This is a genomic window from Bosea sp. (in: a-proteobacteria), assembly GCF_023953965.1.
Taxonomy (GTDB): domain Bacteria; phylum Pseudomonadota; class Alphaproteobacteria; order Rhizobiales; family Beijerinckiaceae; genus Allobosea.
This window is the reverse complement of the sequence record NZ_JAMLIX010000001.1, coordinates 1,590,077-2,047,057: the sequence shown is the minus strand read 5'-3', so window position 1 is coordinate 2,047,057 and position 456,981 is coordinate 1,590,077. Positions and strand designations below refer to the sequence as shown.

Annotated in this window: 405 protein-coding genes, 1 tRNA gene and 1 pseudogene (1 of these 407 running past the window's edge); 214 read left to right on the top strand and 193 right to left on the bottom strand. The window is 67.7% G+C overall.

What is annotated here, in order from left to right; genetic code table 11:
• Window positions 1–982 carry the 5' portion of a CoA transferase gene (locus M9917_RS09420; protein WP_297253035.1) on the bottom strand. 251 nt of this gene lie to the left of the window's left edge, so 982 of the gene's 1,233 nt are visible here — the first part of the coding sequence; its start codon is at window positions 980–982; its stop codon lies beyond the left edge, outside the window.
• Between the two features lie 249 nt (window positions 983–1,231).
• On the opposite strand from M9917_RS09420, the gene M9917_RS09415 reads away from it, so the two are divergent.
• The 12 genes from M9917_RS09415 (at window position 1,232) to ku (M9917_RS09360) (ending at window position 15,925) form a co-directional block, all read left to right on the top strand.
• Window positions 1,232–2,455, top strand: coding sequence for an ABC transporter substrate-binding protein (locus M9917_RS09415; protein WP_297253033.1), 1,224 nt, complete (start codon window positions 1,232–1,234; stop codon window positions 2,453–2,455).
• 44 nt (window positions 2,456–2,499) lie between these two features.
• On the top strand, window positions 2,500–3,369 hold the full coding sequence (locus tag M9917_RS09410) for a branched-chain amino acid ABC transporter permease (RefSeq protein ID WP_297253030.1): 870 nt from the start codon (window positions 2,500–2,502) through the stop codon (window positions 3,367–3,369).
• On the top strand, window positions 3,366–5,126 hold the full coding sequence (locus M9917_RS09405; RefSeq protein ID WP_297253029.1) for a branched-chain amino acid ABC transporter ATP-binding protein/permease: 1,761 nt from the start codon (window positions 3,366–3,368) through the stop codon (window positions 5,124–5,126). Before M9917_RS09410 ends, M9917_RS09405 begins: the two co-directional genes overlap by 4 nt.
• The gene (locus M9917_RS09400) at window positions 5,113–5,838 is read left to right on the top strand and encodes an ABC transporter ATP-binding protein (RefSeq protein WP_297253027.1); all 726 of its coding nucleotides are present in this window, start codon (window positions 5,113–5,115) and stop codon (window positions 5,836–5,838) included. Before M9917_RS09405 ends, M9917_RS09400 begins: the two co-directional genes overlap by 14 nt.
• 38 nt (window positions 5,839–5,876) lie before the next feature.
• Complete coding sequence (locus M9917_RS09395; protein ID WP_297253025.1) at window positions 5,877–7,463, top strand: ABC transporter substrate-binding protein; 1,587 nt, start codon at window positions 5,877–5,879, stop codon at window positions 7,461–7,463.
• Window positions 7,464–7,466: 3 nt separating this feature from the next.
• The gene (locus tag M9917_RS09390; protein ID WP_297253023.1) at window positions 7,467–9,164 is read left to right on the top strand and encodes a GMC family oxidoreductase; all 1,698 of its coding nucleotides are present in this window, start codon (window positions 7,467–7,469) and stop codon (window positions 9,162–9,164) included.
• Between the two features lie 10 nt (window positions 9,165–9,174).
• Entirely contained in the window at window positions 9,175–9,966 is a 792-nt protein-coding gene (pcaD, locus tag M9917_RS09385; protein ID WP_297253021.1) for a 3-oxoadipate enol-lactonase, read from the top strand.
• A gap of 53 nt (window positions 9,967–10,019) precedes the next feature.
• A complete protein-coding gene (locus M9917_RS09380; protein ID WP_297253019.1) occupies window positions 10,020–10,892 on the top strand; it encodes a beta-keto acid cleavage family enzyme in 873 nt (290 codons plus the stop codon).
• 38 nt (window positions 10,893–10,930) lie between these two features.
• A complete protein-coding gene (locus M9917_RS09375; RefSeq protein WP_297253017.1) occupies window positions 10,931–11,662 on the top strand; it encodes an IclR family transcriptional regulator in 732 nt (243 codons plus the stop codon).
• 64 nt (window positions 11,663–11,726) lie between these two features.
• Window positions 11,727–12,515 (top strand): enoyl-CoA hydratase/isomerase family protein, encoded by a 789-nt coding sequence (locus tag M9917_RS09370; protein WP_297253014.1) that lies wholly within the window; start codon window positions 11,727–11,729, stop codon window positions 12,513–12,515.
• Between the two features lie 116 nt (window positions 12,516–12,631).
• Window positions 12,632–14,983 (top strand): xanthine dehydrogenase family protein molybdopterin-binding subunit, encoded by a 2,352-nt coding sequence (locus M9917_RS09365; protein WP_465246345.1) that lies wholly within the window; start codon window positions 12,632–12,634, stop codon window positions 14,981–14,983.
• A gap of 99 nt (window positions 14,984–15,082) precedes the next feature.
• Window positions 15,083–15,925 carry a non-homologous end joining protein Ku gene (gene ku, locus M9917_RS09360; RefSeq protein WP_297253010.1) on the top strand — a complete coding sequence of 281 codons (843 nt, stop codon included), beginning with the start codon at window positions 15,083–15,085 and terminating at the stop codon, window positions 15,923–15,925.
• Here the strand turns inward: ku (M9917_RS09360) and ku (M9917_RS09355) are convergent, their stop codons facing one another.
• The 6 genes from ku (M9917_RS09355) to M9917_RS09330 form a co-directional block, all read right to left on the bottom strand.
• Complete coding sequence (gene ku, locus M9917_RS09355; protein ID WP_297253008.1) at window positions 15,926–16,711, bottom strand: non-homologous end joining protein Ku; 786 nt, start codon at window positions 16,709–16,711, stop codon at window positions 15,926–15,928. It abuts the gene before it with no gap.
• A gap of 66 nt (window positions 16,712–16,777) precedes the next feature.
• Window positions 16,778–19,363: a DNA ligase D gene (gene ligD / locus M9917_RS09350; protein WP_297253006.1), complete on the bottom strand. Its 2,586-nt coding sequence runs from the start codon at window positions 19,361–19,363 to the stop codon at window positions 16,778–16,780.
• 81 nt (window positions 19,364–19,444) lie between these two features.
• The gene (locus M9917_RS09345) at window positions 19,445–21,403 is read right to left on the bottom strand and encodes a putative bifunctional diguanylate cyclase/phosphodiesterase (protein WP_297253004.1); all 1,959 of its coding nucleotides are present in this window, start codon (window positions 21,401–21,403) and stop codon (window positions 19,445–19,447) included.
• A gap of 344 nt (window positions 21,404–21,747) precedes the next feature.
• Window positions 21,748–22,452 carry an ABC transporter ATP-binding protein gene (locus M9917_RS09340; protein WP_297253002.1) on the bottom strand — a complete coding sequence of 235 codons (705 nt, stop codon included), beginning with the start codon at window positions 22,450–22,452 and terminating at the stop codon, window positions 21,748–21,750.
• A 1-nt stretch (window position 22,453) separates the two neighbouring features.
• Window positions 22,454–23,587, bottom strand: a complete 1,134-nt coding sequence (locus tag M9917_RS09335) for an ABC transporter permease (protein WP_297253000.1) — start codon at window positions 23,585–23,587, stop codon at window positions 22,454–22,456.
• Window positions 23,584–24,765, bottom strand: a complete 1,182-nt coding sequence (locus M9917_RS09330; RefSeq protein WP_297252998.1) for an efflux RND transporter periplasmic adaptor subunit — start codon at window positions 24,763–24,765, stop codon at window positions 23,584–23,586. The genes M9917_RS09335 and M9917_RS09330 overlap by 4 nt, the downstream gene beginning before the upstream one ends.
• Window positions 24,766–25,019: 254 nt before the next feature.
• Between M9917_RS09330 and M9917_RS09325 the strand changes: the two genes are divergently transcribed.
• The 4 genes from M9917_RS09325 to M9917_RS09310 all read left to right on the top strand — a co-directional run bounded on the left by M9917_RS09325 (window position 25,020) and on the right by M9917_RS09310 (window position 29,059).
• A complete protein-coding gene (locus M9917_RS09325) occupies window positions 25,020–25,895 on the top strand; it encodes a universal stress protein (protein WP_297252996.1) in 876 nt (291 codons plus the stop codon).
• A 146-nt stretch (window positions 25,896–26,041) separates the two neighbouring features.
• Window positions 26,042–27,097, top strand: coding sequence for an ABC transporter substrate-binding protein (locus M9917_RS09320; RefSeq protein ID WP_297252994.1), 1,056 nt, complete (start codon window positions 26,042–26,044; stop codon window positions 27,095–27,097).
• A 124-nt stretch (window positions 27,098–27,221) separates the two neighbouring features.
• Window positions 27,222–28,028 (top strand): ABC transporter ATP-binding protein, encoded by an 807-nt coding sequence (locus M9917_RS09315; RefSeq protein ID WP_297252991.1) that lies wholly within the window; start codon window positions 27,222–27,224, stop codon window positions 28,026–28,028.
• Window positions 28,025–29,059 (top strand): ABC transporter permease, encoded by a 1,035-nt coding sequence (locus tag M9917_RS09310; protein ID WP_297252989.1) that lies wholly within the window; start codon window positions 28,025–28,027, stop codon window positions 29,057–29,059. The genes M9917_RS09315 and M9917_RS09310 overlap by 4 nt, the downstream gene beginning before the upstream one ends.
• Before the next feature lie 58 nt (window positions 29,060–29,117).
• On the opposite strand, the gene M9917_RS09305 is transcribed toward M9917_RS09310, so the two are convergent.
• Window positions 29,118–29,306, bottom strand: a complete 189-nt coding sequence (locus M9917_RS09305) for a DUF3008 family protein (protein ID WP_297252986.1) — start codon at window positions 29,304–29,306, stop codon at window positions 29,118–29,120.
• 197 nt (window positions 29,307–29,503) lie between these two features.
• Between M9917_RS09305 and M9917_RS09300 the strand changes: the two genes are divergently transcribed.
• Both M9917_RS09300 and M9917_RS09295 read left to right on the top strand, forming a co-directional pair.
• A complete protein-coding gene (locus M9917_RS09300) occupies window positions 29,504–30,616 on the top strand; it encodes a glycosyltransferase family 4 protein (RefSeq protein WP_297252984.1) in 1,113 nt (370 codons plus the stop codon).
• Between the two features lie 15 nt (window positions 30,617–30,631).
• Window positions 30,632–32,836, top strand: coding sequence for an amylo-alpha-1,6-glucosidase (locus M9917_RS09295; RefSeq protein WP_297252982.1), 2,205 nt, complete (start codon window positions 30,632–30,634; stop codon window positions 32,834–32,836).
• 6 nt (window positions 32,837–32,842) lie between these two features.
• On the opposite strand, the gene M9917_RS09290 is transcribed toward M9917_RS09295, so the two are convergent.
• Together M9917_RS09290 and M9917_RS09285 are read right to left on the bottom strand one after the other, a co-directional pair.
• Window positions 32,843–34,057, bottom strand: a complete 1,215-nt coding sequence (locus M9917_RS09290) for an acetate/propionate family kinase (protein ID WP_297252980.1) — start codon at window positions 34,055–34,057, stop codon at window positions 32,843–32,845.
• Window positions 34,054–35,457, bottom strand: a complete 1,404-nt coding sequence (locus tag M9917_RS09285; RefSeq protein ID WP_297252978.1) for a bifunctional enoyl-CoA hydratase/phosphate acetyltransferase — start codon at window positions 35,455–35,457, stop codon at window positions 34,054–34,056. The genes M9917_RS09290 and M9917_RS09285 overlap by 4 nt, the downstream gene beginning before the upstream one ends.
• 240 nt (window positions 35,458–35,697) lie before the next feature.
• Between M9917_RS09285 and M9917_RS09280 the strand changes: the two genes are divergently transcribed.
• Genes M9917_RS09280 through M9917_RS09245 form a run of 8 tightly spaced genes read left to right on the top strand, consistent with a single transcriptional unit; the run spans window position 35,698 to window position 47,006 of the window.
• The gene (locus M9917_RS09280; RefSeq protein ID WP_297252976.1) at window positions 35,698–38,448 is read left to right on the top strand and encodes a nitrate/nitrite transporter; all 2,751 of its coding nucleotides are present in this window, start codon (window positions 35,698–35,700) and stop codon (window positions 38,446–38,448) included.
• Window positions 38,449–38,474: 26 nt separating this feature from the next.
• The gene (locus tag M9917_RS09275; RefSeq protein ID WP_297252974.1) at window positions 38,475–42,230 is read left to right on the top strand and encodes a nitrate reductase subunit alpha; all 3,756 of its coding nucleotides are present in this window, start codon (window positions 38,475–38,477) and stop codon (window positions 42,228–42,230) included.
• Window positions 42,231–42,242: 12 nt separating this feature from the next.
• Complete coding sequence (narH, locus tag M9917_RS09270) at window positions 42,243–43,766, top strand: nitrate reductase subunit beta (RefSeq protein WP_297252972.1); 1,524 nt, start codon at window positions 42,243–42,245, stop codon at window positions 43,764–43,766.
• Window positions 43,767–43,768: 2 nt separating this feature from the next.
• Complete coding sequence (narJ, locus tag M9917_RS09265; protein ID WP_297252970.1) at window positions 43,769–44,506, top strand: nitrate reductase molybdenum cofactor assembly chaperone; 738 nt, start codon at window positions 43,769–43,771, stop codon at window positions 44,504–44,506.
• A 12-nt stretch (window positions 44,507–44,518) separates the two neighbouring features.
• Complete coding sequence (gene narI, locus M9917_RS09260; protein ID WP_297252968.1) at window positions 44,519–45,244, top strand: respiratory nitrate reductase subunit gamma; 726 nt, start codon at window positions 44,519–44,521, stop codon at window positions 45,242–45,244.
• Window positions 45,245–45,267: 23 nt separating this feature from the next.
• Window positions 45,268–46,101, top strand: coding sequence for a peptidylprolyl isomerase (locus tag M9917_RS09255; protein WP_297252965.1), 834 nt, complete (start codon window positions 45,268–45,270; stop codon window positions 46,099–46,101).
• 13 nt (window positions 46,102–46,114) lie between these two features.
• Window positions 46,115–46,426, top strand: a complete 312-nt coding sequence (locus M9917_RS09250) for a hypothetical protein (RefSeq protein ID WP_297252963.1) — start codon at window positions 46,115–46,117, stop codon at window positions 46,424–46,426.
• A gap of 40 nt (window positions 46,427–46,466) precedes the next feature.
• The gene (locus tag M9917_RS09245; protein ID WP_297252961.1) at window positions 46,467–47,006 is read left to right on the top strand and encodes a DUF2478 domain-containing protein; all 540 of its coding nucleotides are present in this window, start codon (window positions 46,467–46,469) and stop codon (window positions 47,004–47,006) included.
• A gap of 21 nt (window positions 47,007–47,027) precedes the next feature.
• Here the strand turns inward: M9917_RS09245 and fixJ are convergent, their stop codons facing one another.
• Entirely contained in the window at window positions 47,028–48,125 is a 1,098-nt protein-coding gene (gene fixJ, locus M9917_RS21745; protein WP_367273915.1) for a response regulator FixJ, read from the bottom strand.
• A gap of 171 nt (window positions 48,126–48,296) precedes the next feature.
• Here fixJ and M9917_RS09230 point away from each other — a divergent pair, with 171 nt between their 5' ends.
• A complete protein-coding gene (locus M9917_RS09230; RefSeq protein ID WP_297252960.1) occupies window positions 48,297–48,554 on the top strand; it encodes a DUF6455 family protein in 258 nt (85 codons plus the stop codon).
• Window positions 48,555–48,752: 198 nt separating this feature from the next.
• Window positions 48,753–49,847, top strand: coding sequence for a dihydroorotase (gene pyrC, locus M9917_RS09225; RefSeq protein ID WP_297252958.1), 1,095 nt, complete (start codon window positions 48,753–48,755; stop codon window positions 49,845–49,847).
• A 40-nt stretch (window positions 49,848–49,887) separates the two neighbouring features.
• Here pyrC and M9917_RS09220 read toward each other — a convergent pair whose 3' ends face one another.
• Complete coding sequence (locus tag M9917_RS09220; protein ID WP_297254806.1) at window positions 49,888–50,670, bottom strand: YggS family pyridoxal phosphate-dependent enzyme; 783 nt, start codon at window positions 50,668–50,670, stop codon at window positions 49,888–49,890.
• A gap of 14 nt (window positions 50,671–50,684) precedes the next feature.
• Window positions 50,685–51,146, bottom strand: coding sequence for a GatB/YqeY domain-containing protein (locus M9917_RS09215; RefSeq protein ID WP_297252956.1), 462 nt, complete (start codon window positions 51,144–51,146; stop codon window positions 50,685–50,687).
• Between the two features lie 138 nt (window positions 51,147–51,284).
• Between M9917_RS09215 and carA the strand changes: the two genes are divergently transcribed.
• Entirely contained in the window at window positions 51,285–52,493 is a 1,209-nt protein-coding gene (gene carA, locus M9917_RS09210) for a glutamine-hydrolyzing carbamoyl-phosphate synthase small subunit (RefSeq protein WP_297252954.1), read from the top strand.
• A 91-nt stretch (window positions 52,494–52,584) separates the two neighbouring features.
• A complete protein-coding gene (locus M9917_RS09205) occupies window positions 52,585–53,013 on the top strand; it encodes a group III truncated hemoglobin (protein ID WP_297252953.1) in 429 nt (142 codons plus the stop codon).
• A 9-nt stretch (window positions 53,014–53,022) separates the two neighbouring features.
• Here the strand turns inward: M9917_RS09205 and M9917_RS09200 are convergent, their stop codons facing one another.
• Window positions 53,023–54,276: an SAM-dependent methyltransferase gene (locus M9917_RS09200; RefSeq protein WP_297252951.1), complete on the bottom strand. Its 1,254-nt coding sequence runs from the start codon at window positions 54,274–54,276 to the stop codon at window positions 53,023–53,025.
• A 163-nt stretch (window positions 54,277–54,439) separates the two neighbouring features.
• On the opposite strand from M9917_RS09200, the gene M9917_RS09195 reads away from it, so the two are divergent.
• From M9917_RS09195 to M9917_RS09185, 3 genes are all read left to right on the top strand, one after another.
• On the top strand, window positions 54,440–55,135 hold the full coding sequence (locus tag M9917_RS09195) for a class I SAM-dependent methyltransferase (RefSeq protein WP_297252950.1): 696 nt from the start codon (window positions 54,440–54,442) through the stop codon (window positions 55,133–55,135).
• 85 nt (window positions 55,136–55,220) lie between these two features.
• On the top strand, window positions 55,221–56,009 hold the full coding sequence (locus tag M9917_RS09190) for a hypothetical protein (protein WP_297252949.1): 789 nt from the start codon (window positions 55,221–55,223) through the stop codon (window positions 56,007–56,009).
• A gap of 4 nt (window positions 56,010–56,013) precedes the next feature.
• Entirely contained in the window at window positions 56,014–56,484 is a 471-nt protein-coding gene (locus M9917_RS09185; protein WP_297252948.1) for a hypothetical protein, read from the top strand.
• A gap of 176 nt (window positions 56,485–56,660) precedes the next feature.
• Here the strand turns inward: M9917_RS09185 and M9917_RS09180 are convergent, their stop codons facing one another.
• A complete protein-coding gene (locus M9917_RS09180) occupies window positions 56,661–57,065 on the bottom strand; it encodes a GtrA family protein (protein ID WP_297252946.1) in 405 nt (134 codons plus the stop codon).
• Window positions 57,066–57,319: 254 nt separating this feature from the next.
• Here M9917_RS09180 and carB point away from each other — a divergent pair, with 254 nt between their 5' ends.
• Window positions 57,320–60,637 carry a carbamoyl-phosphate synthase large subunit gene (carB, locus tag M9917_RS09175; protein WP_297252944.1) on the top strand — a complete coding sequence of 1,106 codons (3,318 nt, stop codon included), beginning with the start codon at window positions 57,320–57,322 and terminating at the stop codon, window positions 60,635–60,637.
• Window positions 60,638–60,737: 100 nt separating this feature from the next.
• Entirely contained in the window at window positions 60,738–61,211 is a 474-nt protein-coding gene (greA, locus tag M9917_RS09170) for a transcription elongation factor GreA (protein ID WP_297252942.1), read from the top strand.
• 10 nt (window positions 61,212–61,221) lie between these two features.
• Here the strand turns inward: greA and M9917_RS09165 are convergent, their stop codons facing one another.
• On the bottom strand, window positions 61,222–61,686 hold the full coding sequence (locus M9917_RS09165) for an Lrp/AsnC family transcriptional regulator (protein ID WP_297254804.1): 465 nt from the start codon (window positions 61,684–61,686) through the stop codon (window positions 61,222–61,224).
• 61 nt (window positions 61,687–61,747) lie between these two features.
• On the opposite strand from M9917_RS09165, the gene M9917_RS09160 reads away from it, so the two are divergent.
• The 3 genes from M9917_RS09160 (at window position 61,748) to M9917_RS09150 (ending at window position 64,814) form a co-directional block, all read left to right on the top strand.
• Window positions 61,748–62,767 (top strand): mitochondrial fission ELM1 family protein, encoded by a 1,020-nt coding sequence (locus M9917_RS09160; RefSeq protein ID WP_297252941.1) that lies wholly within the window; start codon window positions 61,748–61,750, stop codon window positions 62,765–62,767.
• A gap of 46 nt (window positions 62,768–62,813) precedes the next feature.
• Window positions 62,814–63,779, top strand: coding sequence for a thioredoxin-disulfide reductase (trxB, locus tag M9917_RS09155; protein ID WP_297252939.1), 966 nt, complete (start codon window positions 62,814–62,816; stop codon window positions 63,777–63,779).
• 144 nt (window positions 63,780–63,923) lie between these two features.
• A complete protein-coding gene (locus M9917_RS09150; RefSeq protein WP_297252937.1) occupies window positions 63,924–64,814 on the top strand; it encodes a LysR family transcriptional regulator in 891 nt (296 codons plus the stop codon).
• Window positions 64,815–65,178: 364 nt separating this feature from the next.
• On the opposite strand, the gene M9917_RS09145 is transcribed toward M9917_RS09150, so the two are convergent.
• The 7 genes from M9917_RS09145 to M9917_RS09115 all read right to left on the bottom strand — a co-directional run bounded on the left by M9917_RS09145 (window position 65,179) and on the right by M9917_RS09115 (window position 70,557).
• Entirely contained in the window at window positions 65,179–65,403 is a 225-nt protein-coding gene (locus M9917_RS09145; RefSeq protein ID WP_297252935.1) for a hypothetical protein, read from the bottom strand.
• 41 nt (window positions 65,404–65,444) lie between these two features.
• Window positions 65,445–65,996 carry an NADPH-dependent FMN reductase gene (locus tag M9917_RS09140; protein WP_297252933.1) on the bottom strand — a complete coding sequence of 184 codons (552 nt, stop codon included), beginning with the start codon at window positions 65,994–65,996 and terminating at the stop codon, window positions 65,445–65,447.
• A gap of 123 nt (window positions 65,997–66,119) precedes the next feature.
• Window positions 66,120–66,692, bottom strand: coding sequence for a methylated-DNA--[protein]-cysteine S-methyltransferase (locus M9917_RS09135; protein WP_297252931.1), 573 nt, complete (start codon window positions 66,690–66,692; stop codon window positions 66,120–66,122).
• Between the two features lie 39 nt (window positions 66,693–66,731).
• Window positions 66,732–67,688: a protein-methionine-sulfoxide reductase catalytic subunit MsrP gene (gene msrP / locus M9917_RS09130; protein WP_297252929.1), complete on the bottom strand. Its 957-nt coding sequence runs from the start codon at window positions 67,686–67,688 to the stop codon at window positions 66,732–66,734.
• A gap of 77 nt (window positions 67,689–67,765) precedes the next feature.
• Window positions 67,766–68,875: a 3-isopropylmalate dehydrogenase gene (gene leuB, locus M9917_RS09125; protein WP_297252927.1), complete on the bottom strand. Its 1,110-nt coding sequence runs from the start codon at window positions 68,873–68,875 to the stop codon at window positions 67,766–67,768.
• 82 nt (window positions 68,876–68,957) lie between these two features.
• Window positions 68,958–69,347, bottom strand: a complete 390-nt coding sequence (locus tag M9917_RS09120; RefSeq protein ID WP_297252925.1) for a RidA family protein — start codon at window positions 69,345–69,347, stop codon at window positions 68,958–68,960.
• A gap of 25 nt (window positions 69,348–69,372) precedes the next feature.
• Window positions 69,373–70,557: a lytic murein transglycosylase gene (locus M9917_RS09115; RefSeq protein WP_297252923.1), complete on the bottom strand. Its 1,185-nt coding sequence runs from the start codon at window positions 70,555–70,557 to the stop codon at window positions 69,373–69,375.
• A gap of 194 nt (window positions 70,558–70,751) precedes the next feature.
• On the opposite strand from M9917_RS09115, the gene M9917_RS09110 reads away from it, so the two are divergent.
• Genes M9917_RS09110 through M9917_RS09100 form a run of 3 tightly spaced genes read left to right on the top strand, consistent with a single transcriptional unit; the run spans window position 70,752 to window position 71,744 of the window.
• Window positions 70,752–71,009: a SemiSWEET family sugar transporter gene (locus M9917_RS09110; protein ID WP_297252921.1), complete on the top strand. Its 258-nt coding sequence runs from the start codon at window positions 70,752–70,754 to the stop codon at window positions 71,007–71,009.
• Window positions 71,010–71,047: 38 nt separating this feature from the next.
• Window positions 71,048–71,404, top strand: coding sequence for a DMT family protein (locus M9917_RS09105; RefSeq protein ID WP_297252919.1), 357 nt, complete (start codon window positions 71,048–71,050; stop codon window positions 71,402–71,404).
• A gap of 37 nt (window positions 71,405–71,441) precedes the next feature.
• Window positions 71,442–71,744 (top strand): hypothetical protein, encoded by a 303-nt coding sequence (locus tag M9917_RS09100; RefSeq protein ID WP_297252917.1) that lies wholly within the window; start codon window positions 71,442–71,444, stop codon window positions 71,742–71,744.
• 7 nt (window positions 71,745–71,751) lie between these two features.
• On the opposite strand, the gene M9917_RS09095 is transcribed toward M9917_RS09100, so the two are convergent.
• Entirely contained in the window at window positions 71,752–72,885 is a 1,134-nt protein-coding gene (locus M9917_RS09095) for a PQQ-dependent sugar dehydrogenase (protein ID WP_297252915.1), read from the bottom strand.
• A 240-nt stretch (window positions 72,886–73,125) separates the two neighbouring features.
• Here M9917_RS09095 and M9917_RS09090 point away from each other — a divergent pair, with 240 nt between their 5' ends.
• A complete protein-coding gene (locus M9917_RS09090) occupies window positions 73,126–74,328 on the top strand; it encodes a pyridoxal phosphate-dependent aminotransferase (RefSeq protein ID WP_297252913.1) in 1,203 nt (400 codons plus the stop codon).
• Window positions 74,329–74,335: 7 nt separating this feature from the next.
• Window positions 74,336–74,752, top strand: coding sequence for a rhodanese-like domain-containing protein (locus M9917_RS09085; RefSeq protein WP_297252911.1), 417 nt, complete (start codon window positions 74,336–74,338; stop codon window positions 74,750–74,752).
• Here M9917_RS09085 and trmD read toward each other — a convergent pair.
• The 5 genes from trmD to ffh form a co-directional block, all read right to left on the bottom strand.
• On the bottom strand, window positions 74,743–75,438 hold the full coding sequence (gene trmD / locus M9917_RS09080) for a tRNA (guanosine(37)-N1)-methyltransferase TrmD (RefSeq protein ID WP_297252909.1): 696 nt from the start codon (window positions 75,436–75,438) through the stop codon (window positions 74,743–74,745). The two genes, M9917_RS09085 and trmD, sit on opposite strands and share 10 nt — an antisense overlap.
• A 4-nt stretch (window positions 75,439–75,442) precedes the next feature.
• Window positions 75,443–76,114, bottom strand: coding sequence for an HAD family hydrolase (locus tag M9917_RS09075; protein WP_297252907.1), 672 nt, complete (start codon window positions 76,112–76,114; stop codon window positions 75,443–75,445).
• Window positions 76,101–76,628, bottom strand: a complete 528-nt coding sequence (rimM, locus tag M9917_RS09070) for a ribosome maturation factor RimM (RefSeq protein ID WP_297252905.1) — start codon at window positions 76,626–76,628, stop codon at window positions 76,101–76,103. The genes M9917_RS09075 and rimM overlap by 14 nt, the downstream gene beginning before the upstream one ends.
• Before the next feature lie 71 nt (window positions 76,629–76,699).
• A complete protein-coding gene (gene rpsP / locus M9917_RS09065) occupies window positions 76,700–77,068 on the bottom strand; it encodes a 30S ribosomal protein S16 (protein ID WP_297252903.1) in 369 nt (122 codons plus the stop codon).
• Between the two features lie 42 nt (window positions 77,069–77,110).
• On the bottom strand, window positions 77,111–78,691 hold the full coding sequence (gene ffh, locus M9917_RS09060; protein ID WP_297252901.1) for a signal recognition particle protein: 1,581 nt from the start codon (window positions 78,689–78,691) through the stop codon (window positions 77,111–77,113).
• A gap of 289 nt (window positions 78,692–78,980) precedes the next feature.
• On the opposite strand from ffh, the gene M9917_RS09055 reads away from it, so the two are divergent.
• The 3 genes from M9917_RS09055 (at window position 78,981) to M9917_RS09045 (ending at window position 81,348) form a co-directional block, all read left to right on the top strand.
• Window positions 78,981–79,556 carry a CAP domain-containing protein gene (locus M9917_RS09055; RefSeq protein ID WP_297252900.1) on the top strand — a complete coding sequence of 192 codons (576 nt, stop codon included), beginning with the start codon at window positions 78,981–78,983 and terminating at the stop codon, window positions 79,554–79,556.
• A gap of 63 nt (window positions 79,557–79,619) precedes the next feature.
• On the top strand, window positions 79,620–80,246 hold the full coding sequence (locus tag M9917_RS09050; RefSeq protein ID WP_297252897.1) for a LysE family translocator: 627 nt from the start codon (window positions 79,620–79,622) through the stop codon (window positions 80,244–80,246).
• Between the two features lie 43 nt (window positions 80,247–80,289).
• A complete protein-coding gene (locus M9917_RS09045; RefSeq protein ID WP_297252895.1) occupies window positions 80,290–81,348 on the top strand; it encodes an MBL fold metallo-hydrolase in 1,059 nt (352 codons plus the stop codon).
• 5 nt (window positions 81,349–81,353) lie between these two features.
• Here the strand turns inward: M9917_RS09045 and M9917_RS09040 are convergent, their stop codons facing one another.
• Window positions 81,354–82,142 carry a GyrI-like domain-containing protein gene (locus tag M9917_RS09040; RefSeq protein ID WP_297252893.1) on the bottom strand — a complete coding sequence of 263 codons (789 nt, stop codon included), beginning with the start codon at window positions 82,140–82,142 and terminating at the stop codon, window positions 81,354–81,356.
• A 141-nt stretch (window positions 82,143–82,283) separates the two neighbouring features.
• Between M9917_RS09040 and dapF the strand changes: the two genes are divergently transcribed.
• Window positions 82,284–83,171 carry a diaminopimelate epimerase gene (gene dapF / locus M9917_RS09035; RefSeq protein WP_297252891.1) on the top strand — a complete coding sequence of 296 codons (888 nt, stop codon included), beginning with the start codon at window positions 82,284–82,286 and terminating at the stop codon, window positions 83,169–83,171.
• Window positions 83,168–84,439, top strand: coding sequence for a tRNA (N(6)-L-threonylcarbamoyladenosine(37)-C(2))-methylthiotransferase MtaB (gene mtaB / locus M9917_RS09030; protein ID WP_297252889.1), 1,272 nt, complete (start codon window positions 83,168–83,170; stop codon window positions 84,437–84,439). Before dapF ends, mtaB begins: the two co-directional genes overlap by 4 nt.
• 178 nt (window positions 84,440–84,617) lie before the next feature.
• On the opposite strand, the gene M9917_RS09025 is transcribed toward mtaB, so the two are convergent.
• Together M9917_RS09025 and M9917_RS09020 are read right to left on the bottom strand one after the other, a co-directional pair.
• Complete coding sequence (locus tag M9917_RS09025; protein ID WP_297252887.1) at window positions 84,618–86,333, bottom strand: AMP-binding protein; 1,716 nt, start codon at window positions 86,331–86,333, stop codon at window positions 84,618–84,620.
• Window positions 86,334–86,513: 180 nt separating this feature from the next.
• Window positions 86,514–88,598: an elongation factor G gene (locus M9917_RS09020; RefSeq protein WP_297252885.1), complete on the bottom strand. Its 2,085-nt coding sequence runs from the start codon at window positions 88,596–88,598 to the stop codon at window positions 86,514–86,516.
• Window positions 88,599–88,951: 353 nt separating this feature from the next.
• On the opposite strand from M9917_RS09020, the gene M9917_RS09015 reads away from it, so the two are divergent.
• From M9917_RS09015 to leuD, 7 genes are all read left to right on the top strand, one after another.
• The gene (locus M9917_RS09015; protein ID WP_297252883.1) at window positions 88,952–89,140 is read left to right on the top strand and encodes a hypothetical protein; all 189 of its coding nucleotides are present in this window, start codon (window positions 88,952–88,954) and stop codon (window positions 89,138–89,140) included.
• A 153-nt stretch (window positions 89,141–89,293) separates the two neighbouring features.
• Entirely contained in the window at window positions 89,294–89,689 is a 396-nt protein-coding gene (gene rplS / locus M9917_RS09010; RefSeq protein ID WP_297252881.1) for a 50S ribosomal protein L19, read from the top strand.
• Window positions 89,690–89,842: 153 nt separating this feature from the next.
• The gene (locus tag M9917_RS09005; protein ID WP_297252879.1) at window positions 89,843–89,995 is read left to right on the top strand and encodes a hypothetical protein; all 153 of its coding nucleotides are present in this window, start codon (window positions 89,843–89,845) and stop codon (window positions 89,993–89,995) included.
• A gap of 76 nt (window positions 89,996–90,071) precedes the next feature.
• The gene (gene leuC / locus M9917_RS09000; RefSeq protein ID WP_297252877.1) at window positions 90,072–91,481 is read left to right on the top strand and encodes a 3-isopropylmalate dehydratase large subunit; all 1,410 of its coding nucleotides are present in this window, start codon (window positions 90,072–90,074) and stop codon (window positions 91,479–91,481) included.
• Window positions 91,482–91,503: 22 nt separating this feature from the next.
• The gene (locus M9917_RS08995; RefSeq protein ID WP_297252875.1) at window positions 91,504–91,749 is read left to right on the top strand and encodes a hypothetical protein; all 246 of its coding nucleotides are present in this window, start codon (window positions 91,504–91,506) and stop codon (window positions 91,747–91,749) included.
• Window positions 91,750–91,760: 11 nt separating this feature from the next.
• Window positions 91,761–92,195 carry a metallopeptidase family protein gene (locus tag M9917_RS08990; RefSeq protein ID WP_297254802.1) on the top strand — a complete coding sequence of 145 codons (435 nt, stop codon included), beginning with the start codon at window positions 91,761–91,763 and terminating at the stop codon, window positions 92,193–92,195.
• A gap of 36 nt (window positions 92,196–92,231) precedes the next feature.
• Window positions 92,232–92,834 carry a 3-isopropylmalate dehydratase small subunit gene (leuD, locus tag M9917_RS08985; RefSeq protein WP_297252873.1) on the top strand — a complete coding sequence of 201 codons (603 nt, stop codon included), beginning with the start codon at window positions 92,232–92,234 and terminating at the stop codon, window positions 92,832–92,834.
• Window positions 92,835–92,850: 16 nt separating this feature from the next.
• On the opposite strand, the gene M9917_RS08980 is transcribed toward leuD, so the two are convergent.
• Complete coding sequence (locus M9917_RS08980; RefSeq protein WP_297252871.1) at window positions 92,851–93,942, bottom strand: ATP-dependent DNA helicase; 1,092 nt, start codon at window positions 93,940–93,942, stop codon at window positions 92,851–92,853.
• A 130-nt stretch (window positions 93,943–94,072) separates the two neighbouring features.
• Between M9917_RS08980 and M9917_RS08975 the strand changes: the two genes are divergently transcribed.
• Window positions 94,073–95,062 carry an alpha/beta hydrolase gene (locus M9917_RS08975; RefSeq protein ID WP_297252869.1) on the top strand — a complete coding sequence of 330 codons (990 nt, stop codon included), beginning with the start codon at window positions 94,073–94,075 and terminating at the stop codon, window positions 95,060–95,062.
• A 7-nt stretch (window positions 95,063–95,069) separates the two neighbouring features.
• Here M9917_RS08975 and M9917_RS08970 read toward each other — a convergent pair whose 3' ends face one another.
• Complete coding sequence (locus M9917_RS08970) at window positions 95,070–98,669, bottom strand: hydantoinase B/oxoprolinase family protein (protein ID WP_297252868.1); 3,600 nt, start codon at window positions 98,667–98,669, stop codon at window positions 95,070–95,072.
• A 226-nt stretch (window positions 98,670–98,895) separates the two neighbouring features.
• On the opposite strand from M9917_RS08970, the gene M9917_RS08965 reads away from it, so the two are divergent.
• From M9917_RS08965 to M9917_RS08925, 9 genes are all read left to right on the top strand, one after another.
• Window positions 98,896–99,444, top strand: coding sequence for a TRAP transporter small permease (locus M9917_RS08965; RefSeq protein ID WP_297252866.1), 549 nt, complete (start codon window positions 98,896–98,898; stop codon window positions 99,442–99,444).
• Between the two features lie 2 nt (window positions 99,445–99,446).
• Window positions 99,447–100,751 carry a TRAP transporter large permease gene (locus M9917_RS08960; protein ID WP_297252864.1) on the top strand — a complete coding sequence of 435 codons (1,305 nt, stop codon included), beginning with the start codon at window positions 99,447–99,449 and terminating at the stop codon, window positions 100,749–100,751.
• Between the two features lie 41 nt (window positions 100,752–100,792).
• Window positions 100,793–101,782 carry a TRAP transporter substrate-binding protein gene (locus M9917_RS08955; RefSeq protein WP_465246344.1) on the top strand — a complete coding sequence of 330 codons (990 nt, stop codon included), beginning with the start codon at window positions 100,793–100,795 and terminating at the stop codon, window positions 101,780–101,782.
• Between the two features lie 257 nt (window positions 101,783–102,039).
• Complete coding sequence (locus M9917_RS08950; protein ID WP_297252862.1) at window positions 102,040–102,570, top strand: winged helix DNA-binding protein; 531 nt, start codon at window positions 102,040–102,042, stop codon at window positions 102,568–102,570.
• Between the two features lie 97 nt (window positions 102,571–102,667).
• Window positions 102,668–103,570 carry a DMT family transporter gene (locus tag M9917_RS08945; RefSeq protein WP_297252860.1) on the top strand — a complete coding sequence of 301 codons (903 nt, stop codon included), beginning with the start codon at window positions 102,668–102,670 and terminating at the stop codon, window positions 103,568–103,570.
• 96 nt (window positions 103,571–103,666) lie between these two features.
• Window positions 103,667–104,125, top strand: coding sequence for a hypothetical protein (locus tag M9917_RS08940; protein ID WP_297252859.1), 459 nt, complete (start codon window positions 103,667–103,669; stop codon window positions 104,123–104,125).
• A gap of 18 nt (window positions 104,126–104,143) precedes the next feature.
• Entirely contained in the window at window positions 104,144–104,809 is a 666-nt protein-coding gene (locus M9917_RS08935) for a ribonuclease T2 family protein (protein ID WP_297252857.1), read from the top strand.
• A gap of 53 nt (window positions 104,810–104,862) precedes the next feature.
• Window positions 104,863–105,714, top strand: coding sequence for a 23S rRNA (adenine(2030)-N(6))-methyltransferase RlmJ (locus M9917_RS08930; RefSeq protein WP_297252855.1), 852 nt, complete (start codon window positions 104,863–104,865; stop codon window positions 105,712–105,714).
• Between the two features lie 38 nt (window positions 105,715–105,752).
• Window positions 105,753–106,355 (top strand): glutathione S-transferase family protein, encoded by a 603-nt coding sequence (locus M9917_RS08925; protein WP_297252853.1) that lies wholly within the window; start codon window positions 105,753–105,755, stop codon window positions 106,353–106,355.
• A 129-nt stretch (window positions 106,356–106,484) separates the two neighbouring features.
• Here M9917_RS08925 and M9917_RS08920 read toward each other — a convergent pair whose 3' ends face one another.
• Complete coding sequence (locus tag M9917_RS08920; RefSeq protein ID WP_297252851.1) at window positions 106,485–107,156, bottom strand: outer membrane protein; 672 nt, start codon at window positions 107,154–107,156, stop codon at window positions 106,485–106,487.
• Window positions 107,157–107,529: 373 nt separating this feature from the next.
• On the opposite strand from M9917_RS08920, the gene M9917_RS08915 reads away from it, so the two are divergent.
• Window positions 107,530–108,321, top strand: coding sequence for a glycosyltransferase family 2 protein (locus M9917_RS08915; RefSeq protein WP_297252849.1), 792 nt, complete (start codon window positions 107,530–107,532; stop codon window positions 108,319–108,321).
• Complete coding sequence (locus M9917_RS08910) at window positions 108,314–109,060, top strand: SDR family oxidoreductase (RefSeq protein WP_297252847.1); 747 nt, start codon at window positions 108,314–108,316, stop codon at window positions 109,058–109,060. The genes M9917_RS08915 and M9917_RS08910 overlap by 8 nt, the downstream gene beginning before the upstream one ends.
• Window positions 109,061–109,067: 7 nt before the next feature.
• Here M9917_RS08910 and M9917_RS08905 read toward each other — a convergent pair whose 3' ends face one another.
• From M9917_RS08905 to lgt, 4 genes are all read right to left on the bottom strand, one after another.
• Window positions 109,068–109,352: a hypothetical protein gene (locus M9917_RS08905; protein ID WP_297252845.1), complete on the bottom strand. Its 285-nt coding sequence runs from the start codon at window positions 109,350–109,352 to the stop codon at window positions 109,068–109,070.
• A gap of 147 nt (window positions 109,353–109,499) precedes the next feature.
• Window positions 109,500–110,264: a peptidoglycan editing factor PgeF gene (gene pgeF, locus M9917_RS08900; protein ID WP_297252843.1), complete on the bottom strand. Its 765-nt coding sequence runs from the start codon at window positions 110,262–110,264 to the stop codon at window positions 109,500–109,502.
• Window positions 110,265–110,282: 18 nt separating this feature from the next.
• Entirely contained in the window at window positions 110,283–111,380 is a 1,098-nt protein-coding gene (locus tag M9917_RS08895) for a class I SAM-dependent methyltransferase (RefSeq protein ID WP_297252841.1), read from the bottom strand.
• Window positions 111,377–112,219, bottom strand: coding sequence for a prolipoprotein diacylglyceryl transferase (lgt, locus tag M9917_RS08890; protein WP_297252840.1), 843 nt, complete (start codon window positions 112,217–112,219; stop codon window positions 111,377–111,379). The genes M9917_RS08895 and lgt overlap by 4 nt, the downstream gene beginning before the upstream one ends.
• A gap of 134 nt (window positions 112,220–112,353) precedes the next feature.
• On the opposite strand from lgt, the gene uvrC reads away from it, so the two are divergent.
• From uvrC to M9917_RS08870, 4 genes are read left to right on the top strand one after another with little or no spacing between them, the layout of a single operon-like run.
• A complete protein-coding gene (uvrC, locus tag M9917_RS08885; protein ID WP_297252838.1) occupies window positions 112,354–114,366 on the top strand; it encodes an excinuclease ABC subunit UvrC in 2,013 nt (670 codons plus the stop codon).
• Between the two features lie 54 nt (window positions 114,367–114,420).
• Window positions 114,421–115,041, top strand: coding sequence for a CDP-diacylglycerol--glycerol-3-phosphate 3-phosphatidyltransferase (gene pgsA / locus M9917_RS08880; RefSeq protein WP_465246343.1), 621 nt, complete (start codon window positions 114,421–114,423; stop codon window positions 115,039–115,041).
• Between the two features lie 38 nt (window positions 115,042–115,079).
• Window positions 115,080–115,331, top strand: a complete 252-nt coding sequence (gene moaD / locus M9917_RS08875) for a molybdopterin converting factor subunit 1 (protein ID WP_297254799.1) — start codon at window positions 115,080–115,082, stop codon at window positions 115,329–115,331.
• Window positions 115,332–115,368: 37 nt separating this feature from the next.
• Window positions 115,369–115,824, top strand: coding sequence for a molybdenum cofactor biosynthesis protein MoaE (locus tag M9917_RS08870; protein ID WP_297252834.1), 456 nt, complete (start codon window positions 115,369–115,371; stop codon window positions 115,822–115,824).
• A gap of 28 nt (window positions 115,825–115,852) precedes the next feature.
• Here M9917_RS08870 and M9917_RS08865 read toward each other — a convergent pair whose 3' ends face one another.
• Window positions 115,853–116,740, bottom strand: a complete 888-nt coding sequence (locus M9917_RS08865; protein WP_297252831.1) for a branched-chain amino acid aminotransferase — start codon at window positions 116,738–116,740, stop codon at window positions 115,853–115,855.
• 176 nt (window positions 116,741–116,916) lie between these two features.
• On the opposite strand from M9917_RS08865, the gene M9917_RS08860 reads away from it, so the two are divergent.
• From M9917_RS08860 to M9917_RS08850, 3 genes are all read left to right on the top strand, one after another.
• Window positions 116,917–117,429 carry a MarR family winged helix-turn-helix transcriptional regulator gene (locus M9917_RS08860; protein WP_297252828.1) on the top strand — a complete coding sequence of 171 codons (513 nt, stop codon included), beginning with the start codon at window positions 116,917–116,919 and terminating at the stop codon, window positions 117,427–117,429.
• Window positions 117,430–117,521: 92 nt separating this feature from the next.
• Window positions 117,522–118,265 carry a response regulator gene (locus tag M9917_RS08855; protein ID WP_297252826.1) on the top strand — a complete coding sequence of 248 codons (744 nt, stop codon included), beginning with the start codon at window positions 117,522–117,524 and terminating at the stop codon, window positions 118,263–118,265.
• A gap of 110 nt (window positions 118,266–118,375) precedes the next feature.
• Window positions 118,376–119,719 carry an ATP-binding protein gene (locus M9917_RS08850; protein WP_297254797.1) on the top strand — a complete coding sequence of 448 codons (1,344 nt, stop codon included), beginning with the start codon at window positions 118,376–118,378 and terminating at the stop codon, window positions 119,717–119,719.
• A 13-nt stretch (window positions 119,720–119,732) separates the two neighbouring features.
• Here M9917_RS08850 and M9917_RS08845 read toward each other — a convergent pair whose 3' ends face one another.
• Genes M9917_RS08845 through M9917_RS08830 form a run of 4 tightly spaced genes read right to left on the bottom strand, consistent with a single transcriptional unit; the run spans window position 119,733 to window position 126,571 of the window.
• On the bottom strand, window positions 119,733–121,820 hold the full coding sequence (locus tag M9917_RS08845; RefSeq protein WP_297252824.1) for a hypothetical protein: 2,088 nt from the start codon (window positions 121,818–121,820) through the stop codon (window positions 119,733–119,735).
• Window positions 121,821–121,822: 2 nt separating this feature from the next.
• Window positions 121,823–124,639: a DUF4159 domain-containing protein gene (locus tag M9917_RS08840; protein WP_465246342.1), complete on the bottom strand. Its 2,817-nt coding sequence runs from the start codon at window positions 124,637–124,639 to the stop codon at window positions 121,823–121,825.
• Window positions 124,636–125,544 carry a DUF58 domain-containing protein gene (locus M9917_RS08835; protein ID WP_297252821.1) on the bottom strand — a complete coding sequence of 303 codons (909 nt, stop codon included), beginning with the start codon at window positions 125,542–125,544 and terminating at the stop codon, window positions 124,636–124,638. Before M9917_RS08835 ends, M9917_RS08840 begins: the two co-directional genes overlap by 4 nt.
• A gap of 4 nt (window positions 125,545–125,548) precedes the next feature.
• The gene (locus M9917_RS08830) at window positions 125,549–126,571 is read right to left on the bottom strand and encodes an AAA family ATPase (protein WP_297252819.1); all 1,023 of its coding nucleotides are present in this window, start codon (window positions 126,569–126,571) and stop codon (window positions 125,549–125,551) included.
• A gap of 173 nt (window positions 126,572–126,744) precedes the next feature.
• On the opposite strand from M9917_RS08830, the gene M9917_RS08825 reads away from it, so the two are divergent.
• Genes M9917_RS08825 through M9917_RS08810 form a run of 4 tightly spaced genes read left to right on the top strand, consistent with a single transcriptional unit; the run spans window position 126,745 to window position 129,541 of the window.
• Window positions 126,745–127,332 (top strand): DUF1285 domain-containing protein, encoded by a 588-nt coding sequence (locus M9917_RS08825; protein WP_297252817.1) that lies wholly within the window; start codon window positions 126,745–126,747, stop codon window positions 127,330–127,332.
• A complete protein-coding gene (locus M9917_RS08820) occupies window positions 127,329–127,988 on the top strand; it encodes a CoA pyrophosphatase (protein ID WP_297252815.1) in 660 nt (219 codons plus the stop codon). Before M9917_RS08825 ends, M9917_RS08820 begins: the two co-directional genes overlap by 4 nt.
• 39 nt (window positions 127,989–128,027) lie before the next feature.
• Window positions 128,028–128,285: a DUF6111 family protein gene (locus tag M9917_RS08815; RefSeq protein WP_297252813.1), complete on the top strand. Its 258-nt coding sequence runs from the start codon at window positions 128,028–128,030 to the stop codon at window positions 128,283–128,285.
• Window positions 128,282–129,541: a CCA tRNA nucleotidyltransferase gene (locus M9917_RS08810; RefSeq protein WP_297252810.1), complete on the top strand. Its 1,260-nt coding sequence runs from the start codon at window positions 128,282–128,284 to the stop codon at window positions 129,539–129,541. The genes M9917_RS08815 and M9917_RS08810 overlap by 4 nt, the downstream gene beginning before the upstream one ends.
• Here the strand turns inward: M9917_RS08810 and M9917_RS08805 are convergent.
• The 3 genes from M9917_RS08805 to M9917_RS08795 all read right to left on the bottom strand — a co-directional run bounded on the left by M9917_RS08805 (window position 129,493) and on the right by M9917_RS08795 (window position 131,913).
• Window positions 129,493–130,443, bottom strand: a complete 951-nt coding sequence (locus tag M9917_RS08805) for a hypothetical protein (RefSeq protein ID WP_297252808.1) — start codon at window positions 130,441–130,443, stop codon at window positions 129,493–129,495. The two genes, M9917_RS08810 and M9917_RS08805, sit on opposite strands and share 49 nt — an antisense overlap.
• 80 nt (window positions 130,444–130,523) lie before the next feature.
• Complete coding sequence (hemF, locus tag M9917_RS08800; protein ID WP_297252806.1) at window positions 130,524–131,438, bottom strand: oxygen-dependent coproporphyrinogen oxidase; 915 nt, start codon at window positions 131,436–131,438, stop codon at window positions 130,524–130,526.
• Window positions 131,416–131,913, bottom strand: a complete 498-nt coding sequence (locus M9917_RS08795; RefSeq protein ID WP_297254794.1) for a tRNA (cytidine(34)-2'-O)-methyltransferase — start codon at window positions 131,911–131,913, stop codon at window positions 131,416–131,418. Before M9917_RS08795 ends, hemF begins: the two co-directional genes overlap by 23 nt.
• A gap of 112 nt (window positions 131,914–132,025) precedes the next feature.
• Between M9917_RS08795 and M9917_RS08790 the strand changes: the two genes are divergently transcribed.
• The 5 genes from M9917_RS08790 (at window position 132,026) to M9917_RS08770 (ending at window position 137,624) form a co-directional block, all read left to right on the top strand.
• Window positions 132,026–133,891 (top strand): ABC transporter ATP-binding protein, encoded by a 1,866-nt coding sequence (locus tag M9917_RS08790; RefSeq protein ID WP_297252804.1) that lies wholly within the window; start codon window positions 132,026–132,028, stop codon window positions 133,889–133,891.
• Between the two features lie 191 nt (window positions 133,892–134,082).
• Complete coding sequence (gene petA / locus M9917_RS08785; RefSeq protein ID WP_297252803.1) at window positions 134,083–134,631, top strand: ubiquinol-cytochrome c reductase iron-sulfur subunit; 549 nt, start codon at window positions 134,083–134,085, stop codon at window positions 134,629–134,631.
• A 53-nt stretch (window positions 134,632–134,684) separates the two neighbouring features.
• Window positions 134,685–135,968 (top strand): cytochrome b, encoded by a 1,284-nt coding sequence (locus M9917_RS08780; protein ID WP_297252800.1) that lies wholly within the window; start codon window positions 134,685–134,687, stop codon window positions 135,966–135,968.
• 7 nt (window positions 135,969–135,975) lie between these two features.
• Window positions 135,976–136,857, top strand: a complete 882-nt coding sequence (locus M9917_RS08775) for a cytochrome c1 (protein WP_297252798.1) — start codon at window positions 135,976–135,978, stop codon at window positions 136,855–136,857.
• A gap of 122 nt (window positions 136,858–136,979) precedes the next feature.
• Entirely contained in the window at window positions 136,980–137,624 is a 645-nt protein-coding gene (locus tag M9917_RS08770) for a class II aldolase/adducin family protein (protein WP_297252795.1), read from the top strand.
• 7 nt (window positions 137,625–137,631) lie between these two features.
• Here M9917_RS08770 and M9917_RS08765 read toward each other — a convergent pair whose 3' ends face one another.
• The 8 genes from M9917_RS08765 to M9917_RS08730 all read right to left on the bottom strand — a co-directional run bounded on the left by M9917_RS08765 (window position 137,632) and on the right by M9917_RS08730 (window position 144,281).
• Complete coding sequence (locus M9917_RS08765; protein ID WP_297252793.1) at window positions 137,632–138,645, bottom strand: MaoC family dehydratase; 1,014 nt, start codon at window positions 138,643–138,645, stop codon at window positions 137,632–137,634.
• Window positions 138,646–138,660: 15 nt separating this feature from the next.
• Complete coding sequence (gene ychF, locus M9917_RS08760) at window positions 138,661–139,758, bottom strand: redox-regulated ATPase YchF (RefSeq protein ID WP_297252791.1); 1,098 nt, start codon at window positions 139,756–139,758, stop codon at window positions 138,661–138,663.
• A gap of 121 nt (window positions 139,759–139,879) precedes the next feature.
• Window positions 139,880–140,494: an aminoacyl-tRNA hydrolase gene (gene pth / locus M9917_RS08755; RefSeq protein WP_297252788.1), complete on the bottom strand. Its 615-nt coding sequence runs from the start codon at window positions 140,492–140,494 to the stop codon at window positions 139,880–139,882.
• Window positions 140,495–140,597: 103 nt separating this feature from the next.
• Window positions 140,598–141,215: a 50S ribosomal protein L25/general stress protein Ctc gene (locus M9917_RS08750; RefSeq protein ID WP_297252786.1), complete on the bottom strand. Its 618-nt coding sequence runs from the start codon at window positions 141,213–141,215 to the stop codon at window positions 140,598–140,600.
• Window positions 141,216–141,349: 134 nt separating this feature from the next.
• Window positions 141,350–141,913 (bottom strand): VUT family protein, encoded by a 564-nt coding sequence (locus M9917_RS08745; protein WP_367273914.1) that lies wholly within the window; start codon window positions 141,911–141,913, stop codon window positions 141,350–141,352.
• Complete coding sequence (gene queC / locus M9917_RS08740) at window positions 141,910–142,632, bottom strand: 7-cyano-7-deazaguanine synthase QueC (RefSeq protein ID WP_297252784.1); 723 nt, start codon at window positions 142,630–142,632, stop codon at window positions 141,910–141,912. Before queC ends, M9917_RS08745 begins: the two co-directional genes overlap by 4 nt.
• 11 nt (window positions 142,633–142,643) lie before the next feature.
• Window positions 142,644–143,588: a ribose-phosphate pyrophosphokinase gene (locus M9917_RS08735; RefSeq protein ID WP_297252782.1), complete on the bottom strand. Its 945-nt coding sequence runs from the start codon at window positions 143,586–143,588 to the stop codon at window positions 142,644–142,646.
• A 159-nt stretch (window positions 143,589–143,747) separates the two neighbouring features.
• Window positions 143,748–144,281, bottom strand: coding sequence for a hypothetical protein (locus tag M9917_RS08730; protein ID WP_297252780.1), 534 nt, complete (start codon window positions 144,279–144,281; stop codon window positions 143,748–143,750).
• 181 nt (window positions 144,282–144,462) lie between these two features.
• Between M9917_RS08730 and M9917_RS08725 the strand changes: the two genes are divergently transcribed.
• From M9917_RS08725 to M9917_RS08705, 5 genes are all read left to right on the top strand, one after another.
• Complete coding sequence (locus M9917_RS08725; protein ID WP_297252778.1) at window positions 144,463–144,717, top strand: accessory factor UbiK family protein; 255 nt, start codon at window positions 144,463–144,465, stop codon at window positions 144,715–144,717.
• Between the two features lie 300 nt (window positions 144,718–145,017).
• Entirely contained in the window at window positions 145,018–145,524 is a 507-nt protein-coding gene (locus M9917_RS08720; protein WP_297252776.1) for a type III secretion system chaperone family protein, read from the top strand.
• 82 nt (window positions 145,525–145,606) lie between these two features.
• The gene (gene proC / locus M9917_RS08715; RefSeq protein ID WP_297252774.1) at window positions 145,607–146,428 is read left to right on the top strand and encodes a pyrroline-5-carboxylate reductase; all 822 of its coding nucleotides are present in this window, start codon (window positions 145,607–145,609) and stop codon (window positions 146,426–146,428) included.
• Window positions 146,429–146,494: 66 nt separating this feature from the next.
• Window positions 146,495–147,241 carry a TetR/AcrR family transcriptional regulator gene (locus tag M9917_RS08710; RefSeq protein ID WP_297252773.1) on the top strand — a complete coding sequence of 249 codons (747 nt, stop codon included), beginning with the start codon at window positions 146,495–146,497 and terminating at the stop codon, window positions 147,239–147,241.
• A 32-nt stretch (window positions 147,242–147,273) separates the two neighbouring features.
• Window positions 147,274–147,633 (top strand): tRNA-binding protein, encoded by a 360-nt coding sequence (locus M9917_RS08705; RefSeq protein WP_297252771.1) that lies wholly within the window; start codon window positions 147,274–147,276, stop codon window positions 147,631–147,633.
• Between the two features lie 11 nt (window positions 147,634–147,644).
• Here M9917_RS08705 and M9917_RS08700 read toward each other — a convergent pair whose 3' ends face one another.
• Both M9917_RS08700 and M9917_RS21800 read right to left on the bottom strand, forming a co-directional pair.
• Window positions 147,645–148,151: a GNAT family N-acetyltransferase gene (locus M9917_RS08700; RefSeq protein ID WP_297252770.1), complete on the bottom strand. Its 507-nt coding sequence runs from the start codon at window positions 148,149–148,151 to the stop codon at window positions 147,645–147,647.
• Window positions 148,152–148,341: 190 nt separating this feature from the next.
• The gene (locus M9917_RS21800; RefSeq protein ID WP_465246341.1) at window positions 148,342–148,968 is read right to left on the bottom strand and encodes an NUDIX domain-containing protein; all 627 of its coding nucleotides are present in this window, start codon (window positions 148,966–148,968) and stop codon (window positions 148,342–148,344) included.
• 214 nt (window positions 148,969–149,182) lie between these two features.
• Between M9917_RS21800 and M9917_RS08690 the strand changes: the two genes are divergently transcribed.
• Entirely contained in the window at window positions 149,183–150,070 is an 888-nt protein-coding gene (locus tag M9917_RS08690) for a metallophosphoesterase family protein (protein ID WP_297254789.1), read from the top strand.
• 16 nt (window positions 150,071–150,086) lie between these two features.
• On the opposite strand, the gene M9917_RS08685 is transcribed toward M9917_RS08690, so the two are convergent.
• From M9917_RS08685 to M9917_RS08645, 9 genes are all read right to left on the bottom strand, one after another.
• Window positions 150,087–150,833, bottom strand: coding sequence for a glucose 1-dehydrogenase (locus M9917_RS08685; protein ID WP_297252769.1), 747 nt, complete (start codon window positions 150,831–150,833; stop codon window positions 150,087–150,089).
• A 13-nt stretch (window positions 150,834–150,846) separates the two neighbouring features.
• Window positions 150,847–152,649: an ABC-F family ATP-binding cassette domain-containing protein gene (locus tag M9917_RS08680; protein WP_297252767.1), complete on the bottom strand. Its 1,803-nt coding sequence runs from the start codon at window positions 152,647–152,649 to the stop codon at window positions 150,847–150,849.
• Window positions 152,650–152,768: 119 nt separating this feature from the next.
• On the bottom strand, window positions 152,769–153,470 hold the full coding sequence (locus M9917_RS08675) for an SDR family oxidoreductase (protein ID WP_297252765.1): 702 nt from the start codon (window positions 153,468–153,470) through the stop codon (window positions 152,769–152,771).
• Window positions 153,471–153,549: 79 nt separating this feature from the next.
• Window positions 153,550–153,837, bottom strand: coding sequence for an HlyU family transcriptional regulator (locus M9917_RS08670; protein ID WP_297252763.1), 288 nt, complete (start codon window positions 153,835–153,837; stop codon window positions 153,550–153,552).
• An 80-nt stretch (window positions 153,838–153,917) separates the two neighbouring features.
• Window positions 153,918–155,921 (bottom strand): RNA polymerase sigma factor RpoD, encoded by a 2,004-nt coding sequence (rpoD, locus tag M9917_RS08665; protein ID WP_297252761.1) that lies wholly within the window; start codon window positions 155,919–155,921, stop codon window positions 153,918–153,920.
• A 197-nt stretch (window positions 155,922–156,118) separates the two neighbouring features.
• Window positions 156,119–158,011: a DNA primase gene (gene dnaG / locus M9917_RS08660; protein ID WP_297252760.1), complete on the bottom strand. Its 1,893-nt coding sequence runs from the start codon at window positions 158,009–158,011 to the stop codon at window positions 156,119–156,121.
• A gap of 101 nt (window positions 158,012–158,112) precedes the next feature.
• Window positions 158,113–158,439, bottom strand: a complete 327-nt coding sequence (locus M9917_RS08655) for a hypothetical protein (protein WP_297252758.1) — start codon at window positions 158,437–158,439, stop codon at window positions 158,113–158,115.
• A 45-nt stretch (window positions 158,440–158,484) separates the two neighbouring features.
• Window positions 158,485–158,769, bottom strand: coding sequence for a hypothetical protein (locus M9917_RS08650; RefSeq protein ID WP_297252756.1), 285 nt, complete (start codon window positions 158,767–158,769; stop codon window positions 158,485–158,487).
• A gap of 104 nt (window positions 158,770–158,873) precedes the next feature.
• Entirely contained in the window at window positions 158,874–159,794 is a 921-nt protein-coding gene (locus tag M9917_RS08645) for a helix-turn-helix domain-containing protein (RefSeq protein ID WP_297252754.1), read from the bottom strand.
• 556 nt (window positions 159,795–160,350) lie between these two features.
• Between M9917_RS08645 and M9917_RS08640 the strand changes: the two genes are divergently transcribed.
• Together M9917_RS08640 and M9917_RS08635 are read left to right on the top strand one after the other, a co-directional pair.
• Entirely contained in the window at window positions 160,351–160,617 is a 267-nt protein-coding gene (locus M9917_RS08640) for a YMGG-like glycine zipper-containing protein (RefSeq protein WP_297252752.1), read from the top strand.
• Between the two features lie 134 nt (window positions 160,618–160,751).
• Entirely contained in the window at window positions 160,752–161,492 is a 741-nt protein-coding gene (locus tag M9917_RS08635; RefSeq protein WP_297252750.1) for an alpha/beta hydrolase, read from the top strand.
• Between the two features lie 33 nt (window positions 161,493–161,525).
• Here M9917_RS08635 and M9917_RS08630 read toward each other — a convergent pair whose 3' ends face one another.
• The 9 genes from M9917_RS08630 to M9917_RS08590 are packed head-to-tail and all read right to left on the bottom strand — an operon-like array spanning window position 161,526 to window position 170,590.
• Window positions 161,526–163,241: an alpha/beta hydrolase gene (locus M9917_RS08630; RefSeq protein WP_297252748.1), complete on the bottom strand. Its 1,716-nt coding sequence runs from the start codon at window positions 163,239–163,241 to the stop codon at window positions 161,526–161,528.
• A 29-nt stretch (window positions 163,242–163,270) separates the two neighbouring features.
• Window positions 163,271–165,067, bottom strand: coding sequence for an SLC13 family permease (locus M9917_RS08625; protein WP_297252746.1), 1,797 nt, complete (start codon window positions 165,065–165,067; stop codon window positions 163,271–163,273).
• A 25-nt stretch (window positions 165,068–165,092) separates the two neighbouring features.
• Window positions 165,093–166,718 (bottom strand): complex I subunit 5 family protein, encoded by a 1,626-nt coding sequence (locus M9917_RS08620; protein WP_297252743.1) that lies wholly within the window; start codon window positions 166,716–166,718, stop codon window positions 165,093–165,095.
• Entirely contained in the window at window positions 166,715–168,235 is a 1,521-nt protein-coding gene (locus M9917_RS08615) for a complex I subunit 5 family protein (protein ID WP_297252741.1), read from the bottom strand. The genes M9917_RS08620 and M9917_RS08615 overlap by 4 nt, the downstream gene beginning before the upstream one ends.
• Window positions 168,232–168,567 (bottom strand): NADH-quinone oxidoreductase subunit K, encoded by a 336-nt coding sequence (locus M9917_RS08610; RefSeq protein ID WP_297252739.1) that lies wholly within the window; start codon window positions 168,565–168,567, stop codon window positions 168,232–168,234. The genes M9917_RS08615 and M9917_RS08610 overlap by 4 nt, the downstream gene beginning before the upstream one ends.
• Entirely contained in the window at window positions 168,564–169,496 is a 933-nt protein-coding gene (locus M9917_RS08605) for a hydrogenase subunit MbhD domain-containing protein (protein WP_297252737.1), read from the bottom strand. Before M9917_RS08605 ends, M9917_RS08610 begins: the two co-directional genes overlap by 4 nt.
• Window positions 169,493–169,792, bottom strand: coding sequence for a monovalent cation/H(+) antiporter subunit G (locus M9917_RS08600; RefSeq protein WP_367273913.1), 300 nt, complete (start codon window positions 169,790–169,792; stop codon window positions 169,493–169,495). Before M9917_RS08600 ends, M9917_RS08605 begins: the two co-directional genes overlap by 4 nt.
• On the bottom strand, window positions 169,789–170,088 hold the full coding sequence (locus M9917_RS08595; protein WP_297252735.1) for a monovalent cation/H+ antiporter complex subunit F: 300 nt from the start codon (window positions 170,086–170,088) through the stop codon (window positions 169,789–169,791). The genes M9917_RS08600 and M9917_RS08595 overlap by 4 nt, the downstream gene beginning before the upstream one ends.
• On the bottom strand, window positions 170,081–170,590 hold the full coding sequence (locus M9917_RS08590) for a Na+/H+ antiporter subunit E (protein WP_297252733.1): 510 nt from the start codon (window positions 170,588–170,590) through the stop codon (window positions 170,081–170,083). The genes M9917_RS08595 and M9917_RS08590 overlap by 8 nt, the downstream gene beginning before the upstream one ends.
• A 135-nt stretch (window positions 170,591–170,725) precedes the next feature.
• On the opposite strand from M9917_RS08590, the gene M9917_RS08585 reads away from it, so the two are divergent.
• The gene (locus M9917_RS08585) at window positions 170,726–172,537 is read left to right on the top strand and encodes a metallophosphoesterase family protein (protein WP_297252731.1); all 1,812 of its coding nucleotides are present in this window, start codon (window positions 170,726–170,728) and stop codon (window positions 172,535–172,537) included.
• Here M9917_RS08585 and M9917_RS08580 read toward each other — a convergent pair.
• From M9917_RS08580 to M9917_RS08540, 9 genes are all read right to left on the bottom strand, one after another.
• The gene (locus M9917_RS08580) at window positions 172,534–173,571 is read right to left on the bottom strand and encodes an AI-2E family transporter (RefSeq protein WP_297254784.1); all 1,038 of its coding nucleotides are present in this window, start codon (window positions 173,569–173,571) and stop codon (window positions 172,534–172,536) included. The genes M9917_RS08585 and M9917_RS08580 overlap by 4 nt on opposite strands.
• A gap of 38 nt (window positions 173,572–173,609) precedes the next feature.
• Window positions 173,610–174,677, bottom strand: a complete 1,068-nt coding sequence (locus tag M9917_RS08575; RefSeq protein WP_297252728.1) for a patatin-like phospholipase family protein — start codon at window positions 174,675–174,677, stop codon at window positions 173,610–173,612.
• 31 nt (window positions 174,678–174,708) lie between these two features.
• Complete coding sequence (locus M9917_RS08570; protein ID WP_297252726.1) at window positions 174,709–176,436, bottom strand: hypothetical protein; 1,728 nt, start codon at window positions 176,434–176,436, stop codon at window positions 174,709–174,711.
• Window positions 176,433–176,939 carry a DUF1269 domain-containing protein gene (locus M9917_RS08565; RefSeq protein WP_297252724.1) on the bottom strand — a complete coding sequence of 169 codons (507 nt, stop codon included), beginning with the start codon at window positions 176,937–176,939 and terminating at the stop codon, window positions 176,433–176,435. Before M9917_RS08565 ends, M9917_RS08570 begins: the two co-directional genes overlap by 4 nt.
• Before the next feature lie 38 nt (window positions 176,940–176,977).
• Entirely contained in the window at window positions 176,978–178,423 is a 1,446-nt protein-coding gene (locus M9917_RS08560) for a M17 family peptidase N-terminal domain-containing protein (RefSeq protein ID WP_297252723.1), read from the bottom strand.
• Window positions 178,424–178,444: 21 nt separating this feature from the next.
• On the bottom strand, window positions 178,445–179,584 hold the full coding sequence (locus M9917_RS08555) for an efflux RND transporter periplasmic adaptor subunit (RefSeq protein WP_297252721.1): 1,140 nt from the start codon (window positions 179,582–179,584) through the stop codon (window positions 178,445–178,447).
• A complete protein-coding gene (locus M9917_RS08550; protein WP_297252719.1) occupies window positions 179,581–182,661 on the bottom strand; it encodes an efflux RND transporter permease subunit in 3,081 nt (1,026 codons plus the stop codon). Before M9917_RS08550 ends, M9917_RS08555 begins: the two co-directional genes overlap by 4 nt.
• Window positions 182,658–183,758: an efflux RND transporter periplasmic adaptor subunit gene (locus tag M9917_RS08545; RefSeq protein ID WP_297252717.1), complete on the bottom strand. Its 1,101-nt coding sequence runs from the start codon at window positions 183,756–183,758 to the stop codon at window positions 182,658–182,660. Before M9917_RS08545 ends, M9917_RS08550 begins: the two co-directional genes overlap by 4 nt.
• A gap of 251 nt (window positions 183,759–184,009) precedes the next feature.
• Entirely contained in the window at window positions 184,010–185,173 is a 1,164-nt protein-coding gene (locus M9917_RS08540) for an alpha/beta hydrolase (RefSeq protein WP_297252716.1), read from the bottom strand.
• Between the two features lie 435 nt (window positions 185,174–185,608).
• On the opposite strand from M9917_RS08540, the gene M9917_RS08535 reads away from it, so the two are divergent.
• From M9917_RS08535 to M9917_RS08515, 5 genes are all read left to right on the top strand, one after another.
• Window positions 185,609–187,156, top strand: a complete 1,548-nt coding sequence (locus M9917_RS08535) for an AbgT family transporter (RefSeq protein WP_297252714.1) — start codon at window positions 185,609–185,611, stop codon at window positions 187,154–187,156.
• A gap of 55 nt (window positions 187,157–187,211) precedes the next feature.
• Window positions 187,212–188,417 (top strand): M20/M25/M40 family metallo-hydrolase, encoded by a 1,206-nt coding sequence (locus M9917_RS08530; protein ID WP_297252712.1) that lies wholly within the window; start codon window positions 187,212–187,214, stop codon window positions 188,415–188,417.
• A 53-nt stretch (window positions 188,418–188,470) separates the two neighbouring features.
• Window positions 188,471–190,300 (top strand): SLC13 family permease, encoded by a 1,830-nt coding sequence (locus tag M9917_RS08525; RefSeq protein ID WP_297252710.1) that lies wholly within the window; start codon window positions 188,471–188,473, stop codon window positions 190,298–190,300.
• Window positions 190,301–190,423: 123 nt separating this feature from the next.
• Window positions 190,424–191,179: a metallophosphoesterase gene (locus M9917_RS08520; RefSeq protein WP_297252708.1), complete on the top strand. Its 756-nt coding sequence runs from the start codon at window positions 190,424–190,426 to the stop codon at window positions 191,177–191,179.
• A complete protein-coding gene (locus tag M9917_RS08515; RefSeq protein WP_297252706.1) occupies window positions 191,166–192,569 on the top strand; it encodes a hypothetical protein in 1,404 nt (467 codons plus the stop codon). Before M9917_RS08520 ends, M9917_RS08515 begins: the two co-directional genes overlap by 14 nt.
• A 13-nt stretch (window positions 192,570–192,582) precedes the next feature.
• Here the strand turns inward: M9917_RS08515 and M9917_RS08510 are convergent, their stop codons facing one another.
• Window positions 192,583–193,479 carry a transglutaminase-like cysteine peptidase gene (locus tag M9917_RS08510; protein WP_297252704.1) on the bottom strand — a complete coding sequence of 299 codons (897 nt, stop codon included), beginning with the start codon at window positions 193,477–193,479 and terminating at the stop codon, window positions 192,583–192,585.
• A 339-nt stretch (window positions 193,480–193,818) separates the two neighbouring features.
• Here M9917_RS08510 and M9917_RS08505 point away from each other — a divergent pair, with 339 nt between their 5' ends.
• From M9917_RS08505 to M9917_RS08405, 21 genes are all read left to right on the top strand, one after another.
• Complete coding sequence (locus M9917_RS08505; protein WP_297252702.1) at window positions 193,819–195,318, top strand: sugar transferase; 1,500 nt, start codon at window positions 193,819–193,821, stop codon at window positions 195,316–195,318.
• Window positions 195,319–195,424: 106 nt separating this feature from the next.
• On the top strand, window positions 195,425–197,443 hold the full coding sequence (locus tag M9917_RS08500; RefSeq protein WP_297252701.1) for a hypothetical protein: 2,019 nt from the start codon (window positions 195,425–195,427) through the stop codon (window positions 197,441–197,443).
• A 5-nt stretch (window positions 197,444–197,448) separates the two neighbouring features.
• Window positions 197,449–198,525 (top strand): acyltransferase family protein, encoded by a 1,077-nt coding sequence (locus M9917_RS08495; protein WP_297252699.1) that lies wholly within the window; start codon window positions 197,449–197,451, stop codon window positions 198,523–198,525.
• Window positions 198,522–199,922, top strand: coding sequence for an O-antigen ligase family protein (locus M9917_RS08490; protein WP_297252698.1), 1,401 nt, complete (start codon window positions 198,522–198,524; stop codon window positions 199,920–199,922). Before M9917_RS08495 ends, M9917_RS08490 begins: the two co-directional genes overlap by 4 nt.
• Window positions 199,923–200,021: 99 nt before the next feature.
• On the top strand, window positions 200,022–202,022 hold the full coding sequence (asnB, locus tag M9917_RS08485; RefSeq protein ID WP_297252696.1) for an asparagine synthase (glutamine-hydrolyzing): 2,001 nt from the start codon (window positions 200,022–200,024) through the stop codon (window positions 202,020–202,022).
• A gap of 133 nt (window positions 202,023–202,155) precedes the next feature.
• A complete protein-coding gene (locus M9917_RS08480; protein ID WP_297252695.1) occupies window positions 202,156–203,055 on the top strand; it encodes a glycosyltransferase in 900 nt (299 codons plus the stop codon).
• On the top strand, window positions 203,052–204,344 hold the full coding sequence (locus M9917_RS08475; protein WP_297252693.1) for a lipopolysaccharide biosynthesis protein: 1,293 nt from the start codon (window positions 203,052–203,054) through the stop codon (window positions 204,342–204,344). The genes M9917_RS08480 and M9917_RS08475 overlap by 4 nt, the downstream gene beginning before the upstream one ends.
• A 77-nt stretch (window positions 204,345–204,421) precedes the next feature.
• Entirely contained in the window at window positions 204,422–205,561 is a 1,140-nt protein-coding gene (locus M9917_RS08470; RefSeq protein ID WP_297252692.1) for a glycosyltransferase family 4 protein, read from the top strand.
• On the top strand, window positions 205,561–206,283 hold the full coding sequence (locus M9917_RS08465; protein WP_297252690.1) for a class I SAM-dependent methyltransferase: 723 nt from the start codon (window positions 205,561–205,563) through the stop codon (window positions 206,281–206,283). The genes M9917_RS08470 and M9917_RS08465 overlap by 1 nt, the downstream gene beginning before the upstream one ends.
• 62 nt (window positions 206,284–206,345) lie before the next feature.
• Complete coding sequence (locus tag M9917_RS08460; protein ID WP_297252688.1) at window positions 206,346–206,546, top strand: hypothetical protein; 201 nt, start codon at window positions 206,346–206,348, stop codon at window positions 206,544–206,546.
• Between the two features lie 212 nt (window positions 206,547–206,758).
• The gene (locus tag M9917_RS08455) at window positions 206,759–206,962 is read left to right on the top strand and encodes a hypothetical protein (RefSeq protein ID WP_297252686.1); all 204 of its coding nucleotides are present in this window, start codon (window positions 206,759–206,761) and stop codon (window positions 206,960–206,962) included.
• Window positions 206,959–207,762, top strand: coding sequence for a class I SAM-dependent methyltransferase (locus M9917_RS08450; RefSeq protein WP_297252684.1), 804 nt, complete (start codon window positions 206,959–206,961; stop codon window positions 207,760–207,762). Before M9917_RS08455 ends, M9917_RS08450 begins: the two co-directional genes overlap by 4 nt.
• Before the next feature lie 7 nt (window positions 207,763–207,769).
• On the top strand, window positions 207,770–209,899 hold the full coding sequence (locus M9917_RS08445) for a bi-domain-containing oxidoreductase (RefSeq protein ID WP_297252682.1): 2,130 nt from the start codon (window positions 207,770–207,772) through the stop codon (window positions 209,897–209,899).
• Complete coding sequence (gene wecB, locus M9917_RS08440) at window positions 209,896–210,999, top strand: non-hydrolyzing UDP-N-acetylglucosamine 2-epimerase (RefSeq protein ID WP_297252680.1); 1,104 nt, start codon at window positions 209,896–209,898, stop codon at window positions 210,997–210,999. The genes M9917_RS08445 and wecB overlap by 4 nt, the downstream gene beginning before the upstream one ends.
• Before the next feature lie 3 nt (window positions 211,000–211,002).
• Window positions 211,003–212,649, top strand: a complete 1,647-nt coding sequence (locus M9917_RS08435; RefSeq protein ID WP_297252678.1) for a heparinase II/III family protein — start codon at window positions 211,003–211,005, stop codon at window positions 212,647–212,649.
• 77 nt (window positions 212,650–212,726) lie between these two features.
• Entirely contained in the window at window positions 212,727–213,992 is a 1,266-nt protein-coding gene (locus M9917_RS08430) for a glycosyltransferase family 4 protein (RefSeq protein WP_297252677.1), read from the top strand.
• 340 nt (window positions 213,993–214,332) lie between these two features.
• A complete protein-coding gene (locus M9917_RS08425) occupies window positions 214,333–215,379 on the top strand; it encodes a polysaccharide biosynthesis/export family protein (protein WP_297252675.1) in 1,047 nt (348 codons plus the stop codon).
• A gap of 75 nt (window positions 215,380–215,454) precedes the next feature.
• A complete protein-coding gene (locus tag M9917_RS08420) occupies window positions 215,455–216,123 on the top strand; it encodes a hypothetical protein (protein WP_297252674.1) in 669 nt (222 codons plus the stop codon).
• A gap of 81 nt (window positions 216,124–216,204) precedes the next feature.
• On the top strand, window positions 216,205–218,541 hold the full coding sequence (locus M9917_RS08415) for an AAA family ATPase (protein ID WP_297252673.1): 2,337 nt from the start codon (window positions 216,205–216,207) through the stop codon (window positions 218,539–218,541).
• Between the two features lie 10 nt (window positions 218,542–218,551).
• The gene (locus tag M9917_RS08410) at window positions 218,552–219,397 is read left to right on the top strand and encodes a hypothetical protein (RefSeq protein WP_297252671.1); all 846 of its coding nucleotides are present in this window, start codon (window positions 218,552–218,554) and stop codon (window positions 219,395–219,397) included.
• A gap of 182 nt (window positions 219,398–219,579) precedes the next feature.
• Window positions 219,580–220,926, top strand: a complete 1,347-nt coding sequence (locus M9917_RS08405; RefSeq protein ID WP_297252669.1) for a UDP-glucose dehydrogenase family protein — start codon at window positions 219,580–219,582, stop codon at window positions 220,924–220,926.
• Window positions 220,927–220,983: 57 nt separating this feature from the next.
• Here M9917_RS08405 and M9917_RS08400 read toward each other — a convergent pair whose 3' ends face one another.
• The gene (locus M9917_RS08400; protein ID WP_297252667.1) at window positions 220,984–222,642 is read right to left on the bottom strand and encodes a glucan biosynthesis protein G; all 1,659 of its coding nucleotides are present in this window, start codon (window positions 222,640–222,642) and stop codon (window positions 220,984–220,986) included.
• A 182-nt stretch (window positions 222,643–222,824) separates the two neighbouring features.
• Between M9917_RS08400 and bglX the strand changes: the two genes are divergently transcribed.
• Window positions 222,825–225,224 (top strand): beta-glucosidase BglX, encoded by a 2,400-nt coding sequence (gene bglX / locus M9917_RS08395; RefSeq protein WP_297252664.1) that lies wholly within the window; start codon window positions 222,825–222,827, stop codon window positions 225,222–225,224.
• A gap of 130 nt (window positions 225,225–225,354) precedes the next feature.
• Here bglX and M9917_RS08390 read toward each other — a convergent pair whose 3' ends face one another.
• The 19 genes and pseudogenes from M9917_RS08390 to M9917_RS08300 all read right to left on the bottom strand — a co-directional run bounded on the left by M9917_RS08390 (window position 225,355) and on the right by M9917_RS08300 (window position 243,643).
• The gene (locus M9917_RS08390) at window positions 225,355–226,059 is read right to left on the bottom strand and encodes an ABC transporter ATP-binding protein (RefSeq protein WP_297252663.1); all 705 of its coding nucleotides are present in this window, start codon (window positions 226,057–226,059) and stop codon (window positions 225,355–225,357) included.
• Window positions 226,046–227,830: a branched-chain amino acid ABC transporter ATP-binding protein/permease gene (locus M9917_RS08385; protein ID WP_297252661.1), complete on the bottom strand. Its 1,785-nt coding sequence runs from the start codon at window positions 227,828–227,830 to the stop codon at window positions 226,046–226,048. The genes M9917_RS08390 and M9917_RS08385 overlap by 14 nt, the downstream gene beginning before the upstream one ends.
• A complete protein-coding gene (locus tag M9917_RS08380) occupies window positions 227,830–228,780 on the bottom strand; it encodes a branched-chain amino acid ABC transporter permease (RefSeq protein WP_297252659.1) in 951 nt (316 codons plus the stop codon). Before M9917_RS08380 ends, M9917_RS08385 begins: the two co-directional genes overlap by 1 nt.
• Before the next feature lie 119 nt (window positions 228,781–228,899).
• On the bottom strand, window positions 228,900–230,141 hold the full coding sequence (locus M9917_RS08375; protein WP_297252657.1) for an ABC transporter substrate-binding protein: 1,242 nt from the start codon (window positions 230,139–230,141) through the stop codon (window positions 228,900–228,902).
• Window positions 230,142–230,368: 227 nt separating this feature from the next.
• Window positions 230,369–231,883: an NAD-dependent succinate-semialdehyde dehydrogenase gene (locus M9917_RS08370; RefSeq protein WP_297252655.1), complete on the bottom strand. Its 1,515-nt coding sequence runs from the start codon at window positions 231,881–231,883 to the stop codon at window positions 230,369–230,371.
• A 65-nt stretch (window positions 231,884–231,948) separates the two neighbouring features.
• The gene (locus tag M9917_RS08365; protein WP_297252653.1) at window positions 231,949–232,650 is read right to left on the bottom strand and encodes a GntR family transcriptional regulator; all 702 of its coding nucleotides are present in this window, start codon (window positions 232,648–232,650) and stop codon (window positions 231,949–231,951) included.
• Window positions 232,651–232,719: 69 nt separating this feature from the next.
• Window positions 232,720–233,616 (bottom strand): NAD(P)-dependent oxidoreductase, encoded by an 897-nt coding sequence (locus M9917_RS08360; protein WP_297252651.1) that lies wholly within the window; start codon window positions 233,614–233,616, stop codon window positions 232,720–232,722.
• A complete protein-coding gene (gene pcaC, locus M9917_RS08355) occupies window positions 233,609–234,022 on the bottom strand; it encodes a 4-carboxymuconolactone decarboxylase (RefSeq protein ID WP_297252649.1) in 414 nt (137 codons plus the stop codon). The genes M9917_RS08360 and pcaC overlap by 8 nt, the downstream gene beginning before the upstream one ends.
• A 197-nt stretch (window positions 234,023–234,219) precedes the next feature.
• Window positions 234,220–235,176 (bottom strand): alpha/beta hydrolase, encoded by a 957-nt coding sequence (locus M9917_RS08350; RefSeq protein ID WP_297252647.1) that lies wholly within the window; start codon window positions 235,174–235,176, stop codon window positions 234,220–234,222.
• Entirely contained in the window at window positions 235,176–236,444 is a 1,269-nt protein-coding gene (locus tag M9917_RS08345; protein ID WP_367273912.1) for an NAD(P)-dependent oxidoreductase, read from the bottom strand. Before M9917_RS08345 ends, M9917_RS08350 begins: the two co-directional genes overlap by 1 nt.
• A gap of 572 nt (window positions 236,445–237,016) precedes the next feature.
• On the bottom strand, window positions 237,017–237,874 hold the full coding sequence (locus M9917_RS08340; RefSeq protein WP_297252643.1) for an HTD2 family dehydratase: 858 nt from the start codon (window positions 237,872–237,874) through the stop codon (window positions 237,017–237,019).
• A gap of 248 nt (window positions 237,875–238,122) precedes the next feature.
• Window positions 238,123–238,284 (bottom strand): annotated as a pseudogene (locus tag M9917_RS08335) (CoA transferase); the annotation flags it as partial.
• A gap of 293 nt (window positions 238,285–238,577) precedes the next feature.
• Window positions 238,578–240,059 (bottom strand): aldehyde dehydrogenase, encoded by a 1,482-nt coding sequence (locus tag M9917_RS08330; RefSeq protein ID WP_297252641.1) that lies wholly within the window; start codon window positions 240,057–240,059, stop codon window positions 238,578–238,580.
• A 7-nt stretch (window positions 240,060–240,066) separates the two neighbouring features.
• Window positions 240,067–240,654, bottom strand: coding sequence for a thiamine pyrophosphate-dependent enzyme (locus tag M9917_RS08325; RefSeq protein ID WP_297252640.1), 588 nt, complete (start codon window positions 240,652–240,654; stop codon window positions 240,067–240,069).
• A 5-nt stretch (window positions 240,655–240,659) separates the two neighbouring features.
• On the bottom strand, window positions 240,660–241,202 hold the full coding sequence (locus M9917_RS08320; RefSeq protein WP_297254783.1) for a thiamine pyrophosphate-binding protein: 543 nt from the start codon (window positions 241,200–241,202) through the stop codon (window positions 240,660–240,662).
• A gap of 1,141 nt (window positions 241,203–242,343) precedes the next feature.
• Window positions 242,344–242,613 carry a transcriptional regulator gene (locus M9917_RS08315; RefSeq protein WP_297252638.1) on the bottom strand — a complete coding sequence of 90 codons (270 nt, stop codon included), beginning with the start codon at window positions 242,611–242,613 and terminating at the stop codon, window positions 242,344–242,346.
• A 32-nt stretch (window positions 242,614–242,645) separates the two neighbouring features.
• Window positions 242,646–243,017, bottom strand: a complete 372-nt coding sequence (locus tag M9917_RS08310; RefSeq protein WP_297252636.1) for a DUF6481 family protein — start codon at window positions 243,015–243,017, stop codon at window positions 242,646–242,648.
• A 23-nt stretch (window positions 243,018–243,040) separates the two neighbouring features.
• Entirely contained in the window at window positions 243,041–243,295 is a 255-nt protein-coding gene (gene rpsU / locus M9917_RS08305) for a 30S ribosomal protein S21 (RefSeq protein WP_297252634.1), read from the bottom strand.
• Window positions 243,296–243,433: 138 nt separating this feature from the next.
• The gene (locus M9917_RS08300; RefSeq protein WP_297252632.1) at window positions 243,434–243,643 is read right to left on the bottom strand and encodes a cold-shock protein; all 210 of its coding nucleotides are present in this window, start codon (window positions 243,641–243,643) and stop codon (window positions 243,434–243,436) included.
• 461 nt (window positions 243,644–244,104) lie between these two features.
• Here M9917_RS08300 and M9917_RS08295 point away from each other — a divergent pair, with 461 nt between their 5' ends.
• From M9917_RS08295 to M9917_RS08265, 7 genes are all read left to right on the top strand, one after another.
• A complete protein-coding gene (locus M9917_RS08295; RefSeq protein ID WP_297252630.1) occupies window positions 244,105–244,470 on the top strand; it encodes a hypothetical protein in 366 nt (121 codons plus the stop codon).
• 233 nt (window positions 244,471–244,703) lie between these two features.
• Window positions 244,704–245,864, top strand: a complete 1,161-nt coding sequence (locus M9917_RS08290) for a mandelate racemase/muconate lactonizing enzyme family protein (protein ID WP_297252629.1) — start codon at window positions 244,704–244,706, stop codon at window positions 245,862–245,864.
• Window positions 245,861–246,619 (top strand): GntR family transcriptional regulator, encoded by a 759-nt coding sequence (locus M9917_RS08285; RefSeq protein WP_297252627.1) that lies wholly within the window; start codon window positions 245,861–245,863, stop codon window positions 246,617–246,619. Before M9917_RS08290 ends, M9917_RS08285 begins: the two co-directional genes overlap by 4 nt.
• Window positions 246,620–246,640: 21 nt before the next feature.
• Window positions 246,641–247,945, top strand: coding sequence for an ABC transporter substrate-binding protein (locus tag M9917_RS08280; protein WP_297252625.1), 1,305 nt, complete (start codon window positions 246,641–246,643; stop codon window positions 247,943–247,945).
• A gap of 55 nt (window positions 247,946–248,000) precedes the next feature.
• Complete coding sequence (locus M9917_RS08275) at window positions 248,001–248,858, top strand: carbohydrate ABC transporter permease (protein ID WP_297252623.1); 858 nt, start codon at window positions 248,001–248,003, stop codon at window positions 248,856–248,858.
• A gap of 5 nt (window positions 248,859–248,863) precedes the next feature.
• Complete coding sequence (locus M9917_RS08270) at window positions 248,864–249,721, top strand: carbohydrate ABC transporter permease (RefSeq protein ID WP_297252621.1); 858 nt, start codon at window positions 248,864–248,866, stop codon at window positions 249,719–249,721.
• A 3-nt stretch (window positions 249,722–249,724) separates the two neighbouring features.
• Complete coding sequence (locus tag M9917_RS08265; protein WP_297252619.1) at window positions 249,725–251,425, top strand: GMC family oxidoreductase; 1,701 nt, start codon at window positions 249,725–249,727, stop codon at window positions 251,423–251,425.
• A gap of 21 nt (window positions 251,426–251,446) precedes the next feature.
• Here the strand turns inward: M9917_RS08265 and M9917_RS08260 are convergent, their stop codons facing one another.
• Both M9917_RS08260 and M9917_RS08255 read right to left on the bottom strand, forming a co-directional pair.
• The gene (locus tag M9917_RS08260) at window positions 251,447–252,256 is read right to left on the bottom strand and encodes a hypothetical protein (protein WP_297252617.1); all 810 of its coding nucleotides are present in this window, start codon (window positions 252,254–252,256) and stop codon (window positions 251,447–251,449) included.
• Window positions 252,257–252,270: 14 nt separating this feature from the next.
• Window positions 252,271–252,798 carry an amidohydrolase family protein gene (locus tag M9917_RS08255; RefSeq protein WP_297252615.1) on the bottom strand — a complete coding sequence of 176 codons (528 nt, stop codon included), beginning with the start codon at window positions 252,796–252,798 and terminating at the stop codon, window positions 252,271–252,273.
• An 85-nt stretch (window positions 252,799–252,883) separates the two neighbouring features.
• On the opposite strand from M9917_RS08255, the gene istA reads away from it, so the two are divergent.
• On the top strand, window positions 252,884–254,383 hold the full coding sequence (gene istA, locus M9917_RS08250; RefSeq protein ID WP_297250232.1) for an IS21 family transposase: 1,500 nt from the start codon (window positions 252,884–252,886) through the stop codon (window positions 254,381–254,383).
• Window positions 254,380–255,243, top strand: coding sequence for an IS21-like element helper ATPase IstB (gene istB, locus M9917_RS08245; RefSeq protein WP_465246306.1), 864 nt, complete (start codon window positions 254,380–254,382; stop codon window positions 255,241–255,243). The genes istA and istB overlap by 4 nt, the downstream gene beginning before the upstream one ends.
• A gap of 82 nt (window positions 255,244–255,325) precedes the next feature.
• Here istB and M9917_RS08240 read toward each other — a convergent pair whose 3' ends face one another.
• From M9917_RS08240 to M9917_RS08215, 6 genes are all read right to left on the bottom strand, one after another.
• The gene (locus tag M9917_RS08240) at window positions 255,326–255,478 is read right to left on the bottom strand and encodes a helix-turn-helix domain-containing protein (RefSeq protein ID WP_297252613.1); all 153 of its coding nucleotides are present in this window, start codon (window positions 255,476–255,478) and stop codon (window positions 255,326–255,328) included.
• 417 nt (window positions 255,479–255,895) lie between these two features.
• Entirely contained in the window at window positions 255,896–256,570 is a 675-nt protein-coding gene (locus tag M9917_RS08235) for a response regulator transcription factor (RefSeq protein WP_297252611.1), read from the bottom strand.
• Window positions 256,567–257,730, bottom strand: a complete 1,164-nt coding sequence (locus M9917_RS08230) for a sensor histidine kinase (protein WP_297252609.1) — start codon at window positions 257,728–257,730, stop codon at window positions 256,567–256,569. The genes M9917_RS08235 and M9917_RS08230 overlap by 4 nt, the downstream gene beginning before the upstream one ends.
• Before the next feature lie 540 nt (window positions 257,731–258,270).
• Window positions 258,271–259,131, bottom strand: coding sequence for a glycosyltransferase family 2 protein (locus M9917_RS08225; protein ID WP_297252607.1), 861 nt, complete (start codon window positions 259,129–259,131; stop codon window positions 258,271–258,273).
• Window positions 259,124–259,258 (bottom strand): hypothetical protein, encoded by a 135-nt coding sequence (locus M9917_RS08220; protein ID WP_297252606.1) that lies wholly within the window; start codon window positions 259,256–259,258, stop codon window positions 259,124–259,126. Before M9917_RS08220 ends, M9917_RS08225 begins: the two co-directional genes overlap by 8 nt.
• 104 nt (window positions 259,259–259,362) lie before the next feature.
• Complete coding sequence (locus M9917_RS08215; RefSeq protein WP_297252604.1) at window positions 259,363–262,224, bottom strand: right-handed parallel beta-helix repeat-containing protein; 2,862 nt, start codon at window positions 262,222–262,224, stop codon at window positions 259,363–259,365.
• Between the two features lie 284 nt (window positions 262,225–262,508).
• Here M9917_RS08215 and M9917_RS08210 point away from each other — a divergent pair, with 284 nt between their 5' ends.
• On the top strand, window positions 262,509–263,846 hold the full coding sequence (locus M9917_RS08210; RefSeq protein ID WP_297252602.1) for a polysaccharide biosynthesis protein: 1,338 nt from the start codon (window positions 262,509–262,511) through the stop codon (window positions 263,844–263,846).
• Complete coding sequence (locus M9917_RS08205; protein ID WP_297252600.1) at window positions 263,843–264,592, top strand: 4'-phosphopantetheinyl transferase family protein; 750 nt, start codon at window positions 263,843–263,845, stop codon at window positions 264,590–264,592. The genes M9917_RS08210 and M9917_RS08205 overlap by 4 nt, the downstream gene beginning before the upstream one ends.
• Here M9917_RS08205 and M9917_RS08200 read toward each other — a convergent pair.
• From M9917_RS08200 to M9917_RS08170, 7 genes are all read right to left on the bottom strand, one after another.
• Window positions 264,570–266,780, bottom strand: a complete 2,211-nt coding sequence (locus M9917_RS08200; protein ID WP_297252598.1) for a condensation domain-containing protein — start codon at window positions 266,778–266,780, stop codon at window positions 264,570–264,572. The genes M9917_RS08205 and M9917_RS08200 overlap by 23 nt on opposite strands.
• Window positions 266,781–266,788: 8 nt before the next feature.
• On the bottom strand, window positions 266,789–274,705 hold the full coding sequence (locus M9917_RS08195) for a non-ribosomal peptide synthetase/type I polyketide synthase (RefSeq protein ID WP_297252596.1): 7,917 nt from the start codon (window positions 274,703–274,705) through the stop codon (window positions 266,789–266,791).
• A complete protein-coding gene (locus M9917_RS08190) occupies window positions 274,702–276,708 on the bottom strand; it encodes an amino acid adenylation domain-containing protein (protein ID WP_297252594.1) in 2,007 nt (668 codons plus the stop codon). Before M9917_RS08190 ends, M9917_RS08195 begins: the two co-directional genes overlap by 4 nt.
• 87 nt (window positions 276,709–276,795) lie before the next feature.
• On the bottom strand, window positions 276,796–277,575 hold the full coding sequence (locus M9917_RS08185; RefSeq protein WP_297252592.1) for a methyltransferase, TIGR04325 family: 780 nt from the start codon (window positions 277,573–277,575) through the stop codon (window positions 276,796–276,798).
• 48 nt (window positions 277,576–277,623) lie between these two features.
• Window positions 277,624–277,947 (bottom strand): hypothetical protein, encoded by a 324-nt coding sequence (locus M9917_RS08180; protein ID WP_297252590.1) that lies wholly within the window; start codon window positions 277,945–277,947, stop codon window positions 277,624–277,626.
• 89 nt (window positions 277,948–278,036) lie between these two features.
• Complete coding sequence (locus M9917_RS08175) at window positions 278,037–279,446, bottom strand: mannose-1-phosphate guanylyltransferase/mannose-6-phosphate isomerase (RefSeq protein ID WP_297252588.1); 1,410 nt, start codon at window positions 279,444–279,446, stop codon at window positions 278,037–278,039.
• 34 nt (window positions 279,447–279,480) lie between these two features.
• The gene (locus M9917_RS08170) at window positions 279,481–280,653 is read right to left on the bottom strand and encodes a polysaccharide biosynthesis/export family protein (RefSeq protein ID WP_297252586.1); all 1,173 of its coding nucleotides are present in this window, start codon (window positions 280,651–280,653) and stop codon (window positions 279,481–279,483) included.
• 461 nt (window positions 280,654–281,114) lie between these two features.
• On the opposite strand from M9917_RS08170, the gene M9917_RS08165 reads away from it, so the two are divergent.
• The 9 genes from M9917_RS08165 (at window position 281,115) to M9917_RS08125 (ending at window position 295,406) form a co-directional block, all read left to right on the top strand.
• Window positions 281,115–282,098 (top strand): UDP-glucuronic acid decarboxylase family protein, encoded by a 984-nt coding sequence (locus M9917_RS08165; RefSeq protein ID WP_297252584.1) that lies wholly within the window; start codon window positions 281,115–281,117, stop codon window positions 282,096–282,098.
• Complete coding sequence (locus M9917_RS08160) at window positions 282,098–282,889, top strand: WecB/TagA/CpsF family glycosyltransferase (RefSeq protein WP_297252581.1); 792 nt, start codon at window positions 282,098–282,100, stop codon at window positions 282,887–282,889. Before M9917_RS08165 ends, M9917_RS08160 begins: the two co-directional genes overlap by 1 nt.
• A 93-nt stretch (window positions 282,890–282,982) precedes the next feature.
• Window positions 282,983–283,993, top strand: a complete 1,011-nt coding sequence (locus M9917_RS08155; protein WP_297252579.1) for an NAD-dependent epimerase/dehydratase family protein — start codon at window positions 282,983–282,985, stop codon at window positions 283,991–283,993.
• 58 nt (window positions 283,994–284,051) lie between these two features.
• Window positions 284,052–285,515 (top strand): exopolysaccharide biosynthesis polyprenyl glycosylphosphotransferase, encoded by a 1,464-nt coding sequence (locus M9917_RS08150; RefSeq protein ID WP_297252576.1) that lies wholly within the window; start codon window positions 284,052–284,054, stop codon window positions 285,513–285,515.
• Between the two features lie 45 nt (window positions 285,516–285,560).
• On the top strand, window positions 285,561–287,738 hold the full coding sequence (locus M9917_RS08145; RefSeq protein ID WP_297252574.1) for a GumC family protein: 2,178 nt from the start codon (window positions 285,561–285,563) through the stop codon (window positions 287,736–287,738).
• 443 nt (window positions 287,739–288,181) lie between these two features.
• The gene (locus tag M9917_RS08140) at window positions 288,182–290,467 is read left to right on the top strand and encodes a right-handed parallel beta-helix repeat-containing protein (RefSeq protein ID WP_297252572.1); all 2,286 of its coding nucleotides are present in this window, start codon (window positions 288,182–288,184) and stop codon (window positions 290,465–290,467) included.
• A 160-nt stretch (window positions 290,468–290,627) separates the two neighbouring features.
• Window positions 290,628–292,364, top strand: coding sequence for a type I secretion system permease/ATPase (locus M9917_RS08135; RefSeq protein WP_297252570.1), 1,737 nt, complete (start codon window positions 290,628–290,630; stop codon window positions 292,362–292,364).
• On the top strand, window positions 292,361–293,746 hold the full coding sequence (locus M9917_RS08130) for an HlyD family type I secretion periplasmic adaptor subunit (RefSeq protein ID WP_297252568.1): 1,386 nt from the start codon (window positions 292,361–292,363) through the stop codon (window positions 293,744–293,746). The genes M9917_RS08135 and M9917_RS08130 overlap by 4 nt, the downstream gene beginning before the upstream one ends.
• A 247-nt stretch (window positions 293,747–293,993) precedes the next feature.
• Window positions 293,994–295,406, top strand: a complete 1,413-nt coding sequence (locus tag M9917_RS08125; protein WP_297252566.1) for a mannose-1-phosphate guanylyltransferase/mannose-6-phosphate isomerase — start codon at window positions 293,994–293,996, stop codon at window positions 295,404–295,406.
• Between the two features lie 29 nt (window positions 295,407–295,435).
• Here the strand turns inward: M9917_RS08125 and M9917_RS08120 are convergent, their stop codons facing one another.
• A complete protein-coding gene (locus tag M9917_RS08120; RefSeq protein WP_297252564.1) occupies window positions 295,436–295,744 on the bottom strand; it encodes an NUDIX hydrolase in 309 nt (102 codons plus the stop codon).
• Window positions 295,745–295,860: 116 nt separating this feature from the next.
• Between M9917_RS08120 and M9917_RS08115 the strand changes: the two genes are divergently transcribed.
• Window positions 295,861–296,262 carry a phasin family protein gene (locus M9917_RS08115; protein WP_297252562.1) on the top strand — a complete coding sequence of 134 codons (402 nt, stop codon included), beginning with the start codon at window positions 295,861–295,863 and terminating at the stop codon, window positions 296,260–296,262.
• Window positions 296,263–296,472: 210 nt separating this feature from the next.
• Here M9917_RS08115 and M9917_RS08110 read toward each other — a convergent pair whose 3' ends face one another.
• From M9917_RS08110 to M9917_RS08095, 4 genes are all read right to left on the bottom strand, one after another.
• Complete coding sequence (locus tag M9917_RS08110) at window positions 296,473–298,167, bottom strand: PHA/PHB synthase family protein (RefSeq protein ID WP_465246370.1); 1,695 nt, start codon at window positions 298,165–298,167, stop codon at window positions 296,473–296,475.
• 331 nt (window positions 298,168–298,498) lie between these two features.
• Window positions 298,499–301,090 carry a magnesium-translocating P-type ATPase gene (gene mgtA, locus M9917_RS08105; RefSeq protein WP_297254781.1) on the bottom strand — a complete coding sequence of 864 codons (2,592 nt, stop codon included), beginning with the start codon at window positions 301,088–301,090 and terminating at the stop codon, window positions 298,499–298,501.
• A gap of 93 nt (window positions 301,091–301,183) precedes the next feature.
• Entirely contained in the window at window positions 301,184–302,248 is a 1,065-nt protein-coding gene (locus M9917_RS08100) for an NAD(P)-dependent alcohol dehydrogenase (protein ID WP_297254779.1), read from the bottom strand.
• 98 nt (window positions 302,249–302,346) lie between these two features.
• Window positions 302,347–302,502, bottom strand: a complete 156-nt coding sequence (locus tag M9917_RS08095) for a hypothetical protein (RefSeq protein WP_297252558.1) — start codon at window positions 302,500–302,502, stop codon at window positions 302,347–302,349.
• On the opposite strand from M9917_RS08095, the gene M9917_RS08090 reads away from it, so the two are divergent.
• Complete coding sequence (locus M9917_RS08090; protein WP_297252557.1) at window positions 302,492–303,382, top strand: universal stress protein; 891 nt, start codon at window positions 302,492–302,494, stop codon at window positions 303,380–303,382. The genes M9917_RS08095 and M9917_RS08090 overlap by 11 nt on opposite strands.
• A 72-nt stretch (window positions 303,383–303,454) precedes the next feature.
• Window positions 303,455–304,261 (top strand): ABC transporter ATP-binding protein, encoded by an 807-nt coding sequence (locus M9917_RS08085; RefSeq protein ID WP_297252556.1) that lies wholly within the window; start codon window positions 303,455–303,457, stop codon window positions 304,259–304,261.
• A 213-nt stretch (window positions 304,262–304,474) separates the two neighbouring features.
• Here M9917_RS08085 and M9917_RS08080 read toward each other — a convergent pair whose 3' ends face one another.
• The 4 genes from M9917_RS08080 to M9917_RS08065 all read right to left on the bottom strand — a co-directional run bounded on the left by M9917_RS08080 (window position 304,475) and on the right by M9917_RS08065 (window position 310,462).
• Window positions 304,475–305,608 carry an ABC transporter permease gene (locus M9917_RS08080; protein WP_297252553.1) on the bottom strand — a complete coding sequence of 378 codons (1,134 nt, stop codon included), beginning with the start codon at window positions 305,606–305,608 and terminating at the stop codon, window positions 304,475–304,477.
• A 1-nt stretch (window position 305,609) separates the two neighbouring features.
• Entirely contained in the window at window positions 305,610–308,339 is a 2,730-nt protein-coding gene (gene rbbA / locus M9917_RS08075; protein WP_297252551.1) for a ribosome-associated ATPase/putative transporter RbbA, read from the bottom strand.
• Window positions 308,336–309,340, bottom strand: coding sequence for an HlyD family secretion protein (locus M9917_RS08070; protein WP_297252549.1), 1,005 nt, complete (start codon window positions 309,338–309,340; stop codon window positions 308,336–308,338). The genes rbbA and M9917_RS08070 overlap by 4 nt, the downstream gene beginning before the upstream one ends.
• Window positions 309,341–309,718: 378 nt before the next feature.
• Window positions 309,719–310,462, bottom strand: a complete 744-nt coding sequence (locus M9917_RS08065; protein ID WP_297252547.1) for a response regulator — start codon at window positions 310,460–310,462, stop codon at window positions 309,719–309,721.
• A 124-nt stretch (window positions 310,463–310,586) separates the two neighbouring features.
• Between M9917_RS08065 and M9917_RS08060 the strand changes: the two genes are divergently transcribed.
• Together M9917_RS08060 and M9917_RS08055 are read left to right on the top strand one after the other, a co-directional pair.
• Window positions 310,587–311,339: a helix-turn-helix domain-containing protein gene (locus tag M9917_RS08060; protein ID WP_297252545.1), complete on the top strand. Its 753-nt coding sequence runs from the start codon at window positions 310,587–310,589 to the stop codon at window positions 311,337–311,339.
• Between the two features lie 91 nt (window positions 311,340–311,430).
• Window positions 311,431–313,263 carry a hybrid sensor histidine kinase/response regulator gene (locus tag M9917_RS08055; protein ID WP_297254777.1) on the top strand — a complete coding sequence of 611 codons (1,833 nt, stop codon included), beginning with the start codon at window positions 311,431–311,433 and terminating at the stop codon, window positions 313,261–313,263.
• A gap of 33 nt (window positions 313,264–313,296) precedes the next feature.
• Here M9917_RS08055 and M9917_RS08050 read toward each other — a convergent pair whose 3' ends face one another.
• Window positions 313,297–315,018 carry a bifunctional aminoglycoside phosphotransferase/ATP-binding protein gene (locus tag M9917_RS08050; protein WP_297252543.1) on the bottom strand — a complete coding sequence of 574 codons (1,722 nt, stop codon included), beginning with the start codon at window positions 315,016–315,018 and terminating at the stop codon, window positions 313,297–313,299.
• 257 nt (window positions 315,019–315,275) lie between these two features.
• Window positions 315,276–316,880, bottom strand: a complete 1,605-nt coding sequence (locus M9917_RS08045; RefSeq protein WP_297252541.1) for an MBL fold metallo-hydrolase RNA specificity domain-containing protein — start codon at window positions 316,878–316,880, stop codon at window positions 315,276–315,278.
• Between the two features lie 535 nt (window positions 316,881–317,415).
• Between M9917_RS08045 and prpB the strand changes: the two genes are divergently transcribed.
• Both prpB and M9917_RS08035 read left to right on the top strand, forming a co-directional pair.
• Window positions 317,416–318,318: a methylisocitrate lyase gene (gene prpB, locus M9917_RS08040; protein ID WP_297252539.1), complete on the top strand. Its 903-nt coding sequence runs from the start codon at window positions 317,416–317,418 to the stop codon at window positions 318,316–318,318.
• A gap of 38 nt (window positions 318,319–318,356) precedes the next feature.
• Window positions 318,357–318,956 carry a metallophosphoesterase family protein gene (locus tag M9917_RS08035; protein ID WP_297252537.1) on the top strand — a complete coding sequence of 200 codons (600 nt, stop codon included), beginning with the start codon at window positions 318,357–318,359 and terminating at the stop codon, window positions 318,954–318,956.
• Between the two features lie 146 nt (window positions 318,957–319,102).
• Here M9917_RS08035 and M9917_RS08030 read toward each other — a convergent pair whose 3' ends face one another.
• Genes M9917_RS08030 through M9917_RS08005 form a run of 6 tightly spaced genes read right to left on the bottom strand, consistent with a single transcriptional unit; the run spans window position 319,103 to window position 325,821 of the window.
• Window positions 319,103–319,525: a Zn-ribbon domain-containing OB-fold protein gene (locus M9917_RS08030; RefSeq protein ID WP_297252535.1), complete on the bottom strand. Its 423-nt coding sequence runs from the start codon at window positions 319,523–319,525 to the stop codon at window positions 319,103–319,105.
• Window position 319,526: 1 nt separating this feature from the next.
• Window positions 319,527–320,729 carry a thiolase C-terminal domain-containing protein gene (locus tag M9917_RS08025; RefSeq protein WP_297252533.1) on the bottom strand — a complete coding sequence of 401 codons (1,203 nt, stop codon included), beginning with the start codon at window positions 320,727–320,729 and terminating at the stop codon, window positions 319,527–319,529.
• On the bottom strand, window positions 320,726–322,900 hold the full coding sequence (locus M9917_RS08020; RefSeq protein WP_297252531.1) for an acetate--CoA ligase family protein: 2,175 nt from the start codon (window positions 322,898–322,900) through the stop codon (window positions 320,726–320,728). Before M9917_RS08020 ends, M9917_RS08025 begins: the two co-directional genes overlap by 4 nt.
• Before the next feature lie 56 nt (window positions 322,901–322,956).
• Window positions 322,957–323,757 (bottom strand): ABC transporter permease, encoded by an 801-nt coding sequence (locus M9917_RS08015; RefSeq protein ID WP_297252529.1) that lies wholly within the window; start codon window positions 323,755–323,757, stop codon window positions 322,957–322,959.
• Between the two features lie 55 nt (window positions 323,758–323,812).
• A complete protein-coding gene (locus tag M9917_RS08010; protein WP_367273911.1) occupies window positions 323,813–324,679 on the bottom strand; it encodes an ABC transporter ATP-binding protein in 867 nt (288 codons plus the stop codon).
• A 5-nt stretch (window positions 324,680–324,684) separates the two neighbouring features.
• A complete protein-coding gene (locus M9917_RS08005; protein ID WP_297252527.1) occupies window positions 324,685–325,821 on the bottom strand; it encodes an ABC transporter substrate-binding protein in 1,137 nt (378 codons plus the stop codon).
• A gap of 244 nt (window positions 325,822–326,065) precedes the next feature.
• Here M9917_RS08005 and M9917_RS08000 point away from each other — a divergent pair, with 244 nt between their 5' ends.
• The 4 genes from M9917_RS08000 (at window position 326,066) to M9917_RS07985 (ending at window position 329,980) form a co-directional block, all read left to right on the top strand.
• Complete coding sequence (locus M9917_RS08000; protein WP_297252525.1) at window positions 326,066–326,995, top strand: LysR family transcriptional regulator; 930 nt, start codon at window positions 326,066–326,068, stop codon at window positions 326,993–326,995.
• A gap of 117 nt (window positions 326,996–327,112) precedes the next feature.
• Window positions 327,113–328,588, top strand: a complete 1,476-nt coding sequence (locus M9917_RS07995; RefSeq protein ID WP_297252523.1) for an FAD-dependent oxidoreductase — start codon at window positions 327,113–327,115, stop codon at window positions 328,586–328,588.
• Window positions 328,585–329,367, top strand: coding sequence for an SDR family NAD(P)-dependent oxidoreductase (locus tag M9917_RS07990; RefSeq protein ID WP_297252521.1), 783 nt, complete (start codon window positions 328,585–328,587; stop codon window positions 329,365–329,367). Before M9917_RS07995 ends, M9917_RS07990 begins: the two co-directional genes overlap by 4 nt.
• Window positions 329,368–329,389: 22 nt before the next feature.
• On the top strand, window positions 329,390–329,980 hold the full coding sequence (locus tag M9917_RS07985) for a cysteine hydrolase family protein (RefSeq protein WP_297252519.1): 591 nt from the start codon (window positions 329,390–329,392) through the stop codon (window positions 329,978–329,980).
• A gap of 251 nt (window positions 329,981–330,231) precedes the next feature.
• Here M9917_RS07985 and M9917_RS07980 read toward each other — a convergent pair whose 3' ends face one another.
• Genes M9917_RS07980 through M9917_RS07965 form a run of 4 tightly spaced genes read right to left on the bottom strand, consistent with a single transcriptional unit; the run spans window position 330,232 to window position 333,586 of the window.
• The gene (locus M9917_RS07980; RefSeq protein ID WP_297252517.1) at window positions 330,232–331,416 is read right to left on the bottom strand and encodes a hypothetical protein; all 1,185 of its coding nucleotides are present in this window, start codon (window positions 331,414–331,416) and stop codon (window positions 330,232–330,234) included.
• A gap of 18 nt (window positions 331,417–331,434) precedes the next feature.
• Window positions 331,435–331,758, bottom strand: a complete 324-nt coding sequence (locus M9917_RS07975) for a Dabb family protein (protein WP_297252515.1) — start codon at window positions 331,756–331,758, stop codon at window positions 331,435–331,437.
• Entirely contained in the window at window positions 331,755–332,642 is an 888-nt protein-coding gene (locus M9917_RS07970; protein ID WP_297252513.1) for an amidohydrolase family protein, read from the bottom strand. Before M9917_RS07970 ends, M9917_RS07975 begins: the two co-directional genes overlap by 4 nt.
• Window positions 332,639–333,586: an NAD(P)-dependent oxidoreductase gene (locus M9917_RS07965; protein ID WP_297252510.1), complete on the bottom strand. Its 948-nt coding sequence runs from the start codon at window positions 333,584–333,586 to the stop codon at window positions 332,639–332,641. The genes M9917_RS07970 and M9917_RS07965 overlap by 4 nt, the downstream gene beginning before the upstream one ends.
• Before the next feature lie 96 nt (window positions 333,587–333,682).
• Here M9917_RS07965 and M9917_RS07960 point away from each other — a divergent pair, with 96 nt between their 5' ends.
• Window positions 333,683–334,540 carry an IclR family transcriptional regulator gene (locus tag M9917_RS07960; RefSeq protein WP_367273910.1) on the top strand — a complete coding sequence of 286 codons (858 nt, stop codon included), beginning with the start codon at window positions 333,683–333,685 and terminating at the stop codon, window positions 334,538–334,540.
• A 101-nt stretch (window positions 334,541–334,641) separates the two neighbouring features.
• On the opposite strand, the gene M9917_RS07955 is transcribed toward M9917_RS07960, so the two are convergent.
• From M9917_RS07955 to M9917_RS07915, 9 genes are all read right to left on the bottom strand, one after another.
• A complete protein-coding gene (locus tag M9917_RS07955; RefSeq protein ID WP_297252507.1) occupies window positions 334,642–335,517 on the bottom strand; it encodes a branched-chain amino acid ABC transporter permease in 876 nt (291 codons plus the stop codon).
• Window positions 335,514–336,311 carry an ABC transporter ATP-binding protein gene (locus M9917_RS07950; RefSeq protein WP_297252505.1) on the bottom strand — a complete coding sequence of 266 codons (798 nt, stop codon included), beginning with the start codon at window positions 336,309–336,311 and terminating at the stop codon, window positions 335,514–335,516. Before M9917_RS07950 ends, M9917_RS07955 begins: the two co-directional genes overlap by 4 nt.
• Window positions 336,304–337,326 (bottom strand): branched-chain amino acid ABC transporter permease, encoded by a 1,023-nt coding sequence (locus M9917_RS07945; protein ID WP_297252504.1) that lies wholly within the window; start codon window positions 337,324–337,326, stop codon window positions 336,304–336,306. The genes M9917_RS07950 and M9917_RS07945 overlap by 8 nt, the downstream gene beginning before the upstream one ends.
• Window positions 337,319–338,035 (bottom strand): ABC transporter ATP-binding protein, encoded by a 717-nt coding sequence (locus M9917_RS07940; RefSeq protein ID WP_297252502.1) that lies wholly within the window; start codon window positions 338,033–338,035, stop codon window positions 337,319–337,321. Before M9917_RS07940 ends, M9917_RS07945 begins: the two co-directional genes overlap by 8 nt.
• Before the next feature lie 60 nt (window positions 338,036–338,095).
• A complete protein-coding gene (locus tag M9917_RS07935; protein ID WP_297252500.1) occupies window positions 338,096–339,154 on the bottom strand; it encodes an Ldh family oxidoreductase in 1,059 nt (352 codons plus the stop codon).
• Window positions 339,155–339,233: 79 nt separating this feature from the next.
• On the bottom strand, window positions 339,234–340,370 hold the full coding sequence (locus M9917_RS07930; RefSeq protein WP_297252498.1) for an ABC transporter substrate-binding protein: 1,137 nt from the start codon (window positions 340,368–340,370) through the stop codon (window positions 339,234–339,236).
• A 118-nt stretch (window positions 340,371–340,488) separates the two neighbouring features.
• The gene (locus M9917_RS07925; protein ID WP_297252497.1) at window positions 340,489–341,259 is read right to left on the bottom strand and encodes an HpcH/HpaI aldolase family protein; all 771 of its coding nucleotides are present in this window, start codon (window positions 341,257–341,259) and stop codon (window positions 340,489–340,491) included.
• Window positions 341,243–342,184 carry a hypothetical protein gene (locus M9917_RS07920; protein ID WP_297252495.1) on the bottom strand — a complete coding sequence of 314 codons (942 nt, stop codon included), beginning with the start codon at window positions 342,182–342,184 and terminating at the stop codon, window positions 341,243–341,245. The genes M9917_RS07925 and M9917_RS07920 overlap by 17 nt, the downstream gene beginning before the upstream one ends.
• A gap of 37 nt (window positions 342,185–342,221) precedes the next feature.
• Window positions 342,222–343,160, bottom strand: coding sequence for a DUF6282 family protein (locus M9917_RS07915; protein ID WP_297252494.1), 939 nt, complete (start codon window positions 343,158–343,160; stop codon window positions 342,222–342,224).
• A gap of 231 nt (window positions 343,161–343,391) precedes the next feature.
• Between M9917_RS07915 and M9917_RS07910 the strand changes: the two genes are divergently transcribed.
• On the top strand, window positions 343,392–344,195 hold the full coding sequence (locus M9917_RS07910; RefSeq protein WP_297252492.1) for an IclR family transcriptional regulator: 804 nt from the start codon (window positions 343,392–343,394) through the stop codon (window positions 344,193–344,195).
• A gap of 226 nt (window positions 344,196–344,421) precedes the next feature.
• On the opposite strand, the gene M9917_RS07905 is transcribed toward M9917_RS07910, so the two are convergent.
• Genes M9917_RS07905 through M9917_RS07895 form a run of 3 tightly spaced genes read right to left on the bottom strand, consistent with a single transcriptional unit; the run spans window position 344,422 to window position 345,509 of the window.
• Window positions 344,422–344,808, bottom strand: a complete 387-nt coding sequence (locus M9917_RS07905; RefSeq protein ID WP_297252490.1) for a MaoC/PaaZ C-terminal domain-containing protein — start codon at window positions 344,806–344,808, stop codon at window positions 344,422–344,424.
• Window positions 344,805–345,281, bottom strand: a complete 477-nt coding sequence (locus M9917_RS07900; RefSeq protein ID WP_297252488.1) for a MaoC family dehydratase N-terminal domain-containing protein — start codon at window positions 345,279–345,281, stop codon at window positions 344,805–344,807. The genes M9917_RS07905 and M9917_RS07900 overlap by 4 nt, the downstream gene beginning before the upstream one ends.
• Window positions 345,282–345,284: 3 nt before the next feature.
• The gene (locus M9917_RS07895; protein ID WP_297252486.1) at window positions 345,285–345,509 is read right to left on the bottom strand and encodes a hypothetical protein; all 225 of its coding nucleotides are present in this window, start codon (window positions 345,507–345,509) and stop codon (window positions 345,285–345,287) included.
• A gap of 129 nt (window positions 345,510–345,638) precedes the next feature.
• On the opposite strand from M9917_RS07895, the gene M9917_RS07890 reads away from it, so the two are divergent.
• From M9917_RS07890 to M9917_RS07815, 16 genes are all read left to right on the top strand, one after another.
• Window positions 345,639–346,487, top strand: coding sequence for an amidohydrolase family protein (locus tag M9917_RS07890; protein WP_297252484.1), 849 nt, complete (start codon window positions 345,639–345,641; stop codon window positions 346,485–346,487).
• A gap of 11 nt (window positions 346,488–346,498) precedes the next feature.
• Entirely contained in the window at window positions 346,499–348,043 is a 1,545-nt protein-coding gene (locus tag M9917_RS07885) for a class I adenylate-forming enzyme family protein (protein ID WP_297252482.1), read from the top strand.
• Window positions 348,040–349,815, top strand: coding sequence for a CoA-transferase (locus tag M9917_RS07880; RefSeq protein ID WP_297252480.1), 1,776 nt, complete (start codon window positions 348,040–348,042; stop codon window positions 349,813–349,815). The genes M9917_RS07885 and M9917_RS07880 overlap by 4 nt, the downstream gene beginning before the upstream one ends.
• Window positions 349,808–350,650 (top strand): SDR family oxidoreductase, encoded by an 843-nt coding sequence (locus M9917_RS07875; RefSeq protein WP_297252478.1) that lies wholly within the window; start codon window positions 349,808–349,810, stop codon window positions 350,648–350,650. Before M9917_RS07880 ends, M9917_RS07875 begins: the two co-directional genes overlap by 8 nt.
• 9 nt (window positions 350,651–350,659) lie before the next feature.
• The gene (locus M9917_RS07870; protein ID WP_297252476.1) at window positions 350,660–351,466 is read left to right on the top strand and encodes an enoyl-CoA hydratase-related protein; all 807 of its coding nucleotides are present in this window, start codon (window positions 350,660–350,662) and stop codon (window positions 351,464–351,466) included.
• Window positions 351,467–351,495: 29 nt separating this feature from the next.
• Entirely contained in the window at window positions 351,496–352,632 is a 1,137-nt protein-coding gene (locus M9917_RS07865) for an acyl-CoA dehydrogenase family protein (protein ID WP_297252474.1), read from the top strand.
• The gene (locus M9917_RS07860) at window positions 352,629–353,759 is read left to right on the top strand and encodes a CaiB/BaiF CoA transferase family protein (RefSeq protein ID WP_297252472.1); all 1,131 of its coding nucleotides are present in this window, start codon (window positions 352,629–352,631) and stop codon (window positions 353,757–353,759) included. The genes M9917_RS07865 and M9917_RS07860 overlap by 4 nt, the downstream gene beginning before the upstream one ends.
• Before the next feature lie 229 nt (window positions 353,760–353,988).
• On the top strand, window positions 353,989–355,101 hold the full coding sequence (locus M9917_RS07855) for an ABC transporter substrate-binding protein (protein WP_297252470.1): 1,113 nt from the start codon (window positions 353,989–353,991) through the stop codon (window positions 355,099–355,101).
• Window positions 355,102–355,110: 9 nt separating this feature from the next.
• On the top strand, window positions 355,111–355,974 hold the full coding sequence (locus M9917_RS07850; RefSeq protein ID WP_297252468.1) for a branched-chain amino acid ABC transporter permease: 864 nt from the start codon (window positions 355,111–355,113) through the stop codon (window positions 355,972–355,974).
• Window positions 355,975–355,976: 2 nt separating this feature from the next.
• Complete coding sequence (locus M9917_RS07845; protein WP_297252465.1) at window positions 355,977–357,764, top strand: branched-chain amino acid ABC transporter ATP-binding protein/permease; 1,788 nt, start codon at window positions 355,977–355,979, stop codon at window positions 357,762–357,764.
• On the top strand, window positions 357,761–358,468 hold the full coding sequence (locus M9917_RS07840; protein WP_297252463.1) for an ABC transporter ATP-binding protein: 708 nt from the start codon (window positions 357,761–357,763) through the stop codon (window positions 358,466–358,468). The genes M9917_RS07845 and M9917_RS07840 overlap by 4 nt, the downstream gene beginning before the upstream one ends.
• Window positions 358,469–358,495: 27 nt before the next feature.
• On the top strand, window positions 358,496–359,302 hold the full coding sequence (locus M9917_RS07835; RefSeq protein WP_297252461.1) for an enoyl-CoA hydratase-related protein: 807 nt from the start codon (window positions 358,496–358,498) through the stop codon (window positions 359,300–359,302).
• Between the two features lie 201 nt (window positions 359,303–359,503).
• Window positions 359,504–360,115 carry a TetR/AcrR family transcriptional regulator gene (locus M9917_RS07830; protein ID WP_297252458.1) on the top strand — a complete coding sequence of 204 codons (612 nt, stop codon included), beginning with the start codon at window positions 359,504–359,506 and terminating at the stop codon, window positions 360,113–360,115.
• 16 nt (window positions 360,116–360,131) lie between these two features.
• On the top strand, window positions 360,132–361,088 hold the full coding sequence (locus M9917_RS07825) for a LysR family transcriptional regulator (protein WP_297252456.1): 957 nt from the start codon (window positions 360,132–360,134) through the stop codon (window positions 361,086–361,088).
• A 65-nt stretch (window positions 361,089–361,153) separates the two neighbouring features.
• The gene (locus M9917_RS07820) at window positions 361,154–362,323 is read left to right on the top strand and encodes an acyl-CoA dehydrogenase family protein (RefSeq protein ID WP_297252455.1); all 1,170 of its coding nucleotides are present in this window, start codon (window positions 361,154–361,156) and stop codon (window positions 362,321–362,323) included.
• Window positions 362,323–363,426, top strand: a complete 1,104-nt coding sequence (locus M9917_RS07815) for a CaiB/BaiF CoA transferase family protein (protein WP_297252453.1) — start codon at window positions 362,323–362,325, stop codon at window positions 363,424–363,426. The genes M9917_RS07820 and M9917_RS07815 overlap by 1 nt, the downstream gene beginning before the upstream one ends.
• 44 nt (window positions 363,427–363,470) lie before the next feature.
• Here the strand turns inward: M9917_RS07815 and M9917_RS07810 are convergent, their stop codons facing one another.
• The 4 genes from M9917_RS07810 to M9917_RS07795 all read right to left on the bottom strand — a co-directional run bounded on the left by M9917_RS07810 (window position 363,471) and on the right by M9917_RS07795 (window position 367,338).
• Window positions 363,471–365,183 carry an acyl-CoA dehydrogenase gene (locus tag M9917_RS07810; protein WP_297252451.1) on the bottom strand — a complete coding sequence of 571 codons (1,713 nt, stop codon included), beginning with the start codon at window positions 365,181–365,183 and terminating at the stop codon, window positions 363,471–363,473.
• A 111-nt stretch (window positions 365,184–365,294) separates the two neighbouring features.
• Window positions 365,295–366,095 carry an enoyl-CoA hydratase/isomerase family protein gene (locus tag M9917_RS07805; protein WP_297252449.1) on the bottom strand — a complete coding sequence of 267 codons (801 nt, stop codon included), beginning with the start codon at window positions 366,093–366,095 and terminating at the stop codon, window positions 365,295–365,297.
• A gap of 558 nt (window positions 366,096–366,653) precedes the next feature.
• A complete protein-coding gene (locus M9917_RS07800) occupies window positions 366,654–366,893 on the bottom strand; it encodes a YdcH family protein (protein ID WP_297252447.1) in 240 nt (79 codons plus the stop codon).
• A 58-nt stretch (window positions 366,894–366,951) separates the two neighbouring features.
• Window positions 366,952–367,338 (bottom strand): hypothetical protein, encoded by a 387-nt coding sequence (locus M9917_RS07795; protein ID WP_297252445.1) that lies wholly within the window; start codon window positions 367,336–367,338, stop codon window positions 366,952–366,954.
• Window positions 367,339–367,724: 386 nt separating this feature from the next.
• On the opposite strand from M9917_RS07795, the gene M9917_RS07790 reads away from it, so the two are divergent.
• From M9917_RS07790 to M9917_RS07775, 4 genes are all read left to right on the top strand, one after another.
• Window positions 367,725–369,005, top strand: a complete 1,281-nt coding sequence (locus M9917_RS07790) for an OmpA family protein (protein ID WP_297252443.1) — start codon at window positions 367,725–367,727, stop codon at window positions 369,003–369,005.
• Window positions 369,006–369,423: 418 nt separating this feature from the next.
• Complete coding sequence (locus M9917_RS07785) at window positions 369,424–370,167, top strand: gluconate 2-dehydrogenase subunit 3 family protein (protein ID WP_297252441.1); 744 nt, start codon at window positions 369,424–369,426, stop codon at window positions 370,165–370,167.
• 16 nt (window positions 370,168–370,183) lie between these two features.
• On the top strand, window positions 370,184–371,947 hold the full coding sequence (locus M9917_RS07780; RefSeq protein WP_297252439.1) for a GMC family oxidoreductase: 1,764 nt from the start codon (window positions 370,184–370,186) through the stop codon (window positions 371,945–371,947).
• Window positions 371,944–373,164 (top strand): c-type cytochrome, encoded by a 1,221-nt coding sequence (locus M9917_RS07775; RefSeq protein WP_297252437.1) that lies wholly within the window; start codon window positions 371,944–371,946, stop codon window positions 373,162–373,164. Before M9917_RS07780 ends, M9917_RS07775 begins: the two co-directional genes overlap by 4 nt.
• A 149-nt stretch (window positions 373,165–373,313) precedes the next feature.
• Here the strand turns inward: M9917_RS07775 and M9917_RS07770 are convergent, their stop codons facing one another.
• Entirely contained in the window at window positions 373,314–374,255 is a 942-nt protein-coding gene (locus tag M9917_RS07770) for a hydroxymethylglutaryl-CoA lyase (protein ID WP_297252435.1), read from the bottom strand.
• Window positions 374,252–375,502: a CaiB/BaiF CoA transferase family protein gene (locus tag M9917_RS07765; protein WP_297252434.1), complete on the bottom strand. Its 1,251-nt coding sequence runs from the start codon at window positions 375,500–375,502 to the stop codon at window positions 374,252–374,254. The genes M9917_RS07770 and M9917_RS07765 overlap by 4 nt, the downstream gene beginning before the upstream one ends.
• A gap of 251 nt (window positions 375,503–375,753) precedes the next feature.
• Here M9917_RS07765 and M9917_RS07760 point away from each other — a divergent pair, with 251 nt between their 5' ends.
• The 16 genes from M9917_RS07760 to M9917_RS07685 all read left to right on the top strand — a co-directional run bounded on the left by M9917_RS07760 (window position 375,754) and on the right by M9917_RS07685 (window position 388,019).
• Window positions 375,754–375,930 carry a hypothetical protein gene (locus M9917_RS07760; RefSeq protein ID WP_297252431.1) on the top strand — a complete coding sequence of 59 codons (177 nt, stop codon included), beginning with the start codon at window positions 375,754–375,756 and terminating at the stop codon, window positions 375,928–375,930.
• Window positions 375,931–375,945: 15 nt separating this feature from the next.
• Complete coding sequence (locus tag M9917_RS07755; RefSeq protein ID WP_297252430.1) at window positions 375,946–376,932, top strand: alpha/beta hydrolase family protein; 987 nt, start codon at window positions 375,946–375,948, stop codon at window positions 376,930–376,932.
• A gap of 129 nt (window positions 376,933–377,061) precedes the next feature.
• Complete coding sequence (locus M9917_RS07750) at window positions 377,062–377,724, top strand: GntR family transcriptional regulator (protein WP_367273909.1); 663 nt, start codon at window positions 377,062–377,064, stop codon at window positions 377,722–377,724.
• A gap of 153 nt (window positions 377,725–377,877) precedes the next feature.
• Entirely contained in the window at window positions 377,878–379,104 is a 1,227-nt protein-coding gene (locus tag M9917_RS07745; RefSeq protein ID WP_297252429.1) for a branched-chain amino acid ABC transporter substrate-binding protein, read from the top strand.
• A 45-nt stretch (window positions 379,105–379,149) separates the two neighbouring features.
• Window positions 379,150–380,100, top strand: coding sequence for a branched-chain amino acid ABC transporter permease (locus M9917_RS07740; protein ID WP_297252427.1), 951 nt, complete (start codon window positions 379,150–379,152; stop codon window positions 380,098–380,100).
• On the top strand, window positions 380,097–381,326 hold the full coding sequence (locus M9917_RS07735; protein ID WP_297252425.1) for a branched-chain amino acid ABC transporter permease: 1,230 nt from the start codon (window positions 380,097–380,099) through the stop codon (window positions 381,324–381,326). The genes M9917_RS07740 and M9917_RS07735 overlap by 4 nt, the downstream gene beginning before the upstream one ends.
• Complete coding sequence (locus tag M9917_RS07730; RefSeq protein WP_297252423.1) at window positions 381,323–382,084, top strand: ABC transporter ATP-binding protein; 762 nt, start codon at window positions 381,323–381,325, stop codon at window positions 382,082–382,084. The genes M9917_RS07735 and M9917_RS07730 overlap by 4 nt, the downstream gene beginning before the upstream one ends.
• Entirely contained in the window at window positions 382,078–382,773 is a 696-nt protein-coding gene (locus M9917_RS07725; RefSeq protein ID WP_297252421.1) for an ABC transporter ATP-binding protein, read from the top strand. The genes M9917_RS07730 and M9917_RS07725 overlap by 7 nt, the downstream gene beginning before the upstream one ends.
• A 1-nt stretch (window position 382,774) precedes the next feature.
• Complete coding sequence (locus M9917_RS07720) at window positions 382,775–383,551, top strand: SDR family oxidoreductase (protein ID WP_297252420.1); 777 nt, start codon at window positions 382,775–382,777, stop codon at window positions 383,549–383,551.
• Between the two features lie 1,000 nt (window positions 383,552–384,551).
• Window positions 384,552–384,740, top strand: coding sequence for a ribbon-helix-helix domain-containing protein (locus M9917_RS07715; RefSeq protein WP_297252419.1), 189 nt, complete (start codon window positions 384,552–384,554; stop codon window positions 384,738–384,740).
• A 57-nt stretch (window positions 384,741–384,797) separates the two neighbouring features.
• Window positions 384,798–385,304: a hypothetical protein gene (locus M9917_RS07710; RefSeq protein WP_297252416.1), complete on the top strand. Its 507-nt coding sequence runs from the start codon at window positions 384,798–384,800 to the stop codon at window positions 385,302–385,304.
• A 137-nt stretch (window positions 385,305–385,441) separates the two neighbouring features.
• Window positions 385,442–385,690: a hypothetical protein gene (locus M9917_RS07705; RefSeq protein ID WP_297252414.1), complete on the top strand. Its 249-nt coding sequence runs from the start codon at window positions 385,442–385,444 to the stop codon at window positions 385,688–385,690.
• A 16-nt stretch (window positions 385,691–385,706) separates the two neighbouring features.
• Entirely contained in the window at window positions 385,707–386,330 is a 624-nt protein-coding gene (locus tag M9917_RS07700; RefSeq protein ID WP_297252412.1) for a tail assembly protein, read from the top strand.
• A 51-nt stretch (window positions 386,331–386,381) separates the two neighbouring features.
• A complete protein-coding gene (locus M9917_RS07695) occupies window positions 386,382–386,708 on the top strand; it encodes a hypothetical protein (protein ID WP_297252410.1) in 327 nt (108 codons plus the stop codon).
• A 9-nt stretch (window positions 386,709–386,717) separates the two neighbouring features.
• A complete protein-coding gene (locus tag M9917_RS07690) occupies window positions 386,718–387,512 on the top strand; it encodes a helix-turn-helix domain-containing protein (protein WP_297252408.1) in 795 nt (264 codons plus the stop codon).
• 141 nt (window positions 387,513–387,653) lie between these two features.
• Window positions 387,654–388,019 (top strand): hypothetical protein, encoded by a 366-nt coding sequence (locus M9917_RS07685; protein ID WP_297252407.1) that lies wholly within the window; start codon window positions 387,654–387,656, stop codon window positions 388,017–388,019.
• Window positions 388,020–388,120: 101 nt separating this feature from the next.
• On the opposite strand, the gene M9917_RS07680 is transcribed toward M9917_RS07685, so the two are convergent.
• The 4 genes from M9917_RS07680 to M9917_RS07665 all read right to left on the bottom strand — a co-directional run bounded on the left by M9917_RS07680 (window position 388,121) and on the right by M9917_RS07665 (window position 390,897).
• Window positions 388,121–388,804 (bottom strand): recombinase family protein, encoded by a 684-nt coding sequence (locus tag M9917_RS07680; protein WP_297252405.1) that lies wholly within the window; start codon window positions 388,802–388,804, stop codon window positions 388,121–388,123.
• Between the two features lie 105 nt (window positions 388,805–388,909).
• A complete protein-coding gene (locus tag M9917_RS07675) occupies window positions 388,910–389,557 on the bottom strand; it encodes a site-specific integrase (RefSeq protein WP_297252403.1) in 648 nt (215 codons plus the stop codon).
• Window positions 389,558–389,632: 75 nt separating this feature from the next.
• Window positions 389,633–390,736, bottom strand: coding sequence for a DUF6538 domain-containing protein (locus M9917_RS07670; protein WP_297252401.1), 1,104 nt, complete (start codon window positions 390,734–390,736; stop codon window positions 389,633–389,635).
• Between the two features lie 85 nt (window positions 390,737–390,821).
• A tRNA-Glu gene (locus M9917_RS07665) sits at window positions 390,822–390,897 on the bottom strand.
• A gap of 393 nt (window positions 390,898–391,290) precedes the next feature.
• On the opposite strand from M9917_RS07665, the gene M9917_RS07660 reads away from it, so the two are divergent.
• From M9917_RS07660 to M9917_RS07640, 5 genes are all read left to right on the top strand, one after another.
• A complete protein-coding gene (locus M9917_RS07660) occupies window positions 391,291–392,052 on the top strand; it encodes a ComF family protein (RefSeq protein ID WP_297254771.1) in 762 nt (253 codons plus the stop codon).
• A gap of 26 nt (window positions 392,053–392,078) precedes the next feature.
• Window positions 392,079–392,336, top strand: a complete 258-nt coding sequence (gene grxC / locus M9917_RS07655) for a glutaredoxin 3 (RefSeq protein ID WP_297254769.1) — start codon at window positions 392,079–392,081, stop codon at window positions 392,334–392,336.
• Window positions 392,337–392,386: 50 nt separating this feature from the next.
• A complete protein-coding gene (locus tag M9917_RS07650) occupies window positions 392,387–392,860 on the top strand; it encodes a DUF1178 family protein (protein WP_297252399.1) in 474 nt (157 codons plus the stop codon).
• A gap of 115 nt (window positions 392,861–392,975) precedes the next feature.
• Window positions 392,976–393,860, top strand: a complete 885-nt coding sequence (locus M9917_RS07645) for a cell wall hydrolase (protein ID WP_297252396.1) — start codon at window positions 392,976–392,978, stop codon at window positions 393,858–393,860.
• A 399-nt stretch (window positions 393,861–394,259) separates the two neighbouring features.
• Complete coding sequence (locus tag M9917_RS07640; RefSeq protein ID WP_297252394.1) at window positions 394,260–396,248, top strand: protein meaA; 1,989 nt, start codon at window positions 394,260–394,262, stop codon at window positions 396,246–396,248.
• Window positions 396,249–396,269: 21 nt separating this feature from the next.
• Here M9917_RS07640 and M9917_RS07635 read toward each other — a convergent pair whose 3' ends face one another.
• Complete coding sequence (locus M9917_RS07635; protein WP_297252392.1) at window positions 396,270–396,887, bottom strand: DnaJ domain-containing protein; 618 nt, start codon at window positions 396,885–396,887, stop codon at window positions 396,270–396,272.
• 95 nt (window positions 396,888–396,982) lie between these two features.
• On the opposite strand from M9917_RS07635, the gene M9917_RS07630 reads away from it, so the two are divergent.
• Entirely contained in the window at window positions 396,983–397,255 is a 273-nt protein-coding gene (locus M9917_RS07630) for a BolA family protein (RefSeq protein ID WP_297252390.1), read from the top strand.
• 6 nt (window positions 397,256–397,261) lie between these two features.
• Here the strand turns inward: M9917_RS07630 and M9917_RS07625 are convergent, their stop codons facing one another.
• The 3 genes from M9917_RS07625 to M9917_RS07615 all read right to left on the bottom strand — a co-directional run bounded on the left by M9917_RS07625 (window position 397,262) and on the right by M9917_RS07615 (window position 400,685).
• Window positions 397,262–398,455, bottom strand: coding sequence for an MFS transporter (locus M9917_RS07625; RefSeq protein ID WP_297252388.1), 1,194 nt, complete (start codon window positions 398,453–398,455; stop codon window positions 397,262–397,264).
• Between the two features lie 31 nt (window positions 398,456–398,486).
• On the bottom strand, window positions 398,487–399,656 hold the full coding sequence (locus M9917_RS07620; protein WP_297252385.1) for an acetyl-CoA acetyltransferase: 1,170 nt from the start codon (window positions 399,654–399,656) through the stop codon (window positions 398,487–398,489).
• Window positions 399,657–399,779: 123 nt separating this feature from the next.
• Window positions 399,780–400,685: a DMT family transporter gene (locus M9917_RS07615; protein ID WP_297252383.1), complete on the bottom strand. Its 906-nt coding sequence runs from the start codon at window positions 400,683–400,685 to the stop codon at window positions 399,780–399,782.
• Window positions 400,686–400,935: 250 nt separating this feature from the next.
• Between M9917_RS07615 and M9917_RS07610 the strand changes: the two genes are divergently transcribed.
• Together M9917_RS07610 and M9917_RS07605 are read left to right on the top strand one after the other, a co-directional pair.
• A complete protein-coding gene (locus tag M9917_RS07610; protein WP_297252381.1) occupies window positions 400,936–401,991 on the top strand; it encodes an ABC transporter substrate-binding protein in 1,056 nt (351 codons plus the stop codon).
• 131 nt (window positions 401,992–402,122) lie between these two features.
• Window positions 402,123–403,739, top strand: a complete 1,617-nt coding sequence (locus M9917_RS07605) for an AMP-binding protein (RefSeq protein WP_297254767.1) — start codon at window positions 402,123–402,125, stop codon at window positions 403,737–403,739.
• Here M9917_RS07605 and M9917_RS07600 read toward each other — a convergent pair.
• The 9 genes from M9917_RS07600 to M9917_RS07560 all read right to left on the bottom strand — a co-directional run bounded on the left by M9917_RS07600 (window position 403,708) and on the right by M9917_RS07560 (window position 415,445).
• Window positions 403,708–404,796 (bottom strand): GNAT family N-acetyltransferase, encoded by a 1,089-nt coding sequence (locus M9917_RS07600; protein ID WP_297252379.1) that lies wholly within the window; start codon window positions 404,794–404,796, stop codon window positions 403,708–403,710. The genes M9917_RS07605 and M9917_RS07600 overlap by 32 nt on opposite strands.
• 90 nt (window positions 404,797–404,886) lie before the next feature.
• Window positions 404,887–405,978, bottom strand: a complete 1,092-nt coding sequence (locus M9917_RS07595; protein WP_297252376.1) for a CobW family GTP-binding protein — start codon at window positions 405,976–405,978, stop codon at window positions 404,887–404,889.
• A 105-nt stretch (window positions 405,979–406,083) separates the two neighbouring features.
• Window positions 406,084–407,643 (bottom strand): serine hydrolase, encoded by a 1,560-nt coding sequence (locus tag M9917_RS07590; RefSeq protein ID WP_297252375.1) that lies wholly within the window; start codon window positions 407,641–407,643, stop codon window positions 406,084–406,086.
• A 226-nt stretch (window positions 407,644–407,869) separates the two neighbouring features.
• Window positions 407,870–408,283, bottom strand: coding sequence for a F0F1 ATP synthase subunit epsilon (locus M9917_RS07585; protein WP_297252372.1), 414 nt, complete (start codon window positions 408,281–408,283; stop codon window positions 407,870–407,872).
• A gap of 73 nt (window positions 408,284–408,356) precedes the next feature.
• Window positions 408,357–409,841 carry a F0F1 ATP synthase subunit beta gene (atpD, locus tag M9917_RS07580; protein ID WP_297252370.1) on the bottom strand — a complete coding sequence of 495 codons (1,485 nt, stop codon included), beginning with the start codon at window positions 409,839–409,841 and terminating at the stop codon, window positions 408,357–408,359.
• A gap of 128 nt (window positions 409,842–409,969) precedes the next feature.
• Window positions 409,970–410,839 (bottom strand): F0F1 ATP synthase subunit gamma, encoded by an 870-nt coding sequence (locus M9917_RS07575; RefSeq protein WP_297252369.1) that lies wholly within the window; start codon window positions 410,837–410,839, stop codon window positions 409,970–409,972.
• A 100-nt stretch (window positions 410,840–410,939) separates the two neighbouring features.
• Window positions 410,940–412,472, bottom strand: a complete 1,533-nt coding sequence (gene atpA / locus M9917_RS07570; RefSeq protein WP_297252367.1) for a F0F1 ATP synthase subunit alpha — start codon at window positions 412,470–412,472, stop codon at window positions 410,940–410,942.
• On the bottom strand, window positions 412,472–413,041 hold the full coding sequence (locus tag M9917_RS07565; RefSeq protein ID WP_297252365.1) for a F0F1 ATP synthase subunit delta: 570 nt from the start codon (window positions 413,039–413,041) through the stop codon (window positions 412,472–412,474). The genes atpA and M9917_RS07565 overlap by 1 nt, the downstream gene beginning before the upstream one ends.
• 220 nt (window positions 413,042–413,261) lie before the next feature.
• The gene (locus tag M9917_RS07560; protein ID WP_297252363.1) at window positions 413,262–415,445 is read right to left on the bottom strand and encodes a primosomal protein N'; all 2,184 of its coding nucleotides are present in this window, start codon (window positions 415,443–415,445) and stop codon (window positions 413,262–413,264) included.
• Window positions 415,446–415,503: 58 nt separating this feature from the next.
• Here M9917_RS07560 and M9917_RS07555 point away from each other — a divergent pair, with 58 nt between their 5' ends.
• Window positions 415,504–416,433, top strand: a complete 930-nt coding sequence (locus M9917_RS07555) for a tyrosine recombinase XerC (protein ID WP_465246340.1) — start codon at window positions 415,504–415,506, stop codon at window positions 416,431–416,433.
• A gap of 12 nt (window positions 416,434–416,445) precedes the next feature.
• Window positions 416,446–417,885: a lipopolysaccharide biosynthesis protein gene (locus M9917_RS07550; protein ID WP_297252361.1), complete on the top strand. Its 1,440-nt coding sequence runs from the start codon at window positions 416,446–416,448 to the stop codon at window positions 417,883–417,885.
• Window positions 417,886–417,889: 4 nt separating this feature from the next.
• Here the strand turns inward: M9917_RS07550 and M9917_RS07545 are convergent, their stop codons facing one another.
• A complete protein-coding gene (locus M9917_RS07545) occupies window positions 417,890–418,693 on the bottom strand; it encodes a WecB/TagA/CpsF family glycosyltransferase (protein WP_297252359.1) in 804 nt (267 codons plus the stop codon).
• 321 nt (window positions 418,694–419,014) lie between these two features.
• Between M9917_RS07545 and M9917_RS07540 the strand changes: the two genes are divergently transcribed.
• Window positions 419,015–420,460 carry a glucosamine inositolphosphorylceramide transferase family protein gene (locus M9917_RS07540; RefSeq protein ID WP_297252357.1) on the top strand — a complete coding sequence of 482 codons (1,446 nt, stop codon included), beginning with the start codon at window positions 419,015–419,017 and terminating at the stop codon, window positions 420,458–420,460.
• Between the two features lies 1 nt (window position 420,461).
• Window positions 420,462–421,568, top strand: coding sequence for a glycosyltransferase family 4 protein (locus tag M9917_RS07535; RefSeq protein WP_297252355.1), 1,107 nt, complete (start codon window positions 420,462–420,464; stop codon window positions 421,566–421,568).
• Between the two features lie 15 nt (window positions 421,569–421,583).
• Here the strand turns inward: M9917_RS07535 and asnB (M9917_RS07530) are convergent, their stop codons facing one another.
• Window positions 421,584–423,470 carry an asparagine synthase (glutamine-hydrolyzing) gene (gene asnB, locus M9917_RS07530; protein ID WP_297252353.1) on the bottom strand — a complete coding sequence of 629 codons (1,887 nt, stop codon included), beginning with the start codon at window positions 423,468–423,470 and terminating at the stop codon, window positions 421,584–421,586.
• A gap of 75 nt (window positions 423,471–423,545) precedes the next feature.
• Window positions 423,546–424,787 (bottom strand): glycoside hydrolase family 5 protein, encoded by a 1,242-nt coding sequence (locus M9917_RS07525; RefSeq protein WP_297252351.1) that lies wholly within the window; start codon window positions 424,785–424,787, stop codon window positions 423,546–423,548.
• A 110-nt stretch (window positions 424,788–424,897) separates the two neighbouring features.
• Between M9917_RS07525 and M9917_RS07520 the strand changes: the two genes are divergently transcribed.
• Complete coding sequence (locus tag M9917_RS07520) at window positions 424,898–426,793, top strand: heparinase II/III family protein (RefSeq protein WP_297252349.1); 1,896 nt, start codon at window positions 424,898–424,900, stop codon at window positions 426,791–426,793.
• Between the two features lie 14 nt (window positions 426,794–426,807).
• Here the strand turns inward: M9917_RS07520 and M9917_RS07515 are convergent, their stop codons facing one another.
• The 8 genes from M9917_RS07515 to M9917_RS07480 all read right to left on the bottom strand — a co-directional run bounded on the left by M9917_RS07515 (window position 426,808) and on the right by M9917_RS07480 (window position 437,534).
• On the bottom strand, window positions 426,808–427,917 hold the full coding sequence (locus M9917_RS07515) for a glycosyltransferase (protein WP_297252347.1): 1,110 nt from the start codon (window positions 427,915–427,917) through the stop codon (window positions 426,808–426,810).
• 4 nt (window positions 427,918–427,921) lie between these two features.
• On the bottom strand, window positions 427,922–429,295 hold the full coding sequence (locus M9917_RS07510; protein ID WP_297252346.1) for a GumC family protein: 1,374 nt from the start codon (window positions 429,293–429,295) through the stop codon (window positions 427,922–427,924).
• 206 nt (window positions 429,296–429,501) lie between these two features.
• On the bottom strand, window positions 429,502–430,632 hold the full coding sequence (locus M9917_RS07505; RefSeq protein WP_297252344.1) for a GNAT family N-acetyltransferase: 1,131 nt from the start codon (window positions 430,630–430,632) through the stop codon (window positions 429,502–429,504).
• Window positions 430,629–431,624 (bottom strand): sterol desaturase family protein, encoded by a 996-nt coding sequence (locus M9917_RS07500; protein WP_297252342.1) that lies wholly within the window; start codon window positions 431,622–431,624, stop codon window positions 430,629–430,631. The genes M9917_RS07505 and M9917_RS07500 overlap by 4 nt, the downstream gene beginning before the upstream one ends.
• A 142-nt stretch (window positions 431,625–431,766) precedes the next feature.
• A complete protein-coding gene (locus M9917_RS07495) occupies window positions 431,767–433,314 on the bottom strand; it encodes a DHA2 family efflux MFS transporter permease subunit (protein WP_297252339.1) in 1,548 nt (515 codons plus the stop codon).
• Between the two features lie 11 nt (window positions 433,315–433,325).
• A complete protein-coding gene (locus M9917_RS07490) occupies window positions 433,326–434,576 on the bottom strand; it encodes an HlyD family secretion protein (RefSeq protein WP_297252337.1) in 1,251 nt (416 codons plus the stop codon).
• Window positions 434,569–435,039: a MarR family winged helix-turn-helix transcriptional regulator gene (locus tag M9917_RS07485; RefSeq protein WP_297252335.1), complete on the bottom strand. Its 471-nt coding sequence runs from the start codon at window positions 435,037–435,039 to the stop codon at window positions 434,569–434,571. The genes M9917_RS07490 and M9917_RS07485 overlap by 8 nt, the downstream gene beginning before the upstream one ends.
• A gap of 116 nt (window positions 435,040–435,155) precedes the next feature.
• Window positions 435,156–437,534 carry a DNA translocase FtsK gene (locus M9917_RS07480; protein ID WP_297252333.1) on the bottom strand — a complete coding sequence of 793 codons (2,379 nt, stop codon included), beginning with the start codon at window positions 437,532–437,534 and terminating at the stop codon, window positions 435,156–435,158.
• Between the two features lie 190 nt (window positions 437,535–437,724).
• Here M9917_RS07480 and uxaC point away from each other — a divergent pair, with 190 nt between their 5' ends.
• The 6 genes from uxaC (at window position 437,725) to M9917_RS07450 (ending at window position 444,734) form a co-directional block, all read left to right on the top strand.
• Window positions 437,725–439,128 carry a glucuronate isomerase gene (gene uxaC / locus M9917_RS07475; protein ID WP_297252331.1) on the top strand — a complete coding sequence of 468 codons (1,404 nt, stop codon included), beginning with the start codon at window positions 437,725–437,727 and terminating at the stop codon, window positions 439,126–439,128.
• Window positions 439,125–440,594 (top strand): mannitol dehydrogenase family protein, encoded by a 1,470-nt coding sequence (locus M9917_RS07470; protein WP_297252329.1) that lies wholly within the window; start codon window positions 439,125–439,127, stop codon window positions 440,592–440,594. Before uxaC ends, M9917_RS07470 begins: the two co-directional genes overlap by 4 nt.
• A gap of 47 nt (window positions 440,595–440,641) precedes the next feature.
• Window positions 440,642–441,469 carry a transporter substrate-binding domain-containing protein gene (locus M9917_RS07465; RefSeq protein ID WP_297252327.1) on the top strand — a complete coding sequence of 276 codons (828 nt, stop codon included), beginning with the start codon at window positions 440,642–440,644 and terminating at the stop codon, window positions 441,467–441,469.
• 88 nt (window positions 441,470–441,557) lie between these two features.
• Window positions 441,558–443,270: a lysine--tRNA ligase gene (locus M9917_RS07460; protein WP_297252325.1), complete on the top strand. Its 1,713-nt coding sequence runs from the start codon at window positions 441,558–441,560 to the stop codon at window positions 443,268–443,270.
• Window positions 443,267–444,211, top strand: a complete 945-nt coding sequence (locus tag M9917_RS07455; protein ID WP_297252323.1) for a threonine ammonia-lyase — start codon at window positions 443,267–443,269, stop codon at window positions 444,209–444,211. Before M9917_RS07460 ends, M9917_RS07455 begins: the two co-directional genes overlap by 4 nt.
• A 49-nt stretch (window positions 444,212–444,260) precedes the next feature.
• Window positions 444,261–444,734 carry an MmcB family DNA repair protein gene (locus M9917_RS07450; protein ID WP_297252321.1) on the top strand — a complete coding sequence of 158 codons (474 nt, stop codon included), beginning with the start codon at window positions 444,261–444,263 and terminating at the stop codon, window positions 444,732–444,734.
• Window positions 444,735–444,740: 6 nt separating this feature from the next.
• On the opposite strand, the gene M9917_RS07445 is transcribed toward M9917_RS07450, so the two are convergent.
• Both M9917_RS07445 and M9917_RS07440 read right to left on the bottom strand, forming a co-directional pair.
• Window positions 444,741–445,307, bottom strand: coding sequence for an ActR/PrrA/RegA family redox response regulator transcription factor (locus tag M9917_RS07445; RefSeq protein WP_297252319.1), 567 nt, complete (start codon window positions 445,305–445,307; stop codon window positions 444,741–444,743).
• Window positions 445,308–445,339: 32 nt separating this feature from the next.
• Window positions 445,340–446,686, bottom strand: coding sequence for an ActS/PrrB/RegB family redox-sensitive histidine kinase (locus tag M9917_RS07440; protein ID WP_297252318.1), 1,347 nt, complete (start codon window positions 446,684–446,686; stop codon window positions 445,340–445,342).
• A gap of 177 nt (window positions 446,687–446,863) precedes the next feature.
• On the opposite strand from M9917_RS07440, the gene M9917_RS07435 reads away from it, so the two are divergent.
• The 6 genes from M9917_RS07435 (at window position 446,864) to dapD (ending at window position 451,990) form a co-directional block, all read left to right on the top strand.
• Window positions 446,864–448,165 (top strand): polyhydroxyalkanoate depolymerase, encoded by a 1,302-nt coding sequence (locus M9917_RS07435; RefSeq protein WP_297254765.1) that lies wholly within the window; start codon window positions 446,864–446,866, stop codon window positions 448,163–448,165.
• A 44-nt stretch (window positions 448,166–448,209) separates the two neighbouring features.
• Window positions 448,210–448,950 carry a M48 family metallopeptidase gene (locus tag M9917_RS07430; protein ID WP_297252317.1) on the top strand — a complete coding sequence of 247 codons (741 nt, stop codon included), beginning with the start codon at window positions 448,210–448,212 and terminating at the stop codon, window positions 448,948–448,950.
• Window positions 448,951–449,040: 90 nt separating this feature from the next.
• Window positions 449,041–449,259: a hypothetical protein gene (locus tag M9917_RS07425; RefSeq protein ID WP_297252315.1), complete on the top strand. Its 219-nt coding sequence runs from the start codon at window positions 449,041–449,043 to the stop codon at window positions 449,257–449,259.
• 19 nt (window positions 449,260–449,278) lie between these two features.
• Window positions 449,279–450,319 (top strand): TRAP transporter substrate-binding protein, encoded by a 1,041-nt coding sequence (locus tag M9917_RS07420; protein ID WP_465246339.1) that lies wholly within the window; start codon window positions 449,279–449,281, stop codon window positions 450,317–450,319.
• A gap of 7 nt (window positions 450,320–450,326) precedes the next feature.
• Window positions 450,327–451,085 carry a precorrin-6A synthase (deacetylating) gene (gene cobF, locus M9917_RS07415; RefSeq protein WP_297252311.1) on the top strand — a complete coding sequence of 253 codons (759 nt, stop codon included), beginning with the start codon at window positions 450,327–450,329 and terminating at the stop codon, window positions 451,083–451,085.
• A 62-nt stretch (window positions 451,086–451,147) separates the two neighbouring features.
• Window positions 451,148–451,990, top strand: a complete 843-nt coding sequence (gene dapD, locus M9917_RS07410) for a 2,3,4,5-tetrahydropyridine-2,6-dicarboxylate N-succinyltransferase (RefSeq protein ID WP_297252309.1) — start codon at window positions 451,148–451,150, stop codon at window positions 451,988–451,990.
• Window positions 451,991–451,998: 8 nt separating this feature from the next.
• On the opposite strand, the gene M9917_RS07405 is transcribed toward dapD, so the two are convergent.
• Together M9917_RS07405 and M9917_RS07400 are read right to left on the bottom strand one after the other, a co-directional pair.
• The gene (locus M9917_RS07405) at window positions 451,999–452,544 is read right to left on the bottom strand and encodes a DUF1269 domain-containing protein (protein ID WP_297252307.1); all 546 of its coding nucleotides are present in this window, start codon (window positions 452,542–452,544) and stop codon (window positions 451,999–452,001) included.
• Between the two features lie 117 nt (window positions 452,545–452,661).
• Window positions 452,662–454,128, bottom strand: coding sequence for an MDR family MFS transporter (locus M9917_RS07400; protein ID WP_297252305.1), 1,467 nt, complete (start codon window positions 454,126–454,128; stop codon window positions 452,662–452,664).
• Window positions 454,129–454,345: 217 nt separating this feature from the next.
• Here M9917_RS07400 and M9917_RS07395 point away from each other — a divergent pair, with 217 nt between their 5' ends.
• Window positions 454,346–454,876, top strand: coding sequence for an isochorismatase family protein (locus M9917_RS07395; protein ID WP_297252303.1), 531 nt, complete (start codon window positions 454,346–454,348; stop codon window positions 454,874–454,876).
• Window positions 454,877–454,947: 71 nt separating this feature from the next.
• On the opposite strand, the gene M9917_RS07390 is transcribed toward M9917_RS07395, so the two are convergent.
• Together M9917_RS07390 and M9917_RS07385 are read right to left on the bottom strand one after the other, a co-directional pair.
• A complete protein-coding gene (locus M9917_RS07390; protein WP_297252301.1) occupies window positions 454,948–455,934 on the bottom strand; it encodes a branched-chain amino acid ABC transporter permease in 987 nt (328 codons plus the stop codon).
• Window positions 455,935–455,945: 11 nt separating this feature from the next.
• A complete protein-coding gene (locus M9917_RS07385) occupies window positions 455,946–456,833 on the bottom strand; it encodes a branched-chain amino acid ABC transporter permease (RefSeq protein WP_297252299.1) in 888 nt (295 codons plus the stop codon).
• Window positions 456,834–456,981 lie beyond the last annotated feature (148 nt).

The window sequence follows — 456,981 nt, the reverse complement described above, 5'->3', positions numbered from 1 at the left end:
GCGCCTGATGGAGCGTCCGATAGGGGCCCCAGCATACGCCGTTGGCGTCGAAGGCCCGCGCGAGCGCATCATGATCGCGGGCGGCGACGGCGCCGGCGACGATCGCGTTCAGCGGCTCGCGAAAGCGGAAGCGCGTGCCCTCGTCACGATCGAAGGACAGCCCGGCCTGTGCTTCGAGCGCCTTGATCTGCGCCGCGATCCCGAGCGCTGCCACCAGCCCCGTCCATTGCCGGGTGGTGATGGCCACGATCATCAGCCGCCGTCCGTCGCGGGTCAGGAAATCCTTGCCGAAGGCGCCGAAGAGATTGTTGCCGTAACGCGCGCGGTCGGCGCCTGAAATGCTGGTTTCGGCGATCTGGCCGAGATGGCCGAGGCTGGCGGCCGCCACGTCGCTCAGGGGGATGCGCACCTCCTGGCCCCGGCCGGTGCCGCGCCTGCACCGTTCCGCGGCGAGCAGGGCAAAGGCGGCATAGGCGCCGGTCACGAGGTCCCAGGCCGGCAGCACATGGTTGACCGGCTCCTCGCCCAGCGTCGCGGGGCCGGTCATCTGCGGAATGCCGACGGCGCTGTTGATCGTGTAATCGACCGCCGGCGTGCCGTCGGCGTGCCCCATGACACGCAGCGTGATCAGGTCCGGCCGGCTCTTGCTGAGGCGCTCGTGGGAGAGGAAGCCCGCCGCCGGGAAATTGGTGAGGAAGATGCCCCGCTCCTCTCCCGGCGCCGCGATCAGCGCCACGGCCAGCTCCCGCCCTTCCGGCGAGGACAGGTCGATCGCGATGGATTTCTTGCCCTTGTTCAAGCCTTCCCAGTAGAGGCTGGCGCCGCCGGGCGCCTGAGGCCAGCGGTTGAAATCCGGTCCGCCGCCGATCATGTCGAAGCGGATCACCTCGGCGCCGAGCTGCGCGAGATAAAGTCCGCATGACGGCGCCGCGATGAAGGAGCTTCCTTCGACGACCCGCATTCCCCCGAGCAACTGATACATCGAACATCCACTCCTGCGTCGCGGGTCAATGCAGGCGGCTTCGCGCATCACGCGGGAAATACATGCCTGACCGGGCCTTCATCCGCGTGATTCCGCGCGCTTCGGCATCTCGACGGCCGTCAGTATGCGCTTGACACCTTCCTTGTCAATTTTTAGAGTATACGAAAATATTTTCGTATATATAAAAAACAAAACCGTACTTGCGCCGGTGTGGGCAGCGGGAACGACAAACCAACGGGAGGAAGAAAAATGCGTGCATTCGGAACGTCCGCGGTCGCCAGGCTGGGCCTTGTCGCAGCCTTCGCTTTGATGCCTGGCATCGCCGCATGGGCGCAGACGCCAATCCGTATCGGCCTGATCGCGTCGCTGAGCGGCCCGATCGGCGCGCAGGGGCAGCAATACGCCAATGGCGCGAAGCTGGCCGCGAAAGCGATCAACGAGGCCGGAGGCATCGCGGCGATCGGCAAGCGGCCATTGGATCTGTCGGCGCTCGACGATGCGTCCGTCCCCGCGAACGCGCGCACGCTCGCGATCAAGCTCATGAACGACGGCGACATGCCGGCGCTGCTCGGGCCCTGGGGCAGCGGCACCTGCCTTGCGGTCGCCCCCGTCGCCGAGCAGCAGCGGATTCCCATCATCTGCAGCGGCACGGCCGACCAGATCACCCAGCAGGGTTATCGCTATGTCTTCAACCGCGGCACGCTCGCCAGCACCTTCGTCGGCGGTGCCTTCACCGTACTCAAGGGTCTCAACAACGAGGCCGGCGCCAATATCAAGAAGGTCTCGGTTCTCTATGAGGACGGGGCCTATGGCACGAACGGCGACAAGCAGGCCAAGAAATCCGCGGCCGAGACCGGGTTCGAGCTCACCTCGGAAATCTCGTTCCGCACCGGCACGCCCGATCTCTCGCCGCTCGTCAACCGCGCGGTCGGCTCCGCGACCGACGCGATTCTGGCGATCAACTTCCTCGGCGACACGATCAATATCGTGCGCGGCGTGAAGACCTTGAAATCCCCGGCGCTGGTGGTCGGCTACGGTCCGAACGTGATCGATCCGGAAATGCAGAAGCTCGGAGCGACCGCGGAAGGCGTCCTCGCCATTTCCGATTGGAACGACGACGTCGCCAAGCCCGGCATCAAGGCGTTCCGTGATGCCTACCGGGCAGCCCATGGCACCGATGCCGGACCGGCTGCCGCGGCCGGATGGAGCGACACCTATTTCCTGAAGGAGGCGCTGGAAAAGGCCGGCACGCTCGACCCGACGAAGGTTCGCGACGCGATCGCCTCCGTGAAGCTCAGCAGCGGTCCGGCGCTCGATGTCGAACCCTACAACCAATACGGCTTCGACGAGAACGGGCTGGCCGTCGGCCAGAACGAGCGCCTGATCGCGGTCCAGGTGCAGGACGGCAAGTTCGTGACGATCTGGCCTCCGGCTGTCGCCAGCGGCAAATTCCGCCCGACGATGGCCAAATGAACGGAGGCTCCCCGAAAGTCGTCATCGCCTGATCCGGATCGGTTATGCTGTCAACTCTCGTCCAAAGCATTGTCAGCGGCGCGCTGGTTGGTGGCATGTATGCCGCCATCGGGATCGGACTTACGCTGATCTTCGGCGTCGTCAGGATCGTCAACTTCGCCCACGGCTCCTTCCTGATGGCGGCCGCCTATTGCAGCTGGCTGCTCTTCGACCGCTTTGCGATCGATCCGTATGCCAGCGTGCTGATCCTGGTTCCCGCCTTCTTCATACTCGGCATGGTCTATTATTGGACCCTGCTGCGCCCGATGGTCGGCACGTCGCTCCTGGCGCAATCGCTGCTGACCATCGGCGTCAATCTTGTGATCCAGAACGGCGCGCTCGGCCTGTTCGGCAGCCAGGTCAAGATCGTCGAGCTGCCATATACCACCGAAAGCATCGCGATCCTCGGATTGACCCTGCCGGTGACGCGGCTCGTGGCGGGCGCCGCGGGCCTGCTGGCGACGGTGATCATGTATTTCGGCCTGTGGAAGACCGGGCTCGGCGTCGCGGTGCGCGCCTCCGCCAGCGACCGGCCGATCGCCGAGGCGATGGGCATCAACACCTACTGGGCGCAAAGCGTCGTGACCGGCATCAGCCTGGCCTGCGTCGCGCTCGGCGGCGCGGTGCTGCTGCCGCTCTACTCGGCGTCGCCGGCGATGGCGACCGATTTCACCTTCCTGTCCTTCCAGATCATCGTCCTCGGCGGCATGGGCAGCTTCTTCGGGGCGCTCGTCGGCGGTGTCCTGCTCGGCATCAGCGAAAGCGTCGGCGCGACATTCTTCGACGGCTCGATGGGGCGGATGCTGACATTCGTCCTGTTCGTCCTGCTGCTGATCCTGCGCCCCAACGGCATTCTACGCGGGAGGCCGCAGTGAAGCGCGATTTCACAATCCTCGTCATCGCGCTCCTCGTGGCGGGGGGCGTGCCGGTCCTCACCTCCGATCGCTACATCCTGACCGTCGCGACCAGCGTGATGATCTGGGCCTATCTCTCCAGCGCCTGGAACATTCTCGGCGGCCTGGCGGGCCAGCTCTCCTTCGGCCACGCCATCTTCTTCGGCGCCGGCGCCTATACCTCCGGCGCGCTCTTCGCCCAATGGGGATGGCATCCGCTGATCGGGGGCGCGCTCGGCATCGTGTTCGCCTGCGTGCTGGCGGTCGCGATCGGCTATGTCAGCGTCCGTTACGGGCTCGTCCACCTGCACTTCGCGCTGGTGACCACGGCGATCAGCCAGGTGGCGCTGTTCTTCGCCATGGGGTCGGATTTCGTCGGCGGGGTCAATGGCCTGAGCCTGCCGTTCAAGGCGGGGCCCTGGCAGCTCTTCTTCCGGGACACGGCGATCTATTACTGGATATTCCTGGCCATGACGGGATTGGTGATCGCCTTCACCATTTTCATCCGCAACCGCAAGCTCGGCCTCTATTTCATGTGCGTCCGCGAAAGCGAGATCGCGGCCAGCGGCATCGGCATCGACGTCATGCGGCAGAAATTGCTCGCGATCGTCCTCAGCGCGGCGTTGACCGCAGGCGGCGGCGTCATGTTCGCGCAATTCCTGCGCTTCCTCGATCCCGACAGCATTTTCGGCTGGGCGGTCTCGATCGAGATCGTCATTCCCGCGATGCTCGGCGGCACGCTGGCGACGTTCGGGCCGGCGCTCGGCGCCCTCATCTACGTGATCCTGCATGAAGTGACGCGCGCCAGCCTCGAATTCGCCGGCGCGCCGCTGGTGATCGTCGGCATCGTGCTCACGATCGTGGTTCTCTTCCTGCCCGAGGGGATCATTCCGTCCTGGCGCATGCGCTGGCGCCGCAAGGGCCGGAAGACCGCGCCGCAGCCCCAGCCTGCCGCGGCGCCGGCTCCGCTGGTGATGCAAGCCGTTCCGGCGCCGAAGTCAGGCGACGTGATCCTGCGGGCCGAAGCGGTCAGCCGGCGCTTCGGCGGCGTGCAGGCGGTATCCGACGTGACGTTCTCCTGCCGGGCGGGCGAGCGGCTGGCGATCATCGGGCCGAACGGCGCCGGAAAATCCACGCTCTTCGCCCTGCTGGGCGGCTTCATCCGGCCCGACCGCGGCACGATCACCTTCGACGGCCAGCGGATCGACGGCCTGACGGCGAACCAGATCTGCAGGCTCGGCCTGTCCCGGACCTTCCAGACGGCTCAGCCCTTCAAGGAATTGACCGTCTACCAGAACATCCTGGCCTCCACCTATCTGCGGGCCCGGACCGACGCGGAAGCCAAGGCCGCGGCGACGAAGGCGATGGAGCTGTTCCAGCTGACCCCCTTCGCGGCCGAGCGCTCGGCCGACCTCAACATCGCCGACCAGAAGCGGCTGGAGCTCGCGCGGGCCTATGCGACCCGCCCGCGCCTGATCCTCCTGGACGAGGTCGGGGCAGGCCTGACGGAGATCGAGCTCGAACAGCTCACCGCGACCCTCATGCGCCTGAACGTCGAGCACGGCGTCGCGCTGATCTTCATCGAGCACGTGATGTCGATGGTCAGCGCGCTCGCCGAACGGGTGATCGTCCTGCAGGACGGCAAGGTGTTGACCGAAGGATCCGCCGCCGAGGTCTCGCGGAACGAAACGGTCATCCGCGCCTATCTCGGAGAGGAGATGCTCATTGCTCAGGATTGAGAATCTCGTCACCGGCTACGGCCCCGCCGATGTCGTCCACGGCGTTTCCATACGCGTCCCGAAGGGCGAGGTGACCGGCATCGTCGGCGCCAACGGCGCCGGCAAGACGGCCTTGCTGCAAGCGGTCTGCGGCCTCCTCGACCACCAGGGGACAATTCATCTCGAGGGCCGGGACATCACCGCGATGCGTGCCTATCAGCGCGCGCGCTCCGGCATCATGCTGGTGCCGGAAGGCCGGCGCGTGTTCGGCGACATGAGCGTCGCGGACAACCTGATGACCGCCTCGCTGCATCATCGCGTCCGGCGCAAGCGGGAGACGATATTGTCCTCCGTCTTCGGCCTGTTTCCACGGTTGAAGGAGAGGCTCGGCCAGCCTGCCGGCACGCTTTCGGGCGGCGAGCAGCAGATGCTGGCGATCGGGCGCGCCCTGATGGGGGACCCGCTCGTGCTGGTCCTCGACGAGCCTTCGCTGGGCCTGTCTCCGCTCTTCGTGCAGGAGGTTTTCCGGGCGCTCGAGACGCTGAGCAAGACCGGCCTGACCCTGATCCTGGTCGAGCAGAACATCCAGCACTGCCTGCGGCTGAGCAGCTACGCCTATGTGCTCGATCAGGGGCGGATCGTCATCGAAGGCAAGGCGGCTTCGCTGCTGCAGGATCCGCGTGTGCGGGAAGCCTATCTCGGTTCCCACGGCAAGTCGGCAAAGACGGCTTGAGGCGTTGCACGCGGCAATACCGCGAAGGAGATGATCAAATGGGCGCAGATAGAGACGATCCGGTCTTGTTTCCCGTCCGTGGTATTTCCCAGCGGCTGGACAACGACGATCCGAACTACCAGGCCGGAGTTCCCGATATCTACATCGCGCTGGCGCTCGCCTATGATTCGCTCGCCGCGCCGGCGATGAGCATCGACGCTTCCGGCATTGCCTCGCCAGACTATACGGCGATGCAACCGCGCCTCGCGCTGAGCTGGAACGAGCAGGAGAACGGCGACTGGATCGTTCGGTTGCGGCCGGGCGTGCGCAGCCAGGCCGGTAACGAATTGACCGCCGAGGACATCGCCTGGGTGTTCCGCAAGGCCTATGCGCATGAAACGCTGAGCAGCTGGCGCTGGCGGCAGGTCGTCGGCGTCGAGAAGGTCGAGGCGCTCGACCGCTACACCGTGCGCTACAGGCTTCGCAGCCCCTATCCGACATTTCCGAACTGGCTCCTGCCGGTGACGCCGAACATCGTCGATTCCACCGAAATCCGTGCCCACGCCACGCCGGAGGATCCGTGGGGCATCCAATGGCTGAATTCCAATGTCGCCGGCTTCGGTCCCTATGCGCTAGCGCAGATGGACGCCGATCACCTGCTGTTCCAGGCGCGCGACGACTACTGGGCCGGCCGGTCCGAAACAGCGCGCGTCGAAGTCGGAACGGCGCCCGACCGGGCCTCGGCGATCCGGCTCCTGGACGAGAAGCGCCCCGTCGTCATCGTCGGCCTCGATCCCGACGAGATCGCGCATCTGTCGAAACGGGACGACCTGACGCTGCATCGCGTCTGGGCGGGCCATGTCTCGATCGAGGTGAATTTCACCCGGCCGCCTTTCGACAATCCGGCGGTGCGCCATGCGCTGGCCTTCGCCACGCCTTACGACCGGATCATCCGCGACGGGCTTTTGGGCCTCGCCAGGCCCTGGCACAGCCCGGCCAAGGGGACGAGCCAGTGGGGGAGCTGCGGTCACAGGCACTATGAAGAGAACCCGGCGAAGGCGCGCGAGCTTCTGGCACGCGCCGGCTTTGCCCAGGGGCTCAAGGCCGATCTTCATATCGACCGTCGCCCCGACTGCCAGCGCATGGGCGAGATCATCGCCGATGCCTGGCGCCGGGTCGGCGTCGAGCTGACGCTGAAGGATGCCGCCGGGCTGCCGGCCGGCGAGCTGCCCGAGCTGCTCCTGCGAACCGATTGCGCGCATAATCTGTCCGAGCCGATCTATGACATCGCCCATGACTACGCCGCGATGTCGCAGATCCTGCCGGCACCCGGCGGGCCGCGCGGCGTCGGCACCTGGAACCCGCGCTGGGAGAAGAACGACGAGGCGATCGGCCGTTTCGCCGATCTGCTGCTCGAGCCGGACGCGGGACGCAAGCGGCAGCGCTTCGACGAGCTCCAGTCCTATCTCGTCGATTTCAGTTCATCCATCTTCCTCGCGGAGGTGCAATACGCGACGGCTCAGAACAGTCAGGTGCCGCGCTCGTTCCTCACCGCCAATACCCGGCCGTTCCACGCCTTCCAATACCAGAATTGCATCAGCGACTTCTATCTGCCGCTTCGGCATCCGACAGGGTCGAACGGTTAGGCCATGCAATATACGCATCTCATCGTCGGAGGGGGCTCTGCGGGCTGCGCTCTCGCCGCGAGGCTGAGCGAAGATGCCGGCAACAATGTCTGCCTGCTGGAGGCCGGTCCCGACTTTGCTCCGGATCGGACGCCCGCCGATATCCTCGATACCTATGCCGGGATGGCGCTTTCCAATCCCGCCTATGTCTGGTCGGGGCTGAAAATCCGCCGTGGCGACGGCCCCTATCTCACGCAAGCGGCGCGCCAGCCGATCAATTTCGAGCAGGGTCGGGTGATCGGCGGCGGCTCCAGCATCAACGGGCAGGTCGCGCTGCGCGGCGCGGAGGACGATTTCGACCGATGGGACGCCGCCGGCGCGACCGGCTGGGATTGGCACGCGGTCCTGCCTTACTTCCGCAGGCTGGAGAGCGACCGCGATTTCGTCGACCAGTGGCACGGCAACGAGGGCCCGATCCCCGTCCGCCGGTTCCCGCGAGAACAGTGGGACGATTACACGCTCTCCGTCGGGCGCGCCTGGGAGAGCCAGGGCTACCGCTACCTGCCCGACATGAACGGCGAATTCGCCGAAGGCTATGCGTCGCTGCCCCTTTCCAACGATGGCGAGCGCCGGATTTCAGCCGCGCTCGGCTATCTCACGCGGGAGGTGCGCGCGCGGCGCAACCTGACCGTCATGGGCGATGCGCAGGCCGCCCGCATCCGCTTCGAGGGCCGGCGGGCCGTGGCGGTGGAGCTGTTGCCGGGCGCGAGCGGCCCCGGCCGGCTGGAAGCCCGCACGATCATCGTCGCCTCCGGAGCGCTGCATACGCCGCAACTGCTCATGCTCTCCGGCATCGGGCCGGCCGAGCAGCTCGCCCGCTTCGGCATCGATGTGCTGGTCGACCGGCAGGGGGTCGGCCGCAACCTGCAGGACCATCCCTCGATCTCCATTTCCGGCTATCTCCGCGCTTCGGTGCGCAAGAAGCACATGTTCCGTCGAAACTACAGCTATCTGCGCTATTCCTCCGGCTTTCCCGGCTGCGACGACATTGACATGGTGATGATGTCCGTCTGCCGCTCGGCCTGGCATGCCCTGGGCGGGCGCATCGGCACGCTCAGCACCCTGCTCGGCAAGCCCCATTCCCGCGGCTGGGTGGGGCTGGCCTCCCCCGATCCTTCGACCGAGCCGGAGGTCTGCTTCAACTGGCTGGACGACGACCGCGACCGGCTGCGGATGATGGACGCCTTCCGCCGCATGGCCGTGATCGCACGCCTGCCGGTCGTGGCCAAATTCCTGGAGCATCCGTTTCCATCGAGCTATTCGGAGCGGGTGCGCCAGATCGGGCGCAAGACGCCTGTCAACATCGTGCTCACCGGGATCGCCGCCGCGCTGATGGACAGCGGCCGGCCGATCCGCGACCTGATGATCGAGCATGTCATCCGCGACGGGCCCTCGCTCGACGTTCTGCTGGGCGATGACGGGAAGCTCGCCACGCATGTGGTCAGCGAAGCGACGAGCGCCTGGCATCCCTGCGGCACCTGCAAGATGGGGCGCGCGGACGATCCGATGAGCGTGACGGACCCTCACGGCAAGGTTTTCGGCACCGAAAACCTCTACGTCGCCGATGCTTCCATCATGCCGGAAATTCCACGGACCAATCTCAATCTGCCCTCGATCATGATCGGCGAGCGGGTCGCCGATCTCCTCAGGCAGGCTGCGTGAAGGAAGAATGATGGCGATTCTGCGCATCGACGGCCGCCCGCTTCACTACGAGGTCACCGGACCCGGGGGCGCGCCCGCAATCGTGCTGTCCAACTCGCTCGGCACGACGCTGTCGATGTGGGACGCGCAGGTTTCGACGCTTTCCGCCCGGCATCGCCTCATCCGCTACGACACGCGCGGCCATGGCGGTTCCCCCGCCATGACGGCCGGCGCGCGATTGACGCTCGACGGGCTGGCGGACGACATCGCCGCGCTGCTCGATCATCTCGGTATCGCACGCGCCCATGTCGCCGGCCTCTCGCTTGGCGGCATGGCGGCGCAGGCCATGGCCGCGCGCCACCCCGAGCGCGTCGAGAGCCTCGTCCTGATGGCGACGGCCGCCCATATGGGCGCGCGCGACGCCTGGTACGCCCGTGCGGCGCTGGTGCGCGAAAAGGGCCTGGAAGCCATTGCCGACGCGGTCGTGGAACGCTGGTTCACGCAGCATCTGCGGGCGACGGACCCGGCACTGGCCGCCGCATACCGCAGGCGGCTGCTGGCGATCGACCCCGAAGGCTATGCGGCCTGCGCGGAAGCCATCGGCGACATGGATCTGCGTGCCTCGAACGGGCGCATCACGGCTCCCACGCTCATCCTCCCGGGCGAGGACGATCCGGCCACCCCGGTTTCGATGTCCGAGGACATCCAGCGACAGATCAAGGGCGCCGAACTGATCGTCATCCCCAAGGCGGCGCATCTGCTCGCGGTCGAAGCGCCAGCCGCGGTGAACGCGGCTCTCGGAGCATGGCTCAGCCGCTTCTAGCGGGCCGGGCAACAAGAGATACGACGAAGAACAGCTTGTGAGAAGTAAACGCCATGACCAAAACCATCATCACCTGCGCCGTAACCGGCAATCAGACACAGCCGTCCCAGAATCCGGCCCTGCCGATATCGCCTGAACAGATCGCCGATTCCTGCCTCGAAGCCGCGGAAGCCGGCGCGGCCATCGTTCATATCCATGTCCGCCATGCCGATACCGGCCGCCCCTCGATGGAGGTGGCGCATTATCGCGAGGTCGTCGAGCGCATCAGGGCGAAGAACACGGCGCTGATCATCAACCTGACCACGGGACCGGGCGGCCGCTATCAGCCGAGCGACGAAGATCCGGCCGTAGCTGGCCCGCGGACCAATCTGCTCAAGGCGGAAAAACGCATTCAGCATGTGGTCGAGCTGCGCCCCGACGTCTGCTCGGTGGACCTCAACACCATGCTTTTCGGCGCCGAGGTCGTGATCAACACGCCGCAGAGCATCACGCGCATGGTCGAGATCGCCTATGACAGCGGTGTTACGCCGGAGCTCGAATTGTTCGATTGCAGCGACATCGGGCTGCTCAACGACCTGCTGGACCGGGGGGTGCTGAAGCGGCCGCTGCTGCTCAACCTCGTCCTCGGGGTCAAATACGGGTTCGCGGCCACGCCGAGAACGCTGGCTTTCGCCGCCGATCTGCTGCCGAAGGACGCGGCCTGGAGCGGTTTCGGCATCGGGCGCCATGCCTTCCCCATGCTGGCGCAGGCCTATCTGCTGGGCGGCCACGTCCGTATCGGCATGGAGGACACCGTCCATGTCGCCAAAGGTGAATTGACGAAGGGTAATGGCCAGCTCGTGGAAAAGAGTCGCTGGATCATCAATCAACTGGGCGGCGAAACCGCTTCCGCCGAAGAGGCCAGAGACATGCTCGGCATGCGCTGATATGTGGCTTCGGGCTCAGTGACGCAAATGGGATATCGATGAGAACGGCCAGACGGATACTGCAGATCTTTGAGATCTTTGCGGCAAAAGGGCAGCCTTTGACCTTGTCTGAGCTCGCCAGCGAACTCGCCATCCCCCCGTCGAGCTGTTTCGGGCTCCTCAAGTCGATGATCGAGCATGGCTATCTTTATTCCGTCGGCTCCAAGAAGCACCTCTATCCGACACGGTTGATGCTGCAGCACACCCTGGCGATCGATCGGCACGAACCGATCTTGCCCCGGCTGATGCCCCGGCTGGAACGTCTTCGCACCGAGACGAGGGAAACGATCCTGCTCGCCCAGCTCAACTTCTCCGAGCCGTCGGTGGTCTATCTGGCGGTGCTCGAGGGGCTGGAGCTCATACGCTACACGGCCGCGATCGGGCTGGTGCGGGCGATCGAGCAGGCGGCGACGGGCAAGGCGCTGCTGTCGCACATGAACGACAAGGCCCTCAACACGATGCTCGGCAAGCTGAGACTGAAGAACGTCGAGGATCGGGAAGCTTTCATCGCCAGGCTCAAGACCGAGCTCGCCGAGGGCAAGAGCCGCGGTTACCTCATCCATCGTGGCCAGAACGTCGTCGACGTGACGTCGATCGCCAAGCCGCTGTCCATCGCAGGCCGGGACTTCGCCATCGGCATCGCCGGGCCGGTTCACAGAATGGAGCTCAATTTCGACGCCTGCGTCGATGCGCTCAACGCCACCTGCGCCGACCTGGAAAGGCCGAGCTGAGGCAAGATTCGCGCAAGGGCGAGCCTCGCGCCATGACGGCCGGCAAAAATCGGGGAGAAGAGGGATGACCGTTTTCGACGACTATAAGGACCGCTTTTCGCACATCGCCATGCAGCGCAGCGCTTCCGGTGTCCTGGAGATGCGGCTCCATACCGATGGCGGACCTTTCGATGTTAACACCGGCGGGCGAACCAATCCGCAGGCGCAGCTTGGCGACGCCTTTGCCCTGATCGCCGCCGATCCCGAGAACCGTGTCGTTCTTCTGACGGGGACCGGCGCCTCGTTCTCGGGCCCCCGCAAGACGCTCGACATGTTCTCCGTCGGCGACACGCAGCGATGGGAGCGCATCCGGCGCGACGGTGTGCGCTTGCTGATGAATTTCATGGATATCGACGCGCCGGTCATCAGCTGCATCAACGGTCCGGCTCTTCGCCATGCGGAATTGCCGCTTCTCGGCGATATCGTGCTCGCCGACAGCAACGCCGTCATCCAGGATTCCGCCCATTTCACCAATCGCACCGTGCCGGGCGACGGCATCAACGTCGTCCTGCCGATGGTGCTGGGCCTCAACCGCGGCCGTCATCTTCTGCTCACGGGCAAGACGATCGACGCGGCGGAACTGCTGGCTGCCGGTGCTGTCGCCGAGGTTCTCCCGCCCGATCGCCTCGTCGCCCGCGGACGGGAGATCGCCGAAGAGATCGCCGGCAACAACCCGCTCGTCATCCGCTACACGAAGCTCGTTCTGCGCCGTGCGATCCGCAGGGAACTGCAGGATGTGCTCGAATTTTCGCTTTCGCTGGAAGCATTGGCGGCCGTCGATGAAACCGCACGGCTGAAGGAGGCCAGGCGATAGACGATGGAGCCGGCCAGCCAAGCCGGCGCAGGGTAGCGCCCATGCGGCATCTGCACAGCAGGCGCCGCTCTTTTGGGCCAGTGTGGAAGCCCCACTTTCGTTTGCGGTACCCTGCTATGAATATGCGTGTCTCCCAGGCCGAACACCCAGCGCGGCGCGCCGGCATCGGCCAGTCGCTCCCGCGCAACGAGGACGCGGTCCTCCTGCGCGGCGAGGGGCGCTATACCGACGATCTCTCGCTGGAAGGGCAGCTCCACGCGGCCTTCGTCCGCAGCCCGCACGCCCATGGCGTCATCCGCGGCATCGACACCGCGGCCGCGGCCGCGATGAAGGGCGTCGTCGCGATCTACACCGCCGCCGATCTCGAGGGCCAGGGCTACGGCCTGCTGAAATGCCAGGTCGACCTGCCCAGCCGGGGCGGGAGCGCGATGAAGCGGCCTGAGCGCAAGGCGCTGGCGACGGGCAAGGTCCGCTTCGTCGGGGACCCTGTCGCCATGGTCGTCGCGCGGACGGCGCTGCAGGCGCGCGATGCGGCCGAGGCGGTAGCGCTCGATATCGACATCCTGCCCGCCGTCACCTCGGTGGAGGCGGCGCTTGCCCCCGGCGCGCCGCAATTGTTCGACGACGTTCCCGGCAATCTCATCCTCGACTACCATTTCGGCGATGCGGAGAAGGTCGCGGCCGCCTTTGCCGGGGCGGCGCATGTCACCCGGGTGCGGATCGTCAACAACCGCATCATCGTGAACCCGATGGAGCCGCGCGCCGCGATCGCGGATTACGACCGCAAGGCGAAGCGCTACACGCTCCACGCCCCGAGCCAGGGCGCCTTCGGCATGCGCAACAACCTGGCGGCGGCGATGGGCGTGCCGCAGGAGCGGATGCACCTGCTGACCGGCCATGTCGGCGGCTCCTTCGGCATGAAGGCGGCGGTGTTTCCGGAATACATCGTGCTGCTGCATGCGGCGCGGCTCCTGAAGAAGCCGGTGAAATGGACCGACCAGCGCTCCGAGAGCTTCGTCTCCGACCATCACGGCCGCGACATGGTGTTCGAGGCCGAGCTTGCGCTCGACGCGCGCGGGCGCTTCCTGGCGACGCGCTTCACCGGCTTCGGCAACATGGGCGGCTATCTCTCGCCGCCCGGCCCGATGATGGCGACGCTGAACATCGGCAAGAACAGCGTCGGCATGTACCGCACGCCGCTCATCGAGGTGCAGACGCGCTGCGCCGTCACCAACACGGTGCCGATCGCGGCCTATCGCGGGGCCGGGCGCCCCGAGGGCAATTACCTCATGGAGCGGCTGATCGACACCGCCGCCCGCGAGATGGGGATCGACAGGGCCGTCATCCGGCGGCGCAACCTGATCGGACCGCGGCAATTGCCGTGGAAGACGCCGATCGGGACGGTCTATGACAGCGGCGACTTCCCGGCGCTCTTCGCCCGCGCGCTCGCGGCGGCCGACTGGAAAGGCTACCCAGCCCGCGAACGCTCGAGCCGCAAGGCCGGCAAGCTGCGCGGGCGCGGCATCGGCTGCTATCTCGAGGTCACCGCCCCGCCGGGCAACGAGATGGGCGGCATCCATTTCGAGCCGGACGGAACGGTCACCATCGTCACCGGCACGCTCGACTACGGGCAGGGCCACTGGACGCCCTTCGCCCAGGTCCTGACCAGCCGACTCGGCGTGCCCTTCGACAGGATCCGCCTCGTGCAGGGCGACAGCGATCGCCTGATCGCGGGCGGCGGCACCGGCGGCTCGAAATCGATCATGGCGAGCGGCTCGGCGATCATCGAGGCGAGCGAGCGCGTGATCGAGAAGGGCAGGCTCCTGAGCGCCCATCTCCTCGAGGCCGCCGTCGCCGATATCGAGTTCGCCGATGGCCGCTTCCGCATCGCCGGAACAGATCGCTCGATCGGCATCATGGAGCTCGCCGAAAGCTTGCGTGCGGGCGCCGGCCTGCCCGGCGACCTGCCGCGGACGCTCGACGTCGACCACGTCTTCAAGGCGGCGCCCCCCGCCTATCCGAACGGCTGCCACATCGCGGAAGTCGAGATCGACCCCGAGACCGGGCGGGTCGAGATCGCCCGCTACGTCATGGTCAACGATTTCGGCGTGCTGGTGAACCCGATGATCGTGGAGGGGCAGCTCCATGGCGGCGTCGTGCAGGGCATCGGCCAGGCGCTCTGCGAAATGACGACCTATGACGAGGCCGGCCAGCTCATCACCGGCTCGTACATGGACTATGCGATGCCGCGCGCCGCCGACGTGCCGTTCTTCTCCTTCATCAGCCAGGGCGTGCCGACCCGGTTGAACCCGGTCGGCGCGAAGGGATGCGGCGAGGCCGGCTGCGCCGGCTCCCTGCCTTCGGTGATGAACGCGCTCGTCGATGCGCTCGCTCCGCACGGCGTGCGCCACATCGACATGCCCGCGACACCGCAGGCCATCTGGCGGGCCATTCATGCGCGGGCGTGACCAGCGCGCCGTCGCGGTTCGTGGCGGCGCGATCGGAACCATCCCCCACATGGAACAGTTCCTCGATCGCGACGATTTCTCCGATGTCGAGGCTGGCCGATGGCTCCGCGCGCGATCTGGAAAGGGGCTCTCAAGGTCGCCGAGGTGACCTGCCCGGTGGCGCTCTACACCGCCGCCTCGACGAGCGAGCGCATCTCCTTCCACACGCTGAACCGCAGGACAGGCAACCGGGTCCATCGCCAGTTCGTCGACGAGGTCACGGGAAAGCCGGTCGAGAAGGACGATCAGGTCAAGGGCTACGACCGCGGCGACGGCGACTACATCGTCCTGGAGCCGGAGGAGATCGCCGAGGCCACGCCTGAAAGCGACAAGGTGCTCGATGTCGCGACCTTCCTGCCCTGCGACGCGGTCGACGATCTGTTCTTCGACCGGCCCTATTACCTGACCCCGGGCACGCCGGTCGCCACCGAGGCCTTCGCCCTGATCCGCGACGTCATGGCCGAGCAGGAGAGCGCGGCGCTGGCGCGCACCGTGATCTTCCGGCGGATGCGGTCGATCCTGATCCGGCCGCACGATGCCGGAATGATCGCGACGACCCTCAATTTCGACTACGAGATCCGCCCGGCCGAGAGCGCCTTCGACGACATCCCGAAGCTGGAGATCGAAGGCGAGATGCTGGAGCTCGCCCGGCACATCATCCGCACCAAGGCTGGCCGCTTCGACCCCAGGGCCTTCGACGACCGCTACGAAAGCGCGCTCGCCGAATTGGTCAAGGCGAAGATCGAGGGACGCAGGATCAGGCCACCGAGGCGGTCCGAGCCGGCGAAGGTCGTCGACCTGCTCGACGCGCTGCGGCAGAGCGCGAAGGCCGGCGCGAAGGCCGGCGCCAAGCACGTCACCAAGCCCGCAGCGAAGACCCGGCCGCAACGCAAGGCGGGTTGATCACTTCCGGGCTTCGAGGCTTCTTCTCAGCGCATCCATGATATCGACGACATTGCCCTCGCGCGCCGGCCGCGCGGCTTTCCGCGCCGGCGCGCGGCCCTTCTGCCGGGCCTTGATGATCGTCAGGAGCTCGTCCTGAACGGGGTCCTGCGTCAGGTCGGGCGACCAGTCCTTCGTGCGCGATCTGATCAGCTTTTCCATGAGGGCGCGCAGGTCGGGCTCGGGCTTCGCCTGCCCCGGATCGGCGAAATAATCCGCTTCGTCGCGCACCTCGTCGCCATAGCGCAGCGTCCACAGCACGATGCCCCTGTCGCGCGGCTCCAGCAGCACGGCCCGCTCGCGCCGGTAGAGCACGAGGCGGGAGATGCCGACGGTCTTCGTCGCCTTCATCGCCTCGCGGATGACGGAAAAGGCCTCGTCGCCGATCTTGCCGTCCGGCACGAGGTAATGCGGCGTGTCGTACCAGATCCAGCCGACGGAGGCGCGCGGCGCGAAGACCTCGATATCGATGGTGCGGGTGCTCTCCAGCGCGACGGCGTCGAGCTCGTCATCCTCGAGCATGACATAGTCGTCGTCGCCCCTGGGATAGCCCTTGACCTCGTCTGCCTCGGCCACCGGCTTGCCGGTGACGGCATCGACGAAGCGGCTGCGGATACGGTTGCCGGTGCGGCGGTTGAGCGTGTGGAAGCGCACCTTCTCGCTCTCCGAGCGCGCCGGCAGCATCGCGACCGGGCAGGTCACGAGCGAGAGCTTGAGATAGCCTTTCCAGAAGGTCCGCTGGGCCATGGGCGCGTTTCTCCGGTCGGATGCGGAACGCCCGGGCCGTCGATCCGTTCCGGATGAGCGCCCTCGTCAGGAACGGCCAAGCCTGCGGATCGCATCGGCCAGGGGCCGTTCGGCATCGCCATAGCCGTCCCACGCCTTGCTCCCGGCCAGGAGCTTCGGCGCCGTGCGCAGGGTGTAGCGGGCCGGATCGAGCCCCGCCTTCACCTGCGGCCAGTTGAGCGGCATCGAGACATGCGCGCCCGGCCGCGCGCGCGGCGAGAGCGGCGCGACCGCCGTCGCCATCCGGTCGTTGCGCAGATAATCGAGGAAGATCCGCCCCTCACGCAGGCGCTTGGCCATGGTGACGAGATAGCGCTCGGGCTCGTCGGCGGCGATCCCGGCGCAGAGGCGGCGGGCGAAATCCTTGGCGGTGGCCCAGTCCAGCCCGCCGCGGCCGGGCTTCGCCAGTGGCGTCACCACATGCAGGCCCTTGCCGCCCGTGGTCTTGCAGAAGCCGGCGAGCCCGAGCGCCTCGAGCCGCTCCTTCATCGTCCTCGCCGCCTCGACGACGCGGTCGAAGGCGACCCCCGGTCCGGGATCGAGATCGAACACCAGCCGGCCCGGCGTTTCCAGCGCGTCCGGCCGGCAGTTCCACGGATGCAGCTCGATCCCGCCGATCTGCGCGGTGGCGATCAGGGCTTCGATCCGATCGATCTGGAGATAGGATTTCCTATCGCCGGCGATCGTCACGAGCTCGAACAGGCTCGACGTGCCCGGGCCGGCATGGCGCTGGAAGAAGGTTTCGCCCGCGATGCCGTCCAGCGCCCTGAGCAGCGAGCACGGCCGGCCCCGGATATGCGGCAGCATCCAGGCGCCCATGGCCTCGAAATAGCGGGCGAGATCGCGCTTCGAGACCAGCTTCCCGTCCTCGGCATCGGGCCAGAGCGGCTTGTCGGGCTTGGAGAGCGGCACGCTAAGGATATCGACCCGCCCTCCCCGTCCGGCCAGGGGCTGCGGCGGGGCGGTTTTCGCGGGCGGCGCCGGCAGATCGGTCTCGACCTCGGCCGCCGGCTTGTCCTCGCGCAAGCCCTTGAAGGCGGCCTGCCGGATCATGCCGTCACCCGTCCAGCCCGCGAATTCGATCTCGACGACGAGGACAGGTTCCGTCCAGTGGACTCCCGGCTGCCGCCGCGGCGCGCCCGTCCCGGTGAAGGGCGACGTCTTCGCCTCGTGCTCCTTCAGGCGCGCCAGCAGCGCCTCGACCTTGGCCGCGCCATATCCGGTCCCGACGCGGCCGATATAGATGAAATGCGAACCGCGATGGACGCCGACCAAGAGCGAGCGGAACTGGCCCGCCGTGGTCGCCCAGCCGCCGATGACGACCTCGTGGCCGGCGCGGCATTTGGCCTTCCTCCAGCTTTCGCCGCGGCCGGAGACGTAAGGCGCATCGCCCCGCTTCGAGACGATGCCTTCGAGCGCAAGCCGGCAGGCGGATTCCAGCACCGCCTCCCCGCCGGTCGCGAAATGCTCGACATAGCGTAAGGTGACTCCGTCGGCGTGCTGGCCGAGCAGCGCCGCGAGCTTCTCCTTGCGGGCCGTGAGCGGCCGATCGCGCCAATCCTCACCGTCGAGAAAGAGCAGATCGAACGCGAAGAAGACCAGATTCCCGGTCTGCTCCTCGGACAGGGCGGCCTGCAGCGCGGCGAAATCCGGGGCGCCGTGATCGTCGAGAGCGACGATCTCGCCATCGACGATGCAATCGGGCAGATCCTCGAAGGCTTTCGCGATGGCGCCGAACCTCCTCGTCCAGTCGAGGCCCTTGCGCGTCTTCAGCGTGACCTTGCCACCCGCGACGCGGGCCTGGATGCGATAGCCGTCGAACTTGATCTCATGGACCCAGCCGCCGCCGGCCGGCGGCCGCGCGACGCTCCGGCAAAGCTGCGGCGCGATGAAGCCGGGAAGATCGGTGGGATCGGCCGGAGCCGGCCTGCCCGCGCGCGCTTCAGCCGCCGATCCCTTCCTGCTGTCCCAGACGGCATCGGCATCGACGGCCTGCCCGGCCAGCAGGAAAGGGGCGGGAGAGCGCCCGCGCCCGGCGGCGATCGCGGCCATGGTCCGGCCCGAGGCCACCGAGGTCCCGGCCTTCAGGACGGCATCGCCATCGGCGTCGACCGCATCGGCGTCGCGATGCTTGATCAGGAGCCAGTTCGTGCGCTTGCCGCCGTCGCGGTCGTGCTTCATGCGCACCAGCACGAAGCCGCCATGCAGCCGCTCGCCGTCGAGCGTGAATTTGAGCTCGCCCTTTTCGAGCTGGCGCTCAGGGCTCAGCCTGCCCTCCGGCCGCCAGTAGCCGCGGTCCCAGAGCTGGACCGTGCCGCCGCCATACTGCCCCTTCGGGATCGTCCCTTCGAAATCACCATAGGCGAGCGGGTGGTCCTCGACCGCGACGGCGAGACGCTTGTCGTGAGGGTCGAGCGACGGGCCCCTGGTCACCGCCCAGGACTTGAAGACCCCGCCGAGCTCGAGCCGGAGATCGTAATGCAGCCGCGTCGCGTCATGCTTCTGGATGACGAAGCGCAGGCGGTTGGAAGGCGCCACCGCGATCGCGTCGCCGGGCTCCTTCGTCTTCCGGAAATCACGCTTGGCGCGATAGGCTTGCAGCTTGCCCGGCAACGTCAGACCTCGTCTTCGACGGCGCTCCCCGGATAAACCCGCGCCGGCAACGGCGGTTCCGGCATGGCCGTCGAGACGACTCTAGGCGTGCGCCGGCCGGGGCGCCGACGGGCTTCTCGGCAAGGCCGCGAGCGCCTGGCGCCCGGCGACCGCTCCTTCGAGATAGAGGGTGACCTCCTCCTCGGCGATGGGCGCGGAATAGAAATAGCCCTGGACCATCAACCCCCCGAGCCGCCGCAGCACCGCCATCTCCTCGTCGGTCTCGACCCCTTCGATCACGCAGTCCAGCCCCATGTCGCGGCTGAGCGCCAGCAGGGATTTGACGATCTTGAAGCTCGCGGGGCTCTTGTCGAGCCCGGTCACGAAGCTCCGGTCGATCTTGATCTTGGTCAGCGGCAGGGCATGCAGGCGCGACAGGCTGGAGTAGCCCGTGCCGAAATCGTCCAGCGAGATCCCGCAGCCGAGGATGCGCAGCATCTCGATCGACTGCTGGACCTGCTTGAAATCATGGGCGAACGCGGTCTCGGTGATCTCCAGGTCGAGCCTGCGGGGGTCGAATCCGCTGTCCTTGATGATGGCCAGGATCGTCTCGGCGCCCTCCACCGAATTGAGATCATAGGCGGACAGGTTGAACGACAGGCGAAGCTCCCGCGACCAGCACAGGGCCGCCACCAGCGCCTTCTTCAACAGCGGCCGGGTCAACGAGCCGATGATGCCGGCGCGCTCGGCGACCGGGATGAACTCACCCGGCGAAATCCAGCCGATCGTCGGGCTGGCCCAGCGCGCCAGCGTCTCGAAGCCGACGGTCGCCTGGGTACGGATATCGACGATGGGCTGAAACACCACGGACAGCTCCCGTTCGAAATCGGCGCATTTGAGCGCCTGCTCGATCCGGGCATCGTTGTTGATCTGCGCTTCATGATCGGCGGAAAACAGGATGGCGCCGCCCCGGCGCGCGCTCTTGCCGTGGTAGAGCGCATAATCCGCACGCTCGAACAGCTGGTTCGCCCCGCTCGCCATTTCGGGATAGACGGCGATGCCGACGGAACCCGAAATCTGCACGGTCGCCTCCGCGAGCAGGAAGGGAGCCCGCAGCAATTCGGCGATCCTCTCGCCTTGCGCGACGAGGGCATCGTCATCGGGCGCATCCGTCACGACATAGGCGAACTCGTCTCCGCCGAGGCGGGACATGAACAGCGCTCCGGACGGACGATCGAACAGCAGCCGCTCGGCGACGGCGATCAAAAGCTTGTCGCCAACGGCATGGCCGTAAAGGTCGTTCACGGGCTTGAAGCCGTCGAGATCGATGATGCCGAGCGCGATGCGCGTCCGTTCGGCCGGGGTGGTTTTGAAGACCTCCGCCAGCCGGGCGAAGAACGCACGCCTGTTGGGCAGCTCGGTGAGGCTGTCGAGATTGGCCAGGCGCAGGTTCTCGTTGCTCAAAAGCTCGGTCTGCTTCTGCGCCTCTACCATGCGCGTGAAGTCCCGATACTGGATCAGGATCACGATGACGACGCCGACGGTGATCAGCGTGACGTTGATCGCCGTGCCGATCAGCGTCGGTATGCCGCTCAATGCGAAAAAGGTGGCGCAGGGGATGCTGACGCTCAGGGCGACGATCACCGCGGCCGAGCGCAGATGGATGAGGCACAGCATGCTGGTGAGCATGGCGACCGTCAGGAAGGTGCCGACATAGGCTTGCGTATAAGCGTCCCCGTAGGGGAACAGCGCAATGGCCCAGACGGAGAAGGATACGCCGAGAATCGCCGAGATCTTGTTGGTTCGCCGCAATACGCGCGCGGTCTCAAGATCCGTCAGCCGGATGTCCTTCTTGCGCCACCATTGCACCAGCCGCAGGCCGCAAAACACGCTCAGGCCGATCGCGAGATAGAGGCTCAGCCAATCCGGCGCCTTGCCGAGAAAGGTAATCGCCAGGACCCAGGCATTTGTAACGAGCATGAAATAGAGCAAGGGAATCAGCCTGGAGAGAGCATTGAGCTGAGCTCTCAACAGATCGGGCCTGTCCGTCGTCACGGTCATTGTTGTTTGTATGACGCGAAAGAGATTATTTATACGATATCTAATCAAAATCCCTCTCCTGGCGAGCTAAAAAATAGGCTCGATAACATTACGCCCACGCCGCCATAAGGTTAAATTCTTCAACGGGCATACCGAGCATGCCCATGCCGTTGGGTTAACTCGCCGTCACGTAGCCATGGGATTGCTTAAAAATCGGTATCCGCCAAACAAACGGTCTTCTGGAAAGGCTAGATTTTCCTACGTCAGCCAAGAAAAACTATAGCTTGTGAAGCGGCGCCGCGATCTCGGGCCATCGCGGGCTGGCGTGGCAAAGCCACCGGCTGGTCGTGGCATCCGGTGATGCCTCAAGCCTCCGCCAGACGGCCATCGCGCAAATGGAACATGTGATCGAAGCGGTCGAAGATCTTCTCGTCATGCGTGACGGCGATGATGGCGGCGTCGCGCTCGACCGCGAGCTTGCGCAAGAGGTCCATGACGATGGCGGCGCGCTTGGAATCGAGCGCGGCGGTCGGCTCGTCGGCCAGGATGATGCGGGGGCTGTTGGCGAGCGCACGGGCGATGGCGACGCGCTGCGCCTCGCCGCCCGAAAGCTTGGCCGGCAAGGCGCGCCGGCGGTGACCGACCTCCAGATCGTCCAGCAATCGCCCCGCCCGCTCGCGCGCGCTTACCATGTCGACGCGCGCCAGTTGCAGGACGAGCGCGACATTGTCCGTCGCGTCGAGAAAGGGCAGCAGGTTGTGGAACTGGAAGATGAATCCGATCTTGTCGAGCCTGAGCCGCCTGAGATCGCCGCGCTGCCACCGGCCGTCATGCAGCACGCGCTCGCCGTCGAGCTCCATCGACCCCGCCGACGGATCGAGGATGCAGCCGATGACGTTGAGCAGCGTGGTCTTGCCGGAACCGGAAGGCCCGAGCAGGGCCACGACCTGCCGGGGAAAGACCTCGAGCGTAACCTCCCGCAACGCGTCCACGCGCGTCTCGCCCTCGCCGAAATGCTTGGAGATTCCCTCAAGCCGCACCAGCGGCCTGTCGGATGCCGGTCCCGTCATCTCAGCCCCCGAGCGCCGTCGCCGGATCGACCCTGAGCGCCGCGCGAACGCCGAGCCCGCTCGACAACAGGCAGATCGCGAACACGGTCAGGCCGAGAGCGGCCATATTGTCCGGTTCCAGGATCACGCGGCGCGGGAAATGGTCCTTGATGGCGAGGATGAGCGCGGCGCCGATCGCAAAGCCGATCAGCCCGAGCCCCAGCGCCTGCTGCACGATCATGCCGATGATGGTGCGGTCGGGCGCCCCGATCAGCTTCAGGGTCGCGATCTGCTTCAGCTTCTCCATCGTCATGGTGTAGATGATGAGCGCGATGATGACGGCCGAGACGGCCAGCAGAAGCGAGGTGAACAGCCCGATCTGCCGCCGCGCGCGGTCGACGAGCGAGCGCGACAGGATGACTTCCTGCTCCTCCTGCGTGATCGCAGCCAGATGCTTCCAGCGCCCGATCGCCGCGGCGCTCGCGGCGGGGGAGGCGTTCGGATGCAGCCGGGCGACGACGGCGTTGACGGTGTCGCGGCTCGCGCTGCCCGTGCCGCGGGCGAGCTGCACCCGCGCGGCTGGCGGCGCGAGCTCGAACTGGAGCTTCTGGGCGTCGGCCAGCGCGATGTAGACAGCCGGATCGCCGCCGGAATTGACCTGGTGCCGGGTCAGCCCCACCACGGTGAAGCTGTTGCGGCCGAGCCGGACCCGTTCGCCGAGCGTCAGCCCGGACGAGCGGTCGGCGACCATCTCGTGGTGGCTGCGCGCGATCGCGCGCCCCTCCACGATCTCCGGCGGGCCGCCGGGGCGCGCCGGCTCATGGCCGATGACGTAGAGCCTGAGCTTGCCGCCCCGATGCTCGGCCTCGACGGTCTGGTAGGTGATGCTGCCGGCGGCGGCGACATCGGCGATGCGTGCCACCGCCTCGCGGACGTCGCCCGGGATCCGCGAGGCCTCGGCGAAAGGACCGCGCGTATTGGCCTCCACGATCCACAGATCGACGGCCGGCGCCCGGGCGATCGTCAGGGCATCGGCGACGAGACCACGATAGATGCCGATCATCGCCAGGACGACGCCGAGCAGGAGGCCAAGCCCGACGCCCGTCAGCAGGAAGCGGCCGAGATTGTGGCGTATATCGCGCCAGGCGAGGTTCATGATGCCCCCGCCCCGGCGGCGCGCGCCGCCCGGCCTTCGCGCAGCGCGTCATCCAGCCGGGTTACGACACGCGCGTTCGCCGGCAGACCGTCGACGACCTCGAGGCGCGCATCCTCGGTGCGGTGACGGAAGCGGACGAGGCGGCGCTGCAGCCGGCCGTCCTCGAGCGTCCAGACCGTGCCCTGCCGGCCGTCATAGCCATGGACCGCGGCCGCGGGCACGAGCAGGGCCCGGTCGAGCTTCGCCACCGTGATCCAGAACTCCACCTGCTCGCCGAGATAGACCCGCGCCGGCGGGTTGTCGCCCCTGAGCCAGACGCGCCGCTCCTCGGTGACGCGGTCGCTTTCGAGCCCGATGCGGACCACGCGCCCGGTGAAGGTCTCGAGCGGCCGGGAGCGCAGGCGCGCCTCGACCGGCTGGCCCTCCTCGATGAAGCCGGCGCGCGCCTCGTCGACATAGGCGAGGCCCCAATAGCTGCCGGCCGCGATCAGGGTGAAGATCGGGTCGCCGGCCTTGACGACGCTGCCCGGCTCCTTGTGGCGCTCGATGACGACGGCGTCGAAGGGCGCGGCGAGCGTGCGGTGCCGCAGCATGGTTTCTTCATATTGAAGCTGGGCGCGGGCATCGGTCTGCTGCGCCCTGGCGCTTTCCACCTCGCTCTCCGCCACCGCGACATCCGCCTTGGCCACGGCCTCGTCGCGGGCAGCCTCCTCCGCCCCCTGCTGGGAGACGATGTCGCGACCCGCCAGCGCCTGCTTGCGCCGGTTGGCCTCCTGCCTCTGGACGAAGACCGCGCGCGCCTTCTCCAGATTGGCGCCGCTCCTGGCGATGTTGACCTCGGCGATCAGCAGCGCGGCGCGGGCCTTGGCGACCTTTGCGTCCTGCTCGCCGGTGGCGAGGCGGGCGAGCACCTGCCCCTTGGCGACGCTGTCGCCGTGATCGGCGTGAAGCTCGGCCAGCGTGGCGCCGATCTCGAAGCCGATCTTCGAGACGACACGGGCTTCGGTCGTGCCCAGGCCGAAGACCCGGACCGGAACGTCCCGTTCGATCGCGGCGACCTCGACATCGACCGGGCGACGGGACCAGAGCAGGATCGCGCCGGCCGCGACGGCGACGAGGCCCGCCGCCGCCAACATGGACCGGGCCGACAGCCCGGGCAGGATCCTATGAAGGTTCATCTCGCGCATCCGGCCGAGCGGTTCTGGTGATCCCGGCTCGTCAAATCCTCCACGATCATGCTCTCCCGTCGTTGATGTCGATCACATAGCAGGGCCGGAGGCGGCGCAATGGCCTTTCGTCACAGCGGCGCCGTTGGATGTGATCTGGCAGAATCTGCGCGAAACCCCGATCTGTTTGATGAGCATCAATGCGGTTGCGCTGCTTCCGTCTCTCGATGAGATAATAACGGCAGTATGATCGCATGGAGGTCGGCATGAGCGACATCACTCAATCTTCGGGCAGCAAGGTTCACGGCGCGGCCTATCGCGACATCGCGGTCCATCTCGACGGCTCGCCGGAGGACGAGGTCCGCCTCGCCCATGCCGAAGCGCTCGCGGAGCGATACGGGGCGCGGATCACCGGGATCTTCACCAATCCCCTGCCCGATCCCGCGCTTTTCGTCGGCGATTTCGGCATCGCCGCGATCGGCCAGCTCGTCGATTCCGCGACCGGGGAGGGAGACGCCGCCGAGAAGCGGCTGCGGCAACGGCTGGAGCGCCTTGGCCCCGCCCACGAGCTGCGCCGTCTGGACGCCTTCCCCGGCGCCCTCGAACGGGCCGTCGCCAGCGAAGCCCGCTGGAACGACCTCTTCATCGCGACCTGCCCGCATGATGACGACGAAACCCGCTGGAGCGCCCTGATCGAGAGCGTCATCTTCGACGGCGGCAGGGGGCTCTACCTCGTGCCGCCCAAGGCCGCGCCGCGCTCATCCGTCCGGACCGTGCTGATCGGCTGGACCGATACGCGCCAGAGCGCCCGCGCCGTGGCCGAGGCCCTGCCCCTGCTCACCCGGGCGACGCAGGTCCATATCGTCACGGTCAGGGAGGAAGCCCACGGCCGGATGGGAGGCGCCGAGGTCCTCGCCGACATCAGCGCCCATCTCGCCCGGCACGGCGTCACGGCGACGGCGAGCGTCCTCGACACGCAGACATCCGCGACCGACGCCCTCATCGACGAGGCGGACAGGATCTCGGCGGATCTCATGGTGCTGGGGGCCTTCGGCCATTCGCGCTTCCGGGAATGGGTGCTGGGCGGCGTCACCTCGGATCTCCTGCGCAGTTCTTCCCTGCCGCTGTTCGTCGCGCATTAGGGTCTTCCCGCGCCGGCCGCTGTCGGGGATTGCCCGGGGCAATCCCTAGGTCGCGGTTGACGAAAGCGGATCTGCGGGTCGAAGAAGCCTGTTGAACGAAACAGACGGGCAGGCGGCGGTGAGCCGCCCCCGTTGGGAGGAACGGAATGCTTGAAGGATTCGCCCGCTGGCGCAGCGCTTGCGCCGCCATGATCATCGGCCTTGCCGGCGCCGCCGCGCCGGCGCTCGCCCAGGCGCCGTCGCTGAAGCCGCTCGATCCGCCGCAGACGGTGCGCGTCGCCTATGTGCCGATCATGAAGTTCGCCACGGCCTATGTCGCGGAGGCACGCGGGCTGTTCAAGAAATACGGGCTCGACGTCAAGCTCGAGAGCGTCAAATCCGGCACCGAGGCGATCGCCTTCCTCGACAAGGGCTCGGTCGATGTCGGCGGCATCGCCATCGTGGCCTCGCTCTGGTCGGCCTGGAATCGCGGCCTCGACATCAGGGTGATCGCGCCGGGCGGCCTCGATCCGATGACCAACGGACCGACCAAGCTGATCGTCCGCAACGACCTGATGGAGTCCGGCGCGATCAAGTCGGTCGCCGATCTCAAGGGCAAGCGCATCGCGGCCGCCGGCGGCCCGGGCAGCGGCGGCGAGTATTTCGTCACCAAGGCGCTGGAGAGCGCCGGGCTCACCCTGCGCGACGTGCAACTCCTCAATATCGGCAATGGCGACATGCCGGCGGCGATGGAGGCGAAGTCGGTCGACGCCGTGCTGACCTCCTCGCCCTATTCCGACCAGATCCTCAAGGCCGGCAACGGCAAGCTCCTGGCGCAGGATTTCACGCCGGGGCTGATGACGGTCGTCTTCGTCGGCTCGGGCAAGTTCCTGAAGGAGCGCCCCGAGGTGGCCGAGCGCTTCGTGCTGGCGATGGCGGAAGCCGCGCGGCTGATGCAGGGCGCCGATTTCCTCGCCCAGGCCAACATCGACGGCTATCTGAAATATACCGCCTCGACGGCCGAGGCGATCAGGAACAGCGGCGCGGTGCCGTTCGATCCGAACATGTCGATCCCGACCGCGGGCCTTGCCGATATCGAGCGCGTGCACCGCGAGAACGGCCGCACCGAATACGACAAGCCGCTCGACATGGCGAAGGTCGTCGACGAGCGCTTCGTCGCCAAGGCGATCGAGGTGCTGGGCAAGACCGCCCCGGCCAAGTGAGGCCGCCGGGGCGTCAGAGCATCGGACAAGAGCTTGGATGGCCACCTTGCATCCGGTGGGACGCAAGGTGATCCAAGCCTTTGAACCGATCGATGCAGCACCAACCAGTCTCGAGAGGCGGCCGATGAGCGCCACCATGCCGGCCGCCGCCGCGCCGAAGATCGGCGCGCGCCATGTCAGCAAGCTTTATCCCACCGCCGACGGCACCATGGTCGCGCTGGAGGATTTCTCGCTCGACGTGGCCGATGGCGAGTTCGTCTGCATCGTCGGCCCCTCCGGCTGCGGCAAGTCGACCTTCCTGCGCATGGTCGCGGGGCTGGAATCGATCTCGCAGGGCACGATCGATATCCGCCCCGGCCGGGAGCCCGGCCGCCCGCTCAACAGCGTCGTCTTCCAGGAATATGCGATCTTCCCCTGGAAGACGCTGATCGAGAACGTCGCCTTCGGCCCGCAGATGCGCGGCGTCGGCCGCAAGGAGCGGCTCGACACCGCACGCTACTGGCTCGACCGCGTGGGCCTTGGCAAGTTCGCCGATTATTATCCGCACCAGATCTCGGGCGGCATGAAGCAGCGCGTCAGCATCGTCCGCGCGCTCGCCAACGATCCCGAAGTGCTGCTGATGGACGAGCCGCTCGGCGCGCTCGACGCCCAGACGCGCGTGGTCATCCAGGAGGAGCTGCTGCGGATCTGGGAGGAGACCCGCAAGACCGTGCTCTACATCACCCACAGCCTCGACGAGGCGGTGCTGCTCGGCGACCGCGTCATCCTGATGAGCGCCCAGCCCGGCCGGCACCTCGCCACCTTCAGGATCGAGCTGCCGCGGCCGCGCTCGATCGCGATGACGAATTCGCCGCGCTTCGCCGAATATCGCGCCGCGATCTGGGACAAGCTCTCGGCCGAGGTGACGCGCGCCATGGAGGCAAGGCCATGACGGCACCAGCGAGCACCGGCGACCGGCGCGCCATCCTGCTGCTGGCCGCCGCCATCCTCGCCCTCAACGCCGTGCCGGCCGCGGCGGGCTTCTGGAGCGCGCTCGCCTGGCCGGCGATCGGGGGAAGCTTCGTCCTCATGGTGCTGATCTGCGAGCGCATCGGCCGATTGGTGCCGGTGAAGGGCCGGGGCCTCTACGAGCGCACGCTGGCGCTGGGCTTCCCGTTCCTCGTCCTCGTGCTCTGGGAAGCCGCCGCCGGCAGCGGCTTCATCAACCCGACCTGGTTCCCGCCGCCGAGCCGCATCGGCGCCGCGCTCTGGGACCTGAGCACGCGCTACGACCGTTTCTCGGGCACGACCCTGCTCGGGCGGCCCTGGCTGATGCCGGAAGCCTTCGGCCGCGAGGGCTGGGCCGGCGTCTGGACGCTCCTGTCGGAGAGCCATGTGCTCGCGACGGTGGGGCGCGTCCTGATCGGCTTCGTGCTCGGCGCCATCCCCGGCGTGCTGCTCGGCGTGGTCATGGGCCTGAACCAGACCGTCAGGCTGATGCTCGATACCACGCTGTCGGCGGTCTATGTCCTGCCGAAGATCGCGATCTTCCCGATCGTGATGCTGATGTTCGCCGATCCCTTCGGCGAGGCGCCGAAGATCCTCGTCGTCGGCCTGTCCGTCTTCATCCTGATGGCGATCAACACGATGGCCGGCGTGCGCGGCATCGACAACGTCTACCTGATGGCCGGGAAGAACTACGGCGCCACCGGCTGGTCGATGCTGCGCCACGTCATCCTGCCCGGCGCCCTGCCGGTGATCTTCGCCGGGCTTCGCATCGCGCTCGGCACGGCGATGATCGTGATCATCTCGGTCGAGTTCGTGCGCGCCAAGCAGGGCGTCGGCTACATGACCTTCTACTATTGGGAGGTGCTGAACCCCGAGAAGATGTATGCCGGCCTCGTCGTCGTCATGATCCTCGGCGTGTTGCTGACCTATGCGCTGCAATGGCTCCAGCGCCGGCTGATGCCCTGGCGGAAGTAAGCCTTCGCTTCTGCGGGCGGCTCGGGCTCGGTCAGCATCCGCCGGCCAGGCAGGGCCATCAATGCTTCGAGACGTGCTCCGCCTTGCCCTTGCGTTTGGTCGAGGCCATTTTTTCGAGCTCGGCCTCGCTCATCGATTTCTCCATCGATTTCGAGGCGCCCTTGAGCTCGCTCTTCTTCATGTCGCCGCGCTTGGCCGCGAGGGCGGCTCCGGCGGCCTTCTGCTGTGCAGCGGATTTCGCGGGCATGGCTTCCTCCTTCATCGGGGCGAACGGGCCGCGTCCTCGCAGGCCCGCATATGCGCAACCAACGGGGATTGCCGTGACCTGTTCCGAAAAAGCCGGGGATGGCGACGCGCTGCCGCATCATTGAACCGAAGCGGCCTCTCCGCGTTGTCGAAGCGCGGGGTTCTCAGCCCGTTTCGGGCGCTTCAAGGGAAGAGATGATGCGGATTGCTCAGGTGGCTCCGTTGGCGGAGGCCGTGCCGCCGCGGCTCTATGGCGGAACGGAAAGAGTGGTGTCGTGGCTCACCGAGGAGCTCGTGCGCCAGGGGCAGGACGTCACCCTGTTCGCCAGCGGCGATTCCCGCAGCAGCGCCCGGCTGGTCCGGGCCGTGCCGGAGGGCTTGCGCCTCGCCGGCATCCGCGACCACACCCCGAGCACGCTCACGATGCTGGAGGAGGTCAGGCGACGCGCGGATGAATTCGACATCATCCATTTCCATATCGACCTGCTGCAGTTTCCCCTGTTCAGGGAGCTGTTCCCCAAATGCGTCACCACCCTGCACGGGCGGCTCGACCTGCCGGATTTCCATCCGCTCTACCGGGCCTTCCCCGAGATGCCTCTGGTCTCGATTTCCGACGATCAGCGCCGGCCCATGCCGCCGGTGAACTGGGTCTCCACCATCCATCACGGCCTGCCGGAACAGCTTCACCGGTTCCGCCGCGGGCGCGGCGGCTATCTCGCCTTCCTCGGCCGCATCTCGCCGGAGAAGCGGCCCGACCGGGCGATCGAGATCGCCAGGCGAAGCCGCATGCCGCTGAAGATCGCCGCGAAGGTCGACGCCGTCGACCGGGGTTATTTCGAAGATACGATCCGGCCCCTGCTCGACCATCCGCTGGTCGAGTTCATCGGCGAGATCGACGACGGCAGGAAGGGCGACTTCCTGGGCGCAGCCGCCGCCCTGCTGTTTCCGATCGACTGGCCGGAGCCTTTCGGCCTCGTCATGATCGAGGCCATGGCGACCGGGACGCCGGTGATCGCCTGGGCGGCAGGCTCCGTTCCGGAGGTGATCGATCAGGGCGTCTCGGGCATCGTCGTCTCCTCGATCGAGGAGGCGGTCGAGGCGGCGGCCGAAATCCATCGCCTCGAGCGTGGCGCCGTGCGCGAATGCTTCGACATGCGCTTCACGGCGTCGCGCATGGCGGCCGACTATATCGAGACCTTCGAGAATCTGCGCTGCGGCCGCCAACCGGTTCGCAAGCCGGCATTGTCGAACGCCTTCAAGGGCGATCCACGTGGCATGGACGCTCCGGCCGGGTTGCCGCAGCCGTCATGACGAGGGGCAGGTGCCATGTCCGAAAGCATCAGCAGGACTACGCCTCCGGCGCCCGCGCCCGACAGCCGCAACCTCTGGTCCGAATACGAGATCGAAGCCACGACCTCGCTGACCGAGCACGCCCTGCGCAACCTGAAGCATGGCGATGCCTTCGCGGTGCTCGACGCGCATGGCGATATCGGGACACGCAGCGAGACCGCCGAAGGGCTGTTCTTCCGCGACACGCGCTTCCTCTCCCATCTCGAGCTGCGCGTGGAAGGCAAGCGCCCCCTGCTGCTGAGCTCGGCGGTGCACGAGGACAAGGCGGTGCTCTCGGTCGAGCTGACGAACCCCGATCTCAGGATCGGGGGCGACAAGCTGGCGCGCGACACGCTTTTCCTGCAGCGCACCAAATTCCTCTGGCAGGCGATCTGCTACGAGCGCATCAGCGTCAGGAACTACGGCGCGAAGCGTTTGCGCCTGCATCTCGACCTGCTCCTCGCAGCCGATTTCCATGATATGTTTGAGGTTCGCGGCACCCGGCGCCTCAGGCGTGGCACCGGCTCCGCCCGGGTCGTGGCGCCGAACCGGGTCGTGTTCCGCTATGTCGGCCTCGATCGTATCGAGCGACGCACGCTCGTCGCGATGAACCCGCCGCCGGTGGCGATCGACCGCCACCGCATGACGGCCGAGATCGATCTCGGTCCCTGCGAGCAGCGCTCCCTGTTCCTGACCGTCTCCTGCCTCGACGCCGGTGTCGGCGCGGCGCCGCCCATGGACTTTCTCGCCGCCTATCGCGACACGCGCCGCGCGCGCCGGGCAGCAACGTCGCGCATCGCGGCGGTGAAGAGCTCGAACACGCTCTTCGACGCGACGCTCGGCCGGGCGATATCCGACGTCTATACGCTGGTGACGCGCAGCGAGCTCGGCCCCTACCCTTACGCCGGCATCCCCTGGTTCAACACGGTCTTCGGCCGCGACGGCATCATCACCGCGATGCTGATGCTGTGGATCGATCCCGATATCGCGCGCGGCGTGCTGCGGACGCTCGCGGCCACGCAGGCGCAAGCGACCGACCCCGAGGCCGACGCGCAGCCGGGCAAGATTCTGCACGAGATGCGCCATGGCGAGATGGCGAGGCTCCACGAGGTGCCCTTCGGCCGCTACTACGGCACGATCGACGCGACCCCGCTCTTCGTCATGCTGGCCGGCCTCTATCTCAGGCGCACCGGCGATGTCGCGACCATTCGCGCGATCTGGCCCAATATCCGTGCCGCGCTCGGCTGGATGGACGCCTATGGCGATCGCGACGGCGACGGCTTCATCGAATATGCGCGCGCCCGCGAGAGCGGGCTCGCCAACCAGGGCTGGAAGGATTCGCACGACGCGGTCTTCCATGCCGACGGCTCCGACCCGGTCGGCCCGATCGCGCTCTGCGAGGTCCAGGCCTATGCCTATGCGGCGAAGCTGGAGGCGGCCGCGATGGCGCGCGGGCTCGGCGATCAGGCGCTGGCCTCGGCGCTGGACGAGGCGGCGGAACGCCTGCGCATCGCCTTCGAGCGGGCCTTCTGGTGCGCGGATCTGGGAACCTATGCGCTGGCGCTCGACGGCGAGAAACGCCCCTGCCGCGTGCCCTCCTCGAACGCCGGCCACGCGCTCTTCGCCGGCATCGCCTCCCCGGAGCGCGCGCGCAGCGTCGCGACGAACCTCCTGACGCCCGAGGCGTTCAGCGGCTGGGGCATCCGCACGCTGCCTGCGGGCCAGCCCCGCTACAACCCGATGTCCTATCACAACGGCTCGGTCTGGCCGCACGACAACGCCCTCATCGCCATCGGGCTCACCCGCTACGGGCTGAAGACGGAGGCGAGCCGTGTGTTCTCCGCCATTTTCGAGACGGGCCGGCATCAGGACATGTACCGCCTGCCGGAGCTGTTCTGCGGCTTCAACCGACGCCCGCACCGGGCCCCGGTGCCCTATCCGGTCGCCTGCGCGCCGCAGGCCTGGTCCGCGGCCTCGATCCTCGGCCTGCTCGGGGCCTGCCTCGGCCTCGATCTCGACCACGGGCAGGACGAGATCCGGTTCCACGAACCGGTCATGCCCGATTTCCTCGACGAGCTCGTGATCCGGAATCTGCGGCTCGGCGCCTCGGTCGCCGATATCCGGTTCCATCGCTATGGCCGGGACGTCACCGCCAATGTCCTCTCCCGCAGCGGCAGCGCGCGCATCATCCTGTCAAAATGAGCGGGATCAACCGGGCTCGCCGCAACCCGCTCCGGAAAAGCCGGTGGCCTGCATCACCGTCAGCGCATCCCCGGCGATGACGGCTTCCTCGTCGGTCGGTATCACGAAAGCCGCGACCCGCGCGCCGGGGCGGCTGATCCGGAAGGCGTTGGCGGCGTTCGCCTCGACGTCGAGTTCGAGGCCGAGCCATTTCAGCCGTTCCGCCACCGCGGCGCGGATCGGCGGCTGGTGCTCGCCGATGCCGGCGGTGAAGACGACCGCGTCGAGCCCGCCCAGCGTCGCCGAAAGCCTGGCGACCTCGCCTGCGATGCGCAGGCAGAACAGGTCGAGCGCCTCGCGGGCCTCGGGCGCGTCGCTGTCGAGAAGCTCGCGGCTGTCCGCGCTGATGCCGGACACGCCGATGAGACCGCTGCGGCGATAGAGCAGATCCTCCAGCCGGGACGCATCATAGCCGCCACGCGCCAGAAGATGCAGCAGGACACCGGGATCGAGCGCCCCGCAGCGCGTTGCCATCGGAATGCCGTCGAGCGCCGAAAAGCCCATCGAGGTATCGCGGCTCGCGCCGCCCGCCAGCCCGCAGAGGCTCGCGCCGCTGCCCAGATGCGCGACGACGATGCGGCCTTTCGCCAGCGCCGGCTCGCGGCGCGTGAGTTCGCCGGCGATGAAGCGGTAGGACAGGCCATGGAAGCCGTAGCGCTTGATGCCCTCGTCGTGCATCGCGCGGGGGAGGGCGAAGCGGCGCACGAGATCGGCTTGGGTCCGGTGGAAGGCCGTGTCGAAGGACGCCGTCTGCGGCAGCTCCGGGCGCAGGCGGCGAATGGCGCGCACGAGGCCGAGCCCCTGCGGCTGATGCAGCGGCGCCAGCGGCACCAGCGCCTCGAGCGCCGCAAGCACCGCATCGTCGACCCGCACGGGGCCGCTAAAGCCGTCGCCGCCATGCACGATGCGATGCCCCATCGCGACGACGTGGCTCAGGTCGAAATGCCAGGAGAGCCGCCGGAAAGCCTCGCCCAGGACGCTGTCGAGCGTGGCGTCGGGCCGCGCTTCCAGGGCGATGTCGAAAACATCCGGCCCTTCGGTGAGGCGGAAGCGCAAAGGCGGCTCCCGGAAATCGATCACGCCCTTGCCGATCCGCTTCGGCCCGGCTTCCGACAGGGAAAACAGCCCGATCTTCACCGTCGAGGAGCCGGCATTGAAGGTGACGAGAAGCCTCTCGCTCATGCCGGCACCGTCAGAGGCTGGCGATCGGCGGCGACGAGCTTCGCCAGCGCCGCCGAGGCGATGCGCGTCTTCAGGGAATCGGCCCGGCTCGTCAGGACGATCGGCACGCGCGCGCCGAGCACGAGACCGGCCGCATCGGCATTGGCGAAATAGATCAGCTGCTTGGCCAGCATGTTGCCCGCCTCCAGATCCGGCACGAGCAGGATGTCGGCCTGGCCCGCGACCGGCGAGACGATCTCCTTGGTCCGCGCGGCTTCGGGGCTGATCGCATTGTCGAAGGCGAGCGGGCCGTCGACCCTCGCCCCGGTGATCTGGCCGCGTGCCGCCATCACGGTCAGCGCCGCCGCGTCGAGCGTCGAGGGCATCCGGTCGCTGACGGTCTCGACCGCGGCCAGCACCGCCACCAGCGGCTCCGCCAGGCCGAGCACATGCAGCATGTCGATCGCGTTCTGGCAGATGTCGCGCTTGTGCATCAGCGTCGGCTGGATATTGACCGCCGCGTCCGTCACGATCAGCGGCTTGGGATAGGCCGGCAGGCTCATCGCATAGACATGGCTGATGCGCCGTTCCGTCTTCAGGCCCGAGCCCGGCGCGACGACGGCCCCCAACAGCTCGTCGGTATGCAGGCTGCCCTTGATCAGCGTGCCGACCCGGCCGGCCACCGCGAGCTCGACGGCACGCGCCGCGGCGGCATGGCTGTGCGGGGCGGTTTCGATCGGGATCCCGTCGAGCGCGACGCCGGCCTTCTCCGCGGCGGCGCGGATCTTCGCTTCCGGGCCGACGAGGATCGGTTGCAGCAGGCCCTCGTCGCGAACCTCGATCGCCGCGCGGATCGCGTCCGGCGAGCAGGGGTGCACGATCGCCGCGCTCAGGGGCGGCAGCGCGCAGGCCCGCGCGACGATGTCGCGATAGCGATCGGAATGCCTGGGCGCGGCCTCGGCGAGCCGCAGGCGCGGCCAGGTCAGGCGCCGTTCGGGCGCCGTCACCGTCGCCATGCCCGACAGCACGGTCTCGCCGCGCTGGTTAGTGCAGGCCGTATCCAGCACGACGGTTCGCTTGGACGCCTCCTTACTGCGGACGGTGACGGTGGCGGTCACGGCATCGCCCGGCACGACCGGCTTCAGGAAGCGCAAATCCTGCCCGCGATAGATCGTGCCGGGGCCGGGCAGCTTCGTGCCGAGCACGGCCGCAACCAGCGCCGCGATCCACATCCCATGCGCGACGACGGGCCCGCCCGGGTCCCCCATCGCGAAGGTCGCATCGAGATGGGCGGGGTTGGCGTCGCCGGAGACCGCGGCGAACAGCGCGACATCGTCACCCCGGACGATGCGGGAGAGTGATGCGCTTTCGCCGACGGCGATCTCGTCGAAGGTCCGATTCGTGAGAAGTTCCTGATCCACGACTTGCCTTTCAGCGCATGGGTTTCCGGGTGGTCCGCTCTGCGCGGCGAAGATAGGCGATCGGGCCGTTGCGTCCAGACCGGCCGCCATTCTCCCGCCGGCGCCTACGCAAAGTCCCTTAGGTGCGAATACGGTTTGGGCACAGGCGGCCAAAATTGTTGATCTGCCTCAACTCCCGCCACGGCCGTTTCGGGCTTGGTTCGCACTCGACAGCATTTCCGCTGCCTGAGGCGGGCACCCATGGAACGTCAATCAGCCATATCCCCGAGCCAACAGGGACAGGCGCTCTGGTTCTCGACCGTCGCCTTCACCGCCTGCTTCGCGGTCTGGACGATCTTCTCGATCATCGGCGTCAGAATCAAACAGGAACTGGGCCTGAGCGAAACCCAGTTCGGCCTGCTCGTCGGGACGCCGATCCTGACCGGCTCGCTGATCCGGGTCGTGCTCGGCATCTGGACCGACTATTACGGCGGGCGCCGGATCTTCTCGCTGGTCATGCTCGCGGGCGCCGCCGCGACCTTCCTGCTCTCCTACGCGCAGACCTACCCGCAGATGTTGATCGCCGCGCTCGGCGTCGGCATCGCCGGCGGCTCCTTCGCCGTCGGCGTCGCCTATGTCTCGCGCTGGTATCCGGCCGGCAAGCAGGGCACGGCGCTCGGCATCTTCGGGGCGGGCAATGTCGGGGCGGCGGTGACCAAGTTCGTCGCGCCCTTCGTGCTGATCGCCTATGGCTGGCAGATGGTCGCCCAGGTCTGGGCGGTGGGGCTTGCCGTGATGGCGGTGCTGTTCTGGTTCGGAACGGCCGAGGATCCGGTGATCGTCGAGCGGCGGCGCACCGGCGAGCAGCCGAAAAGCGCCTGGCTCGAGCTCGAGCCGCTCAAGAACGTGCAGGTCTGGCGCTTCTCGCTGTATTACTTCTTCGTCTTCGGCGCCTTCGTCGCGCTGTCGCTGTGGCTGCCGCAATACCTAATCGGCGTCTACGGCCTCGACATCAAGGCGGCCGGCATGATCGCCGCCTTCTATTCGGTGCCGGCCTCGCTGTTTCGCGCCTATGGCGGCCATCTCTCCGACAAATACGGCGCCCGGCGCGTCATGTACTGGACCTTCCTGGTCTCGATCGGCTGCACCTTCCTGTTGAGCTACCCGCCGACCGAATACGTCGTCAGGGGCATCAACGGGCCGATCGCCTTCCGCACCGAGGTCAGCCTGCCGGTCTTCATCGGCCTCGTCTTCGTGCTCGGCTTCTTCATGAGCCTCGGCAAAGCGGCCGTCTTCAAGCACATTCCGGTCTATTATCCGCAGAATGTCGGCGCCGTCGGCGGCCTCGTCGGCATGATCGGCGGGCTCGGCGGCTTCATCCTGCCGATCGCCTTCGGCGTGCTCAACGACCTTACCGGGATCTGGACGAGCTGCTTCATGCTGCTCTTCCTCGTCGTCTCCGTCTCGCTGTTGTGGATGCATATGGCGATCCGCACCATGGAGACCGGGGTCGCCGGCCGCGAACTCGCCAGGCTGCCGCAGCTGCCCGAGATGCAGCCGATGCACACGCCGGAGATCGCGGATGCGCTCGCCGGGCGCACGCTGGAAGACTGGCGCCCGGAGGACCCGCAGTTCTGGGAGCGCCACGGGCGCGCCGTCGCCCGCCGCAACCTCTATCTCTCGATCCCCAGCCTCCTGCTCTCCTTCGCGGTCTGGATGGTGTGGTCGGTGGTGGTGGCCAAGCTGCCGGCGGTGGGCTTCACCTTCACGACGGACCAGCTCTTCTGGCTGGCGGCGCTGCCCGGCCTGTCGGGGGCGACGCTCAGGGTTTTCTACGCCTTCATGCCGCCGATCTTCGGCGGGCGGCTGTGGACCACGGTCGCGACCTGGTCGCTGATGCTGCCGGCTGTCGGCATCGGCTATGCGGTGCGCGATCCGAGCACGCCCTATGTCGTCTTCCTCGGGCTTGCGCTGCTGTGCGGCTTCGGCGGCGGCAACTTCGCCTCCTCCATGGCCAACATCTCCTTCTTCTTCCCCCGCGCGGAGAAGGGCAATGCGCTCGCGCTCAATGCCGGGCTCGGCAATCTGGGCGTCAGCGTGGTCCAGTTCGTGATCCCGCTCGTCATCACCGCAGGCGTCTTCGGCACCATCGGCGGTGATCCGCAGGTCGCGACCGAAGCGGGCAGGACGAGCCAGATCTGGCTGCAGAACGCAGGCTTCATCTGGGTGCCCTTCATCGCGGTCTCCGCCTTCGGCTCCTGGTTCGGGATGAACGACATCGCCGCGATGAAGGCCTCGTTCGCCGAGCAGGCGGTGATCTTCCGGCGCGGGCACAACTGGATCATGTGCTGGCTCTATACCGGCACCTTCGGCTCCTTCATCGGCTATTCGGCGGCGTTCCCGCTGGTCGCCAAGACGCAGTTCCCCGAGGTCAACGCCCTGCAGCTCGCCTTCCTCGGCCCGCTGGTGGGCGCGCTCTCGCGCTCCTTCACCGGCTGGATCGCCGATCGCTACGGCGGCGGGCGGGTGACGCTCTGGGTCTTCGTCCTGATGATGGCCGGCGTCTGCGGCGTCCTCTTCGGCCTGGCGCAGCACTCCTTCCCGGTGTTCTTCGCAAGCTTCCTCGCGCTGTTCTTCGCCAGCGGCGTCGGCAACGCCTCCACCTTCCAGATGATCCCGGCGATCATGCGCAAGGAGGTCCGCAGGCTCGAGCCGGAGCTGGCCGGACCCGAGCAGCTGAGGCAGGCGGAGAAGGAATCGGCTGCGATCATCGGCTTCACCTCGGCGATCGCGGCGTATGGCGCCTTCTTCATCCCGAAGGCCTATGGTTCGTCGCTGGCGCTCACCGGCGGCATCGAGGCGGCGCTCTACGGCTTCCTCGCCTTCTACGTCACCTGCGTGGTGATCACCTGGGCGGTCTACACCCGCCGCGGCGGGCTGCTCTGGGACGTCGAGCGCGGCGGTGGCGGCGGCGGCGGGCCCGGCACCATCGCGGCCCAGCCGGCCGCCTGACTCCGCGGAAGCCGAAAGGACTTGAGATGAGCCACTTTCTCGACCGACTGACCTTCTTCAACCGGGTGGTCGACGATTTCGCGGACGGTCACGGCATCACCACCAACGAGGACCGGCGCTGGGAAGACGGCTATCGCAAGCGCTGGCAGCACGACAAGATCGTGCGCTCGACCCATGGCGTGAACTGCACCGGCTCCTGCTCGTGGAAGGTCTATGTCAAGGGCGGCATCGTCACCTGGGAGACGCAGCAGACCGACTATCCGCGCACGCGGCCCGAACTGCCCAACCACGAGCCGCGCGGCTGCGCCCGCGGCGCCTCCTATTCCTGGTATCTCTACTCGGCCAACCGGGTGAAGTATCCGCTGATCCGCTCGCGGCTGCTCAAGCTCTGGCGCGAGGCGCGTCTGCTGATGACGCCGGTCGCGGCCTGGGCCTCGATCGTCGAGAACCCGCAGAAGCGCGCGAGCTACACCACGCGGCGCGGCCATGGCGGACTCGTCAGGGTTGGCTGGGACGAGGTCAACGAGATCATCGGCGCGGCCAACGCCTATACGGTGAAGACCTACGGCCCCGACCGCGTCTTCGGCTTCTCGCCGATCCCGGCGATGTCGATGGTCTCCTACGCCGCCGGTGCGCGCTATCTCTCGCTGCTCGGCGGCGTCTGCATGTCGTTCTACGACTGGTATTGCGACCTGCCGCCGGCCTCCCCCCAGACCTGGGGCGAGCAGACGGACGTGCCGGAATCGGCCGACTGGTACAATTCCGGCTTCCTCATCCTGTGGGGCTCGAACGTGCCGCAGACGCGCACGCCCGACGCCCATTTCTACACCGAGGCGCGCTATCGCGGCGCCAAGAGCGTCGTGATCTGCCCCGATTATTCGGAAGCCTCGAAATTCGCCGATCTCTGGGTCTCGGTGAAGCAGGGCACGGATGCGGCGCTCGGCATGGCGATGGGCCATGTCATCCTGCGCGAGTTCCATGTCGACCGGCAGGTGCCCTACTTCACCGATTACGCCAAGCGCTACACCGACATGCCGATGCTGGTGAGGCTCGTGAAGCAGGACGGCAGGCTGGTGCCCGAGCGCTTCCTGCGCGCGAGCGACCTCGACGGGGCTCTGGCTGAGACCAACAACCCCGAATGGAAGACCCTCGCCTTCGATTCCGAGACGGGCGAGCTCGTGGCGCCGCTCGGTTCCGTCGGCTTCCGCTGGGGCGAGAAGGGCAAGTGGAACCTCGAGGCCAAGCGCTCGGACGGCACTGCCGTGGACCTGCGCCTCTCGCTCGACGAGGTCGCGGACGGCTTCGAGAACGTCGCCTTCCCTTATTTCGGCAATATCGAGCACGATCACTTCACCGGCACGGATCACGCCAGCGTGCTGGAGCGCCGCATTCCGGTGAAGCGGCTCGAGCTCGCCGAGGGCGAGGCGCTGGTCGCCACCGTCTACGACCTCTTCCTCGCCAATTACGGCGTCGACCGCTTCGGCGGCGACAACGTCGCGAAGTCCTATGACGAGGATGTGCCCTATACCCCGGCCTGGGCCGAGAAGATCACCGGCGTGCCGCGCGACCAGATCGTCACGGTCGCGCGCGAGTTCGCCCGCAATGCCGAGAAGACCAATGGCCGCTCCATGATCATCATCGGCGCGGCGATGAACCATTGGTATCACATGGACATGAACTATCGCGGCGCCATCAACATGCTGGTGATGTGCGGCTGCGTCGGCCAGTCCGGGGGCGGCTGGTCGCATTATGTCGGCCAGGAGAAGCTTCGGCCGCAATCGGGCTGGGCGCCGCTCGCCTTCGCGCTCGACTGGGGCCGGCCGAGCCGGCAGCAGAACTCGACCTCCTGCTTCTACGCCCATACCGACCAGTGGCGCTACGAGACGCTGGACGTCAGCGAGATCCTCTCCCCGACCGCGCCGGCTGGCCCCTGGGACGGGGCGATCATCGACTACAACATCCGCGCCGAGCGGATGGGCTGGCTGCCCTCCGCGCCGCAGATCGAGGAGAACCCGCTCGGGCTCGCCGCCAAGGCCAAGGCCGCGGGGCTCGAGCCGAAGGACTATGTCGCGCAGGGGTTGAAGTCGGGCGAGCTGCGCATGGCTTGCGAGGACCCGGACAATCCGAGGAACTGGCCGCGCAATCTGTTCGTCTGGCGCTCCAACCTGCTCGGCTCCTCCGGCAAGGGGCACGAATACTTCCTCAAGCACCTGCTCGGGACGAGCCACGGCGTGCTCGGCAAGGATCTCGGCGAGCAGGGGCGCCAGAAGGCCCGCGAGGTCGTCTGGCGCGAGGAGGCGCCGGAAGGCAAGCTCGACCTCCTGGTCACGCTCGACTTCCGCATGTCGACCACCTGCGTCTATTCCGACATCGTGCTGCCGACCGCGACCTGGTACGAGAAGGACGACCTCAACACCTCCGACATGCACCCCTTCATCCACCCGCTGACGGCGGCGGTGGACCCGGTCTGGGAATCGCGCTCGGACTGGGAGATCTACAAGGGCATCGCCGCCGGCTTCTCGAAGGTGGCCTCCGAGGTGCTGGGTGTCGAGCAGGACGTGGTGCTGACGCCGATCATGCACGACACCCCCGCCGAGATCGCCCAGCCCTTCGACGTCAAGGACTGGAAGACGGGCGAGGTCGAGCCGATCCCCGGCAAGACGATGCCATCGGTCACCGTGGTCGAGCGCGACTATCCCAATCTCCACAAGCGCTTCACCTCGCTCGGGCCGCTGATGGCCAAGGTCGGCAACGGCGGCAAGGGCATGGCCTGGAACACCGAGCACGAGGTCGACCTGCTGAAGGAGCTCAACGGGGTCGTCGCCGAGGAGGGGCCGACCAAGGGGCTCGCGCGGATCGACACGGCGATCGACGCCTGCGAGGTCCTGCTGATGCTGGCGCCGGAGACCAACGGCGAGGTCGCGGTCAAGGCCTGGGAAAGCCTGGGCAAGGCGACCGGGCGCGAGCATGAGCACCTCGCCCTGCCGAAGGAGGACGAGAAGATCCGCTTCCGCGACGTGGTCGCGCAGCCGCGCAAGATCATCTCCTCGCCGATCTGGTCGGGGCTGGAATCGGAGAAGGTCTGCTACAATGCCTGCTACACCAACGTTCACGAGCTGATCCCGTGGCGCACGCTGACCGGGCGCCAGCAGCTCTACCAGGACCATCTCTGGATGCGCGCCTTCGGCGAGGGCTTCTGCGTCTATCGCCCGCCGGTCGACACCAAGACGATCAAGCCGGTCGAAGGCAAGCTCGCCAACGGCAACCCGGAGATCGTGCTGAACTTCATCACGCCGCACCAGAAATGGGGCATCCACTCCACCTATTCCGACAACCTGCTGATGCTGACGCTGAACCGCGGCGGACCGGTGGTCTGGATCTCGGAGCGGGACGCCAAGAAGGCCGGCATCGCCGACAACGACTGGATCGACGTGTTCAACGTCAACGGCGCGATCACGGCCCGGGCGGTCGTCTCCCAGCGCGTCAAGGACGGCATGTGCATGATGTATCATGCGCAGGAGAAGATCGTGAACACGCCCGGCTCCGGCATCACCGGCCAGCGCGGCGGCATCCACAACTCGGTCACCCGCGCCGTGCTGAAGCCGACCCATATGATCGGCGGCTACGCCCAGCTCTCCTACGGCTTCAACTACTACGGAACCGTCGGCTCGAACCGCGACGAGTTCGTCGTCGTCCGCAAGATGAGCACGGTCGACTGGCTGGAAGGTCCCTTCGACGAGGCCAACCACCGGCGCGGCCCCAAGCTCAACGCCGCCGAGTAGGAGGATACCGACATGAAAGTCCGCGCTCAGATCGCGATGGTCCTGAACCTCGACAAGTGCATCGGCTGCCACACCTGCTCGGTGACGTGCAAGAACGTCTGGACCAACCGCGAAGGCATGGAATACGCCTGGTTCAACAATGTCGAGACCAAGCCCGGCATCGGCTATCCCAAGCAATGGGAAAACCAGGACAAGTGGAACGGCGGCTGGAAGCGCCGCAAGGACGGCAGGATCGAGCCGCGGATCGGCTCTAAATGGCGGGTGCTGGCGAAGATCTTCGCCAATCCCGACCTGCCCGAGATCGACGACTATTACGAGCCGTTCGACTTCGATTACGGGCACCTGCAGAAGGCGCCCGAGCTCCAGGCCTTCCCCACCGCCCGCCCACGCTCGAAGATCACCGGCGAGCGCATGGAGAAGATCGAGTGGGGCCCGAACTGGGAGGAGATCCTCGGCGGCGAATTCTCCAAGCGCAAGCAGGACGTGAACTTCGCCGGCGTCCAGGAGGAGATCTACGGCCAGTTCGAGAACACCTTCATGATGTATCTGCCGCGGCTGTGCGAGCACTGCCTCAACCCGGCCTGCGTCTCGGCCTGCCCCTCGGGCGCGATCTACAAGCGCGAGGAGGACGGCGTCGTCCTGATCGACCAGGACAAGTGCCGCGGCTGGCGCATGTGCGTCTCGGCCTGCCCCTACAAGAAGATTTATTACAACTGGTCTTCGGGTAAGTCGGAGAAGTGCACGCTCTGCTATCCGCGCCTCGAGGCCGGCATGCCGACGGTGTGCTCCGAGACCTGCGTCGGCCGGATCCGCTATCTCGGCGTGATCCTCTACGACGCCGACCGGATCGAGACGGCGGCCTCCACCGAAAACGAGCAGGACCTCTACGAGGAGCAGCTCGGCCTCTTCCTCGACCCGCACGATCCGGCGGTGATCGCGGCGGCAAGGCAGGAGGGCGTGCCGGAAGCCTGGCTCGAAGCGGCAAGGCGCTCCCCCGTCTACAAGATGGCGATCGAGTGGAAGATCGCATTCCCGCTCCATCCCGAATACCGCACGCTGCCGATGGTCTGGTACGTGCCGCCGCTCTCGCCGATCACCTCGGCCGCCTCGGCCGGCAAGATCGGGATCGACGGCGAGATGCCCGACGTCAGGAGCCTGCGTATCCCGTTGAAGTACCTGGCGAACCTGCTCACCGCCGGCAAGGAAGAGCCGGTCGTCGACGGGCTGGAGCGGATGCTGGCGATGCGCGCCTATATGCGGGCGAAGACCATCGACGGCGTGATCGACGAGGGGCTGGCGAGGATGGTCGGCCTCACCGGTGCGCAGGTCGAGGAGATGTACAAGGTGATGGCGATCGCCAACTACGAGGACCGCTTCGTCATTCCGACCAACCATCGCGAGATGGGCATCGAGGACGCCTACGACCTGCGCGGCTCCTGCGGCTTCTCCTTCGGCAATGGCTGCGCCGGCGGCTCGAGCGGCACCAGCCTGTTCGGCTCGCCGAAGCCCGCCAAGACGCCGATGGAAGTGGCCTGACGATGAAGACACTCAAGGCCCTCTCCGCCCTGCTGAGCTATCCGAGCCGGGATCTGGTCGACGCGATTCCCGAGATCCGCAGCCTCTTGGCCGAGGAGCGCCTCGTCGATCCGCTGCCGCTGGAGCCGCTGCTCAGGATGCTGGAGCGGGAGGACGTCTACGACTCGCAGGAGCGCTACGTGATGCTCTTCGACCGGACGCGCTCGCTCTCGCTGCATCTGTTCGAGCATGTCCATGGCGAAAGCCGCGACCGCGGCCAGGCCATGGTCGACCTGAAGGGCGTCTACGAGGCGGCGGGCTTTGCCATCGATGGCACGGAGCTGCCGGATTTCGTGCCCCTCTTCCTCGAATACTGCTCGCTGCTGCCGGCGAATGAGGCGAAGGCCGTGCTGGCCGATCCGGCCCACATCCTGACGGTCATCGGCGAGCGGCTGCGCAAGCGGGAGACGCCCTATGCCGCCGTCTTCGAGGCGCTGGTTTCGCTGGCGGCAGTCAAGCCCGCGCCGGAGGTGTTCGAGGCGATCGTGCCCGAGACCGAGCAGGACCCGAACGACCTTGCCGCGCTCGACGCCGCCTGGGAGGAGGAGGAGGTCCGCTTCGGCCCGGGCGCGGGCGCCGATTGCGGCGTGGAGACGCTGGCCGCCAGGCTGCGCCAGGCCAGGCGGCCCGCACCGGGCCTCGATGCCGCCACCGTGCAGCGGCCGGGGACCCGCTTCACCCATGCTTCATCCCGCGATTGAGGAGCAGCCGTCATGAACGCGACGCTCAACCACATCCTGTTCGGCTGGTATCCTTATTTCGCGCTGACGGTCTTCCTGCTCGGGTCGCTGGTGCGCTTCGAGCGCGAGCAATACAGCTGGAAGGCGGATTCGAGCCAGCTGCTCCGCCGCAAGCAGCTCGTCGCCGGCTCGGTGCTGTTCCATGTCGGCATCCTGGTGATCTTCTTCGGCCATGCCGGCGGGCTCCTGACGCCGATCGCGATCTTCGACGCGCTCGGCATCTCGCACGGCTTCAAGCAGGGGCTGGCGATCGTCGTCGGCGGGCTTGCCGGCGTGATGTGCTTCGTGGGTCTGAGCCTTCTGCTGCACCGGCGCCTGTTCGATCCCCGCATCCGCAGGAACTCGTCCTTCGCCGACATCGCGGTGCTGCTGATGCTCTATGTCCAGCTCATCCTCGGGCTTCTCACCATTCCGCTGTCGCTCGGCCATATGGATGGGCACGAGATGGTCAAGTTCATGAACTGGGCGCAAGGGACGCTCACCCTGCAGCCCGCCGCCTCGGCCTACGTCGCCGACGTGCATCCGATCTTCAAGGCGCATCTCCTCATCGGCATGACGATCTTCCTCGTCTTCCCCTTCACCCGCCTCGTCCATATCTGGTCGGCTCCGGTCTGGTATCTCGGCCGGACCGGCTACCAGATCGTGCGCACCAAGAAGCGGGCCCCTGCCGGCCGGGGCCCCCTTCCCGCCCGCCGCTGAACGCAGCAGGGGAGATATCCGCCATGTCGTCCTGCCAGGCAAAGCCAGCCGCCCCGGCCCCGAAGGCTCCGATCACGGTCAACGGCGCCGTAATCTCGCGGGCGATGATCGCGCGCGAGGTCCAGAACCACCCGGCCCCGTCGCCCGCCGCCGCCTGGAAGGCCGCGGCGCTCGCGCTCGTCATCCGCGAGGCCCTGCGCCAGGAGGTCCAGCGCCTCGCGATCGAGGCCGAGCCGCTGAGCGATGGCGCAGGCAGGCGCGAGACGGAGGACGAGGCGCGGATGCGCGCCCTCGTCGAGCGGGAAGTCAGCGTGCCCGAGCCGACCGAAGCGGAATGCCGCCGCTATTATGAGCGCAATGCCAGGCGCTTCGGCACGCCCGATCTCTACGAGGCGTCGCATATCCTGTTTGCGGCGCGGCGCGACGATGTGGAAGGCTACGAGCGCGCGCGGCAGCAGGCCGCCGCAGCCATCGCCGAGCTTGCGGCGGCACCCGGCCGCTTCGCAGAGCTCGCGCGCCTGCATTCCGGCTGCCCCTCGGCCGAGATCGGCGGCAATCTCGGCCAGATCGGCCCCGGCCAGACGACGCCGCTCTTCGAGAAGGCGCTCTCGGCGATGACGCCGGGCTCGATCAGCCGCGAGCCGGTGGAGACGCCCTATGGCTGCCACGTCATCCGGCTCGACCGGGCGATCGCCGGCCGCCTCATGCCGTTCGAGCTCGTGCAGGAGCGGATCGCGGCCTATCTCGGCGCGGCGGTGCGGCAGCGGGCGCAGGCGCAATATGTCGCGCGGCTGATCGGCGCGGCCCGGATCGAAGGCATCGACGTGCCCTCGCCGGGCGAGTTCAACGTTCACTGAAAGGCGCCCGGCCATGCTGCTCGGAGACATCATCACCCGCCTCGAAGACGAAGCCATGGCGATGCAGACGCTGGTCGGGCTCAGCGATATCGTGCTCCTGACCCGGGTCGAAGCGGCCGCCGCCACCGAGGGGCTCACGATCGGCGGCTTCGCCGCCCGTGCCGTCGACCGCTTTTCCAGCCAGGCTTCCGACGAGGATTGGGTCACGCTGATCGGCGTCATGGGCCGGACCGGCGATCCCGGCCAGGCCTGTCTGCGCAACATCCTGCAGTTTGCCCTTCGCCCGCCGGAGGCGGCGGCTCATGCTTGCGGCTGCGGCTCCTGAAGGCAACGCCGCGCGAAACGGGGATGAAGGAGGCCGATCAGTGGAGACCCGCCCCGCAGAATGCGGCATCCTGGTTCTCGTGCATGCGCGCGACGAGGCGCCGGACCCGGTCATCGCCCGGGTGGTAGCGCGCCTTGAGGCCAAGGGCCTGAAGCCGCGCGGCCTCATGCAACATGGTGAACCCGCCGGCTGCGGCAACAGCTGCGCGACGCTCTATCTCGACGATATCGGCATGGGGCGCCGGGTCCGCATCTTCGAGGATCGCGGGCCTGAGGCGCAGGGCTGCCGGCTCGACACGGCGGGGCTCGCCGTCGCGGCCGGCTGGCTGCGCGAGGCGGTCGAGGCACGGCCGGACCTGCTCATCGTCAACCGCTTCGGCAAGCACGAAGGCGAGGGGCGCGGCCTGCGCGAGGAGATCGGCATGGCGGTCGCCGCCGGGATTCCGATCGTCATCGCCGTCAAGCGCCAGTATCTGGAGGACTGGCTGGCCTTCGCCGGCGAGGCCTTCGCCACGGCGCCGCTCGATGCCGCAGCGATCGAGGGCTGGTGCTACAGGGCGCTCGCCGCGGTCGACGCCTGATCGGCCGCCGGCGCGGCGTGCTCAGGGCCTGCCGGCGCCGGCCCGCAAGGCGAAGCGGACGAGCTCGGGCAGGCTCGCCGCCCGCATCTTGGTCATGACATGGGCCCGGTAGATCTCGACCGTCCGGGGACTGATGCCGAGCTCATGGGCGATCACCTTGTTGGCCTTGCCCTCGACGAGGCGATCGAGCACCTGCCTTTCGCGCTCGCTCAGCGACTGGAGCCGGGCCAGGATGTCGAGCCCTTGCGCCTCGCGCTGCGTCTTGCGCTGATGCCGCTCGAGCGCCGCGCGCAGGCAGGCGAGCAGCCGCTCGTCGTCGAAGGGCTTCTCGATGAAGTCGACCGCCCCCTCCTTCATCGCCTCGACGGCGAGCGACAGCTCGGCCGGGCCGGTCATCATGATCACGGGCAGGGTGAAGCCGCGCTGGGCGAGGCGGCGGAGAAAGGCGATGCCGTCGATGTCCGGCGTGCGCAGATCGGTGATGATGCAGCCCGCCGGCGCTTGCGTGACGCTGTCCAGAAACCGGCTGGCGGATTCGTGCAGCCTGACCGGAAATCCCTCCGAGGCCAGCAGGAAGGCGAGCGACTGCCGGATGGCCCGATCGCCGTCGACGACATGCACGATGGCGTCACCCTGCATCTCGCCCGGCACCGTGAAGCGCGAGACGGGGGCGAACTCCGGCGGGAGCTGCCTCTCACGCATGGAGTGCAGTTGCGCCTCGCAGGTCCTATGGGCCTCTTCGGCATGCAGTTCGTCGCAGATGTCGCGCAGGACGAGCGCGTATCCGCCCGGGCCGCCGGGCTCGGCCCTCACCGGCGCGATCGAGAGCTGCGCAGGAAACGACGTGCCGTCCCCGCGCCGGCAGAGGCGCTGTATCCCGGCCTCTCCGGCGCCCAGCGCCGCGGCGAAGAGGGCGGCCGTCTCGCCGGCATCGGCCGTGGCGAACAGGCGCGTGAGATCGCGGCCCAGCATATCGGCCGCACTCCAACCGGTGATCTGCGCGGCGCCGGCGTTCCAGCTTCCGATCCGGCCCGCCTCGTCGATGAAGGCCAGGCCGAGGCCGGTCACTGCCTCGACGAGAACCGCGGCCATACGCCGGGCTTCGATCTCGCGGACCAAGAGCGAATTCTCCTGACGGTCACAACACAGACTGTCCGATCGCGGACGTCTTGTCCTTGTGCCGCGACAAAGAACCGAAACATCAAGAGGCGTATGCTACGCTTTCCTCCTGCGAAGGAACATACCATGCCTCAGCGACCGCCAGGGCACGGAGCGACCCGCCGATGGCCCATGTTCACAAGGATGCAGCAACAGACCAGCCTGTTCCGCGAGATGATCGAGAGAGAGGGCGTCGATCCCGCCGCTGCGGCAAGGGAGGACCATGGCGGCGCTTTCGCGCTGGCCGCGCGCCGTTGCCTCGCCTGCCCATACGGCAGCGCCTGCCGCGACTGGCTCGACAGCCACCGGCATGAGCCGGCCCCCGACTTCTGCCGCAACTTCGCCTATCTGTGCCGGGTGAGCGCCTTCTCCAAGGCACCCGGCCCCTAGAGCATCGGATGCGAAAAGTGGAATCCACTTTTCGGAAAAATCCGATGCTCCGACAATGGGCTAGATCATCGTTACCGCATCCGGTAGGACGCGCGACGATCTAGTCGGCCTCATCGCTGTCATTCCCGCGACTGGGCGAGCCGGCGGCAACCGGCTATGGGATGTCTCACCCCGTCGTGGGTCGAGGGAGGCCATGAGATGAGCGTTTCGACGCTGTTCGACAAGATTCCGCGCGAGGCGCCCGGCGCCGTCGAGACGCTGACGATTCGCCGCCCGGACGATTGGCACGTGCATCTGCGCGACGGGGCGATGCTTAAGGCCGTGCTGCCCTTCACCGCCGCCCAGTTCAGGCGCGGCATCATCATGCCGAACCTGGTGCCGCCGGTGACGAGCATCGAGGCGGCCCTGGCCTATCGCGGGCGCATCCTCGCGGCGCGCCCGGAAGGCTGCGACTTCGCCCCGCTGATGACCTGCTACCTGACCGACGCGACCTCGCCCGACGAGATCGAGCGCGGCTTCCGCGACGGCGTCTGGGCCGCCGCCAAGCTCTATCCGGCCGGCGCCACCACCAATGCCCACCACGGCGTCACCGACATCGCCGCGCTCGCCCCGGTGCTGGAGCGGATGGAGAAGATCGGCATGCCGGTCCTCATCCATGGCGAGGCGACCGATCCGGCGGTCGACATCTTCGATCGCGAGGCCGTGTTCATGGAGGAGGAGATGCTGCCGCTCCTGCGGCGGCATCAGGGGCTGAAGGTCGTCGTCGAGCACGTCACCACCGCCGAGACGGTCGCGCTGGTGCGCGCCCATGCCGGCCGCGCCGCCGGGACGATCACGCCGCACCACCTGATCATCAACCGCACCTCGATCTTCCAGGGCGGCTTGCGCCCGCATCTCTATTGTCTGCCGGTCGCCAAGCGCGAGCGCCACCGTCTCGCGCTACGCGAGGCGGCCACCTCCGGCGACGGGAACTTCTTCATCGGCACCGACACCGCTCCGCATCTGCGCGCCGCCAAGCAGGCCGAATGCTGCTCGGCCGGCGTCTTCGGCGGCGCGACCGCGCTGCAAACCTATGTCCAGGTCTTCGACGAGGAGGGCGCGCTTTCCCGTTTCGAGGCTTTCGCCGCCGAGAACGGCGCGCGCTTCTACGGCTTGCCGCTGAACGAGGGCACGATCACGCTGGAGAAGCGGCCGTGCCGCGTCTCCCCGGTCGTGGCGGTCGGCGAGGAGGATGTCGTCGTCTTCCGCGGCGGCGAGGATCTGCCCTGGTCGCTCGGAGGGACGAGGCCGTGACGGCGGACGGAGCCGGGCGGCGCTCCCCCGAGGACACCTGTCAGAGGGGAGCGAGGCCCGGCCAGTAATGCCCGTCCGAGGTCGGCCGCTTGCCGAAGATGGCCTGGCCCACGCGCACGACCGTGGCGCCTTCCGCGATGGCGTCCTCGAAATCCCCGGTCATGCCCATCGACAGGCCGGTCAGGCCCGGATGGTGCTTGACGGCCTCGTCCCGCAAGGCGCGCAGCAGCCTGAAGCAGGGCCGGACCTTCGTCATGTCGGCGCTGAACAGGGCGAGTGTCATCAGCCCGCGCGGCCTCAGGCGCGGAAAACGGGCAAGCGCCGCGACGAAGGGGCCAAGCGCATCCGGCTGCAGTCCGAACTTGCTCTCCTCGCCCGAGGTGTTGACCTGCACATAGACGTCGAGGAAGCGGTCCTCGCGCTCGAGCCGCGCCTCGAGGGCTTCGGCCAGGCGCAGGCTGTCGAGCGCGTGGAACTCCGAGGCGAACCGCGTCAGATATTTGACCTTGTTGGTCTGGAGGTGGCCGACGATGCTCCAGTCGATGGCGAGATCGCCGAGCGCCTCGTGCTTGCCCATCGCCTCCTGGATCTTGTTCTCGCCGAAGGAGCGAATTCCGGCCGCCCAGGCGAGGCGCAGGACAGGGGCCGGCACGGTCTTGGTGATCGGCAACAGCCGCACCGAGCCGCGATCGCGCCCCGCTTGCGCGCAGGCCCGGGCGATCCGATCCTCCACGGCGGCGAGGTTGGCACAAAACAGCGCCAGCGGATCGGCTCCGAAGCGCTGAACGTCCTCCGCGGACAGGGGTTCGTTATCGGTCAAGATGCCTTCCGCCGCGCTCAGCCGCCGAGCGCGGCCTTCACCATCGGGCTCGCCTTGCCGAAATCCATCTGACCGGCGTAAGCCGCGCGCAACACGCCGATCACCTTGCCCATGTCCTTGACCGCGCTCGCCCCGGTCTCGGCGATGGCCTTGTCGATCGCGGCCTTCACCTGCGCCTCCGACATCTGCCGGGGCAGGTAGGAGGCGATCACCGCGACCTCGGCGCGCTCGCCATCGGCGAGCTCGGGGCGGCCGTTGGCGTCGTAGATCGCGATCGATTCCTGGCGCTGCTTGATCATCTTCTGGAGCACGCCGAGGATTTCGTCGGGCGTCGCCTCGCCCTTGCCGGCGCCGCGCGCCTCGATGTCCTTGTCCTTCAGCGCGGCGCTGATCAGGCGGATCGCCGCGACCTTCGCTTTCTCACCGGCCTTCATCGCGTCCTTCATGTCGGCGGTGAAGCGCTCGCGCAGGCTCGTCATCGTCCTCGTTCCTTTTCTCTTGCTCGATTGACGGGCCGCGCCCGGCTCTTTATGGCTCGCGTTCCAGACCGGCGGAGCGGATGCTGATGCCCCGCCTCCGACACTGCCGCGACTTGCGGCCTGGACCGAGACATAGACATGACCGCTCCCGAAGGAAACCCCGCCGCAGGCGGCTGGACCGAACCGCGCGCGACCGCGCTCCTCGTGCTGGCGGACGGCACCGTGCTGGAAGGCTTCGGCCTCGGCGCCGTCGGCGAGGCGCAAGGCGAGGTCTGCTTCAACACCGCCATGACCGGCTATCAGGAGATCCTGACCGATCCGTCCTATGCCGGCCAGATCGTCACATTCACCTTCCCCCATGTCGGCAATGTCGGCGTCAACGAGGAGGATACCGAGACGGTCAACGCCGCCGCCGCCTCGGGCGTGCGCGGCTGCGTGCTCCATGCCGCCGTCACCGAGCCCTCGAACTGGCGTGCGGCCAGGCATTTCGACGCCTGGCTCAAGGCGCGCGGCATCGTCGGCATCTGCGGCATCGACACCCGTGCGCTGACCGCGCTGATCCGCGACAACGGCATGCCCAACGCCATCCTCGCCCATGAGCCGGGCGGCGTCTTCGACATCGAGCGCCTCAAGCAGCAGGCGGCGGCGCTGCCCGCCATGACCGGGCTCGACCTCGTCCCGCTCGTCACCGCCGCCCAGCGCTACGGCTGGGACGAGACGCCTTGGGTCTGGCCCGCCGGCTACGGCAAGCGCGAGAGCGTCAACCACAAGGTCGTCGCCATCGATTACGGCGTGAAGCGCAACATCCTGCGCCTGCTCGCCGGGGCGGGCTGCGACATCACCGTCGTGCCCTCGACCACCTCGGCCGCCGACATCCTGGCGCTGAAGCCCGACGGCGTCTTCCTCTCCAACGGCCCGGGCGACCCGGCCGCGACCGGTGAATATGCCGTGCCGGTGATCAGGGAATTGCTCGACAGGAAGGTCCCGACCTTCGGCATCTGCCTCGGCCACCAGATGCTGGCGCTCGCCATCGGCGGGCGGACGATGAAGATGAAGCAGGGCCATCACGGCGCCAACCACCCGGTGCAGGACAAGACCACGGGCAAGGTCGAGATCGTCTCGATGAACCACGGCTTCGCGGTCGATCCGGAAAGCCTGCCGGCGAACGCGGTCGAGACCCATGTCTCGCTCTTCGACGGCTCGAACAGCGGCATCGCCCTGACAGACCGCCCGGCCTTCAGCGTCCAGCACCATCCGGAAGCCTCGCCCGGCCCGCAGGACAGCCATTATCTCTTCACCCGCTTCACCGAGCTGATGGCGGCACAGAAGGCGAAGCCGGCGGCCTGAGCGCCCGGCATCGGCGCTGCGACACTGGCGGGCCTACACAGCCGGGCCCATCCTTGCCATATCAGGGGCAGCCTCTGCCCCTGATCCCGCGATGATGACCGACAATCCCCTCACCCGGCCCGGTGCCGCCCATCCCGACCTGCGCGAGCCGATGATCGCCCTGCTCGTCGACACCTTCTACGACCGGGCCCGCAAGGACGACCTGATCGGCCCGATCTTCGAGGCCGCCGTCGCAGACTGGGACGAGCACATCGCCAGGATCACCGATTTCTGGAGCAGCGTGATGCTGCGCACCGGCCGCTACAGTGGCCGCCCGCTGCATCCGCACCTCGTCCTGCCGCTGAGGAACGAGCATTTCGACCGCTGGCTCGCGCTGTTCGAGGCGACGGCGAAGGAACTCTGCCCGCCGGAGATCGCCGAAGCCTTCATCGTCAGGGCGCGGCGCATCGCCGACTCCTTCGAAATGGCCCGCGCCAGTGAACGCGGCGAATTCGCCGTCCCGCGCCACAGCCTGCGCTGAAGGCCCCCCTCAGAACCCTTTCGCGGCAAGCGCCTTCTCGTCCTCCGCGACATAGTCGCGGATCACGGGGACGGCGCTCCTGTGCTGGCCCAGCAGGAGCTGGAACACCATGTCGCCGCCGATGTCGAAGGAGATCGAGCAGGCGCAAAGGTAGAATTCCCACATCCGGGCGAAGCGCTCGCCCAGCATGGCGACCACCTCCCCGCGCCTTGCCATGAAACGCTCGCGCCAGGCTTCGAGCGTCCAGTGATAGTGCCGGCGCCAGAACTCGCAGTCGGAGGCCCATAAGCCCGTCTGCTCGACTGCGGCGAACACCTCCGACAGCGCCGGCGCATAGCCGCCGGGAAAGATGTACTTCTCGAAGAACGGGCCTGTGAAGCCCGGCGGCCCGGCCCGACCGATGCAGTGGACGAGGGCGATGCCGTCCGGCGTCATCAGGTCGCGGATGCGCTCGAAGTATTCGAGGTAATGCGCGACGCCGACATGCTCCATCATGCCGACCGAGACGACGCGGTCGAAGCGCCCGGCAAGCTCGCGATAATCCTTGTTGACGAAGCTGACGGCCTCGCCGACGCCTGCGGCCTCGGCCCGCTCCTGTGCGGCCGCCATCTGGTCGGGCGAGACGTTGAGGCCCGTCACCTTCGCCCCGCAGGCGCTGGCCAGATAGATCGCGAGCTCCCCCCAGCCCGAGCCGATGTCGAGCACGCTCATGCCGGGCTCGACCTTGAGCTTGGCGGCGATGTGCCTGAGCTTCGCCTTTTGCGCGTTCTCCAGCCCGACCTCCGGCGAATGCCAGTACCCGCAGGAATAGGTCATCGTCTGGTCGAGCCAGAGCCGGTAGAAATCGCTCGGGATGTCGTAGTGATGCTTGACCTTGCGGCCGGCGACGCCGAGCGGATTGTGCATGCGCCAGCGCCGGATCCTGAAGCGGAACTGCCGGATCGCCTTCTGCAGCGGGTCCTTGCGCATCTCGCGGCGCTGCAGCCAGAACAGCGTCAGCAGATCGTGGATCGTGCCATCCTCGAAGTCGATCCGCCCGTCCATGTAGCCTTCCGCCAGAGCAAGCTCCGGATTGAGGAAGAGCTCGCGCTCGATGCGGTCGTCGCGGAAGCGCACGGTGACGGCGGGCGCCATCCGAACGACGCCGGCGAAGGGCAGTTCCGCCGGCCCTGCGCCGAAGACATGCCGCTTGCCGTCGGGCGTGACGACGGTCAGGCGTCCGTGGCGGACGAAGCGCTTGAGCAATCGCGGCAGCAGAAGCATGGGTGCTCCTCGTCTCGATTCGGGCCATCCGGGCGACGAGGCGACTAAAGCGGAAACGCCGCGCCGACGAAACCCTCAGCTGTTGCGGAACCGCCCGGCTTGTGCGTAGTCAAGCCGACACAGGCGGCCGCGACCGGCCGCTCCCGAAGGATCGACGGCACCGATGTCCTGGCGCGATTTCTGGAACGGCGAGCATGCGATCTATGTCTCGCCGCGCCACAAGGCCCTGCATTACCGCGCCGTCGCGACCGACCTGATCGGCCATGTTCCCGCCGCCGACGCCGTCGTCCTCGACCATGGCTGCGGCGAGGCGCTCGATGCCGGCCGCGTCGCCGCCGCCTGCGGGCGGCTCTATCTCTGCGAGGCGGCGCCCACCGTGCGCGAAAAGCTCAGGGCGCGCTTCGGCCGCGACGACGCCATCGCCGTGGTCTCGCCCGAGGAGGTCGAGGCCATGGCCCCGGCCACGCTCGACCTCGTCGTCGCCAATTCGCTGGTCCAGTATCTCTCGCAGGGCGAGCTGAAGGCGCTGCTGGCGACGTGGCGCGACCGGCTGAAGCCCGGCGGCACGCTCATCGTCGCCGACGTCATCCCGCCCGACGTCAGCCCGCTGACCGACGCCTCTGAGCTGCTCGCCTTCGCCTGGCACGGCGGCTTCCTCTCGGCAGCGCTCGCCGGGCTCGTGCGCACCGCCTTCTCGGACTATCGCAAGCTCAGGGCCCGCTACGGCCTCTCGACCTATACGGCGGAAGCGATCACGGATCTGATCCGCGAAGCCGGCTTCGTCGATCTCCGGCGGCCGGAAAATTTCGGCCACAACCCGCACCGGATGACCTTCAAGGCGGCAAAGCCCGCCGAATAGACGAAAGCGGAATCGCCAAACATCTTGATTCGGCGGCCGAGATATGGCTTTGAGCGCGGCTTGCCCCTTGAAGGCGCGAGATCCCGTGCAGGACCAATTCGCCTGTCCCTATTGCGATGCCGCGCTCAACCGGGGCGTGCTGTCCTGCCGCTGCTGCGGCCGGGACCTCACCCCCATCCTGCCGCTCATCAGCCGCCTCGAGCTGCTCGAGGCGCGCCTCGAGGCCTTCGAGAAACGCGCCGAGGAGGAGCGCGCTGCCCGCCCGGCGCCGGTCGCCGAGGCCGTTCCGGCCCCCGTGGCGGAAAAGCCGGCTCCTGCGCCCGTCACCCACCATCAACACGCCACGCGCCGGCGCTTCTGGGTGCTGCCCTTCGGCATGGTGCTGCTGCTCATCGCCTATTGCGCGGTGGTGCTCTGGCTCGACCTGCCGCTGTGGACGCTCAGGCTCGCCTCGATCGCGATCCCCTTCCTCACCGGGCTGATCTATTTCGGCATTCGCCCGCGGCTGATCGCCTTCGATATCGGCGTCGCGATCGGATTCGCGATTTTTTCCGTCGCGACCATGAACGCATTGCTGAGCTGGCACGACAACATACCGCTCCTTCCGCAGGGCCCGGCAGCCTGGCGCGAGACCTCGTTCTACGCGCTGAGCATCGGCGCCTCCATGTTCTCGGGGATGTTGCTGCGCGTGACGCAGGCTGCGCTGAGCGCGCGCGGCCTCGTCTCGCTGCCGGAACTGCGAAAGGGGCTCCTGGCCGTCAACGGCAAGGTCCCGATGGAAACGCTGAAGACCATCGAGACCGCCATCCTGATGACCACGACCTTGATTTCAGCCATCGCCGGCCTCGTCGCCGGGCTTCTGGGAGTGCGATAGAATCATGATCAAGTCGGTGCTCGTTTCGCTCATTCTGCCTGCCGTTCTCACCGCCGCCCCCCTGCTCACGGCCGCGCAGGCCGCCGACCCGGTCCAGCTCATCACCCGCGAGGAGGCCGGCCTGCCGAAGGCGGCCACGGCCGTCGCCAGCACCCGCAACCTGACGCGCGGCCCCGGCATCGACACCCTGCCGACCCCGGACAAGGGCGTCGACGGCAAGCCTTTCCGCCTTTCCGTGCGCTTCATGCCGAGCAACGGCGTGCCGATCGATCCGGCGAGCGTGCGCGTGCTCTATCAGCGCCAGCCCCCGCTCGACATCACCGAGCGCATCAAGCCCTACATCACGCCCGCCGGCATCGACGCGCCGGCCGTCGTCGTACCCGGCGGCAATCATGTCCTGGAGATCGAGGCGACCGACAAGGAAGGCCGCACCGGCCGCAGGCAGCTCACCCTGACCGTCGTGCCGACGCAGTGAGGCGAAACGGGCGGCGTGAGCGGAACAAACCTTGTCATTCCGGGGCTTCGCGGAGCGAAGAACCTAAGAACCCACGACCGGGTAAGCCGCCGACAACCCTGCATTGGATGTCCGACCCGGTCGTGGGTTCTTAGGTTCGCGCCTGCGGCGCGCCCCGGAATGACAATGGCGTGGGCCTATCCCGTCCGGTCGGCGAAGCTGAAGAATTTGTGGCCGAGGAAGGAAAACACCATCACCACCCCCGTGGTGACGAATTGCATCGGCAGATAGGGCAGGCCTGCCCGGGCCACGAACAGATGCATCAGGACGCCGGTGAGCACGAAGCCGCCGGCCGCGATCAGGGCGAAGCGCCAGCCGGCCTCAGCATGGCCGCGCGTCGCGTCGAAGGTCATCCAGCGGTTGAGCGCATAGGAGACCAGCGCGCCGACGATGAAGCCCGCGAGCGTCGCCGGCACCGGATCGACATGGGCGAGCTCGACCAGCCCGATCAGCACGCCGTAATGCGCGACCGCCGTCAGCCCGCCGGCGAAGGCGTAAGCGAGGAGCTGGCGGAACTGTCGCGGATAGCGGCGAAGCGGCATCCGGGCCTTCTAGAGCAGGCTGCAATGAATGGAAACGCGGTCATCCCGGCTTTCGCTTCGCTCCGGCCGGAACGCGGCGCCGTTGCGTAGCCGCATATCCGCCTGTGTGTCGCAGCGCTGCGAAGACGCTTTTTTCTTCCTTCCGCCGCCTTGCCCGTCTATAGCGAGCGCCTAGCATTCCAATCAGACGCCCGCTGCGCCTCCGCTCGCCCGATCGGATGCGGCCTTGCGCGCGCCAGACTTAAGTCGAGACCATGCCCAAGCGCACAGACATCAAGTCCATCCTGATCATCGGCGCCGGCCCCATCATCATCGGTCAGGCCTGCGAGTTCGACTATTCCGGCACGCAGGCCTGCAAGACGCTGAAGGCCGAGGGCTACCGCATCGTGCTGGTCAACTCGAACCCGGCGACGATCATGACCGATCCCGAGCTGGCGGATGCGACCTATGTCGAGCCGATCACGCCTGAGATCGTCGCCAAGATCATCGAGAAGGAACGCCCCGACGCGCTGCTGCCGACCATGGGCGGCCAGACGGCGCTGAACTGCGCGCTCTCGCTCAAGAAGATGGGCGTGCTGGAGAAGTTCGGCGTCGAGATGATCGGCGCCACCGCGGAAGCCATCGACAAGGCCGAGGACCGCGAGCTCTTCCGCGAGGCGATGACCAGGATCGGCCTCGACACGCCGCGCTCGCACCACGTCAAGACGCTCGGCCAGGCGCTCGACGCGCTGGACGACATCGGCCTTCCCGCCATTATCCGCCCCTCCTTCACCATGGGCGGCACGGGCGGCGGCATCGCCTACAACAAGGGCGAGTTCATCGACATCGTCGAGCGCGGCATCGACGCCTCTCCGACCAGCGAGGTTCTCATCGAGGAGAGCGTGCTCGGCTGGAAGGAATACGAGATGGAGGTCGTCCGCGATAAGGCCGACAACTGCATCATCGTCTGCTCGATCGAGAATTTCGACCCGATGGGCGTCCACACCGGCGATTCGATCACCGTCGCCCCGGCGCTGACGCTGACCGACAAGGAATACCAGATCATGCGCGACGCCTCTCTGGCGGTGCTGCGCGAGATCGGCGTCGAGACCGGCGGCTCGAACGTTCAGTTCGCCGTCGATCCCGCCACCGGGCGCATGATCGTCATCGAGATGAACCCGCGCGTCTCACGCTCCTCGGCGCTGGCGTCGAAGGCGACGGGCTTCCCGATCGCCAAGGTCGCGGCCCGCCTCGCCGTCGGCTACACGCTCGACGAGATCGAGAACGACATCACCGGCGGCGCAACCCCCGCCTCCTTCGAGCCGACGATCGACTATGTCGTCACCAAGATCCCGCGTTTCGCCTTCGAGAAATTCCCCGGCGCCGAGCCGACGCTGACCACGGCGATGAAATCGGTCGGCGAAGCGATGGCGATCGGCCGCACCTTCCAGGAATCGCTCCAGAAGGCGCTGCGCTCGCTGGAGACCGGGCTCGACGGCCTCGACGAGATCGAGATCGAGGGCTACGGCCAGGGCGACGACCGCAACGCCGTCAAGGCGGCGATCTCCTCGCCGACGCCCGACCGCATCCTCCACGTCGCCCAGGCGATGCGCGCAGGCTTCAGCGACGCCGAGATTCACGAGAGCTGCAAGATCGACCCCTGGTTCCTCGCCCAGATGCGCGAGCTCGTCGAGACCGAGGCGAAGATCCGCGACATCGGCCTGCCGGCCACGCCCGGCGCCTTCCGCCGGATCAAGGCGATGGGCTTCTCCGACAAGCGCCTCGCCGCCGTCTCGGGCAAGACCGAGGCCGAGGTCAGGGCGCTGCGCCGGTCGCTGGGGGTGCGCCCGGTCTACAAGCGCATCGACACCTGCGCGGCCGAGTTCGCCTCGCCCACCGCTTATATGTACTCGACCTACGCCATGCCCTTCGCCGGCCAGGCCGCCGACGAGGCCAACCCCTCGGATCGCAAGAAGGTCGTCATCCTCGGCGGCGGGCCGAACCGCATCGGCCAGGGCATCGAGTTCGACTATTGCTGCTGCCATGCCTGCTACGCGCTGCGCGACGCCGGCTACGAGACCGTCATGGTCAACTGCAACCCGGAAACGGTCTCGACCGATTACGACACCTCCGACCGGCTCTATTTCGAGCCGCTGACGGCGGAGGACGTGCTCGAGATCCTTCAGACCGAGAAGCAGAACGGCACGCTGCACGGCGTCATCGTCCAGTTCGGTGGCCAGACCCCGCTGAAGCTCGCCAACGCGCTGGAGGAAGCCGGCATCCCGATCCTCGGCACCTCGCCGGACATGATCGACCTCGCCGAGGACCGCGACCGCTTCAAGCGCCTGCTCGACAAGCTCCACCTCAAGCAGCCGAAGAACGGCATCGCCTATTCGGTCGAGCAGGCGCGGCTGATCGCCACAGAACTCGGCCTGCCCTTCGTCGTGCGGCCTTCCTACGTGCTCGGCGGGCGCGCCATGGCGATCATCCGCGACGAGGTCCAGTTCGAGGACTACCTGCTCGGCACCCTGCCCTCGCTGATCCCCTCCGAGGTCAAGGCCAAGTATCCGAACGACAAGACCGGCCAGATCAACACCGTGCTCGGCAAGAACCCGCTCTTGTTCGACCGCTACCTGTCGGACGCGATCGAGGTCGATGTCGACTGCCTCTGCGACGGCAGGGAGGTCTTCGTCGCCGGCATCATGGAGCATATCGAGGAGGCCGGCATCCATTCCGGCGATTCGGCCTGCTCGCTGCCGCCGCGCTCGCTCTCGGCCGAGACGATCGCCGAGCTGGAGCGCCAGACGAAGGCGATGGCGCTCGCGCTCGACGTCGGCGGGCTGATGAACGTGCAATACGCCATCAAGGACGGCGAGATCTACGTGCTCGAGGTCAATCCGCGCGCCTCGCGCACGGTGCCTTTCGTCGCCAAGGTGATCGGCGTTCCCGTCGCCAAGATCGCCGCCCGCATCATGGCCGGCGAGGCGCTTTCCGGCTTCGGGCTGAAGCCTGCGGCACTCTCCCATGTCGCCGTCAAGGAGGCGGTCTTCCCCTTCGCGCGCTTCCCCGGCGTCGACGTTGTGCTCGGCCCGGAGATGCGCTCGACCGGCGAGGTCATCGGGCTTGCCCGCTCCTTCGACACCGCCTTCGCCAAGAGCCAGCTCGGCGCCGGCTCGAAGGTCCCGGTCAAGGGCACTGTCTTCGTCTCGGTGCGCGACGAGGACAAGCCGCGCATCCTGCCGGCGGTGCGCATCCTCGCCGATCTCGGCTTCCGCATCCTCGCCACCGGCGGCACGCTGCGCCATCTCCAGGAGCAGGGCATCGCCGCCGCCAAGATCAACAAGGTGCTGGAAGGCCGCCCCCATGTCGTCGACGCGCTGAAGAACGGCGAGATCCAGCTCGTCTTCAACACCACCGAGGGGCCGCAGGCGCTGGCCGACTCCCGCCCGCTGAGGCGAACCGCCCTCTTGCACAAGGTGCCCTATTATACCACCTTGGCCGGAGCGATCGCGGCGGCGGAGGGCATCAAGGCCTATTGCAGCGGCGAACTCGAAGTACGATCCTTGCAGTCGTATTTCGAGCGCGCGGCCTGAGCGGCCGCACGGCGCATCGGAAGATTGAGCGGAAGCGCGGGAGCCGGTGGCCGATCAGCCGCCGGCGAGCCGCGCTTTCGGAGCTTATGGGACGGACAGAATGGAAAAGGTTCCGATGACCGCGGGCGGCTTCGCCGCTCTGGAGGTGGAATTGAAGCACCGCCAGCAGGTCGAGCGCCAGCGCATCATCACCGCGATCGCCGAGGCGCGCGCGCTGGGCGACCTCTCCGAGAACGCCGAATACCACGCGGCGAAAGAGGCCCAGTCGCTCAACGAGGGCCGGATCATGGAACTCGAATCGCTGATCGGCCGGGCCGACATCATCGATGTCGCGAAGCTCGGCGGCGACACCATCAAGTTCGGCGCCACCGTCAAGCTGATCGACGACGACACCGAGGAAGAGAAGAGCTACCAGATCGTCGGCGAGCCGGAATCGGACGTGAAGTCCGGCAAGGTCTCGATCGGCTCGCCGATCGCGCGCGCGCTGATCGGCAAGAAGGTCGGCGATTCGGTGCAGGTCAATACGCCCGGCGGCGGCAAGTCCTACGAGGTCGTCAGCGTCGTCTTCCGCTGAGGCGAACGCCTCAGCCGAACGGCACGATCGGCTCGTCCTTGACCCGGTCGAGGGCGAGCGCGGTGCGCACGTTGCGGACATTGGGCATCGCCGTGAGCTCCGCGACGAAATCCTGGAACGCCCTGAGGTCCGGCGCGACGCATTTCAGGGAAAAGTCGATATCGCCCGACAGCGTCCAGCATTCGCGCACCGCCGGCCAGCCACGGATCCGCTCCTGGAAAGCGGCAAGATCCGCCTCGGCCTGGCTCGCCAGATGCACGAAGGCGAAGCAGACCACCTCGTAGCCGAGCTTCCGCTCGTCGAGATCGGCATGGTAGCCGCGGATCAGCCCGGCCTCCTCCAGCGCGCGCACGCGCCTGAGGCAGGGCGGCGGCGAGATGCCGACGCGGCTGGCGAGAGCGACATTGGTCATGCGCCCGTCGGCCTGGAGCTCGCGCAGGATGCGCAGGTCGATATCGTCGAGTTTCGGACGCAACGAACACTCCTGCGTGAAGGTCGCGCTGGTGTAGACGGCGGCGGCAGGCGATACAAGGCGCATGCCGCGCGCCTCGACCGCCATGCACGACGATTCCGAACCGGCCGTCTGGGTCCTGACCGATGGCAAGGCCGGCGACGAGCTGCCATGCCTGGGCGTCGCCGAGCAGCTGACCGCCGCGCCCGAGATCCGCAGGGTCAAGCCCCGCCGGCCCTTCGCCTGGCTGATGCCGCTGGGCCCGATCGATCCGCGCGAGGCGCCCGAGCGGCCGCAAAGCCCGCTGCGTCCGCCCTTCCCCGACATCGCCATCGCGTCGGGCCGGCGCGCCGTCGCCTATCTGCGCGCGCTGAAGCAGGCGTCGAACGGCCTGACCTTCACCGTCTTCCTCAAGGACCCGCGCACCGGCCCAGGTTCCGCCGACCTGATCTGGGTCTCGGGCCATGACAAGCTGCGCGGCGACAACGTCCTCGTCACCATCACCTCCCCCCACCGCCTGACGCCCGAGAAGCTCGCTGCCGCCCGCGCCGCGCCGCCTGCCGCCATCGCCCGCCTGGGCGCGCCGCGCGTCGCGGTGCTGGTCGGCGGCGACAGCCGGCATCACCGCTTCACGCCCGCCGATATCATGCGTTTCGCCGAAGGGCTCGACGCACTCGCCCGCACGGGCGTGAGACTGATGGGCTCGCCCTCGCGGCGCACCCCGCCGGCGCTCGCCGGCGCCGTCGCCGCCGTCTTCGCCCGGCACGGCGGCTGGTGGTGGGACGGCACGGGCGAGAACCCCTATCCCGCTTTGCTCGCCACTGCCGAGGCGATCATCGTCACCGCCGACTCGACCAACATGATCGGCGAGGCGGCGGCGACCGGCAGGCCCGTGCTGGTCTTCGAGCCGAGCGGCGGCCATGCCAAGATCGCGGCGCTGATCGCGGCGCTGGAAGGCGCAGGCGTCGTGCATCGCTTCTGTGGACGCCTCGAGGGCGAGGCCTACGAACCGATGGACTCCACGCCGATCATAGCCGATGCGATACGGCAAGGCTGGCTCGCCCACCGGGCGGCCCTTGTTTCGGCGCCGCGCCGGCGTATCTGACGGATCGGGACCGCGGCCCGCACCCGCAGGAGAGGAAGTTAGGACGATGGCCCATACCCACGCCCGCGTCATGATCGTCGGCTCCGGACCGGCCGGCTACACCGCCGCGATCTATGCCGCCCGCGCCATGCTGGAGCCGGTGCTGATCTCCGGCATGCAGCCCGGCGGCCAGCTGATGATCACCACCGATGTCGAGAACTATCCCGGCTTCGCCGACGTCATCCAGGGCCCCTGGCTGATGGAGCAGATGCGCGCCCAGGCCGAGCATATGGGCACCCGGATGGTCTCCGACCACATCGCCCGCATCGACCTCTCGCAGCGCCCGTTCCGGCTCTGGGGCGACACGGCCGAGACTTATTCCTGCGATGCGCTGATCGTCGCCACCGGTGCCCAGGCGAAATGGCTGGGCCTCCCCTCGGAGCAGACCTTCCAGGGCTTCGGCGTCTCGGCCTGCGCCACCTGCGACGGCTTCTTCTTCCGCAACAAGGAGGTCGCGGTCGTCGGCGGCGGCAACACCGCCGTGGAGGAGGCGCTCTATCTCGCCAATCTCGCCAGCAAGGTCACTCTGATCCATCGCCGCGATAGCTTGCGGGCCGAGCGCGTGATGCAGGAGCGCCTGTTCAGGCATCCGAAGATCGACGTGGTCTGGGACAGCGAGATCGCCGAGATCTGCGGCGGCACCACTCCGCCCGGCGTCACGCATCTGCGCCTGCGGAACCTCAAGACCGGGGCCGAGAGCGAGTTGAAGACCGACGGCGTCTTCATCGCCATCGGCCACAAGCCGGCGACGGAGCTGTTCGCGGGCCAGCTCGCCATGAACGAATCCGGCTATCTCGACGTCGAGGCCGGCACGACCCGGACGAACGTCCCCGGCGTCTTCGCCGCAGGCGACGTCACCGACGAGCATTATCGCCAGGCGGTGACGGCGGCCGGCATGGGCTGCATGGCCGCGCTCGATGCCGAGCGCTGGCTTGCCGCCACCGAACTGGACCGCCGCGAAGCCGCGGAATGAAAGCCCTGATGGAATCCATCACGAAATTTGATGGGTCATGTCACCAGATTCAGGGCGAATAAGCCGGGCCACCCCTCATAAGGACATTGACGCACAACAGCTTTATCCCGCATCATGCAAAAAACGCATGGCGGGGGAAGCGCGGTGGATTGGGACCGCATCAGGATTTTTTATACGGTCGCGGAGTCGGGTAGCTTCACCAAGGCTGGCGATGTCCTGGGCCTGAGTCAATCCGCCGTCAGCCGGCAGATCGGGGCGCTCGAGCGCGAGCTGCGCGCGCCCTTGTTCCACCGGCATACGCGCGGCCTGATCCTGACCGAGCAGGGCGAATTGCTCTGGCGCGCCGCACGCGAGATGACGCAGCGGCTGGAGCGGACGCGCTCGCAACTCTCCGAGACGCGCGAGCACCCCTCCGGCGAGCTCAAGGTCACCGCGACCCGTGGTCTCGGCGGGCACTGGCTGACGCCGCGCCTGGCCGAATTCCTCGATCTCTACCCCGACATCCGCGTCGAGCTCATCCTCACCGACGAAGAACTCGACCTGTCGATGCGCGAGGCCGACATCGCCATCCGCCTGCGCCAGCCGCAACAGCCGGACCTGATCCAGCGCAAGCTCTTCACGGTGCATTTCCATCTCTACGCCTCGCCGGCCTATGTGAAGCGCTTCGGCGAGCCCAAGAGCTACGAGGATCTCGACAATCACCGCCTGCTCTCCTTCGGCGGCTCCTCGCCCTCCTATCTGACCTCGGTGCACTGGCTCGGCACGATGGGGCGCGACCAGCGCAACCCGCGGCCGATCCATCTCGTCGTCAACAACATCACCGCGATGAAGCGGGCGGTCGATTCGGGCGCCGGCATCGCCGTGCTGCCCGATTACCTGATCGAGACCGGCTCGCCGCTCGTGCAGCTCATGCGCGAGACCGAGATGCCGCAGCTCGAGAGCTATCTGGTCTATCCCGAGGAGATGAAGTCGGTCGCCCGCGTCCAGGTCTTCCGCGACTTCCTCATCCAGAAGGCCCAGCGCTGGACTTACTGAGCCTTGCGTGAATCACGCCGGAATCAGCGGCCCCACGGGACCGGCCCCGATTACGGCGCTTTTGTGGCTGATCCGGCGCCTCGCACCCATCAGGCGCGAATGGCCCGCCTAAAAACTGTTCAGACGTGGACAAAACACCCGCTTCGGCCTGGTCTGTCGGCTTATCAAGCGGCGCCAACCCTGCAATGAACGCATATTTCTCAATCATTTAGGCACAAATTGACGCCATCTGCCTTTGGTCCATGCAATGTGTGCATGGCGGCCCCAAGGCATGTTGCATTGCAAAACGGCAAGCAATGGCCGATATTACGGACACGGTTGTTCGGAACGGGCTCCGCAATCTCCTCCCGGCGTTGAGTTCGTTTCAGCCGTTCCCCTCTGAAACATTTGGCGTTTCGCCGAATGTTTCAAACTGATGAAGCCGGCTCCCTTCGGGGACGCCGGCTCTTTTTTTGCTCTGCCGACGCGGTCCACCGACAAAAAAGGCGCCGCCCCCGGAGGCGGCGCCTTCGCGCGATGGAGCATCGGATGCGAGAAGCGGAATCCGCTCTTCGGGAAAATCCGATGCTCCAGCAATGGGATAGATCATCGTTGTCGCGTCCGATAGGACGCGCGATGATCTAGCGTCGATCAGGCGGCGAGCTTGCCGGCGATCTTGGCGAAATCATCGAGGAAGCCTTGCAGGAAAGCGCGCGTGCCTTCGTCGGTCACGTTATGCTGCGCGTCGACCAGACCGTCCTTGAAGGTGATGAAGACCTGCCCGCCGAGGACGACGCCGGCGAGGTTGGTCAGGATCATGCGCAGCTCGTTCTGGGAGACGGCCGTGCCGATGGCGCCGCCGCTGGTACCGGTCACGGCGACGGTCTTGCCGGCCCAGGAGTTCTTGCCGTAGGGGCGCGAGGCCCAGTCGATGGCGTTCTTGAGCACGGCGGGGATCGAGCGGTTGTGCTCGGGCGTGACGATCAGGATCGCGTCGGCAGCCTCGATCTCGCGCTTGAGGCGCAGCGTCGATTCGGGCCGGTTCGGCTCCAGGTCCTGGTTGAACATCGGCAGGTCGTCGATCTGGACCAAGGAGGCATCGAAAGCCCCGGCTCCCAGCTTCACCAGCGCCTCGGCCAGCTTGCGGTTGATCGATTCGCGACGGTTGCTGCCCACGATGACGGCGAGCTTCAGTTTGGCCATGACGGTCCCCAATGGTGGGTGGAAAGGCCGAGACAGTAGAGGCCGTGCCCCCGGCCGCGCAAGCCGCCGCGCCGCAAGGACGGCATTGCACGATTTCAAGCACCGCCTGGCGATCCGAACGGTTCAGCGCCGTCCCGGCCGCGCCGCCAGCGGCAATGCGTCGAACAGGCCGGGTTCGGTGCCGGTGCGCGCCTTCTCGATGGTCAGGATGCGCAGCTTGGTCTCGACGCCGCCATCGGCCGAGAAGCCGCCGGTCCTGCCGCCAGCCGCCAGCACGCGATGGCAGGGCACAATGATCGGCCAGGGGTTCTGGCCGAGCGCGACGCCGACCGCGCGCGCCGCACCGGGCTCGCCGATGCGCTGCGCCACCTCGCCATAGGTCAGCGTCTCACCATGCGGAATGGAAAGCGCGACCTCATAGACCTTGCGGTTGAAGGGCGAGACCGTCTCCAGCGCCAGCGGCAGATCGGACAGGTCGCGCTTCTCGCCCGTAAACAGCGCGCGGATGCCGGCGACGGCCTGCGCGACGAAGCCTTCCGCCGGCCTCTCCTCCGCTTCGGGAAAGCGCTGCGACAGGCGCCGGCGAGCCTGCGCCTCGTCGCGCTCGGGCAGTTGCGCGCCGATGAAGCGCTCGCCCTCCCAGATCAGGGCGCAGGAGCCGATCGCGGTCTCGAACAGGTGGAAATGCCGTGTCATGATCCCTCGCGACAGGGGTGGTGCGGACAAGCCGCACCGTCACATGAACAGCGCCTCGCCCTCCAGCCCCTTGTAGAGCCCGGCGACCTGATCGCCATAGCCGTTGTAGATCCGCGTCGGCCGCCGCTCGCGCGAGCCAAGCACCTGCTCGCTCGCCTGGCTCCAGCGCGGATGCGGCACGGCCGGGTTCACATTGGCCCAGAAGCCGTATTCGCTGTCCTGCAGCGCCTCCCAGAAGGTTTTTGGCCGCTCGGCGACGAAGCTGATCCTGCGGATCGATTTCACCGATTTGAAGCCGTATTTCCACGGCACGATCAATCTCAGCGGCGCGCCGTGCTGGGTCGGCAGCGGCTTGCCGTAGATGCCCGTCACCAGCAGCGGCAGATCGTTCGTCGCCTCCGCGAGCGTCAGCCCTTCCGTATAGGGCCAGGGATACCAGCGCTGTCTCTGCTCCGGCGCCACGCGCGGGTTCAGGAAGGTCTCGAAGCGGATGCATTTGGCGTCCGAAAGCGGCTTGGCCAGCGCCACGAAGGAAGCGAGCGGAATGCCGGTCCAGGGCACCGCCATCGCCCAGGCCTCGACGCAGCGGAAACGATAGAGCCGCTCCTCCAGCGGCAGCTTGCGCACGAGATCGTCGAAGCCGATCTCGAAAGGCTTCTCGACGAGGCCGCCGACCTCGATCGACCAGGGCCGCGTCGCCAGCCGCCGCGAGGCATCGACGATGTCCTTCGTCATGCCGAATTCGTAGAAGTTGTTGTAGTTCGCCGCGTCCTCCGCCTTGGTCAGCGGCACGTCGAGCCCATAGCCCTCGTTGCGCTTGGCCGGATAGAGATCGAGCGTCGGATCGGGCGTCTCGGCCGCCGCCAGGCCCGGCAGGGCCGCACCCGCAATCAACCCGGCACCCGCGGCCATCAGCCGGCGGCGATCGAGGAACGCGCTCTCGGGCGTCGCCTCGCTTTCCGGCATCTCCCAGCCGGCACGGCGCTTGATCAGCATCACGGACATACTCCGCTTTCGTGACGCCGAGTTAGGCCACGAAAGCGGAGCTACCGCAATTCACGAGGGGGAGAGGCTTACCCGCGCGCCTCGAGCGCCTTGACGATCGCCTGCCCCATCTCGCCGGTCGAGACGGCGTTGGTGCCCGGGCCCGCGATGTCCTTGGTGCGGGTGCCGGAGCCGAGCACGTCGGCGATCGCGCCTTCGAGACGGTCGGCCGCCTCGCCCGCGCCGAAGGAATAGCGCAGCGCCATGGCGAACGAGCCGATCATCGCGATCGGATTGGCGAGCCCCTTGCCGGCGATATCCGGCGCCGAGCCGTGCACGGGCTCGTAGAGCGCCTTGCGCTTGCCCGTCGCCGGGTCCTCGGCGCCGAGCGAGGCCGAGGGCAGCATGCCGAGCGAGCCGGTCAGCATCGCCGCCACGTCCGAGAGGATGTCGCCGAACAGGTTGTCACAGACGATGACGTCGTACTGCTTCGGCCAGCGCACGAGCTGCATGGCGCAGTTGTCGGCCAGCACATGCTCGAGCTCGACGTCCTTGTACTCGGCGGCGTGGAGGGCGGTGACGGTCTGCTTCCAGAGCACGCCGGTCTTCATCACGTTGTTCTTCTCGGCCGAGGAGACCTTGTTGCGGCGCGAGCGCGCCAGCTCGAAGGCGACGCGGCAGATCCGCTCGATCTCCGGCGTGGTGTAGACTTGAGTGTCGACGCCGCGCTTCGAGCCGTCCTCCAGCGTGACGATCTCCTTCGGCTCGCCGAAATAGACGCCGCCGGTGAGCTCGCGCACGATCAGGATGTCGAGCCCTTCCACCACCTCGGGCTTGAGCGAGGAGGCCGAGGCCAGCGCCGGATAGCAGATCGCGGGGCGCAGGTTCGCGAACAGGCCGAGATCCTTGCGCAGGCGCAGGAGCCCGGCTTCCGGGCGGTGCTGATAGGGCACGTCCGCCCATTTCGGCCCACCGACCGCGCCGAACAGCACGGCGTCCGCCTCTTGCGCGAGCTTCATGTCGGCTTCGGAGATCGCCGCCTTGTGCGCGTCATAGGCCGCGCCGCCGACCAGCCCCTTCTCGATCTCGAAGGAGGCGAGACCCTGCCGGCCGAACCAGGAAACGATCGTCTCGACCTCGCCCATCACCTCGGGGCCGATACCGTCGCCGGGGAGCAGCAGGAGCTTGTGGGTCGCCATGGTCGCCTCGCCTTGTCGCGTGTTTGCGTTGGCCGCGTGATTACGGGCGTAGGCGCACGCGCGCAAGCGCCGCGTCGTGGGGTCAGGCTTTCGGCAGGCGCGCCGTCACCTCGATCTCGAGCTTCATCCGAGGCTCCAGCAATCCGGCGACGACATAGATGCCGGCGGCCGGGCGGATCTCGCCGAAGACCTCGCCGCAGACGGCGAGCACCGGCGCGCAATAGCTGCGGTCGGTGACGAAATACTGCGCCCTGGCGACCTGGGCGAGCGAGGTGCCGGCCTCCTCCAGCACGGCGCCGATGGTGCGGAAGATGTTGCGCGCCTGCTCGGCCGGATCGTCCGGCAGCGTCATCGTGGCGTAGTCGTAGCCGGTCGTGCCCGAGACGAAGACGAGATCGCCGTCGACCACGGCGCGCGAATAGCCGAAATCGCGCTCGAAGGGCGAGCCGGTGGAGATCAGGCGGCGGGACATGGGGCTCTCCGAATGAAATGCCGCTCTAGACCCGTCCGCCCTTGAGCGCGCGCAGCACCTTCTCGCCCGGCCGTCCGGTCTGCGGCATGCCGAGCTTGCCCTCGATCTCCTTGATCGCCGCCCGCGTCAGCGAGCCTACGGCGCCGTCCGGCTCGCCGACATCGTAGCCGCGCGCGGTCAGGAGGCGCTGGAGCTCGCGGCGCTGCTCGCGCGAGAGCGGCAGATCGTCGGTCGGCCAGTCGCCCTGCACGCCCGGCCGCCCGCGCAGCCGGTCGGACAGGAGGGATATGGCCAAGGCGTAAGAGTCGGCGCCGTTGTAGCTGTAGGCCGCGTCGTAGTTCTTGAAGACGAGGAAGGCCGGGCCGTTGCGCCCCGCCGGCATGAGCAGGCCCGCATTGCCGGCCCCGCTCAGGGGCGAGCCGTCGAACTTGACGATGCCGCGCGCAGCCCAGCTCGAGACCGGGTGCTTCGGATTACGCCCGCTCGGCCCGGAATAGCCGCCCGGCACCCTGACCTCGTAGCCCCAGGCCGCGCCCGTGACCCAGCCGGCCCGGGCCATGAAGTTCGCGGTGGAATGCAGCGCGTCGGGGATCGAATCGACCAGGTCGCGCCGGCCGTCGCCGTCACCGTCGACGGCGAGCCTCAGATAGGTCGAGGGGATGAACTGGGTATGCCCGAAGGCGCCCGCCCAGGAGCCGAACAACCGCTCGGGCCTGACGTCGCCGCGCTGGATGATCTGGAGCGTCGCGATCAGCTCGCCCTTGAAGAAGGCGTTGCGGCGCGGTGCGAGGCAGGCGCCGGTCGCCAGCGACTGCACCAGCGGCCATTTGCCCCGCGCCTTGCCGAAATCGCTCTCGACGCCCCAGACGGCGGCGATGGTGTGGCGATCGACGCCGAAGCGCTGCTCGGCCGCGGCGAAGACGGAGGCGTATTGGCGCAGCATGGCGCGCCCCTGCGCCACCTTCTCCTCGTCGACCAGCGTGCCGAGATAGTCCCAGATCGGCGTCTTGAACTCCGGCTGGTTTTGCATCGCCTCGATGATCTTCATGTCCGGCTCGACGCCGGCCATCGCCCGGTCGAAGGTCGCCCCCGAAACGCCCTTGGCGGCGGCGGCACCCTTCAGCCCCGACAGGCAGGACTGGAAGCCGCTCTGCGCCGAGGCGGCGGAGGCGATGAGAAGAAACGGCAAGGCCAGATGAAAAGCGCGCATGGGTCTCCACCGAATCGCAGAATTGATGCGAAACTAGGGCGTCGCCGTTAACGGAAGTTAACCATGAGCATTTTCGGGCGAAGCGGACACCGGTTCGCGTGCAGAAAATCCGACACGGCAAAAGGATGGAGCATCTGGCGGCGCAGCCCCGAATCCCGCTATGGAAGCAGCCTCATCCGGAACGTCGCGCGCCCTTGTCCCTCCCCGTCGAACTCACCGGCTTCGCCGCCGCCGCGCTGACCAGCCTGTGCTGGCTGCCACAGACCTGGCGCACGCTGCGCACCCGCGACACCCGCGCAATCTCGCTGTGGACGCAAGCCCTCCTCGCCTGCGGCGTGCTGCTGTGGCTGGCCTACGGCATCCAGATCCAGTCCTGGCCGGTGATCGCCGCCAATGCGCTGACCCTCGTGCTCGTCCTCGCCATCATCGCCATGAAGCTGCGCTTCGGTTGACCGTCCGCCCCCGCCGCCGCGAAGAAAGCCCCCGGCATATGCCCCCGCTCACACTGGCCCATATCCTGCCGATCGTCATGCTCATCGGCTCGAACGTCTTCATGACCTTCGCCTGGTACGGGCATCTCGGCTACAGGAGCGCGGCGCTCTGGCTCGTCATCCTCGCGAGCTGGGCGATCGCCCTGCCGGAATACATGCTGGCGGTCCCCGCCAACCGCCTGGGCGCCTCGGTCTATTCCACCGCCGAGCTCAAGACGATGCAGGAGGTGATCACGCTCGTCGTCTTCGCCGGCTTCTCGGTGTTCTGGCTGAAGCAATCCCTCACCTTAAACCATGCGGCGGGCTTTGCCCTGATCGCGGCCGGCGCCTTCCTGATCTTCCACGCCAAGGGCTGAGCGCCCTTCCCTTTCCCCTCCTGCAGGACCGACTCCCTTGAAAAAGACGGCACTCATTCTCTGCGGCCTCGTGCTCGCCCCCGCCACGGCGCTGGCCGGCCCGACCTGCAGCCCCAGCCACGACGATGCGCGCGTCCTCTCCGGCCCCTCGGCGGATTCCCCACACAAGGACTGGCAGGAGGGTAAATCGTTCGGCTTCGGCTGGTCGCTCCAGGTCGGGCGCAATGCGAAGGACAAGGACGGCACCGGATATTACGTCGGCGATCTCTACGACCCCACAGGCAAGCTCGCCACGCGCAACGTCTTCGTCATCGAGCAGGAGTGGGATTGCGGGCCCTGACCGGCGCCTAGCCAGCTGGCCGCACCCGCAAGATCTTGCCGTCGTCCTCGTCGCTGACGAGGTAGAGGAAGCCGTCCGGCCCCTGCACGACGTCGCGGATACGCAGGCCGAGATCGGTCAGCAGGCGCTCCTCGCCCGTCACCTTGCCGCCCTCGGTCGAGAGCCTGACCAGCATCTTACCCGCGAGCGCGCCGACGAAGAGCGAGTTCTTCCAGGCCGGCCAGGCCGGGCCCGTATAGAAGGCGGCGCCGGAGGGCGCGATCGAAGGGTCCCAGTAGAACAGCGGCTGCTCCATGCCGGGCTTCGCCGTGCCCTCCCCGATCTTGGCCCCGGAATAATCGACGCCATAGGTGATGACCGGCCAGCCATAGTTCAGCCCGGCCCGGGGCGTGTTGATCTCGTCGCCGCCGCGCGCCGCGTGCTCCGCGGTCCAGAGCTGCCCGCTCTCGGGATGCAGCGCGGCGCCCTGGACGTTGCGATGGCCGATCGACCAGACCTCCGGCGCCCAGCCCTGCTTCCTCGGATTGTCGGCCGGAAGCGTGCCGTCCGGCCGGATGCGGACGACCTTGCCGATGTGGTTGGCCGGATTCTGCGCCTCGGCGCGCTGGCTGAAGCGGTCGCCCAGCGTGACGAAGAGCGCTCCCGTCCGGTCGAAGACCAGGCGCGAGCCGAAATGCATGTTGGAGTCGACCGCCGGCATCTGCCGGAAGATCGTCTCGACCCCGCTCAGCGCCGTGCCTTCCTCGTCGAGGCGGCCGCGCGCGACGCTGGTGCCGTTGCCGCCCTGGCGCGGTTCGGAGAAGGAGAAATAGACCAGGCGGTTCTGCGCGAAGGCCGGATCGAGCGCGAGGCCGAGCAGGCCGCCCTGCCCGCGCGCCACCACGGCCGGAACGCCGGCGATCGGCCGCGACAGGGCGCCGTCCGCCCCGACGATCCGCAGCCGGCCGGGCCGCTCGCTGACCAGCATGCGCCCGTCCGGCAGGAAGGCGAGGCCCCAGGGATGCGTAAGCCCGCTCGCCACTGTCTCGACCGCAAGCGCCCCCGCGCTCGAGGGAAAGCGCTTCTGCGCCGCCGCCGGCAGTGCCGCGCCCGCGAGCGCCAGCACCATCCCGAGCAACCCCGCCCATCTCCACCGCAGCATGACCTCGTCTCCTCGCTCCACCCAGCCGATCGGCCGCAGATAGATCAGAACGCCGCCAAGCGCCAAACCGTTGCGGCCTCATCACGACGACGTGAGACGATCGGCCGGCGAGCCCCCCAAATTCACGGCGCTTTATGCGAAACATCACGCGGTTGCGCTTGCGATCGGGAGCGCCGGGACCTAAACCACGCGCGCGCCATGTCGGCGCGCCCCCTTGCGGCTCTTCCGGAGACCAGTCCCATGGCCTTTCTTGCCGATGCCCTGAAGCGCGTGAAGCCCTCCGCGACCATCACGATCACGCAGAAGGCCCGCGACCTGAAAGCCCAGGGCAGGGACGTGATCTCGCTCTCCGTCGGCGAGCCCGATTTCGATACGCCGGACAACATCAAGGAAGCGGCCATCGCCGCCATCCGCCGCGGCGAGACCAAGTACACCCCCGTCTCCGGCATTCCGCAGCTGCGCGAGGCCGTCGCCCGCAAGTTCAAGCGCGAGAACGGGCTCGACTACAAGCCCGCCCAGACCATCGTCTCGACCGGCGGCAAGCACGTCATCTACAATGCGCTGCTCGCAACGCTGAATCCGGGCGACGAGGTCATCTGCGTCTCGCCCTACTGGGTCAGCTATCCCGAGATGGTGGCGCTCTGCGGCGGCACGGCGACCTTCGCCGAGACCTATCTGAAGAACGACTTCAAGCTCCAGCCGGAAGACCTCGAGAAGGCGATCACGCCCAGGACCAAATGGGTGATCCTGAACTCGCCCTCGAACCCCTCGGGCGCCGCCTACAGCCACGCCGAGATGAAGAAGCTCACCGATGTGCTGCTGCGCCATCCCCATGTCTGGATCCTGACAGACGACATGTACGAGCACCTCGTCTATGGCGACTTCACCTTCGTCACCCCGGCGCAGGTCGAGCCCGCCCTCTACGAGCGCACGCTGACCATGAACGGCGTCTCGAAATCCTATGCCATGACCGGCTGGCGCATCGGCTACGCCGCCGGGCCCGAGCACCTGATCAAGGCGATGGACCTGGTCCAGGGCCAGCAGACCTCGGGCACCTCGGCGATCTCGCAATGGGCCGCGGTCGAGGCGCTGGACGGCCCGCAGGACCATCTGCCGGTGTTCAAGAAGGCGTTCGAGCGCCGCCGCGACCTCGTCGTCTCGATGCTGAACCAGACGCGGGGCCTGAAATGCCCGGTGCCGGAAGGCGCCTTCTACGTCTATCCGGACTGCTCGGAGCTGATCGGCAAGACCATGCCGAACGGCAGGACCATCGAGACCGACGAGGACCTCGTCATCGGCCTGCTCGAAGCGGAGGCGGTCGCGGCCGTGCACGGCTCCTCCTTCGGGCTCGGCCCGAACTTCCGCATCTCCTACGCGACTTCCGACGAGAAGCTGGAGGAAGCCTGCCGCCGCATCCAGCGCTTCTGCGCCGAGCTGCGCTGAGCCGCTGATGGCGGGCGCCAGGACGCGGCGCGCCCTTCTGGCAGGGAGCCTCGCGCTCCCGGCCTCTTTCGTTTTCGGGCAGACGGCGGCGATCCCGGCCCGCGAGGCCCATGAGGCGGTGCAGGCCAGACGCATCCTGCTGATCGACATCCGCAGCGCCCTGGAATGGGCCGATACCGGCCTGCCGCAAGGCGCCGTGCCGCTCGATATCGACGCAAGCGCTTTCGAAGTCCGCCTCGCCGGGCTTCGCCTCGACAATCCCGGCAAGCCCATCGTCCTGATCGACCGCACGGGCGCGCAAGGCCTCGCGGTGGCGCAGAAGCTCGCCGGGCGCGGCTGGCGCGATCTCAGGGCGGTGCGGGGCGGCGTGCTCGGGCCGGGCGGCTGGCTGGCACAGAAGCTGCCGGTCGCGGGCTACCCCTGATCGCGCCCCGCGAGCAGGTCCGGCCGCCGCTCCCGCGTGATCTTCTCCGCCTGCTCGCGCCGCCAGGCCGCGATGCGGGCATGGTCACCGGAAAGCAGCGCCTCCGGCAGGCCGCGCCCCTCCCATTCGCGGGGCCGCGTGTAGTGCGGATATTCGAGCAGCCCGTTCTCGAAGCTCTCCTCCTCGCCCGACGCCACCTTGCCCATCACGCCGGGGATCAGCCGCACGCAGGCGTCGAGCAGCGTCAGCGCCGCCATCTCGCCGCCGGAGAGGATGTAGTCGCCGATCGAGACCTCGATCAGGCCCCGCCCCTCGATCACCCGCTCGTCGACCCCCTCGAAGCGGCCGCAGACGATGACGAGGCCGGGGCCCGCCGCCCAGTCGCGGACCTGCGCCTGCCTGAGCGGGCGCCCGCGCGGCGACATCAGCAGGCGCGGCCGCGGATCACCGGCCGGAACCGCCGCGTCGATCGCCGCCGCCAGCACGTCGCAGCGCAGCACCATGCCGGCCCCGCCGCCGGCCGGGTTGTCGTCGACATTGCGGTGGCGGCCGATGCCGTGCTCTCGGATCTGGTGGGTGTCGAGCGACCACAGCCCCTTGCGCAGCCCCTCGCCGGCCAGCGAGAAGCCGAGCGGCCCCGGAAACATCTCCGGATAGAGCGTCAGGATCGTGGCGCTGAAGGGCATGCCCTCAAGCAAAGCGCAGCGCCGGCAACCCGTCCAGTGCCGTGAAATCGCGCACCGAGGCGATCAGGTTGTCGTAAGCCGCAAAACCATCCGCACCGAGCATGGTGAGCAGCGCCACGGCCCGCATCCCGGCCCGGCGCGCCGCCTCGACGCCCAGCGGCGCATCCTCGAAGACGATGCAATCGGCGGGATCGACCTTCATCCGCTCCGCCGCGGCCAGGAACATGTCGGGATGCGGCTTGCCGCGAAAACCCTGGCTCGGCGCGACGATGGTGGCGAAACGCGCGCGCAAGGCCAGCGTGTCCAGCACCACCTCGATATTGGCCGGGGGCGCGGCGGTGCCCACCGCCATCGGCACGCCCGCGGCTTCCGCGCGCGCGATCAGGTCGAGGAAACCCGGGCTTGGCGCGACATGCGGCCGGTAGGCTTGCCGGTAGAGCGCTTCCTTGGCGTCGCTCAACGCATCGAGCTCGGCGATCGCCGCCTTCGGGAAATAGGCGGAGATGATCTCGTTGCCGGCCATGCCGGCGGTGCGCGCGGCGAAGGTCGCGCGGTCGAACGGCAGCGCGTGGCCGAGATGCCAGCTTTCCCAGGCATCGTCGTGGAAGCGCATATTGTCGACGATGGTGCCGTCCATGTCGAAGATCAGGGCGCGGGCGGGTCTATCGTTCATCATCGTCGGGCTCGAACAATCCCAGCGGCGGTTCGGCCTCGATCCGGCGCGCGGCGATGTCGATGCGCGGCACGAAGGCCCGGGTGAAAGGCATCAGGACGGAGCGCCCGTCCGGCGTCGCGATGTCGAGCAGGTCGCCTGCACCGTAGTTCTCGATCGCGGTCACGGTGCCGAGCACCGCCCCCTCCGGCCCGGCCACCGCGCAGCCGATCAGGTCGGCCTGGAGGAACTCGTCCTCGTCCTCGCTCACGGAGAGCTTGTCGCGAGCGACGAAAAGCTCGGTGCCGTTCAGCGCCTGCGCCCCCTCGCGCGTGGTGACGCCCTCGATGCGGGCCACCACGACCTCCTTGGCGGGGCGGATGGCCGCGATCGCGAAGCTGCGGCCCTTGCCGTCGCTGAGCGGGCCGTAATCGGCGATCGCCAGCGGGTCACCGGTGAAGGTCTTGATCCTGACCTCGCCGCGCACGCCATGCGGCGCGCCGACGATGCCGAGGAGGATGAGGTTTTCCTCAGACATGCCCGCGCTCCGTCATTCCGGGGCGCGCCGCAGGCGCGAACCCGGAACCCACGACCGGGCGAGGATCGGGCTCACGCCTCGGCGGCGGCTTCGGCGGCCGGGGCAGCGGCCTTCTCGGCCCTCTTCTCGGCGCGCTCCTTGGCCTTCTCGCCCGGAACGGCCTTGTTCGGGTTGTTGCGGGCCGGGCGCTTGGCGAGGCCGGCGGCGTCGAGGAAGCGCAGCACGCGGTCGGTCGGCTGGGCGCCCTTGGCGAGCCAGGCCTGGACCTTCTCGGCGTCGATCACGACGCGGTCGGCGGCGTCCTTGGCCTTCATCGGGTCATAGGAGCCGATCTTCTCGATGAAGCGGCCATCGCGCGGCGAACGCGAATCGGCGACGACGATGCGGTAATAGGGGCGCTTCTTGGCGCCGCCGCGGGTCAGGCGGATCTTGAGGGACATCGGTCTTCTTCCTTTGGTTCGATGGGTAATGGGAGGGAATGGCTATTTCTTCTTGCCGAACGGTCCGCCGAGCCCGGGCAGCCCGCCGCCCAGTCCCGGCAGCTTCGGCATCATCCCGGCCGGCGGGGTGACGCCCTTGGGCAATCCCGGAAAACCGCCCGGCGGCAACTGGGGCAGTCCGCCGCCGGCGCCGAGCTGCTTCTGCAGGGCTTCGAGCTGGGCAGGGTCCATCTGCGACGGATCGGGCATGCCGGCCGGCAATCCAGCGCCCATGCCGCCGCCGAGCCCGAACATGCCGCCGAGCTTGCCGAGCATGCCGCCCTTCTGCTTCTTCATGGCCTTCATCATGTCGGCCATGCCGCGATGCATCTTGAGGAGCTTGTTGATCGCCTCCGGCGAGGTGCCGGAGCCGGCGGCGATGCGCTTCTTGCGGCTGTTCTTGAGCAGGTCGGGGTTCCTGCGCTCGGCCGGGGTCATCGAGTTGATGATCGCGACCTGACGGGCGATCATCTTGTCGTCGACCTTGGCGGCGGCGAGCTGGTTCTTCATCTGCGCCATGCCGGGCAGCAAGCCCATCACGCCGCCGAAGCCGCCCATCTTCTCCATCTGCTGGAGCTGCATACGCAAATCGTCGAGGTCGAAATTGCCCTTGGCGAGGCGCTGCGCCAGCGCCTGCGCCTTGTCGGCATCGACCGTCTGCGCCGCCTTCTCGACGAGCGAGACGATGTCGCCCATGCCGAGGATGCGGTTGGCGACGCGCGAGGGATGGAAATCGTCGAGCTCGTCGACCTTCTCGCCGGTGCCGACGAGCTTGATCGGCTTGCCGGTGACGGCGCGCATCGAGAGCGCAGCACCACCGCGCGAATCGCCGTCCATGCGGGTCAAGACGATGCCGGTGAGGCCGACGCGGGCATCGAAGGCGCGCGCCGTGTTGACCGCGTCCTGGCCGGTCAGCGCGTCGGCGACGAGCAGCACCTCGTGCGGGCCGGTCGCGGCCTTCACCTGCGCGACCTCTTCCATCAGCGTGTCGTCGAGCGTGACGCGGCCGGCGGTATCGAGCATGACGACGTCGTAGCCGCCGAGACGCGCCGCCTCGATCGCGCGCCTGGCGATCTGCACGGCCGACTGGCCGGCGACGATCGGCAGCGTCTGCACGTTAACCTGCTGGCCCAGCACCGCGAGCTGTTCCATGGCGGCCGGGCGCCGCGTGTCGAGCGACGCCATCAGGACCTTTTTCCTGTTCCGGTCGGTCAGGCGCTTGGCGATCTTCGCGGTCGACGTCGTCTTGCCCGAGCCCTGCAGACCCACCATCAGGATCGGCACCGGCGGCACGGCGTCGAAGCCGATGCTCTCGCCCTCGCCGCCCAGTGTCTCGATCAGGACGTCGTTGACGATCTTGATGACCTGCTGGCCGGGCGTGACCGATTTCAGCACCTCGGCGCCGACGGCGCGCGCGCGCACCTTGTCGGTAAAGGAGCGCACGACCTCGAGCGCGACGTCGGCCTCGAGCAGCGCGCGGCGCACCTCGCGCAGCGCGGCGTTGACGTCCTCCTCGGTCAGCGACCCCCTGCGGGTCAGCCCCGAGAGGATGCTGGAGAGCCTGTCGCTCAGCGTGCCGAACATACCGGACCTGCCTGCTTGCCTCAGGGAACCGCCAGCGCCATAACCTCATCGCCAAGCGGTTTCGCGCCCGAGGGCGCGATCGCGCTGTCGGGCGTTGACCTCCGGGCTCGTGAAGCCGCGAAGGCGGCCCGGTCGGCGGATGTGGTTTCGGCGATGTCGGCGAAACGAATGCGGGTCTTAAAGCGGAAGACTGTGGCAAAAGTCAAGGATGGCGGCACGTAAGGCAATATTCTCGCCGCGATTGCCCCCTAGCGGCCCTTGCCGACAAAAACCGGAGGCCAGCCCGTCCATGAAGAACGCCCTCGTCCTCGCGCTCGCCGCCACCCTCCTCGCCGGCTGCGCCGGTGAGCCGCGCCGGGAAGGCGCGCTCGATCCGCGCATGGTCGAGAAGCTCAACGCCGTCACGCTCGATCCGGCCGAGGCCGGGCGCATCCTCAACGCCTATCGCGCCGGCCACGGACTCGGCCCCTTGAGGCCCGACCCACGGCTGATGGCGATGGCGCAGCGCCAGGCCGATGCGATGGTCAAGGCCAATGCGCTCTCGCATGATGCCGGCGGCTCGTTCACCGCGCGCGTGGAGGCCGCCGGCATCGATTCGGCCCATGTCGCGGAGAATCTCGGCGGCGGCTATTTCTCCACCGCCGAGGCTTTCGACGGCTGGCGCAAATCGCCCGGCCACGACGCCAACCTGCGGCTGCCGAACGCGACGCGCTACGGCATCGCCCTCTCCAAGGACCCGCGCACCAGCTACCGCGCCTGGTGGGTGCTCACCGTCGCGGCCGAGCCGGAGATCCGCCGCGAGATGGCGGCGGAGGGCGCCGGCCCGATCGTCGGGTTCGGCAACGATCCGCGCCCGGCGCGGTAGTCGCTCCCCTTTACAAGCACCCCTTTCTGGTGATGGCTCTGGCCTTTACCGGAGCCTTGCACCATGACCTTCGAAGCCTGGGCCGCCTTCACCGCCGCCACCGCCGTCCTGCTGGTCATCCCCGGACCGACCATCCTGCTCGTCATCTCCTATGCGCTCGGCCAGGGCTGGCGCGCCGCCTTTCCCATCGCCATCGGCGTGGCGCTCGGGGATTTCACGGCGATGACCTTGTCCATGCTCGGCGTCGGCGCCCTGCTCGCCACCTCGGCAACGGTCTTCACCGCGCTGAAATGGCTGGGCGCGGCCTATCTCGTCTGGCTCGGCATCAAGCTGTTCCGCGCCGGTGGCAGGCTGGATGCCGAGCCGCGCAAGGACGCCGCCCCGGCCTGGAAGATGCTCGGCCATGCCTGGCTGGTGACGGCGCTCAACCCCAAGAGCATCACCTTCTTCGTCGCCTTCCTGCCCCAGTTCCTCGATCCGAAGGGCGATTTCGGCATGCAGATGCTGATCTTCGAGGCGACCTTCGTCGGGCTCGCCTTCGCCAATGCCATGGGCTACGCGCTCGTCGCCTCGCGGGCGCGCGCCATGGTCGGCAGCCCGCGCGCGATCGGGCTCTTCAACAAGGCGGGCGGCACGCTGCTGATCGGCGCCGGCGTCGCCACGGTCGCGATCCGCTCGGGCAACAACTGAGCGGCCTTGACGGCGCCGCGCGGCCTCCTACCTCTAACAGGCCATGAACCGCCGCAAGCTCCTCTCCTTCGTCGGCCTCGGCGCGCTGCTGGCCTCGACCGGCGCGGCCTGGGCGGCGATCTCGCGCTCGCGCAACCCCTATTACCAGGGCCCCGCCAGCGACCATTTCGACGGCCTCGTCTTCAGCGACGGGCGCCCGATCGGCAAGGGCCTGATCGACGTGCTGCGCTGGCAGACCGGCAAGCGCGAGCGCGAAGCCTTCCCCCTCGCCTATGAGGCGCCGCCGCAGGACGAGCCGCCGCCTCGCTTCGACGGCGTCAGGATCGTCCATCTCGGCCACGCCTCCTTCCTCTACCAGGCCGCCGGCCTCAACCTCATCGTCGACCCGGTCTACTCGCAGCGCGCGAGCCCGTTCTCCTTCATCGGCCCAAGGCGCGTGAACGCGCCCGGCATCGCCTTCGCCGCGCTGCCGCCGATCGACGCCGTGCTGATCACGCACAACCATTACGACCACCTCGACATCGAGACGCTGGCCAGGCTCAACGCCCGCGACCGGCCGCGCATGATCATGCCGCTCGGCAACGACTCGATCGTCCGGGCGCGCATCCCCGATGCCCGCACCGAGGCGCATGACTGGCACGAGCGGCTTACCCTGTCGGACCAGGTCGCGCTCACGCTCGCGCCGAGCTACCACTGGTCGGCGCGCGGCGCCTTCGACCGGCGCATGGCGCTGTGGTGCTCCTATCTCATCGAAGCGCCGGGCGCGAAGATCTTCCATGTCGGCGACACCGGCTATCACGACGGCTCGCTCTACGAGCGGATCGGCCGCGAGCAGGGGCCGTTCGATCTCGCCGTGCTGCCGATCGGCGCCTATGAGCCGCGCTGGTTCATGTCGGACAACCACATGAACCCCGGCGAGGCGGTCAAGGTCATGCTGGCGCTCAGGGCGCGGCAGGCGCTCGGCCACCACTGGGGCACCTTCCAGCTCACCGACGAGGGCGTCGAGCGCCCGCCTGAGGCGCTGAAGGCGGCGCTCGCCGCCGCCGGCCTGCCGGAGGAACGCTTCCGGCCGATGCGGCCGGGCCTGAGCTGGAGCGCGTGAGGCGCCTATCTCGGCTGGACGTAGACGTTGATCTCGAGGTTCGGATCGCCCGGATCCTTCAGATCGCTGACATATTCCTCGAGGAAGGCGTCCTTCACCGCGATGCTCTTGGCGTCGAGATAGGCGGCGATGGTCTCATAGGTGGAATCGATGTCGTCATAGGGCGCGACATGCAGGAAGCGCAGCGCCTTGCCCGCCGGCGATTCGCCGAGCCTCACGCCTGCGCCGAAGCTGGGAGGCTGCCCCCCGGCCGGAACCGCGACCGGCAGCATCGCATCGAAGCGGAAGCCGTCGTCGCTCGTCTCGACGAACAGGGACAAAGGCCGGCCGGCAATGGGCAGGCCCGCTTTCCCGGCCTCGGCGCGCAGGGTCTCGAAGCTTTCCGACAGCCTCTGGAAGCCCTCGTCCCAGCGCGCCTGCCCGGAGAGCAGCAGCACCGGCTTCGCGACCAGGGTAACCTCGTCGATATCGCTGGCATCGCCGCGCTTGCCCGCTAGCGTCGCATTGGGATCGGGCGCGCTCGTCTGCTGCTGCGCCGGCGGCGCGGGCAGGGATTGGCCCGGCGGTGGCAGGGTCGGCGGCGGCCTGACCGGTTGCGGCTCGGCCGGCGTGGGCAGGCTCGGCGCGGGCGCGACCGGCTGCGGCGTCACCGGACCCGGCGGCGGCGCGGGCTGAACCGGCTGCGGCCCCGGCTGGGCCTCTGGAACAGCGGCGGGGGGCGTCTGCGCCGGGCCGGCGGCGGGCGTGCCCAGCAGGGCGGCGAGCGCCAGAACACAAATCCGGGAATACCGCATCGTCACGGCCTTAGAGTTTCACGCGATTCGCGCCCTTGCAGCGCAGCATAAGCTGCCCACCTCATCTCAGGAACGGGGATGAGAGTGGCTTTTTCACGTCGCCTCGGCCATAGACCCGTTATTGATGGGACGTGTGACCAAATGAACGCTCTGGCCAATCGCCGGTTCCTGAAGATGAACGGGCTCGGCAACCAGATCACGGTGCTCGACCTGCGCGGCACGAAGCATGTCGTCAGCGGATCGGAAGCCCGCGCCATCGCCGCCGAGCCCAGCGCCCGCTTCGACCAGCTCATGGTGCTGCACGATGCGGTGACCCCCGGCACCGACGCCTTCGTCCGCATCTACAACACCGACGGCTCGGAAGCCGGCGCCTGCGGCAACGGCACGCGCTGCGTCGCCTGGGCGATGACCGCCGACCCGGGGATGGGCGAGGCGGGAAAGACCCGCCTCACTCTCCAGACCGGGGCCGGGCTGCTGCCGACCTTCCGCGAGGACGAGACCGTCTTCACCGTCGACATGGGCGCGCCGCGCCTCGCCTGGGACGAGATCCCGCTGGCCGAGCCCTTCGAGGACACCAGCCGCTTCGAGCTCCAGATCGGGCCGATCGACTCACCCGTCCTGCACACGCCCTGCGCCGTCAGCATGGGCAATCCCCACGCGGTCTTCTTCGTCGAAGACCCTTATGCCTTTAATCTCGCGCAGATCGGCCCGCTCCTGGAAAACCACCCGATCTTCCCCGAACGCGCCAATATCGAGCTCGCCGCCGTCAAGGCACCGGACCATATCGTGCTTCGCGTCTGGGAGCGCGGCGCCGGTATCACCCAGGCCTGCGGCTCGGGCGCCTGCGCGGCGCTGGTCGCCGCCGTCCGGCGCGGGCTTTCCGCCCGCAAGGCGACCGTCAGCCTGCCGGGCGGCGACCTTTCCATCGAATGGCGCGAGCGCGACGGCCATGTCCTGATGACCGGCCCGGTCGCGTTCGAATGGGACGGCAGGCTCGCCCCGGCCTTGTTCGAGCCCGCCGCCCGATGACGCTGGAGGTCGTCACCTTCGGCTGCCGCCTCAATAGCGTGGAGAGCGAGGCGCTGCGGCTCAGGGCCGAGGCCGCGGGCTTGAAGCACGCGGCGATCGTCAATTCCTGCGCCGTCACCGCCGAGGCGACGCGGCAGGCGCGGCAGGCCGTGCGACGCCTCAAGCGCGAGGAGCCCGGACGACCGGTCATCATCACCGGCTGCGCCGCGCAGATCGAGACCGCCCGCTTCGCCGCCATGCCGGAGGTCGGCCGCGTGCTGGGCAACGACGAGAAGCTTAAGTCCGAGAGCTGGGCGGCGCTCGCCCGCTCCAACAGCCTGGGCCACGCCGATGCCGCGGCCGCGGACAAGCTCGACGTCGGCGACATCATGGCCCGGTCGACCATGCGCCCGGCGCCGACCGGCCGCCTCGCCGGCCATACGCGCGGCTTCGTCCAGGTCCAGAACGGCTGCGACCAACGCTGCACCTTCTGCGTCATCCCCTTCGGGCGCGGCAATTCCCGCTCGCTCGCCATCGCCGACGTCGTCGCGCAATGCCGCGCCCTGCTCGGAGCCGGCATCCGCGAGATCGTGCTGACCGGCGTCGACCTCACCAGCTACGGCCGGGACCTCACCGGCGAGCCGACGCTGGGCGGGCTCGCCCGCGCGATCCTTTCCGCCCTGCCCGAGCTGCCGCGCCTGCGCCTCTCCTCGATCGACGCCGTCGAGGTCGACGAGAGCTTGCGCGACCTCATCGCGACGGAAGTGCGGCTGATGCCGCATCTGCACCTGTCGCTCCAGGCCGGCGACGACCTGATCCTGAAGCGCATGAAGCGCCGCCACGCCCGCGCCGACGCCATCCGCTTCTGCACCGGAATCCGGGCTTTACGCCCCGACATCGTCTTCGGCGCCGATCTCATCGCCGGCTTCCCGACCGAGGACGAGGCGATGTTTTCCCGCTCGCTCGACCTCGTCGCGGAGTGCGGCCTGAGCTTCGTCCACGTCTTCCCCTATTCGGCGCGCCCCGGCACGCCGGCCGCCCGGATGCCGCAACTGCCGGGCGAGATCGTCGCCGAGCGGGCCGCGCGGCTGCGCGCCGTGGCGGGCGCGGCGCAGGCGCGGCATCTCACAGAGCGCATCGGCCGGCGCCTCAGCGTCCTGACCGAGCGCGGCAACACCGGCCGGGCCGAGGATTTCACGCTGGTCCGCTTCGCCCGCGATGTCGCGGCGGGCGAGATCGTCCCGGTGACCGGCCATGCCGCGGACGGCAAGGCCCTGCTCGCGGCCTGAGCACATCCGCCGGAAAAGGAGGGGCCGCCCCGGCCACTGATGGGAGGAGGAGTGGCCGAGGCGGCAGAGCCATGCCCGGAACGGCAGACCCGTCCCTTAGACGCCGCAGCCCGGCAAAAGGTTCAAAGCTACCGCTTTCGTCATTGCGAGGGGCGATCCGGCCCGCTCGGAAAGCGCTTCAACGCCCGGCGGCGGCCTCCTCGCGCAGCACCCGCCGCAGCACCTTGCCGACATTGGTCTTCGGCAGGCTCTGGCGGAAGAAGATCTGCCTGGGCACCTTGTAGCCCGTCAGGTTCTCCTTGCAGTAGGCGCGCAGCGCATCCGCCGTCAGGGTGTCGTCCTTGCGTACGACGAAGGCGGTCACCGCCTCGCCCGAATGCTCGTCGGGCAGGCCGATCACCGCCGCCTCCAGCACGCCGGGATGGGCGGCGAGCACGTCCTCGACCTCGTTGGGATAGACGTTGAAGCCGGAGACCAGCACCATGTCCTTCATCCGGTCGACGACCTTGACCTGCCCGTCGGGCAGCATCAGGCCGATATCGCCGCTGCGGAAATAGCCGTCGGCCGTCATCGCCCTGGCGGTCTCGTCCGGGCGGTTCCAGTAGCCCGCCATCACCTGCGGCCCGCGGATGCAGATCTCGCCGGGCTCGCCGAGCGGCATGTCGTTGCCCTCCGCGTCGCGGATCGCGATGTCCGTCGAGGGCATCGGATAGCCGATCGTGCCGGTGAATTCGGTGATGTCGGGCCGGTTGATCGTGGCGACGGGAGAGGTTTCCGAGAGCCCGTAGCCCTCGATGATCGGGCAGCCGGTCACCGCCTTCCACTGCTTGGCGACGGCAGCCTGCGTCGCCATGCCCCCGGAGACCGCGAAGCGCAGCTCGGAGAAATCCACCTCGCCGATGCCGGGATGGTTGGCGAGCGCGTTGTAGAGCGTGTTGACGCCGGAGAAGAGCGTGAAGCGGCTCGACTTCAGCGTCTTGACGAAGCCCGGGATGTCGCGCGGATTGGCGATCAGCAGGCTCTTGGCCCCGATGCGCAGCAGGAACAGGCAGCAGCAGGTCAGCGCGAAGATGTGATAGAGCGGCAGCGCCGTCACCAGCACATGCTGGTAGCCGCTCTGGCCCATCGGCGGCTCCAGCACCCATTCGAGCCAGAAGCCGGTCTGCCTGACATTGGCGGCGACGTTGTGGTGCGTCAGCATGGCGCCCTTGGCGACGCCGGTCGTGCCCCCGGTATATTGCAGGAAGGCGATATCCTCCGGTGCGATCGTAACCGGCGCCATGGCGGCACCGTCCCACAGGATCTGCTGGAAGCTCACGGAGCCCGGCAAGTCGAACGGCTTCACCACCTTCTTGATCCGGCGGGCGACGAAATTGACGATTCGACCCTTGAAGCCCATCAGGTCGCCGGCCGTTGCGATGACGACGGTCCCGAGCTTCAGGTTCGGCTTCGCCTCCTCGACGACATGGGCGAAGTTTTCGAGCACCACGAGCACCCGTGCCCCGGCATCGTTGATCTGGTGGGTCAGCTCGCGCGCCGTGTAGAGCGGGTTGACGTTGACGACGGTGAAACCGCCCATGAGCGCCCCGAACAGCGCCGCCGGATAGGCCAGGACGTTCGGCATCATCAGGGCGACGCGGTCGCCTTTCTTCAGTCCTTTCGCCTGCAGCCAGCCGGCGAAGGCCTCCGACGCGCGGCGCGTCTCGGCGAAGGTGATCGCCTTGCCGAAGCTCTCGAAGGCCGGGCGCTCGGCATAGGTCGAGCAGGCGAAGCCGATCAGGTCCGCCAGGGTCCCGACGCTCGTCTCGTCGATCTCCGGCGGAACGGCCGGCGGATAATGCGCGAGCCACGGACGCGCAGCGTTCCTGGCCTCGGTGCCGCCGGTCGCCGTCATGGTCTCCTCCGTCATGATCGCACAGTGCGAAACGGCGGCCGGCGGCGCAAGCGCCGGCCGCCGTCGCGCCCGTTATTGTTGACACATAAACGGTCCGTGTCGCGTGAAAGCAAGCCCGGACCGGGAGCCGAAGAGCGCTCCCGGCGGGGTCTGAGCACGAGGCGCCGGATCAACGCCGGATCAACGCCCCTGCGCGAGGGCGAGCGCCTGGGCGGAGACGACCGCCTCGGCCGGCTTGCCGGAAAGCTCCGACAGATGGTCGAAGCGCGCGCTGAACGAGCCGACGCCGGAGGTGGCCGAGCGCAGCTCGACGATCAGCCCGGTCATCTCGGCCTCCGGCACCAGCGCCTTGATCTGGTCCCAGCCGCGCCAGCCGGGGCGGGTGTCATAACCGAGGATCTGCCCGCGCCGGCCCGAGATCAGGGCCGAGGCCCGCGACATCGCCTCGGAGGGAATGACCACGTCGACGGAGAGGATCGGCTCGAGCAGCACGGGCCTGGCCTGCGGCATCGCTTCCGCCATCGCCAGCCGCGCCGCCTGCCGGAACGCCATGTCGGAGGAATCGACGGTGTGGTAGGAGCCGTCCGTCAGCGTGACCTCGACATCGACGATCGGAAAGCCAAGCGGCCCCTTCTCGCAGAAATCGCGCATTCCGGCCTCGACCGAGCCGATATACTGGCGCGGAACGACGCCGCCCGCGATCCTGTCGACGAAGCGGATGCCCTCGCCGCGCGGCAGCGGCTGAACCTCGATCACCACGTCGCCATATTGCCCGTGGCCGCCGCTCTGCTTGCGATGCCGGCCGCGCGCCCCGGCCTTGCCCCGGATCGTCTCGCGATAGCCGACCTGCGGCGTCCTGTGCGTCACCGTCACGCCGTAGCGGCCGGAAAGCTTTTCGAGCGCGACGCGCAGATGCATCTCGCCCTGTCCCGAGAGCCTGGTCTCGCCGAGCTCGGGCACCTGCTTCACGCTGAGCGCGGTGTCCTCCTCGCTGAGCCGCTGCAGCGCCGCCGCCAGCCTGACATCGTCCTTGCGGTCCTTCACCGCGATGGCGAAGGCGTGGACGGCCTCGGGCGGCGCGACCGCGCTGACGAGGCCGGCCCGCGCCTTGCCGAGCACGAAGGCTTCGCCCGTCGCGATGCCGTCGAGCTTGGCGAAGCCGGCGACCTCGCCCTCCTCCGCCGCAGGCTTGCGGCTCTGCTCGGCCCCCTTCAGGGCGACGACGCCGGCGATGCGCGCCTCCGCACCGCCCGAGGAGGTGACGACATCGCCCTCCGCCAGCCGCCCGCGCATCACCCTGGCGAGTGAAAGCTTGCCGCCCTGGCTCGAATGCCAGGTCTTCATCACCTGGGCGAGCGGCGGGCCGTCGGCCGGGATGCCGGCCCGCCCGCGGGTCTCGGCGAGGCCCGGCGCCTCGTGGCGCAGCGCCTTGAGCAGCCGCGTCACGCCGTTGCCGCGCTCGGCCGCGCCGATCAGCACCGGCACGACATGGCGATGCTGCAATTCGCGCGCGAGATCGTCGAAGACACGATCGCGCGGCGGCTCCATATCACCGAGCAATTCCTCCATCAGCTCGTCGTCGTAATCGGCGAGCTGTTCCAGCATCGAAAAGCGGGCGTCCTTCTCGCGCCCCGCCTCGTCGACGGCGAGCGGCACGATCTCGCTCGGCGCATGCTCGCGGTAGATGAAGGCCCGCTCCAGAGCGAGGTCGATGAAGCCGACCGCGATGCCCTTCTGCCAGATCGGGATCTGGCGCAGCAAGAGCGGCGTGCGCGAGGCCCGCTGCAGGATGGCGAGCGTCTCGCGCACCCGGCGCGAGGCGGTGTCGATCTTGTTGAGGAAGAGGAAGCGGGGGATATCCGCCTCCTCGAGCTCGCGCAGCACGAGCTCGAGCGCCGGCGCCTTGCGGTCGTCCGCCTCGCAGACGACCACCGCCGCGTCGACCGCCGGCAGGACATGGCGCATCTCGTGCAGGAACTCGACCGAGCCGGGGCAGTCGATGAAATGGAAGCTGTCGCCGAGGAAATCGACCGTCGCGACCGTGGGCTCGGTGCTCATCTGGTGGGCGCGCGCCTCGGGCGCCGCATCGCCGACCGTGTTGCCGGCCTTGACCGTGCCGGCGCGGGTGAGCGCGCCGCAGCGCATCAGGATGCTTTCGAGCAGCGTGGTCTTGCCGCTCTGGAAGGGGCCGACGATCGCGATGCACCGCGGCCCCGCGCCTCGGGTGCCGGCTGGGGTGCCTCCGTTCTGTGCCGATGCGGGCATGGCGTCCTCCTTCGGGCTGGCCGCGACGGAGGAGAAGGGGGCTGCCCCGGCTCCGGCGCGGCGGGAAGCCGGCGGGAACGGAAAACGCGCTCACGCCGGATGGGCGGCGGTCGCTCGGGCCCGACAGGGTCGGGCGGCCGTCGGAGAGGCAGTTGCGCGAAGGTTCGCGCCGATCCGAGGCGGACGCAAGGGCTTTGTCGGCACGGGGCGACGAGCCGTCGCGACCGGAACGGCTGGCGCGAGGCCCATGGCCTGTGATCTCATCGCGCGTCCGCTGGCGCGGAACCCGGCGGCTCTGCCGGACATTCTAGAAGCGGGCCGCCATAGCGCCCGCAAACGCAGGGAGACAGCCGATGCCGGAGAACGCCTCGCAGACGGAGCTGGACGAACGCATCGCCCTCCTCAGGCGCAACATCGCCGACCTGATGGAGCAGGCGACCGGCGCCTCCGGCGCGGCCGTGGAGGAATCGCTCGCGGCCCGGCTCGGCGAGCAGCAGGACCTGCTCGACGAATTGCTGAAGAAGCGCGAGGTGATGGGATAGAGGCTGCGGCGCGGCGGGACCGGGGTTCATCGCGGTTTGTGGGCCGCGCCGCTCGACAAACGGCGCGTGCTCCTGTATGGCCGCGCTCTCAACTGAAAACAGCGCGCCGTAACGCCAGCGTGCCCGCACGCGAACACGGCCATGGAGAGACCCATGAACATCATCGAAGAGCTCGACGCCGAGCAGATCGCCAGGCTGAGCGAAGGCAAGGCCATTCCCCCTTTCCAGCCGGGCGACACCGTGCAGGTCAACGTCAAGGTCAAGGAAGGCGAGCGCAGCCGCGTCCAGGCCTATGAGGGCGTCGTGATCGCCCGCAATGGCGGCGGCCTCAACCAGAGCTTCACCGTCCGCAAGATTTCCTATGGCGAGGGCGTCGAGCGCGTCTTCCCGCTGTTCTCGCCGAACCTCGATTCGATCAAGGTCGTCCGCAAGGGCAAGGTGCGCCGCGCCAAGCTGTATTACCTGCGCGATCGCCGCGGCAAGTCGGCCCGCATCGCCGAGCGCGTCGATGCCAAGCCCGCCAAGGGCGGCAAGGCCGCCGGCAAGTAAGCCGCGCCCGGCGCTTCCGGATTTGGGGAAACGCGGTCCTCCGGGGCCGCGTTTTTCGTTGCGCGATGACGAGCGGCCCGCCCTGCGCCGGCATCGATTGTCCGGCTTGATTGGAACTGCTAAACAGTAGCCATGTCGCCGTGTGAGCATCATGTGCAGCGCTTCTGCGCCGTGCAGTGGGAAGGCCATCTGCCACCCCTGCCGACGACGCAGGATTTTGCCGCGCTGCACGACCATGCCCGGCTGCCCTGGCGCTTCTTCGGCCGCTTCGTCGCCTCCCTCGCAGCGGGCCTCGAGCGCGCCTGAGACCGGCCGCTTCCGCGCGGCCGGCGAGCCGATGCATGATTTCCAGCAGATTTCCGTTAGACCAAAGGCCCAAGCCATGACCGGACCGCGCACCCTCTACGACAAGATCTTCGACGACCACGTCGTCGACCGGCAGGAGGACGGCACCTGCCTGCTCTATATCGACCGCCACCTCATCCATGAGGTGACGAGCCCGCAGGCCTTCGAGGGCCTGCGCATGACCGGCCGCAAGGTGCGTGCGCCTGAGAAGACGCTCGCCGTCGTCGACCACAACATCCCGACGACCGACCGCAGCAAGGGCATCGCCGAGGAGGAAAGCCGCATCCAGGTCGAGGCGCTGGCGAAGAACGCGAAGGACTTCGGCGTCGAGTATTTCAACGAGCTCGACAAGCGCCAGGGCATCGTCCACATCGTCGGCCCCGAGCAGGGCTTCACCCTGCCCGGCACCACGATCGTCTGCGGCGACTCGCACACCTCGACGCATGGCGCCTTCGGCGCGCTCGCCCACGGCATCGGCACCTCCGAGGTCGAGCATGTGCTCGCCACCCAGACGCTGATCCAGAAGAAGGCGATGAACATGCTCGTCCAGGTGGACGGCACGCCCGCGCCCGGCGTCGGCGCCAAGGACATCACGCTCGCCATCATCGGCGAGATCGGCACCGCCGGCGGCACCGGCTCGGTGATCGAATATGCCGGCGAGGCCATCCGCGGGCTCTCGATGGAAGGCCGCATGACGGTCTGCAACATGTCGATCGAGGGCGGCGCGCGCGCCGGCATGGTCGCGCCGGATGAAAAGTCCTTCGCCTATCTGAAGGGCCGCCCCAAGGCGCCGCAGGGCGCCGCCTGGGACGCCGCCGTCCGCTACTGGGAGACTTTGCGCACCGACGAGGGCGCGCATTTCGACCGGATCGTCCGGCTCGATGCCGCCAACCTCCCGCCGATCGTCTCCTGGGGCACGAGCCCGGAGGACGTCGTCTCGGTCACGGGCGCGGTGCCCGATCCCGAGCTGATCGAGGACGAGGTCAAGCGCGCCTCGAAGAAGCGCGCGCTGGAATACATGGCGCTGACCGCCGGCACCAGGATGACCGAGATCCCGCTCGACGTGATCTGGATCGGCTCCTGCACCAATGGCCGCATCGAGGACCTGCGCACGGTCGCCAAGATCGTCGAGGGCAGGAAGATCCATGACAGCCTCGACTACGCCATGATCGTGCCGGGCTCCGGCCTGGTGAAGCAGCAGGCGGAGGCCGAGGGGCTCGACAAGATCTTCCTGGCCGCCGGCTTCGAATGGCGCGAGCCCGGCTGCTCGATGTGCCTGGGCATGAACCCCGACCAGCTCAAGCCCGGCCAGCGCGCCGCCTCGACCTCGAACCGCAATTTCGAGGGCCGCCAGGGCTATCGCGGCCGGACGCACCTCGTCTCGCCGGCGATGGCGGCTGCGGCCGCGCTGACCGGCCGCTTCGTCGACGTGCGCACGCTGGGCTGACCGGAGCGGCGGGGAGCGAGCCATGTCGAACGACCCCCGCGAAGCCGCCCGCGCCGCCGAATCCAGGGCGGCGCTGGACCGCGCCAGGCGCGACAGCGAGACCCTGCTCGGCTCCTCGATGGGCCGGGCGGCCGGGCATTTTTCGGGCGCCGACGCACCCGAGGGCGACAGGATCGAGCTCTGGGGCCGGCGCATCGGCCGCGCGCTTTCGCTCATCGGCGTCGTCGTGCTGGCCTGGTGGCTCGGCCATCAGCTGAAGATCTGGTGAGGGCCAAGACCATGGACGCCAGGGTCGCGAAGCGCGGGGAGATCGACTGGGACGGCGTGAAGGCGCCGTCGCAGGAGGCGTTCGAGGTTCTCGCCCAGGCCGCTTTCGACCGCCTGCCGGAGGAGTTCCGCGCGCTCTGCGCCGATGTGATCTTCAACGTCGCCGAGTTCCCCGAGGACGACGTGCTGAAGGAGCTGGAGGCGGAAAGCCCCTTCGACCTGCTCGGCCTGTTCAGCGGCGTCGGCCTGCCCCAGCAGGGCTATGCCCCGCAGACCGGCCAGATGCCCAACACCATCCATCTCTACCGCCGGCCGATCCTCGACTACTGGGCCGAACATGACGAGAGCCTGGGCGCCATCGTCAGCCATGTCATGGTCCACGAGATCGGCCACCATTTCGGCTTCTCCGACGAGGACATGGAAGCCATCGAACAGGCGGCCGGCTGAAATCCGGCCCGACAGGAAAAGAACAAGGAACCCACCATGCAGCCCTTCACCACGCTCACCTCGACGCCCGCGCCGCTGAAGGTGGTCAATGTCGACACCGACATGATCATCCCCAAGCAGTATCTGAAGACGATCAAGCGCACCGGGCTCGGCACCGCCCTGTTCTCGGAGATGCGCTACAAGGAGGACGGCTCGGAGAACCCGGATTTCGTCCTGAACCAGCCGGGCTACCGCAAGGCGCAGATCCTCGTCGCCGGCGACAATTTCGGCTGCGGCTCCTCGCGCGAGCACGCCCCCTGGGCGCTGCTCGATTTCGGCATCCGCTGCGTGATCTCGACGAGCTTCGCCGACATCTTCTACAACAACTGCTTCAAGAACGGCATCCTGCCGATCAAGGTCACGCCACAGCAGCTCGACATGCTGTTCGACGACGCCGAGCGCGGCTCCAACGCGACGCTGACGATCGACCTCGAGAGCCAGACGATCAAGGGCCCGGATGGCGGCGAGATCCATTTCGAGATGGACCCCTTCCGCAAGCACTGCCTCCTCAACGGCCTCGACGACATCGGCCTGACCCTGGAGAAGAGCACGAAGATCGATGCCTTCGAGGAGAAGCTGAAGCAGCGCGAATGGGCGTGACGGACGGCAGGCCGCCCTACACCACCACCGTGATCGTCTCAGCCGCGCGCGTCAGCCCGGTATAGAGCCAGCGCGCGCGATGCTCGCGGAAGGCGAAGCTCTCGTCGAACAGCACGACGTCGTCCCATTGCGAGCCCTGCGCCTTGTGGACGGTCAGCGCATAGCCGAAGGTGAATTCGTCGGTGTGCTTGCGCAGCTCCCAGGGGATCTCGTCCTCGGTGCCGTCGAAGAAGTTCGGCATCACCGAGACCTTGACCGCCCGGGCGCCGGCATCGTCCTCCGGCGTGACGCGCATGGTGACGAGCCCCTTCTTCGACGTCTTGATCTCCTGCACGATCCAGGAGCCGCCGTTGAGCAGGCCCTTGCTCTTGTCGTTGCGCAGGCAGACCAGCTTCTCGCCGGCGACGGGCCGGTCGTCGGTGCGGCCCATCAGCTGGCGGATGCGGGCATTGTAGTTGCGCCGCGTCTTGTTCATGCCGACCAGCACCTGATCGGCGCCCATGACGATCTCGGGATTGATCTCGCCGCGCCGGATCACCCGGCTCTGCCCATAATCGCCGAGCGCAAGCCCGCCGCCCTCGCGCACCGTCATCGACATCCGCACGATCGGATTGTCAGCCGCCTGCCGGTGGACCTCGGTCAGCATCACGTCCGGCTCCCCATCGGTGAAGAAGCCGCCGCCCTTGACGGGCGGCAACTGCGCCGGATCGCCCAGGACGAGCACCGGCGTGCCGAAGGAGAGCAGGTCGCGCCCGAGCTCCTCGTCGACCATCGAGCATTCGTCGATGATGACGAGCTTGGCCTTGGCGGCGGCGCTGTCGCGGTTCAGCGCGAAGACCGGGCTCTCCTCCTCGACGCCGCGCGAGCGGTAGATCAGCGAATGGATGGTCTGCGCGCCATGGCAGCCCTTGTTGCGCAGCACCAGCGCGGCCTTGCCGGTATAGGCGGCGAAGACGACATCGCCGTCGACCGCTTCCGCGATATGACGCGCGAGCGTGGTCTTGCCGGTGCCGGCATAGCCGAACATGCGGAAGAGCTGCGGCTCGCCGGCCTGCAGCCAGCGCGCCACGGCGGTCAGGGCCGCATCCTGCTGGGGCGACCAGCTCATCGCGGGACGATCGAGGAAAAGGGCATGGCGCAGAAGGGCCGAGTCGGCCCGCGAAGGCAAGCCCGGCATGACGCCGAAGTCCGGCACGACACCGATTGCCCAACCTCCCGCGCCGGCCTAGCCTCGCGCCATGAGACGACGCGCCCGCCGGATCCTCCTCATCTGCCTTGCCCTCGCCTTCGCGGGCTATGCCGCTTTCGTGCTGTCGCCCTGGCCCGCGACCCTGTTGACGCGGCTCGCCCTCGGCTATGTCGGCTCGCAGACCACGGCCGCGCTCGCCCCCCATGTTCCCGCCGGCATCCGCGAGCAGCGCGACATCGCCTATGGCAGCGGGCAGGACGAAAAGCTCGACCTCTATCTCCCGCCGGGCGCCGTCGCGCCGGGGCGCCCGACGATCGTCTGGATCCATGGCGGGGCCTTCGTCGCCGGTGACCGGCAGGATGTCGCGCCCTATCTCAGGATCCTGGCCGGGCGCGGCTTCCCGGCGGTCGCGATCGGCTATACCCGCGCGCCGGACGCCCGCTATCCGGCGCCCGTCTTGCAGGCGAACGCCGCGCTCGGCTTCCTGCGGCGCGAGGGCCAGCGCCTCGGCCTCGATCCGGGGCGCATCGTGCTCGCCGGCGATTCGACCGGCGCGCATATCGCCGCCCAGCTCGCTGCCGGCCTGACCGGCAAGGATTATGCGGCGCTGCTCGGGCTGACCCCGGCGGTCGCGCCCGAAACCTTGAGCGGCACGGCGCTGTTCGGCGGCGTCTTCGACGTCACCGCCATCGAGCTGACCGGCCCGTTCGGCAGCTTCGTCCGCTCGGTGCTCTTCGCCTATTTCGGCACGGCGAACCCGCTGGACAGCCGGCACATCACCGAGGCCGCCGTGCCGCGCTACGTCACCGAGGCCTTCCCGCCGAGCTTCATCGCGGTCGGCAACGGCGATCCGCTGGCGCCGCAATCGGTGGTGATGGCGCAGGCGCTCGGCGACCGCGGCGTCAGGGTCGACACGCTGTTCTTCCCGCCCGATCTCGAGCCCAAGCTGCCGCATCAGTTCCAGTTCGACCTCGACCGGCCGGAAGGCCGGCAGGCGCTCGACCGGCTGGCGGCCTTCCTGAACGGGCTTTCCCGCTGAGCCGCCGTCAGCCTTTCGCCTTGCCGTATCCCCCCGGCGTCGGCGTGATCACCGTCACCGCCTCGCCGGCTTCGAGCAGGGTCTGGTCGGAAGGTTGCAGCTCCTCGACCGCACCGGAGAGCCTGCGCACCAGCGTCCGGCCGAGTTCGCCGGGCTCCCCGCCATCGACCCCGAAGGGGCGCACCCGGCGGTGCGAGGCGAGGATCGCGCAATCCATCCGCTCGCGGAAGCGGATGGTGCGCGAGGTGCCGTCCCCGCCCGTCCATTCGCCCCTGCCGCCCGAGCCGGCGCGGATGTGGAAATCCTCCAGCACGACGGGGAAGCGCGCCTCCAGGATCTCCGGATCGGTCAGGCGCGAATTGGTCATGTGGACATGCACGCCGGACGTGCCGTCGAAGCCGGGCCCCGCCGGCGAGCCCGAGCAGATCGTCTCGTAATACTGATACCGGTCGTTGCCGAAGGTCAGGTTGTTCATCGTGCCCTGCGAGCAGGACATCGCCTTGAGCGCGCCGAACAGCGTGTTCGTCACCGCCTGCGACACCTCGACATTGCCCGCCACCACCGCCGCCGGATAGCGGGGGCTGAGCATCGAGCCCTCCGGCACGACGATCCTGATCGGCCTGAGGCAGCCGGCGTTCATCGGGATCGCGTCATCGACCATGACGCGGAAGACATAGAGCACGGCGGCGCGCGTCACCGGGGCCGGAGCGTTGAAGTTGTCAGGCCGTTGCCCGGAGGTGCCGGTGAAGTCGACCGTGGCCTCGCGCTTCTCGCGGTCGATGGTGATCTTCACACGAATCGCGCAGCCCTGGTCCATCGGATAGGTGAATTCGGAATCGTGCAGCCGCGTCAGCAGCCTCGCCACGCTCTCGGCCGCATTGTCCTGGACATGGCCCATATAGGCCTGCACCACCTCGAGGCCGAAGGAGCCGATCATCTTCTTCAGCTCCGCCACGCCCTTCTCGTTGGCGGCGATCTGCGCCTTGAGGTCGTTGACGTTCTGCACGACGTTGCGGACGGGATAGCGCGCGCCGGTCAGGAGCTTGACCAGCTCCTCCTCGCAGAAGCGGCCCTGATCGACGATTCTGAAATTGTCGATATAGACGCCCTCTTCCTCGATATTGGTCGCCAGCGGCGACATCGAGCCCGGCGCCGTGCCGCCGACATCGGCGTGGTGGCCGCGGCTGGCCACCCAGAACAGGATCGCCTTCTCGTCCGCGTCGAAGACCGGGGTGCAGACCGTGATGTCGGGCAGATGCGTGCCGCCGTTATAGGGCGCGTTGAGGCAATAGACGTCGCCCGGCCGGATCACCGGGTTGTTGGCGATCACCGTCTCGACCGAGCGGTCCATCGAGCCCAGATGCACCGGCATGTGCGGAGCATTGGCGACGAGCGCGCCGGTCTGGTCGAAGACCGCGCAGGAGAAGTCGAGCCGCTCCTTGATGTTGACCGAATAGGCGGTGTTCTGCAGCGTCACGCCCATCTGCTCGGCGATCGACATGAACAGGTTGTTGAAGATCTCGAGCATCACCGGATCGGCTTTGGTGCCGATCGCCGCCTGCTGCACCAGCGCCTTGACGCGGGTGAGGACGAGATGGTCGCGGGCGGTGAGCCTGGCGCTCCAGCCCTCCTCGACCACGACGGTCTGGTTGGGCTCGATGATGATGGCGGGGCCGGCGAGGCTGTGGCCGGGCTTCATCGCCTCGCGCCTCACGATCGCCGCATCGTGCCACCGGCCCTTGGCGAAGAAGCGGGTGCGCTCGGCGACCGCCGGCTCGCCCGCCTGCTCGGGCGCGGCCGCCTCCTCGAACTTCGCCCCACCGCCGACGGCCTCGACCTCGACCGCCTCGACGACCAGCGCCTTGGTCTCGTCCATGAAGCCGAAGCGCGCCTTGTGCGCTGCCTGGAAAGCCTCCTGCATCACGGCCCGCGTCCCGGCTGGAACCGCGATCGCGGTGTCGGTGCCGGCATAGCGGATATGGGCGCGGATATGGAGCGCGATCTCGCCCTCGGCCACGCCCTGCCCCGCGACCTCCGCCCTCGTCTCGGCGGCAAGCTTCGCCGCCACCGCCTCGATCGCGGCCTTCGCCTCGCCGTCGAGGCTTACGTCGAGCGCGGCGGTGCGCGTCGAGCGGATCTCGGCCAAGCCCATGCCATAGGCCGAGAGCAGGCCGGAGAACGGGTGCAGCAGCACGGTCCTGATGCCGAGCGCATCCGCCACGAGGCAGGCATGCTGCCCGCCGGCGCCGCCGAAGGAGTTCAGCGCGTAGCGGGTGATGTCGTAGCCGCGCTGCACCGAGATCTTCTTGATCGCCTCGGCCATGTTGGCGACCGCGATCTGGATGAAGCCGTCGGCGACCTCCTCGGGCTTGCGCCCGTCCCCGACCTCGGCGGCGAGCACGGCGAATTTGTTGCGCACGATCGCGACATCGAGCGGCTCGTCCTGCCTCGGGCCGAAGATCGCCGGGAACCAGGACGGAATCAGCTTGCCGACCATGACATTGGCGTCCGTCAGCGCCAGCGGCCCGCCGCGGCGATAGGCGGCCGGCCCCGGATTGGCGCCGGCCGAATCCGGGCCGACGCGGAAACGCGCGCCGTCATAGTGGAGGATCGAGCCGCCGCCGGCCGCGACCGTGTGGATCAGCATCATCGGCGCGCGCATGCGCACGCCGGCGACCTCCGTCTCGAAGGCGCGCTCGTATTCGCCGTCGAAATGGGCGACATCGGTCGAGGTGCCGCCCATGTCGAAGCCGATCACCCGGCCGAAGCCGGCCGAGCGGCCGGTCTCGGCGAGGCCGACCACGCCGCCGGCCGGACCGGAGAGGATCGCATCCTTGCCCTGGAACAGCTCGGCGGCGGTCAAGCCGCCCGAGGACATCATGAACATCAGCCGAGCCCCGGTGCGGGCGACGTCGAGCTCGTCTGAAACCTGGCTGACATAGCGGCGCAGGATCGGCGACAGATAGGCGTCGACGACGGTCGTGTCGCCGCGCCCGACCAGCTTCACCAGGGCTGAGACCTCATGGCTGACCGAGACCTGCGGGAAGCCGATGGCGCGGGCGACGCGCGCCGCGACCTGCTCATGCGCCGGATAGCGGTAGCCATGCATGAAGACGATCGCGACGGCGCGGAAGCCGGCATCGTACTCAGCCTGAAGGGCGCTGCGGATCGCCGCCTCGTCGGGCACGCACTCGACCGTGCCGTCGGCCAGCACGCGCTCCTCGATCTCGACAACCTCTTCGTAGAGCTGCTCGGGCATGACGATCTCTCTGGCGAAGATGTCGGGGCGCGCTTGGTAGCCGATGCGCAGCGCATCGCGAAAACCCCTGGTGGTGACGAGCAGCGTGCGGTCGCCCTTGCGCTCGAGCAGCGCATTGGTGGCGACGGTCGTGCCCATGCGCACCTCGCCGACAGCGCCCGCCGGGATCGGCTCGCCCGGCTTCAGGCCCAGAAGCTCGCGGATGCCCTGCACGGCTGCGTCGCGATAGGCGCCGGGGTTCTCGGAAAGCAGCTTCCTGGCGTGCAGCCCGCCAACGGAATCGCGCCCGATCACATCGGTGAAGGTGCCGCCGCGGTCGATCCAGAAATCCCAACGGGCCGCCGCCATGAGACGCTCTCCCCAGTATATTCACTTGGCCAAGTCTAATACTAACGTTTCATCGATAAATTGTCGATGAGTTATTGACAAGGCCATTTCGCCGGCTACCATCCCGGTTTCCGTCGGAACATGGCTTGAGGGGCCGGGCCGGCGCGAAAGCGGAGGATGCGACGATGCGAGCCAATCTGGCAATCGGGCGCGCAGGCGCTCTCGTCCGACCGGAGCGCCCCGCCCCATGATCCGGCGCACGCTCGACACGCTCTATCTCTCGGCCGGCTACCTCGCCGGCTTTTTCCTCGTCGCGATCTTCGCCCTGATGATGATCCTGTCTGTCGGGCGCCAGATCGATTTCAACGTCCCCTCGGGCGACGACTTCACCGGCTGGTCGCTCGTCGCCATGTCCTTCCTCGGCCTCGCCCACACCTTCAAACGCGGCGAGATGATCCGTGTCGGACTTTTGCTGGACCGCCTGCACGGGCGCACCCGCCGCATCGCCGAGCTGATCTCGCTCACCATCGCGGGCGCCTTCACCGCCTATTTCACCTGGCAGTCGGGCATCCTCGCCTATGATTCCTGGCGCTTCTTCGACATGTCGACCGGAGTGATCTCGATCCCGCTCTGGATCCCGCAGCTCGGCATGGTCATCGGCCTCGCGATCCTGCTCGTCGCCGTGATCGAGGAATGGCTGATCGTGGCGCATGGCGGCAGACCGACCTACCAACCCGAGCCGCCGAAGACGACCGAGGAGCTGATCGAGCGCGTGGCGCAGGGCGGGGGCGTCTGACGATGAGCCTTCCCATCCTGTCGATCGTCCTGCTCGGCTTCCTCATCGTCGTCCTTGCCGGCGGCGTGTGGATCGCGGTCGGCCTGGGTCTCGTCGGCCTGCTCGCCATGCTGATCGTCACCGACGTCCCGATCGGGCAGGTGCTGGCCACGAGCGTGTGGAGCGCTTCAGCCTCGTGGACGCTGGCGGCGCTGCCGCTGTTCATCTGGATGGGCGAGATCCTGTTCCGCACGCGGCTTTCGGCCCAGATGTTCCAGGGCCTCTCGCCCTGGCTGCAATGGCTTCCCGGCCGGCTGATTCACACCAATATCGTCGGTTGCGGCATCTTCGCCGCCGTTTCGGGATCCTCCGCCGCGACGGTCGCGACGATCGGCAAGATCTCGCTGCCGGAACTCGCCAAGCGCGGCTATGACGAGCGCCTGAGCCTCGGCACGCTGGCGGGCTCAGGCACGCTCGGCCTCCTGATCCCGCCCTCGATCCCAATGGTGGTCTACGCCATCACCGCCAACGTCTCGGTGCTTCAGGTCTTCCTCGGCGGCTTCCTGCCCGGCCTGCTCGTGATGGCTCTCTATATGGGCTATGTCATCGTCTGGTCACTGCTCAACCCGGACAAGACGCCGCCGCGCGACCCACGCATGGCCTTCATGGAAAAGGTCAGGCAGTCGACGAAGCTCGCCCCTTGCCTGCTGCTGATCGCCGCGGTGTTCCTCGCCCTGATCCTGGGCTTCGCCACGGCGACCGAATGCGCCGCCTGGGGCGTCACCGGCGCGCTCATCCTGGCCTGGTGGAGCGGCACGCTGAGCTGGGCGACCTTCTTCGAAAGCGTGATGAGCGCGACGCGCCTGACCTGCATGATCATGCTGATCCTGGCCGGCGCCGCCTTCTGCACGGCGGCGATGGGCTATACCGGCATCCCCGCCGCGCTGGCCGAATGGGTCAAGGGGCAGGACCTGTCGCCGCACATGCTCGTGCTGGCGATGACGGTGATGTACATCATCCTCGGCTGCTTCGTGGACGGCATCTCGATGATCGTGCTGACCGCCGTCATCGTCCTGCCGATGGTCAAGGAGGCCGGCTTCGACCTGGTCTGGTTCGGCGTCTATCTCGTCATCCATGTCGAGATGGCGCAGATCACACCCCCGGTCGGCTTCAACCTGTTCGTGTTGCAGAACATGAGCGGCAAGGACACGATGACGATCGCGAAGGCGGCGTTTCCGTTCTTCATCCTGCTGAACGTGGCCGTCATCATCATCACGACCTTCCCGCAGATCGTGCTTTACCTGCCGAAGCTCGCCTTCCCGGACTGAGGGCAGGCCCGTCACCACAAGCAAGAAGAGAGGGACATGACATGATCGACCGCAGACATCTGACCGGCGCCGCCTTCGCCCTGAGCCTCGGCGCGCTCGCCTTCGCCATGCCGGCCTCGGCGCAGACCAAGTGGAACCTGCCAGCCGCCTATCCGGCCGACAACCCGCACAGCGAAAACCTCGTGCTTTTCGCCAAGGACGTCGACGCGGCGACCGGCGGCAAGCTCCAGATCACCGTCCATCCGAACGCCTCGCTGTTCAAGGCGCCCGAGATCAAGCGCGCGGTTGCCACCGGCCAGACCCAGATGGGCGAGATCCTGATGTCGATCCACGAGAACGAGGACCCGGTCTTCGGCATCGACGTCGTGCCCTTCCTGGCGACCTCCTTCGCCGATGCGCGCAAGCTCTACACCGCCTCGAAGCCCGCCATCGAGAAGAAGCTCGACGCGCAGGGCCTCAAGCTGCTCTTCATGGTGCCCTGGGCGCCGCAGGGCGTCTACGCCAAGAAGGACATCAATACGATCGAGGACATGAAGGGGCTGAAATGGCGCTCCTACAATGTCGGCACCGCCCGGCTCGGCGAACTGCTCGGCATGCAGGCCGTCACCATCCAGGCGGCCGAGCTGCCGCAGGCGCTGGCGACCGGCGTGGTCAATTCCTTCATGTCGTCGGGCGGCACGGGCTACGATTCCAAGGTCTGGGAAACGCTGAGCCATTTCTACGACGTCCAGGCCTGGATCCCGAAGGACGCGACCTTCGTCAACAAGGCGGCCTTCAACGCCCTCGACAAGGCGACGCAGGACGCCATCCTCAAGGCCGCCGCGGCGGCCGAGGAGCGCGGCTGGAAGATGTGGCAGGAGAAATCCGGCTGGTATCTCGACCAGCTCAAGGCCAAGGGCATGAAGGTGCAGGCGCCCTCGCCGGCGCTGGCGGCCGGCTTCAAGAAGGCCGGCGAGACCCTGACCGCCGACTGGCTGAAGAAGGCCGGCGCCGAAGGCCAGGCGATCGTCGACGCCTATAAGAAGATGTGAGGCGCCATCCGGACCGGGGGGAGAGGTGAGGCGTAGACCGCTGGACTGACCGCCGCAGCGACCCGTTCGTCGCACGCCCGGCTAGAGCGTCGGATGCGAAAGGCGGAATCCACTTTTCGGAAAAATCCGATGCTCCGACAACGAGATAGATCATCGTTACCGCGTCCGGTAGGACGCGCGATGATCTAGCGGCCTTCCCTTCGCCCTGCCCTCTGCCTATGGGAGAGGGCTCCCGCGCATGTTCGACAAGCGACAGAATGCCTGATCCGACACCTCCCCCCGACGACCTCGGCCCGATCGTCTCCTCCGGCCATCTCGCCTCAGGAGCCATGCCGGCCCTGTCGGAGTTCGAATTCGCGCTGAGCATGACGGTGCACGCCTTCCAGCGCTGGATGGTCCGCTGCATGGCGGCGGCCGGCATCGCCGATCTGTCGGCGCTCGACGTGCTCGTGCTGCACAACGTCAATCACCGCGGCAAGGCGAAGCGGCTCGCCGATATCTGCCTCGTCCTCAACATCGAGGACACTCATCTGGTGAACTATTCGCTGAAGAAGCTCGAGCGGCTGAAGCTCATCGAGGGCGGCCGCAAGGGCAAGGAGAAGACCATCAGGGTCACCCCGGCCGGCGAGGAGGCCTGCCGGCGCTACGCCCTGATCCGCGAGCAGCTCCTGGTCAGATCCGTGCGCGCCAGCGGCGCCGATCCGGCCCGCCTCTCCGAGATCGCCGCCATGATGCGCTCGCTCTCCGGCCAGTACGACCAGGCGGCGCGGGCGGCGGCGAGCCTTTAGAGCCCGGCCGCCGGGCAAGGCGGGCATGCAGCCGCGCGCATTGCCACGGGCTCCGGATTCGGCCAGTGAACGCGCAAGCCTCGGAACCTCGCCCGACATGCCTTCCCGCAACGCCCCGCTCGCCGGCATCGCCATGATGCTCCTCGGCATCCTGCTGTTTTCCCTGAACGACGTGATGGGCAAATGGCTGCTCGCCACCTATTCGATCGGGCAGCTCCTGATGATGCGCAGCCTGGCGGCGCTCACCGTCATCCTGCCCTTCGTCTTCAGGCAGGGCGTGCGCCGGACCTTTCGGCCAGAGCGCCCCGGCCTGCAGCTGTTGCGCGTCGTCTTCTGCTCGAGCGAGGTCGCTCTCTTCTATCTCGCCGTGAGCTATCTGCCGCTCGCCGACACGATGACGATCTGGCTCGCGGCACCGGTCTGGGTGGCGATCCTGGCTGCGCTTCTGCTGGGCGAGCGCATCGATGCCCGGCGCTGGCTCGCCATCGCGCTCGGCTTCGCCGGCGTGGCGGTGGCGCTGAACCCGAGCGGCGCGAGCCTGTCCATGCCGGCCCTGATCGCGCTCCTCGGCAGCTTCCTCTTCGCCGCGATGATGATCGCCAACCGCTACTTGCGCGGCACGCCCGACATCACGCTGGTCACCTGGCAGTCGCTGGGCGCCCTGCTGACGGGGCTCGCGCTCCTGCCCTTCGGCCGGGTGACGCCGAGCCTGGCCGATACCGCCTTCCTCGGCCTGCTCGGCATCGTCTCGATGGGCGCGCATATCTGCGTCACCCGCTCGCTCAAGCTGGCCGAAGCCTCGGTCGTCGTGCCCTATCAATACACGCTGCTCGTCTGGGCCCTGATCTTCGGCTGGTTCGTCTTCGGCGACTGGCCGACGCCGGCGATGCTGGCCGGGGCGGCGCTGATCGTCACGGCCGGGCTTGCTCTGCTCATCCTCGAGCGGCGGGCCGGCGCGGCGGCGTCCGCGATCGAGGCGACGGGTGCCGGCGCACCGTGACGCGCCCCGCCCTCCCACGACCTGCCGCCTTGACCCTCGGCGCGGACGCCGCCATCGTGCGCCTCATCGCCGCCCTCCCAGACGAGGCTTGATTCCATGCGCCGCGCCCTGCTGCGAACCGCCCTTGTTCTCCTCGCCGGCATCGCCGCCACCGCCGCAGGCGCAGCGAACGGGCGCTACGTCCATCCCGCCGACCGGGCGGAGGAGCGCCATTTCCCGATGTATGGCAACCTGCCCGTCTGCGACGATCCCGCGGTGCTGGGCGAGCTCACGCGCTGGTTCAATTCACGCGAGGCGACCTATTGGGGACCGCTCCAGGCCTTGTCCTATGACCGCATCTCGCAGATCGGCTTCCGCAGCTGGGGCGCCGACTTCATCCCGCGGCGCTTCTGCAGCGGCCGCATGCTGCTGAACGACGGCAGCCTGCGCCGCGTCGACTATTCCGTGCGCGAGAATCTGGGCCTTTTCGGCCTGACCTGGAACGTCAACTGGTGCGTCAGCGGCCTCGACCGGCACCGCTCCTACGCGCCCGATTGCAAGATGGCGCGACCCTAGGGGCTGTTAGGGACCGCGATGACGAAGCGGCTGGCGCTCGCGCTCCTGGCGCTCTTCGGTTTCGCCGCGGCCGGCCTTGCGCAAGGCTTCGGCCCGCGCGGCGGCGCGCCCGGCGATTTCGATTTCTACGTGCTGGCGCTGTCCTGGTCGCCGGGTTTCTGCGAGCTCGACGGCGATCGCGCGCGCAACAGCGCGCAATGCGACGGGCGCCCCGGCCTCGGCTTCGTGGTGCACGGCCTCTGGCCGCAGAACGAGCGCGGCTATCCGAGCGATTGCGGCCCGGCCGGGCGAACGCCCTCGCGCATCGCGCTGGATGAGGCGCGGGGCCTGTTCCCGACCGAGAGCCTCGCCCGCTACCAGTGGCGCAAGCACGGCACCTGCACGGGATCGAGCCCGGCCGAGTATTTCCGCGACGTCCGCCGCACCCGCGACAGGATCGCGATCCCGCCGGCGCTCACCCAGGCCGGGCACGACCGGCGCTGGACCCCGCTCGGTCTCGAGCGCGCCTTCGTCGCCGCCAATCCCGGCCTGCGCCCGGACATGATGGCGCTCGCCTGCAAGCGCGGCGTGCTTCAGGAGGTCAGGATCTGCCTCACGCGGGACCTGCGCGCCTTCCGCTCCTGCCCGCAGGTCGACCGCGCCGGCTGCCGCGCGCCCGAGGTCACGGTCGTCTCGCCGCGCTGAACCCGGGTCTTTGCCGCTTCCGGAGGCAAGCCGCATGCTCTACCAACGGCGGCATGAACTACCGCCACGGCTTCCACGCCGGAAACTTCGCCGATGTGCTGAAGCATGTGGTGCTGACGCGCATCCTCAGCCATCTCAACGCCAAGCCCGCGCCTTACCGCATCGTCGATACCCATGCCGGCGCCGGCCGCTACGATCTGGGCTCGGAGGAGGCGCTGCGGACGCATGAATGGAAGGACGGCGTGGCGCGGATCGACCGCTCGCCTCTCTCTCCCGCCGTCGAGGCGCTGCTCGCCCCCTGGCGCGCCGCGCTGGCTGGCGCGCGCGCGCTTTACGGGCCAGGCGCCTATCCCGGCTCTCCCTGGCTCTGCCGCCACGCGATGCGGCCGGGCGACCGGCTGATCGCCGCCGAGCTGCATCCCCCGACCTGGCGCAAGCTCGCCGAGGCGATCGGCCGCGACCGGCGCTGCAAGCCGCTCGCCATCGACGGCTGGACGGCGCTGAGGGCCAATGTCCCGCCGAAGGAACGGCGGGGACTCGTCCTGATCGATCCGCCCTTCGAGGAGAAGGACGAGTTCGCCACCCTCGCCGCCCAGTTCGTCGCCGCCCATCGCAAATGGCCGACCGGGATCTATGCGCTCTGGTATCCGCTCAAGGATCGCGGCGGGGTCGAAGCGCTGATCGAGGCGGTGAGCGACGCCGGAATCGGCCGGCTCCTGCGCCTCGAGATCGATATCGACCGCCCCGCGGCGGCCGGCGGGCTCAGCGCCACCGGCCTCATCGTCGTCAATCCGCCCTGGCGCCTGGCCGAGGAGGCGCAAACGCTGCTGCCGGCCCTGACCGAACGCCTCGCCCAGGGGCCGCGACCGCGCTATCACTGCGAGGCGATCCGCCCCGACGGCTGATCCCTCGTCCCACGCCACCGCCTCAAAGGATTCCGCCGATGCTCGTCCTGCGCTCGTCCCCCGCCTCGCCGTTCGGCCGCAAGGTCAAGATCGCCGCTCTCGAACTGGGGCTGATGGATCGCATCGAGGTCGTCATCGCCGACACCACCGACCCCGCCGAGCCGCTGCGCCGCCAGAACCCTCTCGGCAAGATCCCGACGCTGGTGCTGGAGGACGGCACGACGCTGTTCGATTCCCGCGTCATCGTCGATTATCTCGATCATCTCGGCGGCGGCAGGCTCATTCCGGCCGGCGAGGCGCGCTTCGCCCAGCTGCGGCTCCAGGCCCTGGCCGACGGCATCAGCGATGCTGCGCTGCTCCAGATCTATGAGGCGCGCTTCCGACCGGAGCAGGGCCGCAACGCCGACTGGCTGGCGCATCAGGCCGGAAAGGTCACGCGCGGGCTCGAGGCGCTCGAAGCCGCCCCGCCCGCCTTCCCGGATCGTCCGCGCATCGGCGAGATCGCGCTCGCCTGCACGATCGGCTATTTCGACCTGCGTTTCGCCGGGACCTGGCGGGCCGACTATCCCCGTCTCGTCGCCTGGCTCGACGATTTCGCCGCCCGCGTCCCGGCCTTCGAGGCGACCCGCGTCAAGAGCTAGAGCATCGTGATCGCGTCCGATAGGACGCGCGATGATCCGGGGGCGTGTCTCGACGCAGCCAGCATGTGAGACAATAAAAAACCCGGTGGCCGAGGCCGCCGGGTCCGCTCTGTCTCCGGGAGGAGAGGATCAGAACTTGTAGTTGAGGCGAGCGCGGACGACCGAGAATTCGGTGCCCGTCTTGGCGCCGGTGGTCATGATGCTCTTCTCGCCCAGGTCGACGTAGAGATACTCGACGCCGGCGATGATGTTGTTGGTGATCGCATATTCGAGACCGCCACCGACAGTCCAGCCGCCGGTGTGGCTGGCATCCGAGGAGAGCGCCAGGCCCGGGATCGAGGTCTTGACGTTGCCGTAGGCCCAACCACCGGTGATGTAGGGCATGAACCGGTCGAAGGCGACGCCGACGCGAGCCCGGACGGTGCCGAAATACTCGGTCTTGACGCGCAGGGCGCCCAGGTTGTTGCCGGTCGAGAGGTCGGCACCCTGGAGGTCGGCTTCGGCGCCGAGCACGAACTGGCCCATCTGGTAGTTGTAGCCGATCTGGCCACCACCGGTGAAGCCGTCGAGATTGCCGAGGCTGCCGAGCCAGACCGGGCCGGCCCAGACGCTGCTGGCGTTCACGTCGCCCCAGGCGTAACCGGCGTTGGCACCGACGTAGAAGCCGGTCCAGGTGAACACCGGCGGCATGTAGACCGGAGCGGCGACGGGGCCCTTGCGCGACGGCAGGTCGGCGGCCGAGGCGGCGCCGGCAGCGACGAGACCGAGAGCGGCAACGCTCGCAAGCAGATACTTCTTCATAACAAACTCCTTAGTCGTCGCTGGCGCCAGAATGCCCGGCGGTTGATTTCGATGGACCCTTTATAAGACCGGGATCCTGCTTTGTCTGTTGCAGTGGAAACACATCTGCGTTGCAGACCACGGCAGAAATGCGGCACGAATGAGATAACTGACTTCAAATAGGTAAAATCAAGTTAACCAACGAAAGTTGGTCCGTCATGGTAAATCGAATACTAACAACAACGCGACGACACGCCGATCCGGATGCGAGACCCGACATACAACGCCCGGAGCTTTCCCAAGGTTCCAAGGTCGATCATTGCTTTTTTCGGTCCGCCTTGCCGCTCCGGCCCGAGCATGCTTAAGCCTTGGGGCAACAGGAACCTAGAACACCGTGCCGCCTCTCTCGATTTTCATCATCGCCCGCGACGAAGCGGACCGGATCGGCCGGACCATCGCGGCGGTGCGCGGGCTGAGCGACGACATCGTCGTCGTCGATTCCGGCTCGACCGACGCAACCCCCGCGCTGGCCGAATCGCTCGGCGCCCGCGTCGTCTTCAACGCCTGGCCGGGCTATGGCCGGCAGAAACGCTTCGCCGAGGATGAATGCCGCCATGACTGGCTGCTCAATCTCGATGCCGACGAGGTCGTGCCGCCCGATCTCGTCGGCGAGATCGCCGCGCTCTTCGCCGACGGGCCGCCCCCGAAGGACGCCTACAAGCTGCGGATCGCCGAGATCTTCCCGGGCGAGGGCGCGCCGCATCGCTTCGCCTATGCGCTGGCGCCGGTGCGGCTCTATCGCCGGAGCAAGGGCCGCTATTCCCCCTCGCCGGTGCATGACCGCGTCGATCTTTCGCCCGACGCCCGCATCGGGCGCCTCAGCGGAACGGTGCATCATTTCTCGGTCCGCTCGCTGGGCGAGCAGATGGACAAGCTCAACGCCTATAGCGACGCGCAGGCCGACGATCTCGACCAGCGCGGCGCCACCCTCTCCGTCTTCCGGCTGGTGGCGGAGTTTCCGGCCAACTTCCTCAAGGCCTATATCGGGCGGCGCCATGCGCTGCGCGGCATCTACGGCTTCATGACCGCGATGAACTACGCCTTCTACCGCTATCTGCGTGTCGCCAAGCACTGGGAGCGCCGCCTGAAGCGGCGCGCCGCCCAGCGCGAGGCCGGCAATGACTGAGGTCGCGCTGGTCACGGGCGGCGCCCGGCGGATCGGGCGCGCCGTCGTCACGGCGCTGGCGGAGGCCGGCTATGCCGTGGCGATCCATCACCACGACAGCCGCGCGGACGCCGAGGCGCTCTCCCGCGCGCTCGCCCTGGCCGGCGCCCGGACCTGCCTCCTCTGCGCCGATCTCGCCGATGCGGCGGCGGTCGCAGGGCTCATCCCGGCCGCGGAGGAGGCGCTCGGGCCGGTCACGCTTCTGGTCAACAATGCCGCGAGCTTCGTCGCCGACGATGTCCGCGCGCTCGACCTCGACGCCTGGGAGCGCCAGTTCGCCATCAACCTGCGCGCGCCCTCGCTGCTGATCGGGGCGATGGCTGAGCGCCTGCCAGCCGGGGCGAAGGGCGCCGTCGTCAACATCGTCGACCAGCGGGTCTGGAAGCTGACGCCGCAATATTACTCCTACACCCTGACCAAGGCCGCCCTGCTCACCGCGACCCGGACGCTGGCGCAGGCGCTGGCCCCGCAGATCCGCGTCAACGCCGTCGGCCCCGGCCCGACCCTGCCCAACATCCATGACGGGCCGGACCGGCTGGCGCAGGAGGCCGCGGGCACGCTGCTCGGGCGCAGGATCGCGCCCGAGGAGATCGCCGAGGCCGTGCTCTATCTCGCCCGCGCCGGCTCGGTGACCGGCCAGATGATCGCCGTCGACGCCGGCCAGCATCTCGGCTGGCGCACGCCCGACATCGTCGGCTGAGTCGCGTTCAGGCCGCCTTGTTCTTCACCGCGCCGATGATCGCGGTGAGGATCGCCCCGCCGGCGCCGCCCGCGATCAGGTTCGACAGGATGCCGCCGATGCTGAGATTGCCGCCCTGCGCCGCCGCGCTGATCGCCGGCAGCACGAGCGGGACGAGCTGCCCCAGCACGCCGCCGCCGACCAGCCCGGAAATCGTGTTGCCGATGGTGCCGAGATCGAAGCTCGGGCTGGCCTTGCCGGCCGCATTGCCGCCGATCGCACCGGCGATCAGGTTCATCAGGATCTGTTCCATGTCGGCCCCGCACTGGATGCATCGCCAAGGATAAGCGCCCGCCGGCAGGCGATGCGCTCCCGGTGGCGGCGGAACGATGCCCCGGCCGGAGCGGTGCGGCAAGCCGCCGCACCGCGCCATCAACCGTTATCCGCAACCGCAATCGGCTCAGTCGAGCGCGATCGCCGAGATCAGGCGCCCATAGTCGGGCTCGCCGCGATGGGTCGCGCGCCGATAGCTGAAGAAGCGCCGCTCGTCGCCATAGGTGCATAAGGAGAGATCGGCGAAGCGGCCGATCCCCGCCTCCTGCGCCTTGAGCGCGATGAAGGCCGGCAGGTCGAACATCGCATGCGCCGCCCGTTCGGAGGGGGTGAAGAAGCGCGCATAGGTCCGGTTCCCGGCCTTGAAGCGCTCGATGAATTCCGGCCCGACCTCGTAAGCCGCGGCGCTGATCGTCGGCCCGAGCACGGCGGTGATGCGCTCGCGCCTTGCGCCGAGCTTCTCCATCGCCGTCACCGTCGCGCCGACGATGCCGCCGAAGGCGCCCTTCCAGCCGGCATGGGCCGCGCCGACGACGCGCGCCGCGCCGTCCGCGAACAGGATCGGCCCGCAATCGGCCGTGGAGATGCCGAGCGCGACATGCGCGGCGGTCGTCACCATCGCATCGACCTTGGGGCGCTCCGCCGGCCACGGCCCCGTCACCACCTCCACATCGGCGGAATGCACCTGGTAGAGGCTGACGAGGTTCTCCGGCGCGACCTCGAGATGGCGCGCCATCCGCGCCCGGTTCTCCGCGATCGCGGCGGGATCGTCGGAGGAACCGAGCCCGCCGTTCAGCGAGGCGTGGATTCCGCTGGAGACGCCGCCCTCGCGGGTGAAGAAGGCGTGGCGGATACCGGCTTCTGCGGCGAGTTCGCGGGCGGTGATGAACATAGGCTTCGTCCGGTTGGGTCAGCCCCGATCTGGCAGCCGATGAAGGTCAAATCCGGGCAGGAGCGGCAGGTTCCGCTGCGATAGCGCGAGAACCTTGAACAAATCCCCCATGCCGGTCTCGCCCGGCGCGATCAGCCGGTCGAAAGCCGAGGAGATCGCCGCGCGCTGCGCCGCATCGGCCTTGAGCGAGAGCGCCTGCGCCCGCTCGGCGAGGCCGAGCGCCAGCAGGAGTTCGCGCTGCGTCGCCGGCCCGTGCAGCGCCGCGCCCGCCTTCAGCGCCGCCTGCCCCATCCGCTCGAAATCGACATGGACGGTGAGATCGGCCTCGCCCGGCTCGGCCAGCGGATCGGCGAAGCCGTGCCGCCTCATCGCCTGCAAGGTGTCGCCGAAGCCGGAGCGCAGCGAGCCGTAATCGATGAGCAGCGCCGCCCCGCCCTCGCGGGCGACATGGCCTGCGAGTTGCGTGACGACGGAGAGCGCGTCGTGGGCCGCCTCGAAAACCGTGCCGATCGGGACCGTCCCCTGCTCTCCCGCATCGGGAGAGGCGCAAGCGCCGAGCCCCCAGCACAGCCCGCCCTCCGCATCGAGCCCGACCAGCCGCTCGCGCCAGCCCTCCGGCGTCATCACGAACTGGTCGAGCGGCAGGGCGTCGAGGAATTCGTTGGCGACCGCGATGACGGGACCGTCGAGCGCCTCGGCCAGCGTCTTGTGCCAGACCGGCGCGACGCCTTGAAGCGTCGCCGCCTGCCGGGCGCGCAAGGCCGGGCTCGTCTCGACGAGATGCACGGATAGCGCTTCGCGGAAGCCGGGCACGATCCGCGTCGCCCGCAGCATGTCGGCCATCAGCGTGCCGCGCCCCGGCCCGAGCTCGACCAGCCTGAAACGTGCCGGCGCGCCTGACGCCCGCCAGGCATGGGCGACCCAGAGCCCGATCAGCTCGCCGAACATCTGGCTGATCTCGGGCGCCGTGGTGAAATCGCCGCCAGACCCGAAGGGATCGCGCGTCATGTAGTAGCCGTGGCGCGGATGGCCGAGGCACAGTGCCATGTAGCGGCCGACGGGCAGCGGCCCCTCCTGCCGGATCAGCTCGGCGATCTCGGCTTGAAGCGTGGTCACGCCGGCGTCTCGCGCCGGCTGCGGAGCGCAAGCCATAAGCCCACCGCGAACACCGGCAGCGAGAGCAGCATCCCCATGGTGATGCCGCCCGAGAGCGCATCGACCGAGCCGCCGAACAGGAAGCCGAGCTGCGGATCGGGCTCGCGGAAGAACTCGCAGACGATCCGCGCCACGGCATAGCCCATGCCGAAGACACCGGCGACATAGCCTGGCCGCCTGAGGCCGCCGAACCGCACCAGCAGATTGACCAGCACGAAGAGCAGGATGCCCTCGGCGAAGGCTTCGTAGAGCTGGCTCGGATGGCGCGGCAGCGGCCCGCCATGCGGGAAGACCATGGCCCAGGGCACATCCGGCGCCGGCCGCCCCCAGAGCTCGCCATTGATGAAATTGGCGATGCGCCCGAGGAAGAGCCCGATCGGCACCACCGCCGCCGCGAGATCGAACACCGACAGCGCCGGATAGCCCCGGCGCCTGGCGAACAGCCACAGGCCAAGCGTCGCGCCGATCAGCCCGCCATGGAAGGACATGCCGCCCTGCCAGATCGCGAAGATATCCAGCGGGCGCTCCAGATAGCGCGCGAGGTCGTAGAACAGCACGAAGCCGATGCGCCCGCCCAGCACCACGCCGAAGGCGACGAAGAGCAGCATGTCGTCGAGCTCGGCGGCTTCAGGCCGCGCCCGCCCGCCCCACAGGCCATCACAGGCGACGAGCCGGCGCGCATACCACCAGCCGCCGAGGAGGCCCGCGACATAGGCGAGCCCATACCATTTGATCGCCAGCGGCCCGAGCTGCACCGCGACGGGGTCGATCATCGGGAAGGGAATGGCGAAGACGGGCATGGGCGAGGCGTCCGGTGGCGGCGCGGGGAGATGGCCGCGACGATGCGGCGAGGTCAAGTCGAAAGGGCGACGCCGTTCCTGACATGACGAAGCCGCCGCGACATCCTACATGAAGCCCAAAGAGTACGGAGCCCATGAGTCGCGAACCTCAGGACGATCTGCCGCAGGACGAGTTCGCGGAGGAGGAGGACGCCCTCCCCGGCCCCGAACCCGTGCCCGAACACGCGCAGGCCGCGCCCGGCGCGCTCAAGGCCGGCATCGAGGTGATCCAGCAATTCGCCAAGCATCTGCCGAACCGGCCGGGCGTCTACCGGATGTTCGACCGGGCCGGCGAGGTGCTCTATGTCGGCAAGGCCAAGAGCCTGAAGAACCGCGTGACGTCCTATGCCCGCGGCATGGCCCATACCAACGCCGTCGCCCGGATGATCGCCGAGACGGCGAACATGGAGTTCGTCACCACCGGCACCGAGACCGAGGCGCTGCTGCTCGAATCGAACCTGATCAAGCAACTGCGCCCGCGCTACAACGTGCTGCTGCGCGACGACAAGTCGTTCCCCTATATCCTGCTGACCGGCGACCACGCGGCGCCGGCGATCTTGAAGCATCGCGGCTCGCGCCAGCGCAAGGGCGATTATTTCGGCCCCTTCGCCTCGGTCTGGGCAGTGACGCGCACCATCGACGCGCTGCAGAAGGCGTTCCTGATCCGCACCTGCTCGGATTCCTTCTACGAGAACCGCACCCGCCCCTGCCTGCTCTACCAGATCAAGCGCTGCGCCGCCCCCTGCACGGGCGAGATCTCGATCCCCGATTATCAGGCGCTCGCCGGCCAGGCGCGCGACTTCCTCTCCGGCCGCTCCTCGGCGGTGAAGCAACTGCTCTCCGCCCGGATGCAGGAGGCGGCGGAGGCGCTCGAATTCGAGAAGGCGGCGCGCTACCGCGACCGCCTCGCCGCGCTCTCGGCGGTGCAGGCCGGGCAGGACATCAACACGCAAGGCGTGGAGGAGGCCGACGTCTTCGCCATCGACGAGCAGGCCGGGCAGTTCTGCGTCGAGATCTTCTTCTTCCGCAACCACCAGAACTGGGGCAACCGCGCGCTCTTTCCCCGCGCCGACCGCTCGCTCAGCCCCTCCGAGGTGCTGGCTTCCGTCGTCGCCCAGTTCTACGACGACAAGCCGCCGCCGCGCCTCGTGCTGCTCTCGCACCCGGTCGAGGAGATCGCACTGATCGCAGAGGCGCTCTCGGCCCGCGCCGGCCGCAAGGTCGAGGTCGCGAACCCGAAGCGCGGCGAGCGCGCCGACCTGATGGCGCATGCCGTCAAGAACGCCCGCGAGGCGCTGTCGCGCAAGCTCGCCGACAATGCCGGGCAAAGCGCATTGCTCGCCGCGCTCGGCGCAGCCTTCGGCATGGAGAGCGGCCCGCGCCGGGTCGAGGTCTACGACAATTCGCACATCATGGGCACGAACGCCGTCGGCGGCATGGTCGTGGCCGGTCCGGACGGCTTCGTGAAGAACCAGTACCGCACCTTCAACATTTCGACCGACACCATCGCCGGCGACGATTTCGGCATGATGCGCGAGGTGCTGACGCGGCGCTTCGCCAGGCTCGCGAAGGAAGCCGCCCCCGCGGCGGACGAGGAGAGCGTCGCTGGCTCAAACCCCGCCCGCGCAACCAAGCTCAAGGACCCCGACGCCTTCCCCTCCCGGCCCGATCTCGTCATCGTCGACGGCGGCAAGGGGCAGTTCGAGGCGGCGCGCCGGATCATGGCCGAGCTCGGCGCCGCCGACATCCCGCTCGTCGCCATCGCCAAGGGCTCCGACCGCAACGCCATGCGCGAGACCTTCCACATGGCCGGGCGCGAGCCGTTCAAGCTCCAGCCGCGCGACCCCGCCCTCTATTTCATCCAGCGCCTGCGCGACGAGGCGCACCGCTTCGCCATCGGCACGCACCGCGCCAGGCGCAAGCGCGAGACGATGAAGAACCCGCTCGACGAGATCCCCGGCATCGGCCCCTCGCGCAAGCGCGCGCTGCTTTTGCATTTCGGCACGGTCAAGGCGATCCAGCGCGCCAAGCTCGACGATCTGATGCGCACGCCCGGCGTCAACGCGGCCACCGCCCGGGCCGTCCACGATTTCTTCCATGACGCCTGAAACTGGCGGCCTCGCGGTTTTGCATGTTGACGCTGCGGTGGCGCCCTTGCTTTGGTGTTCGACGTGACGATTCTCCCAGACGCCATCAGGCGGCGCGGCCCCTGGTCGCTGCCCAACCTCCTCACCTACGGACGGATCCTGGCGATCCCGGCCCTGGTGGCGATCCTGTTCTGGCCGCGCGACGACTGGATGCGCTGGCTCGCGCTGGCGATCTACACGCTCGCCGCCATCACCGATTATCTCGACGGCTGGATCGCCCGCGCCTGGAGCCAGCAATCGGCGATCGGGCGGATGCTCGACCCGATCGCCGACAAGCTCCTGGTCTGCGCCCTGCTGCTGATGCTGGTCGCCGACGGCACCATCCATGGCTGGACGCTCTGGGCCGCGATCGTGATCCTGTGCCGCGAGATCCTGGTCTCGGGCCTGCGCGAATTCCTGGCCGGTCTCAAGGTCAGCGTGCCCGTCAGCCGGGTCGCCAAATGGAAGACGACGGCGCAGCTCTTCGCGCTCGGCTTCCTGATCGCCGGCCCCGCCGGCGACAAGGTCCTGCCCGGCAACACCGTGATCGGCATCGTCCTGCTCTGGGCCGCCGCCGGGCTGACGATCTATACCGGCTGGGATTATTTCAACGCCGGCATCCGCTATCTCGTCCAAGAGGACGAGCGCGCGCCATGAGCGCCGTGGCCACCCCGGCTGCGGCGGGCACCCGCCCGATCCGCATCGTCTATTTCGCCTGGGTGCGCGAGCGCGTCGGCCTGCCCGAGGAGACGCTTCCCATCCCCGCCGGCCTCGCCACCGTCGCCGATCTCGTGCGCTGGCTGAAGGCGCGCGGCGAGGGCTATGAGGCCGCCTTCGCCAATGAGCGGATCGTGCGCGCGGCGCTCGACCATGTCCATGCCAAACCGGAAAGCCCGCTCGGCGGCGCCCGCGAGATCGCCTTCTTCCCGCCGATGACCGGGGGGTGAGGGCATGGCGCGGCCCCGGAATGACGGAGATCGTGCCATGACCCCGCTCATCCGCATCCAGCGCGAGGACTTCTCGCTTCAGGACGAGATCGACGCGCTTGGCAGCGGCCGCGCCGATATCGGCGCCGTGGTCGCCTTCACGGGCTTCTGCCGCGACGAGGCCGGCAGCCTCGCCGCGCTGGAGCTGGAGCATTATCCCGGCATGGCCGAGGCCGAGACCGCGCGCGTCGCGGCCGAGGCCGCCGGGCGCTGGCCGCTTCTCGGCCTCGTCGCGATCCACCGCTACGGGCTGATCCGGCCGGGCGAGCAGATCGTGCTGGTGCTGGCCGCCGCGAGCCATCGCCGCGCCGCCTTCGAGGCGGCCGATTTCATGATGGACTACCTCAAGACCCGCGCGCCCTTCTGGAAGCGCGAGCATCGCGCCGACGGCACGCTCGGCGGCTGGGTCGAGGCGAAGGACGCCGATGACGACGCCGCGCGGCGGTGGGAGTAGTCTGCGCCGCGCGGATCGGAGCGAACCGTCAGGCCGCCTTCGACGCCGGCCTGACCGCCGCCGAATAATCCTCCATGATCACCTTGCCCATATTGCCGGTGATGAAGTTGTAGGGGCCGATCTCGGAGACCAGCGTCACCTCGGCGGCCGAGCCGGTGATGAAGCACTCGCTGAAGCCATCGAGCTCCTCCGGCCGGATGCGCCGTTCCACCACCTCGAAGCCGCGCTGCTTGCACAGCGCGATCGCCGACTGGCGGGTGATGCCGTTGAGGAAGCGGTCGGCCAGCGGCGTATGGACCACGCCGTCCTTGATGAAGAAGATGTTGGCGCCGGTGCATTCGGCGACATTGCCCTCGTAGTCGAGCATCATCGCATCGGCGTAGCCGGCGCGCTCGGCCTTGTGCTTGGACAGCGAACAGATCATGTAGAGCCCCGCCGCCTTGGCATGGACCGGCGCGCAGGCCGGGTCGGGCCGGCGGTAATCGGCGACGTCGAGGCGCACGCCCTTCAGCTTCGCGGCCATGTCGAACATGCTCGGCCACTCCCACACGGCGATCGCGGTGTGGATCGTGTTGTTGATGCCGGAGACCGCCATCATCTCGGAGCCGCGCCAGGCGACCGGGCGGACATAGGCGTCCTTCAGCCCGTTTTCCTTCAGGCAGAGATATTTGGCCGCGTCGAGCTCGGCGACCGAATAGGGGATGGTGAAATCCATGATCTCGGCCGATTTGTGGAAGCGCTGCGAATGCTCGGCGCATTTGTAGATCACGCCGTCATAGGAGCGCTCGCCCTCGAAGATGCAGGAGCCGTAATGCAGCCCGTGGGTCAGCACATGGATCTTGGCGTCCTTCCACGGCACGAGCTTGCCGTCGAACCAGATGACGCCGTCGCGCTGGTCGAAAGGAATGACTGACATGGACCTTCTCCTTGGGTGCCTGCTCCGCCGGATTCCGGCACGGCCGCCTTCGGAACGCAAGCTCAAGCCTGAATGCTGCGTCGCGGCGAGACGCTTTGAAACAATCGTTCGCCCGACACCCTTGACCGGTAATCTTCCGTCTGAGATATGTCAATAAGGCTGACCCAAATATCCGGATGCGCGTTTTGGCCCCATCCCCTTCCACCGGCGACGACGCGCCGCTCAGGCCCTCCTCCGAGGCGGTGCCGCACGATCTGATCGAGCTTCTGTTCTTCGCCTATCGCGATTTCGTCGGCGACCCCGACCGCATCCTCGCCGATTACGGCTTCGGCCGCGCGCATCACCGCGTGCTGCATTTCGTCCAGCGCCGGCCGGGGCTGACCATCGCCGAGCTGCTCGACATCCTCCAGATCACCAAGCAGAGCCTCAACCGCGTGCTCAAGGAGCTGGTCGAGAAGGGTTATATCGAGCAGCGCACCGGCCGGCAGGACAAGCGGCAGCGCCATCTCCACACCACGGCGTCCGGGCGGGAGCTGGCGCTGCGCCTCGTGCACCTTCAGGCGAAGCGGATCAACCGGGCCCTCGACGGCATCGGCCCCGAGGCCGCCCCCCTCGTCGCGCGCTATCTCGCCGCGCTGATCGACCCTTCCGAGCAGTCGAAGGTGCAGGGCCTGCTCGGCGGGCGGTGATCGCGGGCGGTGATCGATTACGACCCTGCGCCTCCCCTGTGCTATGAAGGCGGCATGATCGCGCCGCAGGAGCACGGCAGAGAGACGCCCGGATGAGCTTGACCGAAACCACAGCGAAGCCGGCCCGCAAGCCCCTCCCCGACGAGGCGCCCCATATCCTCGTCGTCGACGACGACCGGCGCCTGCGCGAGCTTCTGGCCCGCTTCCTCGGCGACAACGGCTACCGCGTCACCACCGCCGCCAATGCGGCGGAGGCCGATACCCGCCTCGGCAACCTCGTCTTCGACGCGATCGTGCTCGACGTGATGATGCCGGGCGAGAACGGCTTCGATTTCGCGCGGCGCTTCCGCGGCGGCTCGGCCGCGCCGATCCTGATGCTGACCGCCCGCGCCGACGGCAAGGACCGCATCAACGGGCTGGAGATCGGCGTCGACGACTATCTCGCAAAGCCCTTCGAACCGCGCGAGCTCCTGCTGCGGCTGGGCAACATCCTGAAGCGCACCCTCGTCGTCGAGACCGCTCAATCCGGCACGCGGCCGGATTTCGTCCGCTTCGGCCCGTTCCTCTACGGGCTCGCCCGCGGCGAGCTGCGCAGGGGCGACGAGACCATCCGCCTGACCGAACGCGAGCGCGAGATCCTGACCGCGCTGGCGGAGCGCGCCGGCGAGGTCGTGCCGCGCGAGGAGCTGGCCGCGCAAGGGTCTGCCGCCAACGACCGCACCGTCGACGTGCAGATGAACCGGCTGCGCCGCAAGATCGAACGCGACCAGGCCGACCCGCTCTATCTCCAGACCGTGCGCGGCGTCGGCTACCGGCTGGTGACGGACCGGACGTGACGCTGCTGCGCCCCGGCGGGAAAGGCCCCTTCGCGCTGCGCTTCGCCGCCCGCGGTATCGCTCGCGCGCTGGCCGGGCTGGAACGGGCGGCGGAGAACCTGCGCAAGGCGCTGCGGCCGTCGCTGAAGCGCATCGGCCGGCCCTTGCAGGTCATCGCGCGCCACATGCCCAAGGGGCTTTATCCGCGCGCGCTCGTCATCGTCATCACGCCGGTCGTGCTGCTGCAATCGGTCATCGCCTATGTCTTCATGGAGCGGCACTGGCAGACGGTGACGCAGCGCCTCTCCTCGGCCGTCTCGGCCGACATCGCCATGCTGATCGACGTCTATGAAAGCTATCCGCAGGATGCCGACACCGCGACGCTGTCGCGCATCGCCGCCGAGCGGCTCGGCATGGATCTCGACATCATCCCCGATTCCGACCTTCCCGCGCCGGGGCCGCGCCCCTTCTTCTCGCTGCTCGACAACGCGCTCTCGACGGAATTGTCGCAACAGGTGGCCCGGCCCTTCTGGCTCGACACGGTCGGCCGCTCCAGCCTGATCGAGATCCGCGTCAAGCTCGGCAAGGACGTGATGCGCATCCTGACCCGGCGCAATGCGGCTTACGCCTCCAACAGCCACATCTTCCTGCTCTGGATGATCGGCACCTCGCTGATCCTGCTCACCATCGCGGTGCTGTTCCTGCGCAACCAGATCCGCCCGATCCTGAAGCTCGCCGATGCGGCGGAAGCCTTCGGCAAGGGGCGCGACGCCGATTTCCGGCCGCGCGGCGCCCGCGAGGTCCGCCGCGCCGGCAACGCCTTCATCGAGATGAAGCGGCGCGTCGAGCGCTCGATCGGCGAGCGCACCACGATGCTGAACGGCGTCAGCCACGATCTGCGCACGATCCTCACCCGCTTCAAGCTCTCGCTCGCGCTGATGGAGCGCACCGCCGAGATCGAGGCGCTGGAGAAGGACGTCGATGAGATGAGCCGCATGCTCGAGGATTATCTCGCCTTCGCCCGCGGCGATGCCGGCGAGGCCGCGGTCGAGACCGATATCCGCGCGCTTCTCGAGGAGCTGAAGGCCGATGCCGAGCGGCAGGGCCACCAGACCGCGCTCGAAGTCGAGGGCGACCCGCTGGTCGTGATCCGCCCGGACGCCTTCCGCCGCCTGCTGACCAACCTCGTCTCCAACGCGGCCCGCTACGGCGACCGCATCGCGATCCGGGCGGCGCATGACGCGCGCTACCTGATCGTCATGGTCGACGACGACGGCCCCGGCATTCCCCCGGAGCAGCGCGAGGAGGTCTTCCGTCCCTTCTTCCGCCTCGACGAGGCCCGCAATGTCGACGGCGGCGGCACGGGCCTGGGGCTAGCCATCGCCCGTGACATCGCCCGCGCCCATGGCGGCGACATCATGCTCGGCGATTCACCGCTCGGGGGCCTGCGCGCGACGGTGAGGCTGCCGGTCTGAGGCGGGCCTCGCCTCACGCCTGCCGCCGCCCGCGGCGGCTCTCGCCGAGCCAACCGGCGACGAGCGCGCCGAACAGCACCGCAAGGCCGATCAGCCCGATGAAGAGCGGCGAGATCCTGACGCCGCGAACGATGCCGGAATCGCTGATCCTGAGCCCGATCCAGTCATTGCCGGCGAACTGGCTGCCCGCGCGCACCGGCACGATGCGCGGCAGGCTCACAGCCGGACCGCCGTCGCGGCCGATGCGCCGCGAGGAGCCGCCGGTCGCCTGCGCCAGGGGCTGGAGGGCGGCCGGGTCGCTGACCACCTCCATCAGCTCGCGCGGATTCTCCGGGCCGACGCTTGCGAAGGCGGTGAGGTTGTCGGCGGTGAGGCGGTAGAGGCCGAGATCGCCGACCGGGACGCGGGCGGTGAACAGGCCGGGGCGGCCCGGTTCGAGCGTGACGGTGCGCGCGCCGCCGTCGGGTCCGGTGATGGTGACGGGCGAAGGATTGTCGCGCAGCGTCTGGCGCTCGACCTCGACGATGCCGCCGCGCGCGCTGGCGCGCAGCGCCTCCTCCTCCAGCTCCGGCTCCTTCATCAGCCAGTGGCTCAGGCGGCGCAGCAGGTCGAGATAGGGCCCGCCGTCGCGGAAGCCGCGCGCCCAGAGCCAGGCATGATCGGAGAGGAAGAGCGCGACACGGCCCTTCTGCTCGCGCGCCAGCAGCAGGAGCGGGCGCTCGCCGGGGCCGGTCATGACCGGAGCGCCGCCGGCGCGGGCCTGCGCGCCGACCATGCGCAGCCATTCGCCCCAGCGCGGCGGCTCGACCTCCGCGCCCGGCAGGTCGCGGGTGACGGGGTGGCGCCGGCCGGGCTCGCTGACCCTGGCCCGGAAGGCTTCGTCGATGACGCTGCCGTCGGGAAGGGCCGGCAGGATCTGGCCGAGCGGGGTGCGCGCCAGCGTCTGGGAGCCTGCATATTCGGGACCTGCCGCGACGAGCAGCGCCCCGCCGTCGCGGACATAGCGCACGATGTTCTCGAAATAGATCAGCGGCAGGATCGACTGGTTGGCGTAGCGGTCGAAGATGATCAGGTCGAATTCCTTGATCTTGACCTGGAACAGCTCGCGCGTCGGGAAGGCGATCAGCGAAAGCTCGTGGATCGGCGTGCCGTCCTGCTTCTCCGGCGGGCGCAGGATGGTGAAATGGACGAGGTCGACATTGGCGTCGGCCTTGAGCAGGTTGCGCCAGGTGCGCTCGCCCGGATGCGGCTCGCCGGAGACCAGCAGCACCCGCAGCTTGTCGCGGACGCCTTCGATGGTGATGACCGCGCGGTTGTTCGCCAGCGTCAGCTCGCCCTCGATCGGTTGGGCCTCGATCTCGACCACGTTCGGCCCGCCCCGGTCGATGCGGACCGGGACCTGCACGGTCTGGCCGGTCGTGACCTCGCGGCGGGCGACGATCTCGCCGTCGCGGCGGATGGTGAGGCCGGCGCGGCCGAGGCCGCCCTTGTCGGCGACGCGCAAGCGGATGGTCTGGTCCTTGCCGACGATGCCGAAGCGCGGCGAATCGATGAGCACGATGCGCCGGTCGGTCTCGGCCTCGCGGCCGGTGGTCAGCACGTGCAGCGGCGCGCGCAGGCCAAGCGCCTCGGCATTGGCCGGGGCGTCGTGGGCGAGGCCGTCGGTGATGGCGATCGCGCCGGCGACGCGCTCGGAGGGCACGTCGGCGAGGCTCCCCGAGAGCGCCTCGAACAGGCGGGTGCCGTCATTGCTGCCTTGCGCGTCTCTGAGCTCGACGATCCGCGGCTCGACATTCGGGATGCCGCGAAGCTGCCGCTCGATCTCGGCGACCGCCGCGTCGGTCTGGGCCGTACGGTCGGCGAGGCGGTTCGAGGCCGAGCGGTCGACGACGACGGAGACGACGTCCTTGACCGGCTCGCGATCCTCGAAGACGAGGGAGGGATCGGCCAGCGCCGCCGTCAGCACGACGAGCGCGAGCGCGCGCAGGATGGCGCCGCGCCCGGCGAGCACGATTGCGGCACCTGCGGCGAGCGCCGCCAGCAGGGCAAGGCCGATCAGCAGCGGCAGCGGCACCATCGGGGCGAAGGAGAGGCTCCACATCGCTATTGCCCCAGCCTTTCGAGCAGGGCCGGGACATGGACCTGGTCTGCCTTGTAGTTGCCGGTCAGCGCGTACATCACGAGGTTGACGCCGCCGCGCAGCGCCATCTCCCGCTGGCGCGGATTGCCGCCGGAGAGCGGCACCAGCCCCTCGCCGCGCCGGTCGATCGCCCAGGCGGCGGCGAGGTCGTTGGCGGTGATGACGATGGGCGAGACGTTGTCGCCCGCCCGCGCCGGCCGGCGCCCGTCGCTGTCGGCCGGCGGCAGGGTCTCGACCCAGGTCGTGCCGGTGTCGTAGCGGCCGACGAGCTCGTCGAGGATGTAGAAGGTCTTGGTCAGGACGTGGTCGCGCGGCAAGGGCTCGAGCTCGGGGATGTCGAGCGTCTGGAGCATGCGCTTGAGCTGGTCGCCCTCGGGCGTGGTGCCGCCGCCGGGGCGCGCGCTCATCGCGTCGCGGGTGTCGAAGATCACGAGGCCGCCGCCCTTCATATAGGCTTCGAGCTTGCGCAGCGTCTCGGCGGCGGGGATCGGCCGGCCGGCGACGATCGGCCAGTAGAGCACGGGGAAGAAGGCGAGCTCGTCGCGCTCGACATTGACGCCGACCGGCTCGCCCGGCTCCAGCGCCGTGCGGGCGCTGAGAACCGTGTTGAGGCCGGTGAGCCCGGCCTTCGACATCTCGTCGACCGCCTTGTCGCCGGTGACGGCATAGGCGAGGCGCGTCTGCGCGCCGTTGGCGAGCAAGGCGCGCGGGATCGGCGGGCGGGTATCGGCCGGGGCTGGCTGCGCGCGGACCGGATCGGGCGCAAGCACGAGGGAGGCCATGAGCGCAAGCAGGATTGCCGCCGGCGCGGCGGCCCGGCGCAGGCGGGAAAGCCTGAGCCGGCCGCCGAGCCACAGCGTCGCCAGCGTGTCGGCGACGAGCAGCAGCAGGGCGAGCACCAGGAGCGGCGGGCGGATGTCGCGCGCGATCGGCTCGTCGATCGGCAGCACGGTGACGCCGAGGCCTGCGAGGTCGAGCGCGGCGAGCTTGTCCTCGGGCGTCAGCGCGTTGACGGCGAGCGAGCCCTCGGTCGGACCGTAGAGGCCCGGCGGATGCGCCAGCGTCGCGCGGCCGGCGAAGCTGCGCGCCACCGGCTGGGCCGTCGCGGGCGGGGAGCGGAACTGGCCGGCGCCGTCGAGCACGCGGGTCGGCGACAGGGTCTCGACCCTGCTCTCGTCGCCTTGCGTCTCGGCGGCGGGGGCGTTGCCGGCGAGGTTGACGATCTTGCGCAGCATGTCGACGAAGAGGCCGGACAGCGGCAGGTTCGACCAGGTCGTGTCGGCCGTGACATGGACCATGGCGAGAAGGCCGTCGCCGCGCCGCTCGCCCGTGACGACGGGCGTGCCGTCCTCCAGCGCCGCCCAGGTCTTGCGGGAAAGGTTGGGCTCGGGCTCCGCCAGGATCTGGCGGCTGACGCGGATGTCGTCGCCGATCGAAAGGCCGAAGAAGGGGCTCTCGCGGGTGAAGGGGGAAAGCTTGCGCGGCGTCTCCCAGGAGAGACCGCCGCCGAGCGTGCGCCCGCCCCTGCGCAGGCGCACCGGCGTCAGCTCGTCGGAAGCGGCGGCGAGGCGGGGGCCGGCGAAGCGCAGCAGCACGCCGCCGCGCTCGACGAAGCCCGTCACCTTGCCGGCCGTCTCGCGATCGAGCGCGCCGATATCGGCCAGCACCAGCACCGAGAGATTCTGCGCCAGAAGCTCGCCGATCGGATCGGTCGAGCCTTGGCGCGGCTCGCGGATCTCGGCGAAGGGCTGGAGCGCGCGGGAAAGGTAATAGGTCGGCGACAGCAGCGGCTGGGCGGTGTCGGCGGTCGCGCCCGAGACCAGCCCGACGCGACGGCGCTTGGCCCGGTCGTCGAGCAGCGCGACGGCGCCGGCGCTGCGCTCGCCGGCGATCTCCAGCCGCGAGACGGCGTTGCGCACCTCGATCGGCAGGGTGAGCCGGGCGGTGGTTTCCAGATCGCCGCCGGCGAAGACGAAGGGCGCGTTGCCGAGCGGCAGGCCCTTGAGGTCGAGCGCCCGGACCTGCCCGCTCGCGGGCGCGTTCGCCGTGGGGCGCAGCACCTTGACGGTGAGCGCCCCGGCCAGGTTCTCGGGCGCGGCGAGCGCGAGCTGGGCGGGCGGGGCGGCATGGACCGTGAGGCGGCGGGACTCTGCATTCTGCTTCAGCCGGGCCAGGAAGCCGTCCTCGTCCGAGACGCCAAGCCCGTCAGCGACCCAGACGATCTCGGCGGCCGGGGATTCCCGGAGAAAGCTCTCGATGCGCGGCAGATGGGCGGCGCGGTCGGGCGCATGCGGCTCGAGGGGCAGCGCGCGTAAGCGATCGAGCGCGATGCGCGGCTCGCTGAGCGTGATCACGGCCGGGGCCTCGGCGAGGCCCAGCACCGCGACCGGGCGGCCTTCGCGCGTCGCGGCGGCGATGCGCGATTCGGCGACCGCGACGCGATCCGGCCAGTCGCCGGCGGCGCCGAAGCCGTTGTCGATCATCAGCAGGACGGGGCCTTGCGACGGAGCGGCATCTCGCGCCGGGTTCCAGACCGGGCCGGCGACGGCGATGATCGCCAGCGCCGCCACCGCCATGCGCAGCGCCAAAAGCCACCAGGGCGTATAGGCCGGCGTCTCGCGCTTGGCGATCAGGTCGGCCATGATCTTCAGCGGCGGGAAATCGATCCGGCGCGGGCGCGGCGGCGTGACGCGCAGGATCAGCCAGAGCGCCGGCAGCAGGGCGAGCGCCGTGAGCGCCAGCGGGGCGGAGAAGCCGAAGGGCAGCGCGCTCAGCATCATGCCGTCCCCTTCGCCGCGACGAGGCTCGCGATGCGCAGCACCGCCTCGCTGGCCGGGCGGTCGGTGCGGTGCAGCGTCAAGGTCCAGCCGGCCTTGCGGCAGGCTTCCCGGATCGCGTCGCGATGGGCCGCGAGCCGCAGGCGATAGGCCTCGCCCCAGCTGCCGGCGTCGCCGACGCGCAGCGTCAGCCCGTCCTCGAGGTCGAAGAGCTCGGCCTGCCCGCTGAAGGGGAAGGTCTCCTCGATCGGGTCGGCGATCAGCAGGACATGGCCGCGCGCGCCGCCCGACGCCAGCGTGGCGATCCGGCCGGCGAGCGCGGCGGCAGGCGTCAGCCCGTCGGTGAGGATGATCGCCTCCGCCAGCCGCGGCAGCGGCGCTTCCGGCGGCAGGTCGGCCGCGGCGTTGCGCTCGTCCGCCAGGATCGCCTGCGCCAGGGCCTCGACGATGCGGCGCGAGGCGAGCGCCCGCGTCAGCCCGAGATGGCCGACGCGCTCACCGCCCTCGACCATCGTTTCTGCGAGCGCGAAGCCGGCGACCAGCGCCCGGTCGAGCTTCGAGGCCATGGCCAGCGAGGAGGAAAAGCCCATCGAGGCGGAGCGGTCGATCCAGAGCCAGATCGCGTGCGAGGCTTCCCATTCGCGCTCGCGCACGAAGAGATGCCCGTCGCGGGCGGAGCGGCGCCAGTCGATCCGCGAGGCCGATTCGCCGGCGACCAGCGGGCGGTATTGCCAGAAGGTCTCGCCGGGGCCGGCGCGGCGCCGGCCATGGATGCCGTGGACGCTGGCCGAAACGCGCCGCGCCTCCAGGATCAGGTGCGGCAGGCGCGCCGCGAGGTCGAGCGCTTCCGTGAGGACCGGCCGCGACGGCCGCCTCTCCTCGGGACGCAGGACTCGCGTACGCAGCATCGGCCTATCCCAGCCGTTCCACGAGCTTGCCGATCAGGGCCTCGACGGTCTCGCCATCGGCGCGGGCGGCGAAGGTCAGCGCCACGCGGTGCTTCAGCACCGGCACGGCCAGCGCCGCGACATCGTCGACCGAAGGCGCGAGCCGGCCCTCGACCAGGGCGCGCGCGCGCACCGCCAGCGTCAGCGACTGGCTGGCGCGGGGGCCGGGCCCCCAGGAGAGCTTGTCGGTGACCGAAGCCTCGCCCTCGCCGGGGCGGGCGGCACGGACGATGTCGAGGATCGCGTCGATGATCGCCTCACCCACCGGCAGCCGGCGCACGAGGCGCTGGATCGACATCAAGGTCTCGGCGGTCATCGCCTGCGCCGGCCTGTATTCGGCGGCGCCGGTGGTCTCCAGCAGGATGCGCCGCTCGGCCTCGCGGTCGGGATAGCCGACGTCGATCTCGAGCAGGAAGCGGTCGAGCTGGGCTTCGGGCAGCGGATAGGTGCCCTCCTGCTCGATCGGGTTCTGCGTCGCCAGCACGTGGAAGGGGGCGGGCAGGTCGTAGCGCTCGCCGGCCACGGTGACGTGGTGCTCCTGCATCGCCTGGAGCAGGGCCGACTGGGTGCGCGGCGAGGCGCGGTTGATCTCGTCCGCCATCAGGAGCTGGGCGAAGACCGGCCCCTTGATGAAGCGGAAATGGCGCTTGCCGTCGCCCGTCTCGTCGAGCACCTCGGAGCCGAGGATGTCGGAGGGCATCAGGTCCGGGGTGAACTGGACGCGCCGCGCCGCGAGGCCGAGCACGACGCCCATCGCCTCGACGAGCTTGGTCTTGGCGAGGCCGGGCACGCCGACGAGCAGGCCGTGGCCGCCCGAGAGCAGCGTCACCAGCGAGAGGTCGACGACCTTCTGCTGGCCGAAGATGACCTGGCCGATCTCCTTGCGCGCCGTGCCGATGGCATCGAGCGCCGCTTCCGCCGCCTCGACGATGCCGCTGTCGAGATCGATCGCGGGGTTGGTCTCGCTCGCGCGGGCTTGCGCCGCCATGTCGGTCTCCTCACCTTTAGCCTTGCCTTGACCCGTGCCGAATGTGGACGGGCCGCCCCGCCGGCTCAAGCGCCGAATGAGACGGTACACATCATCTCGGCTTCACGATTATGTGGAGTTCAAGGCGGAAACACGATGCGCTCGCGATGCAGCCAGCGGCCGGGGAGGATGCGATGACGGGACCGGGAGGGGCGATGGAGCGCCTGATGGCTTCGCTCGGCGCGGGCAAAGCCCGCGGCCTGCCGCCGGTGGAGCGCTGGAACCCGCCTTTCTGCGGCGATCTCGACATGCGCATCGCCGCCGACGGCACCTGGTTCTATACGGGCACGCCGATCGGCCGGCCGGCGCTGGTGAAGCTGTTCTCTTCCGTCCTCAAGCGCGAGGGCGACGATTACTTTCTCGTGACCCCGGTGGAAAAGGTCGGGATCACGGTCGAGGATGCGCCGCTTCAGGCGGTCGAGATGCAGGTCGACGGCGAAGGCGAGCGCCGCACCATCGCGTTCCGGACCCAAGTCGACGATCTGGTCTGCGTCGGGCCGGACCACGCCTTGCGTTTCGAGCGGGCTGCGCAGGACGGGCTGAAGCCTTATGTCCATGTCCGGCACGGCCTCTGGGCCAGGCTGACGCGGGCGCTGGCTTACGACCTGCTCGCGCTCGGCGAGGTGCGCGAGGTCGAAGGGCGGGCGATGTTCGGAGTGGCCGCGGCGGGAGAGTTTCATCCGGCGCTGCCGGCGGACGGGATCGGGGGCATCGAGCGTTGAACCTATCGGAATCCGCCCTCGATCTGAGCGCCGAGGCTTTCGCGGCGCTGGCGCGCCAGAGGCTCAGGTCCGAGCCGCCCCGGTTCGGCGACGTGATCGCGCGGCCGCGCGGCGACCATGACAACCAGCCCTCGCCCGTGCCCGTCCCCGACGAGAGGCGCGCCGTGCCGGCCGCCGTGCTGATCGGCATCGTGCCGCGCCCGCAGGGGCCGACCGTGCTGCTGACGCAGCGCGCCGCGGCGCTGCGCAACCATTCGGCGCAGATCGCCTTTCCCGGCGGGCGGGTCGATGCCGTCGACGGCTCGCCGGTCGTCACGGCCTTGCGCGAGACCGAGGAGGAGATCGGCCTGGCCCGCGAGCGCATCCGCACGCTCGGCTTCCTCGATGCCTATCTCACCGGCACCGGCTACCGGATCGTGCCGGTGGTGGCGCTGGTCGAGCCGCCCTTCGCGCTGACGATCAACCCCCACGAGGTCGACGAGGCGTTCGAGACGCCGCTTTCCTTCCTGCTCGATCCGGCCAATCACAAGCGCGAGGGCCGGCAATGGAAGGGGCAATTTCGCACCTACTATGCGATGCCGTTCGAGGGCCGCTATATCTGGGGGGCGACCGCCGGCATGATCCGCAACCTCTATGAGCGGCTCACGGCGGTATAGACGAACGCGCGACGGTCGCGCCAGGGAACGACGAAGCCGATGCTGCGCGTGATCATCGAAGAGGTGCTGCTCTTCGTCCTGCCCTTCTGCATTTTCGCAGGCTATCTCGTCGTCAAGCGGCGCAACCCCTTCGATGTCGAGCATTGGAGCCGCCACGTCTTCGCGCTCGCGGTGGCGGGCTGCGTGCTGGCCATCGCCGTGTTCGTCTATACCGGGGTGATCGCGCCGCGCAGCCGTGGCGTCTACGAGCCGCCGCACATGGAGAACGGGGTCCTGGTGCCCGGCCGCTTCAAATGAAGCCGAAGCGCGCCGGCGCGATCGCCCGCTTCCTCGCCGAGCCGGCGCTGGCGCGCCTTCTCGGCGCCCTCGACGGCGATGGCGAGGAGACGCGGATCGTCGGCGGGGCAGTGCGCAACCTCCTCCTCGGCGAGCCGGCGAGCGACGTCGACCTCGCCACCACCGCCCTGCCGGAGGAGACGATGCGGCGCGGCCGGGCCGCCGGCTTCAAGGCGGTGCCGACCGGCATCGAGCACGGCACGGTGACGCTGGTCGCCGAGGGCGCGGGCTTCGAGGTGACGACGCTGCGCAGCGACGTCGAGACGGACGGGCGCCGCGCCAAGGTGGCGTTCGGCCGCGATTTTACTGCCGATGCGGTGAGGCGCGACTTCACGATCAACGCGCTCGGGCTCAGCCGCGACGGAACGATCCACGATTATTGCGGCGGGCTCGACGACCTCAAGCACCGCCGCGTCCGCTTCATCGGCGATGCCGGAACCCGCATCCGCGAGGATTACCTGCGCATCCTGCGCTTCTTCCGCTTCCATGCCCGCTACGGCGCGGGCGAGCCGGACCGGCAAGGGCTCGGCGCCTGCATCGCCGGCCGGGCCGGGCTTGCCGGCTTGTCGCGCGAGCGGGTCAGGGCGGAGCTGATGAAGCTCCTGGTGGCGCCCGGCGTCATCGGCACCTTGCGGGCGATGGCCGGTGCCGGGCTGATCGTGCCGGTGATCGGCGGCGTGCCGCATCTGGCACGCTTCTCGGGCGTCGGCGATGCCGATCCGATCGTCCGGCTGGCGGCGCTGGCGGTCCTGGTCAGCGAGGATGCGGCGCGGCTGCGCGAAAGGTTGCGGCTCTCCAATACCGAGCTCGACCGGATCGAGCGGATCGCGCGGGCGCTGGAGGCGCTCGGCGGGGGAGAGCGCCTGCCGTCGCTGGAGCGGCTGCGTCAGGTCGCCGGCCAGGCCGGGCGGGATGCGGCCACGGCGGCGCTCGCCCTGCTGACGGCCTCGGCCGGTGAAGAGACGCGCGCGGATGCCCGTAATCTCGCCGCCCGGCTCGAGCTGACCCCGCCGTTCCTGCCGGGCGGGCACGAGCTGATGGCGCGCGGCATCCCGGCGGGGCCGTGGGTCGGGCGGCTGCTCGACGAAGCGCGGCGGCTATGGATCGAGGCCGGCGCGCCTGCGGGGCTGGAGGCGCAGCTCGCGTTCCTCGACCGGGCCGTGGCGGCTCAACGCCCCCTGATCGTGATGCCGCCGTTCTCGACGACGCCGACATAGACCGAGCCGCCAACCGGATTGGGGAGGTCGCCATTGCGGGCGAGCTGGAAGATCGCGCCGTCTCGATGGCCGAACTGCCGGCCTGTCACCGTCATTTTTTCGCGAAGGAAGCTTTCGTAGCTGCGCTTCGGCTTGTTGTCCCGTTCCCGCGCGCGGTTGTCCGCCTCCCACTCCGCCTGATATTGATTGCTGGCCTTGGCCCTGCGGAAGTCATCGATCGGCAGAAAGCTCCCGCCCGAATGGGGCTGCGTCAGCGTGACCCCGGTATTGGTCTGCGGGCCGCCCGAGCTGCTCTGGCAGAGTTCGATCGATAGCCGCCCGTTCTTGACCTCCCCCACATTGTTGATGAGCTGGACGTGGAAGCCGTTCGTCAGCATCACCGCGCCGTATTTGCGTACCTGGTCGAGCGACCTCACCGGCTTGAAGACGGAAGCGAAGTCGATCGGGGCGCGCCCGGCATAGCGCGCGTCGAGCCCCGCCTGCACCATGTAGCCGCCGACGAAGCCGATGCAGTCGACGCCGAAGACGCCGCCGTCGCACATCTCCTGCAGGAAGTCGCGCTCCTTGAAATAAGCCTTGAAACCAGGGTCCTTCGCGATCTCTGCGCGGTACGTGTTCACCAGCGACATGACGATGCCGAAAGCCATCGGCAGGCCCTGGCCCGTGAAGACCCGCCTGACGTCATCCTGCTTCAGCAGGGCGCTCTCGGGCTTGCCCTTGGTCAGCTTCTGCAGGAGGTAGAGCAGCTTGCCGGCCTTGGCGTTCCCGCCGAATTGCGGATTGGCCGACATGTAGGAGCTTATGGAGACAAGCCCGCCCGGATAGCCCGTATAGCCGGGTACAGGCAGCGCCTGCAGCAGATCGAGATAGTCCTCCGGTGTCATCAGGGCGCTTCGAGCCATCGTCCGCTCCATCCAGGGAAAGGAACAGACTGGTGCCCCGCCGCTGCCGGAGCGTCATGCAAATGATGGAGCGGGGTCGTTCAGGGCCAGCGCACCGTCGGCGGCATCGAGGACAGGATCGAATCGACGTTGCCGCCGGTCTTCAGCCCGAAGATCGTGCCGCGGTCGTAGAGCAGGTTGAACTCGACATAGCGGCCGCGGCGCACCTGCTGCTCATGGCGCTCGGCCTCGCTCCAGGGCTTGCCGATGTTGCGGCGCAGGATGTCCGGATAGACCCCGAGGAAAGCCTCGCCGACGGCGCGGGTGAAGGCGAAATCGGCCTCAGGCTCGCCGGTCCAGACATAGTCGTAGAAGATGCCGCCGATGCCGCGCGGCTCGTTGCGGTGCTTCAGGAAGAAATACTCGTCGCACCAGTTCCTGAAGCGCGGATAGTCGGCGACGGTGGGAAAGCGCTCGCAAGGGACGCGCATCGCGGCATGGAAATCGCGCGCGTCGGCATCGTCCTGGTTGCGGCGCGCGTCGAGGACCGGCGTCAGGTCGGCGCCGCCGCCGAACCAGGGCTTGGTCGTCACCACGAGTCGCGTGTTCATGTGCACGGTCGGCGCATGCGGATTCCAGGGATGGGCTATCAGCGAGATGCCGGTGGCGTGGAAGCGCGGATCCTGCGCCGCGCCGGGGATCTGCCCGGCGAAATCGGGGTGGAAGGTGCCATGCACCGTCGAGACATGCACGCCGACCTTCTCGAAGACACGGCCCTTCATGATCGACATCACGCCGCCGCCGCCGAGCGCGCCGTCATGATTGATGCGCTGCCAGGGCGTGCGGACGAAGCGCCCGGCCATGTCCGTCTCGGCGGGGAAAGGACCGGCCGCCTCGTCCTCGACCGCCTCGAAGGCGGCACAGATGCGATCGCGCAGCGTCGCAAACCAGGCGGAGGCACTGAGCTTCAGCGCTTCGACGGTGGCGGGAGATTCAGCAGGCTTGGACGTGGCCATCTTCGGTTCCATCGCGGCCGGGGAAGCCGCCAGTCTGTCGCAATGCCTCGCCCATTACCATCGCCGCCGCCAGCGCGACATTGAGGGAACGCAACCCTGCCCGCATCGGAATGTGCAGGCTGGCCTCCGCGGCGGCGCGCGCCTGCTGCGTCACACCGGCCGATTCGCGCCCGACCAGGACGATGTCGCCGGGCCTGAAGGCGAAGCCGGGCAAGGCGACGGCGCCGTCGGTCTCGGCCAGGACGAGGCGGTGGCCCGCCGCGCGCCGCCAGCGATCGAAGGCTGAGAAGCTGTCATGACGCCGGACCGTGGCGCGCTCGAGATAATCCATGCCGGAGCGGCGGAAATGCCGGTCGGAAACATCGAAGGCCGCCGGCTCGACGATGTCGACCGCCAGGCCGAGGCACGCGGCCATGCGGATCATCGTGCCGGCGTTCTGCGGGATATCCGGCTGGAAAAGGGCGAGGCGCAGCATGGCTCCCGTCATGCGGCGACACGCCGATATGCGTCAAGCAGGCTGGCGAACCGCCCCGGCAGGGGTCATATGCCTCGATTCCGTCGTGATGCCGATCCAGAGGAGGGCAGACATGTTCGCGTCCCTCTTCCGTTGGCTCGAAAGCCGCATCGACGTCTTCGCCCCCTTCGATGAAGGCGAGACGCCGCCGCGCGGCGTGCTGCCCTTCATGTGGTACCACATCAAGGGCGTGAGGGGCTGGATGGCCCTGATCATGCTGACGGGCCTGGGCTTCAGCGGCATCGAGGCGGCGATGTATCTGATGGTCGGCTGGTTCGTCGACCTGCTCGCGACCCAGTCGCCGCAGACGATCTTCCGCGACCATGGCTGGCTGCTCGCGAGCGCCGCCTTCCTGCTCCTCGTGGTCCGGCCGCTGATCTATTTCGCCAACCACGCCATCGTCGACCAGGTGGTGGTGCCGCAGATCACCAACCAGATCCGCTGGCGCAACCACGTCTACACGCTGGGTCATGCGCTGGGTTATTTCCAGAACGATTTCGCCGGGCGTCTCTCCGCCCGCGTCATCCAGGCGGGCCCCGCGATCCGCGGCGCGACGATCGAGATCATCGACGATCTCTGGTACGCGCTGGTCTTCGCCTCGGTCGCGATCGGCTTCTTCGGCAGGACGAGCCTGTGGCTGGCGCTGCCGGTGGTGCTGTGGCTCGGGGCTTACGTCGCGCTGCTGATCTATTTCGTGCCGCGCGCCAGGAAGCGCTCGGAGGCCAATTCCTTCGGCCGCTCGACGACGACGGGGCGCATCGTCGATTCCTACACCAACATCCTGACGGTGAAGCTGTTCGCGCGCGCCGATGCCGAGCGCTCCGCGGTGCGCGACTCGTTGTCGCGCTGGAACGCCTCCTTCCTCGCTCTGTCGCGGCTGATCACCGGCGTCAGCGTCATCCTGCAGACGATGAACAGCCTGCTGGTCGTCGCCACCGCCTGGCTTGCGCTCCTGCTCTGGAGCGCGGGCGAGATGACGCCGGGCGCGGTCGCCGCCGCCATCGGCCTCGTGCTCCGGCTGGTGCAGATGTCGAGCTGGCTGATCCATCTCGTGCGCGGCATCTTCGAGAACATCGGCTCGGTGCAGGAAAGCATGGAGACGATCGCCAAGCCCCACGACCTGCCCGACGCTCCGGGCGCCGTGCCGCTCATCGTCGACAAGGGCGCGATCGTCTTCGAGAAGATCCGCTTCAACTACGGCCGGCCGCAGGGGCTGTTCGAGGGGCTCGACCTTGCGATCCGGCCTGGCGAGCGGGTCGGGCTCGTCGGCCCGTCCGGCGCCGGCAAGTCGACGCTGGTGAACCTGCTGCTCAGGCTCTATCCGCTCGCGGGCGGGCGCATCCTGATCGACGGGCAGGACATCGCCCATGTCACGCAGGATTCGCTTCGCGCCCAGATCGGCATGGTGACGCAGGACAATTCGCTGCTGCACCGCTCGATCGGCGACAACATCGCCTATGGCCGCATCGGCGCGAGCGAGGCCGAGATCGCGCTGGCCGCCCGGCAGGCCGAGGCGCACGACTTCATCCAGGGCCTCGGCGACCAGGACGGCCGCAAGGCCTTCGATTCGCGCGTCGGCGAACGCGGCGTGAAGCTCTCCGGCGGGCAGCGCCAGCGCATCGCGATCGCCCGCGTGCTGCTCAAGGACGCACCGATCCTGATTCTCGACGAGGCGACCTCGGCGCTCGACTCGGAGGTGGAAGCCGCGATCCAGCAGCAGCTTTCCGCGCTGATGCGGGACAAGACCGTGATCGCGATCGCCCACCGGCTCTCGACCATCGCCGCGCTCGACCGGCTGATCGTGCTCGACGGCGGGCGGATCGTCGACAGCGGCAGCCATGACGAACTGATCGCGCGCGGCGGGCTCTATGCGAGGCTCTGGGCGCGGCAATCGGGCGGCTTCCTGGCCGCCGCCGATCCCGACGAGCTTACCGTCTGAGGTCTTCGTCCGCCGCCTGTGCGCCATGCGCGCCGGCCACGCTCGCAACAGTAGACTTCGTCCAATCTGCATGTCAAAGAGCCGAAGGTGACGCACCGCCGCATTGCAGCGGGCGCGACGCGCGCCTATGAGGGCGAGAGGCGATCAATTCGAGCTGTTACAGCTCGCAAGACGTGTAAGAGGATTGGATCGTGGCGCACGCGACCGATACATCGACCGGAACAACCCGCCGCGATTTCCTGATGCTCGCCACCGGCGCCGCCGGCGCCGTCGGCATCGGGGCTGTCATCATTCCCCTGGTCAGCCAGCTCGCTCCCGACGCGCAGACGGTCGCTGCCGGCGCGCCGATCGAGGTCGATCTCGCTCCCATCGCCGAAGGCCAGGCGATCAAGCTGTTCTGGCGCGGCAAGCTGATCTTCGTGCGCCATCGCACCGGCAAGGAAGTCCAGGAGGCGCTCGCGGTCGACGTCGCGACGCTGCGCGACCCGCAGACCGACCAGGAGCGCACCAAGCCCGGGCACGAGCCCTTCCTCGTCGTCTACGGCAACTGCACCCATCTCGGCTGCGTGCCGCTCGGCAACGCGCCGGGCGAGCCGAAGGGCGATTTCGACGGCTGGTTCTGCCCCTGCCACGGCTCGCACTACGATTCCTCGGGCCGCATCCGCAGGGGTCCGGCGCCGCTCAACCTGCCGGTGCCGCCCTACGCCTTCACCGGCGACACCAAGATCCGGATCGGCTGAGCGACGCGCCCGATGCTTCCCCGCCAAGATGAGACAGCCTTGAGGCATTCTTCATGAGTGGTCACAGTTCCTACGTCCCGAAGACCGGCTTCGAACGCTGGCTCGATGCGCGCCTGCCGATCATCCGGCTGACCCATGATTCCGCGGTGTCCTATCCGGTGCCGCGCAACCTGAACTACCTGTGGACCTTCGGCGGCATCCTGGTGTTCATGCTGGTGGCGCAGATCGTCACCGGCATCATCCTGGCGATGCACTACACGGCCAACTCGCTGCTCGCCTTCAACTCGGTCGAGCACATCATGCGCGACGTGAACTATGGCTGGCTGATGCGCTACCTGCACTCCAACGGCGCCTCGATGTTCTTCATCGCCGTCTATGTGCACATCTTCCGCGGGCTCTATTACGGCTCCTACAAGGCGCCGCGCGAGGTGCTCTGGATCCTCGGCGTGGTCATCTTCCTCCTGATGATGGCCACCGCCTTCATGGGCTATGTGCTGCCCTGGGGCCAGATGTCCTTCTGGGGCGCGACCGTCATCACCAACCTGTTCTCGGCCCTGCCGGTGATCGGCGAGACGATCGTGACCTATCTGTGGGGCGGCTACTCGGTCGACAACCCGACGCTGAACCGCTTCTTCTCGCTGCACTACCTCCTGCCCTTCATGATCTTCGGCGTCGTCGTGCTGCACATCTGGGCGCTGCACGTCGTCGGCCAGAACAACCCGACCGGCGTCGAGGTGAAGAACGTCGACAAGGACACCGTGCCGTTCACGCCCTATGCGACGGTGAAGGACATCTTCGGCATGGTCGTGTTCATGATCCTGTTCGCCTGGTTCGTGTTCTACCAGCCGAACTTCATGGGCCATGCCGACAACTACATCCCGGCGAACCCGGCGGCGACGCCGGCGCATATCGTGCCGGAATGGTACTTCCTGCCGTTCTACGCGATCCTGCGCGCCATCCCCGACAAGCTCGGCGGCGTCATCGCCATGGGCTCGGCCATCGTCGTGCTCGCCTTCCTGCCCTGGATCGACACCTCCAAGGTCAAGTCGATGAGCTACCGGCCGATCGGGCGCCAGCTGTTCTGGGCCTTCGTGGTGGTCTGCATCGGGCTCGGCTATCTCGGCGCGATGCCGGCGGAGGGCGGCTACGTCATCGCCTCGCAGATCTTCACCGCGCTGTATTTCGGCTACTTCATCGCGCTGTTCATCGTCGGCCTGTTCGAGCGGCCGAAGGCGCTGCCGACCTCGATCGCCGATGCCGTGCTCGCTTCCGCCAAGGGCGGTTCGGCGGCGCGCGTCGCGACCGCCATCGCCGCCGAACCGAACGTCAAGGGCTGACGGGACCATGAGCACAACCGCGTTTCGTCTCGCCCTGACCGGGCTCGCCGCCGGCCTCTCCCTGGCGCTCTTCCAGCCGGCGGCCGAGGCCGCCGAGGGCGGCCCCAGGCCGCCATCGCTGAACTGGTCGTTCTCCGGGCCGCTCGGCACCTACGACCGGGCTCAGCTCCAGCGCGGCTTCAAGGTCTACAAGGAGGTCTGCGCCGCCTGCCACGGCGCCAGCCTCGTCGCCTTCCGCAACCTGTCGGAGCGCGGCGGCCCGGAATTCACGACCGGGCAGATCGCCGCGCTCGCCGCGACCTACCAGATCAAGGACGGCCCCAACGAGGAAGGCGAGATGTTCGAGCGGCCCGGCCGCCCGGCCGACCGCTTCCCCTCGCCGTTCCCGAACGAGCAGGCCGCCCGCGCGGCCCAGGGCGGCGCCTATCCGCCGGATTTCTCGGTGCTGGCCAAGGCCCGCACCTATACCCGCGGCTTCCCGACCTTCGTCTTCGACATCTTCACCCAGTATCAGGAGCAGGGGCCGGACTACATCCATGCCCTGCTGGTCGGCTACAAGGACCCGCCGGCCGGCTTCCCCGAGCTCCTGCCCGGGCAGCACTACAACGAGTACATGCCCGGCCATCTGATCGCGATGCCGCCGCCGCTCTCCGACGGGCAGGTCGAGTATCCGAAGGGGGAGGACGGCCAGCCGCAGGCGCCGGAGACCGTCGACCAGTATTCCCGCGACATCGCCGCCTTCATGATGTGGATGGCGGAGCCGCATCTGGAGCAGCGCAAGCGCATCGGCCTGCAGGTGATGGGGTTCCTCATCATCTTCGCCTTCCTGCTCTACTACACCAAGAAGAAGGTCTGGTCGCGCATGCCGGACGGCTCGCCGGCCCATTGAGGCGGCCTGAGATCGCTTTCGGAAAAGGCCCCGCCGATGGGGCCTTTTTCATTGGCGGGCCGCCCGTGCGGGCGCATCATCGGGCATCGGCGCGGCCGGCTCGCGCAACGCAGGGGCAGGACATGAGCGAAATGGAGCTGCGGCAGGACATCGTCGCGGTCGCGCAGGCGATCGACCGGGCGGGATTCTGCCCGTCGAAATCGGGCAATGTCTCGGCCCGCTTCGGCGAGGGGCTCCTGATCACGCCCTCGGGCCTGCCCTATGCGCAGACGACGCCGGAGGACCTGATCTCTCTCTCGCTCGACGGCACCGTCCTGGAAGGCGCTCGCAAGCCGTCCTCGGAATGGCCCTTCCATGTCGCGATCTATCGGGCGCGGCCGGACGCGCAGGCGATCGTGCACACCCATTCGCCGCGCGCCACGGCCCTCTCGTGCACGCGGCGCGGCATCCCCGCCTTCCACTACATGATCGCGCTGTGCGGCGGCGCCGATGTGCGCTGCGCCGACTATGCCACCTTCGGCACGCCGGAGCTCGCCGCCAACGCGGTGAAGGGGCTTCAGGGTCGCAAGGCCGTGCTCCTCGCCAATCACGGCGTGATCGCGCTGGGCCAGTCGCTTGCGGGCGCGCATGCGATCGTGGCCGAGGTCGAGAACCTGGCGGGGCAGTATCTCGACATCCTGGCGGCGGGACTCGATCCGGTCATCCTCGATGCCGCGGAAATGGAGCGCGTCGCCGCCCGGTTCGCCGGCTACGGCAAGCTCGGCTGAGGCAGTCTCAGCCGGAATCTCGCTCGACGAAAGCACAGCCGTCGAAGCTGAAGACCTGCTCGCCATGCTGGTTCGTGCCGGTGTTGTGGTGGAACAACAGCCCCCATTGCGGCCGCGAGGCGCTCTCGCGCTTGTCGACGATCCGCGAGCGATAGGTGATGCGGTCCCCGGCAAAGACGGGCTTCGACCAGCGCAGATTCCTGAAGCCCGGAGAAGGGCCGAGCCGCACCGGGCGCCCCGGTGTCGCCGCCGCCTGGCGTTTGCGTTGCGTGGCCATGCAGGCCATCCAGACCGCGGCCGTATGCCAGCCGGAGGCGACGAGCCGGCCGAAGGAGCTCGCGCGCGCCGCCGCCTCGTCCATGTGGAAGGGCTGCGGATCGAAGCTGCGGGCAAAGGCGAGGATCTCGTCGGGCGTGAAGACGAAGCTGCCGAGCTCCTGGCTGTCGCCGACTGTCATCTCCTCGAAGTAGCGCAGCGGCATCGGCGGCGCCGAAGGCGCCTCCAGCGGGCTCTCGACGGCCGGGCGCTCGTAATGCGGCGCATGCCTGAGCCAGTCGCCGGCCGGCAGCGGCACGGTGCCGGACCCCTTGCGGCCGAACATGACCCAGTTGGTCTGCTCCACCACCGGCTCGTCGCGCTGGTTCACGAGCGCCAGCCGGAAGAGCGCGAGGCCCATCTCGGGGCGCGAGCGCGACGCCTTGCTCTCCATGACCTCGTAGCGGATGCCGACGCTGTCGCCGGGTAGCAGGGGGCGCAGCCACTTGACCTCCTCGATGCCCGGCGCGCCCATGCTGGCGGCGTCGAGCAGGAAGTCCTCCGCCACCAGCCGCATCATCAGCGCGCAGCTGTGCCAGCCCGAGCCGATCAGCCGGCCGACGAAGCTCGCCTCGGCGGCTACCGGATCGACATGGAACGGCTGCGCGTCATAGCGCGTGGCGAAGGCGAGCATATCGCCCTGCGAGACGGTGAGGCTGCGCGAGCGCCCGCGCGTGCCCGGCATGAAATCCTCGAAATACCTCATGGCCGGAACGCTTCCTCAGGTGGCGAAGCGGAAATGCAGCACGTCGCCGTCGGCGACGACGTAGTCCTTGCCCTCGAGGCGGAACTTGCCCGCCTCGCGCGCGCCCGCCTCGCCCTTATGGGCGATGTAGTCGTCATAGGCGATGGTCTCGGCGCGGATATAGCCCTTCTCGAAATCGGTATGGATGACGCCGGCGGCCTGCGGCCCCTTGGTGCCCTTCTCGATCGTCCAGGCGCGGGCCTCCTTCGGGCCGACGGTGAAGTAGGTCACGAGATGGAGCAGGTCGTAGCCGGCGCGGATGACGCGGTTGAGGCCAGGCTCGGCGAGGCCGACGGCCTCGAGATAGTCGGTCTGCTCCTCGGGCGGCAGCACGGCGATCTCGCTCTCGATCTTGGCCGAGACCACGACCGCGACGGCGCCCTCCCCGGCGGCGCGCTTCTTCACCAGTTCGGAGAAGGCGTTGCCCTTGTCGGCGGCGGCTTCCTCGACATTGCAGACATAGAGCACGGGCTTCGAGGAGAGCAGGCCGAGCAGTGCGAAGGGGCGCCGCTCCTCGGCCGAAAGCTCAACGAGGCGGGCGGGCTTGCCCTCGCGCAGCAAGGCGAGGCAGCGGTTCATCAGATCGGCCGCCTCCTTGGCCTCCTTGTCGCCGGACTTGGCCTTCTTCTCCAGCGGGACGACCCGCTTTTCCAGGCTGTCGAGATCGGCCAGCATCAGCTCTGTCTCGATCGTCTCGATGTCGTCGACGGGCGAGATCCTGCCCTCGACATGGGTGATGTCGCCATCCTCGAAGCAGCGCACGACATGGGCGATGGCGTCGCATTCGCGGATATTGGCGAGGAACTGGTTGCCGAGCCCCTCGCCGCGCGAGGCGCCGCGCACCAGCCCTGCGATATCGACGAAGGTCAGCCGCGTCGGGATGATCTCCTTCGAGCCGGCGATCGTCGCGAGCTGTTCCAGCCGCGGGTCCGGGACGGCGACGTCGCCGACATTGGGCTCGATCGTGCAGAACGGGTAGTTGGCGGCCTGCGCCGCGGCGGTTTGCGTCAGCGCGTTGAAGAGGGTCGACTTGCCGACATTCGGCAGGCCGACGATTCCGCATTTGAAGCCCATGATTGCCTGTTCCGTTGGATGGCCTCGCCGCATGCCTGCGCGGCGGCCTTAAAAGCGTCCGCGCCTTATTGGCGGCGGGCGGAGATAAAGACAAGATGGCCGCCTGCCGGACGGGACCGTTCTAGCCGTCGCTCTTTTCGCCCAGCCGCTTCACCGCGCCGTGGCCGCGCGCCTCCATGAAAAGGTGCACCTTGTTCTGGAAGCCCGGGTCGTCATGGGCGGCCAGCAGCGCGGCATGATCGGCGCAGGCCGTGCACAGATCCTCGACCCAGGGCTGCTCGGCCTTGCCGAAATCGCTGAGGACATAGCCGTGGACCAGCTCCTTCAGGCCGGGATGGCCGATGCCCATGCGCACGCGGCGATAGTCGTTGCCGATGGCGGCGGTGGTCGAGCGCAGGCCGTTATGCCCGGCATTGCCGCCGCCGAGCTTGACCCTGAGCTTGGCCGGGGCGAGGTCGAGCTCGTCATGGAAGACGACGACATCGGCGGGCGCGATCTTGAAGAAGCGCGCGGCCTCGCCGATCGCACGGCCGGATTCGTTCATATAGGTCTGCGGCTTGAGCAGGATGACCCTCTCGGCCCCGATCGCCGCCTCGCAAGTCTCGGCCTGGAAGCGGGCGCGCCAGGGCGAGGCGCGGTTCGCGCGCGCGATCGCGTCAACGGCCATGAAGCCGATATTGTGCCGGTTGCGGGCATAGCGCCCTCCGGGATTGCCGAGGCCGGCGAAGATCAGCATGCGGAGCTCCGGCGGGCAGGTGCGCCATAGCAAGACGGCCGGGAAGCCCGGCCGTCTCGTCTCGTCGTTGCGAAGGGAGGGGGCGCCGGCCGGCGCCGCTTCCTCAGGCCTTGGCTTCGGCGGCCGGGGCTTCCGCCGCGGCTTCGGGCTCTGCGTCGACGGTCGGCGGGGCGATCGTGACGATCGTCGCGTCCGAGCCGACGGTCAGCCTGGCGCCGGCCGGCAGCGCGATCGCCTTGGCCTCGACCTGGTCGCCGATGTTCAGGCCGGCGACGGAGACCTCGAAGGCGGCCGGGATGCTGTCGGGCTCGACGGTGATCTCGAGCGCGTGCTCGACGAGCTGGACGAGACCGCCGTTCTTGATGCCCGGGCTCGCATCCTGGCCGACGACGTGGATCGGGACCTGGACCGTCACGGTCTGGCCCTTGGCGATGCGCAGGAAGTCGACATGGATCGGGAAATCCTTGACCGGGTCGAGCTGGTAGTCGCGCGGGATGACGCGCTGCTTCTTGCCGGCGACGTCGATCTCGAAGATCGTGGTCAGGAAATGGCCGCCGAAAATCAGCTGGCGGGTCTTGTTGGCATCGAGCGCGATGGCTTCGGGAGCGGCGCCCCCGCCATAGATCACGGCAGGTGTGCGGCCCTCGCGGCGAACGGCACGGGCGGCCCCCTTGCCGACCTGTGCGCGCGCCGAAGCCTCGATTTGCTTCACGGCGGTCATGTTGGATGTCCTTGACTGGTAAATGACAAGGCCGCCTCGTGGCGGCCATCGGCTTCCCGCGTTCAGAGCCTCCAAGGGTGTCAGCCGAACGCGTGGCTGCTCATAGGCGAAAACCGCCGTAACCTCAACCCCGTTCAGGCCGCCGCCAGGCCCAGGCGCTCGTCGCGGCGGCGCAGGAGGTGCATCAGCGGCAAGGCGATGAGCACCATCCAGGCCTTGCCGAGGATCTGGCCGGCGAGGAAATCCAGGTTGCCGAAGGCCAGATGCAGGAAGACGAGGCTGTCGACGACAAGCCCGATCACGCCCGAGGCGAAGACGGCGGTGAGGAAGCGGCGCCGCTGCAGCGGCGTGTAGACGGCGAAATCGGCGAGCTCCGACAACAGGAAGGCGGCCGCCGAGGCGAGCACGATCGCCGCCGGCGCGAGCACGGCCGAGATCAGCGTGCCGGCCGCGATGGCGCCAAGCCCGGCGAGCGCGCCGAGGCGGCGCTGGACGATGTCGCGCAGCACCAGGGCAAGACCCACCATCACGACGCCGCTCGGCGCCATGATCCCCGGCCAGACCGGGACGAGGCAGGGGCCGCCCGGCACGCAGGTCGTGCCGGCATTGCCGATCATCCAGTTGGCGGCCGGAATCGTCAGCCCGAACAGGACGAGGGCAACGAGGCCCTCCATCAGGCGCTGGCGGTCATGGGTCATCGATCAGGTCCGCTGTCATCGGGCGCCGCGAGATACGCCGCGAAGCCTTTTGATCGCAAATCGCAGGCCGGGCAATGGCCGCAGCCATAGCCCCAGCCATGCCGGGTCGTCCTGTCGCCCAGATAGCAGCTATGGCTCTCCTCGATCACGAGGTCGAGCAGGGCCTGCCCGCCGAGCTTACGCGCCAGCGCGAAGGTCTGCGCCTTGTCGCGCCACATCAGCGGGGTGTGCAGGGTAAGCCTGCGGTCGAGGCCGAGGCTCAAGGCCACCTGCATCGCCTTGATGGTGTCGTCGCGGCAATCGGGATAGCCGGAATAATCGGTCTCGCAGACACCGAGCACGATGTGCTTCAGGTCGCGGCGATAGGCAAGCGCCGCGGCGAAGGCGAGGAAGATCAGGTTGCGCCCCGGCACGAAGGTCGTGGGCAGGCCGGCATCGTCGAAGGCGATCTCGCTCTCGCGGGTCAGCGCCGTCTCGGAGATCGCGCCGAGCGCCGTGAGGTCGAGGACATGATCGCAGCAGAGGCGGGCGGCATGGCGGGCGGAGAGCGCGGGCAGCTTGGCGCGGATCGTCTCGCGGCATTGCATCTCGACATGATGGCGCTGGCCATAGTCGAAGCCGATCGTCTCGACCGCCTCGAAGCGTTCGAGCGCCCAGGCGAGCGCGGTGGTCGAATCCTGCCCGCCGGAGAACAGCACGAGGGCGCGGGAATTGCCCAAGCCGGAACCTTTCAGTCGAACAGGCTCGATACGCTGGTTTCGCTCGCGGTGCGCTCGATCGCCTCGCCCATCAGCCCGGCGATCGAGATGACGCGGATGTTGCGGGCGACCTTCACCGCCTCGGTCGGCATGATCGAGTCGGTGATGACCAGTTCCTTGAGCTTGGAGGAGGCGATGCGCGCCACCGCCCCGCCCGAGAGCACGCCATGGGTGATGTAGGCATAGACCTCCTTGGCACCCTGCTCGAGCAGGGCGTCGGCGGCGTTCACCAGCGTGCCGCCGGAATCGACGATGTCGTCGATCAGGATGCAGGAGCGGCCCTCGACCGAGCCGATGATGTTCATCACCTCCGATTCGCCGGGCCGGTCGCGGCGCTTGTCGACGATGGCGAGCGGGGCATCGATGCGCTTGGCGAGCGCGCGCGCGCGCACCACGCCGCCGACGTCCGGCGAGACGACCATGGCGTTCTTCCACTCCAGCCGGTCCTTGATGTCGCGCGCCATCAGCGGCGCGCCGAACAGGTTGTCGGTCGGGATGTCGAAGAAACCCTGGATCTGGCCGGCATGGAGATCGAGCGTCAGCACGCGGTCGACGCCGGCATGGGTGATCAGGTTGGCGACGAGCTTGGCCGAGATCGGCGTGCGGCCGGACGCGCGCCGGTCCTGCCTCGCATAGCCGAAATAGGGGATCACCGCGGTGATGCGGCGCGCCGAGGAGCGGCGCAGCGCATCGGTGATGATCAGCAATTCCATCAGATGGTCATTGGTCGGGAAGGAGGTCGACTGGATGACGAAGACATCCTGCCCGCGCACGTTCTCCTGGATCTCGACGAAGACCTCCATGTCGGCGAAGCGCCGGACCGAGGCCCTGGTGAGGGGAATGCTGAGATGGTTGCAGATCGCTTCGGCGAGCGGCCGGTTGGAATTGCCGGCGACGACTTTGAAGTGAGAGGCCATGCCGTGGCGCACCGTTGCAATTGGCTCGAGCAGATGCCGGCTTCGCCGGCTCAATTCGAACGGCTCTTAACAGCGCGCCCGGGCAGAGTCGACCGCTGCGCTGCAATATCGGTGAGCAAAAAACCTGGGGGGCATCGCGGCGGGGCCTGACGGCCCGGCTCAGCTCTTCTTCCCGTCCGTGGCGGCGAGCCGGGTGCCTGCGCGTGCGGGCGCCTCGGCGGCCGGCGCGGTCACGAGGAAGCCCGCGATCGCGTCCATCGAGTCGGAAGCCGCCTTGGCGACGACGGTCCGGTCGATGCCGGCCCAGGGATCGGAGCCGCCGCTGCGCCGGCCGATGCTCTCGCCCTGGACGCGCTGGGCGCGCTGGCGCGTCGAATCATAGACGTCCCAGACGAAGGCGAGCGCGGTCTGGCCGTCCTCGGTCGGCTGGGCGGTGAGATAGCCCCTGACGCGGAAGCGCGCCGGCTTGTCGCCGGCGACGATCTCCATCCGGCGCTCGGCGGCGGCCTCGCCGAGGAGGCCGGCGAAGCTCGTGGTGACGTCCTCGGGCGCGCCGGAGATGCTCTGCACCGAGACCGGGACGCCGGGCGCATCGACGCGCGGGCGGGCCGCGCTCTGGCTGGTTTCCTGGCAGCCGGCGAGCGCCAGCGCGAGAACCGGCCCCAGCGCGAGGCCGCTCAAACGGTTGATCATGACGTCTCCCGCCCTTGGGGCCGTGGATCGTTTCGCGTTTCCCTGTACGCTGTTTCTAGGCCCAACCGCCGGCGAGGTCCAGATCGGCGGCCGGCGCCGGCCTCCCGGCGCGATTGCGGCCCGGTGCGGGGCTGCCTATAGGCTGGTCCGCGGAAGTTTCGCGCCCCGAAGGGAGAAAGCCATGGTCAACCCCGGCAACCGCATCCTCGACGACATCGCCCGCCTCGCGACGGATGCCGCCGGCGCGGCGCAGGGCGTGCGCCGCGAGGTCGAGACGGTGGTGAAGACGCAGATCGAGCGGCTGCTGCGCGATCTCGACGTCGTCACCCGCGAGGAGTTCGAGGCGGTGCGCGAGATGGCGCTGATCGCCCGTGCGGAGAACGACAGGCTCGCGGAGCGGCTGAAGGCGCTGGAGGAGCGCGCCGGCAAGCCCTGACGCCCGGCGCCGTTCACCCGCGCGACATGTCCACAACCATGTGCTGTGGACAGCCCTTCCGGGGGATTGAGCCGGCTGCCCGAATCCGAAGAGCGTCGCGCTGTGTTGGGAGCGTCACAGCGCCTGCGCTATCGTCGGTGGAAAGACTTGATTCGTCGGGCGGATTCGTCATGCCCCGCCGGATGGGAACGCCTCTCGCGAGGGATTCCGGGGTGTTGTGTTGCTTCAGGCTTTCCAGTCGCCGTGTCCTTCTTCTCGAACGCGCCGGAGCCTTGCGCTCCGGAAGGTGGACCCCAGGGCATGATGGACCTCGATTTGGATGCCGGACCGGATCGGCCCTCCAACCCTCTCGACCTGTTCGAACGCCTCGCCGCTCTCAACGACTGGTCCTTCGATCGCGACAGCGAGGATGAATTGTCGGTCGCCGTGACCGGCGGCTGGGCGGAATACCATGTCGCGATCACCTGGCTCGCCGAGGTGGAGGCGCTGCATATCGCCTGCGCCTTCGATCTCAAGGTGCCGGAGCGGCGGCGCGGCGAGGTGCTGCAGCTCGTCAGCCTCGTCAACGAGCAGCTCTGGCTCGGCCATTTCGATCTCTGGAGCAGCGAGAGCGTGGTGATGTACCGCCATGCGCTCCTGCTCTCCGGCGGGGCCGAGCCGACCGAGGGGCAGGCGGCGGCGCTGGTGGGAACCGCGGTCGAGGCCTGCGAGCGCTACTATCAGGCATTCCAGTTCGTCGTCTGGGCCGGCAAGACCGCGAAGGAAGGCATGGAAGGCGCGATCCTCGAGACGGTCGGCGAAGCCTGAGCCGGCGCGGCCGGGCTTGACCCGGCCTGCCGTTGCAGGCTCTGGTCCCGGAACGTCCCGTTCCCAAGCGACGAGAACCGCCATGTCCAATCCCCTTCCGCAATCGCTCGTCCTGATCGGCGCGGGCAAGATGGGCGGCGCGATGCTGGAAGGCTGGCTGCGCATCGGCATCGATCCGAAGGGGATCAGCCTGGTCGATCCCAAGCCCTCGGACGAGATGGTCGCGCTCGCCCAGGAGAAGGGCATGCGGCTCAACCCCGCCGCGAAGGAGCTGCCCGCCGCCGAGGTCGTCGTGCTCGCGACCAAGCCGCAGATGCTCGATACCGCCGCGCCCGCGGTGCAGGCCTTCATCCATCCCCGCACGCTCCTGATCTCGATCCTCGCCGGCAAGACGCTCGGCGATCTCTCAGCCCGCCTGCCGAACGCGAACGCGATCATCCGCGCCATGCCGAACCTGCCGGCCTCGGTGCAGCGCGGCGCCACGGCGGCGGCGCCCGGCAAGGGCGTGAGCGCGGCCCAGCGCGCCACCGCCGACGCGCTGCTCGCCAGCATCGGCCGGGTCGAATGGCTCGACGACGAGGGGCTGATCGACGCGGTGACGGCGGTGTCGGGCTCGGGGCCGGCCTATGTCTTCCATCTGGTCGAATGCCTGGCGGCTGCGGGCCGGGATGCCGGCCTGCCGGCCGATGTCGCCGAGCGGCTGGCGCGGGCGACCGTGGAGGGAGCCGGCGAACTCTTGTTCCAGTCGCCCCTGCCGCCCGGCACGCTGCGCCAGAACGTGACCTCGCCCGGCGGCACCACCGCCGCCGCGCTCGAGGTGCTGATGGCCGGGGACGGCATGGCGCCGCTGCTCGCCAGGGCGGTGGCTGCCGCCAAACGCCGCGCCGGCGAGCTTTCCGGCTGATCCGCCTTCCGCATGCCACGATAGCGGCTTAAATCTCCGTCGCCGCGAAGCGAGAGGAGCTGTCCCATGGCCCGCAAGCCCGTTTCCACCCCGCCCGTTTCCACCCCGCCCGAGTCCAGGCCGGTCGATCCGCGCAGGCGCGTGGTCGACGCCCTGATGAAGCTTGCCGCGGAAGAGCACTGGGACCGGATCGAGCTCACGGACATCGCCGCCGAGGCGGGGCTGACGCTGGCTGAGCTGCGCGGGCTGTTCCCCTCCAAGCTTGCCATGCTGGGCGCCCTGACCCGGATCGTCGACGAGGCCGTCCTCGCCGATACGTCCGACGATCTCGCCGGCGAGCCGGTGCGGGAGCGGATGTTCGACCTCGTCATGCGCCGGCTCGACGCGATGGCGCCCTACAAGGCGGCGTTGCGCCGGATCGCGCCCGCCTTGCGCCGCGATCCGCTGGCGCTAGCGGCGCTCAACCGGGGCGCGCTCAATTCCTGGCGCTACATGCTGGCCTCGGCCGGCATTCCGACCGAGGATTCGCTGGGTGCCGTGCGCGTGCAGGGCGCGGTGCTGCTGATGGCGCGGGTTTCCGAGGCTTGGCTGCATGACGACGAGCCGGAGCAGTCGAAGACCATGGCCCGGCTCGACCGTGAGCTCAAGACCGCCGGGCGCATCATGGCCCGCGTCGAGGACGTCCACCGGCTGACGGCGCCGTTCCGGGGGCTGGCGCGCGCGCTCTGCGCGGGGCGGCCGCCGAAGGGGCGGCGGCGCGAGCGCGCCTCCGCGCGCGGCGAGGACAACGAGGATTACGCGCCGGCGATCTGACCGGGCGGATGCGGGCCTGAACGGGGGGAAGCTTGAACGAAACGTCCGAAGTCGCCGCGCCGATCGGTTTTGCGGATTTCATGAAGGTCGACATTCGCGTCGGCACCATCGTCGAGGCCGAAGCCTATCCGGAAGCGCGCAAACCCGCGATCAAGCTCGTCATCGATTTCGGCGGCACGATCGGCCGCAGGAAATCCTCCGCCCAGCTCACCAGGCACTACCGGCCGGAGGAGCTGCCCGGCCGGCAGGTTCTCGCCGTGGTGAATTTCCCGCCGCGTCAGATCGGCAAGTTCATGTCCGAGGTGCTGACGCTCGGCGTCCCCGATGCCGATGGCGAGGTCGTGCTGATCGGCCCGGGACACGGCGTGCCGGAGGGCGGGCGGCTGTTCTAGGGCGCCGTGCGTCAGCCGGCGCGCGCCGCGGTCACCGCCCCGCTGCGCTGCTTCAGCACGCCCTCGACCAATTCCAGCGCCAGGAAGCGCGCCGGATCGGCCGGCCCCGGCAGCAGCAATTGCCCCGGCGGCAGCACCTTGAAGCCGAAGCGGGCGTAATAGGGCTGGTCGCCCACCAGCATCATCAGGTCGTGCCCGGCCGCGCGGGCGGCCTCGATCGAGCGCTCCATCAGCGCAGCCCCGATCCCCCGGCCCTCGAAGGCGGGATCGACCGTCAGCGGCCCGAGCATCAGCGCCCTGTGGCCGCCGGCCAGGACCGGCGTCACCTTGACCGAGCCGACGAGGAAGGTGCCGACATGGGCCGCGAAGGACAGCGCCGGATCGGGCGGCACGCCCTCGCGCAGGCGAAAGGCTGTGCGGGCGAAGCGGCCGGGGCCGAAGGCGCGCTCGTGCAGGCGCTCGATCGCGGCGGCGTCCGCGGGCACTTCGTGGCGGATGGTCAGGGGCAGGGATGTCATGACGATGCTGCTGCGAGGCGGGAGGCGAGTAGGCTTGAGCGAAGGCAGGCGCGTGCGGGCGCCATGCCGGGCGGGCGCATTCAGCGCGCCGGTCGTCGCAGGTCTCGCAATCCGGGCCCGATCATCATGACAGCGCCTCTACAGCATCGGGCCGGAAAGGGGAAACGGAAAAATCCGATGCGTCGACGGCTCACCAGTCCACGGCGGGCGGCTCTCCGGCGGCGATCTCCGCCAGCCGCCGCCGCGTCCCCGGCGTCGTGCCCTCCGGCAGGCGCTCCAGCGGAAAGAAGCCGGCCTCGGCGATCTCACGGTCCGGCTGCTTGACGCGTTCGACCCGGAATCGGCTGAGGACATAGACGGCGACGTGATCGCGGCGCGAGACCCTGCGGTTGAAGAAGATCCCGTGCAGGCGCGGCCGCGCGGTCGCGACAAGGCCCGCCTCCTCCGCCAATTCGCGCGCCAGCGCATCCTCCGCCGTCTCCCCGGTCTCGACGCCGCCACCGGGAAAATGCCAGCCGGATACATAGGTATGGCGGACCAGGAAGACCTCGCCGCGCTCGTTGAGGGCAACGGCACGAACACCCAGCGTCATCCCGCGCGCGAAGCGGAAATAAAGGTGCAGCAGCCGCCTCTGCAGGCGCTGCGCCGGCGGCGTTGGCCGATCCGGACCGGCGTTCGTCTGGTGCGCGGGCGGCTGCATCCGGGCATTTCCCAAGGGCGGGTTAATCATCCATGCGAAAATTGCATGGCGAACCATCTGGCAGGTCGTTTGTTCTGCCACAAACGCGCCCCAAATAAGGCCGATATCGCCGCGCATCGACAGGACCGAAGACCATGCTGCTCACCTTCATCATCGCCCGCCTCAAGGCCAAGCCGGCCTATGTCTGGAAGCCCGCCATCACGCTGACCGATTCGCGCATCGTGTCGGAACTGACCGGCGCCGCCAACTGAGGCCCCCCCGCCTGTTCGAAGTCCGGGCGCGCCGCCGGCGCGCTTGACTGACGACCTCCTGCGGGGGCAAGCGCTTGAGCGTGTTCAAGCTCGCGCATCTGTCCGACCCGCATCTGGGCCCGCTCGCCGGGTTTTCGCTGCATCAGCTCCTCGGCAAGCGCGCCACCGGCTATGTCAACTGGCGGCGCAAGCGCCGTCATGCCCATGACATGGATATCCTGGCGCGGATCGTCGCCGACATCCATGCTGAGGCCCCCGACCACATCGCCGTGACCGGCGACGTCGCCCATCTCGGCCTGCCGAGCGAATTCAACACGGCAAGCGCTTTCCTCGACGCGCTCGGCCCGCGCGAGAGGGTCTCCTTCGTGCCCGGAAACCACGATGCCTATGCCCGCTCCTCGCTGAAGCCGCTGGCGGGGCTGCTCGCGCCGTGGACCGCCGATGACGCGGGCAAGCCCGGCTATCCCTGGTATCGCCGGCGCGGGCCTGTCGGCCTGATCGGCGTCAACAGCGCCGTGCCGACCCTGCCGCTGATGGCGACTGGCCGCGTCGGCAGCGAGCAGATCGCCCGGACCGGCGCGCTGCTCGACCGCGCCCGCGACGAGGGGCTGATCCGCATCGTGCTGATCCATCACCCGCCTTATCGCGGCGGGGCGAAGCGCGGCCGCGAGCTCACCGATGCCGCCGCCTTCGAGGCCATGCTGAAGGACAAGGGCGCCGACCTCGTCATCCATGGCCATAACCACAATTTCTCGCTGGCCCGGCGGCCCGGCCCCGGCCGCGACGTGCCGATCGTCGGCGTGCCCTCCGCCTCGCTCGGCCCGCACGGCCATGGCGAGCTCGGCACCTGGCATCTCTTCCGCATCGAAGGCGATGCGCTGCAACCCCGGATCACGCTGGAGCAGCGGGGGCTTGCGGCCGACGGCAGCATCATCCACCGCCAGGAGACCGTGCTGCACCCGCCGTGACGGATGCGCCGCCGGCTCAGACGCAGCGCCCGCCATCGACGGGCAGCACCGAGCCCGTCACCATCTCGGCCTCCTCGGAGCACAGGAACAGCGCCGCATTGGCGATGTCCTGCGGCGTCGAGAAGCGGCCCCAGGGAATCGTCGCGGTGAAGGCCTTGCGCCGCTCCGGCGTATCCTCGCCCATGAAGGCGGCGAGAAGCGGCGTCTCGCCCGCCACCGGCGCGATCGCGTTGACGCGGATCCTGTCCGGCGCGAGCTCGACCGCCATCGACTGCGAGATCAGGTTCACCGCCGCCTTCGAGCCGTTGTACCAGGTCAGGCCGGGCCGCGGGCGCAGGCCCGCCGTCGAGCCGATATTGAGGATGACGCCGCCGCCATGCGCGCGGAAATGCGGCACGATCGCCCGCGCCATCAGATAGATCGCCTTGACGTTGACGGCGAAGATCCGGTCGAACTCCGCCTCCGCCACCTCGGTCATCGGCTGGTTGCGATGGGTGGTGCCGGCATTGTTGACGACGATGTCGAGCCGCCCGACCCGGCCGAGGATCTTTTCGACCGCCCGGTCGACGCTCTTCGCCCTGGCGACGTCGCAGGTCACGGCGAAGGCCTTGCGGCCGATCGCTTTGGCGGCCGCGCTCGCCTTGGCGCCGTCGATGTCGACGACCGCGACGCGCGCGCCCTCGCGCACGAAAGTCTCGGCGATACCGAAGCCGAAGCCCTGCGCCGCCCCCGTCACCAGCGCCGTCCTGCCCTTGAGTCTCATGGTCGCCTCCCCTTTAAGCCCCGATCTCTTCGCGCAGCATTTCCAGCTCCAACCAGCGCTCCTCGGCCTCGCCAACCTCGCGCGTGACCTCTTCCAGCCGCGCCGTGGCCTTCGCGAAGAGCTTCGGATCGCGCGTATAGAGATCGCCCGCCACGGCGGCGTTGAGCCTGGCCGCCTCGGCCTGCAACGTCTCGATCGTCTTCGGCAGCGTCTCCAGCGCGTGCTTCTCGTTGAAGGAGAGCCTGCGCCGGGACGCGGGCGCAGCCGGCGCCGGCGAAGCCACGGCCTTCGGCGCGGCCTTCTCCAACGCCCTCGCCTTGGCGCCGACGCCGCGCCCGCGCTGCGCCAGCATGTCGGAATAGCCGCCGGCGAACTCGGTCCAGACGCCGTCGCCGTCCGAGATCAGCACGGAAGAGACGACGCGGTCGAGGAAATCGCGGTCATGGCTGACCAGCAGCACCGTGCCCTGGTAATCGGCGAGCAGCTCCTGCAGCAGGTCGAGCGTCTCGAGGTCGAGATCGTTGGTCGGCTCGTCGAGCACCAGGAGGTTGGCGGGCCTGGCGAGCGCACGGGCCAGCATCAGCCGCCCGCGCTCTCCCCCTGAGAGCGCGCCGACCGGCGTGCCGCGCTGGATCGGCTGGAACAGGAAGTCCTTCATATAGGAGACGACATGGCGCGGCTGGCCGCCCACCATCACCTGGTCCGAACCGCCGCCGGTCAGCGCATCGCCGAGCGGGGTTGCCGGATCGAGGCTTTCGCGGCGCTGGTCGAGCGTCACCATCTCCAGCGCCGTGCCGAGCTTCACCCGGCCGGAATCGGGGAGAAGCGCGCCGGTCAGGAGGTTGATCAGCGTGGTCTTGCCGGCGCCGTTCGGCCCGACGATGCCGATCCGGTCGCCCCGCGCCACCCTGAGCGACAGGTTCTTGACGACCGTGTTGTCGCCATAGGCCTTGGTGAGGTTCACCGCCTCGATCACGAGCTTTCCGGAGGTCTGCGCCTCGCCGGCCTCGAGCCTCACGTTCCCGGTCGCGGCGCGGGCGGTGCGGCGCTCTTCGCGCAGCGCATGGAGCTCGCCGAGCCGGCGCTGGTTACGGGTGCGCCGCGCGCTGACGCCGTAGCGCAGCCAGTCCTCCTCGCGGGCGATCTTGCGATCGAGCTTGTGCCGCTCGAGCTCCTCCTGCGCGAGAACCTCGTCGCGCCAGGCTTCGAACGCCCCGAATCCCTTCTCGATCCGCCGCGTCACGCCGCGATCGAGCCAGACGGTGGCGCGCGACAGCGCGGTCAGGAAGCGCCGGTCATGGCTGATCAGCACCATGGCCGATCGCAGCGACTGAAGCTCCTGCTCCAGCCATTCGATCACGGCGAGATCGAGATGGTTGGTCGGCTCGTCGAGCAGCAGGATGTCCGGCTCCGGTGCCAGGACCCGCGCCAGCGCGGCGCGACGCCCCTCGCCGCCCGACATCGAAGCCGGATCCTCCCTGCCGGTCAGGCCGAGCTCGCCCAAAAGATATTGCGCGCGATAGGCATCGTCGCCCGGTCCAAGCCCGGCCGCGACATAGGAAAGCGCGCTGTCGTAGCCGGTGAAGTCCGGCTCCTGCGGCAGGTAGCGGATGGTCACGCCCGGCTGGACGAAGCGCTCCACATGGTCCGGCTCGACGAGCTCCGCCGCGATCTTGAGCAGCGTCGACTTGCCCGAGCCGTTGCGGCCGACAAGGCAGACGCGCTCCCCGGCCGAAACCGCGATCTCGGCGGCTTCGAGCAGGGGCTGCCCGCCGAAGGTGAGCGCGACGTCGCGCAGATGCAGCAAGGGAGCCATGATCCGTCCTGTGTCCTGAGCCTGCGGTCCGAGGCGTCTTGGCGCGAAGCGGCCTCGATCCGCAAGAGATCAGCCGAACGGGTCGATCGGGAGCCGTTCCGTGCGCCGGCGAGCCGACCTCAGATGCCCCGCATCAAGCCGCCATCGACCCGGATGTTTTGCCCGGTGATGTAACCGGCACCGTCCGAGGCGAGGAAGGCAATCGTCGCCGCCATCTCCTCGGATGTCCCGTAGCGGCCCATCGGAACGCTGCGCTGGCGCTCCTCGGTGGCCGGCAGGCTGTCGATCCAGCCCGGCAGGACGTTGTTCATGCGCACGTTGTTCGGCCCGTAGCGGTCGGCGAACAGCTTGGTGTAGGCGGCGAGCCCCGCCCGGGCCACCGCCGATGTCGGAAACAGCGCGCTCGGCTCGAAGGCCCAGGCCGTCGAGATGTTGATGATCGACCCGCCATTCTGCTTCACCATCACCGGGGCGACGAGCCGCACCGGCCGGACGACGTTGAGGAAATAGGTGTCGAAGCCAGTGTGCCACTGCTCGTCCGTGATCTCCAGGATATCCGCGCGCGGCCCGTGGCCGGCACTGTTGACCAGCACGTCGATCCGGCCCCAGGCATCGACGACCGTGTCGACGAGCCGCTTCAGATCGTCGGGCGACTGGTTCGAGCCCGTCACGCCGAGCCCGCCGAGTTCGCCGGCGAGCGCCGCGCCCTTGCCTGACGACGACAGGATCCCGACGCGATATCCGTCTCTGGCGAGGCGGCGCGCCGCTGCCGCGCCCATGCCGCTGCCCGCGGCTGTTATGATGGCGACCTTGTTGTCCATGGCTCATCGCTTCCAAAAGCTGTCGGATGGCTGCCCATCCTGAACCAGACCGACCGCTTTGGTAAGGCGATCCGCCGCCCTAGCGGAACAGGCGTTCGCCTTCCATGTCGACGATCTGCTGGCCCTTCACCAGCGTGAAATCGGCCGCCTCCGCCTGCCCCGGAAAGCGATCGGCGCGGATGAAGCGATGGCTCTTGGTCTCGCCTTCGACGACCTTCTCGATCACGCCGCAGAGCTGGTATTGCCCGCCCTCCTGATAAGGCGTCGCATGGATGGTGAAGCCGTTGTGCTCGATCGTCTTGACCGGTCCGGCGGGCTTCTCCTCGGCCGGCTTGCGGCCGCCGAACAGCGATTTCAGGAAGGACATGGCGCGCGCTCTCCTCGAACCCGGACAGCCGGGCGATACGGGGCAGGTCGACAAAGGGCACCGCGGCGCCCTTGTCCCGGTCAGTTGTCGAGGAAGCTCCTGAGCTTCCGCGAGCGGCTCGGATGCTTCAGCTTGCGCAGCGCCTTCGCCTCGATCTGGCGGATGCGCTCGCGGGTGACGCTGAACTGCTGGCCGACCTCTTCCAGCGTGTGGTCGGTGTTCATGCCGATGCCGAAGCGCATGCGCAGCACGCGCTCCTCGCGCGGGGTGAGCGAGGCCAGAACCCGCGTCGTGGTCTCGCGCAGGTTCGACTGGATCGCCGCGTCGATCGGCAGGATCGCGTTCTTGTCCTCGATGAAGTCGCCGAGATGCGAATCCTCCTCGTCGCCGATCGGGGTTTCGAGCGAGATCGGCTCCTTGGCGATCTTCAGGACCTTGCGCACCTTCTCCAGCGGCATGGCGAGCTTCTCGGCCAGCTCCTCCGGGGTCGGCTCGCGGCCGATCTCGTGCAGCATCTGGCGCGAGGTCCGCACGATCTTGTTGATCGTCTCGATCATATGGACCGGGATGCGGATGGTGCGGGCCTGGTCGGCGATCGAGCGGGTGATCGCCTGCCGGATCCACCATGTAGCGTAGGTGGAAAACTTATAACCCCGGCGGTACTCGAACTTGTCGACCGCCTTCATCAGGCCGATATTGCCTTCCTGGATCAGGTCGAGGAACTGCAGGCCGCGATTGGTGTACTTCTTGGCGATCGAGATCACGAGACGAAGGTTCGCCTCGATCATCTCCTTCTTCGCCTGCCGCGCCTCGCGCTCGCCCTTCTGGACCATCAGCACGATCTTGCGGAATTCCTGGATCTCGAGCCCGGTCTCGGAGGCGAGCGTGTGCACCTCCTCGCGCAGGTCCTTGATCCGGTCCTTCTCGGCGGCGACGAATTCCTTCCAGCCGCGCGAGCCGAGCTTGGAGACGCGCAGGAGCCATTTCGGATCGAGCTCGCCGCCGACATGCTGCTTGAGGAAATCCTCGCGCGCCACGCCATAGCTCTCGGCGAGGCGCAGGAGCCGCGTCTCATGGCCGATCAGGCGCTTGTTGATGTCGTAGAGCTGCTCGACCAGGGCCTCGATGCGGTTGTTGTTGAGCGAGAGCGACTTCACCGCGGTGATGATGTCGTCCTTCAGCTTCTTGTACTTGCGATCCTGCGAGGGCGAGAGCTTGGCGTTCTCCAGCCGGCCGGCGATGTCCTGGTCCTGCAGGCGGCGCAGCTTCTTGTAGTCGTCGGCGATGGCGTTGAAGGTTTCGAGCACGCGCGGCTTGAGCTCGGCCTCCATGGCCGAGAGCGACACGTTGTTCTCCATGTCGTCTTCGTCCATCTCCGGGGCGGCTTCGCCCTCCGGAGTTTCGGCCGGCTCGCTCTCCTCGGCCTCCCCCTCGGCGGCGACGGCCGGGTTCTTGCCGTCGGGGCCGGCATAGGTCGCTTCGAGGTCGATGATGTCGCGCAGCAGCACCTTGGCTTCGTTGAGCTCGTCGCGCCAGATGATGATCGCCTGGAAGGTCAGCGGGCTCTCGCAGAGCCCGGCGATCATCGCCTCGCGCCCGGCCTCTATGCGCTTGGCGATGGCGATCTCGCCCTCGCGCGAGAGCAGCTCGACCGAGCCCATCTCGCGCAGATACATCCGCACGGGGTCGTCGGTGCGCTCGGTCGGTTCGAGATTGCGCTTGGTCTCGGCCGGCAGCGTCTGGCGCGAGGCGTCGACGAGGTCGCCGCTCTCGGCCTCCTCCTCCTCGCCGTCCTTGCGGTTGGCGCGCTCCTCGCCGGCCGCTTCCGGATCCTCGTTGTCGACGACGTTGATGCCCTGCTCGCTGAGCTGGCCGAGCACGTCCTCGATCTGCTCGGAGGAGAATTCCTCCGAGGGCAAAACCTCGTTCAGTTCGTCATAGGTGACATAGCCGCGCTTCTTGGCGAGCTTGATCATCCGCCGGACCGCCTGATCGGTCAGGTCGAGCAGGGGGCCGTCGGTCGTCGGGGGCGCATCCGGCACGACCTGATCGGTCTTTTCCCGTTCGCTCGCTTTCGTCGCCATCAATCAGCGCTCCGCAGTCGCGCCGGCCATGGCCCGCGAGCCATATACCGACGCATAAAAGGGTGGCGCGACCGCAGGCCCGGCGCGCTCACCCAACCAAATCCAGTCGCAGATGGCACCAGACGTCGTTGACGAATCGTGAACCATCCCGACAACGCGCGCGCCGAACCATGCGTCGGGCCCTTCGCCGGGCTTTTTCAATCCTCGGACATGGCCTCAGTGCCTTCGATCGTCTCGAGGCGGGCCTTCACGTCCTTGATCCAGGCGAAATTGGCTTCGGTCGCATCGTCAGCCAAGGCGCGCTCGGCTGCTCTCAACTCGCTATTTAGCGTTCGCGCGCGATGATGCAAGACGATGGCCTGATGAATCGAGTCGAAAACCGATTCAGGATCAGCGTCTTGCGCGAGCTTGCGCCGCTCCGCCGGCCCGGTCACGGCCATCAGATGGCCGTGCGCCTCCCGGACGCGCGGCTGGGCCAGCCGATTCGCCAGCGCCTCCCGGTCGAGCCTGTCCTCGACCGAATCGAGCAGCGCCTGCCGCAGCCGCTCGGCCGCCGGCCCGTCGAGCGCAAGCTCGGCGATCTCGTCGGCGCAGCGCAGAATCAGCTCGGGATGGCTCGCCAGCGCGAGCAGGATGAAGGCTTCGCGCCGGTCCTCGCCGCTGAGCTTCGCCACCAGCCGCGATTGCGTCAGCGCGCTCGAGGCCCTGAGCGGACCGGCGAGCCAGGGCGGCACCTGCCGGCCGAACCCGCCACGCGGCAGCCCGGCCCCTCCCCGGCCGCCCCGGAAGCCGGCGGCCCCGCCTCCGCGGACCGGCGCCGCGCCGGCGAAGAGCTGCGCCAGCCGCTCGTCCATCTCGCGGCGGTAATGCCTGCGCGTCGTCTCGTCGCGGATCTGGGACAGCGGCTCCTTCAGCCGCCGCTCGAAGGCGGCGCGCCGCTCCGGCGTATCGAGCGGGCCGGCCTCGACCTCGCGCTGCCAGAGCATGTCGACCAGCGGGCGCGCCGCGCCGACGACCTCCGCGATCGCCTGCCGCCCGCCGGCACGGGCGAGGTCGTCCGGGTCCTGCCCGTCCGGCAGCAGGGCGAAGGAGAGCGATTTTCCCGGCTCCAGCAGCGGCAGCGCCAGGTCGATCGCGCGGCTTGCGGCCTTGCGGCCGGCCTTGTCGCCGTCGAGGCAGATCACCGGCTCGTCGGCCATGCGCCAGAGCAGCCCGAGCTGGTCCTCGGTCAGCGCCGTGCCGAGCGGCGCCACCGTCTGCGGGAAGCCCGAGAGCGCCATGGCGATGACGTCGACATAGCCCTCGACCACGATCGCCTGCCCGGTGTCGTGCGCGGCCTTGCGGGCATTGTGATGGTTGAACAGCAGATGGCCCTTGTGGAAGAGCGGCGTCTCCGGCGAGTTCAGGTATTTCGCCGCCACCTCCGCGCTCATCGCCCGCCCGCCGAAGGCGACGACGCGCCCGCGCGCATCGTGGATCGGGAACATCACCCGGTCGCGGAAGCGGTCATAGGGCACGGCGATCTCCTCGCCATGCACGAGCAGCCCGGCTTGCGTCATCAGCTCGGCCGAGACGCCCTTGCCGGCGAGATGGTCGCGTAGCGCGAAGCGATCGGCAGGGCCGTAGCCGAGGCGGAAGCGCGTGCGCGCCTCGCCGTCGAGGCCACGTGAAGCGAGATAGCGCCGGGCGGCCACGCCGCGATCGCCCATCAGCTCGGTCTCGAAGAACTGCGCCGCGAGCTCGACGACCTCGTGCAGCCCCTTGCGCTGCTCCTCCCGCGCTTGCGCCTCCGCGGTGATCTTCGGCAGGACGACGCCGGCTTCCGCCGCGAGCTTCTCGACGGCTTCGGGAAAGGAGAGCCCCTCGGTCTCCATCACGAACTTGAAGATGTCGCCGTTCTTGCCCGAGGAGAAATCGAAGAACGACGCCTTCTGGTCGTTGACGAAGAAGGAGGGCGTCTTCTCGGCGTTGAAGGGCGAAAGCCCCTTCCATTCGCGCCCCGCCTTCTGCAGGCGCACGCGCTTTCCCACGACCGCCGAGACAGGCAGCCGCGCCTTGATCTCCTCAAGGACGGAGGGCGGGAATTTCATGCCGTCTTATCTGGCCCCTGCGGCGCATCTTGCCAACCGCTGCGATGCGCTACGCCGGGCTTATGGGCCATATCCACATGAAGCGCGACCCGCCGGGCTTCCTAGACCCAAACCCAGCGGCAGCGGCGAACGCTGCGGCCGAAGCTGTCGCGGTGCACACGGCAGACCTGGCGCCTCTGGCGGCCGCGCTGGAGCTGCGGCGGACGACGCCAGTACCGATCCCGATGATGCGGAGGCCGGTTCCAGCTCTGGCCCTGCTGGGCCCAATCGACCGGCGTCCCCTCGGGCAAGGCGACCTCGGGCGCCGCCGACGCTTGCAGCGTTTGCGCATCGCTGGCGCGACTGGCGCCGGCACCGATCGCAACCGCGACCAAACCAAGCAAGAACGACCGCCGTTCCATGGAGCTCTCCTCCTTCACGTCGAACATCCGAAATAGACCCGGCGCCGTGACGGCCACCGCCGGCCGGTGCGCTCAGCGGCCCGGCGGCGGGCGGCGATGCCGCGGCGGCGGCGGCAGCGGCCGCCGGTTGCGTTGCCGGCGCCGATGCCAGTTGGTCCGGCGCGATCGCGGGGCGGCCGGCTCCGGGCGGGGATCGCCCGGTGCGCGCGGCTGCGGCGGACCTTGCGTGAACGCGACGGAGGCGGTGTCGAGAGCCGCCCTCGCCTCGCCGGAGAGCTCGTCGGCAGCGGCGGCCCGGCTCAGCGCCGCGAGGCCGGCGAGGCCGAGCACGGCCGTCAGGAAATCTCTTCTGTTCATCGTGGAACGCCCACCCTCTAGCCCAAATCCGTTTCCGCAGCCCTGATAGGCGATTCGGTCGCAGACATCACGCCCGCACCCGGCCGAGCTTGCCGGTGCACGCTTCAGCCCTGCACCGTGCTTTCGCATTCCTCGGCGAAGGACTGCGCGAGGCCGCGCTCGCGCGCCTCGGTCGGACTGTAGCCGAACTCGCGCCGGAAAGCCCGGCTGAACGTCGAGTGATCGACGAAGCCGACCTCGTTGCCGATGGCGTGGATGGAGAGCGTTTCGGTATGCGCGCTCAACCGCCGATGCGCCTCGCGCAGGCGCTCCCTGTTGATGAAATGAGCCACCCCGCCGCTCTGCTCGAACAGCCGGTAGAGCTTCGAGCGCGACATCGCGAGCAGCCGGGCGAGCCCTTCGGGCCCGAAATCGGGGGAGGCCATGTTCTGGCGCACGACGCTGCGCACCCTGTCGACCAGGGCCGACCCCAGCACGGGCCGTGCCGGCTCGACGGCGGCCGGCGCGGGGGCGAGGCAGGCGGCGACGAGCGCCCTGGTCGGCGCCTCGAGGCTCGCGGCCTGCTCCGGGCCGAGGTGAGGCAGGGACCGGACGAGCCCGTCCATGTAGCGGGAGAGCAGGGGCGCAAGCTCCCGGCTCACCGCGACGTCATGGCCCTTCTCGCAGCACGGCTCCTCGGCCGGGCGCCGATCGCGCGGGAGATGGAGGGTGATGATTTCGCCGTCCCGGACCCGCCGCTCGAGGGCCAGGGCCGGCGACCGAACGCACAGTTCCTCGCGCGGGGTTCCATCGCCCGCCCGCGTCCGCACCAGCACCACGCAGCAATGATCCGGATCGGATTTCGGGCGATGCCACCATTGCCGCGCCGGCACGCCGGAGAAGACGGCATGCGTCAGGACGATCTCCCCCAGGGTCCAGGAGGAGAAGGCAGCGCCGAATCCCGCCGAGGCTTCGCATGTCGGAAGACGCGCGTTTCCCTCCTCGTCGAGGGGCCGCCAAGCGTCGAACTGGACATCGACCGGCAAAGTCTCCGTGTAAAAATGCAGTGTCGAGAAAACGCCGGCCTTATCTCCCAGGCCATCATGAGAAACAATCGTCATATGCCCCCCGGCCTGCATCATTCTACTTAAGAAATATTCCAATCAGATTCATTTGATAAAGCCCTCGCACATCAACGAGCCTAAATCGAGTGACATTTTTTTAATCTGTCTTACTTGGATGAGGCTCGCTCCTTCCCCAGCTTCGGGTCAAGATTATGACGTAATGGGGCCGCCGCCAACCCCCCGACAGCCCATGCCGGAGATGGCACCGCCGGCCGCGAAGCAAACCCGGCCGCGGCGGACGTCACCGCGGGCCCGAGCTTCGGTTTGGGACAGCTAGCCTACGTTTTGGGACGCGCAGGGGATGTCTCGTCCAAGCGGCGCGTTATAGAACGAGTCCTATTGATGGGGCTCCGGCTTCAATACGGGATACTGGGAAGATCGTACCGTATTCTGTGTTTTCTGCCTTACGCCACATGTGAACGAATCAATTGGAACTATTTCTCGCACTCACCTGCTACCTCAACGATGGAGAAACGACATGCGGTTGAAGATCACCTTGGTTGCCATCGGACTGGCGCTGGCCGGCTGCAACACCAATTCGGCTGACCAGCGCACGCTCGGCGGGGCCGCGATCGGCGCGGGTGGCGGAGCGATCATCGGCGGCATCGCCGGCGGCGGCCGGGGCGCTGCCATCGGCGCCGGGGTGGGCGCCGTCAGCGGCGCCATCATCGGGCGCGCCACGACGCCCAACAACTGCATCTATCGGGATCGCTACGGCCGCAAGTTCACGGCGCGTTGCCCCTGACGGCACGCGTGCCCGCCCCCGCGGGGGCGGGCTGCCGCTCCATCGATCGATCATCGCATCGGGTTTTCCGAAAGGCGGCTTGCGCTTTCCGGACGATCCGGTGCGATATGCCTTTCCGAGCCCGGAAACGACCCATGCGCTCCGTGCTGGTTTTCGTTCTCTCGCTGATCGCCTGGTCGCCTGCCATGGCCGATGACGAATGCGTCGTCCTCCTCCACGGGCTATCCCGCACCGACGATTCGCTGCTGCTCATGGAAGAGGCGCTGCGCTTCTCCGGCTACCGGGTGGTGAATCACGGCTATCCGTCCAACGACGCCCCGCTCGACAAGCTGACCGGCTATGTCGACCGAGCCGTCGCATCCTGCCGCGATGCCGCGAAGCTGCATTTCGTCACCCATTCGATGGGCGGCATTCTCGTGCGGCTCTGGCTCACGCAGAACCGGCCCGCCAATCTCGGGCGGGTCGTCATGCTGGCGCCGCCCAATCACGGCTCGGAGCTGGTCGACGCCTTCGGCGGCCTGCAGCTGTTTGAATATTTCAACGGCCCGGCGGGCCTGCAGCTCGGCACGGGGCCGGACAGCCTGCCCAACCGGCTCGGGCCCGTCGATTACGAGGTCGGCGTCGTCGCCGGCGCGGTTTCGCTCAATCCCCTGCTCTCGTCGATGTTTCACGGACCCAATGACGGCAAGGTCTCGGTCGAGAGCACGCGCCTCGACGGGATGAAGGACCATATCGTCGTCTCGTCGACGCATACCTTCATGATGAACAACCCGCTGGTGATCGCGCAGACGATCGCCTTCCTGCGCAAGGGCCGGTTCGACCACGATCTGACGCTGACGCAGCTCCTGCAGAAGATGCTCCCGAAGCTGCCGTGAGCGCCGGCGCCCGGCCGAACGCGCGGCCCCGGCTCAGCCGCCGCGATTGTGATAGGCGCTCTCCTTGCCCTCGGCATCGCCGGTTCCCTGCCCCGCGCGCTCCCGGAGCAGGCGCTTCAGCGCCGCGATCTGCTGCTGCGGCCAGGTCTGGATGCCCGCCACCGCGACCCATGCCTCGACATAGTGCTGCGGCGCATAGACGTGGCCGTAGCCCATCGGTATCTGCGTCGCGACAGCCATGTCGAGCGCGAGCTGAAGGCCGGTGACGATGGGATACCAGCGGAACTCCGGCGACACGTCGCGGCCGCGCACCGGGGAGAGCCAGGGCGGCGGGCGGAAGAAGGCGTTCTGGTCGAAGAAGGTCACCGCGTCGCTGGCATATTGCAGATAGACCACCCGCATGATGCCCCAGGGCGTCTCGGGCGGAACGCTCGGGCCGTCCTGGTTCATGAAGCGGACGAAGCGGCTGTCCCGGTAGACCGGGAGCCAGGCGGGCGAGCCCGGATTGCGCCGGTCCATGATGCCGCGCCAGATGCGGCTGCCGAAGGGCGGGCCGCTCCACAAGGCGCCGTCGACGGGATCGCCGATCATGTCGAGCAATTCGACGGAGCGCTCGGAATTCATCGCGCCCAGGCTCAGGCCGTGCAGATAGAGCCGCGGCCGGCGTTCCCTGGGCAGCCCGGTCCAGTAGCGATAGACCTCGACGAAGAGGGCGCGCGCCGCTTCCGAGCCGTGCTCGGGCTGGGCGAGCAGCGAAAGCGGGCTCGACAGATAGGAATATTGCAGCGCCACGCTCGCGATATCGCCATCGGCGAGATACTCGATCGGGCTGATCGCGGAAGGATCGACCCAGCCCGTCCCGGTCGGCGTGATCACCACCAGGATCGCGCGCTCGAAGGCGCCGACGCGCTTCATCTCCTCCAGCGCCAGCCGCGCCCGCTCCTCGGCGGTATCGGCGGCGCGCAGGCCGACATAGAGCCGGATCGGCTGCAGCGCCGGCCGGCCCGTCAGCGCCGTGATCTCGGCGGCGGCCGGCCGCGCGGCGACGAACTCCCGGCCCGCGCGGCCCAGCTCCTGCCACTTCACCAGCGAGGCGGAGGAGCCCGATTGCAGCGGATCCGCCGGCTGCGGGCTCGCCGGCTCGATCAGGGCGTCGCGCGCGCGGAAGGAGGAATCGAGCACGTGGAAGGTGATGCGGACCAGGAAGCCGTTGGAGAGCGTCCATACCAGCACCGTGGTGATCGTCAGCCCGGCGACGAGGGCGACGCGCCGTGGCATGAAGCGCAACAGCCGTTGCGCCAGGAAGCGGGTCACGAAGCCGAACAGCCGCCCGAGCATCAGGAGCGCCGCGAAGCTTATGAGCGCGATCAGGCTGATCTGGATCGGAAGGGCGCTGGTGATCGGCTCCATCGCCATCACCGCGCGGATCGAATTCTGCCATTCCGTCGTCTTCGCCAGGAAGATCACCACGACCGGCAGGCAGATGCAAAGCGCGGCGATGTTGCCGATGCGGCGCACCCGCTCGCTGGCCTTGGGCATCTCGAGATAGGCCCACAGCCAGTTGCAGGCGGTGCCGAGCCCGTAGCCGACGGCGAAGCAGACCCCGGCGAGAACCCCCTGGGTCATGGCCGTGCGCGGGACCAGGGTCGGCGTCAGCGAGGCGGCGAACAGGAAGGTCCCCAGCACGAGCCCGAGGCCGGAGAGGTTGCGGACCCAGCGCAGCGGGAGGAGGGGAAGCTGTCGAATCATGTTGCCTGCCGGAACGATACGGATGGAGATCAGAAGCGCCAGATCAGCGGCACATAGAACACGGCCATGACGAAGAACCAGAGCATCAGCGGCGTGCCGAGCTTCCAGTAGCTCGCGAAATTGTAGCCGCCCGGCCCCATTACCATCATGTTCGTCGCGGTCGCGATCGGCGTCAGGAACGAGGCGGAGCCGGCGATGCACAGGCTCATCAGCACCGGGCGCGGCGAGACGCCCAGGCCCGCGGCGGCGGCCATGGCGATCGGGATGACGAGCAGCGTCGTCGCCGTGTTGCTCATCACCTGGCCGAGGCAGGCCGTCAGCACGTAAAGCCCGCCGAGGAAGACGAAGGGACCGGCGCCGCCGGTCGCCGCCACGAGCAGGTCGGCCACGACCTTGGCCGCGCCCGACTGCACCATGGCCGTCGAGAGCGGCATCATCGCCGCGATCAGGATCACGGTCGTCCAGTTGATCGCGCGATAGGCCTCGTCCACGCTCATGATGCGGGTGAAGATCAGCGCGCCGGCGCCGAGCATCCCGGCCACCGCCGGCGGCACGATGCCGCTCGCGAGCATGACGACGACGCAGGCGAGCACCGTAAGCGTGACGCCGGCGCCGATACCCAGCGGCACCGCCTGGCGCCTGACGAGGTCGGGCGAGTTGACGACGAGCACGTCGGGGTTGTCGAGGCGCAGGTCGAGCGCCTCCCAGCTTCCCTCGACCAGCACGGTGTCGCCGGCGGCGAGCGTCTCGCCCGGCTCGAGGTCGATGCCGCCGCGCTGGACGGCCAGCACGACGAGGTCGCCGCTGTCGGTCACGATACCCGGGAAGACCGCTCGCCCGATCAGGGCCGAGCGCGGCGGGATCACCACCTCGGCGAGGCCGGAGCGGCGGCTGAACAGGCCCGGCTGCGCGCCCTCCTCGCGCAGGGAAAGATGCATCTTGGCCGCCAGCGCCGCGACCGCCTCGGCCTCGCCGCGCAGCAGCAGATAGTCGCCCTCCGCGATCGCCCGGCCCTTGAGCGGCGCGCCGGAGGCGCCCGCCTGCACCGCCATCAGCGCAACCCGCCCGGGCTGGCCGGGATCGACCGCATCCGCCGCGGCGCCGACATAAGCCGAGCCCGCGCGCACGCGCAGGCGGTGGATGCCGTCGCTCAGGCCGTAATGCTCGACCAGCGTATGGGCGTGGCGGCTGAAATCGGCCGGCAGCCGGGCGCCGCTCTCGCGCGGCAGCAGGCGCTTGCCCAGGAGCAGGATGATCGCCATCGTCCCGGCGAGCAGCGGCAGGCCGACCAGCGCGAACTCGGCGAAGGCGAAGCCCGGCAGGCCCGCATCCTCCAGCGCCTCGGAGACCAGGATGTTCTTCGGCGCGCCCGTCAGCAGCAGGTTGGCGCCGGCATGGCCGGCAAAGGCGAGCGGCATCAAAAGCTGTGCCGGCGACTGCCTCAGCCTGACCGCGGCCATCACCGCGACCGGCATCAGCGCCGCGACCGCGCCGCTGCCGGTGATCAGCGCGCTCAGGCCCGCGCACGCCGCCATCATGATGACGAGGAGCCGCGTCTGCCCGCTGCCCGCCCTGGCGATCAGGTACTGCCCCGCCCAGGCGGTGATGCCGGTCTTCTCCAGCGCGGCGCTGATGATGAACAGGCTCGCGACGAACAGGGTGGCGCGATCGCCGAAGCCGGCGAAGGCCTGTTCGAGCGTGACCGTGCCCGTCGCCCACAGCGCCAGCGCCGCCCCGATCGCGACCACGACGACCGGCAGCCTGTTCCAGGTGAACAGCACGATCGTGGCCACGATGACGAGGGCGGTGCTGTGGATCGGTGTCACGCCGGAAAGGCTCCTGCTCGCTGATTCAGGCCCGCAGCATCAAAGCCCCGCCGAGCAGGATGGCAAGGGCGATCAGCCCGAATCCCGCGACGGGCCAGCGGCGCAGATGGGCGTCGATATCGCCGATGCGGTCCGAAAACCCGCGCGCCAGCGGGCTTGCCCTCCCGGCCAGGACGACGATGTCGCCTTCGGGGATGCTGCCGAGGCGGCGCGGCAGGCGCGAGACGAACAGCATCACGACGGCGCCGGTGAGCATCGGCCAGGAGAGCTTCCAGAGCGCGTCGGGCTGGACGAGCGAGGCGATCGTCTCGCCCGACACCGCCGGATAGAGCGACCAGGGCAGGACGAGCGAGGCGACGAGCACGATGAGCCAGGGCAGGAGCTGCCCGAGCGGCGGCGCTGTCTCAGGCTTATCCGCGGTGTCGCGGCGGACGATCAGCAGGAAATGCAGCATCAGCGCCGTGCTGCCGGCCCCGGCGAGCGTCACGGCGGCGGCAAGCCAGCCATAGCCCAGCATCGGCTTCGCCGCGAGCTTGGCGAGCGCCCCGCTGGTCAGCGGCATGCCGCCGAGGCTGAGCGCGAGCACCGCCATCGCCAGCAGCGCCGGCGTCAGGCGCCGCCCCCCGCAGGCGGACAAGACGCCGAGGCCGAGGAAGAGCGCCCCTTTCACCAGCGTGTGATGGACGGCGTAATAGGCGGTGAGATTCATGCCGGCGGGATCGGCGGTCTCGAGCGCGGTGCCGAGCAGCACGGCCAGCAACCCCATCTGGCTCACGGTGGAATAGGCGAGCACCGTCTTGGGCCGGGGCTGGGTAAGCCCGACGACGACGCCGTAATAGGCCGTGACGAGGCCGGCCCCGACCAGCACGGCGCCCCAGAACGGCACGCCGGCCTCGAAGGGCAGGAACCGGATCAGCCCGATCACGCCGGCCTTGACCAGGACGCCGCTCATCACCGCCGAAGCCGGCGTCGGCGCGGCCGGATGCGCCAGCGGCAGCCAGACATGCAGCGGCGTAAGCCCCATCTTCAGCGCGAAGCCGAGGATGAACAGCGCCACGATCCAGCCGCGCATGGGATTGGCCGCGAGATCGGCGACGACGCTGCGGATCTGCGGGTTGGCATCGGGATGGCCGGCGGCCAGCATCACCAGCGCGATCAGCAGGAAGGCCTCGGCGAGCAGCGCCAGCGCGACATAGATCACGCCGGCCCGGTGCGCGGCGGCGCTCTGCTCGTGGATGATAAGGCCATAGGCCGAGAGGCTCGCCAGCGTGAACAGCAGATAGAAGTTCACGACGTCGCCGACGATGAACAGGCCGAGGCTGCCGGTCAGCGTGAGCAGCCACCAGACCGCGAAGCGCGGCGCGGCAGGGTCGCGCGCCATCAGGGTCGCGGCATAGGCGCCGGCCGCGCTCCAGAGCAGGGCCGCGCCGCCGAGCAGGATCGCGCCCGGCTGATCGAGCACCAGCGTCAGCCGGAACGGCACCGGGAAGACGGCGAAGCGCCCCTCCGGCACGACGAGCACCGCAAGCAGCGCCGGCAGCGGCGCCAGCACGAGAAGGCGGATCGCCCGGGCCCTGAAGCCCGCCGACAGGCAGAAGGCCGCAAGCGCGAGCGGCACCAGTACCGACGAGGCGAGCAGGAGGCGGCTCATGGCAGCCCCGCCATGGCAAGCCCGCCCCGGCCGATCTGCAGGAAGCCGAAGGGGCGCAAAGGTACGAAGCCGATGAGCACGGCCGCGACGGCCAGCGCCAGCGCCGCGAGCTCGAGCCGGCGCGGCACCGCCCGGCGCGGCGCGATCGGCACAACGGGGACGGCCAGCGCCTTGTCGATGACGCGGAAGACATAGGCGCCGGCGAGGAGACCGCCGATCAGGATCGTCGCCGCCAGCCAGGGATAGCCCTCGATCACCGCCGCCGTCAGCAGCAGGCATTTGGCGACGAAGCCGCCGCTCGGCGGAATGCCCATCAGCGACAGGCCCGCGAGCCCGAAGGCGGCCGCGCTCAGCGGCAGCACCCGGCCGAAGCCGCCGAGATCGGCGATGCGGTCATGGCCGAAGGCTTCCGCGATGACGCCCGCCGCCAGGAACATCGCCGCCTTCGCCAGCGCATGCGAGATGAGCTGGAGCGCCCCGCCGGTCCAGGCGATGGTTTCCCAGGGCGCCGTGCCGTCGCCGCCGGCGAGCGGGAAGACGATGAAGAGATAGCCGATCTGCGCGACGGTCGAATAGGCGATCATCAGCTTGAGCCGCGCCTGCCGGAGCGCCATGACGCTGCAGAACAGGATCGAGGCGGCGCCGAGCACGGCCAGCAGCTGGCCGACGATCGCCGCCGCCTGCGGCGGGGCGACATCGAGCACCAGCCGCAGGATCAGGAAGACCGGCGCCTTGATCACCAGCGCCGACAGGACCGCGCTCGCCGCCGCCGGCGCGCCGGCATGGGCGGGCGGCAGCCACAGATGCAGCGGAAACAGCGCGGCCTTGGCGAGAAGCCCGATGATCATCAGCGCGAGCGCGGCAAGGAGCGCCGGGTCCGACCGGGCGAGACGCGACAGCGCGGAAAGGTCGAGCGTGCCGTACTGGCCGTAGATCAGCCCGACCCCGAGCAGGTAGAGAAGCGAGCCGACGAGCGCGAAGAGCAGATAGCGCAGCGCCGCCTTGACGGTCTCGGCCCGGCCGTCGAGGCACACCAGCGGCACGGCGGCGAAGGTCAGAAGCTCGAGCGCGACATAGAGGTTGAACAGATCCTCGCCGACGAAGACCGCGTTCAGCGCGCTCCACAGCGCGAGCAGCATCACCCAGAAGGTGATCTGCGCCCGCCCGCCGCCATTGTCGCCCGCGAGACCGTACTGCACCCGCGCGAACAGCCCGACAGCGGTGACGACGAGCGCCGTCATCGCCAGCATCGCGCCGGAAAGCCCGTCCGCCCGCAAGGCGATGCCGAGCGGCGGCCGCCAGCCGCCGACGACATAGGTGAGCGCGGCGCCGCTCGTCACGAGTTCGGCGGCGATGGCGATGGCGACGGCCGCTCCGGCCGCGAGCGCGACGACCGCTATCCGCGCGGCGTGTCGCGGCCCGCAGGCGAGGATGGCGAGCACCGCGCAAACCGGCAGGATCACCGCCAGGACGAGCAGGAAGCCGCCCGGCGTGGTGGCATGGACGAGCGGCGTCATGCGCCGCCCTCCGGCCCGCCGGCATCCGCTCCCTCGCCGATGGTGATCTCGGAGAGCCGCTTCAGCAGGGCGATGGCGAGCGCGCTCGCCGAAAAGGCGACGACGATGCCGGTGATCACCAGCGCCTGCGGCACCGGGTCGGCCTCGAAGCCGGCCCCGGCCCCGCGCCTGGCGACGGCGCCGAAGACCAGGAAGATGCCGGCGCCGAGGATGTTGCAGCCGACGATGCGCCTGAGCAGCCCGGGTTGGGTGACCACGGCGAAAAGCCCGATGCCGACGAGCGCCGCGCCGGTGAGGCCGAACAGGATGGCGGGCTGAAGCAGCGCCGTCATCGCGCCGGCGCCTTCCGGGCCGGCCCTGCGACCAGCAGGGCGAGCGCCGCCGCGACGGAGAGGGTCAATGCCGCCTCGATCGCCACGATCAGCGGCTTCGCCAGCCCCTCGGGATAGGCCAGGAACCCCTCCGCGAAGACGAAGCCGAGAAAGGCTATACCTAAAAACAGCACCGGGCCGCCGGCGAGCAGCAGGCGGGGCAGCCGCGCGCCCGTATCGGGGGCGGGGTAGAGCCCGGCCATCGTCACCAGGAGCCACATCGCGGCGAGCACGGTGCCGGCCTGGAAGGTGCCGCCGGGTGCGTCGGCGCCGACCCAGAACATGTAGATTCCGATCACGACGCCGAAGGGCGGCAGCACGCGCGCGAGCCAGGCGAGCGGCGCGGGCACGGCGGCGGGCTTCACCACGGGCGCGCCGCCCCAGAGGCCGTCGGGCGCCAGCGACCAGACCCCGATCAGCGCCAGCAGGACGACGACCTTCTCCAGGAGCGTGTCGAGCGCGCGATAGGCGAGCAGGACGGCGGTGACGGGATTGCCGAGCTCGGTAGCCGGCAGCGCTTCGGCCGCGGCCGGCGCCAGCGTCGGGGCCGGCGTGGCGAAGCGCAGCACGGCGTAGCCGAGCCCGGCCGAGATCATGGCGCAAGCCACGGCGACGGCGAGCCTGCCGGTGCGCCTGAGCGGCTCCTCCGTCTTGCCCCGCCCGCGCAGCGCGGCTTCCGCCCGCAGCAGGAGGATGCCGGTCACGCCGCCGCCGATGGCGATCTCGGTCAGGGCGACATCGGGCGCGGCGAGCCTGAGCCAGGCGAGCCCGAGCATCAGCCCGAAGGCGAGGAAGGCGATGATCGCGCCGCGCTCCTGCCGCTCGGCGACGACGCCGAGCGCCAGCAGCAGCAGGAGCGCGGCGAGCGAAAGGTCGAGAAGCGCCATCATGGCCGGGTTCTGTCGCGCTGGAGGGCCCGCGCCAGGAGCTGGCTCGCCGTCGCGGCCGAAAGCTGCGCCAGCAGCCAGACGCAGACGAGCTTCAGGCCGCCCGCGATGCTCCCCGCCTGCGGCATGAGGCCGAGCACGATCAGCCCGAGCCCGAGATTGTCGGCCTTGCTGATCGCATGCAGCCGGCTCAGGGAATCGGGAAACCGCAGGAGCCCGAGCGCGCCGGCCAGAAACAACAGCGCGCCGGCTGAGACCAGGACGATGGTGGCGATGTCGGCGAGCAGGCCCATGCTCATGGCCGGTCCTCCGGCGAGGCGCGGTCCCCGCCCTCCCCGTCGCTGCCGAGCGCGAAGGCCACGCAGGAAAAGGCCGCGAACAGCGTCAGCAGCAGCGCGACGTCGCTCGCCGCGGCGGCCGCCGTCGCGGCTCCGATGAGCAGCAGGACGGCCGCTCCGCCGGTCCCGAGCAGTTGCACCGCCATCATCCGCTCCGCCGCGATGCCGGAGCGCAGGACGCGCCACAGCGCGATGGCCGTCACCACCAGGATGAAAAGCGCTGCGCCGGACAGGACGGCGGGCAGGGCGTCAGCCATCGCGCGCCTCCGCTGCGAGGATCTGCCGGAACGCCGCCTCGTCGGCTGCGACCTGCTCGGCCACGGGCTCGCCGAGATCGAGGCAATGGATCAGCAGGGTTCCGTCCTCGTCGACGGCGACCGGCAGCTTGCCCGGCTGCAGGCTCATCACGGCGCAGGCGGTGTCCCGCGCGAGGCCGGCCGGAATCGCGGAGCGGCAGCGGGCGAAGCCCGGCCGCAGGTTCGGCTCGCGCGCGAAGGCGCGGCGTGCCACGTCGAGCCCCGCGACCACGGATTGCGGCAGGAAGCGCAGCAGGAAGCGCAAGAGCCCGAGCGGCGACAGCCTTCCGCCCGCCGGCCAAAGCCGGGCGCTCGCCCAGACGCCCGCGGCGCTGGCGGCGAGCCCGACGGGCAAATCCGCCGGCGCGGGGCCGATCAGGATCACCCACAGCCCGAGCAGGCACAGCCCCCGGATCGCGAGCGCCGGAAGCCGCACGTCGTCGGCCGCGGCCGCTCCATCCATCGTCTCCGTCCGCCGCATGTTCGCAGCACGGTAGCCTCCGCATCTCACGGCAACATCAGCCCGGCGTCTCATGATTGTGCGTGGCGTCCCATTCTCGCCGCCCTGTCTGGCGGCTGCCGGCCGGATATGCGCAGGATGACCGCTTGTTCTTTCCGGGGACCCCATGCTGCCGCCCGCGCCTTCGCCCATCCCGGCCTGCCACCCGGCCACGCCGCCACGCCGATGATCATCGAACCGCGCGACGGCGATGCCGAGGACGATGCGAGCAGCACCAAGAAGCGCTCGCTGATCGCCATCGCCGGCAGCCTGCTCGGCGAGATCAGCCTGCCCAAGCTCGCGCTTGCCTGGCTCATCGGCATGCTGCTGCCGAGCCTGCTGCTCGGCGCCGCGCCGCTGGCCGCCAGCGCCTGGGTCGCCTCGGTCTCGGGCCACCTCGCCGAGCTCGCCGGGCTCGGCTCGCTTGCCCTGCTCGCGCTCATCGGCCTCGTCGGCTGGTTTGGCGTGCGCCCGCTCTTCCGCATCGTGGAGACCAGCTTCTGGTCGCTGAACGCGCTCGTGGTGCAGCCCGGCTATGCGCTGTGCCGCGAGGGCCTGCAGCATCTCGCCGAGTTCGTCATCCCGGCAGGAACGAGCGCGAGCCGGCGGGCTAGCTGGCGGGCCGGCAGCGCCTTTGGAGCGGGGCTGCTGGGCTGCCTCGCCGCGGGCGCCATCGCCGCGCTGGTCTGGCCGGCGACGCGCTGGTCCGGCGGCCTCGCCGATTTCGCCGATCCCGTCCGGCTCGTCCTGCCGGCGCTCGCCAACGCCGTCGTGCTGATGTCGCTTTATCTCGCGGCGGCCTCGCTGCTCTGGGGCTTCGCCGACGGGCTGATGGAGCAGCCGCGCGATCTTTCCGGCTTCGACGGCGCGCCGCCCTCGGCGCGGCGCTGGCGCGTCGCCCATCTCTCCGACGTGCATGTCGTGGGCGAGCGCTACGGCTTCCGGATCGAGAGCGGGCGCGCCGGCCCGCGCGGCAACGAGCGCTTCCTTCAGGTGCTCGACCGCCTGGACGCCATCCACCGCGACGAGCCGCTCGACCTGCTGCTCGTCACCGGCGACATGACCGATGCCGGCCGCTCGGCCGAATGGGCCGAGTTCCTCGACGCGATGGCGCGCCATCCCGCCCTCGCGGCGCGCTGCCTGATCCTGCCCGGCAACCACGACGTCAACATCGTCGACCGCGCCAATCCCGCCCGGCTGGAGCTTCCCGGCAGCCCGGGCGCGCGCCTGCGCCAGATGCGCACGCTCTCGGTCATCGCCGCCGTGCAGGGAGAGCGTGTGCAGGTCTTCGACGAAAGCCGCCGCCGCCTCGCCGGCAGCCTCGCTTCCGCGCTCGAGCCGCATCGCGCCCGGATCTCCGCCTTCGCCGATTCGGGCAGCCGGCGCCTGTCGATCGGGCTTTCCGCGCTCTGGAACGGCGCCTTCCCGATGGTGCTGCCGCCGGCCGAGCCGGACGGGCTCGGCGTCGTGCTGCTGAACTCGAACGCGGAGGCGCATTTCTCCTTCACCAACGCGCTCGGCCTCGTCGCCGAGGAGGACATGCAGGCGATCCTCGCCGTGACCCGCGCCCATCCGCAGGCGCGCTGGATCCTGGCGCTGCACCACCACCCGGTGGAATATCCGCAGCCGGCGAAGGCCTTCTCCGAGCGGATCGGAACCGCGCTGATCAACGGCAGCCGCCTGCTCAGGCTGCTGCGGCCGGTCTCGGCCCGCATGGTCGCGATGCACGGCCACCGTCATATCGACTGGATCGGCCGCTGCGGCGCGCTGAAGATCGTCTCGGCGCCGTCCCCGGTGATGGATGCGACCGACGCCGAGCCGACCGCGTTCTACATCCACACGCTGGCGGCGGCGCCCGGCGGGCTCGCGCTGCTTCAGCCGCAGCGCATCGTGATCGAGCCCGCCGGCTAAGCCGCAGGCTCGTCCTTGTGCGGCGAGCCGAAGATCTCGGCGAGCCACAGCGTCGAAGGATGCAGCGCGCAGAAGGTCAGGAGCGCGATGGTGATCGGCACGCCGATGAAGGCCCCGAACACGCCCCACAGATAGCTCCAGAAGAACACCGAGAACAGCACGACCACCGGCGAGATCGCGAGCGCGTTGCCGGCGACCCGCGGCTCGACATAGCTGCCGACGACGAACTGGATCAGGTTGAGGCAGGCGAAGACCGCGACCACCGCACCCCAGGAGCCGAACTGGGTCATCGCGAACGCGGTCGGGAAGACCGTGGCGATGAGCGGCCCCAGGAACGGGATATAGTTCAGCGAAAAGGCGATGAAGCCCCATTCTTCGGCGAGCGGCAGCCCGACGGCCCGGGCGAAGGCCCATACCAGCGCGCCGGTGATGATGCTCATCGCCGTCCTGACCAGCATGTAGCGCCGGATCTTGGCGCCCGTCGCCATGCTGCCGCGCAGCAGGATCTCGCCGGTGCCGCGGCTGCGCATGCATTTGAGCTTGCGCTCGAAATCATCGACCTCCAAGAGCCCGAGCAGGACATAGACGAGCACCACCAGCCAGAAGCTCACCGTGCTGTTCAGCCGGCCGGTGACGGTCTGCGCCAGGCGCAGCATCCAGGAGACGCTGAAGGTCTCCGACCAGGCCCCTGCGACCACGATCCCGTGCCCTTCGAGCCAGGTCGTCGTCTGGTCGTAGAAGCTCTGGAAGCGGGCGGCGTCGCTGACGATCCAGCGCCCGACACGGCCGAAGGCCCAGATGATCAGCGAGCCGAAGCCGACGAAGGCGACGATCATCACGACGACGCTGACGGCCAGCGCGACGAGCCGCGGCAGCGCGCCCTGCAACGCCTTCTGCAGCGGCCAGACCAGCGCCACGATGAACAGAGCGAAAGCGACCGGCGCGAAGACCGAGCTCGCGATCGACAGGGCCGCGATCACCAGGATCGCGGCGACCGTCACCTGCGCGGCATGATGGATCTTGCCCGCCGTCATCGCCCCTCCCGATGCGGTATCCTCCCGCGAAGCCATCGTCAGATCCCCTCGGTGAATTCGAGGAGATCGAGCGTCGAGCTCTTGCCGATCGCGTCGCTGTGCTCGCGATAGAACGCCTCGGCGGAGCGCCGGCCCTCGTCATGGAGCATGGTGAAGAACTCCCATTCGGCGTTGAGCTTCGAGGAGTAGCCGAGGTCGATCATCGCGTCGCTGGTGATGCGGTGCATCCGCATGCGCGCCCAGCGCGCGGCCTCGCTGCCCTTGGTCAGCGCCTCGCGCTGCAGGAGCGCCATCATCCTGAGCTCCTTCAGCAGGACCGCGTTGAAGGAGACCTCGTTGAGACGGTTCAGGATGTCGCGCGCCAGCCGCGGCGTGCCCGGCCGCTCGACCGGGTTGATCTGGACGAGGATGGTGTCGCTCGCCGTGCTGTCCTTGATCAGCGGGGTCATGGTCGGGTTGCCGGAATAGCCGCCGTCCCAATAGCTCTCTCCGTCGATCTCGACCGCCTGGAACAGGGTCGGCAGGCAGGCCGAGGCGAGCAGCACCTGCGGCGTGATCTCGCCGTTGCGGAAGACGCGGTTGCGCCCGGTCCTCACGTTCGTCGCGGAGATGAAGAGCTTGATCGGGCCACTGGCGATGGCGTCGAAGTCGATCTCCTCGGCGAGGATGTCCATCAGCGGATTCACGCCGGCCGGGTTGAGGCTGTAGGGCGAGACCACGCGCGACATCATGTCCATCGCCACGAAGAGCGGCGAGGAATCGAGCGTCCAGCGCCCGAGCAGCATGTCGAGCGGCGTGCGCTGGAACGGGCTGAAGCGCCCCGCGTCGGAGACCTTGCGCCAGTACCGGTCCAGCGCCTCGCGGGCCCCGGCGCGCCCGCCCCGGGCATAGCCGGACGCCAGCACGGCGGCGTTCATCGCCCCGGCCGAGGTGCCGGAGATCGCCTCGATCGTCAGCCAGTCCTCCTCGAGGATCCGGCTGAGCACGCCCCAGGTGAAGGCGCCGTGCGCGCCGCCGCCCTGGAGGGCGAGGTCGATGTTGAGCGGCTCGCGCTGCGCCTTGCCCGCACCCGCGGCCCGGCTGGAGGAAACAGGCGTCTTGCTCACGACATCACCTTTGCTGCTGGGACCGGGCGCCTCACGGCGATTTCACCAGCCCCGAGAAACCCGCGACCGCGAGGAGGCTCAAGGCCCAGCCGACGACCGATTGGAAATAGAAATACCCCATCGCGCCACGCCCCCCGGGCTTGCCGGGATTCGGCCGCCAGAAGGTGCGCTGCCCCATATCGAGCACCGGCAGCAGCGTGTCGAGCGAATACATCCATGGGCTGAAGGCGGGATAGCTGGACGCCTCCCAGCGCTGGCGGAAGCAGGCGAGCTGGGTCTGCCCCGGCACTGCCAGCCCTCGCGACGGCCCGCTGGCCACCAGCGTCCGGCTCTCGTCCGGCCCGATGCCGCACAAGGTCCATTCCGGCGCGCGCAGCACGACCGCGCTGTTGGGCATCACCGCGCCCTGGCCCTCGGCATAGGCGAAGACCGCCACGCCCGTGAGCCAGAAGAACACGAGCCAGACCAGCGCGAAGAGCGGCCTGCGGCCATAGCCGACCGTGATCGCGAGGATGCCGTCCCCGACGAGGAGGAGCCCGCGCCAGACGGGATTGTGCGTGCGCGCCCGCCGCGCCCGGCGCTGCAGTTTCTCCTTGACGACGAGCACGGCGGCGGCGTCCTCGCCATGCCCGGTCTCGCGGAACACCGCGGCGAGCTGCTCATAGGGCTGCGGCCAGAAATCCTCGCCCCAGCGCTCGGGCGCCTGGCGCGCGAGCCAGTCGAGCCGGCTTTCGGCATCGACCGGCCCGCCGATGAAGGCGCCGTAGAGGCAGCGGTTGAGCAGCAGCTCGCCGGGCTTGGGCCAGGAGGCCGCCTCGTCGTGGATCGTTCCGAACGAGGCGCCGGTAAGGTCGAGCGTGCCGTCGAGCCTGGCCTCGCGCCGCAGGAAGAAGGCGCCCTTGACCACGACCCGGCTCGCCTGGACGGCGATGGCTCCCGGATTCTCGACGACGGCGCCGGAGCAGTCGAGGTCGCCGGCGATGTCGGAGCCGGTCAGGGCGACCTCGCCCTCGAAGCGCGCGCTCTTGAGCAGGACGCTGCCGTGGCAGGAGATCGTGCTGGCATCGAGCGCATGCCGCTCGGCCACGGAGACGCTCGCCCCGGTGAGGTCGAGGTCCGCCGCCAGCACCGCGCCGGAGAGATTGAGGCCGCCGCGCAGCGTCGCGCCGCGCAGCAGCACGTTGCGCACCTCGAGGCTGCGGCCGAGCAGGGCATGGTCGCTCCGGTTGCGGATCGCGGCCCCGTCGCATTGGAGATTGCCGCCGAGGCGGGCCTGGTCGAGATTGATCACGCCCTCGACCTCGGCCCCGCGCAGATAGATCCCGCCGCGCGCCTCGAGCCGCTCGGCCTGCAGGCCCGGCAGCCGCGAGCCGTCGAGGAAGAGGCGGCTGATGATGGCGGCGCGCAGGTTCGGCACCGCCTCGAAACGGCAGTCGTTCAGCCCGATGTCGCGGTAAATGCGGCAGGCTTCGAGATCGAGCCCGCCCTCGATCCAGGCGCCCCGGACGAGGACGCCCTTCTCATGCGGCCGGCAGCCGGGCTCTCCCCCCAGGATCAGGAAGCGCAGGAAGGCGGCCCGCACGGTCCTGGCCGGGTCCGGCTCGGCCGGCAGCACGCCGTCGCCGAGCTTGTCGAAGGTGCCGGACTGGAGCCTGGCGACGATTTCCTCCTCCGCCGGAAGCAGGGGGCGGAAATCGTCGAGGCGGCCGGTCGTGGTCGCCCAGGCGGCCTCCGGCGCCAGGCTCCAGTCCGGGCTCACGCCGCCGGTCCGGCGGCCGTCACCGCCGAGAGCGCCTCGCGCAGCTCGGCCTCCTTCGTCTCGTCGAAGGAGGTCTTGATCAGGGTGCCGCCGCTGCCGCGCAGGTCGGCGAGCACCTTGTCGGTCGTCATCTTGCGGATCAGCAGGAACAGGCCCGCCGTGCCCGGCTGCAGCGCGGAGGCCGCGTCCTTCATGAACTGGTCGTTGATGCCGATGTCGCTGAACTTGCCGCTGAGCGCGCCCGAGGCCGCGCCGATCGCGGTGCCGACCAGCGGCGCCAGGAAAATGAAGCCGATCAGCGTGCCCCACAGCGCGCCGGAGGCGGCGCCCGCCGTGGTCAGGTTGATCATCTGGTTGAGCTTGACCTCGCCCTTGTCGTTCTTGACCACGACGACGGCGTCGCCGAGCTCGATCAGATATTCGCGCTGAAGCGACAGCACCTTCTGCCGCACCTCCTCCGCCTTCTGCTCGGTCGGGAAGGCGATGAAAACGAGATCGCTCATGGGGAAAGCTCCATACGGGTGCGGGGGGGTGGAAAGGTTCAGTGCGGCGTAGCGCGGGCGCGCCCGATCAGGAACTCGGCCAGGAGCGGGACGGGCCGCCCCGTCGAAGAGCGCAACGCGCCGATGGTCGAGGCCGTGCCCGAGATGTCCAGATGCGCCCAGGGGTAGGCGGCCGAGCGCGCCAGGCTGCTGACGACGGCGAGCGCCTCGTCGGCGCAGTCTTCCGCCGGGCCGGCCTCGGGGTCCAGCCCCGGGAAAAGCTCGGCGTCGGCGTCCCACAGCGGCAGTTGCCAGACGCGGTCGCCGGAAATCCCGCCGCATTTCAGGAGTTCAGACGCCAGCGCCTCGTCATTGGCGAACAGGCCGCTGGCCCGGCTGCCGAGCGCCAGCATGCCGGCCCGGCTCAACCCGGCGACGTCGATGACGCAGCTCGGCGAGAACTGCGCGGCGTAAGCCAGCACGTCGCCGAGCAGGGAAACGCTCGAGGCCTCGGGGGCCGGCGCCGCTGCGTCCCGCCCGATGGCGCAGGGCGTGCCCTCCCGCCCCGAGACGGCGACCAGCCCGACCACGTTCACGGCGAGATCGAGCCGCTCGACCGCCCGCATCGCGCCGAAGACGCTGCCGATGCCGCGCATGTCGCGGACCGGACGGCCCGGCCCGGCCCGCTCGCGCGCGAGCGGCAGGTCATGGGCCGCGACGTCGTCGCTGATCAGCACGATCGGCCTGCCGGCCTGCCTGCGGCGCTCGCGGCGCATCACGATCAGCCTGCCGGCGCCGGCCTCCTCCCGCGGCGGGAACGCCGCCGGCCGCGGCCGCTGGAAGGCGGGCCGCTCCAGCACGTCCAGCCGGAAGCCGAACTGCTGCGCCATCGCCTGCGCCATCCGCAGGATGAAGGCCGGCGTGCACAGATCCGGCGGCAGGTCGCCGAGTTGCCTGGCGAAGGAGACTCCCTCCCCGATGGCCACGCCCTGCCGCAGTGCCGCGACGAGCGCGGAGGTCAGCGCGCGCGGAACGAGCAGCATGACGCGGCGGGTGCCTTTGCTCACCGGCCGGTCGGGCAGCCCGAAATCATGACGTCGGCCGGCGAGGATCTGCCCGGCCTGGCGCATGCGCCAGTCGAGCGCCCGGCGCGGCACCTCGTTTTCCGCGAGCGTCACCACGATGTCCGTCGCGGGATCGCCGTCGAGAACCCGGGACGTGGCGGCCAGCGCCTGCCGGTAGGCCCGGTCCGAGAATCGCTCGGCCCGCCCGAGGCCGACCAGCAGCAGGCGCTGCGCCGCGATGCCGGGCAGCGGCCCGACGAACTCCGCCTGGCCGGCCTCCTCGCCGAGATCGATCTGGCTGAGGAGCGCGGCGAGCCGGCCGCCGGAACAAGCGTTCGCCGCCCGCGCCGAGCCGGTCAGCGGCCCGTCCCGGAAGATGCCCAGGATCATGAGCTCGGTCCCGAGCCTCTCCACTTCCCCGGCGGCCGGAACGATATCCATGGGTTCCCGCGCCCTTCTCGCTCAAGGCCGCGGCGGACGCGCCGAGGCCGCCTGCTGGCCGGGAGCGGGCAGCGGCCTGACCCGTTGCCCGGGATGCAGGGCCTGGATTCCGGCCGAGACGATGGTTTCGCCGGGTTCCAGCCCCTGCGACAGGATGACCGTGTCCGGATCGAAGCGCAGCACGTCGACATTGCGCAGCGAGACGGTCGACTTCACGGGATCGACGATCCACACCGCCGGCGAGCGGCCCTGCTGGGTGAGCGCGCTCGCCGGGATCGCGATGATCGCCGCCGTCGAGATCTCGACGATGCCGACGACGGTGGAGCCGAGCCGCATCGCATCGGGCGGATTCTGCAAGCCGACCCTGACGGCGAAGGTCCGCGTCACCGGATCGGCCTGCGGCGCGACCTCGCGGATCGTGCCATAGGCCGTGACGGCCGGCGCATCCGCGAGCGCGACGCGGATCTTCGCATCGGCGAGATGGCCGGCAAGCATCGCCGCCGGCACGTTGAAGACCGCGTCGCGATCGTCGTCGCGGGCGACCTGGGCCACGACCTGGCCCGGCTGCACCACCTCGCCCGGCTCGATGCGCCGGGCTGTGACCACGCCGGCGACATCGGTGCGCAACTCCGTGAAGCTGAGCCGGTCGCGCGCCAGCTCGACCTGCGCCTCCGCGGTCTCCAGCGCGGCCTGCGCCGTCTCCTGCGCCCGCTGCGCCTGGTCGAAGCGCGGACGCGTGGTGAAGCCCTGCGCCATCAGGCTCTCTTGGCGCGCGAAGGTGTTGCGCGTCGTGGTGACCTCGCCGCGCGCCGCCTCCAGCGCCGCCAGCGCCGCGGTCAGCGCGTTCTGCTCCAGGGTGGGCTCCAGCCGCGCGACGACCTGCCCGGCCGTCAGCCGGTCGCCGACATTGACCGGGCGGTCGAGGACGCGCCCGCCGATGCGGAAGGCGAGCCCGACATCCTTCTCGGCCTGGATCTCGCCACTGAGCTGGAGGTCGTCGGCGAACTGCCCCGCCGCGACGGTGACGACGCCGACCGGCCGGTCCTGCACCTGCGGCGCCTGCTCGTCGCGGCAGGAGGCGAGCGCCGTCGCCACCAGCACGATCATCGCCGCCCGTCCCAGTCCGGTCCCCGGCATCCGCCGCGTCGCGATCGCGCTCATGACAGGGAGGCTCCTGCGTCGGCCGTCCGCTGCGCCTCGCCTGCGGGGGTCGCGGCGCCGAAGACGGTCACATAGAGGACGGGGAGGAGAACGAGCGTCAGCACCGTCGCCACCAGCAGGCCGCCCATGATCGCGAAGGCCATCGGCCCCCAGAACACGGTCGGCGCGATCGGGATCATGCCGAGCACGGTCGAGACGGCGGTCAGCATGATCGGCCGGAAGCGCGTCCCGGCGGCGTCGATCGCGGCCTGGGCGACGCTCTTGCCGGCGGCGCGCTCGTCCTCGATCTGGCCGACCAGGATCACCGCGTTCTTGGTGATGATGCCGATCAGGGCGAGGATGCCGAGCAGGGCGACGAAGCCGAGCGGCTTGCCCGAGATGAGGAGCGCCCCGACCACGCCGATCAGCCCGAGCGGCGCGATCGAGAGCACGATCGCGAACAGCCTGAAGCTCTTGAGCTGCGCCATCAGCACGGTGAACATGATCAGCAGCATCACCGGCACCACGGCGATGACCGAGGCCTGCGACTTGGCGCTTTCCTCGACCGAGCCGCCGACGGCGACGTCGTAGTCGGCCGGCAGCGTCGCCCGGAACGCGTCCACCGCCGGTTGCAGCGCGGTGACGACGGTCTCCGGCAGGGTGCCGGGCGTCACATCGGCGGCGACCGTCAGGTTCGGCACGCGGTCGCGGCGCCAGATCAGCGGCGTGTCGAGCCCGTAATCGAAGCTGACGAACTGCGACACCGGCACCGAGCGGCCCGAGGGCAGCGCGACCTGCATGCTGCGCAGCGTGTCGAGCGAGACGCGCTCGGCATCCTGCGCCCGCACGACGACGTCGACGAGATAGATCGAATCGCGCACCTGCGTCACGACGGTGCCGGAGAGAACCGTGTTGACGATGGCCGCGACCGCCGCCGACGAGAGGCCGAGCCGGCGCGCCTCGTCCTGATCGACCCGCAGGCGCAGCTGCCGCGACGGCTCGATCCAGTCGAAATTGATCTGCCGCGTATTGGGGTTGGTGGCGACGACCTGGGCGAGCTTCATCGCGATGGTGCGGACCTCGGCGATGTCGGGGCCGCTCACCCGGTACTGCACCGGCCAGCCGACCGGCGGGCCGAGCTCGAGCGGCGAGACGCGCCCGATCACATTGGGGAACTCCGTGGCCAGCAGCGTCTCGAGCTTCTTCTGCACGCGCTCGCGGGCGGGCACGTCCTTGGCGACGATCACCGCCTGGCTGAAGAAGTCGTTCGGCAGCCGCGCATCGAGCGGGAGATAGAAGCGGATCGCGCCGCGGCCGATATAGGTGCTCCAGCGCTCGATGTCGGGATCGCCCTTCAGCGCCGCCTCGAAGCGGTCGACCAGCCCCTCGCTGGCATAGATCGAGGCGTTCTGCGGCAGGCTCAGATCGACGAGCAGCTCCGGCCGGTCGGAGGCCGGGAAGAACTGGCGCGGCACCAGCGGCAGCGCCATGATCGAGGCGGCGAAGAGCGCGAGCGTCACGGCGATGGTGATCCAGCGCAGCTTGATCGCGCCCGAGAGCATGGACCGGAAGCCGCGCTCGACCCGGCCGGGCTCGGCGCCCTGCGCGGCGGCGTCCGGCGCCTTCAGCATGGCGACGCCGAGCACCGGCGCGAACAGCACGGCGACGAACCAGGAGACGACGAGCGCGATCGTCACCACCGCGAACAGCGAGAAGGTGTATTCGCCGGCCGAGCTCGCGGCGAAGCCGATCGGCACGAAGCCGGCGATGGTGACGAGCGTGCCGGCGAGCATCGCGGTGGCGTATTTGTCGAAGGCGAAGGTCGCCGCCTTCAGCTTCGGCTCGCCGGCGGCGAGCCGGGTGACCATGGCGTCGGTCGTGGTCATGGCGTCGTCGACCAGGAGCGCGAGCGCGATGATCAGCGCGCCGAGCGAGATGCGCTGCATGTCGATGCCGGCGACCAGCATGCAGGCGAAGACGATGGCGAGCGTCAGCGGGATCGCCAGCGCGACGACGAGGCCCGGCCGCACGCCGAGGCTGATGAAGCTGACGACGAGGATGATGCCGACCGCCTGCCAGAGCGACGACATGAAGTCGTCGATCGCATAGGAGACGGTCACCGCCTGGTCGGCGACGAGATGAGGCTCGATGCCGAGCGGCAGGCCGGCGGTGATCTCGCCCATCGCCTTCTTGATGTTGGCGCCGAGCGCCAGGATGTCGCCGCCCTCGCGCATGGCGATGCCGAGCCCGATCGCGTCTTGCCCGTTGGTGCGGAACATCGGCGTCGGCGGATCGGCCTGGCCGCGCCTGATCGTCGCGATATCGGCGAGCCTGACCATCCGGTCCCCGACCGGGAAGTTGATGCCGAGCAGGTCGGCCTCCGACTGGAAGGCGCCCGAGACCCTGACCGAGAAGGTCTCGGCCTGCGTCTGCACCGTGCCCGCCGGCCGCACCACGTTCTGGGCCTGCAGGGCCGCCAGCAGCGCCGCGCGGTCGAGGCCGAGATTGGCGAGCTCGCGCACCGAGAACTCGATGAAGATGCGCTCGTCCTGCGCGCCGATGATCTCGATCTTCGAGACGTCGGGCACGAGCAGCAGCCGCGAGCGGATGGTCTCGACGTGATCGCGCAGCTCGCGGGTGGAGAAACCGTCGGCGGTGAAGCCGTAGATGATGCCGTAGGTGTCGCCGAAGCGGTCGTTGAAGAACGGCCCGAGCGTGCCGGCCGGCAGCGTGTGGCGCATGTCGGCGATCAGGTTGCGGACCCGGTACCAGGTGTCCTGCACCTGCCGCCCGGGTACGTCGCCCTTGAGGTTGACGAAGATCGTCGTCACGCCGGGCTTGGTGTAGCTGCGCACCATGTCGAGCCCGGGCGTCTCCTCGAGCTGCCGCTCGAGCCGCTCCGTCACCTGGGTCAGCGTGTCTTCCATGCTGGCGCCGGGCCAGACCGCGGACACCACCATCGTCTTGATGACGAAGGCCGGATCCTCGTTGCGGCCGAGCTTGACGAAGGCGAAGACGCCGGCCACCACCGCGATGATCATCAGATAGATCACCACCGAGCGGCTCTTCAGCGCCCATTCCGAGAGGTTGAATCTCATCGCGGCTCCGCTCCCATCAGGCGCACCTTCTGGCCTTCCTGCAGAAGCCCGGCTCCGGCGGTGACGACGATGTCGCCGACGTTCAGTCCCTTGGCGATCCAGGCCGTGGCCGGATCGGAATTCGCGACGTCGAGCTTGCGCAGAGCGACGGTCAGGCTCTGCGGATCGACGATCCAGGCGCCGGCGGACTGGTCCCGCCGCGTCAGCGCCGTCGCGGGTACGGCGATCAACCCGCCGCCGGCGGGACGGACCGAGCCGGAGACGGCCGCGCCGAGCCTGAAGGCCGGCGGCGGCTCGGCGAGGCCGACCCGGACCTGGAAGGTCCGGGTGACGGGGTCGGCCTGGGGCGCGATCTCCCGCACCCGGCCGGCCACCTCCGTGCCCGCCTCCCCGGCGAGTGTGACGCGCACCTGAAGGCCCGGCGTGACCCGCCGGACCAGGTCGGCCGGAATCTCGAACACCGCGTCGCGCCCCTCCCGCCGCGCCAGCTGGACGATCATGCGGCCGGCGGCGACGACCTCGGCCGGCTCCGCGCCGACGCGCGTGACGACGCCCGGCGCATCGGCCTTCAGCGTGGTGAAGCCGACGATGTCCTCGGCCGAGGCGACCCGGGCCTGGGCCGCGTCGACCTGGGCGCGGGCGGCGGTGAGCCCCTGCTGGGCCGCCTCGTAATCCGCCTGGGTGGTGATGTGCCGCTCGAGCAGATGGCTCTGGCGCTGGTGCTGGTTCTCCGCCTTGCGCAGGTCGCCCTGCGCCGCGGTCAGCCCGGCCTGGGCCGCGCGCAGGTCGTTGAGCTCGTTCTCGGGATCGAGCCGGGCGACGACCTGCCCGGCGACGACGCTCGCGCCGACGCCGACCAGCCGCTCGGCCAGCCGCCCGCCGATGCGGAACGCCAGCGACGCCTGGTCCTGCGCCTCGACATGGCCGGCGAAGGTGAGATCGGGCGCCTGGCGCAGCGGCTCGACCGTCACGGTGCGGACGTAGCGCACAGGCGCCGGCGGCTCCTTCTCCTGCCGGTTGCAGGCCGTAAGGGCGAGCGCGACGACGAGCGCGGCCGCGACGCAGCCCGGGCGCGATGAAACCGTGCCGCACCTCATGCCCGCGCCCCGGCGGCCCCCCGCAACGGCGGCAGCCCGTCCGGCCGCCCCAAGCTTTGCCTTAACATCGCATGCTTCCCTTGACGACCGCGGCGTCGCGTGCCTGCAGGCGCGCCCATGGCCCCGAAACGCTTCGGGACCACGCCAGCGACGCTAGCAACAGCGGCGGGGCCACGGATCAGCTCAGAATCCCAAACTCTGAGCTGCTTATCCCATTGTTGCAGTGCCCGCGCCATCCGGCGGCGCGGATTCTACGGCGCGGACGCAGCATCGAAGACCCGTATCGAGGCCGTGATCAGGAGCGTCGCGGCGGAGCCGAGCGCGCCGGCTGCGGCCACGGGGGCCGAGACGTCGCCATCGGTGATCACCTGCCCCTGCAGCAGCCTGTCGCCGATGAGACGCACCGCATCGGGGCTGGCCGCGAACAGGTCGTGATTCAGGCGATCGCTGTTGACCTCGGACAGGTCGATCACGGTGATCCCGGAGAGCCCGGCGAACTGGCGGCGATATTCCTCCTGCGTCGGATCGATGCCACCGAGCCGCGTCGCGCCGCGGGCGATGAAGCGCGACAGCTGCAGGGCCCGGTCGTGCTGTGCCGAGAACACCGTGATCTGCGGGCGCTTCGTCCCCATATCCTCGATCTGGCGCCGGAAGACGCCGACATCGAGATCGGGCGAGGCCAGGATGAGGTTGCCGATCTTGCGCGGGACGCCGCCATCCTCGAGCGCGATCTGCCTGACCGCCTCGACGGCGGGCCAGCTCCCCATCGAATGGGCCAGGATCACGATCTCGCGGACGGCGGGGCTGGCCGCGGCCACTTTGAGCAGATCGGCGAGATCGGAGCGTGAATAGGAGGCGTTGTCGAAGTCGCGGCTGTAGTCGAGCAGAAAGCCGCGCGACGGCCAGGAGAACAGCACCGGCGCGGCGTCGGCGTCGGCATCGTGCGCCAGCTGCGCGAAGCGGAAGACCGCCCGGTCGAACGGCGTGTTGAAGCCGTGCACGAACACGAAGACGCGCTTCGCCCGCCCGCCGGTCGCGCGGAACCAGTCGCCGAGCCTGGCCTTCGGCACCGGCTTCGAGGCGGTGACGACGAAATCCCTGGCGGGGTCTCCGGGGATGGAGCGCGGCAGCTGGATGGTGCCGACCTCGCGCTCACGCGGGATCGAGACGACGATGTTGCGGAACGAGACGCCCTCGCCCCGCTCGCCGCTGAAGAGGACACCCGCATCGGCGGAGTGCGCGCGCGTCGTCGCCGCCAGCATGTCGACCTTGTCGGTGCCGGGAACGGGCGAAACCGGCTCGAGCAGCCCGCGCGGCGTCGACGCGCAGCCGGCGAGCCCGGCGGCGAGCGCGAGCGGCAGGAGCCGGGGCAGGCGGACATGACCAGGGCGCGGACGCCGTTCCAACCGCTTCACGCCGTCCACCCCGAAGCCTCGGACATCCCCTTGCTCTCCCCGCCTTGCGAACACAGGACGCGGCCCCGCACCATCGCATCCGGCTCGCCGGCCGACTGTAAAAAGCCGCTCCGCCACCGGCAAGCCCGCGCTCCTTGAACGATTCTATTGTTCCGGCGAATCGCGGAATGGCTCTAAGTTTTTATTCTATCGCATCTTCTTTCGGCGAGCCGGCGGCCGCTTTGCTCGAAAAAGCTCCGGCGCGGACGCTACGGCTCGATTTTGAGACGAGGCGCCAAGAGTTTGGGATTCTCTGCCCATGCGCCCCGCATCGACCAGACTTAAGTTTCCCGCTTGATGCTCCTGAGTTCTGCAGGCGCCCGGATCGTCCGGGTTTTCCTCCTGCCGGCCGCAGGTCCGTCACTGAAGGCCTTCAGGCTTCAAGGGGGAAATGGAATGACCACCGCCGCCGCGCCGAAGACGGCCATGCAGAGATTCCTCGATGGCGTCGAGAGGGTGGGGAACATGGTCCCGCACCCCGTCGTCATCTTCCTGATCCTGATCGGCATCGTCATCGCGCTTTCCGCGGTGCTCGGGCTGTTCGGGGCCGCCGTCACCTTCGAGCGGATCAACCCCGAGACGCACAAGATCGAGCAGGCGAGCACGGCGATCCGCAGCCTGCTGACGCTCGAAGGCATCCGCTTCATGTATTCGTCGCTGGTGCCGAACTTCATGAGCTTCACGGCGGTCGGCCTGATGATCGTGGCCATGATCGGCGCCGGCGTCGCCGAGGAATCGGGGCTGGTGACGGCGCTGATCCGCAAGCTCGTCATCGTCTCCCCCGGCTGGGCGCTGACCTATATCCTGTCCTTCGTCGGCATCCTGTCCTCGATCGCGGCGGACGCCGGCTATCTGGTCCTGATCCCGCTCGCCGGCGTCGCCTATCTCGCCGTCGGCCGCAACCCGGTGGCCGGCCTGGCACTGGGCTTCGCGGCGGTGGCCGGTGCCTTCACCGTCAACATGCTGATCAAGCCGCTCGACGCGGTTCTGGTCGAGTTCACCAACGACGCCGCCCGGCTGGTCGATCCGAACCGCTCGATCGGGCTTGCCTCCAATCTCTGGTTCTCGATCGCCTCGGTCCTGGTCCTGACCATCGTCGTCGCCTTCATCACCGACCGGGTCGTGTCGCCGCGCCTGGGCGCCTACGATCCCAAGACGGCAGCCGAAGGCACCGTGACCGAGCAGGGCGCCGTGCTGTCCAAAGCGGAATCGCGCGGCCTGCGCTATGCTGGCTTCGGCATGCTCGCGCTGATCGCCGTGTTCTGCCTGCTGACGCTGCCCGCGGGCGCGCCCTTGCGCAATCCGACGACCGGCGAGCTGATCGGCAACTCGCCCTTCATGAACGGGCTGATCGCGCTGATCATGCTGATGTTCCTGATCAGCGGCTGGACCTACGGCATCGGCGCCGGAACGATGCGGACCCTGACCGAGGTGATCGCGGCGATCGAGAAGTCGATCAAGAGCATGGGCGGCACGATCTTCCTGTTCTTCGTGCTCAGCCAGTTCGTCGCCTATTTCACCTACACCAATATCGGCACGGTGATGGCGCTGAGCCTGTCGGGCGTGCTGCAGGCGGCAAATATCGGGGCGTTGCCGCTCTTGATCGGCTTCATCGTGGTAGTCGCGATCATAGACCTGCTGCTCACCGGCGCGATCGCGAAATGGGCGATCTTCGCGCCCGTCTTCGTGCCGTTGCTGATGAAGCTCGGCGTCGAGCCGGAAGCCGTGCTGGCCGCCTATCGCGTCGGCGATTCGCCGATGAACGCGATCACCCCGCTCAACGCCTATTTCGCTCTCGTCGTCGGCTTCACGCAGAAATACGACCGCAACGCCGGCGTCGGCACGGTCGTCTCGCTGATGCTGCCCTATGTCGTCTGGATGTTCGTGGTCTGGACCGCCCTCTTCGCGCTCTGGAAGGTGCTCGGGCTGCCGTGGGGCCTCTAGTGCCCCGCCGCGCCTCGGCATCACGACGCCGCTTTCAATCGATCGGATCACCATCATGAGCACACCCAACATCCCCCTCGACGTCGAAGCCGCCATCGCGCATCTGATGCGCTTCCTCTCGGTCGAGGGCGTGACCGGCCAGGAGGCCAAGATCGGCGCCGCCGTCGTCGACGCGTTGAAGGCGGTCGGCGTGCCGGCCTCCGCGATCCGCTTCGACGACGCCAACAAGCGCATCCCGCTGCCGACCGAGACCGGCAACCTGATCGTCGACCTGCCCGGCACCCGGCCGGGCCCGCGCCTGCTGTTCTCGACCCATCTCGACACCGTGCCGCTCTGCGCCGGCGCCAAGCCGAAGCGCGAGGGCGACCGCATCGTCTCCGACGGCACCACCGCGCTCGGCGGCGACGCGCGCACCGGCGTGGCCCTGCTCGTCGTGCTGGCCGAGACGCTGATCAAGCACAAGCTGCCGCATCCGCCGATCACGCTGCTGTTCACGGTGCGCGAGGAGAGCGGCCTGCACGGCGCGCGCGAACTCGACCCGAAGGACCTCGGCGGCGCGGCGATGTGCATCAACGTCGACGGCCAGCTCTCTTCCGAGCTCCTGATCGGCGCCGTCGGCCAGGAGAACTGGGAGGTCGAGATCACCGGCAAGGCGTCCCACGCCGGCGTCGCGCCCGAGAAGGGCATCTCGGCCACGCTCGTCGGCGCGATCGCGATCGCGGAAGCCCGGCGCGAGGGCTGGTTCGGCAAGATCGTCAAGCCCGACGGGCGCGGCACCAGCAATGTCGGCATCTTCGGCGGAAAGGGCGGCACGGTCGCGGCCGGCGACGCCACCAACGTCGTCACCGACTACGCCTTCATCCGCGGCGAGGCCCGCAGCCCCGAGGCCGCCTTCGCCACCAAGATCGCCGAAGGCTTCAAGGCCGCCTTCGCCAAGGCGCAGGGCGAGGTCAAGGACGACGCCGGCGAGACCGCGAAGGTGACCTTCACCCACAAGCCGAGCTATCCGCCCTTCGAGCTCGCCAAGGACGCCCCGGTGGTGCAGCGCGCCGCCAAGGCGCTCGGCCTGCTCGGCATCGAGCCGGTCTATCTGTTCTCCAATGGCGGCCTCGACGCCAACTGGCTCGACAAGCACGGCGTGCCGACGATCACCATCGGCGCCGGCCAGGCCGAGATCCATACGATCAAGGAATATGTCAGGCTCGACGAATACGAGAAGGGTTGCCGCCTCGGCATCCTGATGGCGACGCTCGAAGACTAAAAAGACCCCAAGCAGGGCCTGCCGCCGCGCAGCCCCCCACAAGGAGCCGCCGCGTGAGCCCGATCGCCTATACCGGCCTGATCATCGCCATAGCCGTCGTCCTGTTCATCACGAACAGGGTGCCCGTCGTGCTCGTCGCGATGGGCACGGCGCTCGGCCTGTGGGCGACAGGCGTGCTCACCCTGCCCCAGGCGCTCGCCGGCCTCGGCGACCCGGCCGTCATCTTCATCGCCTCGCTCTTCGTCGTCTCGTCGGGGCTGGAGGTCACCGGCGTCACCGCCTGGGCCGGCCAGCTCCTGATCAGGGGTGCGGGCGAGGAAAGCCGCACCCGCCTGCTGGTGCTGATGATGGGGCTGGTGGCGCTGCTCGTCGCGCTGATCAGCCTCAACGGCGCGGTCGCGGCGCTGCTGCCGGTCGTCGTCGTCACCGCGGTCAGGCTCAAGCGCAACTCCTCGCAGCTCCTGATGCCGCTGGTCTTTGCCGGCCATGCCGGCTCCATGCTGGCGCTGACCGGCACCCCGGTGAACGTGCTCGTCTCGGAGGCGGCGCTCGATGCCGGCGTCGGCGGCTTCGGCTTCTTCGAGTTCGCGCTGGCCGGCGTCCCGCTGCTCGTCGGCACCATGGCGATCATCATCCTGTTCGGCGAGCGGCTGCTGCCGCAGCGCAACGGCGCGACCATGCCGGCGGATTTCAGCCGCCACGCCAAGACCCTGGTCGAGCAATACGGGCTGTCGAGCGGCATCCACCAGCTGCGCATCCGCGCGACCTGCCCCTATGTCGGCCAGCCTTCCAGCGCGATCACGCTCGCCGACTGGCCCGGCCTCCAGCTCGTCGCCGTCCAGGACGGCGCGACCGCCGGCCCCCTGCGCCGCACCGCGATCGCCGACGGCGACCAGCTCCTGCTGCGCGGCGATGCCGAGGCCGTGGCCGATTTCGCCGCCCGGATGCATCTGTCCTTCCGCGAGGAAGGGCCCACCGACAGCGAGGAAACCCTGTTCAACCGCCGCTCGGGCCTCGCCGAGGTGGTGATCCCGCCCCGTTCCGGCCTGATCGGCCAGACCGTGTTTCCGGGCATGGTCACCGAGAGCGGCGACCTCATCATCCTCGCCGTGCAGCGCGGCGCCGGCGAGCCCACGGACGGCGACGAGCCGAAGACGGCCGGCGTCGTGCTCCAGCCCGGCGACACCATGCTGCTGCAAGGCACCTGGAAGGCGCTCGACACCCATCTCGACGATCCCGACGTGCTCGTCGTCTCGTCGCCGGAGCTGGTCAGGCGCCAGGCCGTTCCGATGGGGCCGGGCGCCAAGCAGGCGATCATCATCCTGCTGGCGATGGTGGTGATGCTGGCGACCGGCATCGTGCCATCCGCGGTGGCGGGCCTGCTGGCGGCCGGCGCGATCATCCTCAGCGGCATCATGACCGTCGAGCAGTCCTACCGCGCGATCAGCTGGACCACCGTGATCCTGGTCGGCGCGATGATGCCGCTCTCCACCGCGATGATCGAGACCGGCGCCGCGCAGATGCTGGCCGACCGCCTCGTCGCCATGGTCGGCGATGCCGGGCCGATGGCGCTGCTCGCCGGGCTGTTCGTGCTGACCGCGGTGCTGGGCCAGCTCATCAGCAACACGGCGACCGCGCTGATCATCATCCCGATCGGCGTCGCCGCCGCCGCCAGCATGGGCATTTCGCCGCGCCCGGTGCTGATGAGCACGGCGGTGGCCGCCGCCGGCGCCTTCCTGACCCCGATCGCGACGCCGACCAACCTGATGGTGATGGGCCCGGGCGGCTATGTCTTCAGCGATTACTGGAAGCTCGGCCTGCCGCTGCTGATCTGGTTCTTCGTCGTCGCGGTCTTCATCGTGCCGCTGATCTGGCGCTTCTGAAGCTGCGCCGGCGCGGAGACAGCCTGCGCCCGAGCACGCTCATCCTGCCCTCTTGCCTGCCATGGCACACGACGATATGCGCGGGTGGCCGGACGATCGGCCACTTGCCCATCCGGAGGGCGCATGCTGTTCCGCCGCCAGAAGCCCCGCTCCTATGCCCCGGCCCCCGAGGGCTGGGTGCTCTATGCCGTGGGCGATGTTCATGGCCGGCTGGATTGCCTGCGGCAGGCGCAGCGGCGCATCGACCGCGACCGGCAGGGGCGCGGCGCGGTCAGGAGCATCGAGATCTATCTGGGCGACCTCGTCGACCGCGGTCCCGATTCCCGCGGCGTCATCGACTGCCTCATCGAGCGCTCGCAGGAACGGGCCGTCGCGCTCGCCAAGGCGAACCATGAACTGCTGCTGGAGGGCTATCTCGACGGGCAGATCCCTTTCGAGCAATGGCGCGCGCTTGGCGGCGCCGAGACCTTGCTGTCCTACGGCCTCGCTCCGCTGACGGTGCGCCACGGCGGCGCAGCGCTCCTCGAGCAGGCTCGCCTCGCCGTCCCCCGGCACCATCTCGACTTCCTCGCGACGGCCAAGCCGTTCATCCAGCTCGGGTCTTACGTCTTCGTGCATGCGGGCCTGCGGCCGGGAATCGCGCTCGACAAGCAGACGCTCGACGACCTCGCCTGGATCCGGGAGGATTTCCTCGGCTCGCAGGCCGATTTCGGCTTCACCGTGGTCCACGGGCACACGCCCGTCGCGGCCGCCGAGTTCCGCGCCAACCGCATCAACCTCGATACCGGCGCCTATCTGACCAACACCCTCAGCACGCTCGTCATCGACGAGGCCGGTGCGCGTCTCATCGAGCAGGACCCGGCCGATGCCGAGATTTGACCTGTCGTCGCAGCGCACGCCGCTGGCGCTGCAATATGCCTATCTCGGCACGCTCGCCTATCTGCTCGTCAATCTCGGCGGGGTCGATCCCTATTCGCTGCATATCGGCGCCCTGCTCGCGGCGGCGATGACCGCGGTCGCGGCCTTCCTGCCTGTCCATAACCGTGCCGTCCAGCGGCTCGGGCTCGCCGCAGGGCTCATCCTGACGGCCCTGGCGATGCTGGCGCTCGTCCAGTCGCTCCGCTGGGACGGCAACCCGTTCGAGCATCCGGCCTGGCAGACCGCCCGCGAGGTGCTGGGCCCGGTTTCGGGCGCGATCTCGGTGTCGCCGGCACAGACGCGCAACAGCCTCTTGGCGCTCGCGCCGGTCCTCGGCTTCCTGGTGGTGCTGCGGGCGGTCGCCGATCAGGACGGCGCCCTGGCGATGCTGCGGCGGCTCGCCTATCTCAGCGCCGTCGCCGCCGCCTTCGGGCTGATCGAGCTGTTCTTCTTCCCCACCGATCCGCTGTCGGCGGGGGTGAACCCCTACCGAAACAGCCTGACCTCCTTCTTCGTCAACCGCAATTCGGCCGGCACCTTCTTCGGCCTCGGCCTGCTGGTGAGCGTGGCGTTCTGCTTCCACCACCTTCGCACGATCGAGCCGGAAAAGTTCCTCGCCCGTCTCGGCGGCCGCAGCGGACGGTCCTCACGCAGCGAGAGGCGGTTCCTGCTCTTTACCGGATTGGCGTTCATCCAGCTGCTCGCGCTGTTCCTGACGCAGTCGCGCGGGGCCATCGGCGCCACGCTCCTGGCGCTGCTGCTGTTCGTCGCGATCATGGCCCGCCATCGCCTGACCGCGAGCCGCAACGCCGCCTTGCCGGCATCCTGGCTGCGGCTCGCCAAGCTCGGCGGGCTCGCGCTCGGGCTCTGGCTGATCTATCTGCTGCTCGGCGGCCGCGTCGCCTACCGCATCGAACGGGCGGGGCTCGACGATACGCGGTTTTGCGCCTTCGGCCTGATGGGGCGGGCGCTCGTCGACAACCTGCCGCTCGGCACCGGCTTCGGCACCTTCCAGGACATCTTCCCCGCCTATCGCGACCATGACTGCGCCGGGATCGCCGGCGTCTGGGACGCGGCGCATAACGGCCTCATCGAAGGAGGCATGGGGCTCGGCCTCCTCTTCCTCGTGCTCGCGCCGGTCGCGATCGTCCTCTTGGCGCGGGCTTTCCTCACCGGCCTGCGCGAGCGCCAGCGCTATCGCTTCGTGCCGGCGCTGGGCCTGGCGGGGCTGCTGCTGATCTCACTGCACAGCCTCGTCGATTTTTCGCTGCAGATTCCCGCGGTCGCCTTCTATGCCGCCGCCATTCTCGGCTGCTGCACCGTGATCTCGCTCGGGCGCCGGGAGGCTTGAGCCGCCACGGCGCTCAGGACAGGCGCCGCGGCCAGTCGTGGAACCCGACCTTCGCCGCCGCGCCGTCGCGCAGCTCGGACGAGAGGTCGAAGGACGGCTGGTAGAGCGAGCCGGTGAAAGCCCCGAAGCCGGGCAGCGAGAACACCAGCGGGCCGGCATCCTGCGCAGGCTCCACGGCGGGGGCCGCCGCTTCGACGACGGCCGGCACCGGCGCGGCCGGAACCTCGAAACGCGCCTGCTCGACACGCGCCGGCACCCGGCCCGCCTCGCGCGCCTTCTCACGCTGCTGCAGCCGCGCCACCCGCACCGTATCCTGCTCGGCCCGGACCGTGACCCACACGGCGGGATCGGCCGCCGACTGGCGCTTGATCATGCGATATCCCGTGCGGCTCCACGCCACGACCGAGGGGCGCAGATTGTCGAGCACGAAATCGCCGCGGTCGGTCCGCACGGTCAGGACGAGATGGCCCTCGGCCCGCGGCGTCACCGCGACCGTCAGGGACAGGGCGGAGATCGGAAAGCCGCGCTCGATCAGCGCCTGCCGCTTCTGGACCGCATAGTCGTTGCAGTTGCCGAACGTCGTCTCGAGCGACCAGTCATAGCCGTGCTTGCCGGCATCGGGAGCGATGCGCCGGTTGATCCGGGCGTTCACGGCGACGAGCTCCGCCCAGCTCTCCTGCGTCAAAGTGACCCGCTCCTCGTCGGAAGCGCGGCACTGGTCGCGATAGTCCAGGCAGAACTTCACCGCGGCGATCGGCGTCATCTCGACAACATCGTCGACGAAACGCGGCGCCATCGGCAGCCTCGCCTCGAAATCGGGCAACGCCATGCGGGGCATCGCCGTAGCAACGGTGACGGAGACACCCAGGACCAGGGCGACCACGGACGAAAGGGCGGCCACGGACTTCATCTGACAACTCCCGTTATTTCGGGAATTGCTATCATCTTCGTCTTGATCTCAGGTTTTTCAGCAAATATTGATTTTCGCGACTGAATTATTGCTTTGTTATCCAGCGTGAATAGGCTGGCGTTTACCTTACTGAGCTGTCAACGGCGTCGGCCGGGGCCAGAAAGCAGGACATTCCCTAAGGTAATCTTCGTTCAGCGCGCCGTTACGGAGGATTGCTTAGTTAACCAAGCGTTAAGTTTCACTAGACGCCTGCGAAGATCCTGTGTAACGAGGAGGCTGCCCGGCCAACAGCGCATCGGGGCACAGCGCAGTTTGATTTGCGTTTGGAGAGATCGAGCTTTGCGTTCCCTAGCCCTCACATTCGTCGACACCTGCGTCTTCGTGCTGGTCACGGTGATGGCGTTCTATCTCCGCACCCCGGAAGAGAAGTTCCTCCTCGGCGAAATCCTGGCGAACCCCTATGTCGGCGTCGGCGCGGCGGCCCTGTTTCTCGGCCTTCAGGCCGCGGGCATCGGGCGCGAGCTGTGGGGGCTGAGCTCATATCGGGTCTATTGGCGGATCGCCGTCGTCACGGCGATCGCGATCCTGGTCGCGATGGCCTCGACCTTCACCTTCACGCGCCTGGATGGCGTGCCGCGCAGCATTCCGGCGATGCAGTTCCTGTTCGGGGCGACCGCGCTGATCGGCGCCCGCAAGCTGGCCCAGCATCTTTCGGGATTGCGCCAGGCGGGCGCTTTCGCGACCAGCGTGCTGCCGCGCGAGGGAGCGGCGAAATCCGACAGCGTCCTGATCGTGGGCGTCAACAGCCTGAGCGGCATGATCCTCCATCTGATCCAGACCTATGCGTCCGGGCGCCTGGACGTCGTCGGCTTCGTCACGACCTCGCGCAAGCAGGTCGGCCGCACGGCCTTCGGCCTGCGCATCCTCGGCCATGTCGAGGATCTGGCGGAGGTGACCCGCGAACTCCAGACGCATGGCGTGGACGTAAGCCGTCTCGTCCTGGCGGCGCCGGAGAACGGGCTGCCGGTCGCGGCCCGCTCCTTCCTGGCGAAAGCCAGGGCCGCGGGCTCCACGCAGGTCATGGAATTGCCCGATGTCATCGCGGCGGCGACGGAGGATCGCGCCGGCTCCGCCCATCTCTTCGCGATGCCTGAGGGCGAGGCGCAGCGGCCGCGCATCCTCGTCGATCGCAGCGACCTCGCCGCGATCACCCGCCGCCGCTACTGGTTCCTCAAGCGCGCGATCGACGTCGGCGTGTCGGCATCCGCGCTCGTGCTCGCGGCTCCGGTCATGGTGATGGTCGTCGCTCTGGTCGCGGCCCGGATGGGCACGCCCGTCCTGTTCTGGCAAAGGCGGCCCGGATTGGGCGGTCGGCCCTTCCATGTGCTGAAGTTCCGGACGATGCGCCCGGCCGTGGATGTGAACGGCCGCCGGCTGAGCGATGCGGAGCGCACCTGCGCGGTCGGCGATTTCCTGCGCAGGACCCGGCTCGACGAATTGCCGCAGCTCATCAACGTGCTGCGCGGCGAGATGTCGCTGATCGGGCCGCGCCCGCTCCTGCCGCGCGACCAGTCCGACGCACACGCCGCCAGGCTTATCGTGCGCCCCGGGCTGACCGGCTGGGCGCAGATCGTCGGCGGCCGGACAATCTCGGCCGACGACAAGGCGGCGCTCGACATCTGGTACGTCTACAATGCCAGCCTCTGGCTCGATCTCAGGATCGCGCTCAGAACGATCCCGATGGTGCTGTTCGGAGAGAAGTACGATCAGGGCCGGGTCGACTGGGCCCTGGCGCAACTGCGACAGCAGCACGCCAAGTTCCTGGCCAAGAACAATTGACGCAGCCGCGGCAATGATGGCCACGAATGCCGGGTTGCGGCGCCGTTGCCGATGGCTGCGCCTTCCCGTGCTTGCCGCCATGCTGGCCGTCATGAGCCAATTGGCCATGGCAGCGCCACAGAATCGGCTGCTGGGCGCCGCCTACCGGCTGGATCCGGCGCCGAACTATGCACTGGCGCTCGCGCGAGGCGGCCGGGAACTGACCGACGGGCATATCGGACGGGGGCGGATCTGGACGAACGGCTCGGCCGCGGGCTGGAGCTGGCGCATGCCGGTCACCGTGGCGCTGGATCTCCCGCAGCCCGCCTCGATCGACCATGTGCGCATCCACACGGCTTCCGGAACGCAGGCCGGCGTCTACCGTCCGTCCCAGATCGTGGTGTTCGGCGGGGACGGCTCGGGGCGCTTCGACTTCCTCGCCGAAAGCCCGCTCGGCAGCGACACGGACAGCAGCCCGTCCCCGGTCGAGAGCAGCCTCGACATCCGCTTTCCGCCCCATCGGATCAGCCAGATCCTCGTCGTGGCCTTCGCGCGCGGCACCTTCCTCTTCCTGAGCGAGATCGAGGCCTTCGAGGCCTCGTCGGCGGGGCAGGAGATCGGCGGCGGCCTGCCTGATCTGGCAGCGGCCCGGCAGTTCGCGATCGAGCACCGGCGGATGCAGATCGAGACGGCGTCCGGTCCGCGCCCGACGGGGCCGGACCCCGCGAGACGCTGGGCGATGCCGCTGGGCGCGGACGCCACGGCTGCGCCGAGCCCGCCAGGCTGCGCGATGGAACCGATCGACCCCTGGACTCTTCGGCCGGCGCGGGAGGCGCCCCGCTCCCGGCTGGTCGCGCTCACCGGCGGGCATGACTACGCCGCCTGGCGTGTCGCCAATCGCTCCGCCACGGAGCTGTCCGTGAACGTCGACGTCGCGCAGGCCGCCGGGGTGAGAACGCGCGTCCTCGCGCTCGCCCACGCCCAGGCCCTGAGCCGCGCCTGGGTGCCGGATGTCGTCACGCCATTCGACGGCGCCGTGCTGCCGGCGGGATCGGCCATGCTGCTGCTCGTCGAGACCCGCCCGGAAACCGGCGGAAGCCACAGGATCGACCTCGCTCTCTCCTGCGGGGAATATCGGCTCGCCTCGACCCTCGACCTCACCGCTATCCCAGCCGACCCCGGAACGGCACCGCTGCACGGCAATCTCTGGACCTATCTGCACGAGCCGATGCATCTGCCCGTCGCACGGGCTCTCGGCTGTGATGCCGGGTTCCTCGCGCGTTACGGCGTCGACACCGCAACCGTGCACCCGGCAGCCCTGTTCGATGGCGGCCGGGAGCGTCCGACCGAGCTGTTGCGCCGCTATCTCGAAACGCATCGCGAGGCGGCGCGCATCCTGCTCTATATGGATATCAAGACGCGCCCCTGGGCATTCCTCAAGCTGCCGGACGAGGAAGCGGCCGCCGCATTGCGCGGCTGGTGGGACTGGGTCGAGGCGACGGCAAAGGCGGCGCGCGTGTCCGGCGAGATCATCCTCTATCCCATCGACGAGCCCCGGCCCGCGGATCTGCCGGCGATGAAGCGCTTCAGGGCGCTCGCGCACAGCGCCGGGATCGAGGCCCGCATCTACGCGACCCTCGAGCGGGGCTCCCTCGCCATCCTGCCTTTCGTGGACGTGGCACAGCTTCACCGCCCGGCGCAGCCGGGCATGAACCTCGCCGGGCTGCCCGGCCGTCAGGAACGGGACGGCTATGATACGCGCGAGGACGCGAAGCTGCTCTCTCCCGACGGATATTACCGCCGCCAGGGTTGGGAGGCCTACGCGCTCGACCTGAAAGGGGTCGGGATCTGGTCCGCCTGGGACAGCACCGGCCTCGGCGACCCCGCAAGCGGCTGGAACCCTTTCACCGGGCGAGGGGAGCGTGATTTCGGCCTGATCTACGCAGCGCCCGACGGCTGCGCCTGGCCGAGCCTGCGCCTTCTCGCCTGGCGCCGCGGGGTGGAGGAGAACCGGCTGCTGCGGCAATGTGCGAAGCGGTTGCCGGAGGGATATGTGGAGCAGATGGTGCGGGGCGTGATGGATGATCGGGGGACGGCAAAGGTGAACCAGGCCGCAGTTGAAGTGCTGGTTGCATGCGAGCGGTGATGCCCATGCTTGGTAAAGACCAAACCATCTCAACGCGAGAGAATAATTTCGACTTGCTTCGCCTGTTCGCTTCGGCACAGGTTGCAATCGTACATATCTGCGATCATCTTGAAATAAATATGGGCCTTTTCCTTGAGCTTCTCAAATATTTTCCTGGCGTACCGATATTCTTTTTTATTTCGGGATTTCTAATATCTCAATCTTTTTCCAGGCAGAATAATCTTAAAATTTTCTACCGTAACCGCTTCTTGAGAATATACCCAGCACTTTTGGTTTGCCTGATTGTATCAATTTTTTTGGCTTCGCTTTTCAAGCAAATTCCTTGGGCCTCGACCTCCTTCATCGGATGGCTGTTGGCGCAAGCTACAATAGTGCAATTTTATAACCCACAATTCCTCCGCGATTTCGGAACCGGCGTCCTTAACGGAAGCCTCTGGACCATCCCCATAGAGATACAATTTTATATTGCCCTCCCCATTATCTGGACAGTCGCGCGAAAAATCGGGGTAAAATTTATATATCTTGTACTTATAATTTCATTCATACTTCACTTTACTTTTATAAATATGTTTTATGGAGCTGAAGACTTCTTTGTTAAACTCCTACAGGTAACAATTATTCCTTGGCTCGCCTTTTTCATGGCGGGAGTATTGACGGCATGGCATTGGGGTTATATCGAGAATATATTTCGGGGAAAATTCCTGAAATGGATGATTTATTTTATAATAGCTACAATTATTATAAAGTACCTAGAAATTCTTGAAGTGACCGGAAATAGAATTAATGGAATATCGGCTATATTTCTATTTCTAGCTATTATTTCTGCCGCATTTACCTATCCAACGCTTAGTCAGAGACTGCTGCGAGGAAATGACATCAGCTATGGCCTGTATCTCTACCATATGCCGCTGGTGAACGTTTATCTTGCCACCGAAGCTCCGCGCACTGCTTTTGGTGCTGTGATGGTTTTTTTGGCAGCCGTCGCCGCGGCCTGCCTATCGTGGTGGCTCGTCGAGAGGCCGGCGCTGAACTTGAGAAAAATAGCGAAACGGAGCGCCGCAGTGGATGCTCCCAGCACATGAACCGCGTCGATTCTGCTCAAGGTGCTGGAGGCATGCCTTTGATCATGCGGATGCGGAAGCCCGGGATTGGCGACGGCGCGCCGTCAATGCCGCAGGCACGAAGGAGGCGGTCCGGACGGAGCCCGTGGGTCGACCGGGCGGCGCGCATCCTCGTCATCGTCTGCGTTCTGAACCTGAACGGCGTCTTCGACATGATGTTCGACATCGGGCAGGCCGTGTCGCTCATCATCCTGGCTACCTCCCTCGTCCTCATCGCCACAACCGGCCGCCGGGCCTGGTCGCCGCCGTTCAGCCTGCTGATCGCGGCCATCGCCAGTTATCTCATCCTCGGCTGGCTGCTTTATGATCCGGCCGCCTCGGTCGAGCCCGCCTCGAAATACCTGCAGAGCTACTTCAATTCCATCCTCATCATCTGGGCGCTGGCCGGCTACGTCGCCAGCTTGCCGCAAGGAAGGAGGCTGGACGGCTTCCTGAAATTCCTGAGGAACAGCTTCCTGGTTGCCGCGGCGTCGGTATGGATGTCCCCCCTGCTGTACCAGTACTATGTCAACCTGCCGTTCTCGGCCCAGCAACGGATGGGGGGGGTCTTCGCCAACCCCAACGAGGCGGCCGCAGCGTCCTGCTTCGCCGTCGCGCTCGTGCTGGCGCTGCCCTTGCGGTTCCGCGTGCTACAGTTCGCCGCCGTCGCGATGGCCGCCGGCGCCGTGATCATGACCTTCTCCAAGGGCGGGATATCGATGCTCGTCATTCTGCTCGGCTGGCATGTGGTTCGCCATGCCAGAGGAGTTGGACTCGTCGCAATCGTGCTGACCTCGCTGCTGGCGCTCGTCCTCGTTCAGAACCCCAGGGCGCTGGTCGAAACGGTTACCGATTTGCCGCTGCTTGAACTGGACGCTTCCCAGAAGGACCGCATTCTGGCAGTCGCGGACATCTTCGGCGGCGAGATCGACGAAAGGACGACCACAGGCCGCACCGTCCTATGGGACTTCGTCATCGAGCGAGCCTTGCACGATTTTCCACTCGGCAGCGGTCTGGGCAGCGCGCACCATATCGTTGGCGGCATATTGGAGCTCGATGTCTGGCAGGGCGCACACAACACGTTTCTGATGGTATGGGGAGAAAGCGGGGTAATACCCCTGCTGCTGCTTGTTTCAGCGATGGTGGCGGTTGTGTTCGCCAGCCTCCACCACGCTCACCGGAGCCTCGGGGTGACATGCCTGTTCGTGCTTCTGGTGGTGATGATGTCGGGCCATATCGCTCTCGCGACACGTTACCATAATGTTATGCTCGCTGTCGTTCTGGGCTTATCCGCTAACGGGATCCATAGAATGCGTAGAGGCTCGCATCCTGGAATGCAGAATGCTCAGCCACAGCAGCGATATGGATATACCACATGACGAGAAATTTCCCATTAATCTTGATGTGCAAAATGCCCCCTCCCCTATTTACCGATAAACTTAATCCGCTTATTTGGCGCGCCCTGAATACAAATTCCCATGAGACGCAGCCACTGCATCGATTGCGGCAATCTGAACCGCGAGCATCTGCTGATTGATAGGCCGGGCAAGAGACGACGAATGTGCGGAATAGCGGGCCTGCTCGGCAGTGCCAATAATGAATGCCTTGCCGATCTCAGCACCGGACTCGCGCATCGCGGACCTGACGGCCAAGGAATCTGGTTGGATGAGCAGGAGCGTGTTGGCTTTGCCCACCGCCGATTGAGCATCATCGATCTGTCGAATGCCGCGGCCCAGCCCATGGTCAGCCGCGACGGTCGCTACGTCACGACGTTCAACGGGGAGATATTCAACTATCGCGTTATCAGCAAAATGCTCTCCGGAAAGGGCTATGGCTTCAATGCAGCCTCCGACACGGCCGTTCTCGCGCCGCTGTATGACCTCAAGGGTCCGGACATGTTGCACGACCTTGAGGGAATGTTCGCTTTCTCGATCTGGGATCGGCAGAAAAAGCGCCTTTTTCTCGCCCGCGACCATACCGGCATAAAACCTCTTTACTATAGTCTGTCCTCCGGACGTCTCATCTTCGCCAGCGAGCTGAAGGCAATCTGCCGCATATTATCTTCCATTACGGTGGATACCGACGCTCTAAAGGAATATCTGACTTTTCTATGGACGCCCGGAGAAAGAACCCTGGTTCAACAAATCAGGAAGTTGCGTCCCGGGCATTATCTCACGGCTGAGTTCCGGGAGGGGTTGCACACTGAAATCAGGCGGTGGTATCGCCCCCCCCAAGCGCCGCTCATCGGCGGACGCCCTGGATATGACCACTCCAAGACGCCCGAGGGGCTGAGGAGCCTGCTCGACGACGTCGTCAGCGACCAGTGCACCAGCGATGTTCCGATCGGAGCGTTTCTCAGCGGCGGCGTCGATAGCAGCGCCGTCGTCGCAAGCATGGTCGCCACCGGCCACCGGCCCACGCGGACCTATTGCGTCGATACTTCAGGGCGAAATGCATCCAATGAGGGTTTCGATGAAGATTTCCCCTTCGCGGAACGGGTCGCCCGTCATCTGAACGTGCCTCTAACTCGCGTAACTTTGGACGAAGACGCCATTTTAGATGGTCTGCCCGACTTGCCGCTTCTGCTGGATGAGCCGACGGCCGATCCCGCTGCCCTGCTTGTCGAGGCCATCGCCAAACATGCTCGCGCCGACGGTGTCAAAGTTCTTCTGACCGGCACGGGCGGCGATGATATTTTCTCAGGCTATCGCCGTCATTTGACGGCGCGCTTGCGAGAGCGTTTCGGCGCGTGGCCAAGGATCGCACAGGCCGGCGCCGGCGCCGCCCGGCTGTTGCCGGATGGTGCGACGCGGAGGCGATTTGAAAAACTCCTAGGCCTCATAGGGCATGCCGATTCGGACACCTTCCTGCTCAATGCCTTCAATCAGAACAGCCTGCCCAATGCCCTCGGCCTGCTGAAAGGCGCCTCCGAGGGGATAACCGATGCGGCATTCGACAATGCGCTGACGAGCGGATTGGAAGAAACCAAGGGGCAAAATCTTCTTAATCGACTTCTTTATCTTGAAATGTGTGGATTTCTACCCGACCATAACCTGAATTATACCGATAAGGCCTGCATGATCGCCGGCGTGGAAGCTCGTGTGCCGCTCATCGACCCACGTCTCATCGACTTCATGTCCGATGTCGATCCCCGGTTGAAAATCAAGGGCCTGGAGCCAAAGTGGTTTTTCAAGCAGGCGGTCGCTGCGAGACTTCCATCAGAGGTTCTCACACGTCGAAAAGTCGGATTTGGTGCCCCCGTTCGTCGACTCTGCACGGCGGGTCGAGGGCGGGAGCTCATCGAAGCAGCCCTGTTCTCGAACTCCATGGTGAAAGACAATTTCGATCAGGAAAAGCTGCGGATTTTCTGGGATAGAACATTGAGCGGACGATCCGACGGAGTCTATCTCGCGCTGACGATCGCGATGACGGGTTGGCTATGGGAAGCACTCAGAGCAACGGGATTGCGCGACTCTTGAGCGCGCAGAGGGCGACCATATGCTTGACCGCTTGCTGATCATTGGAGCCGTCCCTCCCCCGAAGGGCGGGGTTTCAATACACGTTCACAGGCTTTCCAGGGCGCTGGCCGACAGAGGCGTTCGCCATGAGATCATGGATGAATCGCGCTTGCCTACCGAAGGGACGGCGAACCTGCGGCACATGTCCCCATGGCAATATCTCCTGATGATGCGCCGCGCCCGCATCGTCCATATTCACAGCAGCAATCCTCTGGTTCGCCTCGTCCACACCATCGTCGCCCGACTGCATGGAAGGAAGGTCGTCCAAACGGTCCACGCGCTGCTGGGGTCTCGTTTCGAACCGCTTGCGCTGCGTCTAGCCGGCATGCTGAGCCATAAGGGGATCGGCGTGAATGCGGTCGTCGCCAAAAGCCTTGGCTCAACGGCGGCTGTCATACCCGCCTTTATCGCGCCCCCCCCGGATGAAGAGGTCATCCCCGATGATATAATGGATTGGATCAAGACTCAGAAGCATCATAACCAAAAAATTATTGCCATAAATGCTTTTCGATCTGAATTAAAAGATGGAAAAGACCTTTATGGCTTGGACATGCTGATTGAATCATTCCAGGATATTCGTATAAAAGAATCCTTTTCCGGCATTATTTGCATTTCGACCGCACAAGGCTTTGAGCAATACCATCATGAAATCGAACGCCGGGTCACCGCGCTGAGCACGGATGCTCAACTCAAGCTCATCCTGGGGCAAAGCAACTTCCCAGCCATCTTGCGCCATTGCGACCTTTTCGTCCGCCCAACGACAACGGACGGCGATGCGCTCTCGGTGCGCGAGGCACTCTGGTATGGCAAGCCGGCGATCGCTTCCGACGCCGTGGCCAGACCCGAAGGTACCATCGTATTCACGTCGCGCGACTTGAAACAGTTCGTCGAGACGATCCTGGCGGCGAGCACCGCGGAAAAGGCGCCCAGCGTGCGTCGCGACTTCGCCGAAGACGTCATCCTTCTCTACGAATCCGTGGCAGCCGCCTCGTGAAGGCACTGAGCAGCATCCTGCATCCGCTTCGCGGCCTCGCACGCAAGCGCTTCGTGCGCGACGTGGCGACCGTCGCGGGCGGCACGGCCGCCGCGCAAGCGATAAGCTTTGCGTTCTACCCAATTATCACACGCCTTTACGGCCCAGAGGCGTTCGGTACCCTCGGCGTGTTCATGTCGGTCCTAGCGGTTCTGGCGTCAATTGCCGGCTTGGCGTATCCGATCGCCATCGTGCTGCCAAAATCTGACGAGGACGCTCGAGGGCTCGTCCGCCTGTCCCTGGCGATCGCCGTGATAGTCGCTTCGGCTGCGGCCTTGATTCTCGTCGCATTTTCCGCGCCGATCATCAGCTTGCTCGGCCTTGAGCTGATCGCGCCCTTCGTTTTCCTGCTGCCTCTTGTGGTGTTGTTCACGACACTCCTTGCCACGGTCGAGCAATGGCTGATCCGTACGGGACAGTTCGCACTGATCGCCAGGATGGCCGTTTTGCAGGCCCTGGTCGTCAACGGCGTGAAGGCGGCACTCGGGCTGGTACTGCCGCTCGCTTCGGTGCTGATTGCCACGTCAATTGCCGGGGTGGCGCTGCACGCAGGTATGCTCGAACTCGGAAGGCGCTGGAACGGGCATTACCGCCAAAATCCCTTTCCGGCCGAGCCGAAGAAGAGTGCGTCCGATCTCGTTCGGACTTATCGCGATTTTCCGCTCTTCAGGGCGCCGCAGGAACTGCTCAATTCTCTATCGCATGGGCTGCCGGTAATTTTACTGGCCGCTTTTTACGGTTCGACCGTCGTTGGCTTTTATACCCTCGCCTACAGCTTTCTTGCTGCGCCAGTTACTTTGGTCGGTCGTTCGGTCGGCAATGTGCTCTACCCTCGACTTGCAGAGGCCGCTAACCGGGGGCAGGATTTGCGTCGCTTGGTCGTGTTGCCGACGGCTGCGTTACTCCTAACCGGTATAATCCCTTTTGGCGCCGTCATGATTGCCGGGCCGCGACTGTTTGCCTTTGTCTTCGGTGCTCAGTGGCAGGAAGCGGGAGAATATGCCCGATGGTTATCTCTCTGGATTATATTTGGATTTGCAAATATTCCTAGCGTTAAAGCCGCTCCTGTTATAAATAAGCAAAATTTTCTTTTAATCTACGGAGTCATATCTCTTATTTTTCGTGTTTTATCTGTTTATATTTCATATATATTATCTTTTACTCCGGTTGATACTATGATTTTTATCGGATTATCAGGCGCTGTTGCGAATATAATTCTTATTTATATTATATATTTAAAAATAAAATAAATATACCGACACAGAATTATTGCAATATCTATACTTTAGTTGACTTAAAACTAAGATTACAAAGAAAGGAGTGCAGTTTGGCGAAAACCCAACGCCTCGCCTTCGTCCTTCCGAACCTGTCCGGCGGGGGAGCCGCCCGTGTGGCTTCCATTCTGTGCGGCGAATGGATCAAGGCCGGTCACGAGGTGCATCTCATCACCTATGAGGAACCGGGCGCGGCCGCGGTCTATCCGCTGGACAGCCGTATCCGGCGCCATCAGATCGGGTTGAGTGTCTCGCCGAGAGGATTGCTCGGCTTTGCCGGCAACAATGTGCGCCGCGTCCTTCGTCTTCGGCGCGCGCTGCGCGGGATCAAGCCGACCGCGATCGTCGCATTCCTTTCCGAGGCCAACATGGGTGCGGTTCTTGCCGGGCGGTGGCTCGGCATCCCCGTTCTGATCAGCGAGCGCAATCATCCCGGCCACGATCCGGCGACGCGGATCAATGCATTTCTGCGCGCACGGCTCTATCCTCTCGCATCGCGGCTGTGCGTGCAGACCGAGGACATACGCGACTGGTTCCGCACCAACCTCGCCATCGAAGCGAGCGTGATTCCGAACCCGGTCCGGATGGTTGCAGATCACGATGATCACGCGGCTTCCGGCATGAAAAGCGGCGGACGACGACGCGTGGTCTCTCTCGGACGTCTCGAGCCGCAGAAGGGCCATGATGCCCTGCTCGAAGCCTTCGCGTCGATCGCCTCGGAGGTCCCTGACTGGGATATGGTCATCCACGGCGAGGGAGGGCAACGCGCCGCGCTCGAACGGCAGGTCGCGCATCTGGGCCTGTCGAACCGCGTATCCCTGCCTGGCGCCACCCGAACGCCGATGGACGTGCTGCGCGCTTGCGATCTCTATGTGCATCCGGCGCGCTACGAAGGCTTTCCCAACGCCGTGCTCGAAGCACTCTCCGCCGGGCTCTGTGTCGTCGCGACCGATTGCCCAGGCGCGACGAGCGAGATCCTGCAGGGCGGGAAGCACGGCGTTCTCGTTCCCGTCGGCGACACCCCGGCGCTGGCCGATGCGATGCTCCGGACCATGCGGGATGAGAGTTTGCGGACGCAGTTGGGTGAGAAGGGGCGCGATGCGATGCGCATCTATGCCCCCGATATAGTTGCGGCACGCTGGATCGATGAGATTGAACGTATCGGAAGGCTTTCAGACCGATGGAGCAATTGATGACCCCCGATAGCATGGATGCTGTGGCCAAGGTTGCGCGTGATGTCGGCTATCGTAGTGCCGATCGCTATCAGGCCCGATGCAAGTTCCTCTTCGACGGCGTGAGGCTCACTGGTGCTCGCGTTTTGGACGTCGGCTGCGGCCGGGGCGCGCTTGCCTTGTGGGCGGGCCTTCACGGTGCAAGCCACGTGCTCGGCATCGAGCCGGAGAGTGACGGCAGCACGCAAGGGATGCTCAGCTCATTCCAGGGAACGATCGACAAGCTCGGTCTCGGACCCGTCGTCAAGTCACGCGCCTGCTTTCTGGAGGATATAACACCTTCCGATGGCTGTTTTGACGTTGTCGTTTTATTTAATGTGATCAACCACCTTGATGAAAAGGCGGTTACGTCACTCCATACCAGCAAAGATTCGGCCGAATCCTACACAAAAGTATTGCGTCATTTACGGACTATTGTCGCCGATGGCGGCTCGGTGATTGTGGCTGACTGCGGACGGCGCAATTTCTGGAATGATATTGGGCTGCGAAACCCTTTGATGCCGACCATTGAGTGGCATAAGCATCAACAGCCCAAACTATGGGCGTCCATTTTCGAGGGCGCGGGCTTCGCCCTGCATGATCTCCGCTGGTCGCCATTATATCCGCTTGGAGCGATCACAAGCAATTGGCCCGTACATTACTTCACAGCCTCTCATTTCACCCTGAGATTCAAAGCCGTATGATGGATTGAAGAAGCTCTATCAGTACATAGCCAGACTCCAGGCTTTATTCCTGTAGAAAAAGCATGGTGAAATCCACCATGCTCCAGCATCGCGCCGGCATGCATCCGCTGATTCAGGGTCTGGGTGGCATGCTGTGGAGAGGCGCGATGCGGAATCGTTTTCGAGGGGATCCGGCGCACCACCTGCACCGCGACCCATTTCGCTCGGATGTTAAGTATATCATCAAGCCTCTCAAGGATCAGATCCGAAAATCCTTCCGCTGAAGCTAGCGCACCGGCCAGAAAGATGATATCCGGCCTTTTGAAAAAGTTGATGTAAAATCAAAGATCTAGAGTATCGAATTGCATGCGGCGCCAGATTATCGAGCGGACCATCGCCCGCACTCCCGCGGTGAAACGCCGGCCGTCGTCTTCCTGCCGCGCATCTCGTCCATGGGAAACGCGACTTCGCGCTCAGGATCCTGAGGCAGGTTGAGGTGCCGATAAGCTTCGGTCATAACGGCATCGACCATCGCGGCACGGCGCAGGCGCTGATCGCTGACAACGACAAGAGGCGGCGAGACACCAGCTACACGCTCTTCTCCCTTATCTGCACCGAGATCTGGTGCCTGCCGGCGGTTCAAGGATTCGGGGCGACATTTGAAACGCTTCGGCCGCTGGCCATGGAGCCTACGATATGACAGCCAAGGACGATGTCCGTGACTTCTGGAACAACGCCGCTTGTGGGGAAGAACTGTTACTGTCAACGAGAGATCGTGACGGCTTCGCCGCCCAGGCGGAGGAACGGTATCGTCTCGAACCCTATATCCCCGCCTTCGCGGACTTTGCCCAGGCAAAAGGCCTCGATGTTCTCGAGATAGGAGTCGGGCTGGGAGCCGATCATGAATCCTATGGGCGCGCCGGGGCCAACCTCCATGGCATAGACCTGACGGACCGCGCGATCGCTTTAACCAAGCAGCGCCTGGCGTTTGCGTCGTTGCAATCCGATTTGCGCGTGGGTGATGCCGAGGCGCTTCCGTTTGCCGACGATAGCTTCGACTTGGTCTATTCCTGGGGCGTCATCCACCACAGCCCCGACACCGCCGCGGCCGCCAGGGAAATCCTGCGCGTTCTGAAGCCCGGTGGCCGCTTCCGCGTCATGATCTACCATAAATGGAGCCTCGTCGGCGCCATGCTCTGGCTGCGCTATGCCCTGGCGAAGGGGCGGCCTGGCATGTCTCTCGCCGAAATCTATTCGACCTATTTGGAAAGTCCCGGCACGAAAGCCTACACCCGCCGTGAAGCCGTGGAACTGTTCGGAGGCGCTTCCGAAGCAACGGCGTGGGTCGAACTCACACATGGCGATTTGCTTGAATCCGGAGCCGGGCAACGCCATCAAGGGCTGCTTCTGACGATCGCCAGGCGCATATGGCCGCGATGGTTGCTTCGACGTCTCGGCAAGGGCCTCGGCCTGTTTCTTCTCGTGAGCGGCACGAAATAGATTTTCCATGAAACAAATCCTCCAGTCCCTCAAGACCGGCGCGACCGAGGTCGCGGAGGTGCCCTGCCCCGCGCCCGGCCGCGGGCAGGTGCTGATCCGCTCGTCGCGCACGCTGGTCTCGGCCGGCACCGAGCGTATGCTGGTCGATTTCGGCAAGGCCGGCTTCATCGGCAAGGCGCGCCAGCAGCCGGACAAGGTCCGCCAGGTCGTCGACAAGGTCCGCACCGACGGGCTCGCGCCGACGCTGGAAGCGGTGTTCAACAAGCTCGATCAGCCGCTGCCGCTCGGCTACTGCAATGTCGGCACCGTGCTGGAGGCCGGCGCCGGCGTGGCGGGCTTCGCACCGGGCGAGCGTGTGGTCTCGAACGGCAAGCACGCCGAGGCCGTGGCCGTGCCGGTCAATCTCGTCGCGAAAGTCCCGGATGCGGTGTCCGACGACGAGGCCGCCTTCACCGTGCTCGGTGCCATCGCGCTCCAGGGCGTCCGCCTCGTCCAGCCGACGCTCGGCGAGGCCGTGGTCGTCACCGGGCTCGGGCTGATCGGGCTCGTCGCCGTGCAGCTCCTGCGCGCCCATGGCTGCCGGGTGCTCGGCCTCGACTTCGATCCGGAGAAGCTCAGGCTGGCACGGGCCTTCGGCGCCGAGACGGTCGACCTGTCGGCGGGCGCCGATCCCGTCGCCGCCGCGGCGGCCTTCTCGCGCGGGCGCGGCGTCGACGCGGTCATCATCACAGCCTCGACGAAGAGCAACGAGCCCGTGCATCAGGCGGCCCTGATGAGCCGCAAGCGCGGCCGCATCGTGCTCGTCGGCGTGACCGGGCTTACGCTGTCACGGGCCGATTTCTACGAGAAGGAGCTGACCTTCCAGGTCTCCTGCTCCTACGGGCCGGGCCGCTACGATCCGAACTACGAGGAGAAGGGGCAGGACTATCCCGTCGGCTTCGTGCGCTGGACCGAGCAGCGCAATTTCGAGGCGGTGCTCGACATGATGGCCGATGGCCGCCTCGACGTGAAGCCGCTGGTCTCGCACCGCTTCCCCATTGCCGAGGCGGCGGACGCCTACGCGCTGGTCAGCGGCGCGGCGCCCTCGCTCGGCATCCTGCTGGACTATCCGGCTGCCGCAGCCCGGCCGGCGGAAGCCTTGCGGGCGCGCACGGTGGTGCTGGCGCCGGCCGCTTCGGCGGCGGGCCAGGCGGCGATCGGCGTCATCGGCTCCGGCAACTACGCGACCGCCGTGCTGATCCCGGCCTTCAAGGCCGCCGGCGCGCGGCTCGTGAACGTCGCCTCCAGCGGCGGTGTCAGCGGCTTGCACGCCGGCCGCAAGTTCGGTTTCGAGCAGGCCACCACCGATGTCGAGGCGCTGCTCGCCGATCCCGCGATCGGCGCCGTCGTCGCCGCGACGCGCCATGACAGCCATGCCAACCTGGTCTGCCGCGCGCTCAGGGCGCGCAAGCACGTCTTCGTCGAAAAGCCGCTGGCGCTGGCGCGGGAGGAGATCGCCGCGATCGAGGCCGCCCGCGCGGAGGCGATCGCGGCCGGCTTCGCACCGATCGTCATGGTCGGCTTCAACCGGCGCTTCGCGCCGCAGGTCGTCAGGATCAAGCAGCTGCTTGCGGGCGCCTCCGGCCCTCGCTCCTTCGTCATGACCGTCAACGCCGGAGCGATCCCCGCCGATCACTGGACGCAGGACCGTGAGGCCGGCGGCGGGCGCATCATCGGCGAAGCCTGCCACTTCGTCGACCTGTTGCGCTTCCTCGCGGACGCCCCGATCGCCTCCCATGCCATGCGGACGATGGCCGGCGGCAGCGGCGACACCGCCACGATCACGCTTACCTTCGCCGACGGCTCGATCGGCGCGATCCATTACTTCGCCAACGGCAGCAAGGCCTTCCCGAAGGAGCGGCTGGAGGTGTTCACCGGCGGCCGCATCCTCCAGCTCGACAATTTCCGCCGGCTCCAGGGCTTCGGCTGGCCGGGCTTCCGCAAGCTGAACCTGTGGCGCCAGGACAAGGGCCAGACGGCTTGCGCCGCCGCTTTCGCGCGGGCGGTGGAGCGAGGCGGGCCGGAGCCGATTCCCTACGAAGAACTGATCGAGGTCGCGGCGGCGACGATCGCGATCGCTGCGGACGCAACGGCATGACCGAGCTGCTCATCGACATCATCGCCGGGGCGCGGCCGAACTTCATGAAGATCGCGCCGATCATCAAGGCCCTGGAAGCACGCCGCGCGGAAGGCGGGCGGCTGCGCTACCGGCTGGTCCATACCGGCCAGCACTACGACGCGCGCATGTCCGGCGACTTCTTCAGCCAGCTCGGCATCCCCGAGCCGGACGTCAACCTGGAATCCGGCTCGGGCACGCAGGCCGAGCAGACGGCGGCGATCATGACGCGCTACGAGCGGCTGCTGCTCGATCAGCCGAGCCGGCTGTGCCTCGTGGTCGGCGACGTCACCTCGACCATGGCCTGCGCCATCGCCGCCAAGAAGCTGACGATCCCGGTCGCCCATGTCGAGGCCGGCATCCGCTCGGGCGACATCACCATGCCGGAGGAGATCAACCGGCTCGTGACCGATTCCATCACCGACTGGTTCTTCACCACGACCACCGTCGCCGGCGACAACCTGCGGCGCAGCGGTGTCGAGCCACAGAGAATCGTCTTCGTCGGCAACACGATGATCGACACGCTCTTGGCCAATCTCGACCGGCTGCGCCCGCCTTCGTTCTGGGACGAGCTCGGCCTCAAGCCGGGCGGATATTTCGTGGTCACGCTGCACCGGCCCTCGAACGTCGACAGCACCGCCTCCTTCGCGCGCCTGCTCGGCGCGATCGGCGCCGGCACGCACGGCCTGCCGGTCGTCTTCCCCGTCCATCCGCGCACGGCGAAGACGCTGCGCGAGCTGCCGGGCGTGCCGGAGACGATCCGCTTCGTCGATCCCCAGCCCTATCTCGAGTTCAACCATCTCGTCCGCCACGCCAAGGCCGTCGTCACCGATTCCGGCGGCATCACCGAGGAGACGACGGTGCTCGGCGTGCCCTGCATGACGCTGCGGAATTCGACCGAACGGCCGGAGACGGTCACGGTCGGCACCAACGAGCTGATCGGCACCGATCCCGACGCGCTTGGCCCCGCCTTCGCGCGCCTGTTCGCCGGACAGTGGAAGAAGGGAGCAATCCCCGAGAAATGGGACGGCCGGACGGGCGAGCGCATCGTGGCGGCGCTGGAAGAGCTGCTGCCGGTCTGAGCCATGCTGCATCGCCTGCATCTCTATTGGGAGACGCTCCGTCACCTTCGGCCCGTCCAGTTCCATGGCCGGCTGCGGTTTCGCCTCGCCCGCCCGCGGCCCGACCTGCGCCCGGCGCCGCCACGGCGCGTGCTCATTCCGGAAGGCTGGGCCCCGCCCGCGTGCCGCCGGCCATCGCAGACGGGTCCCGACCGGTTTTGCTTTCTCAACGAGACGCACACGCTGGCCGAATGTGGCTGGGACGATCCCACCATCGGCAAGCTCTGGCGCTACAATCTGCACTATTTCGACGACCTGAACGCGGAAGGCGCCGGGGAGCGCAGATCCTGGCACGAGCAAGCCATCGCGCGCTGGATCGCGGAGAACCCGCCGGGGCGCGGCACGGGCTGGGAGCCCTATCCGACCTCGCTGCGCATCGTGAACTGGATCAAATGGGTGCTGGCCGGCAACGCGCTCTCCCCGGACGGCTTCCACAGCCTCGCCGTCCAGACGCGCTGGCTGACCCGGCGGCTGGAATATCACCTGCTCGGCAATCACCTGTTCGCCAACGCCAAGGCGCTCGTCTTCGCGGGGGTCTTCTTCGCGGGGCCGGAGGCGGATTCCTGGCTGGCGCAGGGTCTCAGCATCCTCGCCCGCGAGATCCCCGAACAGATCCTGCCCGATGGCGGCCAGTTCGAGCTCAGCCCGATGTACCATGCGCTGGCGCTCGAGGACATGCTCGACCTCGTGAACCTGCTGCGCAGTGCCGGCTCCGCCATTCCGGCCGGCTGGCGGGAGGTGACGGACTGGCCGGAGCGGATCGCGGCGATGCGCGGCTGGCTTGCCGCCATGTGCCATCCCGATGGCGAGATCGCCTTCTTCAACGACGCCGCCATCGGCATCGCGCCCTCTCCCGCGGAGCTGGAGCGCTACGCGGCCCGCCTGAACCTGGAAGCGCTCCCGGCGCCCGGCACCGGCGCGACATGGCTGCGCGACAGCGGCTATATCCGCCTCGCGACGGGCCCTGTCGTGGCGCTGCTGGACGTCGCCCGTATCGGCCCCGATTACCTGCCGGGCCATGCGCATGCCGACACGCTCTCCTTCGAGATGTCGCTCGCCGGCCAGCGGATGCTGGTGAATGCGGGGACCTCCGAATATGGCGGCGGCCCCGAGCGCCTGCGCCAGCGCGGGACCGCCGCCCACAATACCGTCAGCATCGGCATGGAAAACTCGTCGGAGGTCTGGTCCGGCTTTCGCGTCGCGCGCCGTGCCCGCCCGCAAGGGCTTACTCTCTCCGGCGACGGCGCGACGATCAGCTGCGGCCATGACGGCTATGAGCGCCTGCCCGGCCGGCCGCGGCATCTGCGGACATGGCAAGCCGACAGCGATCGGCTGATCGTCACGGACCGGATCGAGGGCGGCCGGCACGACGCCCGCGCCCGCTTCCATCTGCACCCCGACGTCACCGTTTCCGAAGGCGCCGATCCCGGAACCGGGCTGCTGGCGCGCGGGCCGGACGCCGCGCTGCGTTGGCGCGTTCTCACCGGCAGCCACCGGATCGTTCCATCGAGCTGGCACCCCGAATTCGGGATCACACGATCGTCCCGATGCCTCGAAGTCGAACTCAGGAACGGCGAAAGCATGGTCGAATTCTCCTGGAGTCGACGTTAGTCATTCCACGCGTTTTGGGTTTGCGGCCCGCGACGCTTTCAACTTAATGAAGAAAAGCGAAACATCGGCGTCGTTCCATGCATATCCTGTTCCTGACGGACAATTTTCCGCCCGAAGTGAACGCTCCGGCAAGCCGGACGTTCGAGCATTGCCGCGAGTGGGTGAAAGCCGGGCATCGCGTCACCGTCATCACCTGCGCGCCCAATTTTCCCAAAGGGAAGGTCTTTGACGGCTACCGCAACCGGCTGTTCGCGCGCGAGACCATCGAGGGCATCGAGGTCGTCCGGGTCTGGAGCTACATCACCGCCAACGAGGGCTTCCTGAGGCGGACGCTCGACTATGTCAGCTTCATGGTCGCGGCGGTCCCGGCGAGCTTCAGGGTGGACCGGCCCGACGTCGTCGTCGCGACCTCGCCGCAATTCTTCACCGCCTGCGCCGGCTGGCTCGTCGGTGCGCTCCGCCGCAGGCCGTTCGTCTTCGAGCTGCGCGACCTCTGGCCCGAATCGATCCGGGCCGTTGGCGCCATGAAGGCTTCCGCGCTGCTCGATGCGCTCGAACGGCTGGAGCTCTTTCTCTACCGCCGCGCCACGGCGATCGTCAGCGTCACCCATGCCTTCCGCGACAATCTGATCGCGCGCGGCATCGACGGAGCCAAGATCCATGTCGTGACGAACGGAGCCGATCTCGACCGTTTCCAGCCGCGGGACAAGGATGCGGCGCTCATGTCGACGCTCGGCTTGCAGGGCAAGTTCATCGCCGGCTATATCGGCACGCACGGCCTCGCCCACGCGCTCGAAACGCTTCTGGAGGCGGCCGGCCTGCTTCAGGAGCAGGGCCGCGACGACATCCATATGCTGTTCCTGGGCGACGGCGCGAGGAAAGCCGAGCTGGTCGAGCGCGCGCAGCGATCCGGCCTGCGCAATGTGACCTTCCTCGACACAGTCCCCAAGGAGGACGTCGTCCGCTACTGGTCGATCCTGGACGCCTCGGTCATCCACTTGCGCCGCAGCGCGCTGTTCGAAACTGTCATCCCCTCCAAGCTGTTCGAGACGATGGCGATGGGCGTGCCCGTCCTGCACGGGGTCAAAGGCGAATCGGCCCGGATCGTCGAGGCCGAGAAAGCGGGCCTGACCTTCGAGCCCGAGAACGCGGCCGCACTCAGCGACCGCCTCGTGCAACTGGCGGACGACAGGAGCGCGACCGCAGGCTTCTCAGCGAACGGACGCAGCGGCGCGCAGAACTACGACCGCCGCCATCTGGCCGCGCGGATGCTCGACCTGCTGGCTGCTTGCCGGCGACCGAAAACGGCAGGGGCGATCGAACGCCCCGTCGCGAGCGGTTGACGTCGATTGCATGACCCCGCTTAGCGCGCTCCTTCTCCGGCGAGCGAAGAGCGATTGTTGCACAGAGAGCGCATATATTGCGAAATTAAACGTTAACCACGAATTTACCTTTACGGTATGCGGCCTTCTCGCTAGACGATTCTCTGCAGAGTTTTGAGTTCGTATGCGGTCGGTCGGGGCAACCATGCATAGACGTCATTTTCTCGCGCTCGGGGGGCTCAGCATGGCTTCCGGTGCGTGTTCCGTTCTGCCTGGAAGCGGGCCGGCCACAAGGGATATCGAGGGATCGGCACTCGCCTCACTCAAAGCCGCCCCCGGCCCTGCCTTCAATTACGCGCTGGTGGAGCTGTCACAGAGCGTGCTCGCCGCCTTGCGCGACCTCGGGCCCGGCTCGCTCTACCGCAGCTTCGGAACGGGTCGCGGCGGGCCGCCGCGCATCACCGTCGGCGTCGGCGATTCGGTCCAGGTCACGATTTTCGAATCGGCGGCCGGCGGCCTGTTCATCCCGAACGATGCCGGCGCGAGGCCGGGCAACTTCATCCAGATTCCGGCGCAGACCGTCGACCAGGCCGGCTACATCTCCGTTCCCTATGCCGGCGCCGTGCCGGCGAAGGGGCGCTCGCTGCCCGAGATCCAGGCGGACATCGAACGGCGCCTGGCCAACCGCGCGATCGAGCCTCAGGCGGTCGTGGCGCTGACCAACCAGACCTCGTCGCAGGTCACGGTCATCGGCCAGGTCGGGTCGCCCAACAAGATCAACATCAACCCCGCCGGCGATCGCATCCTCGACGTGATCTCCAAGGCGTCCGGCATCGCCGATGCCGGCTATGAGACCTTCGTCTCGCTGCAGCGCGGACGGCGCAAGGAGACGATCTACTTCCTGAACCTCCTGTCGAATTCGCAGGAGAACATCTATGTCGCGCCGGGCGACGTGATCTACGTCTTCCAGCAGAAGCGCGCGTTCACGGCATTCGGCGCCTCCGGCCAGAGCGGGCAGTTCAAGTTCGAGCAGGAGCACCTGCCGCTCGCCGACGCGGTCGGCAAGGCCGGCGGCCTCTTGGACAACCGGGCCGACCCGGGGCAGGTGCTGCTCTACCGCATCGAACATCGCGAGTTGCTCGAGCGGATGAACGTCGATCTTTCGGCCTTCCCCAGGGGGCAGCGCGCGATCCCCACGATCTTCCGCGCGAATTTCCGCGATCCATCGAGCTTCTTCGTCGCGAAGAGCTTCATGATGCAGGACCGCGACACGATCTACGTCACGAACTCCGATTCGGTCGAGCTGTTCAAGTTCCTCGATCTGGTCACCGGCATCTCGGGCGCCGTCGCCAACGTCACCTCCGACGTCGTCACGACGCGCAATGCCGAACGTGTCTTGAGACGGTGATGAAGAGGGCGCAGGCTGTACTTGACGCAAGGTCTGCATGTGCCTTAGGTAAAGGCTTGGTGTGAGGATGTTGAGATGCGCTTTCTATTTGCCGGCGTAACGGCCGCACAAGTCGCCATCGCAGCGGTTGCCTTGACGGCCGGCGGCGTGCCGGCTTTCGCCCAGGGTGCTCCCGCGGTGACCCTGGCGTCGCTCCCCGGCAAGGCGTCGAGCCGGCAGGTCGAGGACTTCAAGGCGAACCCGGCCGCGTTCCTGCGTGCCAATCCGATCGGCGGGCCGCAGATGAGCGCGATCACGAAGGCGCTGACCCTCGCCGATCCCGGCCTCGTCGATGCGCTGCTGGCGGCCGCCACGGACGGCAGCGCCCTGCAGCGCGCCGCGATCGGCTCCGGGCTCGGCCAGGCCGTGAAGGCGATCGACCCTGCCGACAAGGCGCTCGCCGATGCGATCGCCGCGAAGATCGCCGGCTCCGGGCTGACGGATGTCATGGCCGGATATTCGGCCGGCATCAGCGATGTACAGACGCTGGCGACGGGCGGTGGCGGCGGTGGTGGCGGCGGCGGCGCAGGTGCGGGCGTCGGCGGCCCCGTCGGCGGCTTCATGATGGCCAGCGGTGGGGGCCGTCCCTCCACCGGGCCCGGCTCCAGCTTCACGGGCAACAACGGCCAGCACACCACCTACGGCAGTGGCAACCGCGGTTATGTCGAATGCACCGAAAGCGTGAGCCCGCGCCGCCGCTGCTGATGCCATCGTGCCGTCACCTTCTTTCCTGATACGCGGAGAGGATTTCTCTCCGCGTATGTGTTTGTAACGATCGGGCCAAGCATGCATGGGTTCGGAAACAGGGCGCAGATCGACAGACGCGGCCTGCCCGATCATGACGACGGCGAAGACAGCGCAGGCACGCTGCTCGACATCGATTTCGAGCAGCTGATCGCCGCGATACGGCGCCAGGCGCGCCTGGGCGCCGTCATCGTCGCCGCCACGCTCGCGATCGGCCTCGCCTATCTGATCACGGCCGTTCCGATCTACACGGCCTCGACCACGATCCTGATCGACAGCCGCCGCAACCAGGACCAGATCGCCGGCTCGATCGCGGAGCTGACCTTCGACACCGGAGCGATCGACAGCCAGCTCGAGGTCATCCGCTCCGACCGCGTCGCCGCGAGCGTGGTGCAGGCGCTCGGGCTCGACAAACTGCCCGAATTCACGACGAACCAGACATCCGTCATCGGCACGGCGATCGGCTTCGTGCGCTCCGTCCTCAATGTCCGCAACTGGTTCACCTCGCGCGACGTCCTCGCCGAGGAAGAAGCCGAACGCGCGCGGCGCGACGCGATCGACAAGCTCAACGACAACATGACGGTGCGGCGCGTCGCACGAACTTACGTCCTTCAGATCTCCTATTCCTCGCCCAATCCGGCGCTCGCCAAACAGATCGCCGATGCCTTCGCCGAAGCCTATTTCAGAGACCAGCTCGAAGCCCGCTTCGAGATCACCAAGCGTGCCAGCGGCTGGATGCAGGACAGGTTGGCGGAGCTCAAGGAGAGCTCGCTGCGGACCGACCTCGCGGTACAGCGGTTCAAGGCGGAGCGCGGCATCATCGCCACCGGCCAGACCAGCTCCGGCAACCAGATGCTCGTCACCGACCAGCAGCTCATGGAGCTGACCACCCAGCTCTCGACCGCCCGCTCCGAGACGGCGAAGGCGGAAGCCAAGCTGCAGCAGATCAACGACATCCTGCGCTCGGGGAAAGCGGACGGCGCGGTCACCGAATCGCTCGGCAACCCCGTCATCAACGATTTCCGGACGCGCTACCTGCGCGCCTCCAAGACCGAAGCCGACCTTTCGAGCCGCCTGGGCAAGAACCATTTCCAGGTCATCAACCTGCGCAACGAGATGACGCAGTATGAGAGGCTGATCTTCGAAGAGCTGCAGCGGATCGCCGAAACCTATGTTTCGGACCTCGAAATCGCGCGCAACCGCGAAAAGAGCCTGAACGAGTCGATGGCCACGCTCATCGGCCAGAAGGCGGTCTCGAACGAGACCATGGTGCAGCTGCGCGAGCTCGACCGCGAGGCGGAGGTCTTCAAGAACCTCTACCAGACGTTCCTGCAGCGCTATCAGGATGCGATCCAGCGCGAATCCCTGCCGACGACCGAAGCGCGCGTGCTGAGCCCCGCGGTCTTGCCGATCGCGCCGAGCGCGCCGCGCACCGGAATCGTCCTCGCGCTGGCCGGCTTCCTCGGATTGGCGATGGCCGGCGGCATCGGGGCCTTGCGTGAGTTCCGGGACCGGGTGTTCCGGGTCGGCGCCCAGGTTCGCGGCGAGACGGGCCTGGAGTTCCTCGGCACCTTGCCCGCCGTGGAGGTGAAGCCGCTCGCAGCAAGCGAAGCCAGCGCGAACCCGCGCGATATCCAGCTGCAATCCTCGGTCCTGAGGCACGTCCTCGATGCCCCGCTCTCGAGCTTCGCCGAAGTGCTGCGCAGCGCCAAGGTCGAGGTCGATCTCGCCACCGCCGGCAAGCGCGAGGGCGCCAAGATCGTAGGCGTCGTCTCGGTGCTGCCGGGCGAGGGCAAGACGACGACATCGAAGAATTTCGCCAGCCTGACGGCCTTCCTCGGCGAACGCACCCTGCTGATCGACGCCGACCTGCGCAATCCGGGGCTGACGCGCGCGATCGGCCGGCACGCCGGATTCGGCCTTCTCGAAGTGCTGCGCGGAGAGCGCTCGCTCAAGGATGCGATCCTGATGGAGCCGGACAGCAACCTCGCCTTCCTGCCCGCCGTGACCCGCAAGCGCCTGACCCAGAGCAGCGAGATCCTGACCTCGCGCGAGATGGAGGCGCTTTTGCAGGCGGCCGGGTCGGAATTCGACTATATCGTCGTCGATCTTCCCCCTGTCGGCCCCGTCGTCGACGTCAGGGCTGCCGGACGCCTGTTCGACGGCTTCGTCTTCGTGGTCGAATGGGGCAAGACGCCGCGCGCCGTGGTCAGAAGCGCTCTCCAGGACGATCCGACCCTCTACGACAAATGCGTCGGAATCCTGTTCAACAAGGCCGATACGAAGCTGATGCAGTCGTATAACAAGGCCGATTCCAAATATTATTATTACGGTCGCTACGGGAAATATTACACCGACGCGAGCAAGCCATCCGCCTGAGGGCCGGGCGATGGATTTCACCGCGCGCATCCTGTCGCTGGCATTGGCCGCGGGCTTCGGCCTGATCGGCCTGCAGGGCCTGGCTCGCTACTGGGCGTCGTCGGATGCGCTGCGCATCGCCAACCTGATCGACCAGGGCAAGCCCACCTCCGAGGACCTCCTCGACCGGGTCGAGAGCACCGGCGCGGTCCGGACCGCCATGGCGAGCTGTCTCGACGATCTCGGCAGAGCCGGCGTCTCGATCAGCCTGCGCCGGCTCGAACAGGCCATCCTCGCCATACGCGAGACGCAAGCTCGGGCAGCCGCGGCCACTGCCCCGGCGACGCAGCCCAGCGCCGTCGAGGCGATCGGCCGGCTGTCGCGCCGCGATGCCATAGACGCCGCAGCCCGTGCAGTCCCACCCATGGACCCGGCCGAGATCGCCGCGCGCGGACGCGCCGCCGAGGATGTCGTCACCGCACGCCTGACCTGCACGCCGACCGACGGCAACGCCTGGCTGCAACGGGCCTTGCTGCTGGATTTGCGCCTGGCGCCCGCCGAGGAGGTGCACAGCGCCCTGATGCGCTCCTACTGGCTGGCGCCGGCCGAGGGCTGGATCCTTGACATGCGCGCGCGCTTCGTCGCCAGCCGGGTCGAGGCCGGCGACGACGAGCTGGCTTCCGCGCTTTCGGGCGACCTGCTCAAGATCGCCGAGCACTATGCGCCGCGGGACATCGCCGCCTTTTACGTCGCGGCCGGCCCGAAGACGCGCGCCCTCCTCGCCACCCATATCCGCCGCCAGCCGGACCGCGAGCCGACACGGCGGCGGCGTGCCATCATCGCGCAGATCGACATGCTCGGCGTCACGTTCCGCTAGAGCAATTCCGCGATTCTCCGAATCGCGGAATTGCTCTAGGTCTTTGTTTTATCGCATTTTCTTCACGCGAACCGGTATCCACTTCGCTCGAAAATGCTCTAGGAAGCCCCCCGCTCAGGCTCGCCGTCGCGGCACGGGCAGGCTATAGCGGTGTTCGTACGTTCTCTCTTCTGGAGTTGCCGATGAAGATCGTCATGGTCGGCTCGGGCTATGTCGGGCTGGTCTCCGGCGCCTGCCTTGCCGATTTCGGGCACGAGGTCGTCTGCGTCGACAAGCTCGAGAGCAAGGTCGCGGCGCTGAAGCGGGGCGAGATCCCGATCTTCGAGCCCGGCCTGTCGGAGCTCGTCCGCGGCAACGCCGCCGCCGGGCGTTTGTCCTTCACCACCGATCTCGCCGGGCCGGTGGCGGGGGCGGATGCCGTCTTCATCGCCGTCGGCACGCCCTCGCGCCGCGGCGACGGCTTCGCCGATCTGTCCTATGTCCATGCCGCCGCCCGCGAGATCGCGCAGGCGCTCTCCGGCTACACCGTGATCGTCACCAAGTCGACGGTCCCGGTCGGCACCGGCGACGAGGTCGAGCGGATCATGCGCGAGCTCAGGCCCGATGCCGAATTCGCGGTGGTCTCCAACCCGGAATTCCTGCGCGAGGGCGCCGCGATCGAGGATTTCAAGCGGCCCGACCGCATCGTCATCGGCGCGGAGGACGCCCGCGCCCGCGAGGTGATGGCGGATATCTACCGGCCGCTCTACCTCAATAGCGCGCCGATCCTGAACACCGGCCGGCGCACCGCCGAGCTGACGAAATATGCCGCCAACGCCTTCCTCGCGACCAAGATCACCTTCATCAACGAGATCGCGGATCTGTGCGAGCAGGTCGGCGCCAATGTCCAGGACGTCGCCCGCGGCATGGGGCTCGACAACCGCATCGGCGGCAAGTTCCTGCATGCCGGGCCGGGCTATGGCGGCTCCTGCTTCCCGAAGGATACGCTCGCCCTGATCAAGACGGCGCAGGATCACGGCACGCCGACCCGCATCGTCGAGACGGTCGCTGCGGTGAACGACCAGCGCAAGCGCGCCATGGCGCGCAAGGTCGTCGCCGCCTGCGGCGGCTCGGTCAGGGGCAAGACGATCGCGGTATTGGGCCTGACCTTCAAGCCGAACACCGACGACATGCGCGATGCGCCCTCGATCGCGGTCGTAACCGCCTTGCAGGACGGCGGCGCCGTGATCCGCGCCTATGATCCGGAAGGGATGGAGCAGGCGAAGGCGGTGCTGCCGGCGGGCGTCGTCTACGCAGCCGACCCCTATGCCTGCGTGGCGGGGGCGGACGCCGCCGTCATCGTGACGGAATGGAACATCTTCCGCGCGCTCGATCTCGACCGCGTCAAGGCCGCGATGGCGGCGCCGGTCCTGATCGACCTGCGCAACGTCTACCGCGCCGAGCAGGTCAGGGCGAAGGGCTTCACCTATCTCGACGTCGGCCGCGGATTGACGCAAGCGCAGCGGGCCGAGGCGACCGACGCGGCCTGACGGTTCCCCGTCATTGCGAGCGAAGCAATCACGATGGCTGGATGGTCGAATCCGGCTCTATTCCATCGCCTTGAAGCGGTTGAGATAGGCTTCCCTGTCCGTCGCGGTCGGCGCGGGCGGCAGCCTGAACCTCCAGGTTTCGGTAAGTGTGCGCTCGCCGAGCTTCAACGACGCCGTCAGATCGGAGGAAAGCGCCGGGTTCCTGATCCTGATCCGATAGCTGAGGCGCCAGCCCCGGATGGCGGGGTTGGGCTGCAGCTCGCTGCCGACGATCTCGACATTGTCGTTGGCGCCGACCACGGCCTCGGGGCGAGCCTCCGGCGGCAGCTTGCGCAGCGAAGGCCCTTTGAAATCGATCAGGAAGGCCAGCGTGCCGTCGCCGGCGCGGATCAGGTTGGACTGGTAGATCTCGCCGGTCGCGCGCATGGTCTGCCAGACATGCGACAGCCCGCCCGTCATCAGCGCCGGCTCGTCCATGGTCCAGTGCATGCGGTAGTCGAAGCGCATCGGCTCGCCGGGCGCCGGCATGCTTCCGGGCACCCACAGCGCGACGATGTTGTCGTTGGTCTCGTCCGCCGTCGGGATCTCGACGAGCCGGACATTGCCCTTGCCCCAGTCGTTGGTCGGCTCGATCCAGGCGCTCGGGCGCAGGTCGTAGCGGTCCTTCAAATCCTCGTAGCGCGAGAAGTCGCGCCCGCGCTGCAACAGGCCGAAGCCCTTCGGATTCTCCGCCGGAATGTCGCTGATCGCCACCATGGGCGGGTTGACGAGCGGGCGCCAGATCCATTCGCCGGTGCTGAGGCGCACCGAGAGCCCGTTGGAATCATGGATCGCGGGGCGGAAATTCGGCGTCGGCGAGGGCTGCTGCGGGCCATAGAGGAACATGCTGGTCAAAGGCGCGATGCCGAGCGTCGTCGGCGCGGCGCCCTGCCGCAGGAAGATGCGCGCCTTGACGCCGAGCACTGCATCCGCGCCCGGCGTGAGCGTGAATTCATAGGCGCCCGAGGCCCTGACCGAATCCATCAGCGCATAGAAGGTCAGATGCCGCTCCTTCGGCCTGGGGCGGCGCAGCCAGAATTCGCGGAAGGCGGGAAATTCCTCCGCGATCGGCAGGCCGGTGTCGATCGCCAGCCCCCGCCCGGACAGGCCGTAGATCTGCCCCTTGCCGATCACGCGGAAATAGCTCGCGCCCAGCACGCTCATGACCTCGTCGAGCTTGTCGGGCCGGTTGACCGGATAGACCACCCGGAAGCCGGCCCAGCCGAGCTTGGCTGTAGCCTCGCGGTCGAAATGCAGGTCGGCGAAATCGAAGCGCCCGGAATCGTAGGGGATCTCCCGGGCCACGCCGTCGACGATCTCGCTGATCCTGACCGGCGTGTTGAACTGCATGCCCTGATGGTAGAAGGCGAGCTTGAAGGGCGTCTTGTATTCCATCCAGGCGAAGCGGTCGGCGCGCGGCTGCATCTTCTGGTAGTCGGCGAACTGCATCTTGCTGAAGACGTCAGGCAGATTCGAGACCGGCGCGACATAAGGTGCGTCCGCCAGCGCCTTCGCCTTCGCGATCACCGCGTCGAGCCCGAAACCCGGACGCTGCTGCGCAAGCGCCGGCATGCCGGCGGCGACAGCCGCCGCGGCAAGCCAGCCGAGCGCGAGCCGTCGGACGGCGGAAGAAAACCGGGCCATGACGCAGGCCCCGCCGGCGGAACGGGTCGACAAGTTCAAACGGGCTCCTTAAAGGAGGAATCGGCAGGACGGGGCACGCCCGTCCCCTGTTGGCAGCGGCACATCCGAGCACAAATGCCCATCATCGCGACAAGGGTCAAGGAATCAGCGTCGTTCTCCCCGAACCGTTCCCGCGCCACCCTTCGCCGTCCTCAACCCAGATGAACGAACTCAGCATGGATCATTCGAACGCTGCACCGGCCCTGGACGGTCCGGAGGCGACGCCCTGCCAGGACGAGACGAAGAGCGGCCTGTCCCGGCGGCAGGCTCTCAGCGCCATGGCCTCGGCCGCCTTCGTGGCGGGCATGGCCGCCGGCCCCGCCGCGGCACGGCCCAGGCGGGCGCGCGCCGCCGATCCGGCCGGGAAGAAGAAGGCTTTCATCGAGGGCCTGATCGCCCGGATGACCGTGGACGAGAAGGTCGGCCAGTTGCGCCTGATCAGCATCGGCCCGGAGATGCCGCATGCCAGGCTGATGGACGAGGCCGCCGCCGGTCGCATCGCCGGCTCGTTCAACACCGTGGTCCGGCGCGACAACCGGCCGCTCCAGGAGGCCGCCGTCACGCGCAGCCGCCTGAAGATCCCGCTGTTCTTCGCCTATGACGTGGTGCACGGCCATCGCACCGCCTTCCCGATCCCGCTCGGGCTCGCCGCAAGCTTCGACATGGCCGTGATCGAGCGCATGGCCCGCGTCTCGGCGATCGAGGCCTGCAACGACGGCGTCGACATGACCTTCGCGCCGATGGTCGACATCAGCCACGATCCGCGCTGGGGCCGCACCTCCGAGGGCTTCGGCGAGGACCCCCATCTCGTCAGCGCCTGCGCCCGGGCTGCCGTGCGCGGCTTCCAGGGCTCCTCGCCCGATCGGCCCGATACGATCATGGCCGCCGTCAAGCATTTCGCGCTCTATGGCGCGGTCGAGGGCGGGCGCGACTACAACACGGTCGATATGAGCCCGCTGCGCATGCACCAGGTCTACCTTCCGCCCTACCGCGCCGCGATCGAGGCCGGGGCCGGCGGCGTCATGGTCGCGCTCAACTCGATCAACGGCGTGCCGGCGAGCTCCAATACCTGGCTGCTGCAGCATCTGCTGCGCCGGCAATGGGGCTTCGAGGGCGTCACCGTCAGCGATCACGGCGCGATCACCGAATTGACGCGGCACGGCGTCGCCCGCGACAACCGCGAGGCGGCCAAGCTCGCGATCAGGGCCGGGATCGACCTCAGCATGGCCGACCAGGTCTATCTCGCCGAGGTGCCGGGCCTCATCGCCTCGGGCGAGATCAGGATGGCCGAGCTCGACGCCCGCGTGCGCGAGGTGCTCGGTGCGAAATACGACATGGGCCTGTTCGCCGACCCGTTCCTGCGCATGGGCAAGCCGGAGGACGACCCCGCCGATGTGCGCTCCAGCGACCGCCTGCACCGCGAGCCGGCGCGCGAGATCGCCCGCGACACCATCGTGCTGCTGGAGAACCGCAACCAGACCCTGCCGCTGAAGCGAGAAGGCACCATCGCGCTCGTCGGGCCGCTGGCCGATTCCGGGCTCGACATCCTGGGAAGCTGGTCGGCGCAGGCCGTGGCCGGGCAGGCCGTCACGATCAAGGCCGGCATCGAGAAGGCGATCGAAGGCAAGGCGAAGCTCCTCACCGCGCGCGGCGCCAACGTCCTCGACGACCAGAAGACCGTCGACTACCTCAACTTCCTGAACTGGGACAACCCGGAAGTCATCCAGGACCCCCGCCCGATCGAGGCGATGATCGCGGAGGCCGTCGCGGTCGCGGGTCAGGCCGATGTGGTGATCGCCGTGGTCGGCGAGCTGCGCGGCATGTCGCATGAGGCCTCGAGCCGCGTCACCATCGAGATCCCGGGCTCGCAGCGCCGGCTGCTCCAGGCGCTGAAGGCGACCGGCAAGCCGCTCGTCGTCGTGCTGATGAACGGGCGCCCGCTCGCCATCGGCTGGGAGAAGGAGAATGCCGACGCGCTGCTGGAAAGCTGGCATGCCGGCACCGAGGGCGGCAATGCAATCGCCGACATCCTGTTCGGCGACCACAACCCCGCGGCCAAGCTGCCGATCAGCTTCCCGCGCTCGGCCGGGCAGATCCCGACCTATTACAACGCGCTCAGGATCGGGCGTCCCTTCACGCCGGGCAAGCCCGGCAACTACACCTCGCAATATTTCGAGGAGGAGCAGGGCGCGCTCTACCCCTTCGGCTACGGGTTGAGCTTCAGCAGCTTCACCCTGACCGGCCTCAAGCTCTCGGCCAGCCGCATCACGCGGGGCCAGAGCCTGACCGCCGAGGCGACGCTGACCAACACCGGCCGCTATGAGGGCGCCAACGTCGTCCAGCTCTACATCGCCGATCCTTATGCCTCGATCGCCCGGCCGATCAAGGAGCTGAAAGGCTTCCAGAAGCTGACGCTCAAGCCCGGCGAGAGCCGCGTGGTGCGCTTCGAGATCGGCCCCGAGCAGCTCAAATTCGTCAACGGCGCGCTGAAGGAGGTGGTCGAGAGCGGCCAGTTCAACGTGCAGCTCGGCCTCGATTCGCGCGACGTGCTGGAGGAATCCTTCGAGCTCGCCTGAACGGCGCCCGCGGGGCTGGTGTCGACCGCTAGAGCATTTTCGAGCGAAGTGGACACCGGTCCGCGTGACGAAAATGCGATAAAACAAAGACCTGGAGCCATCCCGCGATTCGGAGAATTGCGGAATTGCTCTAGGTGCCGAGATAGGCTTCCCGGATCTGCTCGTTCCGCATCAGCTCGTCCCGCGTTCCGCTGGTGACGATCTCTCCGGTCGAGATGACATAACCGCGATCCGAGTTCTCGACCGCCTCGATCGCGCGCTGCTCGACGATCAGCAAGGTGATGTCCTGGCTCCTGAGCCCGCGCAGCGTATCGAAGATCTGGTCGACGATGGCCGGCGCCAGTCCCATCGTCGGCTCGTCCAGCAGCAGAAGCTTGGGGAACGAGGCCAGTCCGCGCCCGATCGCGAGCATCTGCTGCTCGCCGCCCGACAGCGTGCCGGCGAGCTGCGAAGACCGTCGGGCCAGGACCGGAAACAGATCGAGCGCCCGCTGCAACCCCGCTTCGACGGAACCGCGGCCGCCGCCGGCCTCGGTGCCCACCAGCAGGTTCTCCTGCACGGTCAGGTGCTTGAAGACCTGGCGGCCCTCGGGAACATGGGCGATGCCGAGCAGCGGCCGGCTCGACGCACGGACGCGACCGAGCGCGCGGCCTTCGAAGCTGATCGCGCCGGACTGCGGCACGACGACGCCGGAGATCGTCTTGAACAGCGTGGTCTTGCCCGCCCCGTTGGGCCCGATGATCGAGACGAACTCTCCCTGCCGGACCTCGATGGATACGTCGCGCAAGGCCCGAAGCCCGCCATAGCTCACGCTGAGATTGCTAATTTTCAGCATTCTGGGCCCATTTCCTGCCAAGATATGCGACGATGACGTCCTGCTGGCGAACGACCTCCTTTGGCGGCCCCGATGCGATCACGACCCCGTGGTCGAGCACCACCAGCCGGTCGCTCAGCCGCACCATCGCCTGCATGGTGTGCTCGATGATGACGATCGTCAGCCCTTCGTCGCGCAGCGATCGCAGGAGCGGCAGCATCGTCTCGATATCCTCGCTCGCCAGCCCCGCGAAGCTTTCGTCCATCAGAATGAGCCGCGGCTGCCCGGCCAGGGCCCGGGCGAGCTCCATCAGGCGCAGTTCCCGGTTGGTCAGCGTCGAGGCCGGCGCCGCCATCCTGTCCTGCAGGCCGACGCGCCTCAGGGCGGCGGCAGCGGCGGCGGCGGCCTCGTCATCGTCGCGATGGCGGACATAGGCACCGATCAGCACGTTGTCGAACAGGCTCAGCCGCGGGAAGCTGCGCACCGTCTGGAAGGTGCGGGCAATGCCCGCCGCGCAGACCGCTTCGGGGGTCTTGCCGCTCAGGTCCTCCCCCGCGAAGGTGATGCTGCCCGATTTCGGCGTCACCAGACCGCTGAGGACATTGAACAGCGTCGTCTTGCCGGCCCCGTTCGGGCCGATGATGCCGAGGATCTCGCCCTGCTGCACGCTCAGCGCCACATCGCTGATCGCCTTGAGGCCGCCGAACTGGACCGAGACATCCTTCACGCTGAGGAGCGGGCCGGCTGCGGCGGAACCGGTGCCGGTGCCGATGGGCACGGGCGGCGGCGGCGGAATGTCGGGCACGGCCGGCAAGTCCTGTTCGCCGCTCCGCGCGAAGACACCGGCCAGCGCGTCCCGGATCGCCCAGTAAAGGCCCTGCGGGCGCAGCAGCACGACGAGGATGATGGCGATGCCGTAGACCACGCCCTGAATGCCCGACAGCTTGTCGCCGATGAGGGCGTGCAGCGCCTCCGAGAGCGGCACCAGCGTCGCGGCGCCGATGATCGTGCCCCAGGCGCTGCCGATCCCGCCGAACATCGGGATGATCAGGGCCTGCGCCGAGATCAGCATGCCGAAGACCGAGTGCGGGCTGACGACCAGGAGGACGACGCTGTAGAGCGCCCCGGCGACGGCGGCCATCGCCCCCGATATGGTGATCGCATAGAGCTTCCAGCGCAGCGTCGCGACGCCGGCGGCGCGCGCCGCCAGTTCGTTCTGCTTGATCGCCGTGAGGCACAGGCCGAAGCGGCTGCGCTCGATCCACAGCGAGATCGCCAGGCACAGGCCGAGAAAGGCGAGGCAGATCAGCGCCATGACCCGCCCGTCGGAGAACTGCATGTAGAGCGCGGCGTTCTCCCGCTTCATCGGCATCGCCATTTCCGTCCAGCCGGCCCATTCGAAGATCGGCAGCAGCGCCAGCGGATAGGCGAGCATCGCCAGGCTGAAATAGGGTCCCGTCAGGCGGAAGGTGATGCCACCGAGCAGACAACCGGCGCCGGCTCCGATCACCGCCGCCAGGGGCAGGCTGAGCCATGGCGAGATGTCGTAGTCACGCCCGAGAATGACGACCGTGAAGGCCCCGAGCCCGAAGAAGGCGGCATGGCCGAAGCTGACGAGCCCGGCATAGCCCCCCAGGATGTTCCAGGAGAGGCCGAGCATCGCCCAGACCGAGACCAGCGTCAGGATGAGCTGGATATAGGAGTTGCTGGTCAGCCCGATCGCCAGGGCGCCGACAGCGAGGATGGCGGCCCAGGCGACGAGCGTGGGACCGAACGGCGACTTCGATGTCATCAGGCGCGTTCCACGTTTCGGCCGAACAGCCCCTGCGGCCGGAAGAGCAGGATGAGGAGGAAGACCGTGAAGACGGCCGTCGCCTGAAGCTGGACCGGCATGACGAGCTGCGACATCTGCTGGACGAAGCCGATGATCAGGCCGCCCCAGAAGGCTCCGGCCACGCTGCCCATCCCGCCGAGCACGACCCCGGCATACATCAGCACGACGTATTCGAGGCCCGAATAGGGCTGGAACGGCACCGATACCGCGATCAGCGCGCCGGCGATCGCCGTCAGCGCGATACCGAGCCCAAAGGCCATCCGGTGAGCCGCGTCCACGTCGATGCCCATGTAGATCGACGCGGTGGGATTGTCGGCGGCCGCCCGCAGCCGCCGGCCGATCGCGCTGCGGCCCATGAACAGCGCCAGGCCGAGCGCGATGACGCAGGCCGCCAGGGCGGAGAGGACGCGGGCCTTGTTGAAGAACAGGAAGACGTCGTCCCCGATCAGGGGGCCGATCTCCCAGGCCTGGGTCGAGAAGGGCGTGCGGATCGATTTCGGCGTCGAGCCGAAGACCATCAGGGCGGCGTTCTGCAGGACGAGCGAGATGCCGAGGGTGAGGATGAGCTGCCGGGTATGCCCGCCGTCATCGGTGTCGGAGACACGCTGGCCGCTCACCGCGCGGATCATCATGAGATGCAGGCCGCTGCTGACGAAGAACAGGATCACGCCGGCGGCGATCGCCGCCAGGACCGCCGTGAGATAGGGATTGACCGGCAGGGTGACGGCGGCGCCGACCATCAGGAAGGCGAGATACATGCCGACCATCATGAAGTCGCCCTGAGCGAAGTTGATCACCCGCATCACACCGAAGATCAGGCCGAGACCGACGCACATCAGCCCGTAGATGCAGCCGACGGTCAGGCCTGCCACGAGCAATTGCAGGACCGCTTCGAGTTCTCCGCTCATTCAAACCGCTTTCTTCGCTGGCTCACGGAAATCAGTCCGCCCGGGCCGCAGCGCTGCGGTCCAGGCGATGGGCGGAGTCAGGCGCTCCGGAAGGGGCGGCGGCCGGGAGGGCGACCCGGTCAGCTGCTCCAGCGCAGCTCCGCCAGGGCATCGCCGGGCGGCCCGACGGTGACGGGCACGCCGTCCTGCCACTGCATGACCGCGACGGGGGCATCCATGCGCCGCCCGGTCTCGTCGAAGCGCAGGCGCTCGCCCAGGAAGAACTTCGCCGGGCCCTGCGGATCGCTGGTGTCGGTGCTGCGCAGCGCCGCCATCAAGGCGTCCCTGTCCGCGGACTTGGCCCGCTCGAGCGCATCGTGGATCAGCATGACATGGCCGTAGGAGGACAGGATCTCCTGCGTCGTCCAGGGCTGGCGGGAGCGCTTCTTCAAGCTCTCGACGATGTCGTTCTGCTTGCGCGAGCCCCAGTTCGACGCCGTGCAGACGATGCCTTCGAGGCTCTCCTTGGCGATGTTGTCGAGCATCTCCGGCGCGCCGACCTGCGAGCCCGGCGCGAGCACGGGGATCTTGCCGCGGCCGATGCCGAACTCGTCCATCTTCTCGATGATGAGCTTCGTGTCGGGGACGTTCGAGGTGTAGAGCAGCAGGAAGTCCGGGCGCGCGCGCCTGACGCGCTGGATGATCCCCGTCGCGTCGGACAGGACCGGCGTGAAGGTCTCGTCGACCGCGATCTTGAGGCCGACCGCGGCGAGCCCGCCCTTGCGCAATTCCTCGATATAGGCCTGCGTCGCCGGCTGGCTGTCCGCCACCATGCCGATCGTGGCCGGCCGCCGCTTGATCGCCCGCTCGACCAGCCCGACATAGCTCGGCATCGTCTCACGCGCGATCCGGCTCGAGGTCGCGGAGGAGGCGATCAGATATTTGAAGCCGCGGTTCGTGACGCTGTCGGCATAGGACAGCGTCAACCACGGAATCCGCTCGCGTTCCCAGACCTCCGTCACCGCCAGCGACAGGAAGGACAGGCCCGCGCCAAGGCCGGCGACGAGGTCGCTCTCCTGGGCGACGAGCCGCTGCGCCGCATTCTTGGCGCGCTCGGCCGAATCCCCGGCATCGGTGATGATCAGGCGCAGCTTCGCCCCGCCCAGCGCCTTGACGCCGCCGCGCGCGTTGATGTCCTCGACCGCCATCTCGGCCCCGGCGCGTTCCATGCCGCCGAGGCTCGCCCATGGCCCTGTCTGCGCGACGATCAGGGCGATCTTGATCTCCTTCGGCTGGGCCGAAGCCCGGCCGATGCCAAGCGCGCCGGCCGCGGCAAGGCTCGCGCCGCCGGCGAGGATCGTACGTCTGTCGTGATGTCTCATGCCTTCCTCCCATCTCTGGCTTTTGCTTTCCCTACCGCAACCGCAGTCCCGCCGCAATAGGATTGTATGATGGTATGTCTATCATTCATTCACGACGGCCTGGACGAGGCCGTGGCGGCGATACGGAAAGCGCCCCCGCTGCGGCTGCGGCCTCAATCGCCATGCCTCCCCCCGACCGCGGCGTGGCGATCCAAGCTTCTGTTCCAGCATCGGATTTTCCCGATGCCCTAGCCTTCCAGCGCCACGTATTTGACGTCGAGATATTCCGCGATCCCTTCCCGGCCGCCCTCGCGGCCGAAGCCGCTCGCCTTGATCCCGCCGAAAGGCGCCGCCGGATCGGAGATCACGCCCTTGTTGAGGCCGACCATGCCCGCCTGCAGCCCCTCGGCGAGCCGCATGGAGCGCCGCAGGTCCCGGGTGAATACGTAGGAGGAAAGCCCATATTCCGAGGCATTGGCCCAGCGCATCACCTCGTCCTCGTCGGAGAATGCGACGATCGGCGCGACCGGTCCGAAGATCTCCTCCCGCACGATGCGCTGATCCGCTCCCACCCCGGCGAGGATCGTCGGCGGATAGTAGAAGCCCCGGCTGGACGGGACCTCGCCCTGATAGGCCATGCTGGCCCCCTCCTGCCTGGCCGAGCTCACCAGCGCCTCGACCTTCTCGACGGCGGCGCGGTTGATCAGCGGGCCGATCGTCACGTCCGGCCGCAGGCCCGGCCCGACGACGAGACGCGCGAAGCGCTCGGCGAGCCGCGCCGTGAAGGCCGCACTGACACTGCTGTGCACGAAGAAGCGGTTGGCGGCCGTGCAGGCCTCGCCGTTGTTCCTGAGCTTCGCCTTCATCGCCTCGGTGACGGCGAGCTCGATGTCGGCGTCCTCGAAGACGATGAAGGGGGCGTTGCCGCCGAGCTCCATCGAGACGCGCAGCAGCCCGCGCGCCGACTGCTCGACCAGCTTGCGCCCGACATGCGTCGAGCCCGTGAACGAGATCTTGCGCAGATGCGGGCTCGCCATGATCGCGGCCGCGACCTCGCCGGAGCGCGTGGTCGGCACGATGTTGAGCACGCCCGGCGGCAGCCCCGCCTCGGCCAGGATCGTCGCGAGCGCGTTCATGGTCAGCGCCGTCTCGCGGGCCGGCTTCACCACCACGGTACAGCCGGCGGCGACGGCCGGGCCGATCTTGCGGGTGCCCATCGCGAGCGGCACGTTCCATGGCAGGATGAGGAGACAGGGCCCCACGGGCTGGCGCATCGTCAGGAGGCGCGAGCGTCCGTCCGGCGACACCTGCCAGTTCCCGCCGATCCGCACGGCCTCCTCGGAGAACCAGCGGAAGAACTCCGCCGCATAGGCGACCTCGGCCCGGGATTCGGCGATGGGCTTGCCCATCTCAAGCGTGATCAGCGCCGCCAGCTCCTCCTGCTGCTCCATGATGCGCGCGAAGGCGCGGCGCAGGATCTCGCCGCGCTCGCGCGGCGCGGTGCGTGCCCAATCGGGCTGGACGCGCGCGGCGGCATTGAGCGCCATGCGGCCATGCTCGGCCGTGCCGTCCGCCACGCGGGCGAAGCTCTCTCCACTGGCGGGATCGACGACCTCGAAGGTCTCGCCGCTCTCGATCCAGCGCCCATCGATGAACAGCCCGGTAGGGACCCGGTCCAGGATGGCGGGGCGCGGCGGCTGCCGGCCGGCGCCCTCTCCCGCCGCCGCGTTGCCGCGGCTGGTGTCGCTGCTGTGCATGGCCATGGCTTCCTCTCCATCGGCAGCCAGGCCCGCACGGCCGCGCTTGCAGCGCCGTCGCGTAAACCCGGCTAAGTCTCGGCGCGCAGGCTCGCGAGCGCGGTATGCGCCGCCGCACGCACGTGATCGCAGGTGAGCTTCGCGGCGAGCTCGGCATCGCGCCTGGCGATCGCCTTGTGAATGCCGCGCAGCTCCTTCATCATCTTCTTCGGCCGCCCCTTCGCCGAGAGCGAGGTGGTCCTGAGCTGCTGCACCCGGTGCTGGAAGCCCTCCAGCAGGTTGCGCAGGACCGAGCTGTTCGCACCCGCGAGAAGCACGGCGTAGAACTTGTTCTTGACGGCGAGCATCGCCCGGACGTCCGTCGTCGTGAGCGCGACCTGCTCGAGCTCGTCCAGGACCGTGCCGAGGCGATCGATCGCCTCCTGGCTGGCCCGCTCCACGAACCTGCGCGCGACCAGCGCCTCCAGCGAGGCCCGGATCTCATACAGATCCGCGGCATCCTCCAGCGACGGCGCCGCCACGATCGCCCCCTTCTGGGGAACCACCGTGACCAGCCCTTCCGAGGTCAGCTCCCGAAGGGCCTCGCGGACGGTGGTCCGCGAGACGCCGAGCTGGTCGATCAGCTCGCGCTCGATCAGCCGCTGGCCCGGCTTCAGCTCCAGATCGGCGATGGCCTGCCGCATGCGTGTGATGACCTGTTCACGCAGCGGCGCGGCAGTTCTGCCGAGCGGCTCCGCGTTCCAGGACATCGCCAGGGAATTCTGATCGGACATCGTCGTCATCCTCACTGATGGACATGCTGTCACACAGTTCATCAGGCAAATCCAGCCGATGCCGCCTCGTCAGCCTGCCACATCCTCCGGCATTTCTTCGTTCCACAGCGCGATCTCGGTATGGTCGGCCCCATCGCGCAGCGCCGCCTTCGCGGCGCGCCAGAGCGCGACCGACCGCGTCGCCAGAGGAGCCTCGACACCGAGCCTTGAAGCCAGGTCCACCGCGACTTCCATGTCCTTCAGCATCAGCTCCAGCGCGAAGCCGGAATCGTAGCTTTCGGTCAGGACGAAGTTCGGCCATTTGGTCTCGGTCGAGCCGCTCTTGCCGCTCGACGTGTTGAAGATGCCGAGCACGACCTCGGGCTTCAGGCCGAACCGCGCGCTCGCCCGCATCGCCTCGCTGGTGGCGAGCAGATGCGTGGCGGACAGCAGGTTGTTGAGCGCCTTGACCGCGTGGCCGGCGCCCACCGGCCCGGCATGCACCACCCGGCCGAAATGGGTGAGAAGCGGCTGCATCGCGGCGAAATCGGCCTCGGAGGCACCGACCATCACGGTCAGCGCGCCCTTCTGCGCCCCGCGCACCCCGCCGGAAACCGGCGCATCGAGGAAACGCGCCCCCCGCCCCGCCAGCTCGTCATGGATGCGCCGCGACTGCAGCGGCTCCGACGAGCCCATGTCGATCAGGACCGCGCCGGGCCGCAAGGCAAGGGCGAACGCCTTGTCGGCCAGCACCGCGTTCACCACGGCCGAGCTCGGCAGCATCAGAATCACGACATCCGCGGCGGCAGCCTCCGCGGCGGACGCCGCCGGCGATCCACCGGCCGCCGCGAAGCGCTCGATCGCTGTCGCCACCCTGTCGTAGCCGAACACCGTGAACCCGGCCGCGACGAGCCGCGCCGCCATCGGCACGCCCATCCGGCCGAGCCCGATAAAGCCGATCGCCGGCCGGTTGCCGCCCTCAGCCACGGACCTCGACCTCGCCGGCCGCCTGCATCTCGGTGAGGACCTTCTCGGCGATCCGGAAGGATTCGAGCGCGGCGGGGACGCCCGCATAGATGGCCGTCTGCATCAGGACCTGCTGGATCTCCGTCTGCGAGCAGCCATTGGTGATCGCCCCGCGGACATGGACCCCCAGCTCATGGGAGCGATTGAGCGCCGTCAGCATCGCCAGGTTGACCAGGCTGCGGGTGCGCCGGTCGAGCCCTTCCTCGGCCCATAGCGCACCCCAGCAATACTCGGTGACGAGCTCCTGGATCGGCCGGGAAAATTCGGTCGCCGCCGCCAGCGAGCGATCGACATGGCCGGCGCCAAGAACCTCTCTGCGGACCCGGAGACCGTCCTCGTAGGTCTGCCGGCGCGTCACGTCTCTCATGAAAGCCACCTCGTTGATTCGGAACGCCCAGCCAAGCCTCGCATCGCGCCGCTGCGGAGATCCCTCGAACTTTGGATTACAGTATTATCGTATGACCGACTGTCAAGATACAATGAGGCGACGAGCACGCCAGGATGCCATGCGCGGGCCCTGCGAGCGTGCGGGCGGCAGGCGCTGTGGCGGGCGAAGCCGGGCGGTCAGCCGGCGCTCTGGTGGCCGCGCCTATCCGCCTGCCCGAACAGGCCCCGGATGAACCCGGCGACCTCCTCATAGGCGCCGTCCGCCGCCCGAATGGCGTGGGCGATCCGCATGAAACCGTGGATCTGACCGGGATAGTCGCGGTAGAGGACCCGGACACCGGCCCGCTGCAACAAGCCGGCGAACCGCTCCCCCTCGTCGTGAAGCGGATCGTAGCCGGCGGCCAGCAGCAATGTCGGTGGAAAGCCGGAGAGATCCGCGTCGTAAAGGCTGGCGGGCACGCCTTCGGTCGCAAGGTAGTGGCGCCAGTACCAGCGCAACCCTTCCGTCTCGAGCCGGTAGCCGCGCGCCCTCGTCGTCGCGGATCGCGTGTCGAGGGCCGGATCGATGATCGGATAGAGCAGGACGAGGCCGGCGATCGTCTCGCGACACGCCGGGCCGAGACGGGCCGCCACCTGCGCGCAGAGATAGGCGCCGGCGCTGTCGCCGGCCAGGGCGACACGCCCCCCGGCATCGCGCGCGATCTCCGGCAGGGCCGCCAGCACCTGCTCGATCGCCACCGGATGGCGCACCTCCGGCGAAAGATCGTAGCCGATCGACACGACGGTCGTGGAGGAGCGGTTGGCCAGGACGCGGCAGAACCGGTCATAGCTCTCGATCGTGCCGGTCACCCAGCCGCCGCCATGCACGAAGACCGTCGTCCCGGTGCTCCTGGCGGGGCGATAGCGGCGCAGCGGCAGCGGCCCCACCATGCCGTCGGCGATCTCGGCGACCGGCTCCAGCGCTTCCGGGATCGCTGCCGCGACCGCCTCGTGGCGATCGCGCGCCTCCTGCGGGCTCAGGCGCTCGATCGGCACCATCTGCTTCGATTTCAGCAGGTCGAGATAGGCCGCCGCATCGGGATCGAGCGCAGCATCGGCTCCCCCGACGGTGCCGGTTTCCGCAATCGCCGTCATCACCTCACCGCCTTGACGGTCTGCCAGAGGTCCAGCTCGGGGCCGAACCGGTCGAGCAGCGCGAGCGCCGTGTGCCGCCCGATCTCGAACACCGCCCCCGGCACCGCGGCATCCTCGGCCAAGGACACCACGGCATCGAGATCGGCGAGGAGGCGGCGCACATCCGTCTTCGCCTCGTTTCCGTCCAGCGCCCGCACCATCTCCCCCAGCGAATCGTTCCCGGCGGAGCCGCTTTCCAGATAGAAAGCCGCGTCCTTGGGCGCCACGTCCATGCGCCCGAGGATGCGCACCGCATCGGCCGTCACGAGGGCCTGCACCGCCGCCACGCCGGCGGCCAGCCGCGACACGACGGCGGCCTGGTCCAGTCCCTCCGGCAGCGCGGTCACCGGGCGCTCGCCGACCCGCGCGGCCCGCTCGTACCAGCGCGCGATCACCATGTGGTAATGCTCGCTGAAGCCGTGGGCGATGGCGCCGCGATAGGCCGCGAGCGAGTTCCCGGCGAAGAAGGCCGGCAGGTCCTGGGACTTCGCGAACTCCACATAAAGCTTCATGTCCTTCATCAAGAGCCGCGTGCTGAAGAAGCCCGGCCCCAGTATGTCGGGCAGGACATGGGGAATGATGTGGTTCTGAAGCGTCCAGCTGTCGCCGCCCTGCGCCTGCAGCGCATCCGTCAGCACCTCATAGGCGATGCCGTATTGCAGACCGAGCGTCAGCGCCTCGGTCATGACCACGTCGAGCGTGGCGACCACCATGTTGTTGACCAGCTTGAGGGCCTTGGCGGCGCCATGGGAGCCGACCATCATCAGATCGGCCGCGATCGCGTCGAAGGCCGGCCTGAGCACCTCGGGAATCTGGTCGAGCCCGCCGATGAACAGGGAGAGCGTGCCGTTATCGGCACCGCCCAGGCTTTTGGTCATGCCCGCCGCGATCGTCCGCACGCCCTTGGACGAAAGCTGCCGGGCGACCTCGTCGACCGTTGCCGGCCCGATGGTGCTGAAGTCGACGAAGATCTGGCCCGGCTTTGCGACCTCCAAATACTCGGTGACGACCGCGCGCGTGTGCTTGTCCGCGGGCACGACGCTGAAAATGCCGTCGGCATCCGCGGCAGCGTCCGCGATGGAAGTCGCCCGCCGGGCAGGCGCCGGCATGTCCGCGATGCGGGCAGGGTCGATATCATAGACCGCGACCTCGATCCCATCCGCCTGGGCAAGGCGCTTCGCCATGCGCAGCCCCATGGCGCCCAAGCCGATAAATGCAACGCGTGCCAAGGTCGTTTCCCCTCTCCAGACAATCCGTTCCGCGCCAACCCAGCGCCGCGTGCTTTTATACGACCATATTCTCGTATGACAATATGCTCTGCACGGCCCGCGGCCGTGAAGCTGGCAGAGCCCGCCGGGCGCCCGAGAGCGCGGCGTTTCCCGATCCCCCACGGGTTCGAACTATCCCTGCGACGAGGACGGTCATCCCCGTCATCGTCTGATCGCGTCTCGACGAAGGGCATCCTGGATGCGCTGACGAGAAAGATCATCGCGCGTCCTATCGGACGCGATAACGATGATCTATCCCATTGCTGGAGCACCGCGTTGCGCAGGAACGCGGAATCGCGCCGGATCAGAGCGGCATCGCGGTTTCGATCAGCCCTGTCCAGCACGGGCGGCTGGCGATGGCGCGAACGGCAGCTGTGCCTGTCACCGCTGTCGCGCTTTGCGGTTCATGCCGACCACCGAACCGTGCCGCCTTCCCGCCGGAACTGCCCCTGCTTCAGCAACTGCATCGCCGGGCGCGGAACGGCGGGTTTCGCGATCGGCGCCTGAAGCCGGGCCGATCGCCCGGGTGCCGCTCACGACCACGACGCCTCGGCCGCCATGCAGACAGGCCCGTCTTGCTTGGCGGTCCAGACCTTCAGCATATCGCGATCTTCGGTGGCATGCAGTGCGAAAGCGTCGTCATCGAACAGCGGGGAAAGCCCGCGGAAACTGAAGCACCGCGGCGGCGTGCCGCGCAATTCGGAAGCGTAGGCGTAGAGCAGCGCCGCCTGCATCGGGCCATGGACGACGAGGCCGGGATAGCCCTCGACCTCGGTGGCGTAGCGCCGGTCGTAATGGATGCGATGGCCGTTGAAGGTCAGCGCCGAATAGCGGAACAGCAGCGTCGCCCCGGCCTTCATCGGGCGCTGGTGGACGCCCTGGTCGGCCACGGGCGGCGGCTTGGCGGAAGCACCGGGGGCATCGACCCCGCGATAGACGATGTCCTGCCGCTCCTCGAGCACGAGGGCGTTGTTCGCCTCGATGCGGTGATGCACGGTGACGAAGCAGAGCGCACCGGTGCGCCCTTCCTTCAGGACCACATTCTCGATCCGCGAGGAGCGCTTCACCACGTCGCCGACGCGAAGATCGCCATGGAATGTGAAGGCGCCGCCGGCCCACATCCGCCGTGGCAGGGGAACCGGCGGCAGGAAGCCGCCACGGGCCGGGTGGCCGTCGGGGCCGAGCTTCGCGGTCGCGGCCGCCGGTTGCGCCAGGCAGAAATGGATCAGGCGCGGCGCGGCCTGACCGTGCCTGGGCGCTTCGCCGGGGAAATCCATCGTCGCATGGTATTTGCGGGCCAGGTCCTCGCCGAGGACGTCGACGGCGACCTCACCACGGCCGATCCACGTGCGCAGGTGATCGATATCGGGAAGCGAAGGCTCTTGGCTCACGACATGTGCCTTTCCTGATGGTCCAAGGAAGCATGCTGCCCGATCGCCGGGACCGGGCCGTAGTCGCGCGCCTGGCCCATGACGATCGGCGCAGGCGCGGGAAAGGCGACAGGACCGGCCTGCGTTTCGACCACGATCCTGCGCAGAGGGGGGTGTTGCGACAGCGCAGCCATGTCGTCGACCGAGGCGAAGGCGATGTCGATCTCCGTCAGGAGCCGCTTCGCCTCGTCCTCCGCCACGGCGGAAAAGGCTGCCGCGTCATAGCCACGCCCGAAGTCGCCTTCGGCGCGCTCGATCTTGATGGCGCGCGCCCCCGCATCGGCAAGGCGCGACGTGCAGAAGGGCGCCGCCACCGCCTGTTCGATCGCGACGACGACGAGACCCTCCAGGGGACGAGCGGCTGACGGCATCATTGAACCTCTTCCGATGGCGTATGTACTTAAGATGTGGTCGTCCGCAACTGCCGGCGTGATGGACCACGCCATGACCGGTGTGTTTCCTTCCTTGTAGGGCCTATCTTTGTCGGCAAGCGGGATGCCATGCGGCTTGCCCGCGCTGGCCTCCCCAGGGGTACGACCACGCCGCTGACGGGTTTCCTCCCGATCAGGCGCCGGACCGGGCTCCCGAGATTGCGGTCCGCTGGATTATCGTTGGGGCCTCGGATTTTTCCGAAAAGTGGATTCCGCTTTTCGCATCCGATTCCCTAGCGGATCACGAACGGATTTGCCGTGACGCCGGCGGTATCGATCCAGACCGTCTTGGTCTGCAGATAGGCCTCGATCGCCTCCTGCCCGCTTTCCCGGCCGATGCCGCTGCGCTTGTAGCCGCCGAAGGGCGCCATGTAGCTCACGGCGCGGTAGCTGTTGATCCAGACGGTCCCCGCCTCCATCACGGCCGCACCGCGCAGGGCGCGCCCGATATCCGCCGTCCAGATGCCCGCGGCCAGGCCATAGGGGCTGTCGTTGGCGATCGCGAAGGCCTCGTCCTCCTCGTCGAAGGGGATGACGGACAGGATCGGGCCGAAGACCTCCTCGCGCGCGATGCGCATGCGGTTGTCGACGCCGGTGAAGATGCTGGGCTCGACGAACCATCCCGCGGCCAGGTCCGCGCGCCCCGGCTTGCCGCCGCCCAGAACGCATTCGGCGCCTTCCGCGCGGGCGATGTCGAGATAGCCGAGCACCTTCTCGCGCTGCGCCTGCGTGGTGATCGGGCCGACCTGCGTTTCCGGCAGGGCCGGATCGCCGACACGGGCGCTGGCGGCGAGCTTCACCACGCCCTCGACGACGCGATCATGGATGCTGCGGTGAACCAGCAGCCGCGATCCGGCGATGCAGGTCTGGCCGCTGGCGGCGAAAATGCCGGAGATCGCGCCATTGACCGCGCTGTCGATATTGGCGTCGGCGAAAACGATGTTGGCCGATTTGCCGCCGAGTTCCAGCGTCACCGTCTTCAGCCCCTCGGCAGCGGCACGATAGACCGCAAGGCCGCCGGGCTCTCCGCCGGTGAAGGCGATCTTGGCGACATCGGGATGGGAGACGAGCCGCGCGCCGACCTCCGTCGGCATGCCGGTCACCGTGTTGACGACGCCGGGCGGAAAGCCGGCTTCGGCGAAGAGCCTCACGAAGGCCAGGGTCGAGGCCGATGTGTGCTCCGACGGCTTGATCACCACCGTGTTGCCGGCGGCGAGCAGGGGCGCGAGCTTCCAGGTCAAAAGCAGGAGCGGCGAATTCCACGGCACGATCGCCGCGATCACACCGATGGGCTCGCGCCGGGTGAAGGCGAACATGCCCGCCTTGTCGATCGGCAGGACAGCGCCCTCGATCTTGTCGGCAAGCCCGCCGAAATAGCGATACCATTCGGGGATGTAGCGCAGCTGCGCCGACATCTCCGAGATCAGCTTGCCATTGTCGCGCGTCTCGATGGCGGCCAGCCGCTCGGCGTTCTCCGCGATCAGATCGGCAAGGCGCACGAGCAGCTTGCCGCGGGCCGAGGCGGTCAAGCCGGCCCATTCCTTCGCCCGGAAGGCGGCTTTCGCTGCGGCGACGGCGGCATCGACCTCGGCCGCCCCGTCGCGCGGGATCAGGGCCCAGGGCTTGCCGGTATAAGGATCGTAGGTTTCGAATGTGGCGGCGCCGGGCGCGGTGCGTCCGGCGATCGTGTTCTCGAAATCGACCAGCGCGCCCATCGCAACCTCAGCAGGTGGTCAGGCCGAGATGGCCACGGAAACGGTTCTTGATGAAGACGGCGTCGCGCGGCGGCAGCGAACGCGGCAGGTTTTCGGCGACGATCTTGAGCACGAAGAGCCGCGGCCCCTGCGCCGGCTGGCGCAACGCCTCGCTAAGCGCGCCGACCTCTTCGAGCCTGCACAGTTCCCGCGCCTCGGCGAAGCCGCAGGCGGCCGCAACCTTGTCGAGCGAAATGCCGCGCCCGGTATGGCTCGACTGCATCCCGGTCTCGCCGAAATGCTGGTTGTCGAGCACGATGAGGTCGAGGTTTCGCGGACGGGCGACAGCGATCGTCGCCAGCGCGCCGAAGGCCATGAGCTGCTCGCCGTCGCCGGTGATGACCATGACCCGCTTCTGCGGCTGCGCCTGGGCGAGGCCGAGCCCGACCAGGGCGGCGCCGCCCATCGCGCCCCAGAGATAGTAATTGTCGTCGCGGTCGCCGGCGGCGTGGACGTCGTAGCTCGGCGAGCCGAGGCCGGTGACGACCAGCGCCCCCTCGCGCGCGTCGAGCAGCATCTTCACCGCCGCGCGGCGGTCCATGGTCGGAAGGCTCATGGCGCTCACCACTTCTTCTTGCCGAGCAGGCGCTGGCCGATCAGCACGGCGATCCGCTGGTCGGACTCGAAGGCCATCGCCGCGGCCTGCGCCACGGTCTCGATCAGATCCGCGCCGGTTTCGGCACGCAGGACTGTGACGCCGATGGCCTCGAGCGCGCCCTGCGTCGCCCGCCCCATCGGCACCTGCCAGGGATTGAACTCGGCCCATTCGCCACGCATCGTCACCAGCATCAGGAGCGGGAAGCGGGCCTGAACCGGCAGCGACAGCATGTTGATGCAGTTGCCAGCCCCCGAGGATTGCATCAGCACGACGCTGCGCTGCCCACCGAGCCAGGCCCCGGCCGCGATGGCGATGCCCTCCTCCTCGCTCGTCAGGACGTTGGTGACCACCTCGGGATCGGCGTTGAGCAGCTCGATCAAGGTCGAATGCCCGGCGTCGGGCACATAGGACATCTGGTCGATGCCCGCCGCCTTCAGCGTCTCATAGAGCGCCACCGGCCAATCGACGTTGAGGTCACGGGGCTTTCCGGCCCTTGACGAGGGAATGACGTCAGCAGCAGCCACGGCGCGCCTCCTTGCGGACCGACTCCATATCTGCGCCTTTATAGCCTTGCAAAATCCCCTGCGACCTCGACCCTTTTTGACGATCAGATATAGCGGAATTCTATATCTATGGAGATTTTCCGGCTTTAACGCCGGTCCACGCCGCCGAACTCGGCAGCCTGTCGAAGGCGGCGGATCGTCTGCGCCGTCGTCATCTCCTGCCTCGCCGTTCCGCTACGAAGCGCAACAGCGTGGATTCGACCTGGAAATGGTCCCCCTTTCGAAGCCGATCACCGGGACGGGTGGTCCCTCATTGCACGCCATTTCCAGGCATCATGAGCCGGCGCGAAGTTCAATCTTCAATGATAGGCTGACGATCCAACGGCAAAGAGTGTCGCCGCCGCCGAGGTGACCTGGATCATCGCGCGTCCTATCGGACGCGATAACGATGATCTATCCCATTGCTGGAGCATCGGACCGAAAAGTGGATTCCACTTTTCGCATCCGATGCTCTGGCGCTATCGCTGCTCACCCCATGATCCGCGCGACGATCTTGCGCAGCTCCTCGCGGGAAAGGCCGCAAGGTTCGGGTTTCCAATCCGGCGAGGATTTTGGCGGCGACGATCTTGGGGTCGATGCGCCGAGGGGTTGCGTGTTCTTATGTTCGTATTGGGTTTTGTGCTTCATATCCATCCAGCGGTGCGCGGCTTGCCCGTGCGACCTGTAAGGCTGCCAGGCGGAATGCCGGCGGCAGCGAGCCGCAAAGCGGCGTTCGATTGTCGAAAGAGTGGAAAGTCGGGCAACGCGCCTGTCGCGGCGAGGCCAGCCGAATGACTCGGTCGATTGATCTCTGCTAGATCATCGCGCGTCCTGCCGGACGCGGTAACGATGATCTGTCCCATTGTTGGAGCATCGGAACTTTCCGAAAAGCGGATTCCACTTCTCGCATCCGATGCTCTAGCGATGCATTGTGGCCGTTTGAAGCTGCCGGTGGACGATCGGGGACATGATCGTCAGGGGCAACGACAGCGCCGTGTTGCGTCGCTCGCGCCGGCAGACGGGGCGTCCGAGCCGATTGGAACGGCCCCGCCAATCGACGGGTTCGGCCGGACAGCCAGATCCATAACCGCCTCCTGCCTCCAGATCAGGCAGATATCCGCCTCCGCCGAGCGCCACTCTTTGCGGGCTTCGCGCTTGATGGAGCCGTTTGACTCGCTGATGCCGCTTCGGCGTCGGCCGCCTCTTTCGCCAGGCGTAGCGCCCGTAGCCTGGCTGTGCGCTCCCGGACGGCGATCTGTTCGGCGCGCAGGGCTTCCAGGGCGGTCTGCGCGTCGGCGCGACGTTGCGCGGCGAGCGTTGCCTTGCTTTGCGCCCGCAACTGGGCCTCTTCCGGCGAGATCCTGCTACCCGACATCGACAACTCCTTTCGGTCAGCGCAACGCGGCGTCAGCGACGTTTCCCTGCTGTGCGCTCCTGCATGTATTGAACGGCTTCGAGCAGAACCTTGCGGGGCCGCTCGGCCGCAATCCTCGCCAGCTCCGCCTGGCGGGCAGCCTGGCGCGCGAACTCCTCCTGGCGTTCCTCTTCAGCGATGCGCTCGCGCTCCATCGTTGCGAGGCGTTCCTCTTCGGCGCGCCTCGCCGCCTTCTCCGCCTCGCGCCCGGCTCGCGCTCTCGCGACGGCTTCGCGCTCCGTCCGGCGTTGGACCATGACGGGATCGTCGGCCCTCGGGCGCATTTTGAACCGCTCCAGCAACGCCTTCTTGGCGTTGGCCGAGCTGGCCTTGCGGTCGGTGAAACTCTGCGGATTGAAGCTCAAGCCTGAAACCTCTCTCGGCGTGCCTATGCGGGGCGGGCCGGACGAGCGGGCCGTTCCACACGCTTCGGCGCCGGCAACAATCCTTCGCGCTGTGCCTGCTTGCGCGCCGCCTTTCGGGCGCGACGGACGGCTTCCGCCTTTTCGCGGGTTCGCCGTTCCGACGGCTTCTCGTAAGAGCGCCGTGCCTTCATCTCGCGAAACACGCCTTCACGCTGCATCTTCTTCTTGAGGACACGCAGCGCCTGATCGACATTGTTATCGCGGACGAGAACCTGCATTCGGATTTTCCTTCTGGTAGAAATAAAAAGGGCCGGGCTGGCCCAACTCTTCCCGGCCATCCGATGCTCGATCGTACGGGCGCCGGTACATCCATGGTCGCCGCATGGGTCGATTGCCGCATCGGACGGCATTTCGGCTCACTCGGCTTGCAGATGATCCGCCGAGGTCTTTCCCGAGCGCTTGTCCTGCACCAGCTCGTAGGAGACCTTCTGGCCCTCCTTGAGCGTGCGCAGCCCGGCACGCTCGACAGCGCTGATATGGACGAAGGCATCCTGGCCGCCATCTTCCGGCTGAATGAAACCGAAGCCCTTGTCCGGATTGAACCATTTGACTGTGCCGCTGGCCATGCTGACCTCCTGTAAAAGCGACGGCTCACGCGCCACGGATGTAGCGCATGTTTCGATTTGAGCAGGAAGTTCGTCAGCAATGCGCGATAAGGCGCCGGGCCAATTCGTTCGGCTAGATCGACTTGTCCAAGATGGTGTCGATGGGGCACATTGTCAAATCGACAGAGCCGTTTCTCAATATTTTTGCAAATACTCCGACTTCGACGGGATCCGGATCGAGCGACAAAACCCGCAGGTGGATCCGGTGGAGATCATGGCCTGGGAACGGCAAGCTTCGTCGATCGAAGACGCGCCGGAACGGCAGCATGTACAGCCCCGATCTGCGACGAGATGCCCCGAAACCTCCGTTGACGCCAGGCAGGACACGGTCATGCTGAAGACGCAGGCCCAGTTCCTGCGGCGTCGACGGCCGGAGCGGGGAGCCTCGCTCCCGCCTTGGAACCTTGCGGGAGGAGAACGGCATGGACTTGAAATCGATCGCCGTAACCGCCGTGCTTTTCGGCTTGCTGGCCGCCAATCCGGCATCGGCGCAGGGCACGGCCGACGAGCAGGCGTTTCAGGCGATGGCGGCAGCGCTGAAGGCGAACGATGCGGAGCGTCGGTCGGCGATCGAAACCTGCATCGGCCAGGGCATCGGCAGCAACCCAACCGGCGTCGCCGAATTTATGAGCGTGCCCGTGGCAAAGGCGACCGAGGCCTGGTGCACGCGCATGACCAACGGCATCGCGAACGGCAAGCTCACGCTGGCCGATATCCAGGCGCTGAACCAAGGAAAGCTCACGCCCGGCGCGCGAGACGTGCTGACGACCGTATCGGACGGGCGATAGCAACGGCAAGCGAAGCCGCCGCGGAAGACGGAGACCTGGCGATGCGGGTCGCCGGTCCTCGCCAGGCTCCGGGCGGCTCTCTCGGAATGGCATGATGAGATCGGCAACGCCCCTGGCGTCGATGCCTGTGTGAGCACGCTGTCCGGCTTATTCGCGCCAACCCCATTTCTCTCTTGACGGCCGACCGGTCTCGCTTCTTATATCGCATAAATTATAATTTATAAGGATATGCGATGAAGGTCACCCGCGTCACCGCGACGCCCCTCCTGGCCTCCTTCGCCGGGATCTTCGGCGGAGCCGACAAGGTGCCGCCGCATATCCGGGTTCCCGCCGCCCATTTCCGCCGCATTCCCCGCATGGGGCAGATGTCGACGCTGGTTGAGGTGGAGTCGGACGACGGCGTCATCGGCTATGGCGAGGCTTTCGGCCTGCCGCATCCGCTCTCGGCGGCAGCCATCGTCAACGAGGTCGTCGCGCCCGCGCTCCTCGGCGAGGAGATCGGCGAGCCGGCCGGGATGACGCAGGTGCTCTACGAGTATTTCTTCGCGCTCGGCTCGACGCGCGGGGCGGCGATGGAGGCGCTGAGCGGCGTCGACATCGCGCTCTGGGATCTCAAGGCGCGGGCGGCGGGCCTGCCGCTGTCAACACTGCTCGGCGCCTCGCCCGGGCCGGTCTCGACCTATGCGAGCCCGGTCGGGTTCCATGAGCATCCCGAGGATTCGGCGAGAGCCGCGCTGGATTTCCTCAAGCAGGGCTTCACCGCCATCAAGATCAAGATCGGCCGCGGCGCCGAGACGGATGCCCTGCATGTCGGGGCGGTTCGTGACGTGGTCGGGCCGGCGGTCAAGCTCTATGCCGACGTCAACTGCGCCTATGACGTGCAAACCGCGATCGCGGTCGCCGAGGCGCTGGAGCCTTTCGATCTCGGCTGGTTCGAGGAGCCGATCCCGCCCGACGATCCGCAGGGGCTCGCCGAGGTGCGCCGGCATGCACCGATGCCGGTGGCGGCCGGTGAGAACGAATTCTCGCCTGCCGCCTTCCGCCGCCTGATCGACGCCGGGGCGCTGGATTTCGCGCAGCCGAACATCACGCGGGCGGGCGGCGTCTCGGCGATCCTGGAGATCGGCCGGATGTGCGCCGATGCGGGCGTGAAGCTCGCGCCGCACGGGGTCGGAAGCTGCATCTCGCTGGCCTCGTCCCTCAACGCCTGCCGCGCGGCGGCGGGTTTCGCGACCTACGAGGCGAACCGGCTCATCAATCCGCTGCGCGACGAGATGGGACTGCATCCCTGGCGGATGGAGAACGGCATGCTGATGGCGGCCGACCGGCCCGGCCATGGCGGCGAGCCCGACATGGCCGAGATCGACGCATACCGGATCGGAGCCGGCGCATGAGCCCCGCAAACGTGATCCCGATCCGCGTCCGCGAGCCCACCGAGATGGGCCAGCTGATCGGCGAGCCCGGCGAGACGCTGACCGAGACGCTGCGGCGCACGCTCCTGGAGATGATCGTGTTCGGCTATTTCGAGCGGGGTTTGCGCCTCTATCCCGAGCGCCTCGCCGAGCAGTTCGGCGTCAGCCTGACGCCGGTCCGCGAGGCGCTGATGCGGCTGGCGGCCGAGGGCTACATCGAGGCGGTGCAGCGGCGCGGCTTCCATGTCCGGGCGCCGGACGCCAAGCAGGTGGTCGACCTGTGGCAGGTGCGCCTGGGGCTCGAGCTCACGGCCGGCGAGCTTTTGATCGAGCGCCTGGCGAGCGGCACCTTGCCGGCCGCGGCGCTTACCGTGCTCGACGATCTGATGGCCGCGCTGGAGCAGAGCCCCCGGACCATCGCGCACCGGCCGAAGCTCGGCCTCAACGCCGAGTTCCACCACCGCATCGTCGAATTGAGCGGCAACGACATCCTGACCTCGCTCTATCGCGGCATCCAGATGCAGCTGATCGGCGAATGGGTGCAGCGCGGCCTGCAATCCTGGCGCGTGCGCCTGTCCAGCGAGGCGGCCGAGCACCGCGCGATCGTCGCCGCGCTGCGGGCCATGGACCGCGACGCCTATGCGGCGGCGGCCCGCCATCACATCGCACGCTCGCTCAAGGACGCGCTGGCCGACCTCGCCGAACGCGACGCGGCCGGCGCACAGAAAAACGGATAACCGGCATCAGGGAGGACGATCATGTTACGCAGAACAGTACTCACGATGGCGCTGGGAGGCGCCGCCGCCGCGACCGCCGGGCTCGCGCCGGCCTTCGCCCAGGCCACCACCGTCCGGATGTGGACCTTCCTCAACCCGGCCGGCAAATCGCCGCGCGAGGTGGCGCTGGCGCAGATCATCGACAGCTTCCAGAAGGCCAATCCCGGCGTAAAGATCGTCGTCGAGCCCCAGGCCTGGGACCAGATGACGCCGAAATTCCTCGCCGCGCACAATGCCGGCGGCGCGCCGGACATCATCTGGGTGGTGACCGATTTCCTCGGCGACGCCATCAAGTCGGGCTCGCTGGCGAGCCTCAACGACCTGTTCATCAAGAACTGGAGCAAGGAGCAGATCGCCGACCGCGCCGGGGCCTATTGGGACCTGACCAATGTCGGCGGCGTCCAGCACGCGCTGTTCACCTCGCGCAACTACATCGCGATCGCCTACCGCAAGGACCTCTTCGCTGAAGCCGGGATCGATCCGGCCGGCATCACGAGCTGGGACAAGCTGGTCGAGGCCGCGACGAAGCTGACGCAGAAGGACGCCTCCGGCCAGGTCACCCGCTACGGCTTCGCGCAGGGGTTCAGCGAGAACCAGGCCGATCCGCCGATGATGATCCCCTATCTGCTCGGCAAGGGCGGCAAGCTGTTCAACGACGACGGCACGGCGAACTTCGCCTCGCCCGAGGCGGTGGAGGCCCTCACCTTCCAGACCGACCTGATCACCAGGCACAAGGTCATGTCCGAATCCGCCGTCGGCTGGACGGTCGACGACGTCTACGAGCAGTTCGCCTCCGGCCGGGCCGCGATGATCATGGGCGCGAGCGTGCGCATCTCGACGCTCCAGTCGCAGCTCGGCAAGGACAAGATCGGCTTCATGATGTGGCCGGGCGCCGGCGGCAAGCCGCATTCGCCGGCGGTGATGGCCGGCTGGGCCGTCGGCGTCTGGTCGAAGAGCCCGGTCAAGCGTGAGGCGGGCCAGTTCGTCGACTACATGCTCGGCGCGCTCGGCGACAAGGTCTGGGTCGAGGTCGGCGGACAGTCGCCCGCCCTCGCCTCGACGCTCGACGGGCTCGGCGACTTCGCAAAGCAGCCCGGCAACGAATATCTGCGCACCGTCGCCGAAGGCTCGGCCAAATACGGTTATCTGCCACCGATCGACATCTCGATCGGCGGCTATCGCCAGATCCTCAACAAGGCGGCGCAGCACGTCGTCGTCGGCAAGACCGCCCCGAAGAAGGCGCTCGAGGACGCCGCCGCCGAGTTCAACCGCGCCAACAAGCGCTGAGGCATGAAGCGGGCGGCCCGCGCCGCCCGCTTCCGATCGAGCAGGAACCCGCCATATGTATTCCCGCTATGCCGGGCTGCCCTATGTCGTGCCGGCCTTCGCGCTCCTGGGGATGGTGCTGTTCTCGCCCGTCTTCTACGGGTTCTGGTTCAGCCTGTTCCGCATCCGCTACGGCGCGCCGACCGACTTCATCGGGCTCGGCAATTTCACCGGCCTCCTGTCGGACCCGATGCTGGGCGGGATCGTCTCGCGCAGCGCGGTCTTCACGGCGCTCGCCGTGCTGCTGACCATCGTGATCGCGCTCGCGCTCGCCTTATGGATCCACAGGCTCGGCGAAAGGCTGGGCTTCGCCGTCCAGATGATCGTGATCGTGCCGTGGATCATCTCCACCGTGGTCGCCACGCTGTTGTTCCGCTGGGTCTTCGTCAACGATATCGGGCTCGCCTTGTCGCTGGCGCGCTGGGCCGGCCTCGGCGACCTGCGCCTGCTCAACGATCCGACCTCGGCGATGGCGCTCCTGATCGGAGTGTCGGTCTGGAAGCGGATCGGCTACGCGGTCATCATCCTGCTCGCCGGCCTGAAGGGCATTCCCGACGATTACGAGGAGGCGGCGCGCATCGACGGCGCCACAAGCTGGCAGATCTTCCGCCGCATCACCCTTCCCTTGATGAAGACGCCGCTCCTGCTCGTCGCGATCGTGCTGACGCTGTCCAACCTCAACACGGTCGAAACCCCGCTGGTGCTGACCGGCGGCGGGCCCGGCAACGCCACCCGCATCCTGCCGATCGAGGTGTTCGACCGCGCCTTCGTCACCTATGACCTCGGCTCGGCGACGGCGCTGGCGCTCGCGATGTTCCTCGGCAACATCCTGCTCGTGCTCGCCTATGTCAGGCTGGCGAAATGGAAGGCGTGAGCGGCATGGACGCGACACGCAAGCGCCGCTGGGCCCTGCCCGACCGCTGGAGCGTGCTGGTCGTGCTGGCCTTCGCGCTCCTGGCGGTCCTCAACCTGATGCCGCTGATCTGGGGCGTGCTGACCTCGTTCAAGTCGCCGCCCGACCTGTTCCGCTTCCCGCCCACGCTGTTCGGCTTCACGCCGACGCTGGAGAACTACCAGCGCGTGATCGAGAGCGGCTTCCTCGGCAATATGAGGGTAAGCCTGTTCTACAGCGGCACGACGGTCGCCGCCACGCTCGTGCTGGCGCTGCCGGCGGCCTATGCTTTCGACCGCTTCGATTTTCCGCTGCGCCAGCCCCTGTTCATGCTCGTCGTCGCCAGCATCCCGCTCTCGCTCGGCGCGGCGGCGCTGCTCATCCCCAACTACCTCTATTTCAGCCGGCTCGGCCTCACCAACGCCTGGTACACGCTGCCGCTGATCTTAACCGCCCACCAGCTGCCGATGGCGATCTGGATCATGAAGGGCACGATCGAGGGCATCCCGCGCGAGCTCGACGAGGCGGCGGTGGCCGACGGCGCCTCGCATTTCGAGGTTTTGCGCTTCGTCATCCTGCCGCTCACCAAGCCGGCCTTCGGCGCCGCCGGCGTCCTGACCTTCGTCGCCTCCTGGAACGAGTTCGTAGCCGGCTCGGTGATGGTCGACAGCCCGGCGCTCAGGCCGATCCAGCCGGCGATCTACAACTTCATCGGCTTCTTCGGGCGCGAATGGGGGCCGCTGACGGCTTCCGCCACGCTCGCCATCCTGCCGATCCTCATCGCCTTCGCCCTGCTCGGCCGCCTGATCGTCTCAGGCCTGACCAAGGGTTCCGTCAAGGGATAGACCATGTGGGACTATATCGTCGTGGGCGGCGGCAGCGCCGGTTGCGTGCTGGCCGGGCGCCTGTCGGAGCGGCGCGAGAACCGGGTGCTGCTGATCGAGGCCGGCCGCGACCTGCCGCCCGGCCGCGAAGGCTCGGCGGTGCGCGACATGTATCCGGGGCGCGCCGCCTTCGATCCGCGCAACCATTGGCCGGGGCTGATGGTGACCACCAGGCCGTTCCAGGAGAACGCGCCCGCTTCCGCAAGGCGGCTCTACGAACAGCCGCGCCTGATCGGCGGCGGCTCGAGCATCAACGGCCAGATCGCCAACCGCGGCACGCCCGCCGACTACGACGAATGGGCCGCGCTCGGCGCCACCGGATGGGATTGGGCATCCGTGCTGCCCTTCTTCAGGAAGCTCGAGCGCGATCTCGATTTTTCGGGGCCGCTGCACGGCAAGGACGGGCCGATACCCGTCCACCGCATCCCGCACGCCAGATGGCCGGGCCTGTCGCTTGCCGCCGAAGAGGCGCTGAACGAGCTCGGCTTTCCGGCGATCGGCGACCAGAACGGGGTGTTCATAGACGGCCATTTCCCGATGACGCTGTCCAACGACGGCACCCACCGGGTCTCGGCGGCGATGGCCTATCTCGGCGAGGAGGTACGCCGGCGCCCCAACCTCACGATCATGGCCGATGCCCAGGTGCTGGCGATCGCCTTCGAGGGCAGGAAAGCGGTCGGCGTGCGCGTTCGCTGGCATGGCGGGGACGAGACGTTCACCGGCGCGTCGATCGTCGTCTGCGCCGGTGCGCTGCATTCGCCCGCCCTGCTGATGCGCTCAGGCATCGGGCCGGCGGCGGCGCTGAAGCGCCTCGGCATCGGCTGCATCGCCGATCTTCCGGGCGTCGGCGGAAACCTCCAGGAGCATCCGGGCATTTCGCTCTCGGCCTTCATCCGGCCCGGCCAGCGGCTTGGCGGCGAGACGCGCCGGCACATCCATCTCGGCCTGCGCTACTCCTCCGGCGTCGAAGGCGGCCAGCCTTCCGACATGTTCATGATGTTCGCCGCGAAATCGGCCTGGCATCCGCTCGGCCGCAAGATCGCGACGGCGATCTCCTGGATCAACAAGGTGCATTCGACAGGCCATGTCGAGCTGGCGAGCGCCGACCTTGCGGCGGAGCCCACCGCGACCTTCAACTTCCTCAGGGACGAGCGCGACCTCGCCCGCCTTTGCGTGGCGGTGCACCTGATGGCGCGGGTCTTCGCAACCAGAGCGATGGCGCCCGCCATCGCTCACGCCGGCCCCTCGAGCTATAGCGGCTTCGCCAAGTCGCTCGGGCGCCAGACGCTGCGCAACTACCTGCTGACCGCGCCGGCCGCGGCCGCGATCGATCTTCTGCCGCCGCTGCGCGATGCTTTCTTCAGAACGATGGTCTCGGGCGGCGTCTCGCTCGCCGACCTGCTGACGGATCGGCAGGCGCTCGAGACTTACGCGCGCGATCACGCCTTTCCGCAATGGCACGCCTGCGGCACCTGCCGCATGGGGCGGGCGGACGACGCGATGGCCGTCGTCGATCCGGCCGATGGCCGCGTGCACGGCTGCGAGGGCTTGCACGTCGCCGACGCCTCGATCATGCCGACGGCGCCGCGGGCGAATTTGAACATTCCGGTGATCATGATCGCGGAGAAGATCGCGCAGTCGATCGGCGAAGGCGCGAGGCACTGACAGCGCCGATACCCGGCAGCCTCAGAACCGATAGGTCAAGCCGGCCACCGGGCCTTGCAGCGTCGTGTCGAAGACGCGGCCGCCCGAGCGGTAGTCGGCTTTCAGGATCTTGTATCCGGCCGAGATCGACAGATGGTCGGTCAGGACGTAATTCGCCGTCGCCAGCACCTGCCAGGTCAGCCGCGAGCCTACGCCGAAGCCACCGATATCGCCCTGGGCCTGGATCGAGAACCGGTCGGTCAGCCCATAGAAGGCGCGCAGGCCGACGACCGGATCGACCCAGCCGAAGCTCTCGCGATGGGAAATCGCAAAGGGTCCATAGCTGACCGTGACCTTGTTCGAAACGTTCCACAAGCGCGCGCCGGCGAGCAGGTCGAGCGTGAACGGCGCCGTGTCGACAATGCGGTATCCGGCCTGCAGCGACGCGTTGATCTGCCGCGCGTCGAGCTTCGCCGAGAGGCCGCGAACCGGGCCGAAGATCGGAACGCGCTCGATCGCATGGCTCTCGCTGGTGTCGACCAGCATGGCGTCGGCGGAGACGACGAAGCGGCCGTTGCGGTGCCAGACATGCAGGAAGCCGCCGAAGTTCAGGTTGTCGAGGACATCGCCGAAGGATTTGCTGATCCCGATCGTCGGCCCGGCCCGGAAGGGCGCGATATCGCCGTGGATGCCGCTCGCCCAGAGATAGGGCGAGACCTGCAACGCCCAGCCCGGGGAAGCCGGCGCGGCCGGCGCGGGCTCGGGCGCCCTGGCAACCGGATCGGCCGCCCCGGCGGCCCCCGCCCAAGCCATGGCGCCGGCGATCAGCGCGCCGCGAATGCCTTCATGCATAATCCGCCCCCGTTTCATGCCGCCAGCGTATTCTTGTAGATTTGCCCGTCCTTGACGATCAGGCGGAAGTTGCGATCGGGGTCCCCGATCAGGGCGATATCGGCCAGAGGATCGCCGGCCACGGCGACGATGTCGGCGAGCGCGCCCCTGGCGAGCACGCCGAGCCGGTCCGGATAGGGATTGCGCCCGCCCGACATCGCCAGAAGCTCGCCGGAATGGCTCGTCGCCATGCGCAGGACCTCGGCCGGCTCGAACCAGCGCGCGAGCTTGGCGAGCTGGCGGCCCTGGCTCACCGTTCCCCGCGGCGAGAACAGGATGTCGGTGCCGAACGCCATCCTCACCTTGTGCTTGCGGCCGAGCTCGAAGGCGCGCGCCGTGCCCTGCGCGATCTCCTGCTGCTGGGCGCGCTGGACGGGATCGGATTTCGGGTTGGCGTCCTCGTCGTCGAGAAACGGCTGGATGCTCCACCAGGCTCCGGCATCGGCCATCATCCGCACGGTCTCTTCGTCGGCGAGCTGTGTGCAGGGCGGTGAGAAAACCATCCAGTGAAGCGCCTGCGTTTGTGCGGGCGCGGGCGGCGTAAAAGTCGTCCACTGGATAGGCTGATCCCTTTCGGGGTCGGCGGGGATGTTCGCTGTGGAGGTCTACGCGGCGGTTCGCGATTTCGTTTTCAATCAGAAGCAGAGCCGACGGGAAGCGGCTCGCGTGTTCGGGCTGAGCCGCGAAACGATCGCCAAGATGTGCCGGTTCTCGATCCCTCCGGGCTACACGCGCACGAAGCCGGTCGAGAAGCCGAAGCTCGGTCCGCTGCTGCCGGTGATTGAGGCGATCCTGGACGGAGACCGGGCGTCTCCGGTGAAGCAGCGCCATACGGCGAAGCGGATCTTCGAGCGGCTGCGGGACGAGCACGGCTTTGCCGGCGGCTACACGGTGGTGAAGGACCATGTGCGGCTCTGCCGGGCGCGGGGCCGCGAGACCTTCGTTCCGCTGGCCCATCCGCCCGGTCACGCCCAGGTGGATTTTGGCGAGGCGCTGGCGGTGATCGGCGGCGTGCGGCAGAAGATCCACTTCTTCTGCCTGGACCTGCCACAGTCGGATGCCTGCTTCGTGAAGGCGTATCCGCGCGAGACGACGGAAGCGTTCCTGGACGGTCACGTCTCGGCTTTTGGCTTCTTCGGCGGTGTGCCGCTGTCGATCCTCTATGACAACACCCGCATTGCGGTGGCGAAGATCTGCGGCGATGGCCGGCGCGAGCGGACGCGGGCCTTCACGGAGCTGGTGAGCCACTATCTGTTCCGGGATCGGTTCGGGCGCCCGGGCAAGGGCAATGACAAGGGCAAGGTCGAGGGGCTGGTGAAGTATGCCCGCTCGAACTTCATGACGCCGATCCCTTTGGCGGCGAGCTTCGCCGAACTGAACGCGATGTTGGCCGAGCGCTGCCGCCGGCGACAGGACGAGCGGGCCGGCCGGCATGCCCAGACGATCGGAGAGCGGCTTGTTGCCGATCTCGGGGTCTTGCGCCCTTTGCCGGCAGTGCCGCTGGAGCCGTGCGAGAAGCGTGGTGCGCGGGTCTCGTCGACGGCGCTGGTCCGATATCGGTCGAACGACTACTCGGTCCCGACGGCCTATGGCTTCCAGGACGTGGTGGTGAAGGGCTTCGTCGAGGAGGTCGTGATCCTGTGCCGGGGCGAGGAGATTGCCCGCCATCCCCGCAATTACGGGACGGGCGTGTTCGTCTCCGATCCGCTGCACTATCTGGCGCTAATCGAGGAGAAGCCGAACGCCCTCGACCAGGCCGCGGCCTTGCAGGGCTGGGACCTGCCCGAGGCCTTCCAGCACCTGCGCCATCTCCTGGAAGCGCGCATGGGCAATCGCGGCAAGCGCGAGTTCATCCAGGTGCTGCGGCTGCTGGAGGCCTTGCCGCGCGAGGTCGTGAGCTTCGCCGTCGGCGAGGCGATCCGGCTGGGCGCGATCGGCTTCGATGCGGTGAAGCTGATCGCGCTGGCGCGGCTGGAACGGCGCCCGGCCCGTCTGGATCTGGCGGCCTATCCGTATCTGCCGAGGACTACGGTGAAGACGACCTCGGCGGCCGATTACGCCGTGCTCCTGCCGGGAGCCGCGGCATGACGGGCTCGGGGAAAGAGACGATGCCGGCGGGCACGACCGCTGGAACGCCGCAGGTCCTGCTGGCGCACCACCTCAAGCAACTGAAGCTGCCAACCGTCCTGCGCGAGTACGACAAGGTGGCACGGGAATGCTCCCGCGACGGCGTCGATCATCCCCGCTACCTGCTACGGTTGGTCGAGCTCGAACTGATCGACCGGGAGCGGCGCACGGTCGAGCGGCGGATCCGGGCGGCGCGCTTCCCAGCGGTGAAGAGCTTCGACACCTTCGACTTCACGGCGATCCCGAGCCTGAACAAGATGCTCGTGCTGGAGCTGGCGCGCTGCGGCTACATCCTGCGCCGGGAGAACATCATCGCGCTCGGCAACAGCGGCACCGGCAAGACCCATGTCGCCCTCGCGCTCGGGCTGGCCGCTTGCCAGAAGGGCTTCTCCGTCGCCTTCACGACGGCGGCTTCGCTGGTCAACCAGCTCCTCGAAGCCCGCGACGAGAAGCGCCTGCTCAGGCTCCAGCGCGAGTTGCAGGCGGTCAAGCTGCTGATCGTCGACGAGCTCGGCTATGTGCCGCTGTCGCCGACCGGCGCCGAGCTCCTGTTCGAGATCTTCTCGCAACGCTACGAGCGCGGCTCAACCATCGTCACCTCGAACCTGCCCTTCGAGGACTGGACGTCCGTCCTGGGATCGGAGCGCCTCACCGGCGCGCTGCTCGATCGCCTGACCCACCACGTCAGCATCCTCGCCATGAACGGCGACAGCTACCGCCTCAAACAATCGGCCGGCCGCCGGCGCGCCTCCGCCGCGGCGGGGCAAAAACAGACCACCGCCAACGAAGCCGATCCAGAAACCGGCGAGATCATCCCCTGATCAATCCCGACAGCGCGATATGGCAGGGGCCCCGATCGGGGCCCCTGCCATATCCGCCACCCTCAACGCCAGTGGCCTGCTTTTACTCCGCCACGCTGGCCTGGAATCCGACCGCCGTTGACACGTCGAGATCGGCAGCTTCGAGAAATTCAACGCCCGGCAACGCAGCCTGCAGGATGACGCGCAGACCCGTGCGGTAGATCGCGTGTTCGTCGGCAACGACAATCCTGACCATGGTTGGTGCAGCCGATCCGGTCACCCTGTGACTGTCGCGAAGCGACTATGCTCGGCATCGCGTGCAGAGGCTCCACGTCCCCATCGCGTTGTAGCGGGCATGCCCATTCAAGTCGCTATACCCTTCAGGACAGGAACCGCGCGCACGGGCGGCGATTAATTCCTGGGGCGCCAAGTTGATTACTCCGCACAGAGCCGACGCCGCACAAGGGTCGGGAAAGCGTAAAGCATGGGGCCGAAACGTGGAATCCACTTTTCGGAGCAACCCGTTGCCAAGGCAAAAGCTTAGATCACGGCTTTGCGCCCGACGGATCGCAGGACGATCCGGATCGTTCCCGAGTTTCTCCGTAACGCTCTAATCTATTATCTTATTGCATTTCCTTCACGCCAACCGGTACCCACTTCGCTCAAAAATGGTCTAGTCGACGTCCTGCGGCACCAGGAACCAGCCCTGCTCGGCTCCATATCTGATGATGTCCAGACGCGAGTGCAGCAGCAGCTTCTTGCAGGCCCTGTACCGATAGGTTTCGACTGATTTGACCCCCAGACCGATGCGGCGTGCGATCTCCTTGTTGGAGTGGCCGGTCGCAGCCAGGCGCAGGACCTGCGCCTCGCGATGGCTCAGCGCGCCCGCCGGAGGGGGAGCCGAATCCCGGACGCATCGCTGCGCCTGCCTGCGCACCCATTCGGAGCGGAACTCTTCCAACTCGGAGTCGATGTAGAGGCCGCCGCCCTGCACGGTCTTGATCGCCTGGATGACCTTGTCGCCGGGTGACGACTTGAGAACATAGCCGCGAATGCCGGTCCTCAACGCATTCTGGACGTGGCCTGGATCCTCGAAGTGGGTCAGCATCACGATCCGCGTTTCGGGCGCTGCCTCGAAGATGCGCTCGGCCAGCGCGACACCGTTCATTCCCGGCAGTCCCATGTCGAGCACGACGACGCCCGGACCCCGTTCCCGAACGAGCGCAAGCGCCTGGGACGCGGATCTGGCTTGTCCGGCAAGTTCGAAATCCGGCACGCCGTCGAGAAGAGCCGCAAGCCCGGCCAGCACAACCGGATGGTCGTCGACCAGGATGACGCGCACCGTCACGGCACGGTCGCCCGCTTGTGCAGCAGGTGGCCAAGCGGCACGCTGGCCGTGATGGTCGTGCCCTTGCCGGGATGCGCGTCGATCCTCAGCGATCCGCCGATGTCCCTCACGCGCTGCTGCATTCCCCGAAGACCGATGCCGTGCTCGCCCCCCGCGTGCCACAACGGCTCCATCAGGAAGCCGGGCCCGTCGTCGGCGATCGCGAGAGAGACGGATTCGATGGAAAATTCGAGGGTCAACGCCAGGGTTTGCGCCTCGGGCGCGTGCCTGACCACGTTCGTCATGGCCTCCTGGGCGACCCTGTAGAGGGCGCTTTCGATGGGCACCGGCAGCGCTTCCGGCACCGCGCCCCTGCTCACGAAAGACGGGGCGAGGCCGCCATCCGCAGCGAACGAAACCACCGTCGCCTCGAGAGCCCGCACCAGACCCAATTCCTCGACGATGCGCGGCCTGCCTCCGATCACGGCGCGGTGAATTCTGCGTCCAACGTCGAAAACATGCTCTTCGATGGCACAAAGACGCTCTCGCTCGAACCCGAGCGCGTCATCCCGCAGCTTCCTGACCTCGGCGAGAACCACGGCCATTTCATGTCCGACCTGGTCGTGAATATCACACGCGATACGCTCGCGTTCGTCGGCCCTGACGAGTTGCATCTCGGCATGGAGCTCCCGTTTCTGCTCCTCGGCGACCCGCAGCGCCTCGGCCAGCAACGCCAGTTGCTCGCCGAGGCGCTGGCGATCGCGCCGCAACTCCTCGATCTGCCGAAGCGCGAGCCGACCTTCCGTTTCCATCATCCCATCATGCACCGTCGCTATCGCAGCGTCGCGCATGGAAAACAGGCGCAGCAGAATAGCCACCACCCCGGGCCGCGAGGTCAGCACGCTGGCGCGGCATTGAAACTCGCTGACATCGCCGTGCCCATCGAAGCTGAGCTTCATCATCGCCGGCGGCCGCAGGCTCGAACAGCGGGTGAGATAATTTCTCAAGGTGCCGGCGGGGCTGACGCAGAGATCGAACAGCGACGAGTCCCGAGCGGCGCGCGGCAGTGCCAGCCGAGCGGCGCGATTGAAAGCCCGGACGTTTCCGTCACCGGAAACGATCAACGACGGCTCCTGATAAACTTCTATATCGAGCTCATTCTGGATCGGCAGGTGCATCATCTCGAGAATATTCCCTCTTGCCCGGACGTCGTTCCTTTCGTCGCCAATGCATCAGGGTGCGGCCTCTCGCACCGTTCATCGCGGCCGCTTCCCACGGGCCGCTGGTCGTTTCGCCGGAGATCGCTCCCCTGGCGCGCGACGTCGCGATCGCGTCGCATGTCGCCTCGTTCTTGCCGGATACAGTCACGATCATTGACCTCCCGAGCGGAGCTTTGCGGGACCAACCTTATCCAAGTCTCAAACTGGGACCGAAATCACAAAGACAGATGCAGTTCAGACGCGGCGTCCCAAATCTGAGACGCCGGCTCAGGGTCAGCCTGCGAGCCGCTTCGGCCGAGGCCCTGTCAACTTACGCCTTCTGTAAGAACATTTCATTTAATTTCGCTCCAACGCGTCGGGCGACATCGAGGTCTGGTCAACACGAAAACGTGAAACGGCATCGCATGCGTGCCGCTACGGTTCGAAAAGGCCACTGTCCTCTCCCCTGCGACAACACCCTCGACGGCCATGTGATCACCCGTGCAGATCGGGCCAAGCAAATCACGGGCCACGCGGCGACCGGGACGCCATGAGTTTGCGAAGCCGTCTCCAGGCGAAGGGCAGGAAGCTCTGCTCGGAATGGTCGATGGGCGTGGGCAGGACGAGGCCGGGATCGATCAGCATTTTCGCGCCGGTCATCTCCGCGAGCCGGCGGTTGAAAACCAGATGCTCGCAGATGCTCCGCCCGGACCGCAGGTAGCTTCCCAGGCGATAGACCTCGGCGCGATAGAGGCACAGGCCGTTGAAGCTCGACGCGCACGCAATCTCGCGATCGTCGGTCAGCGCCTGCTGGTGTGGGTAGATCCGCGAGCGGAAGAAACGATAATAGCTGAAGATATTGCCCCGGCTCGCGGCCAGATCGTCGAGCAGCGTCTCGAACGATCGCCCTTCGTCCTGAAAAGCCAGGAGATCGTAGTAATGGGGTCTCGAGGTCGCCGACACGCCGAAGATGCCCGGCCGGTCGAGCTTGGCGGCGGCCTCGATCAGGGCCGTGGCGGAAGGCGGCCTGGCGAGGACGTTGTCGAGGTCGAGGACGCAGACGATGCGCGGCTCGAGCCGCGAAGCATCGAGCTCCATCTTGATCCGCTCGCGGCCGAGAGCCATCCGCGCGAGCCGATCCGGGATCTTCGCCATGAAGGCCGTCGGCACCAGCACGAGCTGGCCGGCCGCCTCGGCGCGCTCCAGCAAGGCCCGGGTCCCATCGCGCGAACCGTTCTCGCCAACGAAGGCGGCAAGGCTCAATCCCCTGGAGCGCAGCGCCGCGAGCAGATCGAGAAAACGCGGAATCGTCGGCGCACAATCCCGGGCCAGGGACAGGAAGGCGAAGTCGCACCGCCTTGTCGTCGTGAGGCCCTCAGGCATCCGGGCTCCGGATGGCGATCAGCGATTTGGGAAGGAGGAAGACGTTTTCGGTCAGGATCCGCGCATCCGGAAAGAGCTCGGCGAACTGGGCGCGATCCAGCATCGAAGTGCCCTCCACGATCTGCATGGCCCAATTCTACCCTTGCCGGCGCGCGCATGCCTGCGCCCCCAAGGGCTGAACGGCGCGAGCGTCGGGACTACGCCGATCGGATGATGGTCGTGGGGCCGGGATCATTTCGGCCGGACGAGGTGCCCGTTCGTCTCCTGGCCGAGATTACGGAATCGTTCGTAGGAGACCACCGCGTCCCCCCAGGCGAAAGCGGGCGACGCCGCCGCCCGGCGCAGCACATAGGTGTTTCGATCGAAACGGTTCCCGCCGGTTTCGATGATCCCGAAATTCGGGTTCGATCTCGCAACGTCGCTGGCGCCACCCGAAATGCCGGCTTCGCCATCATAGATGATTTCATTGTCGTGCACGGCGTTGCCCACGGTCCTGTAGAGCAGCTTTCCGGCTCCTGCTCCCGCGGCAGGCCGCCCGATGCGCTCCCGGGCCTGATCGACGAGCACGATTCCGGCGCCGCCCTCCGCCACGGTGACGGAATTGCCGTAGACCTCGACGCCCTCCGATGCGGCGATCTGGATGCCGGCGCCCCAGATCCAGGCGCTGCCCTGCTGGCCGCCCCGCCCCGTGCCGTTGAAGCGAACGATGTTGTTGCGGATGACGGCGCCGAAGCTGATCTCGTAGAAGATGCCGGCATCGGCGTTGCGCTCGACCCGGTTGTCCTCGATCAGGATGTCGCGGCAGTCGACGTCGCACCATAGGCCGGACCCGAAATTGTCGTGCACATGGTTGCGGCGCAGCGTCAACCGCTCGACCGCTCCCGCCTTGACGCCGCCGGCCTCCCAGGCGGCATCGAAGCCGAGGATGTTGTTCGCGTAGATCTCGTTGTCCTCGATCACGACATCGGCGCCGTTGGGCGAGATCCCGAGCTGGCCGTTATGATGGACCTTGTTGCCGCGAACGATGCTGCGCTCGCCCGTCGCGATCCCCGATCCGCTGTTGAGGCGAACCTCGTTGTTCTCGATCAGCCAATCGGTCGCGCGCGGATTCTCATCGCCGAAGATCGCGCCCTGCTGGGCCGGCGTCGCATATTTCTCCACGATCAGCCCTCTGACGGTGACGCGGCGCGCCCCGTCGTTGCGGAAGGCATAGGGCTGGCGCGTGTGCTCGAGCCTGCGGCCGCCCGGATCCTGCGCGAGATAGAATCGGTCGGACGACGCGTCGCGGAAGACCATGCCCTTGCCCAGATCGGCGAGGGTGGCGACCGGTTCCAGCGGCTCATCGTCGAGGAAGAAGCGCTCGGGGTCGTTGCAGCGCGGGCGCGACCTCAGGCAGGTACCGAAGGGAGGAAGGCCCGGCCTCGCGGCCGAGCCGATCCAGAAGCGCCCCTGCTGGCGCAAGCCGGTGATCGGCTCGGCTCCGGTCAGCACCGCTCCCGGCTCGCCGATGAAGACCTGCCCGTCCTTCGGCACGATGAGCTGTGCCCGGTGTATCCCTGCCGCGATGCAGAACGTCGCCCCCGGTGGCGCCTTGGCGACGAGCGCCGGAATGGAGGCGCCGACCGGAACCGGAATCGCCGAGGCCGGGCAGGAGCCTTCGGCGGCTTCGGCAGGCCCGCCGCCCAGATGGCCCGCGGCCAGCAGCAGGGCGGCGCCGCCGATGCCTGCGCCGGCGCGTCGTTTCGCGCGGGAGGCCGCGGTCATCTCGACCACAGGCAGCCCCCGATAGATCATCAGCGAGCCCAGGCCGATCCCGAACAGGATCCAGAACGGAATGCCGAGCATCGGTCCCTCGAGGGCGACATCGAAGGACGCGTCGATGATGATCGCGGCGAGATAGCAGACGAGGAAGACGAAGTAGCGCGACCAGTCCCGGTCCCCGCATCGCCAGGCCAGGCGGGCGGCGCGCAGCAGCGCCGCCATCCAGCTTGCGAAGGTCATGAGCCAAAGCGCCAGGCCCGGCACCCCGCCCCTCGCCAGATAGGTCATGTGGACGCTGTGCGGGCTGCGCAATGTCGGCCCGCCGCGTTCGAGGCCGACGACGAACCCGTCCGCTTCCGCCAGGTTCACGCCGAAACCCTTGCCTGTCCAGAAATAGGGGCCGTGGAAGGTGTAGTTGCGGATCGCTTCCCACCAGCTCAGCCGCCATTGCTTGGTCCCGTCGAGATTGTTGGCGTCGCTCGATGCGGCGATGCTGGCGATGTTGTCGACGACCGCACGGGCGCTGATCGGCCTTTCGCCCCTGGGCAGATCGATCTCGATATCGGCCACATAGGCGGCGCCCATGACCAGGGCGACGAGCCCCCCCATGGCGACGAAGCGGCGCAACTGCCCGGTGAACACCATCGCGACGATCAGGGGCAGCATCAGGGCCAGCATGCCGCCGCGGCTCTGGCTGGCGATGAGCAGCGCGGCCCCGACGCAAACCACGAGCCAGACGCGCCCCACCCTGCACAGCCCGACGAGAACCAGGACGAGCGCGCCGCACAGATGGGCGGCCAGTTCCCCCGAGCGAACCGAGACGATCTCGACATCCTGCCCCGGAAGCTTCGGCAGCGAGGTGCCGGCGAACCGCGCGACCAGATAGGCCGCGATGGCGATCGGGATGAGCACGCGCGCGTGAATCCTGAAATAGCCGACGACGGTGGCGAGCCTTGCCGGCTTCTCGACCAGCAATGCGGCCACGATGAAAGCAAAGCCGGCATAGAGGGCGACGGCTCCGTCGCGCAGGGCATTGACCTTGTAGCTGCCGAGGCCCTGGAGGGTTCGCAGCAGGACCCAGCCCATCAGCAGGGCCGCGCTGATGGCCGGCAGCGTGGCCAGAAGCGTCACGGCGCTACCCGAGGCGAGCAGGGCCAGGATGCCGAGGCAAAGCAGGATCTCGCCGATGAAGACGGGCGGCACGCCGAGATAGGCGAAGCTCTTGCCGAACAGGACATATCCCGCAAAGCCGAGCGCGAGGAGCGGAACATAGCGGTCCGTCGCCCGCCGATCGGGCCGGCCCGCCGCCTTTACCGATGAGATCCCGGCCACGATCCGGCTCCTTCGTGCGTCCGCGCTCGCCCTCGGCCGAGACTAGCGCGGGAGGCATGCGCGGCAGGATGGGCTTTGGAGGTAGCCACGCCCTCCGGTCCTGGGGCTCACCCACCTTGCGGGTAGTCCCGATGCGCAGCGCAACGGCCGCGACGGCGGCGGTAGACTTCGACCGATGGGGAACGACGGGGCGGCCGCATGCAGCCCTGGGCGGAGGGCCCGATGAAGCGCGACACAGGAGCCGGCGCGGCGAGGCCCCGGCATCTCTTCCGGCCCTCGCCGAGATGACGGCGGCTCCCGATCAGGACCGCAGCAGCTTCAAGGCACGCCTTCGTCCGGCCGTCGGCCCCGCCCTGTCCTTCGGCGACCAGATCCTTTCCAGCATCTGCAATTTCCTGACGACCTTGTTGCTGGCGCGCGCGCTCGGGCTCGAAGCCTTCGGCCTCTACACGACGGTCTGGCTCGCGCTGTATCTGGCGATGAGCCTCCAGCTCGGCCTGATCGTCAGCCCGATGATGAGCATCGGTTCGCAGGAGGACGAAGCGGAAGCGCAAGCCTACTACACCGTGGTCTTCGTCCATCAGGCCGCCTATGTCGCCGTGGCGGCGCTCGTCATCTTCGCCGTCCTGACGTTTGCCGCGGCCGCGACGGCGCTCGACGGCGCGGCCCTGCCGGGCGCGGCGACCGCCGCGGCCTACCTGACCCAGGATTTCCTGCGGCGATACCTGTTTGCGCGCCGGCGCCCGGCGGCGGTGCTGCTGATCGACGTCGTCAATCAGGCGCTCAAGCTCGGCACGCTCGCCATTCTCTGGCATGCCGGTCCGATCGGCGTCGCCCATGCGCTATGGGCCGTCGCGGCGGCAGCCGCCGTTTCGGCGGCCTGCGGCCTGATCGTGTCGGGCCCGTTCGTCTGGAAGCCGGCGGTCTTCCCGGCTGTGACGCGCCGGCAATGGCGCTCGGCCCGCTGGCTCGTCCTGACCGGCTCAGTGCAATGGATGCTGTCCTATAGCGGCCTGCTGGTGACGGCGGGCCTCTTCGGTCCCAGGATCCTCGGCGCCCTGCGGGTCGCGCAGAGCCTCCTCGCCGTCATGAATGTCGTGCGCGAGGCGCTCGAGAACGTCGTTCCGCCGCTCGCCGGGGCGGCCTTCGCGACGGCCGGGTTGCCGGGGCTGCGGCGCGTACTGGGACGGGCCATCGGATTCGCCTTGCTGATCGGCGTCTCGGCCACCCTCGGACTGGTGCTGTTCGGTCAGCGCCTGCTCCATCTGCTCTATGGCAGCGAGATCCTGGAATTCGACTGGGTGATCGCCTGGTACTCGCTGATTTTCCCGATGGCGCTGGTGAACCTGGTGTTGGGCTGTGCATTCCGGGCGCTGGAACGGACCCGGCCGCTTTTCCTCACCAGCCTCTCGGCGGCCTGCTTCAACCTGCTCGCGGTCTATCCGGCCGCACTGATCTTCGGCGTGGCGGGGCTGATCTCGGTCACGCTTCTGACGGAACTGATCACCCTGATCGTCCTGACGGTGCTGATCGCGCGCACCTCCGGCCTGCTGAGCGGGCGCGGGGCCCGCCAGGGCGGCCGCTCCGCCGGCGGCGAAGCCGCGGTGGTCCCCGCGCCATGATGTCGCCGCCGCCGTCGCAGGTGCATCTGTGGTGCTGCCGCACCGATCTTGGCGAGACGGAGGCGGCGGAACGGCGCGCGATCCTGTCGGGGCCGGAACGGGCCCGCGCCGATCGCTTCCGCGTGGCGCAGGCCGGCATCGCCTTCGTCGCCGCGCGCAGCTGGCTGCGGCAGGTCCTGGCCGCCTATACGCAGGTTCCGGCGGCGCGCCTTCGCTTCGGGGAGACCGCGTCCGGCAAGCCGTTTCTCGCCGATGGCGACGCCGATCGGCCCGTCGCCTTCAATCTCAGCCATTCCGGCGATCTCGCCATCGTCGCGGTGACGGCCGGGCTGGCGGTCGGCGTCGACATCGAACGCGTCCGCCCCGTGCCGCCCGATGTCGCCGCCGCCTGCATGACGCCCGCGGAGGCAGCGGCCCTCGCGGCGCTTAAGCCCGAATCCCGGGACGAAGCCTTCATCCGCTGCTGGACGCGCAAGGAAGCCTGCCTGAAGGCGACCGGCGCGGGGTTGAATACGCCACCGTCGAGCGTCGCGGTGTCGCTCGATCCGCTCTCCGCGCAGGTCCTGGCCGTCGGATCCGATGCCGGGGAGGCCGCGCGCTGGCAACTCGCCGATCTGCGGCCGGCACCGGGCTATTGTGGCGCGCTGGCCGCGCGCCGGCACGGCTGGTCGGCCGTCTGGATGGCCCGGCCCGAGCCGGCGCCGGCCGGCGCGCTCATGAACGCTATGCCTGCACCGCCTCGATGATGCGCAAGGCCATGGATTGCGAGCCGGCCTCCGAGAACGCGCCCTCGTGCCCCTCGCCCCGGATGGCGAAGCGGGGCGTGTCGGCGGCGAGGTGACCGGTCCAGCCGAGCGCGGGATCGGGCGGCCAGCCTTCCGGGATGGCCTCGCTGCGGAAGAGCAGGACGCGGCCGTCGTAATCGGGCAGGACATAGCGCTGGACCAGGGCTTCCAGCTCATCGGTCGTGCGCCAGAAATCGGCCTCGTCGGCTGCCTCTTCGGCCACCCTCCAGAAGAACAGGCGTTTCACCTGGCGGATGGCGGCCGTCGATTGCAGCCAGAACCCCATGCGCGTGGCGAAGTTGCGCGGGCCGCCGCGCCAGAGCCGCCGGGCGAAGCGGCCGGCGCGTCTCAGCCTGAAGAGCAGGCGCGCGCGGTAGGGTTGCCGCAGGAAGTAGCCCGGCGCCCAGCAGTCGATCAGCACGAGCAGATCGACCTCGTGTCCCGCGGCCGCAAGCTGCCTTGCCGCCTCGTAGGCGATCACCCCCGACCGGCAGAAGCCGGCGAGCCGATAGCCGCCATCCGTCCCGGTCGCGACGATCGCGTCGCAATAGGCGGCCGCCAGCTGCTCGATCGAGGCGGGTGCCGCTCCATCGACGGTCGGCTCGATGAGCTGCAGGGCGACGAAAGGCTGATCGGGACCGAGCCCCTGCGACAGCGGACGATACAGGCGCAGATTATGGGCCGTGTGATTGAGCGCGAACAGCGTCGGCTGCGTGCCGGCCTTCTGGAGCCAGGTCCGGCGCAGCCCCGCGGCGCCGATGGCGGGTGCCTGGATCGAGGCGACCGGCAGCGCCTGCGACAACGGCGCGGCGGGATCGGCGAGCACGGCCTCCGCGATGCTCTCATATTGCGCGACGAGCCCGCTCGCGGTCGCCTCGTCATAGAGGTCGCGGTGATATTCGCAGGTCAGGCGCCAGCCTTCCTCGCGCTCGACCAGGATGAAATTCAGATCGTAGAGCGCGCCCGGCAGGGGCGAGGGAATGCCGGATAGCTGGAAGCTGTCATTGGCGAGCTCGCCGATGAAGGCACGCTGGACGATGAAGTTGATCGAGAGCGGCGGGCGGCTTGCGTCTCCCCGGGTCGGCAGCATGGAGAGGACCCTGTCGAAGGGCCACAGATGATGATCGACCGCATCCTCGAAGGTATCGCGGGCGGCCCGGCACAGCGCGCCGAAAGACAGATCGTCCGTGACGGCCGTTCGCAGCACGACCGTGTTGACGAAGGGTCCGACGATCGTTTCCAGCTCGGCATCGTCGCGGGCCGCCATCTGCGTGCCGAGCGCGATGTCGCATGCGCCGGTGCGTTGGTGCAGCAGCTCCAGCAGCACGGCATAGGCGGCGCAGAAGAAGGTCGTGCCCTCGCCGCGTGCGAGCTCGGTGAGCCCCGCGGTCAGCGGGCGTGGCAGCAGCCGCGCGAGGGAGGCGCCGCTGGCGCTGCGCAAGGCCGGGCGCGGCCGATCCGGCGGCACCACGGTGTCGGGCAGCTCAGCCAGCTGCCGTCGCCAGTAGGCCTCCTCCCGCGCGAATTCGCCCCCGGCGAGGCCGTCCCGGCTCCCCTCGGCGAAATCGGAGTACTGCAGCGGAAGATCGCGCAGCGCCGGCTTGCGGCCTCGCCCGAGCGCCTGATAGGCGGCGACGAAGTCCTTGGCGATGATGCCCATCGACCAGCCGTCGCTGACGATGTGGTGCGCGATGACGAGGATCACCGCTTCGGCCCGGCTCTGCCGCAGCAGCGTCGCCCGCAACAGCGGAGCCTCGCCGAGCGCGAAGCTCGTCCGCGCCTCGATCTGCGCGATGCGATCGGCCTCGATGGCCCGATCGGCCTCCGCCAGGCCCGACAGGTCGATCTCGGGCAGCTTGAACGGGATATCCTCCGCAATGGCCTGGACGGGGCGGCCATCCTCCTCGCGGATCGAGGTCCGCAGGCTTTCGTGCCGATCCAGGATGGCCTGGAACGCGTCCTGCGCGAGAGAGGCGTCGAGATGGCCGCGAATGCGCCATTTGACGACGATGTTGAGCGCCGGCGTACCGGGATCAAGACGGTCGAGCCGCCAGTAGCGCTCCTGGACCGAGGAGCAGCGCGCCGTCATCACGATCCGCTCGGGCGTGTGGACGGGAACTTCCGGCTCGCGGGTGAAATGGTTCGGCATGGCCCCGCTCACCCCTGTTCGCGTTGCGAGACGGCATCCGGACCGGCCGGCACCGCCGCCTCGCGCGGGCGACGCCAGGCCCGCTTCCAGAGCGGCGACGTGGCGGCCACCGGCTCGACGGCATCCGCCTCGGGCAGCACGGCGACGACGCCCGCGATCGTCCGGTTGCGGAAGAAGTCGCGGGCTGCGACCTTCAGGCCCTCGCGGCGCGCCCGCCCGGTGATCTGGAAGATGCTGAGGGAATCGGCGCCGAGATCGAAGAGATCGTCGTCGATGCCGATATCGTCGCGCTTCAGGACCTCGCTCCAGATGCGGGTGAGAATGTCCTCGGCGGGCGTGCGCGGCGCGGCCTTGTCGGCCTGCGGCGCCGCGACCTGGGCGGCGGGAACCGGAAGCGCGGCACGGTCGAGCTTTCCGCTCGCATTGAGCGGCAGGGCCGGCAGCCCGACCCAGTGAGCCGGCACCATGTAGTCCGGCAGCTCCTGCGCCAGGGCGGCCCGCAATGCGGCCGGGGCCAGGTTTTCGGCGGTCGTGACGTAATAGCAGACCAGGCGCGGCTCGCCGGGAACATCCTCGCGCAGGATGACGGCCGAGACGATGCCCGTCCGGCGGGCGAGGACGGCCTCGATCTCGCCGGGCTCGATCCGGAATCCGCGCAGCTTCATCTGATGGTCGAGGCGCCCGAGATGCTGGATGCGGCCGTCCGGAAGATATTTGGCCCTGTCGCCGGTGCGGTAGACACGCGCGCTGGCGCCGGGATCGACCGGGTTCGCGACGAAGCTTGCGGCCGTGAGCTTCGGATTGCCGGCATAGCCGCGCGCGAGCCCCGCGCCCGCGATCAGCAATTCGCCGGGGATGCCGACACCGGCGGGCGCGTCATTGGCGTCGACGATATAGAATTGCGTGTTGGCGATCGGCAGGCCGATGGTGACGACCTCGTCGTCGGGCCTGATCCGGGCGACCGAGGACCAGATCGTCGTCTCGGTCGGGCCATACATGTTCCACAGCGCGCCGCCGCCGGCCATCAGCCTGCGGGCGAGATCGAGCGGCAAGGCCTCGCCGCCGCAAAGCATGCGCAAGCCGGGCCAGGAGCTGAAACCGGCTTCCAGCAACAGCCGCCATGTCATCGGCGTCGCCTGGAGCACGGTGGCCCGGCTCTGGTTCAGCCGCGCCAGCAACGCCGAGCCGTCGCGCGCTTCCTCGGCGCTGGCGATGGCGACGCGGCCACCGCTGACCAGCGGCAGCAAGAGCTCCAGCATGGCGATGTCGAAGGTGACGGTGGTGACGGCGAGGAGGGTGTCTCCATCGCCGAAGCCCGGCTCGCGCGCCATGGCGAAGAGCAGGTTCGAAAGCGCGCCACGGCTGATCTCGACGCCCTTGGGCGCGCCGGTCGAGCCGGAGGTGTAGATGACGTAGGCGAGCTGATCGGGAGCGACGGACGCCGTCCTGATGCCCGCGAGCTTGGGCTCGGTCCGGTGAACGTCGATGACCGCGACGCCTTCGTCCGGCTCGATGACGGCAGTTTCGCGCGAGCCGGCGCTCAGCAGGGCCGCGGCTTCCGCGTCCCGCAGGATCCGCAGGATCCTGGCCGCCGGCATCGCCGGGTCGAGCGGCACATAGGGGAAGCCGGCCTTCAGCGCGCCGAGCATGGCGGCGACGAGGGCGGGCGAGCGTCCGATCAGCAGCCCGACGCGGCTTTCGGGCGCGTCGAGCCTGGCCGTCAGCTCGGCCGCGATGCGGTCGGCCCAGGCGTTAAGAGCGGCATAGGACAGCTCTTCCTCGCCGCACGACACCGCGATCGCATCGGGGCGTTGCCGCGCCTGCATCTCGAAGGCCTCGACCGCATCCTGCCCGTCCGGGAAGGCGATCCGGGTGTCGTTGAGGTCGGCGACGAGGCGCTGGCGCTCGCCTGCCTCGATCAGCGGCATCGCCGCGATCGGCTGGTCCGGGTCGGCGACGAAGGCTGAGAGCAGCGTGCGGTAATGCCCGAGCCAGCGATCGATCGTCGCGGCATCGAAGAGATCGGCGCCGTAGCAGCAATCGATGCGGAGCCCGTCGTCGGATTCGACGATGTTGACGTAGAGATCGAAGGTCGAGAAGGATTTCGGGTTCGGCTGCACGCTTGCGCGCAGCTCCGGGCCGAAGTCGAGACGATCGGCCAGGCGCTCGAGGTTGAACTGGACCTCCACCAGCGGCAGCCGGCCCCGGACAGGCGCGACGCCGAGCCGCTTCAGCAGCGTGCCGAGCGTGCAGCTTTGATGGTCGTAGGCGTCGAGGATGACGCGGCCGACCTTGTCGAGATGGGCGCTGAAGGGCTCTGCCGGGTCGATCGCCGAGCGAACCGGCAGGAAGTTGACGCAGTGGCCCACCGGAGTCGCGCCCTCCAGCAGCGATTGCCCGGCGGCGGGGATGCCGATGACGAGATCGCGCTGGTCGCTGAGCCGCAGCATCAGCACCTGGAAGGCGGCGAAGAGCGTGGCGAATAGGGTCCGGCGGCGTTGGGCGCCGGTCGCCTTCACGTCGCGGTAGAGTCCGGCATCGATGAAGGCCGTGCGCGTGCCGCCGCGGAAGCTGCGCGTCGCCTGCCGGGGACGATCGGTCGGCAGATCGAGAGGGGCCGGGATGCTCTCGAAGATTCCCACCCAGTAGGCCGCGGATTCCTCAGCGCGCGCGTCGTCGCGGATCAGCCTGGCGTAATCGGCGAAGGCCATCGGCGCTTTCAGCGCGTCGACGCCTGCACGATAGGCCGTGGCGATCTCGTCCAGCAGGATGTTCGTCGACCAGCCGTCGCAGACGATGTGATGCGCCGACAGGACGACGACGTGCTTCCTCTCGCCCAGCACGACGATCTCCGCTTCCGCCGCCGGCCCCTGCACGAGATCGTAGGGCTCTCTCGCGCGCGCCTCGATCCGGGCGCGCAAGGCGGCTTCGGGATCGGTCTGGCCGCTGAGATCGACGATCGCGACGGGGAGCGTGTCGGAAGGGGCGATCCGCATCGTCTCGCCATCGGCGGAGAAACGCGCGTGGAGGATCGCGTGGCGCGCCGCGACCTGCCGTATCGCCTCCGCGAGACGGGCCGCGTCGATGGCGCCGTCGAGCGTCAGGCTGACCGATTCGACGAAGGCGGCGCTGGCCTGCGGCCCCGTCTGGTCCGAGAGCCAGATCTCCGTCTGGGCCTCGGTCAGGGGAAGCTCGATCGCGGCGGGGACGCGCGCGATCTGCGCCGGCAGGATCGCTTTCGGCAGATGCATGGCGTCAGCGGCGCCGGGCAGCATCCCGTCCTGCCGCATGAGCCGCAGGCTGTCGCGGAACGCCTCGACGATCGACGCGATCTCGGCGTCGCCATGCTGCGTCGTCAGGAAGCACGGGTAATGCTCCTGGATGAAGATGCCGCGCGCCCGCAGATGGTAATGCAGCAGGCTGCCGAGACGATGGTCGCGGCCCGGCTCGAAATACATCACGCTGCCATAGTGCTCGATGGGCACATCCCAGCCGACTTCCGCGAAGCCCCGCTTCAGTTCCGCGACGAGGTGCTGCGTCCGGGCCGTCAGTTCCTCGGTCAGCGCGGCCCCCCTGTCCCTGACGTGCTTCAGGACCGCGACCGTCGCCGCCAGCACGAGCGGATGCCTGACGAAGGTTCCCGCGAAGAAGGTGACGCCGGCCTCCGGCACGCTGTCGTCGCCAAAGCGCCAGGCGCCGCCGTCGAGCGCGTCCATGAAGCGGGAGACGCCCGCCAGCAGGCCGATCGGCAGGCCGCCGCCGACGACCTTCCCATAGGTGGCGAGGTCCGGCTTGATGCCGAGCAGGGCCTGGACGCCGGCCGGATGCACGCGGAAGCCGGTCACGACCTCGTCGAAGACCAGCGCGGTCCCCGCCCGTTCGGTGATCGCGCGCAGCTCCTTCAGGAAAGCGGCGGGGAGATATCCGGGCCGGCGGCTCTGGACCGGCTCGACCAGGACGGCGGCGAGCTCATGGGCATGCTCGCGCAGCCAGGAGAGGCTCTCATCAGTGCCGTAATCCAGCACGGTCATGCGGCCGACGGCCTGCGCCGGGATGCCGGGCGCGGCGGGCAGCGAACGATGCTCTCCACCCGCGCCGACGCCGCGCACCAGAACCTCGTCGAACTGGCCGTGATAGGCGCCGGAGAAGGCCGCGACGCCGTCGCGGCCGGTGACGGTCCGGGCGACGCGCAGCGCCGCCATCACCGCTTCCGAGCCGGTATTGCAGAAAGCGACGCGGGCGTGGCTGGTCAGCTCGCAGAAGAGTCGCGCGGCCTCGTGCGCCAAGGGCGATTGCGGACCGATGGCGAAGCCTTCCGCAAGCTGTGCCTGAACGGCCGCGACGACGAAATCCGGCGCGTGGCCGAATGCGGTCTGGCCGTAACCGTTGACGAGGTCGATATAGGCGTTGCCATCGACATCCCAGATGCAGGCGCCTTTCGCCCGCGCGGAGACGATCGGATAGACCATCTCCTTCCAGTCCGTCGTGAAGCCGGCGACGGTGCGCGGATCGGCCAGAACCGGACGGCTCTCGTCCGCGAGCCGCTTCGAGGTGGAGGTCTTGCCGACATAGTCCGCCGTCAGCCGGGCGATATGGGCGCGCTGCGCCTCGGTGAGCGCCTCGCTGCCGGTGCGGATCAGCGGCTTGAAGCGCGCGGGCGCCTCCTTCGCGGAAGCCGGGGCGGCGGCCTGCCGTGGCGGCTGGGCCGGCGGCGGCGCCGTCTCGACGACGGGCGCGGCGGGCTGGCCGCCCAGGGCCTGCAACTGACGCTCCATCAGCCGCGACATCACCGCGAGCTGCTCGCGCATCAGCGCATCGACCCCGGCTTCGCGCGGCTGCTCCCGGGTGATGGCCGCAGCGGGCGCGGGAGCGGCGGGCTGCGCCAGGGCCAGCGCGGCAGGCATCGCCACGACCGGAGCGGGCCTGGTGATCTCCGGCGGGCATGTTTCCGCGATATGGCGCGCGACCTCGTCGATGCTGGGCAGGTCGTCGAGAAGCTGCCGGAACCGGATCTGCACGCCGAAGGTCGTCTGGAGGCTCTGCGCCGCCTGGGTCAGCAGCAGCGAATCGAAGCCGAGTTCGAGGAAGCTCGCGCCGCTGTCCGCCGCGCTGAAGGAGCGGCCCGACAGGTTCTCGAAGATCGCGGCCACGCGGCTGCCCAGTTCCGGGCGGCCCGGGGACATGTCGGCATCGGCTTGGCGGTACATGGCGGGATCCTGATCGGGTTGGCTCGAACGCTGGGTTGGAGTTACGGGGTCCGGCGCGGCCGATGCGTTCCCGGCCGGGGGGTCGACCCAGTGCCGGCTGCGCTCGAACGGATAGGTCGGCAGGCAGACGCGCCTGCGGCCGCCTTCGCCGTGCCAGGCGGCCCAATCGGGCATGACGCCGACGCTCCACAGGCGCCCGACGGCCGCGGCCAGCATCTCCCCGGCATCGCCCTCCGGCGCTGGCAGGCAGGAGACCGTGTTGCACCCGGCCCCCGCGCCTTGCCGCGCGAAGCTCGACAGCGCGGCCCCCGGTCCGACCTCGAGCAGCACCGGCGAGAGCTCGCGCGCCAGCGTGGCGATGCCGTCGGCGAAGCGGACGGGCTCGCGGGCGTGGCTTGCCCAATAGGACGGGTCCGTCGCCTGTTGCGCCGTCACCCACTGGCCGGTGACGCCCGAGACATAGGGCAATTCGGGCGGGCGCAGGCGGATCGCCGCGACCGCCTCGGTGAAGGGCTCGATCAGCGGGTCGAGCATGCTCGAATGGAAGGCATGCGAGGTCTGCAGCCGGCGATGCGTCACCCCCCGGAGCGCGAGCTCGGCTTCCAGCGCCTCGATCGCCTCGAACGGTCCGGCCAGCACGCTCATGCCCGGCGCGTTGATCGCGGCGAGCGAGACGCCGTCGCGCGCCAGCGCCGCGATCTCGGCATCGGGCAGGCGCACGGCCAGCATCGCGCCACCCGGCAGGTCCTGCATCATTTGCCCGCGCGTCGCCACCAGCGACAGGGCATCCTCCAGCGAGAAGACGCCGGCGATGCAGGCGGCTGCGAACTCGCCGACGCTGTGGCCGATCATGGCGGCGGGGCGCAGGCCCCAGCTCGCCAGCAGTTGCGCAAGCGCGTATTCGACCGTGAAGATCGCGGGCTGGGCGAACCGCGTCGCCGAGAGGCGCTCCGGATCGGCCCCGCCATTGCTCGGATAGAGCAGGCCGCGCAGATCGCAATCGAGCTTCGGCTTCAGGATCTCGCAGCAGAGATCGACCGTTCGGCGCAACACCGGCTCCCCGGCATGGAGCTCGCGCGCCATCTGCGGATATTGCGAGCCCTGTCCCGGAAACATGAAGACGAGGTCGCCGGCGCCGGAGATCGCCGGAGCCCGCGCCGCATTCTGCTTGCGCAAGGCGGCGGCGGCTGCGGCATGGTCGGCGCCGGTCACGGCCATGCGGTGCGCGAAAGCTCGCCGCCCCGTCTGCAAGGTGAAGGCGATGTCGGCGAGGTCCTGCTCGGGATGCGTTTCGAGATGGTCGGCGAGCCTCTCCCGCGCCGCGTCGAGCGCCGCGGTGCTGCGGGCCGAGAGCGTCAGGATCTGCGTGCGTCTGGCGGGTGCCACGGCGCCCATTGCGGGCGCCTGCTCCAGCACGAGATGGACATTGGTGCCGCCGAAGCCGAAGGCGCTGACGCCGGCCCGGCGCAAGCCCTCGACGGGCCATTCCTGCCGGCGGTCGGCGATGAAGAACGGGCTGTCCGGCAGCTCGAGCGCCGGATTGGGCTCGGTGACATGCAGGCTCGCCGGCACCGTTCCGGTCGCGACCGAGAGCGCCGCCTTGATCAGGCCGGTCACCCCGGCGGCCGCGTCGAGATGGCCGACATTGGATTTGACGGAGCCGAGCGCGCAGAAGCCGCGATCCTCCGTCGTCAGGCGGAAGGCGGCGGTGAGCCCGGCAACCTCGATGGGATCGCCCATCGGCGTGCCGGTGCCGTGGCATTCGACATAGCCGATGGAGCGCGCATCGACATCGGCCGCCGCATGGGCCATGGCGATCGCCGCCGCCTGGCCGTCGACGCTCGGCGCCGTGAAGCCGACCTTGGCCGCGCCGTCGTTGTTGACGCCGACGCCGCGGATGACGGCGTGGATATGGTCGCGGTCGGCGACCGCATCCTCCAGGCGTTTCAGCAGCACCATGCCGGCGCCGCTGCCGAAGACCGTGCCCGTGGCGCCGCTGTCGAAGGCGCGGCAATGGCCGTCCGTCGAGACGATGCCGCCCTCCTGGGCGAGATAGCCGCGCCTTTGCGGGAAGGTGATCGAGACGCCGCCCGCCAGAGCCATGTCGCAGCCGTGGCAGAGCAGGTTCTGCACGGCCTGCGCCACCGCCAGCAGCGAGGTCGAGCAGGCCGACTGGATGGCGACGCAGGGGCCGGTCAGGCCGAGCTTGTAGCCGATCCGCGTCGCCGTGAAATCGCAAGCCGAGCCGACCAGCATCGGCAGGTTGCCGATCTGGAAATTCGAGGTGTAGGCGGCCACCGTCGCGCGGTCCTGGAACAGGTTGTTCAACAGATAGGTGCCGGAGGTCGCGCCGGCGAAGACGCCGATGCACTGGCCGGGACCGGTCGGATCGTGGCCGGCATCCTCGAGCGCTTCCCAGGCGCATTCGAGCAGCAGCCGCTGCTGCGGATCGGTGACGGCGGCCTCGCGGGGCAGCATGCCGAAAAAGGCGGCATCGAACAGCTCGACGCCTTCCAGAACGGATCGCGCCGGAACGTAGTTCGGCAGCGCGCGGGTTGCGGCATCGAAGCTGTCTTCCAGCTCCGTGGCGTCGAAACGGGCGATCGATTCCACCCCGTCCAGGAGGTTGCGCCAGAAGGAGGCGACATCCGCCGCCCCGGGAAAGCGGCCGGACATGCCGATGATCGCGACGGCATTGCGCGGGAGCAGGTCACTCATGAGGGCCACCGGCAGGCAGGGTTCGAAGGCGGGGATCGGGAGGGTTCCCGCATGCGCATCCCGCGTTCGCGGGCGGCGGCGAGCAAGCCGGGCGCGCCGGCGCGCGCCGGTTCAGGCCCGGCGAGCGCGCGCAGGTTCGGCCGGCGGTACAGATCGACCAGCCCGAGCCACCCCATCTCGGGGAGGAGGCGGCGGTGAAGCTCGACCATCAGCAGGGAATTGCCGCCGAGGTCGAAGAAATTGTCGTCGATGCCGACGAGATCGAGCTGGAACACGGCCGCGGCGGTTTCGGCGAGCTTGCGTTCGAGCGGATTGCGCGGGGCGCTGTAGGGCGCGACGCTGTCGGGCCGCGACCGGCCGGGCGCCGGCAGCGCCGCCCGATCGAGCTTGCCGTTCACCGTCAGCGGCAGCTCGGGCACGAAGACGAAAGCCGCCGGCACCATGTGATCCGGCAGGCCGCGGGCGAGATGGGCCTTCAGCGCGGCAGGCGACGGGCGCTCGCCGCCATTGCCGACGAGATAGCCGACGAGGCGATCGCCCCCCTCGCCGCAGCGGAGCATGACGGCGGCCTGCCCGATCGCGGGATGCGCCATGAGCGCGGTCTCGATCTCCCCGAGCTCGACGCGAAAACCCCTGATCTTGACCTGCTGGTCGGCCCGGCCGAGATGCTCGTATTCGCCGTGCCGGTTCAGCCTGCCGAGATCGCCGGAGCGATAGAGCCGCGCGCCCGGCTCATGCGGATGCGGCACGAAGCGGGCGGCCGTCAGCTCCGGCCGGTTGAGATAGCCGCGCGCAAGCCCCGGCCCCGCCACGAAGATCTCGCCGGTCTCGCCCGTCGGGACCGGCCGCATCGTCTCGCCGTCCAGCAGCAGGATGTCGAGATCCGGGATCGGCCAGCCGATCGGGCTCGATCGCAACGCCGTGTCCGCCGGCGACAACGGGCGATAAGTGACGTGAACGGTGGTCTCGGTGATGCCGTACATGTTGACGAGATGCGCGTGCTCGCCCCGGCGCGCGTACCAGTCGGCGAGCCGCCTCGGATCCAGCGCCTCGCCGCCGAAGATGACGAGACGCAGCATGAGCCGCTCGCGCCCCTGGCGGTCCTGATCGGCGCGGTCGAGCGCGGCGAAGGCGGAGGGCGTCTGGTTGAGGACGGTGACGCCCTCCTCCGCGATGAGGCCCAGGAAGGCGGCGGGATCGCGCGTCGTGCCGTCGGGCACGATCACGAGCCGCCCGCCATGGAGCAGGGCCCCCCAGATCTCCCAGACGGAGAAATCGAACGACACCGAATGGAACAGGGTCCAGACATCGCTGGAGCGGAAGCCGAACCAGCCTTGCGTCGCGCTGAAGAGCCGCGTGACGCAGGCATGTTCGACGGCGACCCCTTTCGGGCGGCCGGTCGAGCCGGAGGTGTAGATCACGTAGGCCAGGTCGCCGGCTTCGGGCGGACGCGCCATTGACGCCGGAGGCCGCGCCCCGGCTCCGTCGTCGTCACGAGGGTCGAGCCGCCGGCAGCCGTGCGGCAGCCAATCCGCGCCATCGCCGGCCGCGACGACGATCGCGGCGCCGGCATCCTCGACCATGAAGGCCAGGCGCTCGCCGGGATAGGCGGGGTCGAGCGGCAGATAGGCCGCGCCGCTCTTCAGGATGGCGAGCATCGCCACGATGAGCTCGAACGAACGCGGCAGGCTGAGCCCGACGATCGCGCCGGGTCCGGCACCCAGCGCGCTGAGCCGCTCGGCCAGCCTGTCGGCACGCCGGTCGAGCTCGGCATAGCTGAGGCTCGCCGGGCCGAGCGACAGCGCGGCGCGATGCGGGTCCATGCCGACCTGTTCGGCGAACAGGGAAACGAGGGTCGCAGCCGCAGCGGCCGGAGCGCCGGCGGTTGCCTCCCGCGATACCTCCGGTCGGCGCGCGCGCCGGTCCGCTCCATCGCGGATATCGGGCAGCCCGTCACGTCCCGGTTTGCGGCGGCGGGTTTTCCTGTCGAAAGCCTTGCTCATGGAGGAAGGCTATGCTGCCGGCTCCTAGGACAAAATGGGAGCAGTTGGGGTAACGCCATCTCCCCATGAAGCGGCTTCGGCGATGCTCTATCGCCGCGTCCAGGCTTCGCCGACGATGCTCACCCGCCGGGCTCCGCCGCGGCTGTGAACCTCGAAATTCCGGTCCGGGATATCCCAGCGCGCCTGCAGGGCGTAGCCGAGCGAGTCCCGGATATCGTCGAGCTCGTTCTCGCCGAGGACACGATAGGGCATTCGCCCCCGGCCGAAGGATTCCAGCGTGAAGAAGCCGCCGGACCGGGCGAGCGCGACCTTGTTCACGATGACGGACCGGGGAAACCCTGCCAGCTCGGCGACGACCTGCGGCAGCGAGAGGTCGGCATATTGCAGGGAGCCTGAGCAGAGCAGCAGGTCGCAGGGCACGGTCTCGCCGAGCGTCCGGTGAAAGCTCAGGGCCGATGCCCAGGCGGGTCGCTGGCCAACCCCCTGGCGGCAAACCGCCGGCACGTCGACCACCTGCCAGATCAGGTCTTCGGGATAGGCCAGATAGGCGCCGTAGGCGTAGTATTTGACGCCGACATGGCCGCCGAAATCCGTCACCGTCCGGAGGAAGCCCCCTTCGATCAGCCGCTCCATGAAGAACATGACCGGCCAGTCGAATGCCTGAACCGTCTTGAACGCCTCCAGATTGATCTGGACGATGTCATCGTCGTCATAGTCCGCGCGCGGCCTTCCCGCCAGGAACGCGACCGCCTCGGCCTTCGTCTCGAAGCAGCCCCAGTGCCGCCCGTACCCGATGCGAAACAGCTCGTTCAGGACGTCGGATTGCCGGACCTGCTTCAGTCCCGGAATCGACCAGAGGCTCGCCATGACCCATCTCCCGCTTCGCCGGCTCCGCATCCGATCGGAGGGCGGTCCCTAAAGCCGCCCGATCAGGCTTGCGGCCGGCTCCGCAAAGAAAATGGCCAGGATCAGCAGGAGCAGAGCCAGGGTTGCCTTGAGGCGGAGCGCGAAGCCAGGCGTATCGCCGGCGGCATGGATCGGCTGCGGCGGCCGGCGGTTGGCGGCCGGCGGCGGCCGCACCTGGCGGGCAGCGGTGCCGAATGCCGCGGTCATGAGTTCGGCGCCGCCCTCATCGGCGGCCAGCCAATGCCTTGCGAAAGCCGCGTGTCGGACGGCGGGCAGGGTCGGGGGCGACACCTCGGCCTGGTCTTGCCGTTCAGGCTTCTCGAATGCGACCAAAGACGCCTCCATTCCGCTCCGCCGGCCCTGAGCTTCCGCCGTCGACCCGCTCCGCGATTCTCCGCCTCCCGCCGGTCCGGCCCGATCCTTCAAACCCCTCCGCGGGCCTCATCGACGCGGATGGCATCGTCCTCGCCGAGATAGCTGCCGTTCTGGATGCCGATGAGTTCGAGCGGCTCGACACCGCCGTTCTCGAGCTGATGCGCCGTCTCGAGCGGGATGAAGATGTGCTCGTTCGCGCCGAAATGGCTGATCCTGTCCTCGATGGTCACGATCGCCTCGCCCCGCACGACCACCCAATGCTCGGAGCGAAAGCGGTGCTTCTGCAAGGACAACCGCCCCCGGGGCGCGACGATGAAGCGCTTGACCTGGAAGCCTTCGCCGGCATCGACGATCTGGTAGGAGCCCCAGGCGCAATGGACGCTGGCATGCGTCTCGGCCTGGCTGCAACCCTTGCTGCGCAGCAGCTCGACGACCTGCTTGACCTCGGCCGCCCGGCCGCGATCGGCGACCAGCACCGCATCGCGGCTGGCGATCACGATGAGATCCTCGACGCCGAGCACGGAGGTCATCGGGCCATCCGTCGAGACGATGCAGTTGTGAACATCGAACAGCTCGACATTGCCGCGGCGGGCATTGCCGGAGCCGTCATGATCGCTCAGTGCCCACAAGGCATCCCAGTTGCCGACATCAGACCAGCCGCACGCGGTCTCGACGACCGCCGCTCTCTCGGTGCGCTCCATCACGGCAAAATCGATGGAGCGCTTCTCGGTCTTGACGAAATCGGCGAGCGCGAGGGCGAGCGCGCCGTTTTCCTCCGTCGCGTTCGCCAGCGCGTTCTCGACCGCTCTCACGGTTTGCGGTTCGAAGCTGCGATACTCCTCGATGAGCGTGCCGGCGCCGAACAGGAAATTCCCCGAATTCCAGAGCCAGCCGTTCAACAGATATTCCGCGGCGCGCCGCCCGTCCGGCTTTTCGGCGAAGCGTTCGACATGCCGCGCATCCCCTTCGAGCATCAGTCCCGGCTCGATCCAGCCATACTCCGTGCAGGCGTGGGTCGCCGTCACGCCGAATGTGACGAGCCGCCCGGCCCGGGCGGCGGGAAGGCCGCTGGCGACGGCACGCCGGAACGCCGCCGCGTTTTCGACCACATGGTCGGAGGCGACCACGAGAACGCAGGCGTCGGGTGCCTGCCTGGCCGCGACCATGCAGCCGGCGAGGATGCCCGGACCGGAATCCCGCCGCTCGGGTTCGAGCACGATATCGGCGCAGGCGCCGATATCCGCGAGTTGCCTCTCCGCCAGGACACGGTGGTCCCGATTGGTCAGGACGATCGGGCGCTCGAACAGCCTGTGCCGAAGCCGCAGGACCGTGTCCTGGAAGGTCGATCGCTCGCCGAGGAGCATGGCGAACTGCTTCGGCAGGGAATTGCGGGAGGTCGGCCACAGCCTCGTTCCCGCTCCCCCGCACATGATGATCGGGCGTATCTTGGAAGGCATGGGGTGATCCTCTCGCCGCATGGCTCGTGTTGGGTCATTCCCGGCTGGCAAGGCCCGCCAGCGGGCGCATGCTCGCATCGGCTTGCGCGGATGCGCTGCTTTCCGCCCCACCCCCCCTGGGGGTGATCTGCACGATGTCGCCCGGTTGCAGCGCGGTTTCGAAAGCCGCCTCGATCGTCACCGGTGCGAGGCCCGCCTGCCGCATGATCCGGATGGTCCAGTCCGCGGCGGTTCCGCTTCCCCCGTTCGCCGCCAGCCTGCGACGGCGGCCGTCGGCGATTTCCCGCGCCACCGGCATGCTCCGCTCGACCTCCAGGATCTTCTGGCGCGTCTCCTGAAGCTCGAGCACGACGCGGCGCATGAAGGTCGTGTCGATCTCCTGCAGGCGCAGCCTCAGCTCGCCCAGCGTGGTGTCGTTCTTGGCGAGCTCCGCCTTGAGGCGGGCGGCGTCGCTGCGCGCGCGCGCATATTCGCGCTCGCGCTCGACCTGCACGGTCCGAAGCCCGTGCCCGCTGGCGGCGAGCTTGCCGTATTCGGACGATTGCTCCCCGGTGAGATCGACCTGGCGTTCGGCCAGATCGGCCTGCTCCGTCAGGGCCGCTTTCTCGGATTGGAGCCGCGCGACCTGCTGGCTGAGCAGGTCGCGCTCGCCCTCGCGCGCGCGCCGCTGGAAGTCGAGAATCTCCTGCTCGCCGGCCAGGATCTGGACGCTGCCGGCGCCTGAGGCCGGCGGGACGAGCTGCTTCGAGCCGTCGCGTTCCGCTTCGAGCCGCAGCCGCCGTGCCGTGAGGGTCTGGAGCGACGCATCGAGCAGGCGCTCGCGCTCTTCGGCGAGCAGGAGCTCCGATTTGAGGACGGAGAGCGATTCATCGCCCACCCGGTATCCTCCGGCGAGCGCCACGGCTCCGAGCACGCTGAGGCCGTGCCGGAAGGGGTAGCTGCCGGGCGAGCGGACCTCGCCCATGATGTAGACCGGCTTCAGCTCGGCCACCCGCAGGCTGACGACGGCATCGCGGAGATAGCCGTCCATCAGCGCGCCGCGGATGCGCCTCTCCGCATCCGGCACGGTCAGCCCCGCGATCCTGATGCGCCCGGCCAGCGGCATGTTCACCGCGCCGGCCGCGTCGAGCACGAAATCCCCGGAGAGATCCGCCTGCCCGAAGACCGAAACCGTGACCTTGTCGCCGATCGAGAGCGTCTCGGCCATGTCCTGCTCCCCCGCCCCGGCCGCGATGGGAAGCAGCAGCGAGACCAGAAGCGGCAGGAGGCGAAGCCAGGATCCGCATCGACGCGGCGCCTCGGTGCGCTGCGGCTGTCCAGAGGGGCGGCACGGTCCCCGGTGAGTGGGTGAAGCGGGCAAGATCGTTCCAAACCGTCCTGCCCGGATGGATCTCGGGATCGAGCGCCGGGCGGCAGGCAGGATGTCAGCACGAGCCCCGCTTTCCGCGTCGCCATTCAGGCCAACACAGGTCCCGGCAGGATTAACCCGAATATGTGCTGCAACATCCGCGATCGCGGCAAAGCCTGATGCGGGGCCGCCGGGGAAGTAGCCCTTTCTCGCCGGCACCCGAAGCGGGGCCCCCCAAAGCGCCCTTTGAGAACGGAGATCTTGCGGCAAAGCTGCGAGCCGCTCGTCGCGCATGACCCGTGACCCGTTGGAGCTTACCCATGCAGAAACGCATTCTCGTCACAGGCGGCGCAGGCTTCCTGGGTTGCCATCTCTGCGAGCGGCTGGTCGCTCAAGGCCACCAGGTCCTGGCGGTCGACAACTACTATACGGGGCGCCGCGAAAACCTGAGCGGGCTTCTCGGCCAGCCGCTGTTCGAAGCGGTGAGGCACGACGTGACCTTCCCGCTCCATCTGGAGGTCGACGAGATCTACAATCTCGCCTGCCCGGCCTCGCCGGTGCGCTATCAGCGCGACCCGGTGCAGACGACGAAGACGAGCGTGCTCGGCGCGATCAACATGCTGGGCATGGCCAAGCGCCTCGGCATCCCGATCCTGCAGGCCTCGACCAGCGAAATCTATGGCGACCCCGATGTGCATCCGCAGGTCGAGGACTATCGGGGGCTCGTCAGCATCAGCGGGCCTCGCGCCTGCTACGACGAGGGCAAGCGTTGCGCCGAGACGCTGTTCTACGACTACAACCGGCGCCATGGCGTGGCCATCCGCGTCGCCCGCATCTTCAACACCTACGGTCCCCGCATGAATGCGGAAGACGGCCGCGTCGTCTCCAATTTCATCGTCCAGGCGCTGAAGAACGAGCCGATCACGCTCTATGGAGACGGGCGGCAGACGCGCGCCTTCTGCTTCGTCGACGATCTCGTCGAGGGTCTGATGCGCCTGATGAACGTGACGAAGCCGCTCGATGGCGCGGTCAATCTCGGCAACCCCGTCGAAACCACCATGGCCGAGATCGCCGAGCTGATCATCGCGATGACGGGCTCGCGCTCCGAGATCGTCTTCAGGCCCCTGCCGCAGGACGATCCGCGGCAGCGCTGCCCGGATATCACCAAGGCGCAGGAGCTGCTGCACTGGAGCCCCAAGGTTCCGCTTCAGGAAGGCTTGCGCCGCACGATCGCCTATTTCGAGGACTGGCTGTCGCGCTCGCGCGACCCGGTGCGGCGTATGGATGTCGCGAGGGCCGGATGATGGCCGCACGGCCTTCCCCTCCCCGGGTCCGCATCATGGGCGTCAATGTCAGCGCCATCACGATGGCGGACGCTCTACGGGCGGTCGAGGACTGGATCGACCGGCGGGCGCGGCATTTCGTCTGCATCACCGGCGTCCACGGCGTGATCGAGAGCCAGTCGGACCCGGCGCTCATGGCGATCCACGAGCGCGCCGGCCTCGTCACGCCGGACGGGATGCCGCTGGTATGGATGGCCAGAAAGCTCGGCCATCGCCATACGGAGCGGGTCTACGGCCCCGACCTGATGCTGGCGCTCTCCGCGCTGTCCGCGCAGAAAGGCTATCGCCAGTACTACTACGGCGGTGCTCCGGGCCTTGCCGACCGGCTTCGCGACCGCCTCGCCGGGCGTTTTCCGGGTCTTGCCGTCGCGGGCACCTTCTCGCCGCCGTTCCGGGCAGCCACGGAGGACGAGGACGAGGCGACGGTGCGCATGATCAACCAGGCCCGCCCCGACATCGTCTGGATCGGGCTCAGCACGCCGAAGCAGGAATACTGGATGGCGGACCATCTCGGGCGGATCGATGCGCCCGTCATGATCGGCGTCGGCGCCGCTTTCGACTTCCTGGCCGGCACGAAGCGCCAGGCGCCGCTCTGGATGCAGCGCAACGGGCTCGAATGGCTGTTCAGGCTGCTGTCCGAGCCGCGACGCCTCTGGCGCCGCTACGGCAGGATCGTCCCGCAGTTCATGATCGGCGCCGGCCTGCAATTGCTCCGCCGGAAGAACGCCTCTCCAAACATTCAAAAGCTATAAACTACCTCAATAGAGTTATGATTCGAATTTACCACTGCTTATGAAAGAAAAAATTCGCCAACATTGAAGCTCGATTTTCGATGGAGCGATGAAATGTCAAGAAAATCTGTATTGGTTACCGGCGCCGGCGGCTTCATCGGCTTCCATCTCGTCAATTACCTGAAGGGTAAGGGCTATCGGGTCAGGGGCGTCGACATCAAGGCGCCCGACTACGAAGCCAGTTCGGCGGATGAATTCCAGATCCTCGATCTGCGCGAGATCGGGAATTGCCGCGAAGCCGTCGACGGCATGGATGAGGTCTACAACCTCGCCGCCGATATGGGCGGCATCGGCTACATCTCCGGAGCGCACGCCTCCATCACCTACAACAACACCATGATCAGTGCCCAGATGCTCAAGGCGGCGCATGAGGCCAGGGTCGCGCGCTTCCTGTTCTCCTCCTCGGCTTGCGTCTATCCGCAGCACCTCCAGGATGTGCCCTCGGTCGTGCCCCTGAAGGAAGAGGATGCGTTCCCGGCCGATCCCGAGCCCGGCTACGGGCTGGAGAAGCTCTATACCGAGAAGCTGTGCCAGTACTTCACCGAGGATTACGGCTTCCAGACCCGGCTCGTCCGCTTCCACAACGTCTACGGGCCGCTCGGCACCTATGACGGCGGCAAGGAGAAGGCGCCCGCCGCGATCTGCCGCAAGATCGCGCATGCGGCCTCCGGCGACACGATCGAGGTCTGGGGCGACGGCAAGCAGACCCGCTCCTTCATGTATATCGACGATTGCGTCGAGGGCATCTACCGCATCATGCGATCGGATTACTCCGGACCGCTCAATCTCGGCACCGACGAGCTGGTCGACGTCAGCGGGCTCGTCGACATCGTCGCCGGGATCTCCGGCAAGACGATCCACAAGCGCTTCAACACCGATCGCCCGCAAGGCGTCCGCGGCCGCAACAGCGACAACACCCGCCTGCGCGAGGTGCTCGGCTGGGAGCCGCAGATCCATCTGCGCCAGGGGCTGGTGCCGACCTATCGCTGGATCGAGAGCGAGGTGAAGGCCGGCGACCGCGGGCACGACATGCCCCGGACAGAGCCGATGATCGCGGCACAATAACCGGATATCGCGCCCGACGCGCTTCTCCTCACCATGCGGACCAAGCCTGGAGGCTGCCATGCCGGATGTCGTCACGACTGCCGTCGCGCCTGCGATCGTCATGCCGGCGCCGCAATATCAGCTGGGCTCCGGGGTCGCGCCGGCGACACGGCGGCTGCTCGTCGCCGCAGCGTTGCTGGTCGGCGATCTCGCGACCCTGACGATCGTGGTCGCCATCCTGCAGCTCAGCGCCCGCATCGCGGCGCCCGGCGCCGAGCCCGGAATACCGGAACTGATGCCGGTCTGGATCCTCGCCTTGTGCGGGGCGCTGGCCGGCTTCGGCCTTTATGGCTCGGAACGCGCGGAGCCCGTCGACCGGTTGCGCCGGCGCACGCTCGGCAATCTCATCGCCGCGATGATCGTCATCGCCTGGGCGGTGATCGGTAAGCGGCCGGGCGCATTGACCGGCATCGTCGCCATCGGGGCGGTGCTGATGGTCGCGCTCGGCTACTATGTCGAGGCGCTGGTCCGCAGCGGGCTGCTCCGGCGCGGATTCTGGGCCGCCCCGGCGGTCCTCTATGGAACGAGCCCCACCTGCGCGGCCCTCGCACGTCATCTGGCGCTGCGGCCGGAGCTCGGCCTGAGGCCGGTCGCCATTCTCGCGGACGACGACGCCCGGCCGCTTGCCGAGGCCGGGCTTCCGGTCATCCCCTGCGGGCAAGCGGGCATCATCGCGCAGCGGGTCGAGGTCGCGCTATGCGCGTCGGGCGATCTGCCCGCGGACAAGGAAAGCTGGCTGGAACGTTTGCCGGTGCGCAAGATCGTCATGGTTCACGATGCGTCGGCCCTCCAGCTCCTGACTCCGCGGATGCGCGTCATCGGCGGATTGCTCGGCTTCGAGCGGCACAGCGCGATTCACAGCCCCCGCAATCTGCGCCTGAAGCGGCTGATGGACCTCGTTTTGGCGATCCCGCTCGCCGTTCTGGCCGCCCCCGCGATCGTCATGCTCGCCTTGGCCGTGAAGGCGGCCGATCCCGGCCCCGCCTTCTACGCCCAGCCCCGGATCGGTCGAAACGGCCGCATCTTCAAGGTCTACAAGCTGCGCAGCATGTATGCCGATGCCGAAGCCCGCCTGACGGCGCATCTCGATGCCGATCCGGCCGCGCGCCAGGAATGGGAGCGCTTCTTCAAGCTGGGGAACGACCCGCGGATCCTGCCGCGCATCGGCCGGTTCATCCGCCGGTCCAGCCACGACGAGCTGCCGCAACTCTGGAACGTGCTGCGCGGCGAGATGAGCATCGTCGGACCGCGCCCGTTCCCGGCTTATCACAACCAGCGCTTCGATCCGGCGTTCCAGGTGCTGCGGACCAGCGTGCCGCCGGGGCTGACCGGCCTGTGGCAGGTGAGCGAGCGCAGCGACGGCGACCTCGCGGTCCAGAAGCGGCAGGACAGCTTCTACATCCACAACTGGTCGTTCTGGCTGGACCTTTACGTGCTGCTGCAGACCGTGCCGGCGGTGCTCCTGGCGCGCGGCGCGCGGTAAGGCGCCGCAAGAACCCGATCGGAACGGCAGGCGAGGCAGGTCACCATGGATTTCTTCAGTGAAATACGGACACCGCGCCAGCCGCCTGCGCTCTCGCGGCACTATGACACCGTGACCTTCGACTTCGTCTCGATGCTCTGGCGCCGGCGCGGCCTGATCCTCGCGATCACCTGCGCCGCCATGCTGGTTGCCGTGCTGGCCCTGATGCTCATGCCGCGCCGCTACGCCACCGACCTGGTCATGCAATTCGACTTCACGCGCGAGGAGACCGGAGCCGCCGGGGGCAAGTCGAGCAGCGTCGCGCTCGATGCCTCGACGCTGGTGGAGAGCGAAGCGCGGATCATCCGTTCGCTCGCCACGGCGCGGGCCGTCGTTCTTCGCCTGAACCTCGACAGGCAGCCTGTAAAACCCTCGTTCCTGTCGCGTCTCGTCGCGAGCGCCGGCGAGGTGATCCTGCCGTCGCGGGTCCGCAGCGCCGTTCGCGACTTTGCGGGCTTGAGCGAAACTCCGAACCCGCAAGCCCTGCGCGACAGCGTCGCGCAGGGCTTGCTGGCCTCGCTGACGGTCGGCAACGACACGAAAGCCTATCTGATCACGCTCACATACCGCGATACCGATCCCGACCGCGCCGCGCGCATCGTCAATGCCTTCGGGAGCGAATATCTGCGGCGTAAGATGGAAGCCACCACCAGCGCCTCGCAGCGCTCCAGCCGGTGGTATGGCGTCCAGGCGCGGGAAGCGCGCATCAACCTTGCGAGGATCGAGAAGGAGATCGAGCAGTTCCGCGTCCGGACCGGCTTCGTCGAGCTCGGGCAGGACGGCGCGGACGTCCAGCAGCAGCAGCTTCGCGACGTCCTGACCCAGGTCAACGCCGCTTCGGCGACGCGCCTGGCGGAAGAGATGCGCCTGCGCCGCGCGCAGGAATCCATCGCCGCCGGACATGTCCCGCAGGCGACGGATCTCGGTGGATCTCCCGTGGTCCAGGCTCTCCTGGACGAGGAGGGCAAGGCGCGCCGGGCGCTCGACGAGATGATCGGCATGACCGGAGAGCGCCATCCCGCCGTCGCGCGGCTGCGGCTGACGCTCAACTCGGTGCAGGATCGCCTGAAGAACCAGCTCGCCCAGTCCGTCGCCAATATCGAGACCGATGTCGAGGCCGCCCGCGCTGCGGAAGCGGCGCTGTCGGCGCGCGTCGCGACCCTGCAGGCGAAGTCGATCGAAGCACGGGGTCTGGAAGGCCAGCTGCGGACCCTGCAGGCCGAAGCGACCGCCGCGCGCGACCGCGTCAAGCAGCTCGCCGATGCCCAGCAGCAAGCCAGCGCCGTGAGCGAGTTGAAGCCGGTCGTCGCACAGATCCTGGCCCCCGCCGAAATCCCCTCCCTGCCGAGCACCCCCGGCCCGGCCCTCGTGCTCGGCCTCGGCCTGCTGGGCGGCTTGGCGGCAGGGGCCTCTCTCTCCTACATGCTGGAGAAGCGGGATCGCGGTTTCCGCAGCGAGAGCGAATTCGCCGTGGAGAACCACGGCAATTGCGTCGGGCTGCTTCCCAAGCTCGAGCGCTATCCGGACGGCCTGGAGGGTCTCGTCTTCGTCGAAGCGGTCCGCTCGACGGTGGCCGAGCTGTTCTCCCCCACCAAGCCGCCGAAGGTGGTGCTGATCACCTCCTCCGCGCCGGGCGAAGGCAAATCCCTGGTGGCCTCGGCCATGGCCCGCGTCCTGGCGGCGATGGGGCAGCGCGTTCTGGTGGTCGACGGCTCTCCCCGCCGCCTCCTGCTCGGCGAGAATTTCCCGCATGAGGCGTTGCTCGACCGGTGCTTTCCGCATAGCGGCGACGCAGCCGCGGCTGCGGCCCCCGTCGCCACGGTCCGGCGCGCATCCGGCCTGCGGGACGGTCAGAACGTCTATTCGAACCCCGCCTTCGAGGCGATGCTGCACGAGGCGCGCACGCGCTACGACGTCATCCTGTTCGAGGTCGCGCCCGTTCTGCTTTCAGCCGATTGCGCCTTGCTGCGCGAGCACGCCGACACCGTGCTGCACGTGGTCAAATGGAACGATACGCTGAGGACGACCGTCTCCGCGACGCTCGATCACCTCGCCAGGCTCGGGCTGGATGTCGGCGGCATCGTGCTCAACGGCGTCGATCTCGAGGAGCAGGGCCGCTACAACACCCCCGACCGCGGGCGGGTCTACCGCAGCTACAAATCCTTTTATCAGGCTTCGGCATGAGCGGACGCATCCTCCACCCGGCTGCGCTCCCGCCGTCCGGCGCGGGCTTCGGTTGCCGCAATTGCGGCTCACCCGCGGTTCTGCTGCCGCGCGACCTCCGCGCCCGGGCGCTCGTGATCTGCGATCATTGTCAGCGCCCGGTCGCGACTCTCGCCGCCTTCCGGAAGTACGTCGATCGCCTGGCAGCGGGCGCGGAATGTTGCGACCATCATCTGACGACCTGCCATTCAGCAGCCGCCGGGGCTGTTTCGTCCACAGGGCGAGGGTCAGCAAGCAAAAAAATAACCGATTGATATACTGTCTCAAATCCGGACATATAGTACCGATGAACTAATACCATTTACTATTAATTCATCCCTTTGGGTAGAACGGAATTGTTGAACAGGGGTATCTAGGGGCTCGACCGCACCAAGCGCGTTCTTGCCTTAACAGGGGACCCCTTTATGGCCAATTTCTACGTATCTACAACCGGAAACGACGCGAATTCCGGCCTCGACCCGTCCTCGGCCTTCGCCACGCTGGAGCGTGCCCAGGCCGCCATGCGGCAGAGCGGCGGCGCCGATACGACCTACCTCGCAGGGGGTACCTATCATGTCGATTCTCCCATCCGTCTGACCTCGGCCGATTCCGGCTCGTCCTTCGTGGCCTCGCCCGGCCAGAACGCCATCGTCAGCGGCGGCTCGCCGGTCACCGGCTGGACCCAGGGCGCCAACGGCGTCTGGTCGGCCCATGTCGACGACGCCCAGGTCCTGCAACTCACCGTCGGCGGCGTGCAGCAGGTCCAAAGCCGCTTTCCCGATGTCGATCCGTCCGACCCGATTCGCGGCGGCTGGCTCTGGGGGCAGGATCTGCCGCGCGGCGCCGATCCCGGCAAGTCGCTCGCCTTCGACCCTGCCGACTTTCCTGCCGGTCACGCCCCGCAGGTCGGGCAGACGGTGACGGTGTTCTCGGAGAACGGCTATGCCAACGACCGCCTGACCATCGCGTCGGTCAACGGCAACGTGATGACCTTCACATCCGAGGCCAATTACGATCTCGGCCCGGCCAGCCGCTTCTATGTTTCCGAGCCGGTTCCGGACGGTGTGGGCGAATGGTCCTTCGATAGCCGCACGGGCACCATCCTGTTCAAGGCGCCCGCCGGCTTCACCGGCGAGGGCGCGGTCGCATCCTCCGATCATAGCCTGTTCGTCGTCGACGGCGCGAAGGACGTGACCATCAGGGGCCTGACGCTGACCGATACGGCGGCGGTATCGGGCGATCCCGCCACCGGGGCGATCGAGGCGCATAACGCGACCGGGCTGACGGTGGACGCGAACCATTTCGCCAATGTCGGGCTCGGTGTCGCGCTGCACGGCAGCAGCACCGGCAACGTCATCTCCGGCAACAGCTTCGAGCATATCTGGTCGAGCGCCATCGCCCTGACGGCGGGCACCAGCCGCAACACGATCTCGAACAATACGGTCGATCATTCGAACGAGGCCTTCGTTCAATACGGCGCGATCGACATGCAGGAATCGGCGCGCAACCAGATCGACCACAACACGATCACCAACGTTCCGCGCTTCGCCATTTCCGAGAACAACCACGATCCCAACATCGCGTCCGGCGGCAACGTCATCGAATACAACGACATCCGCCATGCCGGCCAGCAGACGCCCGATGTCGGCGCGATCTACCTGTTCTCCCACGAGGACCCCGGCGCGATGGGCGACACCATCCGCTACAACAGCATCGTCGATGCCGGCGGCCTCAACACCCGGGACGGCGGGTTTGCGGAGAACTGGAGCTCCGGCATCTATCTCGACAATCTCGCGAGCAATGCGGAAATCTACGGCAACTACATCGAGGGAACCTCTTTCAGCGGCATCCTGATCCATGGCGGATCGAACAATTCGATCCACGACAACACGGTGCTGGACAACGGGAAATACGGCATCTCGACCATCGCCGTCGACGGCTATGCGATCACCGGCAACAAGACCTATGAGAATTTCATTCAGGTCTCGAAGGACGGCAGCAACACGATCGATACCGACCAGACCGATCCTGCCCTGATCCACGGCAACGTCTACTACAACCCCGATGGCGCGCGGCTGACCGTCGCGGATGTCTCGCTCGCGAGCTTCCAGCAGCGCGGCGGCGATGTCGGCAGCGTCGTGACCGCCCAGTCCGGCTTCGCGAACGCCGCGAACGGCGACTACAGCTTCACGGCGGGATCGGCGGCGCAGTCGCACGGCATCGAGTCGGTCCCGTTCGGGTCGATCGGAGCAACCGGCGTGAGCCGGATCCCGGATGCGGACACGCCGGCGACGAAGCCGCCGGCCACGGCCGAAACCACGCCTCCCGTCACGGTCGAGCCCGCCCCCCCCGCCCTGGAGCCCGCCCCGCCGGTCGTCGCGGAGCCAGCCCCACCGGTCGTCGCAGAGCCTGCCCCGCCGGTCGTCGCGGAGCCTGCCCCGCCGGTCGTCGCAGAGCCTGCCCCACCGGTCGTCGCGGAGCCTGCCCCACCGGTCGTCGCGGAGCCTGCCCCACCGGTCGTCGCGGAGCCTTCCCCGCCGGTCGTCGCGGAGCCTTCCCCGCCCCCGACAGCCGCGCCCGGCGGCTGGGGCGGCTGGGGCGGTCACCACGCATCCTGGACCGGCCATGGCAACGGCCGGAACTGGTTCCAGGATTTCCAGGCACAGCACGACAATCATGACCACGGTCATTTTGCCCACTGGCACTGGTAATTCGTAAATCCCCTTACAGGGCGACCCGGCCTCGCACCGGGGCCGGGTCGCCCCTCCTTCGAGAATGAGGCGGCGGCCGGCGTTTGCCGCCTTGTCGGGCCGGCATCGGCCTTGCCCCCGGCGCCTGCCGATCGCGAAAGCCGCAAGGAATCCCACGACGATGCTCTCGCAAACGCTTCGCAGCCTCAGACCCGCATTCGCTGCGCTGTTCGGGCTTTCCTTCGTGCTCAACCTGTTCGTTTTCGTATCCCCGCTCTACACGATGCAGATCTACGACCGGGTGCTGACGAGCCGGAACGGCACGACGCTGGTCATGCTCTCCCTGATCGTGCTCGCCCTGTTCGCCGCCTATGCCGCGCTCGAGCATTTCCGCAGCCGCGCGCTCGTCCAGCTCGGCCTGTGCCTCGACCGGGCCCTGACCGAGCCCGCCTTCGAGGCGGCGTTTCGCGGCGCGCTGGAAGCGAGGGGCTCGCAGCACATTTCGCCCATACGCGATGTCGAGACCTTGCGGGCGACCTTGTCCGGCAGCCTGGTGCCGGCGCTGATGGATGCGCCCTGGATTCCGATCTATCTCGGCCTCTGCTTCCTGCTGCATCCGGCGATCGGCCTCGTCGCTACGGCCGGTGCGGTCGCCATCCTGGGCGTCGCGCTGCTGAACGAGCGCATCACCAAGACGTCGCTCATCCGCGCGGCGGAGCTCGGCCACGGCGCCAGCGAGCGCCTCGCCGCCTCCTTCCGGAACGCGGAGGTCATCAAGGCATTGGGGATGGGCGAGGCCATCGGCGGGAAATGGCGGCTCGGGCATCGCCGGGCGCTGGCGCACCACACGCGCGCCGCCGACTGGGGCGGCACGCTGCTGGCGGCGACGAAGCTGCTGCGACTGACGCTGCAATGCGCCGTGCTCGGCGTCGGCGCCTATCTCGCCATCAACCAGAACATCGCGGCGGGCGTGATCTTCGCCGCCTCGCTGATCATGGGGCGGGCGCTCGCTCCGATCGAGGGCGCCGTCGGCCAGTGGAAAAGCTTCGTTTCCGCGCGAAGCGCCCTCCAGCGCCTCGATGCGACGCTGGAGGCGCCGCGAGGTGGCGAGACCATGACGCTGCCCCATCCGGCGGGGCCGCTGCGCGTCGAGGGCCTGAGCCTGCGCGCGCCGGGCGCGCAAGCGCTGCTGCTGCACAATGTTTCGTTCGAGGTCGAGCCGGGCGAGATCGCGGCCGTCGTTGGCCTGACGGGCTCGGGCAAGTCCTCGCTGGCGCGGGCGCTGGTCGGCGTCTGGCAGCCGACGCAGGGGGTCGTGCGCCTCGACGGCAACGACATCCGGCATTTTTCCGATGCGCAACGCGGCCGGATTCTCGGCTACCTGCCGCAGGATGTCGAGCTGTTCGCCGGAAGCGTGCGCGACAACATCACGCGCTTCGACCCCGCCGCCACCGACGAGGCGGCCGTCGCCGCCGCATCGGCGGCAGCCGCGCACGAGCTCGTCCAGGGTTTTCCGGACGGCTATGCGACGCAGATCGGCGACGACGGAGCGACCCTGTCCGGGGGGCAGCGGCAGCGGATCGGCCTGGCGCGGGCGCTTTACGGCGAGCCCGCGCTGGTCGTGCTCGACGAGCCGAACGCCAATCTCGACATGGACGGCGACGCCGCGCTCGCGCGCGCCTTGTCGGGCCTGCGCGCGGCGGGGACGATCGTCATCGTGATCACGCATCGTCCCCAGATCCTGTCGCAGGTCGACAAGATCATCCTCATGCAGAAAGGCCAGGCCGTCCGGGTCGGGCTGCGCGACGAAATCCTGCCGGTGCTGTTGCAGCCGGGCACCGGAGCACGCATCCCCGGCTCGCGCGGGCCGGTGCGGCAAGTCGAACCGCTTCCGGCCGCGAGATGGGCGCGCCGATGAAACCGTTGCCCGCCGTCGCGGCATGGCGCCCGCGCTTCGAACAGGCCCGAACCGTCGCGCAACGCTGGCTCCGGCTCGCCCGAATGCCGGCCGAGGGCGGCGGCGATTGGCGTGGCCCGGTGCGGAAGGGCTATATCGTGATCGCCCTCGCGCTGGGCGCCGGAGGAGCCTGGGCCACGACCGCCCGCCTCGACAGCGCGATCGTGGCCCATGGCAGCATCGTGGTGGAGAGCGACCGCAAGGCGGTCCAGCATCTCGAGGGAGGCATCGTCGAGGCCATCGCGGTGCGCGACGGTTCCGAGGTCGGTGCCGGCCAGGTGCTGCTGCGGCTCGACACGACGCATGCCGCGGCACAACGCGGCGTGGCACGGCTCGGCGTCCTGCAAGCCCTGGGCGAGGAAGCGCGGTTCATGGCCCAGCTCGACCGCCTCGACCGCCCCGCCTTTCCCGGCGAGCTCACCGAGGCCGGCGAGAGCGCGCAAGCCAGCCGCATCGTTCTCGACCAGGAGCGCCTCTTCAGGGAGCGTGCCTCGGCCCAGAAGCTGGAAATCTCCATTCTGGGGGGGCGGCTGGCGCAATCCCAGAAGCAGTACGAATCGACCGAGGCGCAGCGCAATTCCGCCGCGGCCCAGGCGGCCAGCATCAGCGATGAGCTCGCCAAGCTGCGGCCGCTGTCCGATCAGGGCTACATCGCCGCCACGCGCATCAATCCGCTGCGCCGGTCGCTGACCGATCTCCAGGGCCGCATCGGCTCGCTGGAGGCGGATCTGGCGCGCCTGTCCGTCGCCAACGACGAGATCCGGCTCCAGATCAACCAGGTCGGCTTCAAGGCCGCGGAGGAGGCCTCGACCAGGCTTGCGGAATGCCGGGTCAGGCTCGCCGATGCCCGCGAGAAGCTGCGCGTCGCCGAGGATGTGCTGGCGCGTTCGGAAATCCGTGCCCCGCGCGCCGGCCGCATCGTCGGCTCGAAGGTCCATACGGTCGGGGCGGTGGTCAAGCCGGGCGAGACGATGATGGAGATCGTGCCCCAGGACGACGATCTCGTCGTCACGGCGAAGATCGCGCCGATGGACGTGAACAGCCTGCGCCCGGGCATGGCGGCCGAAGTGCGCCTGCCCTCGTTCAAGGGGCGCGCGACGCCCTTCACGGTCGGCGAGGTGAAGTCCGTCGCCGCCGACGCGCTGCGCGACGAGGTCTCGCAGCAGATGGTCTACGAGCTGCGCGTCAGCGTTCCCGCTGCGGGCTTCCCGCCGAAGATCCGCTCGAAACTCAAGCCGGGCATGCCGGCCGAGGTCTTCGTCCCGACCGGCGAACGGACCGTCATCGCCTATCTGATCCAGCCGCTCATGGATTCCATGCGCGCGGGCTTCAGGGAGGAGTGAGGCCGCCGGCGGTGATGGAGGCCCGATCCTGCCGGCGCCTGGCGTCGGTGAATTAGGCCTCTCGCCATGTCGGCCCGCCCGTTCCAGCCGCGTCAAGCCCGCCCGCAAGAGGTAGGTCGAGGGAGTGAGCTTCGCCGTGCCACACCGCATGCTAGCGTGATCGCCCAACCTCCCTGGCACGCGGTTGAACGGAAAACGCGCCAGGATCTGCCTGCCATCAATCAGCGACTTCGAGGAGCTGATGCCCATGCCGCAAAAGATCATTCCCGTCGTGATGTGCGCAGGGGCCGGCATCGGTCTGTGGCCGATCTCGCGCGACACCATGCCGAAGCAGTTCATCCCGCTCTTTGGCCGGGAATCTTCATTTCAGCGGACGCTCCAGCTGCTGTCCGACGCCACGGTCTTCGACAGGCCGATCATCGTGACCAGCGCGGAATACCGCTTCACCGTCGCGGACCAGTTGCAGGCGATCGGCGCGCAGGCGGAGATCGTGCTCGAGCCCTTCAGGCGCGATTCCGCCCCGGCCGTGGCGATCTCCGTCGAGCTCGGCCTCGCGCGCGATGCCGCCGCCCTCATCGGCGTCTTCGCCGCCGATCACGTCATGCAGAACGGCAAGGTCCTGGTCGAGACCTGTGCGCGCGCCGCCGCCGTCGCCGCACAGGGGCGGATCGTGACGATCGGGATCCCGCCCAGCTGCCCGTCGACGCATTACGGCTACATCCGCCCCGGTGCCGAGATCGCGGCGGGCGTGCACGCGGTCGAGAGCTTCGTCGAAAAGCCGGATGCCGTGCAGGCGGCGCAGTATCTGGCCGACGGCTATCTCTGGAATTCGGGCAACTTCATCTTCGATGCCGCGACGATGCGCAGCGAATTGGAGATCTTCGCCCCCGAGATCATGGCCGGCGCCCGCGAGACCATCGCCAGGAGCCAATGGGATCTCGGCTTCCTCCTGCTCGACGCCGCCGCCTTCGCCAAGGCGCCGAAGATGTCGATCGACGACGCCGTCTTGGAACGGACGCAGAAGGCGGCGGTGGTTTCCGGCCATTGCGGCTGGTCGGATGTCGCCGGCTGGTCGGCTGTCTGGGAGCTTGCGGCGAAGGGACAGGGCGGCAACGTCGTCGAGGGGCGCGGCTATGTGGTCGACGGCGCCAACAACCTGGTCCACTCGGACGAGGCTCTCGTCGCCGTGATCGGGCTGGACGACATCGCGGTGATCGCCACGCGCGACGCCATCCTGGTGACGCCGAAGGCAAAGGCCGACAAGGTCGAGAACGTCGTCGCGCTGATCGCCTCCAATGGCGAGGCGGAGGCCGGCGCCCACCGCGAAACCCAGCGCCCCTGGGGCAAATATCTCTCGATCGACCTGGGCGCCCGTCATCAGGTCAAGCGCATCACGGTCAAGTCCGGCGGCGTCCTGTCGCTCCAGAAACACTTCCACCGCGCCGAACACTGGGTCGTGGTACGCGGCACCGCCGAAGTGACGCGCAACGAGGAGACCTTCGTCGTGCACGAAAACGAGTCGATCTACTTGCCGATCGGCTGCATCCACCGGATGGCCAATCCAGGCAAGATCCCCCTCGAGATCATCGAGGTGCAGGTCGGTTCCTATCTCGGGGAAGACGACATCATCCGCATCGAAGATATTTACAAGCGCATCTGAGGCTGAATCAGGACGCTGTAAAATCGAATTCAGGCGGCAGCCTGCAACGCAAGGCTGGCGTAAACGACCTGATCGATCACGATCGGATACGCCTCTGCGGCGCGCAACTTGTCCCCTCCAAAGGCTGCGCTTTTTTGACTTCTCTCAAGGTGACCGGCCCAAATGCGTGTTTGGATCATGCATCGGCCCGGCCGCCGAGTGCCATTGCCGGGCTTCGATCGAGCAGCGCCACCGAGATTCTTACGCTGCCGGAACGGGCCGCCCGGATGAACGAGGAGGACCTCGGCCCCGTCCTTCGCAAGGCGATACATCAGGATGCCGGCACTATACGAAACCATCAAAAAATCTCCGCCGATGCCTGAATTTGCGTTGTGTCAAGGACCGGACGGCCCACCCCGGGGAAACTTCCCGCAGCCGCACAATTCATGCGGCTGAGACAACGCAGGAGGTTCTCATGCCTACGACGAAGCCTGTCTCCAACTCTCTGGCTGCGGATCAGGTCGGCGCCACCGCTGTGGTCGACGATGGGATGCAGATCATCAAAGCGCAGCTTGCCTCCGCTACCGTGCTGCCGCAGAAAATCTGGGAAACCCAGTTCGCGATGGCCTCGGAAATCCTGGCCTTCATGGGGCGCCGCATGCAAGCCCAGGCCGAATTCTGCGCCAGGCTCAGCTGCTGCAAGGAGATCGGCGAGGCGGTCGATGCCCAGCAGGATTTCGCCAAGGGCGTCGGCGGCGACTATGCCGACGAAGCCGAGAAACTGTCCACGCTGGCCCGGAAGAATATGGATGCCTGGACCGGAGCCGGCGCCCAGTATGTGTCGGGCTGGACGGGCGACCAGAAAGCTGCGGCCTAGATAACCGTGCGTCCCACCGGGCGCAAAGTGGCGACCTAAGCTTTTGTCGGAGCATCGGTTTCTTCCGAAAAGTGGATTCCACTTTTCGGTCCGATGCTCCAGGCGTCTACCTGGAGGCCCGTCTGAGCTGAATTTCGCCGTTCGGCTCGGACGGAGCGTCCGGCTGCGGCGTGGGCTCGCGCGCGATCCCGTCGAACGCAACGCCGGCCCTCATCTTTGCAGCACATAGGTTCCGGGCGCGTCGCAGAGCGGCTCGCAACCGCTTCCGACACCACCGAGGCCGGGTGGCGCGACCTGCTCGGGCGAGGATAGGCCGTCGAGCCATTCCGCCCAGGCCTCCCACCACGAGCCTTCGCGCATCCGGGCCGCGGCGAGCCATTCGTCGGGGCCGAGGCAGATGTCGCCATGCTTCTTCTGCATGATCCGGTAGTGGCGGCCGGGATGGCCCGGCTCGCTGACGATGCCGGCATTGTGCCCGCCGCTGGTCAGCACGAAGGTCAGGTCGGCGTCGGTCAGCAGGTGCAGCTTGTGGACGGAGCGCCAGGGCGCGACATGATCGGCTTCGGTCGCGACGGCGAAGGTCGGCCAACGGATGTTCTGAAGCGCTGCCGGCCGCCCCTCCACCATGAAGCGGCCGCTCGCCAGATCGTTGTCGAGATAGAGCCCGCGCAGATATTCAGCCTGCATGCGATAGGGCATGCGGGTGGAATCCGCATTCCAGGCCATGAGGTCGAACATCGGCGAGCGTTGTCCCATCAGGTAATCGTGCACCAGCCGCGACCAGACCAGATCGTTCGAGCGCAGGAGCTGGAAGGCCGCAGCCATCTGGTCGGCCGAGAGATAGCCGCGGTTCCACATCATGCTGTCGAGGAAACGCAATTCGCTCGCGTCGATGAACAGCGCGAGCTCGCCGGGCTCGCTGAAATCGGTCTGGGCCGCAAGGAAGGTCAGCGAGGCGAAGCGCTCCTCGCGGTCGCGCGCCATGGCCGCCGCCGCGATGGCCAGCAGCGTCCCGCCCAGGCAGTAGCCGGCGGCGTGAACCTTCCTGCCGGGCAGGATCGTCGCGATCGCATCGAGCGCGGCCATCACGCCGCTGCGGCGATAATCTTCCAGGGCGAGATCCCGGTCGTCGGCATCGGGATTGCGCCAGGAGATGCAGAAGACCGTGTACCCTTCGCCGACGAGATAGCGCACCAGCGAGTTCTCCGGCGACAGGTCGAGGATGTAGTACTTCATGATCCAGGCGGGCACGATCAGGATCGGCTCGGCGCGGACGGTCGGCGTCGCCGGCGCGTATTGGATCAGCTCGATCAGGTGATTGCGGAAGACGACCTTGCCGGGCGTCGCCGCCACATCCCGGCCGACCACGAAGCGCTCGGCGCCGACGGGAGGCCGTCCGGCGAGCTGCCGTTGCAGGTCCTCGGCCCAGTTCTTCCAGCCCTCGATGAAATTCGCGCCTCCGGTCTCGCGGGCACGCGCGATCACCTCCGGATTGGTGAACGGGTTGTTCGAGGGGGAGAAGACGTCGAGGATCTGGCGGGCGACGAAGGAGACGACGTCCTCGTGATGGGGCTCGACGCCGGGCACCTCATGCGTGACGTTGTGCCACCATTGCTGATTGAGCAGGAAGGCCTGCGCCATGAAGCCGAACGGCTGCGTGGTCCACTCCGGCGCGGCAAAACGGCGATCGCCGGGCAATGGCGTGATGCAGGGCTCGACATCCGGCTGGAAAAGGCCCGATGCGGCGTGCCCTCCCAGGCGGGCCGCCTTGCGCACGGCCTTGCTGGCCAGTTCGAGCTGCTTGCCGGGCGCCGCCGCCAGATGAATGGCCCAGTCGAGGTAAGCCAGCGTCAGGGCCATCGGCGAGAACCCGCCGGTGAACTTCGCCATCGCGGCTTCGCGCATGCGATCGATCGCGGAGAACGCCTCTTCGCCGAGCGTCTCCTCCCTGCACAATTGCTGCCGCCGGGGCTTTCGGGCGGAACGGATTCGTGGCGAGGAGTGCATGGTTTCTTCCTTCGGGATCTTAACCAGCATGCGCTCCGAACGCCAGGCACTCCTTGAGCTTGGTCAAAGCCGATGCGTCCTCGCGCCGGTAGTTTTTCGGCCCGCTGAGCAAGCGAACGAGGCCTTGTCGGACCTGCGCGCGGCGGTCCTGGTGCCATGAGAATTCCGGGGTAGCGCCACCTGACGGCATTACCTTCGCGACCATAAGGGTTTGCCGAGGCCGCGACGCTCAGAAGAGCCGGAAGCGGTGCGTGCCGGAACGGCGAGCGCGAGCCGTTCTTCGGTTTCCTCCCGCCCGCATGGCCAGCGGCTTAAATATCTCGGCGCAGACGAGATAGCCGGCGGCGATCGCCAGGATCGCGAGCAGCACCGGCGCCGGCGGCGCGACGAAGCCGAAGGGCCGGCCGAGCGGCGTGAGCGCCAGGATCAGCGCCACGGCGAGAGCGCCAAGCGACGTCATGACGAGGAAGCGGTGCGGCCGGCTCCGCCAGCAGGGAGCCGCCGTGCGGATGACGAAGATCACCAGGATCTGTGTCAGGATCGACTCGACGAACCAGGCCGTCCTGAAAGTCTCGATACCCGCGTCGAAGAGGCCGAGCAGGACGGCGAAGGTAGCCGCATCGAACAGCGACGAGAGCGGCCCCATCACGAGGGTGAAGCGCAGCACCGCGCGCATGTCCCAGTGCTGCGGCCTGGCGAGCTCGCCGGGATCGGCCTCGTCGAAAGGGATGCCGACCTCGGAGAGGTCGTAGAGCATGTTGTTGACCAGGATCTGGAGCGGGTTGAGCGGCAGGAACGGCAGCACCATCGAGGCGAGCGCCATCGAGAGCATGTTGCCGAAGTTCGAGCTCGTTCCCATGCGGACATATTTCATGATGTTCGCATAGGTGCGCCGGCCCTCACCGATGCCCTCGGCGAGCACGCCGAGATCGGGCGCGAGCAGGACGATCGCCGCGGCCTCGCGCGCGACCTCGGTGCCGCCCTCGACCGAGAGGCCGACATCGGCGGCATGGATCGCCGGCGCGTCGTTGATGCCGTCGCCGATGAAGCCGACCGTGTGCCCCGCCTTGCGCAGAGCGAGCACGATGCGCGCCTTCTGCTCCGGCGCGACGCGCGCGAACAGGTCGACATGCCGGACGCGGGCAGCGAGCGCCGCATCGCCCAGGGCCGCGATCTCCTCGCCGGTCAGCAGGCCCCGCGCCGGCAGCTTCAGGCTTCCGGCGAGATGCCGGACGACCGGCGCCGCGTCTCCCGAGATCACCTTGACGCGCACGCCGGCGGCCGCGAGCTGGCGGGCCGCCACGCCAGCCGAACTCTTCGGCGGGTCGATGAAGGCGGCGCAGCCGGCGAAGACGAGCCCGGCTTCGTCCGCGCGGACGAGCGCATCGGCTCGCGGCGGCATCGGCCGGCGGGCGACGCCGAGCAGGCGCAGGCCCTGGGCACCCCTGGCTTCGATCAGCGCGAGAAGTCGAGCCCGCGCGGCATCGTCGAGCCCGTCGGCTGCGCCATCCGCACGCTCGAACCGGTCGCATAGGACGAGCAAGGCTTCCGGCGCGCCCTTGACGATCATCTCCCGCTCCTCGCCCCGCGCCACGAGGACCGAGGAGCGGCGCCGCTCGAAATCGAACGGCAGGTCGGCCAGCGGACGCCAGTCGCCGCCGCCGTCTTCCGCGGTGGCGAGCAGGGCGGCGTCGAGGTTGTTGCGCAGGCCCCCGCAGAAGCGGCTGTTGAGACAGGCGAGTTCGGTGACGCGGGCGCTGTCGGTGCCGTCGCAGCCGAAGCTGCCGACATGGGCGATCCGTGCTTCCGTCAGGGTCCCGGTCTTGTCGGTGCACAGCACGTCCATCGCCCCGAGATCGTGGATCGCTGAGAGGCGCTTCACCACGACCTTGCGCCCGGCCATCCGCATCGCGCCGCGCGCAAGCGTCACCGTCATCACCACCGGCAGAAGTTCCGGCGTCAGGCCGACCGCCAGCGCGACGGCGAACAGGAAGCTCTCGATCGACAGGCCATGGCGCACGAGCTGGGTCAGCAGGACGAACAGCACCAGGAAGCCGGTGAGGCGCAGGATCAGCATCCCGAGCCCGTGAACGCCCCGCTCGAAGGCGGTCGGCGGCTCGCTCGCCTGCATGGAACGGGCGATCGCGCCGAGCCGCGTATCGGCGCCCGTCGCGGCGACGAGCATCCGGACTTCGCCGGCGACGAGGCTGGTCCCGCCGAAGAGCGCCGCATCGGTGCCCTCGCCGCCGCGCTCGGAAGGCGCCGCCAGCTTCTCGACGGGAAAGGGCTCGCCGGTGAGTGCCGCCTCGTCGGCCATCGCATCGTGGCTTTCGAGGATCAGCCCGTCCGCCGGGACGAGATCGCCGGCATGGAGCAGGACCACGTCGCCCGCGACCACCTCCCGAACCGGGATCTCGACGGCCTCGCCGTTCCGAAGGGCCTTGACGCGCACAGCCACGGTCCGCCGCAGCGCATCGACGGCGTTCTCGGCCTGGGTCTCCTGGAAGACGTCGAGGGCGATCGAAGCCAGGACGATGAGAACGATGATGACCAGGCTCTGCCAGTCGCCCGTCGCGCCCGCGATCAGCGCGGCGATCAGCAGGATCGCGATCAGCGGCTCGACGAGCCGCCTGGCGATCTTGAACGGCAGCCCGCGCCGCAGGCTGGTCACAGCGAGATTGGGGCCGCAGCGGCGCAGGCGCTCGGCCGCCGCCTCGTCGCTCAAGCCGCCGGTGGGTGCCGCGAGGCGTTGCAGCAAGGCATTTCGGCCCTCCCGCCAGAATTCCCCCTCGCCCGCGGTGGCCGCTTTAGCGGGTTCCATGGTCATTCCGGGCTCCCGCCGACGCGCCCACCGGCCCCTGTGATGCTCCGGTTGCGGCGAGGGTCAAATCCATGGTGCCTCGTGCCCCGTCATTCAAGGCGTGATCGCGACCTTGAGGACGCCGTCGCGCTGGTGCGAGAACAGCTCGTAAGCGTCCTTGATGGCCTCCAGCGGGAAGCGGTGCGTGACCAGCGGTCCGAGATCGACCCGGCCGGCGGCGACGACATCGATCAGGCGCCGCATCCGCTCCTTGCCGCCGGGGCAGAGCGTGGTGACGATGCGGTGGTCGCCGAGCCCCGCCGCGAAGGCGCCGAGCGGGATCGTCAGGTCGCCCGAATAGACGCCGAGCGAAGACAGCGTTCCGCCCGGACGCAGCACGCGCAACGCTGCGGCGAAGGTCTCCTGCCGTCCGAGCGCCTCGATCGCGACGTCGACACCGCGCCCATCCGTCAGGCGCATGATCTCCTCGACCGGATCGCCCTTCGAGAAATCGACGATCTCGTCGGCGCCGAGCCGGCGCGCCATGGCCTGCCGCTCGGGAATGCTCTCGACCGCGATGATGCGCGTCGCGCCCATCAGCCGGGCGCCGGCGGTGGCGCATAAGCCGATCGGCCCCTGCGCGAACACCGCGACGCTGTCGCCGATCCTGACCCCGCCGCTCTCGGCCCCCGAGAAGCCGGTCGACATGATGTCGGGGCACATCAGCACCTGCTCGTCCGTCAGCCCGGAGGGCACATGCGCGAGATTGACCATGGCGTCCGGCACCAGCAGATATTCGGCCTGTGCGCCGTCGATGGTGTTGCCGAAGCGCCAGCCGCCCATCGCCTTGAAGCCGTGGCGCTCGCCGGGGCCGTCCTGCGAGGCGCAGCCGCACAGGCAGGCGGCGCTGTGGCCCGAGGGCGTGATGGCGCCCGCGATCACGCGCTGCCCCTCGCGAAAGCCCTTCACCTCCGATCCGAGCTTCTCGATCACGCCGACCGGCTCGTGGCCGATGGTGAGGCCGCGCGCCACCGGATACTCACCCTTCAGGATATGGATGTCGGTGCCGCAGATCGTGGTGGTGGTGATGCGCAACAGCGCATCGAGCGGGCCGACATCCGGGATCGGCTTGTCCTCGAGCTCGATGCGGCCGGGCTCCGCGAACACCGCCGCGCACATCATCTTGGACCCGCCCGCCCGCTTGGTTCCGGGCGTGGATCGCACATCGGGTTGAAGCGCTGACGACATGATCCTTCTCCGAGATGGTTGAGATGGCTTCAGCCTGCCGGGAATTCGCGCCGTTGCATTTGATTCAACGCAAAATGGCCCGAAACCTGCGCCTGTTTGATGAAAATCAATGTGGCCGACGAGCTTTCGTCGCTCGATGGCGCAGCAGGAACAGCCATCGATACGGAGGTCGGCATGAACGTCATCAAACCCTCTTCGAGCACCGTGACGACGGCACAGGCCGTTCGTGGCGCGGCCTATCGCGACATCGCGGTCCATCTCGATGGCTCACCGGAAGACGAGGTTCGCCTGGCCCACGCCGAAGCGCTCGCGGAGCGCCATGGGGCGCGGATCACCGGGATCTTCACCAATCCGCTGCCCGACCCCGCGCTTTTCGCCGGCGATTTCGGCATCTCCGCGATCGGCCAGCTGGTCGATTCCGCGACCGAGGAAGGGGACGCCGCCGAGAAGCGGCTGCGGCAACGGCTGGCGCGCCTCGGCCCTCCCCATGAGTTGCGCCGCCTGGACGCGTTCCCCGGCATCCTCGAACGGGCCGTCGCCACCGAAGCCCGCTGGAACGACCTCTTCATCGCGACCTGCCCGCGCGACGACGCTCACAGCCACTGGCGGCCCCTGATCGAGAACGTGATGTTCGATGGAGGCAGAGGGCTCTACCTCCTGCCGCCCAAGGCCGCGCTGCGTTCTCCGATCAAGACCGTGCTGATCGGCTGGACCGATACGCGCCAGAGCGCCCGCGCCGTGGCCGAGGCCCTGCCCCTGATCGCGCAGGCGACGCAGGTTCATCTCGTCACGGTCAGGGAGGAAGCCCATGGCCGGATGGGCGGCGCCGAAGCCCTGGCCGACATCAGCGCCCATCTCGCCCGGCACGGTGTCGAGGCCACCGCAACCATCCTCGACACGCAGACATCCGCGAGCGACGCTCTTCTCGCCGAGGCGCGGCGAATATCGGCGGATCTGATCGTCGCCGGGGCCTATGGCCATTCACGCTTCCGGGAATGGGTGCTGGGCGGCGTCACAGCGGATCTGCTCGACAGCGCTCCCGTGCCGCTTTTCCTCGCGCAATAGGCTGGCCGAAACGGCTGGCCCGCCGGCGGCCCGCCCTCGGCGAGACTTGGCCTTGCAGCTGGGGAGCCGGCCATGGCTTCAACCGAACGGGAAACGACGCGGGATGGCGGCGAAATCGCCGTCCGCGTCCGCGACCTCAAGGTCGCATTCGGCGACAAGACGGTGCTGGACCATCTCGACCTCGACATCAGGCGCGGCGAGATTCTCGGCGTGATCGGCGCCTCCGGCTCGGGCAAGTCCGTCCTGGCGCGCGCCATCCTGGGTCTCCTGCCCAAGCGGAGCGGCGTCATCGAGCTTTTCGGCCGGAATCTCGACGAGCTTCGGGCAACGGAGAGATCGGCACTCGAACAACGCTGCGGCGTGATGTTCCAGCACGGCGCCCTGTTCTCCTCGTTGACGATCGCCGAGAACATCCAGCTCCCGATGCGCGAGCTTCTGCATCTGTCGCCGGGCCTGTTGACCGAGATGGCGATGCTGAAGCTCGGGATGGTCGGATTGCCGCTCGATGCAGCGGAAAAATATCCGGCGGAACTCTCGGGCGGCATGACCAAGCGGGCGGCCCTGGCGCGGGCGCTGGCTCTCGATCCCGAGATCCTGTTTCTCGACGAGCCGACCTCGGGGCTCGATCCGATCGCGGCCGATGCCTTCGATCAGCTCCTGCTGACCCTCAGGGCGAGCCTGAACCTGACGGTGATGATGATCACCCATGATCTGAGCAGCCTTCACGCGACCTGCGACAGGATCGCGGCCATCGCGCGCGGCAAGGTGATCGCCATCGGGACGCTGGAAGACCTGCTGAGGAACGAAGACCCATGGCTCAGGCAGTACTTCGCCGGCGAGCGCGGTCGGTCCATTTTCGCGGATCAGATCACTGCTTAGATCATCGCGCGTCCTACCGGACGCGGTAACGATGATCTATCTCATTGTCGGAGCATCGGACCGAAAAATGGATTCCACTTTTCGGTCCGATGCTCTAGCGCTTGGTCGACGCCAGCATTGGCTTGCCGGCACCTTCCGCCAGCGGGCTTCCGCAAGAGCAGCCGCGATCCGTCCGAGATCCCGACTTGCGTCCACGCCACGGCGCGAGCGGATTCACGCGAAGATGACCTTTCGGAAGCGGGCAAGCGCGAAAATGAAATAGGCGGCGCCGATCGCGACGATCTTGGTTATCTCGGGCCAGACCACGTCGAGCCCGGCGCCGCGATAGAGCACGCCTTGCGAGAAGGCGACGAAATGTGGCGTCGGCGAGAAGATCCACATGATCCATTGCAGCCAGATCGGCATGCTCTCCATCGGCGTCGTTGCGCCCGAGAGAAGTTGCGTGACCACGAAGACCGGGATGGCGAGCAGGCCGAACTGGCCCATCGTCGTCGCCAGCGTGCCGAGCAGGATGCCGAGTGCCGCCACAGCGAAGGCATAGATCGCCGTTCCCGACACGAAGAGCAGGAGCGAACCGGCGATCGGCACGCCGAGCGCCCATTCGACGACGAGGACGAGCGAGCACACCGCCGCGACCAGGATGACCAGCGCGTTCGCCGTCATCTTGGCCAGCATGATCTCGACCGGCGTGACCGGCATCACCAGGAGATGCTCGACCGTGCCCTGCTCACGCTCGCGGATCAGCGCCGCGCCGGTCAGGATGATGGTGAGCAGGGTGACGTTGTTGAGCACCTGCATCACCGAGCTGAACCAGCCGGAATCGAGGTTGGGGTTGAAGCGCGCCCGCACCACGAGGTTGATCGGCAGCGCGGCGGAAGTCTCGCGCCCGGCCTGCCGGTTGACGATCTCCCGCGCGATGATCTGCTGGATATAGACCGCGCCGTTGCCGGCCTGGGTCATGGCGGTCGCGTCGATATTGAGCTGCACGGCCGTCTGCCGCCCGGCCAGCAGGTCCGCCTGGAACCGGGGCGGGATTTCCAGGACGAAGACCAGACGGCCGGAATCCATTTCGGTGTCGATCTCGTTGGCGGCGATGCGCTTCGATAGCTTGAACAAAGGCGGGCCGAAGGCGCCGAGCAGGCTGCGCGAGAACTCCGACTGGTCCTCGTCGACGATGCCGATGGTCAGGTCGCGCGCCTCCAGCTTCACACCGTTCGCGACCGTATAAACGGCGATGCTGAACGCGTAGACCACGAGCACCAGCATGATCGGGTCGGCGCGCAAGCTGCGCAGTTCCTTCACCGCCAGGCGCAGGATGTTCCGGAGGTGAATGACGAGCGCCGCCATGTCAGGCCTCCTGCTTGCGCAGCGCCAGTTGCGCGACGACGAGGAAGAGCAGGAAGAACCCGCCGAGCGCCAGCAGGTTGGGCCAGAGCTCGGCCGCTCCCAGCCCCTTGGTGAAGACGCCCACGCTGACCGGCTGGTACCAGGCCGGCGGCAGGCTCATGCCGAGGATCCGTCCGCCGCCCGAGAGCGAGGCGACCGGCACCATCAGCCCGGAGAAGTTCACCGCCGGGATGATCGACAGGATCGCCGTGGCGAAGACGGCCGCGACCTGCGTGCGCGTGAAGCTGGAGATCAACTGGCCGAAGCCGGTCGTCGCCGAGACGTAGAGCAGGGTCGCAAGCCCCAGCACCCAGGCCGAGCCCTTGATCGGCACGGCGAAGACGGTGAGCGCGATCAGGACCAGCATCGCGAAGCTGCCCATCGCGATGGCGATATAGGGCAGCTGCTTGCCGAACAGGAATTCGAAACGGCTGATCGGCGTCGAGCGGAAATTGGCGATCGAGCCGGTCTCCTTCTCGCGCACCACGCCGATCGCCGACATGATCGCCGGGATCAGGATCAGCATCAGCATGATCACGCTCGGCACCATCGCATTGGCGCTCTTGAATGCCTGATTATAGCGGAAGCGGGTCTCGATCGTGACGGGCGCCGGCGCATGGCTCGATGCGGCATGGCCGGCCGCGAAGCTCTGCGCATATTGCGTCGCAAGCCCCGTGACATAGCCGCGCGTCGTCTCCGCCCGGAACGGCATGGCGCCGTCGAGCCAGACCGAGAGCTCGGGCACGTGCCCCGCCATCAGGTCCCGGCCGAAGGAGGGCGGAATCTCGATGGCGAGCTGGAGCTCACCGCTCCGCAGCCGCTGGTCGAGCTCCGCCGCCGAATGTATCGGCGCCCGCTCGGAAAAATAGCGCGAGCTGGAGAAGGCTTCGACCAGTTGCCGGCTCTCCATCGAATTATCCTGGTCGAAGGCGGCGAATTTCAGGTTCTCGACGTCGAAGGAAATGCCGAAGCCGAAGGCCAGCATCAGCAAGAGCGGCCCCAGGAAGGCGAAGCTCAGGCGGATCGGATCGCGCAGCAGTTCCATGGTCTCGCGGCGGGTGCAGGCCCAGAGGCGGCGCGGATCGAAGCGGCGCGCCGGCGGTGCCGGCCGGACGGCGGCGGGCATGGCGGCCGGCTCCGCCGGCGCGTCCTCCATGCCGGCGGCCTCCTTGAGATAGGCGATGAAGGCCTCTTCCAGCGTGTCGACGCCGCGCTTTTCCACGAGCTCCTCCGGCGTGCCGACAGCCAGCACCTTGCCGGCATGCATGAAGGAGATGCGGTCGCAGCGCTCCGCCTCGTTCATGAAATGCGTCGAGAGGAAGATGGTGACGCCGTCGTCGCGCGAGAGATCGATCAGCGTGCGCCAGAAGGCGTCGCGCGCGATCGGGTCGACGCCGGAGGTTGGCTCGTCGAGGATCAGCATCGCCGGCCGGTGCAGCACGGCGACGGCGAGCTGCAGCCGCTGGCGGATGCCGAGCGGCAGGCTTTCGGGGCGCTCGTCGGCGACGTCCTTCAGATCGAAGCGGACCAGGAGCTCGGCGATCCGGCCGGGGATTTCGGCCGGCGGCAGATGGTAGAGCTCGGCGTGCAGCACCAGATTCTGGCGGACCGTCAGCTCGCCATAGAGCGAGAAGCCCTGCGACATGTAGCCGACATGGCGCCGCGTCTCCATGTCGTCGGCGGCGAGCGGCTGGCCGAAGAGCTTGGCCGTGCCCTCGCTCGCCGGCAGCAGGCCGGTCAGCATCTTCATCGTGGTCGACTTGCCGCAGCCGTTCGAGCCGAGGAAGCCGAAGATCTCGCCCCGCCCGATGCGGAAGCTGACATGATCGACCGCGACGAAATCGCCGAAGCGCCGGGTCAGGCCCTCGGCCTCGATCGCGGGCGTCGCGTCGTCGCTCGCCGTCCGCGGCCGCGGCGCGACCTCCCGGCGCTGCGCCCGCTTGGCCTCCGGCAGCAGCGCGACGAAGGCGGCTTCCAGCGTCGATTGCCCCGCCTTCTCCCGCAACTGCGCGGGCGTGCCGGTCGCGATCGCCTTGCCGTCGTCCATGGCGACGAGCCAGTCGAAGCGCTCCGCCTCCTCCATATAGGCGGTGGCGACGATGACGCTCATTCCCGGCCGGCGGGCGCGGATCGTGTCGATCAGGTCCCAGAACTGCCCGCGCGAGAGCGGATCGACGCCGGTGGTCGGCTCGTCGAGGATCAGCAGGTCGGGGTCGTGGATCAGCGCGCAGCAGAGCGAGAGCTTCTGCTTCATGCCTCCGGAGAGCTTGGCGGCCGGCCGCCCCTCGAAGGGGTCGAGCCCCGTCGCCCTGAGAAGCTCGTCGATGCGGCCGCGGCGTTCGGCGGCGTCCTGGCCGAACAGCCGCGCGTGGAAATCGATGTTCTCGAAGACCGAGAGCGTCGGATAGAGGTTCCGCCCGAGCCCCTGCGGCATATAGGCGATGCGCCCGCGCCTTGCCTCGCGCTGCGCCTTGACGCCGAGATCGCCGCCGAGCGCGTGGACGCTGCCCTGCTGGATCGTGCGCACGCCGGCGACGAGCGCGAGCAGGGTCGATTTGCCGACGCCGTCCGGCCCGATCACGCCGACCATCCGGCCCGGCGGGATGTCGAGCGTCAGCCCGTCGAGGGCCGTCACCTTGCCGTAGCGATGCGTGATGCCGGCGAGGCTGGCGGCAGGCCCGGCCTCCGTCATGGCAGCTTCACGGCGAGCGAATCGGGCCATCGCGCATTGGGCGAGGTGCGCACGAAGCCGAGCCCGCGCACGCCGGTCTTCACCTGCCGGTGGTATTTGGCGAGCAGGGTCTTGTCGACCTGGAGCTTGACGCGGAAGACCAGCTTTTCGCGCTCCTCGGCGGTCTCGACCGCCTTCGGCGTGAACTGCGCATCGGCGGCGACGAAGCTGACCGTCGCGGGGATCACGTATTGCGGCACCGGATCGAGGATGATCCGCGCCTCGTCGCCGAGCGCGAGCTGCCCGGCCTGCGAGGCTGGCAGGTAGATCGTCATGTAGACGTCCGACAGGTCGAGGATGGTGACGACGCGCGTGCCGGCCGAGACGACCTCGCCGGTCCGCGCGAGCTGGTACTGGACGCGCCCGCTGCGGGGCGCGAGCAGCACGAGATCGACCAGGATCGCCTTGATCTGCTCGGCATCGGCCTCGGAGGCGTGGATCGCGAACCGGGCCTGGTCGCGTTGCGCCTCGGCGGCGCGCAGGGCGGCGTCGGCGGCGTTGGCCTTGGCGGCGCGCTGGTCGTCGACCTGCTTGCTGAGATAGCCTTTCGCGACCAGCTCCTTGCCGCGCTCGGCATCGGTGCGGGCCAGGATCTGGTCGCTCTTGCGCTGGGCGATCAGCGCCTCGGCCTCGGCCAGCGCCTGGCGGGCCCGCAGCACCTGGGCCTGCGCGGCGCGCAACTGCGCCTCGTATTCGGGCGATGAGATGCGGGCGACCACCTGGCCGGCGGTGACCTCGTCGCCTTCCTTGACCGTGACCTCCGCCAGGCGGCCGGCATATTTCGAGGCGACGTCGGTCTGCGTCGCCTCGATGCGGCCGTTGGTCTTGACGATGCCATCGGGCATCGTGTCGCTGCGCAGCCGTTCGATCAATGCCTTGATGCGCGACTGCGCCTGCACCTCTGGCGCCGACACAGCGAGCGCAGCGAGGAGAACCGCTGTTGCAGCAACAAAAGGACGCATCTCAAATCTCCGACGAATGCAGGCGATACAAAGTTTAGCACCAATCCAGTTAGCATGCGGCAAGCGCTCGTACCCACCGACCGACAGGTCCGCTTTGCTGAAGATCAAAGCGCACAGCGATGGCGCGGTAGTATCGACCTCTCTTTCGAAGCCCCCATATCCGCGAGCACGGGATCGACATGCCGCGGGTGCACGATCGGCGCTGGTCCGCGGCGGCATGGAGCGGCGCCGAAGCTGCGAACGCGCTCATCTGTCTCGCGGCAGTTCATGCCACGGCGGAGAGCCCGACGGACGGATCGCCATGATGCATCCGCCGTTCGCGCCTGCGAATTCGCGGCCTGGATCATCGTTACCGCGTCCGAACGGACGCGCCATGATCTAGGCCGTTCGCGCTGAAGATTGACCTGTAAAGACGTATCCGATCCCGCGTACCGATTTGATCAGAGTAGGCGCTTTTTTGCCGGTTTCGATTTTCTTGCGCAGACGCGCGATCTGTGTGTCGATCGCACGGTCGAAGGCTTCATAATTGCGGCCTCTCGTCAAATTCATCAGCGTATCGCGCGAGAAGACACGACCGGGATGCCTGGCCATCACCAGAAGAATGTCGAACTCTCCGGTCGTCAGCGTGACATCCTCTCCCTCCGGAGAGACCAGTCGACGCTCCAGCGGGTCGAGCATCCACCCGGAGAACCGGATGACATCCTCGTCTTCGGCGTCCGTCGATTGAACCGGGCCCGGATGGTGCCGGCGCAGCACGGTGCGCAGCCTCGCCAGGACTTCCCGCAGATGGAACGGCTTCGCGATATAGTCATCCGCGCCCATTTCCAATCCGACGATCCGGTCCACGACATCGTCCCGCCCCGTCAGCATGATGATCGGCATCTCCGACCTGGTGCGGATTTCGCGGGCCAGCATCAATCCGTCCTCTCCGCCGGCCAGGATCAGGTCCAGCAGAACGATGTCGATGGCGTTGCGCTGCAAGGCATCCCGCATCCCGCTTCCGTCCGCCACCGCACTGACGTGGTAGCCTTCTTCCTCGAAGTAGCGGATCAGCATCCGGCGAATGCGCGGATCGTCATCCACGACCAGGACATGAGCGCTGCGGAAGGTCGATTCGGCCATGATGCGCGGCCTCGCATCGGATGTTACAATCCGTAACAATTTTCCACATAAGCTAACACGCAGACCTTCGCGGCGCCATGCGCGGCCGGTCTCCTCCCCCTCGTCAGATGCGGAGGACAGGGTCATGCTCGTTGCAGATGCGGTTTCTCAGCGTCCTTGCCGCTTCCGGGCTGCCGCGAACGATCGGTCTGGGCCGAACTTGCCGGGGCTTTTCAGCCAGCAGCCGCTGGAGACATTCGGACGTGGCGAGACCGTTTACCGGGACGGCGATCCGGCGACGCATGTCTTCAAGATCGTGGCCGGAATCGTCCGCATCGCCAGGATCCTCAGCGACGGCAGCCGCGTCATCACCGGCTTCCTCTATCCCGGTGAAATCTTCGGCCTCTCTCCCGATGAGCACTGCCTCGGGGATGCCGAGGCCGTCGGCTCGGTGAAACTGCGCCGGCTGAACCGGAAGCGCTTTCAGCAAGCCGTCGACAGCTCCGAACTGCTGCGCCCCCAATTCGTCGACTGGCTGTGCCGGGAGATGGCCGGCGCGCAGGCGAGAATGGTGCTGCTCGCGCGCAGGAATGCCGAAGAACGCGTTTGCGATCTGCTGCTCACGCTGACGCGGCGCGCCGGCGACGAGAGCGGGCCCGCCACGATGATCGAAATCCCGATGAGCCGGGTCGATATGGCGGATTACCTGGGCCTGACGATCGAGACGGTCTCGAGGACGATGACGAGCTTGATCAATCGGGGCGTCATTCGGTCCATCGCGCGCTATCGGTTCGACATATGCAAGCCGGCGCTCCTGCGACGCCTTGCCGACAGGGGCGACGAGGACGATGATCTGAACGGCATCGCTCATGGCCGGCCGGCCATGCGACCGCATTGACGGGTGGCGAGTGACGGCAGCACGCGGGCCAAGGACCATCAGCCAGCGAAGCTTGGACGAGATCGTTCAGGTTCTCGATGACGCCAACGTCATGGTCTTCGAATTCGACGGCAGGATCGCTCGCTGGAGCAGCGGCTGCGCCGATCTCTACGGCTGGACGGCGCGGGAGGCCGTCGACCAAAACGTCCGCCGGCTTCTCGAGACGGAATTTCCGCAGCCGCGCGACGAAATCCTCGGAGAATTGCGCCGGGACGGCACCTGGAAGGGCGAGCTGGCACAGCGCCACAGGGACGGCCGGTCGATATTCGTCGTCAGCCGGTGGGTGCTCGTCACCAGGCGGGCTCCCGAAGATCCGGTCGTCCTGGCGACGAACATCGACATCAGCGACCTGAAAAACGCGCAGGCCGCTCTCGCCGCCCGCCAATCGCATCTGCTCTCGATTCTCGAGACCGTGCCGGAAGCGATGGTGGTCATCGACGAGGCCGGCATCATGATCTCGTTCAGCAAGGCCGCGGAGAAACTGTTCGGCTTCAGCGCGGAGGAAGCCTGCGGCCGGAACGTCAGGATCCTCATGCCCAATCCCGATCGCGACCGGCATGACGGATACATCAGCCGTTATCTGACGACGGGAGAGCGGCGCATCATCGGCTTCGGGCGCGTGGTCACCGGCCAGCGCAAGGACGGAACGACCTTTCCGATGGAGCTCGCGATCGGGGAAGCCGCAGCCAGCGGCAAGCGCATCTTCACCGGCTTCATCCGCGACCTGACCAGCCGGCACCGGATGGAGGAGGAGCTGCGCCAATCCCAGAAGATGGAAGCCATCGGCCAGCTCACGGGCGGGATCGCGCATGACTTCAACAACCTGCTGACGGTGATCAGCGGGAACCTCGAGATGATCGAACGGCGTCTCGAGGACGACCGGCTCCGGGACCTGCTGCGCGAGGCCCAGGGCGCGGCCGATGACGGCGCCAGGCTCACCGGGCAGCTTCTCGCCTTCGGCAGGCGGCAAGCGCTCGACGCGAAGCTGACGGATATCGGGCAGCTCGTCTCGACCTTCGCCGAGCTGCTGCGCAGAACGCTCGGCGAAACGATCGCGCTACAGACGCTCCTCACCGGCCATCCTCTCACGGCGCTGGTCGATACGACGCAATTGCAGAACGCCTTGCTGAATCTCGTGCTGAACGCGCGCGATGCCATGCCGCGCGGCGGGCGGCTCGTGGTCGAGATCGCGCGCACCCGTCTCGATGCCGATTACGTCCAGATGTATCCGCAGGTCCGGCTCGGCGACTACATCCTCGTCAGCGTTTCCGATACCGGCGCCGGGATGAGCGAGGACGTGAAACAGCGCGCATTCGAACCGTTCTTCACCACCAAGGGTGTGGGGGCCGGCACCGGGCTCGGCCTCAGCATGGTTTACGGCTTCGCCCGGCAATCGGGAGGCCATGTCCAGATCTACAGCGAGCTCGACGAGGGAACGACCGTGCGGTTGTTTCTTCCCGCCGCCGATCCGCAGCCCATGGCCGAATCCAGCGATCTCGGCCTACCCCCCGCCGCCAGGCCGCGCCGGGACGAATGCATCCTCGTGGTCGAGGACGATGCGCGTGTCCGCAAGGTCGTCGTCGCGCGCCTCGAAGAGGAAGGCTATCGCGTCATCCAGGCCGCCGACGGCAAGCAGGCGCTTTGCCTGATCGCCGCGCACCCCGAGATCCGGCTGCTCTTCACCGATATCATCATGCCGGGCGGCATGTTCGGCGATGAATTGGCGAGGGAAGCCCGGATTCTGCGCCCGAACCTGAAAATCCTCTTCACCTCCGGCTATGCCGAACCCAGCCTTGCCGGGCGGGAACTCGCCGGGGGAAGCTGGCTGAAGAAACCCTATACGTCGCGAGAGCTGGCCGCGCGCCTGCGCGTACTCCTCGATTGAGATTCCGCGCCGGCACGGCCGCCAGCCATGCCATCACCGCGGGCAAAGCGCCACCGGCCGCGCGCCGGCCGAGCTCGGCCAAACCGCCGCCGCCCCCGCCTGCGAGCCTATAGCCGCAAGGGCGGCCGTTGCGACGATGTCGATGTTCTCCTGCGCCGGGATCCTCGTCCATTCCGTCGCTGCCCCATGCCGGGCGATCTGGTCCATCACGACACCGGGAGTGGCGTCGGACGGATCGCCACGACGCGCGGCGACGCGCTGAACCAGCGTCTCCCGCGGCACCTGAAGCCACAGGCCGCAGAACGGCACACCGGCGCGCCGCGCCGCCTCCGCGATCCGTTCCCGCTCGATCCGCCGGTCGAAAACGGCGTCGGCGATAGCCGCGCTACCCTGCGCCAGCGCCGCCTCCGCCATCTGCATCATCGCGCGATAGGTTCGGGCCGAGACGTCTGCGCCATAAGCGTCCGCCGACAGCCGCGTCTCGGCCGTCACGCCGCACAGCTTCTTCCGGATCCGGTCGCTCGCGGCAACGCGCGCGCCCGGCGGCGGCCCCAGCCTCGGCGCGATCTTCGTCGCGAGCGTCGACTTACCCGAACCCGAATAGCCGCCAACCGCGACGAGAACGGGCGAGCTTGGCTTCAGAAGGCTGCGGCAAAGCTGGAGATAGGCCCGTGCCTTCGCCAATCGCGAGGCTTCCGGCGTGCCGCCGTCCATCGCGGTCACATGAGCGCGCACGGCAGCCCGCACCGCCATGAAGAACGGCAACAGGCGCAAGCCGGTCTCATCGTCGACCGCGTCGAGATAGCGGTTGAAGAGGACGTTCGCGAGCGGTTCGAGCTTGCGGTGCCAGAGATCCATGAGGACGAAGGCGAGATCGTAGAGGATGTCCACGGTCGCCAGATCCTCGTCGAACTCCAGACAGTCGAAGAGCAGCGGCCTGTCCTCGAACAGGCAGATATTGCGCAGGTGCAGGTCGCCATGCCCGCGTCGAACCTTTCCCTCACGGGCCCTCCGGTCGAGCAGGCCGGCATGACGTGCCAACGCTTCCCGGCAGCCGGCGATGACGGGTTCGACCTCACTGCGCGAGAGGATATCCGCATTGGCGAAAGCTTGCTCATTGACCGTAAGCACGCGTTCCATCCGTCCGGCCCCCTCGCAATCCGTCGAGACGCAGGCCGCCCGGTGGAGACGAGCGATCGCCGCCGCGAGCCCAGCCATCTCGGCTACGCTGAGAGATCCCTCCTGCGCCATCCGGTCGAAGAGGAAACTGTCGTTGAAGCGTTCCATTTCCAGAACGGCATCGACCAATTCGCCTTGGCCGTTCAGGGCGAGGTCTCCGTTCTGCTTGCGCGTGATCCGATGCACGGCGCGATAAAGGTCAGGAGCCGTCCGGCGATTCAGCATCAGCTCTCGCTCGCACATCGCCAGGCGCCGTTCCGGCGTCGACAGATCGACATAGGAGAGCTTGACCGGGCGTTTCAGCTTGAGGGCACGGGTGCCGATCAGCAGCACGATCGAGATGTGGGTCGAAACCAGCTCCATCCCGTCATTGCCGCCGCCGAAGGCATCGGATGACCCCAGGAAGCAGATCGTTTCATTCTGGCTGGCAATCTGCATGACGAGGCTCCGACCGGACGGACCACTGTCGCCAAATTCCGAAAAATCACCTTGATACGCATCAAGATTCCCGGTTTTCCGCCCCCGAAAAGCAGTCTGGAAGAAGCGACGGGCAACCGCTCGCCACCCGCCGATCATTCTCGTCCTTGACGAAAATCAAGGGGTGAAAGCCGGTCTCATCCGAGGAGCCCCGCCATGCCTGAAGCACGTGTATCCGGCTGGATTGCCAGGGTCAGGCGCTCCCGGTGGGGCGGGCGCATCTGTACGATCGCAGGCTGCCTCGCCTGCCTTCGCGCTCCTGCTGCGCCTGCGAGCCTTCGTCAGCCTCGTTCGCGAAATCGTCTACCGCTGAAACCGCCTCGGCCATGGCCTCCGCCGACCGGCGGCAAAGCTTCTCACGCGGAGGTGAGCGCCTTCCGGAGCCGCCGGACGATCTGCTTTCGGGCACGTTCGTCCGCAGCCAGCGACATCTGCTCGTCGATATCGAGGATCAGGCTGGACAGTTCATTGTGCCAGTCGAGCCGACCGGCGCTTTCCGCTGCGCTGCGGACGGGGCCGCTGATCTGGCGAGGCGCCCCGCCGGGAAGCGCGAACACACTGTCGAGCGTCGGCGCGACGACGCGCAGATCGGCATCCAGCCTCTTCAACCTGTCCGCGAAACCTTCCATGGCGTGCTCCTCGCCATGGGTCAGGAAAACCGAACCGGAAATCGGCCGCCGCTCCGCGACCCAGGCAGCGAGCTGAGGCCCGTCCGCATGCCCCGAATAAAGATCGATCGAGCGAATGCGGGCCTTCACCTGGACGTCCTCGCCCATCAGCCGGACGCGGCGGGCGCCGTCGAGCAGGATCCGGCCGAGCGTCCCCTGCGCCTGAAAGCCGACGAAGAGGATCGTCGCGGCCTCGCGCCACAACCAGTTCCTGAGATGATGCCGGATACGCCCCGCATCGCACATGCCGCTCGCCGCGATCACGATGTGAAAGCCGCGGATGCGGGCGATGGCCTTGCTTTGCTCGACGGATTCCGTGAAACGGACCCGCGGGTCGCGCAGGGCCTCGAGCAGGGCTTCGCCATTGGCCATCTCGCCCGCGTGGCTCTCGAAGATGGCGCTGGCCTTGGTCGCCAGCGGTGAATCGACGAAGATCGGCGCACCTGGAATGCCGCCTTCATTCATCAGGCGGACGAGATCGACGAGCAATTCCTGGGTTCGTTCGACGGCGAAGGAGGGAATGAGGAGCGGGCCCGAGCGCTGCGCCGCGGCCTTGACCTCGGCTTGCAGGATTTGCAGGCGCCGTTCCGGCGTGACGTCTTCCCGATCGACGTCGCCATAGGTCGTTTCGCAGATGACGTAGTCGATTCCGCGTGGCCCGGTCGGGTCGGCGTGGAACGATTTGAGGCTCGAGCCGATATCGCCCGAAAAGAGCAATCGCATGGGAGGTCCGCCCGGCCTGTCGATCTCGACCTCGATGGAAGCCGAGCCGAGCAGATGCCCTGCGTCCCAGTATCGGGCCCGGATACCCTTGGCGATCGCCGCCCACTTGCCGAGAGGCACGGGACGGAACTGCGTGAGGGTCGCAATGGCCTGCCCGGCCCCGTAGATCGCCTCTACCGCCGAACGGCCCCGGCGCGCGTTTCGCCGGTTGAGCTGCTCGACCTCCATCTCCTGAACATGCCCGGAATCAGGCAGCATCACCGAACAGAGATCGACCGTCGCTGCAGTCGCGAATACCGGTCCCTGGAAACCGTCCTTCGCCAGCTTCGGCAGCAATCCGCTATGGTCGATATGGGCATGCGTCAGAAGCACCGCATCGACCGAAGCGGGATCGAAGGGAAACGCCCGGTAGTTCAGCTCCTTTTCGGTCTTTGATCCCTGGAAGAGACCGCAGTCGACGAGGATGTGGGCCTCCCCCGTCCGCAGTGCGAAGCACGAACCGGTGACGGCCTGGGCCGCGCCGTGAAAGCAAAGACGGATTCCGGTCTCACGCCCACCGGTTTCTGCCATGGTCGGTCTCCGAACAAGGTCGCAAGCTGGCCGAGGCTCGGCGACGAAGACATGCGCGTTCCCGCAGATGCGAGCGCGATCCGGTCTTCTCTTGAAGCGCGATCCGTCGAGCCTCGCCTTGAGCACGATCAAATTCGCGGCTGTTGCGTTCCTTTTGCGCTGGATCAAGGCAGGCGGCCGATAGTGGCGATGTCTGTCTCGGAGACCAGCGCCGACCTCAGGAGCCACGCCATGAATCTACGGATTCCGCATGATGCCTGGGTGATCGTCTGCGACGCCCGCAGGGCGATGTTTCTGCGAAACGAGGGAAGCGCGACGCAGCCCAAGCTCGCAGTCGAGGAGATCAAGGAAGCCCCCGCCAATCCCTATTTTCTGACGCCTCGCCCTGTCTCGATCGTGGGGACGGTTGCCAAGGCCGCGGCTGGAATGAAATCACCGAGAGTGGCCGCTGAGTTGAATTCCCTTTTCGGGAAGGCCCCCTTGTTCGGCTCCGCTCGCTTCGCGCAAGCTTGTTTTCTCGGATCGCGAGGTGCCCATGCCTTATCTCGTTGCCAGGGATGTCGATGCACGGCCCGCCGGCGTGCGGTTTCACGAGCTCGTCGAGAGAGGCGGAATCCTGGGGTTGCCGGGAGCTCATAACGGGATGGCCGGCCTGCAGGCGAAGGCGGCGGGGTTCGAGGCCGTCTATCTCTCGGGCGCGGCCATGTCGGCATCCATGGGGTTACCCGATCTCGGCATCATCACCATCGATGAGGTCGCCTTCTTCATCAGGCAAGTGGCGCGCGCCTCCGGGCTTCCGCTGCTCGTCGATGGCGACACCGGCTATGGCGAAGCTCTCAATGTGATGCACATGGTGAGAGTCTTCGAGGAAGCCGGCGCCGGCGCCGTCCATATCGAGGATCAGCTGCTTCCGAAAAAATGCGGTCATCTCAACGACAAGAAGCTCGCAGACGCCCGTGACATGGCCGCGAAGATTGCCGCAGCCGCGACGGCGCGGCGCTCGCTCTATCTGATCGCCAGAACGGATGCTGCCGCGAGCGAAGGACTCGACGCAGCCGTCGCGCGGGCGAAGCTGTATCTGGAAGCCGGCGCGGACGCGATTTTTCCCGAGGCCTTGGAAAACGCCGAGATGTTCCGGACGTTTGCGCAGCGGCTACCGGACGTGCCGTTGCTCGCCAACATGACGGAGTTCGGCCGGACTCCCTTTTTCACCGCGGCCGAATTCCTCGCGATGGGTTATCGCATGGTGATATGGCCGGTATCGTCTCTGCGTATTGCGAACAAGGCCCAGGAGAATCTCTACAGGGTTTTGCACGAAAATGGCTCGACGCAATCACTGCTGCCGCAGATGCAGACCCGCGCCGAGTTGTACGAGCTCATCGGGTTGGCATCGTATGAAGCTCTGGACGCGTCGATCGTCTCGACCGTCTACAAGTGATCGGCGTTCGCTGATCGGCTCGAATGGCAGGGCAGCATATGAGGGTTGGCATCGTATCGGATATTCATTGCAATGCAGCCGGCCTGGAATGCGCGCTGCAGGCGATGGGCGAGATCGATGAACTCCTGTGTCTTGGCGACAGCATTTACGACTACCGGTTCTCGAACGACGTCGTGTCGATGCTGCGCCGGCTGAATGCCAGGACGATCCAGGGCAACCACGAGGAGGGATATTTCCGCCGTCATTACGGTGGCGCTCCGTCGAACGGTGCAGTCGATATCGAGCTCGCGACCTGGCTTGGGCAGAAGCCCGACGAAATCAAAGTCACCATCGACGGCCGCTCCATCCTGATGGTTCATTCCACCCCTTGGAAGCCGCGCGGGGAGTATGTCTACCCAAGCAGTGCTGCGCTCAGGCGTTTCGGCACAACAGATGCGGACGTTCTTCTATACGGCCATACGCATGTCGACATGATCAGGCGCGTCGGACCGTTGCTGGTGATCAATCCGGGATCGGCCGGTGAGCCACGCGACCGTGGCCAGGGCCCTGAAACCACCTGCGCGATCCTGGAGACCACGACGCTCGAGGCCCAGATCATTCGCTGCAGAATGCCTATGGCAGGCATTACACGCGATTAGAGCGGATACCAATCCGGCTGGACCGGCGTCCCGGCATTGCAAAGAGCGACGCGGTGACGCAATCCAGGGGGCGTAGAGCGCTGCGCTCCCCGATTGCTTCGCCGACGCGTGCACCGCGCCGCAGCGTACCGGATTCTCGCTGTCGTTCAGACTGGCCGAAACTTCGGCAACGCTATCGTGGCTCCGTCATCATCCGTCAAATGCTCAAACATCACCTCGACCGGCATGCCGATCCGGACCTGATCGGGTTCGCAGCCGACGATATTGGTGACCATCCGGTATCCCTCGTCGAGTTCCACGATCGCAAATACATAAGGGACAGCCATCGTTGGAAGCATGGGCCGATAGACAATCGTGAACGAATAGACCTTTCCATGACCCGAACCCTTGGACCATGACAGCTTTCCGGACTGGCAATTGCGGCAATAGGAGCGCGGGAACCACTGGATGCGTGAACAGTCGTCGCAGCGCTGGATACGCAGTTCGCCGTCCTGGCATCCGTCCCAGAACGGCTTTCCCTCTTCGCTGATCTCCGGGAGGATGTGATCGCTATTGTTCTGCCTCGCCATGTCAGCCTCGTCCGAGAAGAGTTGCAGGGAAGATCCCCATCTGGGCGCCATAGCCCTGGATCAGCGCCACCTTGGGGTCCTTGACCTGGTAACCGAGGCCTTCGCCGCGCAATTGCCTCACGGCCTCGGTGAGCATGAACATGCCGCCTGGAAAGCCCGAATGACAGTAAGAGAGAAGGCCGCCATGCGTGTTGAGCGGCAGATCGCCGCCGGGCCCGATATGGCCTTCGGTCACGAAGCGCGCGCCCTCGCCATCGCCGCAATAGCCGAAGCCCTCGAGGAACAGGATCGGGACGATCGTGAACGGATCATAGGTGAAGAGGACGTCGACATCGTCCTTGGACAGCCCGGCGTGAGAAAAAGCACGCCCAGATGCCGTCCTCGCTCCTTCGCGAAGCGTATAAAGATGCGGCAACTGGCTGAAGCTGTCGTGGGTCAGGCCCTGCCCGGTGCCATAGCAGGTCTCGCTCGCCAGCACATTGACGGGACGGGAACGCGGGTCACCGATATCGTCGGTGCGCCGCAGCACCAGCGCACATCCGCCATCGGACACAAGTGAACAATCGAGCCTGTGGAACGGCGTGGAAATCATCGGCGAGGCCAGCACGTCCTCGATCGTGATCGGCTTGCCGTGCATGTGCGCGCGCGGATTGAGCGCTGCATAATTGCGTGCGGACACCGCGACATGGGCAAGCTGTTCCGATGTCGCGCCGTGGTCCTCCATATAGCGTGTCGCGATCACCGCAAACGTCGCCGCGACGAGAGGGCCGTAAGGGTCCTCGAATTCCTTGTTACGATTCATGGCGAGCGCCTTCAGCGCCATATCGCGCCCGCCATAGGTCAGGAAGTTGTCACCTGCGATGATCAGCGCCGTTCGGCATTGGCCGCTCGCCACCGAGGCTGCGGCGAGCTGAAGCGCGTGCCCGCTGCTCGAGGCGGAGCCAAGTCCCACGGTCTCCACGACGCGCAGACGGTCCGACGACAGGCCGAAGTATTCGGAAAACGCGTTCGAGTAGCGAACATGATAATCGAGGTACGAATTCAGGACGAACAGGCCGTCCACGTCGGTCTTGTCCAGCCCGGCATCGGCGAGCGCCGCTTTTGCCGCTTGAACGCCAAGGGACATCGGGCTGCTGCCGGGCACGAGCCCGATATCCGATTCACCGACCCCGACGATGGAGATGGATGCGGCTGGAATGCTCATGAGGATTTTCCTGTCGAGATAGGCGCTGCAGCGGGCCGGAGCACGAACAAAGCATCGACGATGCTGATGGCCTTGCCACCGGGCTGGACGATCAACGGGTTGAGATCGATAGCGTCGATATGGTCGCGCATGTCCTGCGCGAACGTGCCGAGCGGAACCAGAATTTCCGCCAGCGCGCGCCGGTCGACCGCTGGCGTGCCGCGATAGCCATCGAGCAAACGGCCGCCCTTGAGCTCTGCCGCCATCGCGTTGACCATGCCGATGTCGAGCGGCGGCACGCGGAACACCACGTCGTTGACCGCCTCGACGAAGATGCCACCGATCCCGAGCATGACGGTGGGTCCAAAAAGCGGATCGACCTGAACCCCAGCGAACAACTCGAGCTCCGACTGTGCCTGCTCCTGGATCAGAATTCCTTCGAAGCGCAACCCGCGCACCGAGCGTTTCGCATTGTTCAGAATGGATCGGAACGCGCGGCTGACGGCCGCCTGGCTACTCAGCCCCAATTCGATGGTGCGGGTTCCGGCGCGATGGGTCAGGTCCGGAGACAGCAGCTTGGCCACGACCGGATACCCGATCTCAGCAGCAGCCCGGGCTGCTTCGGCGGCGGTGTGGACGACTCTCTCGCGCGGCACCGGCAGGCCATAGGCCGCCAGCATCTGTTTGGCGTCGTGCTCGAGGACGACCTTGCCGCCTTGCCTGCGCATTTCCGTCAGTCTCTGTCGGATTCCGTCGCGGGCGGCTTTCGGGGCGGCCGGTACTGTGGCGGTTCGTCCGCCTTGCCGAACCTGTTCTCCAAATTCCGCCCAGCCGCTGATCGCCTCGATCGCCGCCTCCGGGTGATCGACGGCAAGGATTCCCCGGCTTCGGAACATCTCCTCCGAATAGCGGGTCATGCTGCCGGCACGGTATTGTAGCACCAGGCTCGGTTTGGAGGTCCGCTCGGCCGCCGTGGCGATGCTGTCGCAATAGGTCCGCTCGCGCTCGCCGGTCGAGGGAAAGGCCGAATAGGCGATGACGTCGTAGTTGTCGTCGGCGGCGAACAGGTCCAGCGCCTGCACCAGCAGGTCGTGGCCGGTGCTCAGGAACTGGCCGCCGCTGTCGAACGGGTTGCCGGGCGATGTATCCGACAGCAACGCGTGGATCTGCTGGCGCGTCGTCTCCGCCGGAGGCGGCAATTCCAGACCGGCGGCGGTGAACTTGTCGGCCATGACGACCGCCATCCCGCCGCCTTGGGCATAGACTCCCACGCGCCGGCCTTTCGCCACGCCAAAGCGCGAGAACATGCCGCCAGCGGTGACGAGGGCATCGAAGCTGTTGACCTGCACGATACCGTATTGCTGCAGGACGGCGTCCATGACCTTGTTGCCGCCAGCCAGCGCTCCGGTATGCGCCGCCGCGGCGCGCAGGCCGACCTCCGTAACGCCGGCCCGCATGACGACAATGGGCTTGCCGAGCGAACGCGCCAGAGCGGCGCTTTCCAGAAACTGCGCCGGATGGCGCATGGCCTCGAAGTAGCAGAGAATGACCTTGACCGCCGGATCGCGGACGAAATGATCGATATAGTCCGGAATCGTGATGCCGGTCTCGTTTCCCGCCACGGCCAAGTATCCGACGCCCACTCCCGCGTACCAGGCTCGGTTCAGAATCGTGAAGCCGCAGCCGCCGCTCTGCGAGATGATTGCGACGTCCCCTCCCTTCATAACCTCGGGTAAGTTTGTGGTCGCTATCGAGACGGAGCCTTCGTTGAAATTTGCAACCCCCAATGTATTCGGCCCGCACAATGCCAGGCTGTTGGCAGCGGCTATCGACCTGATCTCTTCCTGAAGCCGTTCGCCCTCGGGCGTTCCCGTTTCGCCGAACCCGGAGGCGACGACCGTCATCGCGGGGATGCCGCGCTGCACGCAGTCTTTCAGCGCGCCAGGCACCAATTCCGAACGCAGCGCAATGACGGCATGATCAGGCGTTTCCGGCAAGTCGAGCACGGATGGAAACGCCTTCCAGCCCTCCACCTTCTCCGCGCGTGTCGAGATCGGATAAACGGAGCCTCCAAAGCCGAAACGGCGCAGATTAGCCAAGGGCGTGTTGGAAAAACGCCCGATCGTGGTGGAAGCGCCGATCACGGCGATTGCTTTCGGGTGGAAGAGCGGCTCAAGATTTAATTTGGACATGATTGTAGAGTTCTCTCGATGAGATTAACTTAAAAACCATGGCGAGATAGCTTCTCTCAACTTTCCCAGAAAATCACGCGCCGATGAACAGCTCTCATGCCCCAGTGGATGAGGACGCCAAGCACACCGAGCACCATCAGCACGCCGAAGACGCCATCTATGGAAAGCACGGCATTCTTCTGAACGAGAAGATAACATAAGCCGCTTCTGGCACCCACGAATTCGCCGGTGATGACACCTAGCAGCGCCAGTACAATACCCGTCTGCATCGCTCCGAAGAGGTAGGGCAAGGAGGCAGGAAAGCGCGCGATTCGAAAGATTTTCCACTCACTGCTCGAGAAGCCCCGCAGCAACTCGATCTGGGAGGGCGGAACGGCCTTCAGGCCGATGATCATATTGACCAGGACCGGGAAGAAAGCGAGCAAAGCTCCCAGCAGGACTTTTGGAATAACTCCGAAACCGAACCAGGTGATCAGGAGTGGGGCAAGCGCGATTTTCGGGAATGTTTGCAAAACGACGTTAACTGGATAGAGCACGCGCTCAACGCGAGGAAAATAGGTGAACAGCGCCGCGACCAGAGTACCGGCGGCCGTTCCAAGTGCGAATCCGGCAAGAGTCTCGTAGACCGTTACACCGATGTGCCTCCAATACAGACCAGAGGCGAAGTCGGCCCAAAGCGTCACGAATACGTTACTTGGTCGTGGAAGCAGGAGCTCCGAAATGCCGAAATACAGGACGCTGGCCTCCCAGGCGACTCCGATTACGGCGAAGACAGCCAACACCGGAAAGACCGCGAGAACCTGCCGGACGCCGCGAGCCAGGATGGACCCATGCGGTATGGAGCTTCGCGCAGCCATGACAGCTCCAGCCGTTGATGTGGATGCAGGTGACATTGTGCCCACCGGTTACGTGTTATCCATCCACCGAATGGTCGGTGAGATGGCTTCCCAACATGGACCGGCAGTCGCGGGCATAATTGCCAAATGCCGGCGTCCCGAGGATGTCCAGGCCGCGCGGGCGCGGCAGGTCGATTTCGATGATATCTGTCACCTTCGCCGGCCGACGAGACATGACCGCAACCCGGCTGGCCAAAAAGATGGCTTCGGAAATACTGTGGGTGATGAAGATGACCGTCTTCCCGCTGGCCTGCCAAATGGCCTGAAGCTCGATGTTCATCTGCTCGCGGGTAATAGCGTCCAATGCGCCGAAGGGCTCGTCCATGAGCAAAACCGCGGGATCGTGAACAAGGGCACGAGCAATCGCGACCCGCTGCTGCATGCCGCCCGAAAGCTCGTTGGGATACTTGTTCTCGAAACCTTCGAGACCGACGAGATGAATGAGCTCTCGCGCGCGCTCCTCGCATCGCGCCCTCGAAACATCCAGCACTTCAGCCGCCAGCAGGACGTTTCGCATCACGGTCCACCATGGAAAAAGCACCGGCTGCTGGAAGACGATGCCGACATCGACGCTCGGCTTGACAATGTTGCGCCCGCGCAGTTTGGCTTCGCCCGCTGTCGGCTGGATCAGACCTGCCATAATTCGCAGGAGGGTGCTCTTTCCGCATCCGCTCGGCCCGACGACCGCCAGGAACTCCCCCTCCTCGATATCGAACGAGACGCTCTCGAGCGCCGTGACGGACTCCCCGCTCTTCGTGGTGAAGGTCTTTTCAATCGCCCTCAGTTCAACCAACGTATTTTTTACGTTCATCGCCTCGTCTTCCCGATTTATCTCTGAGTTTCCGTGGAAACCGGGAACGTATCCTGAGGCAAAGGACATCATGCTCCTCATCGGGGCGAACCCGTCATCTCTTTTGCCGCGCGGACAACAGCATCGCGGTCCCAATCATTGATGCTGCCTAGAAGAGAGGTATCGAACAGCTGGCCGAAAGCGAGCTTCTGCTTTACCTGATTGTATTCGTACATGATGTCCTGAAGCCCCATGACACGATCGGCGACGATGGCGCCGAACTGGCCCTTTGGATCCTCGAGGTCCATCGTATTGATTCGGGCGATCAGTTCCTGCTTGGCCCGATTGAGCGCTTCTTCCTCCGAAATCCCCGACGGCTTGCTTTCCGGAAAGATTTTCCAATGGATCCGGATGGCAGCCTCGGGGTTGGTCTTTGCGAAAAGGGTAGCTTTTGCAATTCCACGGGCAAGTTTCACCGCGACATCCCGTTTCTTCTCCAGGTCGGATTTTCTGGTCATCAACACCGCACCACAGCCGAAGCGAGCGTCCAGCGGGCTTTTTAGTTCACGTAGCGGCAAGCCAAGAGCCTTCAGTCCACCCTCCGTATTGTCGAAGCCGAACACCGCCTGGATTTGGCCCTGCTTCAATCCGTTCGCCATGAGGCCAGGCGAATTGCCGAACGGCAAAATCTCGACTTCGGTCTCATCGTTGATACCAGCAGCTCTCAACACGGACCGCGCATAAACCGTAGCAGCGCTGGCAAGATCGGGCACCCCGATCTTGGCTCCCTTGAGATCGCCGATCGACTTGATCGATCCACTTTCCAGTGAGACGGCTCGATACTGGTTCTGCGTGAATACACAATAATAGCTCGTCAGATCCGCGCCCTGCGCGACCGCCGCAAAATAGGCGCCGGTGCCCGGAATCGCGAAATCCAGGCCATTCGACAACAGCATCGGGATTGCGATATTTGAACCCGCCACCCCCAGAACGTCGACCTTCAAACCTTCGTTTTCCCAGTATTTCAGATAGAGCGGCAAAGATGTGTAGGCCGCGAGGCTCGGCGTCAGCTGACTGACCGTAATGCCGAGCTTTACTGGAATCGGCGCATTTTGCGCCCTGGCAACGGAATGCGCTCCGGCGACAATTGCCAAGCCGGCCAGCACAATGGTGGCCGCACATCTGATGTCGGAAGCGACACGATGGATTAGGTCGAGGGCGATCGTCCTGCGCATGAATACCTCCCCATTGCCCGGCGGTTTGCATATGCCGGGCGTTGCTCGCATATTGGAGCCCGGCACGCGTCCTTGGCTAGCCGACGATAGCTAAAACCGCTTTCGACTGGGCCTAAATATTGGATGCGCCAGAAACTGCGGTAGCCATTGAGGCGCAACCGCACCTTCGCGCAGAATAGACCCAACCGGCAAGTAAGTCGGGAAATTCGAAAGGGGAGGCCGGAAATTGGACAGATTATGGGGAATGGAGGTATTTGTTAAAGTCGTCGAGGCTGGAAATCTATCGCGCGCCGCCGAAAATCTTAGAATGGCAAATGCTTCTGTAACGAACTGGATCAGAAATTTAGAATCCCACCTCGGTGTGACGCTGCTCCACCGCAGCACGCGTCATATGAAGCTCACGGAAGAAGGCGCGACCTATTATAAGGAATGCCGCGAAATTCTCGCCCGCGTCGAGGAGATCGAGAACAGCACCATCATGGGCAGGACCGCCGTGCGGGGCACGCTGCGCGTGGACATGCCCATTGCCATCGGCCATCAGATCCTGGGGCCCAGCCTTGTCGCCTTCGCCAAACGTCATCCTGACTTGAACACCGTCGTCAATCTTACCAACAGCGTGGACGACTTGATACATCGCGGAATCGACGTCGCCATCCGCATGGATGCCGTGCATGACGGCGATCTCGTGGCGCGCTGGATATTCGAGGACCGGCATGTCGTTTGCGCCGCCCCGCAATTCCTCGTCGGGCAGGACATACCCAAACACCCCGCAGCGATCGCTCCCAGGGACTGCATGGGCTACATCACGACCGCGTCGACCAAGCCACGCCCCTGGGTGATGCGATCGGGTTCGGAAGAATTTAACATCGAGCCAGCGCATAACCTCTCCTTCAACAGCAGCGATGCCCTTCTCCAGAGCGCATGCCGCGGCGGGGGATACGTTTATGTCCTGCATGTGCTGGCGAAGGACTTTTTGAAGCGCGGGGATCTGGTGTCGGTTCTCGACGACTGGGAAATGGAGACCCAGACCTTCTATGCCGTCTATCCCCAGTCGAGGTTCGTCGCGCCGAAAGTCCGCACATTCATCGAATTTCTGCAAAGAGATGTGTTCGAGACGGAGCCGACGTCCGCCTCACGGACGATTCCACAATTGGTGGCACGCCGACACGCCTGATCGCGGCTCTATTCTTCGGGATCATTGAATAGCGATTTCGCCTTTTCCAACTCCTCTTGATCCGGCAGTTCGGGCAGTTTGCCCGCGCGGATAAAGAGGAAGCGGAGAGGCTGACCAATGCGGCAAAGACAATTCGACCTTGTGGTCGTCGGCTGTGGAGCTGGCGGCCTGTCTGCAGCGACAGCCGCCGCTGAGAAGGGGGCTTCGGTTGCCATCATCGAACGGGCCCCGGAAAGTGAGCGCGGCGGGCAGACTCGATATACCGAGGCTTATCTTCGCATGAAGAGCAAGCAGGAGGTCACGGACGATTTTGAGGAGCATATGGCAGCCAATGGCGGCGGCTATATTGATCCCGATCTCGTTCAGGAGACGTTGCGGCCGCTCGACGAACGCCAGCCGCAAGCCAGGACGCTCAATATGGTCGATCCGGAGTTCCTGCAAACTCTGGCGGGGCAGGCGGGCCCGACCATTGCGTGGCTGGAGAGCTTCGGCCTGCAATTCGACTTCCTGCCGACCCAGTTCCTGACGAAGTCACAACCTCGCCTGCTGCCGGTCGGAGGCGGTCTTGCTCTCGTCGAGAAACTCGCCGGGCAGGCCGAGAAACTCGGGGTCAGCTTTTTTTACGAAACCACCTTCTGCGGCCTTGAGGTCAACGAGGCGGGATGCGTGACCTCGCTCGTCGCCCGCGATGCGGCCGGCCGGAGAGAGCGTTTTTTCGGCAAAATCGTCCTCGCCTGCGGTGGCTTCGAAGGGAACGCCGAAATGTTGACTCGCTATATCGGGCCCCGCTCCATCTATCTTCGTCCGATCTGCAAAGGCGCGCTGTTCAACCGCGGCGAAGGCATTGAGATGGCGCTCGCCGCGGGCGCGGCGACATGCGGCGATTTCGGCAGCTACCACGCCGAGCCGATCGATCCCCGGTCGGGGGTTTCGGAGCCCTCCGTCTTCGCCTTTCCTTATGGCGTGCTCGTCAACAAGGAAGGTTCGCGCTTTACCGACGAGGCGCCCGGCGCAGTCGATGCCCATTACGAGAACATAACGCGCAGGATCTATGAGCAGACTGCGGGCCTCGCCTATGTCATCCTGGATCAAAAGCACACGCGTATACCGAAATACCGGCTCTCGCTTCGTACCGACCAGCCACCATTATCAGCCAGTTCGATGGAGGATTTGGCAACTCTGATCGGAGTGCCGGCCAAACCTCTTATGGCTACGATAGAAGCATTCAACGCCGCTTGCGTCGATGGCGTCTTCAAGCCTCTCGAGGTCAATGGCCTCGCGACGGTCGGACTGTCGCCGGCCAAGTCGAATTGGGCCGTACCTCTCGACGAGCCGCCGTTCCATGCCTATCCGATAATCTCCGCTAACGTCTTCACTTTCGGCGGATTGAAGATCGACGAGAACGCCCAAGTCCTGAATACCGATGGTCGACGGATAGAGGGTCTCTATGCTGCGGGCGAGATCGTCGGATCCTATTACCATACCTATACCGGAGCGACCTCGGTACTGAAGGGCCTTGTGTTCGGTCGTCAGGCGGGGCTGCACGCCATCAAATCCCGCCAGGCGGGAGCGCTTCGTGAAGTTCGGGCATGACCGATCTTGCCGAGGGATGCCTCGCGGGCCGCGTTGCGCTGATCACCGGGGCGAGCGGCGGAATTGGCGGAGCGGTAGCAAGGGTTTTCGCAAAGCAAGGCGCGAGCCTCTCGCTGGCAGACCTCGCGGCGCCCGAAATCGCATCGGCCCGGATTGCCAGGCCCAGCGGTCGTTTGATTGCGCTTGCCGCCGATATTACCAAGGCCTCGGACGTTGAAATGCTCGTCGAGCGCACGATCTCGGAGTTTGGCCGCCTCGATATACTGGTGAACGGTGCCGGGGTCGTATCGTTCGGGTCGGCAGAAACACTTAGTGAGGCCGAATGGGATCGCGTCCTCGCCGTGAATCTCAAAGGCACGTTTCTGACCTGCCAAGCTGTCGTGCCACATATGCGCAGGGCCGGATACGGCCGGATAGTCAACTTGGGCTCCGTCGTTGGCAAGAATGGCGGCAACGCGCGAGCCTGGGTCGATCGCCGGGAGCAGTCAAAGGCAGGCAATATCGCCTATGGCGTGTCGAAAGCCGGCGTTCACGCCATGACCGTCTTTCTGGCACGCGAGCTTGCCGCTGATGGCATCACGGTCAACGCGGTTGCGCCTGGTCCGATCGCTTCGGACATGACCACGTCGTTCCCCGCTTCGCTCAAGGCGCTCATCCCGGTCGGCCGCCTTGGCGAGGCCTCGGAGGTCGCCGAGGCGGTCCTCTTTCTGGCCAAGGAAAGCTCGGCGTTCATCACGGCCGAGGTGCTGGATATCAATGGCGGAATATGGGGCGACTGAATCTCTCAAAAGGAAGAAGACAATGAATGAGGATAACAAGACCGCATTACTGCTGCTGGATTTACAGAACGAGATGATTCATCCCGACGGCAAGATCGGCTCAGGTGGGCTCGCTCGGATCGCTCAGGAGCGCGGCGTTCTCGAAAATGCCGGGCGGGCGCTGAAGGCTGCCAGAAATCGTGAACTGCCGGTCGCTCACATCCGTCTCGGATTTCGACCAGATTATATCGATGCCCTGAGCGTCGCCCCCCGTATCGATCGGCTCAAGGCATCAGGCGCAGCCCTCGTTGGCAGCTGGGGTTGTGAGTTCCCGGAGTCGCTTGCCCCAGGCCAGGGCGAACTCATAGTCACCAAGCAAGGTGTCAATCCCTTCTTCAACACAGGGCTCTTATCCTGGCTGCACAAGAACCGGATCTCACACCTGGTGTTTGGCGGCGTCGCCACGAATCTTGTCGTCGAATCCACAGCGCGAGCCGCGGACGATGCAGGCTTTGCGATTTCGGTACTCGAAGATTGCTGCGCGAGTCCCAAGGCCGAATGGCACGACTTCTCAATAAAGAACATCCTGCCGCTCTTTGGGAAAATCTCTTCCTCGGCCGAGTTCGCGTCGTAGAGCCGAGAGGTGAGTCATGACATTCAAAGCCCAACGTCATCGAGCGCCGTGCTCGATGACTATCATGGCGCCGCTGCTGAATTAGGGAACTGGGTTTCAGTCCCGAATTGCAACGTTGTGTTCTTCAACGATCATATCAACGACTCGGGTCGACTGACGGCGAGGTTGGAGCCAAATCCTTCCTTCCCGAATACCCCTCAATGGTCTCGAGAGCCGACGGTGGGCAATCGCATGGAAGCGCAGGAGTGTGGCTACCGGGTCGTCAGCGAACGTGCGAGCGCCACCATTTCCTTGAGCTGCCAGCGCCGCATCAAGCCGTAGTTGTAGAAGCTGATCTGGTCGACGGCGTTGGCGATCGCCGCTTCGAGTTCAGCCCTGAAACCCGGCGAGGTCGGTCCGTGCGGCCAGCCCGAGGCCTGGAAATGTGTGAGTTCCACGCGCGGCGTCGCTGCTGCAGTGAGCCGACGAATGCGTGCGGCTTCCTCGCGGCGCATTTCCGGGTGCCAGACGATGACCGCGCCGATCTTGTCGACCACCCGCTCCAGCTTGACGCCTTCCGAGCCGTCGACCTCGACCGGCGCCCAGACGCCGAGCCGCGCCTGCGACGCCTCGCCCACCGCATCGGCCATGTTGCGCACGAGATCGACGACCGCATCCTCCCGACATTGCAGATAGCCGGCGAGATCCGGATCGCGGTCCAACCAGGCCGCACGCATCTCCTCGAGCGGCCCCGCCGGGTCGGTGTCGGATTGCGCATTGAAGCAGCGCTCGATCTCGATGCGGACACGAGCCTGCAGCCCGTCCGGGTCGAGGCCGGCACGCCGCGCCCGCGCCTTGCAACTCTCGCAGAAACACAGGCTGAGCAACCACTCGGTCCAGGGTGCGATGTCGATCAGGATACGCGGGCGGACCCAGCCATACTGGAACTTGTGGAAGCCGATGCCTTCGAGTTCGATCAGGTCGACGGGAAACTGCGAACTGAGATCGGCACCCATCGCGCAGAAGAATTCCTGCACATCGGTATTGCAGGGGCAGGTCGTCGCCGGCACGCGATCGCCGGTCGGCAACACCTTGGAACATTCCGGCACCTGCCGCGTGATCCAGGGCTGGAACTGGCCGATCGTCCAGGCATTGAGGCGCAGGCCGAGTTTGGCGCTGCGCTCGCTGACCTCCGGCCAGATGCGAACGATCTCGTCATCGGGCCAGACCTCCGGCTTGATGCGACCATAGCGCTCAGCGCGCGCTGGGAAGAAGACACCGCCATGTTCGGTGTAAAGGACGCGTCGTCCCTCGCCGCGCGCCGCCAGAGTCGCGATCGCGTGGTAGTTCGAGGTCAATTCGATGCCGGTGAGGCCGAGATCGCGAATCTCGCCGAGCACGCGATCGACGCCGCCGGCGTGGATATCCCAAGGATAGACCCAGGTCTGAAGCTTCACCGGCGCCTCCTCAAGCGTTCAGTCGAACAGATTCGTCACCGCGCCGTCGGCAACTTCGTAACTGACGATCGCGCGGCCGGAGATCAACGGCCGGAAGCGTTCGACGACATGCTCTTCGTGCTCGCGGCTGTTGAGGTAATCTTTCAGGTCCTGCTCATTGTCAAAGTCGACGCTGAATGCATATTGGAAGGTCTGGTCGCGTTCACTGATGTTTTTGCCGAGCGTGAAGTTGCGCATGTTCTTGTGAACCTGCGGAAACGTCACGTATTCGCGCAGCAAGGCGTCACAGGCTGCTTTGTCGGCGGTCGGCTTGAAGCTGAAAAGCACACTGTGTCGGATCATGATTTCGGTCCAGTCGCGGAGAATTTGAAGAGTTCGGTGGGTGCATCGACCAGAATGCGCTGACGCAGCGTCGCGTCGGGCACAAGCCGTTCGAACAATTCGACGAGATCGGCGTCGTCCGGCGTCGGGCGATCGTACAGGACGTGGGGCCAGTCGGTTGCCCAGACGGTCCGGTCCGGCGCCAGGTCGATCAGCGCGCGCACATAGTCCACGGTGTCGTCGTAAGGCGTTCCCTGGCGCGACACCACATCCATGCGCGAGACCTTAAGCCAGCGCCCCTTGCCTGCCATCACGCGGCGCATGAAGGCGAGATCGTCGTGATCGATGCCTTGGGTGCCATCGAAATAGGCCATGTGATCGATGATCACGGGCGCTTCGATGCGCTCGATCAGGTTCCAGCGCGCCTTCAGCTCGGGCACGCTGGCGTGCAGCGATATGCTCCAGCCCCGCCTGGCGACGCGCGCGACCTGGGTGACGAAAGCGTCCTCGTTCCAGGCATTGCCGAGCATCGACAGAATGTTGAACCGTGCACTGACACAGCCGGCCGCATCGAGTTCGGCCAGGTCGTCATCGCTGACGGATTCATCGACGACGGCGATCGCGCGGAGCCGTTCGGGCATCCGCCGCAGCGCGGCCAGCACGACACCGTGATCGGTGCCATAGATCGAAGCCTGCACGAGCACGGCGCGCTCGATGCCCAGCCAGCCATGCAGCTCGACCATATCGTCCAGGCTGGCGTCGATGGGATCGTATTTGCGATTGGCCGCCAGCCGGCTGCTGCCGGGCGGGCCGTAGATGTGGATGGCGCAATCGCAGGCGCCGGCGGGAAACGCCGTCTTCGGCTTGCGCAATGTGCGGACGCGGTCCGGATAGATGCCTATCACGGCGCAAATCCTTCCGGAACCAGCGTGCCTTCTTCCAGGAAACGCACGGCGGCGCGCCCCATGGCCAGCCGCGCCTCGATCGAGCTCGCGCCCATATGGGGCGTTGAAAACATGTTCGGCATCCGCAACAGGCGCATATCGACCGGCGGCTCGATCAGGAAGGCATCGACGCAGGCGGCAAAGTTCTCATTGCCGGCAAGCCGGTCGGCCAGCGCGACCTCATCGACGATGCCGCCGCGGCAGGTGTTGATCAGCACGCAATCGGGACGCAGGCGCGCCAGCGTTTTCGCGTCATAGAGAAAGGCGTTGCCCGGCGGCCGCGGGATGTGAAGCGACAGCACTTCCGAACGTTCCAGGAGCGTATCGAAATCGACCGGCGTCACATTGTACCGGCGATAGAAATCCGGGAAATCCAGAATGTCGTGAACGAGGATCTCACAGTCGAACGGCTGCAGCAGACGAACGACTTCCTTGCCGATGAAGCCGCAGCCGTGCAGGCCGACGACGCGGCGGGTCAGTTGACGGCCGACCCTCGTCTTCGGCCCTTCGCCCTCGCGCATGGCATAGGCGCGCGACGACAGCCAGCGCAGAGCGATCAACATGAAGGCGATGGTCAATTCGGCGACCGCCAGCCGGTTGACGCCGGGTTGATAGCCGAAGCGGACATTGCGTTTGCGCAGCGCATCGAAATCGACGTTGTCACAGCCGACGCCGAACTTGCCGATAGCGGTCAGGCCGGGGCAGGCAGCCATCACCCGTTCGGTCAGCGGCTCGAGGCCGATGACGGCGGAGTCGCAACCCTGCAAAAATTCGATCAGCGCGTCCTCGCTCAGGACCGGCAGGATCTCGTGGAACTTGGCTTGCGGGTATTTGGCCAGCACCTCGGCTCGCAGCTCGGGGATATTGCCGATGGCTCCGACCGCAATGCCAGGCTTGACGACCATGTTCGGCTCCATCTTGCTTATGTTCGCGAGGTGCGAATTTATTTCGCGCTAGAGCACCAACAAGCGCGTCGTTTGTCAACCCGTTTGCGATGGCGCATGATCCGCAGGAATTTCGTTAAATCACTCTCTTGCGCAGCTATCTTCATGAAGAAAACCACTCCACGCCAAGCCTCTGGCGTCCAGTCCGGCGACACAACTCTGGTTGTCCTGGAGACAGTGGCGTTCGCGGAAGACGAACTGGGCGTCACCCAGATCGCCGGCCGTCTCGGCCTGACGAAAAGCGCCATTTACCGGCATCTGCAGGGGCTGGTGGATCGGGGCTATCTGGTCCAGAACCCGGTGACCTCGCGCTATCTGCTCGGCCCGAAGGCCTATCTCATCGGTCATTTGGCGCCTGCGGTCGGGGACGTGGCCCGCGCCGGCGACGGGCCGATGCGCGAGGTGCGTGACCGCTTCGGTCTGTCGACCGTGCTGACGACGCCGTTGAACTCGGGCGCGCTCGTGGTCAAGACCGTCTCCGGCACCACCAGCATCGCCATCGGCGCCCGCGTCGGCAGCGAGCTCACGCTTCACGGCTCGGCGCAGGGCCAGGTCATGCTCGCTTTCGGCAACCGCACGCTGGTCGATCGTACTTTCGCGGGCGAACTGCCCGCGCTGACCCGCTACAGCCTCACCGATCCCGCCGCGCTCAAGGAGCGCATCGCCAAGGTGCGCGCCGACGGCTATGCCGTCGCGCCGGAAGAAAGCATCATCGGCATTAACGGCCTGGCCGCGCCGGTGTTCAATATGCGCGGCGATCTCGCCGCGGTCGTCGCCATCGTTTCGTCGATCCAGTACCTGCCGGCGGAACCCGCGCAGGACATGATCGACGCCGTTCTGGCGATGGCCCGTTCCATCTCGACATTGCTCGGCTACGGCTATTCCGAAACCGGCAGCATGCGCCGCGCGCGCTAGGGCATCGGATACGAAAAGTGGAATCCACTTTCCGGAAAAATCCGATGCCGTGACAATGAGATAAGATCATCGTCATCGCGTCCGACAGGACGCGCGATGATCTAGTCTTCCACGTAGGAGCTGAACAGGCCGGACGGCTTGACCAGCAGGAAGACGAGCAGGATCGAGAACGCGATCACGTCCTTGAAGCCGGCGTCGAAGAACAGGATCGCAAAGGACTGCAGCAGCCCGAGAATGATGCCGCCGACGAAGGCGCCGATCGGATTGCCCAACCCGCCGATGATCGCTGCGATGAAGCCCATGACCGAGAAGGTGGTGCCGATGTGATAGGCGGTGTACTGCGCCGGCGTGATCAGGATGCCGCTGATGGCTCCCAGCGCCGCGCTGAGCCCGAAGCTGTAGGTCAGCATTCGGTCGACCTTGATGCCGAGCAGAGGGGCGACATTGCGGTCCACCGCGCAGGCGCGCATCGCCTTGCCGAGCATGGTCTTCCTGTACAGCAGGTTCAGCAGCGCCATGATCAGCACCGACAGCACCGCCATCCACACGGTCTGTCGCGCGATGGAAGCGCCGAAGACCTGCAGCGGCGGCCCGGCGCTGAACGGCGGGAAGCTGTGCGCTTCGTCCCCGACGGTGTGCAGGACCGTGTTCTCGGCGATCACACCGAGAGCCAGCGTCGCCAGCATCATGACGAACAGCGACGTGTTACGCTTCCAGAGCGGCTTGATGATCGCCACCTCGAACAGCATGCCGATGACCGCGCTCAGGAGGATCGAGAGGATGATCGCGAACCAGATCGGCAGACCGGCGCGCTCGTAGAGCACGTAGGTGAGCGTGCCGCCGAGCATGACGAAGGCGCCCTGCGCGAAATTGACGATGCCGCTCGCGTTGAAAATGACCGAAAAGCCGATCGCGACCAACCCGTAGATGCAGCCGACGCTGAGACCGCTGACCAGGAATTGAAGATAAAGGCTCATATCATGTCCGCCTTCAATGCGACCGGTTGCGAGATATCGCCGAGATAGGCTTTCAGGACGGCGGGATTGGTCTTCACTTCGGCGGGCGTGCCGTGAGCGATGTACTGGCCGAAATCGAGGACATGGATGGTTTCGGCGACGCGCATGACCAAGCTCATGTCGTGCTCGACGAACAAGACCGTTGTGCCGCCGTCGCGGATCTTGCAGATGAGCGTCGCGAGGTTGTCGGATTCGGTGCGGTTGAGGCCCGCGGCCGGCTCGTCGAGCAGCAGGAGCTTGGGCTTGGCCGCCAGTGCGCGCGCCACTTCGAGCAAGCGCTGCTGGCCGTATGTCAGCGTCGAGGCCTCCGCGTTTTCCTGGTCGAGCAGGCCGACTTTGTCGAGCACGGCCCGCGCCTCGTCGATCCCGCGCCGCTCCTGATCGCGAAACCAGGCCGGGCGCAGCACCGCCGCGGCAAAGCCGCCGCGCGTTTGCGAATATAGGCCGACGCGCACGTTATCGAGCACGCTCATCTGGCGGAACAGGCGCACCAGCTGGAAGGTGCGGATCAGGCCGCGCTGCGCCACTTCGTCGGCCCGGGCATGGGTGATGTCGGTACCGTCGAAAGTCACCGTGCCCTCATCGGCGGCACGGAAGCCGGAGATGGCACTGAACAGCGTCGTCTTGCCGGCGCCGTTGGGTCCGATCACCGCGGTGATGCTGTGCCGCTCGACCGCGAAGGACACGTTATTGACTGCGACCACGCCGCCGAAGCGTTTGGTCACGCCCGCAACACGAAGGATGGGATCAGCCACGTTTCACCCCTCGCGACGAGCCATCGAACAAGCGCTCGGCCAAGCCGACGATCTGGCGGAATGCGCCGCTCGGCGCGAACATGATAACGGCGAGCAGAATGACGCCGTAGGCGAGCTGGCGATATTCCGCGAGCGGACCCAGGATCGCCGGCAACAGCGCGATGAGCACGGCTCCGACGACGGGGCCGTAGATCGTGCCGATGCCGCCGACGAACAGCATGGCGAAGAGCAGGGTCACGAGATCGAGGCCGAAGACCTCCGGGCTGAGGAAGCCGACGAAATGCGCCATCAGCGAGCCGGCAACGGCGGCATAGGCTGCCGAGATGACGAAGGCGGTCAGCTTCAGCCGCGCCGCATTGATGCCGAGCGCCGAGGCTGCCTCCTCATTGCCGGCGATGGCGCCGAGCGCGCGGCCGACGCGCGAATCCTTGATGCGGAACGACGACCAGATGCCGAGCGCGGCGATGGTCCAGACCACGTAATAATATTGAAGGTCGCTTGTGAGTTCGAGCGGACCGATGCCCAGCGGCGCGATGCCGGTGATGCCGGCGAACCCATTGGTCAGCGAGGTCAGCTGCACGGTGAGCGTATAGGCGATCATGCCCAGCGCCAGCGTCGCCATCGCGAGGTAGTGGCCGCGCAATTGCAGGGTGCGCGCGCCGATGATCAGCGCGGCAATGACCGAGATCACGATCGAGAACGCGAGCGCCGCCAGCGGCGGCCAGTTATGCGTCGTGGTCAGGATCGCGGTCGCATAGCCGCCGAGCACGGCAAAGGCGTTATGACCGAACGAGACCTGCCCGGTCTGCCCCATGAACAATTCGAGGCCGATCACCAGCACCGCGTAGATGCCCGCGAGGACGAGCAGCGACAGCACATAGGTGCTGGCGACGAAGGGCAGCATGGCGACGATGACGGCCATGCCGACAATGACGATACGCAGCGAGCGATTGCCCGCGGCGGCCCGCGGCGGCAACCCGAGCCCCGACGCCGCTGAAGTGTCCGGATCAGCCATGGTCGTGAGCTCCGAGATAGAGTTTGGCGAGCGCTTCTTCGGATGTGAGATCGGCAGCGCTCGCTTCGGTCGCGATGCGGCCGGATCGCAGCACATAGGCACGGCTTGCGATCTTCAGCGCGAGCGGCGCTTTCTGTTCCACCAGCAGAATGGTCAGGCCGCTGTTCTTCAGTGTTTCCAGGCTTTGCAGGATTTCATCCATCACGCGTGGCGCGAGACCGAGCGACGGCTCGTCGAGCAGCAGCAGCTTGGGGCTGCCGAGAATGGCGCGCCCGATGGCCAGCATCTGCTGTTCGCCGCCGGAAAGCGAACCGGCGCGCTGATTCTGTCGCTCCTTCAGGCGCGGGAACAGCGTGAACACCTTGTCGAGATCGGCATCGATCGCGCGGCGGCCGTCACGGCGCATATAGGAACCGAGGTCCAGGTTGTCCCGCACCGATAGCGGCCCGAGAATGCCACGGCCTTCCGGCACCATGATCAGGCCGGCGCTCGCGAGTTGATCGGTTGACCAGCTCTCGACCGCCTCTCCCTGGAATCTGATCGAGCCGGTGCGCTCCACCTGCGCCATCAGCGAGCGAAGCAGCGTCGATTTGCCCGCGCCGTTCGGCCCGAGCACGACGAGGACCTCGCCCCGGTTCACATGAAATGAAACCGAGTGCAGCACCTCGACGCGACCATAGGTGGCGGTAAGGTCGCGCGCGTCGAGCATGGTCGCGGCGGTCGTGGAGGCCGGCGATTGCGGGCGGGATGTTTCTGACACGAGCCTTCCTCAGTTCAGACGCCAGACAGCGCCGGTATCCTGGGCAATCGCTTTCAGCTTCGCCTTCAAGCCATCGGGTATGACGATGCCGTCGCGGCGGCGCTTCTCGGCCATCGCGCGCTCGGGATCGCCGGCCACCATGACCGGCTTCGCCGGATCGATCGGCCGCGTCGCCCGCAGATCGTCGCAGAGTTGCGCGACGTCGCCGCGGACATCGGCCGGATTGCGAAACAGGCCCGGATCGAGCGCGAGAAAGAAATGGCCGAGATGGCCCGGCCGCTGCGTGTGCGCGGGATCGGTGACCAGATCGGCGCCGGACAGGCATGACGACAGGATGTTGACCATCATGCTCAGGCCGTAGCCCTTGTGGCTGCTGCCGTCCGCAGTGCCGCCGAGCGGCGTCTGAAATCCCTTGCCGCCGACGACAACGCCCGGATCGGTGCTCGGGCCGCCGGCTTCATCCAGCACCCAGCCGAGCGGCGCGGACAGGCCTTCGTTCGCCTTGTTGCGGATCTTGCCGTAGGCGACCGTCGTGGTTGCCATGTCGAGCAGGAACGGCCGGCCCTCGTCGCCGGGGGCCGAGAAGCTCCATGGATCGGTGCCGAGCTTGCCCTCCGCGCCACCGGTCGGCGCCACGCGCACGCCCGGCGTCGTGGTCGTCGTGATCCCGATCAGGCCGGCCTCGGCAGCCATAGCGGTATAGTAGCCGCAAGCGCCGTAATGCGAGGAATGCCGCACCGAAACGGCAGCCATGCCGGATCGCTTCGCCTTGTCGATGGCCATCGTCATCGCCAGATGCGCCGGCGGATGACCGAGCCCGCCGCCGCCGTCGATGAGCGCCGACACCGGCGTTTCGCGCAGGATCGCGATGTCGGCCTGCATATCGACGCGGCCGGCGCGCCGCCAGTCGTCATACATGGTCAGCATCGAAATGCCGTGGCTCTCGATGCCGTGCAGATCAGCCCAGCCGAGCACCTCGGCGACGACCTTCGCCGGCGCGGGCGACATCGTCCAGCCCACCAGCACGTCTTCGATCTGCGCAACGATGGCTTCGGAACGGATGGTCACGTCGATCGCCCGATTGAAGGAACCGCGAGGAAGCGGGGCGGAGGCAACGGCGTGCCTTCCGCCCCTCGTTTTTCATCGATCAGTCGTGCAGGACGAACTTGCCGTCGACGATCTGCGTCATGATGAAGGGGTTCTTCACGATGCCCGTATGGTTGGTCGCCGAGAAGTTGTACTCGGCACCGGCACCGACATAGTCGCCCATCTGGTCGAAGGCGGCGCGCAGCTTTTCGCCGGACGTCGCATCCGCCTTCTTCACCGCAGCCGCGATGATCTGGACGGCATCCCAACCGCGGCTGGCCCAGGACGGGTCACGATCGCCATACTTCGCCTTCCAGACCGTCAGGAAGGACTCGACCGGCTTGCGAAGCGGCGAGTCGGCAGCGAGCGCATCGTAAATCTGCGGCGGCGGGGCCGGGAAGAAGAACTGCTTGCCGAGCACGTCCGCGCCGCCCTTGAGCACGTCGAGCGTGTCGGCATTGACCAGCAAGGGAATCGTCGAGTTGAGCTGCTTCAGACCCTTGGCCGCCGTCACGGTGCTGGGGCCGACGCCGATCTTCACGATCGCCTGTGCACCCGCCGCCTGCATCTTGGCGATATAGGCCGACATATCGGAATCGTTCTGCTGATACTGCTCGGTCGCAACGACCGTGATGCCGTATTCGCCGACGACGCTGGTCAGGTAGTTCTTCTGCAGCGCGGTGTAGGGCGTCGGATCATGCAGCACGCCGATCTTGGTCAGGTTCAGCTTCTCTTTGAGATACTTCAGACGCAGCGCGACTTCGAAGGTCGGCGGCGGCAGGAAGGAATAGGCCCATTTCGGATCACTTTCCTTGGGCGGCAGGATCGAACCGATGATCATCGGCACATTCTGGCGCGCCGCCAGCGGGTAGGCGGCCGCGTTGCCGGCTGAGCTCGATCCGTTGATCAGGATCGTCGCGCCGTTGGACAGCATCTTCTTGGTCACGTTGACGGCGTCGACCGGCTCCGAGCGCATGTCCTCGACCGTCATGGTAATCTTCTGGCCGTTGACGCCGCCGGCCTTGTTGATCTCCTCGACCGCCAGCATCGCGGCGTCATTCCAGGACCGGTCGATGGTGGCGAGGTAACCGGACAACGCGACCGCGCCGCCAATCTTGATGTCGGCCGCCTGCGAGGCGGTCGAGAACACGAGCATCGCGACGGCCGCAGCGATACCAGCTTTGCAATAAACGTACATGGCTTCTCCCCAGGTTAAACTTTGTTCTCGATATGCGTACTTTGTTAGCGAGGAGCTAACCTCCTGCTTTCATCCTTGTCAAACGTCCGGCGGTCCCGGAACGGGGTTTCGCGGCCCGTCAGACCACTGCAACGGCCTTTCTGACACCGGCGAGGCCCCTCGCGGCGGCCTCGCGCAGGAAGCCCTGATCGGACGACAACACGAACATGCTGGCTCCGAGCGAGCGCAGCCAGGTCGCCTCGGACTCGCCGCCGATATAGACGCTGACCGGCCTGCCGGCTTTTCGTGCGGCGGCGCAGATTTTCTCGACGGCCTCGCGCACCGCCGGCGGATCCTTCGACTGATCGGCAAAGGCGCAGGAGAGATCGGCGCGGCCGATAAACAGCGAGTCGATCCCGTCGACCGCCGCGATCGCCTCGATCTGGTCGAGCGCCTGCGGGTCTTCGATCTGCGCCACGACGACCGTCTGCTCGTCGCGCTCCTTGATGTGCTGCCACATCGGCACCGCCGTGTAGCCACCGGCGCGCGTGCTGGTGGCGAAACCGCGGCGGCCGCCGGCATAACGGCACAGGGCCACGGCCTCCCGGGCATGCTCGACCGTGGCGACATGCGGAACCAGCACGCCGGTCGCACCGCAATCGAGCACGGAGAGAATCGCTTCGGGTCCCGGTACACGCACCAATGCCGGCGTATCGGTCGCGCGTGCCGCCAACAGCGCGACATCGGTCGCGATGCGGTCGAACGGAGCGTGCTCCTGATCGATGACGACGAAGTCGAAACCGAGGCCGCCGACGATTTCGGCGGCATGGCTGGTCGGCGTCTTTAGGAACGTGCCGATCAGATTGTCTCCGGCATGCAGCCGGGAGCGAAAGCTATCGGTCCTGGACATGATGCCTCCCCGCGTCCTGCGGCATCGGATAGTCGTCGGCATTCAGGACCCAGCCCGGCTTCTCGGAGAAGTCGATGCGCGGCGGGCAGAAAATGTCGACGAGCTGGTTCGCGCCCTCGCCGGTCGCGGCCGTGGTGTGGATCGCCGGCGGGGGGATGACGGCGATCGAGGGCGAGCCGCAGAATTCATGGTCGTCAGCGTGCCAGTGCTGCTTGTTGACGGTCCACGGCCAGCGCAGATGGTGGACGAAGTCACCCTCGAGCGCGAGCGAGCATTGCTCGAAGTCGTCATGGTGGTGCGGCGACATCTTGGTCTCGTCGCGCGGCCCCTGCCAGATGTCGAGACAGTTCACCATGAACGTCGTGCAGCGCCAGATACGCCCGAACCGACCGGGCTCCGGCGGCACGTCGAGATCGTAGACACGGAGCTTGTAGCCGTCTTTCGGCACCGGCCAGGCCACGGCCTCCGAGACATGTGGCTTGGCCTGGGCATAGGCGTCGGCATTGGCGCTTTTTGCCGCGATGTCGGCCGACTTGGTCGTGAACATGCGCACGACACGGCCTGGAGCGATCATGCGCAGGCTCGACTTGCCCGGCGGCACGAAGGCAAGCGAGCCTCCCTTCACGCGCTGCGTACCGTCCTCGGTCGCAATCTCGGCCGAGGCGGCGGGATCCGGCAGCAGCACGACATATTCGTCGGGCTGGGCGTCGCGCGACAGCTCGGCCCCCTTCTCCAGCTCGGAATAGACGATGACGAAGTTTTGGCCACGGCCATACCAGGTCTTGCCCCAAGCGCCCTCTTCCTGCGCCGGCTCCCGATAGAAGCGCAGATATTCAGCGCGACCGAAGGGCCCCGAGGCCGGCAGCTTCGCATCGGCGGCCGGAGTGGCGGCCAGTTTGGCGCGCGGGTCGGTCGTGTCGTACATCGCAAGCTCCCTCGGCACTCTTCTTGGTTCGGCGCGGTCACGAGGCCTTCGGAAGGTCGGCTTCGATGCCGAGCATCCGCGCGGCATTGGTCGAAACCATCTTGCGGATCTGTTCGTCGCCGTAGCCGAAGTCGATGCACAGACGGATGCCGCGCCGGAAGCCTTCGATCGGGCCGAACACGCCGACCTGGCCGAGATCCGAGCACATCACGGTCCGGTCGACGCCGGCCGCCTCGATCTGGTCGCGCAGATCCCCGCCGTCGCGAGTCTTGAACTTCGAGCCCTCGAGGAACATGCACAGCGAGTGCTCGACGAAAGCACCCATCGCGGCGATGCCCTTCACGTCGTCGAGGCTGGCATCGACGATGTCTTCCGGATGCGTCAGCACCATCCTCTTCACGCCGCGACGCCTGGCTTCCTCGAACACGATCCAGCTTTCGCTGACATGGATATGTCCGCTCGCCAGCACCATGTCGTTCCTGGCGATGATGTCGATGACCTCCTTGACCTCGTCGCGCAGCGTCTTCCTGTCGTCGTTGAGCACGGGAACCGGCGACGCCGCCCGAATCTTGCCGGTCGAAGCCGGGTGCTGCCAACTCGAGGTCTTTTCCCAGCGCAGATGGTTTTCCGCCGCCAGCGTGGGGAACCAGACGACCTTGCCGCCCATCGCCGCCATGTGTTCGACGGCATAGGGGTTGAAGCCGCCGATCACGTTGTTGAGCGCGATGCTGGAATAGATCTTCGTCTTGAGCTCGGGATGATGGCGCTTGATCAGTTCCGCCGTCATCACGCCGCTGTAGTCGTGATCCTTCGTCACCACGGCGGCAAAGCCGGCTGCGGACGCCTGCTGCAGAAGCTCGAGATGATCGACGCCGCGCGGCGCGATCGATGGGCCGCTATGCACATGCGGATCGATGGCGCCGACGAGAAGATCGTCGATGCGGCGTTCGATGGCGGCTTCCTGCGCAAGGCTCATGAGCAAATTTCCTGACTGGCCGCCCCTGGCAACAGCCAGGGCGTGTTCGCGAAAGCAAAACACCGTTTCATATCGTGTAGGTTTTTAAAAGCGACTCTGTCAATGATTGCCTTTGATACAGCGCAATATGGCCGATGACAAAGGCCTTTTGAAACCCTCCACGGCGTCTTGGATTATGTCTCATGATTGCATATGATGTTCCGCAACCGCGAACGTGTTGGGGGATGAAACATGGCCGGGCAAGACAATTCGGGCGTACGCTCGGTCCAGCTTGCGATCGACGTGCTGGAAGCGGTGGCCTTTTCCGAAGACGAACTGGGCGTGACCCAGATCGCGGAACGCCTGAGCGTGACCAAGGGCTCGGTGCATCGCCATCTGCATACGCTCGTCGAGCGCGGCTATTTGGTGCAAAATCCGGCGACCACGCGCTACCGCATGGGCGCGCGCAGCCGCCTGCTGTCGCGGCTCGCCACGGACACCGATCTCGTGCAGATCTCGGAGGGGCCGATGCGTGCCCTGCGCGACGAGCTCGGCCACACCGTCGTCCTGTCGGAGATGACGCCGCGCGGGGCGCTCGTCGTCTCGAAGGCGACCAACACCTCGGCGATCGAAATCGGCGTACGCTCGGGCAGCGAACTGGCGTTCCACGCCTCCGCGCAGGGCAAGGTGATGCTCGCCTATGCGCCGAAGCCGTTTCAGGAGCGCGTGCTGGCCCGCAAGCTGCTGCCATTCACCGACAAGACGATCACGTCGGCCCCGCGCATCGAAGAAGAACTGATCGAGATCGCCAAGCGCGGTTTCGCCTCCGCGCCGGAAGAGGCGATGCTCGGCATTAATGCGGTAGCTGCGCCGATCTTCGATAGTCAGGACGCCTGCGTCGCGTCGATCGCCATCGTCGGCTCGATCCAGTTCCTACCCATCGAGCCCATTCCCCGCGATACCGGCACATTGATCGAAACCAGCCAGCAGATATCCCGGCGGCTCGGCCACGGACGGCAAGTCGATCACGGACGGCCCGCCAAGCCAGCCCGTTAGCCACACTTCTAGAGTATTTTCGAGCGAAGTGGACACCGGTTCGCGTGAAGAAAATGCGATAAAACAAAGACTTAGAGCAATTCCGCGATTCGGAGAATCGCGGAATTGCTCTAAGTCCGTTCGAAACGGGAAAGGCGATGCGCGGTCCGCGCGATCCGATTGTGTCCGGCGATACGGCCCGGGGCATTGATTTCGAGGCCGGGATCGCGGTTTTGCCCTTTCCCTTTCAGGCTCCCTTGTGCCGGGCGGCGATGGACAGCTCGGCTTCGAGCTTGACCTCGCCGTTCTGATCGACTGCCCAGACTTCCAGGTGTTCGCCGTCGTTCCCGGCTTTTCGAGACATCACAGCGACTGTGATAACGTCACCAATCCGGCCGGTGCGGGTGAAACGGATGCTAAAGTCCCTGATATCGCAATCGGGATATACCGCCTCGACGGCGCGTCCGGCATAGGCGGCGAGCAGCATGCCGTGCGCGATCACGTCGTCCAGGCCCGACGCCCTTGCTGCTTCGGGGTCCAGATGGATGGGATTATGGTCGCCGGACGCCTCGGCGAACTCCGCCAGAGTCTTTCGCGTGATCGGCGGCATTGTCAGTGTACGGGACGGTGTCATGAGCCGGCGCCCTGCCGGGCTGCGACGGTCGTGGTCAGCAAGGCGACCAACCGGTGCTCGGCGTCCGTGACGCTGGTCTCGACCGAGACGAACAGCAGGGCTCCCCTGCTCTTTTCCACCGCCCCGGACAGACGCGGCAAGAAAGTCAGCTTCCGGCCGGCAAGGATCGGCGAGATGATCCGAAACGACTGTCCGGCGTGCAGGATGGCGGCCTGCTCGATCCCAAGCTCATCATAGATGTCGAAGGGCCGCGGCTTCATGATGCTGAGCGTGAACAGGAAGGTCGGTGGGGCGGGTATGGTTTCATAGCCGGCTGCCCGTGCCGCGGCCTCCTCGAAATAGACCGGCCGCGTCTCGCCGATCGCATGGGCGAAGCGGGCGATGTGTCCTGCGTCGACGACGGCGTCATGCGCCGGAAAGACCCGGCCGATCTGGGCTGAAACACGGACGGCGAGCGGAGACGGGCGCGGCAAGCGTCAGGCCTCCGCCACGGCACGCGTCCGCCGCCGCGTCGCCGCGACCGCTCCGGGATAATTGCAGATGGCCGAATGCACAGGGCCGACACCGGCACCGATGTCGCGCATGGGGGTGCCGCTATAGCCGTATCTCGCAAAACGATCGAGCGCTGCGGGCAGGAACTCCCCGCGGCGCGGCATCTCGGTCTTTCCGGACATCGATATCCCCGCTTCCATCGCCAGCATACAGGCGAGGCTCCCGCTTGACCAGAGCGGTCGCTCTGTGCAACAACCCAGCCAAGAGCGATCGCTCTGCCGCATCCCGGATGGCCGCGATCGAGCCTGGCAACGGGAACAGCTCCAGGGGGAGATCAAATGCCTAACACGCCAGCGATCGACGTCAGCGTGCGGCCGATGCCGCGGGAAATCGCCGAGCGCTACGGCCGGCTTCCGGAATACCGGCATATCTTCGAGCACATCTTCAGGCGGCCGGACGTCATCAACCAGGGCATTCCGCTGGAGGAGATGGTGGCGGAAATGGACCGCCACAACATCGAGCGCATCCTCGTCAGCGGCTATGACGCACGGCTGACGCGCAACCTGCATGTCGAGAACGAGTGGGTCGCCGCGCTCGCCGAAAAGCTGCCGGGGCGGGTCATCCCCGGCGTCGGCATCGATCCCAAGCGCGACATCATGGAATCGCTCGACGAGATCGAGCGTTTCGGCCGCGACAAGGGGTTCCGTTTCGTCCGCATGCTGCCCTACGCGGCGGACCTGACGCCGGATGACCGGCGCTTCTACCCGATCTATGCCAAATGCTGCGAACTCGACATGGCCGTCTGGCTGCAGGTCGGCCATACGGCGGGGCTGATGCCGTCCGATCCCGGCCGTCCGATCTATCTCGACCGCGTGGCGCTCGATTTTCCCAGGCTGAAGCTGATCGGCGGCCATATCGGCTGGCCCTGGGAGAGCGAGATGATCGCCATGGCGCTGAAGCATCCCAACGTCTATTTCAGCACCTGCGCCCATGCGCCGGACCACTGGCCGCCGGCCGCCCTGCAGTTCCTCAAGACGCGCGGCAAGCGCAAGGTCATCTTCGGGACCAACTGGCCCTATATCGGCTACGATCGCTACTTCCAGGATTTCGACCGGCTGGAGCTGGACCCGCAGACCGAGCGCCTCTTCCTGCGCGACAACCTGCTTCGTGTCCTTGGCCTCCAGTAGGAGCCCGCCCGATGCTGCTTGTCGATCATTTCGAGCGGACCGCCCGCGAAAACCCCGGCCAGACCTTCGTCCACTTCGTGCAGGACGATGCGCAAAGCGACGTCAAGCTAACCTATGCCGAAGCGCAGGAGCGGGCCGCGCATTTCGCCGCCCTGCTCAAGGGCCTCGGCGTCCGGCGCGGCGAGCCGGTGGCGCTGCTGGTGCCGAATTCGGCGGAATGGCTGGTCTATTATTTCGGCTGCCAGAAGATCGGCGCGGTGGCCTCCGGCCTCAACACCGACCTGCGCGTCGGCGAGCTCAAGGGCTTCCTCGAGACGATCAACCCGCGCGTGCTGGTGACGACCGCCGCGTTGAACGCGCTCGCGCAGGAACTGCGCACCGTCTCGCCCGGCATCCGGCACATCCTCAGCGACGCCCCGGCCGGCGACATGCTCGATGCATCGGCGCGCTCGCCGGAGCCGATGCTCGCCCGCGATCCGACGCTCGACGATGACGCGCTGCTCAGCATCGTCTTCACCTCCGGCACCACCGGGGCCCGGCCGAAGGCGGCCTTGCAGCGATCCAGCAGCATCATCAACGGCATCGCCGGCTATCAGGAGCATGTCCGGCTTACCGCCGACGACCGCATCATGCTGGTCACGCCGCTCTTCCATGGCTCGGCGCTCAACTGGGGCACGACCATGGCGGTGCTCGCCGGCGCGCCGATCGTGCTCGCCGCGCGGTTCAGCGCCTCGCGCTTTTGGGGTCAGGCCGATCGCGGCGGCGCCACCGTGTTGTGGACCATGGGCGCCATCGCCGTCATCCTGCTCGGCATGCCGGTGTCGGATGTCGAGAAGCGGGCTTCGGCAAGGCTGCGCATCCTCTTCGCCAACGGTGCAGGCGGCCGTTGGCGGCAGGTCAAGGAGCGCTGGGATTGCGGCGTGCTCGACGGCTATGGCTCGACCGAAACGCCGGGAACGCTCGCCTCCGCGGATTGCTACGACCTGCCGGATCCCTATCCTTGCCTCGGGCGCCCGGTGAAGGGCGTCGCGCTGCGCATCGTCGATCCGGAGACGGGCGCGGATGTCGCGGTGCGCGAGGTCGGCGAAATCGTCTCGCGCTTCGGCCAGGGCTTCGCCGGCTACTTCAACAACGAAGCCGCGCTCGAGGAGGCCGTCCGTGACGGCTGGTTCCATACCGGAGACCTCGCCTATCACGACGAGGAGAACCGCTACTTCTTCGTCGACCGCCTGAAGTCGATCATCCGGCGCGGCGGCGAAAACATTTCGAGCTTCGAGATCGAGAACCTCGTCGTCCAGCATCCCGAGGTGCACGAGGCGATCGCCCTGCCCAAGGCGCATGACGTACTGGGCGAGACGGTCTTCCTCGGGCTCGTCCCGCTGCAGCCCGGCCGCAGCTTCACGCTGGAGGAGATCCACGATTTCGTCCGCGACCATCTGGCGCCGTTCAAGTGGCCGGAAGAGGTCCGCACGCTCGATCCGGCGACGATTCCGCGCACCGAAAGCGGCAAGGTCAAGAAGCTGCTGCTGCGCCAGGCGCTGGGGTTGACGCGATGATCGACATGGGTATCGAGGCCCTCAAGGCCAACTGGTCGAAAGCCTGCGCCGCCCCTGCGGGCATCGACAAGTCGAAGCCGCTGAAGGCGGCGGTGGCCGCGGCCGTGAGGCCCGGCGACACGCTCTATTTCGGCGGGTCGATGGCGCGGCCGAATGCGGCGATGTTCGAGGTCGCCCGGCAATATTGGGGCAAGGCGCCCGGCTTCACCCTGGCCGCGCCGGCCGTGGCGAACCAGCATGCGCCGCTGATCCGGGGCGGGCTCGTCAGGAAGGTCGTCAGCTCCATCCATGCGCTGACCTTCCCGACGCCGGCGCCGCATCCGGTCTATGTCGAGGCAGCCCGCGATGACACCGTCACCTTCGAAAACTGGTCGTTGCTGACGCTCAAGCAGCGTTTGATGGCGGCAGCCCTCGGACTTCCCTTCATGCCGACGGGCTCGCTCGCCGGCAGCGACATGGCCAGGGAACGCGAAGCGGCGGGGCAGTTCGCCAGTCTCGACAACCCCTTCGGCGACGGCAAGGCTTCGGTCGTCGCGCCCTTTGCGCCGGACGTGACCTTCATCCATGCGCTGGCGGCCGATCGCTTCGGCAACACCATCATCTGCCCGCCGCTCTATGATGGCGTCTGGGCGGCGTTCGCGGCCAAGCGCAGCGTCGTCGTCAGCGTCGAGCGGATCGTCGACAGCGCTTTCATCAGCCGGTATTCGCACCTGGTGCAGATTCCCGGCCACATGGTCTCGGCTGTCTGCGAAGTGCCGCTCGGCGGCCATCCCAACTCCTTGCCGGGCGATCCCGTGCCGGAAGTGCCGGGCTATCCCGACGACTACGCGTTTCTCGAAGCCCTGCGCGCCGCCGGCAAGGATGGCGAGGCGCTGGATCGCTGGTCGCGGGAGTGGATCGTCGAATGCGACAGCCACGAGGCCTACCTCGCCAAGCTCGGCATGGATCGCATCCATGCCCTGCGCGGCCGCCGCGCCGAGGACGGCTGGCAGTTCGAATGGCCGCAGTTGTCGGAAGTGGCGAGCGCCCGGGCATCCGGCGAAAACGAGCGGCATGCCATTCTCGCCATGCGCATCCTGCAGCGGCGGCTGAAGAGCGGCGGGCTGTCCTGCATTCTCGCGGGCCTCGGCATCTCCTCGCTCGCCGCCTGGATGGCCTCGATGCGCGAGCGCCAGGAAGGACACAACGTGCCGCTGATGGTGGAAGCCGGCATGTACGGCTATCTGCCGTCGCCGGCCGACCCCTTCCTGTTCAACTATCGCAACATGGCCGGCGGGCTGATGCAGTCGGATGCGCTGACGACGCTCGGCGTGCTCACCGGCGGCCCGCGCAACCAGGCGGTCGGCGTGCTGGGGGCGGCCCAGGTCGATCGCGCCGGCAATCTCAACACGACGAAGCTGCCCAACCTGCTGCTGACGGGATCGGGCGGCGCCAACGATATCGGCTCCGGTGCTTCCGAGGTGCTGGTGACGATCGCCCATTCGGTCCATCGCCTCGTCGAAAAGGCCGATTTCGTCACGACGCCGGGACGTGCGGTGAAGACGATCGTCACGCCGCTCGCCGTTCTCGAGCGGCGCGCGGACGGTGAATACGCGCTGACGCATGTGCTGGCGCGCGGCGATACGCCGAAGGACGAGTTGATCGCCCGGGCCGTCGCCAAGACCGGCTGGCCGCTCGCCGTCGCGGCAAAGGTCGCCGTCGAACCCGAGCCGACCGAGGACGAGATCGTCTTCGCCCGTCAGATGGATCCGAAAGGATTGTTCCTTGGCTGACGAAACCGACCTGTTTGCAATCCCGCTCAGCTACCGCGCCGACGTCCTGGCGGGCCAGGTCGCGCTGGTCACCGGCGGCGGCACCGGGCTCGGCCGCGCAATTGCGATCGCCATGGCGCGGCTCGGCGCCAAGGTTTTCATCTGCGGCCGCCGCGCCGATCCCCTGGCCGCCACGGTCGCGGAGATCAGGGCGCATGGCCTTCTCGCCGAGGCGATCCCGTGCTCGGTGCGCGATCGCGAGCAGATCGCGTCGCTGCTCGACAGGATCTACACCGAGGACGGCCGGCTCGACATCCTGGTCAACAATGGCGGCGGACAGTTCGTGCAGTCGGCGATCGACCTGACGCCGAACGGCTGGCAGGCCGTCATCGACACCAATCTCAACGGCACCTGGAACATGATGCAGATGGCGGCGCAGCGCTGGCGCGACCATCGGCAGGGCGGGCGCATCGTCAATGTCGTGCTCGATATCTGGCGGGGTATTCCGGGCATGGCGCATTCGGTCGCCGCGCGTGCCGGCGTCGTCTATCTGTCGAAGACGGTTGCGGTCGAATGGGCGCCGTTGGATATCCGGGTCAATTGCCTGGCGCCCGGCGTCGTCGAAACCGGGGCGCTCGAAAACTATCCCGACGAAGTCCGCGCCAAGGTGCGGCGCGACGCCAATGTGCAACGCCGCGCCGGCTCGACGATCGAGGTCGTCGAGGGTTGCCTTTATCTCGTCCTGCCGTCCTCGGGTTTCGTCACCGGCGAAGTGCTGACGGTGGACGGCGGCCAGCAATTATGGGGCGACGTCTGGGCGGTGCCGAAACCCGGCCATTTCCGTTTTTCATCCTGAGGAGATGTCATGTCCGGAGGCTTTGAGACCATCGACTTTTCGGTGAGCGCCGGGATTGCCCGCGTCACCCTCGATCGCCCGGGCGTGTTGAACGCGCTTTCCGGGCAGATGATCGCGGAATTGCTGGAGGCGGTGAAGCGGATCGAGGACGACCCCGCGGCACGCGTCATGGTGCTGACCGGGGCCGGCCGCGGCTTCTGCTCGGGCATGGACCTGGGCGATCCGCTGACGGGTCTGGGGCTCGACCGCGCCCAGCGCTCCGCCGTCACCCGCGAACGGATGGACCGGGAGCTCAACGCGCTGGTCCGGGCGATCGCCAAGCTGCCCAAGCCGAAGATCGCCGCCGTCAATGGCGTCGTCGCCGGCGGCGGCGTCGGGATGGCCCTGGCAACCGACATGGTCGTCGCGGCACAGTCCGCCTCCTTCATCCAGGTCTTCACCCCGAAGCTCGGGCTGATCCCCGACAGCGGCTGCACCTGGTTCCTGCCGCGGCTCGTCGGCCGCGCCCGCGCGGTAGGCCTCGCCTTGCTCGGCGACAAGCTGCCGGCCACGACGGCCGCAGAATGGGGACTGATCTGGAAGGCCGTGCCGGACGATGCGCTCGCCGCCGAGGTGGATGCGATCGCCGCGCGCCTCGCCGGCGGTCCCGCCAACGCCCAGGCCGCCACGGTCGCGGCGATCGATCTCGGCAGCCGGCGTTCGCTCGACGAGCAGCTGGACCATGAGCGGGACGTCAATGGCGAGCTGAATGCCGCGGAGGAGTTCGAGGAAGGGGTTCGCGCCTTCATCGAGAAGCGGGCGCCGCGCTTCGCCTGATCGCGCGTGGAGACCTGGAGGAGGCGGGCATGATCGAGAGCGAAGTCTACGACAGCGACCACCTGATGTTTCGCGAACAGGTGCGAAAGTTCTTCGAGCGCGAGGTCGCGCCCTTCCATGCGGAATGGGAGGATGCCCGGGTCGTGCCGCAGGCGCTGTGGCGTAAGGCGGGTGAAGCCGGGCTGCTCTGCACCTCGGTGCCGGAAGCCTATGGCGGGCTCGGGCTCGATCGCCGCTATGCCGCCGTCGTCATGGAGGAACAGGCGCGGCAGGGGTTCAGCGGCCCCGGCTTTTCCGTGCATTCCGAGATCGCCACGCCCTATCTGGTCGCCTATGGCAGCGAGGAATTGAAGCAGCGCTGGCTGCCGAAACTGATCCGTGGCGAGGTGATCGCCGCCGTCGGACTGACGGAGCCGGGCGCCGGTTCGGACCTCGCCGGCATCAAGACCACGGCGACCCGCGATGGCGACGACTATGTGATCGACGGCCAGAAGACTTTCATCACCAACGGCTACAATGCCGGTCTCGTCTTCCTCGCGGTCAAGACCGATCCGACGCAGCGCGCCAAGGGCGTCAGCATGATCCTGGTCGAGACGGACAGGCCCGGCTTCAGCTGCGGCAAGCCGCTGAACAAGCTCGGCAACAAGGCGCAGGATACCTGCGAGCTGTTCTTCGACAATGTTCGCGTTCCCGTCTCCAACCGGCTGGGCGAGGAGGGCGAGGGCTTCACGCTGCTGATGAAGGAGCTACCCTGGGAACGGGTGCAGATCGCCATCACCGCGATCGCCGCCGCCGAGGATATCCTGGAAAAGACGCTGGCCTATGTGAAGCAGCGCAAGGCTTTCGGCAAAAGCCTGATCGAATTCCAGGCGAGCCGCTTCACGCTGGCCGAGCTCAAGACCAACCTGCAGATCGGCCGCGTCTTCGTCGACCGCTGCCTCGCGCTGGTCTGCGACGGCAAGCTGGACGGGCAGACGGCGGCCATGGCGAAGTACTGGTCGACCGATCTCTTGCATAAGGTGGCCGACGACTGCCTGCAGCTGCATGGCGGCTATGGCTACATGATGGACTATCCGGTCGCCCGCGCCTTCGCCGATGCGCGCGTCACCCGCATCTATGGCGGCGCTAACGAGATCATGAAGGAAATCATAGGTCGCTCGCTGTGACGAGACATCCCGGGCCGCTGAGCGGCGTGCGCGTCGTCGAGATGGAAGGCGTCGGTCCGGCGCCTTTCTGCGGCATGCTGCTGTCGGACATGGGCGCCGATGTCGTCCGCATCGTCCGGCCGGGCGCCAGGGATGCCGCCGCCGAACTGCCGGTCGAGATGGACCCGACCCTGCGCGGCCGCCGCGATATCCGGCTCGATCTGAAGCGCCCGGACGACCTCGAGCGCGCCAGGAGCCTGATCGCCCGGGCCGATGTGCTGATCGAAGGGTTCCGGCCGGGCGTCATGGAGCGCCTGGGGCTCGGCCCGGCGGCATGCCACGGGATCAACCCGAAGCTCGTCTATGGCCGCATCACCGGCTGGGGGCAGGACGGGCCGCTGGCCAAAACCGCCGGGCACGACATCAACTTCATCGCGCTGGCCGGCATCCTGGATTGCGTCGGAGAGCCGGATCGCGGGCCCGTCGTCCCGCTCAACCTCGTCGGCGATTTCGGCGGCGGGGCGATGTTCCTGGCTTTCGGGATCGCCTCGGCGCTGCTGCATGCCCGGGCGACCGGCGAGGGCCAGGTCGTGGATGCGGCCATGGTCGAGGGCGCCGGCATGCTGATGGCGCAGTATTTCGGCTTCCGGGCGCAGGGCTCCTGGCGGCTGGAGCGCGGCCGCAACATCCTCGACGGCGGAGCGCCGTGGTACGGCACATACGAGACCGCCGATGGCCGCTACCTGGCCGCCGGCGCCTTCGAGGAACGCTTCTGGGAGATGTTCGTCGCTGGTCTCGGCCTGGACCCGAAACGGCTGCCGGCGCGGGAGGACCGCGACAATTGGGATGGCCTGAAGGCGACGATCGCCAGGATCGTCAGGTCGCGGCCCCTGGCGCACTGGGCCGCCGTCTTCGAAGGCTCCGATGCCTGCGTCGGGCCCGTCCTGTCGCTCGCTGAGGCGATCGAGCATCCGCATCTGAAGGCGCGCGGAAGCTTCGTCGAGGCCAACGGCGTGCTGCAGCCGGCGCCAGCGCCGCGCTTCAGCAGAACACCGGGGCGGATCCAGTCCCGCGAGAACCGCGACTGCGATATCGAATCCGTTCTGGCCGGCTGGGAACCGCAAGCAGTCCCGCGCGCTTCATCGTGATCGGACGCGCAGGCCCCGCCGGTGCCGGGGTTTCCGCGGTCGCCCGTGACATCGCCCATGTCATCGCCCGTGTCATCGCCCGTCGAACGGCGTGTCGCTCGCGCGGCCATGCCCAATTTCAAGAGCGGTCGCTCTGTCAAATACCGGATTCACTACTTGACGAGAGCGACCGCTCTGTCATAACCTGCGGAGGCTGGTCGAATAGAACCAGGGTCAGGGACGAGCAAACATGTCTAGGCGAGAATTTCTTGCGGCATCCGTCGCTTTTGCCGCCATCGCGGCCTCGATCGGCACGGTCCGCGCCGCAGACCCGATCAAGATCGGCATGCTGGCCCCGGTCCGCACCGTTCTCGGCAGCCAAGCCGTCGAGGCTGCGAAGATCGCGGTCGATGCGGCGAACGCCGCCGGCGGCGCCATGCAGCGCCGGTTCGAACTCGTGATCTATGATGACGGCAATTCTCCGGTGGAGGGCGTCAGCGGGCTGCAGAAGCTCATCGAGCAGGACAACGTCAAGATCGTCATCGGCCCCTATGGCAGCACGGTCGCGCTGGCGGCCCTGCCGATCGCCCAGCAGGAAAAGATCCTGTTCCTGCCGGTCGCCTCGAAGCATCCCGACGTCACCAGGTCCGGCTACGACAAGGTCTTCCGCTTCAACTCGACGGTCAAGATGGATGGCGACGTCCTCGTCGACTACATGCAGAAGGCCAACCCGAAGGGCGTCGTCTTCATGGGCGAGAACAACGACACGGGGCGCGCCTATCTCGCCGGTCTCAGGGCGATGTTCCCCAACGATCCGAACAACCGCGTCGTCTTCAGCCAGTTCTACGATGCCTCGACCACCGACTACAGCAGCCTGATCACCGCCGCCAAGGCGTCTCAGGCCGAGATGTTCTATCTCGCCGGCAACAATGTCGAGCAGTACGGCAACATCCTGCGCACCGCCAAGGAACTCGGCTACAAGCCGAAATACCTGGTGCTGGCTCCCGGGATTCTCAACGCTCGCGCTGTAGAACTCGCCAATGGCGGTGCCGAAGGCGCGGTCTCGACCGACATCTACGTGCCGAGCATGCCGGGCGATGCCAATGCCGCCTTCGTCGACGCCTACAAGGCCAAGGTGAAGATCGCGCCGGAGAAGCTCGAGCTCTTGTGGTATGAAGGCGTCAGCATCGTCACCCAGGCGATCGCCAAGGCCGGGACGACCGATCTCGACAAGCTCGGCAAAGTGATCCACGAGACCGCATGGCAGACGCCGCGCGGCGAGCTGAAATTCGACCAGACCGGCCAGGCGCTCAGCCTTCCCTTCATCGTCACGGTCAAGGACGGTCGGATCGTTCGTCAGTAAAGTCCGGGCATGTTTGACCTGATCGTCCAGCAGCTTTTCAACGGCCTCAGCGTCGGCATGAGCTATGCGCTGATCGCGCTGGGGCTGACGCTTGTCTTCGGCGTGCTGCACATCATCAACTTCGCCCATGGCGAATTCTACATGATAGGCGGCTTCGGCGTGGTGCTGGCGACCACCTATCTCGGGGCGTCCTATCTGGTGGCGGTGCCGCTTGGCATCGTCGCCTCGGTGGTGGTTGCCCTGATCGTCGACGCGACCGCCGTCCGGCCGGTGCTCCACCGGCGCGACGGCGGCAATTCCGCGCTGCTCGGCACCTATGCCGCCGGAATCCTGATCCAGGAGGCCGTGCTCTACGCGCAAGGCCCCGCGCCGCAGCGCATCGATGGCGTGCTGGGTGCCGTGACGATGGGCGACATGGTCTTCACCTATCAGCGGCTGGCGGTCATCGTCGCCGGCATCGTGCTGCTGCTCGTCGTCAACGAGACGATGAAGCGCACGAGCCTCGGCCGCGATCTGCGGGCGATCGCCCAGGATCATTTTGCCGCGCAGGTGATCGGCGTGAAGGTCAAGCGCGTCCGCAGCGTCACCTTCCTGCTCGCCGCCGCCCTTGCCGGCGCCGCCGGCGCGCTGATCGTGCCGATCTCGCTGTTCACCCCCTATATCGGCCAGAACGTCGTCCTCAAGGCCTTCGTGGTCGTCGTCATCGGCGGCATGGGCAGCGTCACCGGCGCCGTCGTCGCGGGCATCGGCATCGGGCTTCTGGAAATCCTGCTGCGCAGCTTCGTCATCGACGGCATTGCCCAGGCGATTCTGATGTCGCTGTTGATCGCCACCCTGCTGGTGCGCCCCCAAGGTCTCTTCAAGGCTCATTGAAGATGAACGCCTCCGTCACGAGAACACGCCGGGTCCCCGACTGGCTCTGGCTCGCGGGCTGCGTCCTCCTGGCGGTGGGCCTGCCCTATGTCGGCTTCTCGAACTATATCTCCGGCCTCATCGTGCTGGCCGCGGTCTATGCGCTGCTCGGCCTCAGCCTCAACCTGGTCTTCGGCTATCTCGGCTTCACCTCCTTCGGCCACGCCGCCTTCTTCGGGCTCGGCGCCTATTTCGCGGTGCTGCTCAATGTCTATCTCGGCGTCGATTTCTGGCTCGCGGCGGCGCTCAGCGCTCTGCCGGGTGTGGCTCTCGGCGCACTGATCGGCTTTTCCTCGCTGCGCATCGGTGGCGCCTATTTCGCCATCGCCACGATGACGGCTGCCGAGATCGTCCGGCTGGTCGCCGACAACTGGGTGGATCTGACGCGCGGCCCGATGGGCATGATGATGCCGCGCCCGGCAATCGGCGCGCTGGCGCCGGTGATGTCCTTCCAGCAATATTATCTGGCGATCGTGCTGTTGGTGACCGGCCTCGCCTTCTGGACGGTGAAGCGGCTGTTGCGCTCGCCGATCGGCCGCTCCTGGATCGCTATCCGCGAAAGCCTCGACCTCGCCGAAAGCGTCGGCATCCCGACCCTGCGCATCCGCGTCCAGAACATCGCGCTCTCCGGCGCGATGGCCGCGATCGCCGGCGCCTTGATCATCCCGAAGATCCTGATCGTCACCCCGGTGCTCCTGACGCCGCTTTATTCCGCGACGGCGGTTCTGGTCGTCATTCTCGGCGGGCGCGGGACGCTGGCGGGGCCGGTGATCGGGGCTGCGATCTTCGCCTGGCTGCCGGAATTCCTGCGCTCGGCCGGCGAGATGCGCTTTGCCATCTTCGGCGTCCTGCTGATCCTCGTCGTCCGGTTGCTCCCCAAGGGCCTGGTCTCGCTCTGGCCGGCACGGCGGAGCGCGCCGGCAATCGATATCGGCGCGGCGGCGGCCATCAAGGACAAGCCGGTCCGTCCCGCGCCGTCCGGCGCGCCGATCTTCGAGGTCTCGGGGCTGACCAGGCGCTATGGCGCGCTGGTGGCGCTCAACGACGTCTCCTTCTCGCTGCGCAAGGGCGAGATCCTCGGCCTGATGGGGCCGAACGGCGCGGGCAAATCGACCTGCGTCAGCCTGGCGAGCGGCTTCGTCCGCCCGACCAAGGGGCAGGTCAAGATGTTCGGCGAGGATGTTTCCGCCACGAAACCCTATCGGCGCAACCAGCTCGGCCTGGCGCGCACCTTCCAGCAGACGACGGTCTTCGACGATCTCTCGGTCTACGACAATATCCTGATCGCCACCTACCAGCTTCGCCCGACCTCTCTCGCTGCCAGCATCTTCCAGGGCGCGGGTTTCCGTCGCGACGAGGAGATCCGCGGCGAGGCGGTCAGGCGGCTGATCGCGCAGGTCGGGCTCGAAGCGCGCGCCGCCATGCCGGCCCGGTCGCTGGCCTATGGCGAGCAGCGGCTTCTGTCGATCGCCACCGCGCTCGCCACCGACCCGAAAATCCTGCTGCTCGACGAACCGGCTGCCGGCCTCAATCCGGTGGAAGCCGCGACGCTGACCGACCTCCTGCGGGCGTTGAGCGGCCAGGGCCTGGCGATCATCCTCGTCGAGCACAATGTGCGGATGATGATGAGCGTCTGCGACCGGCTGGTGGTTCTCCACCACGGCGAACTGATCACCGAGGGCGACCCGGCCACCGTGCGCAACCATCCGATGGTCAACGAGGCGTATTTCGGGGTGGGCCAGAAGCAATGAGCATTTTGGCGACGAAGGATGTCGCGGTTCATTACGGCCCCGTCCGCGCCATCGACGGCCTGACGATCACCGTCGACAAGGGTGAGATCGCCTGCCTCGTCGGCTCCAACGGCGCCGGCAAGTCGTCGAGCCTCAAGGGCATCATGGGGCTGGAGGCGGCCTCCGGCGAGGTCACGCTCGATGCTGTGCGGCTCGACACGTTGGCGACGGCCGAACGCGTCCGCCGCGGCATCGCGCTGGTGCCGGAAGGGCGCCACATATTCCCGCAGATGACGGTGCGCGACAATCTCCTGGCCGGCTGCCGGGGCGAAAGCCGATCGGTGGCGGCGGCGCGCATGGAGGAGATCACGGCGATCTTTCCGCGGCTGCTGGAGCGCATCGAGCAACTTGCGGGCACCATGTCCGGCGGCGAGCAGCAGATGCTGGCGATCGGCCGGGCGCTTATGTCGGCACCGCGGGTGCTGCTGCTCGACGAGCCGACGCTCGGGCTCGCCCCGAGCATGGTGGACCGCGTCGCCGAGACGCTGATCGGCCTGCGCGACAAGGGGCTCGCCATCCTGCTCGCCGAGCAGAACCTGCACATGGCGCTCGGCATCGCCGACCGCGGCTATGTTCTGGAAAGCGGCCGGGTGACGATTTCGGCTTCTTCGGCCGAGCTTCGCGGCAATCCGCGCGTCCGCGAAGCCTATCTCGGCGCGGAGTGAGCGCGCGGGACGAAAGGCGCGGGACGCATGTCCAAGGTTCTCCTTGAAAAACAGGGCCATGTCGCCGTCGTCACGATCAACCGGCCCGAGGCGCGCAATGCGCTCGATCCCGAAACCGTGGTCGGCCTGGCGGCGTGCTGGGTTCGGATCCGCGATGACGACGACATCCGCGTCGCCCTCGTCACCGGGGCCGGCGACCTGGCCTTCTGCGCCGGCGCCGATCTCAAGCGGCTGGTGCCGCTCTACAACGGCGAGCGCCAGGCGCAGGACGAATGGGACGAGCGCCTGCTGGCCGACCGGAGCCTGATCGGCACGGCCATGCTCAGGTCCTTCGACGTGACGAAGCCGGTGATCGCGGCGGTCAACGGCTTTGCCGTCGGTGGCGGCATGGAGCTGGTCATGGGCACGGATCTCAGGATCGCCTCGACCGAAGCGCGCTTCGGCCTGCAGGAGGTCCTGTGGGGCCTGTTTCCCTCCGGCGGATCGACGGTGCGGCTGCCGCGTCAGATCCCTTGCGTCCGCGCCATGGAACTGATGCTGACCGGCGATCTGATCGAGGCCCGGCAGGCGCATGAGCTCGGCTTCCTGAACAGGATCGTCGCGCCGGGCGACGTCCTTGCGGCGGCATCGCGTCTGGCGGAAAAGATCGCCCGGCGTGCGCCGCTGTCGGTGCGGGCGATTCGCCGGTCGGTCCGCGCCTGTTCGGGATTGCCGGAAGAAGACGCGCTGGCGGTCGAGCAGGAGATCGCCGATGGCGTCTTCGCATCGCAGGACGCGATCGAGGGCGCGCGGGCCTTCCGCGAGCGCCGCGCGCCGGTGTTCAAGGGCGTCTGATACCCGTCCTGCCCACATGATAAGCCATGCGCACGGCCGCAGCGCGGCGCGCGCAATAAACGTGTACAAAAGCGTGCTGCGCCCTAGACTTGGCTCATCGGCCTTGATCGTAAGTTGAGTTCGCGATCCGCTTCGCGATATGGGCAGGAAGCTTTCCTTGCGCTCCACGAAGCGTTTGGCTGGGTCTGAGAGGGGCGCCGCGTGTCGAAGAAGAAAGCCGAAATGCCACGGCGGGAAGAGTTCCTGAAGACGGCGCTCGCCCGCTTCTCCAAGGTCGGCTATTCCGCGACCTCGACCCGCGAGATATGCGCCGAGGTCGGCCTCGTCCATTCGGCGATCTACAACTACTTTCCTTCCAAGGAAGCGGTGGTGCTCGCCATCGAGGCCCGCGAGATGGAGAAGGCCACCAGGTCGCTGCTCGAGGCGCTGGAAGCGGCCGGCAGCGATCCCGAGAGCCGGCTCGTTGCCGCCCTGACCCATATCTACGAGGCGGCGATCGCCCAGCAGCAGGCCTGGCGACTGATGGCCGACATGATCCGGTCGTTGAAGCCGGCCAACAAGCAGCAGGTGATCAAGCGACGCGACGAATACCAGAAGATCGTCTTCGATGTCCTGTCGGAGGCGAACGAGGCGAAACTCATCACGGCGCCGAACCTTCACCTTGCAACCCTGCATGTCTTCGGCCTTGCCGAAGGCGTCGCCGGCTGGTTCCGCAAGGATGGCCCGCTGAAGCGCACCGAAACGGTGGCGGACATCGCCCGCTTCGCGCTGCAGGGCCTGGGAGCGGCGCCGGACGTGATCATGCGGCTCTAGGCCTGAGGGGCAGGCGATGGACGTCAGGCAGCTCAGGACGATCGTTCATGTCGCCGAGCTCGGCAGAATCAGCCTCGCCGCCGAACGCCTCCACATCGCCCAGTCGGCGCTGACCCGCCAGATCCAGTCGCTGGAAGACGAATTGCGGGTCAAGCTGTTCCGCCGCCATGGCCGCGGCGTTGAGCTGACCGAGCATGGCGAGGCGGTGTTTGCCCGCGCGACGGTGATCCTGCGCGAGATCGAAGGCATCTATTCCGACACCAAGTTCGATCCGGCGACGGTGAGCGGCGAGGTCTCCTTCGGCATTCCGCCGACGGTCGCCGACGTGCTGGCCGGCGCGCTGATCGAGCGCTGCCTGCGCGCCTATCCGCAGATCAAGGTGCGCATCGTCACCGGCTATAGCGGCTATGTTCTCGACTGGCTGCAGCGCGGCTTCGTCGATATCGGCATTCTCTACGAGGCCAAGCATCCCCCGACGATCAAGCTGCAGCCCCTGCTCACCGAACAGCTTTTCCTGATCGAGCGAAGGGCCGGCGACAGGCCTGCGAGAGACGGCATATCGCTTGCCGAGCTCGCTGCGACGCCGCTGGTGCTGCCGGGCCGCCAGCACGGCCTGCGACAGTTGCTGGACGATCTCCTGGGCCGCCATGGCCATATGCTGAACCCGCTGGCGGAAATGGATTCGCTGCCGGCGCAGATCGATCTCGTCCGTCGCGGCGTCGCGGCGACCGTCCTGCCGCTGCTGCCGGTGTTCGACGACGTGCGGGCCGGCAAGCTCTCGGCCGTTCCGCTGACGGGCCTCGACGTGCCGCGCACGCTGATGCTGGCGACGCCGATCGACCGGATGCTGACGCCGGCGACGCGGCTTTTCTCCGAACTCGTCGTGGCCGAGATCAACGACCTCTCCGCCAGCGGTCGCTGGACGGGTGTTAGTCTCCTCCGAGATATGCCGGATTGGCATATCGCAAATTGAAACTTGGCGTCTCGTCGTCCCCGGCGCTGCGGTCTAAACACGGATTGCCGAAGAGGGAGCAAGACATGGCGTTCGAAGCCGTCCGCGATCACTATGCGCCGGAAATCCGCGAGGCGGTGCGCGCTTTGTGCACCGAGTTTCCGCCCGAATATCACCGCAGGATCGACGAGGCGCGCGGTTATCCGGAAGAATTTGTCGATGCGCTGACCAAGGCCGGCTGGATGGCGGCGCTGATCCCGGAAGCCTATGGCGGTTCGGGCCTCGGGCTGACCGAAGCCTCCGTCATCATGGAAGAGATCAATCGTTCCGGCGGCAATTCCGGCGCCTGCCACGGCCAGATGTACAATATGAACACGCTGGTTCGGCACGGCTCGGAAGAGCAGCGCCAGCGCTATCTGCCGAAGATCGCCTCCGGCGAGCTGCGCCTCCAGGCCATGGGCGTCACCGAGCCGACGACCGGCACGGACACCACGAAGATCAAGACGACGGCGGTCCGGAAGGGCGACCGCTACGTCATCAACGGTCAGAAAGTCTGGATCAGCCGCGTGCAGCATTCCGATCTGATGATCCTGCTGGCCCGCACGACACCGCTCGACCAGGTGAAGAAGAAGTCGGAAGGCATGTCGATCTTCATCGTCGACCTGAAGGAGGCACAGGCCAAGGGCCTGACCGTCAGCCCGATCCTCAACATGGTCAATCACGAGACCAACGAACTGTTCTTCGACAATCTCGAGATCCCGGCCGAGAACCTGATCGGCGAGGAGGGGCAAGGGTTCAAGTACATCCTCACCGGGCTCAATGCCGAGCGCACGCTGATCGCGGCGGAGTGTATCGGCGACGGCTACTGGTTCATCGACAAGGTCACGGCCTATGCCAAGGAGCGTGTCGTTTTCGGCCGCCCCATCGGCCAGAACCAGGGCGTGCAGTTCCCGATCGCCGAGAGCTTCATCGAGATCGAGGCTGCCAACCTGATGCGCTACGAGGCCTGTCGGCTGTATGATGCGCACGAGCCGTGCGGGGCGCAGGCCAACATGGCGAAATACCTCGCCGCCAAGGCATCCTGGGAGGCGGCGAATGCCTGCATCCAGTTCCATGGCGGCTTCGGCTTTGCCTGCGAATACGATGTCGAGCGCAAGTTCCGCGAGACGCGGCTCTACCAGGTCGCGCCGATCTCGACGAACCTGATCCTGTCCTATGTCGCCGAGCATGTGCTCGGCCTGCCGAGGTCGTTCTGATGGCCTCCGCCCGCCGGCCCCTGGAGGGGCTGACCGTCGTCGCGATCGAGCAGGCGGTCGCGGCACCGTTCTGTACGTCGCGCCTCGCCGACGCCGGCGCCCGCGTCATCAAGATCGAACGCCCGGAAGGCGATTTCGCCCGCGGTTATGACGATGTGGTCAAGGGTCAGTCGAGCTATTTCGTCTGGCTCAACCGTGGCAAGGAATCGCTTGTCCTCGACCTCGCTTCGCCGGAGGACAAGGCGACGCTGGGCGAACTCATCGGCAAGGCCGACGTGCTGGTCCAGAATCTGAAACCCGGCGCGCTCGCAAGGCTCGGTTTCGCGCCCGAGCAATTGCGCCGGAGCCATCCACGCCTGATCTGCTGTTCGATCAGCGGCTATGGCGAGAGCGGGCCCTATGCCGGGCGCAAGGCCTATGACCTGCTGATCCAGGCCGAGTCGGGACTGGCCTCGATCACGGGCGGGCCGGACGAACCCGCCCGCGTCGGCATTTCGGTGGTGGATATCGCCACCGGCGCCACCGCCCATGCCGCGATCCTGGAGGCGCTGATCGGCCGCGGCATCACCGGCGAGGGCGCCGATATCCGCGTCTCGATGTTCGACGTGATGGCGGATTGGCTGACCGTTCCGCTGCTGCATCAGGAAGGCGGCAAGGCGCCGCGGCGGCTGGGCCTCGCCCATCCCTCGATCGCGCCCTATGGCGTGTTCCTGACCCGCGACGGCAAGCAGATCCTGATCTCGGTCCAGAGCGACCGCGAATGGGCGAAGTTCTGCGCCGAGTTCCTGCGCCAACCCGACAAGGCCAGGGATCCGCTCCATGCCCGCAATGTCGATCGCGTCGCCAACCGCGCGATCACCGACGGCCTCGTCGCCGCGGCCTTTGCCGGCATGAGCGAGGAGGAGGCGACGCAGGCGCTGACCCGGGCCGACATCGCCTTCGCCTCCGTCAACGACATGGCGGCACTCTCGTCGCATCCGCATCTGCGGCGCGTGACCGTTGGGTCCCAGGCCGGGCCGATCGCCTTTCCGGCACCCGGACCGGTGTTCGTCGGCCAGCCGCGCAGCTATGGTCCGGTGCCGGCACTCGGGCAGGCGCAATGAGCGAGGCGATCCGGGCCGGGGTCTGATCCCGGCCCGTCAGGGCATCAGACGCCGGTGTCGAGGAAGGAGAAATCCTCCGCCGGCATGGCGACGCGCCGGGCGAGCGTCGCGGTCTCCGTCAGCTGCCAGCGCAGGTAAAAGGCCGCACGCGCCTGCTTTCGCGCGGTCTCCTCGGCGGGCAGGCCGCAATCGCCCTGGATCGCAGCCAGCGTCTTCAGCCAGATCCAGCCGAGCGCGCACAGACCGAACAGCCGCAGGTAATCGACAGCCACGGCACCGATACGGTGCGGCGCGCCGGTCGACAGCCGCAGGAGCGCCCGGGTGGCCGCGTCGAGATCATCCAGCGCCGCGGACAGATATTGCGCGGCATCGATCCCGGCGAGACCGGCCCGGGCGAGGTCCCCGCGCATCGTGGCGATCACCTCCGCGATAGCCTCGCCATCGTCGGCGATGACCTTGCGGCGGGACAGGTCGAAGGCGATGATGCCGTTGGCGCCTTCGTAGAGGCGGGTCACCCGCACATCGCGCAGGAACTGCTCGACGCCCGTTTCGCGGATATAGCCGTGCCCGCCATGGAGCTGCAAAGCGAGGTCGGCCGTCGCAAAGCCCTCGTCGGTGAAGAAGGCCTTGATGAGCGGCGTCATCAGGTTGACGGCGCGGGCAGCCTTGGCGTCGCCCTTGCCGGCAAGGTCCATCTGGAGCGCGACCCAGGCGGCGAGCGCACGCCCGCCCTCGACGAAGCTGCTCATCGTCAGGACCATGCGCCGGACATCGGCATGCGCGATCAATGCGTCGGGTCCGTCGCCCATGCTTCCCGGCGCCTTGCCCTGGCGCCGCTCATGGGCATAGGCGATGGCCGCCTGGCTCGCGGCGGCGGCGGCCGCCAGGCCCTGCAGGCCGACGCCGAGGCGCGTCTCGTTGACCATGGTGAAGAGCGGTTTGAGCCCTTCATTCTCGTTGCCGACCAGGAAGCCGACGGCATCCTCGTAGACGATCGTGCCGGTGACCGACCCGTGCAGGCCCATCTTGTGCTCGAGGCTGATATAGCGCAGCCCGTTGCGCGCCCCCGGCCCGCCGGCTTCATCCGGCAGGAAGCGCGGCACGAGGAAAAGGCTCAGGCCCTTCACGCCGGGCCGCGCGCCGTCGATGCGGGCGAGCACGAGGTTGACGACATTCTCGGTCAGGTCCTGCTCGGCATTGGAGATGAAGATTTTCGAGCCGCTCAGCCTGTAGCTGCCATCCTCGGCACGGACTGCCCTGGCGCGGATCAGGCCGATGTCGCTGCCGGCCTGCGGCTCCGTCAGGTGCATGGCACCACCCCAGGCGCCGCTCGCCAGATGCGGCAGGTAGACGGCCTTCTGGGCATCGGTGCCGAAGCGCTCCAGCGCCAGGCACACTGCCTCCGTCAGCTCGGCAAAGCCCGCCACCGCCATGCTCGCCGCGGCGCGCATCTCATGCACCGCCTTGGCGATGACGTTCGGCATGCCCGGACCGCCGAAGGCCGGGTCGCTCTGCAGGCCGATCCAGCCGCCGTCGCGCAAGGCGCCATAGGCCTGCTTCAGGCCCGGCGCGGTGACGGCACCCGCCCCGGTCAGTTGCGATCCGATGCGATCGGCCGACAGGTTGACCGGACGCAGCTCGTTCTCGCAGACGCTCGCCGCACCCTCCAGCAGCGCGCGCACGTCATCCAGGCTCAGTTCGCCGAGCGGCTTGCCGGGATGCCTGTCGAGTTCGAGCAGATGTTCGAAGATGAACATGAAGTCTTCGACGGGGGCGGAGTAGGGGATCATGGCGCGGACAGGCCCGAATGGTGAAGGTAAAGGCCCTGGTCATGGCCTGCTCCGCGTCGAAAACGCGCGCGCGGCGGCTCAGTCGACCGTCCGGAAATCGCCGCCGCTGGCATTGAGCTCCGACACCATCTGCAAGGCTTCGCGATTGGCCATCAGTTCCAGGAACAGGGCGCGCTCCAGGTCGAGCGTCTTGTAGAGCGGCTCCTCGTTGGCGGCGTAGACGAGCCGCTTGACGTGGCCGAGCGCCATGGCCGGCAGCCTGGCGAGATCGCGGGCACGTTCCAGCGCGCGCTCGAGAACCGGGCCGTCCGTCGCCTCGTGCAGAACACCGTATGCTGCGGCTTCCTCCGGCGTCATGCGGCGGCCGTGCAGGATGAGGTCCAGCGCCTTCGGCACCCCGACCGCGCGGGTCAGGCGCTGCGTGCCGCCGGCACCGGGCAGCATGCCGATGCGGATTTCCGGCACGCCGAACAGGAAGTCTCCCTTCTGCATCAGGCGGAAATCGCAGGCGAGCGCCAGTTCCGCCGCGCCGCCGAGCGCCGTGCCGCCGATGGCGCAGATGGTGATCTTCGGCGAGGTCTCCAGCCGCCGGAAGAGCAGGTCGATGCGCCGTTCGGGGATGTGGCGATGCTCGCCGAACAAGGCCGCCTTCTCGACGAGTTGCCGAGACGTCGCTTCGACGTCCCTCAGATTGTAGTGGAGGATGAAACTTCCCGGCTCCGCCCCGGTGATCACGATCACCTTGACGGCATCGTTTTCGTCGGCCTTGCGCACGGCGCGGTCGAGATCGGCGATCAGCGTTTCGTCGATATAGCTGTCCTTCGGCACGGACAGCTTCAGAATCGCGATCCCACCGTCGGTTTCAGCAATGATCGGCATGTCTTCCTCCCGTCGTCCGGCTCTGGATATTAAAGAGCGACCGCTCTGTAAAGCGCAAAGTGACGGCCTGAAAAAGAGCGATCGCTCTGCAACAAATCGACCGCTGCCAGTGGGCGGGAGGGAAGGCGCCGGCCGCACCCCCGACGAGCGCGGGGGTCGCCCCGGGACCGTCGTCATAACGGCCGCTCCGTTCGAGAATCCGCGCATCCTGCGCGAGCCCCTCGCCACCGATCCGCTTCAGATCGCCATGCTCGGTGCCCGGACGAGACGGCAGCCCTTGCATCTTCGGGCTCGCGCACGGGCGGCGACAGGTCGGGCAAGCGTCACCGGTCACGCCGACAGCGATGAGCTCATATGCAGGCTTTCGGCCTTCGGGCGCGCGCCGGCGCATCTTCAGCGTTGATGACGAACCGGGCGCTTCCGAGGCGCTGCGCGTGCGGATCGAGCGGGAACGAGGCTGGCCGGGCGCCTCGCCGCGCCAGGGCCGGGAATCTCGTCCGTGATGGCTTGGGAAGGTGGGGACAAGGCCGCCGCACCATCCCGAAGCCTCGGCGCGGTTCAGACCGCGCTCAACGCTGCGGCAATCTGATCCTTGAGCGCCAGACGGCGCTTGCGCATCGCAGCCTCGGCCTCCTCGCTCACGGGGGCGATACGGGTCTCGGCACGGTGAATCTGATCATTCACCTCGTCATACTGTTCGAGAACGCCCGCGAAGTCTTGGCTCTTCGCCTTCAGAGCATGGATCGCATCGATCTGGTCCGGGAATTCGTCGCGGAGCGTATGCGGAGTATTCGACAATTCCTGGTCTCCTTATTGTTCGATTCCAATGATCATGACGCGATAGTTTGCACCGCGCTCACGGTCTTTCGACGCGCACGACCCGGTAGGGGCGAAATTCCTCTCCATGTCGGATCGAGACATATTCGCCGGTAACAAAGCGCTCCTCGCCGAGGCGAAAGCCCGCCTCGTCGTCGCTCTCCCCCTCTTCGTAGTCGAAATACCATTGCCCGCCGGGCTTGCGTCGCAAGAGGCCGATCTTCACGTCGCCGTGCCTGTCGAATTGCCTGACCCGGCAGATTGCCTGATGCTTTTTCCACTCCCTGGGGTCCAGGCGATAATCCTCATCGAGAGGCACAAGAAGATCGTATCCCGCATCCCGGTCACCGTCGGGATGCTCCTTTTCTCGCGCCAGAACCAACCGCACATGACGAAACTGCGGTGGGATATCCTTCATTGTCACCATAGCGGATTCTTCCTTTCCGCCTTTCATTAGCTCGTGGAAGACGAGCCCATGTTGATATACGTCAAACACGACGCTACCCAAAATCCCTGGAAGCCTCGAATCGAGTTCAACGCTTCCAAGAAAACGAAATCGCGAGATCTGTCGTCATGGACCGGGACATTTTTCCAAGTCGTTTGACGGTTTCGCTTTTGTCCGACTTGCTCATTGGCCTGAAGCCCGGCTGGCGCACCCTGATCAGGAGGTCGATTCTCCTGCCGGCGATCGGCGGAAGGCAGGAGCTCGTCCTTCGCCAAATGGCGCCGTCCTGCAAATGAATGGTGTCTGCGAGCGCTAATTCTGGAATAGACTCTGCTCTCGTGGACCCGGGCACACAGAGAGCCAACCCGATGAATCGCTCCATTCTCTGCGTTCTTGTCCTGGCGATGTTCGGATTCATGACGTCGATGGTCGCTGGCCAATCCGTGGCAGACGGCAGCCTTCCTCCACCGCCTGAGGATCTCTTTGCCTTCTCGGCCGGCGCCAGGTTCGTTCAAAAGCCCGCGGATGCCGATTATGCCGACATGGCCTACACGCCATATGCTCTGATCGATGAGACGCCATCCAGCGAGACGAGAGCGGAGGGAGGCAAGCCCGCGACCTATGTTCTCGAGCTGCCCGAGAAGACCGAGTTGTCGTTGATCGCTTTCGACAGCGCCGGCATGGGCATTCCCGAGAAATCGGTCAGGCGCCTGACCGTCGAGATTTCGGATACTGCACCGGACCGCGATTTCAGGCCTGTCCTGGAGGTCGAACTGGCGATGGACAGGAACGATCAGAGATTCGAGCTTGTGAAGAAGCCGGTCGGCCGCTGGGTCAGGCTGACGTTTCTGAGTAACCACGGGGCCGAGAATTACGGCATGACCGGATTCCGCGGCTATGGCCGCCGGCTGACGGAGACGGCCGGGATCGAGAACGTCAGCGGAACCTACGAAGGGGCGAGCGGCTGGGGGCGGGTCAGGCTCAAGCAGGAGGGCACACGCGTCGTCGGTTGCTTCGAGTACCGTTCCGGGCTGATCGCAGCCGGTGTGGAAGGCCGCCTGCTCAAGGGTGAAATGATCGAGCACGAAGATGACGGCAGCGTCTCGAGACGCTCATTGGCACTCTTCGCATTCGCACCCGGCAACAAATCGCTTTTCGCCCTCAGTCGCTCGACCGAGTCCAACCCCGACTATGGCTACGACGCATTCTGGAGCGCGACCAAACAGTCGAACGACATCGGCGACTGTCCGGCCATCAAAGGCTGGCGAACAGCGGCCGCGCGCTCGCAGCTCGAAGAGACGCTCCAGTCGTCAGGCCGGGCGAGGCTCGACGGCATCAATTTCGAGTTCAACTCGGCGACGATCCAGCCGGCTTCGTTTGGGCTGCTGGATCAGGTCGCAGATATGCTGCACAGCCGGAAGGATTGGCGGATTCGGCTCGAGGGTCACACCGACAGCATCGGCTCGGCAAGCTTCAACAAGGATCTCTCGATGCGTCGTGCGGTTGCTGTGCGATCGTATCTGGCCGCCAAGGGAGTGGATTCACAGCGGTTGGGCGCGAACGGCTTCGGATCTGGAAACCCGGTCGCCTCCAACGAGACGCAAGGCGGACGCGCGCAAAACAGGCGGGTGGAAATCGTAAGGGAGTAGCCGTGATCAACGCGACCCCGCCGGCACGTTGAGGTTCGGGCCCGGGCCAGCGTCCGAAAGCCTTGGCGGCAGAAAACCGCGTCGCGTGGCTCGGCCGCGGCCGGTGCAAGGTCATCGGGCGATCCGGCATGCCGCACGGCAGCGCTCGGCCACGCTCCCGCCATCAAGGACGAGAACATCTCGGAAGCCGTGTCAAAACGCCCGCCTGAGCCAGGCCATTTTGCCGTTTCCGACCAGAAGGTCGACGCGGTCTCGGACGCAGCCGCAGACAGTCCCTGTCCATATTTTTGAATTGTTCCATGTTCACGGAGCATGACGGATGCGCGGGCATTCCGATTGATCCGGCTCGATCCGAGGCAGAGCTTGCCGGGAACGGAGCCTGCGATTTTGGGCAGGCGACGATCGGAGAGGCCGCCCGATGCCGCCCGCCACCTCCTTCACCCGTCGCCGCTTTCTATCCTCCACCGGCTTGTTGGTCCTGATCGCATCGGTGCCCGGCGCCCGAGCCGCCGAGCATTCCGGCACCTTGCCCTGGAAGCCCTTCGCAGCCCTGCCGCCCGATCCTCTGCCCGGCGGGCGCTGGTATGTCCTGACGCCGGACGAGGCCCGCACCGTCGAGGCGATCGTCGATCGCCTGATCCCGGCCGACGAGCTCAGCATCGGCGGCAGGGAAGCGGGCTGTGCCAGCTTCATCGACCGCCAGCTCGCCGGCAGCTACGGCTCGTCGGAGCGGCTTTACATGCAAGGCCCCTTCACCGCCGGGCTGCCGACGCAGGGCTACCAGGGCGCCGAGACGCCGACCGGGCGCTATCGCGACGGGCTCGCGGCGCTGAACAAGCACACGCGCGCCACCCTCGGCGGCAAGGCCTTTTTCGAGCTCGCCGCCGCCGAGCAGGACCAGGTGCTCAAGGATTTCGAGGCCGGCAAGGTCGACTACAAGCCCGCCGCGGGCTTCTTCAACCTCGTGCTGCAGAACACGATGGAAGGCTTCTTCGCCGACCCGATCTACGGGGGCAACAAGGACATGGCCGGCTGGAAGTTCATCGGCTTCCCCGGCGCGCGCTACGACTACCGCGACTACATCACGGCCCATAACAAGCCCTTCCCCCTGCCGCCCCTGTCGATCGCCGGGCGGCCGGAGTGGAAGACGGGCGACAAGTAAGGCGGGAGCTCGAGAGATGGCCCGGAAACTCCCCCGCAAGGATGTCGTCATCGTCGGGCTCGGCTGGACCGGCTCGATCCTGGCGCATGAACTCACCGATGCCGGCCTCGACGTCGTCGCGATCGAGCGCGGCCCATGGCGCGACACGGCGACCGATTTCAACGTCGCCTATGCGCCCGATGAGTTGCGCTACGCCGTGCGCAAGGACCTGTTCCTGCAGCCGGCGCAGGAAGCGATGACGATGCGCAACAGCACCGCGCAGACGGCACTGCCGATGCGCGATTACGGATCCTTCCTGCCCGGCACAGGCGTCGGCGGCGCCGGCACGCATTGGAACGGTCATACCTGGCGCTTCTTCCCGAGCGATTTCGCACTGAAGACCCACCTGACCGGGCGCTACGGCGAGGAACGGCTTTCCGGGCTCCAGATCCAGGACTGGGGCGTTAGCTACGACGAGCTGGAGAGCGCCTTCGACCGCTTCGAATATCTCTGCGGCATTTCCGGCAAGGCCGGGAACCTGAACGGCACGATCCAGCAGGGCGGCAACCCTTTCGAGGGGCCGCGCAAGCGCGAATACCCGCTGCCGCCGATGCAAATGACCTATGCACCCACCCTCTTCGCGGAAGCGGCGCGCTCCAGGGGCCTGCACCCCTTTCCGACACCCTCGGCCAATCTCTCCGGCGCCTATGTCAATCCGCTGGGCATCGCCATGGGCCAATGCACCGCCTGCGGCTTTTGCGAGCGCTTCGGCTGCGCCAACTACTCGAAGGCGAGCGCGCATACGACCATTCTGCCGGTGCTGATGCGCAAGTCGAATTTCGAGGCGCGCACCGAATGCGAAGTGCTCAAGATCAAACTCGCGGCCGACGGAAAAACAGCTTCCGGCGTCACCTATACCGACGTCAACGGCGCGACCTTCGAACAGCCGGCCGATCTCGTTCTGCTCAATGCCTACAGCCTGTTCAACGTCCGCCTGATGCTGCTCTCCGGCATCGGCAAGCCCTATGATCCTTCCAGTGGCGAAGGCGTGGTCGGGCGCAACTATTGTTACCAGACCAATGCCTCGGCGCAGGTCTTCTTCGAGGGCAGGTCCATGAACCCGTTCATCGCGGCCGGCGCGCTGGGCCAGACGGTGGACGACTATAATGGCGATTCCTTCGACCATGGCGCACTGAACTTCGTCGGCGGCGCCGGCATCAACTGCATCCCGACCAATGGCCGCCCGATTCAGTACCGCCCGGTGCCGCCCGGCACGCCGCGCTGGGGCTCTGCCTGGAAGAAGGCGACGAAACAGTACTACAACAACACGCTGGCCTTCTCGTCGCAGGGCTCCTCCTATGCGACGCGCGGCAACTATCTCGACCTCGACCCGACCTACAAGGATCGCTTCGGCCGGCCGCTGCTGCGCGTCACCTTCGATTTCCCCGACAACGACATCCGCATGTCGAACTGGGTCAGCGATCGCATGAAGGAGATCGCCGACGCGTTCGGCGGCAAGCAAGTCGTGGTCGGCAGGCAGCAGAAGGGCTGGAGCTCCGTGCCCTACCAGAGCACGCACAACACCGGCGGCGCGATCATGGGCACAGACCCGAAGACCAGCGCCGTCAACCGCCATCTCCAGAGCTGGGACGTGCCGAACGTCTTCGTCGTCGGCGCCTGCGCCTTCCCGCAGAATGCCGGCAAGAACCCGACCGGCCCGGTCGGCGCCCTCGCCTACTGGGCGGCGGATTCGATCCGGAACCACTACCTGAAGAACCCCGGCAAGCTGGTGGAAGCATGAAGAAGGCAGCGCTCCTCGCCGGCCTCGCGGCCGCAGCCATCGTCGGGACGAACGGCTTCGCCTCCGACCTGTTCGACCGCATCGACGCCGGCCGCTACAACGCGGTCCTGGCCGATTGCGCGGCCTGCCACACCAGGCCGGGCGGCAAGCCCTTCGCCGGCGGCGCGCCGCTGCAGACGCCTTTCGGCGCGCTGGTGCCCGCCAACATCACGCCGGATCCGGAAACCGGCATCGGCAGCTGGAGCTATGCCGATTTCCGCAACGCGCTGAAGACAGGCATCGGCAAGGACGGCAAGCGGCTCTATCCGGCGATGCCCTACCCGGCCTATGCGACGATGGCGGATGCCGACGTCGCCGATCTCTGGGCCTATTTCCAGAAGGTCGAGCCGGTGTCGAACCGCGTCGTCTCGAACCAGCTTCCCTTCCCGTTCAGCATCCGCGCCGCGATGATCGGCTGGAACCTGCTCAACTTCTCGCCGAAGGAGTTCCAGCCCGATCCGGCCAAGCCGGCCGAATGGAACCGCGGCGCCTATCTCGTCAACGGTCCCGCCCATTGCGGCACCTGCCATACGCCCAAGAACCTGACCGGCGCCGACAAGAGCGGCGAGTTCCTGCGCGGCGGCAATCTGCAGAACTGGTACGCGCCGAACCTCACCAGCGACCCGCACAAGGGGCTGGGGAACTGGTCGGGCGACGACATCGTCGCCTATCTCAAGACCGGCTCGAACCGTTTCGACATCGCATCGGGGCCGATGGCGGAGGCCATCCGCCACTCGACCAGCCTGTGGAACGACGCCGATCTCAAGGCGGTCGCGACCTATCTCAAGGACGTCAAGGGCAGCGACGCGGCGGCGCCCCAGCCGATCGCGGCGACGGAGCCGGCGATGACCGCCGGCAAGGCGATCTATCTCGACCGCTGCTCGGCCTGCCACGTCTCCACCGGCACGGGCGAGGCTTCGCTGTTCCCGACGCTGGCCAAGGCGCCGGTGGTCAACGGCACCGACCCGACCTCGCTGATCCGCGTCGTGCTGCAGGGCAGCCAGGCGGCCGGCACCCCCGCCAAGCCGACGACGCCCGCCATGCCTTCCTTCGGCTGGAACCTGAGCGACGCCGACGTCGCCAACGTCCTGACCTATGTCCGCAACAGCTGGGGCAACGCCGCCCCGCCGGTCACGGCCGGGCAGGTGAAGGACCTGCGGGTGGCGCTGACGCGGTAGATCGGGCGCAGCCTTGGAGGATCTGCCGCCGCGCGACCCGCCGATTTCGGCCAGGGAACGAAGGCATCTGACTGCGATCGGGCGGCTTGGCCTATGGCCGGGATTTCGACCGCGTACTGAAATGAAGCGCACTTCGTACGCTGCCCGGTTCAGGGCTTCATCAAATCCGACTCTGCGGGAAACCAGCCGGCCTTGCCGAGCGAGCCCGGCGTGGGGTGTCCCAGGCGCGCCTCGAGCCAGGGGGCGAGCCTTGCCAGGGCGGGCCCCTTCAAGCCACTTTCGATCCCCAGCCCGTCGAGCAGATAGACAAGGTCCTCGCTGGCGATGTTGCCGGTTGCTCCCGGCGCGAAGGGACAGCCGCCGATCCCGCCTGCGCTGGCGTCCAGCACCGTGACGCCCGATAGCAGGGCAGCATGCGCATTTGCGATCCCCATATTGCGGGTATCATGGAAATGTGCGCGCCAGACCATGCCCGCGACCGCAGCACGGGCGCCGTCGAACATCTCCGCGACCTGCCCTGGCGTTCCGGCACCGATCGTGTCCGCCAGGCCGATCTCGTCGGGAGCCATCCCGGCCACGGCCTTCACGATCGCCAGAACCTGCTCGCGCGGGACGAGCCCTTCGAAAGGACAGCCGAAAGCCGCCGCCACCAGCACGTTGCAGCGTCGCCCGGCCTCCTTGCCGACCACAGCGACGCGCTGCCAGGCCGCGATCGTGTCGGCAACAGAGCGGCCCTGATTGCGCAGGCTGAAGGTTTCGCTAGCGACAACCACATAAGTCAGCTCATGGCAGCCGGCCGCGACTGCTCGCTCCGCGCCGCGCGCATTGAGCACGAGCCCTGAAAAACTGACGCCGTCATGGCGTTGGTGCAGCCCGGACATGACCGCTTCGGCATCTGCCATCTGCGGCACCCGGCGGGGATCGACGAAGCTGGTGGCCTCGATCCGCTTGGCGCCGGCGGCGACCAGCTTGTCGATCAGGGCGAGCTTGTCCTGCGTCGAGACTGCAGCGGGTTCGTTCTGCAACCCGTCTCGCGGCGAGACCTCGACGATTTCGATGCGCTTGGGGAGAGGGCACGCCGCCGGGGTCATGCCAGCGCTCGTGACGAATTGCCGATTACGCGTCGTTGGCGCAGACCGGCCAGGGTTTCGCCGTCGAGGCCGAGCAGCCGCTCGAAGATCTCCTGGTTATGCTGCCCGAGTTCGGGGCCGACCGAATTCACGGTACCCGGCGTCTCCGACAGGCGCGGCGCGACATTCTGCATGCGCAGCTTGCCGAGCAGGGGGTGCGCCATTTCAATGATGGCCTTGCGGGCCTGGAAATGGGCGTCGGCCAGCATTTCCGGCGCCCGGAAAATGTCGCCGCGGGGTACGCCGGCATCATCCAGCAACGCACCGAGCTCTTCGCGCCCGAGCGTCGAAGTCCAGGCCGAGATCACGGCATCCAGTTCGGCCTGGCGCTCGCCGCGGGCGGTATGGGTGTCGTAGCGCGGATCGGTTCCGAGTTCGGCCCTGCCCATCGCGGCGCAAAGCCGCTTGAACACGCTGTCCTGGTTCGCGGCGATCAGAACGAAGGCGCCGTCCCGGGTCGGGTAGACATTCGAGGGAGCGACGAAGGGCAGGATCGCGCCCGTTCGTTCGCGGATATAGGCAGTCTGATCATACTCCGTGATCAGGCTTTCCATCACCGCCAGCACCGCTTCGTAGATGGCGCTGTCGACGACTTGGCCACGGCCGATGCGGTCACGCGCATGCAGGGCCATCAGCCCGCCGAGGCAGGCGAAGGTCGCAGCCAGCGTATCGCCGATCGAGATCCCCATTCGGCTCGGCGGCGCCGAGGGGTCGCCCACGACATAGCGCAACCCGCCCATGGCCTCGCCGATCGAGCCATAGCCCGCCTTGCCGGCATAAGGGCCGGTCTGGCCGAAGCCCGAGACCCGGATCATCACGAGCCGAGGATTGATCTTCGCCAGCTCCTCGTAGCCGAGCCCCCATTTCTCCATCGTGCCGGGCCGGAAGTTTTCGAGCAGGATGTCGGACTTCGCGACGAGGCGGCGCACGAGATCCTGGCCTTCGGGCGTGCGCGCATTGATCTCGACCGATTTCTTGTTGCGCGCGACGACCGGCCACCACAGCGAAACCCCCTGCGGCTTTTCCCGCCCCCATTCGCGCATGGGATCGCCAACGCCCGGCTGCTCGAGCTTGATCACCTCGGCACCGAAATCGGCCAGCAACTGGCCGCAGAACGGGCCTGCGATGAGCTGTCCCATCTCGATCACGCGCAGGTCGGATAATGGACCCGACCTCTGGGGTTGCTCGAAGGCGGTGTCGGCCGGCATGGCTGCTCCCTGATGCGCTGCGGCTGGATCCGATGCAAAGCGCAGGCTTCATCTTGTATCGTGCTCTGGCGCTCGGGACAAGATAGTTGTGTACAATGATTGCCGGGAGGCGTAGGTTCCGTACGCTGATCAGGCAGTCCGTGTAGAAATTATCGCGCAAAGCCATGTTATTGCAGCGTGATGATGTTATCGGCCTGGGTCAGCGCAGCAGCCTTGTACACAATGTCCAGAGAGATGGGCGGGAGCGAAAGATGGCCGGCACGGCGCAGTGGGTTCGAATTCCGAAAATCGTCTCGTTCGCCGACGATGCCAAATTCACCGAGACATACGGCTTCGCCGGCGCCTCGGGACAGGTGCATCTCGAGGGCCAATATTTCCGCGAGCCGAATTCGCCGCGGCGCGCGCTCTTTATATTCATGCACCCGTAATCGACCCTGAACCTGATGCCGATGCCCTCGGCGCTGGCCGCCGCCGGGCTGCATGTGCTGTGTGCCGCAAGTCGCTACCCCAAGAACGACAGCGGCCTGATCATGGAGAAGGTCGCCCTCGACATGGCCGCCTGGATCCGTGATGCGCGCGAAAACGAGGGCTATGAAAAGGTCGTGCTTGTCGGCTGGTCCGGCGGCGGCTCGCTGTCGCTGTTCTATGGCGCGCAGGCCGAGAGCCCGACCGTGGCGCAGACGCCGGCAGGCGATCCTGTCGACCTCAAGGCCGCGCATCTGCCGCGCCCCGACGGGATCATCTTCATTGCCGCGCATCTGTCCCGCGCGGAAACGCTGACCGAATGGCTCGACCCATCCGTGCTCGATGAGCGCAATCCCGACAAGCGCGATCGCGAGCTCGACATCTATGCCGAGGATTGCCCGTACAAGCCGCCCTTCTCGGCGGAATTCGTCTCCCGCTTTCGGGAGGCGCAGCGCGCGCGCAATGCCCGCATCACCGGCTGGTGCCTGGAAACGCTTAGTGAGCTCGGCAAGCGTGGCGGCGCCGAGCGCGAGCGGGCTTTCGTCGTGCAGCGCACGATGTGCGATGTGCGCTGGATCGACGCCGCGGTCGACCCCAACGGCCGCCGTCCGAACTGGTGCTATCTCGGCGATCCACGCACGGTCAACGTCGCGCCGGTCGGGCTTGCCCGATATTCTTCGCTGCGCTCATGGCTCAGCCAGTGGAGTTTTACGCACTCCAACGCCAAGGGCTCGGTCAATGCCGGCCGCATCAAGGCGACGCCGGTCCTGCAGATCGAGAACATGGCCGACGACGCCGTGCCGGCGTCCCACAACCCGCTGATCAGCGAAAACCTGGCGACGCGCGACAAGGAATATGTCCGGATCGCCGGGGCGACGCATTACTATGTCAATCAGCCCGAGCAGCTCCGGCAGTGCATCGACACCATTCTGGATTGGAGCAGGCGGCATGGCGTGACGGCCTGACCCGGCGGCACATCGATTGGCCTCGCTTTCAGCCTGTGTGCGGCACTATGATCGTGCCGGATACACGCGAGCCGGCAATGGTGCGTCGATAAACAAAGCGCCATTGTTGTGCACAATGATGGGCAGGCCATGGATGCAATGACGCCGAAAAGCCGGGCGGCCGATGTCGCTTATGAGCGCATCCGCAAGGATCTCGTCGCCGGGCGCTGGCCGAGCGGCACCCATTTGCGCGAGGCGGAGGTCGCCGCGGAGCTTGGCATGAGTCGAACGCCCGTGCGCGAGGCGATCCGCCGCCTCTCGGCGGAAGCGGTGCTGCATTTCGAGCCGCATCTGGGCGCGAAGGTGCCGGGGTGGACGCCGCGCGACCTCGAGGAAATCTTCTCTCTCCGCCTGAATCTCGAAGGGCTTGCTGCCGAGCTCGCGGCGCAGAATGCGACCATTGCGCAAATCGCGAAGCTTGACCGCCTTGCCCATGACATGGCGGAAATCGCGACGCAGGGTGAGGCGCAGCTCGGGAAATTGGCCGAATTCAACGCCGCGTTTCACCGCGCGATCATCGAGAGCTCCGGCAACAGCCGGCTGGAACGGCTGGTCGAACTGGTGACGGAGCTCCCCCTGGTTGTCCGGACCTTCGCCCATTACGACGCAAGGGCCATGCGCCGCAGCGTCTCGCATCATTTCGAGTTGGTCGACGCGATCCGCGCCAAGGACGGCGACTGGGCACGCGCTGTCATGGAGGCGCATCTGCGCGCTGGCCGCGAGGTCATGCTGAAGGGCCTGATGCAGGACTGAAGGGCGCGCCATCGCGCCGGCGCACCATGCCGCGTGTCGGAGCCGGGCTCGCTCGATCGCTTTTATTGTATACAATGAATTGACTTGCTCGAAAAGCTGCTGCAGGATGCTCCCGCGAAAAGCAATAACGGCGCAAGCCGGCGGGAGGAGATCATGCAGAAATTCGCCATCGTCGCATTTGCTGGGCTGACGGCCCTCGCGGTCCAGGCCGCGGGCGCTACGGAGCCGGTCAGGCTCGCCTTTGTCGACCCGTTGTCGGGCCCTCTCGCGAGCTCGGGGCAGCTCGGGCTGAACCACTACCGGTTCGCCGCCGACGAGATCAACGCCAAGGGCGGCGTGCTCGGCGGTCGCAAGCTCGAGATCGTGCCGTTCGACAGCAAGGCCAGCCCGCAGGAGGCCATTCTGATTCTCAAGCGGCTCGCCGATGAGGGCTTCCATTTCGTCAGCCAGGGCAACAGCTCTGCGGTGGCCGCCGCGATCGTCGACGCCGTCGACAAGAACAACGCCCGCGATCCCGCCAAGACGATGGTCTATCTCAACTATTCCGCCGTCGATCCCGCGTTGACCAACGACAAATGTTCGTATTGGCATTTCCGCTTCGATTCCGAGGTGGATATGAAGACGGCGGCGATGACCGAGTTCATGGCGCGCAACGCCGCGCTCAAGAAGGTCTATCTGATCAACCAGGACTACTCGTTCGGCCGAGCCGTCGGCGAGGCCTCGCGCAAGATGCTGGGCCAGAAGCGCGCCGACATCGAGATCGTCGGGGACGAGTACCACCCGCTGGTCAAGATCAAAGATTTTGCGCCTTATATCGCCAAGATCAAGGCATCGGGCGCCCAGGCCGTGATGACCGGCAATTTTGGCGCTGACCTGACCCTCCTCGTCAAGGCCGCCAAGGATGCGGGCCTGGAGGTGGATTGGTACACCTATTATTCGAGCCTTCTCGGTGCCGTGACGGCGATCGGCGATGCCGGGGTCGACCGTGTCTACGAACTCACCGAGTGGCATGAGAACATCGACAATCCCGAGCTGTCGGCCTTCGCCGATGCCTACAAGGCGCAGCTCAAGGACGACTGGCGCTACATGCGCGTGCGCACCATGCTCAACATGTTCGCGCAGGCGCTCGACAAGGCCGGCAGCGATGACCCGCGCAAGGTCGCGGCGGCCCTCGACAACGCCACCTATAAGAGCCCGCTGGGCGACGTCGTGATGCAGGCCGAGAACCACCAGCTGCTGCAGCCGCAATATGTCACGGTGCTCGCGCGCGGCGGGAAGCATGATCTGGAAGGCACCGGGATCGGCCGCAAGACCGTTGCCGCCTTCACGGCCGGGCAAACGGAGCTTCCGACGACCTGCAAGATGAAGAGGCCGGACTGACGGCGTCTGCCGGCTCCCATTGCGGATTGACGGAGACGCTGGCTGATGACGGGATTGCTCGCCTTGTCGCTGCTCAACGGGCTGGCTTACGGCCTGTTGCTTTTCCTGCTGAGCAGCGGCCTGACCCTGATCTTCAGTATGATGGGTGTGCTGAACTTCGCTCACGCCAGCTTCTACATGCTGGGGGCTTATCTCGCTTATCAGATCTCGCAGGTCACGGGCTTCTGGGTGGGGCTGGTGCTCGCGCCCCTGGCGGTCGCCGCCCTCGGCGCGCTGGTCGAGCGCTACGGGCTGCGACAGGTCCATAGGCACGGCCATGTCGCCGAGTTGCTCTTCACCTTCGGTCTCGCCTTCCTGATCGAGGAGATCGTGCAGCTGGTCTGGGGGCGCGCCGCGGTCGAATTTCCGCTGCCCGCGCCGTTGCGCGAACCGCTGTTCATGCTCGGCGGCATCGCCTACCCGGTCTATCGCGTCTTCATGATGGCCGTCGCGGTCGGTTGCTTCCTGGCGCTGCTGGCCTTGCTGAAGCGCACCCGCGTCGGGCTCGTCGTACAGGCCGCGCTGACGCATCCGCGCATGGTTGGCATGCTGGGCCACAACGTCCCGCTCGTCTTCATGAGCGTCTTTGCCGTCGGCGCAGGGCTGGCCGGGCTTGCCGGAGTGATCGGCGGCTCGGCGCTCGTCACCGAGCCGGCCATGGCGCGCGAACTGGGGCCCATCGTCTTCGTCGTCGTGGTCGTCGGCGGATTGGGGTCGATCGGCGGCGCCTTCATCGCCTCGCTGGCGATCGGCGTTCTCCAGACGCTCGCGATCGGCTTTGACGTACCGCTTGGCGACGCGCTGGCATCGCTCGGCGTCGCCACGAGCAAGTCCGGCAATCTGGCGGAACTCTGGTCGGTGACCCTGGCGCAGATCGCGCCGCTGCTCCCCTATCTGCTGCTGATCCTGGTCCTTATCGTAAGGCCGCGCGGCATCGCCGGAAGGCGCGACCTGTGATCTGGCGGACGCTTCTGGGACTGGCCGCTCTCGGATTGCTGGCGACATTGCCGGCCTGGCTCGGCTCGAGCTACGCCACGACGATCCTGTGCCAGATCGGCATCGCGATCGTCTTCGCGCTCTCCTACAACCTGCTGATGGGCGAAACGGGCATGCTCTCGTTCGGCCACGCCGTCTATTTCGGCACGGGAGCCTATTCGGTCGTTCACTTGATGCGCGCCGTGAACGAGGGGGCATTGGCCGTCCCGATCGCGCTTCTGCCTCTGGCGGGCGGGTTGGTTGCCCTGGTTGTCGCCGGCCTCATCGGGCTGGTCGTCATGCGGCGCTCGGGCATCGCCTTCGCGATGATCACCCTGGGTCTCGGCGAGGTCGCCGTTTCCGTCGCCCAGATGTTCAAGGGTCCCTTCGGCGGCGAATCCGGGATCGCGGCGGACCGGGTCGCCGGCCCGACCCTGGCCGGCCTGACCTTCGGGCCTCAGCGCGAACTCTACTGGCTCGTGCTGGGCTGGACGCTGATCGCGATGCTGGCGATGTACGCGCTGACACGCACGCCGCTCGGCCGGATCGCCAATGCGGTGCGCGACAATGCCGAGCGGGTCTCCTATCTGCAGTTCGATCCGCATGTGGTGCGGCTGATCATGTACTGCGCGGCGGGCCTGTTTGCCGGCATCGCGGGCGGATTGGCGGCGATCGTCTATGAGATCGTCACCGTCGAGGCCCTCTCGCTGGCGACCTCCTCGAATGTGGTGCTGATGAGCTTCATCGGCGGCACCGGCCATTTCCTGGGCCCCGCGATGGGCGCGGCCCTGGTCACCTGGCTGCAATCGGCGCTCAGCAGCTACAGCGACGCCTGGCTGTTCTATTACGGCGTCTTCTTCATCCTGACGGTGGTCTATACGCCGGTCGGGCTGGCCGGGTTGTTGAAGCATGCCTTCAGCGAAGCGGCCGCAGGACGCGGCGCCATACTGCTCGCGCGCGGTCTTGCCGCGATCCTGCGCGCGCTGCCCCTGCTCGTCGGAGCGATCCTGCTCACCGAGCTCTGCTATCGCATCTCGAGCGTCAGCACGCGTGGACGCAGCCTCACCGTGGCGGGATGGCGAATCGACGCTGGATCGCCATTGGCCTGGGTTGCCGCGATCGCGCTGATTGTCATCGGCGTCTGGCTCCTGCGGCAGCTCAGGCGCACCCGAGCCGCCCGGGAGCCCGTGCGGGAGGTGCGGTTATGACGGTCGCCCTGCGCCTCACCGGTGTCGCCAAATCCTTCGACCAGCTCTCGATCATCGCCGGTATCGATCTCGCCATCCCTGCTGGCGAGCGCCACGCCCTCATCGGCCCCAATGGCGCTGGCAAGTCGACCCTGTTCAACCTGATCAGCGGCCGCCTTCCTGTCAGCGCCGGTGTGGTCGAGCTGTTTGGCATCGAAATTCAGAACCGCGCGCCACATCGCGTCGCGCGTCTAGGCCTTTCGCGCAGCTTCCAGATCACCAACCTGTTTGCACGGCTGACGGTGCTCGAGACGCTGGAGGCCGCGCTGCTCTGGCCTGCCGGCATCCGCTACAGCCTGTTTCGCCGCATGAACGGCATATCCTCGGTGCGCGACAGGGCAAGGCAGCTCGCCGACGAACTCGGGCTGGCCTCGGTGCTGCATGTAGCGTCGGCGGAGCTTGCCTACGCCGATCAACGCGCCCTTGAGATCGGCGTCGCAGCCGCGGGCGATGCAAAGGTCGTCCTTCTCGACGAGCCCACCGCGGGCATGAGCCGCAGCGAGACCCAGCGCACCGTGGCGTTGATCCGCCGGATCACGGAAGGGCGCACCCTCGTCATGGTCGAGCACGACATGGGCGTCGTCTTCGACCTCGCTGACCGCATCTCGGTGCTGGCGCGCGGCAGGATCCTGATCTCGGCCGCGCCGGATGTCGTACGCGCCGATCCCGCCGTGCGCGAGGCCTATCTCGGGGCGATCGAGGAGACCGCGCGATGCTGAGCGTACGCGGTCTTCACGCCTGGTATGGCAAGAGTCATATCCTCCAGGGCGTCGAACTCGATGTCGCCGCCGGCGAGATCGTTACCCTGCTCGGTCGCAACGGTGTCGGCCGCTCGACCACGGTCAAGGCGATCATGGGCGATGTCGAGCGCAGGGGCGAAATCCGCTTCCAAGGCGAGCGCATCGACACGCTGCAGGCTCACCAGATCGCCCATCGCGGCATCGGTTGCGTTCCCGAGGACCGGCAGGTGTTTCCGACGCTGACGGTGAGGCAAAACCTCCTGCTCGGCTTCAGGACCAAGGCCAGGCCGGGCCGCTGGACGATCGCCGATGCATTCTCGCTCTTCCCACGCCTCGAGGAGCGCGCCGACACTCTGGCGGGCGCCCTGTCGGGCGGCGAACAGCAACTGCTTTCCATGACACGCACGCTGATGGGTGACCCCGATCTGGTCCTGATCGACGAGCCGACGGAGGGGCTAGCCCCGATGATGGTGGATCAGGTGCGCGGCCTGATCCTCGAGATCGCGCGGCGGGGTAGCTCCATTCTCCTCGTCGAACAGAAGCTGACCATCGCGCTCAAGGTCGCAGACCGCGCTCTGGTCATGGGTCATGGCCGCATCGTCTTCGACGGCAAGCCGTCCGAGATCGAGACCAACGATCAGGTGCGGCGAGAATTCCTGGAGGTATGAGATGAAACTCGATTGCACGGGGCGTCGCGTACTGGTCACGGCGGCTGCCAGCGGCATTGGCGCCGAGATCGCCAAGGGGCTCGCAGCTGCGGGAGCTCGGGTTCACGTCTGCGACATCGATGAGGACCGGATCGCAGCCTTCACCCGGTCGGCGCCGGGGATTTCCGCGAGTGTGGCCGATGTCTCGAAGGAAGACGATGTCGCACGCCTGGTCCAGGATGCATCCCGAGCGATGGGTGGCATCGACAGTCTCATCAATAATGCCGGTGTCGCGGGTCCAACCTCCGCGATCGAGGATATCGGCTTCTCTGACTGGCTTTCGACCTACGCCGTCAATGTCAACGGCACGTTTCTGTGTACGCGCGCCGTCGTGCCGCTCCTGAAGGCGGCGGGCGGTGGATCGATCGTTAACATGGCGTCGGTTGCCGGGCGCCTCGGCTATCCGCTGCGCTCCGCCTATTCCTCATCGAAATGGGCGGTGGTCGGGCTGACAAAGACCCTGGCGATGGAACTCGGCCCATCCGACATCCGCGTCAATGCGATCCTGCCCGGCATGGTAGAGGGCCCACGTCTGAACCAGGTGATCGCGGCGCGGGCGCTTGCCAAGTCGAAAAGCGAGGCGGAAGTCGAGGCAGAGTTTCTTTCGGCGGTTTCGCTGCGTCGGGCCGTCACAGTCCAGGAGGTTGCGGCGATGGTCATCTATCTGCTCTCGCCCATCGGCCGAAGCGTCAGCGGACAGGCCATCAGCCTCGACGGCAATGTCGAAGTCGCCCGGTAACCCTACAGAGAATGCCCTAAGTGAACCGGCTCCGACGCCCCGGTCTCGGGGCCTGCCCTCGGCCTGTGCGGTGCACGAAAATATCACCCGGCAGATAGCATATTAGGATGTGGCGCCTTGCCCCGTCCCCCGGCCCGTCCGGGTCCACACTGCTATGGGGTTGCGCATGCAGCGTCTTCGTTTTCTCACCTCGCGTACGGGCGACTTCGCCGCTCTCATCACGGCCGTCGCCGCGATGAGAAACGTCCTGCCGAGTCACGACTAGCGAGCGCGCAAATTCTAACGATCCGGGCCGGGTCGAAACTCGACTGAAAATGGGGTCCATCTTCAGGCAAACGCTGGGGGCGACCCGAATTTTCCGGCCCATCTTTTCCAGCGATTTCAATAGTTATGGCACCTTCAGAAAGGTGGCGCTCCCTAGGGGATGGGCCATTTTTGGGCCTTACTGCTGAGAAATCAGATACTTGGACATGACGGTCACGAGCTGCTGTGTAACACTCCTGTGTTACATTGGTCACGCGATTTCTGCACCCTCCCCCGCTATCCGCCGCACATGATCGTCGTACCCATGGTTGCGGTGCCGAAGAGGCTCTCCGCTGACCATCGTTCACCCCAGCGAACCTCAGACGTTCACTGTGGCGAACCTCAGACGTTCACCCCAGCGAACCCCCTATTAGAGGAACACCTAGAAGAACAGGTTAGGGGAGCACTACGGCCGGCTGGCGCCGACCGGCGTCCGGGTTCCTCGGAAGACAGCTCGATCCCGGTCGCCTCGAAAAAACCCGAGGTCCGCATCCGGACCCGACCGACCCGGATCGAACCGGAAATCCCGACCCCGACCCCGGCCCGGCCTTGATCGCCCTATTTCACATCTCCACAAGTAAAAGAGACTGTCTTTGTCAAGTAGAGTGGTGCTCCACCCTCGTCAATCGCTAGGGGAGTTGCGCTGTTGTGCCTGCCGTGCTTTACTGTTTCCAGTGAACACAGTAGGAGCCTCTCCATGATCGGAAGCAAACAGGTCTCTGTGACGCTGTCGCCAAGCGTCATCGCCGAGGTCGACAAGATGGCGTTCGCCCGCCGTATGAGTGGAATGACCGGGAAGGCCAGCCGGAGCGCGGTCATCGCCGACGCGGTTGCTTCGATCATCGACGCAAGCGTGCAACCGGGTGCAACGGAAAAGAAGTCGTAGCAACCCGAAGCCGAGCACAACTTTGCAACCCGGTACAAAAACTATCAGCCGTACCAATTGCGGGAGGACACCAAAATGATCCACGTCGGACTAGTCAACCCAAGCCCATCGGATGCTTCCGAAGACAAGCGCGCCCGCAAGACCACCGTCACTCCGGCCAATGCCTTCGCTGACCGGAACGCGCGCCCGTTCCTCGACTTCGACAAGTCCGGCCCGGCCGCCCAGTCGTCCGGCATGAACGGCAGCGCCTTCGACCTCTACGCCCCGTCGTGGAAAGCCGAGATGGCCAAAAAGGCCGACAACGACGCGCGTGCCGACAAGCTCCTCCCGGCTGTCCGCCAGCTCGCCCAGTCGCACGGCCTCGACCTCGAAGCCCTCGAAGTCATCAACCTGATCCACCGGGGCGCCACCGTCATGCGCGGCAATCCCGTGCAGGTGTTCCGGTCGGACATCGCCCGCGCCACCGGCCTGCCGGTCTCGAAGGTGGACGACATCGTCCGGGAGGCGGTTACCAAGGGCCTGCTCTCCGAGCGCAACAATTCGTATTGGGTCAGCCGGCTCTAACCCCAGATCGACGGCGAGGTCCCCCCTCTGCTTGCCCCGCCGTCGTCGCCCGGAACTTTGGCTGGTTCACCGGGCGCGGAGCGAGATCGGACACCCCCCGGTCTCGCTCTTTCCTTCTCAGCCCCCCGGATCGCATCATGCTCGACACCCTCACCACCGCTGCCACGATCTTCCTCGGCCTCGCCCTCTACATCAGCGCCGGCCGCGCCCATTGGCAGCTCATGGCTCGGATCGACGCCGCCGCGCATCCCGATGCTTGTGAGTTCCGGTCCGGGCTCGCTCGCGGCTACTGGCTCTCTCACGCCTTCCGCTGGGCTTTCATTCTGTTCTGGCCGCTCTGGGTCGCCGCCGGCTTCGTGCTGGCCGCAACCCAGCGGCCCCGCTAACGCCGGGAGCCCTGCCATGCTGAAACGTGTCCACCTCTACGGCGAGATGGCCGAGCGGTTCGGCCCGGAGTTCATGCTGGATGTCGGCAGCCTCCGGGATGTCGCACGGGCGCTGGGTGTCCAGCTCGACGGCTTCCGGCAGTATATCGCCGAGGGCCTGTTCCGCGTCGTCGCCGGCCCGTCGCTCAATGACGGTATCGAGCTGGGCGAGGACCAGATTGAGTTCAACGTCGGCAACCGTGACATCCACATCGTGCCCGTGGTCAAGGGCGCCAAGCGTGGTGGCCTCGGCAAGGTCATCGCCGGGGTGCTCCTCATGGCCGTCGCGTGGTGGATCGCACCGGCCCTCATTCCCGCCGGCTTCATGGGCAGCACGGGCAGCCTCACCATCCTCGGCTTCAACGCGAACTCCGTCGCCATGTTCGGCGTTGCCATGGCGCTCTCCGGGGCATCTCAGATGCTCACGCCCAAACAGAAGAAGCAGCAGAACACTTCGCCGGAGGAGAAGCCCTCCTTCGTCTTCAATAGCGCCGTCAACACCACTGAGCAGGGCGGGTGCGTCCCGCTGATCTACGGCCGCGTCATGGTCGGCTCCACCGTCGTCTCAGCCGGGTTGAGCACCGACGACGTTCCAGTGTGACCCCAATTTCACATCCGGTTGCAGATGTGAAGCATAGGCAGGAGAGCGACTATGACGATTTACGCCCCCAACCCGGCAGCATGTGTGAGCAGGCTCCGCGATGCCCTCGGCCCCGTCGCCGACAAGCTGCGCCGGAAGGGCGCCACGGTCGAATTTCTGGATCAGGGAGGCCCCATCACGCACACCATCGTCATGATGGTCACGATGCGCTTCCCGCTCCCCGAGGCGGTGGCCGCAACGATGAGGCTCAAGGAGTTCGCCGAACGCAGTGGGGGCGTAGTCTACGGCACCCTGCTGACCACTGAGCAGACGGACGTTCCCGAAGGGGAGTATCGCGTCGCCCTCTCGCACACCGTAATGAAGCGCCGCGCCGCCTGACCATGTGCCATGTCTTCCCGCCCCCCCTCCATAGCCGGCCACCCTGATCGCGATCAGATTGACGCTTTGCTTGATGCTGGCGCCTCGCTGCGCAGCATCGCCCTCACCCACGGCATCAGCAAGACAACGCTCATCCGATATCGGGATAGCCGACAGCCCCAAGCTGACGCCGCACCCAGCGTCCGGGTCCGCACCCGGCCCGCCCCCCAGCCGCAGGACGAGCCTGACGACGACGCCACGGAAGCCCCGCCCTGCGCCCCGGAAGAATGCGACCACCTCACGCCGACAGAGGCAAGGCTTCGGGATGTCGCGCAACTCCTCGTCCAAGGTTACAGCCGGGAAGAGATTGCCGCTCGCTATCGCGTCACCGCCGGCACCGTGACGGACTGGCACCGCAAGATAAAGGCGAACGGCACTGCGCTGGTCCATACCGTCACGGCCGAGAACATCGTCGCCACCTTGCTCGCCAACAGCCAACAGCGAAGCGCCATGCTGGCGAGGATCGCCCATAGGGCCGAGATATCCGCGCCCCGCGTCGCTATCGCAGCGACAGACGGCTTGAGGAAAGAGGACCAGCACATTGCAGCCATGGCGGACACCTTGGGCGTTCTGGACCGCTTTCCGGCGCAAGGGAGAGACGAGCAGGAGGACCCCGACAGCCTGCCCAACCTGTTCAGGGAGGTGGTCAGGCAGCTCGGCCCGGCGATCCGTGGCGAAGCGTGCGACGACGACGGCTCCGCGCTCGATCTCACCGACATCGCCGAAAGCCTCGTGGACCATGGCGAAGCAGAGCCCGCACCCTGACCCGAGCAGCCCCGACTATCCGCGCATTTCAGAGTGGATCGGATCAGCGGTCCGGGGTGGACCATGTGGACCGGACCAAAAGCTAGGTGACTGCCGCCCCTCCCTTATGCTCAACGTGCGAGCGCTAGGGAGGGCCTTTCCATGTTTCGTGTTGCCATCATCGTTGCTGCCGCTGCGCTCGCCGGCTGCCAGACCCAGACAGCCGGCACTGCCACGCCGGGAGGGTCATATCCTACGGTTCAGCGTATCGACGGGCGCCGGGCCGCGACACATCCGGAGATCATCCCGATTTTCAAGCAAGACACCACGATCTGCTCCGGCGAGGCGAACAAGGCCGCTGCTTCGGCGCCTCTGACCCATCGCGGCCTCGATCTCACCAGCAATCTGATGGCCGACAAGGTCGAAAGCGACCAGCGCAAATACATCGAGCGCGTCTATCTCGGTTGCATGGCTGCCCGTGGGTACGAGCGCTCGGACAATCAAGCCACGGTCAAGGTCACCTACTGACCGCCAAAGCCGTGCGCCGGAAGGCCCGTAGTACCCGCACCGTGATGTCGTGGCGGACGATGTCGTCGTCCCTCCCGAGTGAAGGGAGGGTGCGCGGCCGATCAACTCGCCGACGCGGCCTTATGGTCTTTCAGGACCCGCGCCACCGCGACATGAGAGATGGCATGCCCCTTCGCTTGAAGGGCTTCGGCGATGCGACGCAGGGACGCCCTCGCCTCGCGCATCGCGACCGCCTGATGGATGGCCTCTTGCTCGGCCTCATGCGGCACAAGCACGGCCTCACCGTCGACGTTGTCGAGCCGATAGCCGAACGGCACCGACCCGCCGAGGAAGCGGCCACGGCTCTTTTGGTCCCGCTTCATATCCACAACGCGCTCCCTGATCCTGTCGCGCTCGGCCTCAGCCACGGCCGACAGGATCGTGAAGACGAGCTTGGATATGCCATTACTGGTCACGTCGCCGCCGAGGTCGAGCATGTGCAGCGACACGCCCTTGCCCTTGAGCATCACGAGCACGCCCATCGCATCGAGAGCCGACCGGAACATGCGGTCCAGCTTTGGCGTCACAACCACGTCGCCGGGCTTCACCGCCGCCAGCAGCTTCGCACCTTCGGGACGCTCGCTAATGGGCTTCGAACCGGAGACGCCGCGCTCGACGAAGACACGATCAAGCGTCATGTCGTGTTGAAGGCAGTAGCCGCTAATCTGGCGTTGCTGGTGGTCGAGGCTTTCTCCCTCCTCCGCCTGCCGATCCGTCGAGACCCGAACGTATCCGTAAACCGCCATGCCGTCCCCCTGTAATGCTGTAATGCTGTAGTACAGTAGGAGGTTCTTGTAAAGCTCCTTTAGCAGCATAACAAAGAGGGGGTGCAACCGAGGCCAAAGCCGGCCCTACCTCTTGCGCGGCACCCATCCGACCGGCGCCTTCCGCACCCTCGTCGTGTGGAGATGCGACAGGTCTACCGGCACCTTCACCTTGGCGATCTCCTCCGCCAGCCGCGCCACCGAATGCCCGGCCCCATAACTCCGGCCGACGCTCTTCCCGGCAGCGTGCCCCGTCAGTGCGTCATGCACGTCTTCTGAAATTCCCGCGTCTCGGCACATGTCTTTGAACAGGTGCCGGAAGGAATGGAACACCTTCGCCTTGTCGGCGATGCTGATGGGCTCCCGGCGCAGATAGTTCCCGAACCATTGCGACCATGCCGCCGTCTGCGCCCGGCCCTCGGCTGACCCCAGCGACGGCCACAACGTCGTCTCGGCCCCGCCTGCCTCTCTGCGTTGCTCGACATAGGCAAGGAAGCCCATCAGCCGCAGCTCCGGATGGATCGGCACCTTGCGGATGCTTGTTCGGGTCTTCACCTTCCGGCCGCCGGACGTGCCGATGTTGATAAATGGGATGCCGCCATCGTCGGTTTGCACGTCGCAGGCCCGGAGCTGCCCCAGCTCGGAAAGGCGAGCGCCCGTGAACAGTGCCAGCAGAGGCAGCCAGTATTGCGCCTCGCCCTGCCCGCCCTCCTGACGCTTCCCCTGCCCATGCACCGGCCCATCAACGAAGATGCGCCGGAGATCGTCAGAGCTGAACGGCTCGCGGTCTCGCTCCTCGTTGTCGTCCTCTTAGATCCGGGCGGCCGGGAAATGGTTCGGCCACCCGGCGGCCTCTTCAAGCTGGCTCCGCTTCCGGGCATCCTCGACAATCGCGGCGAGAAGCTGAGAGGTCTTGTTGATCGTGGCCGGCGCCCTCGTCGGAAACCCGCTCAAGTCCTCCCGGAGCAGTTCCGGCAGGGCGAGCTTCGCCAGCTTCTTCGGCAGCCGTGCGGGCATCGCCGAGATGGCGGCGGCGAACTCCTGAACCCGCTTCTTGGTGATCTCGCCGACGCGGATATCCCCGTGCAGCTCAGTGAACCGTTTGACGGCGCTCGCGGCCTCCATAGCGGTCAGCTCGCGGGGCTTGCGGCTGCCCCGGAGGCCGCCGCCTTCCTTCCATGCCGCCAGCGCCTCAGAGAGCAGCGGCCCCAGCTTGTCGGTGGCCTCCGCAAGGTTGAACTCCCCAGCGAACAGAGGATCGGCCGGCGTGAACGCCTCGCCCTTCAACTCAGCCAAGGCAAGGCGGCTGCCCTCGACACTGCCGCGCCGTACCAAGTCCAGCAGCGCCCCGTATTGCTCTGCGGTCCGGTCTACGTCGACCGTGGGGAGGTGCCGCACGATGGTGCCGACCTTGCTCCGGGTGCTCGGCCATCCGGCCCTGAGCAGGATATGGTCAGTGGTGCTCTGAACCCGCTCGTTGCCCTCTTCGTCCCGGCGGTCCGCCACGTGAGAAAGGGTGTCGTTCCACCCGGCGACCAACTCATCGCGGTCTTCGCCGTCGACAGGCAGGATGACAGCGGCAGGCCGCAGCACGTCCCGGTAATAGCCCGTCACCAGCCGTTCCAACTCGGCCCGGCTCAGCTTGGATATGTCCCTGCCCACTGCCTTGTCGGCGAGGGCCTGTTCAGCCTTGCCGGTGCGGCGCAGCTCATCGAAAGTCGTTTCCAGCTCGCCGAGCTTGATGTTCCGCAGCTTGCGGGCCTCGACACGGCTCTTCGTCTTGAGACTGACGAGCACCTTCGCAGCGCCGAACGCCGCCGCGACATCCGCCGGAACGCGCATGTTCAGGTAGAAGACACCGCCCTTGCCGCGCTGGTGCAGATAGGCATCCGCAGGCACGATTTCCCCGCTCATGTGTAACACCGATGTGTAACAGTCTGAGCCAAGAAACCTATGACATCTCAGGAGGTTAAGCCATTCCAATGGCTTAGGCCGACTTTGGCGCTCCCTAGGGGACTCGAACCCCTGTTTTCGCCGTGAGAGGGCGACGTCCTAGACCGCTAGACGAAGGGAGCAGCTCCAGCCGAGGGCGCCTATGTAGTCGCAGAGCCGCCCCGCCGCAACAGCTTTTTGCGGCACCGGGACATAAAGATGCCCCGCCGCTCCGACCCTTGCGGAAAAACCGCGCAAGACATCGACATATCCACCTCCCGCCGGGAAATCCCGGCCATCACGCCTCTCACCCCCTGCAGGCGGATGCCCGACGCTCACATCCGCGGTTGCCCTCGCGCGCGCGGCAGCCGATGCTGCTGCACCCCGCCGGAAAGGCGTCCGGCCGGGTTCGACGCTCGGGCAACGGCACGCGCATGACGGAGTGGCTCATCGAGACGCAAGACGAGGACGCTGCCCGCGACCACGGGCGCGCCCGGCTGCCGCGCCTCGCGGCGACGGGGCTCTGGCGCCGCTCCATGCGGCGCGGCCACGTCGCTCTCGCGGCCGGGCTGCGCGGGCTGGTCGGGATCGTCTATCCACCGACATGCATCGCCTGCCGGGCCGCGACCGGCGAGGCTCAGGCCCTCTGCCCGGCCTGCTGGAACGGCATCGGCTTCATCGAGCGCCCCTATTGCGAGCGCCTCGGCACGCCCTTCCCCGTCGATCTCGGCACCGGCCTCATGTCGCCGGCCGCGATCGCCGATCCGCCGGTCTTCGCCCGGGCGCGCGCCGTCTGCCGCTTCGAGGGCACGGCGCGCGACCTGGTCCATCGCCTGAAATACGGCGACCGCATCGAACTTTCGCTGACGCTCGGCCGGATGATGGCGCAGGCTGGCCGCGAACTCACCGCCGACGCCGATCTCGTCGTGCCGATCCCGCTGCACCGCACGCGGCTCTGGCGCCGGCGCTTCAACCAGGCCGCGGCGCTCGCCGGGGTGGTCGCCCGCACGGCCGGACTGCCGCTCGCTCCCGCGGCGATCGACCGCCTCCGGCGCACCCGCCCGCAGGTCGGCCTCACCCGGGCCCAGCGCGCCGACAACCTGCAAGGCGCCTTCCATGTGCCGGCGGCCGCCCGCGGAATCGTCGAAGGCCGGCGCATCCTCCTGGTCGACGACGTGCTGACCACGGGCGCGACAGCCAATGCCGCCGCCCGCGCCCTGCTGCGGGCAGGCGCGAGCGCCGTCGACGTGCTGACCTTCGCGCGGGTCGTGACGGATGGCCGCGAAGGCATTACATGAAGCCTCCCGCAACGAAAGAGCCCGCCATGCCGCCGGTCACGATCTACACCACGCCCTGGTGCCCCTATTGCAAGGCCGCCAAGGCGCTGCTGACGCGCAAGGGCGTGGCCTTCACCGAGATCGACGTCGACGGCAGGCCGCAGCTGCGCCAGGCGATGACGGCCCGCGCCGGCGGGCGCACCTCCGTGCCGCAGATCTTCATTGGCGAGACGCATGTCGGCGGCTCGGACGACATCCATGCGCTCGAGGCCCGCGGCGAGCTCGACAAGCTTCTCGCGGCCTGATGCCCGACGGCGATTGCCATGGCGGCCTCGCGCCACCATCTTGAGACGACATGATCCGCTACGCCCTCATCTGCGACAACGCCCATGAATTCGAGAGCTGGTTCCCGTCCTCGGCCGGCTTCGAGGATCAGCTGCGGCGCGGCTTCGTCACCTGTCCCGTCTGCGGCAGCGGCAAGGTCGAGCGTGCCATCATGGCGCCGAGCGTCGCCCGCAGCGATCGCGGCCCAAGACCGCCCGAGCCGGTGGCGGAGGTTGCCGCGCCGGCAGCTGCCCCGGCCCCGGTCGCGCTGATAAGCGAGAAGGAGAAGGCTTTTCGCGAGATGGTGAGCGCGCTGCACCGGCATGTCAGCGAGAACGCCGAGCATGTCGGCAAGCGCTTCGCCGAGGAGGCGTTGAAGATCCATCACGGCGAGACACAGGAGCGCGCCATCTACGGCGAGGCGACCTCCGAGGATGCCCGCATGCTGCATGAGGAGGGCGTCGCCTTCCTGCCGCTGCCGCGCCTGCCGGGTTCGGGAAACTAGGACCCGCCCCCTTCCGTTCCCGATCAACTTTCTGTTAAGGATTTCGCGGTTCCTTGCCGGAGACCGGTGCGCCGCCCTTCGGCAACCCATGGTCCCGAACCCAGGAGGTTGCCGCATGAAGCGGGCCGCGATCGCTGCGCATGGTCTTCGTTCCGGTGCCCTGCGCCGGCATCCCGGCAAGGCGATCCCGCTTCTGATCGTGCTGGTGGCACCGGCGCTCGGCGCCTGCAGCCTGTCCCCCGTCGAGACGGCCGCGACCTCTCCCGCCGCCGCTCCCGCGGCGAAGGAACCAGCCAGGGCCCGCAAGCACGCGGTGGCGCTGGCAAAGGCCGATCCGCGCGAAAAGGAATGCCTCGTCCGCGCGATGTATTTCGAATCGAACCGGTCGAGCGAAACGGGCCTGCTCGGCGTCGGCACGGTGGTGATGAACCGGGTGGAATCCGCGCGCTACCCCGAGACGATCTGCGGCGTGGTCGGCGCGCCCCGCCAGTTCGCCGCCGGCGTGCTGACGCGCCCGATGACGGACAACGTCCTGCCGAAGGTCGAGGCCATCGCCGAGGACATCCTCAACGGTCGCCGCAACGAGGCGGTCGGCGTCGCCAAGCATTTCCACATGGCGGGCCTGCGCTTCGGCTACAAGAACATGCATTACGTGACGGTGGCCGGCGGCAACGCCTTCTACGTGAAGGGTGAGCGCCCCGAACGCCGTCGTATCGAGGAGCCGACGATCCAGCTCGCCTCGGCCACGACCTCCGCGCCGCCAGCCTCCTTCGCCTCGGCTCCGCTGGCCTTCGCGCCCGAGGCGCCGGCACCGAGGCTGCCCGCGCTCGAGACGCCGGTGGTCACGCTCATCACGAATGCCCCGCTGCCGCCCGGCCGGCCGCTCGATCTCGACCTGCCCAGGGCTTCCGTCCGCGCCTTCGTCGCGCAGCCCGGGCCCGACCGCCGGCTGGCGCTGCTGCCGGCCTCCGAGATCAGGGGCGGCCTCTCCCCGCGCTAGAGCATCGGACCGAAAAGTGGAATCCACTTTTCGGAAAAATCCGATGCCCTAACAATGAGATAGATCATCGTTATCGCGTCCGATAGAACGCGCGATGATCTAGCGTCCTGCCGACACTCGCCACAGCCCTGTCATTCCGGGGCTTCGCGCAGCGAAGAACCCGGAACCCACGACTGGGTGGGCCGTCAGCAACCGGGCAGGAGATGTCTCACCCGGTCGTGGCTTCCGGGTTCGCGCCTTAAGGCGCGCCCGGAATGACGGCCGTGGTTTTGACCAGAGGCGATCCGGCCCGGGCCCCGACCCCGTCCACTCGACACCGCTGGCGACGGCGCCGCGCCTCTGGCATTATCTTCGCCGCAGTGCAACATACCAGGATTGCTCTGCAATGCGGGGAAACGCATGACCGCCAAGGACCGAAGCGACCGGCTGGCGGCCGGGCGCGACAAGCCCTGGATCTTCCGGACCTATGCCGGCCATTCCGACGCGGCCGAATCCAACCGGCTCTACCGGACGAACCTCGCCAAGGGCCAGACCGGCCTTTCCGTCGCCTTCGACCTGCCGACGCAGACCGGCTACGACCCCGACCATGTGCTGGCGCGCGGCGAGGTCGGCAAGGTCGGCGTGCCGATCGCGCATCTCGGCGACATGCGCGCCCTGTTCGACCAGATTCCGCTGGCGCAGATGAACACCTCGATGACGATCAACGCGACGGCGGCCTGGCTGCTCTCGCTCTACATCGCCGTCGCCGACGAGCAGGGCGCCGAGCGCAGGCTGCTCCAGGGCACGACCCAGAACGACCTCGTCAAGGAATACCTCTCGCGGGGCACCTACGTCTTCCCGCCGCGCCCCTCGATGCAGCTCACCACCGACATCGTCGTCTTCACGGCAAGCGAGCTGCCGAAATGGAACCCGACGAATGTCTGCTCCTACCATCTGCAGGAGGCCGGCGCCTCGCCGGTGCAGGAGCTTTCCTTCGCGCTCGCGACCGCGATCGCCCTGCTCGATTCCATCCGCGCCCGGCCGGAAGTCTCGGCCGAGGCGTTCCCCGCCACCGTCGGGCGCATCTCCTTCTTCGTGAATGCCGGGATGCGCTTCGTCACCGAGCTTTGCAAGATGCGCGCCTTCGTCGAGCTCTGGGACGAGATCACATTGGGCAGGTATGGCATTACCAATGAACAGATGCGGCGCTTCCGCTACGGCGTGCAGGTCAATTCGCTGGGGCTGACCGAGCCGCAGCCGGAGAACAACGTCTACCGCATCCTGATCGAGATGCTGGCGGTGACGCTGTCGAAGAAGGCCCGCGCGCGGGCCGTGCAGCTCCCGGCCTGGAACGAGGCGCTCGGCCTGCCCCGGCCCTTCGACCAGCAATGGTCGCTGCGCATGCAGCAGGTGCTGGCTTACGAGACAGATCTGCTCGAATTCGGCGACATCTTCGACGGCTCGACCGTGATCGACGCCAAGGTGGCCGAGCTGAAGGCCGCCGCGCTGCAAGAGCTGGCGAAGATCGACGACATGGGCGGCGCGCTTGCCGCCGTCGAGACCGGCTATATGAAGCAGGCGCTGGTCGAGAACGGCGCGCGCCGCATCGAGGCGATCGAGCGCGGCGAGCAGGTCGTCGTCGGCGTCAACAAATTCACCAATAGCGAGCCATCGCCGCTCTCGGCCGGCGAGGGCGCCGTCGTCACCGTGCCGGATTCGGTCGAGACCGAGGCGATCGCAAGGCTCAGGGCCTGGCGCGCGACGCGTGACGCCAGGGCGGCAGAGGCGGCGCTTGCCGAACTCGCGGCGGATGCGCGCGAGGGCCGCAACATCATGCCGGCCTCCATCGCCTGCGCCAAGGCCGGCGTCACCACCGGCGAATGGGCGAAAGAGCTGCGCGAGATCTTCGGCGAATACCGCGCGCCGACCGGCGTCGACACGACGAGGCTCGGCGACGCGACCGGGCTCGCCACGGCCAGGGCCGCGGTCGCGAAGGCGACGGAGCGCCTCGGCCGCCCGCCGCGGTTCCTCGTCGGCAAGCCCGGGCTCGACGGCCATTCCAACGGCGCCGAGCAGATCGCGGTCCGCGCCCGCGACGCCGGGATGAACGTCAGCTATGGCGGCATCCGCCAGACGCCCGACGAGATCGTGACCCAGGCCCGCGAGGTCGAGGCCGATATCATCGGGCTCTCGATCCTGTCCGGCTCGCATCTGCCGCTGGTGCGCGACGTCACCGCGCGCCTGCGCGTCGCCGGCATGGACGTGCCGGTCGTGGTCGGCGGCATCATCCCGCCGGAGGACGAGAACGCGCTGCGCAACATGGGCGTGGCACGCGTCTACACGCCGAAGGATTTCGCGCTCGACGGCATCATCGCCGATGTCGCGGGGCTCGCGGCGAAAGCGAAATAACCGCGCCTTGGATCCGATGCGTCAGACCATGCCCACGCTCTTGAGCTGCTGATAGGCCTTCAGGATCTCCTGGAGCGTGCCCTCGCGCGAGCGGTCGCCGCCGTTGGCATCCGGATGGAAGCGCTTCACCAGCTCCTTGTAGCGCGCCTTGATCGCGGCCGAATCGGCCGTGTCGTCGAGGCCGAGCGTCTCGAGCGCCTTGCGCGCCACCACGCCGACGCGCGCTTCCGGCTGGGCCGCCTGCTGCCGGTCGCGCGCGCCGAACAGATTGAAGGCGTCGTGCATGTCCGGCCCCGCCTCGCCGCCGCGCCGCCGCCCGCGCTGCGCCATCCGCGCGGCCTGCGCGTTCACGCCGAGCTTCCAGGTCGGCCGGTGGCCGATCTCCTCCTGCTTCTGGTAGGCGGCGAGCGCGTCGTCGTCCATTCCGGCGAAATAATTGTAGGTCGCGTTGTAGGCTTTGACGTGCTCCATGCAGAACCGGAAGAACTGGCCCTCGCGGCCACGCCCCTTCGGCGCCCGGAACGTGCCGGCACGCGCGCAGCCCGGCTGGTCGCAGCGCGGCGCATCGCCCTCCGCCGCCGCTTCCGTCTCGGAAGCGCCGATCCTGATGCTGTCGAAAAGGCGCGAGTTGATGTTCATCGTCGACGGGTTATGAGACGCGGAGGACGGGTCGGCAAGTGCGATACGCCGCAACGCCGAACCGATGGAACAATCCTGGCAACGGTGGCACGATCATGACCGCAATCGCTGAAAGAATCACCCACAAGCTGACCGAAGCCTTCGCGCCGCAGGTGCTGGAGGTGATCGACGAATCGCAGCGGCACGAAGGCCATGCCGGCTGGCGCGAAGGCGGCGAGACCCATTTCCGCGTCGAGATCGTGTCGGCGGCCTTCGCCGGCAAGAGCCGGCTCGAGCGCCACCGCCTCGTCAACGCGGCCCTGGCGCAGGAACTCACCGATCGCGTGCACGCGCTGGCGATCGCGGCGAAGGCGCCGGGGGAGAGCTGAAGACGGCTAGCCCTTGGGCCGCGCCGGCGCAAGCGCATAGATCGCGACCGAGGCCATGAGCAGCGCGGCGAAGGCCCAGTGCAGATTGGCGAAGGTCGTGGCGGCATCGAGCCCGGCGGCGCGCTGCGCGGCGATGAACCAGCCGGAGGCCGACTGCACCGCCGCCGCCCCGGCGATGAACAGGAAATTCACGCAGGTCATGCCGCGCCCGATCAGGTGCTCGGGGAAGAACTGCCGCGCGTGCGCCATCAGGATCGCATAGGTGAAGCCGGCCGCGCCGATGAGCGAGAACAGCGCCACCGCCGCCAGGGGCGAGCCCTCTCCGCCGAGCGCAAGCCCCGCGAAGGCGAGCACCTCGATCAGCGTCGCCCAGGCGACGATCGCCTTGGCCCGGCCGGTCCGGTTCTCGAGCCAGCCATAGAAGAAGGCGCCGGCGATCATCGCCGCCGCCATGGTCGTCGCGACATGGCCGGCCGGGACGGGACCAAAGCCGTGGACCTCGATCATGAACGGTCCGATCCAGAGGCCGCGGACCGTGGCGACGACCGCATAGCTGATGGCGGTCAGCGGCGCGATCAGCCACAGCGGCTTCAGCGCGAGAATGCTGGCGAGCCCCTGCCACAGGCCCTCGTCACGTCCGGCCGCGGCAGGGCGCGGCGGCGGATCGCGCACCAGCGCGGCCGCCAGCACCGTCGCGGCCAGGAAGCCGACGGCCATCGCCAGCATCGAGCCGCGCCAGCCGAACCGGGCCGCCGCGATGGCAAGCGGCGCCGCGCCGACGATGTTGCCGAGCGCGCCGAGCCCGATGAAGAGCGAGGTCAGGAGGCCGAAGCGTACCGGCGGGAAGGTCCGGGCGAAGAGGAACAGCGAGGCCATGAAGATCGGCGCGCAGCCGATGCCGATCAGCGCCATGGCGAAGCCCGCCATCGCGGCGTTGCCCGCCTCGGCGAACAGGAGGGCGCCGGCCGAGCCGATCGCCATCGCGGCGGCCACCGTCCGGCGCGGCCCGAGCCGGTCGAGCGACCAGCCGATCGGGAACTGTGCCAGCGCGAAGGCGATGAACCAGGCCGCACCGAGCAGGCCGAAGGCGGCCGGGCCGATATCGAGATCGGCCATCACCGGGCCGGCGATCACGCTCAGGAAGGAACGGTAGAAGATCGAGAGGATATAGGCCGGCAGAAGCGCGATGAAGACAGTCACGTCGAGAATTCCGCTTCTGCCGGCCCGAGGGTCACTTGATCCGCTCGAGCACGGAAACGTAGTTGGCGACCGCCGCCCCGCCCATGTTGAAGATACCGCCGAGGCGCGGCTCCTCGAGCTGCATGCCCTGCGGCGCCTCGCCGGCGAGCTGCATGGCCGAGAGCACATGCATCGAGACCCCGGTCGCGGCGATCGGATGCCCCTTGGCCTTCAAGCCCCCGGAAACGTTGACCGGCAGCTTGCCGTCCTTCTGCGTCCAGCCTTCCTTGATGGCGCGGGCGCCCTCGCCTTCCTTGGTCAGGCCCATCGCCTCGTATTCGATCAGCTCGGCGATGGTGAAGCAGTCATGCGTCTCGACGAAGGAGAGGTCGTCGAGCGCAATCCCCGCGTCGGCCAGCGCCTTTTGCCAGACGAGCGCGCCGCCCTCGAACTTCAGGATGTCGCGCTTCGACATCGGCAGGAAATCCTGGACATGGGCCATGCCGCGGAAGCCGATGGCGCGGCGCATCCCAAGGGCGGTCTCCTCGTCGGCCAGCACCAGCGCGGCGGCGCCGTCCGAGACCAGCGAGCAGTCGGTGCGCTTCAGCGGGCCGGCGACATAGGGGTTCTTCTCGCTCTCCTGCCGGCAGAAGGCGTAGCCGAGGTCCTTGCGCATCTGCGCATAGGGGTTCTCAACGCCGTTCCTGTGGTTCTTCGCCGCGATCATCGCGAGCGCGTCGGACTGGTCGCCATGGCGCTGGAAGTAGCCGGCCGCGATCTTGCCGAAGACCCCGGCGAAGCCGCCGGGCGTGTCGCCGTCCTCCGGCAGATAGGAGGCCTTGAGCAGGTTCTTGCCGATCTCGGGCCCCGGCGTCCGGGTCATCTGCTCGACGCCGACGACGAGCACGATCCTGGCCGCGCCCGCCCGGATCGCCCTGACCCCCTGATGCACCGCGGCCGAACCGGTGGCGCAAGCGTTCTCGACGCGGGTCGCCGGCTTGAAGCGCAGCGCCGGATCGGCCTGGAGCACGAGAGAGGCGGTGAAATCCTGGGCCGAGAAGCCGGCGTTGAAATGGCCGAGCACGATCTCGTCGACCTGATCGGCGGCGATGCCGGCATCGACCAGCGCCTCGGTCGCGACCCGCACGATCAGGCTCTCGACGGTCTCCGTGTCCTGCTTGCCGAACGGTGTATGCGCCCAGCCGACAATCGCAACGCTCATGACGGCACCTCCCTCGCTATGCGGCTGCCCGCATCTTGACGGTCTCGCACCGGCGGGCAAGCCGGTATCCGCGCATGATGGCCGTGCGCCGATCGGCCGGCGGATTTTCGGCCGCTCCAGGCATCATGGCAATGCCAAAGCCAGCAGCAGCCCGACGCCTGCGACGATCATCGCCATGCCGAGGATCTCGCGCCGGCTCGTCCCCTCGGAGAACAGCCTGCGCGAGGCGATCTGGGCCAGCGGCAGCTCGATCAGCGCGAGCGTGCGGACATTGGCGGCGCTGGTCAGCGAGAAGCCGATGAACCAGAGCTGCGAGGCCGCGGCCCCGAGGAAGCCGGCCGAGAGCGAGCGGCGCCAGCTCCTCAGGCTGAGGATGAGCGCCTGCCGGTCGGCCGCCAGCATGTAGAACACCAGCAGCAGCGTCTGGAGCCCGAGCCCGAGCACGAGGATGGTCGAGGCCCGGATCAGGAAGCCGCCCTCCGGCAGGGCCTGGATGCCGCCGCGGAAGCCGATCGCCGACAGGGCGAAGAAGGCCCCCGACGCGATGCCGAGCACGGCCGGCCTCAAGCCCGCGCGGCTGAGCTTCTCGCCGGGCTTCCACGACACCACGATCACGCCGGCGGTCGCGATCGCGACGGCGAGGAACTTCAGCGGCGTCAGCGCGTCGCCGAGCAGCGCCCAGCCGAACAGCGCGACCTGCACCGGCTCGGTCTTGGTATAGGCCGTCGTCACCGCGAAGGAGCGCTCGCGCATCGCCGCCAGCATCAGGGCGGTGCCGACGATCTGGGTCAGCGCGCCGGAAAGCGTGTAGCCGAGCGAAACCATGCCGATCCCGGGCGGCAGCCTTTGCAGGCCGAGGCAGGCGATGGCCAGGAACAGCACCGCGAAGGGCAGGCCGAACAGGAAGCGCACCTGCGTCGCACCGACGACGCCGATGATGTCGGTGAGCGAGCGCTGCGCCAGATTACGCGCGGTCTGCAGCAGCGAGGCGGCGATGGTCGCCGGGATCCAGAAAAGGCCGAAAGCCACGCGACGAGCCTCGTGAAAGATGAATGGCGACCAGCCTGAACGGCAGGAACGTCATTGCAAGAGTCGAGCCCGGCGATCTACCGCTTTTTTGGCCAGGCGATCAGGAATTTTTTGGCCTTGACCATCGCAATCGGATAGGCCCTGCCGCCATCAGGCGAAAGCCGTGCTGTTGACGTCCTTTCAACATGTTATGGTGTCAGAAGAAGCGCAGCGTGGATGTGCCACGCCGATGAGGCGCCCGGAGGCCATAATGCCGATCGTTCCGCCCCGTTCCGTCACTCTGTCGCGCCGAGGCTTCGGGCGGCTGGCGATGGGGGCGGCCGCTTGCGGGGTCGCAGGCGCCCCGGCGCGGGCGCAGGGCGTGACGCCGATCCGCTTCGCGCTGGACTGGCGCTTCGAGGGGCCGGCGGCGCCCTTCCTGATCGCCCGCGAGAAGGGCTATTTCGGCACCGAAGGGCTCGAGGTCGCGATCGAGCCTGGAAACGGCTCGCGCGCCGTGATGCAGAAGCTCGCCGCCGGGACGCAGGATGCCGGCTTCGGCGACGTCAACACGCTGATCCGCTTCCGCGACGAGAATCCGGGCCTCGATTTCAAGGCGGTGATGATGGTCTACGACCGGCCGGGCTTCGCGCTCGTCGGCCGCAAGAGCCGGGGGATCACGGCGGAGCCTGCAAGCCTCGAGGGCAAGAAGCTCGGCGCGCCCGCCGCCGACGCCAGCTTCGCGCAATGGCCGCTCTTCAAGGGGCTCAACAAGATCGACGACAGCCGGATCCGGCTGGAGAATGTCGGTTTCCCGGTGCGCGAGCCGATGCTGGCCTCGGGCGAGATCGATGCCGCCTTCGGCTTCGGCGCCTCGTCCTACGTCAGCTTGAAGGCGCGTGGCGTGCCGGTCGACGATATCGTCCTGATGTGGATGGCCGATCACGGCATCACGCTCTATGGCAACGCCGTGATCGTCTCGGCGAAGCTCGCAGCCGAGCGGCCGCAAGCCGTGCGCGGGCTGGTGCGGGCGCTGATGCGGGGCCTGCGCGAGGCGATCGCCGATCCCGGCTACGCCGCTCAGCTCGTCGGCCGGCACAACGATGCGGCCGAGCCGGAGACCGAGCGCGAGCGGCTCGCCATGGCGATCGAGCAGAACATCCTGACCGCTTACGTCAAGTCGCACGGCTTCGGCGGCGTCGATCCGGCGCGCTGGGCGGGCGCGCTCGATCAGCTCGCGCTCGCGGGCGCGTTCCGCGACAGGGCGCGCGCGGGGGACGCCTTCACCGACGCCTTCCTGCCGCCGCTCGGCGAACGTATGTTCTGAAGCATTTCCGCGTTTCTCCGAATCGCGGAAATGCTTCAGCCTTTTGTTTTGGCGCATTTTCTTCACGCGAACCGGTGCCCGCTTCGCGCGAAAATGCCCTGAAGCGCCTTGCCACCGGGACCGCGATCTTGATCCTGCCAGACCTGACCGACTACGCGGCGCTGCGCGAGCGCTTCCGCTGGCGCATTCCGCAGCGCTACAACATCGCCGTCGACGTCTGCGACCGCTGGGCCGCAGTCGAGCCGGAACGGCCGGCGATCATCGAGGTCTCGCAGGACTGGCGGGCGACGCCGGTCTCCTTCGGCTGGCTCAGCGAGCATTCGAACCGGCTGGCCAGCGCGCTCGGGAAGCGCGGCGTCGGCCGCGGCGACCGCGTCGCCATCCTGCTGCCGCAGGGGCGGGCAGTGCTGACGGCGCATCTGGCCGCCTACAAGCTCGGCGCGATCGCCGTGCCGCTGGCGGCGCTGTTCGGCATCGATGCGCTGGCCTACCGGCTCGTCGATTCGGGCGCGAAGGCCGTGCTGACCGATGCCGCCGGGCTCGCCAAGCTCGGCGGGATCACCGAGCCGTTGCCGGAGCTCGCGCTCATCATCTCCACAGACGGCGCCGAGGGCGGGGCGGAAGGCTGGGCGGCGCTGCTGGCCGAGGGCGATCCTGCTTTCACGCCCGTCGAGACGAGGCCCGACGATCCGGCGCTGATGATCTACACCTCCGGCACGACGGGTAATCCGAAGGGGGCGCTGCACGGCCACCGCGTCCTGCCCGGCCATCTGCCCGGCGTGCAGATGCCGCACGAGTTCATGCCGCGGCCGGGCGACATCGCCTGGACGCCGGCCGACTGGGCCTGGGCCGGGGGGCTGCTCAACATGCTGCTGCCGGCGCTGCATTTCGGCGTGCCGGTGGTGGCGCGGCCGGTGACGCGCTTCGAGCCGGAGGAAGCCTACCGGCTGATCCAGGATCTCGGCGTCCGCAACGCCTTCGTGCCGCCGACCGCGCTTCGGATGATGCGCGGCGCCGGCAGCCCGCAGGGGCGCTGGCGGCTAAACCTGCGCACGGTCGCGGCGGCGGGCGAGGCGCTCGGCGCCGAGACGCTGGAATGGGGGCGCGAGGCGTTCGGCCTGACCATCAACGAAGCCTATGGCCAGACCGAGTGCAACCTCGTGCTCGCCTCCTGCGCCGCGCTCGGCGTCAGCCGTCCGGGCGCGATCGGCAAGGCGGTGCCGGGCCACGAGGTCGCGATCATCCGGCCGGACGGCACGGTCTGCGACCCCGGCGAGGAGAGCCAGATCGCGGTCCGCCGCCCCGACCCGGTGATGTTCCTGGAATACTGGCGCAATCCGGAGGCGACGGCGGCGAAGTTCATCGGCGACTGGATGACGACCGGCGACGAGGCCGTCGCGGACGCGGACGGCTATGTCCGCTTCATCGGCCGCGACGACGACGTGATCACCTCGGCGAGCTATCGCATCGGGCCGGGCGAGATCGAGGATTGCCTGCTGCGCCATCCGGCGGTGGCGCTGGCGGCGGTGGTCGGCAAGCCCGACCCGCTGCGCACCGAGATCGTCAAGGCCTTCATCGTGCTCAAGCCCGGCCATGGCGGCTCGCAATCCCTGGTCTCCGAGCTCCAGAGCTTCGTGCGCGCGCGGCTGTCGGCGCATGAATATCCGCGCGAGATCGTCTTCCGCGACGCGCTGCCGCTGACGACCACGGGCAAGATCATCCGTCGGCTGCTGCGGGCCGAAGCCTGAACAGCGGCCGGCCGATCCGCTCGCCAAGGCGCGCCGCCAGCGCGGCGGGCCGCTGCGGCCGGGGGCCGGCGAGACGCAAGGTGCCGAAGCCGCCGGGCAGGAGGATGCGCCGCGACGGCGCGGCCTTGCGCATCATCGCGAGCAGCACGGCCAAAGGCGCGAGCGGCGCGAAGGCTTCGTCGGCGACGCCGAGATAGAGCCAGGAGGAGGCGCCCCGGCCGAGCGTCAGCGCGCCCGCGATCGGCCGCCCGTCCAGCGTCAGGAGGGTGGGACGGCAGAGCTTCCGGCGGCCGAGATCACGGCTCATGCTGCGCAGGAAGCCGACCTCGCGCGTATCCTGAAGCGTCGCCTGCCCCGCCCGGCCGCGCGCGCCGGAGGCTTCGAGCGCGAGCATGATCTCGACGGCGTCGCGCCGGTCCGCCTGGTTTATCGCCTCGACGAGGCTGAGCCGGCCCTTCTCCCGCGGGCTCTCCTCCGCCGCGGGCGCTGCGGGCCGGTGGCCGGGGAGCGGCTGCCAGGCGAGCGTCACGCCCTGCCCCTCGGCGACGCGCGCGAGCGTCGCGGCGAAGGCGCCGGCCGGATCGAGCCCCGACAGGGTGAAGCTCCCGGCGGCGGGGCCCTGCCAGCCGCGCAGGAAGGCGGCGAGCGCGGGCGCGGCGAGGTTGCCGTCGATGAGCGGCGTGCCGTTCATGAGGCGCGGATCGGCGAAGCCTTCCAGCGCCTCGGCCGCGAACAGGCGTCGGCGCCGGCGGCAGGGGACGAGGCCGACGAGATGGCGGCGCTGCGAGCCCGGATCGCCCTGCCAGAGCAGCATCAGGGCGGCGTCGCGGAAGGAGACGAGATGCTGCGCGGCTGGAAGCGCGAAGCCCGGCTCGAGGCAGGGATTGGCTTCGAGCGCGCGCCCGGCAAGCTCCGTCCATTCGCGGCGGATCGCCTCGCACTCGCTGAGCGGGCGCAGCTCGCTGTGGATGGCCGCATCCGGGCGCGGTGGGAGCAAGGGCCGCGCGGCCGCCGTCGCGGAGCCTTCGGTCGCCGCCCGAGCCGTGATCATGCTCATCCGCCCGCACCTCGCTTGCATCGTTCCGGCGCGTTGCTGTGCCGGAATGGCAAGGCGCACAGCGGCGCCACGCCCGTCGCGAGGCAGGGTTCAAGAAACGGGCCGGGCGCCCTCTCCATGGAAGGCGGACCAGAGCTTGCGCACCGTGTCCTCCTCGATGTCCTTGACGATCAGGACGAGCCGCGAGCGGTGGTCCCCGTCCGGCCAGGCATCGAGCTGGACCGGCGGATGCAGGATCTGCTGGACCGCGTGGACGATGAGCGGCCGGCCGGGCTCTCCGGCAAGGTCCACCAGCCCCTTCAGCCGCAACAGGCGCGGACCGTGGACGGAGCGCAGCAGCGTCCAGAACAGCTCGAAGGTGGTGCGGGCGACCGGCCGCTCGGCCGTCAGGACGAAGGCGCGGATCGCGGCGTCGTGGCGGTTGACGTCATGCGGGTCCTGGCCGTGCCCGTGGTGGTGATCGCCGTGGTGGTGATCGTGACCGTGATGATGGTGGTGGCCGGGCAGCGCCTCTTCGGCCAGCCAGTGGCGCAACGCCTGCGGCCGCTTCGCCAGGTCGTAGAGGCCGGCGCCGATCAGTTCGGCGGGGCTTGCGTCCGGCGGCAGGATGGCGATGCCGGGATTGAGATGGCCGAGGCGCTCGCGCAGCTCCTCCACACGCTCGGGCGCGGCGAGATCGGTCTTGGTCAGGACGAGGCGGTCGGCGGCGACGACCTGGCGGCGGGCCTCCTCATGCGCGTCGAGCGTCGCCATGCCGTTGACCGCGTCGACGAGCGTGACGACGCCGTCGAGCCGGAAGCGCAGCGCGAGATAGGGGTGGTTGATCAGGACGTTGAGGATCGGCGCGGGATCGGCGAGGCCGGTCGTCTCGATGACGAGGCGGGAGAAGGGCGCGATGCGGCCATTGTCGCGCCGGCGCAGCAGGTCCTCGAGCGTGACGATCAGATCGTCGCGGATGGTGCAGCAGAGGCAGCCGGATTCGAGGAGGATCATCCCCTCCGCCACGCCCTCGATCATCAGATGGTCGAGGCCGATCTCGCCGAACTCGTTGACGAGCACGAGCGTGCCGGCAAGCGCCGGGTCCTTCAGCAGGCGGTTGAGCAGCGTGGTCTTGCCGGCGCCGAGGAAGCCGGTCAGCAGCGTCAGCGGAACGGGGACGGGCCGGGCGGGGTCGTCGGTCATGGGTGCACGCCTTCGGGCAGGCACGATGCTCCGCCGCTTTTGTTCTAATGTTACATGACCGGCCGGAGCGGCGTTGGCAAGGGTTACGGCCGGCCCGATGCGGCCTCAGGCGCCGTTGGCGGACCTGGCCTTGGCCTCGGGCTTGCCGGCCGTGGGCTTCGCGGCGGCCTGGGCCGGCTTGGGCTTCGCCGGCAGGGTCCTTGCCGGCGGCGTCCGGAGCGGCTGGGCTTTCGCCGCCGGGGTCTTGGCGGCCTGCGCCTTGCCGGACGCGGCGGGCTTGATGCCTGCCGCCGCGCCGGGGCGCAAGGTCGCCGGATTCGCGGCGCCGGACTGCATCGCGCCCTGGAGGCGCAACGGGCCGGCGGCGAAGGCATCGCTCCCCGGCTGGACCGGCTCGCCCGCGGGGGCGAAGGCGGCGGTGCCGCGCGGGATCGCGCCGTTGCCGGAGGCCGTGCGACGGGCGGAGCCGCCGACGAGGCCGGCGGCGACGGGGGCGCCGGGCTCGATGGTCGGCGTGCCGCGCGCGACGCGGCTATCCGGCTGGGCGGTGACATTGGCCGCGAGCGGCGCCGAGGCCGAGCCCGGCGTGCGGCCGAAGGAGACCTGGACCGGCGCGGCCTCGGCGCGGGGTCCGAGCACGACGCGCCCGCGGGCCGAGCGGCTGGCGACCGGCGCGGCGGCGGGGGTGCTGAAGGCCGTCGCGAAACGCCCGCCATCGGGTGCGTTGCCGCTGTCGATGGAGGCCGTGGCGGCGATCGGGCCGGAGAGATCGGCGTCGTCGGCGAGCGCGGCGCCGCCGCCGCGATGGCGGACATCGTCGCAGATATTGGGCGCGCGGGTGCCGCTCGCCGGCATGGCGGCGACGCTGTAGCCGGCGCCGCCCCAGGCGGCGAAGCCCTCGTCGAGAAGCTGGGCGGCCTTGACCGTCCGCTCGGCGCCCGAGAGCGAGCCCAGCACGACGGCGATCAGGGTGCGCCCGCCGCGGCTGGCGGTCGCGACGACGTTGAAGCCGGAGGCGCAGGTGAAGCCGGTCTTCATCCCGCCGATGCCGGCATAGCGGCCGACCAGCCCGTTGGTGTTGTGCATCACCTGCTTGCCGAGCTGCACGGCCGGGGTGTCCCAATAATCGGAATATCGCGGGAAATCATGCATCAGCGCCATGGCGAGCACGGCGAGGTCGCGCGCGCTGGTCTGCTGGTCGGGATGATCCCAGCCATTGGGGTTGGCGAAGCGGGTATCGCGCATGCCGAGCCGCTGCGCCTCGGCGTTCATCATGGAAACGAAGCTCTCGACATCGCCGCCGACGCCCTCGGCCACGACATAGGCGATGTCGTTGGCCGATTTCACCATCATGATGCGCAGCGCGTTGTCGAGGGTGACCTCCTGGCCGGGCTTGATGTAGACCTTGACGCGCGGCTGGCTCGCGGCCCGCTTCGAGGCGGGGATCGCCGTCTCCAGCCCGATGCGCCCTTCCCGCACCGCCTTCAGCGCGAGATAGATCGTCATCATCTTGGTGGTGGAGGCGGGGCGCCAGGCCTGGCTCGCATTCTCGCTCGAGAGCACGGCGCCGCTCGAGGCGTCGATGACGAGGCTGGTTCCGGCATGGACCGGCCCGGTCAGGAGGGCAGCGAGGGCGAAGGCGGCGGCGAGGCGGGAAGCGATCATCGGGCGGGTTCGAACCTGTCTTGCTCGTAAGCGGTCTAGCGTCGCCATCCCTGGCGGTGGGGCCATGCGGGTTCAACGCGACACATGCGGCAATTTCGAGACGGCCGCCCATCGACGCATAACTACCCCTTGCGCGGCGATTTGCCTAGGCGCCCTCGTGCCGCGGCCGCGCGCATGAAAAAGGGCCGCTCGCGCGGCCCCTCGCAACCCGATCCGCTCGCAGGCGTCAGGCCGCCTTGCGCTGCTCGAAGACGTGCTTGAACTCGCGCAGCTGCACCAGCGTCTCGCTGAGCCGCTTCCTGTCCTCCTCGCCCTGGGCGCCCGTCAGCCGGGTCTCCATGGCCAGGATCTCGGCGTCGAGCACGGCGGCGTCGACATCCTCGATGAAGCGTCCCTGCTCGGCCAGGATCGTCGCCGAGGCCTGGTTGACCTCGACGAGGCCGCCATTGACGAAGAATTCCTTGCCGCTGCTCTCGCTCGTCTGGACGAGCACGATCCCCGACTTGAGCGTCGCCACCAGCGGCGCATGGCCGGCGAGCACGGTCATCTCGCCCTCGGACGGGGGAACGATGACGCTGACGACATCGCCCGAGAACAGGATGCGCTCCGGCGAGACGAGTTCGAACTTGAAGGTGGCCATCGCCCTAACTTTCCTCCGACATCATCCCGGCCGCAGCGAAGCGGCAAGCCGGGATGAGCGCTGACGGGGTCGCTTACGCCGCCTCGGCGAGGCGCTGCGCCTTCTCGACGGCTTCCTCGATCGAGCCGACCATGTAGAAGGCCGCCTCCGGCAGGTGGTCGTACTTGCCCTCGACCAGCCCCTTGAAACCCTTGATCGTGTCCTCGAGCGAGACGAGCTTGCCGGGCGAGCCGGTGAAGACCTCGGCGACGTGGAAGGGCTGCGACAGGAAGCGCTCGATCTTGCGGGCGCGCGCCACCGTCATCTTGTCGTCTTCCGAGAGCTCGTCCATGCCCAGGATCGCGATGATGTCCTGCAGCGCCTTGTAGCGCTGGAGCACCTGCTGGACCTGGCGGGCCACCCCATAGTGCTCCTCGCCGACGATGTCGGCCGAGAGCATGCGCGAGGTCGAGTCGAGCGGGTCGACCGCCGGATAGATGCCCTTTTCCGCAATCGAGCGCGAGAGCACCGTCGTGGCATCGAGGTGGGCGAAGGAGGTCGCGGGCGCCGGGTCGGTCAGGTCGTCGGCCGGCACGTAGATCGCCTGCACCGAGGTGATCGAGCCCTTGGTCGTGGTGGTGATGCGCTCCTGGAGGTTACCCATGTCGGTGGCGAGCGTCGGCTGGTAGCCCACCGCCGAGGGGATGCGGCCGAGCAGCGCCGACACTTCCGAGCCGGCCTGCGTGAAGCGGAAGATGTTGTCGACGAAGAACAGCACGTCCTGGCCCTGATCGCGGAAATGCTCGGCGACGGTCAGGCCCGAAAGCGCGACGCGCATGCGGGCGCCCGGCGGCTCGTTCATCTGGCCGTAGACGAGGGCGCATTTCGAACCCGCGGTCGAACCGTTGTTCTCCTTGGGGTCCTTGTTGACGTTCGACTCGATCATCTCGTGATAGAGGTCGTTGCCCTCGCGGGTGCGCTCGCCGACGCCGGCGAACACCGAGTAGCCGCCATGCGCCTTCGCGACGTTGTTGATCAGCTCCATGATCAGCACGGTCTTGCCGACGCCGGCGCCGCCGAACAGGCCGATCTTGCCGCCCTTGGCGTAAGGCGCCAGCAGGTCGACGACCTTGATGCCGGTGACGAGGATCTGCGCCTCGGTCGACTGCTCGGAATAGGCCGGTGCCGGCTGGTGGATGCCGCGGGTGGTGGTGGTCAGGATCGGGCCGGCCTCGTCCACCGGCTCGCCGATGACGTTCATGATGCGCCCGAGGCACTCGTCGCCGACCGGCACGGCGATCGGGGCGCCGGTGTCGGTCACCGGCTGGCCGCGCACCAGACCTTCGGTGGAGTCCATCGCGATGGTGCGCACCGTGTTCTCGCCGAGATGCTGGGCGACCTCGAGCACGAGGCGGTTGCCGAGGTTCTCGGTCTCGAGCGCGTTCAGGATCTCCGGCAGGGCACCGTCGAACTGCACGTCGACGACGGCGCCGATGACCTGGGCAACGCGGCCGGCGCCGGTGTTGGCGGGCTTCTCGGCGGTCTTCGACTTGGTGGTCTTGGTAGCGGCTTTGGCCATGGCGGAACCTCGGGACTAGCGCATTCGGTTATGGCGGCAGCCGGCGGCTCGCGCCACCGGCGAAGACTTGTTCAGGCATCGGCTTCTTCCGAAAGGTGGGGCCACTTTTCGGTCCGATGCCCAGGCGGTTAGAGCGCTTCCGCGCCGGAGATGATCTCGATCAGTTCCTTCGTGATCATCGCCTGGCGCGAGCGGTTGTAGAGCGTGGTCTGCTTCTTGATCATCTCGCCGGCGTTGCGCGTGGCGGAATCCATGGCGGACATGCGCGCCCCCTGCTCGGAGGCGGCGTTCTCGAGCAGCCCGCGCAGGATCTGCACCGTCAGGTTGCGCGGCAACAGCGTCTCGAGGATCTCGCCCTCGTCCGGCTCGTAGTCGTAGACGGCCTCGCTCTTCTTCGTCCCTTCCGGGATCTCGGCCGGGATGATGCGCTGCGCCGTCGGGATCTGGGCGATGACCGACCTGAACCGCGAGAAGAACAGCGTCGCGACGTCGAACTCGCCGTTGGCGAAGCGGGAAAGCACGTTCTGCGCGATCGCCTCGGCATTGGCGAAGCCGACCTGCTTGAACTCGCGCAGGTCGATGAACGCGATGATCTCGCTGGCGAACTGCCGGCGCAGGATATCGTAGCCCTTCTTGCCGACGCAGATGATCTTGACCGTCTTGCCCTCGGCCTTGAGCGCGTTCGCCTTGTCGCGCGCCAGGCGCGCGATCGAGGAGTTGAAGGCGCCGCACAGGCCGCGCTCGGCGGTCAGCACCAGCAGCAGATGCACCTTGTCGGCGCCCGTGCCGGCGATCAGGCGCGGCGCGCTCGAGCCGGTGACGCCGGCGGCGAGGTTCGCCAGCACCGTCTCCATGCGCTCGGCATAGGGGCGCGCGGCCTCGGCGGCCGATTGCGCGCGGCGCAGCTTGGCGGCCGCGACCATCTGCATGGCCTTGGTGATCTTCTGCGTCGCCTTCACCGAGGCGATGCGGTTGCGTAGGTCCTTGAGGGACGGCATCCGATCTTGATCCCCTACCCGTCAGCCGCCTGCGGCGACGAAGCAATTCGAAGAAACGGCGCGGCGGAGGCCCGATGCCTCGCCGCGCCGGCAATGACGATCAGGCGAAGGACTTCGCGAAGCTCGTGACGATGTCCTTGAGCTTGGCGGCGTTGGCGTCCGACAGATCCTTGGACGAGCCGATCTCGTTGAGGAGATCGGCATGCTTCGAGCGCACGAGCGAAAGCAGCCCGTCCTCGAAGGCGCGCACCTTGGCGACCGGCAGCGGGTCGAGATAGCCGTTGACGCCGGCATAGATCACGACGACCTGCTCTTCCATCTTCAGCGGCGAGAACTGCGGCTGCTTCAGGAGCTCGGTCAGGCGCGCGCCGCGGTTGAGCAGGCGCTGCGTCACCGCGTCGAGGTCGGAGCCGAACTGGGCGAAGGCGGCCATCTCGCGGTACTGGGCGAGCTCGCCCTTGATCTTGCCGGCGACCTTCTTGGTCGCCTTGGTCTGCGCCGAGGAGCCGACGCGCGAGACCGAGAGACCGACGTTCACCGCAGGCCGGATGCCCTGGTAGAACAGGTCCGTCTCCAGGAAGATCTGGCCGTCGGTGATCGAGATCACGTTGGTCGGGATATAGGCCGAGACGTCGTTGGCCTGCGTCTCGATCACCGGCAGCGCCGTCAGCGAGCCGAGGCCGGCGGCCTCGCCCATCTTGGCCGCGCGCTCGAGCAGGCGGGAGTGGAGATAGAACACGTCGCCCGGATAGGCCTCGCGGCCCGGCGGGCGGCGCAGCAGGAGCGACATCTGGCGGTAGGCGACGGCCTGCTTGGAGAGATCGTCATAGATGATCACGGCGTGCATGCCGTTGTCGCGGAAGAACTCGCCCATGGCGCAGCCGGCGAAGGGCGCCAGGAACTGCATCGGGGCGGCGTCCGAGGCGGTGGCCGCGACGACGATCGAGTATTCCAGCGCGCCGCGCTCCTCGAGCACCTTGACGAACTGGGCGACGGTCGAGCGCTTCTGGCCGACGGCGACATAGACGCAGTAGAGCTTCTGGCTCTCGGGAGCGCCCTCGCCGTTCAGCGACTTCTGGTTCAGGATGGTGTCGAGCGCCACCGCGGTCTTGCCGGTCTGGCGGTCGCCGATGATCAGCTCGCGCTGGCCGCGGCCGATCGGGATCAGCGCGTCGATCGCCTTGAGGCCGGTCGCCATCGGCTCGTGCACGGACTTGCGCGGGATGATGCCGGGCGCCTTGACGTCGACGCGGGCGCGGGCCTTGGCCTTGATCGGGCCCTTGCCGTCGATCGGGTTGCCGAGCGCGTCGACGACGCGGCCGAGCAGCTCCTTGCCGACCGGCACGTCGACGATGGCGCCGGTGCGCTTGACGGTCTGGCCTTCCTTGATCTCGCGGTCGGAGCCGAAGATCACGACGCCGACATTGTCGCTCTCGAGGTTGAGCGCCATGCCGCGCACACCGGTCTCGAACTCGACCATCTCGCCGGCCTGTACCTTGTCGAGGCCGTAGACGCGGGCGATGCCGTCACCGACGGAGAGCACCTGCCCGACTTCGGTGACGGAGGCTTCCGACCCGAAATTCGAGATCTGGGCCTTCAGGATGGCGGAGATTTCAGCGGGGCGGATGTCCATCAGCCGACCTCTTTCATGGCAAGACGAATTGAATTGAGCTTGGTTTTCAGCGAGGCGTCGACCATGCGCGAGCCCATCTTGACGACGAGCCCGCCGATCAGCGCCGGATCGACCTTGATCGAAACATCGACATCCTTGCCGGCGACGCCCTTCAGCGCCGCGCGGATCTCGTCGACGCGCTTGGATGTGGGCGCCTCGGCGAGCGTCACCTCGGCGGAGACGATGCCCTTGGCCTCGGCGACCAGGCGCTTATAGGCGGAAATCATGCCCCGCAGCGCGAAGAGGCGGCGCTTGCTGGCGACGAGCCCGATGAAATTGGCGGCGATGCCGGTGATCCCGGCCTTGGCGAGCACGGCGCTGATCGCGCCGACCTGCTCCTCGGCGGTGAAGGCCGGGCTCTCGATCAGGCGGGCGAGGTCCTCGCTCTCGGCGATGAGGCCGCTGAAGGCGTCGAGCGAAGCCGCGACGGCATCGACCGCGCCGCTCTCCTCAGCCAGCTCGAACAGCGCGGTGGCATAGCGCTGAGCCACGCCCGACACCAGGGTCCCCTGCGATCCGCCTTCAGCCACGCTTCCCGTCTCTCGTTTCAAGGAACCGCACCGGCGACCTTCCTGGACGAAGGTGGAGTGCAGGGTTCCGACGCTGCGAGTATCTTAAGGCGCGAAGCCGGCGAGACGGCTTCGCGACCGAAATGTGGCGGTGCACTAGCATGCGGTTCCGGGCCACGCAATCGCTGAGTGGCCCCGATAAGCGGCCATTTTGCCACGGGTTTCGGCAATCCGATGAAATCTACAGGAAGCTCTGCGGGTCGACGTCGACAGCGACCCTGACGGAGCCCTTGGGCCGAGGCGCCCGTTTCAGCCAGCCGCGCAGATAGTCCTGGAGGTTGATATCGCGTGTCGTCCTGACGATGAGCCGCATGCGATGGCGCCCGCGCAGCACGGAAAGCGGCGCTTCCGCCGGCCCCAGCACCACGATTCCATCGCCCGCTTCGGCCAGGCGCGCCAGCGCCCTGGCGTGGCTTTCGGCCTCGGCCTGGTTGCTCGCGGAGACGATCAGCGCCGCCAGCCGCCCGAAGGGGGGCAGGCCCGCCGCCTCCCGCGCCGCCTCCTCTGCGGCATAAAACCGCTCCGGGTCGCCCGAGACCAGCGCCTTCAGCACCGGGTGCTCGGGATCGTGCGTCTGCAGCAGGGCGCGGCCGGGCCTCTCGCCCCGCCCGGCGCGGCCCGTGACCTGCCTGAGCGCCTGGAAGGTCCGCTCGGCGGCGCGCGGATCGCCCGAGGTCAGGCCGAGATCGGCGTCGACGACGCCGACCAGCGTCATGCCGGGGAAATTATGGCCCTTGGCGACGAGCTGGGTGCCGATGACGATGTCGAATTCGCCCGCCGCCACCGCCGCGAGCTCCTGCTTCAAGCGTTCGGTGCCGCCGGGAAAATCGCTGGAGAGCACGATCGCGCGCGCCTGCGGAAACAGCGTCGCGACCTCCTCGGCCAGCCGCTCGACGCCCGGCCCGCAGGCGGTGAGGCTTTCGGCCGCATGGCATTGCGGGCATTCGTGCGGGCGGCGCTCGACATGGCCGCAATGATGGCAGACCAGCGCCCGCCGGAAGCGATGATCGACCAGCCAGGCGGTGCAGTTCGGGCACTGGAAGCGGTGGCCGCAATCGCGGCACAAGGTCAGCGGAGCATAGCCGCGCCGGTTGAGGAAGAGCAGCGACTGTTCCTTCGCCTCCAGATTGGCCGCGATCGCCTTGACGAGCGCAGCCGACAGCCAGCGCCCCCGCTGCGGCTTGTCGCGGCGCAGATCGACGAGCCCGAGCACCGGCAAGGCGCGCCCGCCGAAGCGCTCCGGCAGCTTGAGATGGGCATAGCGGCCGCGCTCGGCATTGACGCGGCTTTCCAGCGAGGGCGTCGCGGAGGCCAGCACCACCGGCGCGTTCTCGATCCTGCCCCGCACCACCGCCATGTCGCGGGCGTGGTAGGAGACGCCGTCCTCCTGCTTGTAGGCGGCCTCGTGCTCCTCGTCGACGACGATCAGGCCGAGATCGTGAAAGGGCAGGAACAGCGCCGAGCGGGCGCCGGCCACCACCTTCGCCTCGCCGCTGGCGATGGCCGCCTGCAGGCGCTCGCGCCTGCGCCCGGACACGGCCGAATGCCACAGGCCGGGCCGGACCCCGAAGCGCGCCTCGAACCGGTCGATGAACTGCGCGGTCAGCGCGATCTCCGGCATCAGGATCAGGCTCTGGCGGCCCTGCCGGACCGCCTCAGCCACGGCCTCGAAATAGACTTCCGTCTTGCCCGAGCCGGTGACGCCTTCGAGCAGCGTGACGCCGAACGCCTTCGCCTCGACCGATGCGACCAGAGCCCGCGCCGCCTCCGCCTGCCCGTCCGACAATTCGGGTACGCCATGCTCGGGATCGGGCATGGCCGCGATCGCCTCGCGCGGCAGCGGCTCGACAATGAAGGTGCCGGCATCGACGAGGGAATCGATCACCGCCGTGCTGACGGAAGCAGCCTCCGCCAGCGCCGACTTGCCGATCAGGAGCCCGCCTTCCGCCGCGGCGATGGCCCGTGCGCGCGCCGGCGTCATCCGGGCCGGCGGCGGGCCGGCGAGCCTGACGCCGAGCTTCGGCCGCTCGGGCGTATCGTCCGGCTGCCGGCGCAGCGCCAGCGCCAGCACCGAGCCCTTCGGCGCGAGCGTGTACCACGCCACCCAGTCGACGAGCTTGCGCAGCGCCGGATCGAGCGGCGGCATGTCGTATTTGCCGGTGACTTTCCTGAGGTTGCCGCCACGCCCGGAGCCGACCTCCCAGACGACGCCGACGGTCTCGCGCGGCCCCAGCGGCACCTGCACGACATCACCGGGAGCCAGCACGAGGCCCGGCGGCACGGCATAGCTGTAGGGCTGGTCGAGCCCGAGCGGGATCAGCACGTCGACCGTGCCGCCTTCGATCATGTCCGCCGTCTCGTCCATCGCCTGCTGTCTAGCACCGATTCGGCTGCTGTTAAGGCAGGAGGGTCATGCTGCGCCCATGACCGATTTCGATAGCTTCCGCCGCGACTGGCTCCAGCATCTCGCGAGCGAGCTGCGCCTGTCCCCCAAGACGCTGGAAGCCTATGGGCGCGACCTCGCCCAGTTCGCCGCCTTCCTCGGCGAGCATCTGGGCGCGCACCCCACCCTCGCCGACATCGCCGGGCTGAAGCCTGCGGACCTGCGCGCCTTTCTCGGCCGGCGCCGGCGCGACGGCGTCGGCAACCGCACGCTGATGCGCCAGCTCGCGGGCTTGCGCTCCTTCGCCCGCTTCGGCGAGCATAGCGGCCATCTCACCGCCGCCGCCTTCGCCGCGACGCGCGGCCCAAGGCTCGGCAAATCGCTGCCGCGCCCGCTCGAGCCCGCCGCCGCCCGCGCCGTCACCCAGGCCGCGACCCGCGCCGGCGAGGAGCGGGAAGCCTGGATTCTCGCCCGCGACGCCGCCGTGCTCGGCCTGCTCTATGGCAGCGGCCTGCGCATCTCGGAGGCGCTCTCGCTCACCCGCGCCCAGGCGCCGCTTCAGCCCGGCGACACGCTCACCGTGACCGGCAAGGGCGCCAAGACGCGGATGGTGCCGGTGCTGCCCGTCGTGGTCGCCGCGATCGCGGAATATCTGAAGCTCTGCCCCTGGCGGCTGCCGCCCGAAGGACCGCTCTTCCGCGGCGCCAAGGGCGGGCCGCTCTCTCCACGCATCATCCAGCTCGCGGTCGAGGGCCTGCGCGGCGCGCTCGGCCTGCCCTCCTCCGCCACGCCGCATGCGCTGCGCCATTCCTTCGCGACGCATCTGATCGGCCGCGGCGGCGATCTGCGCGCCATCCAGGAGCTGCTCGGCCACGCCTCGCTCTCGACGACGCAGATCTATACCCGCATCGATTCCACCCGGCTGATGGCGGCCTATGACGCCGCCCATCCGCGGGCGCAGAGCGCCTGACGAGGACCTGCCTTGCTGCTCCGCTCCACGCTCATCTACGCGCCCGCGATCCTGCTGACGCGTGTCTCCGCGCTGCTCCTCCTCGTCGTCATGACGCGGATGCTCAGCCAGGTCGAATACGGCCTGCTCACTCTCGTCGTCACGGTGGGCGAGATGACGGACGGCGCCGTCACCAACTGGCTGCGCATCGCCCTGCTCAGGCTCGGCGGCAAGGGCGAGGTCAGCCGCGGCAGCCTCGTCCTCGCCGGGCGGGCGCTCATCGCCGCGACCGTGCTGGCGCTGGCGGTCGCCGCGGGCGCCGCGACGCTGATCGAGCCGGCGCGCTGGATCGAATTCGCCATCGCGGTCGGCGGCTATCTGGTCGCCGGCGCCGTCGGCCGTTTCGCGCTGACGGTGCTCCAGATGCAGCAGCGCCATGGGCTCTATTCGCGGCTCGAATATCTGCGCGGCGTGCTTCAGCTCGTCCTGCCCGTCGCGGCCGTCTTCCTGTTCGAAGGCTCGTTCCTGACGGTATCGCTCGCCTCCAGCCTCGGCGCGCTGATCGCCGGCATCGTCGCCGGCGTGGTGGCGGCGCGGCGCGTGGTCGCCGGCCCGGCGCGCTTCACGCGCAGGGAGTTCGTCGCGCTCGGCGGGCCTTTCATCGTCATGGCGCTGGTCGGCTTCGGCATGAACAATGTCGAGCGGCTGTTCCTGAACGCCTGGTACGGGGCGGGCGCGGTCGCGGTCTTCGCCGCCTCCTACGCGCTCGCCCGCCAGCCGATCGACATGATCGCCAACGCCATCAACATCGGCGCCTTTCCCGAGATCGTGAACCGCTTCGACGAGGACGGGCCGCAGGCGGCGGGGCAATTGCTGTCCGAGCTCATGGCGCTGGTGCTGCGCCTGTGCCTGCCGGTCGCGGTCATGCTCGTCGCGCTCAGCGACGAGATCACGCGGCTCCTGCTGCCTGCCGACTATCGCGGCCGCTTCGAACTCCTGTTCGCGATCATCGCCTTCAGCGTCCTCAGCGCCAATCTGGTGAACTTCGTCTTCGGCGTGGTGATGCACGCGCACAAGCGGCCCTGGCTGCTGATCGCCATCAACTTCCTCGGCTCGATCGGCACGGTGTCCCTGTCGTTCCTGCTGATTCCCGTGCTGGCGGAGGTCGGTGCCGCCCTGGCGCTGGCGGGCGGATCGCTGGTCAGCCTGATCGCCTCGATCGTCATCGGCCGGCGCCTGATCCGGGTGCCGGCCCCGTGGCGCGACGTCGCCGCGTCGATCGTGATCGCGGCCGGCACGGGCCTCGCCGCGGCATTGGCGGCGCGCGCGCTCGCCGCCGCCCCGGTGTTCGCCGCGCTCGCGGCGGGCCTCGCCGCGGGGGGAGCCGGCTTCCTCGCGCTCGTCTGGGCGTTTCACCCGGCCGCGACCGCGCTGTTCATCGACAGGCTGAAGGCCCGCCTCCCGGCCAGGTAGGGCGTCAGGGGCCGGTGTGCCGCCTGCTCCGGCGCGACCAGATCTCCTGGCACAGCAGGAGCGCATAGGCGGTGTTGGTGTCGTAGTAGCGGCGCCACAGGCGGCGCGGCTCCTGCGCGACACGGAACAGCCATTCGAGCCCGGCCGCCTGAAGCAGCTTCGGCGCCCGCGCGACCTTCCCGCCATAGACGTCGAAGCTTCCGCCCACGCCCATGACGAAGCTCGCCGCAAGCTCTGCGCGATAGCGCTTGAGGAAACGCTCCTTGCGCGGCGTCGACATGGCGACGAACAGGCAGTCGGCGCCCGACGCGTTGATGGCCGCCACCACCGCCGCCTCTTCCTCGGGCTTGAAATAGCCGTCGCGCCGCCCCGCGACGATAAGCGCCGGATAGTCCCGGGCGAGCCGCTCCGCGACCGCATCGAGGACATGCTGCTCGGCGCCCAGGAGATAGGGGCGCCAGCCGCGCTCGGCGCTAAGCGCGAACAGGTTGATCATCAGGTCGATGCCGGTCACGCGCTCCGGCAGGGCGATCCCGCACAGCCGCGCGCCCCACAGCACGCCGGTGCCGTCGACATTGACCACGTCCGCCGTGGTCACGTCCTCGCGCAATTCCTCGTTCTTGCGCATGTTGACCAGCTTGGCGACGTTCACCACCACATGCAGCAGCGGGCGTCGCGTCGCCATCGCTTCCGCGGCGATCGCCAGCGTCTCATCCATGCTCAGCGCATGGACGGGCGAGCCGAGGAACTTCCGGCGACGGGACGCCAGGAGCGCGTGCTGCGCCCATGTCGAGCCGGGCCCGGTCATGGCCGTGCGCTCCTGCGCGCGCCGGGGAGGCGCGGCGACTTTCGCCCGGCGGACATCGCCGATTGTGACATGCTGTTCATGGTGGACCGGATCGTCGCAGGCTGGGAATCCATCGGATACTGCAATAGTAACGTTATCGGCGGCACCCGTGCGAGAATATACTTCCATATGATTAATAACGACCTCTCCCGATTTGATACCGGCGAAGGTCTGAGGCCGGCGTCGCAGGCGCGGGGAGGCGCCGCGGAGAGAAAAAATCGCACGGCTTGCTAAGATTCATGCGTTAAAGGCGCCAGGCGGCAACGGAGAGAATACCGGGATTTGAGCGCGATCCTGATCATCGGCCAGGCCGCCGCGGCGCGGCGCTGGGAGCATGAGCTCGTCGCCCGGCTCGTCGCGGCGGGGCATGTCGTCTCGATCCGGCATGCGCCGGGAACCGGGTCCGGCGCGTCCGGGCTCGATACGATCCTGCGCATCGAGAGCCGGCGCTTCGGCTCCTCGCTGGCCGCGCTCGCGCAGCCCTTGCCGGCCGCCGAGCGCGGCACGGCCGATCTCATCGTCGATCTGACCGGGAGCGCGGCCGGGCAGGCGGCGCCGGTCCTGAAGCTCGATTTCTGCGGCCACGCCAACCCGGCCGCCGGCCTTGGCGCGATGCTGGCGAGCGCAGCGCCGTTCGAGCTCGGTGCCCGCCTCGACGGCGTTCTCGTGGCGCAGGCCCGCCCCATGATCGGGGACAGGCTCTGGCTGTCTCGCGCCTGCGACGACTGGCTCGCCGGCGCCGTCTCGCTCGTCATGCACTGCGTCGCCCGCTTCGGCGCGGGCAAGCTCGCCGCCCTTCCCGACGCTGCCCCGCCATCCCCGCGGAGCGGCGGCTTCCTGCGTCATTACCCGGCCTTCTTCTGGCGGGGCGCGGTCGAACGGGCGAGGCAGAAGCTCCGGCGCGGGCGGCGCCCGTTCTATTGGCAGGTCGCCTATCGGTTGATCGAGGGACCGGGCATCGCCGAGACGGGGCGCTTCGACGGCGCCGCCTTCACCCTTCTGCCGGACGATGGCGAGCGCTTCTATGCGGATCCCTTCGTCATCGAGCGCGCGGGGCGGCACTACCTCTTCGTCGAGGAGTTTCCCTATGCCGGCGGCCGGGGCGTGATCTCCGTCGCCGAGCTCGACGGGAACGGCGCTTTCGGCGTTCCGCGCAAGGTGCTGGAAGAGGCGCACCACCTGTCCTATCCGCAGGTCTTCGCGCAGGGTGGCGAGGTCTTCATGATCCCCGAGAGCGCCGCGGCCCGGGAACTCGTGCTCTACCGGGCCGAGCGGTTCCCGGATCGCTGGGTCCGCGACACGGTGCTGATCGCGGACCGGGACCTCAACGACGCCACGCTCGTCGAGGCCGGCGGCCGGTTCTGGCTGGTGGGCACCGAGCGCCACGGCCATGGCAGCGCCTCCGATACGATGGCGGTCTACGGCGCGCCCGCGCTGCGCGGGCCCTGGAGCGCGCATCCGCTCAATCCGATCGCGATCGATCATTCGGCCACCCGCCCCGGCGGCGCCTTCATCCGGGGGGAAACGGGGCTCATGCTGCCGGTGCAGGCGGGCGGGCGCGCCTATGGCGGCGGTCTCGGCCTGATGAGCTGCGAGCGGCTCGATGCCACCGATGTCCGCTTTTCCCCGCCGCGCCCGGTCGATCCGGGTCCGGCCTGGGCGGGCTGGGGCGTCCATACGCTCAACCGCGCCGGACGCGTCGAGGTCGTCGACAGGGGGCCTTTGTAGAATGCCGCGATATCCTCGCAAGCTCCATGTCCTCGTCGCGACGCCGTCCGGCATAGCCGGCCAGGGCGGCATCGACCGGATGATGGCGGCGCTGAAGCAGGAGTTCGAGCGGCAGGGGATCGCCGATATCGACCTGCGCTTCCTGACCAGCCGCGGCTCGGGGCATGTCGCGTTCTCGGTCTTCCATACGCTCGGCTTCTGCCTGCGGATGCTGGCCGCCCGCCTCGCGGGGCGCGCCGACGTCGTTCACCTCAACCTGTCCGTCGCCGGCAGCACCTATCGCAAGATGGCGATCGCCGCCTGCGCGCGCTTGCTGTCCATCCCCTATGTGCTGCATCTGCACGGCGGCGAGTACCCGCTTTTCTGGAAGGACGACGACGGCTTCCTGAGCCGCCGCATCCGCTCCCTGTTCGAGCATGCGGCGCAGGTGATCGTGCTCGGCCGGGTCTGGCAGGCCTTCGTCGCCGGCCGGGCGCCCGGCGTCCGGGAGATCGCGATCGTGCCCAACGCCGCCGCGATTCCCACGCTCGCCCATAGCGGCGGCGGCGATCGGGTGCATATCCTGTTCCTCGGCCGCCTCAGCGCGGGCAAGGGCGTGCCGGAGCTTTGCGAGGCGCTGTCGCGCCTGCGCACGCGGGCGGACTGGCGCGCCACGATCGCCGGCGACGGCGATGTCGCGGGCACCGGGGCAAGCCTCGCCGCGCTCGGCATCGCGGAGCGGGTCGCCCTGCCCGGCTGGGTCGCTCCGGATGCCGTGGCCGCCCTGATCGCGACGGCGGATATCCTGGTGCTGCCCTCCTTCGTCGAGAACCTGCCGCTATCGGTGATCGAGGGCATGGCCGCGGGGCTCGCCGTCGTGGCGACCCCGGTCGGCGCGGTCGAGGACATCGTCACGGACGGGCAGTCGGGGTTGCTGGTGGCACCCGGCGACGTCGGCGGGCTCACGGCCGCGCTGGAACGGCTGGTGGACGATCCCCCGCTGCGCGCGCGCCTGGGCGCCGCCGCGCTCGCGGTGCATCGCGAGCGGCTGGCGCTGGCGCCCTTCGTCGGCGCGATCTGCGGTATCTGGCGCTCGGTCGCGTCGCGGAAGCCGCCGGACGAAGGCTGATCCGCGACGCGCGGGTTACCGGGGCGCGCCGAGCCCGCATTCGCGGTGGAATATCTCCAGGTTCAGCAGCGCCCAGATCAGCTTTTCGCGATCGGCCGCGCCGCTTTCATGCTCGGCGACGATGCGGTCGAGGAGCGGCGCGCTGAGATAGCTGCGGATGACGGAAGCCGAGGAGCAGAGATGCTCGCGCACATAGGCCCGCATCGGCCCGCGGAACCAGGCGCCGACCGGAACCTTGAAGCCGATCTTGCGCCGGCTCAGGATTTCGTCCGGAAGCATCGGGGCGATGGCGTCGCGCAGAATCTGCTTGCTGTGCCGGCCGAGCCTGTAGCGATCGGGCAGCGTGCTGACGAAGGCCACGAGATCGCGATCGAGAAAGGGCATCCGTCCTTCGATCGAGCCGGCCATCATCATCCGGTCGCCCCGCTCCAGCAGATTGTCGGGCAGCCAGGAGGTCTGGTCGAAGAACAGGACGCGGCGCAGATGCGAGGCCTTTTCGCTCGACGAGAACGGGAAGCCGTTGCGCTCGCCCTGGCGCTCGCCCAGCCCGGCGGCCAGCGCGTCGCGCTCGCCCGCGGCGATGCCGCCGAACCAGGAGATCATCCGTTCGGCGAAGTCCCGTTCGCCGGCGCTGACGGCGAAGGTCTCGAGCCGCGCCGAGGCGAACCCCAGAGCGCGCAGCAAGGGCATCAGGACCTTGCCGTGGAGCGCCTGCGGAACGAGCCCGCGGTAAAGCCCGGCCAGCGCTTCCGCGCGATGCTTGGGGTAGCCGCCGAGGATCTCGTCCGAGCCCTCCCCGGTGAGCACCATCCGCACGTCCCGCGCGGCGCGCACCGACAACAGGTAGATCGGGATGTCCGAGCTTTGCACGACCGGCCCGCCCTGGTGGCGGACGATCCGCGGCAGATTGTCCATGATGTCGTCGGCCCGGATCACCAGCTCGCAATGATCCGTCTTGAAGCGATCGGCGACCCGCCGCGCGAAGGGAAGCTCGCTGAGCCCGTCCTCGCCGAACCCGACCGAAAAGGTGCGGATGGCCTTGTCGCTGTGGCGGCTCATCAGGGCGACGATCGCCGATGAATCGAGCCCTCCCGAGAGAAAGGCGCCGAAGGGCACGTCGGCGCGCATCCTGATCCGGACGGAATGGTCGAGCCGTTCCAGGAACCGACCGGTCGCGCCTTGCCGCTCCACCGGCCCGGCGCGGGGATAGCGGTCGGGCGGGGTATAGTAGCGGGTCTGCCTCAGCTCGCCTTGCGACCAGACGGCATAGCTGCCGGGATCGAGCTTGCGGATCCGCTCGAAGAAAGTGTGCGGCCCTGGCACGTAGCGCCAGTGGAGATAGTCGCGCACCGCCTGCGGATCGAGCTCCGCGATATCGGGCTCGACCGCACGCAGCGCATTGATCTCCGAGGCGAAGGTGAGCCGCCCGTCGTCCTGGGCCAGGTAAAGCGGCTTCTTGCCGAAGGGATCGCGGGCGAGGACGAGCTCGTCGTGCTCGGCGTCCCAGAGGGCGAAGGCGAACATGCCGTTCAGCCGGTCGAACATGGCCAGCCGCCACTGGTCGTATGCCCTCAGCAGCACTTCGGTGTCGGACTGCGTCCGGAAGCGGTGGCCGCAGGCGCTGAGCTCCTCGCGCAGCTCGATATAGTTGTAGATCTCGCCGTTGAAGACGATGCGCAGGCGGCCGTTGTCGATCTGCATCGGCTGGTTCGAATCGGCCGCCAGATCGATGATCGCGAGGCGGCGATGCACCAGCGCCACCTGCTCCTCGCCACCGCTCGAATCAAGGAATGCGATGCCTTCGGCATCGGGACCCCGGTGACGTATTGCCTGCGACATTTCGGCCGCTCGTCGTTCCGGGTTCTCGACCTTGCGGCCGACCCAGCCGGCGATTCCGCACATGAATTGTCCCTTGCCGTATCCGTTGCCGTGCAGTTTGCCACGGAAATCTTAAGCAACTCGCCCGGGGGCGCGGGGCTATGGCAGGCCCAGCGCCCGCAGCATCGCCCGGTCCGGCACCGCCGGCCCCTCAGGCTCGATCACCGACATGCCGTAGGGATTGGAGAATTCCCAGATCGCCCACGGAATGCCGAAGCGCTCGGCCTCTTCCCGCACGGCCTGAAGGTAGCGCAGGCGGTCGGCGTCGAACGCGCCGGCGCGGCCATCGGCCGAGATCCGGATCGCGCCGAATTCGCCGATGAACAGGCGCCGGGACGGGATGCCGTGGCTTTGCGCCCAGTCGACCGCCTGGCGCAGGCGCGCCGTGAGCTGGGCCAGCCCCCAATCCTGCGCGAAATAGCGCGCGATCCGCTTGCGCGCCGCCATCGTCTCGAGCTTGCGCTGGGCGATGCTCAAGCCCGCGGCTTCCATGCGCTGGTCGAGCGCGCGGGCGACCGCCTCGGGCGTCGAGGTCCTGGCCGGCCAGGGCAGGCCCGAGGCGAAGAGGCCCCTTCCCTCGGGCCGCTGATGGGTGAAGCTGTGCGGCTCGTACATATGGAGGCTGTAATAGAGGTTCGGATCGTCGAAATCGGGGGTGAGATCGACGAGCCCGGCGACCTCGCCGCCACAGGCCCCCGTGACCACGACGGTCAGCTCGCGGCTGACGCTGCGGATGTCGCGGACGGTCTCCCTCATGATCCGCTGCCAGTCGGTTTTCCCGCCCGACGGGCAGGGGTAGTAGGCCGGCTCGTTATAGGGCTCGAGCGCCACCTTGCCGGCGCCGATGCGGGAGAGCATCGCGGCGACCTCCACCACCATCGCGCGGTAGCGGCGCACGCCGTCGCTGTCGGCGCCGCCGGCGATCATCTCCATGCCGTAGGCCGGGACCTGGGCGACGCCGTGCAGATCGAAGACCACCTTGAGCCCGGCCGAGGCGATGCGCTCGACCGCGGCCCCGAGCCGCTCCAGCGCCTGCCGGCGCCGGTCGCCTTCGCTGGCGAGCAGCGGCCCCGGATCGACGCTCAGGCGGACGAAATCGAAGCCGAGCGACCGGATCAGGGCGAAGGGGTCGCTCGTCGGCCAGTCGCTGAGCGGCCGGCCGTCAGAGAGCCATTCCCGCTCGTCGCGATAGGGCGGCCAGCGGTAGGAGCCGTCCTTCTCGACGGGCGACCAGTTGAGCCAGCCATGCACGCCGACGCCGTGCCGCAGGGGAATCGGCTCCGCCACGGCGGCGCCGATCAGGCCCACGGCGCAAACCACGGCATAGACGGCTTTGCGCATCGTCCCTCTTTCCGCCATGTCGGGATGGCAACCCCCGGTTTCGAAAAGAAAGCTTGCCGCCCCACGCTTTCGGCGGCAACCCGTCAGCGACACTGCCCCTGGGAGCGCGCATGAGGATCGGCTGGTATGCGAACCGCCTGCGCGGCATGGGGTCCGCCGAAATCCTTCACCGCCTGCGCGAGCAGCGCCGCAGGATCGCCTCGCGAAACCGCGACGACGGCTGGCGGCGCCACGCCGCACCCGACCTCGTCCCCGTCCTTCCCGAACTGCGGGAGAAAGTCTCCGCCGCGACCCCGGCGCAGCGCCAGGCCATCGCCGAGGCCGCGGAGGGCGTGCTCGCGGGCCGTTTCTCGGCGCTGGGGCAGAGCTGGCCGCCGCGCGAGCCCGGCCGGCTCTTCCCGCCGCGGATCTGGCGCCTCGACCCGGCGACGGGCGCGCTCTGGCCCGGCGCCGAGAGCTATACCTTCGACATCGACCTGCGACCGGGAGATAGCCGCGGCGACATCAAATATGTCTGGGAGATCAACCGGCTGCAGTTCCTGCTGCCGCTCGCCGCCCAGTTGCGCCTGACCGGCTGCGAGCGCTGCCGCGAAAGCATCGAAGCGGCGATCGAGAGCTGGCACGCCGGGAACCCGCCGTTTCGCGGGGTCGGCTGGGCGTCGGGCATCGAGGTCGCGCTCAGGGCCGCCAGCCTGATCGTCGCGCTCGATCTCGCGGGCGACCGGCTCGACCCGGCGACAGGCCGCAAGGCGGGCGAGATCCTGGCCGCGAGCGCCTATTGGCTGGCGCGGTTTCCCTCGCTGTTCTCCTCGGCCAACAACCATCTCGTCGCCGAGCTTGCGGGGCGATACCTCATCGGCCTCAGCCTGGGGGCGAGGACCGATGCCGTCCGCAAGGCGCTGCTCGCCGAGCTCGACAGGCAGATCCTTGCCGACGGCACCGGCGCCGAGCAGACGCCGAGCTATGCGGCCTTCACCGCCGAGGCCATGCTGCTGTGCGCGGCGGCGGCGCAACAGGCCGGCGAGCCGTTCCCGCCTTCCGCAACGGCGCGGCTCGCCGCTTTCGCGGGCTTCGTCGCCTGGCTCCCCGCCCGGGGCGGACGCTTCGGCGACGATGACGACGGGCGCCTGCTGACGCTTGGCGCCGAGGACGGCTATGTCCGCTCGGTCGCAGCCGCCATTCACGGCTTCCTGCGGTTGCCGGGCGAGGCGCCCGAGCCCGGCGATATCCGCGCCCTCGTCTTCGGCGCGCCGCCACAGCCGGCCCCGGCGCCCGAGGGGCTGCGCAGCTTCGAGCGGGGCGGCCTCTCGATCTGGCGCGGCAGCATGAAGGAGCGCGCCGTCGCGCTGACCTTCGACCACGGCCCGCTCGGCTATCTCGCGATCGCGGCCCATGGCCATGCCGACGCGCTGTCGCTGACCTTGTGCATCGACGGCGATCCCGTGCTGGTCGATCCCGGCACCTGGCTCTACGGCTCGGGAGGCGTGTGGCGCGACTGGTTCCGCTCCACCCCGGCGCACAACACGCTGAACCTCGACGGCGCGAGCCAGAGCATCGCGTCGGGGCCGTTCAACTGGTCGCACAAGGCCGATGCTACCCTGGTGGAGAGCAAGCCCGGCACGCATTGGAGGCTATCGGCCCGGCACGACGGCTATCGCGGCCGCTTCGGCGTCCTGCATCAGCGCAGCCTCGCCCGCGACGGCGACGCGATCGTGGTGACCGACCGGCTGCTCGGCCGCCGCCGGACGGCCGAGATCGTGTTCCAGCTCGCCGCCGATATCGCCGCGAGCCAGCAGGGAAGCGCGGTCACACTATCGCGCGGCGGGCGGGCGATCATGACCATCCGCTTTCCCGATGCCGCCATCGCGATGCGGGCCGGGGGCGAGAGGCCGGGCCAGGGCGGCTGGGTCTCGCCGCGCTTCGGCGTCCGGGAGCCGGCGACGCGCCTCGCCTGGCGTGGCGAGGTCGGCGAGGAAGGGGTCACGATCCGGCTCGTCCTCGCCTGACCGGCACTCACGCCTTACCCCAGCAGAGCCTCGTAGCGGTCCCCGATCTTTTCGGCCGTGAAGTCTCCTGCCCTGAGCGACAGGAGGGCCGTCGGCGTCGGCCGGTCGAGCATGGCCTCCATCGCCGCGGCCATCGCCTTAGCGTCGCCGACCGGCACGAGCGCGCCGAAGCGGCCATCGGCGAGGATCTCGCGCGGACCATGGGGCGCATCCGTCGAGACGACGGGGACGCCGGCGGCCATCGCCTCGATCAGGACGTTGCCGAAACCCTCGCTCGTCGACGACAGGACGAACAGATCGGCATCCGCGTAGCAGGCGGCGGGGTCGTCGACATAGCCGGGAAACAGCACATCCGCGCCGATGCCGAGATCCGCCGCGAAGGCGCTGAGTTCCCCCGCCAGCGGCCCGTCCCCGAAGACGACGAGGCGGGCCGGGCGCCGGGCGCGCAGGATCGCGAAGGCCTCGAGCAGCGTCCGGTGGTCCTTGACCGGGACGAGGCGGCCGGCGGTGGCGACGACCGGGCCCTCGCCCATGGCCTGAAGTGCGCCGCGCCAGGCATGGCCGCGCCCGGATGGCGCTGCCGCCGGCGGCAGCGGATTGTGGATGACGGCAATGCCGGACGCGGGAAAGCCCAGCGCCGCAAGATCGGCGGCGACGCCTTGCGAGACGGCGATGGCCGTGGTCGCGCGCGCCGCGACCAGCCGGGAGAGCAGCTTGGCCAGCTTCGCCCCGGCCTTGCCGGAGGACAGGGCGGCGGCAGCATGGAAGCTCGGGAAGAACCGCGCAGGGCTGCGGGCCAGCATCAGCGCCAGCGCCATGACGAGGTTGGCGAATTCCGGGGCGCTGTAGACCGCGTCGGGACGCAGCCGGCGCAGCAGCCGCGCGCTGCGCAGCGTGCTCTTCAGCGTCGCCGCCTTGCCGTAGCCCCCCTCCCGGACGGGCAGGCCGAAATCGATGAGCCGCACCGAGCCCGAGAGCAAAGCGGCGTTGGGGCCTTGGGCGTTCCAGGTGAAGAGCGTGACGTCGTGGCCGCGCGCCGCCAGTTCGTTGGCCATCAGCACGAAGACACGCTCGGCGCCGCCGCCGCCGAGGCTGGCGATATGAAAGACGATCCGCTTCGCCATGGCCCTAGGGCCGGCCGGGCGGCAGGCGCATGTCGCCGGCGATGCCCCGGACGATCGCCAGGAACAGGCCGAGCCCGAAACCGGCGATCGCGCCGAGCCCGATCAGGATGACGGCCGATGGCGGCCAGGCGCGCTTCAGCGGCGGCACCGCGGCCGAGATCACCTGGACGTTGGTGGTGTCGATCTGCTCGCGCTCGGTGATCTGCCGCGCCCGCGCCAGGAAGTTCTCGTAGACGGCGGTCTTCGCGGCGGCGTCGCGTTGCAGCTCGCGCAGCGCGACCTCGGAATCGTTGTCGCTGAAGACGCTGCCCTTGAGGTCGAGCATCTGGGCGTTGAGCGAGTTCAGCGAGGCCTTGGCCTTGTCGAGCTCGAGCCTGGCCGAAGCGACGAGGCGGGCAAACTCCGCCTTGAGCTGTGCATTGGTGGTCTCGTAGGCCGCCTTGAGGCTGAGCAGCGAGGGGTGGCGGGCGCCGAAGGTGATGGCTTGCGAATCGAGCTGCTGCTTGAGGCTGTTGGCCCTTTCGCGCAGCGCGATCAGCGCGCCCGAGACATCGGGGGAGACATAGGTTCCACCGGCGCCGGAGGCGACCAGGGCGTCGAGGTTCGCCTGCGCGGCGATGACGCGCGACTGCGCCTCCATGATCTGGTTGTTGAGCGGCGTCAGCTTCTGCGAGGAGACGAGCTGGCCGTTGCTGGCGGCGAGATCGTTGTCGCGCCGATAGGCCTCGACCTTCTGCTCGGCCTTCTGCACGTCCTTCCTGAGCTGGTCCAACCGCTTGTCGAGCGCTGCCGCGGCGCGCCCGGCGCCCGAGGCCTCGGTCTCGGCCAATTCCTCCTGGAAGGCCTTGACGATCGCCTGCGAGAGCAGGAGCGCCTTGTCGACGCTGGTGGCCGAGACCGAGAGCGTCGTCACGAAGGATTTCTCGTCCGCCTCGGCATCGACCCGCCTCGCCAGGCTTTTGAGCGCCGTCAGCTTCGGATCGGATTCGGCGCTGCCGCTGCGGCCGGGATCGACGAATTCGGGGTCCTCGGCGAGATTCAGCGCCTGCACCACCCGCGACAGGACGCTGCCCGAGGTCAGGATGCGCTGCTTGCTGCGGGTGCTGAGCACCTGGCCGTCGGGCTGGTTCGCCGACGGGTAGAGATCGTTCGGGACGACCTGGAGATTGGCCGGATTGATCAGGATATCGGTCGTGACCGTGTAGCGCCGCTCGGCCATGAGCGCATAGGCGCCCGCCGCGATCGCACCGATCACGGCAAGCAGGCAGGCCAGGCGCAGGCCGGCCCTGAGCCAGACGGACAGGCGCCGGAAGTCGAGCTCGAGGAAGGCCCCGATCTTGTCGAGCGTCACCGCGTCGCGTTCGGATGCAGCCGACATCACGACCGCCGCGACGACAGGCAGGCGGCCACGTCCCACGGCCGGCGCGCGCGATGGTGATCTTGCTCCTTCGGGACGGTTCGCATGTCCGATCTTTTCGTATAGGCCACGTCTCGCGACCGCCGCTGAGGGGACGATCGGACCCTCAGCTAGCGCGCCAATCCTTATCATTCCGCATCATCCGCGGCCGCCTCGCGGAAACATCGTTAACAGTCGATCTCCGCTCCCCGGCGGGAGAAGCCCGCGAATCTCCGGCGCAGCCCGTCCACGAACAGCGCGAGCGCGCCTTTCGCGGAGCCCGCGCCGATGAGGGAGCGCAGCGGAACGACCTCGGTGGCGAGCTTGTCCTTGAAGGCCTCGCCGCCGCAGAGCAGGTCGACGCCGCCAAGGCCGTGATCGATCGCCCATTGCACATAGTCGAAGATCAGGACCGTGCCGGGCGAGGCGCGGGCGAATTCCGGATCATAGCTCGTCACCCAGGCCATCAGCGTGTCGCGCTCGACGAAATTGACCGAGATGGCGACCGCCGTGCCGTTCACCTCGATGACGAAGAGACGCAGCACGCCGGCACGCGCCAGCACGGCGACCAGCGCCTCCAGAGCCGCTTTCCCGTCGTCGAACAGCACCGAGCTGCGCGCATTCCTCACGAGCCATTGCCGCTTGAGGGCCGAAAGCCGCTCCAGCACGGGATCGAGCGGCTCCTCGGGCCCGAGCAGGCGGAAGGCGACGGTGCCGGCCTCCTCGAGCATCTTGATGCCCCGGCGATAGTTCTGGCGGGTCTTCTTGGGGTGGCCGGCAAGCCACGCCGCCCCGCTCTCCCAGCCGCCGGCGATGCGCGAGCTGATCTCCTGCCTGTGGTTCGGCCTGAGCCGCACGGGATGGGCCTTGCCGGGATCGAACAGGCGCCACGCCGCCGCATCCGGCTGGAGCCGGTTGACGAAGGCGAGATCGAAGCCGCCGGCCGCGCAGACCAGCGCCCACAGCCTGTCCAGCGCCGCTTCGGGACAGTCAGGAGCGCGGATCAGGTCGCCGTAATCGGAATGGGCGATCGCCGCCCATTCGAGGAAGCGCAGGCCCTTGCGCCGGGTGATCGCCAGCGGCAGGACCGCGACCAGCCGCTCGCCGCGCCAGACGAGGCCGATGCGCAGCGCGCTCCGCCGCGGATCGTCGATCGTGCCCCACCAGGCCGAAATCCAGCCATGGCTCTGGAAGACGAGGGCCCCGCAATCCCGCCACAGCCGCGTCCACGGCTCGGCGAGCGCGGCGAGGCCGTCGGCGGTTTCGACGATCTCCAGGCGCTCGGCGGCCGTGCCGCCGGGCGATGCGCGCACGTTCATGACGAGGCCGCGTCCCCGGCCTGCCCGCCATCGGCCTGCCGCCGCCGGAACCGGCGGGCGATGTGGCGCCACATCTTCCTGAGCGGCAGGATGTAGAGGCCCGCCAGCGACTGATAGTCACGGACATCCCGGTCGACGAGCCCGAACTTCAGCTTCTCGTCGGGGTCCGGAACATAGGAGGTGCCGAAGAACCGGTCCCAGATCGACAGCAGCAGGCCGAAATTCTTGTCGTAATGGCGCGGGTCGACGCTGTGGTGAACCTGGTGCCAGTGCGGGGACAGGACATATTTGTCCAGCGGGCCGAAGGAGATCGGCAGATGGGTATGCCGCACGAAATCCATCATCAGGATGTTGCGCAGGACATAGACGTTGAGGCCGAAGACGACGACCTCCACCGGATTGAGCGCGATCACGCTCCAGACGCCGAAGCAGATCCCCGGAATGACCCCGTCCCACATCCGGTTCATCAGATCGTCGAGCGGATGCACGCGATCCTTGGTGATGCCGACCATCACCTCGGCGGAATGATGCACCTTGTGCAGCTCCCACAGGAACGGATAGCGGTGCTGCGCGACGTGATAGAGATAATAGGAGATGTCGTAGGCCAGGAGCATGGTCACGGTGAAGATCACGAGCGTGATCGGGCCGGGCGGGCCTTCGATCAAGGGCCCTTCGATGCCGAAGCCCCAGCTGATCGCGCGGTTCGTGGCATAGCCGACCGCGGCAACGAAGGTGGCGCCGGCCGGGATGAGCAGCAACGGCATCAACAGTTTCTTGGTGACCCAGAACATGGCGTCGGCGCGCGCCGACGGATGCAGGATGATCTCCTCCGGGAACATGAAGTCGAAGAAATCGCGGAAGGATTTGTCTTTCACCTTTCGCAGATAGACGATCGCCGCGCAGACCAGCGCCGTCGCCAGGATAAGAAACGGCGTGACGTAATCGATAGCGTATAGCTTGGTAATGAATTTGTTCAGAATTTCGGAAAACATGGCAGTCCTTGATATCTCAGCGGCGGATCTACGCTGTGATCCTCGTCGGCCGGCGATGATTTCACCATAGCCGACGATTATGAATCCAACGTGATCCCTTTCGCCGAAATCGCGGGCTATTCGAGCCGCGCCGGCCGCTTCGTCATTCCATGACGACGGCGTGGTCGCCGGTGGGCGCGGCCTGCCGGCCCGGCGTGCGCAGCAGGACGAGGAAGGGCAGGGCCGCGAGCGAGAGGATCATCAGGAGCTTGAAGTCGTTGGCATAGGCGATGATCATCGCCTGGCGGGTGATGACCTCGTCGAGGGCCGCGCGCCCGGCGAGCGTCGTCGGGTCCCAGGCATGCCTGATCGCCGGCATCTCCAAGAGACGGTTGAAGGGCGTGACGTAGGCCGCGATCTCGGCATGGTTGACCTGGAGGTTGCGGGTCAGGAGATAGCTGACCAGCGAGATTCCGACGCTGGAGCCGATATTGCGCGAGAGGTTGTAGAGGCCGGTGCCGTCGCCGCGATACTGCGCCGGCAGCGTGACGAAGGTGACGGTCGTCAGCGGCACGAAGAGCAGGCCGAGGCCCCCGCCCTGGACGAAGCCGGTCAGCATGATGCGGCCCTGCGAGACGTCGGGCGTCCAGCTCGCCATGTCGTACATCGCCCAGGCGCTGACCAGGAAGCCGGCGCCGAGCAGGAAGCGGGTATCGACCTTGCCGATCAGCCGCCCGACCATGAACATGCAGGCCATCGTGCCCAGGCCCCGCGGCCCCATGATGATGCCGGCCGTCACCACCGGATAGCCGAGCAGCGTCTGCAGGAAGGGCGTCAGCAGCGCGAGCGAGGCGAGGTAGCAGATGCCGATGATGAAGATGAAGATCAGGCCGACATTGAAGTTCCGGTCGAGGAACATGCGCGGCTTGATGAAGGAGTTCTCGGCCGTGAAGGTGTGCACCAAAAGGACGTAGAGCGCAGCCGCGCAGACCGCCGCCTCGATCAGGATCTCCGGGGAATCGAACCAGTCGAGCTGGGCGCCGCGGTCGAGGAAGAGCTGGAGCGCCCCGATCGCGATGCTGAGCGCGCCGAAGCCGATCCAGTCGAACCGGTTGAGCGTGCCGGCCTTCGTCTCGGTGACGAAGATCGAGACGCCGGCCAGCGCCAGGATGCCGAGCGGAAGGTTGATGTAGAACACCCAGCGCCAGGACAGGTTCTCGGTCAGCCAGCCGCCGAGCACGGGGCCCAGCACCGGCCCGACCATGACCGAGACGCCGAACATCGCCATGGCGGAGCCGCGCTCCTCCAGCGTGTAGATGTCGAGCAGGATGCTCTGCGAGAGCGGCACGAGCGAGGCTCCGAAGATCCCCTGCAGCAGCCTGAAGCCGACGATCTGCGGCAGCGACTGCGCCGCCCCGCACAGGATCGAGGCGACGACGAAGCCGATGATCGCGACCGAAAGCACGCGCTTGCGGCCGAAGCGCGCCGCCAGGAAGCCGGAGGGCGGCGTCATGATCGCCGCCGCGACGATATAGGAGGTCAGGACCCAGTTGACCTGGTCGGCGCTGGCCGAGACGCTGCCCTGGATATAGGGCAGCGCGACATTGGCGATGGTGGTGTCGAGCGCCTGCATGATCACCGCCAGGATCACGCAGGCGGTGATGGCGCCGCGATGGGCGACGATCGGGGCCGTGGCGGCTGCGCGGGCCATGGCGGGCCTCTCTAGCCGTTCCCGGCCTTGCTCGTGCCGAGGATGTCGGTGACGAAGGACGGCAGGCCGCGCGCATGGCCGGTGTCGATCTCGAGCGTCACGCTCATGCCGGAGCGCAATTGCGGCCCCTCGGCCGGCGTGTCGATCTTCACCCGCATGGCGATGCGCTGCACGACCTTGACCCAGTTGCCGCTGGTGTTCTGCGCCGGCAAGAGCGAAAAGCTCGCCGCCGAGGCCGGGCTGATGCTGTCGACCGTGCCCGTCCAGACGACGCCCGGATAGGTGTCGACATGGATCCGCGCCGTCTGGCCGGGCTTCACCCAGGTGAGCTCGGTCTCCTTCGGATTGGCCTGGATCCAGGCATGCCCGGTCGAGACCAGGCTGAAGGCGCTGGTCGCCGCCTCCAGATACTGGCCCTTCTGCAGCGAGGGCACGTTGGTGACGATGCCGTTCATCGGCGCGCGCACCGTCGTATGGTCGAGCTGGCGCTCGGCCTCCGCCCGCGCGGCGACCGCGTCCCTGTAGCGCGGATGCTCCGCGACCGGCGCGTCGGGCTTGCCGTTGAGGCTCGCGGCGATGCCGCTGAGTTGGCTTTCGAGCTGCGCGAGCTTCAGCCGCGCGCCGTCGAGATCGTGCCTGGCCTGATCGAAGGTCGCCTGCGAGGCGACCGATTTGGTGGCGAGATCCTGCTGGCGCTTGAAGGCAGTCTCATAGAAGGCGATGTCGGTATGGCCCTGCTCGATCTGGCCCTGCATGCCCTTGTAGCTCGCCTTCAGCGCCTCGAGATCGTTGCCGACCACGCCGAGCTGGGCATCGGCCCGCTCCAGCGCGAAGCGGAACGGCCTGTCGTCCAGGCGAAACAGCACGTCGCCGGCCTTCACCTCCTGGTTGTCGCGGACGTCGATCTCGCCGACGACGCCGGCGACATCGGTCGAGATGCCCAGGATATCGGCCTGCACATAGGCATTGTCTGTCGTCATCACCTGCCCGCCGGTGACGTAAGTATAGCCGCCGGCGATCAGCGCGATCGGCATGAGCGAAAAGAGCAGCCGGCGCGTCCGGTCGCGCCGAGGCCGCCGCTTGGCGGCGGGCGCAGCCGGCGCGGGGATATCGGCCTTGGCATCCGGTCCTTCCTTCGCCACCGCCCCGCCCCGGGGCGAGGTCTTGGGCTCGAACGGCCGGATCTCCGCCCCGCCGCCCGCGGAGCCGGGCCCCGCCTCCCGGCGGGCGGCCGATTCCGTGTTCCTGGCTGCGTCATCCATTGCGGACCCGCCTTTCGGCCACCGGCTTCTGGCAGGCGGCTGTGAGATTCGTTTTCATCTGCCCCAGCGTCGCGAGAAGCTGCTCGCGCTCGGCCGGGGGAATCGCGCCGAAGGCCTCCGCCCGCGTGATCTCGGCGATGGCGCGGATTTCCTTGAGCTTCGGCTGGGCCTTGGCGGTCAGGTAGAGCTGCCAGATGCGCCTGTCGGTGGCGTGCGCCCGGCGCTCGGCCAGGCCGCAGCCTTCGAGCTTGTCGAGGATGCGCCCCACCGTGATCGGCTCGACATCCATCAGCTCGGCGAGCGCGCCCTGCTGGATGCCGGCATTCTGGTCGAGATAGGCGAGCACCTGCCATTGCGAGCGGGTCAGCCCGGAATCGCGCGCATGCTGCTCGAAGCGCTTGCGCAACAGGCGCGCGACGTCGTGCAGCAGGAATCCCACGGTCGGGGGCGGAGCCTTAGGCATGCTGATCATAAGCATCTATATAATTTAGATCAGCGGCGCGTCAATGCGGATCCTCAGCCGGCGGGAGAGAGATTTCAGGGGTTCCTGTTCTGACGGGTTGAGCGCCCGGCCGCCGCTCAATCCTCGTCGTCGCGCAAGGGACCGCCATCCCTGAGGATCTCGCGTTTGCCTGCGTGGTTAGCTGGCCCGACGATACCCTCGTTCTCCATGCGCTCCATGATGGAGGCGGCGCGGTTGTAGCCGATCTGGAGGCGGCGCTGGATGTAGGATGTCGAGGCCTTGCGGTCGCGCAGCACGACGGCGACGGCCTGCTCGTAAGGGTCGTCCGAGTCGCAGGCGCCCATGCCGGTCTTGTCGAAGACCGCGCCGCCCTCGTCGTCGGCGCCGTCCTCGTCCTCGCAGGTGACGGCGTCGAGGTATTGCGGCCGGCCTTGCGTCTTGAGGTGAGCCACGACCTTCTCGACCTCTGCGTCGGAGACGAAGGGCCCGTGGACGCGGGTGATGCGCCCGCCGCCGGCCATGTAGAGCATGTCGCCCTGGCCGAGCAGCTGCTCGGCGCCCATCTCGCCGAGGATGGTGCGCGAGTCGATCTTGCTCGTCACCTGGAAGGAGATGCGGGTCGGGAAGTTCGCCTTGATCGTGCCGGTGATGACGTCGACCGAGGGGCGCTGCGTCGCCAGCACGACATGGATGCCGGCGGCGCGCGCCATCTGGGCGAGCCTCTGGATCGTGCCCTCGATCTCCTTGCCGGCGACCATCATCAGGTCGGCCATCTCGTCGACGATGACGACGATATAGGGCAGAGGCTCGAGGTCCATGACCTCGTCTTCGTAGATCGCCTCGCCCGAGTGCCTGTCGAAGCCGGTCTGGACGGTGCGGGTGATGACCTCTCCGGCGGCTTTCGCCTCCTGGACGCGGGCATTGAAGCCGTCGATGTTGCGCACCGAGAGCTTCGACATCTTCTTGTAGCGCTCCTCCATCTCGCGCACGGCCCATTTGAGGGCGACGACGGCCTTCTTGGGATCGGTGACGACGGGGGTGAGCAGATGCGGGATGCCGTCATAGACGGAGAGTTCGAGCATCTTGGGGTCGACCATGATCAGGCGGCATTCCTCGGGCTTGAGCCGGTAGAGGATCGACAGGATCATGGTGTTGATGGCGACGGACTTGCCCGAACCGGTGGTGCCGGCGACGAGGAGGTGGGGCATGCGGGCGAGGTCTGCGATGACGGGCTCGCCGCCGATGGTCTTGCCGAGGCAGAGCGCAAGCTTGTGGCGGGTGGTCTCGAAGTCCTGGCTGGCGAGGAGCTCGCGCAGGAAGACGGTCTCGCGCCGTGCGTTGGGCAGTTCGATGCCGATGGCGTTCTTGCCCTGAACCACAGCCACCCGCGCCGAGACCGCGCTCATCGACCGCGCGATGTCGTCCGCCAACGAGATCACACGCGAACTCTTCGTCCCAGGCGCAGGCTCCAGCTCGTAAAGCGTCACAACAGGGCCGGGGCAGGCCTGGACGATCTCGCCCCTGATATTGAAGTCCTCGAGCACGCCTTCGAGCAGGCCGGCATTCTGCTGCAGGGTCTCGACCGGCATCGCCTCGCCCTGCGCTTGGGGCGGCTCGGCCAGGAATTCGATCGGCGGCAACTGGAAGCCGGGGTCCTGCGCCACGGGCAGCGTGACGAGGCGGGGCGCGGCCCTGAAGGGGGCGGGCTCCGCCGGGACGGGCTCGGGCTCGGCCATGACGGGCTCAGGCACGACCGGAGGCCGCGTGCTGCGCGCCAGCGGCACGCCCTGCTTGACCGTCGCCACCGGCTCGTCCGGAACGGGCGGCTCGTCCTCGACCGGGCACGTTTCGGCCACCGGCTCGCGCCAGGCCGGCGCCGCGATCCGGACGCTCACCCGATAGCCCTGCCCCCAGCCGGGCCCCGGCCAGGCGGGCGGCGCGACCGCGGCCGAAACCGCAGGCGACGCGGCCTCGGGCAAGCTCGCTTCGGGCAAGGCGGGCGCCGGCTCTTCGAAAATGGCGAAGGTGGCCGCCACCGGCGGCGCGGCGGTGCCGATCTCGAACCCGGAATCGTCGCGCTCGGCCGCGGGCACGCATTCCCAGAAGGCGTGATCGGAGATGAAATCGAGCGCGGTCGCCGCCACCTGTTCCGGGGCGGCGAAAACCTCCGCCGGCGCTTCGCAGGCCATCTCGCCGCAGGCCTCGGCATCGTCGAGCGGCGCCTCGGCGGGGACCGGCTCCTCGACCGTCGGAACGGCAGCGGGCGTTCCCCAGACCTGCCGGATCAGATGATCCGGCGTGCGCCAGTAGCGGACGCGGCTGGCAACCGCAGCAAGCTCGCTTTCGGCCTGCGAAAGCCTGCGCTGCGCCTCTGCGGCGCGGGAGGGCCTGACATAGGTCGGCCAGAGCTCGGCCGGCTCGCCCGGCGGGGCGGCGAGGCGATGATCCTCGGAAGCGACGGCGTTCGCGCGGCGGTGGCGATCCAGTTTATGCATGGGCTTAGGCGAACACGACGCTTCGTTAACCTGAGCCCAACTCCTAGCCCGGCAGGGTTAAGAGACCGTTCCAGCCCCCGCTCTCTCGCCGTCCCACGGCGGCACGCAGCGACCTCCTGCACACTAGTATACCAGATGATTGACCCCTGCCCTGCGCGGTTCTAGAGATCGTCGACCGATGGAGATGCCCATGCTGCTCAACGACGATCGCCTCTTCCCCGCCGATCCGGTGACGCGCGGCATCGCGCGGCGGCTCTTCGCCAGGGTGCGCGACCTGCCGATCATCTCTCCGCACGGCCACACCGATCCGCGCTGGTATGCGCAGAACGAGCCCTTCCCCGATCCGGCCACCCTCTTCGTCAAGCCGGACCACTACATCTTCCGCATGCTCTATTCGCAAGGGATCGGGCTCGAGGAGCTCGGCATTCCGCGCAAGGACGGCGCTCCCGTAGAGACCGATCCGCGCAGGATCTGGCGGCTCTTCGCCAGCCGGTGGCATCTCTTCCGCGGCACGCCGACCAGGCTGTGGTTCGAGCACGCGGCCTCGACCATATTCGGCGTCAACGAGCGGCTGAATGCCGAGAACGCCGACCGGATCTACGACCGGATCGCAGCCAAGCTCGAGGAGCCGGAATTGCGCCCCCGCGCCCTGTTCGAGCGCTTCCGGATCAAGGCGATCAGCACGACCGAGGGCGCGCTCGACGATCTCAAATGGCACGACATGATCCGCGATTCCGGCTGGGGCGGCAGGGTCGTCACCGCCTATCGCCCCGACGGCGTGGTCGATCCGGAGTTCGAGGGCTTTGCCGAGAATCTCGAACAGCTCGGCGCGCTGACCGGCGAGGATATCGGGACCTGGGCCGGCTATCTTTCCGCCCATCGGAAGCGGCGCGCCTATTTCAAGGCGCGCGGCGCCACCTCCTCCGATCATGGCCACCCGACCGCGCGCACCGCCAACCTCTCGGATGCAGAAGCCGAGAAGCTCTACGCCAGGATCCTCAAGGGCAAGGTCTCGGCCAAGGACGCCGAATTGTTCCGCGGCCAGATGCTGACCGAGATGGCGAAGATGAGCCTCGACGACGGGCTCGTCCTGCAGATCCATCCCGGCTCCTGGCGCAACCACAACCCCGCGCTCTTCGCCGCCTTCGGCCGCGACATGGGCGCCGACATACCGACCGGGACCAGTTACGTCGAGGCGCTGAAGCCGCTGCTCGACGCCCTCGGCAATGAGCGCAACCTCACCGTCATCGCCTTCACCCTGGACGAGACCGCCTATTCGCGCGAGCTCGCCCCGCTCGCCGGTCATTACCCGGCGCTGAGGCTCGGGCCGGGCTGGTGGTTCCTCGATGCGCCCGAGGCGATGCTGCGCTTCCGCGAGCTCACCACCGAGACGGCCGGCTTCTACAACACTGTCGGCTTCAACGACGACACCCGCGCCTATCTCTCGATCCCCGCCCGCCACGATCTCGCCCGGCGCGTCGACTGCGCCTATCTCGCCAAGCTCGTCGCCGAGCACCGGCTCGACGAGGACGAGGCGGCGGACGTCGCGCACGACCTCGCCTATCGCCTCGCCAAGGAGGCCTACAAGCTATGACCCGCCTTTGCGCCTCGACCCTCGCCAGGCTGCCGCAGAGCGTCCGCCGTCCGGCCTATGACCGCGCGCGGCTCGCGCCCGGCATCGTTCATCTCGGCCTCGGCGCCTTCGCCCGCGCCCATCTCGCCGAATACACCGAGGACGCGCTGGAGCGGCGCTTCGACGCCTGGGGCATCCTCGGCGCCAGCCTCAAGCGCCCCGACCAGCGCGACCGGCTCAAACCCCAGGACGGGCTCTACACCCTGCTGAAGCGCGCGCCCGAAGGACCGGGCCTGCGCGTCATCGGCGCGGTGCTCGACGTTCTCGTCGCCCCGGAGGACCCGGTCGCCTTGCTGAAGCGGCTGATCGCGCCGGAAACCCGGATCGTCTCGCTCACCGTCACCGAGAAGGGCTATTGCCACGATCCGGCGACCGGCCGGCTCGATCCCGCCCATCCCGACATCCGCCACGACCTCGAGAAGCCGGACGCGCCGCGCTCGGCGGTGGGCATCCTCGTCGCCGGCCTCAGGCTCAGGCGCAAGGAGGGGCTTGGCCCCTTCACCGCGCTCTGCTGCGACAACCTGCCCGCGAACGGCCATGTGCTGCGCGGCCTCGCCTGCGATTTCGCGGCGCTCTCCGACGACAGGCTGTCCTCCTGGATCGAGGCCAACGGCGCCTTCCCGGCGACCATGGTCGACCGCATCGTCCCGGCGACGACCGAGGCCGACATCGCCGAGGTCGCGACGCTCATCGGCCTCGACGATTCAGCCCCGGTGATCGGCGAGCCCTTCCGGCAATGGGCGATCGAGGATGTCTTCGCGGCCGGCCGCCCGGCATGGGATCAGGTCGGCGCGCAGATGGTCAGCGAGGTCGCGCCCTTCGAGTTCATGAAGCTTCGGATGCTGAACGGGGCGCATTCCTCACTTGCCTATCTCGGCTATCTCGCCGGTCACGAGACGGTTGCCGAGGCCAGCGGCGATGCCGTCCTCGCCCGCTTCCTCGCCGGCCTCTGGGCCGAGATCGCCCCGACCGTGCCGGCCCCGCAGGGTGTCGCGCTGGCAGATTACGCCAAGGCCCTGCTCGCCCGCTTCCAGAACCCGGCGATCCGCCACCGCACCTGGCAGATCGCCATGGACGGCTCGCAGAAGCTGCCGCAGCGCCTGCTCGGCACGATCCGCGACCGGCTGAAGGCAGGGGCCCCGATCGACCATCTCGCGCTCGGCGTCGCCGCCTGGATGCGCTACGTCACCGGCATCGATGAAAAGGGCGCGAGCATAGACGTCCGCGATCCGCTGGCGGCGGAATTGCAGCGCCGCGCCGGGGCGGCCGGCCGCAACGCCGAGGCGCTGATGCGGAACCTCACCGGCATCGAGGCGATCTTCGGGCGCGACCTGCCCGGCGAGGAGCGCTTCACCAGGCCGGTCGCGGCGCATCTCGCCGCGCTCTTCGACAGGGGCGCGCGGGCGACGGCGGCGAGCCTGGGCTGACGGCAGGGAGCTTGATCCCCGCCGCCATCCGGCGCCAGATGCGCCCGATGCTTCGCGCGCTCGCCCTCGCCGTCTCGTTCCTCCTCGCCGCGACCGCCCTGGCGCAGGACCAGCCGCGCGTCGCCATCCCCAATCTCTGGGACCCGCGCATCCGGCTCGACCGGCCCGAGCCCGGCCCGCCGCGTGTCGTGCGCTTCCTCGCCGACGACGACTATCCGCCCTTCCATTTCGCCGGGCCGGACGGGGCGCTGACCGGTTTCTCGGTCGAGCTCGCGCGCGCCGTCTGCGAGAAGCTCCTCTGGAGCTGCACCATCCAGCCGCGCCGCTTCGACACCCTGCCCGCCGCGCTTAGCGAGGGCCGGGGCGACGTCATCGCCGCGGCGATGAACCTGACGCCGGCGCTGCGCGAGCGCTTCGCCGCGAGCCATCTCTATTTCCGGGCGCCCGCCCGCTTCGTCACCACGCGCGGCAATGCCCGCCCGGCGCTCGACGGCGCGACAATGCAGGGCCGGCGCGTCGCGGTCGTCTCCGGCACGGCGCACCAGGCTTTCCTCGAACGGCTGATGCCCTTCGTGCAGCGCCGCGAGAGCGCCGATCTCACCGCGGCGATCGCGGCACTGCGCAGCGGCGAGGCGGAATACGTCTTCGGCGACGGTGTCGCCCTGTCGCTGGCGCTCGCCGGCAGCGGCGGCGAATTCGCCTTCTCCGGCGGGCCTTACCTGGAAAGCCGCTATTTCGGCGAAGGCGTCGCCTTCCTCACGCGCAAGGACGATCCCGCCCTGAAACGCGCCATCGACTATGCGCTGCAGGGTCTCTGGGACGAGGGAACCTATGCGCGCCTTTATCTGCGCTTCTTCCCGGTCAGCCCTTATTGAGCGCATTGACGCAGCCCTTCGCAATCTGCGAAAGCCCTTCTCGCATAAGCGATATCGCCGGCCCGCCCAGGAGAGGACACCGCCCCCCATGCCCGCCTTCGACGCAGCCCTCGTCGACGCCGCCCAGCGTTCGGCCGCCTGGCCGTTCGAGGAGGCGCGCAAGCTCGTGGCCCGCATCGAGAAATCGGGCAGGAAATCGGTCGTCTTCGAGACCGGCTACGGCCCTTCCGGCCTGCCGCATATCGGCACCTTCGGCGAGGTCGCACGCACCTCGATGGTCCGCCACGCCTTCCGCGTGCTGACCGGCAATACGATCCCGACGCGGCTCATCGCCTTCTCCGACGACATGGACGGCCTGCGCAAGGTGCCGGACAACGTGCCCAACAAGGCGCTGCTCGCCGCCAATCTCGGCAAGCCGCTGACCGAGGTGCCCGACCCCTTCGGCACGCACGACTCGTTCGGCCGCCACAACAACGCCCGCCTGCGCGCCTTCCTCGACGGCTTCGGCTTCGACTACGAGTTCAAGTCCTCGACCGACGCCTACCGCGCCGGCGAGTTCGACGCGACGCTTCTGAAGATGCTCGCCCGCTACGACGCGGTGATGAAGATCATGCTGCCGACGCTGCGCGAGGAGCGGGCCGCGACCTATTCGCCCTTCCTGCCGATCCATCCCAGGACGCGCGTCGTCATGCAGGTTCCGATCGACGAGGTCGATGTCGAGGCCGGTACGATCGCCTGGACCGACCCGGAGACGCAGGAGCGCTTCGTCACGCCGGTCACCGGCGGCCACGTCAAGCTGCAATGGAAGCCGGACTGGGCGATGCGCTGGGTCGCGCTCGGCGTCGATTACGAGATGGCCGGCAAGGACCTGATCGATTCGGTCAAGGTCTCCTCGCAGATCGCGCGTGCGCTCGGCGGCACGCCGCCGGAAGGCTTCAACTACGAGCTCTTCCTCGACGAGCAGGGCCAGAAGATCTCGAAATCGAAGGGCAACGGCCTGACCATCGAGGACTGGCTGACCTATGGCCCGCCGGAGAGCCTGGCGCTCTACATGTTCCAGCGCCCGCGCGAGGCCAAGAAGCTGCATTTCGACGTGATCCCGCGCGCGATCGACGAATATCTCCAGTTCCTCTCAGGCTACGAGAAGCAGGACTGGCGCAATCGCCTCGGCAACCCGGTCTGGCACATCCATGCCGGCAATCCCCCGGCGCCGGAGGTGATCGCCTCGGGCGAAGGCGAGAACGCGGCGAGGACGCAGGTGACCTTCGGCCTGCTGATGAACCTCGTCGCCGTGGCGAATTCCGAGGACAAGGCCGTGCTCTGGGGCTTCCTCCAGCGCTATGCGCCGGGGATCTCGCCTGAAACCCACCCGCGGCTCGATGCGCTCACCGGCTATGCGATCGCCTATTTCCGCGACTTCGTGAAGCCTGCCAAGAGCTATCGTCCGGCCGACGAGGTCGAGCGCGACGCCTTCACCAAGCTCGCCGCCGCCATCGCCGCGCTGCCGGCGCAGGCGACGCCCGAGATGGTGCAGGACGCGGCGCTGGACGTCGCCCGCGCCGTCCCGCGCTACCAGAACCTCACCGCCAGGAACGCGACGCCGGAGCGGCCGGGCGTCTCGGGCGAGTGGTGGAAGGCGATCTATCAGGTGATGTTCGGCGAGGATCAGGGGCCGCGCTTCGGCTCCTTCGCCGCGATCTACGGGCTCACCGGCACGCAGGCCCTGATCGCCGAGGCGCTGGCCGGCGGCCTCGTCCGCAAGCACGCGGCCTTCCTCGGCGCGCGCAAGGCGGGCTCGTGATCACCCTTGGCGACATCCGGGCCGCCCGCGAGCGGATCGCGCCCTATATCCGCCGCACGCCGACGCTGGCCTATGCCAGGACGCGCGGCCCGGATTTCGGCGGCCAGGTCACGCTGAAGCTCGAATCGCTGCAGGCCGCCGGCTCCTTCAAGGCGCGCGGCGCGATGAACCGGCTGCTCACCCTGTCGCGGGGCGAGCTCGCGCGCGGCATCGTCACCGCCTCGGGCGGCAATCACGGCCTCGCCATCGCCCGCTCGGCCCATGTGCTCGGCGTTACCGCCACGATCTTCCTGCCGTCCAACGTGGCGCCCGACAAGATCGCCAAGCTCCGCGACTGGGGCGCTGAGCTCCACATCGTCGGCACGGTCTGGGACGAGGCCAACGCCGCGGCGCTCGCGCATGCGGACTTGACCGGCGCGACCTATGCCCACCCCTTCGGCGATCCGGCCGTCGTGGCCGGCCAGGGCACGCTCGGCCTCGACATCCTCGACGACATGCAGGATGTCGACATCGTCCTCGTCGCCATCGGCGGCGGCGGGCTGATCGCCGGCCTGTCGACCGCGGTGAAGGCGCTCAGGCCCCAGGCGCGGATCATCGGCATCGAGCCGGTCGGCTCGCCGACGCTGCATGCCTGCCTTCAGGCCGGCCGCGTCGTCACGCTCGAGCGGCTGGACAGCCGCGTCGCCACCATGTCCTGCCGCCGCACCGAGCCGGCGATCTACGAGACGGTCGCGCGCAACGTCGACGAGATCGTGCTGGTCACCGACGCCGCGATGCAGGAAGCGGCGCAAGCGCTCTGGTTCGAGTGCGGCATCGCCGCCGACCTCTCGGGCGCGGCGGCGCTGGCCGCGCTCCAGTCGGGGCGCGTTCCGCTCGCGGGCGGGGAAAGAATCTGCGCCCTGGTCTGCGGCGCCGGCACGGATGGCTGCATGCCGGCTTGAACGCCGCCCGAAACGCGGGCTTGCCTTCCCTGAAACAAAGAGGGAACATATGTCCATGTCCCTTCCGGATTCCGTCCTCGATCCGCCCTCGGCGCGGCCCGATATCACGCGCATGGTCTGCCGGGGCGCCGCCCGCCATCTGCGCGAGCTGGGCTATGCCGTCGTCAGGGAGATGACCTTCGCCAATGGCCGGCGCGGCGACATCGTCGCGCTCTCGCCCGCGGGCGAGCTCTGGGTGGTCGAGGTCAAGTCCGGCCTCGCCGATTATCGCATCGACGGCAAATGGCCGGATTACCGCGACTATTGCGACGGCTTCCTCTTCGCCGTGGCGCCCGAATTCCCGCGCGAGATCCTGCCCGAGGATGTCGGGCTGATCGTCGCCGACGCCTATGGCGGCGAGCTGATGCGCGCTCCCCCGCGCCATCCCTTGAGCCCGGCGCGGCGCAAGATGCTGACGATCGCGCTGGCGCGGCTGGCCTCGGGCCGGCTCGCCCTGGTCGAGGATCCGGACGGCCGGGGCTGAAGGTCGTCAGCGCGGGGCGCGCTTGGCCAGGATGCGCTGCAGCGTGCGCCGGTGCATGCCGAGCCGGCGCGCCGTCTCCGAGACGTTGCGGCTGCACAGCTCGTAGACGCGCTGGATATGCTCCCAGCGCACCCGGTCGGCCGACATCGGATTTTCCGGCGGCTGGGGCCGGGCGTCGCGCTGGGCGGCGAGCGCGGCATGGATCTCGTCGGCATCGGCGGGCTTGGCCAGGAAGTCGAAGGCGCCGAGCTTCACGGCGCTGACGGCGGTCGCGATGTTGCCGTAGCCGGTCAGGACCACGCCGCGCGCCTCGGGCCGGCGTTCCTTCAGCCGCGCGATGACGTCGAGGCCGTTGCCGTCGCCGAGCCTGAGGTCGATCACGGCGAAGGCCGGCGCCGCCTCCTCGACCGCCGCGATCCCCGCCGCGACGCTGTCGGCGATGCGCACGGCATAGCCGCGGCCTTCCATGGCGCGGGCAAGGCGGGTCAGGAACGGCTTGTCGTCGTCGACCAGGAGAAGGGACATGTCGGCGGCAGGGCCGGTCCGGTCGGTCTCGCTCGCTGCATCCTGCATCGCATTCTCCTTGCCGCTTCTGCCCGCGCGCATCAATCAGCTTCATGTAAGGCGGATATTTCCGCCTGGGTACCCCTGTCATGCGGCAGATCGGCCTCGAAATCCGCGCGCGACCATGTGATCTTGATCGCGGCGCCGCTCGCCGGCCGGTTCGAGAACTCGAGCACGGCACCGCCGCGTTCCAGCAGGGTCTTGGCGATGAACAGGCCGAGCCCCAGCCCGCCGCCGGCGCGGCCCTCGCCCGCGCCGCGCGAGAGATAGGGGTCGCCCGCCCGCATCAGCACGGCGGGCGGGAAGCCCGGCCCGTCGTCGGCGATCGTCAGCACGACCCGGCTCCCACTCCATTCCGCCGCGATCGTCACGGTCGAGCGGGCGAAATCGACCGCGTTGTCGACGATGTTGCCTAGACCATAGATCATGCCGGGGTTGCGCCGGCAGACCGGCTCCGGCTTCTCGCCCGCCATGGTGATCTCGAAGGGCGTGCCGAAGGGCCGCTGCGGCCCGGCCGCCTCCTCGATCAGCAGGCGAAGCGAGAGCCGGCCGAGCGGGCCGCCATCCTCGTCCTGCAGGCTCGACAGCTTGCCGAGGATGCCGCGGCAGCGCTCGACCTGCTCGCGCAAGAGCGCGATGTCCTCGGCCATCTCGCCCTCGGGCGGGGCGAGGCGGGTCAGTTCGCGGGCGACGAGCGCGATGGTGCCGAGCGGCGTGCCGAGCTCATGCGCCGCGGCGGCGGCGAGCCCGTCGAGCTGCGAGAGGTGCTGCTCGCGCGCCAGCACGAGCTCGGTCGCGGCAAGCGCGTCGGAAAGGTCGCGCGCCTCCTTGGCGACACGCCATGCATAGATGCCGGTGAAGGAAAGGCCGAGCACCAGCGCCGCCCAGTTGCCGAGCTGGTAGAAGGCTGGCAGCACCGGCCGGTCCCCGCCCGCCCAGGGCAGCGGCAGGTGGTAGGCGCTGAGCAGGGTCGCAAGCCCGATCGCCATCAGGCCGAGCAGCAGCGTGCGCTGCGGCGGCAGCGCGGTCGCCGAGATCATCACCGGCGCGAGGAACAGGATCGCGAACGGGTTCTGCAGGCCCCCGGTCATGAACAGCAGGGCCGCGAGCTGGGCGATGTCGAAGCCGAGCAGCGCGGTCGCGGCCCTGTCGCTCAGCCGGTGGCTCAGGGGAAAACGGATGCGCAGCGCGATGTTGAGCCAGGCGGAGACCGCGATGACGCTGAAGCACCAGCCGAAGGGCAGCGGAAAGCCGAGGCCGAAATGCACGCCGGCGACGGCCAGGCTCTGCCCGGCGATGGCGAGCCAGCGCAGCATGATCAGCGTGTCGAGGCGCAGATGGCGGCCCAGGCGCGCCGGGGCGGGGGCGGCGAGTTCCGGAAACGTCACGGCCCGGGGGCCTTCCGCGCGGGGCCGGGGCAGGTTTTTTTCAGCTTCGTCCACATCGTAAGAAAATCTTAGCCTTAGCCGGCTTGAATGAGAACAAATTCGACGTAAGGTACGATGGTGCGGCGCATCATCGCATGCTGCGCCCGCAAGGATCTGGATCGCATGCACGGGGCCATCATGTCGTTTGCCTATCATGCCTATGAAGCGGTTCACATGATGGTGAGCCCGGTCCGCGGGGTTTCGGATGCGATGCATCTGGCCTTCAGGAATCCGGCCAATCCTTTGACCTATACGCCGTTCGGCCGCACCGTGGTCGCCAATTGCGAGCTGTTCGAGCGCGTCACGCGCCGCTACGGCAAGCCGGCCTTCGGCCTCGGCGAGACCACGATCAACGGCGTCAAGGTCGCCGTCGAGGAGCGGGTCGTCTGGGAACGGCCCTTCTGCAAGCTGGTCTATTTCGACCGCCAGACCGGCCGCCGCCGCAAGCCGCAGCCGAAGGTGCTGATGGTCGCCCCGATGTCGGGCCATTACAGCACGCTGCTGCGCGGAACGGTCGAGGCGTTCCTGCCCGGCCACGAGGTCTACATCACCGACTGGGTCGATGCCCGCCTGGTGCCGCTCTCCGAGGGCGGCTTCGACCTCGACGACTATATCGACTACGTCATCGCCATGCTCCAGACGCTGGGGCCGGATACCCATGTCATGGCGATCTGCCAGCCTTCGGTGCCGGTGCTCGCCGCGATCGCCCGGATGGAGGCGGAGTCCGACCCCTGCGCGCCGCGCTCGATGACGCTGATGGGCGGCCCGATCGACACGCGCTGCTCGCCGACCGCCGTCAACAACCTGGCGATGGAGCGCGGCACGGACTGGTTCCGCCGCAACTGCATCACCGTCGTCCCCTTCCCGCATATGGGCGCGTTCCGGCAGGTCTATCCCGGCTTCATGCAGCTTTCGGGCTTCATGGCGATGAACATCGACCGCCACGTCACCGCCCATTACGAGATGTACAAGAACCTCGTCAGCGGCGACGGCGATTCCGCCGAGAAGCACCGCGAGTTCTACGACGAATATCTCGCGGTGATGGACCTCACAGCCGAGTTCTATCTGCAGACCGTCGACACCGTCTTCGTCAAGCACGCCCTGCCCAAGGGCGAGATGATGCATCGCGACAGGCCGGTCGATCTTGCGGCCGTCCGCCGTGTCGCGCTGATGACGGTCGAGGGCGAGATGGACGACATCTCCGGCGTCGGCCAGACCCGGGCGGCGCACGATCTCTGCGTCAACATCCCCAACGACAAGCGCGTCCATTACCTTCAGCCGAAGGTCGGCCATTACGGCGTCTTCAACGGCTCGCGCTTCCGCTCCGAGATTCAGCCGCGCATCTCCGACTTCATGGTCAGCCTCGACATGGAGGCGGCGGCCCAGCGCCGCGACGGCAGCGCCCGCGAGCAGCGCAAGGCGCTCAGGATCGCTGGCTGACAGCCACTTTCCCATCGCCCGCGAATCCCGCACAATCGCGGGCGATGCGCATCTCCCTGTTCAGGCGCCAGCCGGACCCCGACCGGATCGAGGTCGTGCATGCCGGCACGCTCTATCCCGTCCTGATCAAGCGCCGCGCCAATGCGCGGCGGATGACCCTGCGCGTCTCGCAGGCGACGGGCGAGATCACGCTGACCCTGCCCGAGCGGGCCGAGTTCGCCGCCGGCCGGGCCTTTGCCGAAAACCATGGCGGCTGGATCGCCGCGCGCATGGCAAAGCGCCCCCGCGCGGTCCCCTTCGCGCCCGGCGAGGTGATTCCGCTGCGCGGCGTGCCCCATCGCATCGTGCATGGGGCGAAGGCGCGCGGGCTGACGCGGGCGACGCGCGACGGCGACGGCGCGCCTGTCATCGCGGTGGCGGGCGAAGCGGCCCATCTGCCGCGCCGGGTCAGGGATTTCCTGCGGCGGCTCGCGCTCGAGGATCTGGAGAAGGCGGTCGGCCGCCACACCGCGACGCTCGGCATCCCCGCCCGCGGGATCGCCATCCGCGACACCAGGAGCCGCTGGGGCTCCTGCTCCTCGCAAGGGCATCTCAGCTTCTCCTGGCGCCTGATCCTGGCGCCGCCATCGGTGCTCGACTATCTCGCGGCCCATGAGGTGGCGCATCTGAAGGAGATGAACCATTCCCACCGCTTCTGGGCGCTGACGCACCGGCTCTGCCCCCACACGCAGGAAGCGGAGGCCTGGCTGAAGCGCCACGGCGCGGGCCTGCACGGCTATGGCTGAGCCGGCCCTGCCGCAATTTCGCCGTTAACCACTTTCTGAGCCCTGCTCCCTCACACTGGACGCCGATTCGCCGCCAGCGTGAGTATGCCTATGGGTCAGGTCATCGCGTTCCGCCTTCCGCCGCAGCCGGCCGCCACCGCCAACGAACCGGCGCTCGGCCTGTTGTCCGCCGTCGATTTCGCCCTGCGCGACCTCGCCGAGATCCTGCCCCATATCGGGCTCGCTTCGGCGCGCGAGCAGGCCGAGGCCTGCCGGGCGATGCTGGCGCAAGCCTTCGACGCCGAGATCGAGGCCGAGCTCGGCAGCTGATCGCCGCCGACGGGGTTCGATGCCTCTTGCGGCGGCGGGCATTTCGCGTCATCTCGCGGAAAGGAGGCCCGCCTTGCCGATCACCCGTCGCCGATTCACCCGCGGCCTCGTCGCGACGCCGGCCCTCCTCGGGGCCGGTGGCACAGCTGCCGCCGGCCGGCCCGTGACCGTCGCCTCGCTGCTGGGCGAGGACAAGCCGGAGACCAGGATCTGGCGGCGCGTCGCCGAGATCCTGGCGCGGACCGCGCCGGGGCGGTTCGACCTGCGGATCGTGCCCAATGCGGCGCTCGGCGGCGAGAAGGAGGTCACCGAGGGCCTGCGGCTGGGCTCGATCCAGGCCGCGCTCTCGACGGTTTCCGCCCTCTCCGGCTGGGTGCCGGAGGGGCAGATCCTCGACCTGCCCTTCCTGTTCCGCGACCGCGATCATCTCGCGCGTGTTCTGGCAGGCCCGCTCGGGAGCGAGCTCAAGGCGCGCTACGAGGCCCAGGGCTTCATCGTGCCGGGCTTCATCAACTACGGCGCCCGCCACCTGCTGGCGAAGGAGCCGCTGACCACCCCGGCTTCCGTCGCGGGCAAGCGCATCCGCGTCATCCAGAGCCCGCTGCACACCGCGCTCTGGTCGAGCTTCGGCGCCTATCCGACGCCGATCCCGATCCCGGAGACCTACAACGCGCTGAAGACCGGCGTGGTCGACTGCATGGACCTGACCAAATCCGCCTATGCCGGCTTCCACCTGTACGAGGTCGTGCCGATCCTGATCGAGACTGGCCATATCTGGGCGAGCGGCGTCGTGATGTTCGCCGCCCCCTTCTGGAAGGCGCTGGCGCCGCCGGACCGCGAGGCGCTCACCGCGGCGGTGGCGGAGGGAATAGCCTATTTCGACGCCCTGATGCGGGCCGACGAGGACGCCTCGATGGCGCAGGCCGCCGCCGAAGGCGGCAGGGTGGTGCCGGCCGAGGACCGCGCCGGCTGGCAGGCGGGCGCGCGCCAGGTCTGGGCACGCTTCGCGCCCGAGCTCGGCGGCATCGAGCGGGTCGAGGCGATCGCCCGGAGCCCCTGAACCCGGCATGCGCGAGATCCTCATCATCGGCATCGGGGCCGGCAATCCCGAGCATATGACGCTCGAGGGCATCGCGGCGCTGAACCGCGCCGATGTCCTGTTCATCCCCGACAAGGGTGAGGAGAAGGCGGGCCTGCGCGCCTTGCGCGAAGCCATCTGCGCCCGCTTCATCCGCAAGCCCGATTACCGCACGGTCCCGGTCGCGATCCCGCGCCGCGCCGAGGCGGAGGGCGACTATCGCGGCGCCGTCGACGACTGGCACGCGCTGATCGCGGCGCGCTACCGCGCCCTGTTCGAGGCCGAGCTCGAGGACGGGCAGACCGGCGCGCTGCTGGTCTGGGGCGATCCCGCGCTCTACGATTCGACGCTGCGCCTCATGGAGCGCGTCGCGGCGTCGGGCCTTGCCCTCGACTGGCGGGTCTATCCCGGCATCAGCAGCGTCCAGGTGCTGGCGGCGCGCCACCGCATCGCGCTCAACACCATCGGCGCGCCGGTCCTGATCACCACCGGCCGCCGGCTGGCGGCGGGCTTCCCGGCCGATCAGGACAGCGTCGTCGTCATGCTCGACGGGGCTGAGGCTTTCGCCGGGATCGACCCGGACGGACTCGACATCTTCTGGGGCGCCTATCTCGGCACGGCCGACGAGATCCTGCGCGCCGGCCCGCTTTCCGCGCTCGCGGCCGAGATCGCCGCGTTGAGGGCGCGGGCGCGCGCCCGGCACGGCTGGATCATGGACACCTATCTGCTGCGTCGCCGCCCGGCTTGACGCGAGCGTCCGCATCCGCCATCGCTCGCGCCGATCTTTCTGGAAGCGCCGGAGCCGACCCGATGTCCCATGCCGATCTCAGCCAGACCATCGACGCCGCCTGGGAAAACCGGGCCGAGATCGGCGTTGAGACCAGAGGCGCCGTGCGCGAGGCGGTCGAGCAGGCGATCGAGATGCTCGATTCCGGCAAGGCCCGCGTCGCCGAGAAAGAGGGCGCCGACTGGGTCGTGCATCAATGGCTGAAGAAGGCGGTGCTGCTCTCCTTCCGCCTGACCGACAATCGGGTCATCGCCAACGGCCCGGGCGAGGCCGTGTTCTGGGACAAGGTGCCCTCGAAATTCGAGGGTTGGGGCGAGGACCGCTTCCGTGCCGCGGGCTTCCGCGTCGTGCCGCCGGCGGCCGCGCGCAAGGGCGCCTTCATCGCGCCTGGCGTCGTGCTGATGCCCTCCTTCGTCAACATCGGCGCCTATGTCGATTCCGGCACCATGGTCGACACCTGGGCGACGGTCGGCTCCTGCGCCCAGATCGGCAAGAATGTGCATCTCTCGGGCGGCGTCGGCATCGGCGGCGTGCTCGAGCCGCTGCAGGCCAACCCGACCGTCATCGAGGACAACTGCTTCATCGGCGCCCGCTCCGAGGTGGTCGAGGGCGTGATCGTCGGCGAGGGCTCGGTGCTCTCGATGGGCGTCTTCATCTCGGCCTCGACCAAGATCGTCGATCGCGCCACCGGCCAGGTCCATATCGGCAAGGTGCCGCCCTATTCGGTGGTGGTGCCGGGCTCGCTGCCCGGCAGGCCGTTCCCGGACGGGACGCCCGGCCCCGCCCTCTCCTGCGCCGTCATCGTCAAGACGGTCGATGCGCAGACCCGCTCCAAGACCGGGATCAACGAGCTGCTCAGGGACTGAAGCCGCGCTCAGCCTGCCGGCGAGGGCGCGCCGCTGCCCTGCGGCGCGTCGGAGGCCGGCGTGGCGCCATGGGCATCGGCCAGCGCGTCGCGCAGCTTCTGCTCGCGCGAGCGGTCGAGCGAGGTCTTGAGCACGGTGCCGCCTGTGCCGCGGATCGCGTCCAGCACCTTGTCGCCGGTCATCTTGTTGACCAGCACGAACAGCGCCGCGTTGCCGGGCTGGAGGCTGGCGGAAAGCTCCTTCATGAACTTGTCGTCGACGCCGTAATCGGTCAGCGCCCCGCCGAGCGCGCCCGACGCCGCGCCCAGCGCCGCGCCGAAGACCGGCATCAGGAAGATCGCGCCGATCAGCAGGCCCCAGAAAGAGCCGGAGACGGCGCCGAGCGCCGTGGTGTTCATCAGTTGGTTGAGCTTCACCTTGCCGCCCTCGTGCATCACGGCGATGGCGGCGTCGCCGATCTCGAGCAGATAGTCCTTCTGCAGGCCGATGAGCTTCTGGCGCATCTCCTCGGCGCGGGCCTCGGTCGGATAGACGATGACGACGAGATCGGACATGGCAAAACTCCTGCTCGGGATGCCGGCATGCTGGCCCGTCCGGATGGCGGGCTCAAGGCAACGCGCGGCCGGCGCCGGCGGTTCCGGCCGCACCATTCGCCGCGATCGCCCGGCGGTCTATGCCGCGCGGCCACGCAGCGGCAACTCCTCCATCCGGGCGAGCGACAGGAAGGCGAGCGCGAAGCCGAGGCTCGCGGCGCCGAAGACATAGCGGAACAGCGTCACCATGGTCTCGTGGTCGACGGTGCCGAGCTTCAGCGCCTCGTGGGAGAGATGCGCGCCGGCCGCGCCGACGCCGCCGAGCACGATCGCGCCGAACACCGCGACGATCAGCGCCCCGCTGGTCTGGCGGAAGAAATTGGCCACCGCCGTCGCCGTGCCGAGCTGATGGGCCTGCACCGCATTCTGGGTCGACACCGTCGCGACCGGAAAGAGCGTGCCCAGCCCGATGCTGACGGTCGCCAGGAGGACGCAGAACGGCACGAGCGAAAGCCCGCCGGCGAAGGCGGCGAGCACGCCTGTCCCGGCGCAGGCGACGGCAAGCCCGGCCAGCGGCACGCGCTTGTAATGGGTCAGGCGCGTCATCGCCCGGCCGGACGTGCTCGCGCCGACGACCGTGCCGCAGGTCAGCGGCAGGAGGCAGAGGCCGGACTGCGTGGCGCTGAGGCCCATCACCGTCTCGAAATAAAGCGGCAGATAGATGGTGAGGCCAATGAAGGTGCCGACCCCGAAGCCGGCCGCCATCGTGCTGTGCCGCACGACGCTGTTGGCGAGGATATCGAGCGGGATCAGCGGCTCGGCCGCCCGGCGCAGGCGCCAGGCGAACAGGCCCCAGAGCACGAGGGCGGCGCCGACCAGCACGGCGATCGGCCAGGAGCGCCAGGGATAGGCGGTGCCGCCCCAGGACAGGGCGAGCAGGAGCGACATCGTCGCCAGCGTCATCAGCATAGCGCCGAGCACGTCGAGCTTGTGGGGGCGCTCGTAGCGCGGCAGCCGCTTCAGCGCCCCGCTCGACAGCCAGTATGCGCAAAACCCGAGCGGCAGGTTGATCCAGAAGATCACCGACCAGTGCAGCCGCTCCGCGACGGCGCCGCCGAGCACCGGGCCGAGCAGCGAGGAGGACATGAAGACGCTGGCGAAATAGACTTGGTAGCGCCCGCGCTCCTTGGGCGCCACCATGTCGCCGACGACGGTCTGCGCCAGCGCGATCAGCCCGCCGCCGCCCAGCCCCTGCACGAAGCGCGCGACGACGAGCAGCCACAGCGACGGCGCCAGCGCGCAGGCGATCGAGCCGATCACGAAGACGATGATGCCGGACAGGAGCGTCACCCGCCGGCCATGGATGTCGGCGAGCTTGCCGTAGAGCGGCGTGACCGCGGTCGAGGCGAGCAGGTAGATCGTGACGATCCAGGACAGATGCGTGACGTCGTCGAGATCGCGCCCGATCGTCGGCAGCGCGGTCGCGACGATCGTCTGGTCGAGCGCGGCCAGGAACATCGCCAGCATGACGCCAACCAGGATCGAGCGGATATCCGCGGCCGTCAGCGGGGCGGCCTCATGCTGTGTATCGAGCCGCTTATCCATGCAAACTGTCATCTCGCCGGCGTCTGAGGAATGGCGGAGGTTAATGACAGCGTGCGCCATGCGCCAGAGACGTGGGCGGCGGGGCGGACCTGCGGCGGGGGCGGGGCGAGGCGCGAGACGCTCGCGAGGACACGCCCGGGGACACTCCCGGGTTGACGAAAGCGCGCGCCGCGCGCGCTATGAGGCCCGCCCGACGGCGAGACGAGGAAGACCGGCCATGCCGCTGCTCACCATGAACAACGCGATGCTGGTGGTCATCGACATCCAGGAGAAGCTCTTGCCGGCGATCCATGACGGCGAGACGATGCTGCTGAATGCCGGCCGCCTCGCCGAGGCGGCGCGCCTCCTCGACGTTCCCATGGTCAGGACCGAGCAGTATCCGCGCGGCCTCGGCGCGACGGTCCCCGCTCTGGCCGAAGCGGGGCCGGCGATCGCGAAGATGAGCTTCGACGCCTGTGCCGAGCCCGCCTTCCTCGAAGCCGTGGCGGGGGATCGCGAACTGGTGGTCTGCGGCTGCGAGGCGCATGTCTGCGTCGGCCAGACGGTCATGACCCTGCTCGAGCATCGCCGCCGCGTCGTCGTGGTGGCGGACGCGATCGGCTCGCGCGCGCCGCGATCGCTCGAGACCGCGCTCTCCCGCATGGCGCGCCACGGCGCCGAGATCGTCACCACCGAGATGGTGCTGTTCGAATGGCTGCGCAGCGCCGAGCATCCGCAGTTCAAGCCGATCTCGAAGCTGATCCGCTGAGCGGCGGCGGGACGCCCCCTCCGCATTCCGGGGCGCGTCGCTTGCGCGAAACCCCGGAATGACGGAGCGGGTCAGAGCGGCTTGCGGATCGCCTTCGCGATGACGCCGACGATGCCCTCGCGGAAGAGCAGCACGCAGACGACGAAGACGATGCCCTGGACGACGGTGACCCAGGCGCCGAGGGTTGCGAGGTAGTTCTGCATCGCGACCATGACGGCGGCGCCGACGATCGGCCCGAAGACGGTGCCGAGCCCTCCGACCAGCGTCATCAGCACGACCTCGCCCGACATCGTCCAGTAGACGTCGGTGAGCGAGGCGAGCTGGAAGACGATCGCCTTGGTCGCCCCCGCGAGCCCGGCGAGCGTGGCCGAGAGCACGAAGACGGCGAGCTTGTAGCGGTTGACGCGGTAGCCGAGCGAGATCGCGCGCGGCTCGTTGTCGCGGATCGCCTTGCAGACCTGGCCGAAGGGCGAATGAATGATGCGGTAGATCAGGAGAAGCCCGGCCATGAAGATCGCGGCGACGAGCCAGTAGAGGGTGCGGTCGTCGGCGAGGCTGATCAGGCCGAGGAAGCTGCCGCGCGGCACCGCCTGGATGCCGTCCTCGCCGCCGGTGAAGCGCGGCGTCTGCAGCGAGAAGAAGAACACCATCTGCGCCAGCGCCAGCGTGATCATGGCGAAGTAGATGCCCTGGCGGCGGATCGCGAGCGCACCGAAGACGAGGCCGAGAAGCGCGCCGACCGCGGTGCCGGAGAGGATGGCGAGCTCCGGCGTCAGGCCCCAGTTCTTGGCGGTGTAGGCCGAGACATAGCTCGCCATGCCGAAATAGGCGGCGTGGCCGAAGGAGAGCAGCCCGCCATAACCGAGCAGGAGGTTGAAGGCGAGCGCGAACAGCGCGAAGCAAAGGACCTTCATCACGAAGACGGGATAGACGGCGAAGGGCGCGACCACCAGCAGCGCGGCGATGGCGACGAAGATGTTGCGGTGCAGGCGCGCCGCGCCGTCGTCGGTCTCGGTGAGGGTGAGGCCGGAGGCTTCGGAGGTGGCGAGATCGGTCATGGCGTCGTCCTTCAGGCGGCGCGGCCGAAGAGGCCCGCGGGCTTCACCAGGAGCACCAGCACCATGATGACGAAGATCACCGTCGCGGCCCCTTCCGGGTAGAACACCTTGGTCAGGCCCTCGATCAGCCCGAGCGAGAAGCCGGTGACGATCGCGCCCATGATCGAGCCCATGCCGCCGATCACCACCACCGCGAAGACGACGATGATCAGGTCGCCGCCCATGTTCGGGTTGACCGCGTAGATCGGCGCGGCGAGCACCCCGGCGAAGGCGGCGAGCGCCACCCCGAAGCCGTAGGTCAGCGTCACCAGGAGCGGCACGTTGATGCCGAAGGCCTGGGTCAGGGTCGGGTTCTCGGTCGCGGCGCGTAAGTAGGCGCCGAGCTTGGTCTTCTCGACCAGGAACCAGGTGCCGAGGCAGACGATCAGCGAGGCGGCGATCACCCAGGCGCGATAGTTCGGCAGGAACATGAAGCCGAGATTGTGGCCGCCGGAAAGCTGCGGCGGGATGGCATAGGGCAGGCCGGAGGCGCCGTACTGGTTGCGGAACAGGCCCTGGATGATCAGCGCCAGGCCGAAGGTGAGCAGGAGCCCGTAGAGATGGTCGAGATGGGCGATGCGCTTGAGCAGGAGCCGCTCGATCGCGACGCCGGTCGCGCCGACGACGATCGGCGCGACGATGAGCGCCGCCCAGTAGTTGACGCCGAGATAGTTCAGGCACATCCAGGCGACGAAGGCGCCCATCATGTATTGCGCGCCATGGGTGAAGTTGATGATGTTCAAAAGCCCGAAGATCACCGCGAGCCCGAGGCTGAGGATGGCGTAGAACGAGCCGTTGATCAGGCCGAGCAAGACCTGGCCGAACAGCGCCTGCGGCGGGACTCCGAGAAGCTCGAACATGCGGGGCGCTCAGATCATCTGGATGTATTCACGGAACGCCGCGCGTCATTCCGGGCGCAGCGAAGCGGAGACCCGGAATCCATCGAAAGGCAGGTTTGCTTCATGATGGATTCCGGATCGGCGCCGCTTCGCGGCTTGTCGGGAATGA

Excerpts from the sequence above, each read along its gene's own strand:
- M9917_RS09415 (WP_297253033.1), top strand. The coding sequence starts at position 1,232 with ATGCGTGCATTCGGAACGTCCGCGGTCGCCAGGCTGGGCCTTGTCGCA.
- M9917_RS09410 (WP_297253030.1), top strand. The coding sequence starts at position 2,500 with ATGCTGTCAACTCTCGTCCAAAGCATTGTCAGCGGCGCGCTGGTTGGT.
- M9917_RS09395 (WP_297253025.1), top strand. The coding sequence starts at position 5,877 with ATGGGCGCAGATAGAGACGATCCGGTCTTGTTTCCCGTCCGTGGTATT.
- M9917_RS09390 (WP_297253023.1), top strand. The coding sequence starts at position 7,467 with ATGCAATATACGCATCTCATCGTCGGAGGGGGCTCTGCGGGCTGCGCT.
- pcaD (WP_297253021.1), top strand. The coding sequence starts at position 9,175 with ATGGCGATTCTGCGCATCGACGGCCGCCCGCTTCACTACGAGGTCACC.
- M9917_RS09380 (WP_297253019.1), top strand. The coding sequence starts at position 10,020 with ATGACCAAAACCATCATCACCTGCGCCGTAACCGGCAATCAGACACAG.
- M9917_RS09375 (WP_297253017.1), top strand. The coding sequence starts at position 10,931 with ATGAGAACGGCCAGACGGATACTGCAGATCTTTGAGATCTTTGCGGCA.
- M9917_RS09370 (WP_297253014.1), top strand. The coding sequence starts at position 11,727 with ATGACCGTTTTCGACGACTATAAGGACCGCTTTTCGCACATCGCCATG.
- M9917_RS09365 (WP_465246345.1), top strand. The coding sequence starts at position 12,632 with ATGAATATGCGTGTCTCCCAGGCCGAACACCCAGCGCGGCGCGCCGGC.
- ku (WP_297253010.1), top strand. The coding sequence starts at position 15,083 with ATGGCTCCGCGCGCGATCTGGAAAGGGGCTCTCAAGGTCGCCGAGGTG.
- ku (WP_297253008.1), bottom strand. The coding sequence starts at position 16,711 with ATGGCCCAGCGGACCTTCTGGAAAGGCTATCTCAAGCTCTCGCTCGTG.
- M9917_RS09345 (WP_297253004.1), bottom strand. The coding sequence starts at position 21,403 with ATGACCGTGACGACGGACAGGCCCGATCTGTTGAGAGCTCAGCTCAAT.
- M9917_RS09340 (WP_297253002.1), bottom strand. The coding sequence starts at position 22,452 with ATGACGGGACCGGCATCCGACAGGCCGCTGGTGCGGCTTGAGGGAATC.
- M9917_RS09335 (WP_297253000.1), bottom strand. The coding sequence starts at position 23,587 with ATGAACCTCGCCTGGCGCGATATACGCCACAATCTCGGCCGCTTCCTG.
- M9917_RS09330 (WP_297252998.1), bottom strand. The coding sequence starts at position 24,765 with ATGAACCTTCATAGGATCCTGCCCGGGCTGTCGGCCCGGTCCATGTTG.
- M9917_RS09325 (WP_297252996.1), top strand. The coding sequence starts at position 25,020 with ATGAGCGACATCACTCAATCTTCGGGCAGCAAGGTTCACGGCGCGGCC.
- M9917_RS09320 (WP_297252994.1), top strand. The coding sequence starts at position 26,042 with ATGCTTGAAGGATTCGCCCGCTGGCGCAGCGCTTGCGCCGCCATGATC.
- M9917_RS09315 (WP_297252991.1), top strand. The coding sequence starts at position 27,222 with ATGAGCGCCACCATGCCGGCCGCCGCCGCGCCGAAGATCGGCGCGCGC.
- M9917_RS09310 (WP_297252989.1), top strand. The coding sequence starts at position 28,025 with ATGACGGCACCAGCGAGCACCGGCGACCGGCGCGCCATCCTGCTGCTG.
- M9917_RS09305 (WP_297252986.1), bottom strand. The coding sequence starts at position 29,306 with ATGCCCGCGAAATCCGCTGCACAGCAGAAGGCCGCCGGAGCCGCCCTC.
- M9917_RS09300 (WP_297252984.1), top strand. The coding sequence starts at position 29,504 with ATGCGGATTGCTCAGGTGGCTCCGTTGGCGGAGGCCGTGCCGCCGCGG.
- M9917_RS09295 (WP_297252982.1), top strand. The coding sequence starts at position 30,632 with ATGTCCGAAAGCATCAGCAGGACTACGCCTCCGGCGCCCGCGCCCGAC.
- M9917_RS09290 (WP_297252980.1), bottom strand. The coding sequence starts at position 34,057 with ATGAGCGAGAGGCTTCTCGTCACCTTCAATGCCGGCTCCTCGACGGTG.
- M9917_RS09280 (WP_297252976.1), top strand. The coding sequence starts at position 35,698 with ATGGAACGTCAATCAGCCATATCCCCGAGCCAACAGGGACAGGCGCTC.
- M9917_RS09275 (WP_297252974.1), top strand. The coding sequence starts at position 38,475 with ATGAGCCACTTTCTCGACCGACTGACCTTCTTCAACCGGGTGGTCGAC.
- narH (WP_297252972.1), top strand. The coding sequence starts at position 42,243 with ATGAAAGTCCGCGCTCAGATCGCGATGGTCCTGAACCTCGACAAGTGC.
- narJ (WP_297252970.1), top strand. The coding sequence starts at position 43,769 with ATGAAGACACTCAAGGCCCTCTCCGCCCTGCTGAGCTATCCGAGCCGG.
- narI (WP_297252968.1), top strand. The coding sequence starts at position 44,519 with ATGAACGCGACGCTCAACCACATCCTGTTCGGCTGGTATCCTTATTTC.
- M9917_RS09255 (WP_297252965.1), top strand. The coding sequence starts at position 45,268 with ATGTCGTCCTGCCAGGCAAAGCCAGCCGCCCCGGCCCCGAAGGCTCCG.
- M9917_RS09250 (WP_297252963.1), top strand. The coding sequence starts at position 46,115 with ATGCTGCTCGGAGACATCATCACCCGCCTCGAAGACGAAGCCATGGCG.
- M9917_RS09230 (WP_297252960.1), top strand. The coding sequence starts at position 48,297 with ATGTTCACAAGGATGCAGCAACAGACCAGCCTGTTCCGCGAGATGATC.
- pyrC (WP_297252958.1), top strand. The coding sequence starts at position 48,753 with ATGAGCGTTTCGACGCTGTTCGACAAGATTCCGCGCGAGGCGCCCGGC.
- M9917_RS09215 (WP_297252956.1), bottom strand. The coding sequence starts at position 51,146 with ATGACGAGCCTGCGCGAGCGCTTCACCGCCGACATGAAGGACGCGATG.
- carA (WP_297252954.1), top strand. The coding sequence starts at position 51,285 with ATGACCGCTCCCGAAGGAAACCCCGCCGCAGGCGGCTGGACCGAACCG.
- M9917_RS09205 (WP_297252953.1), top strand. The coding sequence starts at position 52,585 with ATGATGACCGACAATCCCCTCACCCGGCCCGGTGCCGCCCATCCCGAC.
- M9917_RS09200 (WP_297252951.1), bottom strand. The coding sequence starts at position 54,276 with ATGCTTCTGCTGCCGCGATTGCTCAAGCGCTTCGTCCGCCACGGACGC.
- M9917_RS09195 (WP_297252950.1), top strand. The coding sequence starts at position 54,440 with ATGTCCTGGCGCGATTTCTGGAACGGCGAGCATGCGATCTATGTCTCG.
- M9917_RS09185 (WP_297252948.1), top strand. The coding sequence starts at position 56,014 with ATGATCAAGTCGGTGCTCGTTTCGCTCATTCTGCCTGCCGTTCTCACC.
- M9917_RS09180 (WP_297252946.1), bottom strand. The coding sequence starts at position 57,065 with ATGCCGCTTCGCCGCTATCCGCGACAGTTCCGCCAGCTCCTCGCTTAC.
- carB (WP_297252944.1), top strand. The coding sequence starts at position 57,320 with ATGCCCAAGCGCACAGACATCAAGTCCATCCTGATCATCGGCGCCGGC.
- greA (WP_297252942.1), top strand. The coding sequence starts at position 60,738 with ATGGAAAAGGTTCCGATGACCGCGGGCGGCTTCGCCGCTCTGGAGGTG.
- M9917_RS09160 (WP_297252941.1), top strand. The coding sequence starts at position 61,748 with ATGCCGCGCGCCTCGACCGCCATGCACGACGATTCCGAACCGGCCGTC.
- trxB (WP_297252939.1), top strand. The coding sequence starts at position 62,814 with ATGGCCCATACCCACGCCCGCGTCATGATCGTCGGCTCCGGACCGGCC.
- M9917_RS09145 (WP_297252935.1), bottom strand. The coding sequence starts at position 65,403 with ATGATCTATCCCATTGCTGGAGCATCGGATTTTCCCGAAGAGCGGATT.
- M9917_RS09140 (WP_297252933.1), bottom strand. The coding sequence starts at position 65,996 with ATGGCCAAACTGAAGCTCGCCGTCATCGTGGGCAGCAACCGTCGCGAA.
- M9917_RS09135 (WP_297252931.1), bottom strand. The coding sequence starts at position 66,692 with ATGACACGGCATTTCCACCTGTTCGAGACCGCGATCGGCTCCTGCGCC.
- msrP (WP_297252929.1), bottom strand. The coding sequence starts at position 67,688 with ATGCTGATCAAGCGCCGTGCCGGCTGGGAGATGCCGGAAAGCGAGGCG.
- leuB (WP_297252927.1), bottom strand. The coding sequence starts at position 68,875 with ATGGCGACCCACAAGCTCCTGCTGCTCCCCGGCGACGGTATCGGCCCC.
- M9917_RS09120 (WP_297252925.1), bottom strand. The coding sequence starts at position 69,347 with ATGTCCCGCCGCCTGATCTCCACCGGCTCGCCCTTCGAGCGCGATTTC.
- M9917_RS09115 (WP_297252923.1), bottom strand. The coding sequence starts at position 70,557 with ATGCGCGCTTTTCATCTGGCCTTGCCGTTTCTTCTCATCGCCTCCGCC.
- M9917_RS09105 (WP_297252919.1), top strand. The coding sequence starts at position 71,048 with ATGCCCCCGCTCACACTGGCCCATATCCTGCCGATCGTCATGCTCATC.
- M9917_RS09095 (WP_297252915.1), bottom strand. The coding sequence starts at position 72,885 with ATGCTGCGGTGGAGATGGGCGGGGTTGCTCGGGATGGTGCTGGCGCTC.
- M9917_RS09090 (WP_297252913.1), top strand. The coding sequence starts at position 73,126 with ATGGCCTTTCTTGCCGATGCCCTGAAGCGCGTGAAGCCCTCCGCGACC.
- M9917_RS09085 (WP_297252911.1), top strand. The coding sequence starts at position 74,336 with ATGGCGGGCGCCAGGACGCGGCGCGCCCTTCTGGCAGGGAGCCTCGCG.
- trmD (WP_297252909.1), bottom strand. The coding sequence starts at position 75,438 with ATGCCCTTCAGCGCCACGATCCTGACGCTCTATCCGGAGATGTTTCCG.
- M9917_RS09075 (WP_297252907.1), bottom strand. The coding sequence starts at position 76,114 with ATGATGAACGATAGACCCGCCCGCGCCCTGATCTTCGACATGGACGGC.
- rimM (WP_297252905.1), bottom strand. The coding sequence starts at position 76,628 with ATGTCTGAGGAAAACCTCATCCTCCTCGGCATCGTCGGCGCGCCGCAT.
- rpsP (WP_297252903.1), bottom strand. The coding sequence starts at position 77,068 with ATGTCCCTCAAGATCCGCCTGACCCGCGGCGGCGCCAAGAAGCGCCCC.
- ffh (WP_297252901.1), bottom strand. The coding sequence starts at position 78,691 with ATGTTCGGCACGCTGAGCGACAGGCTCTCCAGCATCCTCTCGGGGCTG.
- M9917_RS09055 (WP_297252900.1), top strand. The coding sequence starts at position 78,981 with ATGAAGAACGCCCTCGTCCTCGCGCTCGCCGCCACCCTCCTCGCCGGC.
- M9917_RS09050 (WP_297252897.1), top strand. The coding sequence starts at position 79,620 with ATGACCTTCGAAGCCTGGGCCGCCTTCACCGCCGCCACCGCCGTCCTG.
- M9917_RS09045 (WP_297252895.1), top strand. The coding sequence starts at position 80,290 with ATGAACCGCCGCAAGCTCCTCTCCTTCGTCGGCCTCGGCGCGCTGCTG.
- M9917_RS09040 (WP_297252893.1), bottom strand. The coding sequence starts at position 82,142 with ATGCGGTATTCCCGGATTTGTGTTCTGGCGCTCGCCGCCCTGCTGGGC.
- dapF (WP_297252891.1), top strand. The coding sequence starts at position 82,284 with ATGAACGCTCTGGCCAATCGCCGGTTCCTGAAGATGAACGGGCTCGGC.
- mtaB (WP_297252889.1), top strand. The coding sequence starts at position 83,168 with ATGACGCTGGAGGTCGTCACCTTCGGCTGCCGCCTCAATAGCGTGGAG.
- M9917_RS09025 (WP_297252887.1), bottom strand. The coding sequence starts at position 86,333 with ATGACGGCGACCGGCGGCACCGAGGCCAGGAACGCTGCGCGTCCGTGG.
- M9917_RS09020 (WP_297252885.1), bottom strand. The coding sequence starts at position 88,598 with ATGCCCGCATCGGCACAGAACGGAGGCACCCCAGCCGGCACCCGAGGC.
- M9917_RS09015 (WP_297252883.1), top strand. The coding sequence starts at position 88,952 with ATGCCGGAGAACGCCTCGCAGACGGAGCTGGACGAACGCATCGCCCTC.
- rplS (WP_297252881.1), top strand. The coding sequence starts at position 89,294 with ATGAACATCATCGAAGAGCTCGACGCCGAGCAGATCGCCAGGCTGAGC.
- leuC (WP_297252877.1), top strand. The coding sequence starts at position 90,072 with ATGACCGGACCGCGCACCCTCTACGACAAGATCTTCGACGACCACGTC.
- M9917_RS08995 (WP_297252875.1), top strand. The coding sequence starts at position 91,504 with ATGTCGAACGACCCCCGCGAAGCCGCCCGCGCCGCCGAATCCAGGGCG.
- M9917_RS08990 (WP_297254802.1), top strand. The coding sequence starts at position 91,761 with ATGGACGCCAGGGTCGCGAAGCGCGGGGAGATCGACTGGGACGGCGTG.
- leuD (WP_297252873.1), top strand. The coding sequence starts at position 92,232 with ATGCAGCCCTTCACCACGCTCACCTCGACGCCCGCGCCGCTGAAGGTG.
- M9917_RS08980 (WP_297252871.1), bottom strand. The coding sequence starts at position 93,942 with ATGAGCTGGTCGCCCCAGCAGGATGCGGCCCTGACCGCCGTGGCGCGC.
- M9917_RS08975 (WP_297252869.1), top strand. The coding sequence starts at position 94,073 with ATGAGACGACGCGCCCGCCGGATCCTCCTCATCTGCCTTGCCCTCGCC.
- M9917_RS08970 (WP_297252868.1), bottom strand. The coding sequence starts at position 98,669 with ATGGCGGCGGCCCGTTGGGATTTCTGGATCGACCGCGGCGGCACCTTC.
- M9917_RS08965 (WP_297252866.1), top strand. The coding sequence starts at position 98,896 with ATGATCCGGCGCACGCTCGACACGCTCTATCTCTCGGCCGGCTACCTC.
- M9917_RS08960 (WP_297252864.1), top strand. The coding sequence starts at position 99,447 with ATGAGCCTTCCCATCCTGTCGATCGTCCTGCTCGGCTTCCTCATCGTC.
- M9917_RS08955 (WP_465246344.1), top strand. The coding sequence starts at position 100,793 with ATGATCGACCGCAGACATCTGACCGGCGCCGCCTTCGCCCTGAGCCTC.
- M9917_RS08950 (WP_297252862.1), top strand. The coding sequence starts at position 102,040 with ATGCCTGATCCGACACCTCCCCCCGACGACCTCGGCCCGATCGTCTCC.
- M9917_RS08945 (WP_297252860.1), top strand. The coding sequence starts at position 102,668 with ATGCCTTCCCGCAACGCCCCGCTCGCCGGCATCGCCATGATGCTCCTC.
- M9917_RS08940 (WP_297252859.1), top strand. The coding sequence starts at position 103,667 with ATGCGCCGCGCCCTGCTGCGAACCGCCCTTGTTCTCCTCGCCGGCATC.
- M9917_RS08935 (WP_297252857.1), top strand. The coding sequence starts at position 104,144 with ATGACGAAGCGGCTGGCGCTCGCGCTCCTGGCGCTCTTCGGTTTCGCC.
- M9917_RS08930 (WP_297252855.1), top strand. The coding sequence starts at position 104,863 with ATGAACTACCGCCACGGCTTCCACGCCGGAAACTTCGCCGATGTGCTG.
- M9917_RS08925 (WP_297252853.1), top strand. The coding sequence starts at position 105,753 with ATGCTCGTCCTGCGCTCGTCCCCCGCCTCGCCGTTCGGCCGCAAGGTC.
- M9917_RS08920 (WP_297252851.1), bottom strand. The coding sequence starts at position 107,156 with ATGAAGAAGTATCTGCTTGCGAGCGTTGCCGCTCTCGGTCTCGTCGCT.
- M9917_RS08910 (WP_297252847.1), top strand. The coding sequence starts at position 108,314 with ATGACTGAGGTCGCGCTGGTCACGGGCGGCGCCCGGCGGATCGGGCGC.
- M9917_RS08905 (WP_297252845.1), bottom strand. The coding sequence starts at position 109,352 with ATGGAACAGATCCTGATGAACCTGATCGCCGGTGCGATCGGCGGCAAT.
- pgeF (WP_297252843.1), bottom strand. The coding sequence starts at position 110,264 with ATGTTCATCACCGCCCGCGAACTCGCCGCAGAAGCCGGTATCCGCCAC.
- lgt (WP_297252840.1), bottom strand. The coding sequence starts at position 112,219 with ATGCCCGTCTTCGCCATTCCCTTCCCGATGATCGACCCCGTCGCGGTG.
- uvrC (WP_297252838.1), top strand. The coding sequence starts at position 112,354 with ATGAGTCGCGAACCTCAGGACGATCTGCCGCAGGACGAGTTCGCGGAG.
- M9917_RS08870 (WP_297252834.1), top strand. The coding sequence starts at position 115,369 with ATGACCCCGCTCATCCGCATCCAGCGCGAGGACTTCTCGCTTCAGGAC.
- M9917_RS08865 (WP_297252831.1), bottom strand. The coding sequence starts at position 116,740 with ATGTCAGTCATTCCTTTCGACCAGCGCGACGGCGTCATCTGGTTCGAC.
- M9917_RS08860 (WP_297252828.1), top strand. The coding sequence starts at position 116,917 with ATGCGCGTTTTGGCCCCATCCCCTTCCACCGGCGACGACGCGCCGCTC.
- M9917_RS08855 (WP_297252826.1), top strand. The coding sequence starts at position 117,522 with ATGAGCTTGACCGAAACCACAGCGAAGCCGGCCCGCAAGCCCCTCCCC.
- M9917_RS08845 (WP_297252824.1), bottom strand. The coding sequence starts at position 121,820 with ATGTGGAGCCTCTCCTTCGCCCCGATGGTGCCGCTGCCGCTGCTGATC.
- M9917_RS08840 (WP_465246342.1), bottom strand. The coding sequence starts at position 124,639 with ATGATGCTGAGCGCGCTGCCCTTCGGCTTCTCCGCCCCGCTGGCGCTC.
- M9917_RS08835 (WP_297252821.1), bottom strand. The coding sequence starts at position 125,544 with ATGCTGCGTACGCGAGTCCTGCGTCCCGAGGAGAGGCGGCCGTCGCGG.
- M9917_RS08830 (WP_297252819.1), bottom strand. The coding sequence starts at position 126,571 with ATGGCGGCGCAAGCCCGCGCGAGCGAGACCAACCCCGCGATCGATCTC.
- M9917_RS08825 (WP_297252817.1), top strand. The coding sequence starts at position 126,745 with ATGACGGGACCGGGAGGGGCGATGGAGCGCCTGATGGCTTCGCTCGGC.
- M9917_RS08815 (WP_297252813.1), top strand. The coding sequence starts at position 128,028 with ATGCTGCGCGTGATCATCGAAGAGGTGCTGCTCTTCGTCCTGCCCTTC.
- M9917_RS08810 (WP_297252810.1), top strand. The coding sequence starts at position 128,282 with ATGAAGCCGAAGCGCGCCGGCGCGATCGCCCGCTTCCTCGCCGAGCCG.
- M9917_RS08805 (WP_297252808.1), bottom strand. The coding sequence starts at position 130,443 with ATGGCTCGAAGCGCCCTGATGACACCGGAGGACTATCTCGATCTGCTG.
- hemF (WP_297252806.1), bottom strand. The coding sequence starts at position 131,438 with ATGGCCACGTCCAAGCCTGCTGAATCTCCCGCCACCGTCGAAGCGCTG.
- M9917_RS08795 (WP_297254794.1), bottom strand. The coding sequence starts at position 131,913 with ATGCTGCGCCTCGCCCTTTTCCAGCCGGATATCCCGCAGAACGCCGGC.
- M9917_RS08790 (WP_297252804.1), top strand. The coding sequence starts at position 132,026 with ATGTTCGCGTCCCTCTTCCGTTGGCTCGAAAGCCGCATCGACGTCTTC.
- M9917_RS08780 (WP_297252800.1), top strand. The coding sequence starts at position 134,685 with ATGAGTGGTCACAGTTCCTACGTCCCGAAGACCGGCTTCGAACGCTGG.
- M9917_RS08775 (WP_297252798.1), top strand. The coding sequence starts at position 135,976 with ATGAGCACAACCGCGTTTCGTCTCGCCCTGACCGGGCTCGCCGCCGGC.
- M9917_RS08770 (WP_297252795.1), top strand. The coding sequence starts at position 136,980 with ATGAGCGAAATGGAGCTGCGGCAGGACATCGTCGCGGTCGCGCAGGCG.
- M9917_RS08765 (WP_297252793.1), bottom strand. The coding sequence starts at position 138,645 with ATGAGGTATTTCGAGGATTTCATGCCGGGCACGCGCGGGCGCTCGCGC.
- ychF (WP_297252791.1), bottom strand. The coding sequence starts at position 139,758 with ATGGGCTTCAAATGCGGAATCGTCGGCCTGCCGAATGTCGGCAAGTCG.
- pth (WP_297252788.1), bottom strand. The coding sequence starts at position 140,494 with ATGCTGATCTTCGCCGGCCTCGGCAATCCCGGAGGGCGCTATGCCCGC.
- M9917_RS08750 (WP_297252786.1), bottom strand. The coding sequence starts at position 141,215 with ATGACCGCCGTGAAGCAAATCGAGGCTTCGGCGCGCGCACAGGTCGGC.
- M9917_RS08745 (WP_367273914.1), bottom strand. The coding sequence starts at position 141,913 with ATGACCCATGACCGCCAGCGCCTGATGGAGGGCCTCGTTGCCCTCGTC.
- M9917_RS08735 (WP_297252782.1), bottom strand. The coding sequence starts at position 143,588 with ATGGCCTCTCACTTCAAAGTCGTCGCCGGCAATTCCAACCGGCCGCTC.
- M9917_RS08730 (WP_297252780.1), bottom strand. The coding sequence starts at position 144,281 with ATGATCAACCGTTTGAGCGGCCTCGCGCTGGGGCCGGTTCTCGCGCTG.
- M9917_RS08725 (WP_297252778.1), top strand. The coding sequence starts at position 144,463 with ATGGTCAACCCCGGCAACCGCATCCTCGACGACATCGCCCGCCTCGCG.
- M9917_RS08720 (WP_297252776.1), top strand. The coding sequence starts at position 145,018 with ATGATGGACCTCGATTTGGATGCCGGACCGGATCGGCCCTCCAACCCT.
- proC (WP_297252774.1), top strand. The coding sequence starts at position 145,607 with ATGTCCAATCCCCTTCCGCAATCGCTCGTCCTGATCGGCGCGGGCAAG.
- M9917_RS08710 (WP_297252773.1), top strand. The coding sequence starts at position 146,495 with ATGGCCCGCAAGCCCGTTTCCACCCCGCCCGTTTCCACCCCGCCCGAG.
- M9917_RS08700 (WP_297252770.1), bottom strand. The coding sequence starts at position 148,151 with ATGACATCCCTGCCCCTGACCATCCGCCACGAAGTGCCCGCGGACGCC.
- M9917_RS21800 (WP_465246341.1), bottom strand. The coding sequence starts at position 148,968 with ATGCGCGGCGATATCGGCCTTATTTGGGGCGCGTTTGTGGCAGAACAA.
- M9917_RS08685 (WP_297252769.1), bottom strand. The coding sequence starts at position 150,833 with ATGAGACTCAAGGGCAGGACGGCGCTGGTGACGGGGGCGGCGCAGGGC.
- M9917_RS08680 (WP_297252767.1), bottom strand. The coding sequence starts at position 152,649 with ATGGCTCCCTTGCTGCATCTGCGCGACGTCGCGCTCACCTTCGGCGGG.
- M9917_RS08675 (WP_297252765.1), bottom strand. The coding sequence starts at position 153,470 with ATGGACAACAAGGTCGCCATCATAACAGCCGCGGGCAGCGGCATGGGC.
- M9917_RS08670 (WP_297252763.1), bottom strand. The coding sequence starts at position 153,837 with ATGTCCTTCCTGAAATCGCTGTTCGGCGGCCGCAAGCCGGCCGAGGAG.
- rpoD (WP_297252761.1), bottom strand. The coding sequence starts at position 155,921 with ATGGCGACGAAAGCGAGCGAACGGGAAAAGACCGATCAGGTCGTGCCG.
- dnaG (WP_297252760.1), bottom strand. The coding sequence starts at position 158,011 with ATGAAATTCCCGCCCTCCGTCCTTGAGGAGATCAAGGCGCGGCTGCCT.
- M9917_RS08655 (WP_297252758.1), bottom strand. The coding sequence starts at position 158,439 with ATGTTCGACGTGAAGGAGGAGAGCTCCATGGAACGGCGGTCGTTCTTG.
- M9917_RS08650 (WP_297252756.1), bottom strand. The coding sequence starts at position 158,769 with ATGAACAGAAGAGATTTCCTGACGGCCGTGCTCGGCCTCGCCGGCCTC.
- M9917_RS08640 (WP_297252752.1), top strand. The coding sequence starts at position 160,351 with ATGCGGTTGAAGATCACCTTGGTTGCCATCGGACTGGCGCTGGCCGGC.
- M9917_RS08635 (WP_297252750.1), top strand. The coding sequence starts at position 160,752 with ATGCGCTCCGTGCTGGTTTTCGTTCTCTCGCTGATCGCCTGGTCGCCT.
- M9917_RS08630 (WP_297252748.1), bottom strand. The coding sequence starts at position 163,241 with ATGATTCGACAGCTTCCCCTCCTCCCGCTGCGCTGGGTCCGCAACCTC.
- M9917_RS08620 (WP_297252743.1), bottom strand. The coding sequence starts at position 166,718 with ATGAGCCGCCTCCTGCTCGCCTCGTCGGTACTGGTGCCGCTCGCGCTT.
- M9917_RS08615 (WP_297252741.1), bottom strand. The coding sequence starts at position 168,235 with ATGACGCCGCTCGTCCATGCCACCACGCCGGGCGGCTTCCTGCTCGTC.
- M9917_RS08610 (WP_297252739.1), bottom strand. The coding sequence starts at position 168,567 with ATGACGGCGCTGCTTCAGCCCGCCATCCTGTTCGGCCTCACCGGCGCG.
- M9917_RS08605 (WP_297252737.1), bottom strand. The coding sequence starts at position 169,496 with ATGATGGCGCTTCTCGACCTTTCGCTCGCCGCGCTCCTGCTGCTGCTG.
- M9917_RS08600 (WP_367273913.1), bottom strand. The coding sequence starts at position 169,792 with ATGAGCATGGGCCTGCTCGCCGACATCGCCACCATCGTCCTGGTCTCA.
- M9917_RS08595 (WP_297252735.1), bottom strand. The coding sequence starts at position 170,088 with ATGGCTGACGCCCTGCCCGCCGTCCTGTCCGGCGCAGCGCTTTTCATC.
- M9917_RS08590 (WP_297252733.1), bottom strand. The coding sequence starts at position 170,590 with ATGGATGGAGCGGCCGCGGCCGACGACGTGCGGCTTCCGGCGCTCGCG.
- M9917_RS08585 (WP_297252731.1), top strand. The coding sequence starts at position 170,726 with ATGACCGCTTGTTCTTTCCGGGGACCCCATGCTGCCGCCCGCGCCTTC.
- M9917_RS08580 (WP_297254784.1), bottom strand. The coding sequence starts at position 173,571 with ATGACGGCGGGCAAGATCCATCATGCCGCGCAGGTGACGGTCGCCGCG.
- M9917_RS08565 (WP_297252724.1), bottom strand. The coding sequence starts at position 176,939 with ATGAGCGATCTCGTTTTCATCGCCTTCCCGACCGAGCAGAAGGCGGAG.
- M9917_RS08560 (WP_297252723.1), bottom strand. The coding sequence starts at position 178,423 with ATGGATATCGTTCCGGCCGCCGGGGAAGTGGAGAGGCTCGGGACCGAG.
- M9917_RS08555 (WP_297252721.1), bottom strand. The coding sequence starts at position 179,584 with ATGAGCGCGATCGCGACGCGGCGGATGCCGGGGACCGGACTGGGACGG.
- M9917_RS08550 (WP_297252719.1), bottom strand. The coding sequence starts at position 182,661 with ATGAGATTCAACCTCTCGGAATGGGCGCTGAAGAGCCGCTCGGTGGTG.
- M9917_RS08545 (WP_297252717.1), bottom strand. The coding sequence starts at position 183,758 with ATGAGGTGCGGCACGGTTTCATCGCGCCCGGGCTGCGTCGCGGCCGCG.
- M9917_RS08535 (WP_297252714.1), top strand. The coding sequence starts at position 185,609 with ATGACCACCGCCGCCGCGCCGAAGACGGCCATGCAGAGATTCCTCGAT.
- M9917_RS08530 (WP_297252712.1), top strand. The coding sequence starts at position 187,212 with ATGAGCACACCCAACATCCCCCTCGACGTCGAAGCCGCCATCGCGCAT.
- M9917_RS08520 (WP_297252708.1), top strand. The coding sequence starts at position 190,424 with ATGCTGTTCCGCCGCCAGAAGCCCCGCTCCTATGCCCCGGCCCCCGAG.
- M9917_RS08515 (WP_297252706.1), top strand. The coding sequence starts at position 191,166 with ATGCCGAGATTTGACCTGTCGTCGCAGCGCACGCCGCTGGCGCTGCAA.
- M9917_RS08510 (WP_297252704.1), bottom strand. The coding sequence starts at position 193,479 with ATGAAGTCCGTGGCCGCCCTTTCGTCCGTGGTCGCCCTGGTCCTGGGT.
- M9917_RS08500 (WP_297252701.1), top strand. The coding sequence starts at position 195,425 with ATGGCAGCGCCACAGAATCGGCTGCTGGGCGCCGCCTACCGGCTGGAT.
- M9917_RS08495 (WP_297252699.1), top strand. The coding sequence starts at position 197,449 with ATGCTTGGTAAAGACCAAACCATCTCAACGCGAGAGAATAATTTCGAC.
- M9917_RS08490 (WP_297252698.1), top strand. The coding sequence starts at position 198,522 with ATGAACCGCGTCGATTCTGCTCAAGGTGCTGGAGGCATGCCTTTGATC.
- asnB (WP_297252696.1), top strand. The coding sequence starts at position 200,022 with ATGAGACGCAGCCACTGCATCGATTGCGGCAATCTGAACCGCGAGCAT.
- M9917_RS08480 (WP_297252695.1), top strand. The coding sequence starts at position 202,156 with ATGGATGAATCGCGCTTGCCTACCGAAGGGACGGCGAACCTGCGGCAC.
- M9917_RS08465 (WP_297252690.1), top strand. The coding sequence starts at position 205,561 with ATGACCCCCGATAGCATGGATGCTGTGGCCAAGGTTGCGCGTGATGTC.
- M9917_RS08460 (WP_297252688.1), top strand. The coding sequence starts at position 206,346 with ATGGTGAAATCCACCATGCTCCAGCATCGCGCCGGCATGCATCCGCTG.
- M9917_RS08450 (WP_297252684.1), top strand. The coding sequence starts at position 206,959 with ATGACAGCCAAGGACGATGTCCGTGACTTCTGGAACAACGCCGCTTGT.
- M9917_RS08445 (WP_297252682.1), top strand. The coding sequence starts at position 207,770 with ATGAAACAAATCCTCCAGTCCCTCAAGACCGGCGCGACCGAGGTCGCG.
- wecB (WP_297252680.1), top strand. The coding sequence starts at position 209,896 with ATGACCGAGCTGCTCATCGACATCATCGCCGGGGCGCGGCCGAACTTC.
- M9917_RS08435 (WP_297252678.1), top strand. The coding sequence starts at position 211,003 with ATGCTGCATCGCCTGCATCTCTATTGGGAGACGCTCCGTCACCTTCGG.
- M9917_RS08430 (WP_297252677.1), top strand. The coding sequence starts at position 212,727 with ATGCATATCCTGTTCCTGACGGACAATTTTCCGCCCGAAGTGAACGCT.
- M9917_RS08420 (WP_297252674.1), top strand. The coding sequence starts at position 215,455 with ATGCGCTTTCTATTTGCCGGCGTAACGGCCGCACAAGTCGCCATCGCA.
- M9917_RS08415 (WP_297252673.1), top strand. The coding sequence starts at position 216,205 with ATGCATGGGTTCGGAAACAGGGCGCAGATCGACAGACGCGGCCTGCCC.
- M9917_RS08410 (WP_297252671.1), top strand. The coding sequence starts at position 218,552 with ATGGATTTCACCGCGCGCATCCTGTCGCTGGCATTGGCCGCGGGCTTC.
- M9917_RS08405 (WP_297252669.1), top strand. The coding sequence starts at position 219,580 with ATGAAGATCGTCATGGTCGGCTCGGGCTATGTCGGGCTGGTCTCCGGC.
- bglX (WP_297252664.1), top strand. The coding sequence starts at position 222,825 with ATGGATCATTCGAACGCTGCACCGGCCCTGGACGGTCCGGAGGCGACG.
- M9917_RS08390 (WP_297252663.1), bottom strand. The coding sequence starts at position 226,059 with ATGCTGAAAATTAGCAATCTCAGCGTGAGCTATGGCGGGCTTCGGGCC.
- M9917_RS08385 (WP_297252661.1), bottom strand. The coding sequence starts at position 227,830 with ATGACATCGAAGTCGCCGTTCGGTCCCACGCTCGTCGCCTGGGCCGCC.
- M9917_RS08380 (WP_297252659.1), bottom strand. The coding sequence starts at position 228,780 with ATGAGCGGAGAACTCGAAGCGGTCCTGCAATTGCTCGTGGCAGGCCTG.
- M9917_RS08375 (WP_297252657.1), bottom strand. The coding sequence starts at position 230,141 with ATGAGACATCACGACAGACGTACGATCCTCGCCGGCGGCGCGAGCCTT.
- M9917_RS08370 (WP_297252655.1), bottom strand. The coding sequence starts at position 231,883 with ATGGCCATGCACAGCAGCGACACCAGCCGCGGCAACGCGGCGGCGGGA.
- M9917_RS08365 (WP_297252653.1), bottom strand. The coding sequence starts at position 232,650 with ATGTCCGATCAGAATTCCCTGGCGATGTCCTGGAACGCGGAGCCGCTC.
- pcaC (WP_297252649.1), bottom strand. The coding sequence starts at position 234,022 with ATGAGAGACGTGACGCGCCGGCAGACCTACGAGGACGGTCTCCGGGTC.
- M9917_RS08350 (WP_297252647.1), bottom strand. The coding sequence starts at position 235,176 with ATGACGGCGATTGCGGAAACCGGCACCGTCGGGGGAGCCGATGCTGCG.
- M9917_RS08330 (WP_297252641.1), bottom strand. The coding sequence starts at position 240,059 with ATGGGCGCGCTGGTCGATTTCGAGAACACGATCGCCGGACGCACCGCG.
- M9917_RS08325 (WP_297252640.1), bottom strand. The coding sequence starts at position 240,654 with ATGAGCCTTCCGACCATGGACCGCCGCGCGGCGGTGAAGATGCTGCTC.
- M9917_RS08315 (WP_297252638.1), bottom strand. The coding sequence starts at position 242,613 with ATGTCGGGTAGCAGGATCTCGCCGGAAGAGGCCCAGTTGCGGGCGCAA.
- rpsU (WP_297252634.1), bottom strand. The coding sequence starts at position 243,295 with ATGCAGGTTCTCGTCCGCGATAACAATGTCGATCAGGCGCTGCGTGTC.
- M9917_RS08300 (WP_297252632.1), bottom strand. The coding sequence starts at position 243,643 with ATGGCCAGCGGCACAGTCAAATGGTTCAATCCGGACAAGGGCTTCGGT.
- M9917_RS08295 (WP_297252630.1), top strand. The coding sequence starts at position 244,105 with ATGGACTTGAAATCGATCGCCGTAACCGCCGTGCTTTTCGGCTTGCTG.
- M9917_RS08290 (WP_297252629.1), top strand. The coding sequence starts at position 244,704 with ATGAAGGTCACCCGCGTCACCGCGACGCCCCTCCTGGCCTCCTTCGCC.
- M9917_RS08285 (WP_297252627.1), top strand. The coding sequence starts at position 245,861 with ATGAGCCCCGCAAACGTGATCCCGATCCGCGTCCGCGAGCCCACCGAG.
- M9917_RS08280 (WP_297252625.1), top strand. The coding sequence starts at position 246,641 with ATGTTACGCAGAACAGTACTCACGATGGCGCTGGGAGGCGCCGCCGCC.
- M9917_RS08275 (WP_297252623.1), top strand. The coding sequence starts at position 248,001 with ATGTATTCCCGCTATGCCGGGCTGCCCTATGTCGTGCCGGCCTTCGCG.
- M9917_RS08270 (WP_297252621.1), top strand. The coding sequence starts at position 248,864 with ATGGACGCGACACGCAAGCGCCGCTGGGCCCTGCCCGACCGCTGGAGC.
- M9917_RS08265 (WP_297252619.1), top strand. The coding sequence starts at position 249,725 with ATGTGGGACTATATCGTCGTGGGCGGCGGCAGCGCCGGTTGCGTGCTG.
- M9917_RS08260 (WP_297252617.1), bottom strand. The coding sequence starts at position 252,256 with ATGCATGAAGGCATTCGCGGCGCGCTGATCGCCGGCGCCATGGCTTGG.
- M9917_RS08255 (WP_297252615.1), bottom strand. The coding sequence starts at position 252,798 with ATGGTTTTCTCACCGCCCTGCACACAGCTCGCCGACGAAGAGACCGTG.
- istA (WP_297250232.1), top strand. The coding sequence starts at position 252,884 with ATGTTCGCTGTGGAGGTCTACGCGGCGGTTCGCGATTTCGTTTTCAAT.
- istB (WP_465246306.1), top strand. The coding sequence starts at position 254,380 with ATGACGGGCTCGGGGAAAGAGACGATGCCGGCGGGCACGACCGCTGGA.
- M9917_RS08240 (WP_297252613.1), bottom strand. The coding sequence starts at position 255,478 with ATGGTCAGGATTGTCGTTGCCGACGAACACGCGATCTACCGCACGGGT.
- M9917_RS08230 (WP_297252609.1), bottom strand. The coding sequence starts at position 257,730 with ATGATGCACCTGCCGATCCAGAATGAGCTCGATATAGAAGTTTATCAG.
- M9917_RS08225 (WP_297252607.1), bottom strand. The coding sequence starts at position 259,131 with ATGCCTGAGGGCCTCACGACGACAAGGCGGTGCGACTTCGCCTTCCTG.
- M9917_RS08220 (WP_297252606.1), bottom strand. The coding sequence starts at position 259,258 with ATGCAGATCGTGGAGGGCACTTCGATGCTGGATCGCGCCCAGTTCGCC.
- M9917_RS08210 (WP_297252602.1), top strand. The coding sequence starts at position 262,509 with ATGACGGCGGCTCCCGATCAGGACCGCAGCAGCTTCAAGGCACGCCTT.
- M9917_RS08205 (WP_297252600.1), top strand. The coding sequence starts at position 263,843 with ATGATGTCGCCGCCGCCGTCGCAGGTGCATCTGTGGTGCTGCCGCACC.
- M9917_RS08200 (WP_297252598.1), bottom strand. The coding sequence starts at position 266,780 with ATGCCGAACCATTTCACCCGCGAGCCGGAAGTTCCCGTCCACACGCCC.
- M9917_RS08195 (WP_297252596.1), bottom strand. The coding sequence starts at position 274,705 with ATGAGTGACCTGCTCCCGCGCAATGCCGTCGCGATCATCGGCATGTCC.
- M9917_RS08190 (WP_297252594.1), bottom strand. The coding sequence starts at position 276,708 with ATGAGCAAGGCTTTCGACAGGAAAACCCGCCGCCGCAAACCGGGACGT.
- M9917_RS08185 (WP_297252592.1), bottom strand. The coding sequence starts at position 277,575 with ATGGCGAGCCTCTGGTCGATTCCGGGACTGAAGCAGGTCCGGCAATCC.
- M9917_RS08175 (WP_297252588.1), bottom strand. The coding sequence starts at position 279,446 with ATGCCTTCCAAGATACGCCCGATCATCATGTGCGGGGGAGCGGGAACG.
- M9917_RS08170 (WP_297252586.1), bottom strand. The coding sequence starts at position 280,653 with ATGGCCGAGACGCTCTCGATCGGCGACAAGGTCACGGTTTCGGTCTTC.
- M9917_RS08165 (WP_297252584.1), top strand. The coding sequence starts at position 281,115 with ATGCAGAAACGCATTCTCGTCACAGGCGGCGCAGGCTTCCTGGGTTGC.
- M9917_RS08160 (WP_297252581.1), top strand. The coding sequence starts at position 282,098 with ATGGCCGCACGGCCTTCCCCTCCCCGGGTCCGCATCATGGGCGTCAAT.
- M9917_RS08155 (WP_297252579.1), top strand. The coding sequence starts at position 282,983 with ATGTCAAGAAAATCTGTATTGGTTACCGGCGCCGGCGGCTTCATCGGC.
- M9917_RS08150 (WP_297252576.1), top strand. The coding sequence starts at position 284,052 with ATGCCGGATGTCGTCACGACTGCCGTCGCGCCTGCGATCGTCATGCCG.
- M9917_RS08145 (WP_297252574.1), top strand. The coding sequence starts at position 285,561 with ATGGATTTCTTCAGTGAAATACGGACACCGCGCCAGCCGCCTGCGCTC.
- M9917_RS08140 (WP_297252572.1), top strand. The coding sequence starts at position 288,182 with ATGGCCAATTTCTACGTATCTACAACCGGAAACGACGCGAATTCCGGC.
- M9917_RS08135 (WP_297252570.1), top strand. The coding sequence starts at position 290,628 with ATGCTCTCGCAAACGCTTCGCAGCCTCAGACCCGCATTCGCTGCGCTG.
- M9917_RS08130 (WP_297252568.1), top strand. The coding sequence starts at position 292,361 with ATGAAACCGTTGCCCGCCGTCGCGGCATGGCGCCCGCGCTTCGAACAG.
- M9917_RS08125 (WP_297252566.1), top strand. The coding sequence starts at position 293,994 with ATGCCGCAAAAGATCATTCCCGTCGTGATGTGCGCAGGGGCCGGCATC.
- M9917_RS08120 (WP_297252564.1), bottom strand. The coding sequence starts at position 295,744 with ATGGTTTCGTATAGTGCCGGCATCCTGATGTATCGCCTTGCGAAGGAC.
- M9917_RS08115 (WP_297252562.1), top strand. The coding sequence starts at position 295,861 with ATGCCTACGACGAAGCCTGTCTCCAACTCTCTGGCTGCGGATCAGGTC.
- M9917_RS08110 (WP_465246370.1), bottom strand. The coding sequence starts at position 298,167 with ATGCGCGAAGCCGCGATGGCGAAGTTCACCGGCGGGTTCTCGCCGATG.
- mgtA (WP_297254781.1), bottom strand. The coding sequence starts at position 301,090 with ATGGAACCCGCTAAAGCGGCCACCGCGGGCGAGGGGGAATTCTGGCGG.
- M9917_RS08100 (WP_297254779.1), bottom strand. The coding sequence starts at position 302,248 with ATGTGCGCGGCGGTGTTCGCGGAGCCCGGCCGCATCGAGCTCGAGGAC.
- M9917_RS08090 (WP_297252557.1), top strand. The coding sequence starts at position 302,492 with ATGAACGTCATCAAACCCTCTTCGAGCACCGTGACGACGGCACAGGCC.
- M9917_RS08095 (WP_297252558.1), bottom strand. The coding sequence starts at position 302,502 with ATGACGTTCATGCCGACCTCCGTATCGATGGCTGTTCCTGCTGCGCCA.
- M9917_RS08085 (WP_297252556.1), top strand. The coding sequence starts at position 303,455 with ATGGCTTCAACCGAACGGGAAACGACGCGGGATGGCGGCGAAATCGCC.
- M9917_RS08080 (WP_297252553.1), bottom strand. The coding sequence starts at position 305,608 with ATGGCGGCGCTCGTCATTCACCTCCGGAACATCCTGCGCCTGGCGGTG.
- rbbA (WP_297252551.1), bottom strand. The coding sequence starts at position 308,339 with ATGACGGAGGCCGGGCCTGCCGCCAGCCTCGCCGGCATCACGCATCGC.
- M9917_RS08070 (WP_297252549.1), bottom strand. The coding sequence starts at position 309,340 with ATGCGTCCTTTTGTTGCTGCAACAGCGGTTCTCCTCGCTGCGCTCGCT.
- M9917_RS08065 (WP_297252547.1), bottom strand. The coding sequence starts at position 310,462 with ATGGCCGAATCGACCTTCCGCAGCGCTCATGTCCTGGTCGTGGATGAC.
- M9917_RS08060 (WP_297252545.1), top strand. The coding sequence starts at position 310,587 with ATGCTCGTTGCAGATGCGGTTTCTCAGCGTCCTTGCCGCTTCCGGGCT.
- M9917_RS08055 (WP_297254777.1), top strand. The coding sequence starts at position 311,431 with ATGGTCTTCGAATTCGACGGCAGGATCGCTCGCTGGAGCAGCGGCTGC.
- M9917_RS08050 (WP_297252543.1), bottom strand. The coding sequence starts at position 315,018 with ATGATCGGCGGGTGGCGAGCGGTTGCCCGTCGCTTCTTCCAGACTGCT.
- M9917_RS08045 (WP_297252541.1), bottom strand. The coding sequence starts at position 316,880 with ATGGCAGAAACCGGTGGGCGTGAGACCGGAATCCGTCTTTGCTTTCAC.
- prpB (WP_297252539.1), top strand. The coding sequence starts at position 317,416 with ATGCCTTATCTCGTTGCCAGGGATGTCGATGCACGGCCCGCCGGCGTG.
- M9917_RS08035 (WP_297252537.1), top strand. The coding sequence starts at position 318,357 with ATGAGGGTTGGCATCGTATCGGATATTCATTGCAATGCAGCCGGCCTG.
- M9917_RS08030 (WP_297252535.1), bottom strand. The coding sequence starts at position 319,525 with ATGGCGAGGCAGAACAATAGCGATCACATCCTCCCGGAGATCAGCGAA.
- M9917_RS08025 (WP_297252533.1), bottom strand. The coding sequence starts at position 320,729 with ATGAGCATTCCAGCCGCATCCATCTCCATCGTCGGGGTCGGTGAATCG.
- M9917_RS08020 (WP_297252531.1), bottom strand. The coding sequence starts at position 322,900 with ATGTCCAAATTAAATCTTGAGCCGCTCTTCCACCCGAAAGCAATCGCC.
- M9917_RS08015 (WP_297252529.1), bottom strand. The coding sequence starts at position 323,757 with ATGGCTGCGCGAAGCTCCATACCGCATGGGTCCATCCTGGCTCGCGGC.
- M9917_RS08010 (WP_367273911.1), bottom strand. The coding sequence starts at position 324,679 with ATGATGTCCTTTGCCTCAGGATACGTTCCCGGTTTCCACGGAAACTCA.
- M9917_RS08005 (WP_297252527.1), bottom strand. The coding sequence starts at position 325,821 with ATGCGCAGGACGATCGCCCTCGACCTAATCCATCGTGTCGCTTCCGAC.
- M9917_RS08000 (WP_297252525.1), top strand. The coding sequence starts at position 326,066 with ATGGAGGTATTTGTTAAAGTCGTCGAGGCTGGAAATCTATCGCGCGCC.
- M9917_RS07995 (WP_297252523.1), top strand. The coding sequence starts at position 327,113 with ATGCGGCAAAGACAATTCGACCTTGTGGTCGTCGGCTGTGGAGCTGGC.
- M9917_RS07990 (WP_297252521.1), top strand. The coding sequence starts at position 328,585 with ATGACCGATCTTGCCGAGGGATGCCTCGCGGGCCGCGTTGCGCTGATC.
- M9917_RS07985 (WP_297252519.1), top strand. The coding sequence starts at position 329,390 with ATGAATGAGGATAACAAGACCGCATTACTGCTGCTGGATTTACAGAAC.
- M9917_RS07975 (WP_297252515.1), bottom strand. The coding sequence starts at position 331,758 with ATGATCCGACACAGTGTGCTTTTCAGCTTCAAGCCGACCGCCGACAAA.
- M9917_RS07965 (WP_297252510.1), bottom strand. The coding sequence starts at position 333,586 with ATGGTCGTCAAGCCTGGCATTGCGGTCGGAGCCATCGGCAATATCCCC.
- M9917_RS07960 (WP_367273910.1), top strand. The coding sequence starts at position 333,683 with ATGATCCGCAGGAATTTCGTTAAATCACTCTCTTGCGCAGCTATCTTC.
- M9917_RS07955 (WP_297252507.1), bottom strand. The coding sequence starts at position 335,517 with ATGAGCCTTTATCTTCAATTCCTGGTCAGCGGTCTCAGCGTCGGCTGC.
- M9917_RS07945 (WP_297252504.1), bottom strand. The coding sequence starts at position 337,326 with ATGGCTGATCCGGACACTTCAGCGGCGTCGGGGCTCGGGTTGCCGCCG.
- M9917_RS07940 (WP_297252502.1), bottom strand. The coding sequence starts at position 338,035 with ATGCTCGACGCGCGCGACCTTACCGCCACCTATGGTCGCGTCGAGGTG.
- M9917_RS07930 (WP_297252498.1), bottom strand. The coding sequence starts at position 340,370 with ATGTACGTTTATTGCAAAGCTGGTATCGCTGCGGCCGTCGCGATGCTC.
- M9917_RS07925 (WP_297252497.1), bottom strand. The coding sequence starts at position 341,259 with ATGTCCAGGACCGATAGCTTTCGCTCCCGGCTGCATGCCGGAGACAAT.
- M9917_RS07920 (WP_297252495.1), bottom strand. The coding sequence starts at position 342,184 with ATGTACGACACGACCGACCCGCGCGCCAAACTGGCCGCCACTCCGGCC.
- M9917_RS07915 (WP_297252494.1), bottom strand. The coding sequence starts at position 343,160 with ATGAGCCTTGCGCAGGAAGCCGCCATCGAACGCCGCATCGACGATCTT.
- M9917_RS07910 (WP_297252492.1), top strand. The coding sequence starts at position 343,392 with ATGGCCGGGCAAGACAATTCGGGCGTACGCTCGGTCCAGCTTGCGATC.
- M9917_RS07905 (WP_297252490.1), bottom strand. The coding sequence starts at position 344,808 with ATGACACCGTCCCGTACACTGACAATGCCGCCGATCACGCGAAAGACT.
- M9917_RS07895 (WP_297252486.1), bottom strand. The coding sequence starts at position 345,509 with ATGCTGGCGATGGAAGCGGGGATATCGATGTCCGGAAAGACCGAGATG.
- M9917_RS07890 (WP_297252484.1), top strand. The coding sequence starts at position 345,639 with ATGCCTAACACGCCAGCGATCGACGTCAGCGTGCGGCCGATGCCGCGG.
- M9917_RS07885 (WP_297252482.1), top strand. The coding sequence starts at position 346,499 with ATGCTGCTTGTCGATCATTTCGAGCGGACCGCCCGCGAAAACCCCGGC.
- M9917_RS07880 (WP_297252480.1), top strand. The coding sequence starts at position 348,040 with ATGATCGACATGGGTATCGAGGCCCTCAAGGCCAACTGGTCGAAAGCC.
- M9917_RS07870 (WP_297252476.1), top strand. The coding sequence starts at position 350,660 with ATGTCCGGAGGCTTTGAGACCATCGACTTTTCGGTGAGCGCCGGGATT.
- M9917_RS07865 (WP_297252474.1), top strand. The coding sequence starts at position 351,496 with ATGATCGAGAGCGAAGTCTACGACAGCGACCACCTGATGTTTCGCGAA.
- M9917_RS07855 (WP_297252470.1), top strand. The coding sequence starts at position 353,989 with ATGTCTAGGCGAGAATTTCTTGCGGCATCCGTCGCTTTTGCCGCCATC.
- M9917_RS07850 (WP_297252468.1), top strand. The coding sequence starts at position 355,111 with ATGTTTGACCTGATCGTCCAGCAGCTTTTCAACGGCCTCAGCGTCGGC.
- M9917_RS07845 (WP_297252465.1), top strand. The coding sequence starts at position 355,977 with ATGAACGCCTCCGTCACGAGAACACGCCGGGTCCCCGACTGGCTCTGG.
- M9917_RS07840 (WP_297252463.1), top strand. The coding sequence starts at position 357,761 with ATGAGCATTTTGGCGACGAAGGATGTCGCGGTTCATTACGGCCCCGTC.
- M9917_RS07835 (WP_297252461.1), top strand. The coding sequence starts at position 358,496 with ATGTCCAAGGTTCTCCTTGAAAAACAGGGCCATGTCGCCGTCGTCACG.
- M9917_RS07825 (WP_297252456.1), top strand. The coding sequence starts at position 360,132 with ATGGACGTCAGGCAGCTCAGGACGATCGTTCATGTCGCCGAGCTCGGC.
- M9917_RS07820 (WP_297252455.1), top strand. The coding sequence starts at position 361,154 with ATGGCGTTCGAAGCCGTCCGCGATCACTATGCGCCGGAAATCCGCGAG.
- M9917_RS07815 (WP_297252453.1), top strand. The coding sequence starts at position 362,323 with ATGGCCTCCGCCCGCCGGCCCCTGGAGGGGCTGACCGTCGTCGCGATC.
- M9917_RS07810 (WP_297252451.1), bottom strand. The coding sequence starts at position 365,183 with ATGTTCATCTTCGAACATCTGCTCGAACTCGACAGGCATCCCGGCAAG.
- M9917_RS07805 (WP_297252449.1), bottom strand. The coding sequence starts at position 366,095 with ATGCCGATCATTGCTGAAACCGACGGTGGGATCGCGATTCTGAAGCTG.
- M9917_RS07795 (WP_297252445.1), bottom strand. The coding sequence starts at position 367,338 with ATGGTGACAATGAAGGATATCCCACCGCAGTTTCGTCATGTGCGGTTG.
- M9917_RS07790 (WP_297252443.1), top strand. The coding sequence starts at position 367,725 with ATGAATCGCTCCATTCTCTGCGTTCTTGTCCTGGCGATGTTCGGATTC.
- M9917_RS07785 (WP_297252441.1), top strand. The coding sequence starts at position 369,424 with ATGCCGCCCGCCACCTCCTTCACCCGTCGCCGCTTTCTATCCTCCACC.
- M9917_RS07780 (WP_297252439.1), top strand. The coding sequence starts at position 370,184 with ATGGCCCGGAAACTCCCCCGCAAGGATGTCGTCATCGTCGGGCTCGGC.
- M9917_RS07775 (WP_297252437.1), top strand. The coding sequence starts at position 371,944 with ATGAAGAAGGCAGCGCTCCTCGCCGGCCTCGCGGCCGCAGCCATCGTC.
- M9917_RS07770 (WP_297252435.1), bottom strand. The coding sequence starts at position 374,255 with ATGACCCCGGCGGCGTGCCCTCTCCCCAAGCGCATCGAAATCGTCGAG.
- M9917_RS07765 (WP_297252434.1), bottom strand. The coding sequence starts at position 375,502 with ATGCCGGCCGACACCGCCTTCGAGCAACCCCAGAGGTCGGGTCCATTA.
- M9917_RS07760 (WP_297252431.1), top strand. The coding sequence starts at position 375,754 with ATGGCCGGCACGGCGCAGTGGGTTCGAATTCCGAAAATCGTCTCGTTC.
- M9917_RS07755 (WP_297252430.1), top strand. The coding sequence starts at position 375,946 with ATGCCGATGCCCTCGGCGCTGGCCGCCGCCGGGCTGCATGTGCTGTGT.
- M9917_RS07750 (WP_367273909.1), top strand. The coding sequence starts at position 377,062 with ATGGATGCAATGACGCCGAAAAGCCGGGCGGCCGATGTCGCTTATGAG.
- M9917_RS07745 (WP_297252429.1), top strand. The coding sequence starts at position 377,878 with ATGCAGAAATTCGCCATCGTCGCATTTGCTGGGCTGACGGCCCTCGCG.
- M9917_RS07740 (WP_297252427.1), top strand. The coding sequence starts at position 379,150 with ATGACGGGATTGCTCGCCTTGTCGCTGCTCAACGGGCTGGCTTACGGC.
- M9917_RS07730 (WP_297252423.1), top strand. The coding sequence starts at position 381,323 with ATGACGGTCGCCCTGCGCCTCACCGGTGTCGCCAAATCCTTCGACCAG.
- M9917_RS07725 (WP_297252421.1), top strand. The coding sequence starts at position 382,078 with ATGCTGAGCGTACGCGGTCTTCACGCCTGGTATGGCAAGAGTCATATC.
- M9917_RS07720 (WP_297252420.1), top strand. The coding sequence starts at position 382,775 with ATGAAACTCGATTGCACGGGGCGTCGCGTACTGGTCACGGCGGCTGCC.
- M9917_RS07715 (WP_297252419.1), top strand. The coding sequence starts at position 384,552 with ATGATCGGAAGCAAACAGGTCTCTGTGACGCTGTCGCCAAGCGTCATC.
- M9917_RS07705 (WP_297252414.1), top strand. The coding sequence starts at position 385,442 with ATGCTCGACACCCTCACCACCGCTGCCACGATCTTCCTCGGCCTCGCC.
- M9917_RS07700 (WP_297252412.1), top strand. The coding sequence starts at position 385,707 with ATGCTGAAACGTGTCCACCTCTACGGCGAGATGGCCGAGCGGTTCGGC.
- M9917_RS07695 (WP_297252410.1), top strand. The coding sequence starts at position 386,382 with ATGACGATTTACGCCCCCAACCCGGCAGCATGTGTGAGCAGGCTCCGC.
- M9917_RS07690 (WP_297252408.1), top strand. The coding sequence starts at position 386,718 with ATGTCTTCCCGCCCCCCCTCCATAGCCGGCCACCCTGATCGCGATCAG.
- M9917_RS07685 (WP_297252407.1), top strand. The coding sequence starts at position 387,654 with ATGTTTCGTGTTGCCATCATCGTTGCTGCCGCTGCGCTCGCCGGCTGC.
- M9917_RS07680 (WP_297252405.1), bottom strand. The coding sequence starts at position 388,804 with ATGGCGGTTTACGGATACGTTCGGGTCTCGACGGATCGGCAGGCGGAG.
- M9917_RS07670 (WP_297252401.1), bottom strand. The coding sequence starts at position 390,736 with ATGAGCGGGGAAATCGTGCCTGCGGATGCCTATCTGCACCAGCGCGGC.
- M9917_RS07660 (WP_297254771.1), top strand. The coding sequence starts at position 391,291 with ATGCGGCGCGGCCACGTCGCTCTCGCGGCCGGGCTGCGCGGGCTGGTC.
- grxC (WP_297254769.1), top strand. The coding sequence starts at position 392,079 with ATGCCGCCGGTCACGATCTACACCACGCCCTGGTGCCCCTATTGCAAG.
- M9917_RS07650 (WP_297252399.1), top strand. The coding sequence starts at position 392,387 with ATGATCCGCTACGCCCTCATCTGCGACAACGCCCATGAATTCGAGAGC.
- M9917_RS07645 (WP_297252396.1), top strand. The coding sequence starts at position 392,976 with ATGAAGCGGGCCGCGATCGCTGCGCATGGTCTTCGTTCCGGTGCCCTG.
- M9917_RS07640 (WP_297252394.1), top strand. The coding sequence starts at position 394,260 with ATGACCGCCAAGGACCGAAGCGACCGGCTGGCGGCCGGGCGCGACAAG.
- M9917_RS07635 (WP_297252392.1), bottom strand. The coding sequence starts at position 396,887 with ATGAACATCAACTCGCGCCTTTTCGACAGCATCAGGATCGGCGCTTCC.
- M9917_RS07630 (WP_297252390.1), top strand. The coding sequence starts at position 396,983 with ATGACCGCAATCGCTGAAAGAATCACCCACAAGCTGACCGAAGCCTTC.
- M9917_RS07620 (WP_297252385.1), bottom strand. The coding sequence starts at position 399,656 with ATGAGCGTTGCGATTGTCGGCTGGGCGCATACACCGTTCGGCAAGCAG.
- M9917_RS07610 (WP_297252381.1), top strand. The coding sequence starts at position 400,936 with ATGCCGATCGTTCCGCCCCGTTCCGTCACTCTGTCGCGCCGAGGCTTC.
- M9917_RS07600 (WP_297252379.1), bottom strand. The coding sequence starts at position 404,796 with ATGAGCATGATCACGGCTCGGGCGGCGACCGAAGGCTCCGCGACGGCG.
- M9917_RS07595 (WP_297252376.1), bottom strand. The coding sequence starts at position 405,978 with ATGACCGACGACCCCGCCCGGCCCGTCCCCGTTCCGCTGACGCTGCTG.
- M9917_RS07590 (WP_297252375.1), bottom strand. The coding sequence starts at position 407,643 with ATGATCGCTTCCCGCCTCGCCGCCGCCTTCGCCCTCGCTGCCCTCCTG.
- M9917_RS07585 (WP_297252372.1), bottom strand. The coding sequence starts at position 408,283 with ATGGCCACCTTCAAGTTCGAACTCGTCTCGCCGGAGCGCATCCTGTTC.
- atpD (WP_297252370.1), bottom strand. The coding sequence starts at position 409,841 with ATGGCCAAAGCCGCTACCAAGACCACCAAGTCGAAGACCGCCGAGAAG.
- M9917_RS07575 (WP_297252369.1), bottom strand. The coding sequence starts at position 410,839 with ATGCCGTCCCTCAAGGACCTACGCAACCGCATCGCCTCGGTGAAGGCG.
- atpA (WP_297252367.1), bottom strand. The coding sequence starts at position 412,472 with ATGGACATCCGCCCCGCTGAAATCTCCGCCATCCTGAAGGCCCAGATC.
- M9917_RS07560 (WP_297252363.1), bottom strand. The coding sequence starts at position 415,445 with ATGGACGAGACGGCGGACATGATCGAAGGCGGCACGGTCGACGTGCTG.
- M9917_RS07555 (WP_465246340.1), top strand. The coding sequence starts at position 415,504 with ATGACCGATTTCGATAGCTTCCGCCGCGACTGGCTCCAGCATCTCGCG.
- M9917_RS07545 (WP_297252359.1), bottom strand. The coding sequence starts at position 418,693 with ATGACCGGGCCCGGCTCGACATGGGCGCAGCACGCGCTCCTGGCGTCC.
- M9917_RS07535 (WP_297252355.1), top strand. The coding sequence starts at position 420,462 with ATGCCGCGATATCCTCGCAAGCTCCATGTCCTCGTCGCGACGCCGTCC.
- asnB (WP_297252353.1), bottom strand. The coding sequence starts at position 423,470 with ATGTGCGGAATCGCCGGCTGGGTCGGCCGCAAGGTCGAGAACCCGGAA.
- M9917_RS07525 (WP_297252351.1), bottom strand. The coding sequence starts at position 424,787 with ATGCGCAAAGCCGTCTATGCCGTGGTTTGCGCCGTGGGCCTGATCGGC.
- M9917_RS07520 (WP_297252349.1), top strand. The coding sequence starts at position 424,898 with ATGAGGATCGGCTGGTATGCGAACCGCCTGCGCGGCATGGGGTCCGCC.
- M9917_RS07515 (WP_297252347.1), bottom strand. The coding sequence starts at position 427,917 with ATGGCGAAGCGGATCGTCTTTCATATCGCCAGCCTCGGCGGCGGCGGC.
- M9917_RS07510 (WP_297252346.1), bottom strand. The coding sequence starts at position 429,295 with ATGTCGGCTGCATCCGAACGCGACGCGGTGACGCTCGACAAGATCGGG.
- M9917_RS07505 (WP_297252344.1), bottom strand. The coding sequence starts at position 430,632 with ATGAACGTGCGCGCATCGCCCGGCGGCACGGCCGCCGAGCGCCTGGAG.
- M9917_RS07500 (WP_297252342.1), bottom strand. The coding sequence starts at position 431,624 with ATGTTTTCCGAAATTCTGAACAAATTCATTACCAAGCTATACGCTATC.
- M9917_RS07495 (WP_297252339.1), bottom strand. The coding sequence starts at position 433,314 with ATGGCCCGCGCAGCCGCCACGGCCCCGATCGTCGCCCATCGCGGCGCC.
- M9917_RS07490 (WP_297252337.1), bottom strand. The coding sequence starts at position 434,576 with ATGGATGACGCAGCCAGGAACACGGAATCGGCCGCCCGCCGGGAGGCG.
- M9917_RS07485 (WP_297252335.1), bottom strand. The coding sequence starts at position 435,039 with ATGCCTAAGGCTCCGCCCCCGACCGTGGGATTCCTGCTGCACGACGTC.
- M9917_RS07480 (WP_297252333.1), bottom strand. The coding sequence starts at position 437,534 with ATGCATAAACTGGATCGCCACCGCCGCGCGAACGCCGTCGCTTCCGAG.
- uxaC (WP_297252331.1), top strand. The coding sequence starts at position 437,725 with ATGCTGCTCAACGACGATCGCCTCTTCCCCGCCGATCCGGTGACGCGC.
- M9917_RS07470 (WP_297252329.1), top strand. The coding sequence starts at position 439,125 with ATGACCCGCCTTTGCGCCTCGACCCTCGCCAGGCTGCCGCAGAGCGTC.
- M9917_RS07465 (WP_297252327.1), top strand. The coding sequence starts at position 440,642 with ATGCTTCGCGCGCTCGCCCTCGCCGTCTCGTTCCTCCTCGCCGCGACC.
- M9917_RS07460 (WP_297252325.1), top strand. The coding sequence starts at position 441,558 with ATGCCCGCCTTCGACGCAGCCCTCGTCGACGCCGCCCAGCGTTCGGCC.
- M9917_RS07450 (WP_297252321.1), top strand. The coding sequence starts at position 444,261 with ATGTCCATGTCCCTTCCGGATTCCGTCCTCGATCCGCCCTCGGCGCGG.
- M9917_RS07445 (WP_297252319.1), bottom strand. The coding sequence starts at position 445,307 with ATGCAGGATGCAGCGAGCGAGACCGACCGGACCGGCCCTGCCGCCGAC.
- M9917_RS07435 (WP_297254765.1), top strand. The coding sequence starts at position 446,864 with ATGTCGTTTGCCTATCATGCCTATGAAGCGGTTCACATGATGGTGAGC.
- M9917_RS07430 (WP_297252317.1), top strand. The coding sequence starts at position 448,210 with ATGCGCATCTCCCTGTTCAGGCGCCAGCCGGACCCCGACCGGATCGAG.
- M9917_RS07425 (WP_297252315.1), top strand. The coding sequence starts at position 449,041 with ATGGGTCAGGTCATCGCGTTCCGCCTTCCGCCGCAGCCGGCCGCCACC.
- M9917_RS07420 (WP_465246339.1), top strand. The coding sequence starts at position 449,279 with ATGCCTCTTGCGGCGGCGGGCATTTCGCGTCATCTCGCGGAAAGGAGG.
- cobF (WP_297252311.1), top strand. The coding sequence starts at position 450,327 with ATGCGCGAGATCCTCATCATCGGCATCGGGGCCGGCAATCCCGAGCAT.
- dapD (WP_297252309.1), top strand. The coding sequence starts at position 451,148 with ATGTCCCATGCCGATCTCAGCCAGACCATCGACGCCGCCTGGGAAAAC.
- M9917_RS07405 (WP_297252307.1), bottom strand. The coding sequence starts at position 452,544 with ATGTCCGATCTCGTCGTCATCGTCTATCCGACCGAGGCCCGCGCCGAG.
- M9917_RS07400 (WP_297252305.1), bottom strand. The coding sequence starts at position 454,128 with ATGGATAAGCGGCTCGATACACAGCATGAGGCCGCCCCGCTGACGGCC.
- M9917_RS07395 (WP_297252303.1), top strand. The coding sequence starts at position 454,346 with ATGCCGCTGCTCACCATGAACAACGCGATGCTGGTGGTCATCGACATC.
- M9917_RS07390 (WP_297252301.1), bottom strand. The coding sequence starts at position 455,934 with ATGACCGATCTCGCCACCTCCGAAGCCTCCGGCCTCACCCTCACCGAG.
- M9917_RS07385 (WP_297252299.1), bottom strand. The coding sequence starts at position 456,833 with ATGTTCGAGCTTCTCGGAGTCCCGCCGCAGGCGCTGTTCGGCCAGGTC.